The organism is Streptosporangium sp. H13245, from assembly GCF_055690525.1.
Window position 1 is genome coordinate 167,463 of the sequence record NZ_JBSZKT010000002.1, and the last position, 461,373, is coordinate 628,835.

Genomic DNA, 461,373 nt, shown 5'->3' on the forward strand with positions numbered 1-461,373 from the left:
CTTCCCGCGCCGCTAGGCGGAGAGCCGCAGGCAGCGGGAGGCCTCCAGGGCGCGGGCGATGGCGGACGTGCCCTCCGCCAGCTCCTCCGAGGTGATCGAGAGCGCCGGGCGCAACCGTACCGACCGCTCGCCGCAGGGCAGGAGCAGCACGCCCTCCTCCTCCCTGAGCCGGGCCACCAGGAGGTCGCGCTCCACGGCGTCCGGCAGGTCGAAGGCGCACATCAGGCCGCGCCCGCGCGCGTTCTCCGCCAGCTCGGGGAAGCGCTCCTGGATCTCCAGCAGTCCCGCGAGGAGCTCGGCGCCGAGCCTGCCCGCGCGCGGGATCAGGCCGTCGCGCTCCACGATCTCCAGCATCCGGCGGGAGCGGACCATGTCGACCAGCCCGCCGCCCCAGGTGGAGTTGATCCTGCCGCTGACCTGGAACACGTTGCCGGGCACCGTGTCGACCCTGCGGCCCGCCATGATCCCGCCCACCTGGACCTTCTTGGCGAAGGCCACGATGTCGGGACGCAGGCCCAGCTGCTGGTACGCCCAGGGGGTCCCGGTGGTCCCCGCCCCGGTCTGCACCTCGTCCAGGACGAGGAGGGCGTCGTGCTCGTGGCAGAGCCGTTCCATCGCGAGCAGGAACTCCGCCCGCATGTGGTTGTCGCCGCCCTCGCCCTGGATGGGCTCGGCGACGAAGCAGGCGATGTCGTGCGGGTGGCGTTCGAAGGCCGCCCGCGCCGCGGCCAGGGACCGCTCCTCGGCCGCCTCGACGTCGCCGAGGTGGACCGCGGGCACCTCGATCCTGGGCCAGTCGAACTTCGGGAAGCGGTCGGTCTTGATCGGGTCGGTGTTCGTCAGCGAGAGCGTGTAGCCGCTGCGCCCGTGGAAGGCGCGGGTGAGGTGGAGGACCTTGGTGCCGAGCTCCGGGGAGCGTCCCCGCGAGGTGTTGAGGCCGCTCTTCCAGTCGAAGGCGCACTTGAGCGCGTTCTCCACGGCGAGGGCGCCGCCCTCCACGAAGAACAGGTGCGGCAGCTCGGGGTCGCCGAGCACCCGGGCGAACGTCTCGGCGAAGTCGGCGAGGTGGCCGGTGTAGAGATCGGAGTTGGCGGGCTTGTTCGCGGCGACCCTGCCGAGCAGCGCCAGGAACTCCGGATCGTCGTCGAACGGGTTCACCCCGAGGGGGGCCGAGGCGAAGAAGCTGTAGAAGTCCAGGTAGCTCCGGCCGGTGCGGGCGTCGACGAGCCGGGAACCCCGGCTCCGTTCGAGGTCGAGTACGAGCCGGTAGCCGTCGACGAGCAGATGACGGGCGAGACGGCCATGAACGTCCATGTCCCCTCCAGGGTGATCCCGAGAAGATGATCCCCCGTCATTGACGCGTCTACACGGAGACATTACGCATCAGACCCGATTCTTATGAAGATTTTCGTGCGAGTATGCGACCCGGGCATGAACATCCGGACCGTGCGGCCCGGCCTCTCCCGTATGACCGCTCTCCTTCCCGGAGATCGCTCCCGTCGAGACCACAGGCCGGTCAAATCGGCCTATCGTGCGATAAGGCAGTATGACCGCCAGGAGGAAATGCCCGATGTCCCTTCGCGAATCCGCAGCCGACATGCGGGACGAGCTGGTCCGTCTCCGCCACGCCCTGCACCGGGAGCCCGAGCTGGGCCTCGACCTGCCACGTACGCAGGAGAAGGTGCTGACAGCGCTCTCCGGCCTGCCCCTGGAGGTACGGCTCGGCAAGGGGCTGAGCTCGATCACCGCCGTGCTGCGCGGTTCACTGCCGGGCCCGACCGTGCTGCTCCGGGGCGACATGGACGCCCTCCCGGTCTCCGAGCGCGGCGACGCGGCGCTCACCTCGCGGATGGCCGGGCGGATGCACGCCTGCGGGCACGACCTGCACACGACCATGCTGGCGGGCGCGGCGCACCTGCTGGCCGCCGGGCGCGACCGGCTCGCGGGGAACGTGGTCTTCATGTTCCAGCCCGGCGAGGAGGGACCGGGCGGCGCGCAGATCATGATCGACGAGGGCGTGCTGGACGTGACGGGCGAGCGCCCGGTGGCGGCCTACGCCCTGCACGTGATCAGCTCGATGCTCCCCCAGGGCGTCTTCGTGACCAGGGGCGGCCCGATCATGGCCGCCGCGGACAGGTTCACGGTGACCGTACGCGGCGCCGGGGGCCACGGCGCCTCGCCGCACCGCGCCAGGGACCCGATCCCGGCGGCGTGCGAGATGGTGACCGCGCTGCAGACCATGGTGACGCGCGGTTTCGACGTGTTCGACCCCGTGGTCGTCACCGTCGGCAGCTTCCACGCGGGCAGCGCCGACAACGTGATCCCCGAGGAGGCCCGTTTCGAGGCCACGGTCCGGTCGTTCTCGTCCGCCGCGCACGCGCGCGTCCAGGAACGGGCGGTGACCCTGGTGAAGGGCATCGCGGCGGCGCACGGGCTGGAGGTGGAGGCCGACTACGAGGTGAGCTACCCGGTCACGGTCAACGACGGCGCCGAGGCCGACTTCGCGGGCTCGGCCATCCGCGAGGTCTACGGCGAGGGGCGCTTCTTCGAGGCCCCCCAGCCGTTCACCGGCTCGGAGGACTTCTCGTTCGTCTGCGACCAGGTGCCGTCGGCCTTCGTGGCGCTCGGCGCCTGCCCGGCGGACATCGATCCGGGCAGGGCCGCCTACAACCACGCCCCCGAGGCCAGGTTCGACGACGCGGTGCTGCCCGACGGAGCCGCGCTCTACGCCGAGCTCGCCACCCGGCGCCTCGCCCTCGCCGCGAACTGAGCGGCCCGCGCGGTACGGAGACCGCCGGGGCGTCACGCCGCCGCGTGGACCACCAGCGAGACCGCCACGTACTGCGCCACGTAGGCGGCGACGGTGAAGGCGTGGAAGACCTCGTGGAAGCCGAACCACCGGGGAGAGGGGTCGGGCCGGCGCGTGCCGTACACGACCCCTCCCGCCGTGTAGAGCAGCCCGCCGAGGAAGAGCAGGGCGACCGCGGCCACCCCCGCGCCCGCCACGAGCTGGGGCAGCACGAAGACGGCCGTCCAGCCGAGGCCGATGTAGAGCGCGGTCGAGAGCCAGCGGGGAGCGCCGGGCCACAGCACCCGGAAGAGGACCCCGGCGACCGCGCCGGTCCAGATCACCCCGAGCACCACCGTACTGGCCACCCCGTCCAGCGCGAGCAGCGCGAACGGGGTGTAGGTGCCCGCGATGATCAGGTAGATGTTGGCGTGGTCGAGGCGCCGGAGCACCTCCTCCTGGCGCGGGGAGAGCGTCCCCCGGTGGTAGGTGGCCGAGATGCCGAAGAGCAGGCCGGAGGTGATCGCGTAGATCGCGGCGGCGAGCCTCGCCTCCAGGGTGGGCCCCAGCGCGACGAGAACGAACCCCGCGACCAGCGCCACGGGCAGCGCCCCCGCGTGCAACCAGCCGCGGAGGCGGGGCTTGACGGACTCTGCGAGTGTTTCTGCGAGGATCGGGGCCATGAACCTACGGTAGCGTAGGTTACGCGTTCGTAGGTTGTGATCTGCCCTACACGCACCAACCGGTCGCGACTGCGCATATGGTTTCTCCCTCGGGTTCGCGTCATCGGGCTCGCGTCATCGGGTTCACATCAGGGAAAGAGGGCCGATGGGCAGGCGGGAAGAGCGGGAGCCGATGCCGGGACGGTACCCGGTGACCTTCGGCGAGGTCGATCTCCTGCGGGACCTCGACCGGCCCTCGGGCTGGGTGATCTCCAAGGACGGCGTGCCACAGTCGTACGTCGACCTCGACGACGCCACCTACCTCGACTTCGAGTACGTCCGGCTGATGGCCGACGTCATCGACCTCCTCGGCGAGGGCCCGCTGGACGTCGTGCACGTGGGCGGCTGCGCCTGCACCCTGCCCCGCTACGTCGCGGCGACCCGGCCGGGGTCCCGGCAGATCGTCGCCGAGCCGGACGAGGGGCTCGTCCAGCTCGTCAGGGACCAGCTCCGGCTGAAGTCGGTGCCCCGGCTCAGGGTCAGGATCCTCGACGGCCGCACCGCCACCGCCGGGCTCGGCGACGCCTCGGCCGACCTGCTCGTGCTGGACGCCTTCAGCGGCGCCACGATGCCGATCGAGCTGGCCACCTCCGAGTACATGGGGGACGTCGCCCGCGTCCTGCGCGCGGACGGCACCGTGCTGATCAACGTCGCCGACGGCAAGGGGCTGGCCTTCACCCGCCGGGTGCTCGCCACCGTCCGCGGCACCTTCCCCCGGGTGGTGCTGCTCGCCGAGCCCGGCGTCATGCGCGGACGCCGCTTCGGCAACCTCATCGTCGCCGCCTCCCGCGTCCCCCTGCCCGTCTCCGACCTGACCAGGAGGGCCGCGGGCGGCCTCACGCAGGCCCGCTGCGTGCACGGCGAGGACATCGTCAACTTCATCGCCGGAGCCCGCCCCCTGAACGACGGCGACGCCGTGGTCATCCCCGTCCCCCCGCCCGCGGTCTTCGGCTGACCTGCCGCCGGTCCGGTCGGTTTATCCGGTCCGGCCTGTCGGTCGACACGCCGGTCCGGCACGCCGGTCCGGTCCTGCACGTCAGCCGGTCCGCCGGTCGGCACGCCGGTCCGGCGCGTCGTCCGGCATCGGGACCCAGGCGCCGACCACCGTACCCTCGCCGGGCGCCGAGGAGACGTCGAGGCCGCCGCCGAGCGCGACCATCCGGTCGGAGAGCGGGCCCAGGCCCCCGCGGCCGGGCCCGCCCCGTTCGAAACCCCTGCCGTCGTCGGAGACGGCGACCCGCAGTCGCCCGCCCGACCAGGCCAGCCGCACCTCGATCCTGGAGGCCTCGGCGTGCTTGAGGGCGTTGGCGACGGCCTCGCTGACCGTGAAGTACAGGGCCCCCTCGATCTCGTCGGGGAAGCGGCGCGAGCGGAGCGCCGGATCGGCCGTCACGACCGTGGTCACCGGCAGCCGCGAGCAGCGCTCCTCGACCGCCTCCGCCAGGCCGCCCTGGCTGAGCACGGACGGGTGGATGCCCGCCGCCAGCTCCCGCAGGTCGGTGAGGGTCTGGCGGGCCTGCTCGCGCAGGAGCGCCAGGCTGTCGGAGCCACCCCCGGTGGCGCGGGCCAGCTCCAGCCCCGCGATCAGCGCGACGAGCTGCTGCTGCGCACCGTCGTGGATGTTGCGCTCGATCCGCCGCCGCTCGGCCTCCTGCGCGTTGACCAGGCGTGCCGCCAGCCCCGCGCTCTGGATCGCCAGCCCGATCGGCACCGCGAGCGAGCCGAGCAGCCTGCGGTCCTCGGCGTTGAAGCGCCCGGCGACCTTGGGTCCGCAGGCGATGTGCCCCAGCCCCGCCGGTACGGTGAGCACCGTCCCGCCGTCCTCGCCGCCCGCCACCACCCGCGTGCCGTCCGCGAGCGTGACGGCGGCCCACCGCGTCTCCAGGCCCGCCCGTACGGCCTCCGCCAGCCTTCCCAGCTGTTCCACGGGCTCCGCCGCCTCCAGGCCGGGCCCGAGCTCCGTCAGGAGCTCGTCCACCGTCGGCCTGAGGTCGAAGACCAGGAAGAGCCTGGAGCCCCTGACCCCCACCCGGACGTCGAGCAGGTTGTGGCGGAACACGGCGGCGGCGATCACCGCGGGCAGCGCGGACACCGCGGTCACGACGCCGAGCCAGCTCACCGCGTGGCCCCCCTGCCCGAAGATCAGTGTCAGCCCGGAGCCGCTCAGGGCGGCCACCATCCCGAGGATCATCCAGCGGAGGCGGCGGCGCTCGACGAGGGGCCCGCGCCGCGCGCGCAGCGCGAGGGAGGCCAGCACCAGCAGCGCCACGAGGAAGACCGCCAGCTGCCCGAACCCGCCCACGAACGCGGCGAGCAACCCCGCCGGGCCTTCGAGCCCCAGCGGGTTGCCGTACGGGAAGGCGGAGGCGTAGATCTCGTCCGGGCTCAGCAGGACGCCCAGCCAGTGCAGGAGGATCGCCGTCCCGGCGATCCAGGCGACCGGGCGCCAGCGCGGCGAGGGCAGCCCGCCGTCGGGGAAGATCAGCGGGACGAACACCCAGCTCAGGCCGTAGAAGACGGAGAACAGCGAAACCAGCAGCGCGGCGGTCACGGAGAGAGGGCCGTGCGCCTCGCCGTACGCCGTCAGGAGGCCCACGCCGAGGCAGCCGAGGCCGAGGCAGCAGGCGGTGACCAGCAGCAGCCAGCCGTAGGGGTTGTCGGGGCGCCTGACCGCGATGAGCAGGCCCACCGACGGCAGGATCGCGCAGGCCACGACGAACAGCCACTGGCTGAACGGCACGGGCATGCCGATCTCCAGCAGGGCGCCCGCGACGATCCCGGTCACCGACACCGCGGCCATGGACGCGGCGAGGGCGCGGAGCGGGGTGGCGGACCTCGACGGGCCCGGCGGCTGCGCGGGTGCCCGAGCGGTCCGAGAGGCCGTGGACGTCATGGGACGTAGGGTGGCCCGTCACGGACTCCGCCGTCCAGGGGGTTGTCCGCACATCCGGTGCGGTTCGCCGCACCCGCGAGACGGAGGACCGCCGGGTGTCGCGGGACGGGAGCGCTCCCTAGTTTCGGATGAGGGCCATCGGGGAGGTGGCCGCAACGCCGGAGAACATCCGAAGGAGCATTTCATGCGGTTGCCGTTCCGATCGAAGCGCCTGCTGGCCCTCGCCGTCGCCGTCGCGGCCGTTCCAGCGATGACCCTGCCGACGGCCGTCCCCGCGTCGGCGGCCACGACGGAGACGGCCGCGGCCGGGAGGTTCCTCGCCGAGCCGGAGATCCCGGACAGTCCCGCCGGACGGCAGCTGCGCTGGTTCCTCGGCGCGCCGGACCGGGCGCCGCTGCCGGAGAGCGAACTCGGGGAGCGTTTCAGCTCCGGCTATCTCTCGTCGCTGACGGTCAACGGCGTCAACGCCTTCCTCACGGCGTCGAAGGGGTTCCGCCTGGAGAAGCTGACCAAGGAGACGCCGTCCGCGCTGGCCGGGACCGGGGCGATCGGCGAGCAGGCGTTCACCCTGCAGCTCGGCGTGGACGGCGACGGGAAGATCAACCTGCTCGGGCTGACGCCTCCCGAGCCCCCCGAGCCCGCCGCGCCCAAGAGCTGGAAGCAGCTCGACGCCCGGCTCCGCGAGGTCGCCCCGAGGGTGGGCTTCCTGGCCGCCGAGATCGACTCGCGGGGCAGGTGCGACGTCGCGCACGCCGTGGCGCCGGACACGGTCCGGCCACTGGGCTCGATCTTCAAGCTGTACGTGCTGGGCGCCGTGGCCGAGAGGATCCGCGACGGCGGGCTGAGCTGGAACACCAAGCTCACGATCAAGCCCGAGTGGAAGAGCCTGGGCGAGGGCGGGCTGACGGACCGTCCCGACGGCAGCACCACCACGGTCATGGAGGCCGCCAAGCTGATGATCTCGATCAGCGACAACACCGCCACCGACATCCTGATCCACACGGTCGGCCGCAAGGCCGTGGAGACCACGGTACGGCGGTGGTCGAGTCATCCCGAGCGGAACATCCCCCTCCTCACCACGCGCGAGATCTTCCTGCTCAAGGGCGTGAACCACCCCGCGCAGGCCCGCGCCTACCTGGCGCTCGACACCGCGGGCAAGCGCGCCTACCTGAAGGACACGGTCGCCGGGCAGTCGCTGTCGGACATCGTGCTCTGGCAGAAGCCCAGGGAGATCGACACGGTGGAGTGGTTCGGCTCGCCCCGCGACGTCTGCCGCGCCTACGCCGGGCTCCTCAAGCTGGGAGGCAAGCAGGTGAGCGCGGCGATGTCGGCCAACGACCTCGGGATCAAGCTCGACGGGAAGAAGTGGCCGACGGTCTGGGCCAAGGGCGGTTCCGAGATGGGCGTCTACGACCTGTCGCACCTGGCCCGCTCGTCCGGTGGGAGGACCTACGTCGTGACCACGCTGACCAGCGACCCGGCCAGCGCGCTGGACGAGCGGACCGCGTACCCCGAACTGATCTCACTGAGCCGGGGCGGCTTCGCGCTGGCCCGAGGGAAGTAGGTCCGTCCGGAGGGTGGTCCCGTTCGATGAACGACGGCCGGGAGGTGACCCCGTTTAGCTGAACGACGGCCGGGAGGTGATCCCGCCCGGGGAACGGCGGCCGGGAGGTGATCCCCGTCCGGCCGGACGGCGGGGAACGTCGTCGGGAGGTGATCCCCGCTCAGCCGAACATGTTCGTCGTCGAGGCCGTGGCAACTCCATTGCCACGGCCTCACTCGTCATGGAATAGTTGAAACATCAACTGAGTTATCACCGGCGAACATCGCAGGAAGGAATCCAAGATGCCCGCCGTGACCGTAGAGAACCCGCTGACCCTGCCCCGCCTGCCGCAGCCGCTGAACGCGACCCGCGAGCGCCAGGTGCTGGCCGTCACCACCGCGCCGAGCGGATTCGAGGGAGAGGGCTTCCCGGTCCGCAAGGCACTCGCGACGATCAAGTCCCAGTATCTCGACCCGTTCATCATGATGGACCAGATGGGCGAGGTCGACTACGCGCCGGGCGAGCCCAAGGGCACCCCCTGGCACCCGCACCGGGGCTTCGAGACCGTCACCTACATGATCGACGGCGTGATGGACCACGCCGACTCGCACGGCGGCGGCGGCACGATCTCCGACGGCGACACCCAGTGGATGACGGCCGGTGGCGGCATCCTGCACAAGGAGGCTCCCCCGGAGTGGCTGGTCCAGAAGGGCGGCCTGTTCCACGGGATCCAGCTCTGGGTCAACCTGCCGGGCAGCGAGAAGATGGTCGCGCCGAAGTACCAGGACATCGGCAGGACCAACGTCGTCCTTCTCAGCAGCCACGACGGCGGAGCGCTGGTCCGCCTCATCGCGGGCGAGGTCGGCGAGTTCACCGGCCCCGGCTCCACCCGGACCCCGATCACCCTGCTGCACGCCTCCCTCAGCCCCGGTTCCCAGCTGACGCTCCCCTGGCGCAGGGACTTCAACGCGCTCGCGTACGTCCTGTCGGGACGCGGCACCGTCGGCGGCGACCGGCAGCCGATCGAATCGGGCCAGCTGGCCGTCTTCGACGGCTTCGGCAGCCTTCCCGGGCTGGGCACCGACGGCGAGACCATCACGCTCTCGGCGGCCGGTACGCAGGAGAGCCGCAGCCCCAACCTGGAGGTCATCGTGCTCGGTGGCCGCCCGATCGGCGAGCCGGTCGCGCACTACGGGCCGTTCGTGATGAACACCCAGGCGGAGCTGGTCAAGGCGTTCGAGGACTACCAGGCGGGCCGTCTCGGCACCATCCCCGCCGGTCACGCCTGATCGCGAACCACACGCTCCGGCACCGGGATCCGGTGCCGGAGCGCGAACACCACGACCGGGACCGCCAGGGCCCCGGCCGCGCCTGATCGCGAACCATGCGGCCGGGCGCCGTTTGACCGGCCGATCCCGCCCCCTCGGTCAGGACGACCAAAGGGACACCATGGGAAACTCCGCCGGAGCCGCCCGGAGGACGAGAGGGATTTCGCGCGGACGCCTGACGGCTCGTCCCCGCTACTCCCCGGCCGTCACGGTGAAGGTGAACCCGGTGCTCGTCGTACGGCGCAACGAAATATCGCATTTGACCCGGCGCAGCACCTCGTTCCTGCTGAAACCGAGCCCCTGCGCCATGAGCCGATCCGGGCGCACCGGCACCGGATCCGCGAAGACGACCTCCACCTGGACCGGCCACGCCCCACCGGGCCATACCGACGGGGTGTCCAGCCGCCAGGCCCCCCTCCAGTCCAGGGTGAAGCGGTTACGTTGAGCGAGCAGCGGATCCAGGAGCGTGGCCGCCACCAGCTTCGGATCGTTGGCGTGGTAGCCGTCGAGCTCGGCCGGATCGAAGGATCTGACCGGCGCCCGCTCGTGCACGGTGAGCTTGCCCGTCCGATCGCAGGACACGCAGCGGACCAGCAGCCACACGTCCAGCAGCTTGCCGTTGGCGTTGACGCGGAACCTGCCCTCGCCGGTGGTGGCCGACTCCGACAGGCAGTCCACGCACCGCGACGACAGCAGGGGCAGCCTGGTCCGGCGAACGAACCAGGGCAGCACAGTATGAGGTTGTGAAGACATGATCTCTCTAGACCTGACACGAGGCCGATTGCGCGCGGCCTCAAACGCTGCATGACCGGGCGCACGCGGGCAGCCCGGCGGAACCGGCGGTAGGGCCGGCCTGAAGGGAAGCGGAAGAAGGTGTCAGGTCTGGAAAGCGGGCGGGGTCACGCGGTCTTGTCCTCTGTCCTCACGGCGACGGGGCCGCGGGCAACTTAACGGAACGCCACAGGAGGGCTCAAACGGTTTTCCGGCGAAGGCGGTCAGGCCGCGCGGCCGAGGCGGCGGTGGACGAACCGGCCGCCCCGGCGACGAGCCGACCGGTGGCCGGTGAGACGTACGACGGCCTCGGGAAGGGCATCAGGCCGTGCGGCCGATGGCCGGTGAGAACGTACAGCGGTCCCGGGAACCGGCGTCAGGTCCACAGAGGACCGGGGACGGCTGGGGACAAACCCCGCGCCGCCCGGTTCAGCGCTCGGTGAGGGTGACGCAGGCGACGCGGGGACCGGCGACGCCGGCCTCGGCACCGGCGGTGCGGGTGGGCTCGGCGTGGATCACGAGCGACCGGGGCAGCCGCCCGGAGACGAGCGCCCAGTCCTGGGTGGCGGTCGCGGTGCCGTCGCCCCGGATGTCGGTGGTGAAGTCGAGCCAGACCTCGTTCTCGGCGTTCGCGTGGGTGTGGGAGTGCTGGTAGTGCGGCCCGGCGTCCTCCGGTTTGAAACCGCACGGGTTGACGTGCAGGTGCGCCCCGTACGCACGGCCGGGGAGCATGCCCTTGACGCTTACCGTGGCGGTGGCGAGCACCGCCCCCGAGTCCACGGTGACCTGCGCGGAGGCTCCGGGCGGCACCAGCGCGGTGTCGTAGACGATGGCGGTGGCGCGCGGCGCGGGGTTGGTGAACCTGCCGCTCCCGGCGAGGCGGATCCCGTCGGCGCTCGGACCGTGCCCGGCCGGATGGTCGGTGACCTGCTCACCGCAGCCCGCGCAGAGCAGGGCGACGGCGGCGAGAACTCCCAGAATGCGCATCCACGATCTCCTTGACCGGGCCGGAGAAGAGCAGCGCCCACCATATCGAGTAATCGTACGACCACGCTCGGTATTGGCCGCTCCCGGCCACGCCACCCCCGGAGATCCACGACGGAAGCCGGAAGGCCCGCGCCGCGTACGGGAAAACCCCACCGTGTCAGGCCGTCGCCGTGTGCCCCCGAAGGACCTCGCCGCGTCAGGCCCCCCGTCCGTCGCGTACGCCCTCGGAAGCCCCCGCCCCGTCAGGCCCCGTCGCGTGCGGAGAGGTCAGAAGCGCGGCGGGGTCAGGAAGGTCCGTCGGGGGAGGCCGGAAGCGGGGGCTCCCCCATCGGGCCCGTCACGACGGCGACGATCGTGGTGTTCACGGGAAAGGCCCCGCGTTCCGCCAGGGTGAAGACGCCCCACAGCATCTTCGCCACGTAGACCCGGTCGAGCGACATCCCGTGCCGGTGGGCGAAGTCGTCGGCGAACGCGTCCAGTTCAACACAGCGCCTGGCGTATCCCCCGGCGTGGAAGTCGCAGTCGATCGTCCAGTTGGCCGACACCTCGCCGTAGGTGGCGATCTGGAGCCCGGCGACGACGTCGGCCAGGAACCCCCCTCCCCGCAGGACGGAGAAACCCAGGGCCCGCCGACCGGCGGTCAGCCCGGCGGCGATGCCCGCGAGCGTGCCTCCGGTGCCGACGGGACAGCAGACGACGTCGAACGGCACGCCGATCTCCCCGGGGAGTTCGGCGCAGCCCCGGACGGCCCGCTCGTTGCTGCCGCCCTCGGGCAGCAGGTAGAACCGGCCGAACTCCCGGTGGAGCGCCTCGACGACGGGCGCGGTGTCCTTGGCGCGGTAGGTGGCGCGGTCCATGTAGACCAGCCGCATCCCCGCGCCCGCCGCGAAGGCGAGGACGTCGTTGAGCGGCGAGTGCTCCTCGCCCCGGATGACGCCGACGGTCCGGAACCCGAAGCGGGCCCCGGCCGCGGCGACGGCCCGCACGTGGTTGGAGTACGCGCCGCCGAAGGTCAGCAGGGTCTCGTGGCCCAGCTCGGCGGCCCGCGCCAGGTTGTACTTGAGCTTGCGCCACTTGTTGCCCGGCAGGAGGGGGTGGACCAGGTCGTCGCGCTTGAGGATCACGCGTACGCCCGCGCGGGCGAGCCGGGGGTCGTCGAGCTCCACGAGGGGGGAGGGCGGTGTCCGGTCGAACTCCCGCCGTACGTGTCCGGGATCACCCATGGGGTTCAGGCGTGGGCCGAGGCTATCTCGTCGATGCGGGCGGCCAGGGTGAAGTCCATCTCCGTCAGGCCACCGGCGTCGTGCGTGCTGAGCGCCAGGTGGAGGGTACGCCAGCGGATGTCGATGTCGGGGTGGTGGTTGAGCTTCTCGGCCTCCACCGCGATCTCGTCCACGACGCGGATCGCGGTCGGGAAGTCGGTGGCGGTGATCGTGCGGCGGATCTCGTCGCCCTCGCGCCGCCACTCGGGCAGGCCGGTCAGCCGGTTGTCCACCGCGGAGTCGTCAAGCAGGTTCATCCTCCCAGGAGATCATGTCTCCGGCGAAGACGCCAAGCCTGGGCAGGCTTCCGGCGCGCCGGGCCATGGCCATGACGCCCTGGGCCATGGCGGTGGCGTGGCTGGCCTGGTCGAGGAGGGGCTCCAGCTCGGGCAGGAGGCCGGGCAGCCGGGCGAGGCTCCACTCGTGCCAGTCCGACAGGCGGGTGCCGCCGCTGTCGGGGTCTTCGGCGCGGTAGGCGGCCAGGATCGGGCACTCCCGGTTGATGCGGAGCAGCCATCCCTCGATGTCGGCGTTGAGCGCGGCGATCCGGGAGGGGGCGGCGTACAGCCAGCCGTCGTCGCCGATGCGGTCGGACTCGCCGTCGGCGGCCGGGTAGGAGCGGACGACCGTGCCGTGCAGGAACAGGCCGCTGGCCACCATCAGCTGGCGTCCCTCGCACCAGTCGAGCGCCCCGCGCAGGGGGACAGGGACGGTGTCGACGATGACCGCGCGCTGGGAGGTGCTGGGCTGCCGGGCGAAGCGGACGTGCACCTCGGCCCACATGTAGTAGCTCGCCTCCCCCGCGCCGAAGAAGGGGAAGGGGAAATCCTTGTCGAGGTGGGCCATGTGTCGGGTTCTCCGCGGGGAGGGGACAGGAGTCGTTCCGAATATGAACGACTCCTGACGACACTCCCGGGATTACTCGCCGGAACTCTTCGTTTGACCGGATCCGGTCATTTGACCGCGCCGGAGGTCAGGCCCGACTGGATCTGGCGCTGGAAGATGATGTAAATGATCATGACGGGAATGATGGCCATGCTCAGCGCGGCGAACAGGCCGGGCCAGTCGGCCTCGTACCCGGCGCTGGTGGAGATGTTGGCGACACCCTGGGTGATCACCCACTTGTCCTCGACGTTGCCGGAGAGCAGCACGATCGGCAGGAGATACTGGTTCCACTGGCCCAGGATGTTGAAGATCGTGATGCTGATCAGGCCCGGCTTGGCCATCGGCATCATGACCTGGAAGAACGTCCGGGTGTGCGAGCAGCCGTCCATCATCGCCGCCTCGGCCACCGAGGTGGGCAGCGTCTTGAAGAACGCCGACAGGAAGAAGACGGTGAACGGCAGCGAGTAGGCGATGTAGACCAGGATCAGGCCGAGGTGGGTGTCGATCAGGCCGAGGTTCTTCACCACGAAGAACAGCGGGACCAGCGCGAGGAAGACCGGGAAGGTCATGCCCGACACGAACAGGAAGTAGATCAGCCTGTTGCCGGGGAAGGTGTAGCGCGCCAGCACGTACGCGGCCATCGAGCCCAGGAGCATGGTGCCCGCTGTGCTACACGCCACCACGAAGACGGTGTTCAGCATGTACTGGCCGATGTGGGCCTTCTCCCAGGCCCGCCCCCAGGCGTCCCAGCCGAAGGAGGCCGGGAGGGTGATGGCGTCCCCGAAGATCTCGGTGTTGGTCTTGAAGGAGGACAGGAACGTCCACAGGATCGGGCCGACGATCAGGATCGCCCAGACCAGCAGCGCGACGTGGGACAGCGCGCCGAAGACCCCGAGCGGGTTCTTCGCGCGGCGCCTGACGTGCGCGGGGGCGGAGGGGCGGGAGGCGGGCTTGCGAGCCGTGTCCGTGGCCATCAGAACTCGATCCTCTCGCGCCGGGTCACGCGCAGGGTGAGGGCGGCGAACGTGATGGTCATGAAGAACAGCGCCACGCCCATCGCCGACGCGTAGCCGAACTTGGAGAAGTTGAAGGCCGTGCGCCAGATCTCCATCGGCAGCACCGTCGTGGAGTTGTCGGGCCCGCCCCGGTCGACCGAGAGGACCTGGACCAGGGCGAAGGCGTCGAACGCGGCGATGCCGAGATAGACCCAGGCGACCTGCATGGTGTCCCACAGCAGCGGGATCGTGATTTTGAAGAACAGCGTGAACCGGCCCGCGCCGTCCAGCGCGGCGGCCTCGAACACGTCCTTGGGGATGGAGGACATACCTGCGGAGAACAGGACCACGTAGAAGCCGACCGCCTGCCAGACCATCACCGCGATGATCGACAGCAGGGCGATGTCCGGGTCGATGAGCCAGCCTACCGGCTCGATGCCGACCTTGCCGAGCAGGCCGTTGATCACGCCGGTGCCGTCCGGGCGGTAGATCGCCTGGAAGAGCACGCCGACGATGGCCACGGCCAGGACCTGGGGCAGGAAGAAGATCACACGGTAGACCTTCGAGCCCCAGATCCCGGTCATCTGGCCGCCCCGCTGCCCGCCGCTCAGGTTGAGCAGGAAGGCGAAGAACAGGGCGATCACGATCGTGACCAGCGGCATGACAAGCAGCAGAACACCGTGGTGCCGCACCGCGGCCCAGAAGACCTCGTCGTCAAGGAGCCTGGTGAAGTTCTCCAGGCCGATGAACTGAGGGTTCGCCGAGATGCCCTTCCAGTTGGTCATCGAGATGTAGAAAGCCTGTATGTACGGGCTGATCACGAAGACCACGTAGAGGAGGACCGGCGCGGCGAGAAAGCCGACGATGAACGGATACTTGCCCTGCCGCATCGGGAACTACACCGTCCGGTTCTGCTTGGTGACGGACGAGTCGGCCTTGGTCTTGTCGGCGGCCTTCTGCATCTTCTCGCAGAACTCGTCGGCGGTGATGCGGCCGAACATGAGCGCGTTGGTCTGCTTGCGCAGCTCGGTCTCGAACTCCTTGTACCAGTTCTCGAAGCTGCTGAAGGTGACGATGTTCTGGCCCGCGGCGGTCTGCGCGGCGCTGAGGCTCGCGTTGCCGGGCGACAGCTCCAGGCCGTCGGCGGCACCGGTCACGACGGTGATGTTGCCCGACTTCTCGGTGAAGCCCCGCGCGCCCTCCTTGGAGAGCATGATGCGCAGGTACTCCAGGCCGCCCTTGGGGTTCTTGGCCTTGGAGGGGACGAGGTACGCCTCGCCCGCGGCGGCACGGATGGCCTCGAACGGCATCTTGTCCGCGGCGGTGACGCTGGGGGTGGGCGTCAGCGCGTACTTGAAGGTCTCCGGGGTCTGGTCCTTCTGCTCGTTCTCCAGCCAGGAGCCGGAGGGGTACAGCGCGATCTTGCCCTGGTTCTGGCGGAGCTGGACCTCGGTGTGGATCAGGCCCTCGAAGGACTTGTCCATGAACTTGGCGATCTCGGCCCAGGCGGCGGCGGACTGCTTCATGGCGTCGCGCTGCCAGACACCGTCGACGAGGTTGTCGACGTCGACGAGGATCTGGTTGCCCTCGATCTTCGCGGCGGAGATGAGGATCATCCAGTACGCGTAGTAGGAGGCGTTCTTGCCCGCGTACGCGAAGGGGGTGACACCGGCGGCCTTGGCCTTCTCGGCGAAGGTCTTGAACTCCTCGAAGGTCTTCGGCGGGGTCCAGCCGTTCTTCTCGAACAGCGCGGAGTCGTACCAGAGGCCGTACGCGGAGAAGACGTAGTTCATCAGATACGGCTTGCCGTTGATGAGGCCCGACTCGACGGTGCCCGGCGCGACCATGTCGCGCACCTTCTTGCTCGGGTCGTCGATCGAGGGGGCGTCCCACAGCTCGGTGAGCTCCAGGAGCTGGTCCTCCTGCTGCAGGGCCGCGTTGTCCATCAGGTCGGTGCCAGAGTTGGCGATCATGTCGGGGACGTCACCGCCGGCGAACCTCGGCTGCAGGGTCTGCGCGATCTGCTGGGTGGCGACGTGCTTGACCTGGGCCTGCGGGAACGCCTTCTTGTACAGCGGCTCGTGGACCTCGGTCGCGTAGCTGTCGCCCAGGCCGCCCTTGAAGATGACGACCTCAAGCGGCGCGTCGGCGGCGACGCCGAACGGGTTCGCCGCGGATACCGCACCGCCCGCGGAGGGTGCCGCGGAGGCCGGGGTGGCGGGGGCCGCGCCGCCGCCGGTGGCGCAGGCGGTGAGCAGCCCGGAGCCGGGACCGGCGATCAGAGCGGTCATGCCGATCCGGCGGAGCATCTGCCGCCGAGTGATATCTCCGGGCGTACCAGCCGATGTGGACATGTAACCCTCCTGGACGGGGGATCAATTAGGAAAGTTTCCTAAACGTTTGCCCGAAGGTACGTACCCCCGGAGTCCACCGTCAAGAGCTCGTATCCGGTCTAGACCGAGCCGTGATGTCCTCGCGACATATCCGGTAGAAACCAAACGCCAGGGAAGTGCAATCCAATGACAGAACGGCACATAGTAGCCGATATTTCCCTGCAAACCATTGACGGGCGGTCCACGGAGAGGTAAAGGAACCATGTTCGCCGGTCATCCAGTGAGCGACAACCGGTCTAGACCAGATAATGAGGGTTTGCCGCCCGGTACCGCAACCCCCTACTTTTGAGGACATGTTGCTGGCCGAGCAGCGCCGACTGCTGTGTGAGTACGGCCACCGGGCCGTCACGACCGGACTGGTCGTCGGAACGGCGGGGAATCTCAGCGTGCGCGCGGGCGATCTGGTCGCCGTGACGCCCAGCGGCGTGGCCCTCGACCGGCTGGAGCCCGGGTCCTGCCCGGTCGTCGACATCGAGGGGCGCCTCGTCGAGGGCGACCTGCGGCCGTCGTCGGAGACCCCCATGCACCTGGCGGTCTATACGACCACCGGCGCCGGTGCCGTCGTGCACACGCACTCGGTCTTCGGCACCGTGGTCGCGACGACCATGAGCGAGCTGCCGCCGATCCACTACAACGTCCTGCTCCTCGGCGGGACCGTCAGGGTCGCCGAATACGCCACCTACGGCACCCCCGAGCTCGCCGCCTCCGTCAAGGCCGCGCTCAAGGACAGGCGTGCCGCGCTGATGGCCAACCACGGCGGGGTCACGATCGGCGACGACCTGGACGGGGCCTTCGAGGCGACCCGGCTGCTGGAGTGGCTCTGCGAGGTCTACGTACGGGCCAGGAGCGTCGGCGAGCCCCGCGTGCTCACCGAGGAGGAGCTCGCCGCGGTGGTCCGCCGCGCCTTCGACCCGCCCACCTTCCCCCGCCGCGAGGACTGACCACGACGACCCCGCCGCGGCGCCCTCCCCCGCGAGAACCGGCCGCGGCGCCGACCGCCCTCCGCCCGTACGCCACCGTCTCCCCGCGAGGACCGGCCACCTCCCCCAACAGGACTCCCCCGCCGCCCCGCCGTGAGAACCGGCCGCGGCACGACCACCCGCCCGACCGGCACACCGCCGGACTCCCCGTCGCGAGGATCGACCATGCCCCTGCAGCTCACCGGCGCGCCGAGCGATCCGGACCTCATCCGCCTGCCCTGGGACGTCCCGCTGGAACAGTGGCCCGAGCACCGCCTGGTCTCCCTGCCCCGCGGCATCTCCCGGCACGTGGTGCGCTTCGCCCGCCTGTCGGGCAAGGTGTACGCGATCAAGGAGATCAGCGAGTACTACGCCAAGCGCGAGTACCGCCTGCTGTGGGACCTGAGCCGGTTGGACACCCCGTCCGTCGAGCCGGTGGCCGTGGTCACCGGGCGGACCGGCGCGGACGGCGAGCCGCTCGACTCGGCGCTCATCACCCAGCACCTGCAGTTCTCCCTGCCCTACCGCGCGGTCATGTCGGGGACGGTCCGGCCGGAGACGCTCAACCGGCTGCTCGACGCCCTGGCCGTGCTCCTCGTACGGCTGCACATCAGCGGCTTCTACTGGGGCGACTGCTCGCTGTCGAACGTCCTGTTCCGCAGGGACGCGGGCTCCTTCGCCGCGTACCTGGTCGACGCGGAGACCGGTGAGCTGCACCCCATGATCAGCGAGGGCCAGCGGCTGTACGACATCGAGGTGGCGCACACCAACATCTTCGGCGAGATGCTCGACCTGGAGGCGGGCGGGCTGCTGCACTCCTCCGTCGACCCCGAGCAGGTCGCCGACTCGGTGTGTCAGCGCTACCACCGTCTCTGGGGCGAGCTCACCTCGGACGACATCATCGACGAGGTCGACTGGCACATGATCGACCAGCGGATCCGACGGCTGAACTCCCTGGGGTTCGACGTCGCGGAGATGATGGTCCGCCGCAAGGCGGGCACCGGGCGGCTCATCGTCCGGCCCAAGGTCGTGGACGCCGGGCACCACCAGCGCAGGCTGCTGCGGCTGACCGGCCTGGACGTGGAGGAGAACCAGGCCAGGCGCCTCCTCAACGACCTCGACTCCTTCCGCGTGTCGCACGGCCTCCGCCACGAGGACGAGGCGATCGTGGCCCACCGCTGGCTGGCCGAGGTCTTCCAGCCCACGGTGCAGGCCGTGCCCCAGGAGATGCGGGGCAAGCTGGAGCCCGCCCAGTTCTTCCACGAGGTGCTCGACCACCGCTGGTACATGTCGGAGGAGGCCGGGAACGACGTCGGCCTGCCCGCCGCGGTGAATTCCTATGTGAAGAACATTCTTGTTTTCAAGCCGGACGAAAAGGCACTCATCGCCGACGAACTAACGGGTTGATTCCCACACGGGGTGGATGACTTCCTACCCGGGTGGGGAATTCTCCGCCTTCTCCTATCAAAGCCCTAGCCAGGGCCGCCAGTTCCCGAAGGTCTTCCCTACGCTGACCGGGCGACGACTGGAGTCGCTGGCGAGGGAGAGATGTGCTCGGAATCGAAGACTGTCTCACCGAGGTGATGGCCATCCCCGGTGCCCTGGACGCGATCCTCATCGATCAGACCAGCGGGACCGCGGTGGCCACCGGCGGCGCGATCCGCCACGCCGACGTGGAGAGGTCGGCCGCGGGGCTGAGCGAGACCCTGCGCGCGACGCTGGACGGGCTCGCCGCCACCACGCCCGGCGGTACGGTCCGGATCAACGACATGATCATAACCACGGACGGCGGACACCATTTACTGAGGCCACTGGAAACGCTTTTCGACGGCCCGCTGGTCATTTACGTCCGGCTCGATCTGGAACGCTCGAACCTGGCACTGGCCCGCCACCGTCTCCAGGCCCTTTCCGGCCGTCTGATATCGACGTGAAATCATGCCGAGCGTCGAGAACATCCTCAGCGGGCTCGCCGGCGACCACGCCACCGGCTCCCTGCGGCTCGGCAGGGCGGGGGTCATCTACCTCACCGACGGTCGCGTGACCTACGCCGAGAGCGCGTCCGCGCCCCGGCTGGAAGACCTGCTGGGCGCCTGCCGAGGGATATCCGCCCACGCCGTACGGCAGGCCAGGCAGGCCGCCACCCGTCAGCGCCCCGACCCGGAGACCCCCCGGCCGACGGGCGGTGAGCGGCTCGTCTCCCAGGGCCTGCTCACCAGGGGGGAGCTGGAATTCTGCGTGCTGAGCACGGTGCTCGACGCCGCGTACTTCCTGCTGCAGGCCACCGGGCACCGGCCCAGGTTCCGGCGGGGAGAGCGGCACTGGCTCGGACCGCAGTGGTACTTCGACGCGACCGGCCTGCTCCGGGAGTGCGAGCGAAGGAAGGCTCAGTTGGAACAGACCTGGCCGTCCGCGGAGCTGGACACGCTCCCGGTCGTTCCCCTGGCGCGCATCGGCGCCCAGCGGGTGGTACTGAGCGCGCTCCAGTGGGAGGTGCTGGTCGGCGCCGACTCCACGGCGACCCCGGCCGACCTGGCCCGCAAGCTGGGCCGTCCCGCGTACTCGGTGCTGCTCGCCGTACGGCAGCTCGCCTCGTCCGGGCTGCTCCGCGTCCCGGAGCCCGGCCCGGCCGGGACTTTCACGGCCCCCGCCACGCCGGACCCGCTGCCCAGGCGGACGAGGGGCGCCACGGAGATCCCGGCGGCCGGAACGGGCTCCGCGGAGACGTCGGACTGGCTCCCCAGGGCGAACGGGGACCCGGCCGACGTCAACCTGCTCATCCGGCTCAGGAACGCGTTGGAGGCGATGACTTGAGCCCGGTCACATGCCGATAAGGCTACGGACGCTGAAGCTGATCGGAAGGAGGATGCCGGTGGAACTGCGCGAGGAGATACGGCGCGAGATGGCGGCGCTGCGAGAACGCATACCCGACGTGAACGGGAGCATCGCGTGCAGCGTCGACGGCCTGACGATAGCGAGCGACCTGGAGAGGGACGCCGAGCAGACCGGCGCGCTCTCCTCCGCGGTGCTGGCCCTCAGCCGCCGGATGACGAGCATGGCCGGGAAGGGCACCTTCGAGGAGACGCTGATCTCCGGTACCAACGGCTACGCGGCGTTCTACGCCGCCGGACCCAAGATCGTCCTCACGGTCCTGGCACGCCCGGGGACCAACCTCGGGCTGCTCCGGCTGGAGGGCCGCAAGACGGCGGACAGGCTGGCCGCGGTCAGCTCGCGCACCTCGATATCCCAGTGAATTCCAGTGAATTCCAGTGAATCCCAGTGATCGGAGACAGCAATGGGCAACATGGACATCTCGCTCAAGGAGATGATGACGATCGACGGTGCCATCGGCGCGGTCGTCGTCGACTACAACAGCGGGATGGCGCTGGGCGCGCTCGGCGGGTCCAAGGACCTCGACCTCCAGGTGGCCGCGGCGGGGAACACCGAGGTCGTCAAGGCCAAGCTCCGGACCATGGAGTCGCTCGGCCTCAAGGACGGCATCGAGGACATCCTCATCACGCTCGGTACGCAGTACCACATAATCCGCCCGATCTCGGGCCGGAGCGGCAAGGGGCTCTTCCTCTACCTGACTCTCGACCGGAACCGGGCCAACCTCGCGCTCGCGCGGCACGTCCTGCGCGGCATCGAGGAGAAGCTCGAAGTCTGACCCTCCGGTGCGGCCCGCGCCCCGGGAGGCACGGACCGCACCGGAGCCCACCGCACCGGAGGTCACGTACCGGAGGTCACCGTACTGAGTCCGCGGAGGTGGTGAGTTCGTCGATCGCGTCGGCGAAGGAGGGCCAGAGCTCGGCGGGCAGGTCGTGGCCCATGCCGGGGAAGGTGATCAGCCGGGCGCCGGGGATCGCGTCGGCGGTGGCGACTCCGGCGGGCAGCGGGACGAGCGGGTCGTCCTCCCCGTGCAGGACGAGAGCCGGAGTCGCGAGCTCCTTGAGCCGGGGCGCGCGGTCACCGGAGGCCATGATCGCGGCCACCTGCCTGGCCGTGCCCGCCGGGTCGTACGACCGGTCGTAGCCCAGCCCGGCGATCTCGGCGTTCCACTCCCGGTCGAACGGGTAGCCGGGCGAGCCGACGGCGGCGCAGTTGTCGAGGGCCCGCCGGATCGCGCTCTCGCGGTCGGGGGTGAAGGCGGGCATGAGCACGTCCGGGTCGGTCAGCAGGGCGGCCTGCGGGCTCGGCGTGGACATGATCGAGGTGAGGCTGCGCACCCGGTGCGGGTGGCGGATCGCGAGCGACTGCGCGATCATCCCGCCCATCGAGAGGCCGACCACGTGGGCGGTGTCCCAGCCGAGGGCGTCGAGCAGCCCGGCCGAGTCGTCGGCCATGTCACCCAGCAGGTAGGGGACCTCGCCGCTCCCGTCCAGGGCGGGCGTCCCCGCCTCGGTGAGGTGGGTGCTCTCGCCGCTGTCGCGGTTGTCGAAACGCACCACGTGGTACCCCCGGTCCGCGAGCAGCGCGCAGAACCTCCCGTCCCACTGGATCATCTGGCAGCCGAGGCCCGTGATGAGCAGGAGGGGGCGAGCCTCCGGAGAGCCGAAGGTCTCGTAGGCGATCTCGATGCCGTTCGCCGGGGCCCGCAGAGTCATGGCACTCCTACCGTTCGTGCTGGTTCTGCGGGACAGAATGCCATTCGGGGGAAAACACGACACCGGCGGGGTGTTCCCGCCGGTGTCCCGGGACCGCCTCACACGGACGTGAACGGGTCAGTTCTTCAGGGTCCCGAGCTTGGCGGCGTGGGCACCGGCGGTGGCCGCGGCGGCCGGGGTGCGCACGGAGGCGGACTCGACCATGACCTTGGGCTTGCCGATCCACGGCCGCGCCTCGGCGCTCACCCGCTGGGTCAGCAGGCCTATCCCCAGCTGCCTCGCCATCGCGAAGACGGTCGCCGGAGGCTGGGCCGGGGTGGTGTCCCTGCGGCCCCAGGCGCCGGTGGAGAAGGCCACGGGGTGGTTCTTGATCCCCGTGCCGTCGCCCCACTTGGTGACCACGTACTGGATGTCGATGTGGCCCATGCCGCCGTTGCCGTCCACGCCGAGCGTCCCGGCGTTGAACGTGCCGCCGGTCAGGTCGGCGAAGGTCTTGGCGTCGATGTCGATCATGACACCCTGGTTCGAGGGGTTGCCCGGACCTCGGTCGCCGACGAAGAACTTGGCCTTCTGTCCCTTGTAGAGGATGTAGCCCTCGGTGAGCAGGGGCCAGCTCGGGCTGGCGATCATGCCCTTCTGCATCGGCCTGCCGCTGGCGGGCAGTCCGGTGTCACCGGCCCGGCCGGAGGAGTCGTCCCAGAAGTAGGAGGCCGTGGTCGCCCCCTGGAGGAGAACGGCCTCGGCACCGGCCGGGGCGCCGACCGCGGGGTCGTCGGCGAGGCGGGTGGAGGCGGGGGTCGCCGAGGCGTGGGAGGGAAGTGCCAGGGCGACGGCGGCGGAGGTGAGGACACTCGCGCCGACGAGGGCGGCGGCGACGAGGCCGCGCCGGAGGGAGGCGTTCTTGTACGGGAGCTGTTCGCCCGGACAGGACTCGTTCAGGCTGTTCTTGCGCAGACCAAAGAAGGGGTGCATGGAGAAGTGGCTCTTTCGCGAGGGAACGGGGCAGCCAGGTGCCAACACCGAAGGGGTGCACCGGCGGGGACGCGCTCGTCGGAAAAGGGGCGTAGCCGGATCAGCCGATCGCTACGCGGAGCACGGTCCTGAGGGTGCCGCGATCAGACGCGGCGGAAGGTCAAGGAGGTCGGGGGGACGGGGCTGGCGTGAAAGCTCAGGTGGCCGGTGCGGACAGGGGGTCCACCGGCGTGGTGACGCGGTGATCCATGAGGGGGATCTCCTCTCCATCTCGTCTACCGGGTTAGCTGACGGGTTCGGGCGGTGGAGTTGCCCTACCGCCGCGCGGTCGCGGCGGATTCACCCCGGAAAAGTGGTTCCCCGGCTCCGGAGCCTCGCGGGCTCTCGGGATTCGACGTCGGCCGGCCGCTCCCTCTTGTGAAGGGCAGGTCGCCAACCGATAACAGTGGACACTACCTCCCAAAACGGACAAAGCAAAGCAAACGCCATGAAAACCCCAGAAGATCTACCTGCAAGCTTCAAGAAAGCCTCATCGACCACCCCGCCAGGCCAACACCCGCCCTACCCGCGCGAATGTCCTCCCCGTCGCGGCGATCCGCACAGGGAGCGGCAAGGCGGCTCGCGGGTCACCCCCGGCCGGTCAGTCCCACCAGAAGGACCAGGCGTTCCTGCCCTTGATCTGCTCGGCGTAGTCGACGAGGTTCCCCGCCCCCTGGATGATGCTGTCGGGGCAGAACGTCCAGTGCTCGGCGGCGACGTGCAGGGCGTGCTCGGAGGTCGTCGGGGGCGCGGCGACGCTGAGGTCGAGGGTGTTGAACCCCATGCCGACCACCCGCACCCCGAACCTGTCCTCCCAGCTCCGTACGACGGCCGCGAGCGGGACCATCCACTCGTTGTGGTTCAGGGCGCCCTGCCAGCCCATGACGGCGAGGGCGTCGGCCCCGCGCTCGACCGCGACGAGCCCGAGCGGGGTCCTGCGCTCGGCCACCAGCCCGGCGTACCAGTCGGCGACCACGCCGGGATCGGCGGCGAGCCTTCCCGACGGGGCCGGTCCCGGGCACTCGGGCCCGAAGGGGTCGAGGAGTTCGAGCTGGTCGAGGTTGGCCTTCGCGATCCAGTCGGACCACACCTCGGCCATGAACGCGGCGGCGTGGTAGTTGTCGATCTGGCTCGCGGTGTCCGGGGCGATCTGGCCCGCCGACCAGGGCTGCACGGAGTCCTCCAGCAGGACCGGCCACAGCCCGGACTGCTCGTGCTGGCCCCTCAGCCTGGCCCAGTACTCCCCCGAGACGGCCACCTCGCTGAGCCAGAACGCCGGACGGCGACGGACCGCGAGCTGAGCGTAACCGGGGTCGGGCCACACCACGTCTCCCGGCGGCAGGTCCACCGAGAGCCTCCGGCCTCCACTTCCGTCGCTCCCGCCGGTCCCCTCACCTCCGTCGGCGAACAGCTGGCCCAGAACTGGCGGAAGTTGCCCACGCTCGCAATCGCTCATCTCTACCGATCCGATCCTGACCACGGACCAATTTTGGCCTGTCAACCATCCCGAGGGACAGTTCTGCCCTGGTCCAGGCAAAAATTATCGGTATAGGGGAGAACGGAGCCGGGCGGGTGTCAGTCCTTCACCGCCCCGCCCAGGCCCGCGACCAGCCTGCGCTGGACGGCCACGAAGAAGATCAGCACGGGGACGGTCATCAGCGTCGAGGCCGCCATGATGCCGCCCCAGTCGTTCTCGTCGGGCTTGAAGAAGACCAGCAGGGCCGCGGGAAGCGTCTGGTTGTCCCTGGCCGAGATGATGAAGGTCCTGGCGAAGATGAAGTCGTTCCAGGCGGTGATGAACGAGAAGACGCTCGTGGCGACCAGTCCCGGCGCGACGAGCGGAAAGATGATCCGCCACAGGATCGTCGGCCGGCTCGCGCCGTCGATCATCGCGGCCTCCTCCAGCGTCTCGGGCACCGCGGCCACGAACCCCCGCATCATCCAGATCGCGAACGGCAGCGAGAACGCCAGGTGGACCAGGACGAGCGAGCCCAGGGTGTTGAGCCCCACCCCGGGCACCACCGCGCCGAGGTCGCGGACGAGGAAGAACAGCGGGATGGTGAGCGCCTCCACCGGCACCATCTGCGCCACCAGGAACATGATCAGCACGGTCGTACGGAACCGGAAGCGGAACCGGGTCACCGCGACCGCGGCGAGGAAGGCCACCAGCGCGGACAGGACGACGACCGTCAGGGCGACGCCCAGGCTGTTGAGGAAGTAGCGGCCGAAGTTCTCGCCGCCGAGCACCCGCAGGAAGTGGTCGAGGGTCGGCGCCAGGGTCCACGGGCGCACCTCCAGCGACTGGATCTCCCCGGTGGGCTTGAGCGCCGAGAGCACCATCCAGTAGATCGGGAAGAAGGTGACGAACGCGGTGACCAGCGCCACGACGTTGGCGGCCAGGCGGGACCTGCTCACAGCCTCTCCCCCGTACGGTAAAGGGCGCGGATGTAGAAGAGGGTGACCGCGAGCAGGATGAGGGTCGTCACGACGCCGATCGCCGCGCCGAGCCCGTACTCCGAGGAGCCGAACGCCGTCTGGTACGCGTAGACGTTGAGCACCGTGTTCTGTCCCGCTATCCCGCCGCCGTTGGTCATCACGTAGATCTGCGTGAAGATCTTGAAGTCCCAGATGACCGACTGGATGACCACGATCGTGATCAGCGGCCGCAGCATCGGCACGATGATCCGCCAGAACGAGCTCCACGCGGAGGCGCCGTCCAGGGAGGCCGCCTCCAGGACGGAGACCGGGACGGCCTGGATCCCGGCGTAGAGGGTCACCATGACGAACGGGAAGGAGTGCCAGACCACCGTGGCGCCGACGATCCCGAAGGTCACCCATTTGTCGTAGAACCAGTTGTAGCCCTCGATGCCGAGGACCTGGTTGACCAGGCCCAGGTCGGCGTCGAAGAGGAACATCCAGACCGTCGAGCCGGTCATGGCGGGCGCGGCCCAGGCGGCCATCGCCGCCAGCGAGAGCAGCAGCCGGGGCACCCGGCCCGCCCGGGTGAGCACGACGGCCAGCGTCGCGCCGACGGCCAGGGTCGCGACGACCAGGGCCGCGGCGAACCCCACGGTCTGCGCCAGCACCGACCAGAAGCGCTGGTCGCCCAGGAGCGTCGCGTAGTTCTCGACGCCGATGAACCGCGTCGGCTCTCCCCCGCTGACCTGGGCCTGCCGGTAGTCGAACACCGACAGCAGGCCGAGCATGTAGATCGGGTAGCCGAAGAGCGGCAGCAGCACGGCCGCGGAGGGCAGCAGGTAGAGCCACGGCCTGAGCCCGCGGCCGGGACCCGCCGCCGTGGCGGTCATGACCGCGTCTCCGTGCCCGGCGGGGTCGCTGTCTCCGGTCTCGCCGGGATCAGGGCGACGGTCATGACCGCTGAACCCGGGAACGTGAAACCGGTCACGACCGCTGAACCCGCCGGGAAGGTGGAACCGGTCACGATCGCCGGGACCGTGGGGAGGCTGGTCATGACCGGCCGAACGCGGCCTTCACCGCCGTGGCGGCCTCCTCGGTCGCCTGCTCGACGGTGGACTGCCCGGTGGCGATCTTCTGCAGCATGGTCGGGATGACCTTCTGGTTGTCGATCTTCACCCAGGCCGGGTCGATCGGCACGAAGCGGGTACCGGCCGCGACGGTCTCCAGGAACGGCTTGAGGAAGGGGTCCCTGGCCGCGATCTCGTCCCGCGCGGAGGTCAGCGTGGGCAGGTTGCCCATGGCCTCGTACATCTTGGTCTGGTAGACCTTGCCGCCCAGCAGCTGCAGGAACTTGAACGCCAGCGAGCGGTGCCCGCTGTTCTTCATGACGCCGAGGTTGTTGCCGCCGGAGAAGGCCGGGGCGATCGAGCCCTCCTCGGTGCCCGGCAGCGGTACGACGGCGTACTTGCCCGCGGCGGCCCCCGCGTCCACCGCGGACCTGCTGAAGTTGCCCAGGATGCCCATCGCGGCCTTGCCGCTGGCGAACAGCTCGACGGTCTTGCCGCCGGTGAGGCTCGCGCACGCCTGCGGCGGGCAGTTGTCGTCGGCGAGCAGGTCGGTGTATGCCTTCACCCCCTTGCGGGAGGCCTCACCGCCGAGGTCCTCGATGTCGCCTCCGGCGTCCCAGACGAAGGGCAGCGCGCCGAAGGTGTACTCGCCGCCGACGGCGACGCCGTACAGGTCGGGCTTCTCCTTGCGGATCGCGCGGGCGGCCTCGGTCAGGGCCTTGATCGTCGTGGGCGGCTTGAGGCCGAGTTCCTCGAAGACGTCGGTGCGGTAGTAGAGGGCCCGGATGCCGATGTACCACGGCAGGCCGTAGACCTTGCCGTCGACGGTCGCGGACCCGAGCAGGTCGGTGCCGACGTCCTTGGCGTCCGGCCAGCTCGCGAAGTCGGCGCTCAGGTCGGCGAAACCACCCGCGGCGGCGTACTCGGCCAGGTCGGTGTTGCCGTACTCGGCGACGTCGGGAGCGCTGGCCGGGTCGTTGAAGGCGCCCTTGAACCTCTCGTGCCTCGCCGGTGTCGTCGGGATGTAGGTGACCTCGACCTTCACGCCCGCGTTGGCCGCGGTGAACTCCTTGATCGCCTCCCCCACGACCTTCTCCTTGGGAGCGCGGTTGGGCTCGTCGAAGAGCCAGACCCTCAGGGTCCCGGACTTCTCGTCGCCACCGCTCGCGGACGGGGCGGTGGACGGCGCGCACGCGGCGAGGGCCAGCAGGGTCACCCCCGCCACGACCGTCTTCAGGACCTTCACAAGCGTCTCCTCCCGTTGGCGGCAGACCCTAGGAAGCCTCACCCGCCACGGGAAGCGGGACGTCGATTTGTTGTGCAGTGCAGAACGTTGTGCTGCAAAGTGGCCGAGGGGCGGCGTACTCGCCTACCTTGACCAGGTATTCGATTGCCGGATCACAATGGGAAGCCGCGATGAGTGAGCCCGCTCCGGAACGCAACCAGTCGGCCTCGCTCCGGCGCGCCCTCGCCGTCCTCGCGCACGTACGCGACCACGCGGGCGCGGGCCACGGCCTGTCGCTCACCCGGCTCGCCGAGTCGCTCGACCTGTCCAAGAGCACGGTGCTCCGGCTGGCCGCCCCGCTCATCGAGGCCAGGCTCCTGGAGCGCGACCGCAGGAGCGGCGCCTACCGGCTGGGCAGCGGCGCCCTGCACCTCGGGCAGGCATACCTGGCCACGCTCGACCTGCGGACGGTGGCCGCCGAGGAGTCGCACCGGCTGATGACCGAGGCCAGGGAGACCGTCCACCTCGTGGTCTACGACCCGCCCGACGTGGTCTACATCGACAAGGTCGAGAACGAGACCAACGTGCGCATGGCCTCGCGCATCGGCAGCCGCACCCCCGTCTACCGCACCGCCGTGGGCAAGGCGATCCTCGCCTGGCAGCCGGAGGAGGCCGTCGAGGAGATCGTGGCCGCCGGGATGCCGCACGTCACCCGGTACACCATCACCGACGCCGCGCGCCTGCGCGCCGAGCTGGGCCGGATCCGGCAGCGGGGCTACTCGGTCGACGACCGGGAGAACGAGCCCGAGGTGCGCTGCGTCGCGGCGCCCATCTTCAACCACAACGACGTCGCCACCTCGGCGATCTCCATCTCGGGTCTCACCTCCCGGATCACCGCCGCGCGGGTACGGGACCTGGGCCCCCTGGTGGCCGAGACGGCCCTGCGCATCTCCAGGAAGCTCGGGTCGACCCGGTGACCGGAAGAACCGGGCACCCCCGCCACGACACCCGGCGCACCCCGCTCTCCCCGGCTCCCACCGGAAAAACCGGGCACTCCCGCCACGACACCCCGCCCTCTCCGCTCTCCCCGACTTTCACCGGAAAAACCGGGCGCCCCCGCGAGCCCGTCACGACGTCCGGCGAAGCCGGGCACGCCCCGCCCTCCCCGACTCCCAAAGGAACCGTTCTCCATGACTGATCTGGTAACGCTCGGTGAGAGCATGGCGCTGTTCACCGCGCGGCGCACCGGCCCGCTCAGGCACGCCCGCGACTTCGGGCTCGGCGTGGGCGGCGCGGAGTCGAACGTGGCCATCGGCGTCTCCCGCCTCGGCGGGCGCGCGGCCTGGATCGGCAGGGTGGGCGCCGACGAGTTCGGGGAGCTGCTGCGCTCGACACTGGCCGGGGAGGGCGTCGACGTACGGGGGATGCGGGTGGACCCCGAGGCGCCCACCGGCCTGATGATCAAGAGCAGGCGCACGGCCGAGATGGTCGACGTGCGCTACTACCGCTCGGCGAGCGCCGGGTCCCGGCTGCGCCCCTCCGACCTGGACGTCTCGCTGATCCGTTCGGCACGCGTGCTGCACGTCACGGGCATCACGCTCGCGCTGTCGGCGTCCGCCGCCGACGCGGTCCGGGCCGCGATCGCCGAGGCCCGCGCGGCGGGCGCGACCGTCTCGATGGACATCAACTACCGCCGCGCCCTGTGGACGCCCGCCGAGGCGTCCGCCGCGCTGCGGGAGACCGTCGCCTCGGTGGACGTCCTGTTCGCGACCGAGGCCGAGGCCCGCCTGATCGTCCAGGGCGACGACCCGCTCACCCTGGCCGGAGCCCTGTCGGCGCTCGGCCCGCGCCACGTCCTCATCAAGCGCGGCGCCCTCGGCGCGATCGAGCTCTCCGACGGCGCCGTACGGCACGCGGAGCCGTACCGGGTCGTCGAGCTCGACCCGGTGGGTGCCGGGGACGCCTTCGCCGCGGGCTGGATCGCCGAGACCCTCGCCGGGGCGAGCCCCGAGCGGCGCCTGGCGACGGCCTGCGCCGCCGGTGCCTTCGCCGTCACCGCCGACGGCGACTGGGAGAGCCTGCCCCGCCGCGCCGACCTCGCCCTCCTGCGCCCGGCCGACACGGTGGGCGCGGCCGACACGGTCGACGCGGTCAGCCGCTGAGCCACGTTCGGCGGAGCTTGGCGGCTCCGGGTCTCACGATCTCTCCGAGGTGCCGGTGACCACGGCGATCCGCTGCCGGGTGTCGAGGGTGTGGGGGTGGTCGGGCCCGAGCTCCCTGGTCTGTGTCCGCAGGACGCGCCGCAGTTCGCGCAGTGCCCGCCGGTCGGTGCGGGCACCGGGCCGCATCAGGGCGCGAGCCAGGGCCAGGTGTTTGCGGGTCTCCAGCGTGTTGGGATGGCCGGGGCTCAGCACCCGTCGCATGTCGGCCAGCAGGGGCCACAGGACCGCGTACGCCTCCGCCCCGCGCCCGTTCTCCACGAACATCTTCCCCTTGGAGTGCCGGGTGTCGAAGGTGTCCGCGTGGTCGGGGCCCAGCTCGCGGACCCGGTCGGCTATGACGGCGTCATAGCCGACCGCCGCTTCGAGGACGCGCCGCTGCCGGCCGACCGTCCACAGGCGCTTGCACCGGTTGTGCAGCCGGTCCGCCACGTGAGTACCCGGCGTCAGGGCCATGCGGGCCTCGATGGCACTCAGTCCCGCTTCGGCCTCCGAGAACCGTCCCGCGTTGTGCAGTGCCCAGCAGTGCAGTCGCGCCGTCTTGAACGTCCGCGGATCCGTGACCCCGAAGACCCTGGCCTCGTCGTCCATCAGTCCGCGCAACAGCGTTTCGGCCTGGAGGCGGCCGAGTTGAAGCAGCGCGTGGACGTGGGCCCGGCGCAGCCCGAGGGCGGGTTGCCGACAGGGTCCCAGACGCTCGACCAGCGGCAGGGCGGCCTCGGCGAGCTCCAGGGCGGCACGCTCGTTCCGGTCGTCGATGTAGGTCTCGCACGCCGACGTCGTGGTCGTGACCAGGACCGCCAGGCCCTGGTCGTCGAACGCCTCGGACGGGTGTCCGAGCAGCCGCCGCAGCCGGGTGACCAGCCTGCCGAACTCCTCGCGGCGGGCGGGGGACTGCGCGCGGATGTCACCGCCGAAGCCCCGCAGGGCGGTGTCGAGGGCCACGACGGCGCCGAAGAGATGGCCCGTCCCCGCGCCTTCCCATCCCGGTGCGCCCGATCGCCCGGACGCGCGCCACAGTCGTTCGTGGATCCCTCGCAGCGCGAGGCCGAGGGCGAACAGGAATTTGGCCACCTGGGCGGGACAGTTGTCCAGAGCCTGGAGCTGTTCGACGAGCCGGACATCACCCCGGGGCGTCCGGCCGTACGAAAGCCGGACCGCCCAGTGGATGAGCCCGCGCGCCGCCCATTCGAGAATGCCGCAGCACTGGGCGGCCACTATCGCGACGATGACACCGAGCAGTATTTTCTCAAGCGTCATCTCGCACCACCCGGTAACCATCGGCCAACGTGGCCGACAACGTCGAAGAATCCGGACAGCGGATTCGGCATCGGGGAACGCGCCGGGCGTGTCGTACGGAGCAGTGCCTCGGGCCAGCGCTCGGCCAGTATCTCGCGGGCGGCGGGTTCCCCGACACCGGTGAGGTGATACATGCGGCGCGGAGGCTTGCCGGGATCGGGATTACGCTCCTCCCAGCGACCGACGACCCAGTCGGCGTCCTCAAGACGGTCCAGCATCTTGTAGGTGGCGGCGCCGGAGAGGCCCGTCGACTTCTTGATCTCCCATCCGTGCAGTTCGGTGTTCTCCTCGAATGCCCGGACGAAGACGTCCAGCACCCGCAGGAGCGGCCTGGTGATACGGGTCGGGAACGACATGCGGCTTAGGTTACCTATGCAGTCTAACAAAGGAAAGGGGTTGGGATTATATTTCGCCCTTCCCTTCTTCAACCGCGTCCAGGATTGTTCGACGACTGCCCGAAATGGCGATAAAGGCGTTTTCATAAATGACCGGAACCGCGAAGCCCTCTCGCCCGCGAGCCGGGCCGGGCCGACGCCCTGGGGACGGAGCAGCGGTTCGCCACCCGCGTTCACGGAACGGACGGCGGCCCGCGTTTCGCAAGGGGAGCGAAGCCGGGGACCTACGGTTCGAAAAGCACGAGCCGGTGCCGTCGCGCCATCTCCAGCACCACGCGGCACACCTCACCTGCCCGGGGGAACACCGCGTTCATCAGCACGAAGTCCTCACTTACCGTGAGCGGCTCGGACCATGGGGAAACGCCGTAGTTGTCGGCGGTGAGGTCGGGGAAGACCGCCGTCAGCTCCTCGTAGAAGGCCGCCACCTCCGGGCGCGGCTCACCGGGCACGGCGTCGCTCTCGTCCCAGGCGAGATACCGGCGCAGGGCCTCCTGCGCGGTGATCGGTTCGGCTCCGAGCCAGGCTCCGAGTTCAAAGCTCACGTCACATCCTGGCACTAGCCCCGGTTATCCGCCGTTGGATACTACGTCCCCCGTGGACACACGGGGGCGGGGGCGGCCCCGTGATCCGGGGCTCCGGCAGACTGGGGGTGAGAGAAAGGGGTTCCCGCCATGACCGACAAGCCCATCCTGCAGCCCAGCCCCAGCCACCCGATCACGATCACGGCGAACCCGGCCCGGGTCGTCGTCTCGGTGGGCGGCCGGGTGATCGCCGACTCGCAGCACGCGCTGACGCTGCGGGAGGCGGCGTACCCGCCCGTGCAGTACGTCCCGATCGCCGACGTCGACCGCTCGCTGTTGGAGCGGACCGACACCGCCACCTACTGCCCTTTCAAGGGTGACGCGAGTTACTACACCGTCACGGTGGACGGGAAGCAGGCGGTGGACGCGGTGTGGTTCTACGAGTCGCCGTACCCGGCCGTCGCCGAGATCAAGGACCACGTCGCCTTCTACCCCGACCGGGTCGACTCCATCGTCGAGCAGCCGACCACCTGACCCCGGGGCGTTCGCCCGCCGGAGGCGGCCAGGGCCGCGAAACAGGCCACCGGCGGGCGGGGACTCGCACGTTGTCCGGCCGCCGCGTGACAGGCCGCTAGCGGGCGGGGACTCTCGCACGGGCGAGCACGGACAGTTCGAACGGGCGGAGCGAGTCGGTGCGTTCCCAGCTCTCGGGGGCGATCGTCTCGCGCTGCCGGACGTACTCGACCGGCTGGAGCCGGTGCTCGAACAGGAGATCGTCCATCTGCTCGCAGCTGAGGAAGGTCCGCCAGGGCTCGCCGTGCTCGGCCGCCGCGGCCATGACCATCTCCGCGTAGGACTGGCCCGCCTCGTCGCGCGACCCGGCCGGGAGAAGGTGCTCCACGACGATCTCGGTGCCGGGCGCGAAGCCGCTGACGGCCGCCAGGGTCTGGCCGATCGCCTCCCGGGTGAGGTACATCGTGACCCCGAGCCAGCTGACCAGCGCCGGTCGGCTCGGGTCGAAGCCCGCCAGGACGAGATGGTCCGTCAGGGACCGGGCGGACTCCCGCTCGAAGTCGACGGGTACGAAGACGGCGGACGACGGCACCTTCGTCCCCGTCGCGGCCAGCAGCGCCCGCTTCCAGTCCTGGGTCGAGGGCCGGTCGACCTCGAACACCCTGACCTGGCTCGCCGGTTCGGACCGGCAGGCGAAGGAGTCCAGCCCCGCGCCGAGGATCACGTACTGGTCGATGCCACGGGCGACCAGCGCGGACAGCCGGTCCTCGGTGTAGCGGCTGCGGGTGACGGCCGTCGTCCGCGCGCCGGACAGAACGAGGTGGCCCCCGTAGGACCGGTGGTAGCCGAGGAGTTCGTCCGCGCGCTCCCCCAGGAAGGTCAGCGCCATGGTGTCGGCGAAGATCAAGGGGGTGTCGTCGACAAGGAGATGTGCCGCACGTGCCGCGGCCGCCATGAGAGCCGTCCGGCTCGGTTGTCCATTGTTCGTCATGGCAGCGGACATTACTCGCAAGTTTTGACATTATACCGCAAAAACAAAAATTCCAAAAGAGTCCCCGGATTGCGATTCGGCGACGAATGTGAATCTCTCAATCTCGGGATGACGTGCGGCTTTGAGGCCGGGGGACGACATTCCCGCACCGTTTCGTCCCTCGCGGGAATGCCGACATCGATTACCGGGTGAACCTGTGGAGTGAAGCCACCGGACGTGTTCGCGCTGGACGAGAAGTACGTCTCCACCGGCGGACCGTCCGGCGCGAACCACCTCGCCTCCGGGTTTTCGGCCTGGTCCCCGGCGGCGGTCAGTTGTCCCAGGTGGCGTTTTTCAGGACCGTGGACAGGCCGGGGGTGGCCCACTGGTCGACGATGAGAATCTTCGACTGCGGCAGATACCACTCGCGCTGGGTGAACGTCGACTTCTGCCCGCCGTCGGCGTACGACACGCACCGGCCGGGCCAGACCCGGTAGTGCGCCCTGTGGGCGACACCGATGTTCCGGTAGCCGACCGCGATCGCCTTGCCGATGACCTGGCCGTACTTGGGGTTGGTCGCGCAGAGGGCCACGTCGGACGCCGGGTAGTACGGGCCCTGCGTGGGGTCGTAGCGCCGGAAGCCCTCTCCCCCGTGCCTGAGAGCCGTCGGTCCCATGATCCAGAAGCTGTCGCACCTGGGCTGGAAGTAGCCGCCGTTGGGCCGCGCGCAGGCTCCGGTCACCACCCGGACCCGGTCGGCGGTCCCGTACACGCGCCACGAGCTCGGGATCTCCAGGGTCAGCCCGCCGCGCAGGCGCAGCGGCGCGGTGGAGGACGCGGCGGAAATGGCGGACGCGGGGAGCTGGGCCGCCAGCACGACGGCTCCGGCGACGGCGGCCAGCGTGATCGTTCTCTTCGTCATGGCGGCGATGCTATTGATCCGGACTTGCGGTTGATTTGCAGGATCCTTGCGTACGGAAGGCCGACAGGCGGGTGAGTGGACGGGCGCTACATACCGGCCGGTATCCTCGCTGACGCGGATGGCCCCGTCCGATGGCACCGGCGAGAGTCGCGAGAGAGGAGCCGGGCGTGTTCAGTACTCCGAGCGACCCCGAGTCCGTTTTCACCTACGGCGCCCCCGCCCTGAAGTTCGGGCCGGGCGCCTCGGCCGAGATCGGCTTCGATCTCGGGCAGTACGGCGTGCGCCGCGTCCTCGTCGTCACCGACCCGGGGGTGGCCGCGACCGGCGCGCCGCGGCGGATCGCCGAGCAGCTCGCGGGCTTCGGCATGGAGGCGCGCGTGTACGACGGCGTACGCGTCGAGCCGACGGACGAGAGCCTGCTCGCGGCCGTCGGGCACGCCCGCGCCTCCGGCCCGTGGGACGCGTTCGTCGCCGTCGGGGGCGGGTCGAGCATCGACACCGCCAAGGCGGTCAACCTGCTCACCACCAACCCGGGCGAGCTGATGGACTACGTCAACGCGCCCGTGGGAGGCGGCCTGGCGCCGTCACGGCCGCTCAAGCCGCTGGTCGCGGTGCCCACGACCACGGGTACCGGGTCGGAGAGCACCACGATCTGCGTGCTCGACGTGCTCGACCTGAAGGTCAAGACGGGGATCAGCCACGCCCGGCTCCGCCCGGTCCTCGCGGTCGTCGACCCGGACCTGACGATCTCCCAGCCTCCGGAGGTGACCGCCGCCTCCGGGATGGACATCCTCTGCCACGCCCTGGAGAGCTACACCGCCCGCCCGTACACCTCCTACGAGCGCAGGCGGCCCGAGGAGCGCGTCCCGTACTGCGGGTCGAACCCGGTGGCCGACATGTGGTCCGAACGGGCGCTGCAGTTGCTCGCGCGGTCCTTCCGCGCCGCCGTACGCGACGGGGACGACAGGGAGGCGAGGGCGCGGATGGCGCTGGCGGCGACGTTCGCGGGGCTGGGGTTCGGCAACGCGGGCGTGCACATCCCGCACGCCAACGCCTACCCGATCGCCGGGCGCGTCAGGGACTTCCGTCCCGGGGGGTACCCGGGGGACGAGCCGATGGTGCCGCACGGGATGGCCGTCGCGCTGACCGCGCCCGAGGCGTTCAGGTTCACCTTCGAGGCGGGGCCGGAACGGCATCTGCGGGCGGCCGAGCTGCTCGACCCGTCCGCCGCCAGGCCCGACGACCTCGCGGAGTTCCTGCCCGGCGTGCTGACGGGGCTGATGCGCGACGTCGGGATGCCCAACGGCATCGGCGGCGTCGGATACACCGAGGCGGACGTGCCCGCGCTCGCGGAGGGGACGATGAGGCAGCAGCGGCTGCTCGCCACCGCCCCGCGCCCGGTCGACGAGGACGACGCGGCCGGGATCCTGACCCGCTCCCTCACCCTCTGGTGAGGGGATGACGTACGGGCGGCGTCACCTGTCCGCCCTCGTCCTCCCACGTCGCCTCTCCGTCGTTCGAGGTGGCCGGGGGGCTGCAGCGGTGAGGATTCCGGCCGGGCCGGTGGTGGCCTCGGGCGTGACGGCCAGCCCGAGCGCGTTCGCGGCGATCTGCGCCTGGCCCACCTGCAGACGCTCGACGGCATCCCAGCCACGAAGCGGGCACGGCACCGACGAAGGACAGAACAAGCCCGGCAGCGGCGACGCCGATGAACCGAACGCCCAGGAGGAACCCGGCGGCTCCGGCGGTATCGGGTCTATAGAGTCGCATCGATCTGGCGGGCCATACGCGCCCAGGTCTCGGCGGTACGGTCGATGAAATCGATCCACCTGCTGTCCATCTCGTGCACCAGGGTGAGCACGCACCCGTCGCCGGCCGGCTCGATGTCGATCGTGACCACCGAATGCTCGCCGTCCTCCGGCAACCAGGTGAACACCAGGCGGCGGGGACGGTCGATCTGCAGGTAGGTGCCGGTCGGGCCGTCCTGGTCCTCGTCGCGGCTGTCGATGAAGGTGAAGGTGCCGCCCACGCGCGCGTCGATCGTCACGCTCGTCAGCTCGGTGCCCGGCGACGACTCGGCGAGGGCGGCCGCCATCCACTGCCCGACGAGTTCGGGATCGAGCCAGGCGTCGAACACCGCTTCCGGCGACGCCGCGAAACGATGCGTGACCTTCGCCGTGATGAGGTCGTCAGTTCGTTCGGTCATGAGCTACCTGTTCCTTTTCGTCGGTGTTCCGGGCGCTGAGGAGGGCGTCCATCGCCGCCATGCCGCTGCTCCAGAAGCGCTGGGTGTGCGCGATCCACTCGGCGGCACGGTCGAGCGCTTCGGGGCTCAGCGACAGCAGATGCTCGCGACCCGAGCGACGCCGGATCACGAGACCGGCGCTCTCAAGCGCCTGCAGGTGTTTCGACACCGAGTTGAGCGAGATCGAGAACGGTTCGGCCAGCGTCGTCACCCGCGCCTCGCCCTCGCCCAGTCGCTGGAGAATCGCGCGTCTGGTCGGATCGGCCAGCGCGAGGAAGACACGGTTCAACGCGGCCACGTCGGCATCGGCAGCATCCGGAATAGTCATATTGAGAGATGAATATGTCGCACCCAACGTTCATAGTCAAGGGTGAATGACGATGCGGACCGGTCGGTGCCGGTTCACGCGCTCCGGGGAGTGAGACCTCTCCTCGGCGTCCTCGGCGGCGGAATCACCTGAGCCGCCACCCGGCGAGGACAGGAAGCCACCGAACGATGTCACTCACACCGCCGACGGATCCTCCGACCGCGGACCGGGATCCACGACTCGCACGGCATGGGCTCCATGCTCTTCGCCGCCCTCGCCGACAACGACGCCTGACCAGCAGCTTCGGGAGCTCATTGCCCCTTTCGCGCGTATCCCGGCGATCCTCCTACGAGGGGGCGGATGATGGGTTTCGCGTGGTTTCAGTGCAGCATGACGCGTGCCCACCGTCTCCGGGCCACGACGAGGCCCAGCGCTCCCATGGCCAGGAGGTAGACCACGCTCACGAGCATGCTGGAATCGATCTGGCCGAGGGCGCAGCCCCGAAGCAGCTGGATGGCGTGGTAGAGGGGGAGCAGCTCCACGATGATCTGGATCACCCGGGGGTAGACGGTGACCGGGTAGAACGTCGTCGCGAAGAGGAACATCGGCAGCAGCACCAGCTGCACGTACTGGAAGTCGGTCCACGCCCTGATGCGCGTCGTCACGGCCAGTCCCGCGCTCCCGAAGGCGAAGGCGACGAGCAGCGTACCGGCCGCCGCGACAAGGGCGTCCGGCCAGGAGACCAGCCCGAAGAGCACGATCACGAGGAGGAACCCGATCGCGGTGATGAAGCCGCGCAGCACCGCCCAGGCCACCTCGCCGACGACGATCCCGGTGAGGGACACGGGGGTGGACAGGATCGCCCGGTAGTACCGCTCGTGGGTGAACTTGACGAAGGCGCCCTCCATCGTCTCGTGCAGGGCGCTGTTCATCACCGCCGTGGCGAGCAGGCCGGGCGCGACGAACGCGGCGTAGGAGACGTTCACCCCGTCGACGTCCCCGACGAGCTGACCGAGGCCGACGCCGATGGCCAGCAGGTACAGGATGGGCTCGAAGATCGAGTACATCGCCATGGTCCACGGGTTGCCCCCCGTGTGCACCCGCAGGTTGCGGAACACCAGGAAGTGCGCGCCACCCCAGCGAGGGACGATCTCCAGGTTCTGCGGCATGTCGAAACCCCTCAGACGTGGATGTGACGCCGGTACGTGGTCAGGGCCACCGCGACGCCCCCGGCCGTGAGCGCGGCCAGGTAGCCGACGTGGATCGCGGAGGTGAGAAGGGTGGCGGTCCCCAGGCTCAGGGTGCGGCACAGGTCGACGCCGTGCCACAGCGGCGTGACGTACGCCAGCGGGCGCAGCCAGCCGGGGAGCGTCTCGATGGCGAAGAAGGTCCCGGAGAACAGGTACATCGGCATCAGGACGAACCGGAACACCGTGTTGAGGGTGTTGAACTTCTCGACGGTCACCGTCCACGCCGCCAGCGGGGCCGCGAAGGCCATGCCGGTCAGCAGGGCGGCGGGCACGGTGAGCACGGCCCACGGAGACCGCGCGGCGCCGAAGGCCGCCATCACCACGGCGAAGGCCAGCGCGCTCGTCCCGATCCTGAACGCCATGAACAGCATGTGCCCGGCCATGATGTCGCGGGGTTCCAGCGGGGTCGCGGCGACCACCAGGTAACCCCTGCCCTGGCGCAGGGAGCTGTGCACCACGAACGCCGCCTCGACGTAGGCGTTCTGCATCGCCGCGGCGGCGAGCATCCCGGGGGCGAAGAACTCCAGATAGGTCAGGCCGCCCAGTGACGCGGGGTCCACCAGCTGTCCGAGCCCGGCGCCGATGGCCACCAGGAAGAGCAGCGGGTTCGCCACGCTGATGACGATCGTGCCCTTCCAGGAGCGGCGGTAGCGGAGCATCCACGAGGAGAACTCGCGCAGGAACATGGGCATGCGTCGTCCGCCTCGGTCCGTCAGGGTCGGGAACGTGGACATGTCATCCGCCTCAGTCCGTCAGGGTCCGGCCGGACAGCCGCAGGAACACGTCCTCCAGCGTCGATCTCCGGACAAGCGCGGTGATCGGGGTCATCCGCGCGGCGGTGACCTCGGCCAGTGCCGCCTCGCCGTCGTGCGTGTAGACCAGCACCCGGTCGGGCAGGACCTCCACCCGCTCCCCCTCCCCCGGGCTGACCAGGTCGTGGAGCTTCTCCGCGGCCTGCTCGTGCTCGTCGATCCCGAACCTCAGCTCCAGGACCTCGCGCGTGGAGTGCCGCTGGATGAGCTCCCGGGGTGACCCCTCGTCCGCGATGAGTCCCTTGTCCATCACCACCAGGCGGTCGCACAGCTGCTCGGCCTCGTCCATGTAGTGGGTGGTGAGCAGCAGCGTCACCCCCTGCTGCTTCAGCCTGAACAATCGGTCCCACAGCACGTGCCGCGCCTGCGGGTCGAGCCCGGTGGTCGGCTCGTCGAGCAGGAGGATGTCCGGTTCGTTGATCAGGGAGCGGGCGATCGTCAGCCGTCGCCGCATGCCGCCGGACAGCGCCCCCAGGGTCTCGCCCGCCTTCTCCTCAAGTTGCGCGAACTCCAGCAGGCGCTCCGCCCGCTCCCTGATCACGCGGCGGGGCAGCCCGAAGTAGAGGCCGTACATCGTGAGGTTCTCGCGCACGGTGAGGTCGGGGTCCAGCACGTCGTCCTGCGGGACCACTCCCAGGCGCGCCCGGATCCTCCGGCCGTCGCGCGCGGGGTCCATGCCGAGGATCCGCAGGGTTCCGGCTGTGGCCGGGGAGACGCAGCCGAGCATGCGCATCGTCGAGGACTTTCCCGCCCCGTTGGGACCGAGGAACCCGAAGGCCTCCCCCGGGTTGACGTGGAAGTCGATCCCGGCCACGGCCTGGAACCCGGCGCCCCGCCTGTCTCTGGGCGGGTACGTCTTCCTGAGCCCCTCCGCCTCGATCAGCGGTGTCACACCGTCGTCGCCCGCCATGGACACCTCGACTCTCCGGCACGACCAGTCGTCTTACCTATAGATCACAGAATCTTCAAGACGTGATTTTGCAAGAGTTAGCGCAGACTGCGCAATATATTTACCCGACGGCGGAACGTCACACAGCGGGTCGGGCGCCCCGGGGACGACACCCCGTGAGCGCCACCCGTGGACGCGCCCAGGGCAGCACACCCTCCCGGGCTCAGGACCGTCTCACGGGTCAGGGCCGCGGAGACTCTTCCTTGGGAAAGGACGCGGCGGGCTCTCCGGACGCACCCTTCCGGTCCCCACCGGAGCCCGTCAAAGTGCGGGACAAAGTGGCGTTCTGGGCAGAATCGCGGCACACCTAAAGAGCTTGCGGGCTTTTCTCAAGTTGTTTCGAATTAAAGCGCATATTGTGCATCCAGAGCGCGCGTCCTACGATCGCAGCCAGCGCGAGGAAAGGGAGGCCGAAGACATCCGCGAGCGGGCTTTATGACATAAGGACCTGACCGTCTGACCGGCGCGGCCTGTCATGAATGACCGAAACCCGTCGCGTCCACTTTCCATTAGAGAGTTCTGTGCTTTCGCGGTTAATAACACGTTAATTACGTCTTATGTGCATGAAGGACGGACGATGCGCATGTCTCACCCTGTCAAGGCGTCCCACCCCGTCAAGGCGTCCCACCCCGTCAGGGCGTCCCACCCCGTCAGGGCGTTTCACCGTGTCACGGTGGCCTTCCGCGCGCCGTACGAGGATCGGGGGCCCCTGACGTGGGGACAGACGGCGATCTGGGAGGTCCTGCGCTGGCTTCCGCCGGGGGACGCCTCGCTGAACCTGCTCGCCGTGTGCGAGGTCGAGCCCGGCCGCGACGTCGACGACGTGCTCGCCGCCGTCCGCGCGCTCGTCGAACGCCACGACGCCCTGCACACGCTGTTCCCCCCGGGCGACCGGAACGGAGGGAGACCCGTCCAGGTGGTCCTGCGCTCGGGGGAGCTGGAGGTCGCCGTGCACGAGACGGGGACGCGGAACCCCGCCGTCGTGGCGGCGTACGCCGGGGCGAGGCTGCGTGACGTGCCGTTCGACGTCGGCGGGGAGTTCCCGCTGCGGGTCGCGGTGGTGATCACGGGGGGCGTCCCGGTCCGGGTGGTCCTGGTCATGAGCCACCTGGCGGTCGACGGGTGGAGCCTGAAGATCGTCTGCGACGACCTGAGGTCGCTCCTCTCGGTTCCGGCCGTCCTCGGGCCTCCGGGGGAGCAGCCCCTGGGACGCGCCGCCTACGAGACCTCGGAACGTGCCAGGCGCCGGGAGCGGCGGGCCTTCGACTACTGGACCGGGGCCGTGCGCGAGCTGCCGCGCGTCTGGCTGGAGGACCTCAGGCAGGGCGGCGAGGCCAGGCAGGAGTGGTCCGAGATCCGCTCCCGCGCCCTCTCGCGGGCGATCCGCGAGCTGGCCGCGCGCGCGGGCGTCACCCCCGGCATGGTGCTCCAGGCCACCGTCGCGCTGCTCCTCGGCCTGCGCAAGGGCGAGGACGACGTCGCGCTGCGGCTCATCGTGTCCACCCGCTTCAAACCGGAGACGCGGCGCTTCGTGGGAGCCTTCAACCAGAACGCGCTGCTGCGGCTCCGCCTGCGCCACGAGTCGTTCTCCGGGTTCCTGTCCCACGCCGGAAGGGCCGCGCTCGCGGCGTACGGCACCTGCGAGTACGACCCCGTCCGGCTGGAGGAACTCGTCGCCCGCGTCACCGCGGAACGCGGCATCGGCACGGACGGATACTGCTTCTACAACGACATCAGGTTCGACGCCCCGGCCGTGCCCGCCGGGCGCCCCCTGTCCCCGCCGGAGTACGACGCCCTGCTGGACGAGACGGAGCTGGTGGAGCCGCTTCACGACACCGACCAGAAGGGCGCGACGTTCTTCCTGTACGTCCACGAGCTGTCCGAGCGCGCGGTGCTCACCCTGTGCGCCGACCGGCGGTTCCTGGGGCCGGACGGGCCCGCCGCCTTCCTCCTGGACCTGGAGTGGCTGGCCGTCGAGGCGCTCCACACGGACGCCGGGCCGCCCCGGCTCGCCGAGGCCCTGGCGAGACGGCGCGGGAAGGGGTGACGGCGTCCGGAGTTCACGGCTCCCGGGGTGACCGCGAGCGCGCCGGGGATCCGCGCCCGGTGATCCCCAGCCACCTCGGCTCGGCTCGGCCGGAAGGCTACCGGCCGCCGGTCACGATGCCGGTACGGGCCTCGTGAGCACCTCCGTCAGGCGGGAGAAGCTGTCGCCGCCCTGACCTGCGTCGATCGCCCGCCGGGCGACGGCCTGGGCCGCGCTCAGCACACCCGTGTCGATCCCCCGGTCCCTGGCCGCGTGGATGATGTGCTCCATACCGGCGGAGGCCGACAGGATGGTGGACTGGTCGCCCGGGTGCTCGCCGTCGTCGACGTGCCGCGCGAACTCGTCGATGATGTCGGGCAGCAGGGCGCCGATCCCCTTGGCGAGCGGCGCGAGGTCCCCGGCCGTGATGTTCTCGGCGGACGCCAGGGCGAAGGCGTGGACGAGACCGCTCATGGACGTCCAGAAGAAGTCCAGCAGGGCCACGTCGTGCGCCGCCGCCCGCCCGGGGTCCGCGCCGAGGTACGCGGAGGTGCCGCCCAGGGCCGCCAGCGTCTCCCGGTGTGCCCGGTAGACCTCTTCCGGCCCGCTGTACAGGACGACGGCCGCCGGTCCTCCGATGGTCGGCGTCGGGGTCATGATGGCGCCGTCGAGATAGCCGATGCCGCGCTCGGCGGCCCACCCGGCCATGAGGCGTGCGCGTTCCGGCGTGTCGGCGGTGAGGTTGACCAGCGTGCGGCCCTTCAGCGCGTCGGCGGCCGGGTCGGCGATCGCCTGCGCGGCGTCGTAGTCGATCACGCAGGCGATCGTCAGCGGGCTCGCCGCGACCGCGTCGGCGACCGTGTCCGCCCGGGTCGCTCCCCGGGCGGCGAGGGCGTCGGCCCTGGCGGCCGTGCGGTTCCACACGGTCGTGGGGTGGCCCTTCGCGAGGAACGCCCCGGCCAGCGCCTGGCCCATCGGTCCCAGGCCGAGAACCGTCACCGGTGCGAGATGGTCGTGGGTCATCCCCTACTCCGATCCGGCGTCCTGAACCCTCACGGGGCCCGTACGGAGCAGCTCGATCAGGACGGAGAGGTCGCCGCCGCCCCGGTTCGCGGCGACACCTCGGCGGAGCAGCGTCCCCATGGGCTCCACGAGTTCGGTGCTGACGCCCTGGTCCCTGCTGGCGTCCAGCAGGTTGACGTACGCCTCCGCCTGCATCTCCAGGTTCGAGGCGGTGGCGGAGTGGTCGCCCGCGTCGTACGCCTTCGCCATCGCGGGGAGGCTGGTGGTCATGGCGTTGAGCCACGAGACCACCATCGGCGCGAACTCCGCCGCCGGGACCTTCTCCGAGCCGACCATGGCGACGGCGTGGAAGAAGCCGCCGAACATGCCGTACATCGCGCTGAGCAGCGCGATGTCGTACAGCGACGCCCGGCCCGCGTCCTCGCCCAGGTAGTTGGCGGCGCCCATGACCGACAGAGTCCGCTCGTGGGCGGTGAACGCCTCGGGCGATCCGCTGTACAGGACGAGCGATCCGGGGCCCCCGATCATCGGGGGGACCGCCATGATGCCGCCGTCCAGGTAGTCCGCCCCCTGAGCGGACACCCATCGGGCCAGCTCTCGCGCCTGGCGGGGGGTGCCGTTGGTGAGGTTCACCAGGGTCCGGCCCGCCAGGACGCCGGTCACGCCTGAGGTACCCGGAGCGTCGAGGATGTCCGTGACATCGGAGACGCCGGACGCGCCCGGTGCGCCGAGGACGTCGCGCACCGCGTCGTAGTCCAGCACGCAGACCACGACGATCGGGCTCGCGGTGATCGCCTCGGCGGCGGTGGCGGCCTCGGTCGCGCCGCGCGCCGTGAGCTCCCCGCCCTTCCCGGCGGTACGGTTCCATACGGTCGTGGGATGGCCGTTGTCCAGGAAGGCCCCGGCCAGCGCCCTTCCCATCGCCCCCAGACCGATGACTGTCACCGGCGGACGGTCTTCGGTAGCCATTTATCCCCCTATTTCATGCGATGTCGACATAAGAAGGTCCCAGTCCCGGATCCCTTCGAGACCCCGGCTGGGACGTTTCGATGCTGTCGTGTCGCTGAAACTTCCTCAAGTACCTACTATTTTGTTAGGTACTTACCTTTTTGTAAGGATGGAGCGTGGGATGAAGAAGCGGACCTACTCGTGCGGGCTCGACGCCGCCGTCGACGTCGTGGGCGGCAAGTGGAAGGCGCTGGTCCTGTGGGCCCTCCACTACGAGCCCCTCCGGTTCGGCGAGCTGAGCCGGAGGGTGTCGGGCATCAGCGAGAAGATGCTGATCCAGCAGCTCAGGGAGATGGAGTCGTACGGCCTGGTGCACCGCGAGGTCTATCACCAGGTTCCGCCGAAGGTGGAATACTCGCTGACCGAGTTCGGCCACTCGCTCAACACCGCGCTCCTCCCGCTCGGCGACTGGGGCGAGCATCACATGGAGACCATCAAGGCCCTCCCCCGCCCCTGAGCGCCCGCCGGGTGGCAGGCTCACCGCGAGGGCCCGGCTCCGGACTGGACGGGAGATTCGGCGCGTACCAGCAGGTCGCCGAGGACCTCGCCGAGGATCTCCACGCCGTTGCGGGTCAGCACCGACGCGGGGTGGAACTGCACCGAGACGAAGCCGGGGCCGCGCAGCGCGTGGACCTCGTCGCCCGACGCCTCCCTGAACACCTCGACCGTGCCCTCGCGGTCCGGGCAGGGGAACCGGTCGGCGGAGCTGCGGGCGGCGAAGGTGTTGTAGAAGCCCACCAGCTCCGTACGCCCCAAGAAGTCGATCTTCCGCTGCACCCCCTGGTTGGGGAACGGGTTGCGCCTGATCTCCAGCCCGAGCAACGTGCTGAGGACCTGGTGGCCGAGACAGACCGACAGGAAGGGGATGCCCAGCTCCAGCAGGCGCCGCGTCACGTCCCTGAGATGGGCGATCTTGGGATCGGCGTGGTCCCTCGGGTCACCGGGACCCGGGCCGACGATGACCAGATCGTGCTCCTCCAGCCGGTAGTCCTCGTCGAACCTGCGTACGCTCACCTCGCACCCCAGCGCGGCGAGCTGGTGCCTGGCCATCGCGGTGAAGGTGTCCTCCGCGTCGATCACCAGCACCCTGCGTCCGACCAGCCTCGGCACGAGGTGCCTCCGGTTGTCCGGGCCCTCGAACCAGAACCCGGCGAGCGGCGCGTTCCGCTCGATCAGCGCCCGCCGCACCCGTGGATGGGTCCCCATGTCCGCCACCGGCGCGGGGGCCCCGGCGCCGCCTCCCGGCGCGTGGCGCAGCGCCTCCAGCAGCCCGGCCGCCTTCGTCCGGGTCTCCTCCGCCTCGGAGGCCGGGTCGGAGTCGCGGACCAGCGTGGCGCCGACGGCGATCCGCATCCGGCCCGACGCGTCGATGTCGGCGGTACGGATGACGATCGCGGAGTCCAGCGCCCGCCCGCCCGTCTCGTCCCGGCCGATCAGCGCGACCATGCCCGCGTAGTAGTCCCGGCCCTCCGGCTCGTAGCGGCTGATCACCCGGCAGGCGCTCTCCAGCGGGCCGCCGGTGACCGTGGGCGCGAACATGGTCTCGCGCAGGATGTCCCGGACGTCCAGCGAGCTGCGCCCCTCGATCAGGTACTCGGTGTGCGCCAGCCGCGCCATCTGCTTGAGGTACGGGCCCACCGTGCGGCCACCGAGGTCGCACACCCGGCCCATCATCTTCAGCTCCTCGTCGAGCACCATGTAGAGCTCGTTCGCCTCCTTGCCGTCGGCCAGGAAGCCGAGCACCCCGCGCACCTCGGGGCCCTCCGCCGGATACCGGTAGGTGCCGCTGATCGGATTCATCACCACGGTGCCCGCGTCGAGGCTGATGTGCCGCTCGGGCGAGGCGCCGACGAAGGTACGCCCGCCGGTGTGGATCACGAAGGTCCAGTGGCAGCCGGGGTCCCTGCCGAGCAACCGCCGGAAGAAGGCCAGCGCCGTACGGGTCGACCAGTTGGTGATCTCGGCGGAGAACGACCGCTTGATGACGAAGTTCGCGCCCGTTCCCCGGCCGATCTCCTCGGAGAGCACCCGGCGCACGGTGGCCGCGTACTCCTCGTCGTCGGAGTCGAAGTCCCCCTCGCCCAGCTCGATCGGCCCGTCGGGGAGCCGGTCGAGGACCTCGCTCACCGGCAGCACGGCCTGGTCGACGACGGTCATCGCGAGCAGCGGGGCCTCGTCGTCGGGGAACGCGTACCCGCGCTCGCCGATCTGCCGGTACGGCAGCATCGCGAGCACCTCGTGCCGGGCACCGGCGCCTCGGGGGTCGTCGGGGTCGTCGTCGGGCGGCAGTGGGATGTCCGCGATGCGGCCCACCTCGGTGGTCTCCCCGACGAGCAGATCGAGCCGGTCCGCCCCGGTCGAGCCGGGACGGTGCAGCAGGGCGAAGGGGGGCGCGTCCGGACCGAGGATCCGGTCGAGCAGGGTCGTCCCGGTCGTCTCGGTAGTTCCAGTTGTTCCAGTCGTTCCGGTTGTCTTGGTAGTTCCAGTCGTTCCGGTCGGCCCGGTCGTTCCAGTTGTTCCGGTCACTGTCCCGCTCCTTCCAGGGTCGTCCGGTCCGTGACCGCCTCGTCCAGCGTCGCCAGCGTGGACCGGGTGGACAGCGTCACCGAGCATCTCGACGCCACGTACTCCAGCGCCCGCCGGTGGTACTCCCGCGAGAAGTCGGCCACCGCGTCCGCCACCACGAAGGTCTGGATGTCCTGGGAGAAGCCCTCGTGGGCGGTCATCAGGATTCCGACGTGGGCGTACACCCCGCAGATCACCAGCTGGTCGCGGCCCCGCCCGCGCAACAGGTCGAGCAGGCCGGTACGGCAGAACGCGCTGGGCCGCCACTTGGTGAACACGACGTCGGACCCGGCCGGGGCCACCCGGTCCAGGATCGTCCGGTGCTCCGGGTCGGCGCTCATCCCCGGGCCCCAGAAGTCCTTGAGCAGGCCGCGCTGCTCGTCGGTCATCCCGCCGGGCTGGGCGGTGTAGACGACCGGCGCGCCGAGCGCGGCGAAGCGCGTCCGCAGGGCCACGACGTTCTCCACCAGGTCCGTCGTGGGGGCCTGCCCGCGCGGGAACGGGCTCAGGAAGTAGTTCTGCATGTCGTGGACGAGCAGCACCGCGCGATCGGGATCGACGGTCCAGCCCGCGACGTTCTCTGGCAGCTCGTCCTCGGTCGGCATGGGATAGGAGTCGATCGCCGGGATCGCCATGGTGTGCCTCCGTTCTTCGTGAAGTGCCGGTCTCTCGGCCGGTCCTCGGTGTCGTTCTCGGCCGTTCTCTCGGTCGGTCTCCCGGCCGTTCTCCCGGGTAGGCCGGGCGCCGGTTCCGACGTGCCCGGGTCGTTCTCAGTTGCCGAGGGCGGCGCCGCCGTCGACCGTGAGGTCCTGAAGGGTGATGTGCGCGGCGCGGTCGGAGAGCAGGAACAGCACCGCGTCGGCGATGTCGGCGGGCCGCGCCAGCCGTCCCATCGGGATGCCGACCCGGAAGGTCTCCGGGGCGCCCTCGATGGAGACCCGCAGCGCGTCTCCCCCGGCCCACAGCGAGGTCAGCATCGGCGTGTCGGTGGAGCCGGGGGCGACCACGTTGCACCGGATCCCGTGCTTGGCGAGCTCCAGCCCCAGGCATTTGGTGAAGCTGCTCGCCGCGGCCTTGGACGCCGCGTAAGCCGCCATGTTCCAGCGCGGTGTCCCGGCCGCGTTGGAGGCCAGCGTGACGATCGCCCCGGACTCGCGGGGGATCATCCGGTTGGCCACCGCCCTGCTGACGTGGAACACCCCGGTCGCGTTGACCGCGAACGTGGTGTCCCAGTCGTCGTCGGTGAGCGAGGCCCCCGCGCCGACGCGCAGCACCCCGGCGGCGTTGACCAGGTAGCCGATCGGCCCCAGCTCGCGTTCCGCCCGCTCCACCACGTCGTCCACCTCGGCGCTGGAGGCGACGTCCGCGACGAAGCCCCGGACGCGGTGCCCGGCCTCGGAGAGTTCCCCGACGAGCGGGTCCAGCGCTTCGGCGTTCGCGTCCACCGCCGCGACGGCGACGCCCTCGGCGGCCAGCGCCCGCACCACCGCCTCGCCGATACCGCCCGCCGCCCCGGTGACCAGGGCTGTTCTGTCACGCATCGGTGGTACCTCCTCGTCGGCGGGCCGCGCGGGTCAGCGTGGCGACCAGGTCGGGATCGACACCGAGGCAGCGCACCGAGAAGGTCCCGAGTGCCTCGACGTAGTCGGCTTCGAGCTCGTCCTCGTCGAACCCGGTGGCCCTGCCGCCCTCCACCAGCGTCCGGCCCGCGACGATCACGGTGTCCACGTCCGCCGATCCGCCGAGCGCGAGGAAGCTCTCCAGCGGGCGCGGGTTGAGCAGGTAGCGCCAGTCGTCGGCGGGGACCAGCAGCAGGTCCGCCTGCTTGCCCGCCTCGATACTGCCTATCTCCCCGGCCCAGTCCAGCCCTCGGGCCGGGAGCCGGGTGGCCATCGCCAGCGCGTCGGTCGGCAGCACCTCGGTCGGGTCGGCGTACATCTCGTTGTAGATCTGCCAGGTGACCCGCATGGCCTCGGCCATGCCGCCGACCGGCAGCGCGGCGCCGTCGGTGGACAGCGAGACGTCCAGCCCGGCGCGCCGGAACTCCGGTATCGCCCGGGTCTCGGTCAGCGAGGACTCCCCCGCCGGGCCGTACTTCGCCGGGGAGTGGCTGATGTGCGCGTTCGCCGCGACGAGCATCTCGCGCTCCTCGTCGTCGGCGAACGCGCAGTGCACCGCCATGAACCGGCCGGAGAGCAGGCCGAGCTCGGCGAACCGGCGTACCGGGGTCGTGCCGTAGTAGCTCCGCATCACCTCGGCCTCGTTGCGCAGCGCGCCGACGTGTGTCGCGAACGGTACGTCGTACCTGGCGACGAGCTCGGCGAGTCCGGTGCCCAGCTCGTCGGTCATGGTGATCCCGTAGACCGAGGTCGGCCTCGCCCGTACCAGCCCGCCCGGGTCCTTCGCGTGGTCGCGCAGCAGGTCCTCGATCCGCCGCAGCACCGCGTCGGTGTCGCGGGTCCTGCGGAAGCGGGACTCGCCGGGGGGGCACACCGCGTCGCTCGCCCAGGTGCTGACCGCGCAGCGCATGCCGAGGTGGCGGGCGGCCGAGGCCAGCGCCTCAGGCCGGTTGAACGAGCCCACGTCCCCGAGGGTGGTCGCGCCGGAGCGCAGCTGGGTCCACATCGAGTAGCGGGCGATCGCCTCGGCCTCGTCCGGGGTGAGCAGGTCGATCCGGTCGTGGAAGGAGTCGAAGACGGCCGAGACCTGCTGGAGGTCGCCGCCCAGTGCCATGAACGCGGGCCTGTCGTCGCGGTCGGCCGCGGGCCGCAGCGCCCCGTTGAAGGGGAACCGCATGGCGAACAGGTCGTGCCAGTGCGCGTTGACGAAGCCGGGCAGGATCATCTTCCCCCGGGCGTCGATCGTGCGCAGGTCCTCCCGGTGCCGGGGCTCCAGGGCGGCATCGACCTCCTCGGCGGTCCCGGCGGCGACGATCCGCTCGCCCTCGACGAGTACGGACCCGCCGGGGACGACCCGCGCCTCCGCGTCGGCCGGGTAGAGGCAGCCGCCCCGGATCAGCAGCGCGCTCATCCGGCGGCCTCCCCCGATGTCACCCGCCGAGCCTGCCGGACCTGCCGGGCCTGCTGAACCTGCTGGCCCTGCTGAGCCTGCTGGGTCTGCTGGGTCTGCTGGGTCTCCCAGGACGCGTGCAGGTGTCTCTGCCACGCGTCGACGGTCGGCTCGGCGGCGAGCGCGCCGAACTCCACGGCGATGCCCTGACGGCGCCACCGGGTGACGAGCCGCATCATCTCCAGGGATCCGAGTCCGAGGAAGACGAGGTTGGCGTCGCCGGTGATCTCGCCGGGCTCGGTTCCGATGATCGTCGCGATGGTCCGCCGCAGGTCGTCGGCCTCGGGCGGTCGTGAGATGTCGCGTTCCATGTCTGGCTCACCTTTCCTGGCGTTCGGGGATGGGTTCTGCGGGCGCCCAGTGGCGGGACAGGGCCGGGTCCCTCGCGGCGGCGGCGAGCACCTTCTTGTCGATCTTGCCGAGCGGGGTGAGCGGGAAGTCGTCGACGAACTCCACGCGGTCAGGCAGCTTGAACTCGGCCAGCCCGCGCTCGTGCAGCGCCCGCTTCAGCTCGGCCAGTGCCGGTTTCTCGCCCCGCTCGCCCCGCTCGCCTCGGTGGACGAGGAACGCGTAGGTCCGTTCGCCGAGGAACTCGTCGGGGACCGGGACGACCGCCGCCCCGGCGACCGACGGGTGGGTGAGCAGGTGCCCCTCCACCTCCCCGGCCGCGATCTTGTCCCCGCCACGGATCACGACGTCCTTCAGCCGTCCCTCGATGACCAGGTTTCCCTCGGAGGTCAGCCGGGCCAGGTCACCGGTGCGGTAGAAGCCGTCCTCGGTGAAGGCCCGCCGGTTGTGCTCCTCGGCGCGGTAGTAACCGCGCAGGGTGTACGGGCCACGCGTGAGCAGCTCGCCGGTTACGCCCTCGGGCACCTCCGCGTCCCGCTCGTCGACGATCCGCACCTCGTCGGCCGGTGAGACCGGCCGTCCCTGGGTGTCCACGACGGACCCGGGATCGTCGCCCTTCCTGGACATGGAGAGCAGTCCCTCGGCCATGCCGAACACCTGCTGGAGGCGGCAGCCCAGCTCGGGCTCGATCCGCGCGGCCAGCTCCGGCTGGAGCCTGGCCCCGCCGATCTGCAGCACGCGCAGGCTGGACAGGTCCGCCTCGCCCCACGCCGCCTCCTCCAGCCAGAGCTGCGCCACGGTGGGGACGACCGAGGTGACGGTGACCCGCTCCCGCTCGATCGCGCGGAAGCACTCCTCCGCGACCGGGCTCTCGGCGAGCACGACCGTACCGCCGGAGCCGAGCGTGCCGACGACCCCCGGGCAGCCCCAGGTGAAGTTGAACTCCACCGGCAGCGCCGCCAGGTAGACGTCGTCCGCGCCGAGCTCACAGAGCTCGGCCACCGCCCTGGTCTGGTACGCGTAGTCGTCGTGCGTGCGCGGGATCAGCTTGGGCAGCGCGGTGGTCCCGCCGGAGAGCAGGAAGAACGCCACGTCCGACGGGTCGCCGCCTCCGGGCAGCGGGACCGGGTCGGCGTCCACCCGCGCGAGCGGGATCACCGTCTCGCCGTCTGTCCCCGACTCCTCGTCCCCCAGTACGAAGATCCGGCGCAGGCCCGGCACCTCGTCGCGCATCCGCAGGGCGAGCGCGGTGTGGTCGAACCCGCGATGGACACCGGGGACGACGTACCCGGACGCACCGGACAGCTCGCACAGGTGCCTGATCTCGTTGGCCCGGTGCGACGCCAGGGAGAACACCGGTGTGGCACCCACCCTGAAGAGCGCGAAGGCCACGATGACGAACTCGGGGACGTTGGGCAGCTGCAGGACGATCCGGTCACCGGGCTCGACCCCGAGCCGGTGGAAACCCGCCGCCATCCGGTCGACCCGGTTCTCCAGGTCCCGGTAGGACAGCCGCAGCTCCCCGCCGACCAGCGCCGTACCGTCTCCGAAGGCGCGGGCCCAGGTCCTCGGGAGGTCGCCGAGGCGATCCCCGCGCCAGAGGCCCTCACGCCGGTAGAGCTCGGCGAACTCCTCGGGCCACGGTGTGCATCCGTCAAGCATCTACCGGCCTCCGTTCTCCGGCTTCCCGGGCTCGTGGTTCTCGTTCTGAGGTTCGTGGCTCTGGAATTCGTGACCCTGAAGTTCGGGATCCTGAAGGTCGTGGCCTCGGAGGTCGTGGTTCTCCGGCTCGTACGGGGCGACGATCTCCACGACCGCGCATCCGGCCTCCATCCCGGGGGCGCTGCCGATGAGCAGTACGTGGTCGCCGGGGACGACCTGCCCGCTCGTCCACAGGTGTTCCAGGCCGATGAACGGGTCGGCGGCTCCGGCGTGCCCGATCCCCCGGGTGAAGTCCCACAGACCCCGGTCCGCGTCGATCCCCAGGGGGTCGAGGAACATGGCCTCCAGGGAGCCCCGCGCGAAGCCGGTGTGGCAGACGCGGGTGACCTTCTCCATGGAGATCCCGGCCTCCTCCAGCGTCCGGTCGGCCGCCTCGGCGACGCACTCGCCGAAGTGCCCCATGGGGGGCGCGACGCCCTCCGCCCACTGCCGACGCCAGTAGTCGCTGCGCTCCTCGAAGTTCAGCGAGCGGCCGATCGTGATGCCGGGCGGGAAGAGCACCTCCCCGCCTCGGTGCAGCTCCTCCATCCCGGGGTTGGAGACCGTCCCGAAGGCCAGCACCCGGGCGAAGCCGCCGCGCCGCGACACCACCGCGGCGGCACCGCCGTCCGCGAGCAGGAACATCCTGGAGGCCCGCCACCGGTCCACCAGCGGGGTGGAGAAGTTGTCCCCGGCGGTCAGCAGCACGGCGTCCTTCTCGCGGTCGGCGATCAGCCGGTGCGCGGCCATCTCAAGGCTCGCGATCATGCCGAGGCAGCCCTGCCGGACCTCCAGGGCGGTGATCGGCCGGTTCAGCGTCCCGCGCAGCACGTAGTGCGGCGCCGACCAGCCGTCCGGTCCCTGGTGGTAGCTGTCGCTGTGCAGCAGCGCGCCGAAGTCGTCCGGCCCGTGGTCCGACCGGCGCAGCGCGATCCTGGCCGCGCGGGCCGCCATCTCCGGTGCCGGTGTCTCTCCGGCCACCATCACGGCCTCCATCCCGGAGGCCTCGCGGTCGGCCCGGTCGTACCAGGACTCCCGGACCGCGTGCTCGGTGGTCACCACGGGGGGCAGGTACGTGCCCACCCCGGCGAGGTAGATGTCGTCGACCCTCATCACGCACCCCCCTCACCGACGGAAACACCGACGGAAACACCGACGGGAGCACCGACGGGAGCACCGACGGGAGCACCGACGGGGACGCTGGCCGGAACACTGACGGGAGCGCTGGCGGGGACGTTGGCGGGCGCGCTGGCGGGCGCGCTGGCCGGAACGCTGACAGGGGCGCTGGCGGGGACGCTGGCGGGGACGCTGGCCGGGACCAGATAGCGCGCCACGCTGTCGAGCTTCTCGCAGGTCTCCTCGAACTCCCGCTCGGGAGTGGACTGCCCGACGATTCCGGCCCCGGCGCGCAGCCAGGTGCGGCCGTCCTGGCGGTAGGCGCTGCGCAGTACGAGCGCCGCGTCCATCTCGCCGGTGTGGTCGACGGTCAGCACGGCCCCGCTGTACAGGCCGCGCGACTCGGGCTCGTGCCTGCGGATCGTGGTGTACGCGGCCTCCTTGGGCACGCCGGACGCGGTCACCGCGGGGAAGACCGCGCCGAAGGCGTCCCACGCCCTGAGGCCGGGGGCGAGCCTGCCGGACACCCGGGAGGCGAGGTGCTGGACGCTGCCGCGCTCGCGGATCGCCATGAACTCCGGCACCTCGACCGAGCCGGGCACGCAGACGTCGACGAGCTCGTCGGTACCGACCTTCACCGAGATCGCGTGCTCGTAGACCTCCTTGGCGGAGGCCAGGAGGTCGGCGCGCAGGCTCTCGTTCTCGACCAGGTCGGAGGTGAGCGCCCGGGTCCCGGCCAGCGGCTGGCTGACCACGCGGCCGTCCGCGGACACCTTGACCACGATCTCCGGGCTGAACCCGGCCGTCTCCACACCACCGAGGTTGAGCAGGAACGACCGCGCGGGGTTGTTGCCCCGGCGCCCGGCCAGGTAGGTGGCGATCAGGTCGATGTCCTCGTCGACGTCGACGACCCGCGACAGGATGACCTTGTGCAGGTCGCCCTGGTTGATCTCCTCGACCGCGAGCTTCACCGCCATCCGGTACGCGTCCTCGCCGAGTTCGCGTACGTCCAGCGGCTTCGGCCGTTCCTCGACGGTCTCCCCGGGGCTGGAGATCGTCTCCAGCAGCGCGGTCAGCGTCTCCTGGTCGGCGGCGCGAAGGTGGGCGTGGCCGTCCTCGATGCGGACCTCGGCCTTCGGGACCACGAGGTGCAGCAACCGGCCGTCACCGACGTGATCCCGTTCGCCCTCCTTGGCGTAGGAGAGCTCGAAGGCCGCCCAGCCGTAGGCGCGCCAGCCGGGAACCTTCACGGTGTCGAGCAGCCGGGCCACCTGGTGCAGGGGCCGGTCGCTCCAGGGCAGGACGACGTCGGGCTCGTTCTCCTGGGCCAGCCGGGCGCCGGTGCGGTCCAGCGTGACCTCGGCCCGCGCGCCCCCCGCGTAGGACCACTTCCCCCCGCTCTCGTACACGACGTACGCCGAGTGCGGGCCGGAACCGGCGAGCCGGGCCGCGACCCGCGCCGGTTCCTCGGAGAGCGGGACCTGCGTCTCGAAGTAGTGCAGCCACCTGTTGGAACTCATCTGCGGCATCCTTTCCTGGCGGTTACCAGCAATTACGCTATGCCGGTAACAAAATCAGGACAACGGGGCCGCGATAAGACGTTCTTCTCGGGATGCGAAGGCGCGGCAGCGCGAATGAAACAGGAGAGGCGGAACGACGAGGACACGAACCCGGCCGGACCGGAAGACGGCCCCGGAGTAAGTGACCGGGAAAACGCGAGGTCACGACCGGTCAGGGAGCGGCGGGCGGGCCGAACGGGAACCCGGACCCGGCCCGATGACGACCGCGAAGACCGGTCTGGGTTAGGAAGGCCGGGGACGGCACGGGGTCACGGCCGTCCAGGCCGAGAAAACCGGGAAAACCGCGAGGTCGCGGCCGGTCAGATCCAGCCTGCCTCGGTGGCGATGCGGATGGCGTCCACCCGGTTCCTCGCGTTCAGCTTGGTGACTATCTTCGTGAGGTAGTTGCGCACGGTCCCGACGGACACGTGCATGACCGCCGCGATCTCCGGCGGCTCGGCGCCGCCCGCGGTCAGCCTCAGGACCTGGACCTCGCGTCCGGACAGCGGGTTCTCCCCGATGTCCCACGCGGTCAGCGCGAGCTGCGGGTCGACGATGCGGCGCCCCGCGGCCACCTCGCGGACCGCCTGGGCGAGGCGTTCCGACGGCGTGTCCTTGAGCAGGAAGCCGGACACCGACACCGAGAGGGCGCGGCGGAGCGTACCGGGCCGTCCCAGGCCGGTCAGGATCAGCGTCCGGCAGGTGGGCAGCTTCGCGTGGAGCTCCTCCGCCGCGGAGAGACCGTCGAGCACGGGCAGGTCGACGTCGATGATCGCGACATCGGGGCGCGTCTCGAGCGCGGTGGGCACGATCTGGTCCCCGCTGCCGACCTGGGCCACCACCGTCAGGTCGGGCTCGATGTCGAGCAGGGCGGCCAGCGCCCCGCGCACCATCGGCACATCCTCGGCGAGGAGGATCTTCAGCACAGTGGTACTCCTGTCCGGACGTCGGCTCCAGTGCGAGAAACGACGACCGGGCGCGGCGGGGTCTCTCGGTCTCGCGGGCGACTCAACGACCGATCCCGCGAGTGATCCCGCGGTCGACCCTGTGAGTGACTCTGCGAGGCGATTCCCATCCGCATACGCCCCGCCACCGTTCGAGCAAGCCGACTATACCAACCGATCTTGACCCGAATAGTACTCAGTCAATTGCGTTTGGCAATGCCGAGGAATTTTGACATTCGCTTACCCGGATTTGTCAGATGGAAAAGATCCCGCCGAATCATCCGCCACGGCCGTCCGCCCTCTTCGTACCCCCGGTATATCTTCCTGGACGCTTCTCCTCATGTTCCCCGGCGCGTTCTCCGGCGTTTCCGAACGAGGGATGAGGGCCGCGCCCGGAGCGGTGACGACCAGCCGGAACGCCCCGTCGACGATCCCTGCCGTCAGCCGCCCGCCGATGGCGCGCAGCCGTTCCGCCAGATCCCCCAGCCCGGAACCGTCACGGACGGCGGGAAGCCCTCCCGGCCGCACCCCGTCGTTGGCCACGCACAGCCGCACCCCGCCCTCGTTCAGGGCCACCTCGATCAGGCACCACCGCGCGTCGCTGTGCCGCAGCACATTCGTGACCGCCTCCCGCAGCACGACCGCGAGCACCGCGTCCAGCTCCCCGGGAACCACGTCCGAGGGAACCGCCGCCCCGACGCCGATCCCCGCGGCGGCGAGCGTGGAGACCGCCGAGTCGACCTCCGCGCTGAACGACATGTGCCGGTACCCTCCGGCCACCGCCCGGACGTCCGCGACCGCCCGCCGCGCGACCTCCAGCACCTCCGCCACCTCGGTCCTCGCCCGCTCCGCGGACCTCGGCAGCAGCCGGTACGCCAGCTCACTCTTGACGATCATCACCGACAGGTCGTTCCCCAGCAGGTCGTGCAGGTCCCGTGCCACCCGCAGCCGCTCCTGGGTCACCGCCATCCGCGCCAGTTCCCCCCGCGCCCGGTCCACCCGTGCCACCAGGTCCGACAGCGAGCTGATGCCGAAGACCACCAGGCCGGTCAGCAGCGTGGAGATCACCAGGTACGCGGTCCACTCCGCCGTGTCGCCCTGGAGCACCGACAGCAGCGTCACCCCCGCGCCGACGGCCGCGTACAGCACCCACCTCCAGCGGCCCGCGACCAGCAGCACCGCCCCCGCGAGGAAGCCGCCCATCGAACCCCACGGCCCGTCGATCCACAGCAGCGGCAGGACCGTGGCGGCCGTCTGCACCGCCAGGGTCGCCCTCCTGAGCCATCCCGGCCACGACCTGGGTTCTCCCAGGGAGTGGACGATCTGCACGCCGACCAGCACGGCGACACACGCGGCGAATCCCACCAGTTCGAGCGGGCCCGTCCGTTCCGCCAGCACGTTGACCACGATGAGGACGCCGTATCCCAGCAGCACCACCACGGCGATGAACCGGGCCACCCGCAGATGCCACGCCCGCCCCTCGGCCCTGCCCGCCGCGCCGGGCGCGTCCCGCGGAGTGCCGGACATCCCGGAGGACTTGGGAACATCGGCCGCATCGAGCACCCCGAACATCTCGGTCCCGCCAGACATCCGGACCATCCGAGGCACCCCGGCCTCCCCCGGCTCCCCGGACGCCCTTGACTCCCCGAACTCTCCGGACGCTTTAAACTCCCCGGGACCCCCGGCACCCCCGGGACCCGGCGCCACCAGCGGGGCCTCCGCGGTCAGCCGGAACCACTCACCCTCGGCCGTGAACGACAACCGCCCGCCCGCGGCCTCCAACCGGCCCGCGAGATTCCCCAGTCCCGTCCCGGTCCCGAACGAACGCGTCCCCAGCTCCGGCTCGACCCCGTCGTTGCCGACCCGCAGCCGCGCCCAGCCCTCCTCCACCCCCGCCTCGATCTCGCAGCGCCGCGCCTTGCTGTGCCGCAGCACATTGGTGACCGCCTCCCGCAGCACGATCGCCAGCACCGTGTCCAGCGCCTCGGGCAGGTCCTCCCCGGAGACGTCCACGCGTGCCCGGATCTCGGCGACCGCCAGCATCGACTCCGCCGACGCCGCCTCCGCCGCCAGCGACATGGGGACGTACCCACCCGCCACCACCCGTACCTCCGCCAGCGCGCGGCGGGCGACCACCAGGACGTCCCGGAGTTCCCGCCGCGCCCGGTCGGCCGCGCCCGGCAGCAGCCGGTACGCCAGCTCGCTCTTCAGGGTCATCGCCGACACGTTGTAGCCCAGCAGGTCGTGCAGGTCCCGCGCCACCCGCAGCCGCTCCCGCGCCACCGCCATCCGCGCGAACTCGCCGCGTGCCGCGTGGATCACCTTCACCAGCGACGCCAGCGAGCTGACCCCGTACACCATCAGCCCGGTCAGCAGGGTGAAGTACACGCTGTAGACGACGTCCACCGCCGCCAGGTTCTCCTCCCTGAGCGCGAGGAGCGCGCCGACGCAGGCCGCGACGGCGAGAAAAGCCCCCCAGCGTCCCGGCCCCGACACCATCAGCAACATGGACCCGGCGAGAAAACCCGCGATGGCCCCCGCCTGCGGGCCGACCCACGCGAAAGGCAGGAAAGTAACAACGGCCTGTATCGAAAGTGTGAGAAGGCGGAGCGGTACGGGCCAGCTCAGCGCGTCCCGCGTCGAATGCGCGACTTGCAGGAAAAGCGCGGTGAACAGACAGACGGCGAAGCCCAGCAGTTCGGGACCGGGCAGGCCACTTCCCCATACGAACATCAGCGCGTTGAACACGTAGCCGTGCAGAACGGCGACAATGATCGCGCGTGCCATCCTGGGGGCCGCGAGCACTCCTTCTCCATGTCGCGTCTTCCCCGGCGACCTGGGAATCGACCTGGCGAATCCGCGCCAACGCTGTGGGGGGCCGGCGTCAACCGTCATCGACCGTCTCCTTCGAAGCCCGACCGGTTGCCCTTCCCCGTCAGCCCGAGATCCTAAAGCAATCTATATCAGGTAAATAAAGTTAGATAGATCTGTTTGTGTAGCTCTGGGTGAATCATGCGGTACTCTCAGCGGAAAACCGCGTGTCATAGCCGTACGCCGTGATTCACCATGCGTCCGGCGGGACGGAGTGTGTTCACCCGGCTCTCGCCGCGCACATCCTTAAATGCCAAAAAAGGGCACTCCCGGATTACGAGAGCGCCGCCCTCGCCCGGACGGCCCACTCGGCGTCATTCGCCGCGTATCTCCCGGAAAAGCGACTCGGCTCGGCGTCGGGGCGGTGGCCGACGACGAACCCGCCGACGGTCGACTCGACACGCCAGTCGAGACCGAAAACACGTCCCGTCACCTCGATGTCGCCGCTGTCCAGCCCGCACGCCGCCAGACCCATGGCCGTGCTCACCAGGGAGAGCGTCTGCGTCAGCGCCCCGACGTTCTTGAGCACCAGCGAGTAGCTCAGCCCGTTGTACTTCCTCGACAGCCTGCGGAACCGCGCGGTGATGGTCAGCAGGACGGGCGGCGGCGCGTCCAGGTTCGCCGCCACCATGCTCGTCTCCAGCAGCTCGTCCACGTCCGCCGGGCCGGACGCGACCGGCTCCAGCCGGTGCCGCAGCGGGTCGTAGTGGTAGACGCCCCGGGGGACACCGGCGCACCTGTCCACCGTGACGTAGAGCTCAAGCTCGTAGGAGCCGCCGCTGCTCGGATAGGGACGGTCGCTCGTCGAGGTCGTCGAGGTCTCGTCGGGGGAGCCGACCAGGGAGCGGATCCGGGCCGTCCTGTACAGGAGCTCCCCCAGCTCGTCGGCCGTCAGCGGCCTCTCACCGTAGTGCCGGGTGTGCCTGCTCGCCTCGACGGCCGCGGTCAGCGACGGGTCCGTCGCGAGCAGCTCACCCCACTTCGGCCGGGGCAGCGCGACGGGAGCCCGCGCGGGCTCCGGCCTCACGACGGGCTCCACGACGGGCTCCACGACGGGCTCGGCGACAGGCTTGGCGACAGGGTTCGCGGCGGGCTTCACGACGGGTTCGACGCCCCACCGGTCTCCCATCGGGTACGTCGCCCCGAAGTCGTGGTCGTGCCTGCCGAGGGTGGAGCGGGTGTGGAACATGAGATCGACCGGGGTCCAGGCGACGAGGGCGGGGTCGGTGTCCTCCTCGAACGCCATCGGCAGGAAGGGATCCTCCGCCACGGCCTGTACCACCATCCCCGCCGCCATCAGGTAGGCGATCACGGCCTGGGACTCCCGCCCGGTCGCCGAAGGGACGACCGGGCGGACCAGCGACCCGAGGGCGGACATGGCGTCGGCCCGGTGCAGGACGACCCGGTGCAGCGACAGCGGCGACTCGACGTGGTAGTTGTTGCCGTCCGTCCCGATCAGCGCGAACCTGGACAGGCGGACCGGGCGGACCGGGGAGTCCACCGGCAGCAGGAACCGCGCCCTCGGGGTGAGCGGGATCACCGACATCAGCGGCCGCTCGGGATCGAAACCGAAGGAGCGCACCACGAGGTGCTGGAGACCGTCGAGGATCGCGTCGAGCTCCCGCCGGTCGGCGTCCTCGCGGATGACGTTGCCGAGCGAGGTGGGCCCCAGGCTCATCCGGCGCATCGCCTCCAGCACGACGGGTCCCGGAGAGGGCAGGACCACGTCCTCCCAGCGGCTGTGCACCACCACGGTCGCGGCGTGCGGTTCCGGTTCGATGTACACGTCCTCCCGGAACGACCACTGGGGGAATATCTGGAGCGAACCGGCATCGCTGCCTTGGCCGCCGACCATCCTGTTACTCCTCATCCGTGTTGGGAGGGGAACGGCTACATGAACAGGGGAATCGGGTTGAGGTCCTCGTACGCCGTCGCCCGGTCAAGGCGGCCGAGGAGGACGGGAACGTCGTACAGCCGCCCGGGGGCGAACCTCGCCCAGAAGTGCCGCAGGCCGGGAACGACGACCTTGACGACCGGCATGCCGATGTCGGGACGCGTCTGGTCGAGGACGAGGACGTCCAGGTCCATCCGCCCGGCCAGCGCGACGATGTGCTCGACGTCCTCCCGCAGGTCACCGCGAGGGGTGTAGGCGTAGCCGCCCAGTGGGCGCGGGGCCCGGTGCGTGTCGGGACGGAGATAGGGCTGGTTCCCCGTCGTCGCCGTGAGCCACCAGTCGCGGATGTGGTGGTCGGTCTGGCCGTATCCCGTCCCGTCGGCGCGCGCCCCGGCGACGGCCGGGAGCAGCTGCCCGAGTTCGGTGAGCGCGCGCCGCGCGGCGATCCGGGGATCGAAGTGGGCCCCGAACCCGAGCATGATGTCCTCGGCCGGTTTGTCGACGCGCCGCGAGATCGCCACCATGACGGGGATGCCCAGGTCGGAGGTGACGTCGAGGACCCAGAACTCCCGGCCGATGCCCGCGTACCGCGAACGGAGGCCGGTGATCCACGGGTCGCCGAACGAGCCGAGGTCCACGGCGGGCTGGCGCGTGCGGTTGTACCACCAGATGGCGACGGCGTCGCGCTCCACCAGTTCGAGGAAGCCCTGGACGATCGCGTCCTCGACGCTGGAGCCCGCGGCGTTCCCGTTGGAGGTCGCGCGCACCGACGGGTGGCCGCCCTCGCTGAAGTAGAGCAGGTCGGTGGGGAGCAGGCGGTGCCGCTCCGCGGTGAGCGACCACAGCGGGGTCCAGTCGACGACCTCCTCGTCGTCGAACGGCTCGGGAACGTGCTGGAAGGCCGTGCTCACGGCGTTCCAGCGGTGGCGGTCCTCGAACTGGCGGCGGTGGAAGTGCTGGCACTCGTCGGGGCGTACGGCTCGCTCGCCCAGGCCGCGCAGGCTGTCGCGCACCGTCGGCTCGTCCCCGTGCCGCGACCCGCAGTGTCGCTCGACCGCCTCGCAGAGCGCGCCCACCCTGGCCTCGAGGTCGGTGCTCCCCTTGCCGCCGCTCTGCTGACGCAGACCGGCTCTCATCGCGGGGAGACTGCCGCCGGGGAGGGCGAGGTTCGGCCCGGAGAGGTAGCAGTGCAGGAAGGAGGGGCTGCGCGGGTCGCGCCGGATCGCGTCCGTGATCCCGGTGAGGGGATCGGCGAGGTGGCGGTAGCGTTCCCACACCAGCTCGGGGTCCAGCGCGCGGTGCCCGTTGCCGTCCGCGCCGCCCATGGCCGCCTTGCTCCTGGACGCGATGACGACGGGCCTCCCGACGCGTGCCGCGACCAGCCCGGAGTCTCCGCAGGAGGGGCACTGCGGGCGCCTGTCCACGCGGTGGCGCAGGCCCTCCAGGGAGAAGGTGTCCAGCGTCCACACGGCGTCCTGGACCTCGTCGCGCGATCCGGCCAGCCACTTGGCCGCCTCCAGCGCCGCGAACTGCGCCCCGAGGGCGCGGGTGAGGGGCAGCGACGCGTCGGGCGGGCTGACGACGCCCGCCTCCGGCGCGCTCCGCAGCCGCGCCTCCCCGCGACGGTGCGCGCGCAGCCGCGTGGTCAGGCAGGACCAGCAGGGCCCCTCTCCCGGCCGGAAGATCGGGCCGACCCACAGGTCGGCGCCGGTCGGCTTGGCCAGCAGCCAGGACCGCCCGTCCGCCAGCCGCCGCTCGTTGAACCGTTCAAGCTCCGGGTCGAGGTAGTCGTCGCAGAGCACGAGGGACAGGGCCGAGGGCCGGTCGCCGTCCTCCTCGACGGTGATGCCCATCGACCGCAGCGCCTCGGCCGCGGGCCCGGTGTCGACGCCCCCCGGGGTCACGAGCCCGACGGACGACCCCGCCAGCCCCGACGCGGCCCGGTCCACGTCCACCCGCCCGAGGTCCCAGTACGCCTCGGTGGCGGCGTCGGCCCCGGCCTCCGGGGAACGGCGGGGCCCGACGAGGTTCGCCTCAGCCAGCCTGCCGAGGAGCCGCCCGAGCTGCCCGGCCGGGATCCCGGGCGCCGCCCGCCTCCGCACCTCGGCCAGGCTGTGGCTGCCGTCCAGCAGCGGGGCGAGCGCCTGGATCTGCGCACCGGACAGGGCGACCGTCCCCCGGGCGGAGGTGAGGTAGACCGCCTCCCCCGGAACCGTCACCGCCCGCAGGTGGCGCTTGAACCCGATCAGCGGTGAGTCCGTCCCGCTCTCGAAGGGTTCGCTCATCCGCAGTAGGTCCAGGCCGCCACGACGGGAGCCGGATGGTCGAGGTCCTCGATGACGAGGTCTTCGAGAAGCTCGGGCGCCTCCTCCCGGCCCCGGAACCCGGCGAACGCGGCGAACCCGGCGGCGGGGGCGTCGGCGTCGCCGACGCGCCCGGATTCGGTCCAGGTCCCCGGGGGGAACCCGGTGAGGCGCGGGTCGTGTTCCCTCACCTGGTCAGCCCGGGAAACGTTCAAGGTCGCCATCACGGTCTCCTCGATCTGGATCGGTTCTGATAGGTAAATTGTGCGCCCGGATCGGCGCTGAGAACAGTTTTTACGTCACCAGCCGGGTGTGAAAGTTTCACATCGCACTCGTGGCCCCGTGTGTAGGATTTCCCGCTCCTCCGGGTCTACGCTGACCGCATCCGGACAAGGAGACTGGAGGAGATCATGGACCGGAAGCAGATCCGCCAGCCACAGAAAAAGCTCATCCGGGTCCCGCGGCAGAAAAAGAAGCGTATGACCGACTCGCGCTACGCCCTCGACACCCGCACTCCCAGCGGAGTCCACCTGCCCTACTAGGGCACGGTCGCGAATATCCGGAAAAACCAACAACCTCTTGACCAAAGAGCCACGCGACACAAATGGCTCGACACTTTCCTACTAGGTTAGCTTAAGAGGAAGAATGTACCACGACCTGCAAATAAATCGGCTGAGAGCGCTGGTCACCGTAGTCGACGTCGGCGGTTTCCGAAGGGCCGCGGAGGCTCTGCACATAACGCAACCCGCCATAAGCCAGCAAATTCGCCAGCTCAGCGGTCTCGTCAAGGGCCCCATATTCACCTCGACCGGCCGGAAACTGCTGCTCAGCCCGCAGGGCGAGGAACTCCTCGGGTACGCCCGCCGTCTCGTGGCACTCAACGACGAGGCGGTGGGCCGTTTCATCCCGTCCCCGGGGAACACCCGGCTGTCCATCGGGATCGTGAACCAGCTCGCGGAGGCGCTTCCCGAGATCCTGCGGCTGCTCGCCAAGAGCATGCCGCACACCCAGGTCAGCGTCCAGACGGGGCTGAGCGAGTCCCTGGAGGGCCGGGTGACCACCGGCCAGCTGGACCTGGCACTGCTCCTGCAGACGAAACCCCACCGGACCGGCGCCACGAGCCAGGAACTCGGCCACATACGCATGGACTGGTTCGGCCGTCCGGCCCACGGAGAGGGCGCCGCGCTCCCGCTGACGCTCTTCACCGAACCGTGCACGCTCCGCGGCCGCATCGTGGACGCGCTCGACGAGTCGGACGTCCCGTGGTGTGTCGGCTACGAGGGCGCCGAGCTCGTCGGGCTGCGCGCGGCGGCCAAGGCCGGTCTGGGGGTGGCCTGCCTCGTCGCCAACGGCGACGAGCTCTGGGGCCTGCCCAAGGCGGCCAGGCTCACCCTCCCCACCCCGCCGGGGCCCCTGCCGGTGACGATGGCCCTCTCCACCGGCGCCGCGACCTCGGGGTACGTCCCGCTCGCGCGCAAGGCCTTCCAGCAGTCACTACGCGACTACCCCTTCGTCGGCTGACCGGGCCGAACTGTCTGAGCTGTCTGAGCCGACTGGGCCGACAGAGCTGGCCGGGCCGATCGAGAGCCGATCTCACGTCGGTTTCGAGCCGATCCGCTGGGCACCGCCCCGAAGATTCTTCGTCCCCGAAGGTTCCCCACCGGGTGACTCACCCTGAAGACGCCGGGTGAATCACCCCGATGGCCCCGGGTGGCCTCACCCCGGAAGACTCTCCTCGATGATCCCCGCGGCCCGGGTGGTCCCGTCCGCCGGGTCGATCAGCAGGCAGGAACCGGTCATCCGGGACAGCGCGTAGGGGTCGGCCGCGAGGGGGTCGGTGGTACGCAGCACGACACCCGCGATCTCGTTGGCGGCGAGACTGTCCGCCCCCGGTGCGCAGGTGAGGTCCCCGAGAGCGGTGGAGGGCACGATGTCCTCGACGACCGCCTGGACCGTCCTGGTGGTGTGCTTGACCAGAACCTGTTCCCCGACGCGCAGGACGCGTTCGTGGAGGTGGCACGTGGTCGCGCGCAGCTCCCGGGTGAGGCCGGGCGCCGCGTTCTCCGGCACGATGAGCGAGCCCCTGGAGACGTCGACGTCGTCGGAGAGGCGTACGGCGACCGACTGCGGCGCCCACGCCGTGTCGACCGGCTCACCGAGCACGTCGATCGCCGCCACCGTGGACGTCCCCCCGTCCGGGAGCACCGTGACGCGCTCGCCGACGCGCAGGACGCCGTTGGAGATCTGGCCCGCGTAGGAACGGTGGCCGTCCGCCCGGATGACGTACTGGACGGGCAGCCGCGCGGGTCCCCGGGAGGGGTCGGCGCCCACCGGCACCGTCTCCAGGAGCTCCAGGACCGTGGGCCCGGTGTGCCAGTCCATGTTCGGCGAGGGGGTGACGATGTTGTCGCCGGTGAGAGCGGAGATCGGGATCGCGGTCACCGCGCCGATCCCGAGGCCGGACGCGTGCTCGGTGAACTCCTCGGCGATCGCCGCGAACACCTCCTCGTCCCAGCCGACGAGATCCATCTTGTTCACGGCCAGCACGACGTGCGGGACCCTGAGGAGCCCGGCGACGGCGGCGTGCCGCCTGGTCTGCGAGACGACGCCGTGGCGGGCGTCGACGACGATGAGCACGAGCTCGGCGGTCGAGGCGCCGGTGACCATGTTGCGGGTGTACTGCACGTGGCCGGGCGTGTCGGCGAGGATGAAGCGCCTGCGCGCGGTGGCGAAGTAGCGGTACGCGACGTCGATCGTGATTCCCTGCTCGCGTTCGGCGCGCAGGCCGTCCGTGAGCAGGGCGAGGTCGGCGGTCTCCCGTCCCTGCCTGCGCGAGGCGGACTCCACCGCCTCCAGCTGGTCGGCGAGGATCGACTTCGAGTCGTACAGCAGCCGTCCGACGAGGGTGGACTTCCCGTCGTCCACGGATCCGGCGGTGGCGAAGCGAAGCAGTGTGGTGGTCATCAGAAGTATCCCTCCCGCTTGCGGTCCTCCATGGCGGCCTCACTCAGCCTGTCGTCGGCGCGGGTGGCTCCCCGCTCGGTCAGCCTGGAGGAGCGGATCTCCTCGATGACCTCTTCCAGGGTGGCGGCGCCGGAGTCGACGGCGCCGGTGCACGACATGTCGCCGACCGTGCGGTAGCGCACGAGACGCCGTTCCAGGGACTCGTCCTTCGCAGGACCGCCCCACTCGCCGGGGGCGAGCCACATGCCCCGGCGCGAGAAGACCTCGCGCTCGTGCGCGAAGTAGATCGGCGGGAGCTCGATGCCCTCCCTGAGGATGTACTGCCACACGTCCAGCTCGGTCCAGTTCGACAGCGGGAAGACGCGGACGTGCTCGCCGGGCGAGTGGCGGCCGTTGTAGAGGTTCCACAGCTCCGGTCGCTGCCGTCGCGGGTCCCAGCCGCCGAAGTCGTCGCGCAGGGAGAACACCCGCTCCTTGGCGCGGGCCTTCTCCTCGTCCCGCCGCCCGCCGCCGAAGACCGCGTCGAAGCGGTTCGTCTCGATGGCGTCGAGCAGCGGCACCGTCTGCAGCGGGTTGCGCGAGCCGTCGGGCCGCTCGGCCAGCTCTCCCCGGTCGATGTAGTCCTGGACCGAGGCGACCTCCAGCCGCAGGCCGTGCTCGGCGACGACGCGGTCCCGGTAGCCGATGACCTCGGGAAAGTTGTGGCCGGTGTCGACGTGCAGCAGGGGGAACGGCACCGGCGCGGGGGCGAACGCCTTGCGCGCCAGGTGGAGCATGACGACGGAGTCCTTGCCCCCGGAGAAGAGGACGACCGGCCGGTCGAACTCCCCGGCCGTCTCCCTGAGGATGTGGGCGGCCTCCGCCTCCAGCGCGTCCAGGTGGGACAGCTGGTAGGCGTGGCCGACGGTCTCGTCGACGGCGATCGTTGTCATCACGGTGTCCTCTCTGCTGCGACAGCCCCAGCGGCTCCAACGGCCCCGGCGGACCCGGCACCGTTCACACTCCCGGCGCTCCCGGCGCTCCCAGCGCTCCCAGCGCTCCCAGCGCTCCCAGCGCTCCCGGCGCCCTCGACGGGTCCGGCACCGTTGATGCCCTTGGCGCCGTTCGCGCTCCCGGCGGTCCCGGCACCCTCAGCGACCCCGGTGCCCTCGGCGCCCCCGGTGCCGTCCGGCGGCGTGGTCTGCGTGGTCTGCGTGGTCGGCGTGGTCTGCGGGCGGCCCTCCGCCACCCAGTTCGCGACCGCCCTGGACAGCACGGTCCTGGCCCGCCGGAACTCCTCGGCGTCGAGGTGCTCGTCCGGCGTGTGGTCGAGCGCGGAGTCACCCGCGCCGTAGGCGACCATGGGCACTCCCCGCCAGGTGGTGGCGAGGGTGTTCATGTCGCTGCTCCCCTTCTTCGCGAGGAACCTCGGGGAGACGCCCTCCTCCCTGAAGGCGCGGGAGAACGCCTTCACCAGCGGGCTGGTCCGGGAAGTGATCACCCCTGGGGTGGCGCGGAGCACCTCCACGACGACCGGCCCGGCGACCCGGCGGACGAGCTCGACGAGGTGTTCCAGGTCCAGGGTCGGGGGGACCCGCACGTCGATGACGGCCTCGCCCACCTGGACGTCCCCGCCGTTCATCGCGTGGATGCCGAGCACGGCCACCAGCGCCTGGGAGTCGGCCCCGCCGATCTCGTCGCGGAGGCGGCTCAGCACGTCCACCATCTGGTCGGCGGCGGTGGTGACCCCCTGCCCCGCGGTGTGGCCGACGCTGTGGCTGACGCGCAGCCGTACCTTGAGCAGGCCGTAGTAGCCGACGGTGAGGGCCTTCTCGCCGCTGGGCTCGCCCACGATCACCGCGTCCGCCGGGTAGTGGTCCCTGGCGTGGAAGGCCCCCGCCGAGGTGATCTCCTCCTCGGCCGCGCCGACGACGCGTACCTGTGCCCAGCTCGGCACGTCCATGTCCGCGAGGGTCTCCAGGTAGGCGACGAGGCTGGCCTTGGCGTCGACGCAGCCCCTGCCGGTGATCGTCAGCCCGTCCCAGCGCACCGGCCACCGGTGCGGCACGGTGTCGAGGTGCCCGAGCATGAGCAGCCGCCGGTCGCCGGAGCCCCGGGTGGCCACGAGGTTGCCCGCCGCGTCGATCTCCGCGTGGACGCCGCGCTCCGCGCACCAGCCCGCCAGGTACTCGGCGAGCTCCCGCTCGTCGGCCGACACCGAGGAGATCTCCACGGCGCGGGACAGGAGCGACAGGTCCGGCGCGGGTGCCGGGGCGTGCCAGAAGCGTGTTCCCGACGCGGGTGACAGGACGTGCGGCCCGGTTATCGCGACGTCGGCGCTCCCGTCGAGCGCGATCTCCGCCGCGCGTACCTTCTGCCGCATCCGGCCCCGCGCGAACCGCTCGCCCTCGCCGCGTACGACGTCGGTCAGGCGGCTCGCGGGGTCCTCGGGGTCGGTGAGCAGGCCCGGTGTGCCGGTGACGAGGCGCAGGTGGTCGGCGGCGAGGGCGTTGGCCAGTTCGGCGGCGAGGACGTCGGCGTCGACGTTGAGCGCGGAACCTCCGGCCCCGTCGGCGACGGGCGGCGAGAGGCACACCACGTCGAACGCGTCGAGCAGCACCCGGAGGCGGTCCGCGGCCACTCCGGTCACGGTGCCCGCCCGGTGGTCGCGGATCACCGTCGTCCTGCCGTCCTTCACGGCCCGCAGCGGCCGGTTGGCCTGGGCGCTCACCAGCGCCCCGTCCCGGGCGACCGAGGCGAAGACGCTCAGGCCGCGCGAGGTGAGCGCGTCGCGCACGCGCGGCAGCGTCACCCGCTCGTACGCGTCCACGATGTGCGGCATCTCCTCGGGAGGGCAGTAGCGCACCTCGCTGTCGCCCCGCAGGCTCAGCGTCCTGACGGGGCGGCCGATGTCGGCGTAGTGCCGCGCGATGCCGGCCGCGCCGCCCGCGACGAGGAGCACGCGGGCGCCGCGTCGGCGCAGCTGGGCCAGTTCGTCGAAGAGCGCGTCGTGGCCGAGGCTCGCGCTCCCTATCTTGACTACGTAGAGTGCCGCCTTGCGCGTGCTGGCGACGTGTCCGAGTACGGACATCTTTCGCTCCTCCTCAGCGTTCCGGCCCTTCAGCCGATACCGCGGGTGTTGCCTCCGTCGGCCACGAAAACCGTGCCCGTGACGTACGAGGCCTGGTCGCTGGCGAGCATGGCGGCCAGCGCGCCGAAGTCGGCGACGTCCCCGATCCTGCCGAGCGGGATCCGCTCGGCGACGCGGGCGATCTCCGTCTCCACGTCCGCGCCGAACTGCTCGTCGAGGATGGGGGTGCGGTGGAAGCCCGGGGCGAGGATGTTGACCGTGACCCCGTTCGCGCCGAGCGCGTGCACCAGTCCCTTCATGTAGCCGAGCAGGCCCAGCCGGGCCACCGACGACAGGCCGCTCTCGGGGTGGGGCTGGCGCACCGACTCCGAGGCGATCATCAGCACGCGGCCCCAGCCGCCCTCCTTGAGGAAGGGCAGTGCCGCGAGGGTGACGCTCACGTGCGGCAGCAGGTTCCCGTCGATGGCCGCGCGGTAGTCGGCGACCTGGAAGGCGTCGACGGGCCCGAACGGGACCCCGCCGGAGTTGGTCACCACGATGTCCAGCCCGCCGAAGGTCTCCGCGGTCCGCCGTACCCATTCGGCGGCGGCCCGCTCGTCGCGCAGGTCCACGGGGGTGCTGAGCACCTCGCCCGTTCCCATCGCGTTGACCTCGACGTGGGCGAGGGCCAGTTTGGCCGGGTCACGGCCGCAGATCGAGACGTTCGCCCCCTCCGCCGCGAGGGTCTTGGCCACGGCCAGCCCGAGCCCGCTGCTCGAAGCCGCCACCAGGGCCACGCGCCCTTTGAGCCGAAGGTCCATGAGTTGGCTCTCCCTAACTCTCGTGCCTACCTGGTCGGCAGGGCCGGATATCCGTAGCGGCCGAGCAGCGGCAGGGCCGGAGCGGTCGCGGCGGCGATCTCCCGCGCGGACAGCCCGGTGCGCCAGCGCTCGTCGGAGCGGATCCTGGTGTCGCCCTTGGTCAGCCGGTCGGGGTTGCCGGTCACCGTGTGGTTCTCCCCGAGCGAGACCACGCCGGTCTCGTCGACCGGCGGCTCCCCGGCCAGCCCGGCGAACCGCATGACCCGGCCGAGCACCTCGCGCGGCCGGTCGCAGAGGTCCTCGTGCCTGACCCGCAGGTACCGGTCCTCGGCGACCCCTCCGACGAGCTCCGACGCGAGGTTGAACGCGCTCCAGTACCCGCTGCTGCGGGAGGGGCTCATCGGGTCGATGTAGTCCTTGGCGTTCTTGTAGGAGTACGCCGTCGCGCGGGGGTCGCGCACCATGTGCAGCACCCGGACGTCCAGGTCCGTACGTCCCAGCAGCGCGGCGGCCTCGGCGGGGTACTTCGAGCCGTCCACGATCAGGTGCTCGCCGCCGCTCGCGGCCAGCGTCCGGTAGATGGCGGCGGTGCGTCCGACCGCCTCCTCGACCCCGGGCGCCGTCCTTCTCCTGCCCCGGGCCTCCGCGAGGCGGTCCCTGGTGTGGCGGGTCCGCAGCAGGGAGCGCTGCAGGATCGCCATCCGGCCCGCGACCGCGGCCCGCGCGGTGCCGCCGGTCGCGAGGACCGAGGACCAGACGTCGCACGCGGTCAGGTCCCTGCCGCAGCCGCAGGTGGAGTTCGTACCGGCGTTCAGCACGCCGTTCCGCCACAGGTAGTGCAGCTCACCGGCGTGCAGGACGCCGGGCAGCTCGCCGAGGACGTTCCCGAGCAGGGTGCTGCCGCTGCGCATCCACCCGGTGATGTACAGGATCCGCGGGTCACCCATGGCGACCACCCCACGACAGCGTCATCAGGTGCTGCGGCAGGTGCACGGCGAGGCCGACGCGGGTGCTCGCCTCGACGAGGTCGGCGCCGCCGGTCCCGGCGCCCCGGCGTAGCGTGAGGGAGGAGACGCCGGGCAGCAGCAGGGTGAACGCGGCGCGGAAGTCCCCCATGAGCAGGGTGTCCTTAGGGATCATGCGCGTCCTCGACACCGTGATCCCGGCGACGGCCAGCCTGCCGAGCATGCCCGTCCTGACCATCTCCCAGTAGACGGCGGGGTGGGCGACGACGCCGTCGCACGAGCCGCCGGTCTCCTCCACCTCGGCGGCGGCCTCGGTGGCCGCCTCCTCAAGGCCGAGGGCGGTCTTCCTGTGCCGGGTGCCGGGCAGCCTGAGCAGCCCGGTGATCGCGCCGTCGCCGCTGCCGTGCAGCAGCGCCTCGTTCTCCGCGACCGACAGCCGGACGAGCACGCGGTAGTCGACGTACGGGGCCAGCAGCGCCGGCTCTCCGAGGATCCCCTCGGGGAGCGGCACGGAGACGGTGAGGTCGGTGAGCCGCGCCCGCTCGATCCTGGGCGCGAAGGCCGCCTCGGGGGTGGCGGCGTAGGAGGTGCCCGCCTCGCTCAGCTCTCCCCGGGGAGGCTCGTGGACGTAGGACGCCGGGCCGTCGGCCACGGGCGCCGTCTTCAGCAGGTGGCGTACCGGATAGCGGGGACGGGACGCGAAGAGCGGGAAGGCGGCGGGCAGGTGCATGCCGAAGGGCACCACCAGGTCGTCCCCCTCACCGGCTCGGTCAGCGGCTCCGCTCATGGCCGCCGCGAACGTCTCGCCCGGTGTGCGTTCGACGTCGACGGTCCCGAGATCGGACTCAAGATCAGATAGAGCCGGGTGCGCGCCGTTGCCGGTGACGGCCGGACTCTCTGCGATCCCTCGCATTACCCCTCCTTCTGGAGCTGCCCCGGAGACGCGCCGGTTCGACGCCCCGGACGTTCGGGAGATGTTCTGGAGATGACGATAAATCGAGAAAAATCATTACTAGAGAGCTTAATCATCCAGTGCGGTCATTTTCGGCCCCTGCCCAAGAAGCGCTGCTTATGAGGCAATAGCCCGGCAGTTATACACGGCCCCATAAGCAGCCTCATTCATTCCGAGTAAAACCACTTATTAGATGTTTTACGAGGAATCGGGTTACGGTTTACAGGAGACAAATCACGCACATCAACGAACAGGGACGAGCTCATGCAGAAGGTTATGAACGGCCCGGAGTGCCCTGAGTGCGCGGCCGAGGTGACGATCGACGGAGACGCCCGGGTGAGCGAGATCGTCGAGTGCCTGGACTGCCGGAGCGAGTTGGAGATCGCCTCCGTCCAGCCCACGACACTCACGCTGGCTCCGGACGTCGAAGAGGACTGGGGCGAGTAGCCGAGGGAGCTGTGCCGTGGATTCCGTAGCACCTCACCTCGCCGTCCTCGCGTCACGAGTGCGGTTCGAGGAGAAGAACATCATGGCCGCGCTCGAAAGGCGCGGCGCCGGGTTCGAACACCTGGACCCCAGGTCGCTGTTCGTCGCGGACGGCTCGGCCTGGAATGGACCGGACCTCGTCCTCAACCGCGAAGTCGGGCACTTTCGCGCCCTGTACGCGGCGAGCGCCCTGGAGTCGGCGGGGGTGACGGTGCTGAACAGCGCCGCCGCCACCCATCTCAGCGGCGACAAGTGGCACACGTCGGCGGCCCTGCTGGCGCGCGGGCTGCCGACGCCCAGGACCGCGCTGGCGATGACGTCCGACGCGGCACTGGAGGCGCTGGACGAGATCGGCTACCCGGCCGTGATCAAACCGCTGGTCGGCTCCTGGGGACGGCTGGTGACCAGGGTCACCGACCGCGCCGTGGCGACGGCCGTGCTCGAACACGTCGCCGCCCTCCCCTCCCCCCAGTCGCACGTGATCTACCTGCAGGAGCAGGTGGCCAAGGCCGACCGGGACCTCCGCGTGCTCGTCGTGGGCGGCGAGGCGCTCGGCGCGACCTACCGCAGGGGCGAGGAGTGGCGCACCAACGTGGCGCGGGGCGCCGTGAGCGAGTACTGCCCGCTCGGCCCCGACCACGTCAAGCTCGCGGTCGCCGCCGCCGAGGCGGTCGGCACCGACATCGCGGGCGTCGACCTCATCGAGGACGCGGACGGGCGCCTGACCGTGCTCGAAGTCAACGACCGGGTGGAGTTCAGGGGCTTCCAGGAGGCCCACGGCTCCCGGGTCGACGTGGCGGACGCCATCGCGGCCCATCTCATCGCGAGAGGAGAGACATGACACGCGTCGCGGTCGTCGGGGCCGCCGGCTACATCGGCGGCGAGCTCCTGCGCATCCTGACCACTCACCCGGAGGTCGAGCTGGCCGCCGCCACCTCGCGGCGCCTGCGGGGCCGCCAGGTCGACGGGGCCCACCCGAACCTGCGGGGAAGGACCCGGCTGGCCTTCTGCGCGGAGGACCAGCTCGACCACTACGACGTACTGTTCCTGGCGACACCGCACCGGGAGACGATGCGCCGGATGCCGGAGTTCCTCGGCAGGGCCCGCACGGTCGTCGACCTGTCCGGTGACTTCCGGCTGCGGTCGGCCGACACCTACGCGGACTACTACGGGGTCCCGCACGAGGCCGCCGCCCTTCTCGACACCTTCGTGCCCGGCGTGCCGGAGTTCCACCGGGACCGCCTGCGTACGGCCGACCGGATCAGCGTGCCCGGCTGCATGGCGAACGCCGGGATCCTGGCGCTCACCCCGCTGGCCGAGGCCGGGCTGATCAGGGACGAGATAACGGTCGACGCCAGGACCGGTTCCAGTGGCGCCGGAGCGACCGCGGGCTCGGAGAACCTGCACGCGGAACGCAGTGGCGCGCTCAGGGTCTTCGCCCCGACGCGGCACCGGCACGAGGCGGAGATCTCCCAGACGACCGGGCTCCCCGTCCGCATGACGGCGACGGGAGTGGAGGCCGTACGAGGGGTGCAGCTGCTGTGCCGGGCGCGCCTCGCGGACGGCGCCGGGGAGCGGGACATCCGCGCCGTCTACCGGGAGCGCTACGAGAACGAGCCGTTCGTCCGAGTGGTCGCCCAGCGGCGCGGCCTGCACCGGTTCCCGGACGCGAAGATCCTGTCCGGTTCCAACTTCTGCGACGTCGGCTTCGCCTTGGACCCGGAGACGACCGACGTGACGGTGATCGCGGCCCTGGACAACCTGGTCAAGGGCGGTTCGGGGAACGCGGTGCAGTGCATGAACGTCCGGCTCGGCCTGCCCGAGTCCCTCGGGCTCGACTTCACCGGCCTGCACCCGAACTGACCCGTGACCGACCAAGATCCGCACCCGAACCGACCGAGGCGAAAGGAGCAGACATGAGCGGCGCCTCCACCCTGCCGAGTGCGAACCCGGCGGTCGAGACGGCCGATCCGGCCGAGGTGACCGGCCGGATCAGGGAACACATCGTGAACATGTGCGCGAGTCCCGAGGGCGGGCACCTGGGGGGTTCCATGTCCCTCGTCGAGGTCCTCGCCACCCTGTACTTCCGCGTCATGCGCGTCGACCCCCGGAATCCGGGCTCGCCCGACCGCGACGTACTGCTGCTGAGCAAGGGACACGCGGGCATCGCCCTCTACGCGACCCTCTGCGAGGCCGGTTACTTCCCCGAGGAGCGGCTCGCCGACTACGCGCGGCCGGGGAGCGCCTTCATGGCCCACCCGCACGCCGAGATCCCCGGCGTGGAGATGCCGTCCGGCTCGCTCGGCCACGGCCTGGCGCTCGGCGTCGGGGTCGCGCTCGCGGCCAGGCTCGGCGGCTCCGGCCGCCGGTGCTTCGTGGTCATGGGCGACGGCGAGCTCCAGGAGGGCTCGGTCTGGGAGGCCGCGAGCGTGGCCGCGAACCACGGGCTGGACACCATGACCGCCGTGGTCGACCGCAACCGCCTCCAGATCACCGGCGAGACGGAGTCCGTCGGCGACCTGGAGCCCCTGGCCGACCGGTGGCGGGCCTTCGGCTGGCGGGTCCTGGAGGTGGACGGCCACGACGTCGCCGCGCTGACCACGGCGCTCACCACGCCGCCCGAGCCGGGGCGTCCCACTTTGATCATCGCGCACACCGTCAAGGGCAAGGGACTGCCCTTCATCGAGGGGCAGGCGCGCAGCCACTACGCCAAGCTGGGCGACCGGCAGCACCGCCGCGCGCTCTCCGCCCTGCGCGCCACGGGAGAGGACCGGCGATGACCGCCACCACCACAGTCAAGACGCGCTCGTCCCGCGAGGTCTACCGGGACGCGCTCGTGGAGCTCATGCCGGGAGACGAGCGGCTGGTCTGCCTGGACAGCGACACCGGCCTGTTCAGCGGGGTCGACTTCGGCGAGGCGGGTGACAGGTACGTCAACCTGGGCATCGCCGAGCACACCCTCATGGGTGCCGCCGCCGGGCTCGCCAAGGAGGGGCGCGTACCCGTCGTGAACACGATGGCGGCGTTCGCCTCGACCCGCGCCCTGGAGGCCGTCAAGGTCGACATCGCGCTCAACAACCTGCCCGTCCGCATCGCCGCGACCCACTCAGGAGTGTCGGGCGGCCATCTCGGCCCCACCCACCACTCGCTGGAGGACCTGGCCGTGATGCGGAACCTGCCGAACATGACCGTCGTCGTCCCCGCCGACGCGGCCACCACGGACGAGCTGTTCCGTCAGGCCCTCACCCTGCCCGGCCCCGTCTACTTCCGGCTGGGCCGCAACGCCACCCCCGACCTCCCCGAGGGCCCGCCCGTACGGCTCGGGCAGGCGCGGACCCTGCGGGACGGCACCGACGTCACGCTCGCCGCCTGCGGCCCGTACCCGGTGCTGGCCGCCCTCGACGCCGCGGACCTGCTGGAACGGGACGGCATCGCGGCGTCCGTGATCCACGTGCACACGGTCAAGCCGCTGGACACCGACACGCTCGCCGCCGCGGCGAGCGCGACCGGCGTCGTGGTCACGGTGGAGGAGCACTGGCGCGCCGGGGGCTTCGGAGCCGCCGTCGCCGAGAGCCTCTCCGAGATCCTGCCGGTCAGGGTGCACCGGGTGGCGATGCCGGACGCGTTCGTCCCGGTCTCCGGCGGCCAGAAATATCTCCTGGAGCGGGGCGGCATCACACCCCAGGCCGTCGCCGCGCGGGCCAGGACGGCCCTCGGCAGGCCGAGGAGGGACACCCGATGAACGACGACTTCCGGCTCGACGGCCGGTGGCGCGACGAGACCGTCCTCGACGACCTCCGGCGTTCCGCCGCCAGCCACCCGGACAAGGTGGCGCTCGTCTGCCACCGGGACGGCGTCGCGGAGACGGTGACGTACGCCGAGCTCGCCCGGCGCGTCGACCGTCTCGCGGCGAGCCTGGTACGGCTGGGCGTGGGGCGCGGCGACGTGGTGACCCTGCAGCTGCCCAACTCGTGGCAGCTCGTCGCGTCGATCCTCGCGTGCGCGCGGATCGGCGCCGTGGCGGGCCCGGTCGTGCCCATCATGCGCAGGCGCGAGGTCGAGTTCACGACCCGGCTCACCGAGAGCCCCGTGTACATCGCGGCGGCGGAGTTCCGCGGCTTCTCGTACGCGGACATGAGCGCGGAGGTCGCCCGTTCCGTGCCCAGCCTGCGTCACCGGGTGCTGCTCAGCGGCGCCCCGGGCGGGGGCGGCGGTATGAAAGGCGCGCCCGGCGTCGACCGCGACCTGCCCGGTGACGGCGCGCTCGACTTCGACCGTGACCTGCTCGGCCCCGAGCCCACCCCCGAGGAGGTCGAGGCCCTCGACGCCCTCGAAGCGGGCCCGGACGACCCCGCCCAGGTCGTGTTCACCTCCGGCACGACCGGTGAGCCGAAGGGCGTCGTGCACAGCCACAACACCCTGTACGCGATGAACAGGGCGCAGGCCGACGTGCTTCACCTGACCATCAGAGAAGTGACGGCGATGGGGTCCCCCACCACCCACCAGGCCGGTTACACCTGGAACTTCCTCATGCCGCTCATCCTCGGCGCGACGGCCGTGCAGGTGGACACCTGGGACCCGGACGTGATGCTGCGGATCCTGGAGGAGTGGAAGGTCACGTTCTTCATGGGCGCGCCCACGTTCCTCTCCGACCTCATCGAGGCGCAGCGCGCGGCCCCCCGGGACCTGTCCGCGCTGCTGACGTTCGCCACGGGCAGCGCGCCGATCGCGCCGCTCCTCGTGGAGGACGCGCGGGAGGTCCTCGGCTGCCGGGTGTACGCCCTGTGGGGCATGAGCGAGAACGGCTGCGTGACGATCACCCGTCCCGAGGACCCGCCGATGCGCGCGGCCGAGAGCGACGGCACCCCCGTACCGGGGATGGAGGTCAGGATCGTCGGCCGGGGGGGCGAGCCGGTGGCCGCCGGACAGCCCGGCCTGCTCCAGGTCCGCGGCGCCTCCCAGTGCCTCGGCTACTTCCGCCGCCCCGAGGTGTACGCGGAGTCGACGACCGAGGACGGCTGGTTCGACACCGGGGACCTGGCCCGCGAGGACGGCTACGGCGGCATCCGCATCACCGGCCGGGTCAAGGACGTCATCATGCGCGGCGCGGAGAACATCCCCGTCGTGGAGGTGGAGGCGGCCCTGCTGCGGCACCACGCCGTCAAGGACGTGGCGGTCGTCGGCTACCCGGACCGGCGGCTGGGCGAGCGCGCCTGCGCGATCCTCGTCACGGCGGACGCGGCGGAGGGCTCCCCGCTCACCCTCGACGACATGCGCGGCCACCTCGCGAGCCTCGGCATGGCCAAGCAGTACTGGCCCGAGCGGCTGGAGATCGTGCCGTCGCTGCCGAGAACCCCCTCCGGGAAGATCCAGAAATTCGCCTTGCGCGACCGGCTCCGGGCTTAGGACAGGTTATGAACTTCGACTTCACCGGTGAACAGCAGGCACTCGCCAAGCGGGTGCGGGAGTTCGCGGCCGACAGGGTCGCCCCGTACCGCCGGGAGAGCGACGTGCGGCGCGGTTACCGTCCCGGGCTCCTCGCCGAGATGGGCGAGGAGGGACTGTTCGCGCTGCGGGTCCCCGAGGAGTACGGGGGGCGCGGGCTCGACGCGGTGAGCGCGGGCATCGCCCTGGAGGAGCTGGCGGCGGCGGACCTGTCGGTCTGCTACCCCGTGCTCAACGCCGCCCTCATCGGCGGCGTCCTGGCGGCGAACGGTACGCCGGAGCAGCTGGCGGGCTGGCTGCCGCCGATCGCCACCGGCGAGGCGATCGTCGCGCTCTGCCTCACCGAGCCGGGACACGGCACCGACGCCGCGAACATCGGGATGCGCGCCGAGCCCGACGGCGACGGATGGGTGCTGAGCGGCGAGAAGACCTCCATCATGATCGCCGCCTACGCCACGCACGGCCTCGTCTTCGCCCGTACCGGGGGGCCGGGGGCGCACGGCATCACCGCCTTCTACCTCCGCCTGGACGAGGCCAGGGTGAGCCGCGAGGTCCTCCCCGACCTCGGCTGCCGGTCCGGCGGGCGCGGCAGGCTCGTCTTCGACGGCGTCCGCGCCGGTCCCGGGGACGTGGTCGGGCATCCGGGGCTCGGCTTCGCCGCGGTCATGCGCGGGTTCGGCGTCTCGCGGGCGCTCATCTCGCTGATGGCACTCGGGGTCGGCAGGGCGGCGCTCGACGAGGCCGTCGCCCACGCGGGCGCCAGGGAGGCGTTCGGCGGGCCCATCGGCAGGTTCCAGGGGGTCGCCTTCCCCCTGGTCGAGCACGCGACCATGCTCCACGCGGCGCGGCTGGTGTCGTACGAGGCGCTGTGGCGCGCCGACGGCGGCATGGACCCGCGGATCCCCTCCAACATGGCCAAGTGGTGGGCGCCGAAGGCGGCGATGGAGGCCGTTCACCAGTCCCTGCTGACCATGGGCCACCTGGGCTGGTCGGAGGACGGGCCGATCGCGCAGCGGCTCAGGGACGTCATCGGGCTCCAGCTCGCGGACGGCACCGCGGCGGCCACCAAGCTCGTCGTCGCGAGAAAACTCCTCGGCCGGGAGAACGCGCCGTAACACTTCCGGCTCCACCCGGCCCGCCAGGCTCGGCCTGCCGGGCTCGGCCCGTCAAGCTCAGCCCGTCAGGCTCGATCCGTCAGGATCGGCCCGTCGGGCTCAGTTCGTCGGGATCGGTCCGTCAGACTCAACCCGTCCGGGGCGGGGCGGTCAGCTGGTCTCGCCGTGGGCCCGTTTCGCCTCGCGGTAGGTGCGCATCTTGGCCCGTGTGCCGCACACCGCCATCGAGCACCAGCGGCTGCCCCGGTTTCGCGACCGGTCGTAGAAGATCCACTCGCACCGGTGCTCGCCGCACGCCTTGAGGCGCTGCCAGGAACCGTCGGCGACGGCACCGGCGACGGCCGCCAGCACCCTGGCCAGGGCCCCGCGTACGTCGGTGAGCGCGGGCCGAAGACTCAGCCCCCCGTCCTCCCCGTCGAATCCCACGACGAGCGGGCAGTCGCGCGCGATGTGCTCGACCGTGCGGCGGGCCTGGAGGTCGGGGGGCCCGCCGTTGTTCTCCCGCAGGAGCGCGCGCAGCGCCTCCCGCAGGCTCACGGCGTCACGGCGGTCCAGCTCGCCGGGCTCCACCCGCGGGTCATCGAGGCCGTTGCGTTCCAGCCAGACGGTGAGACCCTCCACGGTGGCGAAGTGGTCACGCCCGAACTCCACGTTGACGCTGTTGACGAACGCCTGCACCAGCGCGAGCGGACCCGGTGCCACGGCTCTGTCTCCCGGTTGTCGCTTCACCCGAGCAACTTTACTACCGAACAGCATTCGACGGTAGTACGGCACCAGCGCCCACCGGATCTATCCGTGACACTTCCCCTACGTTTCGCGTTCGCATCCCGAGAAGCAGGTCTTATCGCACCCCCGTTGTCCCGTCCTGGTTACCGCCTTAGCGTAATTGATGGTAACGGGAAAATCACCAACCGCGACATACGGAGTGCGAAGGGAAACGACGTGACGACCAGGGTCTATCCCGCCTACATCGGCGGCAAGGACATCACCGGCGACAGCGGGAAGTACGTCCACACGGTCACCACGCGGGCCGTGCTGGAGGACACCTTCCCCAGCCTGAGGCTCAAGCGCGACCTTGACCTGGGCGTCGTCGACATCGAATCGGCCGGGGACGTCGTCGCGGGAGCGTGCGCCGTCGCCGACGAGGAAATGATAGATCTGGCCCTCGAATCGGCGGCCCGTGCCGCTCCCGAATGGGCCCGCTTCCCGCTCGCCACCCGGATGGAGATCGGGTACCGCATCGCGGAGCGCCTCACCGAGCACCGTGACGAGCTGGTCGAGATCCTCGTCGCCGAGGGGCAGCCCCGCTCCCTCGCCGAAGGCATGGTCGACGGGATCCCCCTCACCGGCTGGAGCCGGGAGACGCTCGAATGGTGCGCCGCGCAGATGCGCTTCGACCGGCACGACGGCGACCGCGAGATGACCCTGCGGCGCGTCCCCGACGGGGTGGTCTGCATCAACCCGCCGCAGAACGCCGCGGTCGCGAACGCCCTGTTCGGCGTCACCGCCCTCCTGGCCGGCAACGCCGTGGTGGTGCGGGCGCCGCGCGGGATCCCGCTCGCGGTCATGTACACGATGCGGGAGATCGTGGCGCCGGTCCTCGAAGAGGCGGGAGCGCCCCCCGGCACGCTCAACGCGCTCTGCGGGCCCCCGATGCTCGACGCCTGGCTGGCCAGCGAGCACGTCGACGACATCGTCTACATCGGGGGCAGCAAGAAGGGGCTCGCGCTGGAGCGCGACTGCGTCGCGGCGGGCAAGAAGCCCATCCTGGAGCTCGCGGGCAACGACTGCTTCGTGGTCTGGCGCGACGCGGACCTGGACGTCGTGGTGGAGAGCCTCACGCAGTTCTTCACCCAGTCGGGCCAGATCTGCAACGTGCCCAACCAGGTGGTCGCCCACCCCGCGATCGCCGACGAGCTCGTCGAGCGGCTGACCGTGGCCGTGCAGAAGATCCAGCCCGGATACCCCGAGGAGCGCGGCGTCGTGCTCACCCCGGTCCTCATGGTCGACGCGTTCCACGCCTGCGTCGCCCAGGCGCTCGGGAAGGGCGCGAAACTCGTCCACGGCGGCCGTCGCCTGGAGGTGGACGGTTCCCCGTCGGAGACCGGGTTCTTCCTCGAACCGACGATCCTGCGGGTCGACGGGCTCCGCGGCTCCAGGGCGCTGTGGGTGGTCCGCGACGAGACCTTCTTCCCCCTGCTGCCGGTCATCGTCCCCGAGGTCACCGGGACGGACGAGGACCTGCTGGAGGAGGTCATCGGGTTCGTGAACGGCAACGCGTACGGCCTGCGCAACTCCTTCTGGGCGACCGGCTCCGAGGTGATCGACCGGTTCGCCGAGGGGGTCGTCAGCGGCGGCCAGCTCAAGATCAACGATTCGCACGCCGGCTTCCTGCCGTTCCTCCCCACCCACGGCGGGACCGGCCTGACCGGTGGCGCCTTCGGGGAGGCGAACTACCTCATGCTGCGCGCCTCGCACCTCCAGGGCGTCAGCATCGTCCGCCCGGCGACCGACACGGAGTAAATACCATGACATCTCGTACTTTCAAGGCAACGGTGTGGTGCTCGGCCGAGGACCTGATCGAGCAGCTCGGCGACGACCGGGCGTTCCCGGTGTGCGCCCCGGACATCCTCTCCGTCGAGGACATCGGCGGCGGGCTCCGCCAGTGGGTCCTCGCCTTCCGAGGCGGCACGGCCGAGTGGGTCCAGCACAGCCGCGACCTGGTCGGCGCGCAGCCGTACCGGATCGAGTTCGAGCAGGTCACCGGCGACTTCCAGACGTTCAGGGGCTCCTGGACGACCGAGAGCCTCGCCGAGGGCTGCGAGGTCACCTTCGAGGTCGACTACTCCACGAGCGTCCCGCACCTGGCGGGCGCGATCGACACGGCCGTCGGGCGGGTGCTGCTCCGCAGCGTCCAGCGGATCCTCGACGGGATCTGCGGGCCGATCCACATCACCGAGGGCGGCGAGTACCTGTGGGACGTCCCCGAGCCCTCCGGCACGGAAAGGACTCTCAGCGATGCGGTTCGATGACATCTGGATCTCCGGCACGGGCGGCACGCTCGGCGACCTGGTGCCGATAGAGCGGGCGATCGAGGACGGCTCGTACGCGGCCGACGTCGCGGAGAGCACCGGGATGGTCTCCGTCGCCCAGTCCGCCGACGCTCCCCCCAAGATGGCCGTGACCGCGGGAAGGCAGGCGCTCAAGGAGGCCGCCGCCCACGGGACGGAGATCGGCCCCGGCACGCTCTACCTGCACAGCCACAGCCACTTCCAGGGCATCGACATGTGGCCCGCGGCCTGCTGGATCGGCGGGGAACTGCTGGGTACCCGGATGGCCGGGATGCCGATGACCGTCTCGGCGGCGTCGAACGGCTCCCTGGCCTGCCTGGAGATCGCGGCGAGCATGCTGTCGGGACGCCCCGACCTCCCCTCGGCCCTCATCACGGTCGCGGACCGGTTCGCCCCTCCCGCCAACCGCTGGTACCTCTCCCCCGGCATGGTCTTCGGTGACGGTGCCGCGTCGGCGGTGGTCACCCGCGGCGGCGGACGGCTGAGGCTCCTGTCCTGCGTCTCGGAGACCGACGCGGCCCTCGAAGGACTCTCGCGCGGCGACGAGCCGTTCCGTACGGCCCCCGAGCCGGAGCCCGACATGAGGCGCAGGACCAGGGAGTTCCTGGCCCGCGGCGAGCTGTCGCTGCGCGACGTCCGCGCCAGGTCGGCGGCCGGGACCGCGGGCGTCGTCTCCCGGGCGCTGTCCGACGCCGGCCTGTCCATGGACGAGATCGACTGGCTCGTCACACCGTTCGTCGGACGGGCCCTGTTCAAGGAGAGCTTCGTCCGGCCGCTGGACGGCGTTCCCCCCAACACCCTGGCCGAGCTCGGGCTCACGATCGGGCACCTCGGCCCCGCCGACCAGCTCTACGGCCTTGACCACCTGCTGAGAGAGGACCTGCTGGAGCCGGGGGCCCGGGTGCTCCTCATCGGCACCGGGATGGGATTCACGTTCTCCGCGGCGGTTCTCGCGGCGGACGGCGCCTGACCACTCCACCGGGCGGACGACGCCTGACCACCCCACCGGAAGGACCCCCGCAATGACCGCCACCCAGACCCCCGGCGCGCTGCCCGCCCCCTCCCTCGACTCCCGCGTCACCCCGGTCGACCGGCTCCTCCCTCCCGCGGCACTGCGGGAGGAGATCCCGGTGTCGCCCGTCGCGGGAAGGACCGTCCTCGGCGGCCGGTACGAGGTCGCCCAGGTGCTGAGCGGCGAGGACGACCGGCTCGTCGTGGTCGCCGGCCCCTGCTCCATCCACGACCCCTGCGCCGCCCTCACCTACGCCGAGCGGCTGTCCGACCTCGCGCGGCGGGTGTCCGGCTCGCTCGTGGTCGTCATGCGGGTCTACATGGAGAAACCGAGGACCCGCCTCGGCTGGAAGGGGCTCATCAGCGACCCCCACCTCGACGGCTCGCACGACCTCAACAGCGGGCTGCGCCTGGCGAGAAGCCTCATGGTCGACATCCTGGAGACCGGCCTGCCGATCGGCTGCGAGTTCCTCGACCCGCTGACCCCCCGCTACTTCGCCGACGCCGTGTCCTGGGGATCGATCGGTGCCCGCACCGTGCAGAGCCAGGTGCACCGGCAGCTCACCAGCGGGCTCAGCATGCCCGTCGGCATCAAGAACGCGACGAGCGGCCACGTGGAGGACGCGGTCGACGCCATCGTCGCGGCCTCGAAGGGGCACGTGTTCCCGGGCATCGACGACGAGGGCGTCGCCTCGGTCGTCGCCACCAGCGGCAACCCCGAGTGCCACGTCGTCCTGCGCGGCGGCAGCACGGCCCCGAACTACGGCCCCTCCGACGTGGCGAGCGCCCTCGACCTGCTGGAGAACGCGGGACTGCCCCGGCGCCTGTTCATCGACGCCAGCCACGGCAACAGCGGCAAGGACCACGAGCGGCAGCCCCACGTCGCCGCGGACATCGCGCGGAGGATCGCCGGTGGGGAGACCGGCATCGCCGGGGTCATGCTGGAGAGCTTCCTCGCCGCGGGCAGGCAGGACCTGGTCCTGGGGCGGACGGACCGTCTCGCGTACGGGCAGAGCGTGACCGACGCCTGCGTGGACTGGGAGCAGACCACCCGGACGATCCAGGAGCTCGCCGAGGCCGTCGAGGCCGGGCGTTCCCTCCGGCGGGCCGGTGCCGAGGACACCCCCCTGCCCGCCGAGCCCGCCCTCCCCTCCCCGCTGCCGGTCCTCACCTGAGAGCAGCCGAATCCGCCCGAGACCCCCGAACCACGCTATTTCGAGAGGAACGATCCTCATGGACACGACCACCTCATCGCTTCCCCTCGCCCGTCCCGCCGGTGACGGCCGGTCCGGAGAGCCGCACCGGCACCGCGTCCCCGTCCCCGGGAAGGCCCGGCCGCACCGGGAGACGTACGCGGTGGCGGCCCTCGCGGGCCTGCTCCACCGCTACACGGGGGAGACCGACCTGCTGATCGGGCTGACCGGACACCGGGCCCGGCCCGGCCCCGCCGAGACCGTCCGGGTGCGGGTGTCGGGTGACACGACCGCCGCGGACCTGCTGGCCGCGGTCGCCGCCACCCGGGCGGAGCCGTCCACCGGCGAGACCTGCCACGCCGCCGTCTCCACGGGCGACGTCCCCACGAACGACGTCCCCGCAGATGACGTCTTCACGAGCACCGGGGAGCCGGGGCACCGCGCCGCGCTCACCGTTCTCACCCGGGACGGGGACGGCCTCGACCTCGTGATGTCCCCGGCGGAGTTCGACGCGGACGCCGCCGCCCAGTACGCGCTGCACCTGGGGCGGGTCCTCGACGCCCTCGCGGCCGACCCGTCCGTCGCGCTGCGGGACGTCCCCCTGCTCACCGAGGAGGAGTCGCGGCGCGTCCTGGTCGACTGGAACCGGACCGACGAGCCCGTACCCGGCCTCTTCTTCCACGAGGTCGTCGCGGACATCGCGCGCCGGACGCCCGACGTGGTCGCGGTGGCCTGGCCCGGTGGACGGCTGACCTTCCGCGAGCTCGACGACCAGGCCAACCAGCTCGCCCACCGGCTCGCCTCGGCGGGGGTCCGCCCCCGCGACCGGGTCGGCGTCTGCTTCCCGCGCGGCGCCGAGAGCCTGGTCGCGCAGCTGGCCTGCTTCAAGACGGCGGCGGCGGCGATCCTGCTGGACCCCGAGTTCCCCGACGACCGCGTCCGCTTCATGATCGAGGACGCCTCGGCCGCGGTGGTGCTGACCATGACGGCCCACGAGTCCAAGGTGGCCGGGATCCGCCCGGTGCTCTCGCTCGACGACGCGGACTGGCACGACGAGCCGACCACCCCGGTCAGCGAGCCGGTGAGGGCCGAGGACCTCATCCACATCTGCTACACCTCCGGCTCCACGGGGGTGCCCAAGGCCGTCATGGTGCCGCACGGCGCGGCCCGCAACCTCATCTACAGCATGCGCGTGATCTGCGGCATCACCGAGAGGTCCCGTGGGACGTGGCTGGCGGCGCCCGGCTACGGCATGGTGGAGGTCGAGTGCTTCTCGGTGCTGGCCGCGGGCACCACGGTCCACATCCCCGAGCCGTCGGTCGTGACGTCGCCCGAGCGGCTGCGCGACTGGCTCGTCTCGGAGCGGATCACCCACACCCTGCTCATGAAGGCCATGGCCGAACGGCTGTGGACGCTCCACTGGCCCGCCGAGACCGAGCTGGTCAACATCAGGATCTGCGGCGAGCGCGTGCAGTCGTGGCCCTCCGCCGACCTCCCCTTCCACGTGTTCAACCTGTACGGCTCCGCGGAGGCGACGGTGGTCGCCACCTGCGACATCACCCAGCTCGGCGTGGACCTCGGCGAGGAGGGGCGCGCCCACCGCCTGCCCCCGATCGGGCGGCCGACGCCCAACGTCAAGGCGTACGTGCTCGGCGAGAACCTTGAGGCCCTCCCGCCGGGGGTCGTCGGGGAGATCTTCGTGGCCGGTGAGAGCCTGTCGGAGGGCTACCTGGGCCGGCCCGAGGCCACCGCGGAGAAGTGGCTCGCCAATCCGATGGACCCGGTCCGCCACCCGGTGCTGTACCGGACGGGTGACGTGGCGCGCTACTGGACCGACGGGAGCATCGAGATCGTCGGCCGTACCGACAACCAGGTCAAGGTGCGCGGCAACCGGGTGCACCTCGGCGAGATCGAGGCCGTCCTGGCCGCCCTGCCGGGCGTCGGCCAGGCGGCGGTCCTCGCCAAGAAGGACGGCCAGGGAGACGTCCAGCTGGTGGCCTACATCGAGCCGGGCCCCGGGCCCGTCCCCGAGGTGCGGGACATCCGGGAGGCGCTGCGGCGGACGCTTCCCTCGTTCATGGTTCCGGCGGCGTACGTCGTGGGCGGTCTCCCGACGACGACGAACGGCAAGATCGACCGGACCGCGCTCCCCGAGCCGCCCCGGTCCCGCCCGGACGTCGGCAGCCCCTACCAGGAGCCGCGCGACGACATCGAGCGGTCCCTCCAGGAGATCTGGGCGAGGACGCTGGAACTCGACGGCATCGGCATCCTCGACAACTTCTTCGAGCTGGGCGGCGACTCCCTGCGCGCGGCCCGCCTGACCGACCGGATCCGCGAGACCTTCGACGTCGACACCGACATCGACGACCTGTTCGACGACGCCAGCATCGAGCGGATGGCCCACACCATCGCGGCGGCGAAAAAGAGCTGACCGCTGATTCCCGCGAAAAGAACCGGCGAAAAGGACCGGCCCCGGAGAATATCCGAGCCGGTTCTTTTCCTTTCCTCCATCACTTTTCACGACACCTGAAAACTCGCCTTTCCTTCTTGTTCACACCCCGAGAAGAATGTCTTATCACCGACCCGTTGTACCGCCCTGACCAGCGACATACCGTTATAAACAACAGACAGAAGAATGGCCGTTAAACGAAGACGGAAACCATCCCGTACGCGGGACCGAGGGCGTCTTCGACATCGCCGAACTGGCGGGCCGTGGCCTGGCCCTGAAGGGATGACGGGACATGGCGGAGATTCTCATCGCCGGTGGTGGCATCGGCGGTCTCGCGGCGGCGCTGGGCGTCGCAGGCCGGGGACACCGGGTGACCGTGCTGGAACGCCGGACCACGTTCGCCGAGCTGGGCGCCGGAATCCAGCTGGGGCCGAACGCCTTCCACGCGCTCCGCTGCCTCGGTGTCGGCGAGACGGTACGCGACCGGGCGGTCCTCATCGACGAGCTGCGCTTCATGGACGGCACGACGGGCGAGCGGGTGGCCAGCATGCCGCTGACCGGCGACTACCGAGGCCGGTTCGGCAACCCGTACGCGGTGGTCCACCGGGGTGACCTGTACCAGCCGCTGCTCGACGCCTGCCGCGCGTCCGGCGACATCGAGCTGCTCGGCGGCCGTCAGGTCACCCGGTACGAGCAGGGCCCGGCCGGTGTCACCGCCGTCACGGACGCGGGAGAGCGGTTCACCGGGGCCGCCCTCGTCGGAGCCGACGGCATCCGCTCGGCCGTCCGCCGTCAGCTCGTCGGAGACGGCCGGCCCCGGATCTCCGGGCACACCATCTACCGCTCGGTCATCCCCATGGAGAAGGTCCCCGAGGAGCTGCGCTGGAACACCGTCACCCTCTGGGCGGGCCCGAAATGGCACTTCGTCCACTACCCGATCGGCGGCGGGAGGTTCCTGAACCTGGCCGCCACCCGGGACGACGACGCCCGGGAGGAGGTGGCGGGCGAGCCCGCCGACAGGTCCCGCGTGCTGGACGAGTTCCCCGGCCTGAGCGACACCGCCCGCGACCTCCTGGAGCTGGGCGAGGAGTGGCGGACCTGGGTCCTGTGCGACCGCGACCCGGTCGACCGCTGGACGGACGGGCGGGTCGCCCTGCTCGGCGACGCCGCGCACCCGATGCTGCAGTACGCCGCCCAGGGCGCGTGCATGGCGCTTGAGGACGCGGTGGTGATCGGCAGGCTGCTCGACTGCGACGAGGACGCCATCACCCAGCGCCTGGAGAAGTACAACGCCGAACGACGCGAGCGCACGGCCAGGGCCCAGCTGGTGGCCCGCGAGATGGGGACGCGGCTCTACCACCCGGCGGGCGCCGAGGCACGGGCGCGGAACGAGATGCTGTCCTCCTTCACCGTGGACGACCTGCACGACAGGGTGGCCTGGCTACACGGCGCCCGCGACTTCGGCGCTGGCTCCGGCCCCAGCTCCGGCTCTGGTTCTGGCCTCAGCTCCGACCTCGGCTCCGACTCCGGCTCCGGCTCCGGTTTCAGTGAAGAAGCCGCCCGGGAGGCGAGTCTCGCTCGCTGACCGCCCCGGCGGCACACGGGGACGGTCCCGTCGCGCCGTTGCCGACCGAGACGAGGCCCCCGCACGTATCCCCACGCCGTTGTGCGGATGCCCGTGTTCACGCCACAGGGCACGTGCCCGAGAATGTCCGCCATGGATTCACCCGTGGTCTTGGCCAGCCTGCCCTACGCTCTCGGCATCGTCATGCTCGGCCTGGGCCTCAGCCTGACCTTGGACGACTTCCGGCGGGTGGGCCAGTACCCGAGGGCGGTGGTGGTCGCGCTGCTGTGCCAGCTCGTGCTGCTACCGGCGATCTGCTTCGGCCTGATGCTCGCCTTCCGGCTCCCTCCGGAACTCGCGGTCGGCATGCTGGTGGTCGCGGCGTCACCCGGCGGCCCCACGGCCAACCTGTTCAGCCACCTGTTCGGCGGGAACGTCGCGCTCAACGTCACGCTCACCGCGATCAACTCGGTGCTGTCCGCGGCCACCCTGCCGATCGTGGTGAACCTCTCGGCCGGGTACTTCCTCCCCGGCGCGGCCGGTATCGGGCTGCAGTTCGACAAGATCCTGCAGGTGTTCGTGATGGTGCTGCTGCCGGTCGCGGTCGGGATGCTCGTGCGCGCGCTGACGCCCAAGGTGGCGCGGCGGCTCAACCTCCCCGTCCGGATACTGTCGGTCGTGGTCCTGCTCGCGGTCATCTTCGCCGTGCTGTACGGGGAGCGGGAGAACCTGGTCGGCTATTTCGTCTCGATCGGGCTGGCCGCGCTGGCCTTCAACATCGTGAGCCTGCTGGTCGGCTACGGCGTACCGCGCCTGGCAGGCGTCGACCACCGCGCGGCCGTAGCGGCCGGGTTCGAGATCGGCATCCACAACACCGCGCTCGCCATCACGATCGCGCTGAGCCCGACGCTTCTGAACAGCGCCGAGATCGCCATCCCGGGCGCGGTCTACGGCATCGTCATGTTCTTCACGGCGACCGGATTCGGCCTGTTGATCACCCGTCGAGCTCGGACGAGCCCGTCCCGGTAACCGTTCACAGGGCGGGGCGGTCAGAGCTCGGCGAGGAACCTCTCCGCGCGGCGGGCGAAGAGGTGGGACTCGCGTTCGCCTGACCGGTCGCGGGCCTCCTCGGCGGCGGCTCGTACGACGTCGGCGGGTTCGCCGAGGGCGTGCAGCAGGCGCGCCCGCAGCAGCAGGACGAGTCCTTCGGCGTAGCGCTGGCCGTAAGCCTCAAGGGCCTGGGCGGCCCGGTCGAGGGAGACGCCCGCCCGGTCCGGCATCCCGGCGGCCAGCCACATCTCGGCGATCAGGCCGTGGTGGTAGGCGACGCCCCACCTCGGCGGGTCGACCAGCGTCCCGGTCAGGAGCTGTTCGGCCTCCGCCGCGATACCGGCCGGGTCCTCGCCGGTGAGGGCACGGGCCCAGTACCAGTTCAGCCGTACGTAGTGCTCCTGCTGGACGGCGGCGCGACCGGTGCCCACGGTCATCCACCGCTCGATCGTGCGCATCACCCAGTCCGCGTCACCGGCCATCGAGGCGATGATGGTGGTGTAGTAGGCCCAGGTCGCGACCCCGTACGGGTCCTCGGGGCCGTTCCACTTCTCGATCATGGTCCCCGCCGTCCCCGCGTCACCGTGCAGTGCCGTCACGACGGCCTGCCAGCCGGGCCACTCCCCCGAGACGTCACGCCGGATCGGGGTCTCGCTGTGCGAGGAGACGACCCCGTCGAGAAGGGCGGGGTCGTTCCCCATGAGGCACCGGTACGCCTCGCCGATGTCGCCGATGTCCCACTGGTGCAGGCCCCAGGCCTGCCGCCCGTACGCCCGGACGACCGGATCGGAGGACGCCTCCCCCTGCTCGTACAACCGGCGGACCAGGCGGACGCGGTCCCACTCCAGGAAGGTGTAGGCCCCGAACAGGCGGGCGAAGAGGAGACCGGCGGCGTCGACCTCCCGGCCGAGCTGGCGGGCCAGGTGTTCCGCGCGCTCCAGCAGGTCGAACGTCGTGCCGCCGAACCCGGCCTGCCGGCGCGGGGCGATGGCGAGGAGGGAGAGGGCGGACAGTTCGAGTTCCGGGAGCCCGGCGGTCCGCGCGATCTGGGCGGCCGACTCCAGGTGCCGATCGGCGGCGGCGAACGCGAGCTTGGCCGTCGCGCGACGCCCGGCCCGCTTCAGCGCCTCCACGGTACGAACCGGGTCGGCGAGGGGACCGGCGGCACACAGGTGGAAGGCGAGGCGTTCGGTGATCGACTCGTCGTCCGCCCGGCTCTCCTCAAGCGCGTCCGCGACCCGCAGGTGCAGCCGGACGGCCCGCAGCCGCGCCGTCGTCTCCGTGACCGACTCGCGGACCAGGTCGTGCGCGAAGCGCCACGAGAACGGGTCCTCCGGCCCCGTTTCGAGCAGGCCGAGCGCGCGCAGCGGTTCGAGGCGTTCGAGGCAGTCCGCGACGTCGGCACCGGCGGCGCGGGCGAGCAGGCCGAGGTCGACGTCGCGGCCGATCAGCGCGGCGACCCGCAGCAGGTCGCGGGTGCCGTCGTCGAGGTCCGCCATCCGGTCGCGGACGACGTCCCGTACGGTGGAGGGCACCCCGGTCCGGGCCGACGCGTCGCCGTCGCCGAGCGCGCCGCGGTCGCTGAGGAGCCGCGACAGCTCGCGGACGAAGAACGGGTTACCTGCGGTGCGGTCGTGGATGTTGCGGGCGATGTCCGCGCCGGGTTCGCGGCCGGTCTCGCGGCGGATGAGTTCGGCCACGTCGGCGAGGCCGAGCGGGCCGAGCCGGATCCTGCGGTGGCTGGGCAACCGGCTGGCGGCGGCCAGTACCCGCGAAAGGTCGGAGCCGGGCGTGGGCGCGCGGTCGCGAAGGGCGCCGATGATCGCGGTGCCGGTGGGGAGCCGTCCCGTCAGGTGGCCGAACAGCTGGAGCGAGGCGGCGTCGATCCATTGGAGATCGTCCATGACGAGCAGCGTCGGCCGTTCCGCCGAGGCCTGGCCGACGAAGCCGACGACCTGCTCGAACAGGCGGAACTGGGCGCGTCCGCCGGAGAGCGGCGGCGCGGCGTCGTCGTCGTGGGCTTCGAGGAGGCGGCCGACCTCGCTGGCCAGCCACTTCTCGCGCGCCGGTGCGGGCAGGCTGTCGAGGACGACGGTGAGCGCCTGCTCCCACGGCCACATCGACGGTGTTCCGTCGCCCTCCGAACAGGAGGCCCAGGCGACCAGCGCGCCCCGGCGGCCCGCGACGGCGGCGACCTCCTCCAGCAGGCGCGTCTTGCCCGCGCCCGGCTCGCCTTCGACGATGCCGAGCCCGGTGCGGCCGGTGAGCGCCGCCTCGACGGCGTGCCGCAGCACGCCGAGTTCCTCGTCCCTGCCGACCAGACCGGCCGCCCGCCTCCCCGGCGCGCGGTCCCCCTCACTCTCCGTGCTCGTCACCACCGGCGACGCCGGGGTCCGCGTCAGCACCCGCAGGTGCGCGGCCTGCAGCTCCGGGCCGGGGTCGATGCCGAGTTCGTCGACGAGACGGTCACGGACCGTGTGGAACGCCGCCAGCGCCTCCGCCTGCCGTCCGGCGGCGCCGAGGGCGGTGACGAGAGCGGTGTGCACGGGTTCGTGGAACGGCGCCATCGACGCGGCCAGCCGCAACGGCGGGATCACCCGCTCCGGCCGACGCAGCGACACGGCCAGCTCGGCCGCCGCCACGCAGGCGGCGTGGAACTCGTCGTCGAGCGCGGCCAGGATCGCCGTCGCGGTCGTCCCGTGGGGGAATCCGTCCCCCGCCGGGCCCTGCCAGAGGCGGAGCGCCTCGACGTAGTGGCCGAGCGCCACCTCGCGAGCCTGGCGGGCGAGGGCGGTCCGGGCGGCTTCGAGGAGTTCCCGGAACGTGACGAGGTCCAGCGTGCCGGGACCGGCGCTGAACACGTACGCGTTGCCGCGGAGACGCAGGTACGTCCCGGCCGACCGGGCGGGGATCGCGGGTTCGAGCAGCCGCCGCAGTGCCCCGACGTACTTCTGGATGACGTTGAGCGCGCTGGCGGGGGCGTCGTCGGCCCAGATCAGGTCGATCAGCTCTCTCGTGCTGACCGGACGGCCCGCGCGCGCCAGGAGCAGGACCAGCAGCTGTGCCTGCTGCCGGGGTCCGGCGTCCAGCTCGACGCCGTCGCGCCACAGCCGCAACGGGCCGAGGACCTGCAGGCGCAGCGAACCGGCACCGGCCGACGGGCCTTCGCCGTCGAGCCGGGTGGGAGGGGCGAGCCCGGTCACGTCTGTCGGCTCCCGGCTGGGTGTTACGGATTCGTCCACGTGCGGCCCGTGTCGGACCGCAAGGTGCACTAATCCTAACTAACCCGGGATTGGTGACAAAAGAGCCGGTCGACCGGGACCGGGCCCGCGGGGGTGGACGACGTCACGTGAGCGTGTCACGGCACCGGCACCCGGTTCGTCGTACGGTGTTCGATTCGGGCGGCGGGAGTGGCCCGGCCGGAAAACCGGCATCCGGGAGAAGGGTGTTTCCCGCCTACGGTGTCCGGCCCGGGTGGCGGGAGACGCCCCAGGCGTGGAAGGCCAGGCCGGCGCCCCAGAAGACCATCGACCACAGGGGCCAGAAGAAGTGCTCCGGGTCGTAGACCGACCACACCACGACCTGAGCCAGATTCGCCAGGACGTAAAAGAGCAGGTGAATCCGCAGGCCCCATTTTCTGCCGCTTTCACTTTTCGCCGATCTCATGCCCGGAAAACTAATTCGGCGTACTTGACGAACACTGAATCGCTCGTTCAGTGTTCGTCAACCACCGGGGCCCTACATTGATCCGCGTTCGAGGTGCGAACACCACACATTGAAAGGCCCACATCATGACGACGACTCGTAGGGCGATGCTGACCGGATCCGCCGCGGTCGCGACCGGTGCCCTGCTGGGAACATCCGAGGCGCAGGCACACCCCCGGCCGGAACCCAGGACCAAACCCACGGTGGTCCTCGTGCACGGCGCGTTCGCCGACGCCTCCGGCTGGAACGACGTCGCCGCCCGGCTCATCCGCGACGGCTATCCGGTCATCGCCCCGGCGAACCCGCTGCGCGGCGTGGCCTCCGACTCCGCCTACCTGGCGAGCGTCCTCGCCACGCTCGACGGCCCGATCGTCCTGGCCGCGCACTCCTACGGCGGAATCGTCATCACGAACGCCGCGGTCGGCAACCCGAACGTGAAGGCGCTCGTCTACGTGGCCGCGTTCGCCCCCGACGAGGGTGAGTCGCTGCTCGAACTGCAGACCCGGTTCCCGGGGAGCAGGCTCAACGAGACGGCGCTGGACTTCCGCCCCTACGGCGGGGGCCTCGTCGACGGGTACATCAAGAAGGAGTTCTTCCACGACGTCTTCGCCGGTGACGTGCCCGAGCAGGCCACCGACCTGATGCGGGCGAGCCAGCGGCCCGCCGACTCGCGCACGCTGGGGGAGCCGTCCGGCGCCCCGGCCTGGAAGACCATTCCCTCCCACTACCTCGTGGCCAGGAACGACAGGGTGCTTCCGGCCGAGGCGCAGCGTTTCATGGCGCGGCGGGCCGGGTCACAGGTCCGCGAGGTCGGCGCCTCCCACGTCGCGATGATCTCCCAGCCCACCGCGACGGCCGACCTCGTCAAACGCGCCGCGCGCTGACGCCCCGCCTCCCCCATCAGCCAACGCCTGATCCGAACCCGAAGGAGCCCCAGATGCCGACCCGAGTCAACCGGCAGACCGTCGACCTCTCCGCCTATCCAGACCTGCTCGTCCTGTACCTCGGCATGCGGGTGAACCGGCTGTACGGCGTCCGTACCTTCTTCGGCTTCGGGCGGAAGATCAGTGAGTCGGTCGCCGGCGAGCCGGACGGGCTGCTGCTGCACGAGCCCGTCTACTACTCGTTCTTCCCGATGAACATGGGCATGCGGCAGTACTGGCGCGACCTGCCCTCGCTGCTCGCGTTCGCCCGGTCGGAGCCGCACCGGCAGTGGTGGCTCGACTTCCTGCGCGACTCCGGCGGCACCGGTTTCTGGCACGAGACGTACTCGATGAAGGGGGGCATGGAGGCGGTCTACGACGACGTGCCCAAGGCGCTCGGCTTCGGCCGGTTCGCCGGGCTCCAGCGGGCCCGTGGACCGATGTTCGGCTCCGCGGCCCGGCTGGGACGCTCCGAGGACGGCAACCCGGTCCTCAGCGAGACGGACCTTTACGAGTCCTAGCCACGCGACGGCCCGCCCGCGAACCAGGTCGTGCACGAGAGGGCGTTCTTCGATTTTATTGTGAAATTCACCCGAAATGATCACAAAGCGGGTTTTGTAGGAGTGTGAGTACGAGATCCCCGTATGACTCGCCGGATCGCCCGCCGGTGAAGGCGGCACGGAGCGCCGCCGGGAGGCGAGTCGTATCGCCGACCCTGGTCGGACGCGTCGAGGAACTGGCGACGCTGGTGGCGGCGGTGGCCGGTCCGCCGGCGGTGGTGTCGGTCGAGGGCGAGGCCGGGGTCGGCAAGACCAGGCTGGTGTCGGAACTCCTTGGCCATCCCGAGGCCGCCGGCCGCCGGGCGCTGCTGGGCCGATGCCACCGGTTCCGTGAGTCGTTCCCGCTGGGCCCGGTGATCGAGGCGGTACGCGGCATCGGGGACGAGCTGCGGGGGGTGCGTCTCAGCGGAGTGGCCGGAGCGTTGCGGCCGTTGTTGCCGGAGCTGGCGGAGATGCTGCCGGCCGCCCCCGATCCGCTGGACGACCGGATGGCCGAGCGTCACCGGATCTTCCGAGGCCTGACGGATGTCCTGGTGGCGGCCTCGCCGGCGGTGCTGGTGCTGGAGGACCTGCACTGGGCGGAGGAGCAGACCACCGATTTCATCGCCTATCTGCTGGGCAGTCCGCCACCCGGGCTGACGGTGGTGCTCACGTACCGGGGTGAGGAGGTCAGCGCGGCGGTGCGGGCGTCGACGGTCAGGCTGCCGCCCGGTACGAGTCAGGCCCATCTCGTGCTGGCACCGTTGGACCAGGGCGAGACCGGCGCCCTGGCGACCGCGATCCTGGACACCGAGCAGGTGTCGGAGGAGTTCGCCTCCTACCTGTGGGAGCGCACCGCCGGGCTGCCGTTCGCGGTGGAGGAAGTGCTGGCCCTGGTGCGTGAGCGCGGTTCGCTGGTACGCCGCGGTGACCGCTGGACCCGCAGGGTGCTGGAGGAGCTTGAGGTTCCCCGAGGGGTCCGGGACTCGACGCTGGAACGGATCGCCCGGCTGCCGGCCGACGCTCACCGGCTGGCCGAGGCCGCGGCCGTGCTGCAGACCCCCGTCGCGCTACCGGTCCTGCGGTCCGTCGCCGAGGACGCGGGCCGCATCGAGGGACTGGAGGAAGCCGTCGGCTCCGGCCTGCTGATCGAGGACGGCGACACGTTCGGGTTCCGCCACACCCTGGCGGCCCAGGCGGTCTACGAGACCCTGAGCGGTCCTCGCCGACGTGAGCTGCACGGCCGGGCGGCCGACGCGCTACGGGCCCTCGACCCCGTCCTTCTCGGTCAGGTGGCCCATCATCTCAAGCACGCGGACCGGCTCGCCGAGTGGGCCGTGACCGCGGAACAGGCGGCGGTGCAGGCCGTCGCGCGGGGACACGAGGACGAGGCCGTCCGCCTGCTCGCCGAGGTCGTACGGCAGGCGCCGATGACGGGCGAGCGGCGCGGTCAGGTCGCGGTGCGGCTCGGGTGGGCCGCGCTGGACACGCTGCGTGCGCGGGAGGTCATCCCGCTGCTGGACCACGCTCTGGACGACGACCTGGCCGGGCCGGTGCGCGGAGAGCTGCGGTTCCTGGTGGCCGTCGCCCTGGGCCAGGCGGGCCAGGACCCGGCCCGGCAGCGGGAGCTGTTCATGGCCGCGATCGACGATCTCCAGGACCGCCCGGACCTCCGGGCATGGGCGCTGATGGGCCTGGGCGTCACGCCTCGTCCGAACGAACCGGTCCGCGAGAATGTGCGGTGGCTGAGCCGCGCGCTCGAACTGGTCGACGAGGTCGACGACCGGCTGCTTGAGGTGTTCGTGCTGGGCAAGGCCGGTTCCGTCTTCCTCGACATCGGGGACCCGGCGTGGCGTGACGTGGCCGATCGCATGCTGAAGATCACCGGCGGCTCCCCCCAGCAGCGTCGCGAGGCGAACGCCCATTACTCGGTCGGTATCTCCGCCTGTTACGCGGGCCATTTCGACATGGCCGAATCAATGCTCAGCAGTGGGCTGCGCGCTCCGGCCGTACAGCAGAACCGGCGGCTCGCGGTCATGCTCCGCAGCGGACTCACGCTGGTGCGGTACTGCCGCGGTAGCTGGGACGGACTGCGCGGCGACGTCGACGACCTCCTCGCCGACGTCGCCCACTACGCGCCGAGCCTCATGGACGTCGAACTCGCCGGTGGCAACCTCAACCTGGCGTACGGCGCGGTGGACCAGGCGGATGAGCAGCTGCGGCGGGTCACCGAGCTGGCGGTGGAGATCGGGGCGTACGAGGTCGTACCGGCGGCGGCCGGCGGATGGGCACGGGCCAGGCTGGCACTTGGTGACGTGCGAGGCGCGCTCCGCTGTGTCCGGCTGCTGCTGCACGAGCTCGACAGGTGGGGGTGCTGGCCCTCGGCCGGCTGGGCGCTGCCGTCGGCCGTCGAGGTGTGGGCGGCGGCCGGTGAGCACGGTGAGGCGCGGCGCTTCACCGAGCGGGTGGAGCGGGAGCTCCGCCACCTGGACGCGCCGCTCGCCTCGGCCGCCCTGTGTTACGCCCGGGGTGTGCTGGACGGCCGTGCCGACGACTTCCTGACGGCGGCTGTGAGGTACCGGAACGCGTCCGCCCCGTACGAGGCGGCGAGGGCGGGCGAACGCGCGGCCGGCCTGCTGCTCGACGGCGGTGACCCGCGGGGCGGCCCGGTGCTGCGAGACGCCGTGGCCGTCTACGAGCGGCTCGGCGCGTCATGGGACCACGGCCGGGCGGCCGGCGTCGCCCGGCTGCACGGGGTCGCGCTCCCGGCCCGCCATCGTGGCGGGCGTCAGGGCTACGGCGCGGGACTGTCCCCCCGCGAACGTCAGGTGGCGGAGCTGGCCGCCCACGGGAGGACCAACAAGGAGATCGCACAGGCGCTGTTCGTCTCGGCCAAGACGGTGGAGAAGCACCTCGCCTCGGTGATGCGCAAGCTCTCGGCCCGCTCACGCACGGAGCTGGAGCGCCTGCTGGGGGACGCGGCGAGCAAAGATGGGGGATTCCCCAATAGCTAGCGGTCCGCCCGCTCTCGCATCGTGTCCGTGTGGAAGAAAGCAGATCATCAGCGCCGGACGACGAGATCGGGCCGACCGATCGCGACCGGGACGAGCGGCTGCCGTCAACGGAGCCGGAGGCCGCGAAGCCGGTCGCCCCCATCACCGCCGAACCCGTCGAACCGGACGAGGACGGATGGGTGCCGCTGTGAGCTGCCGCAGGAACCGGTTCTGAGGACCGCTCTCACCCCGTAGATCACGTAAAGCACCGAAAGGGTTTCCATGCGCTTTCTCCGTTCCAGGGCGCCCGCAGTGTTGGCGGGCGTGTTGATGGTCGCGGTCACCGGGCCCGCCGTGACCGCCGTGGCCGCCGTACCCCCCGCCTCCGCGCCACCGCCGCCCCCCGCGAGCCGGGCCGCCGCCAAACCGCCGGAGGAGAAGACCTTCACCCTGCTGACCGGTGACGTGGTCCGGTCGCGGACCGCGGCCGACGGCGACGCGATCGGTGAGGTCGTCAAGGATGTCGCGCCCCTGGGCGACATCACCTTCCAGCGGATGACCGGGGGTCTCTACGCGCTGACCGGCGAGACGGTCCGCCAGATCGCCGCGGGCACGCTGGATCGCGAGCTGTTCAACCTGACCAGGCTCGCCGAGTACGGCTACGACGACGCGCACACCAAGCAGTTGCCGGTCATCGTCACCTACGGGGACACGCGGGCGCGGGCCGAGGTGCCCGCCGCGCCGAAGGGCACGTCACGCAAGCGGACGCTGACCAGCGTCAGCGGCCAGGCGCTGACGGTCGACAAGAGCAGGACGGCCGACGCGTGGGCGGCGCTCAACGGCGGAGACACGCGGAAGATCTGGCTGGACGGCCGGGTGAAGGCGTCGCTGGACGTGAGCGTGCCCGCGGTCGGCGCGCCCGCCGCCTGGTCGGCCGGGCTGACCGGCAGGGGCGTGAAGATCGGTGTGGTGGACACCGGCATCGACCCGAACCACCGGGACTTCGCCGACCGGATCGCCGCGTCGCGAAGCTTCGTGCCCGGCTCCTCCTCCGCGATGGACGACAACGGGCACGGCACGCACGTCGCGTCGATCGCGGCGGGGTCCGGCGCGGCGTCCGACGGCAAGTACCGGGGCGTCGCGCCGGATGCCGAGCTGGTGGTCGCGAAGGCGCTCGACGCCGGAGGCTCCGGCGCCAACTCCGACATCATCGCCGGGATGGAATGGGCGGCGAACCAGGGCGCCAAGGTGATCAACATCAGCCTGGGCGGCCTCGCGACCGACGGGACCGATCCGCTGTCGCAGGCGGTCAACCGGATCTCGGAGGCCACCGGCGCCCTGTTCGTCGTCTCGGCGGGCAACGACGGCACCGCCGAATCGCCGTACTGGATCAGCAGCCCGGGGGCCGCGGACCAGGCGCTGACCGTGGGAAGCGTGGACAAGACCGCCCCGTACGAGCGCAGTTACTTCTCCAGCTGGGGCCCGAGGGTGGGCGATAACGCGGTGAAGCCGGAGATCACCGCGCCGGGGGCGGAGATCGCCGCCGCCAGGGCGGCCGGCTCAAAGCTCGGAGGTGACGTCGGCAATGACAAATACCAGTCGATGTCGGGCACCTCGATGGCCGCGCCGCACGTGGCCGGCGGCGCCGCGCTGCTGGCGCAGCAGCACCCGGACTGGAACCGCGGTCAGATCCGCGACACGCTGGTCAGCACGGCCAACCCGGGCAAGGAAGGCGAGGTGACCCGGGAGGGCGGCGGCATGATGGACCTGGCCCAGGCCACGACCGGCGGCCTGAGCTCGACCGGCACCCTGAACCTGGGCATGATGCGGCCTCCGTACAAGACGGCCACCGGGACGGTGACCCTGCGGAACACCGGCACCGAGGCGGTGCGTGCCACCCTGGGGCTCAGGCTGTCCACGATGGACACGAAGATGGTCGAGGCGACCCCGTTCGAGCCCGGCGAAGCCGTCACGGTGACCCCGTCGGCGGTGGACGTACCGGCGGGCGGCACCGCCACGGTGACGGTCACGGTCGACCCGGAGGCCCTGGAACTCGGGGCGTCCTACGGCTTCCTTGAGGCGCGGCACGGTGACACGGTGGTGCGGACCACGCTGAGCTGGACCAAGGACGCCGAGCGTGTCCGGTTGAAGGTCCGCGGCATCGACCGCACCGGCACCCCGGCGCACACCACGTGCTGCTCGTTGCTGAGCCTGATGGACCTGGAGACCGGCCAGGACTGGCTCGGCCTGTACGACCACGGCTCGGCGTACTTCGTCGGGCTCGGCCACGACCCGATGCTGCTGCTCGGCCGCCGGTACGCCCTGATGACCAACATCTCGGACTGGACCACCGAGGAGCCGTACTTCAAGGTGGCGGAGACCATCGCCGGTGAGCCGGAGCTGGTCATGGACCGGCCCCGGGAGCTGGTCTTCGACACGCGGAAGGCCCGGCGCGTGGAATACCCCACCCGGCAGCCGACGGAGGCGGTCGACCGGATGAGCGTGGGCTGGAGCCGGCGCGTCGGAACTCCCGGCAACGACCTCGGCGCGATCGGGCAGACCTTCCACGGCGGCACCGGCCCGGCCGAGGTCTACGTGCTGCCCGGCACGACCAAGGCCACCACCGGCACCTTCACGATGGGATTCGGTACGCAGCTCGTCGCTCCCGCCCTGACCATGAAGGTCACCGGCCCGCGGGCGCCCAAGCTGCGCCCCGCCTACCCGCTGGAGCCCTCCGGCGACTGCTCCGTCGTCCTGCGGTGCACGGCCACGTTCCGGTCATCCGGGGCGTACCAGGTGGTGGACGCGGGCAAGGGCAGCCCGGCGGAGCTGGCCGCGGCCGGCGTCCGGGGCAAGCTGGCGCTGGTCGACGAAACCCTCGCCGTCGACGAATGGGGCACGGTGACGCCGCTCGACCAGGTGGTGACCGACGCCGTGGCGGCGGGCGCGGCCGGTGTGCTGGTCGCCGTGGCCGACGCCGGGCCCGCCCGGCGCGCCGTGGAGAAGCCGACCACGGTGCCGGTGGCGGTGCTCACCCACGACGACGGCGAGCGGCTGGGCGCGGCCGCCGCCAAGGGCCGGACCACCGTGGAGACCGGCGGCGAACCGGTCTCTCCCTTCCTGTACGCCCTGTCCCACACCGTCAAGGACAAGATGCCGACGGACACCGTCTTCGAGACGGAGCCAAGGAATCTGGCCACCATCACGGCCCGCTACCGCGCGGACACCCCCGGCACGCTGTACCGCGTCGACGGCATCACTCCCAACAACCTGGTAACGGGAGTCACCAAGGTCGTCGCTCCGTTCACCCGCACCGAGTACGTCTCGCCGGGCGTGCGCCATCAGCTCGTCATCCAGACGAACGCGCTCTACGAGGAGAGCTCGCGCGAGTACGCGGCCGGTACCCGCGTCACCGAGGACTACTTCTCCGCGCCGATCGCACCCGGGCCCACGGGCCCGGAAACCCTGACCGCGTCGTCGTACGCGCAATGGGGGTACGGCTACATCACGCTCAACCTGTTCCCGCTCCGGATCGGCAACGGGTACCACTACCTGCCTCAGCAGGCGCAGTCGGCCATCCGGTACCTGAAGGACGGCGACGTGCTGTGCGAGGCGGCGTACCTCAGCGGTTGCACCGTGCAGTCGCCGACACCCGGCCGGCACCGGATAGAGCTCGACACCCAGCAGTCGATCAGGCCGCTGTCCACGTCAAGCCGTACGGCCTGGGAGTTCGACGTCCGGTTCGACAGGCACGGCCTGGCCGAGAACGAGGGCGACGAGATCCTGCCCATGGTCGACGTGCGCTATGACGTGGCGCTGAACCAGAACAACGCGGTCCGGGCCGGGTCGAAGTACTCGATCAAGCTGCTCCCCGGTTACCAGCCCGGATACAGCGGATCGGACAGGTTCGGCGTACGCGCCTGGGTCAGCGGTGACGACGGGGCCACCTGGACCGACCTGGGCAGCCGCACGGTCAGAGGCGGCAGGACGGCCGACTACGAGGTCGGCGCGCCACGCGACGGCGAGTTCGTGACCCTGCGGGTACAGGCCACCGACTCCGCCGGTAACTCGATCGACCAGACCATCACCAAGGCGTGGAAGGTCGAACGGAGGTAGGAGAACCGCGGGGGTGGCGCCGTTCGTCCGGACGGCGCCACACGCTGATCGCCCCCTGCCCGGGAGTGGAATCAGCGAGATCGCCGCGAACGAGCACCCGCGAGCACCCCCGGGCCCGGAAACGACCGTGGGCATCCCCGCTGTCAGCGGGGATGCCCACGGCATCGATCCGAACCGAAGTGCGCCGCCAGGGACTCGAACCCCGGACCCGCTGATTAAGAGTCAGCTGCTCTAACCAACTGAGCTAGCGGCGCTTGAAGCCCTTGAAGAATAGCGCACATCGGGCGGCGCCCCGAAATCAGCGGCGGCCGGGGGGCGGAGACGATCACCGGCTAAGCTAGAACAACATTCGGTCCGGTACTGGGAGCACACATGTGGTTCGCCTCACCGAGCGACGCCGGCGAGCGGCTCGACGCCGTCGGCTACCTCCCCGACGACTCCATCTCGACCTCGGCCTTCCTGGCGGGCGCGCTCGGCAAACCCCTCCTCACCGAGGGCCCCGCCGGGGTGGGCAAGACCCAGCTCGCCAAGGCCGTGGCGGCGGCGACCGGGGCGCGGCTGGTCAGGCTGCAGTGCTACGAGGGGCTGGACGAGGCCAGGGCGCTGTACGAGTGGAACTACAAGAAGCAGCTCCTGCGCATCCAGGCCGGGCAGGGCGAGGACTGGGACGCCACCCACGACGACATCTTCACCGAGGAGTTCCTGCTGGAGCGGCCGCTGCTCGCGGCGATCCGGTCGGAGACGCCGGTGGTCCTGCTCATCGACGAGATCGACAAGGCCGACGTCGAGGTGGAGGGGCTGCTGCTGGAGATCCTGTCCGACTACCAGGTCACGATCCCCGAACTCGGCACGATCGCCGCCGTACGGAAGCCGTACGTGGTGCTCACCTCCAACGCGACCCGCGAGCTCTCCGAGGCGCTGAAGCGGCGCTGCCTCTACCTGCACCTGGAGTACCCGACGGCGGAGCGCGAGCGCGACATCGTGCTGGCCCAGGTGCCCACGATCGAGGCGAGCCTGGCCGAGCAGCTCGCCCGCACGGTCGCCACCCTGCGCACCCTGGAGCTGAAGAAGTCGCCCTCGATCGCCGAGACGATCGACTGGGCGAACACCCTGCTGGCGCTGGGCAGGACCGAGCTGGACGAGGCGGCGATCGGAGCCACCCTCGGCGTCGTCCTCAAGCACGCCTCCGACCAGGCGCGCGCCCGCAAGGAACTCGCACTGTGACCGGCGCTGTGACCGGCGCTGTGACCGGCGCTGTGACCGGCGCCCCGGCCGACACGGCGAAGAGCGCCGCTCGCACGGCCCCGGGAGCCGGGAGAACCGCGACCGGCGTCCCGGACGGCCCCGACGCCCCGGGGCGCGGGACGGGAGATCGCGGATGAGCCTGCTCGACCGGCATGTGGGGTTCGTGCACGCGCTGCGCGAGGCCGGGCTGCCGGTGTCGCCCGCCGAGGGCCTGGACGCGGCCAGGGCGCTGGAGGTGATCGACCTGACCGAGCGGGAGTCGCTCCGGGCCGCGTACGCCGCGACGCTGGTCAAGCGGCCCTCGCACCGGCCGGGCTTCGACACGCTGTTCGACCTGTGGTTCCCCGCCTCGACGACCGGCCTGCGGGCGTCGCGTACGGCCGAACCCGACCTGCCGGACCTGGAGACCGCCGAGGTTCCCGCGTTGCGCGACCGGCTGGCCGGGCTGCTGCTGGGCGCCGAGGGGATGAACGAGTTCGCGCGGGCGATGGTGGAGCGTTTCGGCCGCCAGCCCGCGGGCCCCGGCAGGCAGAACTGGTTCTCCTACCCGGTGATGCGGGCGCTCTCCCCCGAGACGCTCATGGCGCGGCTGCTCGCCGAGGTCCTCGCGGGCCGGGAGCGCGGCGGGCTGGCGGAGAAGGTGGCCCGGCAGCGGATCGACGAGAACACCAGGCGCTTCGGGGACGCCGTCTCCGGCGACGTCCGCCGCCGGATCGCCGAGGACTCCGGGATCGAGCGGATCGCCCGCTCCTCCGTACGCCCGCCGCTTGAGCGGCTCGACTTCCTGCGGATCACCAAGGCCGACCTGGCGAGGCTCCGCCGGGAGGTCCACCCGCTCGCCCGCCGCCTCGCCGCCCGGCTGACCGTCAAGCACCGGCTCGGCCGCCGGGGCCGCCTCGACTTCCGCAGGACCGTACGGGCCTCGCTGTCCAGCGGCGGGGTGCCGCTCACCACCTTCAACAGGCCGCGCCGCCCGCACAAGCCCGAGCTGGTCATCCTGTGCGACACCAGCGACTCGGTCGCCTCCTTCGCCCACTTCACCCTGCTGCTGACCTACGCGCTGCGCGAGCAGTTCACCAAGGTCCGCGCGTTCGGGTTCGTGGACACCGTGGACGAGATCACCCGGTTCTTCGTGCCGGGCGCCGACGTGGTGGAGGCGATGACCCGGCTGACGCGGGAGGCCGACATGGTGCGGTTCGGCCGGACCAACTACGGCCACGCGCTGGAGAGGTTCGCCGAGCGGTACGGCGACGCCATCGGGCCGAAGACGTCCCTGCTGATCCTGGGCGACGCCCGGTCCAACTACCAGCCGCCCGCGCTGGAGACGCTGAGGCGCCTGGCCGGGGACGCCCGGCACGCCTACTGGCTCAACCCGGAGCCGGCCGCCCAGTGGGACAGCGGCGACTCGCTGGCGACGGCGTACGGCGGGATCGTGCCGATGCGCGAGTGCCGGAACGTCGCGCAGCTGGCGGCCTTCATCGAGGAACTCGTCTGACGAGCCGCGGATCTCGTACGACGCGTCACGGGCCGGGGCCGGGCGCGGTCAGCTCATGCGGCGCAGCACCCGGGCGGCGGTCCTGACCAGGACCTCGACCTGGGCCTCGTCGAAATCGGCCCGGGGACCCTTCTGGATCCAGCGCGCGACCAGGCGGGGCTTGAGAAGGGTGAGCCCCTCCGCGGTGACCGACCGCCTGATCTCCCCGCCGTGCACGGCGATCAGCGGTTCGATGGTGACGGGGATGCCGGACTCGCGGGAGAGCACCTCGGCCAGCGACTCGGAGACCTCGACGAGCGCCTTGGCCACCTTGGTGCCGTACTTCTCGCCCAGGAACAACCGGTCGCCGTACCGGGCGATCTCGGTGTCGGGGTCCCACGCCTCGTTGTCCACCACCCAGAGGCCACCGGGGCCGATGACGAGGTGGTCGACCGAGGCCTTGCCCGGCATGGCCCGGCCTTCGAGGATGTGGTACCCGGCCTTGCGCAGCCTGCGGCGGAGCAGCTTGCCGGTGATGGTCTCGCCCCGGCGCCTGCCGCGCCAGACGGCGGTGGAGTCGTACTCCCGCCAGCTCAGGAACGCGTCCCCGGCGGCGACGAGCAGGGCGCACAGCAGCCCGAGGATCGGCGGGGACAGGTTGAACCGGTAGGCGAGCGCGACACCCACGGCCAGGCCGACCGCCGCCTTGACCCCGCGCATCTTCCTGCGCTGGACGGCTTCCTTGATCCAGAACTGCTCGTACATGACCTGCGGCGACAGGCCGTGGACCTGGTCGACTGGCGTCACGTAGATAGATCCGCCCGGCATAGCGAACCCCCATGGCTAGAACGGTCGACAAGGACAGTGGTGGGGGACCTGCCACGCTGAAGATCCTTAGACTATGAAATACCCAATCGGGGGCTCCAGCTATCCACAGACCGCGAAGGTGACGCAAGTAACACGTATTCGCCAGCCATCGGCGGCACAACCGACCAGTCGGTATGCTTTCCCTCACCACACCATGGGGGACGCATGACTCAGGACCAGGAGCCGGTACGACAACGCCTGCTCAGCGAGGCCACCCGCCTGTTCGCCGAGCGAGGCTTCGAGAGCACGTCGGTGCAGGAGGTCGTCTTGGCGGCCGGGGTCACCAAGGGCGCGATGTACCACTACTTCGACTCCAAGGACGACCTGCTCCACGAGATCTACGGACGCGTGCTGCGCCTGCAGATGGAGCGGCTGACCCACTTCGCCGACGGCCCGGGGTCGGTGTCCGAGCGCCTGCACGCCGCCGCCGCCGACGTCGTGACGACCACGGTGGACAACCTGGACGACTCCAAGATCTTCTTCCGCTCGATGCACCTGCTCGCGCCCGACACCCGGAAGGTCGTCCGCGCCGAGCGGCGCAACTACCACGAGCGCTTCCGCGACCTGGTCACCGAGGGACAGCGCGAGGGCACCTTCAGGGGCGACGTCCCCGCGGACATCGTCGTCGACTTCTTCTTCGGCTCCGTCCACCACCTGGGCACCTGGTACAGCGCGGAGGGCGCGCTCTCCGGCCCCGAGCTGGGGGCGCACTTCGCCGACCTGCTGCTCACCTCGCTGCGCCCGGCACTCCCCGCCTGACCCTCCGCCCGAGCCGCGGTTTCGACGTGAACCGGGCCGAGACAATGATCACCGTCGAGCACGGATGGCCCAGCCCTTGAAGAACCCAGCCCTTGAAGAGCCCGGCCCGCTCGCCGTTCCGGGTCGCCGACACCCCGCCGTACGGCGTGACCGCGCGATGACCCCCGGCACGGAGCCGGAGGGCATCGCGGCGGCCCGAGGTCAGGCCGGACCTGGCAGGTCCGCGAGGGCCGCCAGGGCGTCCCGGTGGGCACCGGGAGTACCGAGCGCGATCTCGGTGGACTTGGCGCGCTTGAGATAGAGGTGGAGCGGGTGCTCCCAGGTCATCCCGATCCCGCCGTGGAGCTGGACACTCTCCTCGGCGACGCGCACCGCCACCTCCGAGCACCACGACGCGGCCACCGCCGCCGCCAGCTCGCGGTCTCCGGCCGCCTCCCCCTCACCGGACGCACCCGCGTCCGCGCCCGCGCCCGTGTCCGCGCCCGTGGCCAGCAGGTCGGCCGCGTTCCTCGCGGCGGCGCGGGCCCGCACCACGTCCAGCCAGAGATCGGCCATCCGGTGCTTAATCGCCTGGAACGACCCCACCGGCCGGGCGAACTGGTGGCGCTCCTTGATGTAGGCGAGCGTCGTCGCCAGGCACCACTCGGCGACCCCGAGCTGCTCGGAGGCGAGCAGTCCGGCGCCGAAGCCAAGCACCCTCCGCGCGTCGAACCCGCCGATCGCCTCACCGGCGGGGGTACCGGAGAACGTGACGGTGGCGACCGGCCGCGTCAGGTCGAGCGAGGGCAGCACGTCGATCCGGACCTCCGCCGCCGCCACCCGGTAGAGCGCCGTCCCGACGGGCACCAGCAGCACGTCCGCCGCGTCCGCGCCCGCCACCGCCCTGATCTCCCCGTTCAGGACCCCGTCCGTGACGGTGACGGTCTCCGGCGACGGCCGGTACGGCGAAGCCGCCAGCGACACCGCGAGCGCCGCCGTCGTCTCCCCCGAGGCGAGCTCCCGGATCAGCTCCTCCTCGCCCACCCGCAGCAGGGCCTTCGTGGCGAGCACCGAGCTGGTGAGGAACGGCACCGGCGCCACCGCCCGCCCCAACTCCTCCAGCACCACCGCGACCTCACGCGCCGACGCCCCCGCCCCGCCGTACTCCTCCGGCACGAGCAGCCCCGCCACCCCGATGTCCCGGGACAGCGTCTTCCACAGGTCCATGTCGTACGGCGCCTCGGACTCGGCACGCCTCAACACGGCGTCGGCCCCGCAGCGGTCCGCGAGAAGATCGCGCACGGAGGCGCGCAGCTCCTCCTCGACCTCGGTGTACAGCAGCGTCATCGGTCGCTCACCGCTCCTCGTTCACTACACGGCCCGTGCCACTCACCACGTCGGACTCGCTCCCCGTCATCGGCCACTCACCGCTCCTCGTTCACTACGCGGCCCGTGCCGCTCACCGTGCCGAGCTGGCTCCGTGTCATCGCGGGAGATCCTTCCAGGGCACGTCCTTGTCGACGCGGGGTTCCGAGGGGAGGCCGAGCACGCGCTCGGCGATGATGTTGCGCAGGATCTCCGAGGTACCGCCCTCGATGGAGTTGCCCTTGGCGCGGAGATAGCGGTATCCGGGACCCCGGCCGAAGAAGTCGACGGTGTCGGAGCGGCGGAAGGTCCAGTCGTCGTAGACCAGGCCCTCCGCACCGCGCAGCTCCACGTCCAGCCCCGACAGGGCCTGGTTGAGGTCGGCGAAGGCGAGCTTCATGCCGGATCCCTCGGGTCCCGGCTGCCCGGCGGAGAGCTGCTCGCGCAGGCGCGTACCGGCCAGGCGGGTCACCTCCGCCTCCACCCACAGCCGCAGCAGCCGCCCGTGCAGGTCGTGGGTGCGCAGCTCGGGCCGGGAGCGCCAGGTCTCGGCGACCAGGCCGACCACGCCGCCGCCCCGCCGGACCGGCGCGCCGCCGATGGCGACCCGCTCGTTCATGAGCGTGGTCTGCGCGACCCGCCAGCCTTCGCCGACCTCTCCCAGCCGCAGGTCGTCACCGAGCCGTACGCCGGTGAGGAAGACCTCGTTGAACTCGGCCTCGCCGGTGATCTGCCGCAGCGGCCTGACCTCGACCCCGGGGGCGTGCATGTCGCACACGAAGTACGTGAGCCCCCGGTGCTTGGGCACGTCCGCGTCGGTCCTGGCGACCAGGATCGCCCACCGGGAGTGGTGGGCGCCGGAGGTCCACACCTTCTGCCCGTCCACCACCCACTCGTCGCCGTCCCGTACCGCGCGGGTGCCGAGCGTGGCCAGGTCGGACCCGGCACCGGGCTCGCTGAAGAGCTGACACCAGATCTCCTCGCCCGTCCACAGCGGGCGCAGGAACCGCTTCCGCTGCTCGTCGGTGCCGAACGTCAGGATCGTGGGCGCCGCCATCCCCAGCCCGATCGTCTGCACCCCGAGGTTGAGCTGCGGCGTACCCTCCAGCTCACGCTCCACGACGTTCTGCAGCTCGCGCGCGGCCCCGAGCCCGCCGAGCCCCTCGGGAAAGTGCACCCAGGCCAGCCCGGCGTCGAACCTGGCCCGCAGAAACTCCAGCCGGTCCCCGGCAGGGTCGTACCCGGCCAGAAACGCGGCAGCGCGCTCCCTGACCGCCTTCTCATCCAGCGCCACGAACGCTCCCTTTCGTCGATCTCCATCGACCCTCGGCCGTCTCTCGTCGGTCCCCGCGCCTCCGGGACGCCCCGGGACGGCGAGTCACATATATTTCTTGATCTCCCGGTAGGCAAGGGAGCGCTTGTGGACCTCGTCGGGCCCGTCGGCGAGCCTCAGTGAGCGCGCGCCCGCCCAGAGACCGGCCAGCGGGAAGTCCTGGCTGACGCCTCCGGCGCCGTGGGCCTGGATGGCCTTGTCCAGGATCCACTCCACGTCGCGCGGTGTGGCGATCTTGATGGCCTGGATCTCGGCGTGGGCGCCCCGGTTGCCGACGGTGTCCATCAGCCAGGCGGTCTTCAGCACGAGCAGGCGGAGCTGCTCGATCTTCACCCGCGACTCGGCGATCCAGTCCTGGACGACGCCCTGCTGGGCGATCGGCTTGCCGAACGCGTTGCGCGACAGGGTGCGGACGCACATCATCTCGACGGCCCGCTCGGCCATCCCGATCAGCCGCATGCAGTGGTGGATGCGGCCGGGCCCGAGGCGGGCCTGGGCGATCGCGAAGCCGCCGCCCTCCTCGCCGATCAGGTTGTCGACCGGCACCCTGGCGTCCTCGAACACGATCTCGGCGTGCCCGCCGTGGTCGGAGTCGGAGTAGCCGAAGACGTGCATCCCCCGCTTGACGTGCATGCCGGGTGTGTCACGCGGCATCAGGATCATCGACTGCTGCCGGTGCGAGGACGCCTCGGGGTCGGTCTTGCCCATCACGATGAAGATCCTGCAGTTGGGGTTCATCGCGCCGGAGGCGAACCACTTGCGGCCGTTGACGACGTACTCGGAGCCGTCCCTGACGATCGACAGGGCGATGTTCGTGGCGTCGGAGGAGGCGGTGTCGGGCTCGGTCATCGCGAACGCCGACCGGATCTCGCCGCGCAACAGCGGCTCCAGCCACTCCTTGCGCTGCCACTCGCTGCCGAACATGGAGAGGACCTCCATGTTGCCGGTGTCGGGGGCGGCGCAGTTGGTCGCGGTCGGGGCGATCCTCGGCGAGCGGCCCATGATCTCGGCCAGCGGCGCGTACCGCAGGTTGGTCAGGCCCGCGCCGTGCTCACCCGGCAGGAACAGGTTCCACAGACCTCGCCTGCGCGCCTCATCCTTGAGATCCTCCATCAGCGGTGGAGTGGCCCACCCGCTCTCGGCGGCCTGGGCCTCGAAGGCCTCCTCCGCCGGGTACACACACTCGTCCATGAAGCCGAGCAGCCGTCCCCGCAGCTCCTCGGTCTCGGCGTCGAACGCGAAATCCATGGGCCCTCCTCACGGTCTCCCGTGAGGGTACCGACCGGACGGTATGACTGTCGACACGCCCCCTATGCTGAACCCCATGGAGCCCGTCTTCTTCGCCACCCCCGAGGAGTTCCGCACCTGGCTGGAGGCGCATCACGAGACCGGGACGGAGCTGCTGGTGGGGTTCCACAAGAAGGGCACCGGCCGCCCCAGCATCACCTGGCCCCAGTCCGTCGAGCAGGCCCTGTGCTTCGGCTGGATCGACGGCGTCCGCAGGACCGTCGACGCGGGGAGCTACAGTGTCCGTTTCACCCCGCGCAAGGCGCGCAGCACGTGGAGCGCGGTCAACATCGCCAAGGTCGCCGAACTGACCGAACGCGGCCTCATGCGTCCCGCGGGCCTGCTCGCCTTCGAGCAGCGGACCGAGGACAACTCGATGATCTACTCCCACGAGCGGGCCGAGGACGCCGCGCTGGACGAGGAGCAGGAGCGCCGCTTCCGGGCGGAGACGGCGGCGTGGGAGTGGTTCCAGGGCCAGCCGCCCGGTTACCGCAGGACCGCGCTGCACTGGGTGACCACCGCGAAGCGGCCGGAGACGAGGGAGAAGCGTCTCGCGCGGCTGATCGAGGATTCCGCGGCGGGACGCAGGCTCGGGCAGTTCGAGCGCCGAGTGGTCCCCGGGAACACCCCCTGAGTGGACCTTCGGACAGGTCCACCTCGGGTCCTAGGGTTGCCCCCATGACCACGAAGATGCCCGCTCCCGTCACCCTCGAAGGCGAGACCGTACGACTGGAGCCACTGACCGGCGGCCACATCACCGACCTGTTCCTGGCCGGTGGCGGCGACGACGAGGTGTGGCGCTGGATGCCCGCCCCGACCCCGCGCACCGAGGCCGAGCTGGCGAAGATCGCGGCACGGCTGGTCGAGGCGCCGGACCACGTGCCGTTCGCGGTGATCCTGAGGGAGACCGGCCGCGCGGTCGGCTGGACCACCTACATCGACACCCCGGGGTACGCCGACAGCGTCGAGATCGGCTGGACCTGGTACGGCAGGTCCGTGTGGCGTTCCGCGGTGAACACCGAGTGCAAGATCCTGCTGATCGACCACGCCTTCGACAAGCTGGGCGTGAACCGGGTCCAGCTCAAGACCGACAACCTGAACGTCCGCTCGCAGAACGCGATCATGCGCGTCGGCGGCGTTCCCGAGGGCACCCTGCGCCGCCAGCGCCGCCGCGCCGACGGCACCTGGCGCGACACCGCCTATTTCAGCATCCTCGACGACGAGTGGCCCGCCCACCGCGCCCGCCTCACCGGCCTGTCTCACTGAACCGTCTTACCGGCCTGTCCCGTTCTTACCTGTCGCGGCCGAGCATGCCGCGCAGGAGTTCCCTGACCCCCAGGCGGAGGTCGTCCAGGGTCGGTTCCGCTCCGGCGCCGACGATGGCGTCGAAGATCACTCCCTCGCTGAAGGTGACGAGCTGGCGCCCGTGCCGTACCGGGTCGGACGACCCCGCGGCGGCGAGGATCGCGATCGCGGGATCGCGGAAGAGCTCACCGACCCTGTCGTAGATCCTGCGCAGCTCGGGGCGGCGGGTGGCCTCAAGGGCCAGCTCGTAGCGGGCGACCGCCTGGCGACGGCCGCCGGTCAGCTGCGTCCAGAGTGCCTGGGCCGTCATCTCGGCGAGGACTTCGGCCAGGTCCGGCACCGGACCCTCGAAAATCGGCGCGAACGCGGCGGACTCCAGCTCGGTCAGCCGGGCGAGGGTCAGCTCCAGGAGCGCGGACCGGGTACGGGCCAGGTTGGAGGTCGACCCCGGCGGCAACCCCGCGGCCTCGTCCACGGCTCGATGGGTCAGGCCGCGCATTCCCCGATCCGCCAGCAGGGCGATGGCGGTATCGGCGACGAGCTCCGCGCGTTGGGACTTCACCCTCCGATACTACATTTGTAGTTAAACTACAGGCGTAGTAGCATCCACTACACCCGTAGTAGAGGAGAAGGTCATGGCGCGTGCGGTGGTCATCGGAGCGGGCATCGGCGGGCTGACGGCGGCGGTGGCGTTACAGCGGCGGGGCTGGGACGTGACGGTGTTCGAGCGGGCGCCGTCCCTGGAGCCGGTCGGCTCGGGGCTGGCCGTCGCCGCCAACGCGCTCAGGGCGCTCGACACGCTCGGAGCCGGTGACGAGATCCGCAAGCTGTCGGCGGTCCAGGGTTCGGGCGGCATCCGGCGCTCCGACGGCAGGTGGCTGGTGAGGACCAGCGTGGAGGCCGCCTCGGCGCGCAACGGCGGCGACTCCGTAGTGCTGCTGCGCCGCGCCGACCTGGTCGACGTCCTCTCCTCCCGCCTCGCACCCGGTACGGTCCGGCTGAACACCGAGGTCTCGGAGGTCGACGCGGAGAAGGGCCTGGTGACCCTCCCCGGCGGGCGGGTGGAGGCGGACCTCGTGGTGGCGGCCGACGGCATCCACTCCCCCGTCAGGTCGGCACTGTTCCCCGGCCACCCCGGCCCCCGCTACGCGGGCGTCACCAGCTGGCGGGTGCTCATCCCCGCCGAGGGCGTCCCGGGCCAGGCGTACGAGAGCTGGGGGCGCGGCAAGGTCTTCGGCGTCATGCCACTGGCCGGGGGCATGTCCTACTGCTACGCCACCGACACCGTCCCGGCGGGCGGCGGTGGCGGGGACCAGCTGGCCGAGCTGCGACGGCTGTTCGGGGACTGGCACTCCCCGATCCCGGAGCTGCTCGCCGCGGCCTCACCGGAGCGGGTTCTGCGGAACGACGTCCACCACCTCGCCACCCCGCTGCCCGCCATGCACCGGGGCCGGGTGGCCATGCTGGGCGACGCCGCGCACGCCATGACCCCCAACATGGGTCAGGGCGCCTGCCAGGCGATCGAGGACGCGGTGGTGCTGGCCCACGTGGTCGGCGACGGCGACAGGTTCACCGGCGGCACCGGAGAGGCGACCGGCCGGAGCGACGGGCTGGCCGGTTACACCGCCGCGCGGCTGGAGCGTACGTCCAGGATCGTGGCCAGGTCCGCCACGATCTGCCGCGTCACCAGGCTGCGCGACCCGCTGTCCGTACGGCTGCGCGACGCGATGGTGACACTCAGCTGGCGGCTCGCGCCCTCGCGCGTGAACGGCCCGATGGACGAGGTGTTCGGCTGGACGCCTCCCTCCGCGTGACCGTTCCCACGGGGAGTCGGGGGCGAGGTGGTCCACGCCAGACGATCCCGAGATGCGGGGGCCCGGGACAACTGACTTCCGGTGGCTTCCGGGATACCGAGGTCCCGATATACGGAGTCCTGAGATGCGGGGTTCCGGGATAGCCGGGTCCCGAGATACGGGGGCCTGCGATGCGGGGGTCCGGGACAGCCGGGTCCTGAGATACCGGGTCCCGGAGATCGGCGGGACCCGTACGGATACGAATACGTCTAGCGCGCGACGCTGGCCTTCTCGCGCATCGGGGCGGAAACCCCCTGGTCAGGGGAGAGCCGTCCCAGGGTGATCGTCCCCCAGACGAGCAGCGCGGCGGCGAAGAGGGCGGGGATCACGTTCGACCAGCCGCTGGGGACCGCCTCGTCGAGCAGAAGGGCCCCCGCGAGGATGGAGGTGATGGGGTCGACGATCTGGACGGCGGCGTAGGAGATGCCGAAGTAACCCACCTCGTAGGTTTTCTGCAGCAGCACGACCGCGCAGATGAGCAGCACGGGAACGGCGACCGTGAACCAGTTGAGCAGCGTGCTCAGGTCACCGTCGAAGTTGCCGCCCACCACCCGGACGAAGGTGGAGACGCTGGCCGTCACCGCCCCGGCGGCGACCGACAGCACCAGCGCGTGGGCCGAGCCGGTCATCTTCCGTGCCAGCAGATGGGTCACCAGCACGACCAGCCCGACGCAGCCGAGGAAACCCAGTGCCTCCTGGTTCGTCATGTGGGGTTTCACGGGGTGCGCGGGGACCAGCAGCAGCAGTCCGAGCAGTCCGACGGCCACCGCGATCGAACCGATGATCTCCGCCTTGTGCGGGCGCCTGCCGTGCAGCATCGCCGCCAGCGGTACCGCGAACACCAGCGTCGCCACGCTGATCGGCTGCACCGCGATCAGCGGCGCGAAGCTGAGAGCGACGGCGTGCAGGGACGCCCCGGTGAAACCGATGACGCCGCCGATCCACCAGCGGGGCCGCCTCATCAGCTTCAGCGAGGCGCCCTCGGTGACCGCCTCGAACTGCTGGAGCGCGGCTCCCAGCGCGTAGCCCAGCGCGCCGACCAGGGCGATGGATATCCCGACCCAGGTCATCGCCACCCCACATAACGGACGGGACATCCGGAAAGAAGCGATTCACGGGTCATCCCGCAAGCTTAGGGCGCGCGGCGAACGGGTAGGGACCTTCCCCGGTCATACGGCATACGGCGAAACACCATCCGGCCGGTGCCGACGAGAGCGCGGCGCCCTGCCGGGCGGGAAACACTTTCACGAACCGGCACTCCGGACATGTCCGGCATCCTGGTCGTCGGCCTGGACCCGGCAGTCACCCTGCCCGGGCCCGATCGGCACCCGGGCCCCCGTCGCCGGTCCGGGCGCCGACGGGTTCACCGGGCCCTTCGACGGACCGTTCATCGAGCCGTTCACCGGGCTGCTTGCCGGGTCGTTCTATGAGCCGTCCAGCGGACCGTTCACTGGAGCGCCGCCGTGTCCCCCCGGGCCGCGCGGTCAGCGATTCCCCCGCCCGGGGTTCCCGGATGGTTGCCCGGTCCGGGGGTGTTCATACGGTCACTGGCCGCTGGGCGGACAGACGCAGAACAGGTGCCCCTCGGGGTCGGCGAGCACGACCCACTTCCCCTCGCCGGGCTGGAAGTCGGGCCGGGTGGCTCCGAGCTCCAGGTAGTCCCGGATGGCCGCTTCCAGGTCGGGGACGCGAACGTCCAGGTGGAACTGCTTGTCGGGGCCCGGCCACGTGGACGGCTTGCGGTCGAGGTTCTGCTGGAAGTAGATGCTTGTCGTGCCGTCGCCGATACCGGCGTAGGCGTCCTCCGCGTACTGGACCTCATAGCCGAGGACGGTCGCGTAGAACTCGGCCAGCCGCTTGGGCTCGGCGCAGTCAATGGTCAAGGCGAGAAGCTGTGCTTTCGTGGTCATGACACGATCGTCTCGCCGATACCTGTCAGCTGCTGTCACGTTTGCCGAGGCCATTCCCCGAGCGGTGCCACGACATCCCCGCGACATCCCTGAACAGGCACCGGAGCAGGCACAGGAGCGGGTGCCGGTACGGGCTGGAGTACGAGGGCCGGAGCGACCGGAATAAGTGGTGGCCGCCGTGAGGAGCGCCTGACTAGGGTGAGTCCGTGCTTCTGATCGTTTCCCCGCCCCCCGCCCGCTAGCGGGCGGCCCTCTCTCCTGACGACCGGACCCGAGCGGTCCGGTGGGTGCTTGCCGTCCGCATACGCGCGACCTGACGACAACCACCTCATCTGGAGAGATCTCCATGACGCATGTCTCCGTGCGGCGGGGCCTGCTGTACGTGTCCATCGCGGCGACCGCCTGGGGCACCGGCGGCGCGGCCGCCGCGCTGCTCTACCAGGCGGGCGGGCTCGGCCCCGTCGCCGTCTCCTTCTGGCGGTTCGCCGCCGGAGCGGCCGTGCTCCTGCTGGCCGGCCTCCTGTTCGGCCTCGGAAGGCCCCGGCCCGCCGAACCACTCACCGCCGACAAACGACCCCGTCCCACCGCGCCACCCGCCACCGACCGGCGGAACCGTCCCGCCGGGGGGAACCCGGCCCTTGGAAAAACCCGTCCCACCGCGCCGCTCGCCACCGACCGGCGGCGAGCGGTGCTCGGGCGGATCCTGGTCACCGGCGTGGCGATGGCCGTCTACCAGACGGCCTACTTCGCGGCGATCGCCGAGTCGGGCCTGGCCGTGGCGACCGTGGTCACGATAGGCGCCACCCCCGTCCTCGTGGCCGCGGGCGGGTGGCTGCTGCTGGGCGAGCGCCTGAGTGCGACGGTGCTGGGCGCGGTCGCGATCGCCCTGACCGGCCTGGCCATGTTGACGCTCGGCGACGGGTCGGCGACCTTCTCGGCGGCCGGTGTCGGGTGGGCGCTGCTGTCGGCGGCCGGGTACGCGGGCGTGACCCTGCTCAACCGGGCCTCCGCCGACGAGCCGTACGCCACCGCGATGGGCGGTTTCGTCGTCGGCGGGCTCTGCCTGCTGCCCGTCGCGCTGGTTCAGGGGCTGTTGCCCTCCGGTGACCCGCTCGCCTCCTGGGCGATCGTCGTCTACCTGGGTACGGTCCCGACGGCCCTGGCCTACGGGCTCTTCTTCACCGGTCTCGCCGCGGTACGCGCCACGACGGCCGCCGTGATCACTCTCGTGGAGCCGGTGGGCGCGGCGATCCTGGGGATCCTGCTGCTCGGCGAGCGGCTCACCCCGGCGGCGGCGTGCGGGAGCGTCCTGCTGCTCGGCGCGGTCGCCCTGCTCGCCCTGAAGGAGAGAGGAGGGGCGACCATCCCGGCGTGAGCCGCGCGTGGGTCCCGTACGGACTCCCGTGCGGGACCCACGCCGGACGCGCGGGGTCGGTCGAAACGGGAACGTCAGTCGAACATGTCGGGTTCGGTGGCGACGATCTGGTCGTGCAGGGGCTGGAAGTTGATCCAGCCGACCGTGTCGTTGCCGATCTGGCCGTGGGTGAGCTTGGCGTTCTCGTGGGTGATCTGGACGGTGGGCCCGGCCGCCTTGGCCAGGAGCTGGGCCTGGCACGAACGCTCCATCGTGATGAACCACCAGGCGGCGGCGTCCACGCTGTCGCCCACCGTCAGCAGCCCGTGGTTGCGCAGGATGACGGCCTTGTGGGAGCCGAGGGCCTGGGCGATGCGGCGGCCCTCCTCGGTCTCCACGACGACACCGGTGTAGTCGTCGAACAGGGCGTGGTCCTCGTAGAAGGCGCAGGCGTCCTGGGTGAGCGGTTCCAGGAGCGTGCCGAGCGACGACAGCGCCTTGCCGTACACCGAGTGGCTGTGCGCGGCGGCGACCACGTCCGGCCTGGCCTGGTGGACCATCGAGTGGATCGCGAACGCGGCCTGGTTGACGTGGTAGCGGCCGTCGACCACCTGGCCCTCGTGGTTGACGAGGATCAGGTCGGCGACCTTGACGTGCCTGAACGACATGCCGAACGGGTTCACCCAGAAGTGGTCGGTGTGCTCGGGGTCGCGGACGGTGATGTGCCCGGCCACTCCCTCCTCGAAGCCGAACCTGCCGAACAGCCGCAGCGCCGCGACCAGGCGCTCCCTGCGGTGGCGGCGCTCCTCCTCCACGGTCTCGAACTTCTGCGGCAGCCGGAAGACGAGCTGGTCGCCGGGAACGGGCTGCAGGTCGGACAGGCTCACAGTGCCTCCAGGGCGGAAGGGTCGAGGTCGGCGGGACGACTGTAGCCCGCCAGGCCGAGGGTGAGGTCGAGCTCGGCGAGCAGGGAGCGCACCACGTGGCGCACGCCGTCCTCGCCGCCCGCCGCCAGGCCCCAGACGTACGGCCTGCCGAGGAGCACGGCCCGCGCGCCGAGGGCGAGGGCCTTGAAAATGTCGGAGCCGGTGCGGACACCCGAGTCGAACAGCACGGTCAGCCGGTCGCCCACGGCCGCCGCGACCGGGGGGAGCGCGTCGAGCGAGGCCGTGGCGCCGTCGACCTGGCGGCCCCCGTGATTGGAGACGACCACGCCGTCCATGCCCGCGTCCGCGGCGCGCAGGGCGTCGTCCGCGTGCTGGATCCCCTTGAGGACGATCGGCCCGTCCCAGTTGTCGCGGAGCAGGGACAGCTGCTCCCAGGTGTGGGGGCGGCCGTTGAACATCGGCACCCACTGCATGATCGCCGCGCCGAGGTCCTCCTCGACCGGGCGGGCCAGCTTGGAGCGGAACACCGGGTCCGACAGCGGGATCGCCAGGCCGGTCCCGCGCAGGAACGGCAGGTAGGCCTGGTCGAGGTCGTGCGGGCGCCAGGCCAGGGTCCAGGTGTCGAGGGTGACGACCAGGGTGTCGTAGCCGTTCTTGGCGGCCCGGCCGAGCAGGCTGAGCGTGACGTCGTCGTCGTGCGGCCAGTAGAGCTGGTACCACCGGGGGCCGTCGGCCTCGGCCACCTCCTCCAGCGTGTGCGACGCGGCGGTGCTCAGCACCGTCGGAATGCCGAGCGAGGCGGCGGCCCTGGCGGTGGCCAGCTCGCCGTCAGGGTGCACGATCGACTGCACCCCGACCGGGGCGAGGGCCAGCGGCGCGGGGTAGCTCCTGCCGAACAGCTCGACGCCGAGGTCCCTTACCGGGACGTCGCGGAGCATCCTGGGCACGATCCGGCGGCGGTCGAACGCCTCGCGGTTGGCGCGCTCGGTCGCGCCCGTTCCCGCGGAACCGGCCACGTACCAGTACGGTCCCGGGTCGAGCAGCTCGCGCGCCACCCGTTCCAGCTCGGCGACGGACGTCGAGTACGGAGGCGTGTTCCCGGCCAGGCCGTTGAGATAGATCTCGTACTGGTAATCGGAGAAGGCCATGCCCCATCCTTTGTTCCGATCACCGTGGATGTCCACGACCTGTTGGCTAAAATTACACCCGACTTATCCCGCTATGTCGTGACAAGTCGCCGGTGCCCCGAAAATCTGGTGGGAGCACCTCGATCCTGGACAGCCGATCTTTGCATCACAATGTGCGGAGAGACGGAACGCGAGCCCGGAAACGGGCGTTGGAGGGAACGTGGCCTCGATTACCCAGCTCTTCAGGCGGTTCCTCGAACGCCCCGGCACCATCGACCTCTCGAAGTTCGAGCGGGTCGTCGTGGAGGCCGGGACCCGCGAGGAGCGGATCCGCGCGCTCGACGAGCTGCCCGCGCCGTCGCCCGACGACCTCCCGGAGTTCTGCGCGATCATGCGGGAGGCCGCGCACCGCACGCTCGAACTGCGGCCGTACGACGTGCAGCTGGTCGGCATGCTGGCGATGCTGTCGGGAAACGTCGCGGAGATGGCCACCGGCGAGGGCAAGACCCTCTCCGGGGCGATGGCCGCCGCCGGATACGCCCTGCAGGGCAAGCGCGTCCACGTCATCTCGGTCAACGACTACCTGGCCCAGCGTGACGCCGAGTGGATGGGCCCGCTGTACGAGGCGCTCGGCGTCTCCTGCGGCTGGATCGGGCAGAACTCCACGCCCGAGGAGCGCCGGGCGGCCTACGCGGCGGACGTGACGTACGGCTCGGTCAGCGAGATCGGCTTCGACGTGCTGCGCGACCGGCTGAGCACCCGCGTGGAGGACCTGATCGTGCCCGCGCCGGCCGTGGCGCTGGTCGACGAGGCCGACTCCGTGCTGGTCGACGAGGCCCGGGTGCCGCTGGTGCTGGCCGGTGCCGCCGACCCCGGCGACTCGGTGCCGGAGATGGCGGCGCTGGTCAGGCAGCTGGTCAAGGGCTACCACTACGAGCTCGACGACCAGGCGCGCAACGTCCACCTGACGAGCAAGGGCATCGACACCGTCGAGCAGGCGCTCGGCCTCGACCTCTACGACACCCCGGCCACCCTGACGGACGTCAACCTCGCGCTGCACGCGCACGCCCTGCTGACCAAGGACGTCGACTACATCGTCCGCGACGGCAAGGTGCACCTGATCAACCCGTCGCGGGGCCGGGTGGCGCTGCTGCAGCGCTGGCCCGACGGGCTGCAGTCCGCGGTGGAGGCCAAGGAGGCGCTCTCGCCGTCGGAGACCGGCGAGATCCTCGACTCGATCACCGTCCAGGCGCTGATCACCCGCTACCCGGAGAAGTGCGGCATGACCGGCACCGCGGTGGCGGTCGGCGACCAGCTGCGGGAGTTCTACGACCTCAAGGTCGCCGTGGTCCAGCCCAACCGGCCGAACGTGCGGACCGACGAGCCCGACCGCCTCTTCGAGTACCGCATGGAGAAGGACCTCGCGCTGGTCGAGGAGATCGTCGAGGTGCACGCCACCGGCCGGCCGATCCTGATCGGCACCCTGGACGTGGCCGAGTCCGAGCGGCTGGCGCTCACCCTGGCCGGGCGCGGGCTGGAGTGCGTGGTCCTCAACGCCAAGAACGACGCCGAGGAGGCCGCCATCATCTCCCGGGCCGGGGAGCGCGGCGCGCTCACGGTCTCCACCCAGATGGCCGGGCGCGGCACCGACATCCGCCTCGGCGAGGGCGTCGACGAGCTCGGCGGCCTGTACGTCATCGGCTCGGGCCGGCACACCAGCAGCCGCCTGGACGACCAGCTGCGCGGGCGCGCGGGCCGCCAGGGCGACCCCGGCGGCTCGATCTTCCTCGTCAGCGGCGAGGACGAGCTGATCACCCACTACGTCGCCGACGAGTACGCCAAGGGCGTGCCGGAGCACTCGCTCGTGGGCCACGCCCAGCGGGTCGCCGAGGGCGTCAACATGGAGATCCACCGCAACACCTGGCGCTACACCCGCCTGCTGGAGCGCCAGCGCGGCCAGCTGCTGGAGCGCCGCGACCGGGTCCTGCGCGACCGGGTGGCGGGCGAGGCCCTGGCCAAGGCGGCCCCCGAGCGGTGGGCCGAGCTGGAGGAGAGCGTCGGCGAGGACGTCCTGCACGAGGCCGCCCGTCAGATCGTCCTGTTCCACCTCGACCGAGGCTGGGCCGACCACCTGGCGTACCTGGCGGAGCTGCGGGAGGGCATCCACCTGCGGGTCCTCGGCAGGCTCAACCCGATCGACGAGTTCCACAAGGACGCCGTCCCGGCCTACCAGCGCCTGCTGGCCGAGATCGAGTCACGCTCGGTCGAGGCCTTCGAGACCGCCTCCGTCACCGACGAGGGCCTCGACCTTGAGGGCGCGGGCCTCAAGCGCCCCACCGCCACCTGGACCTACCTCGTCCAGGACAATCCCTTCGGCACCGAGTGGGACCGCATCCTCAACCGCCTCGCCACCAAGGTCCGCCACCGCTGACGCCCTCCGGACGGCCCTCGTCCCGGAGGGCCGTCCTTCAGGCACCGAGCTGGTCGACCCGCGACTTCGACAGCTCAAGCAGGGCCGCGCTGTCGCGAACGGAGACGCCCGCCGCCCGGAGGGCCGCCACGGCCTCTCTCGCGGTCTCGCCGAGCTGCGCGGCCACCTGGTCGCGCCGGGCCCGAAGCTCCCTGTAGGTGTCGAGCACCGTGGACGGAACACCGGCCACCTCGTACAGGTACGTCACGACGATCTCGGCCTCCGCGGGGGCGTCGAGGATGAAGTGCTTGGCCGCCTCCACCTCCTCGTACAGCTCCGCGAGGGTGTCACCGGAGACGCCTCCTTGGATGGGGGCGTCCGTCGGGAGCGCGATCCAGTAGTCGGTCTTGCGCACGGCCCTCATCGTGAGCCGCAGGGGTGCATCGGTCATTCCAACCATCCCTTTCCGAACACGTCTTCCAAGTCATGCGCGAGAGCCGCGAGCAGGTCGGGGTCCATATGCCGCAGGGGGGCCCGGGACCGGGCGACCACCACCTGGTCGGAGTCGTAGAGCGACAGGGACCGGGTGGTCCTGCCCGCGTCGACCCAGTCGGGACGCAGGGCATGCCGACGTGCGAGCTCGTAGATCCGATCGCGGATCTCGGGGTATGTCTGGAGCACGCACGGAAGCTAGCGTACTGGACGAAGGGCGTCCAGCGAACTGGACAACAGGTCGGCGGTTTGCCGTGATGCGTGGGGATAAATTCCAGCACCCGGTTCACGTCGCCCGGATGTGAGGGCGGTGCGCGTCGCCGACATCATGACACGCGTTACGTGTGTGGTAATGGTTTCGCCGAGCGTCCCCGGCTATCGTGGCGTATGTGACCACCACCAGCGCGTCCCGGCCGGTAGGCGAGCTTCTGCGCCAGTGGCGGGAACGGCGGCGGATGAGCCAGATGGACCTCGCGATCCAGGCCGACATCTCCACCCGGCACCTGAGCTTCGTGGAGACGGGCCGGTCCAAACCGAGCAGGGACATGATCCTCCACCTCGCGGAGGAGCTGGATCTCCCGCTGCGCGAGCGCAACCACCTGCTGCTGTCGGGCGGGTTCGCGCCGCTCTACGCGGAGACGCCGCTCAGCTCACCGCACATGGCGTCCGTACGGGAGGCGCTGGGGCAGGTGCTGAGCGGGCACGAACCGTACCCGGCCGTCGTCGTCGACCAGCGCTGGAATCTCGTCGACCGCAACGCCGCGACCGGGGTGCTGCTGCGCGGGGTCGCGCCGGAGCTGCTGGTCCCCCCGGTCAACGTGATGCGGCTGAGCCTGCACCCCAAGGGCATGGCGCAGCGCATCATCAACCTGGGTGAGTGGCGGGCCCACCTGCTGCACCGGCTCCGCCGCCAGATGAGCCTCACCGCCGACCCCGACCTGGCGGCGCTCTGGCAGGAGCTCGACGACTATCCCTGTGACCAGCCGGAGCCGGAGATAGAGCGTCCGGGCCCCGGGGACATCGTGGTCCCCCTCCGGCTCCGCCGTGGCTACCGGGAGCTGGCCTTCTTCAGCACCATGGCCACCTTCGGCACCCCGCTGGACATCACCGTCGCCGAGCTGGCCATCGAGGCGTACTTCCCGGCGAACCCCGAGACCGCCGCCTACCTGCAGCACCAGCACCACCCCGACTGACCGGGGGCGGGGGTGTGGCGTGCGCCCCACGCCACACCCCCGCCGCTCTGGCCGGTCCCGGCCGATGTCACCCGGTCTCGGCCGGTCCGGGTCCTGGAAGGTCCTCGGTGAGTCTCAGCCGGAGACCCCGGCCTCGGACTCGCTGGGCTCGACGGTTTCCCGCTTCTTCTCGCGCGACGCCGCGACCCTGGCCAGGACGACGTCGACCACGAGGAAGGCGAGCAGCGAGATGCCCAGCAGCGGAAGGAACACGCCCACCGCGATCACCACGGCCGCCAGGGGCAGGGCCACGGCCAGGGGCAGCCGCCGCAGGCCGCCGCGCTCGTAGGGGGTGCCGAAACCACGGGTCGGGCGGCGCAGCCACCACATGCGGTAGCCCCACACGATGACCGAGATCAGCGCCAGGGCCAGCGCGGCGAGCAGGATCTGGTTGGCCAGGCCGAACAGCACTCCCATGTGCCCGTCGATGCCCCACCTGGTCAGCTTCGCCCCGATGGGGAAGTCGTCGAAGCGCAGCTCGGCGACCGCCTGGCCGCTGGCGGCGTCGACCGCGACCTGGTCGTTGCGCTGCGGCCAGAGACGGTCCGTCTCCTTGACGACGTACGGGTCGCCGGACTCGGCAGGCCAGACGATCTCCATGGGCCCGGACAGGCCCTTGCCCGCCGCCGCCCGGACGACCTGGTCGGGGTCGGCGGCCGGGGCCGCGCCCGCGTCCCCGGCGGCGTGGTCTCCGTGGTCACCGTGACCGCCGGAGACGGGCATCGACGGGGTGCCCCAGCCGATCGCCCTCTGGATCACGTCGACGTTGACTCCCGCGTACTTCGACCAGGTCAGGCCGGTGGCCGAGAGGGCGAGCAGGCCGACCAGCGCCCACAGGCCGACCGAGCCGTGCCAGGAGAGGGTCTTGCGGTGACCTTGGGCGCCGCGCTCGGGGGCGACGACGCGGCGCAGCCGCTGACCGGCACGGCGGCGGCGGGTCAGCCACAGCACCAGGCCGCCGAGCGCGACCAGCCACAGCCAGCTGGCGGCCATCTCGCTGTAGATGCGTCCCGGCTCGCCCAGGTGCAGGTGGCGGTGGAGCTGGGAGATCCAGGTCCGCACGGGCAGCGCGCCCGAACTGCCGTAGCTCTCCAGCGTCCCTCGGACCTGCGCGGTGTACGGGTCGACGAAGACCGCCGTGCGGACGCTCTCCGGGAGGGCGGGATCGTTGAACAGCACCCGGGTCGTCGCGCCGGGCTCGTCGTAGGTCCAGACGGCCCCGACCTTCCCCGCGGGGTTCGCGGCGGTGGCGGCGGCGACCTGCCGCGTCAGGGGCAGCTTCTGCTGCCCGGCCGGTACGGGGACCGTCAGCTCGTGGGAGTGGACCACCTTCTCGAGCTGGAAGGAGGCGGCGTACAGCAGGCCGGTCGTCGCGGCCACCAGCAGGAAGGGCGCGACGAGGATCCCGGCGTAGAAGTGCAGGCGGAGCAGGAGCGAGCGCAGCGTCGCCCAGGTGGAGGGCACCTTGGGCACGAGAATCGGGGAGGGGCCGGACGGCCCGGCCTCGGGCTGGATCTCGACGTCAGACGTCATGGGAGGTTCTCCGTTCGCAGGGAACGCGCGCACCGTCAGGTACGCGCCACCGCGGTGTGAGGTTCAGTTCGGCGTCGCGGAAGGGCAGGCGGGATCCGGCTCCCACCAGCGGAAAGGCATGGTGGGAGCGGGGCTCGCGGCCCGTTGGCGGGGTGGGGACAGGCACTGGCGGGCGCCGTCGGACACTGGCGGACACCGTTGGACACCGTCGGGCGCCGCGACGGCGGCGCTCGGGGTCACCGGCCGGGGAGGGCGCGACGGCGCGACGGCCCGCGGCCGGGGAGGGTACGGCGCCCGGAGGCGCGGGCGCGCGAGGGCGCGACGGCGTCCGGGCGCGACGGCCCGATGTCAGACGGCGTGCGAGAGCGCGGGTGGCCCGCGGCGCGAGACGGCGGCGGCGAGCAGCCGGGCGACGGGTGACACCCGGTCGCCGGGCGCGGCGGGGAGGGTGACGCGCTGGACGACGGGCGCGTGCCACCGCAGCAGGGTGAGGACCGAGGCGAAGAGCAGGAACAGGAGCGTGGCCAGGCCGCACTCCCCCCGCTCCAGCCAGTGGGCCGACAGCAGCGCCGTCACGGCGTGCACCAGCAGCATGAACAGGCCGGTGGACAGGTCACCGGCGCCGTGCTCGTGCCCGGCCGACGGGGGTACCGCGCCGGAGGTGAACCACAGGTGCATGCCGTACTGCGCGGCGAAGCTCGCGCCCAGCAGCATGCCGAAGCCACGTCGCCGACGGGCGAGCACGAACGCGCCCGCCGCCGTCGGCAGCACCGCCCAGAGCAGCACACCCGGTCCCACCGGACTGCCTCCGGCCAGCACGTGCATGGCCAGCGACGCCGTCACGCACACGACCGCGAACACCGCGGCGCGAACAAGACGGAAGGCGTGCATGGGGCAATGGTGACAGAGAACGGTGGATTCGCCACCCCTTGATCTGTGAAGAAGAGTGTGGATTAATACCACTCGACCTGTTCGTCGCTATTGGGCGGTCTGTGCTATTCGTATGTCACCCGCGCGCCATGCACGCGAGACGTGCGAGGCGGCGGTGCGGGTGTGGGTGCCGATCCCTCCGCGGCACCCGGGCGCCCCGGGTCGTACCGCTCACCCGGGGTCCCGCACCGCCACCGGGGTCTACCCGTGCCGCGTCCCGGACGCGCGGCCGGAGTCTCCGGGGCCTTCGGGGCGTTCCTGGCTTTCGGGGGTGGGGTCGGTCACCTCGGGTGCCCGGTCGGTGACCTCGACCTTCAGCTGTGCCGTCGAGGTGATCAGGGTGCCCTCGGGCGCTCCCGCCCTGGCCGCGTCCACCACGACGACGCGCTCGCCCAGGTACAGGTAGGTGGCGGGGTCGAAGATGTACTCGTGCCGCACCCCGCCGAACCTGTTCACCATGGCCCCCCCCGCGCGCCCGGCGGCGTCCTCGGCCCCGTCGACGGTCTCGACGCCGGGGATCGTACCGGCCGCCCGGAACAGCGCGGCTCGCTGGGCGGACGGCAGGTACGCCCGCGTGATCATCGACCCGACGTTCCCCCACGCCTTGTAGTCGGCCAGGGGGTCCCGCGCCAGGACACCCCGACTCGTCGTCGGGGAAGGGGCCGCCCGTCCCCGCCCGGGTCCGGCTCGTTTCGCTCATATCCGGCCTCTCGGCTCTCGGTCAGGACACCCGTTGTCGCCTTCCCGCGTGTCCGCGGTTCCCGAAAGCGACAACGGAGATCCCGCCGGAGGCGAGATGGGCCAGCCCCGATCCCGGACGCGCCCCTCGGGCCGCCCGCGCGCTCCGAAGAGCGCGCTCCTCGGAACGCGCGGGCCCTCAGGGGAACACGCGGGCCCTCACCGGGAAGGGCCCGCGTTCCCGTCACGCCGGGGTGAGCTCCAGGTAGGAGACGGCGGGCATGGGCAGGGTGAACTCCAGCCGTACGGTCCCGTCCTCCGCGTGGACGGTACGGGCGGGTTCCAGCTCGTCCAGGCCGTTCGCGGCGTGGAGCCGTTCCCACTGCCCGCCCTCCGGCCAGTCCGCGCCCCCGCCGATCTCCGCCCAGACCGCCCGGATGTTGGAGTGCCGCTCGTCGATCCGGTGGTGGACGAGCGCGTACTCCCCCTCGGCCAGGCCCTCGACGGTGAGGGTGACCTCGCGCGACAGGATCGCCGCGCCGTCGGCCCGCTCCTGGTCGAGGGTGCCGTTCCACACCAGCACCCCGACGGCGCCGGTGGCCGAGCGCGCCGCCCACGCCTCGACCCCGGCGACGTCGCCGGTGGCCGAGCAGGCGAGCTCGTCCTCGCCCAGCCGGTCGGCCAGGGTGAGCGCGAGGTAGCGGGGTTTGCGCAGGTTGCCGACCGTGAGCAGGCCGAACCCGCCGTGGAAGAGCGCCGGTGGGCGGCCCAGTTCCTCGAAGTGGTCAGAGGCCACCCAGTGGGCCAGCGCGTCCACCCGCCCGGCCGCCGATCTCATCCCGTGCAGCAGGAACGTCGCGCCGAACGGGCCGTCGCCGATGCCGTGGAAGTGCGTGGGGGTGGGTCCCCACTCCGTCCACCAGATCGGCGTGCCCTCGCGGCCGTGCCGTTCCAGGACGGGCCGCCAGTCGAGCGGGGCGTTGCCGTAGGTGTGGGTGGAGACGAAGTCGAGCGCCGCGCCCGAGGCGTCCACGTGGTCGATCAGCTCCTGGACCCAGCCGTTGGCCGCCGACGACGGGCCGCCGACGCGGATGTCCGGGTGGACGTCCTTGACCGCCGCCGCCGACACGTCGTACAGCCGGAGGAACTCCTGTGGCGTGCCGCTCCAGAAGACCTCCAGGTTGGCCTCGTTCCACACCTCGAAGGCCCAGTTGTCGACCACCTCGCGCAGGCCGTACCGCTCGACGAGGTGCCGGGTGAGGTCACGGACCAGGTCGCCCCACCGGTCGTAGTCCCTGGGCGGTGAGATGATCGCCTCGTAGCCGAAGACCGTCTTCGACGGGTCGGCGGCCAGGTCGCGCGGCATGAACGACAGCTCCACGATCGGCCGCATGCCGAACGCGGTGATCGTGTCGTAGACCTCGTCCACCCGGCTGAAGTCGTGTACGGGTTCGCCGTCCTCCTCCCGGTAGACGCCGAGGTCGTCGCAGAGGATGGCGTGGGCGCGCACGGTCTCCACGCCCAGTTCCTCCCGCGTCGTCCGCAGCGCCTCGGTCAGCTCGGGACCGATCGGACGCCCGCCCACGGTGTCGGGCGACAGCATGTACGACAGGTGCTCGGAGCCGATCATGTACTTCCACGGCCTGGGCAGCGGCCGCGTGCGCGCGGAGGCGTCGACCCGCAGGGCCGTCGCGCCCGGCTCGGCGAGCGGCGCGGCGAACACCGGCCCGGTGAAGGGGCCGGTCCGCTCCATGGTGGTGACGGCGGCGACCCGGTACCAGGCGGGTTCCCCGCGCGTGTCCACGTAGCGCGGATCCGGCACGGCCGGTACGTCGACGTCGCGCTGCTTGGTCGAGGTGTACGGCCCCTCCTCGGCGGGCGCGCGGTGGACGGTGTAGCCGATGGCCCCGGCCACCGGTTCCCAGGTCAGCGTGACGTGCCCGCCCCCGCTGTCGGCGCGCAGGCCGCCGGGGGCGGCGACCTCGGCCCGTCCGGCCGGGGTCACCTCCCCCGACGCCCGGTAGATGCGGGCCTGCCAGTCTCGGCGTGCGGCGTCGGCCGTGCTCATCAGATACGTCTCCCCGATGGTCGGTGGGTGGATGTGTACGTCGGAGTACGGCTCACTTGGGAGGCACGACGGCCCACTCCTCCTGGCGCAGGACGGGGGCGAGCCTGGCCGTGACGTCGCGGGTCGCGAAGTGGCGGCGCAGGCTGTCGTCCGCGAGCGCGTTGCCGAGCGCGATCATGATCATTCCCTGGTCGAGGGCGAGGTACTGCTTGGCGACCTTGCCGCTGCGCACGGCGACCGCGTCGTAGAAGCCGCCCGGCCCGTAGGAGTCGAAGTTCGCCTTGATCCTGGCGAGGTTGGTCAGGGCCGCGCCGGGCGCGTGGCGCAGCGCGAGGAACGACGCGTGCGGGGTGACCACGCCGTCCCCGTACGACGCCGGTTCCGGCTGGCCCTCGCGGCACCCCTCGAAGCCGTAGTCGACGGAGGTGCGCTCCTGGTCGGAGGTGTAGCCGGGGGTGTCCATGCCGATCGCGTCCACGCCGTACTCGCGGTAGCCCCCGGCGGGGTCGTTGGACGGGGAGAAGCCCCAGTAGCCGTACTTCGCCTCGTTCATGCCGTGCTCGATCTGGGCGGCGATGTAGACCGGCTGGTTGCGGCCCCAGCTCCTGGCGCCCCAGACGTCCTCCGGCACGAGCTGGGTCACCATCAGCTCCTCGAACATGCTGCCGCCCCAGGTGGGCACCAGGCGCATGCCCCGGTAGCCGTACGTGCCCTCGAAGACGTTGACGCCCATGTACGTGCGCCAGGTGCCGACCGGTTTCTGCTCGGCCCACGACCAGTCGCAGGTGTCGGGGAAGGTACGCCACATGCCGTAGTAGTGCTCGGGCGGGAGCTGGCCGAGGACGATGCCGACGTAGCTGGCGATCCTGGCCTCGGTGAGCGCGCCGTAGTGGTGGCAGGTGGAGTGGACCGTGGTCCCCGAGCCGTTGTAGTCGCTCTCGACCGAGCAGCCGGTGGGCTTCTCCGGCCAGAACCCGCCGCGCAGCAGTCCGGTGCCCGCGTCGGGCCGCGCCTGCGGGTCGTAGTAGGACTCGAAGTCCATGCTCCTCGCCAGCGCCCCGGCCTGCCCGGAGACCTCGGGCACGGCGCTTCTGAGCATCATGAGCGCGGCGGCGAGCCAGCCGTTGTCGACGCTGGACAGGAACGGCTGGACGGCGGAGCCGTTCTCCGGCCAGGTGCGCACGATCTGGAGGGTGCGCGGGTCGTACCAGTTGTAGAACTGGCCGGTCGGGGCGTGACGCTCCAGCTTCGCCGTGGAGGCGAGCGTCCTGGTCACGCGGCGCAGGGCCTCACTCTTGGAGATGAGGCGGGTGTCGCGGGCGGCCACCGTACTCCACAGGTAGGTGGCGATGTTGGTCGGCGAGGTCACCTTGGCGCGGGTGGCGGGGTCGAGCGAGCCGTCGATCTTGTCGGAGGGCAGCCCGGTCGCCGGGTCGGCCATCGCGTCCATGGACTTCCAGGTGTCCGCGGCGTAGCGGCGCAGCACCTCCCGCTGCCGCGCGGTCGCCTCGGCCACCTCGGTCGCCGAGGTTGTCAAGGGGACATCAGGGGAGACAAGGGGAGACGCGGAGGCGGGGGCGGGGACGGCGGTGATCAGGGCGAGACAGGCCGTCAGGGCGGCCGCGTGACGACGACGCACGGGGGCTCCTTACGTGGGGGGTTACTTGACCTGGTTACTTGAGTCCGGTGGAGGCGATTCCCTGGGTGAAGAAGCGCTGCAGGAAGACGAAGAGGACGAGGACCGGCAGCACGACGACCACCGACCCGGCGATGAGCAGGCCGTACTGGGTGCTCTGGTAGCCGTTGAAGATGGCCAGCGCGACGGGCAGCGTGTACTTGTCCTCGCTCTGGGCCACCACCGCAGGCCAGAGGAAGTTGTTCCACGAGCCGAGGAACGTGATCAGGCCGAGGGTGGCCAGGGCGGGCCTGCAGAGCGGCATGACGATCCTGAAGAAGATCCGGAACTCCCTGGCGCCGTCGACCCGCGCGGCGTGGATCAGCTCGTCGGGGATGTCCGCGATGAACTGGCGCATCAGGAAGATGCCCAGCGGGGTGACCAGGCCGGGCAGGATGATCCCGAGGAAGGTGTTGACCAGGCCGAGCTTCGCGATGAGCACGAACTGCGGGATCATCACCACGATCGCGGGCAGCGCCATCTGCGTCAGGACCAGCGCGAAGAGCACGTTCTTGCCGCGGAAGGCCATCTTGGCGAAGGCGTAGCCGACCATCGAGCAGAACAGCAGGTTGCCCGCGACGGTGGCGACGGCCACCACCGCGCTGTTGGCGAACACCTGCGTGATGTTCATCTTCTCCAGCAGCTCGCCGTAGTTACCGAGCGTCCACCGCGTCGGCAGGAACTCCGGCGGGTCCCGCCTGATCTCGGTCTCCGGCTTGAACGAGGTGAGCAGCGTCCAGACGAACGGGAGCACGACGAGCACGAGCCCCACACCGAGCAGCGCGTACGTGGAGAAGCGGCGTTTCACCAGGGCCTTCGGGCCCGTTGCCCGTCTCACCCGGGCCTCCCGGCCTCGAACGGGTTTCATCTGGACCTCCCGACCCGGAACTGCAGGACCGCGAGGGCCACGATCACGGTGAACAGGACGCTCGCCGCGGCTGCGGCGTAGCCGTAGTTGCCGGAGCCGAACTGGTTGTAGATGGCGAGCGAGGCGGAGGTGGTCGCCCCCGCCGGGCCTCCCTGGGTCATCACCAGCGGCTCCTCCATGAACTGGGCGAACCCGATCGAGCTGTAGACGGTGCAGAACAGCAGCGCCGGGCGGAGCATCGGCAGCGTGACGGAGCGGAACCGCTCCCAGCGCCCGGCGCCGTCGACCTCGGCCGCCTCGTACAGCTCCCGGGGGATGCCCTGCAGGGCGGCCAGCAGGACGACCATGTCGAAGCCGAAGCTCCGCCAGGCGGTCATGACGATGATCACGGGGAGTGCCAGGTCCTCGTCGGCGAGCCAGCGGGGACCGTCCACGCCCACCGCCCCGAGCACCTGGTTGACCAGTCCCGCGTCGGGTTCGAGCAGGAACCGCCAGGCCACCGCGACACCGATGATGCTGGTGACGTACGGCAGGTAGTAGCCGAGCCGGAAGAACGCGGCGGGCAGCCGGGCGATCCCCGAGTTCAGCGCCACGGCCGCGCCCAGGCCGAGGGCGATGGTGAGCGGCAGCGCGGTCACCACGAAGATCAGCGTGTTCACCGCCGCCTTGCGCATGAGCTCGTCGTCGAACAGCCGCAGGTAGTTGTCGAGCCCGACGAGGTTCACCCCCAGGGGGTCGCGCACGTCGGTGCTGCGCATGTCGGTGAAGCTCATGCCGAGCTCGACGAGGAGCGGCCCCGCCCAGAACACCGCGAACATCACCACGAAGGGCGTCACGAACACCCAGGCCAGGCCGGTACGGCGGAATCCGCCCCGGGGCCGCCGCTCCCTGACGGGGGCCGGTGCGGTGGACTCGCGCGAGTCCACCCGTTCACTGACCACCATGGTCAGACCCCGGTCCCGATGGTCTCGGCCTGTCCCTGGATCCGCTTGGCCGTCTCCTCGGCCGTCTGCTTGCCCAGGGCCATCTTCTCGACCTCGGTCTCCATCACCTTGGCCACCTGCTCCCAGGTCGGGACGGCGGGGACGGCCTTGGCGTCCTTGAGCTGCTCGCCGAAGACGGTGACGCGCTCGTCGGCGGTGAGCGCCGGGTCCTGCCAGGCGGCTTCGACACTGGGCAGCGCGTTGATCTTGGTGTACCAGGTGGCCTGGACCTTGGGGTCGACGAGCCAGCGCAGGAACTTCCACGCGGCGTCGCGGTTCTTCGAGTCCTTGAAGACCACCATGTCGCTGCCGCCGACGAGGCTGGGACCTCCCGCGCTCCCCTTCGGGTAGGGCGCGACGGCGAACTTGTCCCCGAAGCCGTCGCCGCCCTCCTTCTCCAGGCCCGCGATCATCCACGGCCCCGAGTAGAAGGCGCCGACCTTCCCGTTCACGAACGTCTGCGGGAAGGCGCCGGTCGGCTGGTCGGTGCTGGCGAGCCCGCTCTCGAAGAACGAGCCGTACTGCTTGAGCGCCCTGACCATCTGGGGCGTGTCCAGCGTCCACTTCCCGTCCGAGACGATCTCACCCCCCGCCTGCCACACCAGCGGCAGCACCTCCTGCCAGGAGCCCTGCCGGAAGTTCTGCTCGACGCCGAGCGAGGCGCCCCCCTCGTCCTTGAGCGCCTTCACGAAGGCGGTGGTCTCCTCCCAGGTGACGGGCGGCTTCACCGACGCCTTCTCCGCGATGTCCTTGCGGTAGTACAGGGCGCGGGTCTCGACGTACCAGGGCACGCCGTACGCGGTCCCCTCCACCTCGACCGTGCCCCACGCGCCGGGGAAGAACGCCGACTTGTCGATCAGGCTGGCCGGGGTGGGGTCGAGGGCGCCGGTCTTGGCCATCTCGCCCATCCAGGTGCTGCCCAGCATGGTGACGTCGGGGGTGGCGTTCCCCGCGATGGCCGCGGTGATCTTGTCGTGGGCCACGTCCCAGCCGAGCGCCGTCACCTTGATCGTGATGCCGGGGTTGGCCGTCTCGAAGTCCTTGGCGAAGGCGCCCAGCGCCTCCCCCTCGGCCCCGATCGCCCAGACCGTGACCTCGCCGGTGGCCTTGCCGGTGTCGACGTCCCTGGCCTGCTCCGCGGCCCCTCCTTCGCTCCGGCCGCACCCGGCGAGCACCAGTCCCAACGCGAGGATCCCGGCGGCGTACTTCTTCACTTTTCCTCCTGGGGGTGAGGACCGCAGCTGGATCGGACGATCAGCCGGGTGGGGAGAATCTCGGAGTTCGGGACGGTACGAGTGCCCTTGATGAGCTCGTCCAACACACGGGCGGCGCGGGCGCCGAGCAGGCGCATGGGCTGGCGCACCGTGGTGAGGGCGGGCCTGGCGTGGCGGGCGGCCATGATGTCGTCCCAGCCGGTGACCGCCACGTCGCCCGGCACGTCGAGGCCGAGTTCCTCGGCCGCCAGGATGACGCCGAGGGCCACCTGGTCGTCGGCGCAGATCACCGCCCGGGGACGCGCGTCACCGGCGAGCAGCGCCCGTCCCGCCGCGTACCCGCCCTCCACGGTGAGCTCGCAGGGCAACGGCTCGGGGGGCCGGATCCCGTGGCCGGACAGGACCCGCCTCACCCCCGTCCAGCGCTGGGTGACGTCGCCCCGGTCGTCGTCCCCGGCCAGGGCGAAGGTGGAGTAACCGTGGCCGAGCAGGTGGGTGGCGAGCGCCTCGGCCGACGCGGTGTTCTCACTGGAGACCGTGTCGGCCCGCTCGACGGGGTCGCGGGCGAGCAGGACCAGCGGCGTCCTGCTCCTGACGATCTCGTCCACCACCGCGTCCTCGACGGTCCTGCCGAAGATCACCATGCCGTCCACCCGTCCGGCGAGGTCCCTGACCAGGTCCTGCACGGCGGCCCGGCCGCGCGTGGACAGGATGAGCACGGAACGGCCGAGCTCGGAGGCCACCTCCTCGTACCCGAGGAGCACCTCGGCGAAGTAGGGGCCCGACAGGTCGGGGAAGACGATCCCGTTGGCCGCGTGGCGGCCCTGGGCGAGGGAGACGCCGAGGCGGCTCGGGGTGAAGCTGAGCTCCTCGACCGCCCGCAGCACCTTCTCGCGCGTCCCGGCCGCGACGGGGCCGGTGTTGCGCAGCGCCCGGGAGACGGTGGCGATGGAGACGCCCGCCCGCTGCGCGACCTCGTAGATGGTCGCACCCTGACCTTCGTCGCTGTTTGACACCTGTCGTCCCGTCTCCCCGCGAGTGGAAGCGCTTACACTCACGGCCGACAGAAAGTGGAAGCGCTTACAGTGGATGAACCGAGTCAACCACCGAACGGAATCACCGGTAAAGAGTTGTTACACCACCGTTACCAAACGAGCACGGTGTCCCGCCGGGCCCCGTGAGCCCCGGCCGGGACACCTGCCCCCTATCGGGAACGAACGCAAATCAACTACCGTTGAAAGATCATCCGAGCTATCCTCGCCAGAATCGGACAGTCCATAACTTTCTGGGCGCGGCACCGTTCACCTCGCCCCCTGAGATCCAGTGAGCCGTTCGGGGAGCTTGATGAGATTCCAGGTACTCGGCGATGTGAAGATCATCGATGACGGACGTCCCGTGCCACTGTCCTCACGTAGGCAGGAGCAGTTGCTGGCCCTCCTCGTCTGCGCGCGGGGGCGCGTCGTGGCGGCGGAGACCCTGATCGACGCGCTGTGGGGGGAACGGCTCGGACCGCGCGCCGGAAAGAACCTCCAGGTGCTCGTGCACCGGCTGCGTAAGACACTCGACGCCCCCGAGCGGATCCGGCACGACCGCTCGGGCTACACGCTGTCCGCGAGGCCGGAGGAGGTGGACGCCTGGCACTTCGCCGACCTGGCCGAGCACGCCAGGCGAACCCTGGACCGGGGAGAACCCGAGGCGGCGTCCGTCCTGCAGAGAGAGGCGCTCGCGCTGTGGAACGGCCGGGCCTTCTCCGGACTGGACGGCGTGGCCCAGCTCGCGGAGGCGGCCGAACGCCTGGAGCAGGACCGCAGGCGGGTGCTGACCGAGCGCATCGACACCGACCTGGCACTGGGCAGGCACGCCGAGGTCATCCCCGAGCTGATCTCGATGGTCACGGCGGACCCGCTGATGGAGCCCATGACCGCGCGGCTGATGGTGGCGATGCACCGGGCCGGGCTGCGCAGGGAGGCGCTGGAGGCCTACCGGCGCACCCGCGCCGTCCTCGCCGAGGAGCTGGGGCTGGAGCCGGGACCGCAGCTGCGCTCGCTGGAACAGGCCATCCTGCGCGGGGACACCCGGGTCGGCCTGACCCCCAGGCCGGGGGCGGCACCGGCGAACACCCAGGACCCCGCCGCCCCTCCCGGCCCGGCTCCGTCCCTGCTCCCTGCAGGGGTGAGCGACCTCACCGGGCGCGACACCGAGCTGCGCTGGCTCGTCTCGGTCCTGCGCGACCCTCCCGCCGCCGGGCCGGTGGTCTGCGCCATCTCCGGCATGCCGGGGGTGGGCAAGAGCGCGCTCGCCCTGCGGGCCGCCCACGACCTGCGCGACGCCTTCCCCGACGGGCAGCTGTACGTGAACCTGCGGGGCGCCGGGGCCGAGCCGGTCGACCCCTCGCACGCGCTCAGCCGGTTCCTGCGCGCCCTCGGGACGCCGGGGACCGCCGTTCCCGACAACCTCGACGAGCGCGCCGAGGTGTTCCGCGCCCGCCTGTCCGACCGGCGCGTGCTGGTACTGCTGGACGACGCCGCGGACGAGGCGCAGATCGAGCCGCTCATCCCCGCGGGGAACGGCTGCGCGGTGGTGGTCACGAGCCGCGGCGCGCTGACCGCCCTGCCCGGCGCGCAGCGGCTCGCCCTGGGAGTCCTCGGGAACGCCGCCGCCGTCCGGCTGCTGGGTACGATCACCGGCCGGGTCGAGCTCGCCGCCGACACCGCCACCGCCGGGCGGCTGGCCGAGCTGTGCGGGCACCTCCCCCTGGCGCTCAGGATCGCCGGGGCGCGGCTGGCCGCCCGGCCGCACTGGAGCGTCGAACGGCTGGTCTCCCGGCTCGCCGCCGAACACGACCGGCTCGACGAGCTCACCCACGGCACCCTTTCCGTACGGGCCAGCCTCGCCCTCGGTTACTCCGGTCTCGACGAGCCCGGCCGTGTCCTGCTCCGCCGCCTCGGCCTGGTGGAGACACCCGACTTCGCGGGCTGGGTCGCCGCGGCGTTGCTCGACACCGGACCGCGTGACGTTGAAGCGCATGGCGTCGAAGCGCGTGGTTTTGAAGCGCGTGGTTTTGAAACGCGGGAAGCCGGAGCGTACGACGCCGAGGAGATCCTGGAAGGGCTGATGGAGGCGCAGTTCGTCGAGTACGCGGGCCGGGACGGCGTCGGCGAGCCCCGCTACCGCGTCCACGACCTGGTGCGGCTGCACGCCAGGGAGCGCGGCGCGGCCGACGATCCCCCCGCCGCCACCGACGCCGCGCTGACCCGGCTGGCGGGAGGGTACCTCGCGCTCGCCGAACGGGCGCACCGTCGGCAGTACGGCGGCGACTACACCGTCCTGCACGGCGAAGGCCCGCGCTGGGACGGCGGGGAGGCCACCTCGGAGCGCCTGCTCGCCGACCCGTCCGGCTGGCTGCGCGGCGAGCGGCTCGGCCTGGTCGCGGCGGTGGAGCAGGCCGCCCGGCTCGGCCTGAGCGAGATGTGCTGGGACCTGGCGATGACGGCGATCACCCTGTTCGAGGCGCAGGGCCACTTCGACGACTGGCGGCACACCTCGGAGACCGCGCTGGCCGCCGCCCTGCGCGCGGGCGACCGGCGCGGCGAGGCGGCGATGCGCTACTCGCTGGGCACTCTCGCCCTGTTCCGGCAGCGCTACACCGACGCGCGGCCGTACCTGGAGGCCGCGCTCCCGCTCTTCGAGGCGGTGGAGGACCGGCACGGCCACGCCCTCACCCTGCGCAACGCGGCGCTGATCGAACGGGTGGAGGGACGGGTGGAGACCGCGCTCGACAGCTACCGGCGGGCACTGCGGATGCTCCGCGAGGTCGGCGACCGGCACGCCGAGGCCCACGTGCTCGGCAGCATGGCCCAGATCCACATCGAGCACGACCGCCCCCAGGCGGCGGCCCCGCTCCTGAAGACCGCGCTGACCGTCTACCGCGACCTGGGCAACGAGCGAGGGGTCGCGCAGATCCTCAACAGGCTGGGACTGCTGCACCTGCGCCAGGGCGACCCGGAACGGGCGAAGGACGCGTTCGGGCAGGTACTGGCGGCCACCAGGTCGACCGGAGACCGCATCGGCGAGGCGTACGGCCTGCTCGGGATGGGCGAGGCCGAGCTGCTGGCGGGCGAGCTCGACGGCGCGGCCAACCGGCTCGACGAGGCACTGCTGCTGGCCGAGGGGCTCGGGGAGCCCTTCGTCGCGGCCCGTGCCCGCCTGGCCTGCGGGCGGCTCGCCGCCGAACGCGGCGAACACGGGCTGGCCGTGACCATGCTGGATCGCGCGGTACGGGAGTTCGCCGACATCGGCCTGCCGGTCTGGCACGAGCGGGCACTCGACGCCCGGCGCGCGCTCGACGACATGCTCTCCTCGCCTCCCACCCCGTGCTGACCGGCGTTATGCGGTCGGTAGGTCGGTGAGGTCCAGACGACCTGCTCTCCTCGCCTCCCACCCCGTGCTGCCCCCTGCCCGCACGCTCTCCACACCGCTCCGTACCGACCGCGGCACCCCTTACGCGCGCACCTTCCGCGGTATCCCTTACGCGCGCACCTTTCCACACCGCTCCGTCCCGCGTCGCGACGCCCCTTCGCCCGTACGCTCTCCACGGGTGATGGCGGCCCCTCGCCCACATGCCCATGTCGGCCGGGTGCGGTGCGCGGCCGGACGGGGGTGTGCGCCCCTCGCCCGGCCGCTTCACGCCGGTGGGCTACTCGCCCGGGTCCATCCAGTGGCTGTCGTAGTTGGGCTTGGTGATCTGGTCACCCAGGTCGACCGCCGAGGCCGGTGCGGCGGCCGCGCCCAGCAGGCCGGCCACCATCAGCGCCAGCAACCCCGTCTTGATCTTCTTCATCTCTCTCCTTGATCGCCAACAGATCGGTGCCATACCCCCGTGGGCATTGGTGATCGATAGCAAACCACGACCGCCAGGCGCCGCATATGGGATCTCGCTGTTGACTTCCTCCCCTTCGAGCCGTTGTCGGCCTTCTCCCGCCGGACGCCAGTGGCCGTGTAACGGGCCGGTTCGGCCCGTCCGGCCACCGGAACCCGCGCTGACCTGCCGCTCGACGCTGAGCGGCCGGTCTCCGCCTGGCCCTTGGCCGTCGGTGCCGGACGTCCGGCGAGAGCGGCCCGCGGAGAAGTGGCCAGCACTCCCCGTACTCCCCCTGCTTCCCGTACTCCCCGGCGAGGTCGCGGTGACCTCGTACCCCCGGCTCCCGGCGTCATCGCCGTGGCAGCCCCCGTGGCAACCGCGGCGATGACTCCGGCGGCCGATCCGGCCCGCCTGACATCGTTGTCGATCGGTGTACCGCCCGGCGGCCCGGACGGTTCCGGATGGACGAGAAGCGAGGCGACGGGCATGGGTACGGACGGCTTGACCGCCCGTACCCATGTCGCCCCGGTGTCGTGTCGTTGGGCCCCAAATATGGACGACAACCTTCACCTCAAGCACAGCGCGGATGCCGCCTGCGGACGGCATCGATGCTGGTCAACGCCAAAATAGACGGCGCCGGTTTCACGCCGGTTTCACCTCGTCCCCCCTGGCCTGGCACGGACACCGCGACCCCGGTTTCACGGGACGGTGATCACGATCTTGCCGAGGAGGTGCCCCTCCTCGCTGAGACGGTGGGCGTCGGCCGTCCTCTCCAGCGGGAAGGTCCGCTCGATCGGCATGCGCAGTTCGCCGCGCTCCAGCAGGGGGAGGACCTCCGCGAAGACCTCCGCGGAGGAGGTCCCACCGGTGCCGGTGAAGAAGCGCACACCGTACTCGGCGGCCCGCCCGTCGGCGATGGTGACCACCCTGTCCGGCCCACCGGCCAGTTCGACCGACATGGCGAGCACGTCGCGGCCGGAGGCGTCCAGGACCGCGTCGACACCTTCCGGCGCCTCGGCGCGCACCCGCTCGGCCAGACCTTCGCCGCCGTCGCCGTACTCGACCGGCCGCACGCCCAGCTCGCGCAGGAAGTCATGGCGGGCCGGGCTCGCCGTGCCGACCACCCGCACACCCCCGATCCGGGCGAGCTGCGCGGCGACCAGGCCGACACCACCGGCGACCGCGTGGACCAGCAACGTGTTCCCCTCCTTCACACCGAGCTCCCGCAGGGTGCGCCAGGCGGTCTCGACGGCCACCGGCAGGGCGGCGGCCCGCTCGAAGGACAACCACGCGGGCATGGCCAGCAGGTCTTCGGCGTCGACCACCACGTGGGTGGCCGCGGCACCGGAGGGAACCTTGCCGAAGACGGCCCGCCCCACGCTCCAGCCCTCCCCTCCGGCACCGATTCCGGTTCCGGTTCCGGCAGCGCTCCCGGCACCGGTGCCCGCCCCCGAGGCGGCACCGGCGCCCACACCCGAACCCGCGCCCACACCGGCACCGATGGCGTCGATCGTTCCGGCGAACTCGATGCCGACGCCCGCGGGCCCAGCCGACAGCTGGCCACGGTCCATGAACCCGTAGCGGAGTTTCCAGTCGATGCCGTTGACCCCGGCGGCCCGTACCGCGACCCGAACCTGCCCCAGTCCGGGATCGGGAAGGGGGACATCGTCGAGGGTGAGCACCTCGGGACCGCCGTAGCGGACATAGCGGACTGCCTGGGACATGGTTTTCTCCCTCTGACGGCTCTGACAACTCTGACGACGCTGATGACTCTGGTGACTCTGGTGACTTCGACGGCCCTGACGGCTCTGGTGGCCCTGACGGCTCTGGTGGCTCTGACCTGGTGAACTCTGACGAGCGCGTGCGTACCTGGTTGACGCCGCCCGATCCCCCTGCCACGGGTACCGGGGGCCACAGGCATCGGGGACCACGGGTGAACTCTGACGAGCGTGTGCGTACCTGGTTGTCGGGATGGAGCCCGGGCTCCAGCGGTGAGGCGGGGCCCTCAGGTCAGCAGCAGGGTCTTGCCCACGGTGTCGCGGGCCTCGATCGCGGTGTGCGCGTCGGCGGCCCGCTCAAGCGGGAAGGTCTGCCCGACGACCGGCCTGATCCGGCCCGCCGCCGCCTCGGACAGCGCCAGCCCGGCCAGCCGCCTGCCCTCCTCCGGGGCGAACTGCACCTGCTCCATCCCGCGCACGCGCACCCCCCGCCGTTCCGCCTCCCCGGGGTCGATCTGCGCGAAGCTCCCGCCGGGCACGCCGTACGTGAAGAACCTGCCGCCGCGCGCCGTGATCCCGAACGCGTCCTGGCCGATCCGCCCGCCTGCGCCGTCGAAGACCACGTCCACCCCGTCACCCCCGGCCGTCCCGAGCGGTCCCCCGTCGCGAACCGCCTCCCGTACCCGCTCGGGCCAGTCCGGCTCTGAGTAGTCGACCACGGTGTCGGCTCCCAGCTCCCGGGCCAGGTCGAGCTTGCGCCCGCCCCGGGCGGCCGCGATCACGTGGGCGCCGACCGCGTGGGCGAGCTGCACCAGCAGGCTGCCGAGCCCTCCGGCCGCCGCGGTGACCAGCACCCGCTCCCCCGGCCTGATCTCAGCCGCGCCCGCCAGGCTCAGCGCGGCCGGGCCGATCTGGAGAAGCGCCGTCGCCTCCCGTACGCCCAGCCCGTCCGGTACGGGAACCAGGGCGTCCGCCGGGACCACGGCCCGCTCGGCGTAACCTCCGTCGCCGGTCATGGCGATGACGTCGCGGCCGACCCAGCCGGGGTCGACCCCCTCCCCCGTGGAGACCACCCGCCCGCCCACCCCTCCCCCGGGCACGTACGGCGGGCTCTGGCCGAAGAACTCGGCGCCCCAGCCGGTGCGGAGCTGCGTCTCAAGTGACAGGACGTCCACGGCGGACACCCCGATCACAACCTGCCCGGCTCCGGCGACCGGCTCCGGCACCCGGTCCACCACCAGTACCTCTGGCCCCCCGAACGCGGTTACCTGGACAATGCGCATATCGATCACTCTCCCTCGGTGTCTCCGCGCACAGTCTCAGACCTCAAGTTATGTTGATGTCAAGCGACAACAGAAGGATCATGCACATGCGCCCTCCCGTCCATGACCTGCCGGACCATCGCGGCCGCGTGAGAGGCTGCCTGCTGGGCGGCGCCCTCGGCGACGCGCTGGGGGCTCCCGTGGAGTTCGAGTCGATCGGCAGGATCCGCAGGCAGCACGGCTCCGAGGGCCTGACCGGGCTGGTTCCCGACTGGCGCGGCAAGGTCGGCCTGATCACCGACGACACGCAGATGACGCTGTTCACCGTGGAGGGGCTGATCCGCGGCGGCGACGTCGCCGCGGTCCGGCGCGCCTACCTGCGCTGGCTGGACACCCAGCAACACCGCTCCCCGCCCCCCGCGAGCGACCGCCCCACCGCTTTCCCGGCCTACCCCGGCTCGAACGACCGTCCGGCGTACGATCCCGCTCCGGCCTCGTCCGGGAACGACCTGGTCCGTACCGGCCTGCTCCGCGAGCAGGAGTGGCTCTACTCCCGGCGCGCCCCGGGGAACGCCTGCCTGTCGGGCCTGCGCGGCTCCCGGGCCGTCGCCGTCGCCCCGCTCGGCGAGCCGGGGCCGGTCAACCCCGACTCCAAGGGCTGCGGTACGGTCATGCGCTCGGCTCCCTTCGGCCTGGGCGCGCGGACCCCCCGCCACGCCTTCGACCTGGCCGCCGAGTGCGCCCAGATCACCCACGGCCACCCCACCGGCTACCTGGCCGCCGGGGCCTTCGCCGCCATCGTCCGCCTCCTGACGGAGAGCGAGTTCCCGGCGGAGAGCGGGCCCGTCGAGACAGGCTGCCCCGTGAGGCCGGGCGAGACGCTCGCGCGGGCCGTACGGAAGGCGACGGGCCTGCTGGCGACGTACCCCTCGCACGAGGAGACCAGCCTGGCACTGCGCGGCGCCGTGTCCCTCGCGGCGGCGGGCGCTCCGAGCCCGGAGAGGGTCGAGTCACTGGGCGGCGCGTGGGTCGCCGAGGAGGCGCTCGCCATCGCGGTCTACTGCGCCCTGACGTACCCCGCGCCCGGCGACGTCGGGCGGGCGCTGCTGCTCGCGGTCAACCACTCCGGTGACAGCGACTCCACCGGCGCCGTCTGCGGCAACCTGCTGGGAGCCCTCCACGGTGAGGCCGCGCTCCCCGCGGAGTGGCTCGCCCGCCTTGAGGGGCGCGACGTCATCACCGAGCTGGCCGACGACTTCGCCGCCAGGTCCGCCGGGAACCACGAGATCACCGACGCCTGGCTCAGGAAGTATCCGGGCGCCTGACGCCGGGGTCCACCGGCTGTTCCACGGACGTCTCGGGAACGGCCGGCCGGGACTCCGGGTCCTTGCGAAGGGTGCCGGTGATGGCCAGACCCGTCTGGCGGGTGAGGGGGCCGTCATGGGAGATCCCGAGCTGGGTGGCCAGATCCCGGCCGTACAGGTCGACGGTGGCCTCGACGAGGTCGGCGAGGACCGCGGTGGTCTGGCGTGCCCTGACCCAGGCGGTGACGGCGACGGCCGCGGTGACCGGGATCGCGGGCCACCACCACCAGCCGAGGGGCAGGTAGAGGAAGGCCCAGCCCACGAGACGCGCGGCGGCGATGTGGTTGTCGCGGGCGGCGGTGAGCTCGGCCCGAGCCTGTTCGGGCATGGTGAGCCAGAGACGGGGCCAGGCGGAGTCCAGGTCGAGGTCGTAGGCCGCGTGGACGCGCTGGTCCGCCGCGTACAGGCGGTCGCCGATCCAGGTGGGCCGCCGTGGTCGCGTCAGGCCGATGGCGTTCCGCGCGCCGATCGCGTCACCGACCTCGTGGGCCGGTTCGCCGGACAGCCGGAAGGCGGGGCCCGTCCGGGCCCGGACGGCGGCGGTGATCTCCCTTCGGACCCGCGCGTCGGCCTCGTCCCAGCGCCTCCTGCGGCGTTCGGTGAGCCACCGGGCCAGCGGACCGCGCCCGGGGGCGGTCCAGGCACGCTCGACCGCCTGTCCGAGCGCCGAGGCGGTGAGCGCGGCGGCGGCAGCGGCGGCCAGGATCCCGGCCGCTGCCAGCAGGACGACGCCGGGGCTGGCGGAGGCCGGTTGCGCGGCGATCCGGTTGGCGGTGTCGCGGAGAGTCGCCACGTCCAGGGCGTGGTCGTGCCGCAACGTGGTGGCCACCACGACGCAGGTCAGGTAGACCAGGCCGGGCAGGACGAGGAGGGTCAGCCATCTCTCGGCGATCTTCTTACCGAGTTCGGCCAGGAAGACCGTCATCCCGGCATCCGTACCGACCCGGGCGCCCCGTCTCCCGGACACCTGAGATCACCGGTCGGAGACGCGCCATCCCACCGGCACGCCGAGAGCCACCCGAACACCCCATCCCGCGGGCACCTGAGATCACCGGCCGAAGACGTACCGGACCACCGGTACGCCGAAGGCCATTTGAACACCCCATCCCGCGGGCACCTGAGATCACCGATAGGAGACTTGCCAGACCATCGGCAGGCCGAGCGCGATCCGAACACCCCGTCCCACCGACGCCCGAGGTCGCCGGGGTGGCGCTTCCGGTGTCCCGGACCGGCGTGGGTCAGTGCCTCCGGTGGGGGACGTCGCATCCGCGTGGCGGGGAGGACGGTCACGTCGGCACCCGTACCAGCGCCATCGCGGTGCCGACGGCCGCGCATCCGGGCGGTGAGGACTCCCGCGTCACGGCCTCGACGCGGCTGCACCGCCTCGCCAGGGGGCAGGCCCACGCCTGCACGACGGGATGCCCGCCGCCGGTGCCGGGCGCCGGGCGATAGACGCGCTCGGGCGCCGTCACGGCTCCGAGCCCGAACCTGGCCATCGCCTCGTCCAGCGCGTCCAGCTCCCTCAGCAGCGCCACGCCATAATCACCACCGCCGAGAGCGGCCACGACGGCCGCCAGCGTCTCACCGGCGCCCGCCTCCTCGACGTACACGGACAGGTCGTCGTCCCCACCCAGCAGGGTGCACAGGTTCCCGATTCGCTCCGCCAGCTCGTCCATGAACCCCGCCTCCGGTATGCGCCATGGCGAGTGTAGACGGGGACCTGGGCACGCGGTCCAGATGTGACTAGCATCGGGTCGCGGCGGGACAAATACGGTCATCACCCGGCACCCGTGGCTGGAGGACGCTGATGCGAGAGCTTCTCCTGGCCTCGATCCGCACGAGGATGCTGGCGCCCGAGACCGCCCGCGACCCCGGCGGGCAGCTGGGTGCCGACCTCCTGGCCGACGCGAGACGGCTGCTGGAGCTCGTCGGCGACCCAGCCGGTGACGTAGAGGTCGCGCACACCGTCGGCATGCTGTACTTGTTCCGCTGGCAGTCGCTGTCCAAAGGCGAGGACAACGACGACATGCGGACCGCGGTGAGCCTGCTGGCGCTGGTCCACCCGGTCGCCCCCGACCTGGTCCCCGAGCCGTTGCGGACCTACTTCCGGCAGAACCCGAGCGTGGTGGCCGGGTTTCCGCCGTTCGGCCAGGACGGGCCCGCGCAGTGGACCGAGCAGGCTCGGCGGCTGTCCGGCCGCGTCCTGCGGAGCTGGGATCCGGCCCTCGCGGCCGAGGCCGTGAGCCTGCTGCGGCGCGCCCTCGCCGCCGCCCCGCCCGGCCACCCGAACCACGTCACCAGCTGCGCCAACCTCGGTTTCGCCCTGCGGACACTGTCCGGGGGGACCGGGGATCCCGAACCCACCCGCGAGGCGATCCTGCTGTTCCGCCGGGCCCTGGCCGCCACCCCGCCCGGCCATCCGGACCACGGCCACGTCCTGGCGGGTCTCGCGCTCTGCCTGCGGAGCCTGTTCTGGCTGGTCGGCGACGTGGGCGCGCTGACCGAGGCGGTGGAGACGAGCCGGGCCGCGGTCGCCGCCACCCCGTCCGGGCATCCCGACCACGCCAGGCGCCTGAAAGATCTCGGGGCCGCCCTGTACGCGCTGTTCGAGCGGACCGGGGACGCGGACACCCTGGCCGGGGCGGTGGAGGCGGGCCGGGCCTCGGTCGCCGCGACCCCGTCCGGGCATCCCGACCGCGCCGGGCACCTGAACGAGCTCGGGGCCGCCCTGCGGTCGTTGTCCCAGGTGACGGGGGACCAGGACGCGGTGACCGAGGCGGTGGAGGCGAACCGGGACGCGGTCGCCGCGACCCCGCGGGACACCCCTCACCGGGCCAGGAGCCTGCGCGAACTCGGGGTCACCCTCATGCTCGTGTTCACCCGGACCGGAGACGCCGACGCCCTGGCCGAGGCGGTGGAGGTGAACCGGGACGCGCTCACCGCCACCCCGCCCAGCAGCCCCGAGTACGCCAACTCCCTGCGTGCCCTCGCGGGCGCCCTGATGGTCCTGCTCGGCCAGACCGGGGACACCGACACGCTGGTCGAGGCGGTGGAGGTGTGCCGGGCCGCGACCGCCGCCGTCCCCCGCGACAGCCTCCGTTACGCCCCGTGCTCCATGATGCTCGGGAACGCGCTGCGGCTGATGTCCGAGCGGACCGGCGACCTGGAACACCTGCGTGGGGCGGTACGGGCGTGCCGGGACGCGGTCGCCGTCACCCCTCCGGAGCACATCCACCACGCCGCGTACCTGAACGTCCTCGGCATGACGCTGTTCGACCTGGCCAAGCGGGCCGACGAGCCGGAGGCGGAGGCCGAGGCGGTGGAGCTGTTCCGCCGGGCCCTGGCCGCGACCCCGGTCGAACACTCCACCTACGCGGCGTACTCGGTCAGCCTCGGCGCGGCCCTCAGCGGCAGGTTCGAGCGGACCGGGGACATGGACACCCTCGGTGAGGCGGTGCGGGCGTGCCGGGACGCGCTCGCCGCCACCCCGGCCGAGCACGCCGGTCACGGCGAGTGCTCCCTCGCCCTGGGACGGGCCCTGTGGATGTCCTTCGAGCGGACCGGGGATCCGGACGCCGGGCGGGAGGCCGCCGCCCTGTTCACCCGGGCCGCCGCCTCGACGGCCTCGTCGGTGAGCACGAGGTTCAACGCGATGAGAGGCGCGGGGGCGCTGGCGATGGCGGCGGGGGACGTCACGACGGCGCTGGCCACACTGGAGGACGCCGTCGCGTTGCTGCCCCGGTTCTCGCCGCGCCGGCTGTCGCGGGCGGACCGCGAGCACGGCCTGGGAAAAGCGGCCTGGATCGCCGCTGAGGCGGCGTCCGCGGCGATCGGGACGGGACGCCCCGACCGGGCGGTGGAACTGCTTGAGCAGGCTCGCGGGGTGTTGCTGGCCGAGACCATGGGGGCGCGGGGAGATCTCTCCGAACTCCGCGCTCACGCGCCTGAGCTGGCCGCGGAGTTCGTACGGCTCCGCGACGAGCTGGATGCCACGGACCGTTCCGGCTTCGACCCCGCCACCGGCGGCCCGCTCCCCCCTCCCGTGACCTCACCCGGCGGCGAGACGGCCGGTGAAGCGCGCGGGGAGACGGCCGGTGAGGCGGTCAGTGAGACAGTCGGTGAGGCGCGTGGAGAGCAGCTGCCGTGGGCGGTCCAGCACCTCGCCGACCGGCGCCGACAGCTGGCGCGCGAGTGGGAGGAGCTGCTCGCCCGGATTCGCGAGGTTCCCGGCCTGGCCGCGTTCCTGCTCCCGCCAAGGGCCGGTGACCTGCGCGGGCAGGCGGCCGACGGGCCGGTGGTGATCGTGAACGCGAGCACCTTCCGGTGTGACGTGCTGATCCTCACCGCGGACACTCCCGTCAAGCTGCTGGAACTGCCCCACCTCACCTTCGACGACCTGCTCGGGCAGATCAACCGCTTCCAGGCCGCGCTCGCCCTCGCGACCGGCTCACCGGGCGAACGGCTGCGCGGCCAGCGGCAGGTACGAGCCGTGCTCGCCTGGCTGTGGGACGAGATCACCGGCCCGGTGCTCTCCGAGCTCGGCCTGACCGGCCCGGCCGGGGCGGACGGCGAGTGGCCGCGCCTGTGGTGGTGCCCCGTCGGAGAGATGGCGTTCCTGCCGCTGCACGCCGCGGGACATCACGGTACGGCCCCGGAGGGCGTCGGCGAGGACGACCTCCGCGACGCGCCGCCGACGGTGATGGACCGGGTCGTCTCCTCCTACACGACCACCCTCCGCGCGCTGCGCTACGCCCGGCAGGCCCACCGTGAGTCCCCGGAGCCGGGCGCCGGACCGCGGAGCGGCGCGCTGGTCGTCGCGATGCCGGAAACACCCGGCGCCCTCGTCCCCGCCCTGCCGGGTGCCCGCGCCGAGGCACGGCGGCTCACCGAACTGCTTCCCGGGTCCCGGGTCCTCACCGGGCCGGACGCCAACCACGACAGCGTGCTGGCCGCGTTGCCCCGCCACCGCGTCGCCCATCTGGCCTGCCACGGGCTCAGCGACACGAACAACCCCGCCGCCGGAAGGCTGCTGCTGCACGACCACGAGACCAGGCCGCTCACCGTCACGGCCCTGGCCCGGCTCCACCTCGCCCACGCCGACCTGGCGTACCTGTCGGCGTGCGGAACCACGGAGACCAGCAGGCGCCTGGCCGACCAGGCGGTCCACATCACCGCGGCCTTCCAACTGGTCGGCTACAGGCACGTCATCGGCACCCTGTGGGGTGTCAACGACAGGATCGCCGTCACCGTCGCCGACGAGGTCTACACGCACCTCACCGACGGCGGCACGACCGAACCGCGCAGCGAGCGGGCGGCCCACGCCCTGCACCGCGCCATCCGGCGGCTCCGCGACGACTACCCGGCCAGCCCGACCCTGTGGGCCTCCCACATCCACGCCGGAATCTAGCGTCGTACACCGACCTCCTCGCCGACGACGACGGCCCGCGACCGTCCGGCCAGTGAGCGCGGCGGAACTCGTGTGGCCACTTGTGGCCAACGGGGTGTCGCTGCTCGGCGGTTCCCCCTGCCGAGAAAGCACCGGCATTAACCTATTTGAGATGCCTTGCGGAGCTGTGCGCTGTACGCGCGGGGGGAAGGAAAACGCGAATGTCCTCTGCGCGCCCAGGATCGTCCCCGGTGGACAACTTACTCCAAGCGGTGCGTACGGAAATAAAAGCTGTTCTCAACAGCGGCGCGGAGGGGGCCGAAAAGGTCTCGCTGCACAGTGGCCGCAGGGTCGGCGGCGCCGGTGAGGCCGTCGAATATCTCTTCTCGTGCAAGTCGTGGAAGGACTCCTTCGCGGGAAAGAAGCTGCTCGTCCGGTTGTCGCACACCCGTAGGGCGTGGGTGCCCGCGGAGGTCCACCGGATCCCCGACGGGAGGGTACGGGTGGTCACCGAGGCGGACCTCGGGCCGAATCCGCAGAACGCGCAGTTGCGTGAGGACGACTCCGCCAACTGGGTGGCGCTGGCGGAGCGGCTGGAGTCCGCCAACGCCGAGGGCGGTTCGCTGAACCGTACCGCCGCCGGGTGGGTCCTCGGCCACGGACGGCCGGTCGCCGGGCGCTGCGCCGACCCCGACCGCTACGTTCGCGGCTACCGCGGCCTCAAACTCAACGACCGCCAGCGCCTGGCCATCGAGCGGGCGCTGGCCAGCGAGATCACCTTCATCTGGGGGCCGCCGGGCACGGGCAAGACCGAGGTCGTCGGACGGGTGGTGGAGGGCTGTTACCGGCAGGGGCTGAGGGTGCTCTTCCTCGCTCCCACCCACGTCGCCGTCGACCAGGCGCTTGAGCGCATGTGCGAGCTGCTGGCGGGAGAGCCCGGCTTCCCCTCCGGCCTCGTGCAACGGGCCGGGGACATCGCGGTCGCCTCCCTGGCGGACAGGTACGGGGACCAGCTCGACCCGGAGCGCCTCGCCGCCCGCCTGACCGTCGAGCTGGACGCCGAGATCACGGAGACGGCGAACCGGCTGCGTGCCGTACGGGACGGGATCGCCCTGCACCAGAAGATCCAGCATCTCGCCGGAGAGCTGGACACCCTGCGCGACCGCCGGGAGCAGGCCGACCGCGCGGTGGCGTCCGCGGAACGGGCGGCGCGTACCGCGGAGGAGCAGGTCGCCCGGAGCGTGGCGCGCATCAGCGCCATCGGAAACCCCTCGGGCATGTTCGCGAGCCGGAAGGCCGCCAAACTCGACGAGGCCAAGCGCGAACTGTGGGAGCAGAAGGGCAACGCCTCGGCCGCGAGGGACTACCAGGCTCGCGCCGACGCGGATCGGCAGGGGCTCGACCAGCGGGTCCACGCGGCCGAACTCCAGCTGACGGCCCTTCGGCCCCGGCTGGCCGGTGTCGCCTCCCTCGACCGTCTCCAGCCCGAGGCGGACGCGCTCCAGAAGTCCCTCGGCGAGCTGGAGGAGAAGCGGCGGCGGGTCGCCGACAGCGTGCGAAGCCGCTGCCGCCTCATGGGAGCCACCGTCTCCAAGGCCCTGCAGTCCCGCAGGCTCATGGACTCCGTGGACGTCGTGGTGATCGACGAGGCCGGGATGGTCGACCTGCCCTCGGCCTGGTGCGCGGCCGGACTGGCCGGGAAACGCGTCATCGCGGCCGGAGACTTCCGCCAGCTGCCCGCGGTGACCAACGCCTCCGGAGACCGGAACGCCACCCCGGAGGCGCGGGAGCACTCCCAGATGTGGATGGACCGGGACGTGTTCCACGCGGCCGGGCTGGTGGAGGCGGGGGGCAGGGCGCGCCAGGACACGCGGCTGGTCTCCCTCAACACGCAGTACCGCATGCGCCCGGGGATCTGTTCCGCGGTCAACGAGGTCGCCTACCCCGACGCGCCGCTGCTCACCGGCCGCGACGACGTGAGCGGGCTGTCCGGGTCGCCGTTGATCGAGAGCTCCCTGGTCCTCGTCGACACCTCCTCCCGCCGCCTCCCCGATCCCAACCGCCGGGCATCCAGCCACAAGTCCAACCCCGTGCACGAGGCGGTGATCCACGAACTCATCCGCGGGCTGCAGTACGACACCGTGCTCCCGGCCCGCAAGCACGCGAGCCTCCCCGGCGGAAGACGCCTCACCGACCTGCTTGCCGTCATCGCCCCCTACCGCGACCAGGTCAAAGCCCTCAAGGCGAGCCTGAAGTACCGGTTCGGCGCGGAGTACGACGGGGTGGTGGACACCGTCCACCGCTTCCAGGGAAGCCAGCGTCCCCTGGTCGTCATCGACACCGTCGCGGGCACCGGCGACAAACTCGGATTCTTCTACGAGGGCCTCGGGCTGTCGTCCACCACCTGCCGTCTGCTGAACGTGGCGCTCAGCCGGGCCCAGGACCATCTGGTGGTCGTCGCGGACGTGAAGTTCCTGCACGAGAAACTCCGGCCGGACAGCGAGGCCGCCCGGCTCCTCAACCATCTGGAACGCCACGCGCAGCGGCTCTCCGTGGACGATCTGGTCCCCTTCCGCAGCGCGGCCGATCTCGCCGGGCTCGACGCCGAGGAACTCGCCCGTCCCGCCTTCTTCCCCGCCGACGAGGTTCCCCGGGCGATCGAGTGGGACATCTCCCAGGCGGTCAAGAGCGTCGACGTCTACTGCCCCTTCCTCGACCCGGATCCGGTCCGCCGCTGGCTGCGCCGGTTCGCCCGGCGGATCGCGGACGGGATCCAGGTGACCGTCCACACCCGCGACCACGAACCGGGGTCGTCCGCCGCCGGGCTGGTCGACGAACTCCAGGCCGCCGGATGCGGGGTGTCGACACGTGAGCGCATGCACGAGAAGGTGCTCGTCATCGACGAGACCGTGCTCTGGCACGGTTCGCTGAACCTGCTCGCGCGCCGAGGCCCCACCGACCTGATGATGCGCATCACCGACCCCGAGGCCTGCACCCGGGTACGGCACATCATGGACCGCGCCCGGATGGAACGTCCCGCGCGCAAACCTCAGCAGTGGCGCCCCGCCGCCGGTGACAACGGCAACGGCGGCGGCGTCTCACCGGGCGACGTCGTCGACGGCCGCCTCTACCTCAGGGTCCCGATCGGGGAGAAGGACGAGGCCAAGCGGCTGGTACGAGCCCGCTGGGACCCGAGCACGAAACTGTGGCACGTGGACGCGACGGCCGTATCCCGGGAGTCCGTCCAGCGCTGGCTGCCCCGGGGGTAGGCCCCTGTTTTACCTGTTCGGGGAATCTCGGCCGTTGACCCCGTTCGTACGCGCGGTAAGGATCGAAGGACACGGACCACGGAGGTGTTGCGCGATGGCGAAGGTGCTGATCGTCACAGGTGACGCGGCGGAGGACCTGGAGGTGATGTATCCGTACCAGCGGCTGCTGGAGGAGGGGTACGAGGTGGACCTCGCCGCTCCGAGCGTGAAGAAGCTCCAGTTCGTGGTCCACGACTTCGTCGAGGGGTTCGACACCTACACCGAGAAGCCGGGGCACACCTGGGCATCGGACATCGCGTTCTCCGACGTCGATCCGGAGCGGTACGCGGCGCTGGTGCTGCCGGGAGGCCGGGCACCGGAGTACATCCGCAACGACCGCAGGTGCCTGGAGATCGTCAGGCACTTCGCCGAGAGCGGCAAGCCGATCGCGGCGCTGTGCCACGGGCCGATCGTGCTGGCCGCGGCGGGGGTGCTGAAGGGGCGGGAAAGCAGCGCCTACCCGGCCTGCGCCCCGGACGTCGAGCAGGCGGGCGGGACCTGGGTCGACAGCGAGGCGCACGTCGACCAGAACCTCGTGACGGGGCGGGCCTGGCCGGACCACCCGGCGTGGATGCGCGAGTTCATGAAGGTCCTCCGCGCCTCGGCTGGCTGAGCCTCTCCCTCGTACCGGGGGCGGCTGGGTGGGTCCCGCGCAGGGAACGACCGAGCGGCGCCCCGCCGGGAACGGCTGAGCAGTCCCGCACCAAAAACGACTGGGCGGGTCCCGCGCCGAAAACGACCGAGCGGCGCCCCGCCGGGAACGGCTGAGCAGTCCCGCGCCAAAAACGGCTGGGCGGGTCCCGCGCCGGGAATGGCCGAGCGGCGCCTCTCGCCCTCCCCCATCCCCGGCGCGGCCGAGCGGCCTGTTCCAGAGACACGGGCCTCCGAAAGTCCTTCGTGCCGGAACCGGCTGGGCCTCTCCCCTCAGCCGGTTCCGGACCCGGCCGACGCGTGAGACCCGCGTACCCTCATCGCGAGCACCGAGGCCCACCCCCAGCCCAGGAGTGCCATGGCCCGGAGGAGCAGGCTCAGGGGCCGGGAGTCCTCGCCGCCGTCCGACAGCAGCCCCGCCAGCAGGTAGAGGACGGGAAGCGCCACACCCGTGGCCGCGCAGTAGATCGCCCATCCGCGCTCTCCCCGTACCGCGAAATGGCGGGTGAGGACGAAGCACGCCGCGACCAGCGAGACGAACACCAGGCCGAAGGCGGCGCCGTGCAGGACGTAGCTCAGGCCGGGGTCGCCGGGAAGTCCCGGCGGCGCGCCGGGCGGGTAGCCCCACGCCGGTTCGAAGCGGAAGACTCCGGTGCCGACCAGGCCGGTCCCGTACGCGCCGATCAGTAACGGCCCCCAGGTCCCGCCGAGGCCCGGACGCAGCGCCCGCCACAGCCCGGCCGCGAACGCGATGTTCAGCAGGCCGGTGACCACGAAGTTGACGACCTGGATCCACCCCAGGTCGCCCAGGCTCAGCAGGCTGAGCGGCTGCCGCCGGGGATCGAAGTCCGTACGCGTGTAGTCCTGGATCACGACCACGAGGACGAACAGCGGTCCGGCTACGGCACCGCAGGTCAACAGTGCCCTGGTCAGCCGTTGCTCCCGCAGGGTGGACATGGCTCTCCCCTCTGTGACCGGCATCCCGGATGTCCGGCGCACGAATGTTCCTTAGCAGCGCTAAGTGCGCGTCGCCGTCATGCTTCCTTAGCACTGCTAAGGTGTCAACCGATGGGTGAGAACAGACGGGGAGCCGGCCTGACCCGGCAGACGGTGATCGATACGGCGCTGCGGCTGCTCGACGAGGTCGGCCTGGACGGGCTGACGGTGCGACGGCTCGCCTCGGAGCTGGGCGTCCAGTCGCCCGCCCTGTACTGGCACCTGCGCAACAAGCAGGAGCTGCTCGACGCGATGGCCGACGCGATCGTCCTGGCCGCCGGGATGGGACCGCCCCGCGACGGCGAGCCTTGGCAGGACTGGCTCGCCCGCCGGGCCCGCTCGTACCGCGGCTCCCTGCTCGCCCACCGCGACGGCGCCCGCCTCGTCGCCAACGCGGCGAGCCTCGGCCCGGCGACGGTCAGGATGTTCGACGAGGAGCTGACCGCCATGGTCGGCCACGGCTTCACCCCGGTCCTGGCGCTGCGCACGATCACCGCCCTCACCCGCTACGTCAACGGGTGCGTCCTCCAGGAACAGACCGAACGCCGGGAACACACGGGCACGCCACCGGACCGGCTCGCCACACTGGCCGGACTACTCGACGGAGGCATGGAAGCCACCCTGATCACGGCCCTCCGGAAAAGCGGCGCCTCCTTCGGCGAGGACACCTTCGAACACGGCCTCCAAGCCCTGATCAACGGCACGGCCACCGCCCTGACCCACCCGGGCTGAATTCACCCACCGCGCGGACGACGGACTCCAGGCCACGACAGGCCCCGGAAACGACATCAACGGCCAGGACAAAGGAAGCGCGCGCTTTTCCAGGGAACCGGGAAAGCGCATCCAGGCCGCAGGTCACACCGCCCAAGCCGTCGAATCCATCAACGCTAGAACCACGTCCCTCAAAACACATCGCCGTCTCACCCGAGCCTGACGGAACTCAAGCGGTTCGTCCGATGTGGTCACCGACGTCCGCGGCGAGCCTGAGCGCGGTAGTGGTCAAGGACGTCCTGGCGAAGGAGATGACCGAAGCCCGCGGCTTCGATGCGCAGACCGAGCTCGGGCTCGGTCACGCCGAGCGTGACGGCGGTGTCGGCCACGTTCCAGCCGGTGGCGGCGAGACTGGTCAGCAGATGACCGCGCCGGACCTGGTTCTCCGACAGACGGAACGTCTTGAGGTACGCGAGCCGACCGGTACCGTCGGTGATGAGCTCGCCGATGTGGTTCTCACGCTGCCGTTCGAAGGGCGGCAGGAAGCGGGACAGGCGATACCCGCCCATCTCGTAGACCCGCTGACAGGTGTGGTCCGCGCCCAGCAGCCCGCCCGCCATGACCTGGTCGTGGAAGGCCGCCCACTCGTCCCGCTGCCGACGGGCCTGCGCGCGCAGGTCGGCGAGCGACCGCACCGTCGCGTCCGCGATGCGGGCGCGGAAATCGGGCACCGGCCCGCTGAGCATCGCGTAGTGATAGATCAGCTCGCCGTACAGATCGTGTACGAGGGTGCTGTGCAGGGCACGGTAGTCGTCGGGGTGCGGCACCACGAACACGGCCGCGAGCGCGTCCGCGACGTAGACGAGAACACCGCACTGGCCGTGGTGGATCTCGAAGACGCGAAGGGCGTCCCCCAGACCTCTGACCTCGGCACCCACGTACGCCTCCTCGACGCGAGGCGAAAGCCCGCGGCTGATCGCACGGTGTGACCATTCCTCCCACGCGATCTCCGGCCCGCCGAAGTGCAGCGCCAGATAACCTTCGAGCGCCAGGTGCAGAGGCAGGAAGCGCAGCCGGTTCCTGTCGGTTCGTCGAGCCATCCGACGGTGGAACCTCAGCGGCATCCGGCTGGGCGGGCGATCACGCTCCTCCGGCCCCCGGAGCTGGGTTCCGTACGCCGCGGCGGGGGTGCCGTCGCGCGTCCAGCTCGCCACGAACCCGTGCGGGATGTAGGAGAGGTACGCGGTCCGCGAGTCGACCTCCACGACGCCGAAGTCCGCGTCGTAGAGCCGGGCGTCGAGCCGCAGGTCCTCGATCGGCTCCTCGCGGACCAGCGGGACGAGCCGTACACCACCCCATGCCTGCGCGGGGCGGGTGGAGAGCCCGGTGAGGGCGAGATCCGTCATGCGTCCTCCCGCAGGAACACCTCGACGCGACGCGCCAGGTGGGCACGCAGCTCGAAGATCCCGGTGCGCCCCTCCGCGAACTGGGCCAGCTCCACCAGGGCGACCAGGTTCTCGGCGTCGCGAATCCCGGCGGTCGGGACGGTGGGCGCCAGCCGCCGTACGTCGAAGTCGGCGGCGTCGTACACCGGATTGAGGTGCACGACGCCACAGGTGTGGTCCGGGTCGAGCCGGGTGCGCCAGATCCGCAGCACCTCTCCGGCGAGCCCCGGCGGTGAGTTGTCCCATCCGTCGGAGACGATGACGAGGCGCCCGGGTCCGCGTTCGAGGCCGTCGAGGATGCGCTCACCGAGCGGTGTCGCCCCGTACGGATGGACGAGCAGCGCGTCCGTACGGCCCGACAGCCACAGCGGCGTGTACTCGGAGGCCAGCGCCTCCAGGAGGAAATGACAGGCGAGCGCGACGGCGAGCGGACGGCGGCGCTTGTGCCCCGAACCGTACGCGGAGAAGCTGTCGTCGAGGACTGCGGCCACCGCGCCCCAGCGCCCGGCCTGATCGCCCGCGGTCCGGCGGGCGGCCGCGCGCAGCGCCTTCGTCAGCTCGGCACGGCGGCGTACGCGATCGTCCAGTGAGAGGGCGAGCACGTATGACGCCAGCCGGGTCAGCGGCATCGTGGTGAGGTCGGCCCGCACCGCGTCGGCCCCCAGGCCGCGCGCCGACTCCTGCAGGCGCAGCCGCTCCAGCCGGGTGAGCCGGGGCGCGATGCGCTCCAGAAAGGCGGCACGTGCGATGCGGTGTTTCGCCGCGAACCCCTCCGCGACCGTGTAGGGCAACTTGTAGAGCGCGGCCTGCTCGTAGTGGGCCCGCCGCCAGGTCTCCAGGATCGGCGTGGTGTAGGCGACCGGCCGGTGCGGGGTGAACAGGAACGGCCCCAGCTCCCCGCCCGGCCTCAGGTGGGCATGGCGGACGGCGTCCTTGACGGCGCCACGATACTTCACGGCGTCGAACGCGAGGTCGGGACGGGCGGCCAGCCAGTCTCGCATGATCGCCCTGGTACGCCGGTTGTTGACCTTGGCCCGCCGCAGCTCGCGGAACAACCCGTACACCCGGGGCGGCGGCAGCAGGGCCAGCCTCCGGGCGATCAGGCGTCCCTCGGCCCGGCGCTGCCCCGGGTCCGCCTCCCCCGTGGTGGCCAGCAGGTTTCTGGCGATCAGTACAGCGTTGTGGTCGTTGACGTCCAGGGCGAGGGTGGCCGCGTACAGGTCGCGATAGTTGCCCAGCAGGTAGCGATGCAGGAAGTCCAGCGAGAGGCTCTGCTCGTCCGCGCCGGAATGGAACTCGCGCTGGCCGGTGGAGGTGATCGCCGCGTTCACGAACAGCAGGACGTCGTCGGCGGCGATCAGATCCGCACCGCTCTCGATGTGAGCTTCGATCGCCGCCTCCGGGGTGGTGTACGAGGCCGGCCGGGGAATGGGGGCACGAGCTGCGAATCATCGCTTCAAAGGCGGGTCCCGGAAGTCGCACCGGAGTCCCGCGACCGGCCCCGGAAGGCTAGCACCGACATATCGCCTTCTTCTGCTTTATTTTCTGCGGTCTCAAGGGGAAGGGACTCTCCATCACCCACTGGATGTGCACGCAGGCGCAGCAGAAGTTTCGCCTTTCTCCGCGTCTCCGCGCGGTGTCGACATGCCGATTGACGGCTGAGCGACAGCAGGCAGGTACTGGCGATACCGCCACCTCTGTGGTTTCCGCGGCTTGTAGCGTGCTTCCATGACGGAGCTTCAGGAACTGGCCGGCAGGTTGCGGCGGTTCGCGCACGACAGGGAGTGGGAGCAGTTCCACACCCCGAAGAACCTGGCGATGGCCCTGGCGGGGGAGGTCGGGGAGCTCCTCGCGGAGCTGCAGTGGCTCACTCCCGAGGAGTCCGCGCGGGCCATGGAGGACCCCGACGCCGCCGGGCGCCTGCGCTCCGAACTCGCCGACGTCATGATCTATCTGACCCGGCTCGCCGACATTCTCGATGTCGACCTCGTCGAAGCCGCCCACGCCAAGCTCGACCAGAGCGACAGACGCTACGACGTGGAGACCTACCGGGGGTCGGCCAGGAAGGCCCCACCGCTCGCCTGATTTTGTCGGATGATCGCGGTAATGTGCCGGGCGTAGTGATGCGGCCCGACGGGCTTCCGCTCATCATCTGAGCACGGATACGCCCCCATACCGCACGAGTCTCTCGTGCTGCCTGGGGGTAGGTCCGTGACGGCATTTCGGCATTCCGCCGAAAGTCTGGCCAAGCTGGCGACCGATGGTTCGGTTCCCGAACGACGGCTCAGCGAGGTCATCGCCGAGCACCTCCGAAGGACCGCGCGCATCAACCCCTCCGACGCCGAGCGCAGGTCCTGGGATCGGAGCCTTCCCGTCCTGGCTCGCGATCTGGTCGACGCCGGGCTGGGGGCGGTCGAGATGCTGGTCGAGTACCAGCTCCCGCTGACCAGCAAGCGTGCCGACGTGGTCCTCTCCGGGGTCGACCGCCGCACGGGCGGTGACGCGTACGTGGTGGTGGAACTGAAGCAGTGGAGCCGGGCCGAGCTGTTCGAGGACGACCCCAACCTGGTGCTCGTCGGAGGCGTGGCCGGTCCCCGTTTGCACCCGATCCTCCAGGTCCAGAACTACTGCGACTACATCACCGACTTCGTCGGTGCCGTGGAGGGCCGGAGCGAGGCGGTCAGGGGCGTGGCCTACCTGCACAACGCGGCCGACCTCGACGTCGAGGACCTTTACGGGGAGGTGCTGAGCGAGCAGAGCCGCATGTTCACCAAGAGCCGTCGCGGAGCCTTCCTTGACTATCTCCGCGAGCGGTTCGCCTCCGAGTCAGGCGCGGGCGCGGCCGACCGGTTGCTCACCAGCGCCGTCCGTCCTTCCAAGCAGCTCCTCAAACTCGCCGCCGCGGAGATCAGGGACCGCGAGCAGTTCGTGCTGCTCGACGAGCAGCGACTGGCGTACGAGATCGTGCTGAACTCCGTCGACAGGGCGCGCAGGGCGGACTCGAAAGAGGTCGTCATCGTCAGCGGCGGCCCGGGAAGCGGCAAGAGCGTCATCGCGCTGTCCCTGCTGGGCGAGCTGTCCCGCCAGAACCGTGACGTTATGCACGCCACGGGGTCCCGCTCGTTCACCGAGACGCTGCGCCGGGTGCCGGGCAAGGGCTCCTCGAAGGTGAAGAACCTCTTCAAGTACTTCAACAGCTTCACGAAGGCCGAGCGCAACGGTCTCGACGTCCTCATCTGCGACGAGGCGCACCGGATCCGGGAGACCTCACAGAACCGCTACACCCCGGCCCGCCTGCGCAGCGACCGCCGTCAGGTCGACGAACTGATCGACGCCGCCCGCGTGCCCGTCTTCCTGCTGGACGAGCACCAGGTCGTACGGCCCGGCGAGATGGGCACCGTGGCCGAGATCAGGAGCCACGCGGAGGCTCGCGGGTTCCGGGTTCATGAGGTCTCCCTCGACGAGCAGTTCCGCTGTGGCGGCAGCCGCGCGTACGAGGAGTGGGTGCTGCGCCTCCTCGGCCTGCGAGCTGGCGGCCCCGTGCCATGGCTCGGAGACGACCACTTCTCGGTCTCGGCGGCCGGGTCGCCACAGGAGCTCGAAACCCTGCTGCGCTCGAAGCTGGACAAGGACTACTCGGCCCGGATGACCGCCGGCTTCTGCTGGCCGTGGAGCAACCCGCACAGCGACGACACGCTCGTCCATGATGTACGGATCGGCGGCTGGTCCCGCCCGTGGAACGTCAAGGGCGACCGGGCCGTGGGCGACGCGCCCGCGAGCGCGCTGTGGGCGACCCAGGACGGCGGCTTCGAGCAGGTCGGCTGCGTCTACACCGCCCAGGGCTTCGAGTACGACTGGAACGGCGTGATCATCGGTCCCGATCTCGTCTTCCGGGACGGGAGGTTCCACACCAGGAGAGCGTTCAGCAAGGACCCCTCTCTCACTCGGGGAACCACCGACGAGCAGGCAGATCAGTTGATCCGCAACACCTACAAGGTGCTCCTGACCCGAGGCATGATCGGCACGTTCGTCTACTCCACGGATCCGGAAACCCAGGAGTTCCTCTCCAGCCTCGTGCCCCAGAACAACTGACGGGGCCGTTTCCCCATTCGCTCGTGTTTCTCGTACCGCCTGTGTGATCCCCCTCGACACTTGATCAACTCGAACCAGACGACGGCGAACACGAGCGGCCTCGTTCCTGTCGAGAGGTCGGAGGCGTCCGCCACCGACCGCACTTTGAGATCGGCGATATCACCTGCGTTGAGCCGGTCCCCACCTCCCCGTACCGTGTCGGCACCACCGGTAAGATCCGGATCGGCTGTCTCCCCATCGACCCCCGTCTGGTCCTCCCCAGCAGGCGGCCGATGCCCGGCCTCTGACAGCCGGGCGTCCACCGCGTTCGGCGGCATGTCCTTCGCGCCGGCCCATGCCGTGCGGAACGTCGCTCTGGGCGCGCCGTCGCGGTTTTCTAGGGGATCTGTCCGGGGTTGTCGACGACTCCCATCGCTACCTCGGCGGTTGCGAAGACGCTTCCCTTTGGGAAGGCCACCTCGTTGTTGATGAGGTAGTCCTGCAGGTATTCCGTCCGTGAGCCGAGGTAGCGGTAGGTCGTGCTGTCGAGGATGACGTAGGAGCACTGGGTGACCTGGCCGTTCTTGTCGCGTTGCGTGCCGAAGCCCGGGGCACCGGCCTCGTAGGCGATGCCCATGCCTGGCCTGCCCGCCGCGTCGCGTACGCCGAGGTCCACCCGGACGCCGGGAATCCTGGCGAGAGCGCGGAAGATCGCGGCTTCCAGTTTGGGCGGCGTGTAGACCTCTTGGCCGAGGTAGAGCGACAGCACTCGGAACGCCCGCGCGTCCGGGGGCTCGTTGAGACCGCGCTCCTCGTCCGGCTTGTCCCTCCAGTGCGAGTCGCCCTTGACGTGGGCGAGCAGCCTGTCCGGGTCGGTGGGCAGCTTGGCCAGCCTGGCCGCGTACTGCCGGGGGGACAGGTCGTCGTCACCCGGGTCCGGCTTGATGGTGCGCGTCTCCATCGGGCCCGAGTTCCACCGGGTCGCCTGCCTGGTGCCGTCGTAGCGCGTCCAGTGCTCCTGGACGTCGACCGAGCCGTCGGCGGGCTGTATGCCGACGCTCTTGCGGTACAGCCACTGGTCGGGACGGGGCGGGGTGCCCTCGGGCCTGCGCCTCTCGGCCGTCAGCGCCGCCTGCCTCAGCATGACCTCCGCGCTCACCGGCGTCGCCTCCACGGTGACGGGCGGCCGTACGACCGGCCGCTCGTCGTCGTTCACCACCACGAGCACCGCCGCGATCACCGCGACGGCCGCCGCCATGGCCATCGGCAGCGCGGACACGGGCCGGAACCGGTGGCGGCGGCGCAGGGAACGCGCCCGCAGCGCGCGCAGGCGGTCGGCGTCGGGCTCGGGCGCGTCCGCCCGCAGCTCTCTCAGCGACTTCAGGTCATCCACGGCCGGCCTCCTCCGAGATAGCGGACGGATCGACCCCGCCCAGGGCCTCACGGGTCTTCCTCCTGGCACGGTGCAGGCGCGAGCGCACCGTGCCGATGGGGACGCCGAGTGCTCTCGCCGTCTCCTCGTAGCTGAGATCCGCCCATGCGATCATCAACAGCACCTCGCGATCCTTCGCCGACAGCACGGCGAGCGCCCTCACCAGATCGCGCTGCGCCGCCGAGGCCGTCACCCGGGCCTCCACCCGGTCGGCGTAGCTCTCGGCCACCTCGTCCACCCCGGTCCTGGCCAGCGAGAGGTACGCCCTGACCTCGGCACGACGGTGCTTGCCGATGAGGTTGGCGGCGATGCCGTACAGCCAGGGGCGAGCACTGCGGTAGTCGGTGTCGTAGCGCCCGAGCCGCCGGAAGGCGGTGAGGAACGTCTCGGCCACGATGTCGTCGGCCATCGAGTCCCCCAGACGCCGCGTCACGTAACGGTGCAGGGCGGGGGCATGTCGGTCGAACAGCACCGAGAAAGCGGCGGAATCACGCCGGGCACGCTTGATCACCTCCGCGTCGTCCAGATCTGTCTCCGCACTCAAGCGCGAACTCCGTTTCCTCGGTCCGGTCCCCCCTTTTCACCCGATGCCGCGAATCGAGTTCTCCACACTTCCGTTTCGACGCATCCGACTGTGCCGTTCGTCGCGGGGTGCCTCGGCGTCCGCTCCGGCCGCCGTCGGTCCGGCGCGCTCTTCGCCGCCTCGGGCCGTTCCCTCCGCCGGTGTGTGCGCCATATGCCAAAATGATCACTCCACCCAGCGGCATGAATCGGTCTGTCCGGCTTGCCGAAAAGGCGCTCGGCGCCATCAGGAGAGGATGTCGGTTGTCCGTGACGGACTCGGAGCTCGCGGGCGAGCTTCGCGAACTCGCCGATCATCCCCACCTCGCGGCCCGCCAGGACCAGCTGCGTGATCTCGCGAACGCGGTCACCGATCCCGAGGCGGCCGGGCACTGGTGTGAGATCGATCTGTTCGCGGCCTTCTCCCCCGACGACACCATCCTCGTGGACGAGGAACCGGCGGGAAGCACGTCCTCACCGGGAAGACCGGGAAGATCTGGGAGACCTGGGAGACCGGGATGGCGGCGAGGGCTCGGCGGCGCCATCGGTCCCGCGCTCGTCTTCGTGCCGATCCTCATCACCTGGCTCGGGCTGATGATGGCCACGGGCGCCTACGGTGACGTTCTCGACGACGGCGGGCCGGACGCGGCTCAGCGGCCCTTCCTGGAGATGTGGCAGCAGGGCTTCGACGGCAGGTTGCCCGGGTTCTTCGAGTTCGACAACATCGCGCTCTGCACCCTCGCGGCCATCTTCTGCCTCATCTGCTGGACCGTGTACGAGAACATCACGCGGAACACCAGGGAGGACGCCTCTGAGCGGGCACTCCGCGCCCTCCGCGTCCGGCTTCGCGGGGCGCTGACCGAGGCGAGCCTCGTACTCGGCCAGGTCCGGCTCTCCTCGCCGGAGCGGTTCGGGGCCGAGCTCAGCAAGGCGGCGGCCGACATCGGCTTCGTCGGAACCACGGCGCGCAAGGTGCACACCGAGCTGGTCGAGGCGCTCACCCTGACTCTGGAGGCCACCCGGAAGACCACGGACGCGCTGACCGGCAGCGCGATCGACGTACGCGACGCCGTCGAACACCTGGGCGGGCACCTGGCGGCCATCAACAGCACCTGTGACGACCTCGCCGCGGCCGTGGCGCGGACCTCGACCGTGTTCAAGGTCCCGGACGCCTCCCAGCGAATCCGGACCTCGCGGTGACGGCCCGGCGACGGACCTCCACCTCGACCCTGCTGGCCGGTTGGCTCTTCGCCGACCTGCTGCTCGGGCTCACGATCGTCATGCTGGGAACGCAGGCGCCTTCGCTCCCACGTGCTACAGCCCCCGAAGCCCTCGAAACCACCGAAACCGCTGGAGCCGCCGAAGCCTTGGCGGACACCGCCCCGGTCCGGCCGGACAGCGTCCGGTCCCTACCGGAGACCAGTCGGCCGTCGGAGGAAGAACCCGAGGCGGAAGAACTCCGGGCGGAGAAGCTCCCGGAGGAGAAGCCTCCGACGGAGGAGACTCCATCGAAGGAGTGGGAGAAGAGCGAGGAGTCCCTGAAGGAGACATCCCCGTCGAAGAGGCGGGAGCGGGACTCGGGGGAGGAAGGTCCCGCGCGCTCCCGGCCCCGTTCCTCCCCCTGCGCCGATCTCGTCGGAGGCGTACGGGCGGAACCGACCACGATCTCGTTCCGGATCGCCCCCGGCACCGGTGACGGCGTACTGGCCGCGCACGTACGTCAGGAACTGCGTAAGTACGGGGACCGCCTGGCCGGGCGGCGTGCCGGGATGGTTCTGACCTTCGGCACCGGTGACGGCGCCGGGGAGGGCGTCCGCCTGGCCACGCGGGTGAACGCCGCCATCCGTGAGGCGTACCCGCGTGTCTTCGGAACGGCCGTGACCCGGAACTTCCACGACCTCGCCGCCCCGAACGGGTCGGTCTCCATGGAGATCTACTTCGTGACCCACGGGTGCTCTCCCGCTTCCACGGGGTCCACGAACCCGGGAGGCACCCGGCGAACCCGGTGAAGGTGAAGAGGAAGGTCGTGCCGGGAGACGGAAGCCGTGGCCCGGAGAACCCGGAGAAAGGGGCACCCGCCTCGCGGCGAGTGCCCCTTCCCCATCCGTGGTGAAAGGCCTGAAACTCCCTGGCGGAAGCCCGGCATTCCCTGGCGAAGGCCCGGGACCCTGTGGCAGAGAGCCCGGGGGGTCTGTGGAGGAGGAACGGAACCGGCCGGGTTTCTTTCCTGCCGGTTCCTAGTAGCGGGGTTTGCGGCTCAGGGCCACACCGGCTACCAGGAAGATGCCGCCGATCACCCCGGAGCCGATGGCGCCCGGGGTGTTGGCGGGGGTGCCGCTGGCCTGGAGGACGGCGGTGACGAGGCCCATCACGCCGCTGATGTAACAGAAGATCGTGATGAAGATCTTGACGTTGGTGCTCACTGGGTTCCTTCGGTGGTGCGACGGCCGTCGGGAGGCGCGTCAGGGGCGGTACCGGCTGCGGTGAACCCGAGGAGCATCACCCAGGCGTTGGGGTCTGCGCGGAACCGGTTCCAGCGGTCGGCGGCGAGGGCGAACTCGCGAAGCGACAGCACTCCGGCGGTCAGGAGCGGCTGCAGCCGTCCCGGGCCGAGGTGGGGGGCAAAATCATCTGTTGGTCGGGTGTCGTTGGTCGTGGCGAACGGGCGAAGGGCGACCTCCGTGAAGCCGGTGTCACGCAACAGGCGGGTGAGGCGGCGGCCGATCGCGCGGTCACCTCCGGCGGCTTGCTGGGTCGCCGCCATCTTGGCGTGGATCCCGGCCAGTTCCGGGTAGGCCGGGTCGGCCAGACCCCAGCAGGAGGCGTCCACCTCGGTGACCAGGATCCGGCCACCGGGGCGGAGGATCCTGCGGGCCTCGGCGAGGGCCGGTGCGGGGTCGGGAAGATGCTGAAGGACGTATCTGAGGAGTACGTATCCCGCGCTCGCCGTTTCCAGCGGCAGGTCGGCGGCGTCGGCGACGACCAGTTCGGCACCCGCGCCCTCGGCGTGGGCGAGCAGGTCCGGGTCGATGTCCACGGCGACGAGCGACAGGTCGGGCAGGGCCCGGCGCAGTCGCCTGGTGATCGCGCCCGACCCCGCACCGACCTCGACCAGCGGGCCGTCCGACGCGGTCAGGCCCAGCTCGCGCAGCAGGCCCAGTTCCTCGTCGAACGAGAGCGCCGCCTGGGCCTCCAGCCGGGCCAGCTCGCCCGCCATCCCACCCGCCGTGGTGGCGGCGGGGTTGTACGAACCGGCGTTCGGCGCCGGGGTACCGGGACCTCGCGGGGCGGGAACCGGCCGTGCGGTGTCACGGCCCGTGACGTCGTGGCCTGTGTCGTCGCGGTCGGTGATGTCGCGGTCTGTGTCGTCGCGGTCGATAATGTCGCGGCCTGTGACGTCATAGCCTGTGTCGTCGTGATCGGTGATGTCGTGGTTGATGTCGTCGTGGTCGGTGACGGTCGCCGTGGGGTGCGGGGGGATGGGGATGGTCGTCATCGGAGGCTCACGATCGCGTACGTGACAGGCTGGGAACGGTGGTCATCGGGGGCTCACGACCATGCGCATGCCGTGTTTCGGGCGGAGGGTCACCAGGGCCTCCGGTTCCACCGGGAAGCCGGGTTCCAGCGTCAGCCGTACCGACTGGGACAGCATCGCCAGGACGAGCGTCGCCTCGATCAGTGCCAGGTGCTGGCCGACGCAGATGCGTTCGCCGCCGCCGAACGGCAGGTACAGATGACTCGGGAGGTCGGCACCGTCGAAGCGGTCCGGTACGTACGCATCGGGGCGGTCCCAGTAGCGGGGGTCGCGGTGCAGGACCCACTGGCTGACGCAGACGAGCGTGCCGGGCCGTACCGGGTGGCCGTCGAGCTCGTCGGGGCCGGTCGCGCGGCGGGAGATCAGCCAGACCGGGGGATACAGGCGCATCGCCTCCTGTACGGCCCGGCGGCACAGGGGCAGGTCGGGCAGGTCCCCGGCCGTGGGCAGGCGGGTGCCCAGGACCCGGTCCACCTCGGCGCGGACCCGTTCCGCTTCCTCCGGGTGACGGTCCAGGAGGTAGAAGGTCCAGGTCAGGGCTTTGGCGGTGGTTTCGTGACCGGCCATGATCAGGGTCAGGACCTGGTCGCGGAGGTCGGTGTCCGTGAGGGAGCCGAGCATGGTGTCGAGCAGGGTCCCGGTGGTGTGGGGAGAGGCGCGGCGGGAGGCGATGACCGTACGCGTGATCATGTCGAGGAGGGCGCGGGCGCGTACGTAGCCCTGTCTCCGGCGGCTCGTGTCGGCCGGGCCGGGGTCGGGGTCGGGTACGTAGTGGCCGATGAAGCGGTTGACGTCGTCCACCGCGCGGCCGAACCCGTCACCCGCCCCGCCGAGGTCCACGTCGAGCACCGCGCGGGTCAGGATCGACAGGGTCAGCGAGGTGAAGTGGTGGTCGATCGGCTGGGGGACGCCGGTCTCCGCGGCGCCGCGCCAGCGTGCCAGCAGGGCCGAGGTCTCGTCGGTGATGGTCTCGTCGAAGGAGGCGACCGCGCCACGGCGGAAGGCCGGGGCGCACAGCCGCCGCTGCCGCGTCCACTCCGCGCCGGTGCTGGTGAGCAGGCCGTTTCCGAGTAGCGGGCGCAGCATGTGGTCGTCCGGCGTGTTCTTCTTCGTGTAGTTGCCGACGTTGTCCTTGAGGATGTGCCGGGCGAGATCCGGGCGGTGCGCCATGAAGACGGTCTCGCCGTTCGCGTGATGGCCGGTGACGTCTCCGTAGCGACGTGCCAGGCCGGTCACGAACCCCAGCGGATCGCTGCGCATACGCCCCATGTCCACCGGGCCCGAGGGACCCGGTGGAAACCGCGTGCCGGTAGTCGTCACCGACACCTCCGTTCACCGTGCCTAAGTATTTCCATTACGTATTCACGAGTATCGGATATACGTATTGAGTATTGTTGATGATTCGATCCGTACTGTGGGATGCTACGAATGTAACACCGCGCGGAAGAAGGTATCAATACTTACGCGAATGGCGAATAACTTAAGTCTTGGTATGAGCCGCGCGGCATGCGAGAGTCCTTTTCAGTTGCCGACGCAGAAAGCAGCGGTAAACAACCGACAGGGAGAATCGCATGGCACTTGAGCCGCAGGAGCGCGCGGAATTCATCAACGCCTACACCCGTACGCTCATCACCGCCTGGTCGGACGAGGAGTACGCGGCCCGGCTGACCGCGAACCCGCGGGCCGCGCTGGCCGAGTCCGGCCTGGTGGTCCCGGAGGACGCCGAGATCGTCATCGTGCGGCACATCCCCGAGGGTCACGAGGAGGGCAACCTGGACGTCCAGGTCGGTCTCTGGGAGGTCGGCCAGGCGACGGGTCAGTACGAGTTCCACATCCCCGAGACCCCGGTGGTCGACGCCACCGAGCTCAGCGAGGGCGACCTGTCCGACATCGCGGCCGGCGCCGACATGGCCGCCTGCTACTACTGCTGCTGCCCCTGCTGCTGCTGCACCTGATCTCCATTTCCGGCGCCATTTCCATAATCAATTACGACATCGCCGTCCCGTTCCCGTCTTCATCGGAGGAGTAAGTCGATGGTTTCCGCCGCCGCGGAAAACGATCCGGTCGCCGTCACCGGCCTGAACAAGCGTTACGGGGAGCACACGGTGCTCACCGATCTGAGCCTGCGGGTACACCGCGGCGAGGTGTTCGCCTTGCTCGGGCCGAACGGCGCGGGAAAGACAACGACCGTCGAAATACTGACGGGAGTACGGCGGCGGAGCGGTGGAGACGTGCAGGTCCTCGGCCAGGATCCGGCCAGGGACCCGCGGGAATGGCGGGCGCGTATCGGGGTGGTCGGCCAGTCCACCGGCGCCTACCCCGATCTCACCGTGGGTGAGGTGGTGAGACAGTTCGCCGCCATGTACCCCAGGCCGCTGCCGCCCACGCAGGTGCTCGACATGGTCGGCCTGGGAACGTACGAGAAGAAGAAGACCACGGAACTCTCCGGCGGCCAGCAGCGCCGCCTGGACGTGGCGGTCGGCGTGGTCGGCGACCCCGAACTGATCTTCCTTGACGAGCCGACCACCGGGCTCGACCCGGTCGCCCGTCGCGAGGCGTGGGAGCTGGTGCGGTTCTTCTCCGAACGTGGCCGCACCACGGTGCTGACGACCCACTACCTGGACGAGGCCGAGACGCTGGCCACGCGCGTGGGGGTGATCGCGGGCGGGCGGCTGGTGGCCTGCGGGCCGCCGCGCGAGCTGGGCGGGCGGGAGACGACCCCGGCCACCGTGTCGTTCCGGCGCTCCGAGTCGCTGGCCGGCCGGGCGCTTCCCGACCTGCCCCGCGGGGCGGTCCTCGAACCGGGGCCGACGGGCGCGGGCGACCTGGTCACCGTACTGACCTCGGAGCCCACCGGGCTGGTGAGCCTGCTGGGGTCCTGGGCCGGGACCGAGCTGCCCGAGCTGACCGTGCACCGGCTCACCCTGGAAGAGATCTACCTCAACCTCATCGACCGGCACCGAGAACAGCCGGAGGAGAACACGTGAGCGTCATCGATTCCGTCCGCGCACCCGGCCGCGGACTGCTGCCCGACCTGTGGCGGTCCAGTACCGCCCGGTCGTCGGTCGAGCTGAAGTCGTTCTTCCGCAACAGGCAGTCGCTGGTCTTCACCCTGTTCTTCCCGGTGATCCTGCTGGTGGTGTTCGGCGCGATCTTCACCGGCAAGGTGCAGGGCACCCAGACCGATTTCAAACAGGTCTTCATGGCGGGCATCGTGGCCGCCGGTGTGATGAGCACCGCCTTCTCCGGGCTGGCCATCAACATCGCGATCGAGCGGGACACCGGCCTCATCAGCAGGCTGGCGATGACGCCGATGCCCAAGTCCGCCTACTTCATCGGCAAGCTGGTCAAGGTCGTGGTGACCACCGTGGTGGAGACGGTGCTGCTGGTGAGCATCGCGGTGACCGCGTTCGGGTTGCCCCTGCCCGGCACAGCGCAGCGCTGGTTCACCCTCGCGTGGGTGCTGACGCTGGGCACCGTCACGTGCGCGCTGGCCGGTATCGCCTACAGCGCGGCGATCCCGAACAGCCGTTCCGCCGCGGCGATCGTGACGCCGGTGTTCATGGTGCTGCAGTTCATCTCCGGTGTCTTCTACCCCTTCCACCAGCTTCCCGCGTGGATGCAGAACACGGCCGCGCTGTTCCCGGTGAAGTGGATGGCGCAGGGGTTCCGCGCGGTGTTCCTGCCGGACGCCTTCACCGTCGTGGAACCGGCGGGCGGCTGGGAGCTCGGCCGCGTCGCGCTGGTCCTCGGGCTGTGGGCCGTCGGCGGGCTGCTGCTGACCGCGCTGACGTTCGGCTGGCGCAACGCGCGCGTGCGGTGACCGGACAGGTCATACGGGCGTACGGGCGTCCGGCCGGGCAGGCGGTTGGTCGTACGGGCTCTTGAACAGGACAGGCATCTGACCGTACGGGCTCCTGAGCAGGGCAGGCGGTTGACCGGGAAATTCGCTTATCAGGCAAGTGACAGCAGATCGGGAAAGTCGCTCAGGCAAGTGACAGCAAGGGAAACTGACGCGTGACGGCAGGCACTCAGATCCGGCTCCCCGCCCACCTGTCCCACCCCTTCTCCCCCTCGGGACGGACCGACCCCTATCCGGCCTACGACTGGCTGCGTTCCCACGCTCCCGTCCACTACGACCAGATGTCGCGGCTGTGGCTGGTGACCGGGCACGCCGACTGCGCCGCCGTACTGCGTGACCGGGGTTTCTCGGCGGCGGCCGGGCAGCAGGAGCGGGCGCGCGGCGAGGAGCTGCCGCCGTCGATGCTCACCACGGACCCGCCCGACCACGCGCGGCTGCGCGCGCCGGGACTGCTGCTGCTGGGCCCCGCGGCGATCGCGTCGGTGGCCGGGGGGATCGCCGCCGACGTGGACGACCTTCTCGAACGGCTGGCGGGCGAGACCGTGGTCGACGCGGTCAGGGAGATCGGGAGCCCGCTGGCCACCTCGGTCTTCCTGCGGCTGTTCGGGCTGGCGGAGAGCGACAGGAAGGTCTTCGCGCAGCTCGCCCAGGCGGCCTCGATCAACCTGGATCCGTTGGCCGGGCCGCAGGTCGCGGCACTGGGCAGGTCGGCCATGGGAGAGCTGAACCGGTTCCTGGACGGGCACAGCGTGGTCGCCGCGCCCAGCCCGCTGGCCCGGCTCGCCGCCGACGACCGGCTGACCCGGCCGGAGATGCTCGGGGTGCTCGGGCTCGCCGTGGTGGGCGGGTGGCAGCCGCTGGCCGAGGCGATCGGCAACGCCCTGTACTGGCTGCTGCCTCGCCCGGAGGCGCTGGCCGCGCTGCGCGAGGGCGGGGAGGAGCTGGCGCGTACGGCGATGGACGAGCTGCTGCGGCTGGAGGCGCCGATCCCGTTCACGGCGAGGGTCGCGGTCGGGAACGTGACACTGCCCGGCGGGGAGGTGCCCCGGGGAGCCCGGGTGCTGGCGGTCGTGGCCGCCGCCAACCGGGATCCGGCCGTTTTCGACCGGCCAGGGGAGATGCTGCTCGACCGGACGCCCAACCCGCACCTCGCCTTCGGCGGGGGACCGCACTTCTGCCTGGCCGCGCAGCTCGTACGGCAGACCGGGGCGGTGCTGCTGTCCCGGCTGGCCGGGCGGTTCCCGGCCGCGTCGCTGGCCGACGCGCGACCGGCGTGGGCCTCCTCCCTGATCCCCCGGCGGCTGCGCTCCCTGCCGGTGAACCTGGGCGGCCTTTCGATGAACCCGGACGACCTGCCGGTGGCCCCGAGCGACCTCCCGGCGGACTCAGGCGGCCTCCCGGCGGACCCGGACGGCTTCCCGGCGGACCCGGACGGCTTCCCGCTGGAACGGGGAGGCGGGGATGCGTACTGAGGTCCTGGTGATCGGCGCGGGTGTCAGCGGGCTGACCTGCGCCGCCCGCCTGGCCGAGGCCGGGGTGTCCACCGTGGTGGTCGAGGCCAGGTCGCGGGTGGGCGGGCGGATACGGACCTTCCGTCCCGCGGACGGCGGGCCCTCGCTGGAGCTGGGCGCGCAGGTCGTCCACGGCGACCGGAACCCCGTCCACGAACTCGTGGAGACCGAGACGGCGCCCCGGCCGACCTCGGCCCGGGTGATCAGCGGGCGGGTGGGCCGCCCCATGGGGGCGCTGGCCCGCACACCGAATCCGCCGTGGGCGCTGGAGGCCAGGCTGAACGCCGAGGGCGCCGGGGCCGGTGAGTCGGTGAACGACTGGCTCGGGGACCGGGGCGGGCCGTACCCGGTGGCGAGCGAGTGGTTCCGCCAGATCTGGGCCGCGGATCCGGACCGGCTCAGCGCCGGGGGCGTGGCCTCGGCCCAGCGGGGGGACACCGCCGGGCGGGGGGAGTTCGTGGTGTCCGGCGGGTTCGACCTGCTGCCCCGGCGGCTGGCCGAGGGACTCGACGTACGCACCGGCTGCCCCGTCCAGGTGCTCGGCTGGTCTCCGGGACGGGTCGGCGCGCAGACTCCGGGCGGGACCGTGGAGGCGGGGCGGGTGGTGGTGACCGTGCCGCCCTCCGTCGTGACCCACGGCACGCTCACCATCAAGGACCTGCCCGACCACAAGGCCGAGGCCGCGCGGGCCCTGGCGCCGGGAGACGGCTGCTGCGTCGTCGCGACCCTGTCCGTCCCCGCGCCGGAGACGGCGTCGGTGTTCGACGCGGACGGGGCAGGTGGCTTCGTGAGCTGCCGCGAGGGGCGTCCCGAGGTGCTGGTCGTGGCCAGGGACGCGGCGGCGGCCTGCGTGCGCGCCGCCACCGGTCCCGCCCTGTCGGCCCTGCTCGCGGTGGCCCTGCCCTGGTCCGCGCGGGCCCGGGTGGTGGACACGGAGATCGCCGACTGGGGGGCCGACCCGTGGAGCCGGGGCGCGTTCACCGCACCGCTGCTCGGCGCGGAGCGGGCTCCCGAGGTCTGGGCCGAGCCGGTCGCGGACACGCTTTTCTTCGCGGGCGAGGCCACGGTCTCGGGGACGCGACCGCCGTGGGTTCAGGGGGCGATCGCCAGCGGGGCGATCGCCGCCGACCGGCTCCTGGAGGCGATGGGCTGATGACGTCAGACGTGAAACACTCGACAACACCTCATTCCGGCTGGTACCTACCGGCCTTCACTTCCGAGCTGGCGGCCGAGGTGACCCCCCTGGAGATCGGGACCCGGCGGCTGGTGGCCGTACGGGACGAGACGGGGATCCGGGTCTTCGACGCCGACTGCCCGCACCGGGGCGCGCACCTCGGCTACGGGGGACGGCTCTCCGGCGGCTGCCTGGTCTGCCCGTTCCACGGCCGCAGGATCGCGCTGGGCGAGGCCACCGGGCGGCTGTCGGTACGCGAGCACCATGTGATCGTCTCCGGTGAGGCGGTGTTCGTCCGGTTCTCGGACGGCGTCGGGGGCGCGGACGACGACCGGGGGCTCACCAGGGCGCTCAAGGAACTGGAGGCGACCCACCCGCTCACGGCGGCCGTGGTCAGGCCGGTGGCCGCCGACCCGGCGCTGATCGTGGAGAACGCCTTCGACATCGACCACTTCACCGAGGTGCACAAGGTGCCCCGGCTGCGCGGGATGGCGCATCGGGACGGGGACGAGGGCGAGCTGGTCATCGAAGGCGAGTTCGTCATGGGCGCCAAGCCGGGGAGCACCTCCGGGCAGCAGGTCGTCCGGGCACGGTTCCTGGCCCGCGCGTACAGTCCCGGCGTGGTCGTCACCCGGTTCGGGCCGCCGGGGTGGGAGCAGGTCATCGTCACCGCCGCCGTGCCGTACGAGCGGGGCGGCTGTGTGGCGCGGGTGGCGATCGGGGTCCGCCCGGAGCAGCGGGGAGAGCTGCCGCTGCTCGTCCACGGCAGCGAGCGCGCGCTGGACGAGGACGCGGTGATCTGGGAGCGGCTGAACCCTCGGGCGGTCCCCCGCTTCGACAGCAGGGACGCGGCGGTGGTGGCCTACCGGAAGTTCTGCACGACCTTCGGGACACCGGCCTCCGGGGAACCGGCTCTCGGGGAACCCGCCTCCGGAAAACCAGCCGTCAGGGAACCCGCCCCCGGGGAACCGGCTCTCGGAAAACCGGCCGTCGGGGAGCCCGTACCCGGGACACCCGGTGAACTCAGGGAGCCCGCGTGAACGGGCTTCGGGTCGTCGCGTCGGGGACGGGTCCGGCGGTGCTGTGGGTGCACGGCTACACCATGGACCTCACGCTGTGGAGGCCGCTGTGGGAGCTGCTGCCGGGCTGGCGGCACATCGGCGTGGATCTTCCCGGTCACGGTGGCTCCGAACCGCTGCGCCCCGGCACGACTCTGCCGACGCTTGCGTTACGGCTGGCCGAAATCGCCGTGGCCGAGCGGGCAGACCGGGTCGTGGGACTCTCCTTCGGCTCCAGTGTCGCGCTGCAGATGGCCCTGGAGGCGCCCGAGGCCGTACGGCACCTGGTGCTCGCGGCGCCGACACTCGGCGGAGCGCCGCACGACCTCGCGGCCCGGCGGCGCTACATGGAGCTCATGATGGTCCGCAGGGCGGGCGGCGGGCGGGAGCAGATGGCCGAGCTGTGGATGAGCTCCCCGCCGGACATCTTCCGCGGCACCGAGGCACATCCCGAGCTGCGGGCCCGGCTGCGCGCGGTGATCGGCGGGCACTCCTGGGCCGAGCTGGACACGGGGGCGATGGCCGCCCTCAGCGCGCACCGGCACCCGCCGGAGGCCCTGGCCGGGATCGGGGCCGCGACCATGGTGATCGTCGGCGACTCGGACATGCCCACCTTCGTGGCCAATGCCGAGACGCTACGACAGACGGTCCCGCACTGCCATATTCGGACAATCCCAAACTCGGGGCACCTTCCCCTGTTGGAACAACCGGAAATGTCAGCAAAGGCGGTATTTGCGGGACTGACGTTATCTGAGAGAGTAGATCGCGTTTGAGGCTATTGTACGAGAGCTTGCAGTTGGACACCCGTAAGGGGGGTTAGTGCCCCTGTTGTTGAATTTCTTCGGCATGACCTTCATGGTTCTCACCGAACTCAACCCCGCCGACCTGGCATTCATGTTCGGTCCCCACCTGGTGGAGACCGGCGAGGCACAGCTGGTCGTGAAGCTTCTCACCGGCAGGCCGTCGGGCGGGGAACTGCTGGTCCACCGTCCCGACGGGATGCTGTTGCAGCGTCGCGTGTTCCGAGGATGGAGCACCATGCCACCTCCGCTTCCCCCGTTCGCCGTACTCGACCATCTCTTCGTGGTGATGCGCGCCATCGTCATGGCCAAGGGTGACGCGACGGTCGCCCTGATCGGCAGTTCCTGCTCACCCGGCGCCGGCGTGGCGGCCGCGCTGGCCGGACGCTCCTGGCGGCCGGTGTCGGGGCAGCTCCTCGTGGTCGACCGGAGCACCGGCCACACGCTTCCCTTCCAGGTGCCGCTGGACCTGCGCGGCAGCGCCCTGGAGTCGGCCAGGACCGGCGGCCTGATCGGCCAGGAGGCGGACTCCGGCGCCTGGCGGCAGGCGCGGCCGACGCTGGCCGGGGAGTCCGTCCTGGTCCGCCCGGAAGTGCTGGGCCCGCCCGTCCCCATCACCGCCAGGCTCGCCCCGCCCACACTGGTCAGGCTCTGCCAGGGAGAGGACGACCGCTGCGGGCTGGAGCCCTGGGCCTTCCAGCCGCACGTCTGGCCCCCGGCCACCTCGGACCTGGCCGACGCTCCCCGTTACCGGCTGCTCATGCCGGAGTTCGGCGGTGCGGAGGAGGCCGCGGCACTCATCGACGACATGATCCAGGAGACACCATGCCCCGGCGGACCGCGTACGGACCGGGAACACCTTGCTGGGTTGATCACATCACCGTCGATCTGACCGGTGCGAAACAGTTCTACGGCGACCTGTTCGGATGGGAGTTCACCAGGGACAACGATCGCGGCTACCACCTGATCACGTTGCGTGGGGAGATCATCGGCGGCCTCGGGCCCAGCCCGATGGGCCGGGCGCCCGGTTCGTCGTGGAACGTCTACCTGGCGTCCAAGGACCTCGACCACACCCGGGCGGAGGTCGGGCGCCTGGGCGGCCACATCGTGATGGGCCCGGTGCCCGCGGGCGAGGACGGCCGTCTCTGCCTGGCCGTCGACCCGGCGGGCGCGGCGGTCGGCTTCTGGGAGGGAGGCAGGGACGAGGGCGTGGTCCTGGTGGACGAGCCCGGCGCCCTGTGCGCCTGCGAGCTGCACAGCGCCCGCCCGCACCTGGCGGCGGAGTTCTACCGGAGCCTGTACGGCGACACTCCCCTGGTGATCCACCCCTCGTCCGGGACCGGCTGGGTGCCGTTCTTCGGCGTCGAAGGCACCGAAGTCGAGAGCGTGGAGAACGCGGGAAAGGCGGCCCTCGCCGCCGGGGCCCGTCCGCTGGAATCCGGCCTGTTCGCCGACCCCCTGGGCGCGATCTTCGGCCTCACCGTCCTGAATTAATCCGAAAATGCGTACCAAGATGAGCATAAATACGTATTAACAATATCCTCTCACCCTTGCGATGATTCTCGGGCTGGCCATTCTCGTGTGGGAGAGGGGTATTTCATGGCGCCTGATGTGGTGGTGATAGGCGGAGGCCCGGCGGGAGCGATCTCCTCGGCGCTGCTCGCGCGGGCCGGTGCCCGGGTCCGCCTGCTGGAACGGGATTTCTTCCCTCGGTACCACATCGGCGAGTCGATCTCCTCTTCCTGCCGGGCCATCATCGACCTCGTCGGCGCGCGGGAGAAGATCGAGGCCCGCGGCTACCAGGTCAAGGAGGGCCTGCTGCTCCGCTGGGGCGCCGAGCGCGACTGGACGATCAACTGGCCGGACCTCTTCGGCGACCAGGTGCGGTCCTGGCAGGTGGACCGCGCCGACTTCGACGACGTCCTGCTCCGGCACGCCGCCGACCAGGGCGTCGAGGTGGTCCAGGGCGCCCAGGTGAAGAAGGTCCGTTTCGACGGCGACCGTGCCGTGGGCGTGGAGTGGACGCACGACGGACGCCTCCACGAGGCTCCGGCCGACTTCGTGGTGGACGCCTCAGGCCGCGCCGGTGTGCTCTCCTCCCAGCACTTCCGCAACCGGCAGCCGCACGACGTCTTCCGCAACGTCGCCATCTGGGGCTACTACCGGGGTGGCGCCCTGCTTCCCCGTACTCCCCGGGGCGGCATCAACGTGATCTCCTCCCCCAACGGCTGGTACTGGGTCATCCCGCTCAGCGGCGACGTCTACAGCGTGGGCTTCGTCACCCACCGGGACCACTTCCTGGCCCGCAGGCCCGAGTTCCCCTCGGTGAACGCGATGTTCCTCGCCCTGGTCGCGGAGTCGGAGACGGTGACGGAGCTGGTGGCGAGCGGCCGCTTCGAGGGCGAGGCCCGCGTCGAACGGGACTTCTCCTACTCGGCGGACAGCTTCTGCGGCCCCGGCTACTTCCTGGCGGGCGACTCCGCCTGCTTCCTCGACCCGCTGCTCTCCACCGGCGTGCACCTGGCGATGTACAGCGGCATGCTGGCGGCCGCGAGCATCCTGTCCACGCACGCCGGGGAGGTCACCGAGCGCGAGGCGCTGGGATTCCACGAGTCCCACTACCGCAACGCCTACGGCCGGATGTTCTCCATGGTCGCCGGGTTCTACGAGCAGTACCGGGGGAAGAACAGCTACTTCTGGCTGGCGCAGCGCCTGGCCAGGGGCCAGTACCCGGAGCTGATGAGGAAGCGCGGCGGTGATGCCCCGGCCCCCTCCGACGGCGCCTTCGCCTCGATCACCTCGGGCCTGACCGACCTGGACGACGCGACCCGCGTCGGCGGCGCGGCCCCGCTGGACGCGATGGTGCTCGCCGGAGAAATGGTCACCGGGAGAGCCGGTCAGGCCGCGGGCACCGACCTCGGCGGCCCCGGCGACGCGACCGGCCTGTACCTGGTCACCGAACCGAGGCTGGGCATCGGAAAAGCCGTCGAACCGGTGTCACCCCGCTGATCGAAGGACGACCGGACAAGCAGGTGTCACCACACTGATCACAGAACCGCCGGACAAGCCGACGTCACCGCGCTGATCACAGAACGAACCGGCGTCACCACACCGGTCGGAGGGCCGGGCATCGGACAGACCAGACCGGCCCGGCCTCGCGTTGGTCAGAGTCCGAGGGCGGTGGACAGCTGGTGCCGCCCTCGGATGCCCAGCTTGCGGTAGATGCGGCCCAGGTGAGTGTCGATGGTGCGCTTGCTCAGGCAGAGCCGCTCGGCAACCTCCATGCTGCTCATGCCCTGCCGTACGAGCTCGACGACCCGCTGCTCGGCGGGGGTGAGCACGATCCGGGCGTGCGGCGGCTGCGCGTTCGGCGCGTGGTCCCGGCTCACCGGCGGCTCGGCGGCGATCGTACGGGCCGCGGAGTGCTCGCCCAGCGCGGTGTACGCCTTGGCGGCGTGGGCGCGCCAGGGCAGGCAGGCGGGGTTGGTGATGCCCCGGGCGGAGAGGCGGTGCCCGCAGTCGAGGAACAGGCCCAGGGCGGTGGCGTGGTCGTCCGCCTCCGCCGCGATCAGCCCCTGGACCTCCAGGACCATGCTCTTGACCAGGGGGTGGGCGTCCGCGGGGACCTCCATCTCGCGGAGCAGCGCCTTGGCGTCCTCCGTACGGCCCATCCTGATCAGGGCGCGTGCGCCGCAGGCGCGGGCCGCCGTGGCCAGCACCCGCGCGCCGATCAGCTCGGCCCCGTCCCGCGCGTCGAGCGCGTCCCGCAGGCTGTCGGCCGAGTCGCCCCGCCGGTGGCCGACGTCGGAGCGCAGGAGCAGCCCGAGCGCGTGCAGGTCCGGCTGGTCCCAGGTGCGGGCATCTTGCAGGATCCTGGCGCACACGGCCAGCGCCTCCTCCGGCTGTCCCGTCCAGCCGAACGCCAGCGCGGCACCCACCAGACCGGTCCCGACCGGGCGGTCCCTGCGGGAACGTTCCCGGGTGGCCCGCGTCGCCAGCCGCCTGGCGGTGTCGGGATATCGTCCGCCCGCCGCGACCATCGCCGCCAGCGCGCCGGAGAACTCCTTCGCCGCCGCGTCCGGTACGCCGGACACGGCCATCCGCAGCGACCTGCGCAAACCGGTGCGGTATCCCGACAGCACCCCCTGCGCGGTCAGCCGAAGCAGCGGCCCCCTCGGCGGGTCCGCCACGGCCGCCAGCTCGTGGGCCGCGGTGACGAACGGCCGCACCCCCACCGTGCTGGCGGCGAGCGCGGGACTCGCCAGGTTCAGCAGCGACCTGGCGCGCCTGGCGGGGTCCGGGGTGGTGGTGGCCAGCGCCTCGGCGTGCCGGACGCAGGCGTCCAGGTCGTGGCGGAGCTCGACCATGCCGAGCTGCAACGTCAGCTCGTGAATGGTGGCGGCGTCGTCGGAGCACGCCAGCGCGCGGCGCAGGTAGCGGGTCGCGTCGTCGTACTCGCGGGCCGCGACCGCCTCGGTGGCCGCCCTGCGCAGCACCGGGACCCCCCAGTCGGAGTCGGTGAGCATCAGGTGCTCGGCGGTCTGCGCGGCCGGAGCGCCCAGCCGCGCCAGCAGCGCGGCCCCGCGTTCGTGCAGGCCGAGCCGGGTCTGGTTGTCGACGCGCGACAGCACGGCCGTACGGATCAGGGGGTCGCGGAACCGTACGGGCGGCCCCTCCGTGATGAGGCCCGCCTGGACGAGGGCCCGGCGGGCCTGCCTGACCTGCGGCTCGCCCTGGCTCAGCAGGATCGCCGCCACGGTGATGTCGGTGTCGGGTCCCATGACGGCGAGCTGGGTGAGCAGCTCGGAGGCCACCGGGTCGTGGTTGTGCAGCCATTCGAGCACGGTGTCGGACAGCGCCGCCGTGCCGATCTCCAGCACCTGGTCGGCGTCTGGCTCCCCCGGGCTCACCCTGGCCTGCCGCATCCGGCTGGTCAGCTCGCGCAGCACCAGCGGGTTTCCCTGCGACAGCGTGTGGCAGAGCGCGGCCAGCTCCACGTCGGGCGGCGCGCCCAGCGCCTCCGCGACGAAGTCGGCCGTGCAGGTGGCGCAGAACGGCCTGAGCTGGACCAGCCGCGCGTACGGCAGCTTGCCCAGGTCCGCGCCGAGCCCGGCCGGGGCGCTGCCGGGCAGCGTGGCGATCATCATCACCGGCAGGTCGTCCAGGCGGCGCGCGATGTAGGAGAACCAGCGCAGCGACGGCGTGTCGGCGAAGGACAGGTCGTCGATCGCGATGACCACCGGGTGCTCCGCGACGAGGTCGCGGGTGATGTGGAACAGGCTGAGCAGCAGGTCGTGGGTGGCCGGGCCGTCGCCACCGGCGGCGCGGTCGAACTGCCTGCGGGTCCGCTCACCGGAGGAGAGGACCGGGTCGAAGAGCTGGCGGACCATGCCGTAGGCGAAATGGCTCTCACTCGGGTGGCAGCGTGCCCGCAACACCCGGCTGCGCGGGGGCAGCATCTCGGTAATGGCGCCGAGCAAGGAGCTCTTGCCCATCCCGTTTTCCCCAAGAATTGACGCGACGGTCGGTCTTCCTGACCTGAGATCGTCAAGTGCCTCCCGGAATACAGTCAGTTCTCTGTCCCGGTGAAGAAGTGGAGCCATGCCCCATCGTCCCATTCTTCCGATACGGATCTCAACGGGTTCCGTGCCCGTCTTTCGCGGCGATCCGGTTGTGAGCCCGATTGCCGCCGGACGCGACGATACTGAGGCGGCGGCGCCCGCGCCCTAAGTATCGGCCGGGCGATGCGTACAATTTTTTGCGCATTCACCATCCGGCCTCCCCCGTGTTTAAATCCGCAATGAAGAAGGTGTCGAGAGCTTGATATAAAAAGGCGGATGGCGATGGAGAGTCCACGGCTAAAAGCTCATTTCCATGTCGAGGTTGTGGACGGATCCAGGGTCTTCCTGTTCGCGGAGGGAAAGGACTTCCTCGTGCCGGGGAAGGCCGCCGTGGCCGTGCTGCCCCACCTTGACGGCCGCACGACCGTGAGCGAGATCGTCCAGCGGTTGTCCGGAAGCGTCCCGTTCACCACGGTGCTGACCACGTTGCGCCGCTACGAGGCGGCGGGGCACCTCGCCGAGGGCCGTCCCGACCTGCCGGAGAAGGTGCTGGCGTACTGGGACGCGCTGGGCGTCGACCCGGCGGCCGTCACGAAGGGCACGCCGGTCACCGTCTCGGCCACCGAGGGGGTGGACGCCACCCCGGTCGTGGACGCCCTGGCCGGGCTGGGGTTGAGGGTGCGCGCCGCCGCGATCGGCGAGGTGCCCGCGGAGGGGGTGTCGGTCGTGCTCGTCGACGACTACCTCGACCCGGCCCTGGAACGCCGCAACGCGCTGCAGCTGGCGTCCGGGCTGCCCTGGCTGCTGGCCAAGCCGGGTGGCGTCAGCCCGTGGCTCGGCCCCTACCTCGACCCCGACCACACGGGCTGCTGGTCGTGCCTGGCGCAGCGGCTCAGCGGCAACCGCCAGCTGGAGCGCTACCTCGCCGGGAAGCGGGGCGAGCGGACCCCGTTCCACCCGGTGCGCGCGCAGATCGCGGCGGGGCCGCTGGCGCTGGCCGGGATGCTGGCCGCCGAGGTCGCCAGGATCGTGGCGACCGGTGAGCCGGGCGCGCTCTGCGGCCAGATGGTCGCCCTCGACCTGGGGACCCTGGAGACCAGCAGGCACGTCCTGGTCCGCCAGCCGCAGTGCCCCTCGTGCGGCACGCCGCCCGACGACGACCCCAAGATCGTGCTCACCCCGCGGCAGGCCAGCCACGTCACCGACGGCGGCTACCGGGTCAACCAGCCGCAGGAGACGTTCGACCGGCTGGAGCGGCACATCAGCCCGCACCTCGGCGCGATCAGCAAGCTGAACTCCATCGGCGCCGACCCCACCGGCCTGACCTTCAGCTACGCCGCCGGGCACAACTTCGCCATGGTCAACGACAGCATGGACCTGCTGCGCCGCAACCTGCGCGGCCAGAGCGGAGGCAAGGGCCGCTCGGAGATCCAGGCGAAGGTCAGCGCGGTCTGCGAGGCGATCGAACGGTACTCGGGGGTCTGGCGGGGGGACGAGCCGGTCATCCGGGCCGCGTACGCCGACCTGGACCCGGCGGCGGCCGTGCACCCCGACCGGATGCTGCTCTTCTCCGACGAGCAGCGGGCCGGGCGCGCGGAGTGGAACGCCGACCCGGCGCACCGGCTGCAGCAGGTGCCCGACCCGTTCCCGGAGACCGTGCCGTTCGACTGGTCGCGGGCCTGGTCGCTCACCCGCGACGAGGAGCGGCTCGTCCCGGCCGCCTACGCCTGGTACGGCCACCCCGACCTCTACGGCCACTTCTTCTGCATCGCAGACTCCAACGGCAGCGCCGCGGGCAACACCCTGGAGGAGGCCATCCTCCAGGGCATCTGCGAGCTGGTCGAACGCGACTCCGTGGCGCTGTGGTGGTACAACCGGCTGCGCCGCCCCGCCTTCGACCTCGACTCGCTGAACGACCCCTACGTCGGCGAGCTGCGGAACTTCTACGACGGCATGGACCGCGACCTGTGGATGCTCGACCTCACCACCGACGTGGGCATCCCGGTGTACGCCGCGGTCTCCCGGCGCCGCCACGAGGTCGAGGACATCATGGTCGGCTTCGGCAGCCACCCCGACCCGCGCGTCGCGGCGTTCCGCGCGCTCACCGAGCTCAACCAGTTCCTGCCCACCGTGGAACGGCGCGACGAGGAGGGCAACACGCTCTACCGCGTGGACGACCCGGAGATGCTGGCCTGGTGCAAGGAGGCCAGGCTCGACCGGGAGCCCTGGCTGCTGCCCGACCCGGACCGGCCGCCCGTCACCGTCGGCCCGCCCGCCCCCACCGACCTGGCCGAGTGCGTACGCCGGTGCGTGGACGCGATCGAGGCGGCCGGCTCCGAGGTGATCGTCCTCGACCAGACCCGCCCCGACCTGGAGCTGAACGTCGTCAAGGTGATGGCGCCCGGCCTGCGGCACTTCTGGCGCCGCCTCGCCCCCGGCCGCCTCTACGACGCGCCGGTACGGCTCGGCTGGCTCGACCGCCCCACCCCCCAGGACGAGATCAACTCCTGGAACGTGTTCTTCTGAGACGGACGGTCCCCCATGAACCCCATCATCGTCTCCCGGCTCCGCAGGGACGCGACGTTCTCCGGTGAGCGCATCCAGCTCGCCACCACGTTCCTCGACCTGAGGAACCTGTCCCACGGGCAGGGCACGGCACTGAAGATGCTCGCCGAGGGCGACCACGACGACACCGCCCTGGCCGCCGCGGTGACCACGGCGGACGGCGAGGCGGGACTGCTCCGCTGGCACATGCTGTTCCGCGGGCTGAACACCTCCGGGCTGGTCGAGCACGCCGTGCGGGTGGACGGCGCCGTCACGGCCAGGCTCTATCCGGTCGGCCGGGGCTCGACGCTGCTCGCGGCGGCCCCGGCGGGCCCCGTACGGCTGTCGCGCTTCGCCGAGACACGGGTGGTGGACGGCGCGCCGACCCTCCGCGCCCCCGGCCGTCACCTGGCCGTCGAACTGGCGCCGCCGGCCGCCGGGCTGCTCGGCGAGCTGGCGACCTGGAACACCGGGACACCCGTCCCGCTGCTGCGGCTGCTGGCCACGGCCGGGCTGCTCGCCCCCGGCGGCCCGGACGACGACACCGAGGTGGTCGAGCGCCCCTACGCGCAGTGGCACCCCGCCGACCTGGCCTTCCACTCCCGTACCCGCTTCCCCGCCTCGGCCGGTGGGTACGGCGGCACCTATCCCCTCGGCGACCGCTTCCCCCCGGAACCGGTCTCCCCGCCGCCCTCGGGCATCCGTACGGTCGCGCTGCCGGTGCCCGACCTGGACGAGATCGCGGCCAGGGAGCCGTCGTTCACCGAGGTCCTCGAACGGCGCACCTCGATCCGCGCCCACGACCAGGAGACGCCGATCACCCTCGGCCAGCTCGGCGAGCTGCTCTACCGGAGCCTGCGCAGGCGGGGCACCATGACGGGCAGCGACGGCCAGCGGCTGGCCAGCCGCCCGTACCCGAGCGGCGGGGCCGTGCACGAGCTGGAGGTCTACCCGCTGGTCTCCGCGTGCGAGGGACTGCCGTCCGGGCTGTGGCACTACGCGACCGACCGGCACGAGCTGGAGCTCGTCGCCGAGCCGGGCAAGGCCACCGAGGCGCTGGTCAGGGAGGCGCGGAACGCCGCCATGATGGAGACGGACCCGCAGGTGGTGCTCCTGGTGGCGGCCAGGTTCGGCCGGGTGATGTGGAAGTACGAGACCGTCGCCTACCCGCTGGTCCTCAAGCACGTGGGGGTCCTCTACCAGACCCTCTACCTGGTGGCCACCGCGATGGACCTGGCCGTGTGCGGCCTGGGCGGCGGGGACGCCGCGGCCTTCGCCACCGCCTCGGGACACGACCCGCTCCTTGAGGGCACCGTCGGGGAACTCGTCCTCGGCTCCCGGCCCCGGACGGAGGGGTAGAGCGCGATGACTCCACCGCCGGACGCCCCGCCGACCGCGATGGCTCCACCATCGGACGCCCTGTCGACCGCGACGCGACTCCACCACCAGATGACCGCCGGAGAACTCGTTCCCGGCTCCCGGCCCCGGACGGAGGGGTAGACCGCGATGAGATTCCGCTACCAGGCGCTGCAACGGATGCGCGAGCCCGACGAGCTGGACTCCCCCACCCTGCTGGCCACCCCCCGGGGGTGGATCGCGGTCTTCGTCGTGATGATCGTGATGGCGGGCGGGCTGGTCTGGGCGTTCGCCGCCGAGCTGCGCATCTCGGTCGCCGCCCCGGGTGTCCTCACCCACCCGGGCGGCACGGCCCGCATCCAGAGCCACTACTCCGGCCTGGCCCGCCGCGTGCTGGTCCGGCCGGGCGACCGGGTGATCGTCGGCCAGTCCGTCGCGGAGCTGCAGGACACCGACGGCAAGACCCAGGAGGTGGCCAGCCCGTTCACCGGCCAGGTCGTCGGCACCACGATCAACGACGGCCAGGTCGTGGCCGTCGGCACCACGGTCGCCACGGTCGAGCGGACCGACCTGCCCGACGACCGCCTGGTCGCCATGGTGTTCGTACCGGCCGACCGGGCGGCGTGGATCACCCCCGGACGGCCGGTCGACCTGGAGGTGTCCACCGCGCCCGCCGCGGCCTTCGGGCTGCTGCGCGGCCAGGTCACCTCGGTCAGCCGCTACCCCCTGACCGGCGAGGCACTGGCCGGGCTGGTCGGCGGCGAGCTGGCCGCCAGGAGGTACGCCACCGTCCAGGCCCCCCTGATGATCATCGTGGACCTGATCCCCGACCCGGGCGCGCACTCGGGATACACCTGGTCGACCGCGCAGGGCCCGCCCGTACGGCTCGACTCGCAGGTGACCGTGTCGGCCTCCATCCACCTGGGCGAGCAGACGCCGTTCGACCTGGTGCTCGGGCGCTGAGCGGAGGAGAACACCATGACGAACACCACCCTGAAACCCGCCAAGCCCGCCAAGCCCGCGCCCAAGAAACAGCCCCAGGCCCCGCGCCCCCGCAGGAAGAACCGTCACCGGGTCCCGACCGTGATCCAGATGGAGGCGGTCGAGTGCGGCGCCGCCGCGCTGGCGATGGTCCTGGGCCACTACGGCAAGCACGTCCCGCTCGAGGACCTGCGCGGCCGGTGCGGGGTGTCCAGGGACGGGTCCAAGGCGTCCTCGATGCTCGCCGCGGCCCGCTCCTACGGAATGATCGCCAAGGGCTTCCAGGTCGAGGCCGAGCTGCTCCGCGACCAGACCGGGCCGGTGATCATCTTCTGGGCGTTCCAGCACTTCATCGTGGTCGAGGGGCTGGTGACCCGGTTCGGCCGCACCATGGTCGCGGTCAACGACCCGTCGTCGGGTCCGCGGCTGATGGAGTGGTCGGAGTTCGACTCCGGCTTCACCGGGATCATGCTGACCTTCGAGCCGGGGCCCGACTTCACGCCGGGTGGCGAACGCGCCAGGCTCAGCAGGGCGCTGCTCCAGTGGCGGCTGCCCTCCGGACGCGCCCTGCCGCTGGTGCTGCTGGCCAGCGCGCTGCTGCTCCTGCCCGGCATCGCGGGGCCCGCCTACTACCGGGTGTTCATCGACCGGGTGCTGAACGGCAGCTCCCCCGGCGTGCTGCCGCCGCTGCTGGTCGTGATGGCGTTCACCGCGGCGGCCATCTTCGTGCTGACCTCGGTGCAGCAGTACTACCTGCTGCGGCTGGAGATCAGGGTCGGCCTGGTCGGCTCCGCCCGCTTCTTCCGGCACCTGCTCCGGCTGCCCATCGAGTTCTTCCTGCAACGCCGCCCGGCCGAGGTCGCCAAGCGGATCTCCACCAACGACACCGTGGCCGAGATCCTCTCCCGCGACCTCGCGCTGACAGTGATCAACATGGTGCTGGTGGCGTTCTACGCCGCCCTGCTGGTCCGCTACGACGTACTGCTCGGCGTCATCGGCGTCGGCATGGCCGCGCTGAACATCCTGGTGCTGCGCTGGGTCGCGCGGGCGCGCAAGGACGCGGTCACCGCGCTCCGTACCGACCGGGGCAACCTCACCGGCACCACCTTCGCCACGCTCAGCATGATCGAGACGGTCAAGGCCACCGGCGCGGAGCCCGACGCCTTCACCCGCTGGGCGGGCTTCCTGGCCAAGGTCGTCTCCGCGCAGCAGCGGCTCGGCGTGCCCACCGCGGTGCTGGTCGTGGTCCCGCCGCTGCTGGCCACGGTGAACACCGGCCTGATGCTGCTGATCGGCGGGCTGCGGGTGGTGGAGGGCGTGCTCAGCGTCGGCATCCTGATCTCCTTCCAGACCCTGCTGGCCGCGCTGAGCAGGCCGGTCACCCAGCTCACCAACCTCGGTGGCCGCCTGCAGGACCTCAGCGCCGACGCCAAGCGCATCCACGACGTGGAGCGGCACCCGATCGCCCGCTGCTTCGAGCGCACCGGCGGCGAGACGGAGATCGCGACCCGGCTGGAGGGCCGCCTCGAACTGCGGGAGGTCACCTTCGGGTACGGCCCGCTGAGCGACCCCATCATCAAGGACCTCTCGCTGAGCATGACACCGGGCAGCCGGGTCGCGATCGTGGGCGGCTCCGGCAGCGGGAAGTCCACCCTGGGCCGCCTGCTGACCGGCCTGTACGAACCGCGCTCCGGGCAGATCCTGCTCGACGGCCACCCGGTGGACGAGATCCCGCGCACCGTGCTCGCCAGCTCGATGGCCTACGTCGACCAGGACATCGTGCTGTTCGCCGGGACCGTCCGCGACAACCTGACCCTGTGGGACGAGGCCGTCCCCGACGAGGTGGTACTCGCCGCGCTGCGTGACGCCGCCGTCTACGACGCCGTGCTGGCCCGCCCCGGCGGGATCAACTCGTTCGTCCGCGAGGACGGCCGCAACTTCAGCGGCGGCCAGCGGCAGCGGCTCGAACTGGCCCGCGCCCTGGCCGCGGAACCGACCCTGCTCATCCTCGACGAGGCCACCAGCGCCCTGGATCCGGAAACGGAGCGCGTCATCATGGACAACCTGCGCCGCAGAGGGTGCGCCTGCCTGCTGATGGCCCACCGGCTGTCCACCATCCGCGACGCCGACGAGATCATCGTCCTGGACCGAGGCCGGGTCGCCGAGCGCGGCAGCCACGAGGACCTGCTCGCCGCCGACGGCATCTACACCCGGCTGTTCAACACCGGAGGAGGACTGTGAGCCCCACAGCGCCCACAGCGCTCGCCGGGGTCGCCATCCCGCTGGACCTCGGCACCGACCGGTTCACGGCCCTCGACAACCCCGGGCGGATGCTGCTGGTCGAGTCGGGCCTGGTGGACCTGTTCGCGGTACGGACCGCCGACGGCGAGCTGGACGGGCGCTGGAACTTCCTGGGCCGGGCCGAGGCGGGCACGGTGCTGGCCTGCGGAGTGCCGCCGGGGCCGCGCCACGTGATCGTGGCCCGCCCGGTGCCCGGCGCCGTACTGGCCGACGTCCCGGTCGCGGTGCTGCACGACCTGCCCCCCGAGGCCGCCGCCTGGCTGGTCAAGGGGCTCGGCCGGGGCATCGAGCTGCTCGCCGAGGCGCTGCCCGCCACCCTGCCGCCCCGCCAGTTCGTCCCGCTGCCCGCCAACGGGACCGCCGAACTGGACGCGGGCCGTACCCTGCGGTCGGTCGACGGCGTGCGCTGCGTGCGCGTCGAGGAGGGCGAGGTGGGGGTCGGCAACAGCGACCTGGTGCTCGGCGCGGGCGGCGACATCTGCCTGACCGAGCGGGACTGGCTCATCGCCCGCACCAGGATCCGGCTGCGGACCCGCTCGCTGCACTCGGTCTTCGACGAGGGCCTGCTCTGCGAGTTCCTCGCCACCCACGCCGTCCGGCTGCTCGCCACCGTCGACGAACGCCTCGACCGGCAGCGCGAGGAGGAGCGCGCCGCGCTGACCGGCCTGCGCGACCGCGAGAGCACCGTGCTGACACAGGCCGTACGGAGCTTCGACGCCGTACTGCGCGACACCGAGGTCCAGGTCAAGCTCGCCGACGTGGCCAACGACCCGCCCGCCCTGGCCGCGGCCCGGCTGGTGGCGGCGCACCTGGGCTTCGAGGTCCGGCCACCGGTACGGCACGGCGGCCAGGACCGTCCGATGGGCGACCTGCAGGCGATAGCGCTCGCCTCCGGCGTACGGACCCGGATGGTGCGGCTGGACGGCCCGTGGTGGAAGCAGGACCTGGGGCCCATGGTGGGCAGCACCTCCGCGGGCCGTCCCGTGGCGCTGCTGACCATGGGCCACGGCTACGTCATGGTGGACGACGGCGTGCTCACCCCGGTCACCGCGGCCGTCGCCCGCGGCCTGGAGAAGCGCGCGCACGTGCTGTACCGGCCGCTGCCCGCCGCGGTCAAGACCGTCGGCGCGCTGCTGCGCCTGGGGCTCTTCGACAGCGGCAACTACCGTGACCTGCTGCGGTTCGCCGCCATGGGGGTGCTCGTCGCCCTGCTCGGGCTACTCGTCCCGATCATGACGGGCAAGGTGCTCGGCGTGTTCACCGTCCGGGCCGAACTCGACCTCATCGTGCAGGGCTCCCTGCTGGTGATCGGCTCCGGGTTCGTGGTCGCGGTCCTGTCGGTGGTGCAGAACATCGCGGTGCTGCGGGTCGAGAGCCGCACCACCTCGGCCCTGCAGTCGGGCCTGTGGACCCGGCTGCTCTCCCTGCCCGCCGGGTTCTTCGCCCGCTACTCGACCGGCGAGCTGGGCACCACCGTATTGGGCATCAGCTCGGCGCAGGAGATGCTCTCCGGGATGCTGACCACGGCCACGCTGGGACTGCTCACCGGATCGGCCAACCTCGTCCTGGTCTACTTCTACGACGTGCGCCTGGCCCTGGTCGCCACGGCGCTCATGCTGTTCGGGCTCGGCTTCGCCACCGTCGCGGGGCGGATGCAGCTTCGCTGGCAACGGCAGTCCTACGAGCACGAGCGGACCATGTCGGCCCGGGTCTTCCAGATGCTCACCGCGATGCCGAAGCTGCGGGCCGCCGCCGCCGAGGAACGCGCGTTCGCCGAGTGGACCCGTGAGGTCACCAGGGGCCGCTCGCTGACCGCCTCGGCCCGCCGCATCCAGAACGCGGTGACCACGTTCAACGCCGGATTCCCGCTGGTCTGCACCGGGGTCGTGTTCGCGGTGGTGGCCGGGCCGATGGCGGGCCAGATCCCGGTCGCCACGTTCCTGCCGTTCTTCACCGCGCTCAGCCTGCTGCTCGCCTCCAGCCTCCAGTTCACCGCCGCCGCCGTCACCGCGATGGGCGTCGTGCCGATGCTGGAGAACATCAGGCCGATCCTGGAGGCCAGGCCGGAGACCGACGGCACCAAGGCCGACCCCGGCGACCTGTCGGGACGGCTCGGGCTCAGCACGGTGTCGTTCCGCTACGGCCAGGACGGCCCGCTCACCCTCGACGGGGTCGCCCTGTCGATCGAGCCCGGCGAGTTCGTGGCCCTGGTCGGCCCCTCGGGCAGCGGCAAGTCCACGGTGCTGCGGCTGCTGCTCGGCTTCGAGACCCCGCTGTCGGGCACCGTCCTCTACGACGGCCAGGACCTCGCCGAACTCGACGTCTCCGCCGTACGCCGCCAGTGCGGGGTGGTGCTCCAGAACGGCGCGCTGCAGGCGGGAAGCATCCAGGCCAACATCGTCGGCAGCGGCATCCACACCGTGGACGACGCCTGGACGGCGGCCGAGATGGCCGGGCTCGCCGACGACATCAGGGCGATGCCGATGGGCATGCACACGGTGCTCTCCGAGGGCACCAGCACGCTCTCCGGCGGCCAGCGGCAACGCCTCATGATCGCCCGCGCGCTGGTCGCCCGGCCCCGCATCGTGTTCTTCGACGAGGCGACCAGCGCGCTGGACAACCCCTCCCAGAGCCGGGTCGCCGAGAGCACCCGCCGTCTGAACGCCACCCGGGTGGTGATCGCCCACCGGCTCTCCACGGTGGTCGCCGCCGACCGCATCGTGGTCATGGACGAGGGGCGGATCGTCCAGCAGGGCACCTACGACGACCTCCTGGCCGACCGGGACGGCCTCTTCGCCCGCCTGGCCACCCGCCAGCTCTCCTGACCCGGGACCCTCGTGCCCCTCCTTGGAGGGTCAGGCCAGGGCCTGACGGTAGGGGACGAGGGTCGCGAGCCATTTGTCCAGGGAGCCGGAGTCCTTCCACAGTTCGTACAGCTCGTTGTCGTCGGGGCTGGTCGCCCGGTCGATGGTGGCCCGGGCGAGGTCGCGAAGCCCGGCGGACACCTCGAAGGGATTGTCCCTCAGCCACCGGGCGGCGACGGCGTCCCGCTCGGTGCCGAGCACGCGGGCACCGACCAGGCAGGCCAGCGCCACGGCCCCGCTCATCTCCGGCCCCTCCACGTACTCGTCCTCGTCGAGGATCTCCCGCATCACCAGGGCGAACATCTTCGTCGCGTCCTTGGCGCCGTCGAGGGCACCCAGATAGTCGAGAGCCCCGTCGTTGTCGAACGGTCCCATGTCCCACGCGCCCATATCGGTCTCCCGCCCGCCCTTCTGATCGGTCGATCAGATGGTAGGGACCGCCTGCGACATTTCACCGCCCCGTCCCCCGGCTACTCCTGGTCCAGCCGCACGGCCTGCCGCGCGTAGTCGCGCAGGGCCTCCCGGTTCACGTTCTCCGGCTTCTTGAGCTTGACGTGCCTCGTCGTCTTGCCGACGCCCTCCAGCAGGCCGAAGGAGTCCTCGAACTCCGCGCCCCGTGCGAAGGCGAAGGTGAGGTGCGTCTTACTGACGCTGATGATCGCCAGGAGCTTACGGCCCTGCCAGGCGGGCGACCCACGGCTGATCACCTCGGCCGCGTCGGGAGCGCACTCCCTCATGAGCTCGCGCAGTGTCTCCACGATTTCCCGGTGTTCCGGCTGAACCTTGGTTTCGACGAATTCATCCACAGCTTCGCTGCTCATGAACAGGCCTTTCTGACATCGCTCGTTGACCTGGGGCACGCGTGTCCCCGATTCCCGGCCGGTCGATCATCGGCGGGATGAGGCAGCATAGCCCGGCCGGAGAACGACGGCAGCCCGATATATCGGTGTTCCCGGCCTTCGCACACCGAGCGATGGCCCCGCCCGCGGGCGGGGCCATCGCCGGGTTCCTGCTCTGTGCGGCGTCCCATCGGGCACCGCACAGAGCAGGACCATCACCGGTGTGGTGTCCCGTCAGGCACCGCACAAGGCAGGACCGTCACCCGCTTCTACCGGGACGGTGTCCCGTCACGCACCGCGCCCGGCACCGGGGCGTAGCCGGTGGCCCGGGTGGTGAAGGTTCCCCGGCCCTGGGTCCGGCTGCGCAACCGGGTCGCGTACCCGAACAGCTCGGCCAGCGGCACGGTCGCGGTGATCACCACCGTCCCCGCCCGCGCGGTCGAGCCCGTGACCCGGCCGCGCCGGGCCGCCAGATCGCCCAGCACCCCGCCCGCGGCGTCGTCGGGCACGGTGGCCGTGACCTCGACCACCGGTTCCAGCAACGCCATCGCACCGGCCCGCAGCGCCTCCCGCAGCGCGAACCGTCCGGCCGTGCGGAACGCCATCTCCGAGGAGTCCTTGGGATGGGTGGCCCCGTCGGTCAGCGTGACCCGCAGGCCGGTCACCGGGTGACCGCCGAGGGGACCCTCGGCCAGCGCGTCCCGGCACCCCGCCTCCACCGCCCGTACGTACTCCTTCGGCACCCGCCCGCCGACGACGGCCGAGCCGAACACGAAGCCCGGCCCGCCGGTGCCGTCCGGAGCGCTCTCCAGCGGCTCCACGTCGAGGACGACGTGGGCGAACTGGCCGGCGCCGCCATCCTGCTTGACGTGCCGGTACAGCAGCCCGGACACCCCGCGCACGACCGTCTCCCGGTAGGCCACCTGCGGGCGGCCGACCCCGACCTCCAGCCCGTGGGTACGGCGGATCTTCTCCACCGCGACCTCCAGGTGCAGCTCGCCCAGCCCCGACAGCACCGTCTGACCGGTCTCGGGGTCGGTCCGGACCACCAGCGAGGGATCCTCCTCGGCCAGCCGCGCCAGCGCCGATGCCAGCCTGCCCGCGTCGACGCTCCTGCGGGCCTCGACCGCGACGGAGACCACCGGATCGGCCACGACCGGCGGTTCGAGGACCAGCGGCTCCGCGGGCGCGCACAGGGTGGCCCCGGTGCGGGCCGCCCTCAGCCCGACCACCGCGACGATGTCCCCGGCCACCGCCAGGTCCACCTCGGTGTTCCGGTCGGCCTGGACCCGCAGGATCCGGCCGATCCGCTCGGTACGCCGCGCGCCCGCGTCCAGCACGGTGTCTCCCTTCCTGATCGTCCCCGAGTACACGCGCAGGTAGGCCAGCCGCCCGGTCGCGGTCGAGCTCACCTTGAACACCAGCCCGGCGAACGGCGCCGCCGGGTCGGCGGCCCGCTCCCGCACCGCGCCGTCCGGGGACCCGTCGCGGGTCCCGCGTACCGGCGGCACGTCCAGCGGTGAGGGCAGGTAGGCGACGACGGCGTCCAGCAGCGGCTCGATCCCCCGGTCGCGGTAGGCCGATCCGCACAGCACCACCACGCCCTCACCCGTACGGGTCAGGTCGCGCAGCGCGGCGGCGAGGGTCGGCGCGGAGATCTCCGGCTCCGCGCAGAACTCCTCCAGCGCGGCCGGGTGCAGTCCGGCCACCGTCTCCTCCAGCAGCCTCCGGCGCCGGTGCGCCTCCTCCAGCAGGGCGTCAGGCACCGGCCCCTCCTCGAGCGTGTCGCGCCCTCCGGCCCAGACCAGCGACCGCATGCGCAGCAGGTCCACCACGCCGGTGAACCCGTCCTCCCGTCCGATCGGCAGCTGGACGACCAGCGGGACCACGCGCAACCGCTCGCGGATCGACGCGACGGCCGCGTCGAGGTCGGCCCCGGCGCGGTCGAGCTTGTTGACGAAGGCGATTCGCGGCACCCCGTGCCGGTCGGCCTGCCGCCACACCGACTCGCTCTGCGGTTCGACGCCCGCGACGGCGTCGAACACCGCGATCGCGCCGTCGAGCACCCGCAGCGAGCGCTCCACCTCGTCGGAGAAGTCGACGTGGCCCGGGGTGTCGATCAGATGGACGCGGTGGCCGTCCCAGGCGCAGCTCACCGCCGCGGCGAAGATGGTTATTCCACGGTCGCGCTCCTGGGAGTCGAAGTCGGTGACGGTCGTCCCTTCGTGCACCTCGCCACGTTTGTAGGTGGCGCCGGTGACGTACAGGATCCGTTCGGTGACGGTGGTCTTGCCCGCGTCGACGTGGGCGAGGATGCCCAGGTTGCGGACGCCGGTCAGCGAGTCGGTGATGTGATGGTGTGAGTTGGTACGCACGGCCCGTGGCCCTTCGGAATGATCCGGACAGGACGGCGCGATTCCCGGACGAGACGAGACGACCCGGGGTCAGGTCGTGGAGAGCCCCCGGCGGGCAGGGGTCAGACGTTCGTCACGGGCGGGCGACGCGGGCCGCGCGGCCGACGTCGGACACCAACGAAGACACCAGGATCACGTCGTAGCGTGACGGGGGAATGACCACGGCGGTGCGACAGCGCACGGCATGCTCCCCTCACTGGTCAAGCACTGGTCAAGGCACGCGCCGCGATGTCGCGGCGGCGTGTGATCAGTGGCGAGTGTACTGAGACCGGCACGGGCGGAAAACCGGTTTTCCCCCACCCCGGCGCCCGGAGACCACCGAGGCACGGCCGGATCACGCGTCCGGCTCGCGAGCGACGCGCGTGATCTGGCCGGAACCACCGAGGCACGGTCAGGTCACGCGTCCGCTTCGTCGGCGACGCGCTTGACGAAGAGGAGCCCGTCGGTATCGCGCAGGTGGCCGGGGTCCAGCGGGAAATAACCGTAATTAGCCGACATGTCGGTACGCGGGGCCGGTTCGCTCCCCATGGCGCCGAGAGCCTCGGCCAGGCTCGCCGAGTCGACGACGTAGCGGTTCCCCGGGAGGGTGGACAGGATCCCCTCAAGGGTGTCCGGGCCCGGAGCGTCGAGCCCCTGGTGCGGCACGGCTCCCAGGGCCGACGCCACGAAGGCGTACTCGTCGCCCAGCCGCGCGCCGACGACCGCGCCCGCGCTCCACCACCTCAGCGTCCGGCCTTCCAGCGCCCCCCAGCCCGGCGGGAGGAGCCAGTGGCTCTCGTCCCTCTGGAGATGGCGGTTGTGGGCGTAGACCAGGGTCGGCCCGCGTCGCGCCCGGCGTTCCCGCTCCTCGATGGCCCACAGGTTGTCGGCCATCATCGCGTCGCGCAGGCCCATCAGCCGTACCATGCGCGCCTCGGACGTGTCGGCCATCACGGCGTGGTAGCGGAGCAGCCCGGCCGCGGTACGCCCGCGCAGGCACGCCCGCCACCACTCGTCACGCGACGTCGCGCGGATCAGGCGCGGCGACTCCGCGGTGAGCAACGCCAGCAGGTCGTCCGCGATGAGGCGCAGTTCCCCGGCGTCGGCGGACAGTCCCACGGACAGGGAGGGGTTCATGGTCACCGCGGGGTCGGTCCACCGGTCGTCGGAGCCGACCAGGTGGTCGATGGTGCCTGCGGTGTACGGGAGGAGGTCGATCTCCAGGTGGGCCGCGAGGTAGCCGTGCAGCGCGGTGAGGGCACGCCCGGGGCTGTCCGCGCCGGTCATCTCGAACGGGCCGTCGAACCCGAAGAACCGGACCCTGTCCCACGCGGGACGCTCCCGGTTGTGCTCCCTCATCCACCGCACGAGCTCGCGGGTCGTCTCCAGCTCGCCCAGTCCGTGGCTGAAGCCCCGGCGCATGACGTCGTCGAACGTCCCCGCGCCCTCCGTGACGTACTCGTCGACGACCAGGCCCGCGAGGCAGTCGCTCTCCAGCGCGACCGACCGGTAGCCCTCGTGCTCGACGAGGTGCCGCAGGACCTCGTTCCGCAGCCTCGGGAGCGCCTCCTCACCGTGCATGGCCTCCCCCAGACCGAGCAGGCGGGGCCTGGCGGGGAGCGACCGGAGGAGTCTCGTCATCGCGGCGCCGAGATCGGCGGCGCTCTCGCCGGCGAACGCCCACGTGCCGTCTCGGACCGGTGAATCGGCGGCCATGGCCACTCCTGTCTCTTCGGGGGTACCGGAAACTCCTTCAACCGTATCGTTGAACCTCCTGTGTAAACTTTTGCTCGTTCGTGCTTGTTTTGTAGGCCGAAACCTTCAACAGTGTGGTGCACCCAGGACCGGCCGGGCTTCCCCGCCCGGACCGCTCGGACCGGATCTCCGCCGGAAGGCACGCCGGGATGCCGGCCGGTCCCTCGGCCGTCACAGGTCGGGCAGCCAGCTCCCGTGGAAACCGAGCGGCACCCGCACCGGAAGGTGGATCCGCGCGACGGGCTCGCCGGTGAAGTCCCGCGCGGACAGGATCACCAGGTCCGCCGCGCCACGGTCCCGGTCGTGGACGTACGCCAGGACGTAACCGTCGTCTTCGCCGGCCCCCGCGGCGGCGAAGACGCCCTCACCCACGGTGGCATCGCGCCCGAAGCGGTGCACCTCCGTGACGTCCCGGTCGTAGTCGTGCTTGACCAGCGCGTTGTCGAACGCCTCGTCGGGCAGCGGCCCGTCCACCGGAGGCATCGCGACCTCGTTCATCTCCCCGGTGACGGCGGTGTAGCCGTACCGGTGGCGGCGCGACAGGACGCTCTCGTTGACGCGGGGGAACTCCTGCGGCCGGTCGTCGATCGTCCGCCGGCGCATCGTCCCCGCCCCCGGGTCGATCGTCCAGCGTTCCAGCGCGGCCGGTTCGGCGGTGTTGGTGCGGACGTCCATCCGCGGATACCTGACGAGGTCGAGGACCACGGAGGAGCCCTCGTCGTAGGCGTTGAGGGTGTGGGCGACGTAGCACGGCTCGATGTCGATCCACCGGACCCCGCCCCCGCCCTCGCGCGGCATGAGCCCGACCCGCGTCTGGTGCGCCTCGTTCCAGAGGTAGGGCACCTTCTCCCCGGCCTGCGCCAGCTCCATGCTGAACGTCACCGGCTGGTCGATCAGCACGACGTACCGTTCGGTGAGCGCGAAGTCGTGCATGATCGGCGCGTCGGGGACCGGGATCCGGGTGGTGCGGATCGCCGTGCCGGTCCGGTCGACGACCAGGTGCCGGACGTGGTCCCACAGCGGGAAGTACGTGACGGCGTGCAGCTCGCCGCTGACCGGGTCGAGCTTGGTGTGCGCGGTGAACGCGCCGTCGAGGGCCCCGCCGAAGTCGTACGGCCCGACGGTGCCGAGCTCGTCGTCCAGCTCGTACGGCGACGGCCCCGCCTCGATCAGCGCGAGCGTACGACCGGCGTGCCGGATCACGTGCGTGTTCGGGGCGAAGTCCGCGGCCGGGTCGAAGCCGTCCGGGTACGTCCGGCGCGGCTCCCCGAGCCGGGCGGTCACGTCGGCCGAGCGCACCCACCGGTTGCGGTACCACTCGGCGCGGCCGTCGCGGAGCCGGAGACCGTGGACCATGCCCTCGCCGAGCATCCAGTGGTGGGCCACCGGGTCCTCGATGTTCAACGGGTTGGGCCCGTTCCGCAGCAGCCTCCCGTTGAGCTCCGCCGGGATGCGCCCGGACACGGGCAGGTCGTACACGGTGACCTCTTCCTTCACCGGCGCGAAGGGACCTTCCAGGTACGGATTCATGATGAACGTCCTTTGGTGAGGTTGACGTCACCGACCTTCGCCGGGGGGGCTGACGGCCCGCGTACCGGCCGCTGACGGGGCGGTCACCTCCCCGTCAGCCGTCTTTCTCCGGGTGCGGGGCCCCTGTCCGCGCTGTAAAAGATTCTTGACATCATGTCCGCCCTGCCATACATTCGAGCATGTTAAAGATTTTTAACATCGGAGCGGGGATGTCATTCAAAGAGAAGAGCGCGTGGGTTCAGGCCATCGGCGCGATCTGCATGTACGCGGTTTACCTCACGGTCGTCCTGGGGCGGGCGCGAGGCTCGTCCGTCGCCGAGATCGCCTACCAGCGACCGCTGCTCACGATCACCGTCGTGTCGATCGTCGTGTCGATCGTCGTCCAGATCGTGATCGCGGTCACCTCACCCAAGGAGGCGGGCGTGACGGACGAGCGTGACACCGGCATCCACCGGTACGGCGAGTACTTCGGGTACTACATCCTCGCCGTCGGCGCGGTGGTCGCGCTCGGCCTGGCGATGGCGAGGTTCGACTACTTCTGGATCGCCAACGTGATCTTCCTCGCGTTCGTCCTGGCGGCCCTCATCACGTCGGTCGTGAAGATCGTCGCCTACCGGCGGGGTTTCTAGCCGTGGGGAAGCCGACCAAAGTCACCAACGCCATCCGATCGCTCAGGTTCGCGCACGGGGAGATGACCCAGGCGGACCTGGCGGACCGCATCGGCGTCACCCGCCAGACCGTCATCGCCATCGAGCAGGGCCGCTACTCGCCCTCCCTGGAGATGGCGTTCCAGATCGCACGAGTGTTCGGCGTGCCGCTCGAAAACGTCTTCCAGTACCCGGAGGACACCCCCGCATGACCACCGGATCCCCCAAGGAGACACCATGAAGGCGATCGTCCAGAACACGTACGGCTCACCCGACGTCCTCCGCCTCGAAGACATCGACAGACCGGTGATCGGCGACGGCGACGTGCTCGTGAACGTCCACGCCGCCGCCGTCCACATGGGTGACTGGCATTTCATGACGGGCAGGCCGTACATGATGCGCGCCATGGGTTTCGGGCTCCGCGCGCCCCGGACCCGCGTACGGGGTATGGACGTCGCGGGCCGCGTCGAGGCGGTCGGCAGGGACGTGACGCGGTTCCGGCCGGGCGACGAGGTCTTCGGCACCTGCGACGGCTCCCTCGCCGAGTACGCGCGCACCGGACAGGACAGGCTCGCTCCCAAACCGGCGAACCTCACCTTCGAGCAGGCCGCGGCCGTCCCCATCTCGGCCTTCGCCGCCCTGCGGGGCCTGCGTGACGCGGGAGAGGTCCAGGCGGGGCAGAAGGTCCTGGTCATCGGCGCGTCGGGAGGCGTCGGGACGTTCGCGGTGCAGCTGGCCAAGGCGTTCGGGGCGGTCGTCACCGGCGTGTGCAGCACCACCAAGGTGGACCTGGTCCGGTCGATCGGCGCGGACCACGTCGTCGACTACACCCGCGAGGACTTCGCGAAGGCGGGACCGCGCTACGACCTCATCCTCGACACCGCGGGAGGCCGCTCGCTGACACACCTCCGGCGCGCCCTCGTCCCCCGAGGCACCCTCGTGATCGTCGGAGCGGAGGGGGGCGGACCGTTGCTCGGCGGTACCGACCGCCAGCTCCGGGCGCTCATGCTGTCGCCCTTCGTGAGCCAGAGGCTGCGCGGCCTGATGTCGGAGGGCTGCCAGGAGGACCTGCGACTGCTGAAAGAACTCATCGAGACGGGCAAGGTAACCCCGGTCATCGACCGGACATACCCCCTGGCCGACACCCCCGAAGCCATCCGCTACCTCGAAAAGGGACACACCCGAGGAAAAGTCGTCATCACCATCTGAGCCGCGACGGGGGCGCCATCGACTTTCAGCCGCCGACGACCAGAACCGGTGGAGCTCGGCGTGGACCCCGCTTCCTGCGCGTACTGCCATGCGGCCGACGTCAACGTTCCAGAACGACGACCCCACCCCCGCCTCCTGAAACAGCTTCGACGGCTCCCGCGCCGGGTGGGATGGCGAGAGTCCGGCCGTCGCCCTTGGTCGGGCTTCTGCGGCCGGGTCGACCCAGAGTGAACTGAGTCAACGGATAAGCTGCCGGGGACCCTTCCCAGGAAGCCGCGACACCTGCCCACCTGGGCATATGCCGTCATCGTGCCTTCCGGCGGTGGGGTCGCCACCGTCCGTCCGCTGCCCGGAGACACGATGCCTCCTTCTGCCGATCCGTCCGTCTCCGTCACCCTGGCGGAGATAGCCAGGATCGCCGGTGTCGGGCGCGCGGCCGTCAGCAACTGGCGCCGCCGCCACGACAGCTTCCCCACGCCGGTCGGCGGTACGGACACCAGCCCGCAGTTCGCGCTGTCGCAGGTGGAGGAGTGGCTGAGGCGGCAGGGGAAACTGGACGAGGTCGGCAGCCGGGAACGGCTGTGGCCGGAGTTCGAGGCGCTCGGGGACCGCGACGCGATGGGGACGGCGATCGCCTCGGCCGGTGCCCGGCTCGCCCGGGAAAACGCGGGACACACGACGAACGCGACGAACACGGCGGGCACCGTAGGTAAGGCGAGTACGGCGGCCACGGCGAATACGACAGGCATCACGGGCACCGCGACGGCGGGCGCGACAGGCACGGCGGACGCGGAACACGTGGTGGGGCCGCCGGGGACCGGCGCGGCCGGGGGGCTTCCGGACGATACCGTTCTCTCCGACGCCCAGCGGTCGCTGGTGGAACGCGCGGTCGGCCTGGCCGGGAAACACGGGCCCCGGGACACCTTCGACTTCCTGCTCGGCCGCTGGCTCGACACCCACGTCCGGCAGATCAGCGTCACGCCGCCCCCGCTCGCGGCCCTGATGGCCGAGGTCGCCGAACTGTCCCGCGACGGCGAGGCCGGTGGCGTCGGCACCGTGTTCGACCCGGCGTGCGGCACGGGCGGTCTCCTGCTCGCCGCCGCCCGGCAGTGGGCCGACAAGGTGGACGAGCACCGCTCGGGTGTCCCGCTGAAACTGCTCGGCCAGGACGTCGACCCGACCCAGGCGGCGCTGGCCGCCGTACGGCTCCTGCTCGCCGGACACTCTCCGGGGCACAGGGCCACGTGGGACGTACGAACCGGGAACACGCCGCGTCTCGCCGGTGACTCGGCGGGGCGTGAGACCGCGTGGGAGGTGGACGTACGGGCCGGGAACACGCTGCGTGCCGATCCCCATCCCGATGTCCGCGCCGACGTGGTGCTGTGCAACCCACCGTTCAACGAGCGCGACTGGGGATACGAGGAGCTCGCCACCGACGCCCGCTGGACGTACGGCCTGCCTCCCCGCACCGAACCGGAGCTCGCCTGGACGCAGCACGCGCTGAGCCGCCTGGCACCCGGCGGGACGGCCGTGCTGCTGATGCCGCCCGGTGTCGCCTCCCGTAGAGCGGGTCGCCGGATCCGCGCCGGGCTGCTCCGTAGCGGCGTGCTGCGCGCGGTGGTCGCCCTGCCGCCGGGGTCCGCGCCCCCGCACAGCGTCGCGCTGCACCTGTGGGTCCTGCGGGCACCGGCCGGAGGCGGAACGGACGCGGGGGCCGGGGTGCTCCTGGTCGACGCGGCCGAGATCCAGCCCGAGCCGTCAGGGGGAACGCAGAGGACGGGCAGGGCGGCGATCGACTGGCCCCTCCTGCACCGGCGCGTGGTGTCGGCCGTCCGGGCGGGAAGCGCGCTGTCGGCCAGCCGGGCGGGAAACGAGGTACCGGCCGTCCGGGCGGGAGACGAGCTGTCGACCAACTGGGCAAGAGGCGAGGTACCGGCCAGTCAGGCAGGAAACGAGGCGCTGACCGTCCTGGCACGAGACGAGGTGCCAGCCGTCCGGACGGGGAACGAGGTGTCGGCCAGCCGGGCGGGAGGCGGGAGCAGGGGGCGGCCCGCCGATCATGCCGTGGTTCCGGTGATCGACCTCCTGGACGATGAGGTGGACCTCACCCCCGCACGGCACGTCCCGAGGAGGGCGGCCTCCGCGAACCTTGGCCTGCGGCGCTCGTGGAACCAGTTCGGCACCCTGCTCCACGAGCTGCGGGACCTGACCGCGACCCTGTCCGCGCTCGAACTGAGCGGCGAGGAGCCGACAGGCCAGGGCACGGTGACCGTGGGCGACCTGCTCCGGGCGGGCGCGTTGACGATGCGGGCCGGGCAGCAACCGGCGGACGGCGCGGTGCGCACCGGTGACGCCCCCGAGGACGCCGTACCCCTGCTGACCGTCGCCGACGTACTGGCCGGAGGCAGGCCGTCCGGCTGGCTGCCCGCGCGTGCGGCCTCGGCGGGGGAGGCGGCGGGCACCCTCACCGTGACCGTCCCGGAGGAGGTGGTGGTCGTCGGGGCCTACCGGGCGTTCGGCGCCTGGGTCGACACCGGCGCCCCCACGGTGCTGGGCTCGCAGCTGTCCGCCCTCCGGGTGGATCCGGCACTGCTCGACCCGTGGTTCCTGGCCGGTTGCCTGCGGGCCCCGGCCAACGCGAGGCAGGCCGGAACCCACGCCTCGACCTCCTCCCGTATCGACGTCCGCAGGCTGCAGGTGCCGAGGCTTCCCCTCGGAGAGCAACGCCGCCACGGCGAGGCCTTCCAGCGGCTCACCGCCTTCGAACGGTCACTGCGGGAGGCGGGGACGATCGGCGGGGAGCTGGTCGACGGGCTGACCGACGGCCTCGCCACCGGGAGGCTTCCGGGCAACCGGGCGTGATCTTCGTGGAAGGGCCCGCCGAGGGGTGAGCGACCATCTGTCCGTCGCGACACCGCGCGACCGGACATGGGCGGCATACGACCCCGCGCGGCTTCCGGGTGACCGTGCATGGCCCGGCCCGCCTTCCCCGGGTCGTCCTGCGGCGGGCGGGAAAGGTCGTCGACCGTGGTGGTCGGTGGCCCCGGCCGGGTGTCCCGTACGCATCGGCGGGGAAACCCGAAACTCGCCGTACGGGAAAAGGGCAGGGGCTCCTCGTGCGTGTCGCGGGATGAACAACGGCACACCTGCCCACCAGGATCTCATCTGACGAAATAGCGGAAAATATCGAACATAGCTCGCGAAACACCGTCGATAATCCTCACTGGAGGCCGCTCATCGGGATTCGGAGTCCCTCGGCCGGACGGCTCCGCCCGGCCGGGCCGTGCATCGGTACACCCTCGGCGGCGAGGTCCGTGGCGGATTCTCCCCGGCGGGGAAAAGCCCCGCGCGGGTGGCCGTCCCGGATGGCCGCTGAGCTGCGACCTCTGGGAAAACCGCGACACCATGTCAGCGTGTCGTCACACTGAGGTGTGACAAAGTCGGCTGATTGCGGCAGCCCTCGGAGCCGTTGAACCCGATTTACGTCATATACGGCCCAATTCCGCAATAAAACAGCATTTATGGTGCAATTTGCGCCCGCTGGAACCTGCGGAGCCCGGCTGACATCCAACCCCGTACGACTGGCGTCCATTTATCGGAAGTGAGCCGTACATCCCCCAGGTTGATGACATATGAGGTGTCGTGACTATGGCGTCGAACGTGACGCGGTTATATCAGGCGGTGCTGCGCGACCCGGCCGCACCGATCTCGATCCGGCTACGCCGTACCTTCTCGGAGTGGGTCGTGGGAAAGGGGTTCCCGCCCCCGGGCGCCGCGCGGGCGATGGTCGAGGCCGAGGCGGGCCGGGCCCGGCTCACGATGGAACGGCGCGGCGACTGCGGCCGCTACACGCTGGACGAGCCGTACGGGGAAGGGCACCTGCGGACCCGGGTGACCTACGCCGAGTCGGTGCCGGGCATGACCGGGTGGGTCATCGTCACCGTGGACCGGCACGGGGGGCGGGAGGCGGAACGACAACGGCGGGAACCGTACCGGAACGGAAGGCGTGACCGGGAACGCGGGGAGAGGGTGGTGAGCGTGCCCGGTTTCCTTCCCGCGTACCTGCGCACCGCGCGGATCAGCGACGGCGGCGTCCAGGTGGAGGGCGGCCCGACGGTCCTCCAGGAGGATGACATGGACAGGTTCGTCCCCGTGATGACCGAGCCCCTCCGGAGGGTGCCGATCCTCGTCCTCTCCGTGGATCCCCACAACCCGGAGGCGGCGCGGGCCCACGCCGACTATCTGGCCGGCGCGGTCACCGGCGCGGGCCTGGTGGTACGGCTCGCCGACCTGCGCGCCCAGAACCGGTTCAACAAGGTGATGGGCAAGGAGTTGAGTGTGTTCGGCGGCGGGATCCGCACCTACCTCGCCCCCCTCGACCCCGCCGGGGAACGCGACCCCCGCAGGCACCCGCCCATGGGCGCCGCCATGATCCGGGACCAGGGGGACGCCGCCCTCGACCGGATCGCCGGAGGAGCGGTCGGCGAGGTCGTCCATCGCGAGTTTCCCGAGGACGTCCAGCGGACGCTCCACGTCGTCTACCGCGTGCTCGCCGGGCGGGCCGACCTGAGTGAGATCGCCGAGGCCGCCGCGCTCCGGCCCGCGAAGACCGACTCCGCCCGCGAGGAGCTACGGCGGCGGATGATGGCCATGACCCGGCGCCCGGCGCCCGCCACGCCCGCCAACACGGCCACCGAGGTCCCCGCCCCGGAGGAGCCCACCTCGGAGGCCAAGGAGACGGAGCCCCAGGAGACAGAAACCCAGGAGACCGAGGAGACAGGGAAAACCGTCTCCGAAGCGTCCGGTGCGGAGGAGATCGCCCAGGTGGTGGCGGACCTGGTGGTCAAGGAGCTGCGCGGGGAGCTGGAGACGGCGCTGGGACTCGCCACGTCGTCGCAGACCGTCGGCGGCGACTCCTCCGCCAGGATGCTCCGCGAGATCCGCACGCTCGGCACGCACCTCTCCGGCCTGCGCGACGTCGTCGCGGAACAACGCGACATCGTCGCGGAGCAGCATGGAGACGCCACAGAATCGCGAAACGACGCCACGGAACCGCGAAACGTCGTCCCGGAACGACGAGCCAACACCGCGGAACGGCGAGGCGACCTCATGGAAAGAAGAGGCGACCTCCCGGAGGAGGAGACGGACCGGCCCGCCGGGATGAGGAGCCTCCGCGAGGAGCACCGGCTGCTCACCGAGGAGTACGCCGAGGCCGTCACGAACGCCAGGAAGCTCACCGAACGGGTCCGCTGGCTGGAGGGCAGGCTGGCGGAGGCGGGCCAGCCGGTGTACGGCGTGAACGGGGAGGCGCCCGTCTTCGAACCCGCCAGCCTGGTCGAGGTCCTGATCGAGGCCCGCGAGAGCCTGCGCCACATCGTCGTCGGCGACACCGACGGCGCCGCCGCCCGGCTGGACCTGGACCACCCCGCCCAGTCGCGTACGTGGGCGGCGAAGGCGTGGGACGCCCTGCGCGCCCTGGAGGACTTCGCGAGGGCGCGGTCCGGCGGGGAGTTCGCGGGCGGCTTCTACGAGTGGTGTTCCCACGGCTCTCCCGGGCGCCTCACCATCCCCACCGGGATGCTGTCCATGCGCGAGTCGAAGAGCGTGGTCACCCGCGCCAAGTTCAGCGATCGGCGGACCTTCGCCGTACCCCCCGAGGTGAACCCGGGCGGGCAGGTCCTGATGGAGTCCCACGTCAAGCTCCGGCCCGTGGGCTACCCCGCGCCCCGGATGTACTTCCACGACGACTCCGGCGGTGCCACCGGCAAGATCTGGGTCGGCTATCTGGGCGAGCACCTCCCCAACACCCGTACGAACTAGCCGTTCAGTGATCGGCGAGGCCCTGGAGGATCGCGCGGACCTTCCCGGCGTTGTGGTGGTACGGGCCGTACCTGCGTTCGAGGTCCGGCAGCAGCTCGCCCAGCACCCGCTTGGCCCGTCCCCTGTTGCCCGCGTCGAGTTCCACCATCCCGATCTGGCTCCGGAGTTCGAGGATCCGCTCCTCGTCCGCGCCGAACCGTCTCTCGTCGGCCAGGAGCCGCCGGAGCTGGGCCAGGGCGAGGTTCGTCTCCCCGATCGCCGCGTGACACCCCGCCTCCATCAACCGGCACCGCAGGGCGAGGTTGTTGTCCGGCCCCTCCACCCTGGCGACGTCGGCCGCCAGCCGATGGAACTCGGGCGCGGCCCGGCGGTAGTCGCCGCCGAGGAAGAGGGCCTCGGCGAGCTCGATCCGCAGGTCGACCACGGCGGAGCTCGTCGAGCCGAAGGAGCCCGCGGCGGGCCCGACCACCTCCGCCAGGAGGTCCGCCGCCTGGCCGAAACGGGCTTCCGCCTTGAGGAGGTCGGCGTCCCTGCGGGCACGCTCGATGTCGGCGCGCTCGATCTGCGCCAGTCCCGCCGCGCGCCTGATCCGCGCCGGCCGTACCGGGTGGGCGGGCTGCCGGTTGTCGGCCAGCGAGGAGGGGATGCGCCCGACGACGGTGGCGTACATGCGTACCGGGTGGGGTGTGTCCAGGTTGACGTAGCCGGGAAAGGGCGGCAGCTCGCGGCAGAAGTCGAGCAGCCGCTCGTAGACGGCGTCCGCGCTCTCGGGCCGCTTCTCCGGCGTCTTGGCGAGCAGCGACAGGACGAGCCGTTCCAGCCCCTCGGGCACGTCCCGTCTTCTCGCGCGCAGCGGCCGGGGCGCGACGTCGGTGTGGTTGCGCATCGTGGCCAGCGGCGTGGGCGCGGCGAACTGGTTGTTCCCGGCGAGCATCTCGTCCAGGATCACGCCGAGGGAGTACAGGTCGCTGCGCGGCCCCGCGCTCCCGGTCATCGCCTGCTCAGGCGCCATGTACGCCGGTGTGCCGAGCACCTCGCCCGTCCTCGTGAGGTTCGTCGTGTCCGTGGGGACGAGCGCGCCGGCGATGCCGAAGTCGAGGACCTTGACCGTGCCGTCGGGGCAGAGCATCAGGTTGCCCGGCTTGAGATCGCGGTGGACCAGCGAGTTGGCGTGGGCCACGGCCAGCACCGAACACACCTGGGCGGCGATCGCCACGGCCCAGGCCACCGGCACCTCCGTCTCGTCGAGGAGCGCCGAGACGGAACACCCCCTGACGAGTTGCATGACCATGTAGAGGTCGTCACCGTGCGGTCCGCAGTCGTAGATGGTCGGCACCCCCGGGTGTTCCAGCCGGGCGGTGATCCGCGATTCGCGGACGAAACGCCTGGCCAGTTCCTCGTCCCGGCGGCCGTCGGGAAACCTGTCGGCTTTGATGAATTTGATGGCGATCTGCCGATCCAGGCGTTTGTCGTAGCCGAACCAGACCTCTCCCATTCCGCCGGAACGGCGTGACGTGGGATCCAACTCGTAACGGCCACCGATGATCGTTCCTCTGTCCAAAACGATCCGCCTTCCAGAAATGCCCCGTCTTCCCCAGGAAAATGTAGCGCTCCCGGAGTCCTGTCGCTTTGTTGGGAAGTTTCGCCAGTTCACCGCCTCGCGGATGGATCGGATCGCGACGGACGAGGGCGTCGAATGCGCCACGCGTTCGCAACTCGGCTTTTCACATGCCCCGGTGATACCGGTCAATTCCTGTGTTAGTCACGGGCCTCCGGGAAGTGAACGGCGGGGTGGCATCGCCCCCGGGCCGGTGATACGCCACGGGTGGGCTACGACAGAATGTCGTTCATGGAAGCCCGCATCGCGATAGCCCCGTCCAGGGAGGCGAGGACGCCCCACGGCCGTCCCGGCTCCTCCGATGCCGACCTCGACCGCCTGCGGCGCCGGATCGAGAAGGCCGTGTCCCGAGGCGGCGGTTCCACCGTCCCGCTCGCCGAGGCCAACGGCCTGGTGTGGCTGATCCCGGGTGAGCCGGAGACGCTCGGGTCGGCGCTGGAGGCGCACCCCGGGATCGGGTGGGTGCAGTTCCCCTGGGCCGGGGTGGAGAGGTTCACGACGTCCGGCGTGTTCGAGCGTCCCGTGGTCTTCAGCTGCGCCAAGGGGTCGTTCGCCGGGCAGGTCGCCGAGCACGCGCTGATGCTGATGCTGGCCTGCCTGCGCAGCCTCTCCCGCCAGGCCAGGACGCCCGCCTGGTGTCCGGTGGATCCCCAGTCGCTGCACGGCCGGAGGGTCACGATCCTCGGCGGCGGCGGCATAGCCACCGAGCTCGTCCGCCTCCTGCGGCCGTTCGAGTGCCGGATCCGGGTGATCCGCCGCCGCCCCGAGAAGGTCGAGGGCAGCGACGAGACGCTGCCGCCCTCCGCCCTGCCCTCGGTGCTTCCCGAGACCGACCTCCTGGTGCTCGCCCTCGCCCTGACGCCGGAGACGAGGCACGTCGTCGGCGCCGCCGAACTGGCGCTGCTGCCGCCGCACGCCGTCGTCGTCAACGTCGCCCGAGGCGCGCACATCGACACCGGCGCGCTCGTCGAGGCCCTCGACGCGGGAACGATCTCCGCCGCCGGTCTGGACGTGACGGATCCCGAACCGCTCCCCGACGGGCACCCCCTGTGGGCCGATCCCCGGGTGCTCATCACCTCGCACTGCGCCGACTCCGCCGAGTACGTGGCGCGGATGTTCTGCGAGCGGGTCGAGCGCAACGTGGGCAACCTGCGCGCGGGCCGCCCGCTGGAGGGAGTGATCGACCCCTCCGCGGGATACTGACCGCCCCTCCCGGGAGTACGGGTTCCGCGGGTCCGCGTGGTGACCGTCAACCACCGGCCGGTGTTCGCCGGTGGGCGTCCGCCGTGCCCCTCAGTTCCCGGAGCCGGCGCCGGTAGGCCGCGGGCGAGGTGCCGTAGGCCGCGCGGAAGGCGCGGTTGAAGTGGGAGTCGCTGGTGAACCCCCAGCGGGAGGCGACGGTGCGGACGGGCAGGTCGTCCATCAGGGGGTCGGCCAGGTCGCGGCGGCAGCGTTCGAGCCGTCGCAGGCGGATCCAGCCTCCGATGGTGACGTCCTCGGGTTCGAAGAGCTTGTGCAGGTGACGCAGGGAGATGTGGTGGGCCGCGGCGATGGTCGCGGGCGACAGGTCCGCCTCTCCCAGCTCCCGCTCGATGAACGCCTGGATACGCATGAGGAGGACCCCCTGGGGGTTGGACAGGGAGTCGGACGCGTCCGTGTCGAGTTCGTGGGCCAGCGTCGCGGCGACCAGGTCGAGGGCGATCGCCGACAGCCGCAGGACCTCCGAGGGCGAGCCCCGGCCAGGCTGCGCGATCAGCTGGTGGAGGAACCCGCTGAGCAGCGCGCCGATGCCCTTCCCGCCCGGCAGGCGTACGGCCAGCAGCCGTTCGACCGACGAGGCGGGGAGGGGCAGGAGGTCGCGGGGGAACTGCAGGATCAGCCCGTCGGCCACGTTCGGGCGGGATCCGCGCGCCGCGCCGGGTCCCGGGCCGTCCGCCACGGTCCAGGCGTGGAACGGGCGGGAGGTGTCGTACAGCGTGATGTCGGTCGGCGCCAGACCGGCCTCCCGGCCCTCCTGCTGGATGCCCGACCGGCCGCGAAGGGTCAGGGAGAGCTGGTAGTGGCCGGGGTCGGAGTGGCGGATCCGGCTCGGGCTGCGGCGCGCGTCGAACGAGACGCACCGCACCCGGGACAGCTGTGCCACCCCGAGGTCGAACATGCGCATCTCAGCCCAGAAGTCCTCGGCCTGGTCGCTGGAGACGTCCACCGAGACCACCGACCGCGCGACGGCCTCCCACCAGAAGTCGAACCGCTCCTCGGCGGGAATGCCGTCGAGCCGTAACACGGAAGGAAGCAGCAACTTTTCTCCCGACAGACACCATGAGAAGACTGACCGACGACCAGGAGAGGGGGCGGGGGCCGTGATCGTCCGTATCCCCCATCCCCTCACGCGAGTCCCGGCCTTGTCCACGCCAACGACCGTCACGCGCCCGGCGTTCCACACCTTTCTTCGCAACCTTTGTAAGTCACCCTAAATAGGTCAGACGCCCGCGCCGATCACCCGCGCGGCGGCGAGGTAGGCGGCGAGCAGGCTCTCGGCGACCGCCGTCACGGTCTCGTCTCCGGGCAGGAAGTACGGGCTGTGCAGTCCCGACGCCGTGTCGGTGCCCACGAACAGCATCAGCGACGGCACGACCGACGCGAAGTGGGCGAAGTCGTCGGCGCCGCAGGAGCGCAACGTGGCGGGCATGTGGTGGGCGACGTCGACGAGGATGCAGCCCGTCTCCTCGGCGAGGCGGGCGTCGTTGACGAGCACCGGCTCCCCGTGGGTGATCCGCACCTCCGCCTCACAGCCGTGGACGCGGGCGACGCCCTCGGCGACCTCGCGGAAGCGGTGGTGCAACTGGTGGCGCCAGGGCTCCGACATCGTACGGAGGGTGCCACGGGCGGTGGCCTGCCCGGGGATCGCGTTGGGGGCGGTGCCCGCCGACACGGCCCCAAAGGTGACGACCGTCGGCGTCATCGGGTCGGCGTCACGGCTGACGAGCTGCTGCGCGGCCACGATGATCTGGGCGAGCGCCAGGACCGAGTCGCGCGACAGGTGGGGATAGGCCGCGTGCCCGCCCTGCCCCCGGACGACGACGGTGAACTCGTCGGAGGAGGCGTTGACCGCGCCGGGCGTGCAGGCCGTCTCACCGGCGCCGAGCACCGGCTGGACGTGTGCCGCGATCATCGCGCCGACCTGGTTCCTGCGCAGCGCGCCCGAGTCGACGATGTCGCGGGCGCCGGAGGGGTGGGTCTCCTCGCGCGGCTGCAGCACCGCGACCATCGGCGCCGGTGCCCGTACGCGGTCGACCGCCCGGGTCAGCGCGACCAGGGCCGCGAGGTGCACGTCGTGGCCGCAGGCGTGCATGGCGCCGTTGCGCGAGGCCCAGGGCACGTTCGTCTCCTCCGGGATCGGCAGGGCGTCCAGCTCCCCGCGTACCCCGACGGCCAGGCCCTCGCCGCCGACGCGGAGGAGCGCGCCGGTCCCGGCCACCCGCTCCATCGCGCTGCCCTCGGGCAGCGCGTCCAGCACGCGCTTGAGCGTCGGCTCCTCCTTTCCCGACACGCACGGCTCGGCGTGCAGTTCCCGCCGCAGCTGGAAGGCGGCGGGCAGCTCGGCGTGGAGGGCGGCGCGGAGCCGCTCGTGGATCTCGTTCATCGACTCTCTCCGGGCCGGTGGGCGTCGTGGCTGACCCTCACGCGTCCTCCTCGGCGAGTGCGCGGACGTGAGTGCCGATCATGGGTCTCCCTCTGCTGTGCGTGGTGCCGTTCTCTCGGTACATAGGTGTGTGATGGTCGTTCTCGTCGACGGCCCCGGGGCCGGTCACCGGGTTACCCGGTCTCTCCGAGGCCGTAGACGCGGCGGGCGTTCCGCGCGCCGATCATGGTGGCGACCCGGACCGCCTGCGGCTCGCTCCACTCGCCGTCCGCGACGAACCCCCCGAGGACGCGGGTCATCGCGCGGCGCCAGAGCAGGGCGCCCAGGTGGTGCAGCTCCGCGGGCCCCCAGGCGTCCGAGGAGAAAAGGATCTTGGCGAACGGCGCGAGCTCCAGGCTCTCGGCCACGACGGCCACGCCGCGCGCCCCGGTGTGGTTCACGCCCAGCCCGACGTCGAAGTAGACGTGCGGGTAGACCTGGGCGAGGTAACCGGCGTTGCGGTGGTACGGATAGCAGTGCAGCAGGAGCAGGGGGACGCCCCTGGGCTCGGCCAGCTCGATGAGGCCGCGCAGCAGCAGGGGGTCGGAGCGGCGCAGGTCGAGGTCGGGGTCGCCGTACCCGGTGTGGAACTGGAGCGGCAGCCCGCGCCCGAGGCCCGTCCAGACGAGGTGACGCAGCAGCACCGGGTCGTCGACGCGGATCGTCCCGGTCCGCCCTGACTCCCGCAGCCAGCGTCCGGCCGCCGCCGTCACCTCGGCCGGGGTGGGCGGGGCGGGGTCGACGTCGAGCCCGTACCGGTAGGCGACGACGCTCTTCAGGCCGCGCGCCGTACGGGTGCGCTCCCACAGGGCCGCCTCGAAGCGGGCGGCGAACCCGGCGGCGTCCGTTCCCGCGGCGACGACCCCCTCGGCGACCGACTCCAGCCGGACGACCTCCTCGACGGGCCGCCCCGTGAGGTCCGCCATCGGCGCCGGGCCGAGGATCTCCTCGCCCCCGTAGCCGGTCTCCAGGAGGAAGTGGCCGACTCCGGCGGCGGCCAGCAGGCGCCGGTTCACCTCCCGGGACCCGAGCTCGGCGCGGCGGGCGAGGTAGGTCTCCGGGTCAGGACGCGGGTCGAGACCGAGGACGGGCGCGCAGTGCCGCAGGACGGCGAAGCCGAGCTGCGAGTCGAACTGGGTCATCCAGCCGGGCACCGGCCGGTCGGACTCGGTGATCAGCTCCTCGAACCGCCTCCGCGACGGGTCGCCGTCCAGGGCGCCGTGGACATGGTGGTCGACCAGCGGTATCGCCGCGATCGCCCGCTCCAGGGACCCGGCCTCCCCCGGCTCGGTGACACGCTCCGAAGCCCCGGACTCTTTTAACCCAGCACGTTCCGAAGCCCCGGCCCCTCTCAGCCCAGCACGCCCCGAAGCCCCGGACTCTCTTAACCCGGCACGTTCCGAAGCCCCGGCTTCCCCCGCCCCGGTCGCGCGCTCCAGGGACCCGGCCCTCGCCGGGGAGTCCATGGGTGCCGGGATCATGGTGGAACACTCCTCGAATCTGCGCCGCTGGGATACGAGGTGCCCATGAAAGGGGGATGTCATGCCCCGATGTCCCATCCGGCTCAGCCGCCGATCGGGCGCTCCACCTCGCCGGACGTCCCGCCCGTCGTCGTACCGGCGCCCGTCGTTCCCGCGCCCTTCGCCCGGACGGCGTACGCGAGGGTGAGGGCGACGACGGTGACCGGGAAGGCGGTGGCGACGAGGAGGCCGGTGCGCAGACCGGAGCCGCCGTCGTCGGGGAGCGCGTCCGACAGGGTGGTCAGGAACCCCCCGGCGGCGGCGGAGGCGTCCGCGGCGGCCCCGGCGATCCAGGGGCCGACCGCGCCACCGGCGTCGCCGAAGACGGCCAGTACCCCGAACATGGCCGCGCCGCCGAGGGGGAAGCGGGCCGAGGCGAGGCTGAAGGTCCCCGGCCACAGGAGGCTGACGGCCAGGCCGCACACCGCGCAGCCGACGAGACTGACCACCGGGTTGGAGGACAGGCAGACGACGAGGTAGCAGACGGTCGCCAGCGCGCCGCACGAGGCCATCGCGGGCACCAGCGGGATCCGCTCGCCCCACAGGCCGTAGACGATGCGGCCGATCCCCATCAGGACCGCGAACAGGCACGGGCCCGCCAGGTCACCCCACACCTTGGAGACGCCCAGTCCCTCCTCCGCGAAGAGGGAGGACCACTGCGACATGGTCAGCTCGGCCGCGCCCGCGCAGAGCATCAGCACGACGGCCGCGACGAAGGCGGGGGCCCCGAAGAGCGCCCGCAGGGAGGTACGGTGCTCGTCGGGCACGGTCGCGGGCAGCGGCACCCTCAGGAACGCCACCATGTTGGCCAGCGGGACGATCGCCCAGGCGACGGGCAGGACCTGCCACGCGTCCTGGCCGATCCAGGCCAGCAGCAGCGTGCTGCCCGCCACCACCGCGACCTGTCCCCAGCAGTAGAAGGAGTGCAGCAGGCTCATCGCCGCGGCCTTGCCCTCCTGCGGGCTGGGCAGCGCGTCCACGACGGGGCTGACGAGCACCTCCAGCAGGCCGCCGCCGACGGCGTAGACGATGATCGCGACGCACAGTCCCAGGTACGGGGAGGGCGACACGGCCGGGGCCACCGCCAGCAGCACCAGTCCCAGCGCCGCCAGGATGTGGGCCAGCACCAGCGGTACGCGGTAACCGGTCCGGTCCACGAACTTCACGGCCACGATGTCGGTGACCAGCTGGGTGGCGAAGTTGAGCAGCACCAGGCGCCCGAGCATCTCCAGCGGCAGCTGGTAGCGGGTCTGGAACACGATGAACAGCAAAGGGGCCAGGTTGTTGACGATGGCCTGGGTGACATATCCGGTGTAACAGGCACGGCGGGTGTGATCGTACGTCGTCATGGGTGATGCGGTTCTCTCACTGAGGGGCTGGCCGTCCCGCACACTACGGGGCGGGACGACACGGAGGCACACCCGCCCCCGCCTCCGGAGTGAAGGACCACCAGGTCACCGGGGCACCGGGAGCTCCCGGTGCCTACCTGAGCCGCAGGACCGGGGCGTCGGCGGAGCGGAGCCGGGCGGGAGCGAAAAGGTCAGCGGGAGGGCCGAGGACGAACCAGACGATCTTTCCGCCGGAGGAGGGGTGGGTGACACCCCATTCGTCGGCGAGGGAGTCGACGATCTGGAGGCCCCGGCCGCCGGTGGCGTCCATGTCGTGGGCGCACACCCGGGGAGACCCCGTTCCGGGGTCGAAGAGCTCGCCGCGGACGAGGTTCCCGCCGCCGCGGATCCGCAGCGCGCACGCGGCGCCGCCGTACCTGACGGCGTTGGTGACCAGTTCGCTGACGATCAGCACGCAGTCGTCTATGAGATCGTCCGCGCCCCACAGGGAGAGCTCCCGGCGGACCAGCGAGCGGGCCTCGCGCACGCTCGCGGGGGCGGCGGACAGCAGGCACTCGCCTACGTACTCGTGGGCGACGTCGAGGGACGCCGCGGATGAGTTCTGCTGGAGAGACACTGCGCCTCCTTCTGATGGGAGCGCTCCCATGACAAATGTAGAACATTCACCTACATCTGTGAATTGATTTCCCCCTCCTTGTTTCCATCACATGTCGAAAAAATGAGGGGGAGTCACTTCGTCTCACGACAGCCGGGGCGGGTCCCCCTCCGTCCGCGAACCCGCCCGCGTCGCGCGAGGACGTCAGCTCAGCTGGGGAAGGACCTTCGCGCCGAAGGCGTCGATGTAGGCGGACTGCTCCTGGCCCACGTGGTGCAGGTAGATCTCCTCGAACCCCAGCTCCGCGTACTCGTTGATCCTGGCGGCGTGCCAGCCCAGGTCGGAGGAGACGTTGACGGCCTCGGCGACCTTCTCGGGCGAGACGTCCGCGGAGACCACGTCGAAGAGCTCGGCGGTCTCAAGATCCCAGCTGACCGGCGGGGAGAAGACGTTGCTCCGCCACTGGTCGTGGGCGATGGCCATGGCCTCGTCGTCGCTCTCGGCCCAGCTGAGGTGAACCTGGAGCGCCACCTTGCCCTCGCCCCCGGCGTCCCGGTAGGCCCCGATGACCTCGCGCAGCCGGTCGACCGGCCCTCCCACGGTGATCAGGCCGTCGGCCCACTCCGCGCACCAGCGGGCCGTGTCGGCGCTCACCGCCGCGCCGACCAGCTTCGGGGGGACGTCCGGGCGGGTCCACAGCCGGGCGCGGTCGACGGTCACCAGGCCGTCGTGGCTGACCTCCTCCCCCGCCAGCATCGCCCGGATGACGTCGACGCACTCCCGCAGCCGCTGCTTGCGAAGCTCCTTGCGCGGCCAGTGGTCGCCGGTGATGTGCTCGTTGCTCGCCTCGCCCGTACCGAGGGCGGCCCAGAAGCGCCCGGGGAACATCGCCCCGAGGGTGCCGATCGCCTGGGCGATGATCGCGGGATGGTAGCGCTGGCCGGGGGCGTTGACCACGCCGAACGGCAGGTTCGTGGCCTGGAGCGCCGCGCCCAGCCAGGACCAGGCGAACCCCGACTGTCCCTGCCGCTCGCTCCACGGGGAGAAGTGGTCCGACGACATCGCCGCCCCGAACCCCGCCTGCTCGGCCCGCGTGACCGCTTTCAGTAGCTCTGCCGGATGGATCTGCTCGTGTGAGGAATGGAAGCCATAAGTCGCCATCGTCTCCGGCTACCCGGGAGAAGGGCGTCCATTCGGGCCGTACGGGCGAGGACGCGGTACCGCCCGCGTCACGGGCGGTACCGCGCCCGAACCTCAGAAGGCCGAGGTGTAGGTGACCAGCGAGGGCTGGGCGACGCGGGTGGTGGCGCTGTAGCAGACGACGTTGCGGACGATCGCGACGCTGCCGCTGGTGTTCCAGATGGTCTGCAGGTTGCAGAACTCGGGACCGGGACCGTACGCGGTGGCCTGGACCTGGTCCTGCAGGACCCCGACCCTCGGGAAGGTCACCAGGCGCTGGCCGAGCCCCGAGCTCTGGACCGTGTTCACGCCCGCCTGGGAGTTGTAGTTCACGGCCGGGGGCACCGGCGCGTACGGGCCGGGGTTGGCCGGGGTGTTGTCGAAGGTGTAGGCGAAGTTCTTCGGCGGGATCGCCGCGCCGGTGATGGCGCGCTCACGCTGGTAGGTGAGGGTCCATCCGGTGGTGAGCGGCACGTTCGTCGCGTTGTGGCAGCGCACCTGGACCGCCTGCGCGCCCACGCCGGGAGCCCAGGCGCCAACCTTGCAGCGGGCGGGCTGGCTCGGGTTGACCGCGGTGACCTGGAGGTTTCCGGCGAAGCCCGACGAGCCCAGGCCGGGCAGGGTGACCGTCCAGACGCCCGCGCCCCCGGCGACGGTGTTCACGCCCCCGGCCGAGTTGAACTGGGTGGCGATGGCGGCGCCGTTGTAGTGCACGTAGCCGAACGCCTGCGGTGCGGGCAGCACGCCGGTGCTCTGCTCGAAGACGATGCTGTACGGGGTGAAGACCGGAGCCCCTCCGTACCGGTAGCACTGCACCGCCACGACCAGGTCGGTGCCCGAGGGCCCCCAGTTCTGCGCCTGGCACCAGTAGGCGGTTTCGGAGATCGCCGTGACGTGGACCACGCCGCCGGTGATCGCGATCTGCGGGAACCGCACGAAGGTCTGCCCGGCCCCGCCGGGAGTGACGCTGACGTTGAACCCGGGCGCCCAGCTGCCCGCCTGGTGGTTGAGGTCGGGAATGCCGGAGGTCACGTTGACCACCGCGAAGCCCCACCGGTTGGGAACGGCCGCCTGCGCGCCCGTGGCCACCGCGACGACGCTCGCGGTGAGCATCGCGATGACACACAGGACCCTGAACATCACTCTTCGTAACTGCCGCATGCCGTACTCCATTGGTTCGGGGGGTGGGGCTGATCGGACGCGACCGCGGCACCAGGGAGTGGGAATGTCTGGAATCACAGTTCGTCCTGAGCCCTTGATAACCCGCCCGTTCCCCCTTGAGAAGACCCAACCTGACAGGTGAGATGACCTCGTCTTCCCAGATCAGGTCAGGGGTCGGACCAGATGACAGCTCTCTCATCGAGAGATCTTCCGGTCGTTCCGCCGAGTACCGTATGAACATGCGCAGCCGATCCGCCAGGATCCACGAGACGGGGTGTGAGACCGTGCCGGAGCCCGAAGAACCGAACGTTCCGCGTGTCATGTGGCAGTTGCTGGAACCTCTGCACGCCGTCACCTACTTCGCCCCCGAGGCCCGGGCGGCGGCCGACGCGGTCGGCATGCGCGGTTTCTGGATGGGCTACTTCGCCTCCAGGGCGGCACCGCTCGGTCCGGTCGGCCCCGGCGTCGTCACGGCGGCCTTCCACGGTTTCCCCCCGGCCAGGGTCTCCAGGGCGCTCCCCGACGCGTGGACGTTCGCGACCCCCGGCGACGTGCTGCGCGCCCGGCTCGACGGCGCGGGAGCGGCGCTGCGCGACCTGCTCACCGAGAAGGTGACCTGCTCCGACGACCTGCGCGCGGCGGCGGAGCTCGCCTGGGAGGCCGCCGGGCTCGCCGACACCGCGGGACGGGTGCTCGGCGCGGCCAACCAGGCGCTGCCCGCGCCCGACGAGCCGCACCTGCTGCTCTGGCAGGCCGCGACCACGCTGCGCGAGCACCGGGGCGACGGGCACGTGGCCGCCCTCGTCGCCCACGGCGTCTCCCCCGTCCAGTCCCACCTGCTCAAGGTCGCGGCGGGCGAGACGGACCTGGACCAGCTGCGCCTGGCACGGCGCTGGGACGACGAGGAGTGGGAGGCCGGTGCCGCCGCCCTGCGCGAGCGCGGGTGGGTCGACGGTTCCGGCGCCCTGACGGCCGAGGGGACGCGGGAGCGCGGGCGGATCGAGCGGCTGACCGACGAGGCCGCGGCCGCTCCCTGGCGGGCCCTGGGAGACGAGCGCACCTCCGCGCTCGCCCTGCTGCTGCACCCGCTGACCATGGCCGTCCTGGAGTCGGGCGTCATGCCGCCCTCGAACCCGATCGGCCTGTCGTGGCCGCCCATGGAAAGCGAGGGCGGCCGGGGGCTCACGCTCCCGGCCGCCCCGTCACCGGTCGACTGAGGGGGATCAGCCGAACGGCAGCCGTACGAGGGACTGGTTACCGATGCCGAGGTTGACGGCGCCGTTGCCGATGGCGTTCCAGACCTCGACCCTCACCTGGCCGTTCGACAGGTTGCCGAGCGCTCCCGAGGAGGACTGCGGGCCGGTTCCCTGCGTGTAGTGCTCCCAGCCCGTCACCGGGTCGGTGGCGAAGTACCCGTAGGTCTCCACCCTGTCCCAGCTCCCGTTGCCGGTCAGGTCGTAGGAGACCCTGACCTGGGTGCCGTTGGCGACCCCGGTGCCCGCGTCCACGAACAGGTCGAACGCGGTGGTGCCGCCGTTGTGGGCGGCGGTGAGACCGGTCGCCGTGAAGACCCGGGCGTTGGTCGGCACGCCGTCGTGGTTGCCGTTCGCGGCGGCCACCGCGACGCTGCCCGCCGCGCCCGCCGTGCCCGGCAGGCCGCCGCCGCTCTGCAGGTAGCGCGTCGCGGCGAAGCCACCCGGATCCGGGGTGGGCGTCGGGGTCGGGGTGGGCGTCGGGTCGGGGTTCGTGGTGCCGCCGCCCGCGTTGCCGCCGCTCCAGGTGAAGGCGCCGGAGGTGACCGTCTTGCCCGCGGGGAGGTTGAGCACGGTCCCGTTGGAGAAGGTCACCGTGAGCGGGCTGCCGGTGATGTTGGACGCGACGTAGGTGCGCGCGCCGTTCTTGACGAACACCTTGGCCAGCGGGTGGTTGGCGGTGACGGTGGTGTCCACCGTGCCGAGGGCGGCCAGGTTGCGGATCCAGTGGAAGGTGTGCGCCCTGCTCTCCCCCTCCTCGGGGGTGTACGCACCGGCGCCGCGCAGGTTCGCCAGGGCCGCGTCGCCGTTGCCCAGCGCCTGGAACTGCCAGAGGATGTCCCGCCACACCGTGGGTGGCCCGCCGTTGTTGCGTACCAGCTCGGCGTAGTTGGCGTTCACGTAGGCGGGGTTGTCGCCCAGGTAGAAGTGCCCGCCGGTGATCGGGAGCATGTTGATGCCCTGGATCATCTCCGGCTCGCCGCTGAACCAGGTGGCGTACGCGCCGCCGCTGCCCCAGACCATGCCGACCGTGCTGTGGCCGAAGGCGGCGGGGAAGTTCTGGTTGCGCACGTCGAACCAGTACTCCTGGATCGCCGCGTTCTGGGTGGTGTAGATGAAGATGCCCGCGTCACGGACGGTGGTGTTGCCGGTCGCCTGTCCCCACTGGATGAGGGCGTTGGCGAAGTTCATGCCCTCCGACGACGACTCCTGGTTGTTGCCGGAGCCGAACGAGCCGTGCCCGGCCGCCCAGTCGTGGCCCGCGTAGATGTCGAAGTCACGCAGGTACGGGAAGCGGGTGTCGTTGCGGTCGTAGTTGTTGGCGTCGCGGATCAGCAGGTCCACCATGCCGCCGTACTGGCTCGTCCTCGCCCAGTTGGGGTCGAACTTGGCCAGGGTCGCGGCCGCGGCGATGTAGTAGCCGTAGTGGAAGTGGTGGTCGTTCAGCTCCAGGTCGGAGCCGTAGGAGGCCGGGTAGCCGAGCAGGGTTCCCCAGCTCGGGTTGTAGTAGAAGACCCGGCTGGTCTTGCCCGGTGAGGCGGTGAACCAGTCGTTGAGGCGGGTCCGGATGGCGTTCAGCGCGGCGGTGCGCACCGACGTCAGGTTGAGCTGGTCGGCGATCTCCGCGATGCGGGCGGCCCGGCCCAGGCCCTTGCCGGTCCAGTAGGTGTCGTCGCCGCGGATGTCCATCGGGTTGCCGAGCTCGGCGTTGAGCTGGTTGGTGACCGTGGTGAGGTCAGCGCCGGAGCTGTCGCCCACCGCGGGGATCTCGGGCAGCACGCCGGTGTACTTCATCGACGTCTGGAACTGCGTACCGGTGACGATCTTCATCTGGCCGCGCGCCGAGACGTACGTCTGCGCCAGCGGCGTCGAGCCGGTCAGGTAGTTCCACTGGTGCGGGTAGAGCGCGATGACCGTGCCGGTCTGGCTGCCCTGCCTGGCCGTGGTGGTGAAGGCGTACGTCGTGGTGAGCGAGCTCGCGCCCTGGTTGTAGGCGTACGAGACGCGGGTGCCGGTGACGTGCGCGTGGGCGTACTGGCCGTAGGTGGCGGCCAGGGCCGCGCGGTCGCCGCCCGCGGGGAGCGCCGCCACGGAGAAGAAGCCCCTGCCCGCCAGGGCGGAGCTGATCGTCGAGCCGCTCACCGACCAGGTCGCGCCGGTCGGCGCGTAGGCGACGTAGTCACGGCCTCCGGCGGTGAAGCCGATGGTGCCGCCGCTGTTGGACCACACCGTGGGGGTGCCCGCGGCGGTGATCTGCGCGTCGCCGCCGGTGACCTGGAAGTACGCGAACGGCAGGCCGTGGCCGATGGTGGCCTTCATGGTCCTGCCCGCGCCACTCCAGTACGGGGTGACGGTCCAGTCGCTCCAGCCGTCGACCTTGACGTCCGGCGAGCTCAGGCCCGCGACGCCGACGCGGATGTTCTCGACGTACGGGTAGTGGTACTCGCCGACTCCGGTCGCCGTCCCGCTGATGGCAGGGGTGGTGTTGTAGGAGAAGCCGAGACCGTTGCCGAAGGTGTCGTACGAGATCGGGTGCGCGTGGAGCGGCTCGCTGTAGGCGCAGTCGGTCTTCTTGTAGAGGAGCGACGACCACCAGTCGTTGGTGGGCACGGCCCCGGCCGGGGCGTTGGCCGTCACCCACTGGCGGGGGTTGGTGGAGACGGAGCCGCAGCCGGCCGGCAGCGAGCGTCCGGCCGGGAGGGTGTCGGCGTAGCTGCCGGCGCCGACCGTGGCGGCCTCGGCGGAGCGGGCCGCGCCGAGACCGAGCAGCCCGGCCACCATCGCGACGACCACACCGGCGGCGACGCTCCTGCGGCGGTTCCTGATGTGGCGGGCGAGTCGTCCTTCACGGGGGTGCGCGCTGTCCGGACCCGTGGTCCGGATCGAGGGATCCATTGGGGGGTGCCTCCGGGGAGAGGAATCGGGCTCTGAAGCTGACCGATATGAGAGAGCGCTCTCTCACCGAAAAGTAACGGGCTGCGTCACGGCAGTCAATGTTTCGCGTTGGTAACGAATAGGTAAAGTACAGAGGTGCAGGCGAGAGGGCGTAAGCACAGAAAATAGGGCGTTCCACCGTTCGGCGATGCCCCCCAGTGCGCACGTGTCCCGCATCGACTCCCTGGCCGACGATCAAGAAATGGATCTATCCTGATCTGAGAGCGCTCTCTTAGCTGATCGACGTTCACCGCCGGTCGGCCCCTTGGCAGTGCCCGCCCCCACCTTCGGCACGCCATCGTGAGGGACCGCGAACCGGAGCCGCCGCGCGAGGAGCGGGACCCGGGCCGCTGCCGGGGCACGCGATCCCCCGGGGGCGCACCACCGCGCGAACTCCGGAACGCGCCAGCACACCGAACCGTCACGCCGGGGCAGCACATCGAACCATCGCGCCGGGCCATCGCGCCGACAAGCGGGACCCGGGCGGGAAGCCCCTGTGCATCCGGGATCGCCCCGCGAACAACCCGCGCCGGGCCGTCGGCCGCGCAGTGGCCACGGGTGATCGAGGTGCGGAATCCGGGGATCTAGGTGTTCAGGAGGACCTCGCGGGCCGCCGTGAGGCGTTCCGCCTCGTCGCGGTCCGAGGCGTCGCCCGAGACCTCGTCGGCCCATTCGAGCAGGCGGCGCAGGTGGGAGTCGGTCGTGGCCGTGGCGGTGCGGTGGCCGCCGACGAGGACCTCCCCGCCGGTCCCGTCGATGGTGATGATCGCGCCTTCCGGGAGGGTGCGCCCACCGGCCCGTACGCAGGCGGCGGCGACGTCGACCGTGAGGTCCGCGGCTCCCACGACGGCGGGTTTGCCCATCGCCCGCGCGACGACGGCGGCGTGGCTGGCCGGTCCGCCCCGGGCGGTGACGACTCCCGCGGCGGCGGCCAGACCGTGCATGTCGAGCGGGGAGGTGTGCGGGCGCATCAGGATGACCGGGCCGTCGGCGGCCATCCGCGCCGCCCTGTCGGCGGTGGTCGCCACCCTGCCGACCGCGACCCCCGGGCAGGCACCCAGCCCCCGGGTGAGGAGGTCACCCGGGTCGGCCGTCTCTATCCGGGGCGTACGCGCGTGGCGGAGATGGTGCGGGGAGACTCGGAGCAGTGCCTCGCGGCGGCCGACAACGCCCTCGTCGGCCAGGTCGACCGCGACCCGGACGGCGGCGCGCCCGACGAGGTTGCCCGGCCGCACCTGCAGGATCCACAGCTCGCCCGCCTCGAAGGTGAACTCCACGTAGCACGTGTCGCGGTAGTGCTCCTCGATCCGGTTCAGGGCCTCCAGGAGGCCGGTCCACACCTCCGGCTCGCGTCCGGCCAGCTCGGCCAGCGGCCGGGTCGCCGACCTCCCGGAGACGACGTCCTCGCCCTGGCGGCCGAAAAGCACCTCACCGAACGGGACCCTCTCACCGGTGTTGGGATCGCGGCTGAACGCGACACCGGTGCCACTGCGCTCGTCTCGGTTCCCGAACACCATGGCCTGCACGACGACGGCCGTGCCGAGGTCGTGCGGGATGTCGTGCAGTTCGCGGTAGGTCCTGGCGCGCGGCGTATCCCAGGACGAGAACACGGCCCTGACGGCGGGCTCCAGCTGCCCCTTCGCGTCGTCCGGCACCGATCCGCCGGGCCGCCCGCCGATGAGGGCCTCCACACCCCGGATCGCCTCCGCGAGGCGCGTCTCCCTGTCACCGCTCTCCTCGCCGCCGTCGCCGCGTTCGGTCACCTCACGCGCGACGGCCTCCAGGCCGTCCGGCTCCACGCCGAAGACCGCCGAGGCGTAGCCGGACAGGAACCGCAGCCGTGAGTCGAGCGCGAATCTCGGGTCGCCCGTCTCGGCCGCCAGCCCCGCCGTGGTCTCGGCGGTGAGGCCGAGGTTGAGGATCGTGTTCATCATGCCGGGCATCGACACGGTGCCGCCCGAGCGCACCGACACCGTCAGGGGCCGCCCGGGGTCGCCGAGGCGCCGTCGCGTGGCGGCTTCGAGGCCGGAGACGGCGGCCGCCAGCTCGGCGTCGAGCCCCTCGGGAAACCGCCCGTCACGGAGAAAGGCGCGGCACGCCCCGGTGCCGATGACGAACCCGGGGGGCACGGGCACCCCGAGCCGCCGCAGCACGACAAGGCCGTACCCCTTACCGCCCAGGACGCTCGCGGTCTCCTCGACATCCCCGGAAAGCGGGTGAATCCAGGCCATCGATGTAGCATATCGGCGTGCCGAACCCACCCCACGAGACCAGCCCCGACCTGCTGACGCTCCACACGCTTCGCTGCGTCGGGTTCGCCGGTCTCGCCCGTGTGGCCGAGGCGACGGGGCTCCCCGAGTCCGACGTCGAGTCCGAGCTGATCGATCTCGCGGTGGCCGGGCTCGCCACGTACGCTCCGGGTGACTTCGGCGGGTGGAGCCTCACCGAGGCCGGTCGCGCCGAGGACGCCAAGCGGGTCTCCGCCGAGCTGGACGCGGCGGGCACCCGGGCCACGGTGCTTGGGACCTACGACGACTTCCTCGTGCTCAACCCGGAGCTGCTCGATCTCTGCACGGCGTGGCAGATGCGCTTCGCCGACGGTGTCGCGATACCGAACGACCACACCGACCCCGCCTACGACTCCCGGGTCCTGGACCGGTTCGCGGACCTCAACCGGCGTGCCGACGCCTCCTGCGCGGATCTGTACGCGGCGATGCTCCGGTTCCGGCGGTATCAGGTCCGGCTCACCGAAGCGCTCACCCGCGCCGAGGCGGGCGAGCTGGACTACGTGTCGGACAGCCTTGAGTCGTACCACACCGTGTGGTTCCAGTTTCACGAAGACCTGCTGGTCACCCTGGGCATCCCGCGACACTGACCGGTTCCGGCGCGGGCACGGCCGCCTCCCGGACCGGGTCGTCGGGAGACAGCCGTATCCGGCCCTCAAGGGCTCTTGGAGGCCCTCAGGGGCTCGAAAGCACCTCGTCGAGCTTGGCGGCGAACGCCTCATGCCGGGTGCCGAAGGCCCCGTGGTCACCGGGGAACATCACGTGCCGTCCCTCGATCCGCTCGGCGACGACGAAGGAGGCCCGGTAGGGCGGCTGCCCCTCCGAGGCTTCGCCCGCCACCATCACGACGCGCGCCGAGGAGGCCCGCAGCGCGTCGGCGTCGGGGACGTAGCCGACGAACGGCGGGACCTCGTAGCCGATGAAGAACTCCGTGTTCTTCCGCATGCGCGCCATCGTCTCCGCCGTCTCGGGGGAGGGCTCTCCCCGCTCCCCGCCGGTGGCCGCCTCCTCGTGCTCGCTGCCGGTCCGGTCGAACCCGGTGGCGAAGGCCCGCATGGCGGCTTCGGTGCCCTCCTTGGCGAACGCCTCCTCCACGTCCCGGATGACGGCCCGCCAGCGGTCGCGGTCGGGCAGCAGCTCGAACAGGGGCGGCTCGTGGGAGACCAGGACGCGCACCTGCTCGGGATGGCGGGCGGCCAGCTCCAGGCCGATGATCGCGCCGGAGCTGTTGCCGAAGACGTACGCGGGGTCGTCGGCGGTGACGCCCACCTCCACCAGCAGGCGGTGCGCGTCGTCGGCGTGCGTCTGGACGCTCTGGGTCTCCGGCGGCCCGTCCAGCGGGCTGCGCGAGTTGCCGCGCCGGTCGTAGGTCACCACCGTGTATCGGTCGGCGAGCCGCTCGGCCAGGCCCGCGTATCCCGCGGCGTCGTAGATCCCGCCGCAGATCAGCAACAGGATCGGCCCCGAGCCGCGAATCTCGTGGTGCAGGGTCGCGCCGGGCACCTTCAGGGTGTTCGTCTTCATGGGCCGCATGGTCGTTCCTCCTCGAAAATCGTCGTCCGTCTCGCTTCACCGATCACAGAGAATCGGAGCCACGGATGCGTTCTCGACATCCCCACCCACAGGACTTCAGGGAAAGAGTGCCTCCTCCGCCGGTAGGCCACCCCGGGTTGGCGGCGCGTGCCGGACCGCGCCACCGCCACCGTCCCCCTCGCTTCCCCTCGGGGAGGACACCACGCGTCGCCCGCCGGTCGTCATGACGGCCGGCCCGGTGACGCGCGCGTAGCGGTGCGGATCCACACCCCCGATAATGCCAGCCACCACCGACAGTTCCGGGCCCGAGCACGGTGTCCCCCGCCCGACGGAACACGCCGGGCGCACGCGGGGAGGCATGCCCGGGTTCACCACGCGAGCCGGGCCGGACGCGGAACACGTCCGCTCAGCCGGGCGGATGCGGAAGGCGTCCGCTCAGCGGGTCAGCGCGGTCTCCTTCGGCCCGGTGTCCCACCGCGAGGTCTCGTCCCGCTCCAGCAGGGCCCGTACCTCTCCGGCCTCGGGCATGTCCCGGCGGACGAAGATCTCAAGCGCCTCGGTCAGGCAGGCCTCGGCCCGGCCCGGCTGGCCGAGCCGGGAGAAGGCCTGGCCGAGCGCGACGAGCGCCTTGCCCTGGATCCACTCGTCGCCCGCCTCCGCCATGAGGCCCAGCGAGTCCTCGGCGCAGTCGACGGCGCGGTCCGGCTGTCCCAGGGCGAGGTGGGTCTCGGCCATCCGCAGCAGGGTCGCCCCCTCCCGGACGCGCTGCTTGAGCCTCCGGTACGCCTTCCGCGTCTCCAGGAGCCGGGAGAGCGCCTCCTCGGGGCGCCCGGCGTCGCGCAGCACGACGGCCGACCGGTACATGATGTCGGGATCCGCCCCGCCGCCCAGCTCACGGATGGTGCGGTCGGCCAGCTCCACGGCCTCCACCGCCTCGGCGGTCCTGTCGGCCGACGCGAGCGCGAGTGCCATGTTGCCCAGGCCGACGGTCTCGCTGCTCCGGTCGCCGAGCCCGCGCCAGACCTCGACCGCCTCGGCGTACAGCGCGATCGCCTCGGTCTGCGACCCGCGGCTGGCGACGACCATGGCCAGCAGGTTGAGGCTCTCCGCGTACCGTGCCAGGTCACCCTCCGCGAGGCTGAGGTCCCGCGCGGCGACGCCGTCCTCGATCGCCGCGTCGAGGAACCAGCGGCTCGCCCAGAACCCGCCGCGCACGCACCGGGCGTGCGCCTCGGCGCGACGTTCCCCCCGGGCCGCCGCCGCCTCGACCAGGGCTCCGGCCGCCCGCTCGTAGCGCTCGGGGGTCACGTCGGTCTCCAGTACGTCGGAGGCCATGTCCAGCAGCCGGATCGCGTCGGAGAGGACGCTTCCCGGTGTCCGGGCGATCTGGTGCACGCAGCTGACCACCCCCTGCTCCTCGTCCTCCGCCCAGACCACCCCGGCCTCCTCGTCCGCGAAGAACGCGGCCGGCCGGTCCGAGCCGGACACCGGGACGCCCGGATAGGTCAGGTGGTAGGCCGCCGCCATACCGGCGAGGTAGTAGCCGAGCAGCCTGGCCAGCGCGGCTCGCCGTACGTCCTCGTCGTCCGGCCGCGACCGGGCGAAGATCTTGAGGAGGTCGTGGTAGCGGTAGTGGCCGGGAGAGGGCGACTCCAGCATGCTCACGTCCACCAGCGCCTCGCACACCTCCTCCGCGTCCGGCTCGTCCAGCCCGAGTACGGCCGCCGCCGAGCCCAGCGAGAAGTCGGACGCGTCGGGAACGGCCAGCAGCCGGAACGCCGAGGCGTGCGCGGCGTCGAGCTGGTCGTAGCCGAGGGCGAACGTCGCCTCGACGGCCAGGTCGTCCACCCGCAGTTCCGCCAGGCGCCTGCGCTCGTCGGCCATCCGGTCGCGCATCCTGGCCACGCTCCAGGCGGGCCGCGCCGCGAGCCGCGAGGCCACGATCCTGATCGCCAGGGGCAGGTACCCGCACGCCCCGATCAGGTCCGCCGCCGCCTCGCGCTCGGCGGCCACCCGCGCCTCCCCCACCACCTTGGCCAGCAGCTCCATCGCCTCGTCGTGGGGCAGCACGCCCAAATCGACCTGGCGTACGCCGGACAGGCCGATCATCTTCGCGCGGCTCGTCACCAGCACCGCGCATCCGGCGGCGCCCGGCAGCAGTGGCCGTACCTGGGCGGCGTTCGCGGCGTTGTCCAGCACGACGAGCATCCGCCGGTCGGCCAGCGTGGAGCGGTACGTCGCGGCCCGCTCGCCCGGCTCCTCGGCGTCGGCGGGGACCTCCGCCCCGAGGGAGCGCAGGAACCGGGCGAGCACGGTCTCCGGTGCGAGCGGCTGCGCCCCCGAACCCCTGAGGTTCACGAAGAGCTGGCCGTCGGGGTAGTCCGGCGCGAGCCGGTGCGCCACGTGGACGGCGAGGGTGGTCTTGCCCATGCCTCCCGCGCCCGACACGGCCGAGATCACCATCGCCGGGGGGTTCCCCGACCTCAGGGCGTCCACCATCTCGTCGACCTCGGGCTCCCTGCCGGTGAAGTCGGCGGTGTCGGCGGGGAGCTGCCGGGGCACCCGCCTGACGGCCGGGCTCGCCGCCTCCTTCCTGCCGAGGGCGGGGTCGGCCGTGATGATCCGCTGGTAGAGCTCCGCCAGCTCGGGCGAGGGGTCGATGCCGAGCCCCTCGGCGAGCAGTTTCCTGGTGTCGGTGAACACGCCGATCGCCTCGGCCTGCCTGCCCGACCGGTACAGCGCCAGCATCAGCAGGCCGGAGAGCCGTTCCCTGGCCGGGTGCTCCCCGCAGAGCGCGGTCAGCTCGGCGACGACCTCGGCGTGCCTGCCCTCCTCGACCTCCCGGGCGAGCCTGCGCTCCAGCACGGCGAGCCGCCGTTCCCCGAGCCGCGTCCGCTGGCCCTCGGCGTAGCCTCCCTCCAGCCCGGAGAGCGGCTCTCCCCGCCAGAGGGCCAGGGCCTCGTCGTATCTCCCCTCGCGGGACAGTCCCTCCATCGTGACCAGGTCGCGGATCCCGCCGACGAGGGCGTACCCGCTGCCGATCGAGGTGATCACCTCGGCGCCGAGGGCGGAGCGCAGGCGCGAGATGTACGTGCGCAGCGTGCCCATGGCGGTGCGGGGGCGCTCCTCGCCCCAGATGGCGTCGAGCAGATGGTCGTTGCCGACGGTCCTGCCCTCGGCCAGGAGGAGGACGGCCAGGACCAGCCGCTGCTGGGGGGAGCCGATCTCCACCTCGTCGCCGTCCCGCCAGACGCGCACCGGCCCCAGTATCGAGAACCGCAGACCGGGATCACTCATCCGACAGCGCCGTCTTTCCCTCGTTCTCGGACAGTCCCGTGGAACCGCCGCCGCTCTCTCACGCGTGCCGTACCGTGCCTGCTCACCACGATGAAGCATCGTATGGCAGCGCCTCGGCCCCTGATGAAAAACCGGCAAACCTCCTCGTTTTCCGCATTTCGGATGCCCTCTTGATGATCATGGGCGACCGCACCGCCGCGCAAGCGGCTTCCAGGGTCGCGCAAGCACTTACGTGAAACTTTCCGTACAGTAACCAGCGCAACACAGTCGTTACGTTGCATGTATTCGCTGAAATCTTGCAGCAATCTGTTCGTCATTTTAAGGTGTGGATACCCCCCGGGCACCACCGGCCGGTGTCCCCGGCGACTCCGGCCGCGAAGCGTCCGGCTCTTCGTACAGTGAAGGGTCAGCCGATGAAGAAGTCCGGCAGGCTAAAGGCCTGGACCATCGCCACGATCGCGGCGCTGACGGCGGGAGGGCTGGCCTCCTTACCGGCCTCCCCCGCCACGGCGGCCGTACGAGCCGACTCCCCGTTCGACTTCCCGGGGCGCGGCGCCACCGTGCCCTTCTTCGAGATAGAGGCCGAGGACACCGCCCACTCGGGCCAGGTGATCGGCCCCGACCGGATCTACGGCCGCCTCCCCTCGGAGGCCTCCGGCCGCAGGGCGGTGACGCTCGACTCCTCGGGTGAGTACGTGGAGTTCACGCTCACCCGCCCGGCCAACGCGATGTCACTGCGCTACAGCGTGCCGGACAACGCCTCGGGAACCGGGCAGAACACCACCGCCAGCCTGCGGATCAACGGCACACACCTGAAGGACCTGACCCTCACCTCCAAGTACGGCTGGTACTACGGCGGCTACCCGTTCAACAACAACCCGGGCGACACCAACCCCCACCACTTCTACGACGAGACGCGGACCATGTTCGGGTCCACCCTCGCCGTGGGGGCCAAGGTCCGTATCCAGTCCACCGGCGGCATCCCGGTCACCGTGGACCTGGCCGACTTCGAGGTCGTCGGCGCCCCGATCGCGCGCCCGGCCGGATCACTGTCGGTCGACGACTTCGGTGCCGTCAAGAACAACACCGGCGTCGACAACACGGCCGCCTTCCAGGCCGCGGTCAACGCCGGAAAGGCCCAGGCCAAGGAGGTCTACATCCCCGAGGGGACCTACAACCTCTACGACCACGTGGTCGTCGACGGGGTGACCCTGCGCGGAGCGGGCCCCTGGTACAGCGTGCTCGGCGGGCGTCACCCCACGCAGCGCAACCGGGCCGTCGGCGTCTACGGCAAGTACGTCCAGGGCGGCGGCTACGGCGGTGAGATCCGGGCCCACGAGGCGGGCGGCCCGAGCCGCAACGTCACGCTCAAGGACTTCGCCATCATCGGCGAGGTCATGGAGCGCGAGGACAACGACCAGGTCAACGCCATGGGTGGCGCGATGACCGACTCGGTCGTGGACAACGTGTGGATGCAGCACACCAAGGTCGGTGCCTGGATGGACGGCCCGATGAACAACTTCACCATCAAGAACAGCCGCATCCTCGACCAGACCGCCGACGGCGTGAACTTCCACACCGGCGTCACCAACTCGACGGTGACGAACACGTTCCTGCGCAACACCGGTGACGACGCCCTCGCCATGTGGCCGGAACGGCTGCCGAACGTCGGCAACAAGTTCACGTTCAACACCGTGGGCGTCACCCTGCTGGCCAACAACATCGTCACGTACGGCGGCAGGGACATCCAGATCACCGACAACGTGGTGGCCGACACGGTCAGCAACGGCGGCGGCATCCACATCGCCAACCGCTACCCGGGCGTCAACTCCGGCCAGGGCACCGCCGTCGCCGGAACCCACACCGTCGCCCGCAACACCCTCCTGCGGGCGGGCAACAACGACTTCAACTGGCACTTCGGCGTCGGGGCCATCTGGTTCAGCGGGCTCAACGAGCCGGTCAACGCCACCATCAACGTCACCGACACCGACATCCTGGACAGCTCGTACGCCGCGATCCACATGATCGAGGGCACCACGAGCACGGTGAACTTCAACAACGTCAACATCGACGGCACCGGCACGTACATGATCCAGGCGCAGTCGGGCGCGAACATGACGTTCAACAACGTCAGGGCCGCGCACATCGGCGCGGGCGTCGCCATCCACAACTGCGTCGGCGCGGCCTTCACACCCGTCATGGGCACCGGCAACACCGGCTGGAGCCCCAGCAGCACGACCTGCACCGGCACCTGGCCCACGCCGAACTACATCTACCCCGGTGGCGGCGGCAACACCGGCGGCCTGTCCGGCTCCCCGGGCAGCCTGTCCTTCGCCGCGCGCCAGGTCAACAGCACCAGCCCGGCGCAGGCCGTCACCATCACGAACGGAGCCGCCACCGCGGCCCCGATCGGCTCGGTGAGCGTTACCGGCGACTACGCCCAGACCAACAACTGCGGCAGCTCCCTCGCCGCGGGCGCGACCTGCACGGTCAACGTCACCTTCACACCGACCGCGACGGGCACCCGCACCGGTACGCTCACCGTCGCCAGCAGCGCCCAGGGCGGCCCGGTGACCGTGGGCCTCTCCGGCAGCGGCACCAACGGCGTCGCCCTGACCGCCTCCCCGGGCAGCCTGTCCTTCGGGGCGCGCCAGGTCGGCGCCACCGGCCCGGCGCAGGCCGTGACGGTCACCAACACCGGCACCGCCACCGCCACGCTCGGCACGGTCGCCACCACCGGCGACTACGCGCAGACCAGGACCTGCGGCACCACCCTCGCCGCCGGTGCCTCCTGCACCGTCAACGTCACCTTCACCCCCACCGCCTCGGGCACCCGTACGGGCACCCTGACCGTCGCCAGCAACGACCCGAACAGCCCGCTGACGGTCGGCCTGAGCGGCAGCGGCATCGGCTCGACCACCAACCTCGCGCTCGGCGCGACGATGACGGCGAGCAGCTCCAACGGCGGCTTCCCGCCGGGCAACACCAACGACGACAACACGGCCACCTACTGGGAGTCGATCGCCAACGCCTTCCCGCAGTGGCTGCAGGCCGACCTCGGCACCCCGCAGAGCGTCGGCTCCGTCACCCTGAAGCTGCCGCCGCCGGCCGCGTGGGCGACCAGGACGCAGACCCTGTCCGTCCAGGGCAGCACCAACGGCACCACCTGGACCACCCTCAAGCCCTCGGCCGGATACACCTTCAACCCGGGCACGGGCAACAGCGTCGCGATCCCGCTGACCAGCTCGAACGTGCGCTACGTCCGGGTCAACTTCACCGCCAACACCGGCTGGCCCGCGGCCCAGGTCGCGGAGTTCCAGATCTTCCCGGGTGGCGGCAACCCCCCGCCGACCGTGTCGCTGGCGGCCTCCCCGGTCAGCCTGACGTTCGCCGCCAGGACGGTCGGCAGCACCAGCCCGGCGCAGGCCGTGACGGTGACCAACACCGGTACCGGGTCGGCGACGCTCGGCACGGTCGCCACCACCGGCGACTACGCGCAGACCAAGACCTGCGGCACCACCCTCGCCGCAGGCGCGTCCTGCACCGTCAACGTCACCTTCACCCCGACCGCGACGGGCACCCGTACGGGCACCCTGAGCATCGCCAGCAACGACCCGAACGGGCCGCTGACCGTGGGGCTGACCGGCACCGGCGGCTCGGCGCCCGTCACCAACCTGGCGCAGGGCAGGCCGACCACGGAGACCAGCCACGCCCAGGTGTACGGCTCGGGCAACACCGTGGACGGCAACGCCGGCACCTACTGGGAGTCGAACAACAACGCCTTCCCGCAGTCGGTCACGGTCGACCTCGGCTCCTCCCAGAGCGTCGGCCGGGTCGTCCTCAAGCTGCCCCCGGCCGCCGACTGGGCCACCCGCACCCAGGCGATCGCCGTCCTGGGCAGCACCGACGGGACGACCTTCACCAACGTCGTCGGCTCGGCGACGTACACCTTCAACCCCGCCACCGGTAACACGGCCACCATCACCTTCCCGGCCACCAGCAGGCGCCACCTGCGCCTGACCTTCACCGCCAACAGCGGCTGGCCCGCCGGACAGCTCTCCGAGTTCGAGGTCTACGCCTCGTAGCCTCTTAACGAATCCGGGCACCGGATGGGACAAACGCGTCCCATCCGGTGTTCTCTTCATAGTCCGTAACTGTCTCACCCTGAATCTTGGTAAATCCTCGCTTTGATCATTCAGATGGATGATCACGATTATCTCATACAGTTCAGGCTGCCGTAGAAGGCGAGTGGGTGGAGATCTTTTGTGTAGACCGGAAGGCGGTCATTTGCTGGCCGATACCAGACGGGCCAGACATCGGCGATCTGCTGAAGTATCGAACGCTGCCGGATGGCTTGTCGATCTTGCTGGATAAGCGGATGCAGCCGATGGATCCGGCGTGCGGGTGGCTTGGCGCGCTAGCGTATGACAAAAGCAATCAGAGACGATGGGGGCTTCACCCCGAAGTGTGGACACCGGTGGTCATGCAGCGAGCAGAACCTTATCGAGGGAACGCTGCTCGTACTCAATGGGGCTGAGGTAGTCCAGGGGGAGTGTCTCCTTCGGGTGTTGTAGCAGGTAACGGCGCCGAGCCCTGGCCGGGCCACTACGAAGACCTGCAGCTGCAGTTCGACCTGGTCGACTCCACCGAACTCGGGGTACACCAATGTCTCCACAAAACTCGGCGCGGTTCACCCTGCTGATCCTTACCGACGCCCCTCTTCGTCTCTTGGTGCCTAGCGACTTCTGGACAGTCCGGAAACCGCTAGGCACCCCACCCGCACCTGATCTCAGCCGGTTCTGGGCGGCCAATTCCAACGCATGGCCAAGCATCACCTGAACTTTCGCCGCTTCGCGATGATCATTTATCGTCAACAGTTTTGTTTCTGCTTACACGCGCGGTGGATCTTCATGGTCAGACCTTCCCTAGAGCGGGGAAACACGAAGGGATTGAGTGGACATGTCCAGGTCGATCGTGCCGCCGCCGTACTGTCGAAGCTCCCTCCAGGCTGCATAGCCTGTGAGGATGGCCTTCTCCCAGTCAGCAGCACGGTGGGCTGCTACCTCGAGGTGGCCGACCATAGAGGAGATGACGTCGAGGAGGTCGTTGTCAATATGAGTCTTACCGTCTAGGAAGTTGTGTCGGCCGGCATAGGAGAACACCAGTGCGGAGATTCCTTCTTCGATGGCAATGGCTCGACCGCCGTCCTCGGCCTCATCAATAAGAGGATTGGAGCGGCGCTTACAGCGCAGCAGGGAGCGCATCACCGGCGACCAGCCGAGTACGGTCAAGTACGACAGGTGGAAGACGTCATGCATGCGGTAGTCGTCGTCGATGTGCGAGGCATTGGTGAGTGGGTCTCCGACGGCCTGCTCACCCCAGGTGAGGACCGACTTGGTGGCACCGTTGACCTCGACAAGGCGAAGGATGAACTGGGCTGTGCGAGGCAACCGCTCGTGTAGCGGGTACGCGTCGTCGAAGGGAATCTGGTCAGCGGTGGTGGGGCGCCAGCGGTCCGCGACCTTGTGCAGATTAGCGATCGCAACATCAGCCAAGTCCAGCTCAGCCCGATCAGCCAGCATCGCCAGGTACCACAGGGCATCACCGAGCTCCTCGCGAAGTTGCGCCTTGAAGGTTGGGTTGGCGCGGCCATCGCGCAGTTGCTTCATGTAGGCGGTGGCAATGGCTCCGGCTTCCCCGATCAGTCCTAGCAAGGGGATGGCTACGGCGTCGGCACTCTCCTCTCCGTGCTGAAGGGTCTTACGGGCCGCAGCTTGGTACTGGTTCAGGTCCATGGAACTCCTCATGTCGGGTTTGCCGGCAGCCGTTGTAGGATAACCAGGAGTGTGGCATTCTCAGACAAGAGATTCAGGAAAACACGACAAGAAGGGGTGGGATGACGGTCGCGAACGTGACTCGCACGAAGGTCGCGAAGATCACCATCGATCTGCTGGCCGCCCAACAGAACCGTGACCCCGCGGAGCTGTTGGCGGAGCTGGAAGGTAAGGGAGCCGATCTTCCGATTGACTCTCAGTTGATCGCCGAAATTCTGGCCAGGGTAGAAGATCACTACGGAGTACGGATTCCGGCAGATAGTGAGGCCGCCCGATCCCTGCGCTCGGTGATGACCTTTGCAGACACCATCGTCGCTGCGGCCATAGCCGCCATCAGTGAGGAGAGGTCATGACACTACAAGATAAGCCTTCGGCCCACGATCCTGAATGGAACCCGGGATGGGACCTGGTCGGAGAGCGACTGCGCACGGCTAGGGAATATTTAAACTTTTCCCAGCAGCTTGTCGCTGACCGCACGGGTATCCCTCGGACGGCCATCAGTGATGTGGAGCGCGGCGCACGGAAGGTAGACATTCTGGAGCTGAGGAAGCTGGCCCGCCTCTACCGCCGCCCGATCGGTTACTTCCTGGATAAGGACCCTGATGCCGCTGTCTCCGACCATGTGGCTGCCATGCTGGCACGGGCACTGACTCCACTCAATGAAGGGGACCGAGAGCAGGTGGTTAAGTACGCACAGTTCCTTCAGTCCGCCTACGCCGCAGAGCAGGAGCAGCAAAACCAGCCTGGGGAGGGCAAACGGTGACGTGGGGGTTGGCGCACGGCCGAGCGATGATCAGAGCTGCTCAAACTCATCGGGATCTAGGGTTGGACCAGGGCGCTTACATAGACGTGTACAAGGCGCTCGGGAGGGCGGGCCTATTGGTGTTCGGCACGCCGATGGCCGACCTGTTTGGTGCTTATCTCCCCGCCATCTCCGGGCCGGGTGGAAGAAAAGCGGGCGTGCTCTTGAACACCCATCGCAGTCTCATCGACCAGCGGCACAGCGCGGCCCACGAGCTTGGCCATCACGTCTTTGGTCATAGGGAGTGCGCATCTGACGGTACCCAGGTGTTCAAAGATCCGGATCTAGGCACTTGGTCGGTGCGGGAAAAGGAGGCCGAGGCGTTTGCCGCGTGGTTTTTGATGCCCTTGACCGCAACTCGAAATGCGATTACCTTGCTTGGGATTCAGGACATCACACGTCCAGACGAGGTCTACCAAGTAGCGCTGCATCTCGGCAGCTCCTATCGAGGAATGCTGCGTCATCTCGTCAATCTTAAGCTGATTTCACCGGACAAAACCAACATGTGGTCTCGCATATCTCTAGCAACACTACGGAATCGAGCAGGGGGCGGCCTAGCGGCCCCGCTAGCCAACTCAGTTTGGGCTTTAAGCTCTGCCGCTCACGGCGCTACCCTGCACGTCCTTCCAGGCGATCGGCTAGTGGCTAAATCGCCTTCAGCCGTTGACTCCACGGTCCTCCCTGCCGCCTGGCCTCGGGGAGTTCGCCGTGCAGCTCCGGCGTCCGCAGCCGAAGGTGCGCTGGCGTTGGAATTTGATCGTTATGGTCCCGTTGAACTCGATATCACCAGCGATTTCACCGCTGGTGGTCCATTGCGTTTGAAAGCGTCCGACGGGTTGGAGTGGGAGATCACACTGAGGCCAATTCCCACCCTTCAAGTCGGCCTCAATGAGTCAGAATGAGTCGAGCCGAGTAATCGAACGAGCAGGAAGGCCATGCTCGACGGCCAGGCGATGATCACTCGGCGTTCCTGAACTCGAGCTCCGCTCCCGGCGCTCACCCGATCTGGACCAAAGACGTCCGCAAGAGCTGGAACTCGGCAGACGCTCTGACGAGGCGTCGGTCCAGCCCGCCCCGAACACGATGATCCGTTAACCGCGAGAAACGGACCCTTCAATGTCAGCTCTATGCATCCAAGCACCGAACGTGTCGCAGGCGTGGTTACAGGCAGTACGCGCGTTGGATCTACGGGGCCGAGACCCTCGTGCGCTGCACATGGTGGTATCCATTGACGATCCAACGGCCGAGGACCAGCCGATCCGGACAGCGGTCGATCGATTGCTGAATGATCTCGATCAGCAATCAATCAGCACCATTGCCAACACGATCTTCCCTTCCGCGATCGCGGCAACCAGCGCTAGCCATAGGGAACTTGTACAGCGCTACCTAGCCTATTTCCCGCGACTACGCCGGTTTAAGGGCAACCAACTCGGCACCTACTTTGCCCGACTGATCGACTACCCGAGCGCCAACGGGCAAGTCGACCAACTGGGTGCCATCATCGCCCGGCTGCAGAAGGGAGGCCGTGCGCGTTTCACTCGGTACGAGGCGCTTGTCGACCAGCCCGTGGCATACGACGCTTTTACAGAAACAAAAACAACGGAGACAACGGCGGTTCAGATTATCGACTCAAACTCCACGATCGCGGAATCCTTCTCACCGATCTACGTACCCGGCAGGGACAATACGCCAGGCAGCTTCCCCTGCATGAGTTACTGCTCCTTTCAGTTGGACGCCGATGGCCGACTGCACGCATTGACGTACTACCGAAGCCAATCGATGGTGAAGAAGGCGTACGGGAACTACCTGGGACTTGGGCGGCTTCTGCAGTACGTGGCCAGTCAGGCCGGGTTTGAAACCGGCCAGCTCACAGTCGTTGCCGGGCAGGCGCAGATAGAAATGGCACGCCGCCAAGTCGGCCTGGTGCTGTCTCAGCCTGAGACCCTTCCCGGCATGCTGGCCTAGAGCAGGCCCGAGGGAGGGGGAGTCGCTGAAAGAACGGTACGGACCCGTTCGTCCGACAAGGTAGTCATGCAGTCATCGGCGAAGGCACTGAAGTCACTTAGTGTCGCCGCCCACACGGGGTCTGATGGCGGGGCGGTGTCGTTAGCCTCAACATGCAGATCACGATGAATACGGGCTTCGAGCCGCTCCATAGTACGCACCACCAGCCAGAGCGCCTCAGCTGCCTGACCACTGGTTACTGCCGTGCCTGATTGATCGATCATCTCGTTATCCTCCATCCACGCCCCATCCCACTCGATGGCTTCACACCCGGGATGCATCATCTCGGTAGTGAGTCGGCTGGCGGGAGCTTTGTTGTATTGATCTTCCATTTCGGGGGAAACCATGCAGTCATCGGCGAGGGATCGTAGCGGTAGGTCTGTTTGATCCTGCTACGGCCACTGATCCCGACGATGTCGGGATGGGCGACCCGAGAGTACTTATCGACCTCGCAAAACAGGTTCTGGCAGTCGATGAGCTGGAGAGGCCTGCCCGATAGGCCGGAAAAGTCCAGACCCAACCGCCGAAAGTGGTAGTCCTGGCTATCAGCCATGTAACCGATAACCTGGGGTTCAATGCCGCTGGCGGCGGGCCCGAAACACTTGCGAATGCCGTCTCGTGCACCAGGCCCGGCCACGACGAACTCCATTTCGTTGAAGTTCAGATGGCCGCTGTAGTTCAGGTCGATCAAGAACTGGTAAGCCAGAAAGTCCCCTATGCCCGGATAAGCCTTGAGAATCTCGAATGCCTCAGCCATTGATGCCGCATTCGCCAAACGTCCCGGAGCGTTGCTGGTCATCATCATCTCTAGCAACCTGAGGTGGTTGCTGTGCTTGCGACTCTCCCCGAACTGGGGTTGTGGAATCACATAAGCGGGCGAATATAACCGATCCCCCCGCGCGAAGGTCTCACTCAGGACGGCGTTGAAGATTTCAAAAGAGTATGCCCGCCAACTGACCTGGCCGATTGCGCCGGTCAGGAGCCGCCAGGTCGAGATCCGGTTGAATACCTTGAACAGCAGAGTCCGAAAAAACACCTCAGACCACTCTTGTGGCCCGCGGTAGGAGACCTGGGCAATCACGTACTGGCTGACCCGGTCAGCAGCCCGGTAGCAGTTGGTGAAGCGATGCTGGTTCAAGATGGGATCACTGGTCCAGGGCCCGACCGCACCAGCCAGCCGTAAGTCATAGACGCGCTGACGTTCAGCGGCGAAATACCAGTAGGTATCAAACACCGCCGTCGGACGTAGCCGGCGACCCGCGATGGTCACCGGCAACGCAGGAGGACGATCAGCCCGTTGCCTGTGCTTGATCGAGGTCACCGTCATCCTGTGATCATATAACTAATATATATTGAATACTCAAATCTAGGGAGAGGAGGGGGATGGATCTCCTCAAAGATTCAACGAAGCGCACCACGTCGGTGCAGTGGCCGGATGCCGTAGACACCCGACTGGAAGTCCTCATAGCACTGGCTACAGCCGATGGCGAGCAGGTCTCGCGAGCTCAGCTACTGGCAGCACTGGTGGCAAGTGCCCCCATGGATGGCAAGCAACTCAGAGAGGTTGTGCGCGCCTACCGGCGTCAACGGCCAGAGGAATTCACCGAGGCCACAGGTGCGGCGGGTGAACTTCCGACTGTACGACACCCCGGGGCTAAACGACGGGGAGGGACACGTCGTACCCGCGAGGAGAACAGTCGGTAGCCCTCTAGAGCGTGACCGCCCTCTGCGACAGTGCTGGCATCGGCGGCACCGTTACCGCTCAGCTGGTAACGATGCTCATCACTGATCCCGAGCATGCCGAGAACACGGCTGCGCGCCCGGCGGTCAGTCCTGGCTGAGTGGGTGTAGAAGGTCAGCCGTAAAGATGACATACGTACTGCTGGTGATGACCGTCTACATTTCGGCTATCGTCCTGAACTGAGACCGTGCTCTCGCTGTTCATCACACGCGCCGTCCTGCCCGCGCAACAGCATCGCTGGCGCCAGATTCCGTCGAGGTTGGCGTGGGGATTGTGAGTAGCTGGTGCATGTATCGCACACAGGAGGCTTCCGATCTTGCAGGGGGCATCTGGCCGCTAAGCTCTGGGGAAGCGCGAGGATCTCTTGTGTCTCATGAGACATACGAACTCTGGAGAACGCCCCCTTTTTCATCTCGGCGAACGAGCACGTGTGAAAGTGAATCGCCGTACAGATCGGGCCTGTGGCGTCAGTGGTGTCAACCAAACCCCCTCTTCCCCCGTCTCCCCTTATGCCCCATCTGTCGTACGCAGGAGGCGACGTGCGCGTCCGCTCGGTTCTCTCAGTCGCCACCCTGACCGGCGGCATGCTCCTCCTCTGGCAGCCCCTTCCCTCTTTCGCGGGGCAGGGTGCGACTATCGCGGCCGACGTCGCCTCCGTGAAGCAGAGCTCGACCGGCACGGCCGACGTCGCTTCAGCGAGGCAGGGCTCGGCCGACGCGGCAGAGGTCGTGGAGTACGAGTGCACCACCGACGGCGTGACCGAGAAGCAGACCATTCAGATCAACGTCGAGATGACGGTTCCGGCCACTGCCGTCGCGGGACAGCAGTTCACGATCGGCTGGCGCGGCACCTACACCGGCACCGGGCTGACGGCACCCGCCGAAGGACTGCCCGAAGGCACCAAGCTGTACGCGTACGCCTCCATCAGCAGCCTTCCCGGGCTGACCTCCGCCACCGGGGTGGGCACCCTCGACGCGATCAGCGCGGGTGAGCCCATCACGCTGCCGACGGCCCAGATCGCGCTCGCGACCACCTCACCCAACCCTGGCAGCGCGGTGGTAAAGCCCGCCGCCATCAATTTCGGCACCTCGCCCACCCAGCCGTTGATCGAGTGCGAGTCCCAGAACAAGGACGCCCTGACGACCTACCCCCTCACCGTCACCTCGGGCGGGACGACCGACACCCCAACCGACACCCCGACGGACACCGCCACGCAGCCCGTCGGCGAGACCACGCCGGACGAGGAGACCGAGACGGGCGAGACGCCGCAGGACACGAACGGCGAGATCGACGAGACACCGGCCGGAGGAGCCGACACCGGAGGCGGCGGCGAGAGCGGCCCCGACGGCCGCGCCCTCGTACTCACCGGCTCCTTGGTCACCTTCGGCGCCGTCACCGGCCTCCTGATCCGCCGCCGCGGCACCCGAGCGTTCCTGAGCCCCCGAGCCTGACCCCGAGCCTCACGGCCCGGTATCAGCGCGCCCGTGCCCGTCACGGCCTCCTTCGAATTCGAGGCGGGACGGGCGCGAGAGGCCCGGTGTGCGATCACCGGAGAAACGCCGAAAGGCTGTCGCCCTGTGTAATTACACAGGGCGACAGCCTTTTCGAAGTGCGCCGCCAGGGACTCGAACCCCGGACCCGCTGATTAAGAGTCAGCTGCTCTAACCAACTGAGCTAGCGGCGCTTGATCTCGACAAGCTTACCGGACCTGGCGCTGTGGTCCGTACATGAGCTGACATATGCCGATCTAGTGGGTCAGGTATGAGCGATACGTGCCGCCACAAGGCGCCGGAGGGGCGGGGGAAGCGGGGCGGAATCCCGTGACGACCTGGGGAAACGAAGGTGGACGAACAGTGTTCCGTACCGGCTGACTTGGGAAAATGCCGTTTAGGGCTCCTCGCTCGGGTAGATGACCGGAGCCCGGAGTATCAAGTCAAGGGAGATGTTCAACCATGCAGCCTGAGCTCTGGAACTATCGGGCCGACGTGTACGGCCAGGACAGGACGCTCGACATCGCCGGGTACCACGTCGAGGCCACCGACGGGAAGATCGGCTCCGTCGACGAGGCGACGTACGAGGTCGGCGAGAGCTACCTCGTCGTCGACACGGGCCCGTGGATCTTCGGTAAGAAGGTCCTCCTCCCTGCGAGTACGGTGACGCAGATCGACCCGCAGGAGAAGAAGGTCTACATCGCGCGTACCAAGCAGGAGATCAAGAGCGCTCCCGAGTTCGACGAGTCGAACTTCAGGGAGCCCGCGTACCGCGACCGGGTCGGCGAGTACTACGGCCGCTTCCCCTTCGGTGGCGGGCCCGGCAACTTCTGAGCACCTTCCATCCCCCCGGCGCACCGGCCGAGACGACGAAAAGGGGCCCCGCCATCCGGCGGGGCCCTTCGCGTGCCGGGAACGGTCGCGTCTCAGGGCCAGGTCGGGTCGCCCGAGGAGTCGACGGGGCCGGAGATGACGTCGAGGCGCTGGAGGAGGATGAGAAAGGTGGAGGCGTACGGGGAGTCCCGCACGACGGCGGCGACGCGGTCCCAGTCGACCTGCTCGCGCAGGGCCCTGACCTGGGGCAGCAGGGATCCGTAGTCGCAGCTGTGCTCGGAGAGCGGCAGCAGCCACGAGATGACCAGGTCGGTGGCCTCCAGGACGGGCAGGATCACCGCCGAGGCCTTCATCGGCTCCGCGCGCTTCAGCAGCTCGGGGGTGACCGGGTGGTCGCAGATCGAGAAGATCAGGTCCACCAGCCTGCCCTCGTCGAAGGCCTTGACCAGCCAGTCCTCCGGCGGCTGCCTGGATGTCTCGAACCCCAGCTTGCCCAGTGCCTCAAGCGCGAGCGGCACGTCCTCCTGGGGGAGGACGAAGTCGACGTCGTGGAGCGAGGGGGCGGCTCCGCGCGCGTAGGCCGCACAGCCCCCGGCGAGTGCGAACCTGACATCCGCGTCCTTCAGTCCGCTGCTCGCCCGCTTCAGCGTTTCCAGGATCGCGTCGGTGACCTCGTGACTGTGGCTTCCCATAGCCCACGCGTACCCCATAGCTTCCCAGGTAGGCATGTCACAGGTATGTCAAACCTTTACTTGGGTAAACGGAGCGCATGATTCAGCCCGAACATGTACAAAAAGACCACCCTGAGCCTGGAGAGACGCACAAAGAGCGGGTGGATCGCGAACTCGGCGAGCTGTTACAGGGTCTGCGCGTCGCCGTCACCGGTGTGCAGGTGTTGTTCGCCTTCCTGTTCAGCCTGCCGTTCGCGGCGGGCTTCAACAAAGTGGACACCCTGGGGCGCTGGCTGTTCTTCATCGCCCTGCTGAGCGCGGCCGTCGCGTCCGTCTGCTTCATCACCCCCGCCGCCCAGCACCGCCTGCTGTTCAGGACCGGGTTGAAGGAGAGGATGCTGCACCGCTCCAACGCGCTCGGCATCGCGGGGCTCGCCGGGCTCGCGGTCGCGATGACGAGTTCGGTCGCGCTGGTCGCGGAGACGGTCCTCAACGCCTGGCCCGCGGCGGTGTTCGCCGGGGTCGTGGCACTGCTGAGCGCCTGGTTGTGGTTCATCCAGCCCATCGTTGATCTGTACAGAACCAAGGATGAGGAAGATGTTAAGTCGTGAATTGTGAGGGCAGAGGCCGGTTATGGCTACCTTGCTTTGGATCATCGCAGTCGTCCTCGTCATCTCCGGGATCTACGTCATCCTGGCCCGTCGCGACCTGCTCTGGGGGATCGTCCTGATCGTCCTCGGCTTCCTCGTCGGCCCCGGGGGCGTGAGCATCTTCAATGTGTGACGCGAGCCTCGCGCTCGCGGTAGCACAGACCGGTGCGAGCCCAGTGCTCGCACACCGCCCAGGTGCGGGCCACACGACCCGCGCACCGTTCCGTACGGCCCGATGTCCGTACGCCGTCCAAGGGGGTGCGGGCTTAAGGCCGGCACACTTCCCGACGTGGGTGTCACGCCCGCGAGAACGTACCTAAAAACGTAAGCGCCCCGAACTCCCACAGAAGCCTCGCGGGCCGGGTAACCCCGGCCCGCTTCTTCTTGCCCGGGACCCGTCAGCGGTCTCTCCTACGACGTTGACCTCTGACGTCGCCCCCGACGTCAAAGAGCCCGACGTCGAAGAGCCCGGCGGCGGGACCCCGTCACCAGGGTCTCCGCCACCGGGCTCCTCGCCCTCTGGACAACGCCGCGCTCAGAGGAGATACACGCCGTACGCCCGGCCCAGCACCGGAAGCGCCGCGTTACGCACCCTGATGCCTCCCGGCGTCACGCCCTTCTCCGTACCGGAGTGGGCGTGTCCGTGGATGATCAGGTCGGCGCCCTCGGCGTCGACCGCCTCGGCCAGCAGGTAGCTGCCCAGGAAGGGATAGATCTCCAGCGGCTCCCCGGCGAGGGTGTCCTTGACCGGCGAGTAGTGGGACAGCACGACCCTGCGGTCGGCCTGCAGCTCCTTCAGCGCCACCCGCCAGCGGTCGGCGATCCGCTTGGTGTGCCCGACGAACGCCTTGATCTCCGGCTCGCCGAAGTCGCTGGCGCACTTGCCCGCGTACCCCCCGCCGAAGCCCTTGCCGCCGACGACGCCGAGCCGTACCCCGTGGATGTCGAGCACCGTGGCGTCGTCGTGCAGGACCTCGATCCCGGTGTCGCGCAGCAGGGCGGCGATCTCGGCGGGCTTGTCGGAGTGGTGGTCGTGGTTGCCGAGCACGGCCACCACCGGGATCGGCAGGTCGCGGAACTCGTCCGCCACCACCCGCGCCTCCTCCATGGTGCCGTGCCGTGTCAGGTCCCCGGCGAGGAGCAGGACGTCGGCCTTCTCCCCGATGTCGTGGAGCCGCTCGCGGTAGCTCCCCCTGCGGCTCTCGTCCAGGTGTACGTCCCCGACCGCCGCGATCCGCACGTCTCTCACAGTCTCTCCTCCCCCACCGGGTCCCGCACGTCCACGATGTCGATCTCGTTGTGGACGTCCAGCCCGGGAGCCGCCTCACCGGCCACCTCCGCGATCAGCTCGCGGCGCTCGGGGCCGATGACCTGGCCGCGCAGGTAGAGCTGGTCGCCCCGGATGTCCACCCGGATGCCGAGTTCCGTGGTTCTCTCGTCCTCGGCGAGCGCGCGCTGCACGCGCGCCGCGACGTACTGAGGAGCCTCCATCGTCGAACTCCTTTCCGTCCAAAACTGCTCGCCTTCCCGTGAAGGCCAAGGTCAAACACGTTTAAAGTTCCAGCTCGGGGCAGGGGAGATGGTTATGCCCAGGACGCAGGCACGCCTGCCCCGTACACCCGGTGGAGTCGTGTCCATGAAGATCGCGATGGTGTCAGAGCATGCGAGCCCCCTCGCGACCGTCGGCGGAGCCGACGCGGGGGGCCAGAACGTCCACGTCGCCGCCCTGTCCCTCGCGCTCGCCGCGCGCGGGCACGAGGTGACCGTCTACACCCGCAGGGAGTGTCCCTCTCAGCCCGAGGAGACCTCCCTCGCCCCCGGGGTCACCGTGGTCCACGTACCGGCAGGACCCGCCATGACCCTGTGCAAGGACGACCTGCTCCCCTGGATCCCGGACTTCGGCCGGTGGCTCGCCAGGCGGTGGAGCGCCGCGCCGCCGGACATGGTCCACAGCCACTTCTGGATGAGCGGCCTGGCCGCCCTGGCCGCCGCGAGGGACGCCGCCGTCCCCATCGTGCATACCTTCCACGCCCTCGGTACGGTCAAGCGCCGCCACCAGGGCCCGGCCGACTCCAGCCCGCGCGAGCGCCTCAAGATCGAGGCGATGGTCGCCTCCCAGGTGGACGCGGTCGTCGCGACCTGCGCCGACGAGGTGGCGGAGCTGCGCCGGATGCGGATTCCCCGGAGCCGGACGAGGGTCGTGCCCTGCGGCGTCGACGTGCGCTCCTTCACCCCTTCCGGGCCGAGGAGGGACTTCGGGCCCGGCCCCGTCCTGCTCGCCCTCGGCCGTCCCGTCCGCCGCAAGGGCGTGGACACCACGATCCAGGCCCTCGCCCGCATCCCCGGCGCCACCCTGGTCGTCGCCGGTGGCGACCCGGGCGACCCGGAGGCGGAGCGGCTCTCGCGGGTGGCCGCCCGGTGCGGCGTCGCGGACCGCGTCAGGTTCCTCGGCAGGGTGGAGAGGGACGACGTCCCCACCCTGATGCGCTCGGCGGACGTCGTGGTCACCATGCCCTGGTACGAGCCGTTCGGCATCGTGCCGCTGGAGGCCATGGCCTGCGGCGTGCCGGTGGTCGCGTCCGCGGTGGGCGGGCACCTGGACACCGTCGTCCCCGGGGTGACCGGCCTGCTGGTCCCGCCGCGCGAGCCGCACACGCTGGGCGGCGCGCTGCGCCGGTTGCTCGCCGCGCCGTCCGTGCTGGCGGCCTACGGCGCCGCGGCCGTCGCGCGGGCACGCTCCCGCTACGACTGGCACCGGATCGCCGCCCAGACCACCGCCGTGTACGCGGAGGTGCTCTCCTCCCGCGCCCCGGCACGTCTCCTGGAACGTGTCCCGGCTGTTCCGGCAGGTGTTCCCGCGCGGGCGGACGGCGCCCGATCGTGCCCCGGAGCCGCCTGACGGCCGGGGACGGGCTCCGGACGTGAGACGCGCGAAGGCCCCCGGTCCCTTGGAGGGGATCGGGGGCCTTCGGTACGAGATCGGCCGCCGGTGGCGGCCCTACCGGGTCACTTGCCGGTGGCTCTGTGGATGCTCCGGGACGCGGAACGATCGATCGCGGCCTTGACCACGCCGAAGATCGCCCCCTGGATGGCCGCCGCGACAAGGACCTCGCGCCAGCCGTAGTCATCCGATGTCGCCTGGGGAGCCTCGTCCTCACCGGACGCGAACTTCCAGACCTGCTTGAACACGGCTCCGGCGATCGCGCCGCCGATCATTCCGGTCACGGCACTCGCACCGCGGGATACGACTCTGCTCACGTCCTGCCCTCCGTTCGCGTTCGCTGAAAGGGTTCACCGAAACAGGCTCACCGCGAAGGGTTCGCCGAAAAGACACGTCTACCCGTGGGAACCGGTCCCTAACGGGCCCGGAGCGGCGAGCGACACCCGCTTGGGGTCCTCCGCTCCTCGATCGCGGCTCTCCAGGGGAGAGATCCGCGGGTCACACCGCCGGAGGGTCGTTGTAGTGACGCTCCTCGTAGGTGCGGCGGTGGGTGACCGGGTCCTCGATCACCGTGGTGGCCGTGGCGTCGGGCACCGCCCTGCGGGCGAGGCTGAGCCGGTACACGGCGAACAGGAGCCACGCGAGACCGCCGATCATCAGGATGACACCGACGACGTTGATGTCGAATCCGGCGATGTCGAATTCGACCGCCCACGTGAGAATGGCGCCGAGCATAATGAGAACGATGCCGCCTGCGATGGTCATGGGATCTCCTCCTTCGAGCCAACGCACCACCATCTATCCCCCGTGCGGATCTCAAACGTCACCCGGCGGAGACAGACCCGGGCGGCGGCCTCCCGTTCGTCGTCACAGCCTTGACGGCCCCGGAAAAACAACCGGCCGCGCCCCCGTGAGACGGGCGGGCGCGGCCGGCGGAGCGGGACGGGGATCTACTCGGCGGGCAGGACCGCGCCCTTGTAGGTGTCCTCGATGAACTTCTTGACCTCGGGGCCACGGAGCAGCTCGGCGAGCTTCTTCACCCGGGGGTCCTCCACCTTGGCCGGGACGGTGACCAGGCCGTTGGCGTACGGGTTGCCCTCGCCCTTCTCCAGGATCAGGGAGTCGGTCGCGGGCTGCAGCCCGGCCTCCAGGGCGTAGTTGCCGTTGACGATCGCGGCGTCCACGTCCTCCAGGGAGCGGGGCAGCTGGGCCGCCTCAAGGGGCTTGAACTCCAGCTTCTTGGGGTTGTCCGCGACGTCGCGCTCGGTGGCCTTGACGCCGACGCCCTCCTTGAGGGTGATCACGCCGTTGTCGGCGAGGAGCTTGAGCGAGCGGCCGAGGTTGCTCGCGTCGTTGGGCAGTGCCACCTGGGCGCCCTGGGCCAGCTCGGAGACGTTCTTGATCTTCTTGGAGTACAGGCCGAGCGGCTCGATGTGCACCGGGGCGACCCAGCTGAGCTTGATGTCCTTGCCCTTGGAGAACTCCTCCAGGTACGGGATGTGCTGGAAGTAGTTCGCGTCCAGGTTGCCCTCGTCGAGCTGGGTGTTGGGCTGGACGTAGTCGGTGAACTCGACGATCTCCAGGTTCAGCCCGGCCTTGGCGGCGAGGTTGTCCTTGACGTACTTGAGCACCTCGCCGTGGGGCACGGGGTTCACCCCGACCCTGAGCGGGGCGTCGGCCTTCGGCGTGCCGCCCGCGGGCTGGGCCGTGTCGGTGGACGTCCCCCCGCACGCGGTCAGGGTCCCGGCCAGGATCAGTCCGGCCACAACCCCAAAGATCTTGCGCATGACTCTCCCCTTAATTCCCCTTATATCAAGTAGGAAATATATCTCATAGAAGGGGAGGTGAGGACAAATCCTTACTGACCCCTCAGGGCCAGCATCTGGGCGATCTGTGCCGTACGCGAGACGTCGACGCGCTTCGCCAGCTTCGTGACCTCGGAGTGCAGGCCGGTCGCGACCTCCACCTTGGCCATCTGGGTGGCGTCGTCCTGATGGGCGATCAGCATGTCGAGGAACCTCCGCTCGAACTCGGCCGCGGGCGCGGCGACCAGCGCCGCCATCTCCTCGTCACTCACCCCGGGCATCCCGCCGTGGGCGGTGTGCTCGTCGTCCTTCGCGGTCGCGGGCTGGCCCCAGGTCTTCAGCAGGCCGGACATCGAGGCGGATTCGAGCTCCTGGGTCGCGCCGATCGCCTCGGCGAGCTCCTTGACCTCGGGACGGACCTGCCGCTCGCGCACCAGCCGCACCAGCCGTACCCCCTGGGTGTTGTGGGGCACCATCATCTGCAGGAACATCACGTCGGGGGGGTTGAAGGCGACTCCGGCGGCCGTTCCCATCGGCGGGGCGGGCGAGGGGGTGGGCAGGCCCGCTCCGGCACCGTGCGCCGAGTGGTCCTCGGCGGCATGGTCACCGCCGTGGCCGGACCCCTGACTGGAGGCGGATGGCGACGTCACCTGGACGGGGGCGCCGTGCGCCCCGTGACCGGCCGGGCCTCCGCGGAGTTCCTGGATGCTGTCGGCACCGCAGCCGGAAAGGCCGGAGAGCAGGAGAACCCCCACGACGACCGCCGGGACCACCGGAACCGCACGCTTCATGACGAACTCCTCGACTCTCGGGAGATTCTCGGGAGACCACGGGCCCGGCCGGGGTGGCGGCGGCCACCCCGGCCGGATCTCACCGGATCAGACGCGCTGCCACAGGGCCGCGACGTTCGGCGGCTCCCAACCGGCCAGCGCGGTGTGCGCCTGCAGGCACCGGTAGGTCACGCCGTTGTAGGTCACCGTGGCGCCCGTCGCGTAGGCGGTGCCCGCCCGCCAGGTGCCGCCCGGCTGACTCGTCGGAGTCGGGGTCGGGGTCGGCGTGGGGGTCGGGGTCACCGTGGGGGTCACCGTCGGGGTCGGCTGGGGGTTGGGGTTGCCGCCGCCGAAGTTCACGTCGGAACAGGTGTAGAAGGCCTCGGTGCTGCCCACGATGCGCTGCCAGATCGAGAAGATGAGCTGGCGGCCACTCCGCTGCGGGAGGTTGATCGTCCAGTTGGTGAACTGGGTGGGGTTCTGGTTGTTGAAGGTCCTGATGTGCTCCAGGTCCGACCAGCGCAGCGGCTGGGTGGGGTTCCAGCTCTGCTTGGTGATGTAGAACTCGAAGTTGCTGTTCGCGTGCGGAGCGGTCGCGTGGTACGTGACCGTGAGCGGTCCCGGGGAGACCGAGGTGGCGGGCCAGTCGTTCCTGGTGAGGTTGAGGCCGCGGTACTTGTCACGCCCGGCGCCGCACAGCTGGCCGTCGGGAATGATCTGGCGGTGGTTGCCTCCGGCCTCAAGCCGGGACACCTCGTGCCAGTCGTAGAACGCCTGGGTGCCCCCCGCGGCGACGGCCGCCTTGCAGGCCTCCGACTTGGGGGTCTCCGGGCCTTCGTTCTTGCAGACGTACGCACGGCTGGGCGGGTTCGACATGGACCCGTGGGCCACCGCCGCGGTGGACGGCAGCAGGGCGAACAAAGACCCTACGCTGATCGCGGCGGCGGTACCGGTGGCCAGCTTGTGTCGCAGATGCACGTGGACTCCTCCTGGAGCGATAAATGGGAGGCAGGACTGTCCAACGAGCCGACGGATAGCACGTTATTAACAAGAAACCTTACTAAGAATTCCGGTCATATGACCAGTCGTACGGCCATATCAGTCCATGACCAGCACAACCTTGCCCCGCCCGTGCCCGGTGGCGACCTCGCGGTGGGCGTCCCCGGCCCGCTCCAGGGGGTAGGTCCGGCGTACGGGGAAGAGGAGTTTGCCCTCGGCGTACAGGGCGGCCAGCTCGGCCAGGCGGGAGGCCAGCCGCACTCCCCTGGTGAGCTGCACCCCGAGCTCGGCGGCCCTGCCGTGCTCGACGAGCGTGACGACGCGCTCGCCCTCGACCAGTTTCAGGGAGACCTCCAGCGCCTCGCCGCCCGCGCCGTCCAGGACCATGTCCACCCCGCCGGGGGCGAGGGCGCGCACCCGCTCCAGCAGGCCGTCGCCGTACGTGACGGGGATCGCGCCGAGCTCGCGCAGGTAGTCGTGGTTCTCCTCGCGGGCGGTGCCGATCACCGTGGCCGCCCCCCAGAGCCGGGCGAGCTGGACCGCCGCCGTGCCGACCGCGCCCGCGGCGGCGTGGACCAGGACCGTGTCGCCCTCCCCCACCCCGAGCTGCCGCAGCGCGATGTGGGCGGTCTGGGGCCCGGCGGTGAAACCGCCCGCCACGTCCCAGGGCATGTTCGCGGGCTTGGGCGTGACGTTCTCCGCGGGCACGACGATGTGTTCGGCGTAGGAGTTCAGCAGGTTGAAGCCCAGCACCTCGGCGCCGACGAGGATCCCGTCCACCCCCGCGCCCACCTGGTCGACCACCCCGGCGAACTCGTTGCCCGGCACCCGGGGCAGCCCACCGCTCACCCCCGGCGGGCTCCACCCCTGCCGGACGGCCAGGTCGAACGGCTGCACGCCCGCCGCCCTGATCCGCACCCGCACCTGCCCCTCCCCCGCCTCCGGCGTCGGAAGCTCCGTCACCCGCAACACCTCGGGCCCGCCGAACTCGAAAAACGCAGCAGCCTTCACAGGATTCCCCCTCGTTCGTGTACGCCTTCGCTCGCGTACGCCGCCACCCAGCCTGCGGCCTCAACCACGATTGAGGTCAAGCTTCACGCGTTCAGGGTCTGGTCGGGGCGGCGACCGCGTGAAGCCGGAAACCGGCACCGGGGCGGCTCTCCACGTCCTGGCGGTCGCCGGGGCCGCCATGATGCCGCTCTCCGTACGTCGGCGTCATGGCGGTCCACGTGATGGCCGGGCGGATTCCGGGCTCGCCGGAAAGCGAGCCCGGCCACCGAGCCTGCCGGCGGGTCACTCCGTGGTGAGGGCCGCCAGGTTGTCGTAGCTGAGCTGGGCGAACTGCAGTGACTGGCCCGGGTTCGCCGTACCACCCGGAGCGGTGTCCTGCTCGTACATCGGGTAGTGGTGCTGGCTGACCAGCCCCCGGAAGAACGTCGTGTAGTCGATGTCGCCCGTACCGAAGGGCACCATGTCGTAGCCGTTGGTGGTCGCGGTGTTGATCTTTCCGTCCTTGGCATGGAACAGCGGGTACCGGCCCTCCTGCGCCTGGACGAGAGCGAGAGGGTCGAAGACGCTGGTCTGGACGGAGCCGTCGGGGGCGGTGTAGGTCCGGTGCCTGTACTGCGCGACGTGCGCCCAGTAGATGTCCATCTCCAGGTTCACGAACTTGGGATCGGTGATGCCCAGGAAGTACTCCAGCTTCCGGATCCCCGAGGAACGCGTCGGACGGCCCTGGACGTCCAGCGGTCCGCTGTCGAGAAGGAAGTTGTACGCGGCGTCGTGGTTGTGGGTGTACAGCTTGACGTAGCCGGAGTTCCGGGCGATCTCCCCGAGAACGTTCCACTTCTCGGCGGCGATGTCCCAGTCGGCCTTGTAGTTGCTGCCGGTGGGGTCGTTACCGGTGCCCATGTGGTCCATGCCGAGGATGTTGGCGATCTCCAGGCTGGCCCTGAACCGGTCGAGATCGGCCTGGGTCAGCGGCCAGGATCCCGGGATGAACCCGTGGTTACCTTCGGCCCGCAGCCCGTTCTCGTCCAGCCACGAGCGCAGCAGCGTCGCCCCGGCGACGCTCTCCAGGTTCGCCCCGCCCTCGGCGTTGGCGTGCTGCGTGAAACCGGCGAACTCGATGCGCTCGTAGCCGATGTCACTGAGCGCCTTGAACACCTCCTTGAACCCCGACGGCAGGGTCGTGGTGTTGGGGTCGCGGGAGATGGCGTCGCGGACGGTGTAGAGGATGATGCCGCGCTTGCTGTCACGGATCAGGGGGGCGCCCAGAACGGCGGCCGAAGCCCTGCCGGGTAGCGCGGTGATGGCCGCCGCCGCGGCCATACCCGTGGTCGCCGCGAACAACTGCCGACGGGTCAGTCCGAGCTTGCGCCCGAGGGCACCGCCTTCGACCTGGTCGTCATCGTGGGCATGGAAAGTATTCACACTTATCCGTTCGGGGGGAAGGACGCGTGCGCTGAGCGACGTCACAAACGAAAAATGAACTACCCGGGAGGCTTCAGCGTGCCACCGGTGCCGACAGCCGACGATGGGGGCTTTTGACGGGCCACCGCCGTATATCCTGCACTGCCAGCAATTGTTAACTCCAGAGCGTCACTTCGTCAACGAAAGTACGGATCCTTCCGACATAACCCTTCTGAGAAGTTCAAACCTTTTCGGGCGAATCAAGAACAGGGCCGCTGAGCAGCGGAAACAGGACACCGACCCGGCTCGCCCGGCTCCGTCAACCAGCACCGGCAGCGGTGGCGGTGGCCCGGTCTCGTCACGGCCGACGCGGGCGCACCTCGAACCGGGCTCGGCCGTCACCGGAGGACGGCACACACGCGATGGCACCTCACGGGTGGAGGGCGGCACTGACCATCCGCGGCGAGAGAAGAGCCGGTGAGCTTGATCCGGCTTGACGGACACATCCGCCCAGCCGAGTGCGAATACCAGTTGCTTGCTTGCGACCCCTCGCAGGGGCGATGAGGACCAAGTACATCCATCTCGTACGGCTGGCTTGGGATCTGCGGTTGCGACCCCTCGCAGGGGGCCTGCTCCTCGGGGCCGCGGACGAGGTCGGCCAGGCACCGGGGTCTCACCGAACTGGATTGCTGAGCTGAAGCGGTTCGCCCGTCTTCTCCGGTGACCGTGGCTCTCAGTCCTGGGCCGCGGGCTGGAGGTCGGTGACCTGGACGATGAGCTGGGTGGCCAGTGCCCGGTTCAGCAGGTGGGGTTCGTCCAGGCCGACGGGGGTCTGGTGGCCGGTCTCCACCACCCGGCCGTTGTCGTCCTCGCCGTACAGGTTGGCCAGCACCCCGACCGGGGAGTAGTCGCCGACCGTGCAGACGACCGGTGCCTCTCTTCGCAGGTACGGGCAGGCGGTCAGTGCCTCGACGACGTGCGCCTTGCAGGTGGGCGGGTGAGCGGTGGGCCAGGGCGAACGGAAGTCGCCGACCAGTGCGGAGGGCAGGATCCAGCTGACGCGCCCGGTGCCGGGGTCGGTGGCCGGTAGGCCGCACACCCGGCACAGACCTTTCAGCATGCACCGGCGTTGCCGCAGCGTATGAACCATGGGCCACAGGATCTTCCCCTCCCGCGCGGTGCCGCAGCGAGCCCACAGCGCCCCGAACATCCACTCCTGCGGAAGCGCGTCACGGTAGGTCAGCCGGGGTGATCCATCCGCCCACTCGAAGGCCAGCGGCAGATCCAGGCTCTCCTCTTCGTACGGCGTGACGTAGGGCTTGCGAAGCTGTGTCGACACAGTGCCCGTCATCACCTACCGCCTCGCCGAGCGGTGAGGATCAGATTCGCGACCTGCTGTGGCTCCCGTACCGTCCGCGGTTCGGGGTCCCCTCGCAGGGACACCAGGTAGCAGCCGGAGCGCGTCCCCACGGTCACCGTGGCCACCCGTCCGGCGTTGCCGTGAACGACCAGCTCGGGGGCGTACCGCTTGGACTCCGCCAGCGGGATCGGTCGGCCGTCGTCACCGGACAACTTCAGGCCGACGATGTGAACGGCGTACGAGCGAACCCCATGGACCTTCAGCAACCGCTGCACGACGGCCAGCGCCCTGTCGTGCCTCTCCGCCGTTGTGTCACCGCACTCCTCGGCCACTGTTCTCGACGCATGTGCGCCGGACAGACGGGCGCCCGCGATTTCACCAGCCATTGTGGGCCTCCAGCAGTTCGTCGTCGCTGTCTTTAGTACAGAAAAGACAAAAAGGTAAACGCGGCACCGCTCAGGTGCAAGAGATGCGTTCGGCATTGCCTTACGTGTCATAGTGAGGGGAAGCTCAACGCTCATCCAGAGATCTGTTTTGGCTAACAGGAGCAGCCAAATTAGCCAATACAGCGGGAGGTCGTCATGCCCCGTCGGCCGGACACAGTTGATCCCTCGAAGTCACCGACTGCCCTTTTCGGTGCGTACCTAAGGCATTGGAGAGAGTTCCGCGAAGGCTCCCTGAAAGGCGTCGCGGCGCAGATCAACACCGATTGGTCGGTTCTTGGCCGCTGGGAGCGCGGCGAGCGCCTCGCGCCGATCGAGGTCGTCGAAAGCCTCGACAGGCTTTACCGCGCCGACGGCGCCCTGACCTCACTGCACGCGCTCGTCCAGGCGACCAAAGCCGCAGTGGCGCCGCTGGCGGGATCGCCGACTCTGTCGGATCCTGTCGTTATGGACGAAGTACGGAGGCGACTCCTACTCGGTGTCGCGACAGCAGGCGTATCCGCCCTGCTGCCAGGGCTGGAGCAGCTGCGCACCATCGTGGACCAGCGAGTCGGTAAGCCTGACCTCGACGCGTGGGAAGAAATCGCATGGGAGCACGCCCATGGAATCGTCTCGCGCCCCTTGGTCGAAGTGATCCGTGACCTGTCCGTGGATCTCCTGACCCTCCAGCAGACTCTGCCGCCCCTCCCCGATCGCGAAGCGGTGGGCTGGGCCCGCGTGAACGCCCGACTGACGTTCCTCCTCGCGCAGGCGCTGGGGTCGGCCGGAGACCATCGCGGGTCGCGACACTGGTGGGGATCCGCGCGCCGGGCAGCGGCTCAGACCGGTGATCCTGAGTTCATCGCCACCGCGTACGCGATCGAGGCGGTTCAGGCTCTGTACGAGCGCCGCCCCCTGACCGCGGTGCTGTCACGTGTGAAAACGGCTCTGGACCTTACCGCTGACCAGCCAGGTCGTGCGGCGGTGAGTGCCCTGGGCGCCCGTGCCCACGCGTTGGCCCTCATGGGGAATCACGTCGGCGCGCACGCCAGCCTGGCCGAACAGGCCAAGGCTTTCGCGATGCTCCCCGGCAGCGTTACCGGTAACACCATGTCCGCCGAAGGCTGGTCGGAATCTCGGCTGCTGCACACTCGATCCCTCGTCCTGACCCTGGGCGGCGCCCCGTCCGCGTCTGCCGCGCAACGGGAGGCGCTCGCCTCCTACCCCGCGGGACGCGAGCGGCAAGCAGCCCAGGTCCGCCTGCATCAGGCAGCGTCGGCGGTACGGGAGGGAGATGTCACCGATGGGCTACAACATGCCGTCACGATCGTGGAAAGTATCGAGCCTTCCCGTATGACGCAGTTCGTGATGCATATCGCTCATGTTGTGGCTGACGCCGCGCCAACAGGGCAGAAGGCGCAGCGAGCTGTCAGCGACTACCGTGCACATCTCGCACTCATGGCGCCGAAAGAGGATAAATGAGCATTAGTCTTCAACGCCTGACCGGCCCGGCGGCGCGCGCGATACTCGATGAAGAGCACGTCGATTTATACCTGCGGATCCACGCCGAGCCGCCCTACCTTTCAGGGCCGCTTTACAGCCGAGAACGATTCACCGAGCGCACGGGCCGACAACTGGAGCGCGACAGCTTCACCTTGGTCTCGGCGAGGTCCGGATCGGAACTCGCGGGATTCGCCTTCGGCCTCGCATTCGAAGCGGGCCGATGGTGGGGTGGAGAAGCCACCCCTCCTCCCGCCGAAGCAGCCGACCTGCCTAAATTCGCGGTCATCGAGCTGAATGTCCGTCAGGACTTCCGGGGCCATGGCATCGGCAAGCGTCTTCTTGACGAACTGCTGGCCGGTCAGGACGCGCCGTACGCGACGCTGCTGGCCAATCCGGAGGCTCCGGCGCACGCCATGTACCAGCGCTGGGGATGGCAGATAGTGGGTACCGTGCGCTCGGCGCCCGACGCGAAGACCGCCGACGCCCTGCTTCTGGACCTGTCCAGGAAGTAGGTGAACACCCCTCCCTGCTGTGGCGAATCGGTCTTTGGCCATTCCCGGTTTCCGGTATCGGTTTGTGTTGACCCGTAGAGGGAGTGACTGAAGGATGGAACAGGGCCCTTAGGCGTGCCAGGTCGACTTGCGTCGCCAACGGCGCTGATCCGCTCACCGAGGTCCAGGCGACGCGGGCGGTTCGTGACCTCGCCGAGGACCTCGTTGAGTTCGCCGCCGGATCGACCGTTCGGGCGCTTCCTCCCGGTTCGCCTTAGCCTGCGGCCTCGTCGCGGGCGTCCCACGCGGCGAGGATCTCCGCCTCGCGCTCGCGGCTGATGCCCAGTTCGGCGGACCGTTCGGAGGAGACCACCGCGCCGTCGCTTAGCCACGCGTAGGTGTCGGCGACGGTCTCCTCCAGCGGACGACACCTCAGGCCCTCGGCGCGAGCACGGGCGGCGTCCACGTGCCATGTTCCCTGGTAGTCGCGCCACAGGGGCAGCCCGACCCACTCGGGAACACCGTGATCGCGCAGGAACGCGTCGTCGGCCCAGACGAGTTCGGCATCGGCGCCGGTCACCTCACGGCACGCGCCCAGGAACGCGCCGAACGTGGAGTGCCCGATCGGCGCGGCCAGGTTGTAGGACCCCGTGAGGTTCCGTTCGGCGACGTCCAGCGCGAAGGCCGCGACGTCGCGGACGTCGATCGGCTGGATGGGCCGCTCCGGGTGGCCGGGCGCCAGGACCCGGCCACCGGCCTGGATCCGCGACAGCCACCAGGGGATGCGGCCGACGTACTCGTGCGGGCCGAGGATGACGCTGGGCCGCAGCAGCGTGGCCCGCTCCCCGAAGGTGGTCGTGACGGCCCGTTCGCATCCGGCCTTGAGGCGGCCGTACTCGTCGGCGTCGCTCTCACCGGCCGGACCGGCCGGGGTGTAGTCACGGACGGGCGAGTCGTCGTCGAGCGGGTCGACGGGCCAGCCCTTGTAGACGTTCACCGTGGAGACGAAGACGTAGCGGTCGACGGCGTTGACCAGCGCGCGGGTGGAGCCTTCCACCATGGAGGTCGTCATGCCACTGGTGTCGATCACGGTGTCCCAGTCGCCTCGCGCGACGAGCGCCGCCAGGTCCCGGCTAATGGTGCGATCTCCGCGAATCGGCGCGACTCCACGCACGTCACCACCGGACGTGCCACGGTTGAACGTCACCACGTTGTGGTCGCGGCGCAGCGCCTCTTCCGCCACGATGCGCCCGAGAAACTTCGTGCCGCCGAGGATGAGGATTCGCATGCCCTCGATCCTGGCTCACGGGCGGGTTGGAGACGAGCCCCCGCCGAGGGTCTCTTACGCGGGCGGCGTCAGCGACAGGTCTTCTTCGGGGACCTGGATAAGTGCGGGCCCGGCGAGATGTTCAAGGACTACTGGGACGCCGTGTGAACGATGTCAGCGGGGCGGGGCGTCCTTCAGCAGTTGTAAATGTCAGGCTCGGCGGGTTCCTGTCCAATATCTGTGACCACCATGTCCGATGACACAAACGCGAAGGCCGGGCGCCACGGGGGTGGCGCCCGGCCTTACGAACCGGTTAGCCGATCAGGTATTGCATGATCTTCTTGATGGTGGCGGCGCGTTCGGCGGGGGCGGCCACCTGCTCCAGGCCGAAGCCGAGGAACACGGTGTCCTTCGTCGAGACGGCCGCCGTCTTGTCGGCCTGGGCCCTGGCGAAGTCTCCGGCGCCCGTCGGGCTGCCCGGGGGCGGTCCGGGGATCGCCCAGGCGCCGAGGCCGGACTCGAAGCCCTCGGCGGCGAGCTGGCCGCCGGTGGTGGTGATCCTGGTGTCGTCCACGAACGCGCCGACGCCGCCGGTGCCGGGGTCGGTCACGTAGCTGATCGACACCTCGACCTGCTGGCCCGCGTACGCGGACAGGTCGAAGGCCACCTGCTGCCAGCCGTCGGAGTCACCGGTGAAGGCGTTCCAGGAACCGCTGGTCCCGGTCGGCGCGCAGGGGTTGCCCGGCGTCAGGTAGCGCAGCAGCCACGGGTGCTCGTCCAGCAGGAAGCCCGCCTCGCACTCGGCCGGGACGTCGGTGGAGGTGCCGCCGTTGAGGTCGGGCAGGGTCGTCCAGTTGTCCTGGCCGACCGTGTGCGCCTCGACGATGACGTTGTCGTAGCCCTCCTCGGTGTTGTACGAGAGCTGGAACTGCAGCTTGGGCTGCTGCGCGGCGGGGACGGCCGCCAGGTCGACGGTGCGCGTCAGCCTCTTGTACGCGTCGTCGGTGTGCGGGCCCGCCACGTACCAGTCGCCCTCGGCCGGGTCGAACGGACCGGTCGCCCCGATGTAGGCGGCCGAGGCCTCGCTCCTGAACTGCGGGAACTTCGCGGGCGGCAGCGTGTCGCTGGTCACCTGCAGGGTGCCCGCCTCGTCCAGCGGGTTGTCGGCGAGCGCCTGGCCGCCGAAGGTGCCGCTCGTGCCGTTCATCGCGGCATCGCTGCCGGTGAACCCGGTCGGCCCGACGCGCGGGTTGCGGCCGTAGACGCCGAGGTAGTACTGGGCGAAGTCGTCGGCGAGGATGAGGCACTCCTCGAAGAAGCCGTCCTGGCTGGTGATGACGCAGTCGGAGTCCGGGGCGCCGTCCAGGCCGTAGTAGATGCCACCGAGGCTGGTGCCGAAGAAGCCGAAGTATCCGGCGGTCTCCCCGGTGTAGAGCAGTTTGCCTCCCTCGTTGAGGTAGTCGCGGACGGAGATGGTCAGGTCCTGCTGCTGCCGCTTGACGTCCATGTCGGGGAGCGGGCCGAACGGGGTGTCGGTCTCCACGTCCTGGGCGTCCATCGCGAGCCGGTCGTCACCGAGGTACCAGGCCACCGCCTTGAAGTGGCTGAGCACGCCGAGGTGGTGCGGCACGCCCTGGGCGTCGACGTCCCACGTCTCCGAGGAGTATCCGGCGCTCTGCAGCGCCTGCCTGTACTGCGCCGCGTACTTCGGCGCGGTCACCGACGCCGGGTAGTCCGGATTGAAGCCGGTGTAGTCCTCGTTCGCCACGACGAGCACCTTGGCGTTGGACTTCTTCTCCAGCTTGTACGTGAAGCGCTGGCTCTCCACGGTCCCGGTGCCGGATTTGTGGCCGGTGAACCAGACCTCGACGCTGTCTCCCGGTTTGGCGCCCTCCACCTTGGCGCGGTACTCGGCGAAGTACAGGTCGTTCTCGTCGCCGTACCGCTCGCCGCCGTCCCACTCCTTGAGGTCGCGCACGCGCACGGGGCCGCCGTTGATCCGGAAGCGCAGCTGCTTGGCCGACAGGGAACGCCGCATGGTCACGGCCACCGGCTGCGGGTCGCCGTACGAGACGGTGAAGCTGTCGGGCCGGAAGTCGGGGACCGCGCGGTTCACCGGGGAGACCGGGTTGTCGGGGTTCTTCACGGACTTGGCGAGGTCGACCGCGAGCGGGACGTTCTTGGCGAACTCCGCCTGGATCAGGGCCTCGCTGTCGGGGAAGGTGAAGCCGGAGCCGCCCACGCAGTCGGCGAGCGTCCACTCGTCGTCCGGCACGCTCTCGACCGCGACCTCGCAGGTGGTCATCTCCGGCGTGATCGTGAGTGCGTCGCGCTTGTTGGTCATGTGACCGTCGGTCTCGCCGTTGGTCGTGTAGAGCTCGGCGCCGATGTCGGGGTCGTAGCCGGGTACGGCGGGCGTCGCGTCGTCGCCGAGCAGCGCCTCGAAGATGAGGTCGTCGGGAGAAGGGGTGGCCTGCTGCCAGCCGACGCCGTACAGCAGCAGCTGGGCGGCCGAGTGGTAGTTGAGGATGTAGGTGAAGTCGACCTTCTTGGCGAGGGTGTCGACGGCCATGGTCTCCGGCTCGGACTGCGCCTTCGGGCCCCGGTAGGTCTGGCTGGCCGGGTTGTCGGAGGAGCCCTCGTTGTCGTAGCCCCACTTGTAGTCGAAGTTACGGTTCAGGTCGACGCCGTCGGCGCTGGTGATCTGGCCGTCGCCGTTGTTGTCGCGGAGGTTCTTGCGCCAGAGACGGTTGTCGCCGGTGAAGGTGTAGTCGTACCCGTCGGGGTTGGAGACGGGGATGAACCACAGCTCGACGTTGTCGATTAGCTGGGTGATCTCGGGGTTGGTGCCGTAGCCGTTCAGGTAGTGGAGCAGGAGCCTCCGGTTCATCTCCGGGGTGATCCACTCACGGGCGTGCTGGGCGGACATGTAGAGCACGGCCTTGCGCGACCCGTCCCTGAGCTGCCGCGCGTTCTTCGTCACCTTGATCGCGGTGAGCGGCTGCCCCTTGCCCGTGGTGCCGAGGTCGACGACCTTGGCGATGTTCGGCTTGGCGTTCGCCGCGGCGACGATCTGCTCGCGGATGCCCCCCGCGCCGCTGTACGGCTTGAAGACGCCGTCCCCCTTGGCCGCCTGCCTGCTGGCCGCCGCGGACCGCTGGACCTGCAGGCCGAGGCCCACCTTGCGGAGCTGCTCCGCCTGGGTCGCGCCGAGGATCGCCTCGACGCTGACCTTCTTGCCGTCCGCGGACTTGGTGATCCGCAGCTCCTCGCGGTCGACGCCCGACTTCAGCAGCGTGTCCAGCTGCTGCGGGGTGAGATCACCGACGTAGACGCGTACCCCGTCTTCGCCGGTGGCGGGTGGATCGGGGACCGCTGCCGCGGGTGTGCTCACGATCAAGCCCAGGAGCAGGACCGCGATTGCGAGAATAGCTAATCTCGCACGTTTCATTGCTACCTCCGTACATCCCCCGAAAAACAGGAATGCCCGAAATCTGGGGTATATCCGGAGCTGAGTCAACGTCAATCCTCGCCAGCTTTTCGCACTGACCTCATGTGGTCGGGGAGGGCGCCGGGTCTTCCGGAATCACGGGGAACGTGCAGGGCACGGGAGCGGGCCACCCGGGGAACGTGCGGGGCGCGAGGACGGGCCACCCGCGAGCCACCCACGGGCCTCCACGGGCCATCCGCGGATCATCCTCGGACGACCCGCGGGCCGCCTTTGGACGACCCGCCGGTCGTCGCGCCCGCCGGAACTCCCGTCCGCGTGGCGTGCGGCTTTTGCGACCTTGGCCAGCAGCGGCTGCATTAAAGTAACGGTGTCCGCGTCGCACGCCCGACGCGCGGTGCCAGGCACTTCCCCCAACTGCGAAAAGTCAGGGGAGGCCCATGTTTCACCGACGTGTCGTCACCACGGGATGCGTCCTGGTGGTCACCGTACTCGGCCTGACCGCCCACCAGGCTGTCGCCGGTCGGCGGCCGGCGGAAGCTCCGGCGGCTCCGCCGGGCCTGCTCCAGGCACTCCAGCGCGACCTCGGGATCAGCAGGGAACAGGCTGAGACCCGCCTGCGCAACGAGGCCCGGCTGGCACCGATCGAGGCCAGGCTGCGCGTCAAGATCGGTGATCGCTTCGGCGGCTCCTGGTTGTCGGGAACCACCGCGCAGACCCTCGTGGTGGCCACCACCAGCGACAAGGACATCCCCCAGATCCTCGCCGCGGGCGCCCGCCCCGAGGTCGTCGCCCGGTCGCTGGCGGAGCTGATCCCGATCAAGCAGAAGCTCGACGAGAATCTGCCCGCTCACCGGCGGGTGGGAGGCGTGCGCTACATCGACGTACGGAACAACAGGGTCGTGATCCTGTCGGCGATCCCCGACAGGGCCGAGGAGATCGTCGAGACCGTCGGGGTGGACAAGAACGTGGTGAGCGTGGTGCCCTCCTTCGAGACACCCCGGCTCCTCGACAGCGTGCGGGGCGGCGACCCCTACTACATCGGCCCCGCGAGCCGCTGCTCGATCGGGTTCTCGGTGACCCGCGGAACCCAGCGGGGTTTCGTCACCGCCGGTCACTGCGGCAAGGCGGGTGCCGCCACCACCGGCGTCAACCGGACCGCCCAGGGCGTCTTCCAGGGATCGACCTTCCCTGGGCACGACTACGCCTGGATCGCGGTGAACCCCAACTGGACGCTCACCGCGACGGTGACCAACGGCGGCACCGGGATCGAGGGCATCGTGCCCGTCGCCGGTGCCCGGGTCGCCATCGAGGGCACCTCGGTCTGCCGGTCCGGGTCCACCTCCGACTGGCACTGCGGTCTCATCCAGCAGCGCGACGCCAGCGTCACCTATCCGCAGGGCACCGTCTCGCAGCTGGTCCGCACCAGCGTCTGCGCGGAGCCCGGAGACTCGGGCGGCTCCTTCATCTCCGTCGACCAGGCCCAGGGCGTCACCTCCGGTGGCTTCGGCGACTGCAGCCTGGGGGGTACCAGCTACTTCCAGCCGATCGGGCCGATCCTCAGCGCCTACGGCCTGGCCCTGCTGACCACCACCCGCACGGCGCAGCCGCCGGTCACGGACACGGCCGTACCGTCTCGAACGCCGCACCCGCATCCGCCGGTCACGGGCACGGGCACACCGTCTCGAACGCCGCCCCCGGGGACACCCGCGTCCTGACCGTCCCCTCGGCGCACCGGAATCCCCGGGTCCGCGCCCCGGAAACACGGAGAGTCCCGGGCCGATGAACCGGCCCGGGACTCTCGTCACGGGGAACCGCGAAACACTCGGGATCCCGAAGGTCTACCTGCCGTAGACCTCCAGCTCCCACAGGGAGTAGCCGTACGGGGTCGCCCGCTGGGTGCCGTACACCCGCACGTAGCGGGCGCTCGTCTCGGTGAAGGTCACGTCGTCCACGCCGCCGTCACCGGTGGTCGTGGCGTGAGCCTGCGTCCAGGTCGTGCCGTTCGTCGAGGTCTCGATCCGGTACGCCCGGCCGTAGGCCGCCTCCCAGTTCAGCTTCACCCGGCTGACCAGCTTGGCCGAACCCAGGTCCACCGAGATCCACTGCGGGTCGGAGAACGCCGACGACCAGCGCGTGCCGCCGTTGCCGTCCACCGCGTTGCTCCCGGCGAAGCCGCCGTTCTCCGTGGAGGAGGTCGTCACCGGACGTCCGGACGACAGCAGCACGACACCCGGGCCCGGCGTGGGGGTCGGGGTGGGCGTCGGGTTCGTGCCGGTCCCGCAGTTGCCCGAGACGACCCCGGCCGCGTAGCGGAGCCCGCCGTACAGGTGCGCGCGGAAGTTCGGCTCGGTGTAGGACGCGATGGTGTGACCGAGGCCGGTGTACCAGGAGCGGCCGCCCGAGTACGCCTTGCACCAGGAGATCGGGTGGTCGGCTCCCATCGACCCGCCGGAGTAGGTCGACTCGTCCAGCGTGGCGAGCACGCGGGCGGTGGAGCGGGGGTTGGTGCGGTAGTTGTACAGCTCGTCGGTGCGCACCCAGGCCGCCGGGAGGTGGGCCGTCGAGGGGTGCGTGCGGTCCTCCACCCGTACGGTCACCTGCTGGATGGCCGGGTGGGAGGCGAAGTAGGCGCCGACGAGGTTGCCGTAGAAGGGCCAGTCGTACTCGGTGTCGGCCGCGGCGTGGACGCCGACGTATCCGCCGCCGCCCCCGATGTACGACTCGAACGCCGTCTGCTGCGTGGCGTTGAGCACGTCGCCGGTGGTCAGCAGGAAGACGACCGCGCGGTACTGGGCGAGGTTGGCGGTGGTGAAGGCGCCGGCGTCCTCGGTGGCGTCGACGGTGAAGCCGTTCTCGGTCGCCAGCCCGCGCAGCGCGGTGATGCCCGCGGGGATGGCGTCGTGCCGGAACCCGGCCGTCTTGGAGAAGACCAGAACCTTGTATGCCGGATCAGCGGCCATAGCCGGAGCACCCAGACCAATCATTACGACGAATAACGCGGTGACCACCGCGATGATATTACGCACCGTAAACCTCCATTTCCCACAGGGAGTAGCCGTACGCGGTCGCGCGCTGAGTTCCGTACACCCGCACGTAGCGGGCACTGGTCGCGGTGAAGCTCACGTCGTCCACGCCGCCGTCACCGGCGGCCGTGGCGTGAACCTGCGTCCAGGTCGTGCCGTTCGTCGAGGTCTCGATCCGGTACGCCGTGCCGTAGGCCGCCTCCCACTGCAGTTTCACCCGGTTGACCTGCCTGGCAGAACCCAGGTCCACCGAGATCCACTGCGGGTCGGCGAACGCCGACGACCAGCGCGTACCGAGGTTGCCGTCCACCGCGTTGGATCCCGCGGAGGCGGCGTTCTCCGTCGAGGAGGCGGTGACCGGCCGCCCCGCCGACAGCAGCGTGCCGGTGGGCGGCGGGCCCGTCCCGGTGGTGAGGGTGAAGTCGTCCACGTCGAACAGCGGGCCCGTCCCCCCGGCGAAGACCAGGAAGAGCTTGGTGGTCCCGGCCGGGGCGTTCGTCAGGGGGGTGGAGACGTCGACGAACGTCTCCCACCCGCCGGTCGGTGCCACGGTGGCGGTGCCCAGCAGGGTGCCGGTCGCCGACCCCGCCCTGACCTGGATCGTCCCGCCGATCCCGCCGGAGGAGACCCGGGCGGTGAGCCTGGTGGCGCCGCTCAGGACGTAGGGGTCGAAGGAGATCCAGTCGCCGTTCTCGATGCTGCCGACGGTCTTGGCCCCGTGCGCGGCCGGTTTGTCGTACTGCACGACCCCCTGGGAGGTGGTGTAGTGCTCGGCCTGCCGGTTCCTCGGCTGGGTGACGTGCTGGGTGTGGGTGGTGAGGCCGCCCGCGTCGGTGTACTCGGCGTCCCAGACCCCGAACAGGTTGGCGGCCCCGTCGTGCTCACCGTTGCCGGGCGTCTGGATGGTGCCCGAGCAGCCGTTGGCGGTGGCCATCGGGTGGCCGTGGGTGTCGTGACCGAGGATGTAGGTCATCTTCACCTTCGTGCAGTCGATCGTCGTGTCCTCCGCGTCGGTGACGGTGACGCGGTACGGCACGGCGTCGCTGAAGCCGAACACCTGCCCGTTGAGCGGCAGGTCGATTCTCACGACCGGCGCGGTGTTGCCGACGTTGATCTCGATGTTGGCCGTCGCGGTGTTGCCCGTGCTGTCCCTGACGGTCAGCGTGACGATCCGCCTGCCGTCGGTGGTGTAGGTGTGGGTGGGGTTGGCCGCCGTGGAGGTGGCGCCGTCGCCGAACGCCCAGGAGTAGGTGAGCGCGTCGCCGTCCGGGTCGGAGCTGCCCGCCGAGGAGAACGCCACGGTCAGCGGCGCCTTCCCGGAGACCTTGTCGGAGGTGGCCTTGGCGATGGGTGCCCGCCCGCCGACCCCGATGTGCTCGATGCGGTACAGCGCCGAGTCCTGGTTGCCGTTGAACCAGCCGGTGCCGTAGTCGAGCACGTAGAGGGCGCCGTCGGGGCCGAACGCCATGTCCATCACCAGCTTGCCCGCCCAGGGGAAGGGCTGGATGGTGCCCCGGGTGCCGTTGGCGTTGACCTCGATGTCCTTGATCCACTGACGCTGGAGCTCACCGGCGAGGAAGTGCCCGTCGAGTGACTGCGGGAACTTGACCGGCGAGTTCAGCGCGGCGGAGTAGCGGTAGACGACGCCGCCCATCGGCGACTCGGCGCCGCAACCGAACTCCGGCAGGAGGGTGCAGCCGTCGTAGGTGATCCAGGCGGCCTTGGCCGCGGGCAGCTTGACCAGGCCGGTGTTCTTGCGCGAGGTGTTCTCCGGGCCGCCCGCGCAGTCGTACTTCGCGCCGATCGTCGAGGTGTCGTAGTTGTAGCGGGCGTAGGTCTCGGCCGGGGTGTTGTTGCCGGTGCAGTACGGCCAGCCGAAGAAGCCGGGGCCGGTGATCCGGTTGAACTCGACCTGCCCGCCGGGCCCGCGCGGACCGGTGGTGCCCGCGTCGGGGCCGTAGTCGCCGAGGTAGACGACGCCGGTGGCCTTGTCGACGCTCATACGGAACGGGTTGCGGAAACCCATCGCGTAGATCTCCGGGCGGGTGTTCGCGGTGCCGGGGGCGAACATGTTCCCGGCCGGGATCGAGTACGACCCGTCGGCGTTGACCTTGATGCGGAGCACCTTGCCGCGCAGGTCGTTGGTGTTGGCGGCGCCGCGCTGCGCGTCGAGCGCGGGGTTGCGGTTCGGCCTGTCGTCCAGCGGGGCGTAGCCGTCGTTGAAGCCGGGCTCGGTGTCGTCGCCGGTGGTCAGGTAGAGGTTGCCCGCGGCGTCGAAGTCGATGTCACCGCCGACGTGACAGCAGGCGCCACGGCTGGCCCTGACCTCCAGCACGGTCTTCTCGCTCGCGAGGTCGAGGGTGCCGTCGGTGTTCAGCCTGAGGCGCGTGAGCCGGTTGACGCCGTCGAAACGCGCGAACTCCGCCGGGGTCCCGTCGGGCGGGGAACCGTTCGGCGGTGTGGACAGCGGCGGCGCGTAGTAGAGGTAGATGAACCGGTTGGTGGTGAAGCCGGGGTCGACACCGATGCCCTGCATGCCCTCCTCGTCGTTGAAGTAGACGGAGAGCTTGCCCGACACCTTGGTGTTTCCGGCGGCGTCGGTGATCCGGACCGTGCCGTCGCGGGCGGTGTGCAGGACGGAGCGGTCGGGCAGCACCGCCAGCGTCATGGGCTCTCCCACCTCGGCGACTCCCTTGGCCAGCGTGACCTGCTGGAACTTGGTGGGGTCGACGGGCGGGGCGGCGGCGGTCGTGGTCGTGGTCGCGGTCGCGGTGGTGGTCGCTGTGGCCGGGAGCGGGGACAGGAGGGCGGTCACGGTGAGGAGAGCGGTCAGGGGTGGTAACCATCGGCGGAGCGAGGCCATGGGTGGAACTCCAGGTCTCTGTGGGGGGTGGACCGGTGGTCAAGGTCTCGGGACGGGGGGTTCGGCGGCTCTTCGGTGTCTCCAGAGGGGGACCCGAGGAAAAAGCCGAGGGAGCGCTCTCCCAACCCGAGATTGCTCTTGCTCGACAATCCTTGTCAAGAGGCTGTTTAACCTGACGGAAACAGCCCGCACACTCTGGGCGAACACCGGTGCGCTTGGGGGAACGCTCCCCTGCGGCCATATTGCACCGTGACAATCACCTCTGAGCTGCCCGAACCCGGAGCCCTCCGAGGAGGCGCCCTTCCCCTCCTCCCCGGCTGTCCAACGGCCCCGCGACGCCCCTTCATTGACAGGAAAAGCGAACGCAATCATCCTTTGGCAGGGAGCGCTCTCTTCATGATCGAAAACTTGACAACGGTCGGGACGCCGACCCGGGCCCCGACAAGGAGGAGATCCGGCCGGGCGGGAGCACTCAGAGTGGATGCGCCCCGGGAGGGGCACTCCTGGTTGGGGCATTCCTGGTCGAGGGACTCCGGGCCGAGGGACTCCGGGCTGGGGGACTCCGAGCAGGGACTCCGGGCTGGGGGACTCCGAGCTGGGGGACTCCGAGCTAGGGGACTCCGAGTTGGGGGCGACGCGCCGACCGATCGATCCGGTACGGGGTGACCGGGCGAGAACGACGCGCCGACCGATCAGCCTGGTACGGGGTTGACCGGGGCGAGAATCACGCGCCGACCGGTCAACCCGATACGGAAGCGACCGAGGCGGGGACGACACGCCGACCGGTCAGTCCGGCACGGGGGTGGCCGGGGTGGGGACGTCGTTCCGGAGATTGACCGGCCGGTGGGCCCGGAACTGGTCGCCCGGTGACAGGCCGTGCTTGACGACGCGGTGGTCGGTGCCGTAGCCGGAGCGCTGCTGGTAGGCCCAGTACGAGGTGCGCTTGGCGTCGGCCCACCGGTCGAAGATGACCACCGCGCGGGCGGTGTTGCCGCCGACCGGGTCGATGACGAGGTCACCCTGGAGCAACTCGGTCATCTTGATGCGGCGGCTGAAGTTCGACGAGGCCAGGCTGATCGTGTTGGGGCCCGGTTTCGGGAGCCCGAGCGTCATGGAGACGTAGCCGGAGCCATCGGTCCGGTAGCCGCCGTACGCCTTGAACTGGCTGTAGGGCACGCGCCGCGCGGTGGCCGGATTCCAGCTCCTGGCGCGGCCGATCATCCCGGCCCGGTCGACGACCGGTTTCGCCGACGCGGTGGCACCGGCCGCCGGACTGGCGAGGGTCGACTTCGCCGCCCCGGTGTCATCGCCCGCCCGGCTTTTGAGGGCCGATCCGCCGAGTACGGCACCGGTGGCCACACCGATGGACAGGCCCAGCGCGGTCCCGATCAGGAACCGCCGTCGCGAGCGGCTCATCAACCGGCGCGGCGCGGACGCGCCGGGCTCCTCCCCGTTCCCGGGCTCCTTCCCCTCGATGGTTTTCGCAACCGGCCCTTCTTCGGAGACCGCCGCTCCTCCGGGGGCCTCCGTGGTCACCTCCGGGACGCCCGCCATCCGCCGAGCCTGTTCGGCCGCCTCCCACAGCTCACGGAACCGCTTCTCGTCCTCCCGGCACAACCGGGCGAGTCCTTCCACGGCGTCAAGGGGGATCCAGGTGTCCCCGGCGAGCCAGCGCCCCCAGGACGATCGGCTCGCGTGGGTCGCCTGCTCCAGCGCTCGCAGATCGAGCCCGGCCCGCTCCCTGAGAGCCCTCAACTCCCGAAGGAGAACGCGGGTCGGCTCGGGCAGGTCGTCGGGCAGCGGGCGCTGTCGTCGGTTCCTGCTCGTGTTCTCGATTCCATTCACCACGGTGATTCGTCCCAACCTTGTCCCAGCGGCCTGAGTCATCGCAGGTCATCTCGTCACACTGGGAACTATTGTCCCAACTTCACCAATTTCACGACGTGTTTCGAAAATTTCCTGTCAGCGTGTGTCCCGCCAACCGAACGATCAACGGCAGGGACAAGGAGAGCACATGCCCTCGAACCGAAGCTCCTGGATCACGGCGGGAAACCTGGCGCTCATCACGGTGATCGCCTGTGGTGGTGGCCTGGCACCGGCGGCGTCCGCACAGGCGGTGAGCACCCTCGCCGATCCGCTGGCGGGGGCGACCGCGACGCCGGCGCCCACCCCGACCCCCACTCCCACTCCCACCCCCGTTCCCACGGCGACACCGGCGCCGGAGGACGAGACCGAGACGTCCCCGGAACCGGATGAGGAAGCGGCGCAGACGCTGGCCGCCGCGGCCCCGATCACCCGCTCGCAGATGATCGCGCGGGCCAAGACCTGGAAGCCCGGCACCGCGCAGCGCATCCCCTACAGCCAGACCAAGACGCACGGCGGCTACCGGACCGACTGCTCCGGCTACGCCTCGATGGCACTCGGCCTCGGCAAGCCCGGACAGATCACCGTCGGGCTGGCCAAGAGCGCCTTCAGCCGTCCCATCAAGATGTCCCAGCTGCTCAAGGGCGATCTGGTGATCGACGCCATCGGCAGCAACACCACCCGGCACGTCGTCATCTTCGACCGGTGGGCCAACTCGGGGCGCACCTCGTACTGGGCCTACGAGCAGCGCGGCAGCTACGGAACGGACTACCGTACGCGCAACTACGGACTGGCGGCGAAGAGCGAGTACAAGGCGTACCGGGCGCTGAACATCCGCGAGGACGCGCCGCCGCCGCCCACCACGGTCACCCGCGCCCAGGTGATCGCCCGCGCCAAGACCTGGAAACCCGCGACCGCGCAGCGCATCCCCTACAGCCAGACCAAGACGCAGGGCGGCTACCGGGCCGACGGCTCCGGCTACGTCGCCATGACCCTCGGCCTCGCCAAGCCCGGACCCATCACCACCGCCCTGGCCACCAACACCCACACCCGCCTCATCAAGATGACCGACCTGCTCCAGGGCGACCTCGTCATCGACCCGGTCGGCGGCAACACCGCACGACAGGTCGTCATCTTCGACCGCTGGGCCGACGCCAAGCGCACCTCGTACTGGGCCTACCAGCAGCGCTCCGGCTACGGCACCGACCACCGCGTCGTCAAGCACGGCCTGACCTCCGGCACCCAGTTCCGGGCCTACCGTCCGGTGAGGATCCGCTAGTGCACCGCTCACGGCCCGGCTTCGGACCGTCGAGCCCGGACAGCCTGAACGGCCCGGACAGCTTGGACGGACTGAGCGGACTGAGCAGCCCGGGTGGACCGAGCGGCCCGGACACTCTGACCGGTCCGGGCGGGCTGAGCGGACTGGGCGGGATCGCGGGAGCGCTCCTCCTCGCGGTGTCCATGGGAGTGAGTGTCCTGGGCACACCCCCGGCCGAGGCCGCGACCGCTCCCCTGCCGACCGCTCCCTGCGGCGGCGGAGGGGTGACGGCGGGCGACACGGAGCTGGCCACCGCTCTCAACGGCCGGTTGACGATGAAGATGCGCGGTTACATGGACGGCTACCGCGTCTCCTGCGCCCGGACGGTGGTCGGGGCGGTCCGTGCCCGGGGGCTCCCCCGGGAGGCCGCGGTGGTCGCGATCACCACCGCCATCGTCGAAACGGGCGTGCGGAACATCAACCGGGAGGTGGACCACGACAGCCTGGGCGTGTTCCAGCAGCGGGCCACCTGGGGCAGCGCCGCCCAGCGGCTGGACGTGAACTGGGCGACCGGCGCGTTCCTCGACAAGATGCTCCGCAAGTACCCCGACGGGTCCTGGCGGACGGCGGTGGTGGGCGATGTCTGCCAGCGCGTGCAGGTGTCGAAGTATCCGGAGCGGTACCAGCCGCAGGCGGCGGACGGACAGACGATCGTCTCGGCGCTGTGGCCCGTCCCCGGTGTGACCCGGGAACAGGTCGTCGCCCGTGCCAGGACCTGGAAGCCCGCGACCGCGCAGCGGGTGCCCTACAGCCAGACCAAGCAGCAGGGCGGCTACCGGGCCGACGGCTCCGGCTACGTCGCCATGACACTCGGCCTCGCCAAGCCCGGACCCATCACCACAATCCTGGCCACCGGCACCCACACCCGCCCCATCAAGATGACCGACCTGCTCCAGGGTGATCTCGTCATCGACCCGGTCGGTGGCAACACCGCCCGCGCGGTGGTCATCTTCGACCGGTGGGCCGACGCCAGGCGCACCTCGTACTGGGCCTACCAGCAGCGCTCCGGCTACGGCACCGACCACCGCGTCGTCAAGCACGGCCTGTCACCGGGGACCGGTTTCAGCGCGTACCGGCCCCTCGTCCTCCGCTGACGCGGAGGCCCGGGGATTCGAACCCCGGATGGCGGTAAATCCAAACCGCATTGGCAGTGCGGTGGCATCGAAGTCCCGTTGAACGGCCCGCTCACGACTGGTTCTGAGCGGGCCGTGGGCGCCGGGATCCTCATGGACACGGGGAATTCGCGCGGCCTTCCGTGGAGCTCGCCCGTTCCACGGGTCAGGAAACCGATGACAGATCCTGACACGGAGGAGCGGAATTCCAAAGAAAGGCCGCCACGGCAGGGACGGGCTTTCGGACCGCACACCGGCGGAGCCGTAGCGGCTTTCCGTTCGGGTGCCGGTGGAGGCCCGGGGCGATCGATGGATGGCGGGGAAGCGGCCGTTCCACATCACCCTCGAACGCCCAACCAAAATTGAGATGATATTTCATACTATTTCCTGCTAAAGATACATATAGATCTTGGTGACCTCACGCCGACGCCGAGCCCGCTCGTACCGGCGGCCCCGCACGGACCTGGCCACCGGCGCCCGTCCCGGCGGAAAAGATCGCGAAAGGCTCCCGAACGGACGGAGACCTCGCGTGAACTGCGAGAACACCGGAGACCCGCGCAGGACCCGATGAATGCGAGTCGTTTCATCCGAAGACCCGGCGGCGGGATAATCAACCGAGCCGCGTTCCAAAGAAAGCACATCACCGGATATGGTGACGCGCACCGGTATCTACGGCAGAATCGGGGGCCTGCCATGCGGTACGGGAAACAACGTCAATCTCCGGTGAGGTTTCATGGTTGTGGTGGCGGTTCCCAGTGCGTCCGGTCACGGGGACATCCAAATCGAGATCGACGAATTACCGACGAATGACCTCTCCTCGATCTACGGCGGCGAAACCCGGGGACCACTGGAAAAGCCACTGGTGATCAGCCGTCACCTGTTCAGCGAGGCGATCCAGATGGTGGCGAGCTGCGCCTACGAGGCACGGGACCAGATCGCGGCCATGGCGGAGAAGGCGCGTCCCGACGAGTTCGAGATGCAACTCGCCGTGAAGGTCGACGGCAAGGTCGGCGCGAAGATCGTGGAGTTGAGCTCGGGGGCGCAGCTCCTGGTGACGCTGCGCTGGAGGAAGCCGACTCCATGACCGAGGTACGCATTCTGCCCTACAGCCACGTCGTCGGACAGACGGATCTGCGCCGATGCCTGGAGCTGGCCTTCGTCGCGCCGGGCATCGACGGCGTGCTGGTCAGCGGCGAGCGCGGCACGGCCAAGTCGACCACGGTGCGGTCCTTCAGCCTCATGGCCTACGGCGAGCTTCCGGTCACGCTGCCCATCAACGCCACCGAGGACCGCGTGCTGGGCGGCTGGAGCATCGACGCGCTGATGACGGGCAAGACCGAGTGGCAGCCGGGCCTGCTCGAAGCCGCCGGCAGGCAGGGCCTCCTCTACATCGACGAGGTCAACCTCCTCGACGACCACCTGGTCAACATCATCCTGGACGTCACCTCGACCAATGTGCTGGTGGTCCACCGGGAAGGGCTCGACAGGCCGACGGTCACCGTCAAGTTCACGCTGGTCGGCACCATGAACCCCGAGGAGGGGTGGCTGCGCCCGCAGCTTCTCGACCGGTTCGGCCTGCTGGTGCCGGTCAGCGCCGAGACCGCGGTCGAGCAGCGGCACGAGATCCTCCGCACGGTCCTGCGCTTCGAGGAGGAGGTCGCCAAGCCGGGCTCCCCGTGGCTGGAGCAGGGAGCCGCGCGGGACCGGGAGATCCGGACGCGTCTCGACCGTGCCAGGGCGAGAATGGGCCAGGTGAGGATGCCGGACGAGATCCTCGGCCTCTGCTCCCGGATCTCGGCGAGGTTCGAGGTGGCCGGGCACCGCGGCGAGAAGATGATGGCACTGGCCGCCAGAGCGCGGGCGGCACTGGACGGGCACAAGGTCGTCACCCCCGACGACGTCCGCGCGGTGGCCGAGTTCGCGCTGGCGCACCGCCTGCCCGAGGCGGTGTACGGCGAGTCCATCACGTGGACCACCAAGGAACGAGACCAGCTGGACAGAATCATCCTGGGGTGACCATGGCCATGCCGACCGCATCGCGGGTGAGGTACGCCCTGGCGTGCGCCGCGCTCGACCCTCGGCTCCGCGGGGTGCTCCTGTTCGACCTGGAGCCCGCCCTGCTCCTCGACATCGGGTACTGGCTCGGCTCGCTTCTCGGAAACCCCCACCCGTACGTGCTGGGAGTGTCGGCCGTCGCGGACACCGCGTGGATCGGCCTGACCGCCAAGCCCACGTTCGGCGTCTCCCCGGGAGCTCTGGTCGACAGGAGCGGCGCCCCTCCCCTCACCGTCCTCGTCTCCGATCTCGCGAAGCTCTCGCTCACCGGGCAGCGGGCCGCGATCACCCTTCTGGACGCCGACGTGGCCCACCTGGAGCGCGAGGGGCTCAGCGTGGCCTGGGTGCCGCGAACCCGGTGGGTGGCCACCTGCGCCCGCGCCGACGTCGGCCGTATCCCACCCCATCTGCTCGACCGCTTCCCCCTGCGCGTCAACGCCTCCGGGCTGCACTCGGAGCTGGAACCCCCGTCCGAGAAGTGGCGCCGCGCGCTGGCCGGGGGCCGGCTCGCGACCGTACCCGACGAGGTGGTCGGAGAGGTCCTCGGCCGTGTCCCCGCGGGCACGGCCGGTGCGCGCCGCGATCTCGCCCTCGCCAGGATCAGCCGGGCGCTGGCGACCCTCGACGAGCGTACGCGGGTCACGAACGCCGACGTCGAGCGGGCGGCGTCGCTCCTGCGCCTCCCCGCCCCGCGCGACCGGGGTCAGGACTCCGGCTCCGACGGCGACGACGCCCGCGGACGGCACACCCCCCGAGGGGACCGGGGAGCCGGGAGGCGCGGCGGAGAGGAATCACCCCTCCCGCCCCGGCCGGACGGGTTCACCATCGCGGCCCCGGCTCCCGCCCAGCCGCTCGCTCCGGGCCCCGTCTCCCCCGCCGACCCCGGCGGCCCCTACCCCGAGGACGACGTCGAGCCCGAACGAGATCCGGGGTCGCTTCGCTCACCGACCACGCGGCACTCCTCGTCGCGGCCGAGCCACGGCAGGTCCATCGGGTCGCGGCCGGGCACCTTCGGCGACCTCGCCATCGTCGCCACCATCCTCGGCGCCGCTCCCCTGCAGGCACGGCGGTGCGAGGACCACCACTCCCTCCCGCCGCACTCCCTGCACCTGATCCCGCCGGACCTGAGGGTTCACCGCCGCAGCGCCGCCCCGGCCAAACTCCTGGTCCTCGTCCTGGACCACACGTGCAGGATCGGCTGGGACTGGCTCGACGCCCTCGCCCCCTACCTGCAGTGGGCCTACACCAGCAGGGCCGCCGTCTCCGTGATCGAGGTCGGCGCGGCGGACGTCGCCAACGAGCTCCGCGCCCAGCGGTTCAGCGCGTCCAACCTGCTCGATCCCCGGGTCGTACGAGCCCTCGAACGGCCGGTGGGCCGCTGCACCCCGCTCGCGCACGGACTCGACCTCGCCGTCGAGACGCTGCGCCACCGGCTCCACCTGGGGAGGGTGCCGGCCGACGACGTGCTGCTCGTCATCGTCACCGACGGGCGCGGAAACATACCGTTGCGCGCGAGCGCGACGGGCAAGCTGCCCGACCACGTCGGCAGCGAGGGAGTGGAGGACGCGCTGGCGATGGCACGAGAGCTGAGCAGGATGAAGCGGATCCACGCCGTCGTCCTCGACCCGGGCCCCCGGCCGGGCGCGGCCCTGACCCGCGCGCTGGCCGAGGCCTGCGGCGCCCGGCTCCAGCAGGGCGGTGAGTCCCGATGACCGGCATGCCGAACGGGTTGCGCAGGGCGCTGCTCCGCGACGGGCGTTCCGTCAACCCGCGCGCCGCCGGGCACGCGCGAGCGAGGAGTGCCTCCCCCGGGGTGGCGGAGGCACGGGTCTCGCCGGTCGGCGCCCCCGGCGCGGTGGCCTCGGAACCGAGGCCCCTCTCCCCGGCCCCCGTCGAACTCAACGCCGGTCTGCCCCCCAGAACCGCCATCCTGAAAGTGTGGAGGGACGGTGGCGCCGAGAGCTACGGGATCGAGGGGGTCTGCTGCTGCGGCATCGCGCTCGCCTACCAGCGGCAGCCGGGACAGGTGAGGCCCGCCAGGCTGACCCTGGGGGACCTCATCCATCGCGACGGGGAGTCTCCCAACAGCACGTTCATACGCCTCATCACCTGGTCCAAGGACGCCAGTGAGGATCTCAGGGGCTTTCTCTCCAAGATCCGCCGGGCGCACGGCGACGACGTCTATATGATCATCGAGGACCTGACGGGCTACGGCCTTCCCTGGGAGCTCCTGCGGCACCGCGACAAGGACCTGACCGTCGGATGGCTGGGCGCGCTGTTCCCGATCGCCCGCTCGGTGGGAAGGCCGACCGCGGCGGTGACCAGATGCACCGGCGAGATCCTCACCTATGTCGCTCCCGACATGGCGGGCGACCGGGCCCTGCTGGACCGGTTCCAGGTGACCACCCGGGAGCTCTCCCTCAGAACCCTGCTGAACTCCCTGGACAAGAAGGGTGACCCCGTCTCCCTTGTCTACGTGGCCTGTCATGGACAGTACGGAAGGGCCGACACCCCGTACTCCAGGGCCGACATAAAGCTCATCGAGGGTCCTCGCGACTCGGAGCGCGGGATCAGCCTCCGCGAGATCCACGCGCACGACCTGCTCCGCCTGGAACAGACCGGCGGGCTCGTCTTCCTCAACACCTGCCACTCCGGCAGGGAAGGGGTCGACCCCTACCTCAACACCACGCTGCGCAGCTTCGCCAAGGTCTTCCTCGACGCGGGGGCCTCCGGGTTCATCGGGACGATGGGAGAGGTCGGCCGGGAGTACGGATACGACCTGGCGAAGGCCCTGCTCCACACCCTCACCGAGAACCCCGACACGCCCGTGGCCGTCGCCCTGCGCGACTGCCGGAGAAGGGCCGCGGCATCGATCGGGGACGTTCCCTACGAGGACGACACCGAGGCCGCCGTGCGGCTGCTCCCGTTCTTCTACGCCTTCATGTACGCGTACTTCGGAAACCCGGAGACCACCCTGAGGCCGCGCGAGGAGACCCGGTGAGTCCGCCCACCGTCCAGCTGGAACCTCTGGTCAGCTGGCCCCAGACCATGATGGTGGGCCAGGAGTACCTGGTCACGGTGGATCTCAGGCTCGCGCGGCCCGGCGACGAGTGGCCCTACCCGGAGGAGGAGTTCGCCTTCAGCTGCATGCTCGACGGCGGGGAACGGATCACCGTCGAGTCGGTGGACGACATCTCGGTGATCCTCCACCGGTTCGGCGGCACGTACGGACCGGCCCGGTTCGTCGTGACCGCGCGGGGGGACGCCGGGGACGACGAGCTCCGGCTCAGCCTCAGCACCCAGCGGGGCGCCACCGTCAGGATCGACATCCTGCCCGTACGCGTCACCACGCTCGTCCCCGAAGGGAAGGGCCGCCAGCCCGATCTCCAGGCCGTGCCGGGGAGACCCCGGCAGGAGAAGCGGCCGGGGGAGGACGGGACCTGGATCGCCGCGATCCATCTGGGGGACGATCCGGTGCCGGTGGGCGCCGGGGTGCTCATCGACGACGATCGGGTGCTGACCTGCGGCCATGTCGTCCCGCTCGACCACCGATCCGCGGACCGGCTGTGGGTGACCTTCCCCAGGGCGAACCGGCCCGCGCACCGCTACCGGGCCTCGGTGGCCGCGAGGGTCTCGGGGGCGGGGCCGGAGACATCCCCGGGGGGCCTGACGGTCCTGGTGCTCGCGGAGCCCCCCTCCCCCGAGGTGGTCACGGCGCCCGTACGGCTGGACAAGGTGGACGACCTGGTGGGACGGCGCTGGTCGGCGGCGAGGCTGCCCGACGGCGAGGGCCGGAGTGTGATCGTCAAGGGGGTCATGGACACCGCCCTCGCCCACGGGAGCGTCACGCTGACCACCGACCCCGGCCACCAGCTGGATCCCGGCCTCAGCGGCGCCGCAGTGTGGTCGCCCGGCTACGGAGCCGTCGTCGGAATGGTGACGGCGGTCGGCGGGACGGGCAGCTGTGTGGCGATCACGATGCGCGAGGTGAACGCGCTGCTTCCCGGACAGCTGTCCGCGGGCGGTGGGAGGAGACCGGCTGTCCGTGATCGCAGGAGTCACCCGGTCCCGGTGCGCTCCGGAGTCCCGCGGGACCCCGACGACGTCCCGGCGAATCCCGAGGCCGGGCTGCTGGACAAACTGCTGGGCGAGCGGGCCGCCCCCGCCCCCTCGGAGCGGGCAGACGTGATCTTCGCTATCGAGATGTCCGGGAGTGAGGGGGCCGTCCTGCGACGCCGGGAGCTGGCGGCGGCCACGATCGAACAGCTGGCGGCCAGATACCCCGGCCAGGTGAACGTGGCGCTCGTCGGCTACACCTACCACGACTTCAGCCGCCGCGGCGACGGGCACCGGTCCGTGGTCACCTGCTCCTGGCTGGCACCCGCGGAGAACGCCCTGGCGTCACTGGCGGATCTGGAGTCGACGTCGAGGAGCTTTCCGGGGGCCGCCCCCCTGGAGGACGCCCTGCACCGCATCGACAGCCTCCTCCCCGCCGGCGAGACGGACCATCCCGTCGTCCTGCTGGTGCTGGCGAGGCAGCCGCCCCATCCGGCCAGGGCCAGCCGCGAGGGGGGACTCCCGTGCCCGCACCGTTACGACCACCAGCAGCTGACCCGCCGGCTCGCCGAACGCGGGGTGCGCCTCATGACCGTCGCCGACGACGCGCCGGGCCGGACGTCCCCGCACCTGAGACAGCTCGGCGCCGACCACTTCGTGGAACTCCGCCAGGCCGACCCCGCCGCCCTCGTGGACGCGATGGCCATACAGCACGCCCTGCCCGCGAGGAGGCAGCCTTCCCGGCGCAGGACCACGGCCGAGCACGGCCCGGCGCCCGAACCCGGCCAGCGCGTGCGCCGCGTCGGGCTGCTCGGCCCCGAGGGCAGCGGTAAGGCGACCTTTCTCGCCGCGCTCAACCTGGCGATCCTGGGCCACCACTCCGGCCTGTCGCTGCTGGGTGCCAACCGGGCGGGGGCCGGTCAGCTCGTCACCCTGACCAACGCCCTCGTACAGGAACGCGCGTTCCCCTCGTCGGACGTCGTCCTGGACGACGCGGAGCTGACGATCCTGGGGAACCGGTCGTCCCGGGGCTTCTGGGGGCTGGGGCGCCGCGAGACCAGCGTCCGTCTCCATCTCGGCGTCATGGACACCTCCGGCGGGTCGCGCGAGGACATGACGCGATGGCTCGCCGCCTGCGACGACCTGGTCTATCTCTTCGATCCCCTCCGCGAGCAGGAAGGGGACGACGCCTACGGCTTCTTCCTGAGCACGCTGCCCCGGCTCGGCCGGGACCTCGACGCGACCGGCCGCCTGCCGCAACGTCTCGCGGTCTGCGTCACCAAGTTCGACGACTACAAGGTTCTGGAGACGGCGAAGCGGCTGAGGCTGCTCATGACCGACCTCGAGGACCCCTTCGGGTTTCCCCGGGTGACCGGCGAGGACGCGAAGGAGCTGTTCCAGCAGCTGTGCCGGATATCCCCCGGCGGCAACACGGACATGGTGCCGAACGCCATCACCCGTTTCTTCCACCCAGACCGGACCAGATATTTCGTGACCTCGTCGATCGGCTTCTACGTCAGCCCCGACAGCGGACATTTCAACATCGACGACTATCAGAACCTCCTTCCGGCGAGGTCCGGGCCCGATCCCGGTGACGAGGTCCGGATACGCGGCAAAGTGCGTCCGATCAACGTGCTGGAGCCGTTCCTCTGGCTGGCGTGGACGTGAGCCGGACCGGCCCCTCCTAGCCGCGTTTGCGATACGTGAACCCGAGGCGTCGCAGGAGTGAGGGGTCGGCACCGGGCTCCTCCGGCCGGGTGGTGCGCGCCCCCGGCGGGGGTGGCTCCGGGACGTCGCGCTCGATCCGGAACTTGTCGAAGGTCTTCGAGGTCATGCCGCCCTGGCCGAGAAGCCTTTGGAAGAGGAGTTGCGGGAGCAACTGACGGGCGGGGCCGTCGCACAGCAGCGCCAGCGCGGCGAGCAGCGGCACCGACAACGCCTTGGCACGCGAGGTGAAGACCTCCCGCACCTTGTCGGAGTCGAGGGACGAGCCGTAACCGGCCACCAGCAGGACGAGGCAGCTCTCGAACTGGACGTCCGCGTCGGACTCGTCGAGCCGCTCGATCGCGGCCACGAGCCGCCCCCGGCCTCGCAGGGCCGCGTCGATACCGGCCCGCTGGAAGGGCTCGGCCGCCCAGCGGGCCGCGAGCTCCGAGCACACGAGCCGTACGACGGGCGCGTCGGCCGACTCCCGCTCCCCCGCGGCGACGAGTTCCTCGACGGACAGCGGCGCGAGGACCGGCGAGGACCGGCGCGGGTCGAGACGGGCGGCGAGTCTCAGCTTGACGATCGGGTCGGCCGACGGCATCCGGATCAGCGCGGTCAGCAGCCGGGCGGGGATCGGGTCCACCTCCCCGAGGATCTGGTCGAGCCCCTCGACGGTGAGTTCGGGCCCGTAGGCCACGTTCAGCACCAGATCGTAGAGACGCTCCTGAACCTCCGGGACCAGGGCGGAACTCGGGGCCAGGAGACGGCGGTCGCTCACGATGTTGCGCCGGCGGCGCACGCTGCCGTTCACGGCGGCCGAACCCCGCAGCGCTTCGAGCCGGGCCAGATGACCGGGGAGCAGGTCGGCCTGCCCGTACTCGATGCTGTCGGCGCAGGCGCTCAGCACGTCGTCGATCGGCGTGTGGGAGGGCGCCTCTCCGGACTCGGCGATCGAAAGGACGGCCGCCAGGGTCTCCGTGGAGAACTTCCGCTGCTCCGTCTCGCGGGAGAACCGCGTGATCAGCTCCGCGAGCCCTTTCTCCTTCCTGCTCGTCAGCAGCTCGTGATAGCGGTGGGCGACGTCGTGACCCTCGGGAATGCTCACCTCCTGTCTCCAGGTGATGTTGAGCGCGCTCCCCGACGGGTGCTCGGCGAAGAACAGCCTGTTCCGGTGCTCGGCCCTGAAGGGAGCCCACGTCGAGGCGATCAGCTTGGTCCTGAAGCCGTACGGGAGCAGCGCGGCCACCGTGTCCAGGAACCGGAGCCGGTCGAGCAGCGACGCTCCGTCGCCTTCGACGACGCAGACCCGCTGGCCGGTGAGCAGGAGGGCCGCCGCGCCGATGGCGGTCCGGTCCACGGCCTCGGCGACGGCCTCGGCGTCCAGTGGCGGTGGGTCGATGAGGAGCGGGTCACCGCCGGACGGCAGCGCCTGACCGTTCAGCGCCCGGTGGAGCCCCTCGTAGGAGACGGGACCGGAGGCGGCCTGCGCGTAGGGCACGCAGAAGCAGCGGGTGACCGCTATCCGCCGGAACAGCCCGTCGAACGTGTCGGACCACTCCTGGACGGCCAGGAAGAGGTGCGCGCCCTCGTTGGCGCTCGCCCTGGCGATCGTCACCTGGGGGAGTTTCCTCGGGGTCGCCTTCGCGTACCGGTCGACAAGCGTGAGGAAGCCCGAGCGGTCGATCCGTCCCCGGCTGCAGGACAGGACGTCGGGGGAGTCCTTGCTTCCCGGAGGCATGCCCCACAGTGCCCACTCGGCTTTTATCAGCATGACCGCCCCCCGCTCAGGAACCCGGGGCCGGGATGAGCATGAAGAGCTCCACCAGCGCGATGATGGCGAGCACGATCACCAGGAGGTACAGGGTCGGTGTGGGGATGAGAGGTCTGCCCCTGGCGTTCTTGCTGTCGGGGACGTCCCTGACCTCCTTGAGACGCCCGAGGCTCCCGACGCCCCTGCGGCCCCTGCCGCTCTGGCGTTCGCGCCTGAACCACCTCTTCTTCACGGGCTCGGATTCGAGCAGCCGCTCCTCCACCTGCTCGACGATCTCGCGATCGAGCCCCGAGTCGTGCGCGAGCTTGATGACGGAATTCTTCAGGGCCTCCCCCACGTCCGCGCCGGACAGGACCACCGCGGCGGCGATCAGCATCCCCGACCGCCTGTCCAGCGGGGGGAAGATCTTCTCGAACGCCTGGGGGGTGATCTCCTGCCCGTAGGCCGCCCTCAGCAGATCGGAGAGCAGGTCGAACCCGGCCCGGCTACCGGGCGGATAGAGCGCGTCGATCGCGTCGGCGAAGTAGCCGTACTCGCGAAGGGCCTTGGCGACATCCGGGTCCTTGGCGTCGCCGTCGCCCCGCTTGACGAGCTCGTCGCAGGCGATCCTCACCGCCCGTATGTCGTGGGACAGCCGCGCGGCCTCCGCGACGAGCTCCGTGGTCCGCAGCGGCCTGAGCCTCGCGTCCAGCTCCTCCCGTCCCCGCTGGTACGTCGCTCTCATGGAGGCGACCGGATCGGGAGGGGATTTGTGAACGATCTCCGTCGTCGGCTCCCCGGCCGGCTGGGCCCCGTTCCTGACGGGCCTGCCCGTCTGCGCGGCCGCGGCCGCCACCCCCTGTCCGGCCATCCGGACCATCGTGTGCAGGTGAGCCTCCAGATCCTCGGGCAGGTTGTTCTTCGGCTCCAGCAGCCGCCGATCCTCGATGATCTTCTGGTAGCGGGCGCGCTCGTCATCCGAGATCATCTGCCCGCGGTCCGCGACGGCGCCGTCCAGCTTTTCGAGAACGGCCCTGATCTGGGCCATCCCCCCTCTTTCGAGGACGTCGGCGCACTCGGTCAGCAGTCCTTCCAGCGGCTCCTGGGCGGGTGGCCGCGCGGGCACGGACACGGGCGGGGCCGGGGTCGGGGTCGGGGTCGGGGGGGCCGGGGGCATGAGTGCCGGTGCGGACGAAGGGGCGAACCCCCGGAGCAGGTCCAGCGCACGGGCTCTCCCGTTCCTGCCGAACGTGAGCGGTTCGGTCCGCGCGGCGAACCAGTCGACCAGCTTGGCGTCCGGATCGTGACGCCCCAGCAGGGCGAGATAGTGGTACGCGTCTTCCTCGCCCGCGGGGATCTGCGCCTTCTGCCCCCAGACGACGGGGTACGCCTTGGCCGGGGCGTGCTGGGTGAACGCCAGCCTGATCTTGTGGTCGGCGGTGCTGCTGGCCCAGGTGGACGCCGTCAGCCTCGCGCGCATGCCGTACGGGAGCAGCGCGGCCACCGTGTCGAGGAACCGCAGGCGCTCGTCCATCAGAACGGCCTCGCCCCCCACGACGCAGACCTGCTGACCGGTCATGAGCAGCGCGGCCGTGGTCATGGCCCTCCCGTCGAGCCTCGCCGCCACCGCGTCGGAGTCGAGCGTGGGAACCGTGACGACGAGTTGCCCGTCCACGGGCAGCGGGCACTCCTCAAGGGCGCGGTAGAGGTCCTCGTAGGACACGGGGCGGGGAGACTGGGTGATACGGGCGTACGGCACGCAGAAGTAGCGGGTGCGGGCGATCCTCCGGTGCTGCCTGTCCTCCCCGTCCGACCACGTCTGGATGGCCAGGACCAGGTGCGCGTCGTCGCCACTGCCCACCCACGCGATCATGACCTGGGGCAGCGTCTCCGGCGTGCCGATCGTGTAGACCGCTCTGATCTCCTCGAAGTCGTCGTAGCTGAGCAGCCCCTGACTGCAGGCGAGGATCTTGTAGTCGTCACCGCTGCCCGGGAGCTTTCCCCCCACCGCCCATTCGAACGGCAACCGCACCGTGCTCATCGGCCAGTCCTCCTGATCGGCTACGGCGTGAAAATCCGCTGCCCGAGCCAGAGCATCGGCTCCATCACATTGATGGGACGCACTTCACCGCGTATCCGGATCTCGGTGGTGTACCTGGTGTCGGAGACCGATTGGCCGTCCACGGGCTCGGGCAACGTCGGAACAAGGTTCTGATAGTCGTCCATGTCGAAAACCCTGCTCTTGGGACCGACATAGAAACCGATTGAGGAAGTGACAAAGTACCTAATTCGGTCTTCACGGAAAAATCGCCCAATAGCATTTAGCACCATATCGGCGTTCCCGCTGGCCGACACCCTGCACAGGTGCTGGAACAGCTCTTTCGCGTCCTCGTTCGCCACCCGGGGAAACCCGAAGGTGTCCTCGGGGTCGGTCGTGAGCAGCCTCAGCCGCTTCGCCGTCTCCAGGACCTTGAAGTCGTCGAACTTGGTGATGCAGACCGCGAGATAGTGCGGCAGCCTGCCGTCCGTCACCTCGGACCCGGCGATCACCTGCTCGGCGAGCTGGGCCAGTGCCCCGTAGAGGTACTCGAACGCGTCACCGTCCTCGTTCTCCCTGATGGGGTCGAAGAGGAAGACGACGCCCCTGCTGTGCACCAGGTTGCGGAGCAGGTCCTGCTGGCTGGCACCCCCCCGGTTGTTGCCGAAGGCCCCGCCGGGCGGGTCGAGCAGGTTGATGCCGATCTTGAGGGCACGGGCCTCCTTCGACCTGCGCAACCAGCGCGCACGCCGCTGCCGCTCGCGCCCGATCAGGAACCAGTTGTAGTTGTCCAGACTCTGTGTCGCCTCGGGGAACACCCTGTCCCGCACCAGCGCCGTGGTCTTCTCCGTCAGGAAGCTGGTGGACGGGGCGTCCGCGCCCACGAGCCTCCAGTTGTTCTCCTGGCGGAGCAGGGCGGTGTTGAGCGCGGCGAGGAGCGTGGTCTTACCACTGCCCGGAGCGCCCCACATCGTGATGTTGGGCTGTGAACGCCCGGCTCCCACCTCGGGGGGCGTACGCTGCCCGCTCCACATGTTCGTCATGGCACCTCGATCAGAGGGAAGGGGATCGATCGGTCTTGGGGCGCCGCCAGGCCGAGCTCGGCGCGGAACTCACGGATGTCCAGGGCGTCCAGCCAGGTCAGCGCCGTCGCGCCCAGGCGGGACCAGACGGGGTCGGCCTCCCCGACGTCCCGGTCGCAGATCGCCCCGAACGCCATGCCCGGATACTGTTCGAGCAGGTTCAGCAGCGCGTGCCAGTCATGGCGGTGCGGGCAGGGCAGGATTGTCCCGTTCACCCTGGCCGGATGCGGCGCCCGGTCGCCGACCGTGAGCAGCACCGTCCGCTCGGCCCCTCCCGTGGCGATCCGGCCGGCCACCACGGCCAGCATGTCCTCCAGCTGCGCGCCGTACGGGTGGCCCTTCGAGACCGGGAGGTTCTCCTCCAGGCCGATCAGCGAGGTCAGGGCCTGTCCGGGAGAGACCAGCCAGTCCACGACCTCGACCTCCCTCTCGGGAACCCTCCGATCGTAGGAGTGCGCGCCGTAGGTGACCAGTGACACCGCGAGAAGGCCGGAGGCACTCGCGGACATCGTCGCGATCATCTGGTGGAGGCGCTCAAGCCGCTTCCCGACGTCACCCGGGGCGCCGCTGATCTCGACCGCGCAGATCAGGTGCTGCGAACCGGCCCGGGAGTCGAGGTGGCGCGGCACCGCGGCGACCAGGTCGGCCCAGCTGCGATCGTCCTTCACCAGGCCGGGCAGGCCGGTGAGACGGACCCGGCCCGGCCGCTGCAGCTCGACCGTGAAGTCGTAACGGCCGGGGGCGAGCCTCGCCGACTGGAGTGACAGCAGCAGCGGCCTCCGGCCCCAGGCCACCACGGCGAAGGCGGTGCCCCGCTCGTCACCCTCCTCGCAGCGCGCGGTGACCCTGGCGACCGCGCCGGGCCGCGCCCCGATGGTGAACAGCTGATGGGCGCCGAGTTCGAGCTGGCCCGTCACCACGCTCCGCCTCAGCACGACCAGCTCGTACGGGCGGTCCAGCGGGTCGTTCACGATGACCTCGCGGAGCAGCGCGTCGACCCGCACGTCCGCCTGGACGAAAGCCGTCGCCTCCGGGAACGCGGCGTGCAGCCAGGCCAGCGCCTGGCCGGCCAGGGGACTGTCGGGGAAGGAACACACCAGGATCAGCGCGGCGTGGGGAGGGACGCCCGCGGCGCGGATGACGGCCTCCTCGGTAGGATCCTGCCGCCTGAGGTCTGACCGCGTGGAGGCGTACGTGGAGGTGTATCCAGTGTTGTCCCATCCGCGCTCACCCGCCAGGGAGGTCCACGGCATCACCGGATCGACCTGGCAGCGCGGTCTGCCCAGATCGTCGCGACGCAGGTCGAAGGTGGTGATGCCGTCGGCGGCCACCTCCACCACGGCCAGCCGCCTGGACTCGTCGAGACCCGCGACCGCCCCGGCGAGAGCCTTACGGAGCAGATCCTCACCCGGCTCGGTCACCTGAAAGCCTCCGTAGCGCGTCTAAAGAAAGGCACGAACTGCTGCCGGTGCGGCGGCTCCGCCCGCCCCGGAATCCTCCCGGCGAATTTCCGAACACCTGCGGTGCGATTGTCTTTCTGTCTTTTGTCAGCGTCGTGCCGTCCGCCAAAGATCATTTCCGGGGCGTCCCACCGACTTGATTTCCCTGCGGTATAAGGAATCACACCTTACGGAATTATAATAGTGTCGACGGCATGGCGATGCTCCCAGCTCATGATCTAAAGTTCATAACCGCGAGCTTGGGCGCCATTCGGAAGGGGAATAGATGAGGACACTCCTGATTGCCCTGTCCGGCGCACGTCCCAAGATCTTGCAACTCTGTCCGACCGAGCAGGGCAAATTCGAGGGCATCGGCGGAGCCGTGCTCACCACCAGCGTGCTCGCCGTCGTGTCGATGACGTTCGCCCTGAACTCCGCGCTCGGCGTCTCCCTCTTCTTCGCCATCCCTGCGGCCCTCGTCTGGGGCCTGGCCATCATGAGCCTCGACCGGTGGCTGGTCAGCACCATGCACGCCGACGGGCCGCGCCGCTGGCGGGTGGCCCTGCCCCGGATCCTCATGGCCGTGCTGCTCGGCCTCGTCATCTCGACCCCGCTGGTGCTGCAGATCTTCAAGTCCGAGATCGACGCGCAGATCGTCCAGATCAAGCAGCAACGCGCCAACGACTTCACCGCGCAGCAGAACGCGGGCAGCGTCGCCCAGGAGCTCAACCGCCTCCGCAGGGAGACCACCACTCTCCAGAACGTGATCACTTCCGAGGGCGACGTCCCGCTGGACCCCGCCAAGGACCCGAAGGTCACGTCGCTGACCGCGGAGCGCGACGCCCAGCAGAAGCAGGCGGAGAAGCTCTACGACGAGTGGCAGTGTCAGCTCTACGGCGGGAAGACCTGCCCGCGCAAGGGCAACGGCCCCCTGGCCCAGGCCAGCAAGAACACCTACGAGAAGGCCAAGGCCCGGGTCGAGCTGCTCAACGGGCAGATCGACGCCCGGAAGCGGGAGCTCACCGCCACGGACGAGAACAGCAAGAAGGAGCGTCTCGCCCAGGCGACGGAGGCGCTGCCCAAGACCAAGGAGTTGCTCGACGCCGCGGTGCGGCGCCAGAGCGACCTGCAGAACGCGTTCGACGCGGAGAACAAGGCCACCGACGGGCTGCTGATCCGGCTGCAGGCCCTCAACGAGGTGTCCGGCCAGGACATCACCCTCCGGTCCACCCACCTGCTGCTGTTCCTGGTGTTCCTGCTGATCGAGTGCCTGCCGGTGGCGGTCAAGCTGATGCAGAAGCCCGGCAACTACGAGAAGATTCTCAACCTCGCGGCGAAGCAGGAGTTCCGCGACGCGCGAGACAGTTACAGTTCCCAGTTCGGTCACCGCACCCCGGCGGCGGTTTCCGCGCCGAGGCAGGACGACGACCCCTCGTCTATTTGGGATATATGGGAAAAACCAGACCCCTTACGCGCCGCTCGCGAGGCGCAGGCCTCGGCCGGGCCGCCGAAGACCGCGCATCTGACCAACCCGCAGGACCCGGACGACGACCACTACAACGACCACTACTCCGCCGAGGACGACATGCTGCGCGAGATGCAGAACACCCGGGTGTTCCACAGATCCGACTCCACCGCCCCGGCGGGCGAACGCCACGGCAAGATCGAGCTGTTCCCCGATGACGACGACTGACCCTGGGTGATTCCCGAGTCGGCAACCTCCCCCCGGCCGAAGCCGGGGGTCTCCACGCTGGAGGTATGTGATGGACGGCCGCCTGGTCAACGGCCGCTACCGGCTCCTGTCCATGATCGGCAGTGGTGGGATGGGCCATGTCTGGCTGGCCGAGGACGAGGTGCTCGGGCGCCGCGTCGCGCTCAAGGAGCTCGTCCTGTCCCCGAACGGGGAGCAGCTGTCCGTGCGTCACCAGCGCGTGCGGCGCGAGGCGCGGGCGGCGGCGCGGATCAGGCACTCCGGCATCGTCGAGATCTACGACATGTTCGTGGAGGACGATCTCTCCTGGATCGTGATGGCCTACATCAAGGGCCGATCACTTCAGGACCTGATCGAGCACGGCCCCCTCGGCGAGCGCCGGATCGCCGAGATCGGCAGGCGGGTGCTGGCCGCGCTGACCGCCGCGCACCAGGCCGACGTGCTGCACCGTGACGTGAAGCCCGCCAACATCCTGGTCGCCGAAGGAGGCGAGGTGTTCCTCGTCGACTTCGGTATCGCCCACATCGTCGGCGAGAGCCGCCTCACCTCGCAGAACGCCTTCGCGGGCACGCTGGAGTACATGGCGCCGGAACGGATCAACGGCCATCCCCCGGGGCCGCCCGCCGACCTGTGGTCCCTGGGGGCGACCTTCTTCCACGCCCTGGAGGGACACTCCCCGTTCTTCCGCGGCAACGTTCCGGCCACCATGAAGGCCATCACCTTCGACGATCCTCCCCGCTTCACCCGTAAGGGGGCGCTGTCCGACGCGATCGTCAGGCTGCTCCGCAAGGACCCCGGCCGACGGCTGGACGCGCGGGGGCTGGAGGGGATCCTGAGGTCGATCGTCACCGATTCCCCGCCCTCCGCCTCGTCCCCGTCTCCCGGCCGCTCCGCCTCACCTCGCTCCGCTTCGCCTCCGCCTCCCGATCGCTCCCCCTCGCCGCCTTCCGCCTCACCTCCGCCTCCTGGCCGCTCCCTCTCACCGCGCTCCGCCTCACCCCCGCCTCCCGACCGCTCCCCCTCGCCGCACCGGCCCAGGCCCGCGCCCTCGGCCATGCCCGCAGCCGCACCGCTTCCGTCCAGGGCGGCCGGGCGTGCGCGGGAAAGAGTCGTGGATCTCGGCGGGCTGGACCCGGCGGAGGCCGGCCGGGTCGTCGGCACCATGGCGGCCTCGCCCGCCGCGCGACTGCTCGCCCGTCTCCCCGTGGAGGTCGTCCAGCGGGTGCTGGTCCGGACGGACCCCGGGGCCGTGGGGGCGATCCTGCTGGAGATGTCCGCGGAGAGGGCCGCCTCGTTCCTCGACGCGATCCCGGCGAGAACGTCCGGCGCCGCGCTGAACGTGATGGCGGCCAAGCCCCGGGAGACCGCCGCGGTGCTGCGGGCGATGGGGACGACCCGTGCGGGCCAGGCGCTGAGCCACATCGATCCGGGACAGGGCGGCGCGCTGCTGGACGCCATACCTCCCGGTGAGGTCGCGAAGATCCTCGCGTGCACCGCCCCCCGGACCGCGGCCGGTATCGTCCGCGTCCTCGCCGCGGTCCCGCTCGCCGTCCGCCTGATCGAGACCATGCCGACAAAAAGGGCATGCAGCGTGCTCGACCACGTGCCCCCGGTCATCATCGCCCAGCTGCTTGAGGCGTCCTCCGACGGCCGCGCCGACCGGCTGCTCAACGGTCTCGACGGCGCCGTACGCGCTCAGGTCCTTCGCCATCTGAACCCGCCGCGTCCGCAGAAAGACCAGCGGCCGAGCCGGAACGGGGGCCGGAAATGACTGAGGGCACCTCCGCGGTGCGGAAGGTGCCCAGGTCATCGGCTTTCGCCGGTGGTGCGCCGCCAGGGACTCGAACCCCGGACCCGCTGATTAAGAGTCAGCTGCTCTAACCAACTGAGCTAGCGGCGCTTGCAACGGAGGTAACTCTAGCAGCAGCTTCGGAGCGCTCGCACCCCGGTTGATCCCGTTCGGCCACTGTCCGTTTCCTTGAGGAACCCGGACAATCCGGAGGCCATCCGGCCCCACACAGACTCGGGGCCGGACAGTCCCCCAACTGTCCGGCCCCGGCCTCTTCGCGGGCGTTGCCATCGTCTCCCCCAAGACTCCGGCGGCTCCGCTCAGGAACGCGATCCCCCTCGCGTTCTTATCCGGTGAAAAGTCTCTGCAACGCTCCCCCCGGGCTTCGCAGACCCCTCGACCTGCACCAACACTACCTAGTCAAATGTAACGGGCGCGTCATCCAAAGGTTGATTTTGCGCCTACACCCAACCTTGACCCGGTATCACCGAAGCGCCGCTAGCCCCTGCGGACGTGCGGAAACGCGCCGTCGAGGGATCGGTCCCATTGGTTCGGTCTCGCGGGCGCATTGGTTCGCGGAGCCCTCGGCGGCTCCCCGCGGGACCCTCAGGGGAGTTCGAGGTTGATCTCCATGGTTTTTCTCAGGGCCTGGCTCACCGTGCAGTACTTCTCCTCGACACGGTGGGCCACGGAGCGGAGCACCTCGGCGGCCTTCTCGTCACCCTCGGGCAGCTCCACGTCGTAGGTGACGGTGATCGGCCCCAGCTTCGACGTCTCGACCTTCTCGGCCCGGACGGTCATGGCCAGGCGGACCATGCGGTGGCCGCGCTGGGCCGTCAGCGGCTCCACGGTGACGATGTTGCAGCCGCCGAGCGCCGCGAGCAGCAGCTCGACGGGGGTGAACACCCCCTGCTCGTCACCACCGCCCATCGCGACCTCGGCCCCGCGGTCGTTGCGCGCCACGAACCCGTCCTCGGTCCGCTCCACCCTCACCTGCGCCATGGCGTTCCTCCCCCTGAAAACCTCCCGATTACCCTACAGAGGCCCGCAGATGGAGGAACGCCCGGGTCGCGGCGGGCACGGGGCCCGCCTCAGGCCTCGGGATGTTTGGACAGGTATTCGATGTAGAACGGCCGCAGCGCCTCGCCCAGTTCCCCGTGGCCCGAGGCCATCGCGTCACTGAGCAGGGCCGAGACCCGGCTGAGGTCGTTGGTCGTCTGGTCCTCGTTACCCGCGGTCGCCTCCGCCGCGGGGATCAACGTGAGTAGCTCCCACAGGAAGCCGAGATCTCCGTGGTGCACGGCGTAGTGGACCGCGCGATCATGCAGTTCCTGGGCCGACAGCGACTCAAGCTCGTCCGTTTCCAACAGACCCACCCCCTCACGCCCCTTCTGCCCCGAGAATATGGCCATCATGCGCAATTAACGGTATGCACCGTCAGCGCGCCAGCCGGACCAGCATCTTTCCCGTGTTGGCGCCGCGAAGCATGTCGATGAACGCCCGGGGGGCGTTCTCCAGGCCGTCGACGACGGTTTCGGTGAAGGTGAGCCTGCCCTCACGGAGCCAGGTGCCCACCTCCGCGACCAGGTCGGGCATGCGGTCCTCGTGGTCGAAGACGATGAATCCGCGCAGGGTGAGCCGTTTTCCCACGGTCAGGCCGATGTTGCCCGGCCCCGGGACCGGCCCGGTGGCGTTGTAGGTGGAGACCGACCCGCACATCGCGATCCTGCCGTACGTTCTCAGCTCCTCGATGGCCGCCTCCAGGTGCTCGCCGCCGACGTTGTCGAAGTAGACGTCGATCCCGCCGGGGGCCGCCTTGGCGAGCTGCTCGTGGATGTCGCCGTCGCGGTAGTCGAAGGCGGCGTCGAAGCCGAGGTCGCGGATCAGGTGGGTGACCTTCTCCCGTGACCCGGCACTGCCCACCACGCGCGAGGCGCCCCTCAGCCGGGCGATCTGCCCGGCCATGCTGCCCACCGCCCCCGCCGCGCCGGACACGAACACCGCCTCGCCGTCCTTGAAGCGGGCGATGTCGAGCAGGCCCACGTACGCGGTGAGGCCGGTCATGCCCAGCGCGCCGAGGTGGGCGGTGAGCGGGACGCCGGGGATCTCCTCGACTTTGCGGGCCTCCCCGGCGTCGAGAACGGCGTGGTCCCGCCAGCCGTACCTGTGGGTGACGGTGTCCCCGGACGCCAGGCCGGGCGCGCGCGACACGACGACCTCACCGAGAGCGTCGCCGTCGAGGGGCCTGCCGATCTGGAAGGGAGAGATATAGGTGGACTTATGCTCATCCATCCGCTCGCGCATGTACGGGTCGACGCTCATGAAGAGGTTGCGGACGAGGATCTGCCCCTCGGCGGGGGCGGGCAGCTCGACCTCCGCCGGTTCGAAGTTCTCCGGGGTCGGCCAGCCCGTGGGCCGCGACGCGAGCCGGATCTCTCGCGACACCACCCGCCCGCCGTCCGCCGCCGTACGACCGGCGGACCGCTCATCCGATGCCGTACGACCGGCGGATCGCCTCTCCGTACCGGTCGCGGCGGCCCCCGCCCACGGCCTGGCCTCCGCCCCCGGATCGCTCCCGTTGCTCCTCGCTCCCGGCCTGGTCGCGGGGCCGGATCTGGGGGGCGGGCCGGGCTTGGGCGGGGGACCCGGCTTGGGAGGAGGGCTGGGCTTGGGCGGGGGGCCGGGTTTGGGGACGGGACGGGTCTCGGTCCCGGGTTCCGTCCCGGTTCCCGCTGACGGCTTTCCCGGCCGGCCATTGGACAATCGGTCATCGGACATGATGAGGCCCCCTCGGCGATTCGTGCTCCTCACCTGGGACTTTCCCATCCGGTGGCGGTTCTCCCCGCCGGGGAGCGGCACGCCTGACAGGATCTCGCCACTTTCATGACCGCATACGGTCACGGATGCGAAACTTTCCCCGGGAACCGGAGCCGGCTCGCCGTCCCGGTGATCGTGGCGCCCGCCGCGTTCGCGTCGCCCGTGGTGATTCGGAGCCACGGGCGACGAGCCCAACCGACAAACTCCCTCTTATCCGTATATATCCACTCTCGGATTACGGGCCTATCGCTCGTTCAACCATCCATGCGAGGATGCCGAAACGTGAAAATAATCATCAAAATACTGGTCGTGGCAGCCGCGCTGTGGGCGGCGACCCGGTTCGTGGACGGCATCACGGTGTCCGCGCAGACCCCCGTCAAGGAGATCGGCACGCTCGTCGCCGTCGCCCTCGTCTTCGGAATCGTCAACGCGGTCCTGAAGCCGATCATCGCGACGCTCGGCTGCGCCTTCTACATCCTCACGCTCGGCCTGTTCGCCCTCGTGGTCAACGCCGGGCTGCTGCTGCTGACCAGCTGGATCGCCGAGCAGCTCCGGCTGCCCTTCCATATCGAGGGCTTCTGGGCCGCGTTCTGGGGCGCGATCGTCATCGGCCTGGTCAGCTGGCTGCTCGACCTGATCCTCGACGCGATCGTCGGCGACTGAGCCGATGACCGTCGTCCTTGACGGCGCCCACCTGACCTGCGAGCAGGTCGACCGGGCGGCCCGCGGCTCCGGGATCGCGCTGGGCTCCACCGGCCGTGCGGAGGCGGCATGGCGGATGGCCGGCCTGCTCAACGGGCCCGTGTACGGCCGGACCACCGGCGTGGGCGCCAACAAGGACGTGGAGGCCGAGGACACCGGCCTGGACCTGCTCCGCAGCCACGCGGGCGGCGCCGGACCCGTGGTCGAGGAGTCCCGCGCCCGCGCCGCCCTCGTGGTCCGCCTCAACCAGTTGCTCGCCGGCGGCTCGGGGGTCGACCCGGCCCTCCTGCCCGTCCTCGCCGACGCCGTCAACCGGGGCCTCACCCCGCCGATCCGCACCTACGGCGCCATCGGCACCGGCGACCTCACCGCGCTGGCCACCACCGCGCTCTGCCTCCTGGGCGAGCTTCCCTGGACCCCGCCCTCCGAGGACGTACGGAACGCCGACGCCGCGTCCCGGAAGCGGGCCGGGGATCCCGTACCCCGGTTCGCGCTCGCCCCGGGGGACGCGCTGCCGTTCATCAGCTCGGGCGCGGCGACCCTGGCGGACGCCGCGCTGGCCTGTCACCGCCTGGGGGTCCTGCTGTCCGCCGCCACGGCGGTCGCGGCCCGCTCCTTCCAGGCGGTCGAGGCCTCGCTCGAACCGCTCTCCCCCGTCGTGCAGCGCGGCCCCGAGCAGACCGGGGTCGCGGCCGGGCTGCGCGCCCTGGTCGGCTCCACCAGACCGCGCCGCGTCCAGGACCCGTACGGCTACCGGGCCTTCCCGCAGGTGCACGGGGCCGTCCTCGACGCTCTCGGCCGGGCGGAGCGGACGGTCGCCGAGGAGATGAACGCGGCCCCGGAGAACCCGCTGATCGCCGACGGCCGGGCCTGGCACAACGGCAACTTCCACTCGGCGCGGGTCGCGCTCGCCCTCGACGCCCTGCGGGCCGCGCTCGTGCAGACCGCGACGCTGAGCGCCGCCAGGCTCGCCACCCTGAACGACCCGGCCCACACGGGCCTGCTCCCCTTCCTCGCCGACCGGCCAGGACTGTCCGGGGTCATGATCCTCGAATACGTCGCGCACTCCGCCCTGGCCGAGCTGCGTCACCTGGCCGCCCCGGTCACCCTGGGCGGGGCCGTGCTCTCCCTGGGCACCGAGGACCACGCGAGCTTCACCCCGCAGGCGGCCCGCTCCGCGCTCGCCGCCGCCGAACCGCTGGAGATCGTCCTGGCGTGCGAGCTGGTGGCCTCCGTACGGGCCCTGCGGCGGCGCGGCCTGCCCTGCGACCTGCCGCTCGATCCCGCGACGCGGGACCGTCCCCTGGACGCCGACCTCGACGTGGCGCGCGGGCTCCTGCCCGGCCTCGCCCCCTGAGAGCCCTTCCGGATCGAGGTCAGCCCACCGAGCCGCGTTCGCGGAGCTGGGGGGACTGGACGATGCGGCGGCGGCGCGTGTTGCCGTCGGCGGCGGCCACGACGATGCGGACGGCGGCGCGGACGATGCCGTCGATGTCCCAGTCGACCGTGGTCAGGCCGGGGGTGAGCAGGCCCGACATGGGATGGTCGTCGTAGCCCATCACGGTCACCTCGAACGGGATGCCCAGCTTCCGCTCGGCCGAGGCCGCGTAGACGCCGTAGGCGATCGAGTCGGCGAAGCAGAAGAACGCCCGGTGGCCGGAGTCGAGCATCTCACCCGCGACCCGGGTGGCCGGTCCCAGCGACTGCGAGGCGGTGACCAGGTCGATGTCCAGGCCCAGCCGCCCGGCCTCGGCCATGACGTGCACGTCGGCGGGCCGGTCGGGGGTGCTGGCCCGGGTCGAGGTGAGGACGGCCAGGCGCCGGTGGCCCCGCTGGCGCAGGTGCTCCAGGGCGAGGGTCACCCCGGCCCGGTTGTCGAAGACGACCTCGCCCGCGGCGCGTGTCCCGGCCAGGGCGTCGCCGATCGACACCACCGGAAGCCCCTCGCACAGCTCGGCCCAGAGCGGCGCCGCCGGGTCGACCGGCTGCACGATCAGCGCGTCCACCCGCTGGTCGCGGAGCTGCCTGGCGAGCGTGTGCTCCCTGGCGGGGTCTCCCGCGGCGTCCAGGATGAGGGCGTAGCGGTCGTTGTCCTTGAGCGCGCGGCCGATGCCGACGGCCAGCGCCTGCTGCCAGAGGTCCTCCAGGGAGCCGCAGAGCAGGCCGATCATGCCGGTCCGGCCGCTGGCCAGGGCTCGGGCGATGGGGTCGGCCTCGTAGCCGAGCTCGGCCGCGACCCGGCGCACCCGCTCGATGGTCTCCTCCGACACCTGCATGCCGCGCAGGGCGTAGGAGACGGCCGCGGGCGACAGGCCGGTGGCCTTCGCCACCTCACGGATGGTCGCTCGTTTCCGGGGCTGCGGCATCGGACCAGCCTATTCCTCGGGGCCTCCGGGGGCGCGCTTCCCGGCACGATCGGAACATCGGCGGGTATTGACACAATGCGGGGTGAAGCGGTTCACTGAAACGGTTCACTGAACCGTGTCACTGTTGGATGTGGCAAGGTGAGGGCGTTTACCCCTATTCTAGGTAGGGAATACCTCGAAGACGTGAAAGGAGGAGATCCGTCGTGCCCGTCGACGTTCACCAGCATCTGTGGACGCCCGCGTTCGTGGAGGCGCTCAGGCGCCGCGCGACCGCGCCCCGGCTCGACGGCTGGACCCTCCACCTGGACGGCGAACCCGCCTACGAGGTCGACCCCGCCGACCACGACCTCGCCGGGCGCCTCGCGCTGAACGCGGACCTCGACCTGGCCCTCGTGTCGCTGTCCAGCCCGCTCGGCATCGAGTCACTGCCTCCCGGGGACGCCTGGCCGATCATCGACGCCTACCACGAGGACGCCCTCGCCCTGCCCGCGCCCTTCGGCGCCTGGGCGGCGACCTGCCTCAGCGAGATCGATCCCGCCAGGCTCGCCAAGACCTTCGACACGCGGGACGGCGGCGCACGGGACGCGCGGCCGGGGTTCGCCGGGCTCCAGCTGCCCGCGACCGCCGTGCGCGACGCCGCGGGCCTGGCCGGGGTCGCCCCTCTGCTCGACGTGCTCACCGAGCGCGACCTGCCGCTCTTCGTGCACCCCGGTCCCGCCACCGAGCCCGAGGGGCCCGGCTGGTGGCCCGCCGTCGTGCCGTACGTGCAGCAGATGCACGCCGCGTGGTACGCCTTCGCCGCCTTCGGGCGGTCCCGTCACCCCCGGCTGCGGGTCTGCTTCTCGCTGCTCGCCGGGCTGGCCCCGCTCCACTCCGAGCGCCTGGCCAACCGGGGCGGCGAGGGCCGGGGACAGGTCGACGCCGACATGTTCCTGGAGACCTCCTCCTACGGCCCCCGCGCCATCGACGCGATCGTCCGCGAACTCGGCGTCGACATCGTGGTGAGCGGCTCCGACCAGCCCTACGCCATCGCACCGGACCCCGCGCTCGGCGACGCCGCCTGGCACGCCATCGCGGTCACCAACCCACACCGCCTGCTGAACGGAAAGGAGTCGCGCAAGTGAACCAGTACCAGGGCCGCGAGAGCTGTGCTCTCCCGGCGAACGAAGCCGCGGGCACGCGGCGCGCACGAGTCGCCGGGCCCGCCGGTCACACCCGTCACGCCGAGCGAGTGGACAGCGCGGGCTCCGGGCCGTCCGGCGGTGAGACCTCATGAGCTACGAGGCCCTGCCCGCGCGCGCCCTCGACCGGCGCGAGCTCCTCGACCTGGTCAACGAGCTGGCCGCCGACCCGTCCCGGTGGGAGGGGCAGGTGGAGTTCCCCGAGGAGGGCGGGCGCCACTTCGCCTCCCTCTACCGCGACTCCCACGTGGACGTCTGGCTGCTGTGCTGGCGGCCCGAGGACGACACCGGCTGGCACGACCACGACACCTCCTCCGGGGCGGTCCGCGTGGTGGCTGGGACGCTCCTGGAGTGCAATCCCCGCATCGGCGGCGAGCACCTGGAGACCGTCATCTCGGAGGGCGAGTCCTTCTCCTTCGGCCCCGACCACATCCACCGGCTGACCGGCGCGGTGCACGGCAGCGTCTCGATCCACGCGTACTCGCCGCCGCTGTGGCGCCTGGGCCAGTACTCCATCAGCGACAGCGGCGTGATGCGCCGCGTCTCGGTCAGCTACGCCGACGAGCTGCGTCCCATGGACGACGCCGAGCAGATGGTCGAGGTCGCCTGAGCCTCCGGCCGCCGCACCTGTGAGCGGGTGCGGCGGCCCACACCCTGGTTGGCCCAGGGTGTCACCGGGGTTCTAGAAGAGGCGCGCCCTGACGGCGTTGGCCATGCCCGGGTCGTCGGCGAAGACGCCGTCGACGCCGAGGGAGTAGAGCTTCTCCAGCCAGCCCATCACGTTGCCGGTGGCGCGCGGGTAGACCGGGCTCGCCGGGTTCCCGAACCGGAAGTCCAGCGGGAGCTGCGAGTTCTCGTTCCTGATGGTCCAGGTGTGGACCTTCAGACCGGCCCGGTGGGCGTCCCGGATGAGCGGGGTGGGCTGCAGGAGGCGGCCGTCGGGGCCGACGGGCACGATCCTCTTGGTGTCGACGCCGACGCCGTCCGCGTAGCTCGCCACGTCACGGAGCCCCGCGGGGGTGACCATGCTGTCGTAGGTGCGCGGGTCTCCGGCGGCGACCCAGTCGTACGGGGCACCGGCGGCGTTGATCAGCTGGGCCAGCGGGAGCCTGGTCTTCTTGCTCAGCTCGCGCAGGTTGGCGGTCTCGAAGGACTGGATGAAGACCGGGTCCCGGCTCCCGCGCCAGCCGTGGCGGCCGAGCACGTCGAGCAGCGGCTCCTCCAGGGAGAGCCCGATGGAGTCGAAGTAGCTCGGGTGCTTGGTCTCGGGGTAGACGCCGACGCCGCTCCGCTTGGCGAGCGCGACGACCTCGTCGAAGGTCGGGATCTCCGCGAGGCCGTTGAAGGCGGTGTTGTCGGGACGCAGGTCGGGGATGCGCTCCTCGGCCCTGAGCGTCTTCAGCTCGGCGAGCGTGAAGTCCTCGGTGAACCAGCCGGTGATCGAGGTGCCGTCGATGGTCTTGGTCGTCCGGCGCCCCGCGAACTCGGGGTGGCTCTCGACGTCCGTGGTGCCGCCGATCTCGTTCTCGTGCCTGGCCACCAGCACGTGGTCCTTCGTCGAGACCAGGTCGGGCTCGATGTAGTCGGCGCCGAGCGCGATCGCGGTCTCGTACGAGAGCAGGGTGTGCTCGGGCCGGTGCGCGCTGGCGCCCCGGTGGCCGACGATGATGGGTTCGCGGCCGCGGGGCTCGGCGGTCGCGGGTTCGGGTTGTTGCAGCACAACGGCGACGGTACCGGTCGCGAGGACCGCCAGCGCCGCGGCCAGAAGCCTACGGATCATGTTCAGGACCGTAGGAGGCGCAGATGACCACTGGAACAACGACTCGCAAAGGAAACGGGTCGTGGAGACAGCGACTCATAAAGCGTCCGGGTCTCGACGGAGAACGGCGGATCTTGGAAGGCGCGCGTCAGGTCAGGGAGGGCGACTCCTCGACCGGGCGCGTCTCGACCGGGACGACGGCCTCGACCGGGCGTCCCGCCAGGAACCCGGCGCCCAGCTGCACGGCGCACACGCCGAGCCCGGCCAGCAGCGGCAGCGTCCAGCCGCCCGAGAACTGGTAGAGCACGCCGATCAGGAGCGGCCCGAGCGCGGCCAGCGTGTAACCGGCGGACTGGGCGACGGCCGACAACGCGGTCACCGAGACCGAGTCGGGCGCGCGGAGGGTGATGATGAGCAGGGCCAGCGCGATCGAGGCCCCCTGTCCCACCCCGAGGACGATCATCCAGAGCCACGGGAAGGCGGCGGGGGCGATCAGCACGCCGAGGTATCCGGTGATCGTGAGAACGGTCGCGGCGGTGACGTACGGCACCTGTGACCGGGCGCGTCCCGCGAGCACCGGGACGGTCAGCGTGGCCGCCACCTGGGCCAGGCTGGTCAGGCTGAGCATGTATCCGGCCTGGTCGGCGGGGAGTCCCGCGTCCTTGAAGATCGTCGGTATCCAGGCCAGCATGATGTAGAAGGTCAGCGACTGCACACCCATGTAGACGGTGACGTGCCAGGTCACCCGGCTGCGGAGCAGCAGCGCGAACGGCCTGGGCGCGACCTCGGGGCGGGCGGGGCGGCGCAGCGCCTGGGGCAACCAGAGCGCCGCCGCCGCGAGGGCCGGGATCGCGGTCATCGCGGTCACCTCGCGCCAGCCGAGCCCGGTGGCCCGCTCAAGCGGGACCACGGAACCGGACGCCACGGCGGCGCCCATCACCAGGCCGGAGACGTACATCGCGGTGAACGGCCCGACCCGGGTGGGGAAGTGCTGCTTGACAACGCCGGGCATCGCCACGTTCATCACGGCGATGGCCGTACCGGCGACGGCCGCGCCCGCGTAGAGCGCGGGGATGCTCCCCGTGCTGCGCAGCGCCACGCCCGCGGCCAGGATCAGCAGCCCGGCCATGAGCGTGCGGTCCAGGCCGAAGCGGCGGGCGAGCAGGGGGGTGAGCGGGCCCAGGACACCCAGGCAGACCACCATGACCGTGGTGATCGCCCCTCCCCCGGCGGCGCTCAGCCCGAGATCGTCCATGATCTCGTCCAGCACCGGGGAGATGCCCGCCAGCGCGGGCCGCAGGTTGAGGGCGGCTAGCACGAACCCGGCAATGAGCAACAACCGCGAAAAGCGCGACATCCTGACTCCCCGCTCGGACACTGCTCAACTGTCCCATAACCGGCCTTGTTAACCATCGGAGCAGTAGGCCACACTTCCGTACGCCCGCACCGCCCGGCACTCACCGGCCACGGGCCTCACCTCGCCCGGCACACACCGGTCACAGGTCTCGCCCCGCCCGGCACACGCCGGTCATCGGGTACCGGTACGGCCGGTGTCCGCCGAGGGCGGGTCTCGGCCCGTGGGTGTCCGGGGCGTGACCTGGACCTTTAACAGGGGGACGTGTCGGCTTTCGGAAGGGATACGACTTTCAGAAGGGATACGTCGCGATATTTCCTTGCATCGTCACCCAGCGTGTCTCGGTGAAAGCCTCGATGTTGGCCCGTCCCCCGCCGAAGCGCGAGCCGGTGCCCGACGCCCCGACCCCGCCGAACGGGGCCACCGCCTCGTCGTCCACCGTCTGGTCGTTGACATGCACGATCCCGGTGGGAACGAGGTCGGCCAGCGCCAGGCCCCGCATCACGTCGCGCGTCAGGATGCCCAGCGACAGGCCGTACTCGCTGTCGGACGCCAGCGCGGCGGCCTCCTCGACCGTGGAGAACGGCACGACGGGCGCCACCGGGCCGAACACCTCCTGGGTGTACGCCGGAGCGCGCGCGGGCAGGTCGGCCAGGACCGTGGGCCGGTAGAAGAGCCCCTCGTACGTGCCGCCCGCCGCCAGCCGCGCCCCGGCGTCGACGCTCGCGGTGACCAGGTCGTGGACCTTGTCCCGCTGACCGGCGTCGATCAGCGGGCCGAGCGCGACCTGCCCGCCCGCCGGGTCGCCGACCGGCAGGTGACCGGCCTTCTCCGCGAGCCGGGCCACGTACTCCTCCGCGATCGAGGAGTGCACCAGGTGGCGTCCGGTGGTCATGCAGATCTGCCCCTGGTGCAGGAACGAGCCCCACGCGCCCGCCGAGACCGCGAGGTCCAGGTCGGCGTCGTCCAGGACGATCAGCGCGCTGTTGCCGCCGAGTTCCAGGTGCGCCCGCTTGAGCAGCCGCCCGCACGCCTCGCCGACCGCGCGTCCCGCCGAGGTCGAGCCGGTGAAGGAGATCACCCGTACCAGCGGGTCGCCGACCAGCGCCTGCCCTGCCGCCACCCCTCCCGGCAGCACCTGGAGCAGGCCGGACGGCAGTCCCGCCTCCTCGAAGACGCGGGCGACGGCGACGCCCCCGGAGACGGCGGTGCGCTGGTCGGGCTTGAGGATCACCGCGTTCCCCAGGGCGAGCGCCGGGGCGACCGAGCGGATGGCGAGGACCAGCGGGAAGTTGAACGGCGAGATCACGCCGACCACCCCGGCGGGTACGCGCCGGGCCAGGCTGAGCCGCCGCTTGGCGGTCGGCAGGATCTCCCCCGGCGGCTGGGACGCCAGCGCGGCGGCCTCGTAACACTCCTGGGCGGCGACGTGCGTCTCCACGCCCGCCTTGGGACGAATCGACCCGGCCTCGCGGACCAGCCAGTCCTGGATCTCCTCCGCGTGCTCCTCGAACAGCCGCCCGGCCCGCCGCAGCACGGCCGCCCGCTCCTCGAACGAGGCCGCCGCCCACTCCCGCTGTGCCCGTACGGCGAGCACGGCCGCCGCCGCCACGTCCTCGACCCCGGCCACGCCGACCCGGCCGAGCTCCGCGCCGGTGGCGGGCTCGACCACGGGCGCGTCGCCCGCGCGCGAGGTGACCCAGCCGTTCCCGAAGACCTGCCCGGTCCACGTCTTGGCATCCATAAGCGGCATAGTGTCTCCTTTGTCATGGTCAGGATCACGGCTGGTCACGGCTCGTCGCCGCTGCTACGGCTGGTCACGGGTGTCGCGGCTGTTCAAGGCTGTCACGGCTGGTCGCCGCCGTTACGGATGGTCACGGCGGTCATGGCTGTCACGGCTGTCACGGCTGGAAGTCCGGGTCGGGGACGACCGCCACGTCGAGCAGCAGCGGTTCGCACCGCCCCGCGAGTCCCGGGACCACCTCGTCCAGCACGTCGGCCAGCTCGTAGTAGGCGTCCACCTGCCGCGCCGGGCACCCCAGCGACCTCGCCAGGGCCGCCATGCGGACCTCGGTGAACGGCGGCCAGGGCGCCTTGCCCGCGTCGGCCCGCTCCGCCAGCCGGTCCATGACCGCGTACCGGCCGTTGGCGAGCACCACGAACAGCGTTCCCACCCCGTAGTGCGCCGCGCTCCACAGCGCCTGGATCCCGTACAGGGCTGAGCCGTCGCCCACGACCGCCACCACCGGGCGGTCCGGCGCGGCCATCCGCAGGCCGACCGCGGCGGGCAGCGCGAAGCCGAGCCCGCCCATCGCGGCCGACAGGAAGCCCAGCGGGCGGCGGACGGGGAGCAGACGGTGCAGGTCAGGACGGGAGGACGGCGTCTCCTCGACGACCACGGTCTCGGGCGCGAGGCGCAGGGCCAGTTCGTGCAGGACGTGCGCGGCACGCAGCGGCTCGTCGCGTACGGGCGGGCTGGGCGGCTGGGCGCGCGGCGGCAGCGGCGGCACGGCGGTGGAGCGGGCGGGCAGCAGCGTGGCGAGGCGGGCGCAGACGACCGCGGGCGAGGCGAGCAGGGCCAGGTCGGCGGGGCTGCGGTGCGCCTCGGACGGGTCGTCGGTGACGACGGCCACGGCGGTACCCGGCGCGACCAGCGGGCCGGGCTCGTAGGAATACTGGCGGAACACCGGCGCCCCGGCGGTGAGGACCGCGTCGTGACCGGCCAGGACCTCCCGCAGCCGCGACCGGCCCGAGGGCAGGATCCCGGCGAACTGCGGGTGGTCCTGCGGGAACCCGGCGCGGGCGCCGAACGACTCCTGCCAGACCGGGCAGCGCAACCGCTCGGCGAGCGCGGTCAGCGCCCGCCACGCCTCGGCCGAGTCGGCCCCGGCGCCGACGACCAGTACGGGCGAGCGGGCCTCGGCCAGCAGGGCGACGAGGGGTTCCAGGTCGGCGTCGTCGACGGCGGTGGGCCGGATGACCCGCAGCGGCGCCGCGAGCATCCCCCCTCCCGCGTGACCGCCGACCCGCGGCGCCGCCACGGGCGTCCCACCTCCCGCGTGACCGGCAGCCTCCGCCGACGCCACGGGCGTCCCGCCTTCCCCATGACCGGTACCCCCCGACGACGTCGCGAGCGTCCCGTCTTCCCCATGACCGGTACCCCCCGACGACGTCGCGAGCGTCCCGTCTTCCCCATGACCGGTACCCCCCGACGGCGCCACGGGCGTCCCGTCTTCCCCATGACCTCTGGCCCGCGACGGCTCCGCAGGAGTTCCCTCTCCCGTGTGACCGGCGTCCGCGTCGTCCCCTGGCGGGAGGGTCCACTCCTCGAAGGGTTCGGACCAGTCGTCCATCGGGACCACGACCAGCGCGGGACCGCGCGAGGTGACCGCCTCGTGGCAGGCCCTGGCCACCGCCCCCGGTACGTCCTGGGCGCGGACCGGCTCGTCGACCCGGACCGGGTAGTCACCGGCGAGACCGCCGAGGCGCCCGGCCAGGAAGGGCTCCAGCGCGAGGTGCCTGCGGTCCTGCTGCCCGACCAGCACCACCAGGGGCGCCCGGTTCACCCTGGCGGTCGCGATCGCGCCGACCGCGTTGCCCAGTCCCGCCGTGGTGTGCAGCAGCGCCAGCGCGGGCCGTTCGCGCGCGATGGCCCAGCCGGTGGCCATGCCGACGACCGAACTCTCGTGCAGGGCGAGGACGAACTCCAGGTCGTCGGGGAACCCGGCCAGCAGCGAGACCCCGGTCGATCCGGGGTTGGCGAAGATCGTGGTCATGCCGGTGCGGCGGAGCACGTCGAAGGTCGCGTCCCTGACCGTCCGCGCCGACCGACCCCCCGCCGGGCTCACCGCTCACCCCGCGCCCGCCGGACCAGGTCCTCCGGCCTCTCCCCGAGCGACGGCTCGACGTTCTTGGGACGGCGCACGAGTCCTCCCGAGGGGAAGAAGTGAGGGGACGATGTTCGTTATGCGAACAATGATTCCCTGAACGAACGAGGCGTATCGCGGAAGTTACGCCGCCGATATCGGATGTGTCAAGGAACGCGGTCACCGCCACATTGACCATCCGGACGGCAAGTCAGTAGGTTCATTAAAAGAACTTTTGTTCGCACAACGAACACTTGTTGACACGGGCTCAGAAACCACGCATAGAGGGGCACGATGCTTCCTCGTACCACCCGGCAGAGGTCCCCGGCGACCGCGACACCCGACGACCATCCCGCGGACAGGAGTACCCGCTCGTGAACGACGTCTACATCCTCGACGCGGTCCGCACGCCCATCGGCCGGTACGGCGGGGCGCTGTCGGGCGTCCGCCCCGACGACCTGGCCGCGCACGTCGTCCGCGCGCTGGCCGACCGTGCCCCCGCCCTCGACCCCGCCGCGATCGAGGACGTGTTCTTCGGCGCGGCCAACGGCGCGGGCGAGGACAACCGGGACGTCGCGCGGATGGCCGTACTCCTGGCCGGGCTGCCGGTGACGGTGCCCGGCACGACCCTCAACCGGCTGTGCGGCTCCGGCCTGGAGGCGGCGATCGCCGCCTCCCGCGCGGTGGCCGTGGGCGACGCGTCCCTGGTGGTCGCCGGAGGTTCCGAGTCGATGAGCCGGGCGCCGTGGGTGATGCCCAAGCCCGCGCGGGGCTTCGACCGGGGAGAGCGGACCCTGCACGACACGGCCCTCGGCTGGCGCATGGTCAATCCCCGGATGCCCGCCGAGTGGACGGTCGCCCTGGGTGAGGGCGCCGAGATCCTCGCCGACCGCTACGACATCGGCCGCGAGGCCCAGGACCGGTTCGCGCTGCGCAGCCACCGGCGCGCGGCGGCGGCCTGGGAGCGCGGCGTCTTCGGCCGCGAGGTGGTCCCGCTCGACGCCCTCGGCCACGACGAGTCCGTCAGGGCCGACTCGACCGAGGAGTCCCTGTCCGCCCTGAAGCCGGTCTTCCGCCCCGGCGGCACCGTCACCGCGGGAAACGCCTCCCCCCTCAACGACGGCGCCGCCGCGCTGCTCGTCGGCGACGAGGCGGGGGCCGCCCGGTCCGGGCGAACCCCGCTCGCCAGGATCGTCTCCCGCGCGGTGATCGGCGTCGAGCCGCACCTGTTCGGCATCGGACCGGTCGACGCGGCCCGTACGGCCCTCAGCCGGGCGGGCATCGGCTGGTCCGACCTGAGCGTGGTCGAGCTCAACGAGGCGTTCGCCGCCCAGTCGCTGGCGTGCCTCGCCGAGTGGCCCGACCTCGACCCCGAGATCGTCAACGTCAACGGCGGCGCCATCGCCCTCGGCCACCCCCTGGGTTCCTCGGGGGCGCGTATCCTCGGCACCCTCGCCCACGAGCTGCACAGCCGGGGCGGCGGGTACGGCCTGGCCGCCATCTGCGTCGGCGTGGGCCAGGGACTCGCCGTCGTCCTTGAGGGAACCGGCTCCTGAGCGGCGTCCGAACCACCCGGAGGTGGACATGACCTCTCCCGCGACCGGCGGCCCGCCCTCCGACCCGCCCTCAAGGCCGTCCTCCAACCTGTCCTCAAACCCGCCCTCCGACCTGTCCTCAAGCCCGCCCTCCGGCCCGTCCCCACGCCCGTCCTCCGGCCTTTTCTCCGGGATGTTCGCCAGGGGCGGGGCCCCGGCGGAGGTGTCGGACGTCGCGTGGCTGGCCGCCATGCTCGACGTCGAGGCCGCGCTGGCCCGCGCGCAGGCCGGGATCGGCCTGGTCCCCGCCGAGGTGCCCGCCGCGCTGGCCGAAGCCTGCCGCCCCGGGCTCTACGACATCGCCGAGCTGGGCGAGAGGGCCGCGCGGACCGGCAACCCCGTCATCCCCCTCGTCGCCGCCCTGCGAGAACGGGTCGAACCCGGCCTGCGGAGGTTCGTCCACTACGGCGCCACCAGCCAGGACGTCAACGACACCGCCGCCATGCTGGTCGCCCGCCGCGCCCTGGCACCGATCCTGGCCGACCTGTCCGCCTGCTCAGACGCCTGCGCGCGGCTGGCGTCCGAGCACCGCGGCACCGTCATGGCCGGGCGCACCGTCCTGCAGCACGCCGTACCCATCACGTTCGGGCTGAAGGCGGCGGGCTGGCTGAGCGCGCTGGACCGCTCGCGGGCCGGGCTGGCGGAGGTGCCGCTGCCGGTCCAGTACGGCGGGGCGGCGGGCACCCTGTCGGTCCTCGGCGAGCGGGGCCACGAGGTGCCTCCGCTCCTCGCGGCCGGGCTGGGACTGGCCGAGCCGGTCGTCCCCTGGCACACCGACCGGACCCCGGTGGCCCGGCTCGCCTGCGCGCTCGGCACCGCCGCCGGGACGCTCGGCAAGCTGGCGAACGACGTGAAGCTGCTCGCCCAGACCGAGGTGGCGGAGGTCGCCGAGCCGGTGGGGCCCGGCCGGGGCACCTCCAGCGCGATGCCGCACAAGCGCAACCCGGTGGGCTCGATGTCCGTGCTCGCCTGCGTCCAGCGCGTCCCCGGGCTGGTCGCCTCGATCCTGGACGGCATGGTCCAGGAGCACGAGCGCGCGGCGGGCCCCTGGCAGGCCGAGTGGGAGACGCTGGGCGAGCTGCTCAGGCTCACCGGCAGCGCCGCGTCCTGGCTCCGCGAGGTGCTGGAGGGCCTGACCGTGGACACCGCCAGGATGCGCGCCAACCTCGGGGCGACCCGCGGGCTGCTCATGGCCGAGCAGGTCGTCGTACGGCTCGGAGGCACCCCGGAGGCCCGGCGGCTGGTGGACGCCGCCTGCGCCCGCGCCGTCGAGGAGGGCTCGGAGCTGCGGGAGGTCCTGCTCACCGATCCCGGCGTCTCCCTCACCGCCGAGGAGATCGACGCGGCCCTCGACCCGGCGGGCGCCCTCGGCTCCGCCGCCACCTTCGTCGACCGGGCGCTCGCCGCCCACGAGAACCTCACCGGAGCCGGAACATGAGCGAACAGAACACCGAGGACACGAGCGGGGAGCCCGAGGACGTGAACGAGAAGGCCGAAAAAACGAGCGGGAACACCGGAGGAGCGGGCCGTACGAGCACCTGGGAGGCCGGAGACGCGACGCGCCGGGCCGTGCTCGGCGACGAGCACGTGGACCGCGCCGTCGCGGGCACCACCCCGTTCACCGCGGACTTCCAGGAGTTCATCACCACGTACGCGTGGGGCGAGATCTGGACCCGTCCCGGCCTGGACCGGCGCACCCGCAGCTGTATCACGCTGGCCATGCTCGCCACCCTCGGGCACGAGAACGAGCTGGCCCTGCACGTGCGGGCGGCGCTCCGCGTCGGCCTGACCGAGGAGGAGATCAAGGAGGTGCTCCTGCAGACCGCGATCTACGCGGGCGTACCCGCCGCCAACCGGGCGTTCGCGGTGGCACGGGCGGCGCTAGAGTTCGACCGGAACGAGGAGGGCGGGGATGATCGAACCCGTTGACCGTGGCTCGGACCATGTGCAGTCGCTGGCACGCGGGCTCTCGGTGATCAAGGCGTTCAGCGCGACGAGCCCCGAGCTGACGCTCAGCGAGGTGGCCCGCGCGACCGGCCTGACCAGGGCCGCGGCCCGGCGGTTCCTGCTGACGCTCGTCGACCTCGGCTACGTCAGGACCGACGGGCGGTTGTTCGCGCTCTCCCCCCGCGTCCTGGACCTCGGGTACGCCTACCTGTCCAGTCTCTCGCTGCCGGAGGTGGCCGAGCCGCACCTGGAGCGCCTCGTCGCCGAGGTGCACGAGTCGGCGTCGGTGGCGGTGCTCGACGGTGAGGACGTCGTCTACGTGGCCCGGGTGGCGACCAGCAGGATCATGCGGGTGACCATCAGCATCGGCACCCGGTTCCCGGCCCACTGCACCTCGATGGGCAGGGCGCTGCTGGCCTGGCTGCCGCCCGGCGACCTCGACGCCTACCTCGCGAACGTCGAGCTCCACCGGTTCACGCCCAAGACGATCACCTCCCCCGCCGCCCTCGGGACCGAGCTCGACAGGGTCCGCGCCCAGGGCTGGGCGATGGTCGACCAGGAGCTGGAGGAGGGCCTTCGCTCGATCGCCGTCCCCGTCAGGGAACGCTCGGGGCGGGTGACCGCCGCGATCAACATCTCCTCCCACGCGAGCCGTACGACGCCGGAGTCCGCCCGCCGCAACCTGCTCCCGCCGCTGCTCGCCACCGCCGCGCGGGTGGAGGCCGACCTGCACGCGTCGGGGGTCAAGGGCAGCGCCCTGTCCCCCCGCTGACCGGGCCGCCGCCCGGACGGTCAGGCGGTGTGGACGGGCAGGGCGACGCCGGTGAGGCGCTCGGCCTCGGCCCACAGCCGGGCGTTGACCACGGGGTCCAGCGCCCGGCGGGGGATCCGGGCGGTGACGGTGGGGCCGACCAGCCCGAACCGCCCGCCGGGCCCGTAGTAGCCGCCCGCGACCGCGTCGGGGCTGGTCGCGGCGTACAGCAGCGGCTCGGTGCCCGGCTCGACGCCCTGCGAGGGCAGGAAGTCGACGGCGTGGAGCAGCCGGTGCAGACGCGACGGCCTGCCGCTTCCGAGGCTCGCGCCCGCCGTCTGCAGGTTCGTACGGGTGTAGCCGGGGTGGGCGGCGGTGCTCAGCAGGTTCCAGCCGCGCTGGACGGCGAGGGCGGCGAGGTGCCGGGTCAGCATGAGGTCGGCGAGCTTGGACTGGGCGTAGGCGAGGCTCGGGCTGTAGCGGCGCTCGCACTGCAGGTCCTCGAAGTGGATGCGGCCGTAGTGTGCCGTACCGCTGCTCATGGTGGCCACGCGCGGCGCCGGGGCGGCGAGCACCGTCGGCAGGAGCCGGACCGTCAGGGCGAAGGGGCCCAGGTAGTTGCTGCCGAACTGCAGCTCGAAGCCGTCGGCCGTGGTCATCCGGGTGGGCGGGGACATCACCCCGGCGTTGTTGACCAGCAGGTCAACCGGAGTGCCCTTGGCGACGATCCCGTCGGCGAACTCCTTGACCGACGCCAGGTCGGCCAGGTCGACCCGGCGCACCTCAAGCCGGGCGTGCGGGTGCCTGGCCAGGATCTCGGCGCGGGCCCGCTCGCCCTTGGCGACCGTACGGACGGCCATCACGACGCGCGCCCCGGCCTCGGCGAGGCGCCGGGCGGCCTCCTTGCCCGTGCCGCTGTTGGCGCCGGTGACGACGGCGAACGTGCCGCTCTGGTCGGGGACGGCGTACATGGCGACTCCTTCACATCTCACTTAAAGACTGCCGGTCTGTTGCCGTGAACGCTAGCAGACTACCGGTCTGTTAACAAGGGACCGCCGGTCTGTAGACTGCGGGGATGACGACCTTCCAACGCGCGCGCAGCGAGGAGCAGCGCGCGGTGCGCAGGCGGGCGATCCTGGACACCGCGGCCGCGATGCTGGCCGAGATGCCGGTGGCACAGGTGAGCCTCAACGAGCTGAGCCGCCGTGTCGGCCTGGCCAAGTCGAACGTGCTGCGCTACTTCGAGTCCCGCGAGGCCGTCCTGCTCGAACTGCTCGACGTCGCCTCACGGGAGTGGCTGGGTCGGCTCGGCGACGCGCTCGCCGCCACGGTCGACGCCGACTCGCCGTACGAGCGCGGCGACCAGGTGGCCGCCACCCTCGCGGCCTCGCTGGCGGACCACCCGATCCTGTGCGACCTGCTCGCCTCCCAGGCCGCGGTGCTGGAGCACAACGTCTCCCCGGAGGTCGCCGCGCGCTACAAGCGCACCTCCATCGCCAACGCCGTCACCCTGAGTCGGCTGGTCGGCGAGCACGTCCGCGAGCTGGGCGAGCACGACGCGATGAGGTTCACCGCCGTCACCGTCATGGTGACCGGGGCCGTGTGGACCCACTCGCGCCCGGCCGCCGCGATGCTGGCCGCCTACGAGGCCGACCCGTCACTCGCCGCCATGCGCCTGGACTTCACCACGGCCCTCCGCGAGACACTCGAAGTCCTGATCACCGGCCTGCTCGCCCGCCCGTCGTCCCGAGGCGGGAAATAGCCCGTTCCACCGACAGGGCGAGGTATCCGACGATGGCGCCGATCACGCGCCCAAACCGGCATCGACCAGCAAGGGACGCGAGGTGGTTCGGGGAGGACAGCCGTCCGGCACCCCGGTGACATTTCGCGATCATGGATCGCGACGGGGATCCGCGCCGGTGGTGGCGGCGCCGTTGTGACCGGTACGGCACCTGCCGGGTAGTGGCCGCCTTCGTGCGAGCCGCCCCTACCCGGCCTCCGCCGTCAGGATCGCGAAGGGTCGCTCACGTCGTCCGGGAGCCGCACGATGTGCGGGATCCCGGCCGGGTTGCCGATCCAGTGAGCGGCCAGGCCCGAGGGCAGTGGCTCAAGCTCGTCCTGCGGATGCACGCCGTGCTCGGCGAGGTGGCGGGTGGCCAGCTCCACGTCGTCGGTGAAAAGCTCCAGCCACACCTGCGCCTGGGCGTAGTTGTCCACCTGGTCGAACCACAGTTTCACCGGCCCGAACTGGACGGACGCGCACTGCGCCACCACGCCGTCCACCCCCTCGCCACCCTCCTCGGCCACCTCCATGCCGAGCACATCCCGATAGAAGGCGACGGTACGGTCGAACTGGGCCTTGGGCAGTTTCATGGCGATGTTGCGGCCGCCCTGGAACGTGGGTCTCATGGCTGGGTCTCCTGATCGCGGTCGATGTGGGCGCTGAGGGCGCGCGGGGCGCGGTCCCCGTCGCGGGCAGGCGTTCGCTCGACGCGATCGGGGATCGACATCCGGCACCCTTATAGCAATCATTTGGTTGCCATATCAGTATAGCAACCTGATGATTGCGACAATCTGGTGCAGCCGGGATGGACGAGGGCTGCGAGTGGTTCGCTCGTTCGCCCCTGGCGGATCCGATCAAGGAGGCGCGGCGAGGCGAGCAGCATGAGACGCATGACGATAAAACTCACTAAGTACGGACACGCGTGTGTACGGCTGGAGAAGAACGGGCGGAGCCTCGTCATCGATCCCGGTGCGATGACACCCGAGGCCGAGGCCGTCACCGGCGCCGAAGCCGTGCTCGTCACGCACGAGCACTTCGACCACTTCGAACCCGAGCGTCTGCGCGCGGCCGTCGCCGAGGACCCGCGTCTCGTCGTCCACACCTGCCCCGGCGTGGCCCGGCACCTGACCGAGCTGGGTGAGCGCGTACGGGTCGTGCGTGAGGGGGACGTGCTGCCGATCGCCGGATTCGAGGTGACCGTCGTGGGCGAGAAACACCACTTCAGCCATCCTGACGTGCCCCCGGTGGACAACGTCGGCTTCGTCGTCGACGGGGAGGTCCTCCACCCGGGCGACGCGCTGACCGTCGTCGACGTGCCGACCCTGCTGGTGCCCGGCCAGGCCCCCTGGATGACGGTTCCCGACCTGATCGCCTACCTGCGGACGATGGCCCCCCGGCGCGCGTACGCGATCCACGACGGGCTGATCAACGACTGGGGCGTCAAGGTGCTGGAGAGCGTACTCGCCAGCGAGGCCGAGAAGCTCGGCGCCGACATCCGGCGCCTCAAGCCCGGCGAGAGCGTCGAACTCTGATCGGCGCCCCTCCGAGGGGTCCCAACGGCAGCTCCAGCAGGCCAACGGTGACCGGCGCGCCAGTCCTCATCACCCTTCCGAGGGGTCGCGACTCCTTCTTGAAGTTGACCGCCACTCGCGCCCCAGCGGTCCTCATCACCCCTGCGAGGGGCCACACCTCCCGCCCGGTACGACACCCGATCCACCTGGACCGACCTTCCAGCGACCAACTCGTGAAAAGTCACGACATAACGCGAAATTTCCCAAGACTCTTGCCGTGCGCCTCACTCTATACGTAGCCTTATACGTATACGGGATAAGGATGGAACGATGCCCAATAAAACGATCTACGTCTCGGACGAGGATCTGCTGCTGTTCCAGCGGGCGCAGGAGCTCGCCGGAGGCAAGTTGTCGACGGCGATCAGCATGGCGCTGCGGCGCTACGTCGAGATGGAGGAGGGCCGCCAGGAGGGCTACGAGGAGATCATCGTGCAGGTCGGCCAGGGGGGCACGGGCCGCAAGCAGCGCTTCTCCGGGGTGCTGCTCGGCGAGTGGGGACGCACGACGGGCAGCCGGGTGGAGATGTTCCGGGTGTACCGCTCGCGTAAGAACAAATACGTCCTGCACGTGGACCGCTCGCCCGACTGGACGGACAGCCTGACCTCGGGGTCCGACAACTGGCTTGACGGTCTTCTCTCTCGCGGCGCGTGGCGGACCTATCTCGGCCTGGCCGACTCAAGCTGGGGCTTCGTCCAGGGCGAGGCCACGCTTGAGGTCGTGAACACCTTCCAGGAACTGCGCGGGAAGGTCCCCGACGAGTTCTACGACCTGATCGCCGACATGGCCGAGCGTCCCGTCGTGGAGGACCTCGACATCTAACCCCAACCCGAGAACGTAACCGGACGGTCGACAGGCGACCGCCCGCTACCCCGTCACGCCCTCATCCCCCGAACAAGCGAAAACGAACGAAGGAGAAACCCGGATGCCCCCCGCGATCACCGCCGAAGGACTGGTCAAGAAGTACGGCGACGTCGTCGCCCTCGACGGGCTGGACCTGTCCGTCCCCCAGGGCACGGTCTTCGGCCTGCTCGGCCCCAACGGCGCGGGAAAGACCACGACCGTGCGGATCCTGACGACCCTGCTGAGGCCGGACTCCGGCCGCGCCACGGTCGCCGGGTTCGACGTCGTCGGCGACGCGCAGCGGCTGCGCGCCCACATCGGCGCCTCAGGCCAGTACGCCGCCGTTGACGACCACCTCACCGGCGCCGAGAACCTGGAGATGGTCGGCCGCCTCTACCACCTCGGCGTCAAGCGCAGCAGGCAGCGGGCCCGCGAGCTGCTGGAACGCTTCGACCTGTCCGAGGCGGCCGACCGTCCCGTACAGGGCTACTCCGGCGGCATGCGGCGGCGCCTCGACCTGGCCGGGGCGCTGGTCGCCGATCCGCCGGTGCTGTTCCTCGACGAGCCCACCACCGGCCTCGACCCCCGGGCCCGCGCGGGCCTGTGGGACGTCATCTCCGAGCTGGTCGCCGACGGCACCACCGTGCTGCTCACCACGCAGTATCTGGAGGAGGCCGACCGGCTGGCGAAGACGATCGCGGTGGTCGACCACGGCCGCGTGATCGCGCTCGGCACCGCCGACGAGCTCAAGGACCAGGTCGGCGGCGACCGCGTCGAGCTGACCGTGACCAGCGCCGCCGACCTGGACGTCGTACGGCGCACGCTGGCTCCCCTGGCCGCGGGGGAGATGCGGGTCGACGACGCCACGCTCCAGCTGACGATCCCGGTCAGCGGCGGTACGGACTCGCTCACCAAGGCCCTGGGTCACCTGTCCGCCGAGCACATCGCCGTACGCGACGCCGGACTGCGGCGGCCGACGCTGGACGAGGTGTTCCTCACCCTCACCGGACACCGGACCGGCGAGCTCACCACGACGAGGGAACACGGCCGATGAACGCCCTCCAGATGGCCGTCGCCGACGGCATGACGATCACCAGGCGTAACGTCCTCAAGATCAGGCGAGCGCCCGACCTGCTGGGCGGCGTGATCATCCTCCCGATCGTGTTCGTGCTGCTGTTCGCGTACGTCTTCGGCAGCATGATGAGCCTGCCGGGCATGTCGTACCAGGAGTACATGATCCCCGGGATCTTCGTCCAGACGATCGTGACGAGCGCGCAGATCACCGGCTACACGCTCACCCTGGACCTGCAGAAGGGCATCTTCGACCGGTTCCGCACGCTGCCCATGTCCCCGTCGGCGGTGCTGACCGGCCAGACCTCCAGCGACGTCCTCATGAACGTGAGCAGCGTCGTCGCGATGACCCTCGTCGGGCTGGCCGTCGGCTGGCGCGTCCACTCGGAACCGTACCGGGCCGTGCTGGGCTTCCTGCTGCTCCTGCTGTTCGCGTACGCGTTCTCGTGGGTGACCGCGGCGGTCGCGCTGGCCCTGCGCAAGCCCGAGGTCTTCAACAACATCGCCACCATCGTGTCGATGCCGCTGGTCTTCCTGTCCAACGCCTTCGTCGACAGCACCCGTCTGCCAGGCCCGTTGCGGGTCGTCGCGGAGTGGAACCCCGTCTCCACGGTCGTCCAGGCCGCTCGTGAGCTCTTCGGCAACACCAACGCGGCCATGCCGGTGCCCGCCGCCTGGCCGCTCCAGCACGCGGTACCGGCGACGCTGCTCTGGTCGGCGCTGCTCCTGGCCGTGTTCGTCCCCCTGTCCATCCGGCTGTACAAGAGAGCGGTCAGCCAGTGACCCGGCTCGGCGAAGCCAAAAAGGAGAAAACGCAGATGGAACCACGGATACGCGTCTCCGACGGAGAACGCGACAGGGTCGTGCAGCAGCTCCAGCAGGCGTTCGCCGACGGTCGCCTCGGCCCCGGCGAGATGGAGGAACGACTCGAACGCGCGCTCACCGCGAAGTCCCACGGCGAACTCCTGCCGCTGATCGCCGACCTGCCGGACGGCACGGACGGCCAGGACGCCCAGGACGCCCCGGACGACGTGCTCCGGCTGACGTCCACGGGCGGACGCATCAAGCGGTCGGGCGACTGGCAGGTGCCACGCCTGCTGCGCGTCGAGTCCGAGTACGGCGGGGTGCGGCTCGACCTGTCCGAAGCCCTCGTACGGCATCCGCAGATCGACATCGAGCTCCGGCTCCCCTACGGCTCCGCCACGATCATCCTGCCGCCCGGCGCGACCGCGAACGTCGACGGGGTGACCACCAAATGGGGCAGCGTGACCAGCGCGGCCCCCGGCCGCCCACGTCCGGGCGTGCTGCACGTCCGGATCACCGGGGAGCTCGAATACGGCCGCCTGCGCGTCCGCACCTCACGCGGGTGGTCCGGCCCCGGCCGGTAGGCCCGCCGGGAAGGGCGTCAAAAGCGCGAGCCGGGTTCGTCGATCCGGCTCGCGGGCGGAACCTCCCCTGGGACGGACATCGTCACGCGGGCCGTTGTGCGCCGGTTCTCAGGGACCGGCGCAGGGCGAGGGAGCAGACGACGGTCGCGGTTCCCGTGAGGACGATGGCCGTGTGCGGGGAGGTCACCTCGGCGGCGACACCGACCAGGACGCCGCCCAGGGCCTGGCCGGTCATCATCCCCGCCGAGGCCAGGCCGAAAGCCTGACCCCTCACCGGTTCGGGCACCGCGTCCACGAACCACCGCTGCAACCCCAGCTGGCAGGCGGTCGACGCCGCCGCGGAGAGCATCACGACCAACGCGGCCCCGGCGAGCCCCGGCCGGACGGCGAAGGCGAGCAGGGGAAGGCCCGACACGACCGCGAAGGGGAACGCCAGCCGTTCCCTGCCGGTGGGCGAGACGAACCGGCCGACGACGAAGCTCCCGGCCGCCAGGCCGACGGAGGCGGCGGCGAGCGCGAACCCGGCGGTGTTCCCCAGGTACGGGACCATCATCGCCTCGGCACCCACCACGAGCGAGACCGGCAGCCACTGCGCGAGCAGCAGGCCGCGTACCCGGGGGTCCGCCAGCAGGGCCCGGTTGACCCGCAGTGTCTCCCGCACGGCGCCGTCACCCTCACCCACCGGGTTCCCGGCGTTCCTGGCGGGGAAGTCGGGCAGGCCGTGGCGCAGCACCACGGCCGCCAGGGCGGACAGTACGGCGGTGACGGCGAGCGCCCCCGAGGGTCCCGCGAGGGCGAGGATGGCGCCGCCCGCCGCCAGGCCGCCGATCTGGGCCCCGGCGGACGTCACGTTCAGCACCGACCTGGCCAGCACGAACGCGTCGCCCGGCAGCAAATCGGGCAGGAGGGCGCTGCGCGCCGCCCCGAAGACCGGCGAGAACAGCCCGGTGACCAGGACCAGCGCGAGCATCGCCCAGACGGGCATCCCGGCGAAGGCCAGCAGCAGGCAGGTCACCACCCGCAGCAGCTCACCGGCGACCATCAGCGCACGCGGCCGGATCCGGTCGGCCAGCGAGAGCAGGAACGTCCCGCCGACGATGTAGGGAAGGAACCCCACCATGTACGTCGCCGCCGACAGCCCCGGCGAGCCGGTCCGCGCGTAGACCAGCGCCGACAGGGCCAGCATCTTGACCTGGTCCCCCGCCACCAGGAGGGTGAAGCTCCCGAACAGGACACGAAACTCCCGGCTCGCGAAGACCTCCGTGTAGGTCGCGCCGCGCTCTTGTGTGGTCATGGACACGATGCTGGGAGACACCGGGACGACTGGCTAAACTTTCGGATATATCCGAAAGGTCGCCCAATGGTCTTCCGCATCGAGGTCACCCCGCACGACATCATGGCCAGCAGGTTCGCCATCTCCCCGCTCATCGTGACCCACCACGCGCTCTGGATCCTCTCCGGCAGGAGGGAGTCCGGGGAGTGGCGGGCGTGGGCCGGCAGGATGCGGGAGCCGTACGGGAAACTACTGCTCGCGCACCCCGGGCTGGGGGCCATGGTGGCGCTGTTCCGCGAGCGGCACTACAACGCCGACTTCCCCGCTCCGCCACCGGCCGGGGTGAACACCCCGTTCGAGGCGGAGATCGCGGTGGTGCGCGCCACCCCGGCGGCGCGGGCGCACGACGAGATCACCAGGAACCTGGAGGGCATGCCGCGCCCCTCGCGGCCCGTCGAGGACGTGCTGTTCTCACCGGACGTCGTACGGCTGTTCGCCGAGGCGCTGACCGCGATCTGGCAGGAGATCGTCTCCCCCGCGTGGCCGCGCTTCCACGCGATCCTGGAACGGGACGTGGTCCAGCGGGCGGGCCGCCTGGCGACCTACGGCTGGGCGGCGGCGCTCGACGACCTCAACCCCCGGATCCGGTGGCGTCCCGACGGTGTCATCGAGGTGATCTCCAGGGGCGCGGACGAGACCCACCGGCTCGACGGGCGCGGGCTGCTCTTCGTCCCGACCGTGTTCCCCACCGGGGTCGGCTCCTACCTGGAGGACCACTGGCCGTACGCGATCAGCTATCCGGCCCGGGGCACCGGCATCCCGCCCGAGACGCCGGACGGCCTGGCCGGGCTGATCGGCAGGACCAGGACCCGCCTCCTGCTGGAGCTGGCGACCCCGGCGACCACCACCCAGCTCGTGACCCTGCTGGAGCTGAGCCTGGGAACCGTGGGCGGCCACATCTCCGCCCTGCGCAGGGCGGGCCTGGTGACCGGGAGCCGCACCGGCCGCGGTGTCCTGTACCACCGCACCGCGCTGGGCGACTCCCTGGTCAGCCCCTCGGGCCTCCGGCCCTGAGGAGCAGGGACGTCAGGACCGGCTCACCCGGCGGCGCGGAGCCGCGTGACGATGCCGTCCAGGCCGCAGGGATCGGCCCAGCGGGAGGCCGGATAGACCTCCTCCATGCCCCCGACCACCTTCAGGCCACTGCCGAGGAGCACCCCCTGCGGGTGGGCCGCGTAGATCGGCGTCCGGGCCGGAAGGACGGTCCGGTTCTTGGTCGTGGCTCCCTCCTCGCGAACATCCGGATAGGCGAACAGCAGGATCCGGGTCCCCGCGGGCACCGCCCGCCGGAAGTCGGCCACCGAGTAGAAGGGCTTCCCGTTCACCAGCCCGCCCTGGAAGAACCTCACGTGGACCAGCCCGGCCCGCCGCCCCTTGAACCGCTCGGTCACCCGCACCCGCATCAGCACGTGGTACGTACGGATGACGGGTTCGCTCCTCACGACAACCGGCCCCGCCACGAAGTCCTTGACGGTTCCCGCGACGACCAACGGGGCCTTCTCCGCGAGTTTCTCCGGGGAGCTGAAGGGGGCGTAGTCGAAGACCGCCTGCCGGAGCGGTTTGACGTTCAGCTTCCTGGAAGGAGCCGGAACGCACCCGGATCCTGCTTTCGTCCTCATCGGAGCTGAGGTCAGGGCGGCGGCGAAGGCGGGAGCGGCCGACGCGCCCGTACTTCGAGCCGCGGGCTCGGGCGGGTCCGTACTTCGAGCCGCGGTCGCGGGCGCGCCGCAGGCGGTCAGCGCGATGAGGAGCGTGAGGACAACCGGTCGCATGCTGATGAGACGTCGGCGGGCCCCGTCCGGTTCAGCCCGCCGGGGAACGCCAGGTCACGGGGCCGCGCGAGGAACCGGCCGGGGAGGCCGTGTCGTGGACAACCGCCGCGGGGCCGGGGGCGAGCCGCAGGCCCGTGGCCGCGACAGGCCGCTCACACCGCGTACGACGGGAGCGGGACACCGCTCACGCCACGTACGACGGAAGCGGGACGCCGGTCACACCGCGTGCGACGGGAGCGGGACGCCGGTCAGTTTGGCGCACGCGTCGAGGAGGCCGTCCTGCACCTCGGGCGACCGCGCGGCGGGATGGGCGAAACACGGTTCCTGGTGGTGGAAGTAGCCACCGGTCACGGTGGCCTCGGGGTCCTGGCTCGTGGCCAGCCACACCTGCGTCACGGGGGCCAGCGAGAGGTCGTCGGGCGCGCCGGGACCCCCCATCCTCGTCGGGACCCAGCCGGGTTCGAGCGCGTTGGACAGCACGTCCGGCCACCGGCGGGCGACCGCGAACGCCAGGACGACGTCCAGCAGCTTGCTGTCGGCGTACGCCCGCGAACCGTCCCAGCTCCGGGTGGTCCACTGGAGGTCGTCCAGCCCGGGGTCCCCGCCGCGGTGCATGCCGGAACTCAGGTAGACCAGCCGGGCGGGCGGGGTGATGAGCGCCGTGAGCAGGTACGGGGCGAGCACGTTGACCGCGAACACGTGGGCCAGGCCGTCTGCGGTCTCGATCCTGTCCGGTTCCCGGTATCCGACGGCGGCGTTGTGGATGATCGCGTCGTAGCGATCCAGCTTGTTGGCCTGGACGGCCACGGACCGCATCCCCTCGACGGTGGTCAGGTCGCCGATGAGGACGGCCTCCGCCTCCGGCAGCGCGTCACGCGCGTCACCGGCGCGGGTGTCGTTGCGCGCGTGCAGGGTGACGTCGTGGCCGTCGTGAGCCAGCAGCCGGGCGGCCATGAGCCCGAGGCCGTCGGTGGAGCCGGTGATCAGAATGCGCGCCATGGAAACGGTCCCCTTTTTCAGAACATGCTGATCGTTAAGTACCCAGGGGAAGGGCACACACGCCGCCGGACGGCCATCGGGCCGGGAAGAAAGCCCTGGTCAGCCGTCTCCCGAGGCTCCGGCAGTCGGGAGACCCGCACGGACACTTCAGTACATGTCAGGACATCTCAGACGCGCTGGACGGCCCCGTCGGGCAGGGCCACGACCGTGATGCCGAAGTCGTGGATGGTCGCCGACAGCTCGTCGGGCGAGAGGCCGGGGGCCACGACGACCAGGGAACCGCGCATCAGCGCCAGCCCGATCAGCGTCGTCATGGCCAGGCTGCACCTCAGGGGCCAGGTCACCAGCAGGACGTCGGACTTCCCCAGCTCGGCACCCTCGTCGAGCACGTTCATCCGCGTGATCAGGTCGTGGTGGGTGAGCACGCCCCCGTCGTCGACCAGGAGCGCGGGCTGCACCGCCGGATCGAGGAAGGGCAGCGGGACGGGCTCCAGGAGCAGCAGGTCGGCGAAGTCGACGGTGTCGCGGGCCTGGCCGAACGCGATCACCTGCCGGACCCGCGAGTCCTCCACGGCCCGCAGCGACGCGTCCGCCAGGCGCGGGGTGGTGATGAGCAGCCGCGCGTCCCACTCGGCCAGCAGGTCGGCCATCTCCTCGCACCCGGAGGTGATCGGCGCCGCCACCCCTCCCGCCGCGATGACCGTGTGCACCGCCAGCGTCTGGGCCACCGCGCTGTCCACGTGGATCCCGGCCACCTGGCGCCGCCTGGCCCCTCGCCTCACCAGGCCCGACGCTCCCCGCGTCACCTCCGCGGCCAGCCGACGGTAGCCGTACACCACCCCGGCACCGAGGTCGATCAGCGCTGGTCGATCACCTCGACCGTGTGCGTAGCCGAACACCGCTTCGGTGAGGGTGCAGCTGGTTGACGGAGAGGTGGGTCTCATTCCGCAGACGGTAGGGCCGTTCCGTCCGCGCGGGCATCCGTAGATGTATGTAGATGACTGTGTATTCGCTCCCCGCCCCCGGCGGGGAACCTGGCCAAAGGGCTGCGAAACCCCGACGAACGGGGCTCCGAAGCCCTGACGAACGTGGCTTCGGAGCCCCCGCGACGAGGAAGACCCCGGAAAGGCGATGGGCGGGCCCGAGCCCTGCGCGACTCGAGCCCGCTGTCGCATGACCCATGCCCCAGGCCCCCACCCCTCCGAGGGGACCTCGGTCATCAAACAGGGACACGCGACGTCCGCGGCGTGCTCGACCGAGACGCCCGGGATGGTGTGGACCTGCCGTCCCGGACCGGAACTGTGACCGGCACGGTGCGGAAGGCTGGACGTCATCGGTCGAACACCAGGAAAACGTACGGCGCGCGGCGGGCGTGACACATGCTCCGGACTGCGTATCCCGAGATGTATCTTCACGCCCCCGAAACACCCTCGAATGTGTAGTCGGGAGTATGTAGAACTCACACGCCCGGGAAAACGCACGTGAGCACGCTCGGTAAAACGCCCGTGAGCGCGCTCCGGAGAACGCACGTGCGCGCGCGGGCTAGGAGCGGTTCTGCTCGATGACCCAGGTGGCCACCTGCGTACGGGAGGAGAAGCCGAGCTTGGCCAGGATGTTGGCGACGTGCCGGGCCGCGGTGGCGGGGCTGATCACCAGGTCGTCGGCGATGGCCTTGTTGCTCATCCCCCTGGCGATCAGCTCGGCGATCTCCCATTCGCGGCAGGTCAGCGTGGTCAGCGGGGCCACGACCGGGTGCTTGCCGAGCAGGATGGGCGTCTCGTACGGCTCGTCGAACTGCAGGGCGTAGCGGACCGCCTGCTCCTGGGACATCTCCTTGCCGTGCGCCCACAGCTGGGCGACCAGCGCGTCGCCGAGGCGTACCCGGGCGGGCTGGAGCAGCTCCTCCATCCGCGCCCCGAACCCCGGGGGCAGCACGGCGCCGCTCATCGCGCTCCTGATCGCGGCGGAGGCCCCGGCCAGGCGCACCGCCCGGCGGTCGTCCTCCTCGGCGAGCGCGAGCTGCGCGAGCGTCTCGATGCGGCGGGCCACCCCGAGCCGCTGGCCGGTCCCGATGCACAGCCGCAGGCTCTCGGTGAGCCTGTCCCGCGCGGCGACGAGGTCTCCCTGGGCCAGCGCGATCCGGCCCAGCCCCGACAGGCAGGTGATGGCCTGCCAGTGGGCGGTGATGTCCTGGAGCATGTCGAGGGCACGCTCGTAGTGGGCACGGGCCTCGGCCAGGTCGCCGCGGAGCCAGGCGACCTGGGCGAGGCCGATGAGGGCGACCGGCGCGGCCCAGTGGTTGTCGAGCTCGTGGGCGATGGCCAGCGCGGCCTCGAAGGACCGCTGCGACTCCTTCGCCCTGCCCTCGGACAGCGCGAACGTGCCCTCCATGGAGCGGATGACCGTCTCGTGCCAGGGGTCGTCGACCGTGCTCACGGCCTCCAGCGCCTCGTCCAGCAGGGACCTGGCCGTCTCGGGGCGCCGCTGGTAGATGGCCACCCAGGCGAGGATGGCCAGCGCGCCGCTGAGCGGCCCGTACAGGCCCGCCTCGCGGCACAGGTCGATCGCGGCGGTGCAGGCGACCTGCGCGGCGTCGGGGTCGCCCTGCCCGAAGGCCACCTGCCCGCGCAGCGCGAGGGCGTCGCCGCGTACGCACGGCGTCAGCTCCTCGGGGGCGGCGCCGAGCAGGCGGTCGAGCCACTTGTCGGCCGGGGTGAACCTCCCCCCGGCGATGATCGGCCAGCGCAGCAGGACGAGGAGGCGCAGCGCGCTCTCCGTGTCGCCCGCGGACTCGACCGACCAGCGCACCGCCGCCCACACGTTGGTCTGGAGCTCGTCCAGCATGACCAGCATCGGGCAGATCTCGGGCCAGGTCGGGCGGGGGCGCCGGACGATCGTCTGGTGGATCCTGGCGGCGACCTCGATCATGTGGTCGCGGTGCAGCCGCCGGAACTCGGGCTCCTCGCCCGAGGCGTCGAGCTGCTCGGTGGCGTACTCGCGGATCGTCTCCAGCATGCGGTAACGCGTCTCGCCCGCCACCTCGGCGTCGGCCAGGACCAGCGACTTGTCGACCAGGTCGCAGAGCACCCCCAGGACGTCCTCGGCCCACAGCGCGTTGCCCGCGCAGACCTGCTCGGCCATGTCGAGCGTCCAGCCGCCGGTGAAGACCGCCAACCGGCGCAGGAGGATCCGCTCGGGCTCGTTGAGCTGCTGGTAGCTCCAGTCGACGGTGGCCCTGAGCGTCTGCTGCCTGGCCGGGGCCGTCCTGTCGCCCGCGGACAGCAACCGGAACCTGTCCCTGATCCTGGCGTTGATCTGCTCCACGGTCAGCACCCTGCACAGGGCGGCGGCGAGCTCGATGGCGAGCGGCATCCCGTCGAGCGCCTCGCACAGCCCGGCGATGTCGGCCGCGTTCTGCTCGGTGACGGAGAAGGCCCGTGAGGCGGCGGCGGCGCGGTCGGCGAAGAGCCGCACCGCCTCGCTGGTGCCGAGGAAGAGCCGCACCGCCTCGCCGGTGCCGAGGTCGTGGCCGCCGCTCCTGGGCAGGGTGAGCGGCGGCACCCGCCACACGGTCTCCCCCGCCACCCGGAGCGGCTCGCGGCTGGTCGTGAGCACGCGTACGCCGGGACAGACGGTGAGCACGGCGCGGCAGAACCGCGCGGACTCCTCGATGAGCGACTCGCAGTTGTCCATGACCAGCAGCAGCCGCCGGTCGCCGAGCGCGTCGATCAGGGTGTCGGCCAGCGCGCGGGACGGCTCGGCCTTGACCCCGAGCACGGCGGCGACCCGGGGCTCGATCTGGTCGCCGCGCACCGCGTCGGCCAGCTCGACCAGCCAGACACCGCCGGGGAACTCCCCCGCCACCTGGCTCGCGACCCGGACCGCCAGCCTGCTCTTGCCGATGCCTCCCGCCCCGCAGAGCGTCACCACCCGGGCGACGCCCAGCAGGTCGATGAGCTCTTCGACGTCGGCTTCACGTCCCACGAAGCCGTTGGGTTCGAGGGGAAGGTTGCCTCCGGTGAAGGAGGCGTGTGCGGTGTCCTGGGTCATCGGCTCTTAAAGAAGTCGCGGATAGAACCGTCACAGAAAGTGTGACATCAATTACCGAACCATGCCCACTCTTAGCCTCTTTTCCGGCCTATGGATTATCCTGCCCCGCCCTGACCGCCCACGGCCATCCGATGGCCATCACCGGTACGGCGACTCACACTGCTCCCATGACAGACTCCCCCGCCAACCCGGCCCCCGAGCTTGGCGAGCTCAGCCTCTCCGAGTGGTACGCGCACACCGACAAGATGACGAAGGTCGGCTTCCTGACCATCGCCCGCAGGCTTCCGGCACTGGTGTCGCAGGCCGTCAGGCTGGCGTGGCTGGCCAGCCCCCGTGACACCGCCGTCGCGATCACCCTGAGCCTGCTGAGCGGGATCTTCACCGCGTTCGGGCTGCTCGCCACGACCGGGGTGCTGTCGGCGCTGTTCGAGGCGGGACCGACCCCCGAGCGGGTGCGGGCCGCGCTGCCCAGCCTGGTCATGGTGGGGGTGGCCGCGACCCTGAGCACCCTCACGCAGGCGGGCGCGGGCTGGGCGCAGTCGCGGCTCGACCCCCAGGTCGGCCGGATCGCCGAAGAACGTCTGTACGGGCTGACCAGCCAGGTCGGCCTCGTGGCCTTCGACGACCCCGACTTCCACGACGCGCTCCAGCGGGCCAGGGCGCGCGGGGTCTCCATGGCGGACGTGGTGGTGAGCACGACCATCAACGTACTGACCGCGATCATCGGCATCGTCGCCGCGGCGGGCGTGCTGGGGGTGCTCCACCCGGTCCTGCTGCCGCTGCTGGTGCTGGCGGTGCTCCCCGACGCGTGGGCGGCGGTCCGCTCGGCCCGCATGCGCTACACGACCATGTACGCCCTGATCCCGGCCACCCGCCGCAAGTGGATCATCTCGGAGCTGCTGGCGGAGCGCGACCCGGCCGCGGAGGTGCGCTCGTTCACCATGCGCGGCTTCCTGATGCGGATGTACGACGCGGTGGCCACGGCCGAGCAGGACGTCATGCTCAGCCTGGCGCGGCGGCAGATGCTCGCGCGGATCGTGGGCGAGGCGCTGGGCGGCGTCGGCACGGCCCTGGTCTACGTCGCCCTGGGCGTGCTGCTCGCGGTGGGCGCGGTCCCCCTGGCGGTCGCGGGCACCGCCGTGCTGGCGATCCGTTCCGGCCAGAGCTATCTGGCCAACCTGATGTACGCCACGAACCGCCTCTACGAGGAGGGCCTGTACTTCACCGACTTCCTCGACTTCTGCGCCGAGGCCGAGAGCAAGCTGCCCTCGGGGCGCCCGGCGAGGGCACCGGAGAGCTTCGAGCGGATCACCGCCGAGGACGTCGTCTTCACCTATCCGGGCTCCACCGACCCGGCGCTCCAAGGGCTGACGGTGACCATCGACAAGGGCGAGGTGGTCGCCCTCGTCGGGGAGAACGGCTCGGGCAAGACCACACTGGCCAAGATCCTGTCAGGACTGTACGAACCGGACAGCGGCCGGGTCAGCTGGGACGGCACGAACCTGGCGGACGTCGACCCCGACGAGCTGCGGAACCGCATCGCGGTCATCGCCCAGGACCACACGCGCTGGCCGCTGACCGCCCGGCACAACATCAGCATGGGCACCGACAAGGGAGAGCCCGCGCTCGTCGCGGCGGCCGAGGTCGCGGGCGCCGACCAGGTGGTGGCCGAGCTTCCGCACGGCTACAGCACCCTGCTAGACCGGCGCTTCAAGGACGGCCAAGAGTTATCCGGCGGCCAGTGGCAGCGGATCGCGGTGGCCCGGGGTTTCCACCGGGACGCCCCGCTGCTGATCTGCGACGAGCCCACCGCGGCCCTGGACGCCCGCGCCGAGCACGCCCTGTTCGAACGCATCCGGCGGCACGCCGACGGGCGCACCGTACTGCTGATCACCCACCGGCTGGCGAGCGTCCGGTACGCCGACCGGATCTACGTCCTCGACCACGGCAGGGTCATCGAGCAGGGCACCCACGACGACCTCATGGTCCTCGACGGCCTCTACGCCGACCTCTACGGCCTCCAGGCCAGGGCCTACTCCGCCTGACTCCCGGGGGGCTCGGTACTTCCGGGGGCTTTGGCACTTCCGGGGGCTTTGGCACTTTCGGGGATCTTCGGCACTTTCAGGAACGGCCTCGGCACTTTCAGGGCTTTTGGCACTTCAGGAACTCCGGGAACGACCTCGACGACGGCCTCCGCCGCCTCCGGGAGAGAGTTCCCGGGCCCGATGTCACCCTCGGGCCGGAACCTCCTCGGCCCGGCGTCGTCCGGGGCCGGGGCCGGGAGGCCGGGGAGCTACTCCGCCTGGCCGCCCAGGAAGGCCTCGATGACGGCTTTGGCGATGGGGGCCGCCACCCGCCCGCCCGGCCCGCCGCCCTCGACCAGGACCCCGACGGCGATCCGGGGGGAGGCGGCCGGTGCGAAGCCGCTGAAGACGGCGTGGTCCTCGTCCGGGACGGCGTTCTCCGCGGTACCGGTCTTGCCCGCGACCTTCACCCCCTCGACGGCCGCGGCGGCACCGGTACCTCCCTTCCCGGTGGCGGCGATCATCATCGCCGTGAGCCGTTCGGCCTCCTCGGCGCCGAGCGCGCGGCGGTACGGCGAGGGCTCGGTCACGTCGATCACCGTCCCGTCGACGAGGCGGACCTCGTCCACGAGATGGGGGCGCATCAGCGAGCCGTCGTTGGCCACCGCCGCCGCGATCATCGCGATCATGAGCGGGGTGGCCCGGACGTCGAACTGTCCCAGCGCCGACATCGCGGTCTGCGCATCGTCCATCTCGGGGGGATAGACGCTTCTGGCCACCGGCATGGGCACCTCCAGGTCGTCGGTGTCGAACCCGAAGGCCTCGGCCCGCTCGCGCAGCGCGTCCTGGCCGAGGTCGACCCCGATCTTCGCGAAGGGGGTGTTGCACGAGAGCTTGAACGCCCGGAGCAGCCGGGGGGCGCCGTCACCGCAGGTGGCGCCACCGGCGTTGCGCAGGTAGGTGCCGGTGCCGGGAAGGCGGAAGGACTTCGGGGCGCTGACGCGGGTGTCGAGGTCGTACCGCCCCGAGCCGAGCGCCGCCGCAGTGGTAATGATCTTGAAGGTGGACCCCGGCGGGTAGTTCCGCTGGATCGCCCGGTTCAGCAGCGGGTCCGCGGGGTCGCCCCGCAGCCGCTTGTCCACCCTGTCGAGCCTGGCCGCGTCGAAGCTGGTGTAGAGGTTCGGGTCGTACGAGGGCAGGGAGACCATGGCCAGGATCGCGCCGGTGCGGGGATCGATCGCGACGACGGCGCCGGGCTTTCCCGTGGCGCGCAGCCCGTCGTAGGCGGCCCGCTGGGCACCCCGGTCGATGGTGAGCCTGAGTGTGGCGCCGCCACGGGTGCCGTCGACCAGCCCGCGCACCCGCACCCGGGGGTCGTTCCCGGACAGCAGGGCGTCCTCGGCCTGCTCGACGCCGCCGGTGCCGTAGAGCGAGAAGTGCCCGGTGACCGAGGCGTAGAGCGGGCCGCCGGGATAGACCCTCCGGTATCGGTAGGTGGCGTTCCTGGCCTCGCGGCTGGTCGCGATGACCGTACCGTCGCGGAGCAGGATCCTGCCCCGGGGGCTCTCGAAGCGCGCGATCATCGTGCGCCGGTTGCGCGGGTCCTCGTTGAGCCGTTCGGAGTCCAGCGCCTGGAGGTAGGTCACGTTGGCGAGAAGGGCGAACAGCATCCCCCCGCACATCAGGGCGACGTGGCGCAGCGGAATGTTGATCCGGCGCGCGCGTGGTGCGACCATGACCCCTCCCCGGACACCCGGCCCCGAATACCGGTTTAACAGCCGGACCGAAAAGGGCACCTCGACCAGGGGCAAAGCCGTCGTACGACTTCCGAACGGCCATAAGCCTCAGGGCTCACGGCCGGTACGAACCACGCGGACTCCCGGCTTCCGCCGACGCGGGCCGCACGGCGCTCAACCTCCTATCGCCACGAACGGCCCCGTACTCAACCTCCCACCGGCACAAGCGGTCCCGCGCCCGACTCCCCGCCGATGCGAGCGGTCCCGCGTTCGACCTCCCGCCGACGTGAACCGGGCGGTTTCTAGTCGGCCACCGAGTGGTAGTACGCGATCTTGTTGCGGATCGCGACCTGCTTCTCGCGCAGGTTCTCGACCTGCTCCTGCACCCGCCGGTCGTGGGCTTCGAGCAGCGCGATGCGGTCGCGGACCGTGTGGTCACCCGCCCTGGTCATCTCGGCGAAGCGGAGCATCTCCGCGATCGGCATGCCGGTGTCACGCAGGCAGCGGACCATGCCGAGCCAGCCGACGTCCTCCTGGGTGAACCGGCGCTGTCCGGCCGCGTTGCGGCCGATCGACTCCAGCAACCCGATCCGCTCGTAGTAGCGAAGCGTGTCGAGGCTGAAGCCGGTCTCCTCCACCACCTGTCCCGGCGTGTACACGCTCACACCCGTGGGCACCATCAATAACCACCTAACCGAAAGTCGCCCCTGCCGAGCACAACCAGAAAACCACAACCAAAAACGGCCCCGATCCGGTGCGCCACACACCGGCTCAGAGCCTCGACACATCCCCCCGAGAGGACCCGGGACGACAAATCTATCCACAACCCTACCGATGCCCTCGCGGCCATCACAACGACGTCCCGGCCGGGCGGCCGGTGCCGTGACCACACCCGGCCGCCACGGGGACGGCGCCGACCGGCCGCGCGTGCCGCGTACCGGACGGCCCACTTGCCCTGGAGTCCACTCCAGCGTCCAAGGTGATGTCCATGACACACATCCCCCTCGCCCTGGGCACCATCCCCTTCGGTACGACCCTCGACGACAGGGCCGTCTTCGCGATCCTCGACCGGTTCGCCGACGCCGGAGGCGCCCTGCTGGACACCGCGAACAACTACCCGTTCTGGAACGAGGGCGCCACCGGCGACGAGAGCGAGCTGGCCGTCGGCCGCTGGCTGGCCGCCCGGGGCATCCGCGACCGGATGGTACTGAGCACCAAGTGCGGCGGGCGGCCGACCGTCCCCGGCGACAGGACCCTGGACTCCGCCGAGGGCCTGTCCGCCACGGCGATCGCCGCCGCGGCGGAGGGCAGCCTGCGGCGGCTGGGCACCGACCACGTCGACGTGTACTGGGCGCACATCGAGGACCGCTCCGTTCCCCTGGAGGAGACCCTGGGCGCCTTCGCCGAACTGGCCGAGGCGGGCAAGGTCCGCGAGATCGGCGCGAGCAACGTACCGGCCTGGCGCCTGGAGCGCGCCCGCGCCACCTCGCGGGCGAACGGCTGGCCGCTCTACACCAACGTGCAGCTCCGCCACACCTACCTGCGGCCCCGGCCCGGGGTACGGCTGCCGGAGTCGGGTCACGTGCTGGTCCAGGACGACATGCTCGACTATCTGCGCTCGGAGCCCGGTCTGACCCTGTGGGCGTACAACACGCTCATGTTCGGCGCGTACACCCGCGAGGACCGGCCGATCCGGGACATCTACGATCACCCGGGCACCGCGCGCGGGCTCGCCGTGCTGCGGGAGATCGCGGGCGAGCTGGGCGCGACCGTCAACCAGGTGGTGCTGGCCTGGCTGATCGGCGGTGACGTGACGACGGTCCCGATCGTCGGCGTGAGCTCTCCGGCCCAGCTGGAGGAGGCCCTGGGCGCCCTGGACCTCAAACTCGACGGCGAGCACCGCGCCCGCCTGGACGCCGCCCGCTGACGACACCCCACCGGCGGCACTCGCCAAAAGCACTCACTGACGACGTTCGTTGGCGGTGTCCGTCTGCGGCGGACACCGGCGACGTCCGGCGGGAGGCGTCACTCCTGGGGCAGGTGCGCCGACAGGTAGCGGCGGACCAGGTGCTTGCACTCGGCGATCAGCTCGGGATCCCCGTCCGGCATGGAACGGAAGGCGAGCTTGAGCACCGCGTCGGCGGCCTCGACCGCGACGAAGAGCACCCGGTCCATCCCGGGGCCGATCGGGGCGCCGAGCACCTCCACGGTGATCGTGCGGAGCCGGTCGGCCACGATGGCGTTGTTCTCCAGCGCGGCGTCCAGCATGCGATCGGTCCCCTTGAGGATGGGACCGCCGGGGGTGGCGAGCACTCCCCCGAAGTCGACGACCGCGAACCCCGGCGTGGACCGCTTCATCGCGACGAACTCGTCGATCGCGAGGTCGACCATCTCCGTCCACTCGGACAGCCGCACCTCGGAGAGCCTGGCCGTGATCCGGCCGAGGAACGCCTCCAGATTACGTATCGCCAGCGCGCGTACAAGCCCCTGCTTGTCGGGGAAAAACTGGTAGAAAGTGCCGATCGGCACTTCCGCGCGGCGCGCGACCTCCTTGGTGGTCAGTGCCTCGTAGCCGACCTCGTCCAACAACCGCGCGCACTCGTCCAGCATGCGCTCCACCCGTTCCAGGCTGCGGCGCTGGGCGGGTCGGCGGCGAAGCGTTCCCCCGGAGACGTTCGTCATCTCCCCATCATCCCCCACGACAGAACGGGGGATTAACCTGAGCCAGACTCACACTATTTGGAGGTCGGGATGTTTCTGTGGGGCACGGCGACCGCGTCCTACCAGATCGAGGGCGCCGTCGCCGAAGACGGGCGAGGCATCTCGGTCTGGGACACCTTCACCCGCGAGCCCGGCCGCGTCCGCGACGGCGACACCGGCGAGGTGGCCTGCGACCACTACCACCGCTGGCCGGAGGACATCGCGCTGATGTCCGATCTCGGGACGAACTCCTACCGCTTCTCCATCGCCTGGCCGCGCGTCCAGCCCGATGGGAAGGGCGCGATCAACCAGGCGGGCCTCGACTTCTACGACCGGCTGACCGACGCGCTCCGCGAGAAGGACATCGTCCCCGCCGCCACGCTCTTCCACTGGGACCTGCCCCAGCCCCTGGAGGACGAGGGCGGCTGGCTGAACCGCGACACCGCCTACCGTTTCGCCGAGTACGCGGCGGCCGTGGCCGACAGGCTCGCCGACCGGATCCCCCTGTGGATCACCCTGAACGAGCCCTTCATCCACATGGTCTTCGGCTACGGCCTGGGCACCCACGCCCCCGGCAGGACCCTGGTCCTGGACGCGCTCCCCACCGCCCACCACCAGCTGCTCGGGCACGGCCTGGCCGTACGGGAGCTGAGGGCGCGCGGCGCGGAGAAGGTCCTGATCACCAACAACTGCACCCCGGTCTGGCCCGCCTCCTCCGACCCCGCCGACCTGGCCGCCGCCGACGCCTACGACATCCTGCACAACCGCCTGTTCAACGACCCCGTGCTCCTCGGCGCCTACCCCGACCTGTCCGCGTACGGGGTGAGTCTCGACTGTGTCCGCGACGGCGACCTGGACCTGATCGGCGCGCCCCTCGACGGCCTCGGGATCAACTACTACAACCCCACCCGGATCGCCGCGCCCATCGGCGAGGGCCTGCCGTTCGAGGACGCGGGCGTCACCGGCTACCCCACCACCGCCTTCGGCTGGCCCGTCGTCCCCGACGGCCTGCGCGAGCTCCTCTCCGGCCTCAAGGCCCGCTACGGCGACGCCCTCCCGCCGGTCTACGTCACCGAGAACGGCTGCTCCCAGCCCGACGAGCCCGGCCCCGGCGGGACCGTGGACGACCAGGACAGGATCGCCTTCCTCGACGGCCACATCGGGGCCGTCGAGCGGGCGCGGGCCGAGGGGGTGGACGTGCGCGGCTACTACGTCTGGTCCCTGCTGGACAACTTCGAGTGGGCCGAGGGCTTCAGCCAGCGCTTCGGGCTCGTGCACGTCGACTTCCCCACCGGCACGCGCACTCCGAAAGCCTCCTACCACTGGCTGCGCGACCGCATCGCACGCGGCTGACGCGGCACGCCCTCCCCGCCGTGGCGGCGTGGGCAGAGTCTCCGCGTCCGGGGCGCGGTAGTCCGAAAGATGTACGACGGCTTCGACGTCACGTAGGAGGTCACCAAGGGTCCGGCCCCGCATGCTCGGACATGAGGAAAACCGGAACCCAACCGACCGCCCCCGTACCCGCCTCCCACCGCCGTGGCCGGAAGCCGCGCCGGAGACGCGGGCCGCGTGGGGTACGCGGGGCCGCCGCGCCCCGGGCATCACCAACGGAGAGCGACGTTGACCACCGAACTGGTACTGACCCTGGGAGCCCTGGCGCTTGTCGACAGCACGAGCTTCGGGACCCTGGGCATCCCCGCCTACCTGCTGCTCGCCTCGGACCGGTCCCCGGCCGGGCGCCTGCTGGTCTACCTCGCCACGGTCGCCACCTTCTACTTCGCCGTCGGCGTCGCGCTGATGCTCGGGCTGGCCGCGATCCTCGACACCTTCGAGGAGGCCCTGTACAGCCGCACCGCCTCCTGGATCCAGCTGGTGATCGGCGTGGGACTGTTCCTGCTCAGCTTCCGTTTCGACTCCAAGCGGCGGAAGGAGAAGGCGGGGCCGAGCCGCTGGGAGCCTCGCCTCGGCGGGCCGGGGACGATGATCCTCCTGGGGCTGACCGCCACCCTGCTGGAGATCGCGACGATGGTTCCCTATCTCGGCGCGATCGGTTTCATGACCGGCGCGGACCTGCCCGCCGCCCAGTGGGTACCGCTGCTCGCGGCGTACGTGGTCGTCATGATCCTGCCGTCGCTCGTGCTGCTCGGCGTCAAAATCGTCGCCGGAGGCTGGCTGGACCCGAAGCTGGAGCGGCTGCGCACCTGGATGCGCAAGCACTCGGCCTCCGCGATCGGCTGGACCCTGGGCATCGTCGGTTTCCTCGTCGTCCGCGACGCGGCGGCCCGCCTGTTCATGAGCTGACCCCGGCGTTTTCCTGGCTGCCACTCGTGGGCTGACCCCGGCGTCCCCCGGGCCCGCTTCGATCTCTCCGCCCCGGTGGGAGCCGGGGGAAAACCCTTTGCTAGTCAACGATACGGGCCGTATCGTCTAGGATCATGTGCATGTACTTCGCCAGCCAGATGGTCGGCTACGTGATCCGTCCCCACGACAGCCGGCCTTCGGCTCGCTAGGGACGCCTCACCTCTTCTTCGTTCTTCACGCGTCCCCAACGCGCGCCCAGGGCCTCCGAGACCTTCTTTCACCTCGGACCCGAAAGGGCGAAAAGCTGTGGCGCACTCCTTCGCGCACGGAAACCATTCACACACCCAGGGAAAGGTCAGGAACGGCGGTGGCCGCACCGACCGCGACCGGGTCAGACGCACCCTCTCGCAGAACTTCCTCGTCGATCCGCACGCCGTCCGGCAGATGGCCGAGGCGGCCGGATCGCACGAGCTGCTTCTGGAGCCGGGAGCGGGAGAGGGGGCTCTCACCCTCGCCCTCGCGAGAAACTGCGCCAGGGTCGTGGCGTACGAGATCGACCCGCTGCACGCGGGCAAGCTCGCCGCCCGCACCCGCGACGACGAGCGGATCGAGGTGGTCAGGGGTGACTTCCTGACCGCGCGGGCCCCGCGCGAGCCGTTCGCGGTCGCCGGGAACATCCCGTACTCGATCACCTCCAGGATCGTCGACTGGTGCCTGCGCGCGCCCGCGCTCACCTCGGCGACCCTGCTCACCCAGCTGGAGTACGCGCGCAAGCGTTCCGGCGACTTCGGCCGCTGGAGCAAGCTGACCGTGCTGACGTGGCCCGGCCACTCCTGGGAGCTGGGCGGTCGTGTCGGCCGCGCGAGCTTCCGGCCGGTGCCCGCCGTCGACTCCGCGATCCTGCGGATCGGCTCGCGCCCCGTCCCGCTGCTGCCCGCCGACCGGGACGCGGCCTGGCGGGAGTTCGTCGAGTACGGCTTCACCGGGCTGGGCGGTTCGCTGCACGCCTCGCTGCGGATGCGGTACGCGCCGCACCGGGTCGACGCCGCGTTCGCGGAGGCACGGGTCGACCGTGACACCGTGGTGGCGTTCGTCCATCCCGACCGGTGGCTGACGCTCTTCGAACGCCTCCACTGAAATACCGGGGAATCGCCCGGGTCCGGCCCGCCCCATCGGCCGGACCCGGGCTCCCACCTACCCCCACCTATACGACGAACGGGAAGCCCCGAATGCGACATCTCCCGTGTCACGTTTTTTGTCAGCCGAGCGATTTGTCGGCCGGAGAGCGTTGACGTGAAACGGGAGGTGGAGTCATGAGATCTCGTAACATCGGCGGCATGACGACTTCCACGGGTTGCTACCCGTGCGATCAGGAGGCACGGTTCGACGTGTCGCCTCCGCGGGAGCGGATCGCGTTCGACGACCACTGGCGGGTGGCACACGCGATCAACACGGCGCTGCCCGGGTGGCTGGTGCTCGTCCCCCGCCGCCATGTCACGACCATCGCGGCCCTGACCGACGCCGAGGCGTCCTCTCTCGGCCAGTGGCAGACCCGGCTGTCGCGGGCCCTCCACGAGGTGACCGGCTGCGTGAAGACGTACGTGGTGCAGTTCGCCGAGCTGGAGGGCTTCGGCCACGTGCACTTCCACATCGTGCCGCGCATGAGCGACCTGCCGGGCGAGCTGCGGGGGCCCAGGGTGTTCGGGTTCATGAACCGCACACCCGGCGAGCACGTCACCACCGAGCAGATGGACGAGACGGCCGCCGAACTCGGCCGGGCTCTCCGGGGAGCCGTCGCCGAGACCGTGCCCCGCGACGGAGACTAGCCCTCAGCCCGTCCCCGCGAGCTCCATCGTGTCCTCGTCCACCCACCCGGGACCCGCCGTGTCCTCGTCCGCGTCCGTCCACACCGGGCTCGCGGCGCCTTCGGCCCTCATGGCCGCCTTCCGGATCCTGGCCGCCCCGTACTCGCCGGGCGCGAGGCAGTCGGGGCACGGACGAAGGCCGTGGGCGTTGGGCATGTGTCTCCAGCCGGTCACCTGGTTCACGGCGCGGACGCGATGGATCTCCTTCGCGGTGATCGCCCGGGGAACGAAGACCTCGTACCCCCGGGCGTCGTCGCATCCGGCGATCAGAGCGGCGGCCTCGGCGCTGGGGAGCCTCTCGTGCTCCCACCCGTAGTGGCCCACGAGGACCGGCTCGTCGTCGGGCACCCGGAAGTCGACGGCCGCTACCGTACGGCGCCCGCCACGTCTCAGCTCTCGAACCCACTGATGGGTGAGCTGGTAGGAGGGCAGGACCGGCAGGCAGAACAGCCCCCGCAGGCCGTCGCGGTCACGGCTTCGCGCGCGGATCCCGGCCCGCCGGACCGATCGGATGTTCTTCTCCGCCGTGAGATGGACGAACAGTGTCAAGAAGTCTTCCCTCCGGGATGTGACGTCCGGTCCTCCTTGGAGATCCACTTGGAGATCCACGAGGCTCGCGAAGATCAGCGAGAGCGTGGCGGCAGCCTAACCCGGCGTACGACGACGGCAAACAGCTTTTCCGAGCGGGTCCTACGCCTCGGTGGTGTACGGGCGGTCGCGCCGGGCGTCGTGGAGGATCGAGCCCCACCAGTGGAGCTGGTCGAGCATCGTCTTCGCGGCTCCGTTGGGGCCCTCGGGATCCTTGAGGGTGCCGTCGGGGCCGAACAGCTCGTAGTACCGGGGGAAGCTGACGTAGTCGCGGACCGTGTGGGCGTGCAGCTCGCCGAAGACCTGGCGCAGCTGTTCCACCGCCAGCAGGCCGCCACTCCCCCCGCTGTAGCCGACGAAGCCGATCGCCTTGGCCTCCCACTCGGTGTAGTGCCAGTCGATGGCGGCCTTCAGCGAGGCCGGGAAGCTACGGTTGTAGTCCGGCGTCACCACGACGATCGCGTCGGCCGCGTCGATCCGCCGGGTGAGATCCGCCATCTCCGCGGGACGGGCCATGTTGGGTTCGAGCGCCGGTGGCATGGCCGGAAGTTCGAGCGGCAGGCGCGTGTCCGCCAGGTCGACGAGATCCACCGTGAACCGGCCGTGCCGCTCGGCCTGCTCGGTGAACCAGTTCGCGACCACCGGGCCGAACCGTCCGTCCCTGACGCTACCAATGATCACTGCGAGGTTGAGGGTCTCACTGGGCATGGCTGTACTCCCTGTCCAAGATGTCCAAGATTCGGAGTGACCGTGAAGGTCACGTCCCCAACCTGCCGGGCGGGCCGGAGACCAGGAAGGCCGGGCCAAGACTGGTAGTGACAGGGCCACGACCCCGGCGGCCACGACTGTTACGTTCGAAACGTGAGCGACAACGAGCTGGGCATGTTCCTGCGCATCCGCCGTGAAGCCGTCACGCCCGCCGAGGCGGGGCTGCCCACCGGCCCCCGCCGCCGCACACCGGGCCTGCGCAGGGCCGAGCTGGCCACACTCGCCGGAGTCAGCGTCGAGTACCTCACCCGGCTCGAACAGGGGCGCGACCGGCGCCCGTCCGCGCCCGTACTCTCCGCGCTGGCCGACGCGCTACGGCTGACCGCGAGCGAACGCATCCACCTGCACCGGCTCAGCAAGGGGGCCGGTGGCGGCTTCAACTGCATGGGCGACGCGACGCCGACCCGCGCGGTGCGCCCCACCGTACGGGCGCTGCTCGACAAGCTGGAGCCCGCCCCCGCCGTGCTGCTCAACCGGCTGAGCGAGATCCTCGCCTGGACCGAGGGGTACGAGCGGCTGGCGAGACCGATCGGCCTGCTGGACGGCAACCCGCCGAACCTGGCCCGCTTCGTGTTCGCCGACAACCGGGCGCGGGCCGCCTACCCCGACTGGGACCGGGTCGCCGACGAGCAGGTCGCCGTTCTCAAGCAGGGGCCGTTCCGGGGGGACCGGCACATCGCGGCACTCGCCGACGAGCTGACCGTCACCTCCGGGGCGGCTTTCGCCGGGCGCGCGGACACCCTGCCCGGCCTCCCGAAGTTCAGCGGCGTCACGCGGCTGATCCATCCCGAGGCGGGTGAGCTGCGCCTGGCGTACGAGACCCTCGAACTGCCCGCCGACGACGACCAGCGCCTCGTCGTCCATCTCCCCGCCGACGACGCCACCTCCGCCGCGCTCGACCGCCTCGCCGGACGCCGTCCGGGCGCACTGCGCGCGGTGTCCGGCTGACACGGGACGCGCAGCCCGCCGGGCGCGGGCCGTACGAGCGCGTGGTCAGGCCGGACGAGCACATGAACGCCGCGTGAGCATGCGGACAAGCCGGGCGAGCGCGTGGACAGGTCGCGTGAGCATGTGAACAGGCCGGGCGAGTACGTGGACAGGCCAGACGCGGGCGACGCCCCGGGGCCTTCCGGACACGGCGCCGGGAACGCGGACCGTACCCGCATACGGCCACGACCGGGTCCGTACCAGCGTGGCTCCCCCCACGGTGCGCCACAACCGACATAATCGAGACGATCAGCCTGGTCAGGACACACGCGCGATGCCCTCATCCGAGTCGTCCCGGGCGGATCCCCTCCACCGACACCCATGTCACGCCACGTGACGACCGTACAGCGACCCGGGCGTCCGGCAGGAGGAGCGTATGCGTCTCGCCATCCGAATCGGAGTGGCCGCCACTTTCCTGGCGGCCCCGAGCGCCCTGACCGTTCCCCCCGCTCCCGCCCCCGCCACCACGTCCAGCGCCAAAACCGCTCCGACACCCACCGCCAACGTCAAAGCCACCCCAACGCCCACCGCCACGGCCAACGCCGAAGCCACTCCCACCCCCGTCGCCAGCGCCACCGCGACCGTGAACGCGACAGCCATGGCGACGGCGACCGCGACCGCGACCCTCACCACCAAGACCGACCACACGGTTTCGCTGCCTTCCCTGGGCGGCAGGAACACCATCCCCACGGCGCTGAAGAAGGTCCCGTCGCTCCGCGTCCTCCCCCCGTGGCCCCGCCAGGCCAGCAACGTCCGGATATTCGTGCACTGCCCGCCGAAGTCGAACCACGCGCTCATCGGCTCCACCGCGTTCAACCTGAAGGGGTCGAGACGCATCTACCGGGAGGTGGGGCTGGGGCTCTCCGACCGGGGGCTGGGGCACCGCGCCGCGTCCATCTCCTACTACGCCCTGCCGGGACCCCACGGGGCGTGCCTGACGTGCGTGAAGGTCACGATGGACAAGGAGACCCGCGTCAGGCGGATCCGGGTGCTCGGCCGGGACTCCGCCCCCCTCTACGTGCGAAGGTTCAGCATCTGGCAGTTCTTCGACTAGCGCGCGTCTCTCTCGGCGCGAAGTGCTCCGTCACGGGCGATGATTCCTCGGGCTTCCGCGGGTTGTACGCGGCGACGGACCTCATCGACGCGCAGGAGGCAGACATGTCGGGTACGGAGCACCTCGGGGCGGATCCCGGGCACGGAACCGCGCTCTGGTCGTCGGCGGCCTGGCGGCGGAACGCGGTGTCGTGGCTGGACGAGCGGCTCGCCGAGGCCGGGACGGAACGGACCGGCGAGGTCACCCAGCCGCACCTGCGGCCATGGGGGACGGTGCTCAGGGCGCCCACCACCGGCGGCCCGGTGTGGCTGAAGGCCCCCGGACCGGACACCGCGTTCGAGGTGGGGCTCTACCGGCTCCTGCTGCGGGTCGCGCCGGACCGGATCCCGCCCCCGATCGCCGTTGACGTCGCGCGGGGGTGGGTCGTGCTGCCCGACGGCGGGACGCCCCTGGGAGAGCGTGTGGACGGCGCCGCCCTGGCCGACGCCCTGGTGACGGTCCTGCCGGAGTACGGCCTGCTCCAGCGTGACCTCATGCCGTACGTCGAGGACCTGCCGCCGCTCGGGGTCGCCGACATGCGCGCCGCCGTCATGCCCCGGCGGTTCGACGAGGCGGCGCACGCGGTCGGCGAGTACGTGGAGCGGTACGGCGACACGTCCGACAGGGAGATCCACCGGCGGGTGACCGCCATGCGCGACATCTTCGTCTCGTGGAGCGAACGGCTGGCCGCCGCGTCCGTACCGCCGAGCCTGGACCACAACGACCTGCACCCCTGGAACATCCTGGTGACCGGGCCCGCGCGGGCCCGAAGAGTACGGTTCTACGACTGGGGCGACGGTGTCGTGGCCCACCCGTTCGCCAGCATGCTGGTCGCCCTCGGATTCCTGCGCCTCCGTCTGGGGGTCGCCCCCGACGATCCGGCGATCCTGCGCCCAAGGGACGCCTACCTGGAGGTGTTCGGTGACCTCGCCCCGCACGCGGAACTCGTCGAGGAGCTGGAGCTGGCCTGCCAGGTCGGCAAGATCACTCGTACCCTGGTCTGGGAGCGGTCGATCCGGGCCCGGGGGTACGCGCACGCGGGCGAGTTCGCGAAGGCGCCGTTGCGGTCCTTCGGATCCCTGGCGGCGGACTCGTGGATCGCGCTGGGGGCCTGATCCTCCCCGGCCGCCCCGCCCGACGGTCCGCCCGCGGTGACATCGTCCCGGCCTCCCCGGCGGTCACGGTCGCGCACGTGTCATCGGCACCGCCTCGGCCCGCCACCACGAGTGACGTCGTCCCGGCGGTCACGGTCGCGGAGGGCCCGGCGAGCCGCCGGGGCTCGCCGGTAGGGTTCCGCGAGATGAGCGAGCCTGGGCGGGGATCCGAGACCGACGCGCCGGGAGCACGGCTGCTGGACGCCGCGCGAAAGGGTGACTCCGACGCCTTCGGGCGTCTGGTCGATCCGTTCCTCGGCGAGCTGCACGCGCACTGTTACCGGATGCTCGGATCGGTCCACGACGCCGAGGACGTCGTACAGGAGACGCTGGTGCGCGCCTGGCGGGGCCTGGAGCGGTTCGAGGACCGCGGCTCGATCCGGGCCTGGCTGTACAAGATCGCGACCAACAGGTGCCTGACGCTGATCGAACGCCGGGGTCGCCGGGAGCTTCCCGCCGATCTCAGCCCGGGGGCCGCACCGCTCGCCGAGATCTCGTGGATCGAGCCGTACCCCGACGAGAGACCGGGTCCCGAGGCCCGCTACATGGCGCGTGAAGGCGTGGAGCTGGCCTTCGTCGCCGCGCTCCAGCACCTGTCGGCTCGCCAGCGGGCCGTCCTGGTCCTGCGCGAGGTCCTCGGATTCTCGGCACGCGAGGTCGCGGACCTGCTGGAGACCACGGTCGCGTCGGTCAACAGCGCGCTGCAGCGCGCCCGCAGGGCCCTCGGCCCCCGGCCTCCCGACACGGGCACCACGGACGAGGCGGAGCTCCGGGAGATCGCGGACCGGTACGCCACCGCGTGGGAGGCGGGAGACGTCGAGGCCATCGTGGCGATGCTGACCGACGACGCCAGATACGCGATGCCGCCATTGCCGGAATGGTACGAGGGCCGCGAGGGGATCAGGGCCTTCCTGGTCGAGGGGCCGCTGAGCCACCGGTGGCGCTTCCTTCCGGCGTACGCGAACGGACAGCTCGCGTACGGCACCTACATGTGGGACGAGGACAGGAAGGTCTACGTCGCGGCGGGGCTCGACCTGCTCGCGCTGCGGGGCACGAAGATCGCCGAGGTCGTCTCGTTCCTGACGCCGGAGATCTTCGCCATGTTCGGCCTCCCGGACGAGATCGCGAACTGATGACCGCGACACCGGACAACCTCGACACCAGGCGATTTCAGCGTCAGGCGGCCTCGGCGTCGCGCGTTTTCGGCGCCGGGCGATGAGTTCGGCGCCCTCCCCGGGTTGTAGGCGGTGACACGACCCGACCAACGCGCAGGAGGCAGACCATGTTGCTCAAGGGCAGGAACGCGACGCGGTCGAGGCCATGCGGTGCCAGCTGGCCGCCGAGCTCGCGCCGTACGGGATACGCGTCGTCACCCTGCGGACCGGTGGCCTGCCCGAGACGATCCCCGTGGACTTCGACCGGCGTGAGGCCATCGAGCGGGACATCGTCGGGCAGACCCTGACCGGGCGGGCGGCGTCCCTGGAGGACGTCGGCAACGTGGCCGTCTTCGCCGCCTCCGACTGGGCCCGCACCATGACAGGCGCGGCGATCAACATGACCTGCGGCGCGGTCATGGACTGACGATCATGGCCCAGGAGGTACGACAGTTTCCCGCTATCAGGCGGACGGCCTTCACGGACGACCCGTGTCACCCCGTACGGGCATGGTCTCCGGTGCGGAGGTCCCCCGGCGGTGACCGGGGGACCGGACGCTCACGCCGGTTCCGACCCGACAGTGCTCACTCGGCGACACGCCCCGGACCCGGCGGTGCTCACGTGGCGACACACCCCGGACTCAGCAGTGCTTGCCCAGCGACATCCGCCGGATGAGGTTGAACTTGCGGGCGTCGAACCGGCCGGAGGCGAACCACCGGTACCGCTGGGTCTCGCTGGGCAGGTTCTTGACGAACTTGGCATGGTCGGTGGGGTCCTGGATGCGGTTGTTGATCACCGTTCCGAGGACGGCGTTGCCTGAGTCCTTCAGGTACGCCCACATCAGCCAGGCGTCGCTGTCGTCACCGCTGGTGACCGTGGCGTCGAACGTCGCCGTACCATCCGAGTACAGCGTCCATCGCGCGCCCTCGAACATCGTGCAGTCGCCCACCGTCATCGCCTTGTTCCAGGTGAAGGTCTTGGAGGCGAGCGTGTGGGCCGCGCCCGTGGCCGGGAGCGCCGGCCCGGCGGTCAGTGCCAGGGTGGCCACGACCGCGCCCACCGTCCTGCGGATATCGCGCATGAGACTTTCCCTTTCGTTTTCACCGGACGTTCTTCCACGGAATTGTTGGCACGCGCCGTCCGTCGCGATATACGCGGAAGTACGTAGAGCCGCAGGGGGATCCGATGCTGTCCAAGAACAGATACGACCAGGTGATCGACCTGGCGGTGGAACTCGTGGCCATGAATCCCGCCGAGATCGACTACGGCCGGATCGCCGAACTGCTCCAGCAGGTGCTCGAGTGCCCCACGGCCACCTTCTCCGAGGTCGGCGTGGACGGGGTCACGGGGCTGGGGTGGCCCAGGACCCGCCTGCCGACCGCGACGATGACCGACGTCACCCGCCGCAACATGGAACGCCACCCGCTGATCCAGCACTACGTGCGAACCACGGACCGCAGGCCCCTGGCCGTCACCGATCTGATGAGCCTCAAACGCTGGCGCTCCTCGGCGACCGGTTCCGACATCCACGTCGTCACCGGCTTCTACGACCACCTGGCGCTTCCCCTGCTGTCCCCTCTGGGCACCATGCGGGCGTTCGCGCTGGGCCGGGAGGAGGGGACGTTCACGAAGCAGGAACGCGAGTTCGTCGAAAGGCTTCACCCCCTGCTGATCGCCATGGATCGCAAGGCACGCCTGTCACGATCCCCGGCCGCGCGAAGCCGTCTGACGCCGCGCGAGGAACAGGTCCTCGAACTCGTCGCCGCGGGGCTCACCCGCCAGGTCGCGGCGCGACGGCTGGAGATCTCCATCAGGACCCTGGACAAGCATCTCGAAGTGATCTATCGCAAGCTGGGAGTGAACAGCCACATCCAGGCGGCCCTCTGGCTGAACGCCTCCCGGGCCGGAAAGGACCCGGAGCCCCGCGGCCCGGCCGGGCCCTTGACTCCGCCACCGGACGAACCTTCACCCCGTAGCGACACAGCGGAGACCAATCCCCTTCAGGACTTTTTGTGACGCTGAACGAAGGATTTCACCTCACCGAAACCTACGACGGTATCTCGTCTGGGTAGAGTCCCGCCATCCTCGACAACGTTGACCCCTTCATCGGCGTAGCGGCCACCGACCTGCCTCGGGCACGCGGTCTGGCCGCCACCTGGTGGTGCCCGAAACCCCAGGTGGGCAACACCCACCCGGGCGCCACGTCGCCACTCGGCATGGTCTCGGCCTGCGCGTACTCCGGCGCGTACCCGACGGGGTACGGGCGGTACACGAAGAACACCGAGGGCGTGCCCGAGGAGATGTTCGGGCGGCTGCAGGCGTCCGGGTTCACCCACTTCCAGCAGTCCGGCACCGGCGCGATCCGCAAGTACTACAACTACGTCCGGGTCACCCCGATGGTGCAGCCGCTGGACGCGCTGGGAGAGTCCTGGCCGCTGCACGACGAGGTGGCGGAGGCGGGCTACTACGCGGCCACCCTGGACACCGGGGTCCGCTGCGAGCTCACCGTGGGCACCAAGGTCGCCGTGCATCGCTACACCTTCCCCGGGCACAGCAGCGCCCGCGTGGTGGTCGACCTTTCCTGTGGCGGCCTGGCCATCGAGCACGGCCGTACCGTACCGCTGCGGGCGCAGGTGGAGAGCATGGGCCACGGCCGGGCCCAGGGCACGGTGGTGATGGAGGGCGTCCCGCTGTCGGTGTACCTGGAGGTCGACAGCCCCGGCTGGCGGCAGATGCTCTGGTACGACCGGCGGCTCATCGACGGCGGTACCCGCCTGGACTTCGACAGCATCCGGCACACCACGCTGCGGCCCTTCGGCATGCTCTTCATGGGCCCCACCGAGCCGGGGCAGACGATCGAGGTGCGGCTGGGGTTCTCGCTGCGCGGGTGCGACCAGGCGCGCGAGAACCTGGAGCGCGAGGGCGGGAGCGCGCGGTCGGTGTTCGACGTCGTCCGCTCCCGGACCCGGTCCCGCTGGGGCGAGCACCTCGACCGCGTCCAGGTCGAGGGCGGCACTCCGGCCCGTCGCACCGTGTTCGCGACGGCGCTCTACCATTCGCTGATCAAGCCGTGCTTCGGCGACGACGAGAGCCCGTTCTGGCCGAACTCCGGGCCGTTCGCGTTCGACGTGTGCACCATGTGGGACATCTACAAGACACAGCTGCCGCTGCTCGCGGCCATCGTCCCCGACCGGGCCGCGGACCTGCTGGAGTCGCTGATCCGGGTCTGCGAGGAGGAGGGCAACTTCCCCATCGGGTACCGCATGGCCCGCGGCGCCGACCGGTTCTACCGTCAGGGGAGCGCGCTCGTGCACACCGCGCTGGCCGACGCCCACGCGCTCGGCCGGGCGGGCCTGGACTGGAACTGGGCGCTCGTGCACATGGTCGACGACCTGCGCCGCATGTACGGCGAGGAGTTCTTCGAGCACGGGGTGGTGCACCCGATCACCCACACCCTCGACCTCGCCTACGGCCACCACTGCGCGGCGAAGGTCGCCCGCGCGCTGAACGACCGGCGCCTGGCCGACGATCTTGAGGACCGCGGGCGCCGGTGGTCCAACGCCTTCGACCCGGGTACGGGGCTGCTGCGCGACTCGGAGTTCTACGAGGGCGGCAAGTGGAACTACTCGTTCCGGCTGCTGCACGACATGGCCGCGAGGATCGCCCTGGCCGGTGGCGACGGGGCCTTCGTCGGCATGCTGGACAGGTTCTTCGGTTTCGGTGCCGCACCGGTGACGCAGCCCGGACGGCGCCCCCAGGCGGCGGAGATGGCGGCCGGATACGCCCTGAACCGGTTCGAGGGGCTGAACAACGAGCCCGACATGGAAGCGCCGTGGGCGTACCACTACGCGGGACGGCCCGACCGTACGGCCGAGGTGGTGCAGGCGGCGCTGACCTGGCAGTTCGGCACCGGACCCGGCGGGCTGCCCGGCAACGACGACTCCGGCGGCCTGAGCTCCTGGTACGTCTGGGCGTCGCTGGGGCTGTTCCCGATCGCCGGGCAGAACCTGTTCCTGGTCAACGCGCCCGCGTTCGCCAGGGCCGCGCTCCGGGCGGGCGACAACGAGTTCGTCATCGAGACCAGCGGGCACCGTGAGACGCCGATCGGTGTCGACGGCGCCGATCGCGACCCACCGGCGCAGTACGTCCAGTCCGCGACCCTCAACGGCAGGCCTCTGCACGCAACGCACCTGAGCGCCGCCACCGTGCACCGGGGCGGCGTGCTGCACCTGCGGCTGGGTCCGGAGCCGTCGGGGTGGGGGCGGGAGGTCCGCCCGCCGTCCCTTTCCGATCCGCCCGCCAACCCGGAGGAAACACGATGACCAACCCCCGTCGCCGTCTCGTCATCGTCGTCAGGGCCGACCCGGTCATCTGCGGCCACTCCGGCGAGGCCCGCAACCTCGCCGAGGTGGCGCTGACCCGCGGGTTCGACGACGTACGGCTGCTGACCTGGCCGATTCCGGCCCTTCAGGCGGCCGGGCTGCCACTCAAGCCGCTCGACCGACTGCTGCCGTACAGTCCCGGGATCACCGTGGAGCGTCCGGAGGCGGTCGGGGACTACCGGGTGCCGGACGGGCGCCACCAGGCCGGTCTCACCGGCCGCCTCGTCGAGCTGCTCGCCGAACCGGTCCCCACGACCTGCCTGTCCATGTACATCGTCCCGCACGCCTCGGTGGTCATGGACGCGGTCACGTCCGCGCGGGCGGCCGGGTTCGCGCCGAACGTGCACACCGTCGTGAAGGCGGTCGGCTCCGACGTGACCAACGTGATCCGGTCGTGCCTGCGGGAGGGCCGGTTCGGCGCGGCGACCGTGCTGTTCACCACGTTCCTGGCCAACGACGAGGTCGTCGCGGTCTCCGAGTACACCCGGGAGGAGATCATCGCCTCGGCCGAGCAGGTGGACGCCCACTGCGGCACCGGGTTCGCCGAACAGTGCCGGAGCCGCGTGACCGTCAGCTACCCGCCGATCGACTCCTCCGCCTTCCTCGACCTCGATCCGGCCCGGGTGGACGTCGCACTCGCGAAACGCGGCCTGGAGCGCGACGGATACATCCTGTTCCTGTCCCGGGTGACCCGGGCCAAGGGCGTCCACGACCTGCTGGCCGCCTACGGCCGGATGCGCTGCCGGTCGCGCGTGAAGCTGGTCGTCGTCGGCACCGGGCCCGCGCTGGAGGAGATACAGGCGATGGCCAAGGAGGACGGCCGGGTGGTGGTCCTCACCGACGTCGACGACCACGAGAAGCCGCTGCTCATGCGCGGCTGCGCGGCCTACGCCCTGCCGACCAAGCCCGAGCCCGACTTCGTCGAGACGTTCGGCATCGCCCTGGCGGAGAAGATGCTGGCCGGAGGCGGCCCGATCGTCACCACCATGACGGGCGGGACCCTGGAGGCGGTCGGCGACACCGCCGTCATCGTCGAGCCCAGGGACATCGACGGCCTGGCCGCGGCCGTGGACCGGGTGGTCCTGGACATGTCCGCCGCCGAACGGCAGGACCTGGAACACCGCGCCCGCACCCGGGCGATGGCATTCGACCGGGCCGCGGTCTTCGACGGCCTGTTCCCGCAACGCGCACTCGCCACCGAGGCCCACTGACCTCGCACGCCCCCCGCACCCTGCCCCCTCGGCCCCTCGGCCCCTCGGCTCCACGGCCCCTCGGCCCCTCGGCTCCACGGCCCCTCGGCCCCTCGGCTCCACGGCTCCACGGCTCCACGGCTCCACGGCTCCACGGCTCCACGGCTCCACGGCGACGGAACACACGGCGTACGCCGGGCACGGCCCCGGCACGCCGTACTCCCGTCGATGCCGCACTTCCCGCGATGCCATATCTCTGACGGCACCGCGCTCCCGGCGGCGCCACGTGTTTTTTCCGACAGCGCCACCGACGGTGTCACGCGTTCGGGCCACAGAGCGAGACCCGCGGCGAGACGGGCCACCGAAGGTACTCGGACAACAAGGCGAGGCGCCCCGGAATTTGTGAGGACCGCCGCGAGACGAGTCACCGGAGGTACGTGAACAACAGGCGAGCACGCCTCCGGAAATCGTGAGGACCGCAGCGGGACAGGTCACCGAAGGTAGGCGGACGACGAGACGAGGCCCCTTCGGTGATTGTCAGAATTTATGACGCAATCAAGTGTAATTTCTACACTAAGTGTCCTAATCCGGACACATATCGGTAATTGCCGGGACGAAGTACCCGGCTTACGCTTCACAAGCCATCCTTTCCGCCGAACGCCATCCCTCGTTCAGCGTGGATCCGGCCACCGGCTCACCACCGCACCTTCGTCTCGATGTCCCGATGCCCGAAAAGAGGTCCCCCCATGTTTCCCGCCCAGCCATCTCCCGATAGCGGCATGCGGATGGATCGTTCCAAAACGCAGTGCGACCCCGGCGCGGTCGCGCCAACCCCCTTCCCGTTGCTTCTGACGCGTCTGGAGGACCACGTCAAGGAAGCCGGGATCACCCAGAACGCGATATGCGACGGCGCGGTCATGGACTTCATCGCGGCGATCCCCGACCCCCAGCTCGGCAATCTCGGCGCGCCCGCGCTGGCCCTCCTGAACAACCACATCGACGCGGCGGTGCACGCGTGCTCGCTCATGGCCGGTGGGTCCTCGGTCGCCTCCTTCGTGTCCATGGTCGCCACCAAGGCGACCAACACCTACACGGCGGCCAACAACATCGCCGCCACCGAGAACGAGGTCGCGCGAGTGGGCACGGAGGTGCGCACGCGCCTCGACCCGTACGTCGTCGCGTGCGAGCGGCGGCTCTATCTGAACCACGCGGACGTCCCCGCCGACCTGAAGCTCCTCATCCAGAACCACGCCCCCGGCTCCGTCAAGGACCCCCTGGTGGAGGCCGCCGACCAGATCCTCCAGGCCACGCACGCGCCCAACGATCCCACCACAGGTGAGAAGAACGCGCTGGTCCAGGCCCTGGAAGCCCTCCCGGTGGTCCAGGCCATGTACAACAACAAGCTCGCCATCGGCTCCGGCTCCGAGGGCGGCACCCTGCCCAGCATCGTGGTCACCACCGCGTGCAAGGCCCAGAAGCACTTCGGCACGTACGCCGAGCGCTTCTACAAGAGCGCGCCGACAGGCATGATCATCTATGCCTCCCTCGTACAGCCGTCGCGCAGGCCCCCCGCGAAGCACGTGTCGAACATCGAGGTCACCGAGGACACCGTCGTGCCCGGCCTGTTCTGGATCGGCACCCGGGTGACGCAGTATCGGGCGAACGCCGCGCGAGTGGGCAACAAGGTGCGCCTCTCGGTGATGGACGAGACCCCGACAGTGGTGCACGAGATCGGGCACCAGGTCGAGTTCTACCTTCCCGCGGTCGAATGGATGCGCCTGCACCAGATCATCAGAATGCGAATGGTCGGTGCCCTGCTCGTCAACATCTATCCCCAATCAGAAAAGCCCGAACCGGCCTTCGACATCAGCGCCATGCCCGCGTTCGAGGCGTACTACGCGAAGCCAACAGAGCAGAGAAGCGGAAAGTACTATCCCGCCAAGCTCTATTCCTCGGGTGACACCGAACTGCTGTCCATGACCGTGCAGTTCTTCAGCCAGCCCGACACCGCCCGCCTCATGATCCAGCTCGACCCCGTACTCGCGGCAACCGTCCTACGCGCCATCCGCCCCGACGACTTCACCCACTTCCCCCCCAACCTCCTGGCCCTGCTCCCCACGTGAGCCCCTCCGCACACCACCCGCGGACCGCCCTGAAGAGGGGGGCCGGCCACAGGATGCTCTCCGGGTAGAGAAACTTCCCGCTGAGAGGCGAATCGAGAAGCGGGCGTCGTGATATCGACCTGGCGGCCGGAGTCGTTCACATCCGGCGCCGGGTCGAAACACCGAACGGTCGTCAGACGCCCTTCACTCTCCGAAAGGAGACGTTCCCCTGCCGGACAGTCTTGCCCCGTGTCTCCCCGATCACCGGACGACCTTCCATCCAGCCGAGATTACGTGCCGAGAAAGGAGCATGCCGCGTAGACACCCCTTCAATGTTCCGGCCACACAGCGCGCCGCCTTCATGAATTCTTCACGTCATTTCAGGCCCGAACATCGCACTGTTTTATCACGTTTCGATGTCAACAAAGATCACCCCACCTGCGGAAACTACTGACGGTGATATTTGCCGAGTCCCTCGACGGCTCATCATGTGTGGATCATTCGCCCATGTGAGCGACACGTCGAGGCATGTGAACACATGTTCGGCAAATTCCAGCGATTACTGATCGTAGATCTTGACCGACCTTGCATCCCTCTGGCTTGATCAGGGCGTTCTCGTGTCGTCCACGCCCCTGTCAGAGCGGAGCCATGTGCACCCTTCGCCCTCGGAACGTTCTCATCGCGGAAAATCATTCGTCACCCGGACAACGCGTCGGCTGGCGGCCCTCAGTGGTTCTCTAATCCTCACAGCCGGCCTTTTCACCGCCTCAGCGCCCGCGGCCTCGGCCGCCGACCCCCTGACCGACCTCGGCGTGTCCTTGGGCTTCTACTCGCTGGGAGGTGATGTGGTCGCCGGCGGCGGCAAGGTCTTTGTGTCCGCAGCGGACCGAATCGTCGTCACGGACAGTAGCGGCACGCTCGCGGGTGCCATCACCGGCCTATCCGGAGCGGCGGGCCTCGCCATGTCTCCGGACGGTACCCGCCTTTACGCTGCGTTGCGTGGTTCGAATGAGATCGCCGAATTCGACACCGCCGCCCTCACCATCACCCGGCGGATTGACCTGACCACGTACCCGTGCCCGTCATACCTCTCGCTGTCCGGCAACCGGCTGTGGGTCGGGCACGGTTGCGCCACCTCGTGGAACAGTGGCGTCCTCAGCCTCGACTTGTCGGAGACGCAACCGGACCCGGTCGAACTCGCGACCGGCATGTTCTCCGCCCCACTGGTCGCCGCTGGTGGGAACACGCTGGTGATCGGCGACCCGGGAATCGGCCCGGGTGACCTGCTGGTGTACGACGTGAGCGCCACCCCTGCCGTCCTGCGCGGCGAGATCGACGGCCACACGCAAGAGCTGGGCTCCCTGAGAGACCTCGCCATCACGTCTGACGGCGCGATGGTCATCTCAGCGTTCGGTTCCCCGTATCACTATGACAGCTGGGACACCACGAGCCTGACCAAGATCCGCACCTATGGCGCATACCCGCAGACGTTCCCGGGTTATCCGGTATCTGTTGCGATCAGCTCGGATGGCGCCTATGTCGCCGGTGGGCGGTACATGGAATCCTCCAGAGGCATCGAGTTGCACGACACGGCGACAGGGACCGAGGTCTACGCGAAAGGCGTACCGACCGGTGAGATGGTCACGGGAGGTCTCACCTTCTCAGGCACCGACGTTTTCGGTGTGATACGGGCTGGATCCAATAACAGGCTTCACCTGTGGCGGTCGGAAAGGCCCGCTCTTTCGCCCTCCACCGTGACTTTGACAGGTCCATCCGCCGCGACCGCGCTGGAGCCGCTCATCCTGACCGGCCGACTCACGCTGGCCGACGGATCGGCTCCGGGTCCGCAACCGCTCGCGGTGACCCGCCGACTGCCCGATGGGACCAGCGCGACACTCACCGATGTGACGACAGCCGCAGACGGTACGTTCACCGTCACCGACACTCCGCGGATCGCTGGAGAGATCGGCTACGACGTGCGCTGGGAGGGTAACGCGGGCCACCAGGGGAGCACAGCCTCCGTCACCGTCACAGTCACCAAGCAGGGGTCGTCGCTCACCCTGACCGGGCCGACGAAGGGAGTCGCCGGCAAACGACTCAGGTTCAGCGGCGAACTGAGCTTCGGCGGCCAGGCTTCCGATTCGCCTTCCTCGTTGAAGGTGGTGCGCACGCTGTCCAACGGCAACCGCCCTGTCACGACCGTCCTGCCCCCGGTGACCTCCTCCGCTGACGGGTCGTTCGACTTTTCCGACAGGCCGCCTGCCCGCGGCCGGTACACGTATACCGTCCAGTGGGCCGGTGACAACGCCACCCTGCCCGCGGAGAACACTCACGACGTCACTGTCCGAGGCAGGCGCGAGTAACCGGCATCGCGACCGGCCAAGGATCGAAGGCGGTGTCCGCCTGAGCACGTCCCCCTGTGGTCACCGACATCGACCTGGGCCCGATCTGGCCTGACGAACTCCTGGTCTCGGACATCCGTCGAGCCGGGTCGATCTGCCGGTGACAGGACTCACGATGAGAGGGTTCCGGATACTCCGGGACCCTCTCCCCCTCGCGCGACGCCCCGGGGATCCAAACCGATTCGTACATGCCGACTGGTCTTCGCCGTCGCTTCCCAGGCCAGGACCGCCCGCTCAGCGGCCCAACCCCCTCCGCGCAGAAGGAGCCGTAGTAGCGCTCCTGTTCCTTGAACCGGATATGCCCCGAGGGGGGCTCAGAACAAAATCACCACAGGTCAGAAGCCTGGCAGCTCAGAACATCGAGATCTGATCCGGGTTGGTGACTGACCTGCGGTGATCGCCTGGAAGGCGTCCTGAGCTGGGCTTTTGGCGTTTACTGCTTCTCATCGTTTCGTAGTGCTTCTCGCGCCCATGCGCCCTGCGTGTGCCCTGCGCCCTCCGGTCTGGAGGGCCGCCACCGTCGGGTCCGGCCGTGCGAAAACCGCTCGATCATGAGACTGAGCGATGGCTACGCTGGCGAGTATCTCGCATCACCTGTCGCTGTCTTCGGTGCTCTTACGGAGCGGGGACGAAACAAGGCAGGAGGCCGGTTCCGTGGCGATCCCCAAGAAGGGCTCAAGGCTGATCAGCGTCGACGGCACCGCCTATCGCTGGCGGATCCGCCACAAGCCCACATACTCCCAGGGAAACAGCTGGGGGCCGCTGACCTACGCGGTGGAGACGGCCGAGGGGCAAGGGCGGGTTCTCCTGGTGGAGCTCCCCTGCTCTCGACCGGACGCCTGGCTCGGGGAGCGAGCGATGACCGTACGACCGACTCTCGTGACGGCGACCATACGGAGAGCCCTTGACCGCGGCTGGGATCCATCGCAGGCGGGCGGCGCCTTCACCCTCAACCTCACCGAGGATGAGCTGAGCGAAGTGATGAACGGCCATCCACCCTCTCACAGAATCACCTTTAGACCCGTTTGGCCGATTTAAAAACACTCGCTTCAGGAGAGCGGTGGCAGCGTGGCTGGCTTACGCGGTGTGAGCTGTGCGAATATTTCGCACAGCTTGAAGATCATCCCACGTATATCCCACATTCGCTGAGTGAGTGTTCGGCTCATAAGTGATGTGTTTTGTGCTTGTTTCTGCAAGCGGTAGAGAGTCGAAGAGTGAAGCGTCTGGGGAAGCCGGTATCTGTGATGACGCTTGGGGTGGATGTGCCAGTGACCTGCGGCCTTTCTCCTGTCTGGTTCCATGATGATCCGTTGCGGGCTCTTTATGGCTGGCGGTGACGCTGTCGTGACCTGCAGGCCTCTGGGCTCAACGGTCTGACAGGCGGTAGGCCACTTCCGTGGCTGGATCTCCCCCTATCCCAGCGATCTGTCCGATGCCCGCTGGGAGCTGATCGAACCCGTCCTGATCGCCCGCCGCCAAGCCGGCGCCCCGGGTTTCGGACGGCCTGCCGAGCACGATCTGCGCACCATCATGAACGCGATCGTGTACGTGGACCGCACCGGCATCGCTTGGCGCTACCTGCCGCACGACTACCCGCCCTGGGCCACCGTGTACTGGCACTTCGCCGCCTGGCGCGACGAAAAAGTGTTCACCGAGCTGAACGGGCTGCTGCGCCGTCTGGTGCGCCAGGCCGAAGGCCGCAATCCCGAGGCGTCGGCGTGCGTGATCGACGCACAAAGCGTCAAGACCTCCGCCAACGTCCCCGCCTCCAACCAGGGCACGGACGCGGCCAAGAAGATCGTCGGCCACAAACGCAGCATCGCGGTCGACACGCTCGGTCTACTGCTCGCTGTCTTGGTCACCGCCCCGGCGTGCAGGACTCAGCCGCCGGCATCCCTCGACCCGCCGCCTCACCAGAGAAAACACCCCAAACTGGCGCGGAACCCGAGCACACGAACCAGACAGAACTCACAAGATCAAAAATTAGCTCAGAGAAGGGTCTTGACCTGCGATTTCAAGATGAAATTAGTCCATTGAGCGTCATCTTCCTCGAAGGAGAGACGACGCGGTACCTCACCTACGACGTCGGTGCAGGAGGCGTCTGTAGACAATGCACTGCGTCACGATACCGACCGTGGTCGCGCGAATGTATCCGGCCGTTGACTTCAGAGAGTCAGACTGCTGATTCATGGTCACGACAAGGCTCCGCAAGGCCATGAGCTGGGCGGATGTGATTCGGCAAGCGCGGGTCCGCGCAACACGCGATCACGGAGCATCTCGTTCCCGATACTGAAAACGATCTTTACTTTATCGCCACCTTATGTGACGATCAAGTCCGCTATGGCACACCTGTTCGAAAGGTTGCGAGTGGACTCACGACGATTAGCGTCCGGCTTATCCGGCCGAACGCGCCGCCGTACTGCCTTGATTGCGGCTCTGACACTGCCGCTCTCGCTCATGAGCACACCCACCATCGCCCAGAGCCCTACACCATCCCCTACCTCGATATCCAAATCGACAGCCGCCATCACGGAGCCGACGCTCAAGGCTGCTTGGGAGGAGGCGGCAAAGTCCGGTAAACCCGTCGAGGTTCCCTCTCGCTCCACTGAGACCATGAAGGTCTGGGCAAACCCTGATGGCAAGAACATGCGAGCCGAGCTGCACACCCGACCCGTCCAGCTCAAAAACCCGGCCAGCGGCGCCTGGGAGCCCATCGACACCCGCATCGTGACCCGCGACGGCAAGCTGCAGGCCGCCCGGGTCAAGTCCCCGCTGACCTTCGGCGGACGCGGCACCAGCCACCTGGTGTCAACGACCGGGGATCACGGCAAGATCGGCCTGGGCGTGACCCGCACACTCCCAGAACCCAAGATCTCCGGCAATGCGGTCACCTACCCCAATGCCGTCGCACCGGGAGCGGATCTGGTGGTGCTGGCCCAGGCCGACGGCTTCATCTCCCAAGTGGTCTTCCGGCAGCGGCCGACCGGCCCGGTCACCGTACGGCTGCCGCTCACCTTGCCCGAGGGCGCCAACTTCGGAAAGACACCGCAGGGGCTGCCGCAACTCAAGGACGCCAAAGGCGAGGCCAAAGCCGCGCCGATCGTGCTGACCGCGACGGACGCCAAGGTGGAGGCCGCCCCTGAACAGGGCAGGACCTTCCCCGTTAGCGCGCGCGTGAAGACCACCGGTAAGACATCGGAGCTGGTGTTCTCCCCGGATGAGAAGTTCCTGGCCGACCCCGCGGTGACCTACCCGGTGACCATCGCCGCGTCCTCCATATGGTTCGGCGGCGGCGCCCCCGACGACGCCTGGATCAGCAGGAACGACCCCTACAACAACAACGCCGCGGCCGGGTACCTTCGCGCGGGCACCACCTCGACCAGCGCGGACATCGCCCGCGTGTTCATGAAGTTCAACACCACCGACCCGATACTGCAGGGTGCCACCGTCAACGACGCGGACCTGCGGATGTGGAACTACAAGTCCGGCGGACCCAATGGACAGCTGTGCGGGGAAACCATGGGCGCGGGCATCCGGGCCGCGCGCGTCACCTCCGAATGGACCCTCGACGGGACGATCGACAGCCTGGACTGGTACAACCAGCCCTCAAGCATGGCCGCCGAGGAGGTGAACCGGGCCGGTTACAACTACGACGCCGACCCCGCCAGTTGGTGTGCCAAGGACGAGGAACTCTTCTACGAGGTCACCGGCATGACCCGCGCCTGGATTGACCAAACCGAACCCAACCATGGGATGGTGCTGAAGGCTGCCAGCGAAAGCGCCGCGATCAACTGGCGTCAGTACTACTCCAGCCAGTTCGGCGGCGGCGATCCGTATCCGGGCTACCGCCACCCACCCGCTCTCATCATCGACTACACCCCCGCGCGAGAAGAGATCGTCGCGATTTGGGGAATGTCTCCAGACAGCTCGACTGCAGACGTCCTGGCAGCGGCGACGTCAGCTGTCCCGGTGCAAGCTCCCCCAGCGGTTCCGCGTGAGCAGATGAACGCAGCTGCCCTTACTGGAGATGGCTATACCGAAACTGCTCCAGAGGACCTGGTTCTTCCTGAGGGGCTGACGCCTGAACAGATCGAAGAATTTCTGAATGGCCCAAGGCCTACGGAGCCACCCGCGCCTCCATCTGTGGTGTCTACGTCGCCAGTTAACTCGCAGACGAACGTTGCAACCAATACTCCGATCAAGGTGACGTTCAGCCAACCTATGGCCAGCGGGAACATCGTCGTCACGAATCCACAAGGCGCTCCTGTGGTGGGCAACGCAGCCCTGGAGTCAGGTGATCAAGATCTGGTCTTCACCCCGGATCAGCCTCTTGCCGCAAACATCACCTACACGGCCACAGTGAGCGAGGCGAGGAATTACGAGGATGTGGCCATGTCGCAGTACACATGGTCGTTCACCACGGGTGGCTCCGGCACCGACGCACCAACCGTGACCGGGACTGAGCCCAGCCGGGACGCTTCCAACGTGCCAGCCAGCACCGCAGTCAAGGTAACGTTCAACAAGGCGGTGTCTGAGGTTCAGCTGACGATCAAGGATCAGTCAGGCGCGATCGTGCAGGGCACGCTGGTGGGCAGCAACGGCAACGCCGAGTGGACCTTCACACCGGTTTCCCCGCTCGCCGCCCAGAAGACGTACCGGGTCGATGTCAGCGGCGCCAAGGATTCTTCAGGCAATGTCATGACGCCCTATACCTGGTCGTTTACCACAGCCGCAGGCACACCGCAGCCAATCCCCGGGCTGGTGGCAGCCTACGGCATGAATGAAGGATCGGGCACCAGCGTGGCCGACTCCTCCGGCCGCAACAACGCCGGGGTGGCCGCCGCCACCTCATGGCAGAACGGCAAGTACGGCAAGGCGCTGTCGTTCAACGGCTCCTCCAGCATGGTCACGGTCGCGCATGCCGCGTCGTTGCGCTTGACGACCGGGATGACGCTGTCGGCCTGGGTTAATCCGGCCACGGTGACCGGCACCGCCTGGCGCAGTGTGGTGACCAAGGAGCTGAACGCCGATGGAGCTTCCTATGCCCTGTACGCCGGCAACGGCAGTGGCGTTCCGTCCGGCTGGGTGCAAACCGCCCCTGAGGGCTCGTCGACGGCCAACGGAACCTCCCCCTTGCCGGTGAACAGCTGGAGCCACCTGGCGCTCACTTACGACGGCACCACTCTGCGGTTGTTCGTCAATGGCCAGCAGGTCGTCCAGACCGCGCTGAGCGGCAGCCTCTATGACGACGGCAGCCCGCTGCGGATCGGCGGCAACGTCGTCTGGCGTGAGTACTTCAGTGGCCTGATTGACGAGGTGCGCATCTACAACCGCGCCCAGGCCGCCGCCGAAATCCAGACCGACATGACCACCCCGATCGGTGAGGTGGCGCCGCCGGACACCCAGGCGCCGACCGCACCCGGCTCGCTCGCCGCGACGGGCGGCCCCGGCAACGCACAGCTCACCTGGACAGCCTCGACGGACAACGTGGGCGTGGGCGGCTACCGGATCCACCGCTCCACTACGCCGGGATTCACACCGTCGGCCGCGAACCAGGTCGGCTCGTTGCCGGCCACCATGTTCACCGACGCGGGCCTGACGGTGGGGACGTACTACTACCGGGTCCGCGCCTTCGACGTGGCCGGCAACCTCGGCCCGTCCTCGAACGAGGTCTCGGCCACCGTCACGGCCCCGCCGACGAATCCGGCCCTGGTGGCTGCGTACGGCATGGAGGAGGGCTCGGGCACAATCGTGGGCGACTCCTCCGGGAAGAACAACACCGGAGCGGCCACCGACACCACCTGGGCAAACGGTAAGCACGGCAAGGCCCTGTCCTTCAACGGCACCTCCAGTTGGGTCACTGCCCCGCACGCCACGTCGCTCCGCTTGACGAACGCCCTGACGTTCTCGGCGTGGGTCCAGCCGACGACAGTGGATGGCTGGCGCACCGTGCTGATGAAAGAGAAAGCCAACGGCGCCGCCTACGGACTGTACGCGTCCGTGGGTGACGTTCCAATGGGTTACCTGGAAAACACCACCACTTCCAAGTCTGTGGTGGGTGACGATCCGCTGCCGCTGAACCAATGGAGTCACCTGGCCGTCACCTATAACGGCACGATCATCACCCTGTACCTGAACGGCACCCAGATCGACCAGACGCCGATGACCGGCAACCTCATCGACGGCGGCGGTGTGCTACGCCTCGGTGGCAACAGCGTCTGGGAGGAAGAGTTCTTCAGCGGCCTGATCGACGAGATACGCATCTACAACCGCGTTCAGACAGCGGCCGAGATCCAGACCGACATGAACACCCCCGTCGGTATCGCCGCAACCAACGTGACAGCACAGCAACAGCGCAGCAACGCCACCACGAATCCTGCTCCCGTGATCGACAAACTAACGGTTAACGACGCCCACATCGTGGATGGCGACGCCGTCACCTCCACCCTCACCCCTCGCTTGACCACCTGGCTGGCTGCCGGACGCGACAGCGAGGCGAAGGTAGAAGTGGAAATCGCCCGCACGCCCACCAAGTCCATCAAGGCAGACGAGGTGATCTCGGACAAACGGCTGATCTGGTCCGGCCAGGCCACCGCCGAGCCCGGCGATTCCCGGGTAACGCTACAGGTCCCCGTGGACCGACTGCGAGACGGCGAGAAGGTGCGATGGCGAGCCCGAGCCACGGCCGACGGCGTAAGCGATCCCTGGACCGGCTGGAAAACCGTTAACGTTCGCGCCTCGACAAGCGAGAATCAGCCAACCACTAAGTCCTCGGCCACGTCTCCTGGTCGCGCATCAACGTACTCGGCGAGCAACTTCAAATACGACAGAATCAGGGACAACAACGACTGCCAGTCAAACGCAAGGAGCGCCTACGGATACGCTCCCGGCAGCAGGGTACTTCAGAATCCGAAGGGCTACGCAAGGAACCGTTTCTCGTGGTGCGCCACATACATGTCCGGACTGGTCCGCGTTAAGCGCGACAGATTCGGCAACATTGTAAAGAACGCGCAGGGTCAGCCGGCCACCACCGATGAGGTCTGGTTTCCACAAATACTGATCGGGCGCACCTATCAGGGAAGTCGAACCATGGAATTCGATCTATGGGTAGACGAAGCAATCAACTCCAAGGGCGACTTCTTTGAAGGGAAGACCTTCTCCATCGGCATGATGGGATCCGGCTACCCCAACGCAAATGCTTGCCTCCCTGTTACCAGGGACGGCCTGAAGACGTCGTACCTCGGAAACGAAGCCTACTGGGACAACAGAACGGTAAACTTCAAGTTCGAATCCTACGTCGACCCGGGATCAGCAGGAGCCGACAATCGCGAGTTGATAGGGACCTGCACTACGAGGACCACTCTTAACCTCGCCGGAATTAATGGCTACCAAGAAGCACTACTTCCGCCAAAGCAAAGCATCCGATGCGATTCCGCCAGATACGCCGGATATGCGCAAGGGTGCATCTTCGAACACGAGACACCATCTATCGCCTTGAAGGAGAACCACCACCCGAACGCATACTCACACATCTCCTTGGCATACTCTAACCCCGATGCCACCCACCCTAAACCCACCGACCACGCTAACGCCTGGCCAGTGAATGTCGATGGAATTCGAAAAGATACGAAGAAGGTAATTCCCGGCCTGAGCAAGAACAGGCTTATTCACCGGCTCTACCAATACGATGACGAGATCCTTCAGACCTTCGACCGCTCCAAGCGCAACACGGGCAGAGCGCAGTCGGCATGCCGATGGTCATACCATCCCACATGGAATGGCACAGGGTCATTTCCGTGGGTCGCTGCCGGCAATCAATGCGATGAGTTCCCATTCGCCTCCACGTATGAGGGCGCCTGGGTGTGGTGGCAGAATAATATGCCGAACGACTCAGGCAAGTACCAGCCAAAGGGTGTGAACTATTCAGTGAAGCCCATACCCGCCGCAGAAAACAACGCATGGGGCGGATCTGGGCCAGGGGGCATCCGGTCTTATTATGTGTACGATCGCATGCTGGACGGGGACGCTTTCTTCATCCGCCTCTACAACAGGGAAGGCGTCCGACAGAATCATTGATCCGGGGCAACGCAACAAGCTAGGGTTCGTCTAAGATGCAGGGTGCGGTCTCGTTCCGAAGACCGCACCCTGCGTCATCAATGGGATATACGGAGCGTGAATGTCGCAACTAGTCGATCGTCTCCACGAGACCATTACGGTGGAGCGAAGTCAGTTCATGCTGAGAGATCAGGACGGCACCTTGGACGAGCCGGCGGGCTGGCCTAGCGTGGAGGAGGTCTCAGCACGTTTCAGCCAAGGCTCCTGGTTCGAGGCCACCTTGAATTGGGCGGTATTTCTGAGCAGTGACGGATGGCATGAGACCCAGGTCGTCCTAGAACTGTGGGATGACTCCCCTCCCGATGCCACCGGTTCCTGGGAAAGGAGTAAGGTAGCCCATTTTTATTCCAGTTCCGGCCTCGTCTACTTGAGTAGGTTATACGGTAGCGGACCCCCGCCTGTGCCCCTGGATCTGCGCAGAGATGCCGACGAATGGAATATCAGGGCAAGCCGTCGTCCGGGAGGGGGCTGGAGTTGGCCAGAAGAAGATTCTCCTCCACAAGGCGTTGAGGAGTGGTGTATTCAGTTCTGGCCGCTACGGGGCCTGGTCACTGACCTTACTGATACTTCCCGTAGAACAGCGGACTCCCCTAGCGTCCAAAGGTACCTCGAGGCTCTGTCCAGGCCTGGAGCCTGACGCTGCAGATTTCGCAGCTCCCGTATTAACTTATACGACTCTTTGGGCGGGCCAGAAGATGTCCGAAAAGGCCGTCTGGCTGACCATTACGGTAAGTCGTATTGCCTGGCGAGGGTCAGGGCTTGCTTCTCGTCCACCTGACGTTCCCCTGCCGGAGAGCCTTGCCCTGCGTCTCTCCGATCACCAACTGGCCTTCCCGCCGGTCGAGATCACCTTGCCCTGGCGGGCACCGGAAGGGCCGCCGCACTCGGCAGAGCTGATCTTCATGACCAGGCTGCACAGCCTGATCAATCGCTTCGTCTGGAAACCGACCCTGATCAAGGCTGGCATCTCGACGACCCGTGAGAACGGTTTCCACATGCTCCGCCATCACTTCGCCTCGGTGCTTCTGGAGCGGGGTGTGTCCATCAAGGCGTGGTCGACCTCCTCGGGCACGCCGACTCCGGGTTCACCCTGCGGACCTACACGCACCTGATGCCGTCCAGTGAGGACCGCATGAGGCAGGTCATCGAAGATGCGTGGGCGACGGGCCAATGCGCCCCGAGAGGGAACTGCGACAAGATCACCGCAGGTTAGAGACCCGCCCGCTCAGAACATCGAGATGTGGACGTGGTCGATGTGGTTGGCGGTGTTGCCGCCTCGGTTGGACATCATTTTCCAGCCGGCGCCGGTGCGGACGTCGTAGTACCGCTGCTGCCAGATGATGTACATGACCCCGAGGCGGTTGCCGTTGTCGATGGCCCACTGGGCGAGGCGGTTGCCGCGGTCCATGGCCTCCTCGGTGGGGACGCTGCCGCCGCCGCTCATCATGAAGTCGCAGGCCCGGCCGCTGCCGTGGTCGCCGGGGTCGCCGGGGCGCAGGCAGCCGTAGCTGAACGGCATGGGGAAGGTCTGCAGCACGAGGTTGCGCATGGTGATCGTCCGGGGGGTCAGGCCGCCGCTGCCCGAGGGGGTCTGGAAGCCGTACTTGGCCAGGAGCTTCTCGATCCTGACCCGCTGCCGCTTGAGGTCGGCGATGTCCTTCTTGAGCTTGACGATCTTCGTGTCGGCGGACTTCTCCGCGGCCTTGGCCCTCTTGATGAGGTCCTTGACCCGGTTGAGCTGGGTGGCCCGGCGGCTGGCCAGGTAGGACATGGTGGCGGCCTGGCCGAGGGCCAGGTTGGCGTCGCCCTGGAAGCTCAGCAGGTTGCCGTCGTCGAGGGCGCCGCCCATGTAGGCGGTCTGGGCGAAGCGCACGACGTCGGTCTCGGCGTTGGCCAGGGCGCGCCTGAGGCTCTTGGCGTTGGTCGTGGCCTTGCTCGCCTGAACCCGGGTCTCCTCCAGGCTCTGCACCTGGCCGCGGTAGCTCTTGTTGATCGCGGCGGCCTCCTGGGTGAGCTTCTTGAGCTCGGCCTCGGGGTTGGGCTTGGCGGCCCGGAGGGGCGCGGCCCCGGCGACGGCCGGCGACAGGAGCATCACGGTGAGTGCGACAGCCAATGTGGCTGCGCGAGTCGGCCTCACGCTTCGCTCACCTCCGGAGCCACCTCATAGACGGAGCGAAACTATAGAAGACGATCTTGGCGCTCGCCACCGGAACGAAGGAACTCGCGCACCATTGGTGAACTATCTACTCCTTTAAGGGGATTTAAGCGAGTACTGCAAGACATGTCACTCCTGTCACTGGGGCAAATCCTCGCACAGGACACACCACCCCCTCGCGGTACGAGGACGCCGGTCACCCTTGTCATCAGCGACAGAACATGATTCGGTCTCAAGCAGGTCCCAAGCAACGGCAGGGCGCGTGGCGCCCCGCCCAGCGGATGAGACCATCCGAGAATCGCGACTCCGGCCCGCCCACCAGGAGGCAACACATCATGCGCCAGCACGACACGCTCTTCATCGGAGGCGACTGGGTGGCCCCCGCCGGGACCGGCATCATCGACGTCGTCTCCCCGCACACCGAGGAGGTCGTCGGCCGGGTCCCCGACGGTACCCCCGCCGACATGGACCGGGCGGTGGCCGCCGCCCGCCAGGCGTTCGACCACGGCCCGTGGCCCCGGATGACGATGGCCGAGCGCGCGGCCGTCGTCGGCAGGCTCGCCGAGATCTACGCGACCCGCCAGGGCGAGATGGCCGAGCTCATCACCCTGGAGATGGGCTCCCCGATCACCTTCTCCCAGCTGGCGCAGGCCCCGCAGCCGCTCGGCATGCTCCAGTACTACGCGGAGCTGGGCAGGACCTTCCCCGTCGAGGAGGAGCGCCCCGGTACGTTCGGCGCCGTGACCGTCCGCCGCGAGCCGGTGGGCGTGGTCGCCGCCGTGGTCCCGTGGAACGTCCCGCAGTTCGTCATCATGATCAAGCTGGCCCCCGCCCTCGTCGCGGGATGCACGGTCGTGGTCAAGCCCGCGCCCGAGACCCCGCTCGACCCCTACCTGCTGGCCGAGATGGTCAAGGAGGCGGGTATCCCCGACGGCGTCGTCAACATCGTCGCCGCCGGGCGCGAGGCGAGCGAGTACCTGATCTCCCACCCGGACGTGGACAAGGTCGCCTTCACCGGCTCCACCGCCGCCGGGCGGCGCATCGCGGCGATCTGCGGCGAGCAGCTCAAGCGCTGCACCCTGGAACTGGGCGGCAAGTCCGCGGCGATCATCCTGGACGACTGCGACCTGCCCTCCGCGATGGGCTTCCTGTCGATCGCCTCGCTGATGAACAACGGCCAGGCCTGCATCGCCCAGACCCGCATCCTGGCCTCGCGCAACCGCTACGACGAGGTCGTGGACGCGGTCTCGGGGATGGTACGGGGCATGCCGGTCGGCGACCCGTCCGACCCGGCGACCGGCATCGGCCCGATGGTCGCCAAGCGGCAGCAGGAGCGGGTCGAGAGCTACATCAGGATCGGCATCGACGAGGGCGCCAAGCCGGTCGTCGGCGGCCTGGAGCGCCCCCACGACCGCGGCTGGTACGTGGCCCCGACCGTCTTCGCGGGAGCCACCAACGAGATGCGCATCGCCCGCGAGGAGATCTTCGGGCCGGTCCTGACGGTGATCCCGTACGAGGACGAGAAGGACGCGATCCGCATCGCCAACGACAGCGACTACGGCCTGGCCGGAACGGTGTGGACCGCCGACACCGAGCACGGCATGGACGTCGCCCGCCAGGTGCGCGCCGGCGCCTACGGCGTCAACCTCTTCATGATCGAGAACACCTCGCCCTTCGGCGGCTTCAAGAGCAGCGGCCTCGGCCGCGAGCTGGGCCCGGAGGGACTGTCGGCCTACCTGGAGTACAAGTCGATCGCCCGCCTGGGCTGAAACCGGCCCCGGACGCGCATCCCACCCCCGACCGGCCCCGGACGTACATTCCTGCCGACGGCCCGCCCCGACCGATCCCGGACACGCATCCTGGCCGACGGCCGACCCCACACCCCGACCGGCCCCGGACGCGCATCCCGCCCGTCGGCCCACCCCGCGCCCCGGCCGGTCCCGGACGTCGGCCTGCCCCGGCCGGTCCCGGGCGCGCGTCACGGCCGACGGCAACCGGAATCCCCGCCTGTCCGGTATAGGCGGGTGTGCCCGTACGGCTCGCGAGGAGCCCGTACGGGCACACTGGGCCGGACGGCCGCCCAGCGCACCCCCGCGACGCTGGGCGACCATCCGACCACAAGAAGTATGTCCTACGGCGATCCCCGAGCGATGATTCGGGTCCCGTGGACATCTCCCGGCGGATTTCATCCATCCGCTGCTGTGGTAGACGTGTTTTATCCGCGATCGGTTCTGGAAACGACCGTGAGAGTTTGCCGGGCGATCTCGAACTCCTCGTCCGTGGGGATCACCGCGATCCGCACGGCCCCGTCGTCGGCGGAGATGAGCGTGTCGCCGCGCGCGTTGCGTACCGGGTCGACGGCGATGCCGAGCGCCCCGAGACCGGCCAGCGCCCGCTCCCTGACCAGGGCGGAGTTCTCCCCGACGCCGCCGGTGAAGGCGATGACGTCGACCGTGCCGAGGACGGCGTAGTAGGCGCCGACGTACTTGCGGAGCCGGTGGCAATAGACCGACATGGCGAGTTCGGCGTCCGGGTCGTCCTCGGCGACCCGTTCCGCCACCGCGCGCATGTCGTTGTCGCCGCAGAGACCGAGCATGCCGCTGCGGCGGTTGAGCAGCGTGTCGACCTCGTCGAGGGACATGCCTCCCGTGCGCACCAGGTAGAGGACCACCGCCGGGTCCAGGTCGCCGCTGCGGGTCCCCATGACGAGACCCTCAAGCGGGGTCATGCCCATGGACGTGTCCACGCACCGCCCGGCGGACACCGCCGAGGCGCTGGCCCCGTTGCCGAGGTGCAGGACGATCACGTTGGCCCGGGGCCCGTCCGCGAGGAGAGCGGCCTGGCGGGAGACGTACGCGTGTGAGGTCCCGTGGAAGCCGTAGCGCCGCACGCCCAGCCGCGCGGCCACCTCGCGGTCGATCGCGTACGTCGAGGCGGCCGGGGGGATCGTGGCGTGGAAGGCGGTGTCGAAGACGGCGACCTGCGGCAGGTCGGGGCGGAGCCGCCGGGCGACCTCGATGCCCGCCAGGTTGGCGGGGTTGTGCAGGGGCGCGAGCGGGATGAGCTCCTCGATCCCCCTGACCACCTCGTCGGTGATCAGCGTGGGCCGGGTGAAGGCGGTGCCCCCGTGCACCACCCGGTGCCCGATCGCGGCGAGTTCGGGGGAGTCGAGTCCCAGGCCGTCGGCGGCCAGCCGGTCGGCGACGACCTCCAGTGCCGCCCGGTGGTCGGGGACCGGGGAGCCGGGCTCGCCGACGCGCTCCACCATTCCCGAGGCCAGCCGCTCGGTGCCGGACAGCAGCCGGTACTTCACCGACGAGGACCCGGAGTTGAGGACCAGCACCCGGCCGGGAAGGTCCCCCGGACCCAGGCCGCCGCCCCCGCCCGGGTCGCCGTCCCGGGCCGGACCGCCGCCCCGGCCCAAGCCACCGTCACCACCCGGACCACCGCCCCGGCCCAGGCCACCGTCACCGCCCAGGTCACCGCCTCGGTTAAAGCCACCAATACCGCCCGGACCACCGCCCCCGCCGGAGGTGCCGGTCGGTCGTGCGGCTCGATCGCTCATGGGGTGACCTCCTGCGCCTGTACGGCGGTGATGGCGACGGTGCTCACGATGTCGGTGACCAAAGCCCCGCGCGACAGGTCGTTGACCGGCCTGCGCAGCCCCTGCAGGACGGGCCCGATCGCGACGGCACCGGCCGAGCGCTGCACGGCCTTGTAGGTGTTGTTGCCGGTGTTCAGGTCCGGGAAGATCAGCACGGTCGCCCGCCCGGCGACCCGGGACCCGGGCAGTTTGGCGGCGGCGACCCTGGCGTCCACCGCCGCGTCGTACTGGATGGGCCCCTCGACCAGCAGGTCGGGCGCCCGCTCGGTGACCAGCGCGGTCGCGGCGCGGACCTTGTCGACGTCGGCGCCGCTGCCCGACTCGCCGGTGGAGTAGGACAGCATCGCGATCCTCGGCTCGACGCCGAAGCGCCTCGCCGTACGGGCCGAGGAGATCGCGATGTCGGCGAGCATCTCGGCGTCGGGGTCGGGGTTGATCGCGCAGTCGCCGTAGACGAGCACCCGGTCGGCCAGGCACATGAAGAACACCGAGGAGACGACCGAGGTGCCGGGAACCGTCTTGACGATCTGGAAGGCGGGCAGGATCGTCGCGGCCGTGGTGTGCGCGGCCCCGGAGACCATGCCGTGCACGAGGCCCCGACGCAGCATCATCGTGCCGAAGAAGTTGACGTCGGTGACCACGTCCGCGGCCAGCTCGGAGGTCATGCCCTTGTGCGCCCTCAGCGCGGCGTACTCCTCGGCGAACGACTCCCGCAGCGGCGAGGTCAGCGGGTCGGCGACGGTCACGCCCGACAGGTCGAGGCCGAGGTCGGCGATCCGCCGCCGCACCACGTCCTCCCTGCCGAGGAGGGTGATGTCGACGATGCCGCGCCGCAGGAGGATGTCGGCCGCCCGCAGGATGCGGTCCTCCTCACCCTCCGGCAGCACGATGTGCCGCCGGTCGGCCCGCGCCCGCTCCAGCAGGGTGTGCTCGAACATCATCGGGGTGACCCGCTCGGAGCGGGTCAGCTCGATCCGGTCGGCGAGACCGGCCGCGTCCACGTGGGCCTCGAAGTGGCCGAGGGCCGTCTCGATCTTGCGGGGGTTGTCGGCGGTGAGCCGTCCCTCCAGCCCGGCCAGGGTGGTCGCCACGGTGAAGCTGTCCTCCTTGGCCGCGAGCACCGGCACACCGGGCGCCAGACGGGCTGTGAGCTCCCGTACGGCCTCGCTGGGCCTCTCCCCCACCGTGAGGACGACTCCGGCGGGTCTCGCCGTACCGGCCGCCTCGACGGCCAGCGAGACCAGCAGCAGGTCCGCGCGGTCGCCCGGCGTGATCACGAGCGCGCCGTCGGCGAGGTGCTCCAGGAACACCGGGAGCGTGGCCCCGCCGAACACGAACCCGAGCACGTCGCGGCGCAGGCCGTCCTCGCCGCCCTGGACCAGTTCGGCGTCCACGGCTCGCATGACCTGCCCGACGGTCGGCGCGGACAGGGACGGATGCTCGGGTACGGCGTAGCAGGGCACCGGCAGGTCGCACTCGATGACCGTGCCCTCGGGCACCCGGTTGGCGATCACCGCGAGCACCGTGCAGCCCAGGTCGGAGAAGACCTGGTGGCCGGTACGCATCTCCGTCGCGATCTCCTCGGCGTCGTCGCCGTGCGCGCCCACCACCACGATCACCGGGGCGCCGAACTCGGCGGCCAGGCGGGCGTTGAAGGCCAGCTCGCGCGGCAGGTCGTCGGTGTCGAAGGAACTGCCGAGCACCAGCAGCGCGTCACACTCGCGCTCCAGGGTGTGGAAGCGGGCCACCAGGCTGCCGATGAGCTCCTCCGCGCCCCGCTCCGCGTAGATCTCCGCGGCCTCCTCGGCGCTCACCCCCGTCGCCGAGGCGGCGGGACGGTATCTGGCCCTGAGCAGCTCCAGGGTCCGGTCCTCACCTCCGCCGGTGATCGGCCGGAACACCCCCACGCGGTCGGCCCGCCCGGTCAGCAGCTCCATCAGGCCGAGCTCGACGATCTGCCTGCCGTCTCCCCGCCCCAGACCCGCAACGTAGATGCTCCGCATGCGTCCCGCTCCTCGCCGTCACATCGACATCGCCACATGGTCAACATGGTCAACACGGTCAATCTTCACGAGGATAGACACCTTCCCGCGGCCCATCCCCCGATGCGGCGGACCAGATCCGGGGTGGCCGCCGACTCCGCGTGGCCGAAGCCGGGCTCGATCCACAGCTCCTTCGGCTCGTTCGCGGCCCCGTAGATCTGGTACGCGTGGTCGAGGGGGAAGAACCGGTCCGCGTCGCCGTGCACGACCAGGAGCGGCACCGGTGAGATCTTCGCGGCCGCCTCGTACGGCGCCAGCGGCAGCGGGTCCCACACGCCCTTCATGATCCGGGTGCGCTTGCCCAGCCGCGCGGCCAGCCGCCCGACGGGCCTCTCGATCGCCCAGTGCACCTGGCGCATCGGCCGGGTCCCCCGGTAGTACCACCGCGCGGGCGCGCTCACCGACACCACCGCGTCCACGCCGCCCAGCACCCCCGCGTGCCGTACGGCGACCGCCCCGCCCATGGAGAACCCGACGGTCACGACCCTCCGGTAGCCGATCCCCCGCGCGTGCCGTACCGCCGCCTCCACGTCGAAGATCTCCATGTCCCCCACGGTCGACCGGCCCCCGGAACGGCCGTGTCCCCTGAAGTCGAACGCCAGCACCCCGCCGAACCCGCTGAGCACGTGGGCGATGCGGCGCGTGGCGCGTTCCCTGAGCGATCCGGTGAAGCCGTGGGCCAGCACGATCCCGAGGTCGCCCGCACCGCGCGAGGGGGTGTGGGCGGCGTCTATCCGCAGGTTGTCCCGGGTTCTGAGCATTACGGAGAACGATGGCGCGAGAGGCATGGATCCGAGCTTAGGGAGTTCCGGACGCCCGGTCCCGCCCCGCCCGCGGCCCCGGCGCGGCCCCGGTCCGCCGTACCGGCGACGGGCTCCGGCAGGGGGGCCGGAGGGTGTCCGGAGGGTGAATTGGCGCACTTCATCTGCCGGAGGCGTGAGAGCGATTGTCCGGATCAACTAAAATGGGAGGGCCGCACAGTCCGCGGCCAGCCTCCACGATCACAGAGTGAGACTCCATCATGCCTTTGAACAGCCGCGACGACCTGCGGAACATCGCGATCATCGCGCACGTCGACCACGGCAAGACCACTCTCGTGGATGCCATGCTCTGGCAGTCGGGCGCCTTCCGCGTCAACCAGGACGTGGACGACCGCGTCATGGACTCCAACGACCTCGAACGCGAGAAGGGGATCACCATTCTCGCGAAGAACACCGCCGTCAAGCACGGCGGCATGACGCTCAACATCATCGACACCCCCGGTCACGCCGACTTCGGCGGTGAGGTCGAGCGGGGCCTGTCCATGGTCGACGGCGTCGTGCTGCTGGTCGACGCCTCCGAGGGGCCGCTGCCGCAGACCCGGTTCGTGCTGCGCAAGGCGTTCGCCGCGAAGATGCCGGTCATCCTGTGCATCAACAAGGTCGACCGCCCCGACGCCCGGATCAAGGAGGTCGTGGACGAGGTCTACGAGCTCTTCATCGACCTGGACGCCACCGAGGACCAGATCGACTTCCCGATCGTCTACGCCTCGGCCAAGGCCGGACGCGCCTCGCTCAACCGTCCTGAAGACGCCGGAATGCCGGACTCCGAGGACCTGGAGCCGCTGTTCGACGTCATCAAGAGCACGATCCCGGCCCCGGTGTACGACCCGGAGGCCCCGCTGCAGGCGCACGTCACCAACCTCGACGCCTCGTCCTACCTGGGCCGGATCGCGCTCTGCCGCGTCCACCAGGGCACCATCAAGAAGGGCCAGCAGGTCGCCTGGTGCCGCACCGACGGCAGCATCCAGCGCGTGAAGATCACCGAGCTGCTGATGACCGACGCGCTGGAGCGCAAGCCCGCCGAGGAGGCGGGGCCCGGTGACATCATCGCGATCGCCGGAATCCCGGACATCATGATCGGCGAGACCCTCGCCGACCCCGAGGACCCGCGCCCGCTGCCCCTCATCACGGTCGACGAGCCCGCGATCTCCATGACCGTCGGCACCAACACCTCGCCGCTGGTCGGCAGGGTCAAGGGCTCCAAGGTCACCGCCCGCATGGTCAAGGACCGGCTCGACAAGGAGCTCGTCGGCAACGTGTCGCTGCGCGTCCTGCCGACCGACCGTCCCGACGCGTGGGAGGTGCAGGGCCGTGGCGAGCTGGCGCTGGCCATCCTGGTCGAGCAGATGCGCCGCGAGGGCTACGAGCTGACCGTCGGCAAGCCGCAGGTCGTCACGAAGCTCATCGACGGCAAGGTCCACGAGCCGGTCGAGCGGGTGACCATCGACTGCCCGGAGGAGTACCTCGGGGCGATCACCCAGCTGCTCGCCGTCCGCAAGGGCCGCATGGAGCACATGACCAACCACGGCACCGGCTGGATCCGCATGGAGTTCGTGGTCCCGGCCCGCGGCCTGATCGGCTTCCGCACCGAGTTCCTGACCGAGACCCGCGGCACCGGCATCGTGAACCACGTGTTCGAGGACTACGAGCCGTGGTTCGGCGAGCTGCGCACCCGCAACAACGGCTCGCTGGTCGCCGACCGGCCCGGCCCGGTGACCCCGTTCGCCATGCTGAACCTCCAGGAGCGCGGTGTCCTGTTCGTCCAGCCGACCACCGAGGTCTACGAGGGCATGATCGTCGGTGAGAACTCGCGCTCCGACGACATGGACGTGAACATCACCAAGGAGAAGAAGCTCACCAACATGCGCTCCTCGACGAGCGACACGACGGAGACGCTGATCCCGCCGCGCCAGCTCTCGCTGGAGCAGGCGCTGGAGTTCATCCGCGAGGACGAGTGCGTGGAGATCACCCCGGAGAACGTGCGCATCCGCAAGGTCGTCCTCGACGCCTCGACCCGCGCCCGGACCACCGCCCGCGCCAAGCGCACCAACTGATCCTCACCGCTCCACCCACGTCCCGCCGGGCTCACCCGGCGGGACGTTTTTTCTGTCCCGTCTCGCGCGACCCGGCTCGGCGTGAGCCGGTCTTCGTACGGGGTCTTACGGGTTTCGCGGGTCCGGTTTCGTCCGGTGTGGCTGTGCGCCGGATGGCTTCGTCCGGCTTGACCTCATGTGGTCTGGCTTCGCACGGGACATCTTCGGTACGGCACGACTTTGACCGGCGACGACGGCGTGGTGCCCCCGGCGCCCACCCCCTCCTGAGGTAGGAACCCTGTGCCGGCTGCTCCCCGTCACGGCAGGGGAGCCCAGGACTCGTACGGGGGATATCTCATGTTTCACAGGACCTGTCTCGCCCTGACCGTCGCGCTCGGGACGGTGACGGCCGGAGCCGGTACCGTCCCGGCCGCCCACGCGGCGACTCAGACATACAAGGCGTCGCGGATGTCGGAGCCCACGCCGTGGCCCTGGCCGTCGGCCGAGGCCGTCATCAAGGACACGGCGGGGAAGAGCGTCGGCTTCCTGCGCATCGACCACAAGCTGTACAACAAGTCCAGGCTCGCGATCACCGTCGGCGGCCTGCCCGCCGGGTATCACGGCTTCCACATCCACACGAAGGGCGTCTGCGACCCCAAGGCGATCGACCCGGTCACCCGCAGCCCCTTCGCCAGCGCGGGCGCGCACTTCACCGTCTTCCCCGTCACGCACAGCGGGCACTCCGGCGACCTGCCCAACCTCCTCGTCGCCGAGGACGGCACCGGCGACGCGACCGTCGTGACGGACCGCTTCCGGGTGGGACAGCTCTTCGACAGTGACGGCAGCTCCGTCGTCGTCCACGCCCTGCCGGACAACCACTCCAACGTTCCCGGCCGCTACGGCCACCAGGGCGACCCGACCGGCGACACAGGGCCGGACGCGGAAACCCTCAAGGCGGGAGACTCCGGCGGGCGCATCGCCTGCGGCGTGATCACCAGAAACTAGCGGTCTCCGGAAACTGAGGGTCCCCGGAAACCGATGGCCCCCGGGAACCGGCGCGCTCCGGGAACCAGCGGTCCCCAGAAACTAGCGATCTCCGGGAACCAGCGGTCTCCAAGCCCTCTCCAAGTGCGGCCGGGCAGGATTCCGTACCGAAAGGGGGATTTATCACCATGCAAGTCATGACCGGCCGGATGCACCTGGCCCTGCTGCTCGCCTGGGTGGCCTTCGCCGCGCTCGTCACGCTGCTCGGCTGACGCTCCTCCCGATACGGCGTCGTACCGGATCGGGCCGCCCCGGGCGTCAGGAACTCTCGCGCGGCAGCTCGATGGTGATCGTCAGACCGCCCTCCTCGCGGGAGCCCGCGGTCACGCTGCCGCCGTGGGCCTCGGCGACGACCCGGACGATCGACAGCCCCAGGCCGCTGCCGCGATCGGAGCGCAGCCGGTCGCCGTGGAGCCGCCGGAACGGCTCGAAGATCGTCTCGATCTCGTAGTGCGGTACGGGCAGCCCGGTGTTCGCCACCACCAGCTCCACCCGGTCGGCGCGCTGCCGGGTGGTCACCCACACCTGGCCGCCGCCGTGGTTGTGCCGGATAGCGTTCTCCACGAGGTTCTGCACGAGCCTCTCGACCAGCACCGGTTCGCCGGAGGTCGGCGCGGGGTCCAGCAGCCGGTGGATGGTCACCTCGCGCTCTCCCGCCTCCTTGCCCGCCAGGTCGAGCACGTGCTCGACCACGTCGGTCAGGTCGAAGGGACGGCGGTCGAGGACCGCCTGCTCGCCTTCCGTCAGGGCGAGCAGGCCGTCGATGAGCCTCTCGTGCCGGGCGTTGACCAGCAGCAGGGACTCGCCGAGCCGCTTGACGTCCTCGGTCGCGTCGGGCCGCCTCACCGCCACGTCCACCAGGGTGCGGTTGATGGTGAGCGGGGTGCGCAGCTCGTGGGAGGCGTTGGCGACGAAGCGCCGCTGGCCGTCGAAGGAGCGGGCCAGGCGGCCGACGATGGTGTCGACGGTGTCGGCGAGCTCCTTGACCTCGTCGTCCGGCCCGGCGTAGGTGATGCGGCCGGTGAGATCGTTGCTCTGGGCGACGTGTCGCGCGCTCTCCGTGACCGACCTGACGGGGCGGAGCACCCAGCTCGCGGTCCGCCAGCCGACCGCCGCCGCGATCCCGGCGGCCACGAGCACCGTGAAACCGCCCACGGTGAGGACGGCTTTGATCGTGTCGGCCTGGTAGACGCGCCTGACCTGCGCGACCCGCTGCTCCGCCACCCGGTACTCGGGTTGTTGCGACGTGTAGTAGGACTCCCCGACCCGGATGTACTGGGGATGCCGCAACCCGTCGCGGGGCTCCAGGCTCTGCCGTACGAGGAAGGCGAGCCCCGCGACCAGGACGACGCCGAGATAGAGGAAGACCGTGCCACAGGCCACGGCGAACCGGAAACGAACACTCTTCCTCATGGAATGCGGTATCCCACTCCTGTGACGGTCTCGATGACCGGTGGATCGCCGATCTTCCGGCGCAATTTCATCATCGTCGTCCGTACGGTGTTGGTGAACGGGTCGGTGTGCTCGTCCCACACCTTCTCCAGCAGCGTCTCGCTGGAGACCACCGCCCCACCGGCGCGCAGCAGCTCGGCCAGCACGCCGAACTCCTTACGGGCGAGCGGCACGTAGCGCCCGTCGCGGAACACCTGCCGGTGCGCCCGGTCCAGGCTGATGCCCGCCCGCTCCAGCAGCGGCGGGTCGGCGGGCCGTACGCGGCGGCCCAGCGCGTGCACGCGGGCCGTCAGCTCCTCGAACGCGAACGGCTTGGGCAGGTAGTCGTCGGCGCCGAGCGACAGGCCCGCCACCCGTGAGCGCACGTCGCCCGCCGCCGTGAGCATGATGATCCGTACGTGGGCCCCTCCGGCGACCACGGTCCTGCACACGTCGTCGCCGTGCACGCCCGGCAGGTCCCGGTCCAGGACGAGCACGTCGTAGTCGTGGAGCCACAGCCGTTCCAGCGCCGCCTCCCCGTCGTAGGCGACGTCGACGGCGAGCGCCTCACCGCGCAAACCCTCCGCGATCGAGTCGGCGAGCATCAGCTCGTCCTCGACGACCAACACCCGCAAGACGCCTCCCCCGGCTCCGAATCGCGCCAGCGTGCCACAGACGGCATAACGCGGACATAACCGATTTCGGTGACGGCAAGGTTATCGGCTGATCGCTGGACTGCTCCCACCGTGCCGGGAATTCCCCGGCCTCGGAACGGGGGACCATCCATGCTCACCTCACCCGGCGGGACCCGGGCCCTGCCCGCCCCGCCAGAAAGAACCGGCCCACGCGACCGGCTCCGCGCCCTCTGTGGTACTCCCGGCGCGCTCGGCGGCCACCGGCTGTTCACCGTCGTGATCGTACTGGCGGCGGGGCTCCGCGGCCTCGTCATGCTCGGTTACGACACCGCCCAGCTCTACTGGTACGACTCCTTCACCTACCTGAACACGGCCGTCCACCTGGAACCCTCGGGGGCGTTCCACCCGGCCGGGTACCCCTTCCTGCTGCGGCTGCTGCTGCCCTTCCACAGCGTGGAGCTCATCGCGGGCGTCCAGCACGCCATGGGCCTCGGCACGGGTCTGATGATCTATCTGGTGCTGCGCCGCCACTCGCTTCCCGGGTGGGGGGCCACCCTGGCGACCCTGCCCGTGCTGTTCAACCCCGCCTTCCTCAGGCTCGAACACGCCGTGCTCTCCGACACCCAGCTCATCTTCCTCATCACCGCCGCCCTGACGGTCCTGATGTGGCGGGCCAGGCCGTCGGCGCGGGCGGTCGCCGTGGCGGGCCTGCTGCTGGCACTGGCCGGGCTCACCCGGACGGTCGCGGTGCCGCTGCTGGGGCTGGTCCTGCTCCACCTGCTCCTGCGGCGGGCCGGACGGCGCCAGGTGGTGGCGCTCGCCGTCGCCGGGCTGCTGCCGCTCGCGGCCTACGCGGGCTGGTACCAGCAGCACCACGGGCGGTTCGCGCTCAGCGGCTCCGACGGCGTGGCGCTGTGGGCGCGCACGATGACGTTCGCCGACTGCTCGGTGATCAGGCCACCGGCGAGGGAGGCGGTGCTGTGCCCGAACGGCACCGTCGTCGACGCCGCGTCCGAGTACGTCTGGGCCCCCGGCGCCTCGCTCAACAGGCTGCCGGGCGGCCGGTTCGCCCACAACGACCTGGCCAGGTCCTTCGCGCTGCGCGCGATCGCCGCCCAGCCGCTGGACTACCTCCGCGAGGTCGCCCGCGACACCTCCCTCACCTTCGCGGCGACCCCGGTCCGCCATCCCCTGCGGATCTCCCCCGCCCTGACGTTCCCCGTCGGCTCCTGGCCGCTGCCCGCCTTCCCGCTGATCGACCAGGTGCGCCACGAGTACGACGGCGACATCCGGGGGATGTCGTCGGTCGAGCCGTACGGGAGCCTCCTGGGCACGTACACCTACCCCGGTGTCCTGCACGGCCCGCTGATCGGCGCGCTACTGCTGCTCGGCGGCCTCGGGGCCGCGGGGCGGCGGCGTCCGGCACTGCTGCCGTGGACGGTGGCCGTCTTCCTGCTGCTCGCCCCGATCGCCGCACTGGACTTCGACCACCGCTACGTGCTGCCCTCGGTCCCGATGGCCTGCCTCGCGGCGGCCCTGGCCGTGGCGGGCCTCAGCCGCCGAGCTCGCGCTTACGCCGCAGCAGCGCGGCGCGGTCGGCGCGGGCCCTGAGCAGGACGGCCACCGCGAGCACGGCGAGCGTCGCGGCGACGGCGACGCCCGCCGTCCCCGCCCAGGTGCCCCTCGCGGCCGCGACCGCGGCCGTCCCCGCCGTCAGCAGGACCGTCGCGGCCACCGCCAGCCAGGCGGCGACCACCCGGTCGAGGGCGAACAGCGGCGTCCTGCGGGTCAGCGCCCAGGCCCCGTAACCGGCCCAGGTCAGGCCGAGCGCGACCAGCGCGCCGAAGGCCAGGTGCGTACGGCCGGGCAGGGCGGGTTCCGTGGCCCACAGCAGGCCGACGAACAGCGCCCCGCCCAGGCCGCCGAGCAGCGCGACGACGTTGCCGATCCGGCGGCGCAGCGACAGCGGCCCGGACAGCCTGCCGATCATGTCATCGGGGTTCATCCTCGGTCATCCCTTCTCCGTGAGCTGGTCGCGCAGCATGCGCCGCGCGCGGGACAGGCGTGACTTGACCGTGCCGACGGGGACGGCGCAGACCTGCGCGCACTCCTCCAGGGAGAGGTCCCGCAGGTAGAACAGCACGAGGACCTCCCGTTCCCTGACCGGCAGCTCCGCCAGGCCCGCGAGCAGGTCGGCGCGGTCCACGAGGGCGTCGGCGGGATCGCCGGGGTCGCCGGACGCCCGTTCCCCCTCCAGCGGGACCTCGGGCCTGGCGTACTCCTCGCGCAGCCGGTCGGCCACCGCGCGCCTCGCGATCGTGAACAGCCAGGGCGCGAACCTGCCCGGCTCCTTCAGGCGCGGCAGCCCGCGCACCACGGCCACCCAGACCTCCTGGGCCACGTCGTCGGCCCGCGAGGGCCCCAGCATGCGCCGTACGTAGTCCCACACCGGATCGTGCCAGGCCCTCACCAGCTCCGCGAACGCCTCACGCTCGCCGAGCCGGCATCGGACCACCAGCAGTTCGTCAGTCACTCCGCCTCCTCGCCCGGGACAGTCGGGAAACGGGCGCGGAAGGTTCACGCGCACTCCGTCAGCGGCGTGACTGCCACGGGCTGCTGTAGTACTTCCTGCCCGGCGCGGGGCGCCCGCCGTACAGCTCGGACAGCGTCACGAACCGGTAGCCCTTGGCGGCGAACTCGTTCAGCATCCGGGGGACGGCCTGGACCGTGGAGGCGTGGATGTCGTGCATCAGCACGATGGAACCCGGCATCGCCCCGGCCGCGCGCCGGGCGACGAGCGAGGCGTCCTGGTCACGCCAGTCGAGCGTGTCGACGTCCCACATGATCTGCGCGAGCCCCAGCTGACGGCTCTCGGCCGCGACCCTGGAGTCGGTCAGCCCGTACGGCGGGCGCATGAGGATCATCGTGATCCCGGTCACCTGCTTGACGAGCCACTGGGTACGGCCCAGCTCCTCCCTGATCCCGGCCTGTGACAGCGTGGGCAACTGCGGGTGGTCCCAGGTGTGGTTGCCCAGCTCGTGCCCCTCGGCCACCATCCTGCGAAGGGTGCTCTCCCCGGCCCCGGAGATCATGCGCCCGACGACGAAGAACGTCGCCCTGGCCCGGTGCCCGGCGAGGATGTCGAGCAGCGGCCCGGTGTAGGCCCCCGGCCCGTCGTCGAAGGTCAGCGCCACGCACTTGATCCGATCGCAGTTGATCTTGCGTGCCCGCGGGGAGACGGGAAGGTCGTCCCACGCCCAGTGCGACTGCCCCGCGCCGGGTCCGGGCCCGGGGACGACGGCGGAGGTGGGGACGGGAGCGGGGACGGGCCCCGCGGAGGCGTCGGGCGCGGGCGAGGGCCCGCCGGGCACCTCGGGGGTGGCGGGTCTCTCGAACCCGGCGGGTCCCACGAAGAGGGGGAAGTCCACGGCCGCCGGTTCCACCGAACCCACCAGGCTGACCGAGGAGGTGCATCCCCAGAGCGCGAACAGCGACACCGCCGGAACAACCCACACCCGCCATATCCGCCATATCCGCATGCTTCCCCCCGAAAGCGCCGCGGGGACGGCGAGCGGCCCGGCCGGGTCCCCCCGCAAGATCATGACCGGGTATTCCACCAGGATGGGACATCGACGGCCGGTTGCCGGTACCGACGCGCCACTTCACGCCACATCCGGCGAGATGCGCACCGTGGTGGCCATGTCTCATCCGATGCGGCCAGTTAGCGCGTTAAAGGTCTCAAAGCAGGCGCTCACCAGGGATCTCAGGAGCGGTCGGGCGTCTCCCGGGGTTCGGTCACGACCATCATGAACCGCAGCGGCGTGTCCCCCTCGTTGGCGTATTTGTGCGGCCGGTCGGCGCTGAACACGACCGCGTCACCCGCCTCCACGAGGTGGCTCTTGCCGTACACCGAGAGGGTGAGCCGCCCCTCGAGGACGGTCAGCATCTCGCGCGTGCCCGGGGGGTGGGCGTCGCCGTCGTGATGGTCGCCGGGGGCCAGCCGCCAGTCCCACAGCTCCAGGATGGCGGGCGCGTCGGTGCCGACCAGCAGGCGCGCGGTGCTGGACTCGCCGTGCGGGAAGGTGACGACGTCGGCGGCGCTGACCACCCGGACCACGGGGGTGTCGGAGACCTCCACCATCCGCGCGACCGTCACCCCGAGGGCGTCGGCGATGCGGGTGAGCGTGCTGATGCTCGGGTTCGTCCTGCCCTGCTCGACCTGGACGAGCATGCCCCGGCTCACCCCTGAGCGCGCGGCGAGCTCGTCGAGGGTCATCTGCCGGTGCGCCCGCTGGGCCCGCACGTTGTTGGCGACCGCGGCGGTGATCGTCTCTGGGTCCATGAGTTCAGTGTAGTGAACTCGATTTGCACTCTGTTGCACTGCATATATTGTTCTGTCAGTACAGTCTATTGAACCGAGGTGTCACGTGACGGCTGTGGTGCTGGCGACGGCCTGCGCGCTGGTGTACGGCACCGCCGACTTCCTCGGCGGCCTGGCCACCCGCCGGTCGCGGGTGCTCGCGGTGGTGGTCCTCTCCCAGGCCGCCGGGCTCGCCCTGGTCGTCGCGCTGCTGCCGTTCCTGCCCGAGGCCCCCACGCTCGCGGCCCTGGCCTGGGGCGCGGTCTCCGGCCTCTGCGGCACGGCGGGGATCGTGCTGTTCTACCGGGCGCTGGCCACCGGGGTGATGTCGGTGGTGGCGCCGATCACCGCGACCGTCTCCGCGGCGCTGCCCGTGCTGTTCGGGCTGGCCGTCGGGGAGCGCCCCGAGCCGGTCGCGCTGGCCGGGGTGGTCCTCGCGCTGCTGGCGGTCCTGCTGGTGAGCCGCGGCACCCCGGACCGGAAGGCCACCCGGGGGTACGGCCCGATCCTGGCCGCGCTCGCCGCGGGCGCGGGTTTCGGCGGGTTCTTCGTCATCATCGCCCAGGCCCCGGCGGACGGCGGCATGTGGCCACTGCTCGGGGCCCGCCTGACCTCGGTCACCTTCATCGCCCTGCTGGCCCTGGGCACCGGCCGCGCCCTGCGCCCCGGACCCGGCACGCTGCGCGTCATCTTCGCGGCCGGAATGCTCGACATGGCGGCCAACGTGCTCTTCGTGCTCGCCCAGCAGCGCGGGATGCTCAGCCTCGTCGCCGTCCTGGTCTCGCTCTACCCTGCGAGCACCCTGCTGCTCGCCCGGCACTTCCTGGGAGAACGGCTCAACACGGTGCAGGTGGTGGGAATCGGCTTCACCCTCGCCGCGGTCGCGCTGATCGCGTCCGCCTGAGCACAACGTCGCGAACTGACTCTGTTGTGTTGGAGCCGGACGCTTGTTACGGTCATCCCCGTGCAGCCCGAGCGGGCGTTCCTCGACTCCGGCGGGCCGTTCGCGCACACGGCTGTCGCGTACGGCTCCGATTCCGGTTTCCTGGAACTCGTCCAGCCCCTGATCGCCGGTGCCCTCCGCGAGGACCGGCGGGTCCTGGTCGTCACGGGCGAACGCGGGCTCGACCTGATCGGTGACGCCTTCGGCGCCGACGCCCGCCTCATCGACCGCCACCTCGCCGAGAAGTGGTACGCCCACCCGGCGCGGACCCTCGCCGCCTTCCACGACTACGTCCGGCAGCGGGAGCGGCCACTGGTCATCGGGGAGCCGGTGTGGTCGGGCTGGACCGAACGGCAGGCCCGCGAGTGGATCCGCTACGAGTCGGTGCTCAACGCCGCCTTCGCCGGAGTCCCGGTCAGCCTGTGGTGCCTGTACGCCGAGACGCTCGACCACGTCCTCCCCACCCACCCCGCGCAGCTGACCGGCACCGGTCTGCGGCGGAGTGACCGCTACGTCTCCCCGGAGCGGTTCGCCCTGCCCGGAGACGACCTCCCCCTCCCCGGCCCGCCGCCGTCCGCGGTGGTCGCCGACTTCACCCTGGAGGAGCTGGGACGGCTGCGCGCGCTCGTCACCGACCAGGCGCGCCGGGCGGGCATGCGGCGTGACCTGATCGCCTCGCTCGTGCTGAGCGCCTCGGAGATGGCGGCCAACAGCGTGGAACACGGGGCGGGGCACGGCCGGGCGACCATCTGGGCGGCCGGCGGCGAGATCGTCTGCGAGATCGCCGACTCCGGCGGTGGCGACCTGGACGTCCCGCTGCCCGGCTACCTCCCGCCCGAGCCCGGGTCGCCGCGCGGCTACGGGCTATGGATCAGCCGCCAGCTCTGCGACCTGGTGCAGGTGCGCGGCGTGGACGGGGAGCTGAGGGTCAGGCTCCACATGACACTGGAGTGAACACGTACGGCCCGCCCCCGGAGCAGGTGCGGGCCGTACGGCGAAACCAGGGGAGACGGGAGGGCGTCAGGCGGCCTGAACCTCCACGGGCACCCAGGGTCAGAGCCCGCCCCCAAAGCGGATGCGGGCCCTACGGTGAAACCAGGGAGACGGGGAGGCGTCAGGCGGCCTGGACCTCCGCGGGCACCCGGAGGCCGCCCTCCTCACGGGCGTAGTCCTCAAGCATGGTGCGGAGCTGGCGCCGGCCCCGGTGGAGGCGGGACATGACCGTGCCGATGGGGGTGCCCATCCGCTCGGCGATCTCCTTGTAGGCGAAGCCCTCGACGTCGGCCAGGTAGACGGCCACCCGGAAGTCCTCGGGCAGGGAGCGCAGGGCGTTCATGACCGCGCTGTCGGGCAGCTGCTCCAGCGCCTCGGTCTCGGCCGACTTGAGACCGCTGGACATGTGGGACTCGGCGGCGGCGAGCTGCCAGTCCTCGATCTCCTCGGTGGCCGAGAGCTTGGGCGAGCGCTGCTTCTTGCGGTAGTCGTTGATGAAGTTGTTGGTCAGGATGCGGTGCAGCCACGCCTTGAGGTTGGTGCCCTCACGAAACTGGTGGTACGAGGTGAAGGCCTTGGTGACGGTCTCCTGGACCAGGTCCTCGGCGTCGGCGGTGTTACGGGTCAGACGCATCGCGGACGCGTAGAGCTGACTGGTGACCGGGACGACGTCCCGCTCGAACCAGTCCTGGCGCTGCTCTTCCGTCATCGTGATCATTGGACCCCCCTCGTGCTCTTCCCCCCATTACCGTCCGGCCGAGGTACGACGCACCCCTTCTGACGGCGTACTCGATGCTCGCAGGCACCTCGTAAGGAGGCCGTTAAAAGCTCTACGTGGTCAGGGGATTGATCTTTGGCTGTGCCAACGGCGGATGCGACACGCTCTACAGCCGGACAAGTCTCAGTATCGTAACATCGTTCCCCTGGTTCGGCAGAAGGTGTGTCCATCATCACATAACCCCAGGTAGCGGCCCATTTTGGGTAGTGAGAAACGTCGATCGTCACGGTCCAGAAACCCGCCGCCGGGTTGAGGACCGCGCCCTGAGAAACTCCGACACCCATCTCCACGTCTCCCCGCTTCCCACGCGTTGGGGACTTAATCTCTCCCTAAGAGACGGACCGGCACACCCCGGCGGTTCACCCCGGTCGCCCTCGCCCGCCCGCTTTCCCTGGCGGATCCCGTACGACTCCCGTACGACCAGGCAGACGGCCGGATCGGCGGCCCGGTCGCGACAGGCGACGCCCAGACCTGCCGATCACGACGCCGGGCGGCCCGTGAACCCGCCGTCGATCACGACACCGGCGGCTCACGGGCCCGCGGCCTCCTCCCAGGGGGTCAGGCGGCCTTCGCCGGGTCGACCTCGAAGAACTTCGCCAGGTCGTCCAGGATGGAGTGCGCCCCCTGGATGCCCACGGCGCTCATCCAGGTGGCGTCGCTGACGTCGTGCTTGACGCCCTTGAGCCTGCCCCAGAGCGGGTTGGCCTCGAACTTCTCCTTGACCGGCCCGACCGCCGGGTCCTCGAAGGCCGCGACGAAGATGTGCTCGGCGTCGAGCTGGGAGATGTTCTCCTGGCTGATCGGGACCATGATGGTGTCGGTCACGGTCGGCTGGTCCTCGGGACGCGGGAAGCCGACGTCCTTCAGCACCAGCCCCGAGTAGGACTTCTCCACGTACAGGCGGACGGTCGGCTCGCCCGCGAAGCGGACGACGGAGACGGTGGGCAGCTCGCCGTCCTTGGCCTTGATGGACTCGCCGATCTTCGCGGCGCGGTCCTGGTACTCCTTGACCTTCTGCTCGGCGAGGTCCTCCTTGCCCAGGGCCTCGCCCACGAGCTTGAGGTTCTCCTTCCAGATGGCCCCGGTGGTCTCGCTGAAGACCGTGGGCGCGATCTGCGACAGCTTGTCGTACAGCGCCTCGTGGCGGACCTTGGCGGAGATGATCAGATCGGGCTTGAGCGCGACGATCCGCTCCAGGCTCGGCTGCTCCAGGGTCCCGACCGACGTGGCCTCCTTGGCGTGGCCGAGGACCGGGGCCAGGTAGTCGGGAAGCTTCTCGTCGATCGCCCGGTAGCTGGTGAATCCCACGACGTCGGTCTCCAGGGTCAGCACCGCGTCGACGAAACTCTGATCGAGGGCCACGACCCGCTTGGGCTGGGCCGGGATCTCGGTCTCCCCCATGACGTGCTTCACCGTCCGGGGGTAGGCCGCCGCGTCGCTCACCGCCGGAGCCGCGGACGCGCCCGCGGTGCCGGAGGTCTCCCCGGAGGTACCGGAGGTGGTCGAACCGCAGGCGGCGAGACCGCCGGACAGCACCACTCCCGCCACCCCGAGGGCCAGGGCGCGCAACGCTCTCATCTTCATGAATCCCTTCACCATGTTAAAGCCAACCTTATTTAGCTTAGCCATACCTAACCTGACATACTCGTACCGGTCCGAGCAAGAAAGAGGAGGTCAGGTGATCAACGCGGTGGCCGTCTCGCGGCCCGCACCCGGCGCGGGTCTGCGAAAAACCCGTCGGCGCCGCCTTTTCGTCCTGACCGGATTGCTCGCCGTCCTCGCGGCGGCGATCCTGCTGAGCCTCGCGGTCGGCGCCAAACCGGTCCCTCCAGCCGACGTCTGGCACGCGCTCACCGGCCCCACCGGCACCGAGAACGACATCGTCGTCCGGTCGCTGCGGATCCCCAGGACCGTCATCGGCGTCATGGCCGGGATCGCCCTCGGCGTCGCGGGCGCCCTCATGCAGGGCCACACCCGCAACCCGCTGGCCGACCCGGGACTGCTCGGCGTCACCCAGGGGGCGGCGTTCGCGATGGTCCTCAGCATCATCGCGCTCGGCGTCACCAGCCCGTACGGCTACATCTGGTTCGGTCTCGCCGGGGCCCTCGTCGCCAGCGCGGGGGTCTTCGCCCTCGGCATGGTCGGCGGCCGGGGCGGCCCCACGCCGGTGACCCTCGCCCTCGCGGGCACCGCGGTCAGCGCGTTCCTGTACGGGCTCACCTCGGCGCTGGTCCTGCTGGACGAGCAGGCCATGGACGTCTTCCGCTTCTGGCAGTCGGGCTCCATCGCGGCCAGGGGCGCGGACGTGGCCTGGCAGGTGCTCCCCTTCATCGCCGTCGGCCTGGTCCTGGCCCTGGTCAACGCCCCCGGCCTCAACGCGCTCTCCCTGGGCGAGGACGTCGCCCGCGCGCTCGGCCAGAACATCACCCTGACCCGGGTCGTCGGCATCGCCGCCATCACCCTGCTCAGCGGCGCCTCCGTGGCGGCCTGCGGCTCGCTCGCCTTCATCGGCCTGATCGTGCCGCACCTGACCCGGCCGCTCTCCGGTCCCGACCACCGCTGGCTGCTGCCGTACTCGGGCCTGGCGGGCGCCGCCGCCCTGCTCCTCGCCGACGCGGTCGGCCGCGTGGTGGCCTTCCCCGGTGAGCTGGAGGTGGGCGTGGTCCTCGCCCTCGCCGGGGCGCCGTTCTTCATCGCCCTGGTACGACGCAGGAAGCCGGTGCGACTGTGACCACCTCCACCACGCCCTCTCCCGAACCTCCCACCGGCCCCTACACCGGCTCCTCCGACACCGACTCCTCCGCTAACAGGCACACCAAGCCCTCCATAGGCTCCTCCGCCGGGAGGCGGGCGCTGCGCGTCGGTCCCGCCTCCTGGCCGCTCCGGCCGCGCTCCGCCGTCGCGGCGCTGGTCCTGCTGGCCGCGACGGCGCTGTTCATGGCGCTCAGCATGCGGCTCGGCGACATCCCGATGAGCGTCCTCGACGTCCTCCGCGCGATCACCGGCGACGGGCCGGACCACTTCGTGATCATGGAGCTCCGGCTCCCCCGCGCGCTGACCGGCGCCCTCGTCGGCGCGGCGCTCGCCCTGGCCGGGGCGATCACCCAGGCCATCGCCCGCAACCCGCTGGCCAGCCCCGACATCCTGGGCGTCACCACCGGTGCCAGCGTGACCGTGGTCGCGGTCATCGTCGCGGCCGGAAACACCTGGGGCGGCACCAGCGGCGCCCTCGCCGAGGTGGGCGTCCCCCTCGTGGCCCTGCTGGGCGGCCTGGCCGGCGCGCTCGCCGTCTACCTGCTGGCCTGGCGCAACGGCCTGGACGGCTACCGGCTCGTCCTGGTCGGCATCGGGGTCTCCGCAGTCTGCACCAACCTCAAGTACTGGCTGCTGACCGTCGGCGACGTCAACGACAGCAGCCGGGCCATGGTCTGGATCAGCGGCTCGCTGCACGGCCGGGGCTGGGAGCACGTGGTACCGGTCGCGATCGCGCTCGCCGTCCTCGTCCCGGCGACGCTGCTCGGCACCCGCTCGCTCGGCGCGCTGCGCTTCGGCGACGACACCGTGACCGGCCTGGGCGTACGGATGAACCTCGCCAGGGGCGTGATGATCCTCGCGGCCGTGCTGCTCGCGGCGACGGCGACCGCCTCGGCCGGGCCGGTCGCGTTCGTCGCCCTGGCCGCCCCGCAGATCGCGTTGCGCCTGGCGGGGGTGGCACAGCCCCCGCTGGTCGTCTCGGCCCTCGTGGGCGCGGTCCTCACCACCGGCGCCGACCTGGTCGCCCGCACCGCGTTCACCCCGGTCGAGCTGCCGGTGGGCGTGGTCACCGCGGTCCTCGGCGCCCCCTACCTGATCTATCTCCTCATCCGTGTACGCAGAGAGGCCCGCCAGTGAGACTGCAAGCCGTCGACGTAAGGCTGGGATACGGCGACCGCGTCGTCGTCGACGGTCTCGACCTCGGGATCGAGGCCGGGACGGTGACCACGATCATCGGACCGAACGGGTGCGGCAAGTCCACCCTGCTGCGCGCCCTGGGGCGGCTGCTCAAGCCCTCCGGCGGAGAGGTGCTGCTCGACGGCAAACGCATCGACAGGATGCCCTCCAAGGAGGTCGCCAGGATCCTGGGCGTACTGCCGCAGGCCCCCTCGGCGCCCGAGGGGCTGACCGTCGCGGACCTGGTCGCCAGGGGACGGCACCCACACCAGACCTGGTACCGCCAGTGGTCCTCCGACGACGAGTCCGCGGTCGGCGAGGCCCTGGCCATGACCGGCCTGCTCGACCTGGGCGACCGCCCGCTGGACGAGCTGTCCGGCGGGCAGCGGCAGCGGGCGTGGATCTCCATGGCCCTCGCCCAGGGCACCGACCTGCTGCTGCTCGACGAGCCGACGACCTTCCTCGACCTCGCGCACCAGATCGAGGTGCTGGAGCTGGTACGCAGGCTCCACGGGGAGCTGGGCCGCACCGTGGTGATGGTTCTGCACGACCTGAACCTCGCCGCCCGCTACGCCGACCGCCTGGTGGCCATGCGGGACGGCAGGGTCGTCGCCGCGGGGCCCCCGGCCGAGGTACTCACCGAGGCCCTGCTCGCGGAGGTCTTCGAGCTGGACGCCAAGGTCATCGAGGACCCGGTGGCCGGGACCCCGCTGGTCGTCCCCATCGGCACCCGGTCCCACCGGCACCCGCGGTAGCGTCCTGAGCACCCGTTCGAGAACGGGACTCAGTACCCGGTCCCACCGGCACCCGCGATAGCGGCCTGGGCACCCGTTCGAAAAAAGCCAGGACGTCCGTCCGGGACACCCCGGACGGACGAAGGCGGGACTCAGTCTCCGAGGAGCGCGTCCACGAAGACCTCGGGGTCGAACGGGGCCAGGTCGTCGGGCCCCTCGCCGAGGCCGACCAGCTTGACCGGGACGCCCAGCTCGCGCTGGACGGAGATGATGATGCCGCCCTTGGCGGTGCCGTCGAGCTTGGTCAGGGCGATGCCGGTGATGTTGACGACCTCGGCGAACACCTGGGCCTGGCGCATACCGTTCTGACCCGTGGTGGCGTCGAGGACGAGCAGGACCTCGTCGACCGTGGCCTTCTTCTCGATGACGCGCTTGACCTTGCCGAGCTCGTCCATCAGACCGGTCTTGGTGTGCAGCCGCCCGGCGGTGTCGACGATCACCACGTCGGCCTTCTCCTTGATGCCCTCGGCGACGGCGTCGAAGGCCACCGAGGCGGGGTCGCCGCCCTCGGGCCCGCGTACGACCTCGGCTCCGACGCGGTCTCCCCAGGTCTGCAGCTGGTCGGCGGCGGCGGCGCGGAAGGTGTCGGCGGCGCCCAGCACGACCTTGCCGCCGTCACCGATGAGGACACGCGCCAGCTTGCCGGTCGTGGTGGTCTTGCCGGTGCCGTTGACGCCGACCACGAGGACCACCGCGGGACGCTCGCCGTGCGGCGTGACGTGCAGCGTACGGTCCATGTCGACGCCGATCTGGACGAGCAGCTGCTCCCTCAGCAGGGCGCGCGCCTCCTCCGGCGTCCGGCTGCCCAGCACCTTCACCCGGGTGCGCAGCTCGTCGACCATCGCCCGGGTCGGCGTCACACCGACGTCGGCGGTGATCAGGGTCTCCTCGATCTCGTCCCAGGCGTCGTCGTCGAGACGGTCGCGGGAGAGCAGCTCCAGGAGCCCCTTGCCCAGCGTGCTCTGTGACCGGGCCAGCCGGGCGCGGAGCCGCACCATCCGTCCGGCGGACGGCGGCGGAACCTCGATCACCGGGGCGACGACGGTGACCTCGGGCTCGACCGGCCTGGCCGGAGGCGGCACGGTGGTCGTCGTCGCGTCGTCGTCCACGACCGAGCCCCGGCCGGGGGCCCTCGTCTCCTCGGGGAGCGGCGGCGCCTCGGGCGGCTCGACCCGCGGCGGCGCGGTCCTGCCCCCCGACCTGAACAGCAGGAGCATGCCGCCCCCCGCCAACAGGGCGATGACGACGATGATCGCGATTATGCCGAGATAGGCTTCCACAAGAGCACAGTTTTCCAGACGCCCCGGGATGCTCCGACACCCCGGTGCTCCTGACGGGCTCGCGGTCTTTCACCGACGGTCACCGTCCGGCTCCCCGGCCCCGCTCTCCCGAGGACCCCGGCGCGCTCAGGCCGCTGTTCTACGGCAGGCCCACCTCCCAGAGCGACGGGAACCGCTGGGAGTGCACCCCGGCCAGGGCGTCCGACCGCCTCCCGGGAGGACCGGAGCGGCCCTGAACCCGAGTCCCGCCGCCTTTCCGGAAGACCTCCCCCGGGAACCACCTCCCCGGCCCCCCGGCAGCTCAGGCGGGCTCGTGTTCCCTCAGGCGCTGGCTGATGACCTGGGTGACGCCGTCCCCGCGCATCGACACCCCGTACAGCGCGTCGGCGATCTCCATGGTGCGCTTCTGGTGGGTGATGATGATGATCTGCGAGGTCTGCCGGAGCTCCTCGAAGAGGGTCAGCAGGCGCTGGGTGTTGGTGTCGTCCAGCGCGGCCTCGACCTCGTCCATCACGTAGAACGGCGAAGGACGCGCCTTGAAGATCGACACCAGGAACGCCACCGCGGTCAGCGACCGCTCACCGCCCGACAGCAGCGACAGCCGCTTGACCTTCTTGCCCGGCGGCCGGGCCTCGACCTCGACGCCGGTGGTCAGCATGTTCTCGGGATCGGTGAGCAGCAGCCTGCCCTCGCCACCGGGGAACACCCGCGTGAAGATCGTCTCGAACTCGCGGGCCACGTCCGCGAAGGCGGCGCCGAAGACCTGCTCGACCCGGTCGTCGACCTCCTTGACCACGAGCAGCAGGTCGCGACGGGTCTTCTTGAGGTCCTCCAGCTGCGAGGTGAGGAACGAGTGCCGCTCCTCAAGCGCCGCGAACTCCTCAAGCGCGAGCGGGTTGACCTTGCCGAGCTGGGCCATCTGGCGGTCGGCCGCCCTGGCCCGCTTGAGCTGCTCGTCGCGGTCATAGGGGACGGGCTCCCCGTCGACCGTCGGGATCGGCTCACCGGGGCCGTACTCGGCGATGAGGGTGTCGGCCTCGACGCCGTACTCCTCCACCGCCCGCCCCTCCAGCTGCTCCAGGCGGAGCCGCTGCTCGGTGCGGGCCACCTCGCTGCCGTGCGCCCGGTTGACCAGCTTGTCCAGCTCGCCGGAGAGCTCCCGGACGCGGATCCTGACGGCCTTGAGCGAGGCGTCGATCTGCCCGCGCGCCAGCTCGGCCCCGTCGCGCTCGCCCGCGGCGGCCTCCAGGGAGGTCTCCAGCGCGCGCAGCGCCAGCTCGGCGCCCCGGACGACCGCCTGGGCCGTCCGGGCCTGCCTGCGCCGCCACTCGCGGCGCTCGGCCGCCCTGGAACGCTCCTCCCGCTCACGCTCGGCGGCGCGCGTCAGCTCGTCGGCCCTGCCCTCGATGCCCCTGACCCGCTCCTCCGCGGTCCGTACGGCGAGACGGACCTCCATCTCGTCCTGCCTGGCCGTCGCGCAGATCTCGGCGAGCTCGTCGCGGAGGTCGGTGGTGGGCTCGGTCTCCAGCTCCTCGGCGCCGACGGCCGCGGCGAGCCGCTCCTCCAGCTCGGCGAGACCGGCCGCGTCGCGGTCGCGCGCCTCCTCCGCGGCCCGTACGCCCCCGGCCAGGCGCTCGCACTCGTCGCGGGCCGCCTTGGCGGCGGCGCCCAGCTGGGCGAGCCGCCTCGCCACCGCGGCGACCTTCTGGTCGGCCTCGCGCTGCCTGGCCCTGATCCGGTCCAGGGCGGCCTGCGCCGCGTTGACCCCGGCCTGCGCATTCTGCACGCCCGTCTGTGCCTCGGCGACCCGCGCCTGGGCGTTCTCGACCGCGAGCTGCGCCTCCGCCTCGGCCTCGGCGGTCTCCTCCAGCTCCGTACCCGCCACCTCGGCGGCGATCCTGGCCCCGGCCAGGTCGGCGGCGGCCTCGTCGAGGGCGGCCCGCATCTGGAGCGCGGAGGTGCCGCCCGCGGAGCCTCCCTCGGCGGCGTGGGCGCCCAGGAGGTCACCGGCCCGGGTGACGGCCCGCAGCTCGGGACGCTGCTCGACCGCCTTCCTCGCGGCCGCGAGGTCGTCCACGACCAGCACGTCCGCGAGCAGGTGGGTCGCGGCGGCCCGCAGCTCGGCGGAGACCGTGACCAGGTCGATCGCCCACTGGGCCCCGGCCAGCGGCACCTGCCCCGGCGAACCCGCCGAGCCCGCTCCCGCCCCGCCGGAGGCGATGACGAGGGTGGCGTGGCCGCCCTCGTGGCCCCTGAGGAACTCGATGGCGTCGGCGGCGCTCTGCAGCGACTCGACGGCGACGGCCTCGGCGGCGGCCCCGAGCACGGCGGCGACGGCCACCTCCGCGCCGGGCCGCACGGACAGCATGGTCGCCACCGGGCCGAGCACCCCGGCCAGGTCGGCGGCGAGCAGCGCGGCGCCGCCGTCGGCACCACCGGCCAGGCCCATCTCCAGCGCCTCGAACCTGGCCTCGAGCGCGGCCACCTGGCGCTGCGCCCGCTGGTCGGCCTTGCGCGCGGCGACGAGGGCGGCCCTGGCGGCGCCGAGCGCGGAGTTCGGGGCCGCGACGGCCGCCTTGGCCTCCTCGACCCCGGCCCTGGCCAGCTCGACGGACTCCCCGGCCTGCTCGACCGTCTCCAGGGCGATCTCCAGCTCCTCGGCGAGGGCGGGGTCGGCGGACGGCTCGGCGCGCTCCTGGCCGTCGTGCTCGGCCCGGGCCTCCTCGGCGCGCTGCTCGGCCTCCTCCAGCGAGCGCCGCAGCCTGCCGATCTCCTCCTCGGCGGCCCCCGCCCGGCTGCGCGCGGCCCCGGCCTGCCCCCTGAGCCTGGCCAGGCTCTCGCGCCGGTCCGCGGCGGCCCTGGCCTCCGCGGCCAGCCGCCGCTCCTCGGCGGCGAGCGCGCCCTCGGTCTCGGCGCGCCGGGCCACCGCTCCGGCGAGCGACTCCCGCTCCCCTTCGAGCAGCTCGGCCAGGACCCTCTCCTGCTCGCGGACCTCCTCGGCCTCGCGCTCGAAGTCCTCGGGGTCGCGCCCGCGCCGCTCCACGGCGGTGTCGGTGGCGTGCCGGTGCCGCTCGGCGGCGAGCCCGGACAGGCCCCTGAGACGCTCGCGGAGGGAGGAGAGACGGAAGAACGTCTCCTGGGCCGAGGCCAGGCGCGGCTGGGCCTCGGCCTCGGCCGCCTCCAGCTCGGACTCGGCGACCTGGCCCTGCTCCAGCTCGGTCTCCACCGCGGCGCGGCGGGTGAGGACGGCCTCCTCGTCGGCCATCTCCCGTTCCAGGGTGGTCCGCAGGGTGAGCACGTCGTCGGCGAGCAGCCGGAGCCTGGCGTCACGCAGGTCGGCCTGGATGACGGCCGCCCTGCGGGCGATCTCGGCCTGGCGGCCCAGTGGCTTGAGCTGGCGGCGCAGCTCGGTGGTGAGGTCCTGGACCCGGGTCATGTTGGCCTGCATGGCGTCGAGCTTCCGCAGCGCCTTCTCCTTGCGCTTGCGGTGCTTCAGGACGCCCGCGGCCTCCTCGATGAACGCCCTGCGCTCCTCTGGCCCCGCGTGCAGCACCTGGTCGAGCTGGCCCTGCCCGACGATGACGTGCATCTCACGGCCGATGCCGGAGTCGGACAGAAGCTCCTGGATGTCGAGCAGGCGGCAGGTGTCGCCGTTGATGGCGTACTCGCTCTGGCCCGCACGGAACATCAGGCGGCTGATCGTCACCTCGGTGTAGTCGATCGGGAGCATGCCGTCGGTGTTGTCGATGGTCAGCGTGACCTCGGCGCGTCCCAGCGGGGCCCGCGAGGAGGTGCCGGCGAAGATGACGTCCTCCATCTTGCCGCCGCGCAGCGACTTGGCGCTGTGCTCGCCCATCACCCAGGCCAGGGCGTCGACCACGTTGGACTTGCCGGATCCGTTGGGACCCACGACGGCGGTGATGCCCGGCTCGAACCGGAGCGTGGTGGCCGAGGCGAAGGACTTGAACCCGCGCAGGGTAAGGGTCTTGAGATACAACGAAACCCCCCATCCCCGGCGCGGGCGCGCCGACCGGCGTGTCACGCGCCGCGTCCCGGGCGCCGGTGAACGCGTCTTCCCTTGTCAGCCCACGGCCTCGGTCACGCGGGAAGACTACCGTTCTTCACCCCCGCCCGCCCGCGCACCGCCTATGGTGCCCTGCATGGACGCGGAACGCGGTGGGGGCGAAGCTCCGTCACACCCATCGGGCGGCAGGGGTCATCTCAGGCGGCGCGCCTTCCTGGTGGGCGGCGGGCTGGCCGCGCTCGGCCTCGGCGGCGCCGCCCTGGCGGCCGGACCCGACGGCATCCGGGGCGCGTACGCCCAGATCGTCTGCGGCGCGGTCCCCGAGCCCCCGGTGACCTCGACGGGAACGCTCCAGCGGAGCCGGGTCGACCGGCGGCGCGTGATCATCGGAATGCCGCCGGGGGCGGAGGACGGGCTGCCCGTGGTGATCATGCTTCACGGGGCCGCGGGAGACGCGCGCACGCCGTTCGACGTCTACGCGGTCGACCGCTACCTGGCCGCGGGGGGCGGGCGCTTCGCGATGGCCTCCATCGACGACTGGGCCTCCGCCGACATTCCGGGCACGCTGCTGCCGTACCTGAACACGAACGGGATGGACACCGCGAAAATCGGCCTGATGGGCTGGTCCTCGGGCGGCGCCGGAGCGCTGAGACTGGCCGCGGAGCTGGGCCCCGAGCAGGTGGGAGCGGTGGTCGCGGCCTCGCCGACGGTGAGCGCCGCGCAGGCCCCGCTCCGCGAACTCGTGGACATCCCGGTCTGGCTGGGATGCGGTGAGCGCGACGCGTGGGCCCGGCAGACCCAGACCATGCTAAAAGGGCTGAAGGCACTGGGTGCCACAGCCGAAGGAGGGATCAGCAAAGGTTGCCAGGACACGGCCTACCGCCGCAGGGTCTTACCCGAGCAGCTGGCCTTCCTGGCACGACATATATGACGCACGTGACGGGTGTGACGTACGTATCGATATGACAAGGGACGCCCCGACGAGGCGTCCCTGGACAGTGTGTTCCGCCCCGGCCCCGTTAGGTGAGGGCCGGCTCACGATCCTGCAGACGGTTGAACTCCTCATCGCGGGTGTTGGCCGCGAGTTCGTCGTTCTGGGCCTGGAGCCGGGTGAGCTCTCCCTCAAGATCACGGATGCGCTGCTGGAGGCGACGCATTTCCGAGACCATACGAGGGTCGGGACCGCCGACGTGGCCGAGTAGAGCCTTCGCCATAGTAAAGGGTCCTCCACGCTGAGTGACCAGACTGGTTCGCGCACTTCTTTGCCGCGGGAGGGGTGCGCGTGGTTCTTTATCAAGAGTCGCACCGGTGAGGGAGACGGTCAAGTTGAACGCTCCGGGTGGATGCACCAGTAGGCACTCTCGACGGTCAACTATACCTTATTTTGGGCGGTTTGGGGAAGTGCTCAGCGCTCGACAAAACCCTCGACACCGCCTTTGGTCTCGCTCCAGCGCTCGACGACCCCGTCGACCCTGCCTGGGGTGTTCCCGCTCCTGAGCACCTCAAGCAACGTGGCGCACGACGCCTCCGGGCCCTGCGCGACCACCTCGACCCGGCCGTCCACGGTGTTGCGCGCCCAGCCGGTCAGGCCGAGCTCAAGGGCCCTGGCACGCGTCCACCAGCGGAAACCCACCCCCTGCACCCGGCCCCTGACCCAGGCCGTCAGCCGTACGTCCGTCACGCCACGGCCCCTCTCGGCCGGGGCTGGCAGCGGGGGCAACTGTAGGAAGAACGGTTCATGAACGATTCGCGGACGATCGGGGCACCGCACCGGGAGCAGGGTTCGTCGCGCCGACCGTAAACCGCGAGGGAACGGTCGAAGTAACCGCTCTCCCCATTGACATTCACGTAAAGACTGTCGAAGGATGTGCCGCCCTCGGACAGGGCCGCGGACATCACCTCCCGGGCCGCGGCCAGCAGCTCGGCCACCTTCGGCCCGGTCAGCGTCGCGGTGGGACGGGCACCGTGCAGCCTGGACCGCCAGAGGGCCTCGTCGGCGTAGATGTTGCCGACCCCGCTGATCAGCGACTGGTCCAGGAGCGCCCGCTTGACCTCGGTCTGCCGGGCGCGCAGCCGGTGGGCGAACCCGTCGTCGTCGAAGTGGCTCTCGAACGGGTCGGCCGCGATGTGCGCGATCGGCTCGGGCACCGCCCGGCCGCCCGCGTGCGTCATGCCGGTCACCAGCACGTGGCCGAAGGTCCGCTGGTCGACGAAGCGCAGCTCCGGACCGCCGTCGGTGAAGCCGATCCGGACGCGAAGGTGTTTCTCCGGCGCCGAGTCCGGCTCCACGACCAGCAGCTGGCCGCTCATCCCGAGGTGGGCCAGGATCGCGTCGGAGCCGTCCAGGGGCAGCCAGAGATACTTGCCCCTGCGCTCGGCGGGACCGACCGTGCGGCCCTCCATCCGGGCGGAGAACTCCGCGGCGCCGGGGACGTGCCGCCTGATCGCCCTCGGGTGGAGCACCTCGGCGCGGGCGACGACCCGGCCGGAGACCCATCGCTCCAGGCCGCGGCGTACCACCTCGACCTCGGGCAGCTCGGGCATGCGTCTCTCCTCAGGCGACTCGGGCAACTCGTGCGAATTCAGCCGGGTTTCGGCGAACCCGGGCGACCCGGGCTACGGGCGGCTGGATTCGCACCTGTCGCGGTCCCGCTCGGGCGACGAGTGGCCGGTCAGCAGATTAGCTGGCCCGGCGCCCTTCGCGGCCCCGTTCGGTCCCGCTCGAACCTGTTTTTCGGGGCCGGGCGCGCCGTCAGCTGGCCTCGCGCCGCTCGCGGTCCTCGCGGATGCGGTTCCAGGCGGCCTCGGCGGCCTGCTGCTCGGCTTCCTTCTTCGAGCGCCCGGACCCCGAGCCGTACGCCTCGCCACCCACGCGGACGACCGCGGTGAAGGACTTGGCGTGGTCGGGACCGCTCTCCTCGACATGGTATTCGGGCACGCCGAGCGACTCGGACGCGGTGAGCTCCTGCAGCGAGGTCTTCCAGTCGAGCCCGGCGCCGAGCGAGGCGGAGCGGGTGATGAGCGGGTCGAAGAGCAGGTGGACGACGCGGAACGCCTCGTCCAGGCCCCTGTTCACGTAGACCGCGCCGATGAGCGCCTCAAGGGTGTCGGCGAGGATCGAGGACTTGTCACGACCCCCCGTACCCTCCTCGCCCCGGCCGAGCCGCAGGAACCGGCCCAGGCCCAGCGAGCGGGCCACGTCGGCGAGGGCGCGCATGTTGACCACCGCGGCCCTGAGCTTGGCCAGCTGCCCCTCGGGCAGGTCCGGGTGGTTGCGGTAGAGGGTGTCGGTGACGACCAGGCCCAGCACCGAGTCGCCGAGGAACTCCAGGCGCTCGTTGGTCGGCAGGCCGCCGTTCTCGTACGCGTAGGAGCGGTGCGTCAGCGCCCGCTCCAGGATGGCGACGTCAAGGCGCACCAGCAGGAGGCGCTCCAGCTCTTCCTTGACGAACTCGACGGCGACAGGCTTGACGCTTGTACCCACGGCTTCTCCTCGCACGTTCTCTCAGCGAATGCGCGATGGCGAGGGAAGGAAAGAGAGATGCCCGAAGACGTGGTGGGCGCCGGGAGGGCACGCGTTTCACCGCGAACCCCGGCGTCCACCACAGCCGCGGGCGGACCGCCATCGCAGGGGGTGCAGACGGTGACGCCGACCGGGGCCCGTGGAGGACCCGGCCGGCATCCGTCGGTCAGAATGCGATCAGGCGGAGGGCTCGATCACCTGACGGCGGTTGTAAGTGCCGCAGGTCGGACACGCCACGTGCGGACGCTTCGGCGAGCGGCACTGGGGGCAGCTCACGAGCGAAACCGCGGCGGCCTTCCACTGCGACCTGCGGGAGCGAGTATTGCTCCGCGACATCTTGCGCTTGGGGACAGCCACGTCAGCTCTCCTGATCGTTGTTATGTTCCGGAACCAGACCCTGCAGTTTTGCCCAGCGGGCGTCGATCACCTCGTGGCCGTGGTCAGGCTCGGCATCGGCCAGCCTGACCCCGCACTCCACGCAGAGCCCGGTGCAGTCTTCACCGCAGACCGGGCTCAACGGCAGTGTGAGCACAACCGCGTCGCGAAACACGGGTTCGAGGTCGAGAAGCTCACCGTCGAGAAGCGAGTCACTCTCGGCAGCATCCTCTGCCGAGTAGAAGAACAGCTCCTGGAAGTCCACCTCGGTGAGCGAGATGACCGGCTCCAGGCAGCGTGCGCACTCCCCCCGCAGCGGGGATCGCGCAGTGCCCGTGACGAGCACACCCTCCATGACCGCCTCAAGCCGGATGTCCAGCTCGACGTCGGCGTCCTTGGGGACGCCGATCATGTCGACGCCGATGTCCGCCGGTGCCGGGAGAGCGAGATTCATCCGGCGCATCGACCCCGGTCGCCGCCCCAGGTCATGGGTTGAGATCACCCATGGGGCGCGGGGGTCAAGGTGCTGAGTCATTTCGCTCTCGTTAGGCATGGCGCATCATCGCCGTCGTGCAAGGCCGAAATAAGAGAATAGCAGGGCCTAGCCCCTGAGCCGTTCGACCAGGAGTTCCTGCACAAGATCAGGTACCAGCCCGGCCACGCTCCCACCGTACTTGACGATCTCCTTGATGCGGCTGGACGACAGGAAGGAGACCTCGGGCCCCGTGGCCATGAACAGGGTCTCCACCCCGGACATCCGGTAGTTGAGCTGCGCCATCTGGAGCTCGTAGTCGAAGTCGCTGACCGCGCGCAGGCCCTTCACGATGGCGGGGATCTCCTGCTGTTTGCAGTAGTCGACCAGGAGGCCGTGGAACTTGTCCACGCGGACGTTCCCGTACTCCTTGGTGACCGTCTGGAGGGTCTGGATGCGTTCCTCCACCGTGAAGAGGCTCTTCTTCTCGATGTTGATCAGTACGGCCACGACGACCTCGTCGTACTGCCGGGAAGCCCGGCCGATGATGTCCAGATGACCGTTCGTGACGGGATCGAACGATCCCGGACAGACAACGCGACGCAAGGTGGACCCCCTGCTCTAAGGATTCTCGGCGGCGCGACCGTACCAAACGGACGCTTCGCCGTAACGACGGACCCTCTCCTCTTCGTACCCCGGAGGCCAGACCAGATCCTTCCCCCGGCTCTCCCGCTCCACCGCGACCACCGCGTCCTCGGCCAGCCAGCCCCGGTCGCGCAGCAGCCCGAGCACCGTCTCCACCTCCTCGGCCCCCAGCGCGTACGGGGGATCGGCGAGGACGAGGTCGTACGGCCTCCCGGTGTCCCCGGAGTCCCCGGTGTCTTTGGCGCTTCCGGCACCCCCGGGGCCCCTGGCCAGCAGCCGCTCCACCCTGTCGGCGGCGACCTCGGCGCCCGGCAGTCCCAGCGAGGCGATGTTCTGCCGGATCGTCCGGACCGCCCTGGCGTCGGACTCCACGAGGAGCGCGTGACCGGCCCCCCGGGAGAGCGCCTCAAGCCCGAGCGCGCCCGAACCCGCGTAGAGGTCGAGCACCCGGCATCCCTCCAGCGGGCCGATCAGCGACCCCACCGTGGAGAAGATCGCCTCCCTGGCCCGGTCACTGGTGGGGCGGGTCCCCCGCCCCGGCGGCACGGCCAGCCGCCGCCCTCCTGCGCTTCCCGCGATGACTCGGCTCACCCGGCCATCCTCTCAGTGCCGCTCCCGCCGCCGCCCACGCTCCCGCCCCCGGGCGTCGTACGCAGCACGGCGTGTCGCGACGCATCACATAACCGCAGGCCAAAAGGGTCCTGGTAGGTGATCTAGGTCAAGAGTGGGCAAGGAGTGGCGACGAAAGCGTAAGGGTCGTTCCGTCCGGTGCCGGTCCCTTGCATGATGATTCCTGCGGCCTCCAAGTGACCCAGGGGGAGGCCGACCGGCGTGATCGTGAGCCCTTCCGCACGCCGGTGCTCTCGGCACCTGACCCGGGAGTGGGCCCAAGCGGGGACGGCATTCGGGGGGAGGCCGTCCCCGCAGTTGGGCACCGTGGCCGAACATCCCGGCCAGGCACCCCGGACGGGCGTTTCGGCCAGGCATCGCACCAGGCGTCCCCGCCGAGCATGATCCAGACATCGCGGACGGGCGTCGTGACCGTCCCCGCCGCCGGGCCCTCGCGGACCGTGAACACCCCGGCACCCGCCCCCGTCAGGTCTTCTCAAGGTATTCGGCCCGCTCGTCCGCGAGGAGCCTGTCGATCTCCGCGCGGAGCACGGGATGGCCCGCCAGCTCGGGGTCGGCCTCCAGCATGGCCTCGGCGTCCAGGCGCGCGGCGTGGATGACGTCCTCGTCGCGCAGGAGCCTGAGCATCTTCAGCGACGATCTGCGCCCCGACTGGGCCACACCGAGCACATCACCCTCCCTGCGCTGTTCCAGGTCGACACGGGACAGCTCGAAGCCGTCCAGGGTGGCCGCCACGGCGTCGAGCCGCGCCCTGGCGGGCGTGCCGCCCGGGGAGTCGGACACCAGCAGGCACAGGCCGGGCAGCCCGCCGCGCCCGACCCGGCCGCGGAGCTGGTGGAGCTGGGAGACGCCGAACCGGTCGGCGTCCATGATGACCATGACCGAGGAGTTGGGGACGTCGACGCCGACCTCGATGACCGTGGTCGCCACCAGCACGTCGATCTCCCCCCTGGTGAAGGCCTTCATCACCGCCTCCTTCTCCTCCGGCGGGAGCTTGCCGTGGAGCACCTCCGTACGAAGCCCGTGCAGCGCTCCCTGCGAGAGGGTCTCGGCCACGTCGAGCACCGCCAGCGGCGGCCTGCGCTCGTCGTCGGCCTTCGACATGTCGCCCTCGTCACCCTCCAGGTCACCGATGCGCGGGCACACGACGTAGGCCTGACGGCCCAGCTCGATCTCCTCGCGCAGCCGGGTCCAGGCCCGGTCGAGGAAGTGCGGCTTCTCCGCGGCGGGGACCACGTGCGTGGTGATCGGGGCACGGCCCGAGGGCAGCTGGGAGAGCGTGGAGACCGTGAGGTCGCCGAAGACCGTCATGGCGACGGTGCGGGGGATGGGCGTGGCGGTCATGACGAGCACGTGCGGGCGTCCGCCCCCGGCCTTCTCGCGGAGCGCGTCGCGCTGCTCGACGCCGAACCGGTGCTGCTCGTCGACCACGACCAGGCCGAGGTCGGCGAACTGGACGCGCTCCTGGAGGACCGCGTGGGTGCCGACGACGATGCCCGCCGCGCCCGAGGCCGCGTCGAGCATGGCCGAGCGGCGGGCCGCGGCGCCCAGCGAGCCGGTCAGCAGGGCGACCGCGGTGCCGCCGAACATGCCGCCGGTGGCCAGGTCTCCGAGCATGGCCGAGATCGACCGGTGGTGCTGCTGGGCGAGCACCTCGGTGGGGGCGAGCAGCACGGCCTGCCCTCCGGCGTCGACCACCTGGAGCATCGCCCGCAGCGCGACGATGGTCTTGCCCGCGCCGACCTCGCCCTGGAGCAGCCGGTGCATGGGGTGGGGCAGCGCCAGGTCCGCCGCGATCTCCTCGCCCACGTCGCGCTGCCCCTCGGTGAGCTCGAACGGCAGCCGCCCGTCGAAGTCGGCGAGCAGCCCGCCGGAGATCGCGGGCCGGGGCGTGGCGGGCCAGGAGGCCGCGGCCATCCGGCGCTGCAGCAGCACCGCCTGGAGCAGGAACGCCTCGTCGAACCTGAGCCGCTTGCGCGCCCTGGCCACGTCGGCCTGGTCGCGCGGCCGGTGGACCGCGAGCAGCGCCTCCGACAGGCCGGGGAGCCTGTGCCGGGCGCGCAGCTCCGCGGGGAGCGGGTCGTCGAGCTCGCCCATCGTGTCGAGGACCACGCCCAGCGCCCTGCGGATGGCCCAGGGCGTCACGTCCTTGCCCGCCGGGTAGATCGGCACGAGCGCGGCGGCGAACTCCTCCGCGCCCGTCTCGCTCTCCTCGATCATCTCGAACTCGGGGTGGGAGAGCTGCCACTTGCGTTTCTCGCCCTGGCCGAAGGCACCGACCTTCCCGGCGAACATGCCGCGCCTGCCCGGCTTCAGCCGCGTCTCCGCGATGTGGGACGTCTTGCCGAAGAACGACAGGTAGATCTTGCTGCCCCGGGCGTCGACGACCTCGACCTCCAGCCAGGTGCCGCCCTTGTTGCGCATCGGCCTGCGCATCGCCCGGGTGACCTCGCCCACCACGGTGACGTGGTCGTCGACCCGCAGGTCGTCGAGGTCGGTCAGCTCGCCCCGCTCGGCGTAGCGCCGCGGGTAGTGCCGCAGCAGGTCGCCGACGGTGCGCAGGTCGAGAACGCTCTCCAGCAGCTTGGCCGTCTTGGGGTCAAGCGCCTTCGCCAGCGGCTCGTCGAAGCTCGTCACCCCCGTTTTCTACCGTGCCGAGGCGACAGAATTCACCCGCCACGACCTACCCGGCCGCTCGGCACCGGCTCATTCCACCCCGACCAGCAGCGGGTAGCCGCCCTGCCCGCCCTCGTACCTGACCACCTCGATGTCCGGCCTGGTCTCGGCCAGATGGTCCTGTACGGCGCGGGCGAGGCCCTCGGGGGCGTTGGCGCCCTCCAGGACGGTCACCAGCTCGCTGCTCGAGGAGACCATGCGGCGTACGACCTCCAGCGCGGTCGCCGTCAGGTCCGTGCCGATCAGCGCGGCGTCGCCGTCGACCACCCCCAGGACGTCGCCGGGCGCGGTCAGGCCCGCGCTCGTCATGACCTCGCGGTCGGCCACCCAGACGTGCCCGTGGCGGGTGTGCGCGGCGGCCTCGGTCATGGCCACCACATCGTCGTCGAAGCGGCGCAGCGGGTCGTGGACGGCCAGCGCCGACAGGCCCTGCACCGAGGCCCTGGTCGGGAGGACGCCGACCACCAGGCCCTCCTCCCTGGCGATCTCCGCGGCGGCGGCCGCGACCTCGCGCGTCCCGCTGTCGTTGGGCAGGACCACGACCTCGGACCCGGCCTCGCGGATGGCGGCGAGCACCGCCGCCAGCGGGGGGCTCGCGCCGGGCTCGCGCCGGACGACCACGGCCCCCGCCTCCTCGAACACCGCCGCCAGCGCGGGCCCCGCGGCCACCGCCACCACGCCCCTCCCCCGCGCGGCCGGGTGGGTCCTGCCCGAGCCGACCAGGTACGTCACCTTGATCCGGTGGGGGCGGCCCACTCTCATGGCCGCCTCGATCGCCGCGCCCGCGTCGTCCACGTGGACGTGGACGTTCCACAGGCCGTCCCCGCCCACGATCACCAGCGAGTCGCCGAGCGCGTCGAGCTCCTCGCGCAGCGCGGCGACCTCCCCGGCTCCGGCGTCCAGCAGGTACATGACCTCGTAGCCGGGCCCGTCGCCGTCCCTCCCGGCCTCCGCGGCGGTCTCCGGGACGACCCGGTGGGCCGGGGCGGGGATGTCCACCCGCCCGGTGTAGGAGTCGGTGACGACGGCGGCGAGGCTCTCCAGGATGATCGTCAGGCCCGCGCCGCCCGCGTCGACCACCCCGCCCCTGGCCAGTACGTCGAGCTGCCCGGTGGTGCGGCGGAGCGCGGAGCGCGCCTCCCCCGCCGCTCTCCTCGCGACCGAGGCGAGATCCTCCCGCCCGTCGCGCACCGCCGCCGCCACGGCCGTCAGGACGCTCAGGATCGTGCCCTCGACCGGCCTGGACACCGCGGCGCGGGCCAGCTCGGCGGCCCTGACCAGGCCCCGCCCGAGGTCGGTGCCGCGTCCCTCGGCCTCCCTGAGCACCTCGGCGAGGCCGCGCAGCGCCTGGCTGACGATCACTCCGGAGTTGCCTCGGGCGCCGAGCAGCGCCCCCTGCGCGAACGCCCGCCAGGTGGCCTCGGCCCCGGCGTCGTCGGGCAGCCCGTCGAGCGCCTCGGCGGCGGAGAGCATGGTCAGGTGCAGGTTCGTACCGGTGTCGCCGTCGGGCACGGGAAAGACGTTGAGCGCGTCGATCTCCTCGCGGGCCCTGCCCAGGGTCTCGGCGGCCAGCCGCGACCACCTGCGCACCGCGAGCGGGTCGAGAACCTGCAGCATTCCTGCCCTCCTGCTCTCCGGCTCCTGCCCGCGCCCGTCACCGCCCCGCCGATCCCGGCCGTGCCGTCTCCGTCATTACCCTCCGGAGGAGACCAGCCGTGGCGTGTCCCGGAATGCGCTACGGTTGCCTCCGGAGATTATCCCCGTTCGACCGTTCACGGCGGCTCGCGTTCGCGTGCAGGGCCGGACATCGGATATCCTCGTGTGGCCAGCCGGTCGTCCCGGCGTGCCCGATGACCGCCGCCAGTGCGGCGGATCGAGCCTCTCGACTGATTAAAGGAGCGAACCGTGGCTTCCGTCTGCGACGTTTGCGCTAAGAAGCCGACCTTCGGCAACAACGTCTCCCACTCGCACCGCCGCACCCGCCGCCGCTGGAACCCGAACATCCAGCCCGTGCGCGCAGTGGTGAACGGCACGCCGAAGCGGCTGAACGTGTGCACCTCCTGCATCAAGGCCGGCAAGGTCACCCGCTAGCCAGACCTTCGCGAAGCCCGCCGTCCCCCTCGACGGGGCGGCGGGCTTCGCCGTTCCCTATGGGCTTTCACATCCCGGCCCCTCAGGAGACGCGCGTGCGCCAGGCGTGGTCCACGGGGCCGATGCCCGCCCCCAGGGGGAAACCGTGCGCGATCGCGCCGGTGACGTACGCCTTCGCCTTCTCCACGGCGGACGGGACGTCCTCGCCGAGGGCGAGGTGGGAGGCGATCGCGGAGGCCAGGGTGCAGCCCGTGCCGTGGGTGTGCCGGTTGTCGTGGCGCTCCGCGGTGAAGCGGAACTCCCGGGTGCCGTCGGTCAGCAGGTCGACCGGGGCGCCCGGCAGGTGACCGCCCTTGATGAGCGCCCACCCCGGCCCGAGTTCCAGGACCGCGTCCGCGGCCCGGCGCAGGTCGGCCTCGTCCTCGACCTTCACCCCGGTGAGCTGCAGGACCTCCCACAGGTTGGGGGTGACCACCGTGGCCGTGGGCAGCAGGCGCGACTTCACCGTCTCCACGGCCTCGGGGGCCAGGAGCGCGTCGCCGTGCTTGGAGACCCCGACGGGATCGACCACGACGGGCACGTCCAGCCCCGCCAGGACCTCGGCCACCGTCTCCACCAGTACGGGTGAGGCGAGCATGCCGGTCTTGACCGCCTGGGCCCCGATGTCACCGAGCACCGAGTCGAGCTGGGCCCGTACCGCCTCCGGGGGGAGTTCCCAGTAGCCCTGCACGCCCACCGAGTTCTGCGCGGTCACCGCGGCGATCACGCTCATGCCGTGTACGCCGAGGGCAAGCATGGTCTTCAGGTCGGCCTGGACGCCCGCGCCGCCTCCGGAGTCGGAACCGGCGACGGTCAGCACGCGAGGGGGGGTCGAAACGGTCATGTTCCTCATCCAACCAGCCCCGCTCGGGACCGCGAAGCGCTCCCCCGGCTTTCCCCGACACTCCCGGACGCCGGTATCCGGCCCCAGAGCGGCCCTTCGACCGTCTCCGGCCGCTCTGGGGGTATAGGACCGTTCTGTGACCGGAACGGGCTTGTCGGCCGCCTCCGGCCGCTCTGGGAGAAGAAGACCAGAACCCGGCTTCAGCCGCCCGGGACAGCCTGGACGGCGGGAAAGCACCGGTCAGGCGACGGAGCACTCTCCCTGGTCGCTCTGGCAGCTCGCCGGGACCTCCGCGTCGCCGCTCGCGGTGAAGGTGACGACGAGCTCCTCTCCGGCCCCCAGGCCCTCCGGCGCCTCGATCACCAGGTTGTCGCCGACCTGCTCCCAGTCGGCACCGCTCACCGAGGAGATCCTCCCGCTGACCGGCACGCTCACCTTCAGGTTTTCGACGTTCTCGTTCGCGGCGACCACGAGCTCGACGGTGTAGGTCCGCGACCTGTTCCGTACGACGTCGGCGCCGACCGTGATCGCGGCGCCCCCGGCGGGCGGGGGTGCGCTGGAGGTGGTCTCGCTGGGCACGGGATCGGGCCCGGCGCTGCTCAGGGGCTGCTCGGCGGGGGCCTGCGGCTGGTCGCTGACGACGAGAGGCTCGGGGGTGGGGTTGGGCGCGGGCTCGTCGCCGGACTCGTCGGCCTCGTCGGCGAGCGACGGCTCGTCGGTGTCCAGGGGCGCGCGGGTGGCCTTCCGCGTCGGCGTGGGCCGGGGGGTGGAGGTGACCCCGCCTCCCCTGCGGGTGGAGGGGCGGTCGGGGGCGGGGGTGGACTGCGCCCTCTCGCCCCCCGGCTCCGGCGTCTCGTCACCCGCCTCCGAGGGCTCGTCGTCCGGTACCGGTTCCTCCGCGGGCTCCTCGGCGGGCGGGGTGGCGTCGGCCTCCGGTACCGGCTGGTTCGACGCCGCCGCGACGCAACCGGCGGGCGGGCAGTCGGCGGGACCCTCGGAGCCGGCCAGGGTACGGACGCCGACCACGGTCCCGCCGAGCACCACGGCCACCGCGGCGACGACCAGCAACGTCTTCCTGACGCGCCCGCCGGACCTCTCCTCGTCGGGCCACGGGTCGAACTTGGTAGACGCGCCGGAGGTGTCGGACGGCTCGGACTCCGACGTCCATCCCGACCCCAGGAAACCCGTCCGGGTCTCGGTGACCACCGACTCCTCGGGACGGAGCCGGCGCCCGATCAGCTCGTCCTCCCAGCCCGGTTCCGGAGCGGACTCCGGCCCGCGTTTACCCCGGTTCGAGGAAGCCTCGTCCCCGTTTGCCCCGTGGCGGCCCATACGGCCCCTTTCTCGAAGGGAATCTCGACCGCCCATCTTCATACCAGTTAGATAACCGTTTGTCGCAATTTTCACAGATGTCGCAGGAAGTGGTAAGCGTCACTCCCGGAAGTGATCCCAGCCTCCACGGTCGAGCAAAACCCCCTTGACCTGCACGTTTTCCCCCGGACCCCCCTCGACGACGTGGCCCACCACGTTCCAGCCCTCCGGGAGCCGTACGTGGGCCGGGAAGGTCGCGACGAGCGCGTGGTCATCGCCGCCGGAGAGGATCCACTCCAGCGGATCGGCGCCGAGCAGCCGGGCGGCCTCCCGCATCGCCGGTGGGACGGTGAACGCCTCCGGGTCGAGGACGAGCGCGGTCCCGGCCGCCTCGGCCACGTGGCCGAGATCCTGGAGCAGGCCGTCACTCACGTCGAGCATCGCGGTCGCGCCGAGCGCGGCGGCCTCCGGGCCGCGCGCGTAGGGGGGCGCCGGACGGCGGTGGGCGTCGATCAGCTCCACCGGCCCGGCCAGGCCAGCGCGGAGCAGCGCGAGCCCGGCGGCGGCGTGCCCGAGGCGGCCCGCGAAGGCCACCACGTCACCGGGACGGGCCCCCGACCGCGTGACCGGTGCCCGGCCGCCCAGGTCGCCGAGAGCGGTGACGGCGACCACGACGAGATCGCAGCGGGTGATGTCGCCGCCCACCACGCTGGCGCCGACGAGGTCACACTCGTCGCGGAAGCCGTCGGTGAGGTCGTCCAGCCAGCCGGTGGCGGCGTCGGCGGGCAGCCCGAGGCCGACCACGAGGCCGGTGGGATCGGCCCCCATCGCCACGACGTCCGAGAGATTCTGCGCCGCCGCCTTGCGGCCGATGTCGTAGCCACTGGACCAATCGCGGCGGAAGTGCCTACCCTCAATCAACAGGTCAGTCGTCACGACGACCCGCCCGTCGGGAGCGCTCACCACCGCGGCGTCGTCCCCGGGGCCGAGCAACACGGTCCTACCCTGTGGCAAACGTCCGGCAATACGTGCAACAACCCCGAATTCGCCGAGATCTCCGACTGTGATGACACACCTCCCGTTCATCACAGGGTACGGTGGCCCTTCGGCACTGATCCAATCGCCCGGGAGGTCGTTATGGTGCAGGCCTACATCCTTATCCAGACCGAGGTCGGCAAGGCCGCGAACGTGGCGTCGGAGATCTCAAGCATCTCAGGTGTCACGCAGGCCGAGGACGTCACCGGGCCGTACGACGTGATCGTGCGCGCCGAGGCCCGCAACGTCGACGAGCTGGGGAAGCTCGTGGTGGCGCAGATCCAGGGTGTGGAGGGGATCACGCGGACACTGACGTGTCCCATCGTCCATATCTGACGTATCCGCCGTATCCGAGTTCACGCGTCGGCGCCCGGACCCGCCTCCGGGCCCCGAGCCCGCAACCGACCGTCTGGAACGTGACATGCCACTGCGGTTCGCCCGCCGGGCGGGGTGCGTCGGCGCTCTGCTGATCCTGGTGGGCTGCGGCGGTGCCGTCCGGGTCGAGCCACCGGCTCCCGAGGGGGCCGCCGCCTCCGCGTGCCGGGTGCTCGCCGAGCGGCTCCCGGGGAAGCTCGACGGCGCGGACCGGACGGAGTCCACCCCGGCCTCCCCCTACGTCGCCGTGTGGGGGGAGGCGCGCATCGCCCTGCGCTGCGGGGTGCCGCGACCGGTGAGGATGTCACCGACCGACCAGGTGCCCGAGATCGACGGGGTGGCGTGGTACGCCGACCCGGCCAGGCCGACGCTGTTCACGGCGATCGGCAGGGAGGCCTACGTCGAGGTGACGATCGCGCGGGAGCACGTCCCGCAGAACGTGCTGGTCGACCTCGCGGCCCCCATCAAGAGCGCCCTGCCCCAGACCGGCTGAGCCTCCGCGTCAGGAGCGCCCTGTCGCAGGCCAGGTGAGCCTCCGCAGCAAGAGCGCCCTGCCTCGGACCGGCTGAGGGCCCTCCGCGGGCCGGGAAAGCCTCCGCGGCAGGAGCCGCCCTACCGCAGGCCGGGGGAGCGTCCGAGCGCGAGCTGGATCAGCCGGTCGACCAGCTCGGCGTAGGGCACCCCGGTGGCGGCCCACAGCTGCGGCGCGACCGACATCGCGGTGAAGCCCGGCATGGTGTTGATCTCGTTGACGATCAGCCGTCCGTCGGGGGTGTAGAAGAAGTCGACCCGCGACAGGCCCTCGCAGCCCAGCGCCTCGAAGGCGCGGACGGCCATCGCCCGCAGCTCCTCGACCGTCTCCTGGGGGATGTCCGCGGGCACGGACAGGGACATGTCATCCCCGATGTACTTGGCCTCGAAGTCGAAGAACTCGTGGTCGCCGTGGACCAGCACCTCGCCGGGCAGGCTGGCCCTGGGCGCCTCGTCGCCCGGCGACTCCAGCACCGCGCACTCGATCTCGCGGCCCGTGACGGCGGCCTCGACCAGCACCTTGGGGTCGTGCTCGCGGGCGAACTCGATGGCCCGCTCCAGCTCCTCCAGGTTGGCGGCCTTGGAGATGCCCTGGCTGGACCCGGCGCGCGCGGGCTTGACGAATACCGGCCAGCCGAGCTCCTGGACCTCCTTGAGGACCCGGCCGCGGTCGGTCCGCCAGTCGCGGTCGCGGATCGCGACGTACGGGCCGACGGGCAGGCCGGCGGCGGCGAGGACCAGCTTCATGTACGCCTTGTCCATGCCGACCGAGCTGGCCAGCACCCCGGAGCCGACGTAGCGGACCCCGGCCATCTCCAGGAGCCCCTGGATCGTGCCGTCCTCGGCGAAGGGGCCGTGCATCACCGGGAAGACGACGTCGACCTGACCGAGCTCGACGGGGATGCTGCCGGGGTCGTACGCCACCAGCGAGCCGCCGCCCGAGGCCAGCGCCAGCGTCGCGCCCGCGGCGTCGACGGCGGGCAGCTCGCCGCTCTCGATCCCGTAGCGCTGCTCCCCCGAGGCGAGCACCCACCGGCCGTCCTGGGCGATCCCGATGGGAACCACCTCGTACTTGGACCTGTCGATGGCCCCCAGCACGCTTCCCGCCCCGAGAATGGAGACGGCGTGCTCGGAATTGCGACCGCCGAAGACGACGGCGACCCTCGGTAGAGGTTCGTGCTGCTCACTCATGATGACCGAATGTACCCCCTGTTAGGGGGCAATCCGGCTGTTAGACGCGCCTACCTACCCGATGCGGGTAGTGAGTCGAGTGCCTTGGTCACGTCCATGATGAGATCCTCGGCGTCCTCCAGCCCGATGGAGAACCTGACCGCCGCCGCGTCGACCCCCGATCCCTCACCGAGCCGCCGGTGGGTGGCCGAGGCCACGTGCGCGGCCTTGGTACGGGTCCCTCCGGCGGAGGTGGCGATCGAGACGAGCTTGAGGGCGTCGGCCAGGGCCACTCCCGCGTCGTAGCCGCCGCGCGGGGTGATCGTCACGCAGGCGCCGTATCTCGTGCCCTCGGGGCCGGAGTCGAACAGGTGCCTGGCGAGCTGGTGGCCCGGGTGGCCGGGCAGCCCCGGGTAGTCGACCCGGCGTACGGCGGGGTGCTTGGCCACGGCGGCGGCGAAGACCATCGCGGTGGAGCACATCCGGCGGACCCGCAGCGGCAGGGTCTCCAGCCCCCTGCGGAGCAGGAACGCGTCGTCGGGAGAGAGGGTGCCCCCGGTGTCGATCCGGACCTCGCGCAGCTGGGCGATGAGGTCGGGGCGGCCCACCGCCACGCCCCCGGCGCAGTCGTCGTGGCCGCCGAGATACTTGGTCGCGGAGTGGATCACCAGGTCGGCGCCGTGTTCGAGGGGGCGGCACACGATCGGGGTGGCGAAGGTGGAGTCGACCACCAGCAGCGCCCCCGCGGCGCGGGCGATCCGGTAGAGGCCCCGGATGTCGGAGACCGCCATGGTGGGGTTGGACAGCGTCTCCGCGTAGATGATCTTCGTGTTGGGTTTGATCGCCGCCTGCACCCTGGCCAGCTCGCCGTAGCCCACGAAGTCGGCGCCGACCCCGAACCTGGCCAGCACGTTCGTGATCAGCGAGTGGGTCCCGCCGTACAGCGGGGTGGGGGCCACGATGTGCGCGCCCGCGCGCAGGAACGTCATCAGGACCGCGTTGACGGCGGCCATCCCCGAGGCGAACGCCTGCCCCGCCACGTCCTCGGGCGCCGCGGCGCCCTCCAGGGAGGCCACCGCCGAGGCGAAGGCGGCGGTGGTGGGGTTGTCGATCCGGCCGTACGCGTAGCCGTGGCTCTTCTCGTCGAACACCTCGGCGTACCCGGCGGAGTCGCCGAAGCCCCACGCGGAACTGCGCCACACGGGAAGGCCGAGCGGGGTCTGCCGGGGTGTCTCGGGAGCGGGCAGGTGCACCGACCGGGTGTTCTCGCCCTTGCGCCTGCGCATCCGTCTGTTCATCGACCACGCTGTCCGTTCACAGGCCGTACCGTTCCGGCTTGGGAGTCCGCGACATCAGCAGCACCGCGGCCTCGCTGGGGGGCATTGCGTCGTGGACGACGGCCACCACCACCTCGGTGATCGGCATCTCCACGTCGTGTTTTCTGGCCAGTTCGAGCACCGACTCGCAGGATTTGACCCCCTCGGCGGTCTGTTTCGTGGCGGCGATGACCTCGGCCAGCGTCATGCCCCGCCCAAGATTCTCACCGAAAGTACGGTTCCGGGACAATGGGGATGTACAGGTCGCCACCAGATCGCCCATGCCCGCGAGGCCCGCGAAGGTGTGCGGGTCCGCGCCGAGCACCGTGCCCAGCCGGGTGATCTCCGCCAGCCCGCGCGTCATCAGCATCGCCCCGACGTTGTCGCCGAGTCCCATCCCCGCCGAGATGCCGACCGCCAGGGCGATCACGTTCTTGACGGCCCCGCCGAGCTCGACCCCGATGACGTCGGGGTTGGTGTACGGGCGGAACCAGGGCGGCAGGTAGCAGGCCTCCTGGAGGCGCTCCATCGCCCGCTCGTCGGTGCAGGCGACCACGGTGGCGGCCGGCTGGCCCCGGACGATCTCACCGGCCAGGTTGGGGCCCGACACCACCGCGACCCGCTCCTGCGGCACCTCGGCGACCTCGCAGATCACCTCGCTCATCCGCTTGGTGGTGCCCAGCTCGATGCCCTTCATCAGGCTGACCAGCACCGCGCCGGGCGGCAGGTGCGGTTTCCAGCCGGTCAGGTTCTTCCTCAGGGTCTGGGAGGGCACCGCGAGCACCACGAAGTCGGCGCCTTCGAGGGCCTCCGCGGGGTCGGTGGTGGCGCGCAGCGTCTCGGGCAGCACCGCGCCCGGCAGGTAGTCGGGGTTCTCGTGCCGCCGGTCGATCGCCTCGACGACGTCCGGCCTGCGGCCCCACAGCGTCGTCCGGGTGCCCGCCCCGGCGAGGATCATGCCGAAGGTCGTCCCCCACGAGCCCGTGCCGAACACGGCGGCCTTGGTCATCGGTTCTCCTCGGGCGTGGGAACCTCCGCCTCGGGGCGGGGGAGGCTGCGCGGCGCGATGCCGTACGGCTCGGTATCGCGTCCGGCGGCGCCCTCACCGCCGGAATGGCGGAGAGGTGAGACGCCTGTGGAGCTGGTGTAGGACCTCAAGGGATTTCTCCTGGCGGGCGACCGGCGGTGATTCAGGAACTCTCACGGGCGACCGTGGGAATCCCCTCCCTTCGGGGAGGGGAGGATGTCAACACCGTACGCCGAAGTCAGTTGTCGGACGGTCGCTTGAACGGCGTCCCGGGTGGCTTCTCCCCGCGGATCTCGGCCAGCTGGGCCGTGATCGCCGCCATGATGTCGGCGGTCGCCTCGCGCAGGACGTCGGCGGAGAGCTGCTCCCCCTCGCGCCCCGCGTACCTCGACAGGTCGACCGGCGGTCCCGTCTGCACGCGGAAGGTCTTGCGCGGCAGCAGGCGGGGCCTTCTGGCGCCGTACGGCAGGATCTCCTGGGCCCCCCAGTGGGCGACGGGGATCACCGTCGCGCCGGTGGCCAGCGCGAGCCTGGCCGCGCCGGTCTTGCCCTCCATCGGCCAGAAGTCCGGGTCGCGGGTGCAGGTGCCCTCCGGGTAGAACATCACGCACGCCCCGGCGGCGAGCCGCCGCCGCGACTCCTCCAGCGAGCGGGCCGCGTCGGCGCTCCCCCGGTAGACCGGGATGGCCTGCAGCGCCCGTACCAGGGGACCGACCAGCGGCACCGAGAACAGACCGGACTTGGCGAGGATCACCGGCCAGCGTCCGTGGTTGTAGAGGAAGTGCGCGACGAGGATGGGGTCCAGCCACGACAGGTGGTTGGTCACCATGATGATCCCGCCCGTCCTGGGCAGACGGTCGCTGCGACGCCAGTCCTTCTTGACCAGGAGCCACGAGATCGGCTTGACGATCGCGACGGCGAAGGCCACCCAGAATCGCGAAGGCCAGCCGGGGCGTCTCATGGGCTCCTCCATCTGAGCGGGATGCGCCCCAAGTCTCCCGGTTGGCTCCGGGGAATGTCGAGGCGGGATGCTTAAGGCTATGTCTGCTTCGGAGAACTCCGGCTGGACCCTCGTCGTCCCGGTCAAGACACTGGTCGCCGCCAAAACCCGCCTGTCGGCCGCGGCGGGCCCGCACCGGGCCGCGCTGGCCGTGGCGATCGCCTGCGACACCGTCGAGGCGGCGCTGAGCTGCGCGCTCGTCGCGCGGGTGGTCGTGGTGACGGGCGACCCGGTGGCCGCGGAGGCGCTCGGCGAGGTCGGGGCGCACGTGGTCGGCGACCCGGAGGCGGGGCTGAACGCCGCCCTGCGGCACGGCGCCCTGGAGGCGGCGCGGCTGGCGCCCGGCGACGCCGTCGGCGCCCTCCAGGCCGACCTCCCGGCCCTGCGCCCGGCGGAGCTGGCCCGCGTGCTGACCGCCGCCGCGGAGTTCGGCCAGATGTTCCTGCCCGACGCCGCCGAGATCGGCACGACCTTCTACGGCGTACGGCCGGGGGTGCCGTTCACGCCGGGGTTCGGCGGCGAGTCGCGGGAACGGCACCTGCGGCGCGGCGCCAAGGAGCTCTCCGTGGAGGGAGTGGAGTCGGTCCGCCACGACGTGGACACCCCGGACGACCTGCGCCTGGCGCTGGCCCTCGGCGTCGGCCCGCGCACGCTGGCGATGGCGGAGAGGATCTCCGCGTCGAGCCGGGAAGGCGGGCGAGCGCCCGGCCTGACCGGCGGGTGAGACGGGGACGGCTCGGGCGGGACGGATCGGGTCGAGCGGGGACGGCTCGGGCGGGGATGCCTCGGGCGGGGGCGGCTCAGGTGGGGTGATTCGGGCGGGACGGGCCGAGTCGGGCGAGACGGTTCGGGCGGGGACGGGGCCACGGGCGGGAGTTAGGCTGGGCGGGTGCAGGCGACGGTGCGGGACTTCGACCCGGCGACCCGGTCGGGGTCGGTATTCCTGGACGACGGGACCCGGATCCCGTTCGACACGGCGGCGTTCGACGCGGGGCCGCTGCGGCTGCTCAGGTCCGGCCAGCGGGTCAACATCGTCATGGACGGCGACAACGTCGTCTACGTCACCCTCTCGACCTTCCCCCTGCCCGGATAGACAGCCCCGAGCAGACACCCCGGACGGACAACCCGAACGGACAACCCCGGACGGACGCCACCAGCTGAACACCCCGGTCGGACGTCACCGGCTGGACTCCCCGGACAGACTCCCCCGTACAGGCCCTCGGAAAAACCCCCGAACGGGCGTCCTCACCGGGCGGGCCCGGCGGAAAAGCCGGGCGCCCGGACTCCCGTCGCGGGAGTCCGGGCGCCTGTGCCCGAGGCCTACCTCTTCTTCGACGCCTTCTTGCCGCCGGTGTTGACGAGTTCCTTGAAGTCGGAGCCCGGCCGGAACTTCGGCCCCCAGCTCTCGGCGACGCGAATCTCGGCACCCGTCGAGGGGTTGCGGGCGGTGCGGGCCGGCTTGTGCACCATCTCGAAAGCGCCGAACCCCGTGATCGAGACCTTGTCGCCACTCGCGACGGCGGTCTGGATGGCGTCGAGCACCGCGTTCACGGCCTCGGTGGCCGTCTTCTTGTCGCCCACCCGATCCGCGATGGCGTCGACGAGTTCCTTTTTGTTCATAAGGTTGCTCCCCCTGCTTACCGATGTCCGGGAGTGGGTCACGAGGCAGAAAACCCGTCTCACCCGATTTGTCACGGCGAGGGGTCTCATCACAGATCTCTCATCAACGATCACGATGAGAAACCCCTTGCCCGCTTGAAATTAGGGGACGGAGCCGTATGACTCAATCACCTTCCGCAATGTTTCCAGTGCTTGGCGTATCTGAAACCACGACATCAATACTGAGAAGGAACAAATCAAGGCGCCCGGTGGCGTGTTCGAGGTCGCGTTTGGCCAAATCGCAGATGGCCAGAAGACGCCTGGCGAGACGTTTTCTGTCCTCGGCGGGGACGGGCAGGGACCGGACGCGGCGGTGCGCCTCGCGCAGCCGCCACGCCAGCTCGTGTTCTGAACTCGTCAGACGGTCGTCGGCAGCCATGGCTGCCGACCATTCTCGTATGCCCCTATGGCGTCGGCGTTGCGCAGGGTCAGCCCGATGTCGTCCAGGCCCTCCGTGAGCCGCCAGCGCGTGTAGTCGTCGATCTCGAACGCGGCGGCCTCGCCGTCCCAGCGGACCTGGCGTTCGCCCAGGTCGACGGTGATCTCCAGGGTGGGGTCCGCCTCCACCGCGGCCTGCAGGGCCTCGACGATCTCGCCGGGAAGGACGACCGGGAGCAGACCCATCTTGGTGGAGTTATTACGGAAGATATCCCCGAACCGGGCCGCGATCACGACGCGGAAACCGTACTGCTGCAGGGCCCAGACCGCGTGCTCGCGGGAGGAACCTGTGCCGAAGTCGGGTCCGGCGAGCAGGATCGTGGCGCCCTCGTGGGCGGGGTCGTTCAGGACGAAGGCGGGGTCCTCGCGCCAGGCGGAGAACAGGCCCTTCTCGAAACCGGTCCGGCTGACCTGCTTGAGCCAGACGGCGGGGATGATCTGGTCGGTGTCCACGTTGCTGCGGCGCAGCGGCACGGCCCGGCCGGTGTGGGTGACGAACGCTTCCATCGCGAGGACTCCTTACAGGTCGGCGGGCGCGGTGAGTTTGCCGGTGACGGCGGTCGCGGCGGCGACCTGCGGGGACACGAGGTGCGTACGGCCGCCCTTGCCCTGGCGTCCCTCGAAGTTGCGGTTGGAGGTCGAGGCGCTGCGCTCGCCGGGGGCGAGGGTGTCGGGGTTCATGCCCAGGCACATGGAACACCCGGCCTCGCGCCACTCGGCGCCCGCCTCCTTGAAGACCTCGTGCAGCCCCTCCTGCTCGGCCTGGAGCTTGACCAGCATCGAGCCGGGGACGATCAGCGTGCGCGTGACGACCCGGCGCCCGCGCAGCACGTCGGCCACCGCGCGCAGGTCCTCCAGCCGCCCGTTGGTGCAGGAGCCCACGAAGACCGTGTCGACCTGGACCTCACGGAGCGGGGTGCCCGCGGTCAGGCCCATGTACTCCAGGGCGCGGGTGGCGGCGGCCGGGTCGTCGGTGTCCTCGGGGCGCGGCACGGACGTCCCCAGCGGGGCGCCCTGGCCCGGGTTGGTGCCCCAGGTGACGAACGGGGTCAGCGTCGAGGCGTCGATCTCCACGACGGTGTCGAAGACGGCGTCCTCGTCGGTCACGAGCGACTTCCAGTACGCGACCGCGGCGTCCCAGTCCGCGTCGGCCGGGGCGTGGGGACGGCCCCTGAGGTACTCGAAGGTGGTCTCGTCGGGAGCGATCAGGCCCGCGCGGGCGCCCGCCTCGATGGACATGTTGCAGACGGTCATCCGGCCCTCCATGGAGAGCTTGCGGATGGCCTCGCCCCGGTACTCGACGATGTAGCCCTGGCCGCCACCGGTGCCGATCTTGGCGATGATCGCCAGGATCAGGTCCTTGGCCGTGACGCCGGGCGGCAGCTCGCCGGAGACCTCGATGGCCATCGTCTTCGGCCGGTAGGCGGGCAGCGTCTGGGTCGCCAGCACGTGCTCGACCTCGGAGGTGCCGATGCCGAACGCGATGCCGCCGAAGGCGCCGTGGGTGGAGGTGTGAGAATCACCACACACGATCGTCATGCCGGGCTGGGTCAGGCCGAACTGCGGGCCGATGATGTGGACCACGCCCTGTCCCGCGTCACCCATCGGATACAGCCGGACACCGAACTCCGCGCAGTTCTTGCGCAGCGTCTCGACCTGCACCCGCGACACCGGGTCGTCGATGGGGCCGCGTACGGTCGGGACGTTGTGGTCCTCGGTGGCGACGGTGAGGTCGGGCCGCCTGATCGGGCGACCGGCCAGGCGCAGGCCGTCGAACGCCTGCGGGCTCGTGACCTCGTGAATGAGGTGCAGGTCGATGTAGAGCAGGTCGGGTTCTCCTTCAGCACGTCGCACGACGTGCTGCTCCCATACCTTCTCCGCGAGCGTGCGGCCCATGTCGCCTCCTTGCGATCGGCTGTCCCACTCCCACTTGCTTTCTCATATGTCGAGACGGCAGTATCGGTGTATGGACAACTCTAGCGGAGTCGGCGTACTCGACAAGGCCGTCCTCGTGCTCAATGCCCTCGAAGCAGGTCCGGCGTCCCTCGCGCAGCTCGTTCAGGCCACCGGCCTGGCACGGCCCACCGCCCACCGGCTGGCCGTCGCGCTGGAGCACCACCGCATCGTCTCCCGCGACACACAGGGCCGGTTCGTGCTGGGCCCGCGCCTGTCCGAGTTGTCCACGGCCGCCGGGGAGGACCGGCTGCTGGCCGTCGCCTCTCCGGTCCTCACCCAGCTCAGGGACCTGACCGGCGAAAGCGCGCAACTTTACCGTCGCCAGGGCGACGAGCGGGTCTGCGTGGCCGCCGCCGAGCGCGCCAGCGGGCTGCGCGACACCGTGCCGGTCGGCTCGGCGCTGCCGATGCTCGCCGGTTCCGCGGCGCAGATCCTGCTCGCCTGGGAGGAGCCCGACCGCCTGCACCGGGGCCTGCGCGGGGCCAAGTTCACCGCGGCCACGCTGGCGAGCGTACGGCGCAGGGGCTGGGCACACAGCGTCGGCGAGCGCGAGCAGGGCGTGGCCAGCGTCTCGGCGCCGATCAGGGGCGCGGGCGGCAAGGTGGTCGCCGCGGTCTCGGTCTCCGGCCCGATCGAGCGCCTGACCCGCACCCCCGGCCGCCTCCACGCCGCCCCCGTCGTCACCGCCGCCGAACGGATCACCGAGTCGATGCGCCGCGCCAACTGAAGACCGGCCGAGGGCCCGCTGAGAGCCCGCCGGGGGCGAGCCGGAGCACCGTGGCGGGCGGATCACCGGGCCGGAGGGACGGCGCCGGCTGACACCCGCCGATCGGCGGGCGATATGAGGAGGCGAGCACCCCTCCGGCCCCCTAGGCTGGGAAGGTGACAGATCGCATCGAGGCAGCCGCGGCTGAACTGCGTCCCCTGCTCCAAAACTTCATCCTCTGGGCGCGTGAGAACGCACCCGGCAGCGATTCCAACCTGGTCGGCTCCGTCGCTCTGTGGCACCGCCTGATCGCCTCCGACGACGTCGGCCGGTGGAAGCAGTCCGACCTGCGTACGGTGCTCCTCGATCGGATGCCACAGGTCGTCGAGGACCCTGACGCCGCCGCCGACGGCATGGTGCCCGCGATCCGCGCCTACCTGACCTTCCTGTCGGAGTCCGACCGCCTGGCCAAGGGCTCCGCCTCGCTCGACGACCTGCTCTCCGAGCTCGACCGCCTCGAAGACGACTTCGTCGACGCGATGGAGGACCTCGTCGTCGAGGAGGACGAGGACGAGGACGGGGAGTACGACGAGGAGGAGTCCGAGGGGCTCGGCGACTTCGAGCCGTTCGCCGACGAGCTCTCCGAGCTGCCGACGATCAGGCTCCGCCCGGACAGCGAGCTGGCCTCGGCCACCCGCAGGACGACCCTGATCGCCAAGGCCCGCGACCTCGCGGTCTGGGTCGGCTCCGAGCGCCGGGTGGGCGAGACGAGCCTGCTCGACGACACCGAGATCGTCGAGGCCCTGGCGGTCCTGGGGCTCCCCGTCCCGGAGAAGGGCGGCGCGTCGCTGGCCGACTCCGTCCCCGCGCTCTGGAACATCTGGAACCTCGCGATCGACCTCGACTTCCTCCAGCCCGAGGGGGAGGACACCGTCAGTGTCGACGCCGACACCGCCGAGTGGCCCTTCGAGGAGGACGACGACGCCCTCGACGCGTGGATGGCGGGCCTGCACTCCATCGACTACGGCGACCCCGAGCTGGCGGACGAGGAGGCCACGATCGCCCTGTCCGGGCTGACCAGGGCGCTGCTGGTCCGGGTGCTGCTGGCGACGGGCTCGAAGCCGCTGGCCGAGCTGCGCACCGAGCTGGCCGAGGCCGCCGCCGAGTACGACGACCTGGGCGCCGAGGCCTGGACCGCCGCCACCGCGCAGTACGGCGACCCGCTCAACCCGGTGCTCGACTGGCTGACCGGGTACGGCATGGTCGAGGTCGAGCACGACCAGGTGCGGCTGACGCCGCTCGGCATGGAGGGCGTGGTCCATCTCGTGGACGACGCCGACATCGAGCTGGACGCCCGGCCCGCCATCGACGCGATGACGGCCCTCGACCTGCTCTCCTTCGGCGCCGAGCTTCCCGAGGAGGAGGCGGACGCCGAGTTCGCGGCCTGGATGGAGCTGCGCGCCCCCGAGCAGGCCGCCAGGGACCTGCTGGAGGCCGCCGCCGAGGACGACGCGGACGCGCTGATCAGGGTCCAGGCGGCCAGCATGGTCGGCTCGCTCGGCGACGTGGCCGTGCCCGCGTGGCGGGAGGCCCTCGACGAGCCGTCCCTGCGCCCGTACGCGGCCACCCACCTGGCCCAGCTGGGCGTCGAGGACGCTCCCACGCCCACCCAGGCCGACACCCACTGGCTGATCCTCGACATGCTGACCATCTCCGCCGGTCTCGGCCGCCCGGAGTTCGTCAGCAGCCTCGACGACATCGGCAACGTACCGAATCTGGTCAGCCTGCTCGAAGTGATCTGGAAGGTGCGGCACCCGCACCTTGAGGAGCTGCTGGAGGCGATCGGCAAGGCCCACCCGGACAAGCAGGTGGGCAAGGCCGCCAAGCGGGCCCTGTTCAAGGCCCGCTCGGGACAGAACTAGCCGCCCCCGTCCCCCCGGAGCCCGTCGGCTTCGGGGGGACGGGGGATCAGCGCATCGAGAAGACGGCGCAGGTCGTGGTGGCGTGGGCGTACAGCCTGCCGTCGCCCTCGCCGGTGATCCGCGCCTCCGAGGTCGCGACGGTCCGGCCGACGTGCAGGGTCCTCGCCTCGCAGCGCAGCGGCCCGGTGCCCGTGTAGACCGGGCGGACCATGTTCACCCCGAGCTGGACGGTCGTGTACGTCTTGCCGGGCGGCAGCTCGCTCATGACCGCGCACCCGAGGGCCGAGTCGAGCAGGGTGGCGAGATAGCCGCCGTGCACGCTTCCGAGCGGGTTGTAGAGGTGCTCGCCGGTCTCCCCCACGAAGACCGCCAGGCCGCGCTCGACGTGGGTTATCCGGAAGCCGAGCGTGCTCGCGATCGGCGGCGGGGGGATGCGGCCGTCGACCAGCCTCTCCAGGAATTCCAGCCCCGACAGCTCCGCCACGTCGGCGGGGAGTGTCGACGGCGCCCACGAGTGGGTCCGTGAGATCGTCGGTTCCTGCTGAGCCGGGGGCGTCGTCGGCATGGGCTCCACCATCGCGAGGGGGTCGTACCTGGGTACGGATTACGTACCCTGCACATTATGGGACAGGCGGCCCGCGGTGTGCCTCCTGAGGCCCCTCGGGCCCCAGGCAGGGGAAGCCTCGGGTCAGGATCCGGGGCAGGGGAATTTCGAGAAATCCGGAAATGCAGAAACCCCGGAAGCGGTTGCTTCCGGGGTTCGCGGTGTAGCCCCGACCGGATTCGAACCGGCGCTACCGCCTTGAGAGGGCGGCGTCCTAGGCCACTAGACGACGGAGCCTTGCGAAAGACAGTGGTAGTCCCGACCGGATTCGAACCGGCGCTACCGCCTTGAGAGGGCGGCGTCCTGGGCCACTAGACGACGGGACCCTACACACTGTCATCAGACTCGGAGGGGACCGAATCTGCGGCGTCTTCCAGAGAAGACGCAGCTGGGGTACCAGGACTCGAACCTAGAACAACTGAACCAGAATCAGCCGTGTTGCCAATTACACCATACCCCACCGCGCTGGACCCCCTTGCGGGACTCGCTGGCGACTCCGAAAGAATAGCCCAGGTTGGGGGTCAAGACCAAAACGATTGCCGTAGGCCGAATCGCGGTATCACCGGGCTGCCGCCACGAAGGTCCACCCTGTAACGCCGCCGGAGAGATCCGGCCGCATGTGAGGAGTTTCCGCCTTGACCGACAACCCGTTCTTCACCCCCAGCGAGCTGCCCTACGGGTTGCCGCCGTTCGCCCAGGTCAGGGAGGAGCACTACCTTCCCGCCTTCGAGCGCGGCATGGCCGACCAGCTGCGTGAGGTACGGGAGATCACCGAGAGCCCGGAGCCCCCGACGTTCGCCAACACGATCGAGGCCCTGGAGCGGTCGGGACGGATCCTCCACCGAACCGTGACCGTTTTCTTCAGCGTCTCCGCCTCCGACGCGACCGACGGCATCCGGGAGATCGAGACCGGCATCTCCCCCAGGCTGACCCAGCACGCCGACTCCATCCGCCTGGACCGCGCCCTGTACGCCCGGATCAAACAGGTGACCACCGACGACGCCGAGGAGGCGTGGCTGCTGGAGAAGTACCGCGTCGACTTCGTCAGGGCCGGAGCCGACCTGTCCGAGAGCGACCAGGAGCGTCTCAGGGAGCTCAACGAGGAGCTGACCAGGCTCTCCACGACCTTCTCCCAGAACCTGCTCACGGCCTCCACGGACTCCGCGCTGGTCGTCGAGGACGCCGGGCTGCTGGACGGGCTCTCCGAGAGCGCGATCAAGGCGATCGAGAAGGACGGCTCGTACGTCCTGGCGCTGTTCAACCACACCAACCACCCCGCCCTCGCGGAGCTGACCGACAGGGAGACCCGCAGGAGGCTCTACGAGCTGTCCACGGGCCGGGCTCCGGAGAACTTCGAGCTGGCGGCCAGGATGACGGCGCTCCGCGCCGAGCGGGCGGCGCTGCTCGGCTATCCCAGCCACGCCGCCTACTCCGTCGCCGACCAGACGGCCAAGACCACCGAGGCCGTCGAGGAGATGCTCGGCAAGCTGGTGGGCCCGGCGGTGGCCAACGCCCGCCGGGAGGCCGAGGCGCTGAGCGAGCAGGCCGGTTTCCCCATCGAGCCGTGGGACTGGTCCTTCTACGCGGAGCGGGTGCGCAAGGCCCGCTACGACTTCGACGGCGCCGACCTGCGCCCGTACTTCGAGCTGGACCGGGTGCTGCGCGACGGCGTCTTCCACGCGGCGGGCGAGCTGTACGGGATCGTCTTCTCCGAGCGGGACGACCTGGCCGGGTACCATCCGGACGTGCGGGCCTTCGAGGTGTTCGACGCCGACGGCTCGCCGCTCGGCCTGTTCCTGTTCGACCCGTACGCCCGGCCCACCAAGCGCGGCGGCGCCTGGATGAACAACCTGGTCGACCAGTCGCACCTGTTCGACGAGCGGCCCGTGGTGATGAACAACCTCAACATCACCAAGCCCGCCGAGGGGCCGACGCTGCTCACGTTCGACGAGGTCAACACCGCTTTCCACGAGTTCGGCCACGCGCTGCACGGCCTGTTCTCCGACGTGCGCTTCCCCCGGCTCTCCGGTACGGCGGTGCCGCGCGACTTCGTGGAGTACCCCTCGCAGGTCAACGAGATGTGGGCCACCTGGCCGTCGATCCTCGCCAACTTCGCCAGGCACCACGAGACCGGCGAGCCCGTGCCCGCGGAGCTCCTGGAGAAGATGAGGGCCGCCGAGAAGTTCAACCAGGGCTTCGCGACCGTCGAGTACCTCGCGGCGGCGCTGCTCGACTGGTCCTGGCACAAGCTGGCGGCGGGCGAGACCGTCGAGGACGCCGAGGCGTTCGAGAAGGCGGCCCTGGAGCGCGCCGGGATCGCCTTCGAGCTGGTCCGCCCCCGCTACCGGACCAACTATTTCGCCCACATCTTCTTCAGCGGGGTGGGCGGCTACAGCGCGGGCTACTACTCCTACATCTGGAGTGAGGTGCTCGACGCCGAGAGCGTCGACTGGTTCCGGGAGAACGGCGGCCTCGTACGCGGGAACGGCGACCACTTCCGCTCCACCCTGCTGTCGGTCGGTGGCTCGCGGGACGTGATGGACGCCTTCCGCGACTTCCGGGGGCGCGACCCGCGCATCGAGCCCCTGCTGAAGCGCCGGGGACTGCAGGCGTAGCCCCCGCCCGCGTGGCCCTTCGTCCATCGCCGGGGTGTGGTTTCCCGCACCCCGGCGATGGGCGCAGGGCCAATGCGCGTGGCGGGCGCGGCGGGCATCGTAAAGGTCATGAAACGACCACGGAACAGGATCGGCTCCGCGCTCGTCGCCGGTCTGGCGGGGGCCCTGTTGCTGGGGACCGCGGACCCGGCCGCGGCCGGGCGGGAAGATCACGGCACCCGGGGAGCCGCCACCTCGGCCACCACCGGGAGGGACACGACGGTCCGTACCGACGCCGGGTGGGTGCGGGGCACGCGGGCCGGAGACCACCGGCTCTTCCAGGGCATCCCGTACGCCGCGCCGCCGGTCGGGGAGCTGCGCTGGCGGTCGCCGCGGGCCGTCGCCCCGTGGCAGGGGGTGCGCGAGGCCACCGCGCCCGGCAACCGGTGCGCGCAGACCGCCGACGTCTGGGGGCTGCCGGGAAGCGAGGCGGAGGACTGCCTCTACCTCAACGTGACCACCCCCTCCCGGAGCGGCGGGAACCGCCCCAGGCCGGTCGTGGTGTGGCTGCACGGCGGGAGCTTCACGAAGGGGGCGGGCAGCGACTACGACGCCCGCAGGCTGGCCGTGCGGGGCGACGTCGTGGTCGTGACGGTCAACTACCGGCTGGGGATCTTCGGGTTCTTCGGGTATCCGGGGCTTGAGAACTCGGGGGCGCTGGGGATCGAGGACCAGCAGGCGGCCCTGCGCTGGGTGCGGCGCAACGCGGCGGCGTTCGGCGGCGACCCGCGCAACGTCACCCTGGCCGGTGAGTCCGCGGGGTCGCACGCGGTGTGCGCGCAGCTCACCTCCCCCTCTGCGGCGGGGCTGTTCCACCGGGTGATCGCCCAGAGCACCCCGTGCGGGGCAGGGAGCTTCGAGGGCACCTCGCTGAAGCCGGTCATGAACATCCCCCTCTGGCTGCCCAGCGCCTACCACGAGGGCCACGGGCAGGGCGTGGCCGCCAAGCTGGGGTGCACCGACCCGGCGACCGCGCTCGCCTGCCTGCGGGGCAGGCCGGTGGCCGACCTGCTCGCCCAGGAGCCCCTCCCGCTGCCGGGGTACGGCAACGCGGTGCTGCCCGAGGATCCGGCGAAGGTGCTCCAGGAGGGCCGCTTCCACCGGGTGCCGGTGCTGACGGGCATCACCCGGGACGAGGGCACGATGTTCACGTCGCTGATGTTCCCGGCGCCGATGTCGGCGGAGGAGTACGCGCCCGCCGTCACCTCCGTGTTCGGCGCCGCGGGGCCCGAGGTCCTGGCCAGATACCCGCTGGACGCCCACGAGGGCCCGCCCCTCCAGGCGGTGGCGGCCATCATGAGCGACCTGGACTGGGCCTGGCAGGCGCGTGACACCGACCTGCGGTTCGCCCGGCACGTGCCGACCTACTCCTACGAGTTCACCGACCGTACGGCCCCCGTGCTCTTCCCGCTGGGGCATGGGATCAGGCCGCTCGCCTCGCACGGCTCCGAGTTGTCGTTCCTCTTCGGGGTCGGCTGGGAGTCCGCCCCGCTCACCTCCGAGCAGCGGCGGCTCGGGGATGTGATGATCGACTACTGGTCCCGGTTCGCCGCCGTCGGCGACCCGAACCGGCCGGGCCTGCCCTCCTGGAAGCGCGTGCGCCCCGGCGACGGCACCCCGTACGTGCAGGGGCTGGCCCCGGGGCGGGGCGGCGTCGGGCCCTTCGACCGGGCCTCGGCGCACAACCTCGCCTTCTGGGACGGGCTCGCCGGGCGGGGGGCCGGAGGCTCCTGATCTTTCTCCCGTGGCTCCGGCCGCCCGGTGACCGTTGATCGAAAGCGAAGGCCCGCCCCCGGTGAGTTCCCGGGGGCGGGCCTTGACGCTTCGTGAGGTCCGGTCAGCCCTGGAGTCTCGCGAGGGCGGCGCGGAGGCGCTCGGCGGAGCGCTCGCGGCCGAGGACCTCGATCGACTCGAACAGCGGCAGGCCCACGGTCCGGCCGGTGACGGCCACGCGCACCGGGGCCTGGGCCTTGCCGAGCTTGAGGCCGTGCTCGGTACCGACCTCCTCCAGGGCGGCCTTCAGCGACTCGGGGTCCATGGCGACCGTCTCCAGGCGGGCGAGATAGCCGGTGAGGATCTCCACGGCGGAGTTCTTCATGGCCTTGTCCCACGACGCCTGGTCGAAGACGGGCTCGTCCAGGAAGAGGAAGTCGACGTTCGCCGTGATCTCGGACAGGACCGCGATGCGGGTCTGGGCGAGCTCGGCGACCTTGGCGAAGGTCGCGCGGTCCCAGCCGGGCTCCAGCCACGGCTCGCAGCGGGCGGCGAACTCCTCCAGGGGCAGCGCCCGGATGTACTCGCCGTTGAACGCGCGGAGCTTCTTCTCGTCGAAGAAGGCCGGAGAGGGGTTGACGTCCTCCAGCTTGAACAGCGGCACCATCTCCGCCCAGGGCATGATCTCCCGGTCGTCGCCGGGGCCCCAGCCGAGCAGCATCAGGTAGTTGACCATCGCCTCGGCCAGGTAGCCCTCGTCGCGGTAGGACTCCAGGGCGACCTTGTCGCGGCGCTTGGACAGCTTCTGGCGCTTCTCGTTCACGATGACCGGCACGTGCGCCCAGGTGGGCGGGGTGACGCCGAGCGCCTCCCAGAGCAGCTGCTGCTTGGGCGTGTTGGACAGGTGCTCCTCGGCCCTGACCACGTGGCTGATCCGCATCTCGACGTCGTCGACGACGTTGGCCAGCACGAACAGCGGGGAGCCGTCGCCGCGCGCGACGACGAAGTCCTCCATCGCGTTGTTGGGGAACTCGACGGTGCCCCGGACCAGGTCCTGGACCACGGTGACGCCCTCGTCGGGGGTACGGAAGCGGACCGCGCCCTCGGTCAGGCCCCGGTCGCGGCAGAAGCCGTCGTAGCCCTGGTGCTCGGAGCCGGTGCGCGCCTTCACCTCGTCGCGGGTGCACGAGCAGTAGTAGGCCCGGCCCTCGGCGACGAGCCCGGCCACGGCCTCGCGGTGCTGCTTCTCGTACGACGACTGGAAGTAGGGGCCCTCGAAGATCGGGTTGTCCTCGTCGATCCCGATCCAGGCGAGCGCCGAGATGATGCCCTCGGTCCATTCTGGCCGGTTGCGGGCGGCGTCGGTGTCCTCGATGCGCAGCACGAACTTTCCACCGGCCTGCTCGGCCAGGGCCCAGTTGAACAGCGCGGAGCGGGCGCCGCCGACATGGAACATGCCGGTCGGCGAGGGGGCGAAACGAACCCTAATCACGGGAGACCACCCGGTTGCTGAGAGTGCCGATTCCTTCGATGAAAACGCTGACCTCGTCGCCGACGGTGAGCGGGCCGACCCCTTCGGGGGTCCCAGTGAGGATGACGTCGCCGGGGATCAGGGTCATGACCGCGCTCACGTGGGCGATCAGCGCGGGGATGTCGTACATGAGCTTGGAGGTGCGCGAGTTCTGCTTGATCTCGCCGTTCACCGACGTGACGATGCCGACGTCGCCCGGGTCGAGCTCGGTCTGGATCCACGGGCCGAGCGGGCAGAAGGTGTCGAAGCCCTTGGCCCGGGTGAACTGGACGTCCTTCTTCTGCAGGTCCCTCGCCGTGACGTCGTTGGCGCAGGTGTAGCCGAAGATGACCTCGTGCGCCCGCTCGCGGGGCACCTCGCGGCAGAGCCTGCCGATCACCACCGCCAGCTCCCCCTCGTAGTCGACCCGCTGGGAGAGCGTCGTCGGGTAGGCGATGGCCTCGCCGGAACCGATCACCGAGGTCGACGGCTTGAGGAAGACCAGCGGCTCGTCGGGGACCTCGCCGCCCATCTCCCGGGCGTGGTCGGCGTAGTTCTTGCCGATCGCGACGACCTTGCTGGGCAGCATGGGCGCGACCAGCCTGACCTGGGAGAGCGAGTATCGCTCGCCGGTGAACTGGATCGGGCCGAACGGGTGGCCGGAGATCCCGGAGATGAACTCCTCCCCCGGGCCCCCCTCGACCACCCCGAACCCGACACCGTCTCCTGTGGAGAACCTCGCTATACGCACACGACAAGGCTAGTCGCGCTCCGGGTCCCGCCGGACCGTGCCCGTGGCTCCCCGTCCTACGGCTCTGGGAAGCTGGGCTGTATATGCCTAAAAATACCTATAAATCCAATTTTATCGATACCACCATGTTTGGTCCAAGAAAAGCTATGTCCTGATTTATGCGTATATGAGGGGTATGACCGCCTCAGAAGCATCGGGGGACCAGAAGGTCTTCCTTCGGGGGAAGGAACGGACGTGACTGAAGCCAGCACGGTGAACAGGCCCAAGGGCGACGAGGCCACGGTGCCCCGGGCACGCACCGACAGTCCCGGATCCCAGAGTGGCCTGGTCACCTCAAAGGGGACCACCACCATCGACAGCGGGGTCGTATCGAAGATCGCGGGCCTCGCCGCCAGGGAGATCCCTGGTGTGTACAACATGGGCGCGGGCACGGCGCGCGCCCTCGGCGCGGTACGCGGCATGGTCGGCGCCGACAAGAGCGCCAACCAGGGCGTATCGGTCGAGGTGGGCGAGCGGCAGGCCGCCGCCGACCTGGAAGTGGTCGTCGAGTACGGGATCGCCATCCCCGACCTCGCCGCCGCCGTACGCCGCAACGTGATCATGGCGGTCGAGCGCATGACCGGCCTTGAGGTCACCGAGGTCAACATCAAGGTCTCCGACGTCCACATGCCCGGCCAGGACAAGGACAGGCCGGAGGACTCGTCCGAGTCGGAGCCTCGCGTCCAGTGAGAGGCCCGGCAGGCGGCGCTACGGGACCGGGCCGCGAGCCGGAGGACCCGGGCCGCGAGATCATCACGCCTCCGGCACCGGCGGACCCCGGCCGCGAAACGCCCGCGCCCACGCGCCCCAGGGACCCCGGCGGCGAGACGACCGCGCCCGCCGAGCACAAGGAACCCGGCCGCGAGACGCCCGCCGAGCACAGGGAGCCCGGCCGCGAGGCGAACAGCCCCGCGCGGCACAGGGAGCCCGGCGGCGAGACGCCCGCGCGAGGACCGGAGGAGCCCGCCCGCAAACCGGCCGTCCCGACACCGGCGACGGCCATACCCGCGCACAGGCCTGAGGATCCGTCCCGCAGACCGGCCGCCGTACCCCGGCAGAAGGCCGCGCCCACGCGCAGGCCGGAGGATCCCGCCCGCAAACCGGCCGGTCAGAGCCGGGAGACGGGCCCGAGCCGGGAGAACCGGGAGACGGTGAGGCCCCCGCGCGAGCCGGAGGACCCGGCCCGCGGGGCCACCCCGGCGGCGCAGGGGCCCGCGCGCGGGACAGGGGGCACGACGGCCGCCCGCCGTGATCCGGAGACGTCGAGCCCGCCGCGCGGGACGGTCGTCGCCGACGAGCCGCGGAGCCCCGCCCGTGAGGCGGCCGGTCTCGTCCACCGGATCGCCGACGCCGTACTGCGCTGCCCCGACGTCGCGGACCTGTCGGGCGGGCCGTTCGGGACCGTGGCGACCTATCTGCCCGGCGAGCGGTTGCCGGGTGTCGCGCTGCGCGAGAGCGAGGTGGAGGTCTCGGTCGTCGTCAGGCTGGGGCGCCCGCTGCCGGAGATCGCCGACGAAGTGCGAGCGGCGGTCGCCCCGATGGTGGGCGACCGGCCGGTCAACGTCCATATCGGAGGGTTGAGATGAGTAATTTCCCAGTGTGGTCCGTGGTCGGCACGGTCGTCGGTGTCCTTCTGGGCTTCGCCGCGGCCTTCGGCGGCCTCGGCGCGTTCCTGCTGGTGCTCGTACTGGGCGCCATCGGATTCCTCGTCGGCCGCTTCGCGGAGACCGGGGAGGTCGACCTGTCCCGGCTGGCGGCGAGACGGCGATGAACACTCCCGTCGAACACCGTCCCCCGTCCTCGGGGACGGCCTCGGATCCGGACCCCCCGCCCACGCGGCGGGAGGGCTCCGTTCCCGTGGAGACCGGGCGGTCCGGGCCGCCCGCCGTACCCGCCCAGCCTTCATGGCGGGGCGTACCGGCCGAGCGACGCGGCCGGACCGACATATCCGACCGGGTGGTGTCGCGCATCGCGGCCCGCGCGGCCGGCGAGGTGGCACGGGTACGGGAGGTCGGCGAGCGGGGGCCGCTGTCCTTTCGCGGCGGCACCCGCGCCACCCTCGACGGTGAGCTCGCGACGCTCCGGCTGGACGTGACGGTGGAGTACCCGGCCCCGATCCGTGAGGTGGCCGAGCAGGTCAGACACCACGTCGCCCAGCGGGTCATGGCCCTGACCGGCAAGGACGTCGGCTACATCGACGTCGCCGTCACCAGCGTGGCCCCCGCCCGTGGCGACCGTGAGACCTCGCGGGCCCGGAACGCCGTACCGGCCGGAGAGAACCCGGCGGAGAGCCCGGTGAGGGATCCGGTGGAGGGCTCGCCGGAGAACCCGGCGCGGGGCACCGGGCAGGCCGGTGCCGGGACCCCGGAACGGTCCGCGGCGCCCGTCGACGATCCCGACAGCCCCACCGAGGACATCGTCCCGCTACGTGAGGAGCGATGATGGCCAGAAAGGTACCCGACCCGGCCGAGCCGGTCCCCGGAGCCGGAGCGGAACCGACCCGTGAGATGACACCCCCGCCCCGCGCGGAGACGGCGGAACCGCCCGCGTACGGCACGTACGGCACCTCGGAACCGGCCGTGCCGACGTACGGCACCGGGGAGACGTACGGCACGGGAGAACCGGCGGCGCCGCCGATGTACGGCACGGTGACGAAGGACGCCTCCGCGGATCGCGCGGCGATCAGGGCGTTCCGCCCGCGCCGGGTGGTCCCCTCGGTCGTCACGGCCATCGTGATGACCGTGATCGGCCTCCTCCTCGCGCTGGAGGTCATCTCCGCGCTGCTGGGCCGCCCGCTCCGCCTGGTGCCGTACGACCGGATCCTGTCCTGGGCGACGTCGACACCGTGGAGCGACCCTCGGGTGATGGCGGGCGCGGGCCTGGCCGGGTTGCTCGGCCTGCTGCTGGCGCTGCTGGCGCTCGTACCGGGGCGGCCCACGCTGATCCCGGTGCGGACCGGGGACAAGGACCTGGCCATCGGCATGCAGCGCCGGGGCTTCACCCGGTCGCTGGCCCACGCGGCCGAGCAGGTGCAGGGAGTCGAGCGCGCCCGGGTACGGCTGCGGGGGAAGGCCGTGCACGTCGCGGCCGACAGCGGCATGCGGGACACCCGTGGGCTGGCCAACGCCGTACAGGAGGCCGTGAACCTGCGGATCGTCGCGCTCTCCCCCGTCTGGAAGTATCCCGTCCGCGTGCACCTGCGAGAGAAGTGAGCGCCATGAACGACAAGACCGCCCGGGGCAACCGGCTGGGGTTGCTGATCGTGGGACTGGCCCTGATGGTCCTCAGCGCCCTGACGATCGCACGCGGCTCGGGGGCGTTCCCGCGGGTGCCCGCGCGCAGCCCGCTCGTGGACGGCTCGGTACGCCAGCCGTTCGCCACCTACAACCCGTGGCTGTGGCTGGTGATCGCGGCGGCGGGAATCGTGCTCGCGCTGTTCGGCCTGCGCTGGCTGCTGGCCCAGGGACGCCGCGAGAGGCTGGGCGGCATGCGCCTGGACAGCGGCCCCGCCGGGGTCACCGAGGTCGACACGGGCAGCGTGACCGACGCGGCGGCGGCCGAGGCGGGCACGCACCCCGCGATCATCAACGCCACCGCCGCGATGGTCGGCACGAGCGCGCACCCGTCCGTACGGATGCGGGTGGTGGTCGCCGAGGACGCGCCGATGAGCGCGGTCCGCGAGCAGCTGGGCGGGGTGGTCATCCCGCACATGCGCCAGGCCCTGGAGACCGAGCGCATGCCCGCCGTCGCCCGGGTGAGCCTGGAGGACGCGCCGCGCCGCCCGAGGACCGTCGCCTGACCCGCGTGACGAAGCGCCGATCATAGAGTGATCAGGGAAACCAACGCTTCGAGGAGACGATGTGCCTTCGGTCGTGAAGATAAACGTGCTGACGGTGTCCGAGGACATGCGCGAGGAGCTGGAACGCCGCTTCTCCGGGCGGGCGGGGATCGTCGAGTCCGCGGACGGGTTCGAGTGGTTCGAGCTGCTCCGCCCCGTGGACGGCGGCGACCGGTATCTGGTCTACACCCGCTGGCGCTCCGAGGAGGACTTCAAGCGCTGGACCGAGAGCCAGGCCTTCCAGCGGGGCCACGCCCAGGCTGCCGCCGAGGCCGGGCAGGGACACGGGCACGGCAACGCCCACAGCGCGGCCCAGGGCCACGGGCACGGCCAGGAGTCCCAGGGCGCGGGCCCGGCGGGTCCGTCCCAGGGACACGGCCACGGGCAGGGACCCGCCGCCGCCGGGGCCGAGCTGTGGTCCTTCGAGGTCGTCCAGAGCACCGGCCCCGCACCGGGAGCCTGACCCGCGAGGAGCCTGACCCGCGAGGAAAGGGCTCCGCGAGAGAAGGGCCGGTCCGGCGAGGGGTTCGACCCCGCGACGAGAGACCGGCCCGGCGTGAGGCCCTCAGCGGTCCAGGGGGTTGGCGGCGATGCGCTCGGCGACCCCCGCGCGGACGAACCGCCCGGCCAGGCTGTCCGGCTTGCGCGTGGCCTGGTCGACGAAGCACGCGGTGAACTCCGGGCCGATCCCCAGCCGGGGGTAGCGCTCCAGCACCTCGGCACGGAACTCAGCGGGGAAGTCCTCCGACCCCCGCCCGGAGATGTCGAGCCCGGTGGACAGTTCGAGGAGGTACCCCTCGGGGTCCTGGCCGGGGTCGACCTTGTCCCACATGTGGCGTACGACGATCTCCGACGCGCGCACGCGGCGCTCCACGGGCCATCCGGCCCCGGCGGCGAAGACCCACGCGACGTGACCGCCCGCCTCCTCGAACGGCACGGTGTGGCTGTCGAACTCCTTGACCAGACCGAGGTCGTGCATCATCGACGCGACGTACAGCAGCTCGTCGTCGAAGACGACGCCGTTCGTCGCACCGTGGGCCGCCGCCCACAGGTAGGCGCGGACGGAGTGGTTGAGCAGGGCGGGCGAGCAGTAGGCGGTCGCCACCTCCAGCGCGCCACGGGCGGCCGGTGTACCGGGAATGACGATGTCGGCGAGTCTCATGCACCCAGCCTGCCGAAGCGCGACGGCGCCCGCGAGTGGCCGGAGGGACATCGATCAATGAAATCGCGCCACGGGACGGACGGGGGCTCGTCGGCGTACCGCGAGGACGGAGAGCGGCTCGGACGCTGTGGCCCCCGTGAACCAGGTGAACACTGTGAACGCTGTGAGGAAACTGGGAGACCCGCATCTAGTTGCTAACGATGTTCCAGAAGGGACCCACCCAGCTTGACCGGTTTGGTGGGATTCGGACAGCATGATCCGCCCCCCTCGTTCGGCCCGGAAGGAACTGGCGTGCGCCGCCGCACACAAGCACTCGCTCTCTGTGTCACCCTCCTGATGACCTGCGGCTTCACAGCCGGTACAGCGGAGGCGAGGGAGGCGAAACGCACCGCCGAGTGCCAGGGCGACTGGCTGCCCGCCACCCCGACGGCGGCGAACATCATGAACGGCGAGGTCGACTTCCTCGATCTGGACCCGGTGAAGGTCGGCAAGGACGTCGACTGGCGTACCGACCCCTACCGGAACCGCTCGTGGAGCATGGTCTTCCACTCGCTGCGCTGGATGGGCCGTCTCGTCGCCGACTACGAGACGAACGGCAACGAGGCGTACCTGACGAGGGCCGTCGAGATCGCGAAGGACTGGGTGGCCGACAACCCCCGTGGCGGCGCGGGGACCAGCCAGTACGCCTGGCAGGAGCACCCGATCGCGCTGCGCGCCCCCGCGCTGGTCTGCCTCAGCAAGCACGTCAGCGGGTCGTGGCTCTCCGGCAGCCTGGCCGAGCACGCGAAGATGCTCTCCGACCCGAGGCTGTACGAGAAGGGCCACAACCACGGTATCGACCAGGACATCGCGCTGCTCGGCATCGGCTGCCGCTACGGCCGCGACCAGTGGTCCAGCCTCGCGATCAGGCGGCTCACCGAGACCGTGAAGCTCGACGTCGACTCCCAGGGAGTGCTGCGCGAGCAGGCCCCGCGTTACGCGATCTACGTCTACGACCGCCTGAAGGTCGCGATGGACAACATCAGGTCCTGCAAGCGGAAGGTGCCCGGCGACATCTCCCGGCGCTGGGAGTCGCTGGAGGACTTCATCTCCCACTCCACCCAGCCCGACGGGTTCATGGTCCCGATCGGCGACGGCGGCGCGGACGTGCGGCCGGTCGGCTACAGCCACCCGAAGCAGACCGTACGGGTCTTCGGCGGCGGCTACGTCTACGGGCGCACCGCCTGGAACAAGCCGGAGTCGGCGTTCTACTCCATCCGCTTCGGGCCCGGCGTGAAGTACCACGGCCACGAGGACCACCTGGGCGTGACCTACTACGCCCAGGGCCGTGACGTCCTGGTCGACGCCGGATTCGACTCGTACGAGAACAGCGGCTACCGCGACTGGACGATGTCCCCCGAGGCACACAACACGTCGATGGTCGCCTGGGCGAAGTTCCGCGGCAAAACCGCCACCGCGCTGAGCAAATCCTCGATCGGGGCGGACCGGCAGAGCTACCGGCTGACCGACAGGGCCTACGGCGTGCCCAGGACCCGCTCGGTGCTCGTCAACCACGGCCAGGACGTGATGGCCGTGCTGGACACGGTCCCCAAGGGCTCGAAGGTCCGCAACGTCTGGCACTTCTCCCGCGACCTGTCCACCGTCTCCAGCGGTGGCGGTGGACAGGTCGTGGTGAAGGACAAGGCGGGCTGGCAGGCGACGCTCGTCCAGGTCTCGATGCCGTCCTGCCGTCCGGTCGCCGGGCTGAAGGTGGTCCGCGGCCAGAAGAACCCGTACCAGGGCTGGGTCTCCTCCGCCTACCTGCAGAGACACCCCGCCCCCGCGGTCGTCTCACCGGCCTCCGGCGACGCCGTGCTGACCGTGGTGGTGCCCGGCACCGGCAGGCCGTCGCTCTCCTGCTCCGGCGGCAAGGTCAGCTTGGAGACCTCCGAGGGCCGGGTGAGCTTCCGCGTCAGCGGCGCCAACCTCTCCTGACCTCCCGCCGGTTTCCCGGCGGGGACTCACCGGGTCGCGAAAAGCCCCTCCGGCGGTTTCCCGCCGGGGCTCATGAAAGTACCCCCGGCGATTTCCGTCGGTGCTCGTGAAGGTTCTTCTCCGGGGCCTCTCCCCGGCGATGACGACGCGGGCGGGTGCCTCCCGGCACCCGCCCGCTCACGCCGGGGCTCAGCGTGAGCGGCGGGGACGGATGTCAGGCGGTGTGGCCCGCGCGCAGGAGTCCGTAGGTGACGGCCTGCTCCAGCGCCTGCCAGGAGGCCTCGATGATGTTCTCGTCGACGCCGACCGTGGACCACTCCCCGGCCGCGTCGCTGGAGGTGATCAGCACGCGGGTGACGGCGTCGGTGCCGTGCGTGCCCTCCAGGATCCGTACCTTGAAGTCGATCAGCTCGACCTCCGCCAGCTCGGGGTAGAGCCGCTCCAGCCCCAGCCGTACGGCCCGGTCGAGGGCGTTGACCGGGCCGTTGCCCTCGCCGGTGGCGACGATCCGCTCCCCCTTGGCGTGCAGCTTCACGGTGGCCTCGCTGACGACCTCGCCGCCTCGCGCCCGTTCGACGATCACCCGCCAGGACTCGACCTCGAAGTGGCGCCTGCTCTCGCCCGCGACGGTGTCGCGCAGCAGGAGCTCGAAGGAGGCGTCGGCGGCCTCGAAGGTGTACCCCCTCGACTCCATCTCCTTGACCCGGTTCACCAGCTCCCGCGAGGTGTCGGAGGGCAGCTCGTAGCCCAGCTCGCGGCCCTTGAGCTCGACCGAGGCGCGTCCGGCCATGTCGGAGACGAGCATGCGCATGTCGTTGCCGACCTCGGCGGGGTCGATGTGCTGGTAGAGGTTGGGGTCGACCTTGATCGCGCTGGCGTGCAGCCCGGCCTTGTGCGCGAAGGCGGAGACGCCCACGTAGGGGGCGTGGGAGTTGGGGATGACGTTGGTGACCTCGGTGATCGCGTGGGCGATCCTGGTCATGTCGGCCAGGGCCTCCCTCGGCACGAGGTCGAATCCCCGCTTGAGCTGCAGGTTGGCCACCACGGTGAACAGGTTGGCGTTGCCCGAGCGCTCACCGTAGCCGTTGGCGCAGCCCTGCACGTGGGTGGCTCCGGCCTTGACCGCGGCCAGGGAGTTGGCGACCGCGCACCCGGTGTCGTCGTGGCAGTGGATGCCGATCCTGGCCGACGTCCCGACGGCCGCGTGCACGACCTCGGCCAGCTCGTCGGGGAGCATGCCTCCGTTGGTGTCGCACAGCGCGATGACCGAGGCGCCCGCCTCGGCGGCGGTGCGCAGGACCTCCAGCGCGTAGTCCGGGTTGGATTTGTAGCCGTCGAAGAAGTGTTCGGCGTCGAGGAAGACCCTCTGGCCCTCCGCGCGAAGGTGGGAGACCGTGTCGCGGATCATCGCGAGGTTCTCCTGGAGGGTCGTGCGGAGTGCCAGTTCCACGTGCCGGTCGTGACTCTTGGCGACAAGGGTCACGACCGGCGCGCCGGATTCGCGCAGCGCGGCCACCAACGGGTCGTCGGCTGCCTTCACACCTGCCCGGCGGGTCGCGCCGAACGCGGCGAGCTGCGCGTGCTTCAGGTCGAGCTCTGTTTGAGCGCGCCTGAAGAATTCCGTGTCCTTGGGGTTGGCGCCGGGCCAACCTCCCTCGATGAAGCCGACGCCCAGACCGTCCAGGTGACGCGCGATGGCCAGCTTGTCGGCCACCGTGAGGTTGAGCCCCTCCTGCTGGGCGCCGTCACGGAGAGTCGTGTCGTACACGTGGAAACGATCGTCGGCCATGTCATTCTCCTTCGCGGGTTCGATGATTCGCCGCGCGCTCATCCGGCTTCTGGAAACAAAAATGACCCCTCACGGACGTGAGAGGTCTGCGCGCTGGCGGTGTCCCTTTTCAGCCAGCGCGCCTGCCGATAATGAGCAGACCGTAGAACATGATGCTTCGGAGTCTGCCACACGCCGACACCATCTGACACATCGATCTCAGGATCCGAGACCTGCGGCGCGTCGGCCCGGCCCGGACACGGGCCGGACAAGGCCGGACACGGACCGGCCAGGACCTGGGATCACCCCACGCCGCCGTCCGGCACGGGCGAGAATGGGCTCCATGAAGGCGACCTATCTCGACCCCACCGTGGGGCAGTATCTGCTCGCGCACACCACCCAGCCCGACGACGTCCTCGACGCGCTCGCCGTCGAGACCCGCGAGATGACCGGCGACAGCGCGTCGATGCAGATCTCCCCCGACCAGGGGCGCTTCCTCACCATGATCGCCCAGCTCGGCGGCGCCAGGAACGCGGTGGAGGTGGGCACCTTCACCGGTTACTCCTCCATCTGCCTCGCCCGCGGGCTCGCTCCCGGCGGCGGGCTCACCTGCTTCGACGTGAGCGAGGAGTGGACGGCGGTCGCCCGGAGTTACTGGGACAAGGCGCGGGTCGCCGACCGCATCGAGCTGAGGATCGGCCCCGCGGCCGAGCGGCTGCGCGAGCTTCCCGAACACCCGGCCGTCGACCTGGCGTTCATCGACGCCGACAAGGTCAACTATCCCGTCTACTACGAGATCCTCATGTCGCGCCTGGCCCCCGGCGGGGTGATCCTCGTCGACAACACCCTGTGGAGCGGCCACGTCGCCGACCCCACCAGGGACGACGAGACCGTCAGGCACATCCGCGAGTTCAACGACATGGTCAGCGCCGACGAGCGGGTCACCTCGATCATGCTTCCCATCGCCGACGGCCTCACCATGATTCGAAAGCACTGACGAGAACTTTCCCGAATCCCGGGCGGGCGGAAACCTTTCCGATTACTTTAAGCGACATGCCAAACACGTTGCGCCCACCCGCGCGGAGGGAAGGATGACCTCATGGGACTGCTCATGGAGAGATCGACCACCTACCAGATCACCGATCAGGCGGAGCTCGAACGTCTCTACCTGGAGCTCGTCGACCGGTTCGAGAAGCATCGGATCGAGCTCCTCAGCGGCCGGATCGTGGTGAGGGAGATGCCCACGATCGCCCACGCCGATGTCGTCTACCAGTTGATGGCGCAGCTCATACCGTTCGCGATGGAGAAAGGATGGCGTGTCTATCCGGAGGCCAGACTCCTCCTGCAGGTGCAGGCGGACCGCATCGAGCCCGACCTCATCGTCGTTCCCCCCAATCCTCCCCTCTGGGATCCCAGCCACGTGCACGCCAACGCCACGCTGCTGGTCGCCGAGGTCGTCTCCCCGAGCAGCGGTCACGATGACCACGTGGTCAAACCCCGGGCCTGCGCGCTCGCGGGAGTCCCGCTCTACCTGGTCGTCGACACCTTCGCGAACCGGTTCAGGCTGCTCAGCCGTCCAAGCCCGGAGGGATACGCCGACGAGATCACCGAGTCACTGGGCAAGCCCCTTGAGCTTCCCGCGCCCTGGAATCTCACGATCGACACCGGCAAGCTGATCGACGGATAGACCCGCCCGGGAGGAGGCCCGGCCCGGTGGGAAGCCGGGCCTCCTCCACGGAGCCGTCCGGACACGCGGAACCCCGGGACACTGCGGCCGGGCCTCCTCCGTACGAGGTCAGCAGATCTTGTGGACCCAGCCGTGCGGGTCAAGGCGGGTCCCGTACTGGATGCCCACGAGTTCCTCGCGGATCTTCGAGGTGACGGGTCCCTGGGTGCCGTCGCCGATCGTCCAGGCGCGGTCGGCGCCCTTGACCGAGCCGACCGGGGTGACGACCGCGGCGGTGCCGCAGGCGAAGACCTCGGTGAGCTCGCCCGTCTCGCAGCCTCGCTGCCACTCCTCGACCGACAGGCGCCCCTCCTCGGCGTGCAGGCCGAGGTCGGAGGCGAAGGAGAGGATCGAGTCGCGAGTGATGCCGGGCAGGAGCGTGCCGGTGAGCGCCGGGGTCAGCAGGCGGTCGCCGTAGACGAAGAACAGGTTCATCCCGCCCATCTCCTCGACATAGCGGTGCTCGCCCGCGTCGAGCCAGACCACCTGGTCACAGCCCTGCTCCACGGCCTGGCGCTGGGCCACGAAGGCCGCCGCGTAGTTGCCGCCGCACTTGGCGAAGCCGGTGCCGCCGGGGGCCGCGCGGGTGTACTCGGTGGAGAGCCAGACGGCCACGGCCTTCCCTCCCCCGAAGTAGGCCGCCGCCGGAGAGGCGATGACCATGTACCTGTAGGTCCTGGACGGGTAGTTGACGCCGAGCGCCGGCTGTGTGGCGATCATGAAGGGACGCAGGTAGAGGCTGTGCCCCGGGGTGGTCGGCACCCACTCGCGGTCGGTCTGGACGAGCAGCTCCAGCGACTCGACGAACGTCTCCTCGGGCAGCTCGGGCATGGCCATCCGCCGCGCGGAGGTGTTGAAGCGGGCGGCGTTGGCCTCCGGCCGGAAGGTCACGATCGTGCCGTTCTCCTGGCGGTAGGCCTTGAGTCCCTCGAAAAGCTCCTGCGCGTAGTGGAAGACCGACGTCGCGGGGTCGAGGCTGAGCGGGCCGTACGGCACGAGCCTGGCGTCGTGCCAGCCCTCCCCCTCGGTGTAGTCGATCGAGATCATGTGGTCGGTGAAGACCTGACCGAACCCCGGGCTCGCCAGTACCTGCTCGCGCTCTGCCGCGGTGCGAGCGTGGTCGGAGAGCTGCACGTCGAAGCTGAGCTTCTGAGCGGTGGTCATCGCAGGATCCTTCTCTTGGTGTCTGGCTTACCCTCTGGTCCATTCTGCGTCGGACCGGGTAACGGGAAACTACTCCATCCATGCCGAAAACCGGCAGTGCTGGAGAAACAAAAACGCGCCTGGCGGCTCGGGTGAGCCGCCAGGCGCGTCGGGGTCGAGGGAGGCGGCTTCCTCAGCCGGCTACTCGGGCGGTGATGTCGTCGCCGATCTCGTGGGTGGTCCGGCCGGCCCATCCGGCCAGCCGCTCGACCAGGTCGTCGGCGACGGCCTGCTCGACCCTGGCGGCCTCCTGGGCCATGCCGAGGTGGTCGAGGAGCATGGCGACCGACAGGATCGTCGCGGTCGGGTCGGCCTTGCCCTGGCCCGCGATGTCGGGGGCGCTGCCGTGGACCGGCTCGAACATGCTCGGCGCGGTGCGGTCGGGGTTGACGTTGCCGCTGGCCGCCAGGCCGATGCCACCGGCGATCGCCGCGCCGATGTCGGTGAGGATGTCGCCGAAGAGGTTGTCGGTGACGATCACGTCGAAGCGCTCCGGCTGGCTGACGAAGAACATCGAGGCCGCGTCGACGTGGCAGTAGTCGGTCTGGATGTCGGGATACTCCAGGCCGACCCGGTCGAAGGTGCGGGCCCAGAGGTCGCCGGCGTAGGTGAGCACGTTGGTCTTGTGGACCAGCGTCAGCTTCCTGCGGGGGCGGGCGAGCGCCTTGTCGAAGGCGTAGCGCACGACGCGCTCGACGCCGTAGGCGGTGTTCAGCGACTCCTGGGTGGCGATCTCCTGCGGTGTGCCCCGGCGCATGACGCCACCCGCTCCGGCGTACGGGCCCTCGGTGCCCTCGCGGACGACGATCATGTCGATGTCCTCGGGGCGGGCCTTGCCCAGCGGGGTCTGGACGCCGGGGAAGAGCTTGACCGGGCGCAGGTTCACGTAGTGGTCGAGCTGGAAACGGAGCTTGAGCAGCAGGTCGCGCTCCAGGATGCCCGGGGGCACGCTGGGGTCGCCGACCGCGCCGAGCAGGATCGCGTCGTATCCGCGTAGTTCGTCGAGGACCGGGTCCGGCAGGGTCTCACCGGTCTCGTGATAGCGCTTGGCGCCGAGGTCGTAGGTGGTGGTCTCCACCTTCGTGCCGACCGCTTCGAGGACCTTCAGCCCCTCGGTGACGACCTCGACTCCGATTCCGTCCCCGGGGATGACCGCCAGGCGAATGTTACGCGACTCCATGCAGGCACCCTACCGGTCCGTCTCGGTGATCGAACAACGGTCTCACTCCTCGGACGTGTCCGCGCGGCGGCACCCCTGATCGCTTTGTCCTTCTTTGCTCGGTATTGACCGTTTCGGGAGGTTTCGTTATGGTCCTCCCATTCATACCAATGCCTAATCCGTTCGGGCCATCCCCTTACCGGGCCCGTACGGAGCCGGGGAACCACTCTTTCCGGGATCCACCGGGCCCCCGGGAACCCCGCTCCTCCCCCGGAGCGCGTTCCCGCTCGCCATCACGTGGATTCCTTGGGGCGAATCAGCGCGTTCTCGCGCCGTAGGGCGGCCTCCACGCCCGAGCCCGACAGCTCACCCGGCCGGCCTTATGGAAGGAATCATCCTGTCCGGCACAGTTCTCCCCCGCGTCCTGTCCATCTCCGCCTCAATGATCGTCGCCGGTGCCGCGGTGTTCGCGACCTCGCCCGCCGCCCTGGCCGTCTCCCCTCCCCCCGCCCCCGGGCCCGCCGCGCTCAACACCCCCGCGTTGAAGCAGGCCCTGAAGGCCACGGCCGTCAAGCCCGCCTGGCAGAAGGCCGTGAACTGGGCCCTGTCCAAGCGCGGAACGCCCTACGTCTGGGGCGGCACCGGCCACGGCGACGGCGGCTTCGACTGCTCCGGCCTGATGCTCCGCGCCTACGGCGCCGCCGGGATCAAACTGCCCCGCGTCACCTACGACCAGTACGACGCGTTCTCCAAGAAGATCGCCTGGAAGGATCTCAAACCCGGCGACCTGGTCTTCTTCAGCGGCCTCGGCCACGTCGGCATGATCACGAAGCCCGGCTACATGGTCCACGCCCCGCAGACCGGCGACGTGGTCAAGGAGGAGAAACTCGACTCCTGGCGCCGCGACTCCTTCGCCGGCGCGGTGCGCCCCGACCCGCAGGGGGTTCAGCTGGCCAAGCGGGTCGAGCTCGCGACCGAGGTCGTGACCGGCGGATGAGACACGCCGGCGAACCACCCCCGGGAGGTCCTGAGGATCCCGGTGGCGGCGAGAACGGGTTCAGCGGGTGGGAGCACCGCCGTTGTCCCTGCGGTCCAGAGCGGTCTGGAGCGCGTCGATGGCCTCGTCCTCGGTCTCGTCGGGACGGTTCCAGGGATACATGTCGTACATGGCGAATCTCGTCTCGGTCGCATGCGAGCAAGGAAGGTGGTCGAGACTCCGGTCCGGACTCCAACCAGGCCTGATGTCGCGGGTCCGGATCACGGACCGGCGACGGGGGCTTGGGGCCGGCAAGCGCCACGGCACCGCGGCGAGTCGCCGGCCTGCCCCTGTCAGGCCCCGCCGCGGCAGGTAAGAACTACGAGAACCTGGCGCATTTCACTCCAGGTTACCTGGCCGCGGAAACGCCGTCTCGCCCGGCGTACGCACTTCTCACATGTTGAGACGAGCAGTGGCCGTCGCCCCGGCGCGGGGGCGGCGGCCACTGCGGTGGGACGGCTAGTCGGCGAGGTCGACCGAACGGCCGCTGTCGGCGCCGATCTCCGAGCCGATCTGGTCGATCACCTCGGCCGGGATGGCGGTGTCGACGGTGAGCGCGATGAGCGCCTTGCCGCCCTTGGCGTCCCGGGCCACCTGCATCGAGGCGATGTTGATCGAGTGGTCGCCGAGGATGCGGCCGACCACGCCGACGATGCCGGGGCGGTCGGTGTAGGTGAAGAACGACAGGTGGTCGGTCGGCTCGATCTCCATCTGGTAGCCGTTGACCTCGACGATCTTCGTGATCTGCCTCGGCCCGGACAGGGTGCCGGAGACCGAGATCGCGCGGCCGTCGGCGAGGACGCCGCGGACCGTCACGACGTTGCGCCAGTCGGGGCTCTCGGAGCTGGTGATCAGCTCGACCGACACGCCGCGGTCCTTGGCCAGCAGCGGGGCGTTGACGTAGGTGACCGAGTCTTCGACCACGTCGGTGAAGACGCCCTTGAGCGCGGCCAGCTCCAGCACGCGGACGTCGTGGGAGGCGATCTCGCCCCGCACCTCGACGTCGAGCTTGGTGGCGACCTCGCCCGCGAGGGCGGTGAACACCCGGCCGAGCTTCTCGGCCAGCGGCAGGCCCGGCTTGACGTCCTCGGCGACGGCGCCGCCCTGGACGTTGACCGCGTCCGGCACGAACTCACCGGCGAGGGCGAGCTTCACGCTGCGCGCGACCTGGGTGCCGGCCTTCTCCTGGGCCTCGTGGGTGGAGGCGCCCAGGTGCGGGGTGACGACGACCTGGTCGAGCTCGAAGAGCGGGCTGTCGGTGACCGGCTCCTTCGGGAACACGTCGATGCCGGCGCCGGCGACGCGGCCCTCCTTGATCGCGGAGTAGAGGGCGTTCTCGTCGATGATGCCGCCGCGGGCGACGTTGATGAGGCGCACGTTCGGCTTGACCGCGTGCAGCTCCCGCTCGCCGATGAGACCGATGGTCTCCTTGGACTTGGGCAGGTGCACGGTGATGAAGTCGGCCTCGCTCAGGGCCTCCTCCAGCGAGACCAGCCGGACGCCCATCTGCGCGGCGCGGGCCGGCTGCAGGTAGGGGTCGTAGGCGATCAGCTCGACACCGAATGGCTGGAGGCGCTGCGCGACCAGCTGGCCGATCTTGCCGAGGCCGAGGATCGCGACGACCTTCTCGTCGAGCTCCACGCCGGTGTACTTCGAGCGCTTCCACTCGCCGCCCTTGAGCGCGGAGTGCGCCTGGGCGACGTTGCGGGCGGAGGCGAGGATCAGGGCGACGGTGTGCTCGGCGGCGCTGGTGATGTTGGAGGTCGGCGCGTTGACGACCATGACACCGGCCTTGGTGGCGGCCTCCACGTCGACGTTGTCCAGGCCGACGCCCGCGCGGGCGACGACGCGGAGTTTGGGAGCGTTGGCGATCGCCTCCGCGTCGACCTGCGTGGCGCTGCGCACGATGAGCGCGTCCACGTCGGCGAGGGCGGGCAGGAACTGGGCACGGTCGGCGCCGTCGGTGTGGCGGACTTCGAAGTCCGCGCCCAGGACCGCGAGACCGGCCTCGGACAGTTCCTCAGCGACCAGTACGACGGGCTTGTTCACAGGCTGGATCCTTACTAGACGGTGAGGGTGCACGGACCTCACGTAGTCTATCGGCGCTTGTGAACGCGTTCACGAGTGTCCCGCGATCCGAGACGCCCGCAAGGCCCGGAGAGGCCACGGAAAGCCCGGAAAGACGCGGGGAAACCACGGAACGGTCCAGGGCCGCGAGGGGCTTCGCGACCCAGGACGCGGGCTTACCCGTCCTTGACAGATCTCATGCGCCCAAAATTCAAGTTGGTATTGATCCCAGGAAAACTTCGCGATTACCCTGATAAGCCGTGGTCCACTACCTATCGTTCCTCATATGAGCATCGGGAACCCCGCTCTCGGCAACGTGCTCGCGCAGCACGGCGACCCGCATCGGCTGCTTGCGGCGCTGGCCGAATGGGGACTCCTGGTTGCCGTGCGACCCGACCGCTCCGTCGTGCTCGGCACGACCCAGGCCGGTGATCGTGTCCTGCTCGGATACACCTCGGCGGACACCTACGCGCGGCACCGTGGCAGCCACTCGCTGTCGGCGTGCGACGCCGACACCATCCTCGACATCCAGCGCGTCACCGGCGTGCGGGAGATCGTGATCGACGCGGCGGGCCCGGCGGCCGCGGCCGTGCCGATCGAGGATCTCCAGCGCTACCTGCTCTCGACACGCAGCGGCCCCACGCCCGCGTTGTCGAGCGCGGCGCCGACGGCGTACGCGACCGGGGCGATGGCCACGGTCTCGCGGCCCGCGCCCGCGCGCCCGCAGAGAACGCCGGTGCCCGCCGCGCCCTCCCAGCCGTGGATCCCGGCGCCCCGGCCGCACCTGTCGGGCCCGATGCAGATGGTGGACCCCGGATACCGCCGGTGCGACCACCCGATCCTGCCCGCGCTGCGCGCCGCGATCTCGCACCTGCTCGTCGACTACCCGCTCGTCCACCACGTGTGGATCTCCGAGGCCAGCACCTCCTCGGGCGCCCCGGGGATCATGCTGCACGTGAAGGTGCACATGTCGGCGGCGGAGGACGTGGTCAGGGACATCCATCGCGGGGTACGCGCCCGGCTGCCGCAGCTCGCCGCGAGCGAGGCGCCGATCCTGATGGCCAGGGTCGCCGACGCGCGCAGCGAGCAGCGGATGGTCGAGCTGGGCGCCCACGTGGTCTGCGCGGACGTCACCGACTGACCCTGGCCGGTCCGCCGGGGGCACACGCCGGTACCCGGCCGTCTCCTCGCGGTGCGAGGAGACGGCCGGGCCCGGGACCGGCCGCGGGATGGTCTCAGGCCAGGCGGCGGGTGAGCACCACCCTCGTCCGGACGCACATTCCGGCCAGCAGCGCCGCCAGCAGCGGCAGGCCGACCATCACCCCTCCCAGTATCAGCCAGGGGACGTCGACCGCGAGGGGGACCAGGCCGGACGACATGTCGTTCACCGGCCCGGCAACGGAGCCCTGCTCGCCGTAGAACCTGCTGAAGACGCTCGCCGCTCCGGCGACCACCCCGACGAGCGTCCCTCCCGCCACCCCCAGGCCGGAGACGAACGCGGCCTGCCCCGCGACGAGGAGACGCTGGACGCGGCCGGTCGCCCCCACCGCCGCCAGGGTCGCCCGGTCGGGACGCCCCTCCGCCGCGGCCAGGCCGGTCGCGGTGAAGGTACCTCCGAGGACCAGGACGGCGGCACCGAGGCCGAAGGCGAGCAGTGTCGTGAAGAAGCTGCTCTGGAAACCCCGCTCGACCCTGACGTAGGCCGAGGGGCTGACGAATCGCAGGGCGTCCCGCAGCCGCTCCTCCTGCTCGGGCGTCGTGCGCGACACGGCCGGGTCGACGATGAGGGTGTCGTGGTTGACGATGAGACCGAGCTTCGCCGCCAGTGAGACGGGCAGCACCACGGGTATCAGCGGATCGCCGGGTGGGCGCCGCACGACCGCGGGCATCGAGTGCGAGGGGCGCCCCTCGAAGTCGGTCGTGAAGACCAGCTTTCCCCCTTGCAGCAGCCGCGGATCGAACACCACCGCCTTCCCCTCCGCGAAGGCGGCCTCCGCGGCGGGGTCGGAACCGCGCAGGAAGTAGCGGAGCAGGTCGACCCCGCCCACGAGGGGGTCCTGCGACCAGGCGACCGACGACAGGCACTCGCCGATGCAGCCGGGCTGGAACACGATGTTCACCGACGAGAGGTCCGGTTTGGCGAACCTCCCCGCCTCGATCGTCGGCACACCGGGCAGGATGGAGGCGACGGTCCGCTTGGTCTCCTGCCAGAGCGCGGGATTCGACCAGGGACCGATCACGAACGTGCTTCCCATCACGTACTGGGGCGTGTAGCGCTCCCGCGACAGGGCGTTATGGCTGGAGATGATCACCGCCAGGGCGGTGAACACGGTGGTCGCCGCCAGTACCGCGGCCACCGCGGGCGCCGTGCGGCCCCGGTTGCGCGCGGCGTCCCTGGCGGCCATCCGGAACGGCAGCGGGAGCCGTACGGCCAGGCGCGCGACGGCGCCGACGAGCCACGGTGTCAGCAGGACCAGCCCGAGTTGCCCGAGCAGCGCGCTCGCCAGAAGGCTGATCGTGTACATCTGCCCGAACCGCGCCGAGCTACGCATCAGGACCGCGCCGACGATGATCACCGCTGCCGCCGCCAGCAGCAGCAACAGGCCGAGCACCGGCAGGCCCCGGCGCTCCACGACCCGGTCCCGGCGACCTGCCAGCACCTCCGCCACGTTCGTCCGTGACGCCTGGACGGCGGGGACGACGGCGGCGAGCAGCGCGCTCACCACTCCCAGGAGCGCGGTGAGCGCGATCGGGCCGAGGGGCACCTCCAGGGGGCCCGGATGCGCGAACGGCGTGACGGCCGCGCCGATCCCGATCCCGCCCGCGGCTCCGAGCAGGGAGGCCGCCAGTCCCAGGACGAGCCCGTCGGCGAGGACGACACCGCGCAGATGACGAGGTGAGCCCCCCTGCGCGGCGATCAGCGCGAGTTCGCGGCGACGGCGCCGGATGCCGACGGCGAACGCCGGTCCGGCCAGGAGGACGACCTCCACGACGACGATGACCACGCCGAGGGCCGCCAACACCAGGTCGGAGGTCCTGGTGGCCGCCATTTCGCTCCTGGAGGGCAGGGGATCCTCCGGGCCGTTCCCCGCAGGGGGCGGATCGTTGACCACCGCTCGCGAGAGGACCGTGACTCCGTGCCGGTTGATCTCGCGAACCCGCTGCCAGGTGACCGGGGCCGGGGTGTCGACGAGCCAGTTCGTGTCGATCCGCTCGTCGTCGTCGAACACGGCTCCCGGGAGCCCGACGATCTCGAAGCGTTCGAAATCGCCCCGGAACTCGACCATGCCGACCACGGTGACGGCGGTGCTCCTACCGTCCGGGGTGAGGGTGCCGCCCTCCCGCAACCTCAGCCCGGGGGTCACCACGACCTCGTTCTCCGCTCGCGGCAGGCGTCCTGACAGGAGCGTGTACATGCCCGTGGTGATCGGGTCTCGCAGGTCGATCTCCCGCAGGTCGGTCTCCCGGTAGGAGCCGTCCGCCCGATAGCCGGCCCAGGAGGCGCGCGAGAGAACCACGCGGCTGCCCGGCCCGAAGAGGGCGAGGACCTCACGCTCCGTGAGCGCTCTGCGCTCGCCTTCTTTCTTCAGGTGGTAGTTCTGGGTGTCGGCGCTCTGCCGCTGCACCGGCTGGTCAAACGTCCCAAGCACCTGCGCGTCGGCCGCGCCGATGTTCCAGTCCAGTCCCTCCCTGGGGGTCACGTCGTCGGTGGCCTGCCAGGTCAGGGCCGCCGTCAGGAGCATGACCGGCAGGCCGATCATGACCATGATGAGCGCGCTGCGCCCCCTGGCCCGCCCGATTTGTCGGCGGGAGAGGCGCAGGGCGGCGAGCAGGGCGCTCACGCGACCACCCCGCCCCGGGGCCGGATATCCGCGGACGCGTCCCGCGTGTCCGTTCGCTCGCTCATCGGGCGCTCTCCAGGGGAGTGGCGGTGGAGTCGGCGATCTCGCCGTCGCGCAGGAAGATCACGCGGTCGGCCCAGGCGGCGTAGCGGGGTTCGTGGGTGACGAGCAGCACGGCGGCTCCCGCGTCGCAGCGGGTGCGCAGGAGCTGGAGGATCTCGTCGCCGGTCGGGGTGTCGAGCGCGCCGGTGGGCTCGTCGGCCAGGATCAGCCGCCGCTCCCCCACCAGCGCGCGGGCGATGGCGACCCGCTGGCGCTGGCCGCCGGAGATCTCGTCGGGGAAGCGGTCGGCGACCTCGCCGAGACCGACCTCGGCGAGCACCTCCATCGCCTCGGTGCGGGCCTTCTTGAAGGCGATCCCGTCCAGCTCGCGCGGGAGGGTCACGTTCTCCAGCGCGGTGAGCGAGGGAATCAGGTTGAGGTCCTGGAAGACGTAGCCCACGCGCCTGCGCCGGAGCCCGGCCAGCTCCCCGGCCCGCAGGCTCGCCAGCGGCGTGCCCTCCACGGCCACGGAGCCGGAGGTGGGCAGGTCGAGGCCCCCGGCGAGGTTGAGCAGGGTGGACTTGCCGGACCCCGACGGGCCCATCACCGCGACGAGCTCTCCGGCGCCGACGTCGAGGCTCACCCCGTGCAGCGCCACCACGCCCTGCGGTCCGTCGCCGTGTGCGCGGGTCACGTCCACGAGCCGTACGACCGGGTCGAGGGTCATCTGACCTCCTCCGGCGCGCGGACCCCTGATCTGAGTTTCGGGAAGGATGTCAACGGTCTGTCTCCTGCGTCTGAGGATCCTGCGCCCGGAAGTCCCGCGCCTGGGGATCCGATGTACGGGGGGAGGCCGCGAGCACGGCCTCGCAGTGATCGAGCCAGCGTTGCTCGGCCTCGGCCTGGAAGATCATCGAGTCGAGCACCAGCCGCTGGACGGGGCTCTCGACGCTCATACGCTTGGCGCGGACGAACTCCTGCAGCGTGCGCATGGTCGCGGTGCGCTGGGCCTGGATGACCGGCCGCACGTCCGTGGCGGCGGTGACCGCCAGGGCGAGCTTGATGACCAGCTCGTCCCGAGGCCGGTCCGACTGGGCGACGGGGGTGCTGAACCATCGCTCCATCTCGGCCAGACCGGCCTCGGTGATCGAGTAGACGACCCGGCCCTGCTCGTCCTGCTCGCCGGGACTCACCAGCCCGTCGCGTTCCAGACGGGAGAGCGTCGTGTAGACCTGGCCGATGTTGAGCGGCCAGGTCGCCCCCGTCGACGCCTCGAACTCGGCACGCAACTGGTAGCCGTAACGAGGCCCCTGACTCAGCAGGGCCAGAAGCCCTTGTCGGATCGCCATAGATACTGAGTATGCATACGCAGTATGCTCGATGCAAGAGATCTGCATATTCTGGACAGGTTCCGCCCCTGGGGCCGATACTCGGAGGATGAGCTCGACGCATCCCCCGGCCCGCGCCTCCGACGGGGACCGCGATCGCGCGATCAGCGAACTGCGTGACCGTGCCGTCGAGGGACGCCTGTCGCACGACACCTTCCTGGGCCGCGTCGACATGGCCCTGCGCGCACGCAACCAGGGCGAGCTCGACAATCTCGTCGCCGACCTGCCGCAACGCGGCCGGTTGCGCCGCATGGTCACCGAGGCCGTCGCCTCCGCGTCCGACTTCACCAAGCGCGTGGAGTCGGCCTGGCGGCGCCCGCGACTGCCCCGGCTCGCGCTGCCCGGCGACGGCAGGACCCGCTACGTGGTGGGCCGGGGATCGGCCTGCGACCTGGTCCTCGCCGACCTGACCGTCTCCCGGGTGCACGCCGAGCTGCGCCGCGACGAGGAGGGCTGGGTCCTGGTCGACCTCGGCTCGCTGAACGGCACCCGCCTGAACGACTGGCGCCTGGTCGGCCCGGCCAAGGTGCGACCGGGCGACGTCGTCTCCTTCGGCGACTGCGGCTTCCTGATGATCACGCCCCAGATGCTCTGAACGACCGCGCCACGGTCATCGCTCCCCCACCTCAGGCGCTCTGAACGACCGCGCCATCGTCATCGCCCCCCTACCTCAGGCGCCCTGAACGACCGCCCCACGGTCACCCCAACGACCACCCCACGGTCCCGGGGAATGACCTCAGCCCTCCTGGGCCTCGGCGGCGTCCTGGGCTTCCTTGATCTTCGCCGCCGTCAGGGTGTAGCGCATGGTCAGCAGGATGCTGATCCCCATCAGGACCGCGGGCAGCAGCGTCGAGCCGTACAGTGCCGCCGTGGTCGCCGACGCGGGCTGTGCGACCGGCGTGGAGGGGTCGGACTCGACGAAGCCGGTCGCGCCCAGCAGCCAGCCGAGCACGAGCGCGCCGAACGCGAAGACCACGGTCTCCGCGGCCGTCCAGAGCCCGGTGAACACCCCGGCCCGGCGCTTGCCGGTGACCAGGGCGTCGTGGACGATCACGTCGGAGAGCATCGAGAACTGCAGCAGCTGGAACCCCGCGTAGCCGATGCCCGCGAGGAGCACGCACGCGTGCGCGTACGCCGAGCCGAGCGGGCCGGAGAAGGCCATCCCGGCGGCGCCCGCCATGAACAGCACCGATGCCAGGATCATCGCGCCGCGCTTGTCGTAGCGCTTGGACAGCCGGACCCAGAGCGGCATGGTGATCAACAGCGGGCCGACGATGCCCAGGAAGAGCGTGGTGGTCGCCGCCGGGTCGCCCAGCGTGTAGGTGGCGAAGTACGGGGCGCCGGCCAGCATGACACCGGCCGCGAACATCTGGGCGCAGCTCAGGCCGAGCAGCACCATGAACGTCGGGTTCGAGCGGGCGGCGGCGAACTGGGCGACGATCGACGGCTCCGCCTCGGCCCGCGCGATCACCGGGGCGCGGGCCGTGCCGAAGAAGGTGGCGAGCATCGACAGCAGCAGCGCGGCGCCGATGACCAGCCCCATGGTCCGGTAGCCGGAGGCGTCGGTGCCCGCGATCGCCGGTGCGACGGCGCCGGAGAGCAGGATCCCCAGGCCGACGAAGACCATCTTCCACTGCAGGAGCGAGGAGCGCTCGTGGTAGTCGTCGGTCATCTCCGCGGGCATCGCCTTGTACGGGACCTCGTAGAAGGCGTACGCCGTCGCGGTGAGGAAGTAGAAGAAGGCGACGTACAGGGCGGCGGGGATGCCGGTGAGCGGGGGGCCCGCGAAGGTGAGGGCGAACGTCACCGGCAGGGTGACCGCGCCCAGGAGCATCCAGGGGCGGCGGGCGCCGAAACGGGAGACCGTCCGGTCGGAGCGCTGGCCCACCCAGGGGTTGATGAACATGTCCCAGAGCTTGGGCAGGAAGACCACCACACCGGCGATCCAGGCGGGAACCGCGAGCACGTTGGTCATGTAGAACAGCAGCAGCAGTCCGGGGACCGTGGAGAAGGTCGCGGTGCAGATCGAGCCGACACCGTAGCCGACGCGCACGCCGCGCGACACGGTGACGGCGGCGGGGGAGGACGCCGGGGAGACCATGCCACATTCAATCGCAGCGAGTGGGCACCCGGTAGGCCCTGGAACCCCAAGATCCCTGGGAGCCGAGAATATTTCGCCTCTTTCCGGCCGGGGAGGCCGGGCGGCGAGGACCGTCCTCCGGCCCGCGTGATCACATGGCTAATGCGGCATATGTCCAGCTCAGGGCACCCGTAGAGTGATATATCCGGATCAGGGTGCCAACGGGCACCACCGGCCACAGACGCATACCTGATCACTCTGGTTTACCTGCGACCCACAGTTAATGTCCGGAATTTGCTGACAAGACCGATCCGTCCCCGACAGAATGCGGAGTCCATCCAGCGTCTAACCAACTGGAGGAAACCGACATGCGCAGACCGCTAGGGGCGCTGCTCTGCCTCGGGAGCCTGGCGGCCCTCAGCACGCCGATCGCCACGGCTCACGCCGCGGCCGCTCCCCAGGCCGAGTGCCGTGTGTACGCCGCCAAGCCGCACGTCACCGCCGCGGGACGGATCCAAGCCTCCGCCGCACGGCTGGGCTGCGACGACACCGCCTTGGTCCGCATCCGCATCAAGCGCGCCGTGCCCGGGAACGACCCGGTCGTCAAGAGCGCGTCCCGGCAGGGGACCAACGGGCGGGTGACGGTGAAGCTGCGCTGCGCGCCCGGCGTCTACTACGCCGTCGTCACCGACTACCGGGGAAACAGCGGCCGTTCCAAGCCCGTCCGGCTCGGCTGCACCCCCACCGGCACCCCGGCCCCCACCCCCGCGCCGACGACCACCCCCAAGCCGACGCCTTCGGCCAGCACCGCACCCACCACCACCCCCAGCACCGCTCCCAGCTCCGCGCCGGGATCCTCCGTCTCCGAGGAAGTGGTGCGCCTGACCAACGCCGAGCGGCAGAAGGGCGGTTGCGGTCCCCTCACCTCCGACCCGCAGCTGCGCTCGGCCGCGCAGGGCCACTCGGACGACATGGCGGCCAAGAACTACTTCAGCCACACCTCGCAGGACGGCCGCGACATGACCGCCCGGATCAAGGCGAGCGGGTTCAGCCCGATGCGGGCCTGGGCCGAGAACATCGCGATGGGCCAGCGCACCCCGGCCGAGGTGGTCACCGCCTGGATGAACAGCTCCGGCCACCGGGCCAACATCATGAACTGCGCCTACACCCACCTCGGGGTGGGCGTGGCCAACAGTGCCCGCGGCATCTACTGGACCCAGAACTTCGCCAAGCACTAGCCACACCCGACCGCCGGGAACCCACCTGCCGCCCGGCGGAAAACGGCCCGTGCCCCCCGCGACGAGTTCACGTCGCGAGGGGCACGGGCCGTCACTCTTGTCCGGACGCTCCTACTTGAGCCAGCTCATCATCGGGCGCAGCTTGGCGCCGGTCTTCTCGATCGGGTGCTCGGCGAGCTCGTCACGGTAGGCGGTGAACTTCTTCTGGCCGCCGTCGAACTCCTCCACCAGCTCCTTGGCGAACTCGCCGGACTGGATCTCGGCGAGGATGCGCTGCATCTCCTTCTTCGTCTCCGGCGTCACGATGCGCGGGCCACGGGAGTAGCCGCCGTACTCGGCGGTGTCGGAGACCGACCAGTACATCTTGTGGATGCCGCCCTCGTACATCAGGTCGACGATCAGCTTCATCTCGTGCAGGCACTCGAAGTACGCGACCTCGGGCTGGTAGCCCGCCTCGATCAGGGTCTCGAAACCGGCCTTGATCAGCTCGGACACGCCGCCGCACAGCACGGCCTGCTCACCGAACAGGTCGGTCTCGGTCTCCTCCTTGAAGGTCGTCCTCAGCGCGCCGGCGCGGGTGCCGCCGATGCCCTTGGCGTACGACAGGGCGAGCTCCAGCGCGTTTCCGCTGGCGTCCTTCTCCACCGCGACGAGACACGGCACGCCGCGGCCCGCCGTGTACTGGCGGCGCACGAGGTGACCGGGACCCTTGGGAGCGACCATGGCCACGTCCACACCCTCGGGCGCCTCGATGAGGCCGTAGCGGATGTTGAGGCCGTGCCCGAAGAAGAGCGCGTCGCCCTCGACCAGGTTCGGGGCCACGTGGTCGGCGTACAGGTGGCGCTGGATGTGGTCCGGCGCGAGGATCATGGTCAGGTCGGCCTCTTCGACGGCCTCCGAGGGCGTGAGCACGCGCAGGCCGTCGGCCTCCGCCTTCTCCCGGCTCTTGGAGCCCTCGGGCAGGCCGACCCTGACGTCCACGCCGGAGTCGCGCAGCGAGAGCGCGTGGGCGTGGCCCTGGCTGCCGTACCCCAGAACGGCGACGTGCCGGCCCTGGATGATCGACAGGTCGGCCTGGTCGTCGTAGAAGATCTCAGTCACTTGCTTAACCTTTCGGGTTTCTCGTACGCGTTACGCGGTCCGGTCCAGGGCCCGGAGAGAACGGTCGGTGATGGAACGGGCGCCGCGGCCGATGGCCACCATGCCCGACTGGACAAGCTCCTTGATGCCGAACGGCTCCAGGACCTTGATGAAGGCCTGCAGCTTGTCCGGCGTGCCGGTGACCTCGATGGTCACCGCGTCCGAGGAGACGTCGACACAGCGCGCCCTGAACAGGTTGACCAGCTCCAGCACGCTGGAGCGGTTGTCGGCGTCGGCCCGCACCTTGATCAGCGTGAGCTCGCGCTGCACCGACTGCGCCGGGTCGAGCTCCACGATCTTCAGCACGTTGACGAGCTTGTTGAGCTGCTTGGTGACCTGCTCCAGCGGCAGGTCGGCGACGTTGACCACGATGGTCATCCTGGAGATGTCCGCGTGCTCGGTCGGGCCGACCGCCAGCGAGTCGATGTTGAACCCCCGGCGGCTGAACAACGACGCCACGCGCGCGAGCACGCCCGGCTTGTTCTCCACCAGCACGGAGAGCGTGTGCCTGCTCATGCCTAGTCCTCGCTGTCCCAGACGGGCGCCATGTCGCGCGCGAACTTGATCTCGTCGTTGCTGGTCCCGGCCGCGACCATCGGCCACACCATGGCGTCCTGGTGCACCACGAAGTCGACGACCACCGGCACGTCGTTGATCTCCATGGCCTTCTTGATCGTCGCGTCCACGTCCTCCGGACGCTCACACCGCAGCCCCACGCAACCGTACGCCTCGGCGAGCTTGACGAAGTCGGGGATGCGGCGGACCGTCTGCAGGTCGGTGTTGGAGTAACGCTGGTTGTAGAACAGCGTCTGCCACTGCCTGACCATGCCCAGGTTACCGTTGTTGATGATCGCGACCTTGATCGGCACACCCTCGATCGTGCAGGTGGCGAGCTCCTGGTTGGTCATCTGGAAGCAGCCGTCGCCGTCGATGGCCCACACCGTGGTGTCGGGACGGCCCATCTTGGCCCCCATCGCCGCCGGAAGGGAGAAGCCCATCGTGCCCGCGCCGCCGGAGTTGATGAACGTGCCGGGGTTCTCGTAGCCGATGAACTGCGCGGCCCACATCTGGTGCTGGCCGACGCCCGCGGTGTAGATCGCGTCCGGGCCGACCAGCGCGCCCAGCCGCTCCATGACGTACTGCGGGGCGAGGGAGCCGTCCTCGAACTCGGCGTAGCCCAGCGGGTAGGTCGCCTTGTAGGCGTTGAGCGCCGCCCACCACTCGGTGTAGTCGCCCCTGCGCTCCTCGTTGCGCACCGCGGTGATCAGATCGGAGATTACCTCCTTGCAGTCACCCACGATCGGGACGTCCGCGTGCCGGTTCTTGGAGATCTCCGCCGGGTCGATGTCCGCATGGACGATCTTCGCGTACGGCGCGAAGGTGGACAGCTGGCCGGTGACGCGGTCGTCGAAGCGGACACCGAGGCCGATGATCAGGTCGGACTTCTGCAGCGCGCCGACCGCCGACACCGAGCCGTGCATGCCGGGCATGCCCATGTGCTGCGGGTGGCTGTCGGGGAAGGTGCCCCGCGCCATCAGCGTGGTGACCACGGGGATGCCGGTCAGCTCGGCGAACTCCCGCAGCTGCGCCGACGCCCCCGCCCGGTGCACGCCGCCGCCCACGTAGAGCACGGGCCGCCTGGCCTCGGCGATCAGCTTCGCCGCCTCGCGGATCTGCTTGGAGTGCGGCCGGGTCACCGGCCGGTAGCCGGGCAGCTGCATGACGACCGGCCACTGGAAGGTCGTTTTGGCCTGGAGCGCGTCCTTGGCGATGTCGACCAGCACCGGCCCCGGACGCCCCGTCGAGGCGATGTGGAAGGCCTCCACGATCGTCCTGGGGATGTCGTCCGGGTCGGTGATCAGGAAGTTGTGCTTCGTGATCGGCATGGTGATGCCGGAGATGTCGGCTTCCTGGAAGGCGTCGGTGCCGATGGCGCCGCTCGGCACCTGGCCGGTGATCGCGACCATCGGGACCGAGTCCATGTAGGCGTCGGCGATCGGGGTGACCAGGTTGGTGGCACCGGGACCGCTGGTGGCCATGCAGACCCCGACCTTGCCGGTGGCCTGCGCGTATCCCTGAGCCGCATGACCAGCGCCCTGCTCGTGCCGTACAAGCACGTGCCGGACCTTGGTCGAGTCGTAGAGAGGATCGTAGGCGGGGAGAATCGCGCCGCCCGGGATCCCGAACACAGTGTCGACCCCGACGTGCTCCAGCGCCCTCACGAGGGCCTGGGCTCCTGTCATCTGTTCGGTCATCGGCTCGTTCCTTGTGGCTGAGCATGCTTGATGGCATAAAAAATGCCCCATTCCGCCTGGTCGGCGGAGCTGGGGCGGCGCGCGGGTCGGAGTACTCGGCTCAGCGACCAGCGCGCCAGCGAAGTACTACCAGGATCCCACGGTGAAGCTGCATGGCTCCACCATGGCCGACGCGGCACCCCCGCGTCAAATTCATGGGACACATATCTCAGAGTCCGAGATGCGCGGTCAGGCTGGAGTGCCGAGGCTGGAGAGGCTGGTACGCATCAGCGAGTCGACGCCGCGTGCCGCCATCGGCCGCGCCACCAGGAACCCCTGGCCCCGGGTGCAGCCCATCTCGCGCAGCAGCTCCAGCTGCTCGGGCCGCTCGATGCCCTCGGCGACCACGATCAGCCCCAGGTCGTGACCGAGCCGCACGATCGTACGGGTGAGCAGGGTCAGCGTCTCGTCGCGGCCGAGCCCGGACACGAAGGACGGGTCGATCTTGATCATGTCGACCGGGAGCTGCCGCAGGAACGCCAGCGAGGCGTAACCGGTGCCGAAGTCGTCGATGGCGAGCCGGACCCCGAGGTTGCGCAGCTCGGAGAGCCGGGTGATGGTCTCCTCCGCGTCCTCGACCAGCATCTCCTCGATGACCTCCAGGGTGAGCGCGCTGGGCGGCAGCCCGCTCTCGACCAGGGCCGCCTCGACGGTCTCCACGAAGCGCGGCGCCATGATCTGCCGCGCCGACAGGTTGAGCGAGAGCCCGATCTCCCAGGCGGAGGCACGCCAGGCGGCCACCTCCCGGCAGGACTCGCGCAGGATCCACTCGCTCAGCGGCACGATCAGGCCGGTGTCCTCGGCCGGGCCGAGGAACTGCTCCGGCGGGACGAACTCGCCGCCCCGGCACCAGCGCACCAGCGCCTCGACGGCGGTGACGCGCGAGGTGGCCAGGTCGACCACCGGCTGGTACTCGATCGCGAACTGGTCCTCCAGCAGCGCCCGCTGCAGGTCCGCGGCGAGCTCCAGGCGCCGTACCACGTCGGCGTGCATGTGCGCGGCGAACACCTCGACCCTGCGCCCGCCCAGCTCCTTCGCCCTGGCCATCGCCACGTCGGCGTTGCGGATCAGGTCGGCGGAGGAGACGTCGTCGGCGGCGAAGGCCACCCCGACGCTCGCGGTCAGCGCGATGTCGCGGTCGGCGACCCGGAACGGCTCGGAGGAGACCGTACGGACCAGCCGCTCGGCCAGGTCGACCGCCGTCTGGGCGTCGACCGGCGCCTCCAGCAGCACCGCGAACTCGTCGCCGCCCCAGCGCGCCAGGGTGTCGTCGGCCCGCACGGCGGCGCGGAGCCTGCGGGCCGCCTGGCCGAGCAGGTAGTCGCCGCTGGCGTGGCCGACCGAGTCGTTCACCGCAGTGAAGCCGTCCAGGTCCAGGAAGACCACGGCGACGTTGCTCGCCCCCGGACGGCCCAGCACCTCCCGGGTCCGCTCCTCGAAGTAGGCCCGGTTGGGCAGGCCCGTGATGCCGTCGTGGAAGGTCAGGTGGGCGACCTGGCTGCGCAGGGCCTCCTGGTCGCTGATGTCGCGGGTGGTGACGAGCAGCAGGTCGTCGCCGCGCACGTGCCGGGTGGCCACCGACTCGGCGGGCCGCCAGGTGCCGTCGGAGGCGCGGACCCGGCAGGCGACCATGCACGCGCCCGGCCCCTCCTCGGCCTCCTCCTCCAGGCTCATCGCGCGCAGCGCCTCCTGGATCCCCGGCACGTCCTCGGGGTGGATGTAGTCGAAGATCTTCCCGCCGACCAGGTCGGCGGGACGGTATCCGTACGTGATCTCGACGCCCTCGCCGATCTGCCGCACCACGCCGTCGTAGTCGCACAGCAGGACCACGTCCCCGGAGCTCTCGGCGAGGTCGTGCAGCTGCCGCTCGCCGAGATGGAGCAGGCTCCGCAGCCGCCCGGTCTCCACCAGCATCACGAACAGGCGTACCAGCAGGACGGCGACGATCGACGCGCACACCGAGCCCAGGACCGCCGGAGGGCCCTGCACCCCGCCGCTGATCACGCGGAGGAGCACGACGACGGTGGCCACCGCTACCAGGAACAGCGGCACCGCCGCGATCAGCGAGGACGTGCTCTCGCGGACGAACGGCTCGTCGTCCGCGGGCGCGGGAGGCCGCGTCGCGAGCCCGCTCCACGGGACCGCGGCGAGGACGAGGAACGCGGCGGGGGCGAGCCACACCCAGGTCAGGGACGGTGTGTCGCCGCTCACCCGGGCCAGCGCGGTGATCGTCTCGGAGGTCGCGACGGCTGCGAGCACGGCCAGCGCCGCCAGCCCGACCGGCCAGGCCGACCGCCGGATCGGCACCACCGCGGGGCCCACGACGCAGGCGAGGATCAGGCAGAACAGCGGCGAGGCGAAGGTGACCGCCGCGTCGCCCGCGTCACCGCCGTCGCCGTAGACCGGGCCCACCAGCGACACCCAGATGATCACCATGATGGCGGCGGCGCACACGTAGGAGTCGGCGAGGTCGCGCACCAGGGCGTGCCCGCGCGCGGGCCTGGCCGCCGACAGCGTGGTGCCGACCGCGAGCATGGCCGTACCGGCCAGGAGCACCAGGTCGGCGAAGGTCACCACGAAGGGGGCGCCGTCCGCGATCGGCCGCACCGCCACCCCGGCCAGCCAGGTGACCGCGCCTCCCGCCAGCCAGCGCCAGGCCAGTGCCCTGCGCCGGTCGGCCACCTTGGCGGCGGCGGCGAACAGCGAGCCCGCGGCGGCCGCGGCGGTGACGACGCCCGCCACCGCCTCGACGACCACGGCGGGAGCGCCGCTGACCAGAGCGGCAACGAGCCCCACCACGCCGACGGCGGCGGCGGTCAGCGGTACCCGGGGGTCACGCCAGCGGATCAATGTCGTCTGCCCATCGGTGTCGTCGGGTGTTTTTCGGTGATGTGTTTCGCTTTCGCAGCATCCCTTGCTCGCTGCACTCGCGCTGCCGCCGCGAGCACGTCGTTCTTCGTCCTCGGCGCTCGCACCGGCACAGGGCCAGTGTGTGCCGTCCGGCACCCGCGGGTGACGACAACGCCGTAGTCGTCACCGATCTGATAACCGCGCGGGCGGCGGAGATCTCTTTTACCGACGGTACGCACCGCAGGTCACGAGGTAGCCACGGTCCGGATTCCTTTGCCGGTCAGTAGGAACCCGTGATCACGTTTTTGAGCGGCTCGCCCGCGAGGTAGCGCAGCAGCTGGGAGCGGAGCAGCTTCAGCGTGCGCCGTACGGAGGCCGGAGTGCTGCCCGCGACGTGCGGGGTGATGAGGGCTCCCGGCGCCGTCCACAGCGGGTGGTCCCCGGGCAGGGGCTCGGGGCTGGTGACGTCGAGCGCGGCGAGGATCCGGCCTCCCCGCAGCTCGGCGACGAGCGCGTCCGTGTCGACCACGGTGCCCCTGGCCGCGTTCACCAGGAGGGCGCCGTCCTTCATCGCGGCCAGGAACCCGGCGTCCACCATGCCGGTGGTCTCGGGCGTCGAGGGGACGAGCAGCACCACCACGTCCGCCCCGGGCAGCAGGCCGGGCAGCTCGTCCAGGCCGTGCACGCCGGGCCTGGCGGTCCTGGCCACCCGGACGACGTCGACCTCGAAACCGTCGAGCCGCCGCTCCAGCGCCTCACCGATCGAGCCGTAGCCGACGATCAGGACCGTGGAGTCGGCCAGCACCCCGGTGTGGTGGTACGTCCACTCGCCCTCGCGCTGCGCGCGGACGAACCCGGGGAACTCCCGGAGCACGGAGATCATGGCTCCGACCACCCACTCGGCGGTGCCCGCGTCGTGCACGCCCCGGGCGTTGCACAGCGTCACCCCCTCCCGCAGGTGCGGCCGGTAGGCGTCGACCCCGGCCGTGACGGTCTGCAGCAGCCGCAGGCCGGTCATCCGGGCGAGCAGATCGGGAAGATCCGCCACCGGCATCAGCGGCGGGATCCAGACCTCGGCCTCCTCCGCGCCCTCGGGCACCGGCTCCGTGCCGTCGTAGACGACGCACTCCACTTCCGGAAGGTCGCACAGGACATCGGCCGCGGCTTTGGAGGGGACCCAGATCTTCATGGACGCATTATCCAGCCGCCCGGACCCGGATTACTCGGGCACGCACTTCAGGTCGAGCTCGGGGCGGTAGACCGTGGTCTTCTTGACCCGCTTGACCTCCTTGCCGTCCTGCTTGAAGACGCGCCAGACGTCGATCGTGAAACCGTTCTGGCCGACCATCGGGATGCAGTCGGGGCCGCTGTCGGTCTCGCTCTTGAACGGGGTGACGTTGTATCTCTCCGAGGAGATCGACTCGACCTCGTAGCGCTTGGTGCTCCAGAAGCCGACGGTGACCCCGCTGTCGTTGAAGGAGGTCTTCACCAGCACCCCGTACGGCGAGTCGTTCTTCCAGCGGAAGTCGGGCTCGGGCCAGGAGACCGTGGACTCGCGCCCGGCCGGGTAGCGGGAGATGTAGAACTCGTGCGCCACGTGCTGGACGTCCTCGAGGCCGCCGAAGAACACCGCGTTGTACATGGTGGTGACGAACTGGGAGATGCCGCCGCCGACCGAGTCGACCAGCCTGCCGCCCTGGATCATGGGGGCGGGGACGAAGCCCCGGGCCGTGTCGCGCTGGCCGATGACGCCGTTGAGCGAGAAGGTCTCGCCCGGCTTCACCAGGTAGCCGTCCAGGAGCTTGGCGATCGCCCTGATGTTGGTCACCCGGGGCGGGCAGCAGTCGTAGGGGGTGGTGAACTGGCTGATCCGCTCCTTGATGCCGAGCCTGCGCGCCTGGGCGTCGGACATCCTCGGCTGGACGGTGGCCAGGAGCACCGGGATCGTCCGGTCGCCGTCGCGGGCGACCATCTCGGCCACGTCCGCGGCGAGCCGCTCGTCGTTGATGCCCTTCCCCTTGCGGCCGGGCACCAGCTTCGGCTTTCCGCCGACGATCTGGAACGTGGGGTCGCGCGGGGCCAGCACCGGGTCGATCAGGTTCCCCTCCAGGGAGGCGATGGCGCTCTTGGCGTCGAACTTCGGGCTCATGCCTCCGGCGCTGTCCGGCTCGAAGGACAGGTGGGCGGCGAGGGTCTCCACCGGCAGCTGGGCCTGCTCTCCGGCGAAGGTGAGCGTGACCGGCCCGGACAGGGCCTTGCCCGCGCTGGCCGCGGCCTTCCTGACCGTCTCCGCCCCGGCTATCGGCTTGATCACCGAGACCGGGAGGCGAACCTCTTTCCTCGGGCCGAGGAAGGCCTTCGTGATCGCGGCGATCGCGGCCTCCCGCTCCAGCTCCCGGCCGTCGCGGGGGGTCACCACGACGGGCTTGACGCCCTCGAACGTGACCGAGCCCTCGCGGACCTTGAGGTCGATCCTCCTGGCCAGGCTCGCGATCGCGGTCTTCATGCTCTCGGGGTCGGCGGAGACCTTGGGCTCCAGGTCGGTGGTGCCGGTGAGGGCCCGCCAGACCTCGGCGGGGCTGGGGAAGCCGCTGGGCGCCTGGTTGATGGTGGCGACCACGTCGAACTCCAGCCCCGACTTGCCGGGGTCGAAGTCGAAGCGCTTGCCCGCGGCCAGGAGGGTCATCTCCCCGGCGGCCTCGCCCGCCAGGCGGTCCCTCAGCTTGTCGGCCGCCTCGGTCGCGGTCAGGCCGCCGATGTCGATGCCCCGCACGGTGGTGCCCGGCAGCATCTTGCCGGACATGACGACCGCGGGCACCGCGTAGGCGAGCGCGACGACGAACAGCACGGAGAGGACGATCAGGAGGAGCCTGCGGGCCCCCCGGCGGCGCGGGGGCGGCTCCTCGTAGCGGAGCCCGTCGGGTTGCGGGAACCCGCCGTCGCCGCCGGGGACGAGGGTGGGCTCGTCACGCTGGAAGGGGCGTTCCGGCGGGGTGGCCATCTGCCAGGGCTGCGGGGGCTGGGCGGCGGGCGGGAGCGTCGCCCCGCGGGCCGGTGCGGGGGGACCGCCGAGCCCGGGGGGGCCGCCAAGTCCAGGGGGGCCTCCAAGGCCGGTGGGGCCGAAGATGTCGGGCGAGACACCCGGGGGAAGGCGCGAGCCGCTCTGGGACTGGGCGACCTGCACACCGGGAGGGAGTCGCTGGTCGCGGGCGCCCGGCGGGACGGGGCGTGAGGGGAGGGGCATCGCCTCAAAGGGGTCCGTCGGCGGGTTCACAGACGCTCCGGCGTTCCGCACGGCCTCCGTATCCTCCTGCTTCGCAGCTTCCACCTCCGGCAACCTTAAACCACATTGGTCAACCTCCGTCCAAAATGGAGTAACAAATCAGCCCGTCCAGCGGTAGCGGTGCTCCGGCCTTCCCGCGGTTCCGTACTTCGGGCGGAGCTCCGCCTGGCCCGCGGCGCACAGGTGCTCCAGATACCGGCGGGCGCTGACCCTGGAGAGGCCGGTGATCGTCGCCGCCTCGGCGGCCGACAGGTCGCCGCCGCTCTCCCTGAGCGCCGAGGCGACCAGGGAGCACGTGGTGACGGACAACCCCTTGGGCAGCGGCGGCGGAACCCCCCTGACCGCGCCGAAGAGCCGGTCGATCTCGTCCTGGCGGGCCTCGTCCCCGAGGGTGGCGAGGCGTCGGCGGATCTCGGCGTACTGTTCGAGGCGCTCGGTCAGGGCGCGGGCGGTGAAGGGTTTGATCAGGTAGTTGACCGCGCCGCCGCGCATCGCCGCCCGGACCGTGGCCACGTCGCGCGCGGCGGTGATCACCAGGATGTCCACCGGGTGCGCGGCTCCCCTGAGCTTGGTGAGGACGTCGAGTCCTGACATGTCCGGCAGATAGATGTCGAGCAGCACCAGATCGGGCCTGCGCGTCGCGGCCGACGCGATCGCGGCGCCCCCGGTGTGGACGACGCCGGCGACCGTGAAACCGGGCATCCTGGTGACGTAGCCGCCGTGGATCCTGGCCACCATGAAGTCGTCGTCCACGACCAGGACGCGGATGTCGCCCGAGTGCCCGTCCCCGGTCATCACGGCACCTGCCGTTCGGCGGGCTCCGCGGGGCCCCCGGTGGGCAGGAGCGCGGTGAAGACGGCGCCGCCCGCGTTGTGCACCCGTACCCAGCCGCCCCGGCGCGAGCACGCCTGGCGGGTCAGGGCCAGGCCCAGGCCGCGCGGCCCGGCGTGGGCGGCCTTGGTGGTGAAGCCCTCCCTGAACACCTCGTGGACCAGGCCGGGGGTGATCCCGGGGCCGGAGTCGCCGACCCGGACGCGCAGCCCGTCCGCCTCCGTACGGACCGAGACCTCCACCGTCCCCCCGCTCTCCTGCAGCGCGTCGAGGGCGTTGGCGACCAGGTTGCCGACGACCAGGACCGCGTCGTGCGGGTCGCCGAGCATGCCCTCCTCCACCCGGGAGTCGTCGGACAGCACCAGGGTGGCTCCCCGCTCGGCCGCCTCGGCCGACTTGGCCAGCAGCAGCGCGGCCAGCGTCGGGTCGGCGACCTTCTCCCTGATGCCCGAGGCGTGCCTGCTGTAGGCCTCGGTGGTCTGGGTGATGTAGCTGACGGCCGTGTCGTGCTCGCCGAGTTCCAGCAGGCCGACCACGGTGTGCATCCGGTTGGCGAACTCGTGGGCCTGCGCGCGCAGCGCGCCGGTGGTGGTGCTGGCCTGGTCGAGCTCGCGGGCCAGGCGCACCAGCTCCGTGCGGTCCCGCAGGGTGACCACCCAGCCGCTCTGCCGCTCCCGTACGGCCACCGGGGTCCGGTTGAGCACCAGCACCCGGTCGCGGTGGAGCACCACCCGGTCGTCGCCGGGGTCCACGCCGTCCAGCACGTCCCGCATCCGGTCGGACAGCGGCATCTCCCGCAGGCTCCGGCCGACGTCGTGCTGGGAGAGGCCGAGCAGGTCGCGCGCCGCGTCGTTGACGAGGGTCACCCGCCCCTGGAGGTCGAGGGCGAGCACCCCCTCCTTGACGCCGTGCAGCACGCCCTCGCGCTGTTCGAGCAGGGCCGCGATCTCCCCCGGTTCCAGGCCGAACGTCTGGCGGCGTACCCGCCGGGCGATCAGGGCGGCGGCGCCCGACCCGGCGACGAGGACCGCGAGGACCGTCCACAGCAGTGGCGGGAGCGCCTCGCCGAGCTGTCCGGCGACGGTCCCCTCCAGGATCCCGACCGAGGCCAGGCCGATGACCTGCCCCGAGGAGTCGAGGATCGGGACCTTGCCTCGGACCGAGCGGCCGAGGGTGCCCGTCTGGATGCCGGTCCAGTGCTCCCCCTTCTTCATGACCTCGGAGCCGTCGGTGGACAGCCTCTTGCCGATCAGGGCGGCGTTGGGGTGGGCGTAGCGGATCTGGTCGCGGTTCGCGATCACCACGTAGTCGGCGCCGGTGGCCGCCTGCACCCCGAGCGCGATCGGCTGCAGGCTCAGCTCGGGCCTGGGCTGGGAGAACGCCTCACGCACCTGGGGAAGCCCCGCCACGGACTCGGCGATCGCCAGGGCGCGCTGCTGGTACTGGCGGTCGAGTAGAACACGGGTGTGCTCCATCCAGACGCCCGCCGTACCGCCGACCGCGAGGACCACGATGACGGTCTGCAACACGAAAAGCTGGGTGCCGAGCGAGGCGTTGAGTAAGCGTCGCACGAGTTAACTCCCTGGTCAGGGACCTCGATGAAAGCAGTCCGAGGTAACGGCGAGGTCGCGAGGAGGTGTGACCAATATGACCGATACGACGGCAAACACGCAAAGGATCGACAGGGTGGCCTCCTGAAGTCACCATCCTCACCACGCTTTATTTACGTTTGTTTGGAGCTGACCATGCGTCTTCGGAGACTGGCCGCCCTCGCGGTGCTGTCCCTCGCCGCTCTCACCGCCTGCGGTTCCGGGGGCGCCTCGGGTACGAGCGCGCTGAGAATCATGGCTCCGGCCGCGCCGGGAGGCGGCTGGGACCAGACCTCCCGCGTCGCCGGTGAGGCGCTCAAGACCGCCGACCCGTCCCGCAAGATCGAGGTCTACAACGTGCCCGGCGCGGGCGGCACCATCGGCCTCGCCCAGCTCGCGGGCGAGAAGGGCAACGGCGACCTGTTGATGACCATGGGCCTGGTCATGGTCGGCGCGGTCGAGCAGAACAAGTCCAAGGTCACCCTGGCCGACACCACGCCGATCGCGAAGCTCACCGAGGAGTACGAGATCATCGTGGTTCCCGCGGGGTCGCCGTACCAGACACTCGCCGACCTGGTGACGGCGTGGAAGGCGGACCCGACGAAGATCGCCATCGCGGGCGGCTCGGCCGGGGGCACCGACCACATCGTGGCGGGCCTGATGGCCAAGGCCGCGGGCATCGACCCCAAGCAGGTCAACTACATCGCCCACTCCGGCGGCGGCGAGGCGCTCAACGCGCTGCTCGGCGAGAAGGTCGCGATGGGGATCTCCGGCATCGGCGAGTTCGCCGAGCACGTGAAGTCCGGCAAGCTGCGCGCCATCGGCGTCAGCTCCCCCGAGCGGCTCGCCAACGTGGACGCCCCCACCATCAAGGAGGCGGGCCTGGACGTGGAGCTGGCCAACTGGCGGGGCTTCGTCGCGCCCGGCGGGCTGGACGACGCGGCGAAGAAGAACCTCACCGACGTGGTCACCAAGATGCACGACTCCCCGGCGTGGAAGGACGCGGTGACCAAGAACGGCTGGGCCGACGTCTTCCAGACCGGTCAGCCGTTCGCCGACTTCCTCGCGGCGGAGCAGACCAAGGTCAAGGGCATCATCGCGGAGATGGGCCTCGTCTCCTGATGCTGCCCGCAGAAGACCCGTCCCGTCCCACCGGCACCGGATCCGCCGGTGCCGGTGCGGCCGGTGCCGGATCCGAGCCCACCGCCGTCGCCCGCGCGGGCGACGGCGGTACCGGCCGTGAGACCGGCACGCCATCCGGCTCCGTAAGCGTCCCGAATTCAGTGAACGACCCCGGCTCCACGAACTCCATGAACGCCCCGGGCGCGGTGCCCGAGGCAGAGGAGGGCGGGTGGTCGTGGCGGCGGCCCGAGCTGGGGCTGGCGGTGCTGGTCCTCGTGCTGGGGGCGTTCGTGATCGTCGGCACCGCCGACGTGACCGCCGCGGGCTCCGCCCTCGGTCTCGGCCCCCGGTTCTTCCCCGCCCTGGTCGGCGGCGCGATGCTGCTGATCGGGCTGTTCTACGTGGTCGACGTGCTCAGAGGAGGCCACGGCGACCCCGAGGACGCCGAGGACGTCGACACCGGCGCGCGGGCCGACTGGCGGACGGTCGCGCTGGTCAGCGTGATCTTCCTGGCCTTCGCCGGGCTGCTCGACCTGCTCGGCTGGATCATCGCGGGCGCGCTGCTCTTCTTCGGCCTGTCCGTGACGCTCGGGGCGGCCCACCGGCTGCGCGCGGGCGTCATCGCGATCCTGCTGTCCACCCTCACCTACCTGATGTTCGTCAAGGGCCTCGGCGTGACGCTGCCGGCCGGGCTGCTGTCCGGGGTGATCTGAGTGGACTCCTTCCAGCTGTTGATGGACGGCTTCGCGACCGCCCTCACCCCGGTCAACCTGCTCTACGCGCTGGCGGGCGTCACGCTGGGCACGCTGGTGGGCGTGCTGCCCGGCATCGGCCCCGCCATGACCGTGGCGCTGCTGCTGCCGATCACGTTCACCGTGCCTCCGGCGAGCGCGTTCATCATGTTCGCGGGCATCTACTACGGCGGCATGTACGGCGGGTCGACCACCTCGATCCTGCTCAACACGCCCGGTGAGAGCTCCTCGATGATCACCGCGCTCGAGGGCAACAAGATGGCCAAACGCGGCCGGGCGGCCCAGGCGCTGGCGACGGCCGCGATCGGCTCGTTCGTCGCGGGCACCATCGCCACCGCGCTGCTGGTCGTCGCGGCGCCCCTGGTGGTGGACTTCGCGATCTCCTTCGGTCCCGAGGACTACTTCGCGCTGGCCATCCTGGCCTTCACCGCGGTGTCGTCGGTGCTGTCCCGCTCCGTCGTACGGGGGCTGGCCTCGCTCGGCCTCGGCCTGGTCATCGGGCTCGTCGGCATCGACCAGCAGACCGGGCAGGCCAGGTTGACCCTGGGCATCCCGCAGCTGCTCGACGGCATCGACGTGGTGATCGTCGCGGTCGGGCTCTTCGCCCTGGGCGAGGTGCTCTACGTCGCCTCGCGGCTGCGGCACGGCCAGCCCGAGGTGATCCCGGTCGGCCGGGCGTTCCTCGGCCGCTCCGACTGGGCGCGTTCCTGGCGGCCGTGGCTGCGCGGCACCGCGCTCGGCTTCCCGTTCGGCGCGCTGCCCGGCGGCGGCGCGGAGATCCCCACGTTCCTGTCGTACTCGATCGAGAAGCGCCTGGCGCGCGGGGTCGCCCGCGAGGAGTACGGCAAGGGCGCCATCGAGGGGGTCGCCGGTCCCGAGGCCGCGAACAACGCCTCGGCGGCGGGCACGCTCGTCCCGCTGCTCACGCTGGGCCTGCCCACCTCGGCGACGGCCGCGATCCTGCTGGCGGCCTTCCAGCAGTACGGGCTGCAGCCGGGCCCGCAGCTGTTCGACCACAACCCGGCGCTGGTCTGGGGCATGATCGCCTCGCTGTTCGTGGGCAACACCATGCTGCTGGTGCTCAACCTGCCGCTCGCCCCCATCTGGGCCCGGGTGCTGCAGATCCCCCGGCCCTACCTCTACTCGGGGATCGTGCTGTTCGCGGCGCTCGGCGTCTACGCGCTGAACTCCTCCTGGGTGGAGCTGGTCATCCTCTACATCCTGGGCCTGCTCGGTTTCGCGATGCGCCGCTTCGGCCTGCCGGTGGCCCCGGCGGTGATCGGCCTGATCCTGGGCCCGATGGCCGAGATCCAGCTCCGCCGGGCCCTGGCCATCGGCGCGGGCGACGTGACGGTCCTGGTCAAGAGCCCGATCGCGGCGACGCTGCTGGTCATCTCGCTCCTGGCGCTGTTCACGCCGCTCATCAGGAAGGTGGCCGCCCGCCGCGGCGCCTGACCCCGGACGCGGCACACGCGGGCACGGACGAACGTCCGTGCCCGTTTTTCTTTTTGGAGCTCAGGGAGGGCGACCAGCAGGTCTTCCTTGTGGAGCTCAGGGGGTGAGGGCGGCCAGCAGGTCGTCCAGCCCGGCCTTGACGCGCTCGACCGTCACCCCGTGGTCACGCAGGCGGTGGGCGAGCAGCGGCGCGGCCAGCGGGGCGAGCAGGGCGTCGGCGAGGACGTAGGCGTCGGCGCCGGGTCTGGCCTGGCCGACGAGCATCGACAGGTGGGCGTGGTAGGCGTCGTAGGCGCCGCCGAAGCGGGCGAACGGCGTCGCCGTCTCGGCCATCACCAGCAGGTCCAGCTGCTCCACGGTCCTGTCGGCGAGGGCGTGCAGGAAGCCGCGGATGCGGGCGGGCGCCCCGGCCCCGGGCCCCAGCGGCGGCGGCCCCTCGATGAAGGCCGCCTGGAACTCGCGTTCCCGCTCGTCGATGAGCGCGTACGCCAGCCCCGAGCGATCGCCGAACCGGCGGTACAGCGTGCCGACTCCGACTCCCGCGGCGGCGGCGACCTCCGCCATCGCGAGCCCCTCGACGCCGTGAGCGGCGACGATGCCGGCGGCGGCGGCGAGGATCTTCGCTCGGTTGCGCGCCGCGTCGACCCGCTCGCGGCGCGGGTTCATGACGACGTCCACGATCACAGGCTACTGGAGACTTGTAAGCGGAATCCGTTCCGCTTTATGGTTAAGCGGAACTGATTCCGCTTAAGGAGCACACATGACACGCAAGGTCGCGCTCGTCACCGGGGGAAGCCGTGGGATCGGCGCCGCCATCGCCGTACGCCTGGCCGCCGAGGGTGCCGACGTGGTGATCACGTACGCGCGCTCGGCGGAGCGGGCGGCGGCGGTCGTCAAGGAGATCGAGGCCGTCGGCACCCGCGGGCTGGCCGTGGCGGCGGAGGCCACCGACGCCGGGATGCTGGTCGCCGCGGTCGAGCGGACGGTCGCCGAGTTCGGGCGGATCGACATCCTGGTCAGCAACGCCGGTGTCGCCCCGTTCGGCCCGCTGGAGGAGGTGACGCTCGCCGAGGTCGACAGCACCCTCGCGATCCACTCCCGCGCCTCGTTCGTACTGGCCCAGGCCGCCGCCCGGCACATGGGCGAGGGCGGCCGGATCATCTGCATCGGCAGCAGCCTCGCCGAGCGCGTGCCGTACCCGGGGTGGACGCTCTACGCGATGAGCAAGTCCGCGCTGGTCGGCCTGACCAAGGGGCTCGCCAGGGACCTGGGGCCGAGGGGCATCACGGCCAACCTGATCCATCCCGGTTCGACCGACACCGAGATGAACCCGGCCGACAGCCCCGAGGCGGCGGAGGAGCGGCGCTTCACCGCCCTGGACCGCTACTGCGCCCCCGGCGACATCGCCGCCACCGTCGCGCACCTGGCGGGAGAGGGCGGCAGGAACATCACCGGCGCCACCATCACCGTCGACGCGGGCACCACGGCCTGACCGCCGTGGCCTGGGTCCTGCTTCTCGCCGCCGCCGCACTGGAGATCGTCTGGGCCACCGCGCTCGAACGCTCGGACGGGTTCACCCGGCCCTGGCCCGCGGCCATCGGAGTGACGGCGGCGGTCCTGAGCTTCGTCATGCTCGCCTTCGCGCTCAGGACGCTGACCATGGGCACCGCGTACGCGGTCTGGGTCGGGCTCGGCACGCTCGGGGTCGCCGCCGTGGGCATCGTCGCCCTGGGCGAGAGCGCGGCCCCCGGCCGGCTCGCCTGCCTGGCGCTCATCCTGGTCGGGGTCATCGGTCTCAAACTCCTGGACGGATGACGCGCGGGCGACACGACGGCGCGTCATCGGGGTTTCGTGACGCCGGAGCCCCGTGACGGGAAACGGCCGCCCGGCCGTGGGGAGCCGGGCGGCCGGGCCTGTCCCGGGAAGGGGGCTATTCCCGCAGGGTGTCGACGGCCGGGCCGTCGAATTTCCGGCCGTCCTCCCTGGCCAGATAGGTGCACGAAACCCATCCCGTGGTGCCGGAGGGCAATCCCGAGGCCGACCTCGCGCCCAGCCGGAAGTTGCACCAGCCGTTCGTCGAGCTCGGATTGAGAATCCGCCCGTAATCGCCGTGGTAGAGATAGCCGATAACCGTTGACCCTCCGGGACTCGACCGCAGGCGCACCCCGTTGGCGATGACCACCGCGTCCACGGCCGGGGTCGCCGACAGGACGGAAGCGCTGCTCACAGGGGCTGCCTGGGCGGGAACGGCCACAACACCCATTCCCGTGACGGTCGCCAGCGCCACTGCGGCGAATGCCAGAAGCTTTTTCATTGGACGTTCTTCCGATCGCGGGGTCAGGTCATGTCGGAGTGAAAGGTGGGACTGCAGTGATTACTGTGCAAGCCATCAAGAATTTCGTCAATACCTATTCAGTCTCAGAAATGTGAATTACCACATAGAAAAGGCCCCTCCGATTACAGGAATGCAAGCGACCGAAAGGATATTTCACCGCCCGCCATCCGGCCGGACGGACGGAAAGGCGCGGGCGATCACATCGCGGACCGCCCGTCTCACGGGCCGGACGGCCCGAGCCTCCGCCGTCCGACATCGCGGCGGCGGACCCGGCCCGTCCTCAGGGGACCGTCACCCCCGGCCCCGGGCGCCACAAGCGGGGCACAAGTGGTCCACAAGTGATCATTCCTAGATTCCTCCGTAGAACCGGGGCCCGGAGACGGGGACCCGGTGACCGGCTCTCGACACCGAGGCCGGAGGAGCAGCTGGGGTCGCGGCGACGCGACCGAGAGGAGTGATCATGTCGAAGATCACGATCGACGACCTGCCCTTCGAGGGCGCCGAGCTGGCCGAGGCCGAACTGGGCCAGGTCTCCGGCGGCAAGTGGTCGGTCAGCGCCTGGAAGAAGGACCTGCCCTGCGAGTGGTGGCAGTACTAGCCCGCCCGCCTCACACGGTCATGTCGAAGATCACGATTGACGACCTGCCCTTCGGGGGCGCCGCGCTGACCGACGCCGAACTGGGCCAGGTCTCCGGCGGCCTGCCCGGCGGGTGGGTGCTGACCTACCGCCCGGAGGGCTGCGTCCGCGAGTCCACCGGCTGATCGGCCCGGCCACCCGCCCGCGATGGGACGGGCCGGGTCTTCGGCGGGCAGCGCGTCGGGCGCATCGGATGAACACGGCGCGGCGGGACGGGACACGCGTTCCGCCGCGCCTTCGAGACGGGACCGGACAGTGATTCTGATCATCAGCAGGCGAGGGGACGGAGCGGTCGAGAGGGTCATGACCGCGCTCCGGCGGCGCGGCGCCCGCCTGGTGGGACCGGACGGTGACGCGGACACCGTCGCGAACGGCCCCGGAACGCCGGTGCTGTGGTGGGACACCGGCGACTTCCCGAGCCGCAGCCGGATCACCGCGTCGTTCACCGGCGGGAGGCGGCGGCTGCTACTGGACACCGGGACGGAGACGGTCGACCTGTCCCGCGTCACCGCGGTCTGGCGCAGCCGTCCGAACGCGCCCTCCGCGGCCGGTACCGTGACCGAGCCGAGTCACCGCGCGCACGTCGACCAGCAGGCGGAGTTCATGCTGGACGGGGTGTGGAGCCTCCTGCCCGCGCGCTGGCTGCCCGGACGCCGGGCGGACGAGCGCCGCGCGCACAACAAGATCTTCCACATGGCGCGGGCGATCGAGCTGGGCTTCTCCGTACCCGACACGGTGTACACCAACGACCCCACGGAGCTGACGAGCGCGTACGAGTCGGCGGAGCGGCTGGTCGCCAAGCAGATCACCGCCGAGCGGTTCCAGATCGACGGCGCCGAGCACCGCGCGTTCACCACCGTGGTCACCCGCCGCCACCTGACCTCCCGGCACCGCGTCCAGCACGAACCGGTGATCCTGCAGCCCTACGTCCCCAAGGCGGTCGAGCTGCGGGTGATCGTCGTGGGAGAGCGGGTGTTCGCCGCGGAGATCGACGCGTCGGCCTCCCGGGCGGCCAGGGACGACTGGCGGCACTACGACAACGACCGGGTCAGGTACGGCGTACACGAACTGCCCGCCGAGGTGGCGTCGCGCTGCGCCCTGCTGGTCGCCGACGTCGGCCTGACCTACGCGGCGCTGGACCTCATCGTCACCCCCGGCGGCGAGTACGTCTTCCTGGAGCTGAACTCCAACGGCGCGTGGGGGTTCGTCGAACTGTGGACCGGGCTGCCCGTCAGCGACGCGATCGCGTGCTGGCTCCTGGACGGAACGGACGGAACTGACGAAATGGACGGAGGAACACCGTGACCGATTTCGCGAAGGCCCTGCGATCCGGGGCCTCCCTGCTCCGTACGCTGCCCCGCCGCGACTCGGGCGTCGCCGACGCCCACCGCGCGGTCGGCGAGTGGGCGGCGCGGCATCCGGGGATCCGGGCGCAGCTCGTCGTCGACCGGCGCCCCGGGACCCCGGTAGTCGACTACGACCTGCTCCTCGACCACCCCGAGGGCGGTACGGTCGCGCTCACCGCCCCTCCCGAGGACGGGGTGCCCTGGCTGATCGACCACTCGACGCACTGGGCGGCCGGGTACCTGGTCAGCGTCAACGACGTGGACGTGACGGTCCCCCAGGCCCTGACCATGCTGCGCTCGCTCTCCCGGCGGGACGCGTCGCCGTACCGGGAGATCGTCGACCAGTGCCTGCTCGTCGAGGCCGCCCAGGAAACCGCCGACACCGAGCCCCTCACCGCCGCCGACCTCCAGGCGACGGCCGACGAGTTCCGCAGGGGCCGGGGGCTGCACGACCGCGCGTCGACCCTGGCCTGGATGACCGAGGCCGGTATGTCGGGCGAGCGGTTCGAGGCGTACATCACCGAGATCGCCCGGCGCCGCCGGTTCCGCCAGGGCAGGGAGGCGGAACTGGCCCCGGGCCACCTGGCCGCGAACCCCGGCGACTTCGCCCGTGTCAGGGCCGTGTGGGTCACCGGCGGGGAGAAGGTGACCGCCACCACCCCGGCCGGTCTCCTCGCCGTACTGACCTCACTCGGCGAGAGCGCGCCGACCTCCGGGGAGGCGACGTCGGCCTCGCCCGGGAAAACCACGATGACCTCCCCCGACGAGACGACACCGGCCCCGCCCGGCGAAACCGCGGTGCCCCTGCCCGGTGAAACCGCTGCGACCCCGCCCGGAGAAACCGAGGTGCCCCCGCTCGGGGAGACGGCGGTGACCTTCGCGACCCGCTGGGAGGCGGAGCTGCCGGAGGCACTGCGCGGTACGGAACCCGGCACGGTCGTCGGCCCGGTGGAGCTGCCCGAGGGCGGCTACCTGACCGGCGCCGTCCTGTCCAGGAGCCCGGCCACCGGCGACGCGGAGACGCTGGCCGCCGCCGGACGCGCCGCGTTCACCGGCTGGCTGGCGGAGCGCCGCGCCGAGGCCACGGTCGAGTGGCACTGGTCGTGACCGATCCGGACAGCACCCGGGCCGTCCCCGCGCCCGGCCGGCACAGGATCATGCACTGGGAGGACGCCGAGGGATACCGTACGCGGCCCCCCTACGCGCCTCCCGCCTCCCTGCCGCACCCCCCGACGACGACCACCGGACCCGGGGTGCGGCCCGCAACGACCGGCACCGGTCCTCAGCCGCAAGTCCCGGCGACCGCCACCGGCGCTCAGGCACAACGCCCGGCGGCCACCACCGTCTCCCGGGCGCAGACCCCGGCGGACGCTTCCGCCGCCCCGCCGCGATCCTCACCGAACGGCCCTCCCCCGGGGAGCGGCCCCGGGCGGCTCGTCTACCGGGAGGAGGCGTTGCGCAGGCATGTCGAGTCCCGCGCCGCCACCCGGATGCCGCTGGTGATCAGCGGCCCGTCGTTCCTGCTGCTGTGGATCGTGGTGGCCGTCGTCCTGGCGGCCGGTGCCGCGCTGATCACACTCGCACTGGGAGCGGACGGCCTGGGAACGGGCGGACTCGGAGCAGACGTACTGGGAGCAAAAGTACTCGGAGCAAACGGACCGGGAGCGGGCGGATGAGAAGCCGCGTACCCGTCCTGTTGCAGAACACCGTCACCGAGTGCGGCGCCGCGTGCCTGGCCATGGTGCTCTGCCACCACGGCCACCGCACCACGCTGCACCAGGTGTCCGAACGGCTCCAGGTCGGCAGGGACGGGCTGAGCGCCAAGGCGATCGTGGAGGGGGCCCGCGAGCACGGCCTGAAGGCGCGCGCCTTCTCCCTCGCCCCCGAGGACCTGGCGCGCGTGCCGCTCCCCGCGGTCGCGCACTGGGAGTTCAACCACTTCGTGGTGGTCGAGCGCTGGTCGCCCGACCGGGTGGACCTCGTCGATCCCGGGCGGGGCCGCCGCCGCCTGACCTCGGAGGAGTTCGGCGCCGGGTTCACCGGCGTGCTGCTGGTCTTCGAACCCGGCGAGGGCTTCCATCGCGGCGCGTCCTCGATGGCGAGCGCCTGGCGGCGTGAGTTCGTCAGCACCCTGTTCCGGCGCCGCCGCGGCCTGCTCGCGCAGGTCATCGCGGCCTCGCTGCTGCTGCAACTCCTGGGGCTGGCCCTGCCGTTCCTCTCCCAGCTGCTGATCGACAGGGTCATCCCGTCGCGGGGAGCGGACCTGCTTCCCCTGCTGGGCGGGGCCGTACTGCTGGCCGGGGTGGCCCAGTTCGTGATCGGCTACCTGCGGGCCGCGCTGCTGGTGGCCGTACGGGCCCGTGCCGACCAGGAGCTCACCGAGGGGGTGATCGGCCACCTGGTGGCGCTGCCGTACCGGTACTTCGCGCAGCGCGGCAAGGGCGACCTGCTCACCCGGGCCGCCAGCGTCTCCACGCTGCGCGACATCCTCACCGGCCAGATCGTGGCGGCGCTGCTGGACGGCCCGCTCGCCGTCGGCTACCTCGTACT

Annotated in this window: 381 protein-coding genes, 7 tRNA genes, 2 pseudogenes and 2 riboswitches (1 of these 392 cut by a window edge); of the genes and pseudogenes, 179 read left to right on the plus strand and 211 right to left on the minus strand. The window is 70.7% G+C overall.

The window, feature by feature from the left end; genetic code table 11:
• Positions 1-12 precede the first annotated feature (12 nt).
• Positions 13-1,314: an L-lysine 6-transaminase gene (lat, locus tag ACW9TB_RS04800; protein WP_472746690.1), complete on the minus strand. Its 1,302-nt coding sequence runs from the start codon at positions 1,312-1,314 to the stop codon at positions 13-15.
• Between the two features lie 256 nt (positions 1,315-1,570).
• Between lat and ACW9TB_RS04805 the strand changes: the two genes are divergently transcribed.
• Entirely contained in the window at positions 1,571-2,770 is a 1,200-nt protein-coding gene (locus ACW9TB_RS04805; RefSeq protein WP_472746691.1) for a M20 metallopeptidase family protein, read from the plus strand.
• Positions 2,771-2,802: 32 nt separating this feature from the next.
• Here the strand turns inward: ACW9TB_RS04805 and trhA are convergent, their stop codons facing one another.
• A complete protein-coding gene (gene trhA / locus ACW9TB_RS04810; protein ID WP_472746692.1) occupies positions 2,803-3,471 on the minus strand; it encodes a PAQR family membrane homeostasis protein TrhA in 669 nt (222 codons plus the stop codon).
• A 145-nt stretch (positions 3,472-3,616) separates the two neighbouring features.
• Between trhA and ACW9TB_RS04815 the strand changes: the two genes are divergently transcribed.
• Positions 3,617-4,465, plus strand: coding sequence for a spermidine synthase (locus tag ACW9TB_RS04815; RefSeq protein ID WP_472746693.1), 849 nt, complete (start codon positions 3,617-3,619; stop codon positions 4,463-4,465).
• Positions 4,466-4,546: 81 nt separating this feature from the next.
• Here ACW9TB_RS04815 and ACW9TB_RS04820 read toward each other — a convergent pair whose 3' ends face one another.
• Entirely contained in the window at positions 4,547-6,403 is a 1,857-nt protein-coding gene (locus tag ACW9TB_RS04820; RefSeq protein WP_472746694.1) for a sensor histidine kinase, read from the minus strand.
• 184 nt (positions 6,404-6,587) lie between these two features.
• On the opposite strand from ACW9TB_RS04820, the gene ACW9TB_RS04825 reads away from it, so the two are divergent.
• Complete coding sequence (locus tag ACW9TB_RS04825; RefSeq protein WP_472746695.1) at positions 6,588-7,967, plus strand: serine hydrolase; 1,380 nt, start codon at positions 6,588-6,590, stop codon at positions 7,965-7,967.
• Positions 7,968-8,248: 281 nt separating this feature from the next.
• Positions 8,249-9,235 (plus strand): pirin family protein, encoded by a 987-nt coding sequence (locus ACW9TB_RS04830; protein ID WP_472746696.1) that lies wholly within the window; start codon positions 8,249-8,251, stop codon positions 9,233-9,235.
• 231 nt (positions 9,236-9,466) lie between these two features.
• Here the strand turns inward: ACW9TB_RS04830 and ACW9TB_RS04835 are convergent, their stop codons facing one another.
• From ACW9TB_RS04835 to ngcE, 8 genes are all read right to left on the minus strand, one after another.
• Positions 9,467-10,006 (minus strand): DUF1062 domain-containing protein, encoded by a 540-nt coding sequence (locus tag ACW9TB_RS04835; RefSeq protein ID WP_472746697.1) that lies wholly within the window; start codon positions 10,004-10,006, stop codon positions 9,467-9,469.
• Positions 10,007-10,474: 468 nt separating this feature from the next.
• On the minus strand, positions 10,475-11,032 hold the full coding sequence (locus ACW9TB_RS04840; RefSeq protein ID WP_472746698.1) for a superoxide dismutase family protein: 558 nt from the start codon (positions 11,030-11,032) through the stop codon (positions 10,475-10,477).
• Between the two features lie 284 nt (positions 11,033-11,316).
• Positions 11,317-12,255, minus strand: coding sequence for a 1-aminocyclopropane-1-carboxylate deaminase/D-cysteine desulfhydrase (locus ACW9TB_RS04845; protein WP_472746699.1), 939 nt, complete (start codon positions 12,253-12,255; stop codon positions 11,317-11,319).
• Positions 12,256-12,260: 5 nt separating this feature from the next.
• Positions 12,261-12,551 carry a 4a-hydroxytetrahydrobiopterin dehydratase gene (locus ACW9TB_RS04850; RefSeq protein WP_472746700.1) on the minus strand — a complete coding sequence of 97 codons (291 nt, stop codon included), beginning with the start codon at positions 12,549-12,551 and terminating at the stop codon, positions 12,261-12,263.
• Entirely contained in the window at positions 12,538-13,140 is a 603-nt protein-coding gene (locus ACW9TB_RS04855; RefSeq protein ID WP_472746701.1) for a hypothetical protein, read from the minus strand. Before ACW9TB_RS04855 ends, ACW9TB_RS04850 begins: the two co-directional genes overlap by 14 nt.
• A gap of 107 nt (positions 13,141-13,247) precedes the next feature.
• Positions 13,248-14,153, minus strand: coding sequence for a carbohydrate ABC transporter permease (locus ACW9TB_RS04860; RefSeq protein ID WP_472746702.1), 906 nt, complete (start codon positions 14,151-14,153; stop codon positions 13,248-13,250).
• Positions 14,153-15,064 carry a carbohydrate ABC transporter permease gene (locus ACW9TB_RS04865; RefSeq protein WP_472746703.1) on the minus strand — a complete coding sequence of 304 codons (912 nt, stop codon included), beginning with the start codon at positions 15,062-15,064 and terminating at the stop codon, positions 14,153-14,155. The genes ACW9TB_RS04860 and ACW9TB_RS04865 overlap by 1 nt, the downstream gene beginning before the upstream one ends.
• Before the next feature lie 6 nt (positions 15,065-15,070).
• Positions 15,071-16,465 (minus strand): N-acetylglucosamine/diacetylchitobiose ABC transporter substrate-binding protein, encoded by a 1,395-nt coding sequence (gene ngcE / locus ACW9TB_RS04870; protein ID WP_472746704.1) that lies wholly within the window; start codon positions 16,463-16,465, stop codon positions 15,071-15,073.
• Positions 16,466-16,860: 395 nt separating this feature from the next.
• Between ngcE and ACW9TB_RS04875 the strand changes: the two genes are divergently transcribed.
• The 6 genes from ACW9TB_RS04875 (at position 16,861) to ACW9TB_RS04900 (ending at position 21,190) form a co-directional block, all read left to right on the plus strand.
• The gene (locus ACW9TB_RS04875) at positions 16,861-17,508 is read left to right on the plus strand and encodes a class II aldolase/adducin family protein (protein WP_472746705.1); all 648 of its coding nucleotides are present in this window, start codon (positions 16,861-16,863) and stop codon (positions 17,506-17,508) included.
• 204 nt (positions 17,509-17,712) lie between these two features.
• Entirely contained in the window at positions 17,713-18,933 is a 1,221-nt protein-coding gene (locus ACW9TB_RS04880; protein WP_472746706.1) for a DUF4032 domain-containing protein, read from the plus strand.
• A 143-nt stretch (positions 18,934-19,076) separates the two neighbouring features.
• On the plus strand, positions 19,077-19,457 hold the full coding sequence (locus ACW9TB_RS04885; protein ID WP_472746707.1) for a roadblock/LC7 domain-containing protein: 381 nt from the start codon (positions 19,077-19,079) through the stop codon (positions 19,455-19,457).
• Positions 19,458-19,461: 4 nt separating this feature from the next.
• Entirely contained in the window at positions 19,462-20,337 is an 876-nt protein-coding gene (locus ACW9TB_RS04890; RefSeq protein ID WP_472746708.1) for a hypothetical protein, read from the plus strand.
• A gap of 52 nt (positions 20,338-20,389) precedes the next feature.
• Positions 20,390-20,776, plus strand: a complete 387-nt coding sequence (locus tag ACW9TB_RS04895; RefSeq protein ID WP_472746709.1) for a roadblock/LC7 domain-containing protein — start codon at positions 20,390-20,392, stop codon at positions 20,774-20,776.
• A gap of 42 nt (positions 20,777-20,818) precedes the next feature.
• A complete protein-coding gene (locus tag ACW9TB_RS04900) occupies positions 20,819-21,190 on the plus strand; it encodes a hypothetical protein (protein ID WP_472746710.1) in 372 nt (123 codons plus the stop codon).
• 76 nt (positions 21,191-21,266) lie between these two features.
• Here ACW9TB_RS04900 and ACW9TB_RS04905 read toward each other — a convergent pair whose 3' ends face one another.
• The 6 genes from ACW9TB_RS04905 to ACW9TB_RS04930 all read right to left on the minus strand — a co-directional run bounded on the left by ACW9TB_RS04905 (position 21,267) and on the right by ACW9TB_RS04930 (position 27,869).
• Positions 21,267-22,127, minus strand: a complete 861-nt coding sequence (locus tag ACW9TB_RS04905; protein WP_472746711.1) for an alpha/beta fold hydrolase — start codon at positions 22,125-22,127, stop codon at positions 21,267-21,269.
• Positions 22,128-22,244: 117 nt separating this feature from the next.
• On the minus strand, positions 22,245-23,099 hold the full coding sequence (locus ACW9TB_RS04910) for a hypothetical protein (protein WP_472746712.1): 855 nt from the start codon (positions 23,097-23,099) through the stop codon (positions 22,245-22,247).
• A 257-nt stretch (positions 23,100-23,356) separates the two neighbouring features.
• A riboswitch (cyclic di-AMP (ydaO/yuaA leader) is annotated at positions 23,357-23,506 on the minus strand.
• A gap of 233 nt (positions 23,507-23,739) precedes the next feature.
• Positions 23,740-24,486 (minus strand): DUF4253 domain-containing protein, encoded by a 747-nt coding sequence (locus ACW9TB_RS04915; RefSeq protein ID WP_472746713.1) that lies wholly within the window; start codon positions 24,484-24,486, stop codon positions 23,740-23,742.
• 227 nt (positions 24,487-24,713) lie between these two features.
• Entirely contained in the window at positions 24,714-25,553 is an 840-nt protein-coding gene (locus ACW9TB_RS04920) for a carbohydrate ABC transporter permease (protein ID WP_472746714.1), read from the minus strand.
• On the minus strand, positions 25,550-26,446 hold the full coding sequence (locus ACW9TB_RS04925; RefSeq protein WP_472746715.1) for a carbohydrate ABC transporter permease: 897 nt from the start codon (positions 26,444-26,446) through the stop codon (positions 25,550-25,552). The genes ACW9TB_RS04920 and ACW9TB_RS04925 overlap by 4 nt, the downstream gene beginning before the upstream one ends.
• Positions 26,447-26,606: 160 nt before the next feature.
• A complete protein-coding gene (locus ACW9TB_RS04930; protein ID WP_472746716.1) occupies positions 26,607-27,869 on the minus strand; it encodes an extracellular solute-binding protein in 1,263 nt (420 codons plus the stop codon).
• Positions 27,870-28,039: 170 nt separating this feature from the next.
• On the opposite strand from ACW9TB_RS04930, the gene ACW9TB_RS04935 reads away from it, so the two are divergent.
• The gene (locus ACW9TB_RS04935; protein ID WP_472746717.1) at positions 28,040-28,825 is read left to right on the plus strand and encodes an IclR family transcriptional regulator; all 786 of its coding nucleotides are present in this window, start codon (positions 28,040-28,042) and stop codon (positions 28,823-28,825) included.
• A 213-nt stretch (positions 28,826-29,038) separates the two neighbouring features.
• The gene (locus tag ACW9TB_RS04940; protein WP_472746718.1) at positions 29,039-30,010 is read left to right on the plus strand and encodes a sugar kinase; all 972 of its coding nucleotides are present in this window, start codon (positions 29,039-29,041) and stop codon (positions 30,008-30,010) included.
• Between the two features lie 33 nt (positions 30,011-30,043).
• Here ACW9TB_RS04940 and ACW9TB_RS04945 read toward each other — a convergent pair whose 3' ends face one another.
• The 3 genes from ACW9TB_RS04945 to ACW9TB_RS04955 form a co-directional block, all read right to left on the minus strand.
• Entirely contained in the window at positions 30,044-31,327 is a 1,284-nt protein-coding gene (locus ACW9TB_RS04945) for a hypothetical protein (RefSeq protein WP_472746719.1), read from the minus strand.
• A complete protein-coding gene (locus tag ACW9TB_RS04950; protein ID WP_472746720.1) occupies positions 31,324-31,722 on the minus strand; it encodes a PadR family transcriptional regulator in 399 nt (132 codons plus the stop codon). Before ACW9TB_RS04950 ends, ACW9TB_RS04945 begins: the two co-directional genes overlap by 4 nt.
• 263 nt (positions 31,723-31,985) lie before the next feature.
• Positions 31,986-32,303, minus strand: a complete 318-nt coding sequence (locus ACW9TB_RS04955) for a hypothetical protein (RefSeq protein ID WP_472746721.1) — start codon at positions 32,301-32,303, stop codon at positions 31,986-31,988.
• A 129-nt stretch (positions 32,304-32,432) separates the two neighbouring features.
• Between ACW9TB_RS04955 and ACW9TB_RS04960 the strand changes: the two genes are divergently transcribed.
• Positions 32,433-32,816 carry a DUF427 domain-containing protein gene (locus tag ACW9TB_RS04960; protein WP_472746722.1) on the plus strand — a complete coding sequence of 128 codons (384 nt, stop codon included), beginning with the start codon at positions 32,433-32,435 and terminating at the stop codon, positions 32,814-32,816.
• Positions 32,817-32,913: 97 nt separating this feature from the next.
• Here ACW9TB_RS04960 and ACW9TB_RS04965 read toward each other — a convergent pair whose 3' ends face one another.
• Positions 32,914-33,786: a class I SAM-dependent methyltransferase gene (locus ACW9TB_RS04965; protein ID WP_472746723.1), complete on the minus strand. Its 873-nt coding sequence runs from the start codon at positions 33,784-33,786 to the stop codon at positions 32,914-32,916.
• Between the two features lie 310 nt (positions 33,787-34,096).
• Positions 34,097-34,687 carry a hypothetical protein gene (locus ACW9TB_RS04970; protein WP_472746724.1) on the minus strand — a complete coding sequence of 197 codons (591 nt, stop codon included), beginning with the start codon at positions 34,685-34,687 and terminating at the stop codon, positions 34,097-34,099.
• 167 nt (positions 34,688-34,854) lie between these two features.
• Here ACW9TB_RS04970 and ACW9TB_RS04975 point away from each other — a divergent pair, with 167 nt between their 5' ends.
• Positions 34,855-36,141, plus strand: a complete 1,287-nt coding sequence (locus tag ACW9TB_RS04975; RefSeq protein WP_472746725.1) for a hydroxyacid-oxoacid transhydrogenase — start codon at positions 34,855-34,857, stop codon at positions 36,139-36,141.
• A gap of 302 nt (positions 36,142-36,443) precedes the next feature.
• Here the strand turns inward: ACW9TB_RS04975 and ACW9TB_RS04980 are convergent, their stop codons facing one another.
• The 5 genes from ACW9TB_RS04980 to ACW9TB_RS05000 form a co-directional block, all read right to left on the minus strand.
• Complete coding sequence (locus tag ACW9TB_RS04980; RefSeq protein ID WP_472746726.1) at positions 36,444-36,893, minus strand: SRPBCC family protein; 450 nt, start codon at positions 36,891-36,893, stop codon at positions 36,444-36,446.
• Positions 36,877-37,260: an ArsR/SmtB family transcription factor gene (locus ACW9TB_RS04985; protein ID WP_472746727.1), complete on the minus strand. Its 384-nt coding sequence runs from the start codon at positions 37,258-37,260 to the stop codon at positions 36,877-36,879. The genes ACW9TB_RS04980 and ACW9TB_RS04985 overlap by 17 nt, the downstream gene beginning before the upstream one ends.
• Before the next feature lie 359 nt (positions 37,261-37,619).
• Positions 37,620-38,408 carry an ABC transporter permease gene (locus ACW9TB_RS04990; RefSeq protein ID WP_472746728.1) on the minus strand — a complete coding sequence of 263 codons (789 nt, stop codon included), beginning with the start codon at positions 38,406-38,408 and terminating at the stop codon, positions 37,620-37,622.
• 11 nt (positions 38,409-38,419) lie between these two features.
• Positions 38,420-39,223: an ABC transporter permease gene (locus ACW9TB_RS04995; protein ID WP_472746729.1), complete on the minus strand. Its 804-nt coding sequence runs from the start codon at positions 39,221-39,223 to the stop codon at positions 38,420-38,422.
• Positions 39,224-39,233: 10 nt separating this feature from the next.
• Entirely contained in the window at positions 39,234-40,211 is a 978-nt protein-coding gene (locus ACW9TB_RS05000) for an ABC transporter ATP-binding protein (protein ID WP_472746730.1), read from the minus strand.
• Positions 40,212-40,833: 622 nt separating this feature from the next.
• Here ACW9TB_RS05000 and ACW9TB_RS05005 point away from each other — a divergent pair.
• Positions 40,834-42,297, plus strand: a complete 1,464-nt coding sequence (locus tag ACW9TB_RS05005; RefSeq protein WP_472746731.1) for a condensation domain-containing protein — start codon at positions 40,834-40,836, stop codon at positions 42,295-42,297.
• A 111-nt stretch (positions 42,298-42,408) separates the two neighbouring features.
• Here the strand turns inward: ACW9TB_RS05005 and ACW9TB_RS05010 are convergent, their stop codons facing one another.
• A complete protein-coding gene (locus tag ACW9TB_RS05010; RefSeq protein WP_472746732.1) occupies positions 42,409-43,299 on the minus strand; it encodes an NAD(P)-dependent oxidoreductase in 891 nt (296 codons plus the stop codon).
• 3 nt (positions 43,300-43,302) lie between these two features.
• Positions 43,303-44,244, minus strand: coding sequence for an NAD(P)-dependent oxidoreductase (locus tag ACW9TB_RS05015; protein WP_472746733.1), 942 nt, complete (start codon positions 44,242-44,244; stop codon positions 43,303-43,305).
• A 184-nt stretch (positions 44,245-44,428) separates the two neighbouring features.
• Here ACW9TB_RS05015 and ACW9TB_RS05020 point away from each other — a divergent pair, with 184 nt between their 5' ends.
• On the plus strand, positions 44,429-44,764 hold the full coding sequence (locus ACW9TB_RS05020; RefSeq protein WP_472746734.1) for a winged helix-turn-helix transcriptional regulator: 336 nt from the start codon (positions 44,429-44,431) through the stop codon (positions 44,762-44,764).
• A 20-nt stretch (positions 44,765-44,784) separates the two neighbouring features.
• Here the strand turns inward: ACW9TB_RS05020 and ACW9TB_RS05025 are convergent, their stop codons facing one another.
• From ACW9TB_RS05025 to ACW9TB_RS05085, 13 genes are all read right to left on the minus strand, one after another.
• Complete coding sequence (locus tag ACW9TB_RS05025; protein ID WP_472746735.1) at positions 44,785-46,833, minus strand: anthranilate synthase family protein; 2,049 nt, start codon at positions 46,831-46,833, stop codon at positions 44,785-44,787.
• Entirely contained in the window at positions 46,830-47,507 is a 678-nt protein-coding gene (locus ACW9TB_RS05030) for an isochorismatase family protein (protein WP_472746736.1), read from the minus strand. The genes ACW9TB_RS05025 and ACW9TB_RS05030 overlap by 4 nt, the downstream gene beginning before the upstream one ends.
• Before the next feature lie 135 nt (positions 47,508-47,642).
• Positions 47,643-48,413: a 2,3-dihydro-2,3-dihydroxybenzoate dehydrogenase gene (locus ACW9TB_RS05035; protein WP_472746737.1), complete on the minus strand. Its 771-nt coding sequence runs from the start codon at positions 48,411-48,413 to the stop codon at positions 47,643-47,645.
• Entirely contained in the window at positions 48,406-49,902 is a 1,497-nt protein-coding gene (locus tag ACW9TB_RS05040) for an amidohydrolase family protein (protein WP_472746738.1), read from the minus strand. The genes ACW9TB_RS05035 and ACW9TB_RS05040 overlap by 8 nt, the downstream gene beginning before the upstream one ends.
• Positions 49,899-50,252, minus strand: coding sequence for a phosphopantetheine-binding protein (locus tag ACW9TB_RS05045; RefSeq protein ID WP_472746739.1), 354 nt, complete (start codon positions 50,250-50,252; stop codon positions 49,899-49,901). The genes ACW9TB_RS05040 and ACW9TB_RS05045 overlap by 4 nt, the downstream gene beginning before the upstream one ends.
• A 7-nt stretch (positions 50,253-50,259) precedes the next feature.
• Entirely contained in the window at positions 50,260-51,951 is a 1,692-nt protein-coding gene (locus ACW9TB_RS05050; protein ID WP_472746740.1) for a (2,3-dihydroxybenzoyl)adenylate synthase, read from the minus strand.
• Positions 51,952-53,103, minus strand: a complete 1,152-nt coding sequence (locus ACW9TB_RS05055; RefSeq protein ID WP_472746741.1) for a ketoacyl-ACP synthase III family protein — start codon at positions 53,101-53,103, stop codon at positions 51,952-51,954.
• A complete protein-coding gene (locus ACW9TB_RS05060) occupies positions 53,103-54,626 on the minus strand; it encodes a salicylate synthase (protein WP_472746742.1) in 1,524 nt (507 codons plus the stop codon). The genes ACW9TB_RS05055 and ACW9TB_RS05060 overlap by 1 nt, the downstream gene beginning before the upstream one ends.
• A gap of 359 nt (positions 54,627-54,985) precedes the next feature.
• Positions 54,986-55,591: a response regulator transcription factor gene (locus tag ACW9TB_RS05065; RefSeq protein ID WP_472746743.1), complete on the minus strand. Its 606-nt coding sequence runs from the start codon at positions 55,589-55,591 to the stop codon at positions 54,986-54,988.
• 258 nt (positions 55,592-55,849) lie between these two features.
• On the minus strand, positions 55,850-58,414 hold the full coding sequence (locus tag ACW9TB_RS05070) for a sensor histidine kinase (protein WP_472746744.1): 2,565 nt from the start codon (positions 58,412-58,414) through the stop codon (positions 55,850-55,852).
• Positions 58,415-58,754: 340 nt separating this feature from the next.
• Positions 58,755-60,335: a SagB/ThcOx family dehydrogenase gene (locus tag ACW9TB_RS05075; protein ID WP_472746745.1), complete on the minus strand. Its 1,581-nt coding sequence runs from the start codon at positions 60,333-60,335 to the stop codon at positions 58,755-58,757.
• A 35-nt stretch (positions 60,336-60,370) separates the two neighbouring features.
• Positions 60,371-62,659: a TOMM precursor leader peptide-binding protein gene (locus tag ACW9TB_RS05080; RefSeq protein WP_472746746.1), complete on the minus strand. Its 2,289-nt coding sequence runs from the start codon at positions 62,657-62,659 to the stop codon at positions 60,371-60,373.
• Positions 62,656-62,901, minus strand: coding sequence for a hypothetical protein (locus ACW9TB_RS05085; RefSeq protein ID WP_472746747.1), 246 nt, complete (start codon positions 62,899-62,901; stop codon positions 62,656-62,658). The genes ACW9TB_RS05080 and ACW9TB_RS05085 overlap by 4 nt, the downstream gene beginning before the upstream one ends.
• A 421-nt stretch (positions 62,902-63,322) precedes the next feature.
• Here ACW9TB_RS05085 and ACW9TB_RS05090 point away from each other — a divergent pair, with 421 nt between their 5' ends.
• Complete coding sequence (locus ACW9TB_RS05090) at positions 63,323-64,198, plus strand: LysR substrate-binding domain-containing protein (protein ID WP_472746748.1); 876 nt, start codon at positions 63,323-63,325, stop codon at positions 64,196-64,198.
• A 195-nt stretch (positions 64,199-64,393) separates the two neighbouring features.
• On the opposite strand, the gene ACW9TB_RS05095 is transcribed toward ACW9TB_RS05090, so the two are convergent.
• Genes ACW9TB_RS05095 through ACW9TB_RS05120 form a run of 6 tightly spaced genes read right to left on the minus strand, consistent with a single transcriptional unit; the run spans position 64,394 to position 71,389 of the window.
• A complete protein-coding gene (locus ACW9TB_RS05095) occupies positions 64,394-65,641 on the minus strand; it encodes a sulfate adenylyltransferase subunit 1 (protein WP_472746749.1) in 1,248 nt (415 codons plus the stop codon).
• Positions 65,641-66,573, minus strand: coding sequence for a sulfate adenylyltransferase subunit CysD (cysD, locus tag ACW9TB_RS05100; RefSeq protein WP_472746750.1), 933 nt, complete (start codon positions 66,571-66,573; stop codon positions 65,641-65,643). Before cysD ends, ACW9TB_RS05095 begins: the two co-directional genes overlap by 1 nt.
• Positions 66,573-68,711: a M20/M25/M40 family metallo-hydrolase gene (locus tag ACW9TB_RS05105; RefSeq protein ID WP_472746751.1), complete on the minus strand. Its 2,139-nt coding sequence runs from the start codon at positions 68,709-68,711 to the stop codon at positions 66,573-66,575. Before ACW9TB_RS05105 ends, cysD begins: the two co-directional genes overlap by 1 nt.
• A gap of 29 nt (positions 68,712-68,740) precedes the next feature.
• The gene (locus tag ACW9TB_RS05110) at positions 68,741-69,511 is read right to left on the minus strand and encodes an SDR family NAD(P)-dependent oxidoreductase (protein WP_472746752.1); all 771 of its coding nucleotides are present in this window, start codon (positions 69,509-69,511) and stop codon (positions 68,741-68,743) included.
• Between the two features lie 26 nt (positions 69,512-69,537).
• Positions 69,538-70,458 carry a sulfotransferase gene (locus ACW9TB_RS05115; protein WP_472746753.1) on the minus strand — a complete coding sequence of 307 codons (921 nt, stop codon included), beginning with the start codon at positions 70,456-70,458 and terminating at the stop codon, positions 69,538-69,540.
• A complete protein-coding gene (locus tag ACW9TB_RS05120) occupies positions 70,451-71,389 on the minus strand; it encodes a family 3 encapsulin nanocompartment shell protein (protein ID WP_472746754.1) in 939 nt (312 codons plus the stop codon). Before ACW9TB_RS05120 ends, ACW9TB_RS05115 begins: the two co-directional genes overlap by 8 nt.
• A 303-nt stretch (positions 71,390-71,692) precedes the next feature.
• Between ACW9TB_RS05120 and ACW9TB_RS05125 the strand changes: the two genes are divergently transcribed.
• Genes ACW9TB_RS05125 through ACW9TB_RS05155 form a run of 7 tightly spaced genes read left to right on the plus strand, consistent with a single transcriptional unit; the run spans position 71,693 to position 78,474 of the window.
• Positions 71,693-71,875 carry a lysine biosynthesis protein LysW gene (locus tag ACW9TB_RS05125; RefSeq protein ID WP_472746755.1) on the plus strand — a complete coding sequence of 61 codons (183 nt, stop codon included), beginning with the start codon at positions 71,693-71,695 and terminating at the stop codon, positions 71,873-71,875.
• A 16-nt stretch (positions 71,876-71,891) separates the two neighbouring features.
• Complete coding sequence (locus tag ACW9TB_RS05130) at positions 71,892-72,755, plus strand: RimK family alpha-L-glutamate ligase (protein ID WP_472746756.1); 864 nt, start codon at positions 71,892-71,894, stop codon at positions 72,753-72,755.
• Positions 72,752-73,777, plus strand: coding sequence for an N-acetyl-gamma-glutamyl-phosphate reductase (gene argC / locus ACW9TB_RS05135; protein ID WP_472746757.1), 1,026 nt, complete (start codon positions 72,752-72,754; stop codon positions 73,775-73,777). Before ACW9TB_RS05130 ends, argC begins: the two co-directional genes overlap by 4 nt.
• Before the next feature lie 53 nt (positions 73,778-73,830).
• Positions 73,831-74,694: a transketolase gene (locus tag ACW9TB_RS05140; protein ID WP_472746758.1), complete on the plus strand. Its 864-nt coding sequence runs from the start codon at positions 73,831-73,833 to the stop codon at positions 74,692-74,694.
• Positions 74,691-75,656, plus strand: coding sequence for a transketolase family protein (locus ACW9TB_RS05145; protein ID WP_472746759.1), 966 nt, complete (start codon positions 74,691-74,693; stop codon positions 75,654-75,656). Before ACW9TB_RS05140 ends, ACW9TB_RS05145 begins: the two co-directional genes overlap by 4 nt.
• On the plus strand, positions 75,653-77,320 hold the full coding sequence (locus tag ACW9TB_RS05150; RefSeq protein ID WP_472746760.1) for an AMP-binding protein: 1,668 nt from the start codon (positions 75,653-75,655) through the stop codon (positions 77,318-77,320). The genes ACW9TB_RS05145 and ACW9TB_RS05150 overlap by 4 nt, the downstream gene beginning before the upstream one ends.
• An 8-nt stretch (positions 77,321-77,328) precedes the next feature.
• Positions 77,329-78,474 carry an acyl-CoA dehydrogenase family protein gene (locus ACW9TB_RS05155; RefSeq protein WP_472746761.1) on the plus strand — a complete coding sequence of 382 codons (1,146 nt, stop codon included), beginning with the start codon at positions 77,329-77,331 and terminating at the stop codon, positions 78,472-78,474.
• A 150-nt stretch (positions 78,475-78,624) separates the two neighbouring features.
• Here ACW9TB_RS05155 and ACW9TB_RS05160 read toward each other — a convergent pair whose 3' ends face one another.
• Entirely contained in the window at positions 78,625-79,203 is a 579-nt protein-coding gene (locus ACW9TB_RS05160; protein ID WP_472746762.1) for a CGNR zinc finger domain-containing protein, read from the minus strand.
• 213 nt (positions 79,204-79,416) lie between these two features.
• On the opposite strand from ACW9TB_RS05160, the gene ACW9TB_RS05165 reads away from it, so the two are divergent.
• The 7 genes from ACW9TB_RS05165 to ACW9TB_RS05195 all read left to right on the plus strand — a co-directional run bounded on the left by ACW9TB_RS05165 (position 79,417) and on the right by ACW9TB_RS05195 (position 88,791).
• Entirely contained in the window at positions 79,417-80,997 is a 1,581-nt protein-coding gene (locus tag ACW9TB_RS05165; protein ID WP_472746763.1) for an aldehyde dehydrogenase family protein, read from the plus strand.
• A 5-nt stretch (positions 80,998-81,002) separates the two neighbouring features.
• On the plus strand, positions 81,003-81,506 hold the full coding sequence (locus ACW9TB_RS05170; protein WP_472746764.1) for a type II toxin-antitoxin system RatA family toxin: 504 nt from the start codon (positions 81,003-81,005) through the stop codon (positions 81,504-81,506).
• Complete coding sequence (locus tag ACW9TB_RS05175; RefSeq protein ID WP_472746765.1) at positions 81,493-82,515, plus strand: ketoacyl-ACP synthase III family protein; 1,023 nt, start codon at positions 81,493-81,495, stop codon at positions 82,513-82,515. The genes ACW9TB_RS05170 and ACW9TB_RS05175 overlap by 14 nt, the downstream gene beginning before the upstream one ends.
• Positions 82,516-82,567: 52 nt before the next feature.
• Complete coding sequence (locus tag ACW9TB_RS05180) at positions 82,568-83,731, plus strand: 3-deoxy-7-phosphoheptulonate synthase (RefSeq protein WP_472746766.1); 1,164 nt, start codon at positions 82,568-82,570, stop codon at positions 83,729-83,731.
• A gap of 58 nt (positions 83,732-83,789) precedes the next feature.
• Entirely contained in the window at positions 83,790-86,180 is a 2,391-nt protein-coding gene (locus ACW9TB_RS05185; RefSeq protein WP_472746767.1) for a non-ribosomal peptide synthetase, read from the plus strand.
• A gap of 310 nt (positions 86,181-86,490) precedes the next feature.
• The gene (locus tag ACW9TB_RS05190; protein WP_472746768.1) at positions 86,491-87,783 is read left to right on the plus strand and encodes a 3-hydroxybenzoate 6-monooxygenase; all 1,293 of its coding nucleotides are present in this window, start codon (positions 86,491-86,493) and stop codon (positions 87,781-87,783) included.
• 132 nt (positions 87,784-87,915) lie between these two features.
• Positions 87,916-88,791, plus strand: a complete 876-nt coding sequence (locus ACW9TB_RS05195) for a bile acid:sodium symporter family protein (protein ID WP_472746769.1) — start codon at positions 87,916-87,918, stop codon at positions 88,789-88,791.
• Positions 88,792-88,811: 20 nt separating this feature from the next.
• Here the strand turns inward: ACW9TB_RS05195 and ACW9TB_RS05200 are convergent, their stop codons facing one another.
• Positions 88,812-92,015 (minus strand): BTAD domain-containing putative transcriptional regulator, encoded by a 3,204-nt coding sequence (locus ACW9TB_RS05200; RefSeq protein WP_472746770.1) that lies wholly within the window; start codon positions 92,013-92,015, stop codon positions 88,812-88,814.
• 253 nt (positions 92,016-92,268) lie between these two features.
• Positions 92,269-92,478 carry a 2TM domain-containing protein gene (locus tag ACW9TB_RS05205; protein ID WP_472746771.1) on the minus strand — a complete coding sequence of 70 codons (210 nt, stop codon included), beginning with the start codon at positions 92,476-92,478 and terminating at the stop codon, positions 92,269-92,271.
• A gap of 125 nt (positions 92,479-92,603) precedes the next feature.
• Between ACW9TB_RS05205 and ACW9TB_RS05210 the strand changes: the two genes are divergently transcribed.
• The 5 genes from ACW9TB_RS05210 to ACW9TB_RS05230 all read left to right on the plus strand — a co-directional run bounded on the left by ACW9TB_RS05210 (position 92,604) and on the right by ACW9TB_RS05230 (position 101,088).
• Positions 92,604-93,401, plus strand: a complete 798-nt coding sequence (locus tag ACW9TB_RS05210) for an alpha/beta fold hydrolase (protein ID WP_472746772.1) — start codon at positions 92,604-92,606, stop codon at positions 93,399-93,401.
• Between the two features lie 53 nt (positions 93,402-93,454).
• Positions 93,455-93,961 carry a monooxygenase family protein gene (locus ACW9TB_RS05215; RefSeq protein WP_472746773.1) on the plus strand — a complete coding sequence of 169 codons (507 nt, stop codon included), beginning with the start codon at positions 93,455-93,457 and terminating at the stop codon, positions 93,959-93,961.
• Between the two features lie 146 nt (positions 93,962-94,107).
• Positions 94,108-96,993: a helix-turn-helix transcriptional regulator gene (locus ACW9TB_RS05220; protein ID WP_472746774.1), complete on the plus strand. Its 2,886-nt coding sequence runs from the start codon at positions 94,108-94,110 to the stop codon at positions 96,991-96,993.
• A 29-nt stretch (positions 96,994-97,022) separates the two neighbouring features.
• On the plus strand, positions 97,023-97,184 hold the full coding sequence (locus ACW9TB_RS05225; RefSeq protein WP_472746775.1) for a hypothetical protein: 162 nt from the start codon (positions 97,023-97,025) through the stop codon (positions 97,182-97,184).
• A 118-nt stretch (positions 97,185-97,302) separates the two neighbouring features.
• Positions 97,303-101,088: a S8 family peptidase gene (locus tag ACW9TB_RS05230; protein WP_472747106.1), complete on the plus strand. Its 3,786-nt coding sequence runs from the start codon at positions 97,303-97,305 to the stop codon at positions 101,086-101,088.
• A 180-nt stretch (positions 101,089-101,268) separates the two neighbouring features.
• Here ACW9TB_RS05230 and ACW9TB_RS05235 read toward each other — a convergent pair.
• Positions 101,269-101,342, minus strand: a tRNA-Lys gene (locus ACW9TB_RS05235).
• A 118-nt stretch (positions 101,343-101,460) separates the two neighbouring features.
• On the opposite strand from ACW9TB_RS05235, the gene ACW9TB_RS05240 reads away from it, so the two are divergent.
• Both ACW9TB_RS05240 and ACW9TB_RS05245 read left to right on the plus strand, forming a co-directional pair.
• On the plus strand, positions 101,461-102,312 hold the full coding sequence (locus ACW9TB_RS05240) for an AAA family ATPase (protein WP_472746776.1): 852 nt from the start codon (positions 101,461-101,463) through the stop codon (positions 102,310-102,312).
• 154 nt (positions 102,313-102,466) lie between these two features.
• Positions 102,467-103,828, plus strand: coding sequence for a vWA domain-containing protein (locus ACW9TB_RS05245; protein ID WP_472746777.1), 1,362 nt, complete (start codon positions 102,467-102,469; stop codon positions 103,826-103,828).
• A 48-nt stretch (positions 103,829-103,876) separates the two neighbouring features.
• Here the strand turns inward: ACW9TB_RS05245 and ACW9TB_RS05250 are convergent, their stop codons facing one another.
• A complete protein-coding gene (locus ACW9TB_RS05250) occupies positions 103,877-104,614 on the minus strand; it encodes a nuclease-related domain-containing protein (RefSeq protein WP_472746778.1) in 738 nt (245 codons plus the stop codon).
• Positions 104,615-104,839: 225 nt separating this feature from the next.
• On the opposite strand from ACW9TB_RS05250, the gene ACW9TB_RS05255 reads away from it, so the two are divergent.
• Positions 104,840-105,433 carry a TetR/AcrR family transcriptional regulator gene (locus tag ACW9TB_RS05255; protein ID WP_472746779.1) on the plus strand — a complete coding sequence of 198 codons (594 nt, stop codon included), beginning with the start codon at positions 104,840-104,842 and terminating at the stop codon, positions 105,431-105,433.
• A 201-nt stretch (positions 105,434-105,634) separates the two neighbouring features.
• On the opposite strand, the gene ACW9TB_RS05260 is transcribed toward ACW9TB_RS05255, so the two are convergent.
• The 3 genes from ACW9TB_RS05260 to ACW9TB_RS05270 all read right to left on the minus strand — a co-directional run bounded on the left by ACW9TB_RS05260 (position 105,635) and on the right by ACW9TB_RS05270 (position 109,358).
• The gene (locus tag ACW9TB_RS05260) at positions 105,635-106,759 is read right to left on the minus strand and encodes an acyl-CoA dehydrogenase family protein (protein WP_472746780.1); all 1,125 of its coding nucleotides are present in this window, start codon (positions 106,757-106,759) and stop codon (positions 105,635-105,637) included.
• 136 nt (positions 106,760-106,895) lie between these two features.
• Positions 106,896-108,071, minus strand: coding sequence for an acyl-CoA dehydrogenase family protein (locus ACW9TB_RS05265; protein WP_472746781.1), 1,176 nt, complete (start codon positions 108,069-108,071; stop codon positions 106,896-106,898).
• Positions 108,072-108,155: 84 nt separating this feature from the next.
• On the minus strand, positions 108,156-109,358 hold the full coding sequence (locus ACW9TB_RS05270; RefSeq protein WP_472746782.1) for an acyl-CoA dehydrogenase family protein: 1,203 nt from the start codon (positions 109,356-109,358) through the stop codon (positions 108,156-108,158).
• Positions 109,359-109,434: 76 nt separating this feature from the next.
• Between ACW9TB_RS05270 and ACW9TB_RS05275 the strand changes: the two genes are divergently transcribed.
• Both ACW9TB_RS05275 and ACW9TB_RS05280 read left to right on the plus strand, forming a co-directional pair.
• Positions 109,435-110,031 carry a YdeI/OmpD-associated family protein gene (locus tag ACW9TB_RS05275; RefSeq protein ID WP_472746783.1) on the plus strand — a complete coding sequence of 199 codons (597 nt, stop codon included), beginning with the start codon at positions 109,435-109,437 and terminating at the stop codon, positions 110,029-110,031.
• 44 nt (positions 110,032-110,075) lie between these two features.
• Entirely contained in the window at positions 110,076-110,663 is a 588-nt protein-coding gene (locus ACW9TB_RS05280; RefSeq protein WP_472746784.1) for a GNAT family N-acetyltransferase, read from the plus strand.
• Positions 110,664-110,688: 25 nt separating this feature from the next.
• Here the strand turns inward: ACW9TB_RS05280 and ACW9TB_RS05285 are convergent, their stop codons facing one another.
• Complete coding sequence (locus tag ACW9TB_RS05285) at positions 110,689-111,264, minus strand: TetR/AcrR family transcriptional regulator (RefSeq protein WP_472746785.1); 576 nt, start codon at positions 111,262-111,264, stop codon at positions 110,689-110,691.
• A 73-nt stretch (positions 111,265-111,337) separates the two neighbouring features.
• On the opposite strand from ACW9TB_RS05285, the gene ACW9TB_RS05290 reads away from it, so the two are divergent.
• A complete protein-coding gene (locus ACW9TB_RS05290) occupies positions 111,338-112,516 on the plus strand; it encodes an FAD-dependent oxidoreductase (protein ID WP_472746786.1) in 1,179 nt (392 codons plus the stop codon).
• Between the two features lie 248 nt (positions 112,517-112,764).
• Here ACW9TB_RS05290 and ACW9TB_RS05295 read toward each other — a convergent pair whose 3' ends face one another.
• Together ACW9TB_RS05295 and ACW9TB_RS05300 are read right to left on the minus strand one after the other, a co-directional pair.
• A complete protein-coding gene (locus ACW9TB_RS05295; protein ID WP_472746787.1) occupies positions 112,765-113,625 on the minus strand; it encodes a DMT family transporter in 861 nt (286 codons plus the stop codon).
• A gap of 474 nt (positions 113,626-114,099) precedes the next feature.
• Positions 114,100-114,465, minus strand: coding sequence for a VOC family protein (locus ACW9TB_RS05300; protein WP_472746788.1), 366 nt, complete (start codon positions 114,463-114,465; stop codon positions 114,100-114,102).
• Positions 114,466-114,811: 346 nt separating this feature from the next.
• Here ACW9TB_RS05300 and ACW9TB_RS05305 point away from each other — a divergent pair, with 346 nt between their 5' ends.
• Positions 114,812-115,840: a DMT family transporter gene (locus ACW9TB_RS05305; protein WP_472746789.1), complete on the plus strand. Its 1,029-nt coding sequence runs from the start codon at positions 114,812-114,814 to the stop codon at positions 115,838-115,840.
• Between the two features lie 74 nt (positions 115,841-115,914).
• Here the strand turns inward: ACW9TB_RS05305 and ACW9TB_RS05310 are convergent, their stop codons facing one another.
• Both ACW9TB_RS05310 and ACW9TB_RS05315 read right to left on the minus strand, forming a co-directional pair.
• Positions 115,915-116,706: a class II aldolase/adducin family protein gene (locus ACW9TB_RS05310; protein WP_472746790.1), complete on the minus strand. Its 792-nt coding sequence runs from the start codon at positions 116,704-116,706 to the stop codon at positions 115,915-115,917.
• Complete coding sequence (locus tag ACW9TB_RS05315) at positions 116,703-117,854, minus strand: lactate 2-monooxygenase (RefSeq protein WP_472746791.1); 1,152 nt, start codon at positions 117,852-117,854, stop codon at positions 116,703-116,705. Before ACW9TB_RS05315 ends, ACW9TB_RS05310 begins: the two co-directional genes overlap by 4 nt.
• A 208-nt stretch (positions 117,855-118,062) precedes the next feature.
• On the opposite strand from ACW9TB_RS05315, the gene secA2 reads away from it, so the two are divergent.
• Positions 118,063-120,264, plus strand: coding sequence for an accessory Sec system translocase SecA2 (gene secA2 / locus ACW9TB_RS05320; protein ID WP_472747107.1), 2,202 nt, complete (start codon positions 118,063-118,065; stop codon positions 120,262-120,264).
• Positions 120,265-120,301: 37 nt separating this feature from the next.
• Here the strand turns inward: secA2 and ACW9TB_RS05325 are convergent, their stop codons facing one another.
• Together ACW9TB_RS05325 and ACW9TB_RS05330 are read right to left on the minus strand one after the other, a co-directional pair.
• Positions 120,302-120,694, minus strand: a complete 393-nt coding sequence (locus ACW9TB_RS05325; RefSeq protein WP_472746792.1) for a hypothetical protein — start codon at positions 120,692-120,694, stop codon at positions 120,302-120,304.
• Positions 120,691-120,924, minus strand: coding sequence for a hypothetical protein (locus ACW9TB_RS05330; RefSeq protein ID WP_472746793.1), 234 nt, complete (start codon positions 120,922-120,924; stop codon positions 120,691-120,693). Before ACW9TB_RS05330 ends, ACW9TB_RS05325 begins: the two co-directional genes overlap by 4 nt.
• 200 nt (positions 120,925-121,124) lie before the next feature.
• On the opposite strand from ACW9TB_RS05330, the gene ACW9TB_RS05335 reads away from it, so the two are divergent.
• Positions 121,125-121,928, plus strand: coding sequence for a helix-turn-helix domain-containing protein (locus ACW9TB_RS05335; RefSeq protein ID WP_472746794.1), 804 nt, complete (start codon positions 121,125-121,127; stop codon positions 121,926-121,928).
• A gap of 114 nt (positions 121,929-122,042) precedes the next feature.
• On the opposite strand, the gene ACW9TB_RS05340 is transcribed toward ACW9TB_RS05335, so the two are convergent.
• From ACW9TB_RS05340 to ACW9TB_RS05380, 9 genes are all read right to left on the minus strand, one after another.
• Positions 122,043-123,500 (minus strand): PepSY-associated TM helix domain-containing protein, encoded by a 1,458-nt coding sequence (locus ACW9TB_RS05340; protein WP_472746795.1) that lies wholly within the window; start codon positions 123,498-123,500, stop codon positions 122,043-122,045.
• 348 nt (positions 123,501-123,848) lie between these two features.
• Positions 123,849-124,391, minus strand: coding sequence for a hypothetical protein (locus tag ACW9TB_RS05345; protein WP_472746796.1), 543 nt, complete (start codon positions 124,389-124,391; stop codon positions 123,849-123,851).
• A 240-nt stretch (positions 124,392-124,631) separates the two neighbouring features.
• Positions 124,632-125,012, minus strand: a complete 381-nt coding sequence (locus tag ACW9TB_RS05350; protein ID WP_472746797.1) for a hypothetical protein — start codon at positions 125,010-125,012, stop codon at positions 124,632-124,634.
• 340 nt (positions 125,013-125,352) lie between these two features.
• Positions 125,353-127,176, minus strand: coding sequence for a GH39 family glycosyl hydrolase (locus tag ACW9TB_RS05355; protein ID WP_472746798.1), 1,824 nt, complete (start codon positions 127,174-127,176; stop codon positions 125,353-125,355).
• Between the two features lie 52 nt (positions 127,177-127,228).
• Entirely contained in the window at positions 127,229-128,815 is a 1,587-nt protein-coding gene (locus ACW9TB_RS05360; protein WP_472746799.1) for a glucoamylase family protein, read from the minus strand.
• A 34-nt stretch (positions 128,816-128,849) separates the two neighbouring features.
• Positions 128,850-129,689, minus strand: a complete 840-nt coding sequence (locus ACW9TB_RS05365; RefSeq protein ID WP_472746800.1) for a carbohydrate ABC transporter permease — start codon at positions 129,687-129,689, stop codon at positions 128,850-128,852.
• Between the two features lie 26 nt (positions 129,690-129,715).
• Entirely contained in the window at positions 129,716-130,663 is a 948-nt protein-coding gene (locus ACW9TB_RS05370; RefSeq protein ID WP_472746801.1) for a carbohydrate ABC transporter permease, read from the minus strand.
• Between the two features lie 2 nt (positions 130,664-130,665).
• Positions 130,666-131,916 (minus strand): sugar ABC transporter substrate-binding protein, encoded by a 1,251-nt coding sequence (locus tag ACW9TB_RS05375; RefSeq protein WP_472746802.1) that lies wholly within the window; start codon positions 131,914-131,916, stop codon positions 130,666-130,668.
• Positions 131,913-132,932 carry a LacI family DNA-binding transcriptional regulator gene (locus ACW9TB_RS05380; protein ID WP_472746803.1) on the minus strand — a complete coding sequence of 340 codons (1,020 nt, stop codon included), beginning with the start codon at positions 132,930-132,932 and terminating at the stop codon, positions 131,913-131,915. Before ACW9TB_RS05380 ends, ACW9TB_RS05375 begins: the two co-directional genes overlap by 4 nt.
• A gap of 328 nt (positions 132,933-133,260) precedes the next feature.
• On the opposite strand from ACW9TB_RS05380, the gene ACW9TB_RS05385 reads away from it, so the two are divergent.
• A complete protein-coding gene (locus tag ACW9TB_RS05385) occupies positions 133,261-136,296 on the plus strand; it encodes an AfsR/SARP family transcriptional regulator (RefSeq protein WP_472746804.1) in 3,036 nt (1,011 codons plus the stop codon).
• Between the two features lie 316 nt (positions 136,297-136,612).
• On the opposite strand, the gene ACW9TB_RS05390 is transcribed toward ACW9TB_RS05385, so the two are convergent.
• The 3 genes from ACW9TB_RS05390 to ACW9TB_RS05400 form a co-directional block, all read right to left on the minus strand.
• Positions 136,613-136,756: a hypothetical protein gene (locus ACW9TB_RS05390; protein ID WP_472746805.1), complete on the minus strand. Its 144-nt coding sequence runs from the start codon at positions 136,754-136,756 to the stop codon at positions 136,613-136,615.
• A 719-nt stretch (positions 136,757-137,475) separates the two neighbouring features.
• Positions 137,476-138,501 carry an NADP-dependent oxidoreductase gene (locus tag ACW9TB_RS05395; protein WP_472746806.1) on the minus strand — a complete coding sequence of 342 codons (1,026 nt, stop codon included), beginning with the start codon at positions 138,499-138,501 and terminating at the stop codon, positions 137,476-137,478.
• Positions 138,502-138,782: 281 nt separating this feature from the next.
• On the minus strand, positions 138,783-139,778 hold the full coding sequence (locus ACW9TB_RS05400) for a zinc-binding dehydrogenase (protein WP_472746807.1): 996 nt from the start codon (positions 139,776-139,778) through the stop codon (positions 138,783-138,785).
• A gap of 86 nt (positions 139,779-139,864) precedes the next feature.
• Here ACW9TB_RS05400 and ACW9TB_RS05405 point away from each other — a divergent pair, with 86 nt between their 5' ends.
• On the plus strand, positions 139,865-141,082 hold the full coding sequence (locus tag ACW9TB_RS05405) for an ADP-ribosylglycohydrolase family protein (protein WP_472746808.1): 1,218 nt from the start codon (positions 139,865-139,867) through the stop codon (positions 141,080-141,082).
• Here the strand turns inward: ACW9TB_RS05405 and ACW9TB_RS05410 are convergent.
• Together ACW9TB_RS05410 and ACW9TB_RS05415 are read right to left on the minus strand one after the other, a co-directional pair.
• Positions 141,060-142,046 carry a hypothetical protein gene (locus tag ACW9TB_RS05410; protein WP_472746809.1) on the minus strand — a complete coding sequence of 329 codons (987 nt, stop codon included), beginning with the start codon at positions 142,044-142,046 and terminating at the stop codon, positions 141,060-141,062. The two genes, ACW9TB_RS05405 and ACW9TB_RS05410, sit on opposite strands and share 23 nt — an antisense overlap.
• A gap of 361 nt (positions 142,047-142,407) precedes the next feature.
• Entirely contained in the window at positions 142,408-142,797 is a 390-nt protein-coding gene (locus ACW9TB_RS05415) for a hypothetical protein (protein ID WP_472746810.1), read from the minus strand.
• 131 nt (positions 142,798-142,928) lie between these two features.
• Here ACW9TB_RS05415 and ACW9TB_RS05420 point away from each other — a divergent pair, with 131 nt between their 5' ends.
• The 3 genes from ACW9TB_RS05420 (at position 142,929) to ACW9TB_RS05430 (ending at position 150,428) form a co-directional block, all read left to right on the plus strand.
• Positions 142,929-146,528 carry a CHAT domain-containing protein gene (locus ACW9TB_RS05420; protein WP_472746811.1) on the plus strand — a complete coding sequence of 1,200 codons (3,600 nt, stop codon included), beginning with the start codon at positions 142,929-142,931 and terminating at the stop codon, positions 146,526-146,528.
• A gap of 230 nt (positions 146,529-146,758) precedes the next feature.
• On the plus strand, positions 146,759-149,776 hold the full coding sequence (locus tag ACW9TB_RS05425) for an AAA domain-containing protein (protein WP_472746812.1): 3,018 nt from the start codon (positions 146,759-146,761) through the stop codon (positions 149,774-149,776).
• A gap of 94 nt (positions 149,777-149,870) precedes the next feature.
• The gene (locus ACW9TB_RS05430; protein ID WP_472746813.1) at positions 149,871-150,428 is read left to right on the plus strand and encodes a DJ-1/PfpI family protein; all 558 of its coding nucleotides are present in this window, start codon (positions 149,871-149,873) and stop codon (positions 150,426-150,428) included.
• Positions 150,429-150,739: 311 nt separating this feature from the next.
• Here ACW9TB_RS05430 and ACW9TB_RS05435 read toward each other — a convergent pair whose 3' ends face one another.
• Complete coding sequence (locus ACW9TB_RS05435; RefSeq protein WP_472746814.1) at positions 150,740-151,423, minus strand: DUF998 domain-containing protein; 684 nt, start codon at positions 151,421-151,423, stop codon at positions 150,740-150,742.
• Between the two features lie 111 nt (positions 151,424-151,534).
• Between ACW9TB_RS05435 and ACW9TB_RS05440 the strand changes: the two genes are divergently transcribed.
• Entirely contained in the window at positions 151,535-152,194 is a 660-nt protein-coding gene (locus ACW9TB_RS05440) for a TetR/AcrR family transcriptional regulator C-terminal domain-containing protein (RefSeq protein ID WP_472746815.1), read from the plus strand.
• Between the two features lie 230 nt (positions 152,195-152,424).
• Here the strand turns inward: ACW9TB_RS05440 and ACW9TB_RS05445 are convergent, their stop codons facing one another.
• Both ACW9TB_RS05445 and ACW9TB_RS05450 read right to left on the minus strand, forming a co-directional pair.
• Positions 152,425-153,579 carry an ARPP-2 domain-containing protein gene (locus ACW9TB_RS05445; RefSeq protein ID WP_472746816.1) on the minus strand — a complete coding sequence of 385 codons (1,155 nt, stop codon included), beginning with the start codon at positions 153,577-153,579 and terminating at the stop codon, positions 152,425-152,427.
• Positions 153,576-154,949 (minus strand): hypothetical protein, encoded by a 1,374-nt coding sequence (locus tag ACW9TB_RS05450; RefSeq protein ID WP_472746817.1) that lies wholly within the window; start codon positions 154,947-154,949, stop codon positions 153,576-153,578. The genes ACW9TB_RS05445 and ACW9TB_RS05450 overlap by 4 nt, the downstream gene beginning before the upstream one ends.
• Before the next feature lie 397 nt (positions 154,950-155,346).
• Here ACW9TB_RS05450 and ACW9TB_RS05455 point away from each other — a divergent pair, with 397 nt between their 5' ends.
• Together ACW9TB_RS05455 and ACW9TB_RS05460 are read left to right on the plus strand one after the other, a co-directional pair.
• Positions 155,347-155,703: a nucleotide pyrophosphohydrolase gene (locus tag ACW9TB_RS05455; protein ID WP_472746818.1), complete on the plus strand. Its 357-nt coding sequence runs from the start codon at positions 155,347-155,349 to the stop codon at positions 155,701-155,703.
• A 126-nt stretch (positions 155,704-155,829) separates the two neighbouring features.
• Positions 155,830-157,710, plus strand: a complete 1,881-nt coding sequence (locus ACW9TB_RS05460) for a DNA/RNA helicase domain-containing protein (RefSeq protein ID WP_472746819.1) — start codon at positions 155,830-155,832, stop codon at positions 157,708-157,710.
• Between the two features lie 376 nt (positions 157,711-158,086).
• On the opposite strand, the gene ACW9TB_RS05465 is transcribed toward ACW9TB_RS05460, so the two are convergent.
• Both ACW9TB_RS05465 and ACW9TB_RS05470 read right to left on the minus strand, forming a co-directional pair.
• Positions 158,087-159,082 carry a CU044_5270 family protein gene (locus ACW9TB_RS05465; RefSeq protein WP_472746820.1) on the minus strand — a complete coding sequence of 332 codons (996 nt, stop codon included), beginning with the start codon at positions 159,080-159,082 and terminating at the stop codon, positions 158,087-158,089.
• On the minus strand, positions 159,075-159,665 hold the full coding sequence (locus ACW9TB_RS05470; RefSeq protein ID WP_472746821.1) for an RNA polymerase sigma factor: 591 nt from the start codon (positions 159,663-159,665) through the stop codon (positions 159,075-159,077). The genes ACW9TB_RS05465 and ACW9TB_RS05470 overlap by 8 nt, the downstream gene beginning before the upstream one ends.
• A 287-nt stretch (positions 159,666-159,952) precedes the next feature.
• On the opposite strand from ACW9TB_RS05470, the gene ACW9TB_RS05475 reads away from it, so the two are divergent.
• Together ACW9TB_RS05475 and ACW9TB_RS05480 are read left to right on the plus strand one after the other, a co-directional pair.
• Positions 159,953-160,882 (plus strand): hypothetical protein, encoded by a 930-nt coding sequence (locus ACW9TB_RS05475; protein ID WP_472746822.1) that lies wholly within the window; start codon positions 159,953-159,955, stop codon positions 160,880-160,882.
• Positions 160,879-161,691 (plus strand): hypothetical protein, encoded by an 813-nt coding sequence (locus tag ACW9TB_RS05480; protein WP_472746823.1) that lies wholly within the window; start codon positions 160,879-160,881, stop codon positions 161,689-161,691. The genes ACW9TB_RS05475 and ACW9TB_RS05480 overlap by 4 nt, the downstream gene beginning before the upstream one ends.
• Positions 161,692-161,919: 228 nt before the next feature.
• On the opposite strand, the gene ACW9TB_RS05485 is transcribed toward ACW9TB_RS05480, so the two are convergent.
• From ACW9TB_RS05485 to ACW9TB_RS05495, 3 genes are read right to left on the minus strand one after another with little or no spacing between them, the layout of a single operon-like run.
• On the minus strand, positions 161,920-162,105 hold the full coding sequence (locus tag ACW9TB_RS05485; protein ID WP_472746824.1) for a hypothetical protein: 186 nt from the start codon (positions 162,103-162,105) through the stop codon (positions 161,920-161,922).
• Entirely contained in the window at positions 162,102-163,178 is a 1,077-nt protein-coding gene (locus tag ACW9TB_RS05490; protein ID WP_472746825.1) for a class I SAM-dependent methyltransferase, read from the minus strand. Before ACW9TB_RS05490 ends, ACW9TB_RS05485 begins: the two co-directional genes overlap by 4 nt.
• 42 nt (positions 163,179-163,220) lie before the next feature.
• A complete protein-coding gene (locus tag ACW9TB_RS05495; protein WP_472746826.1) occupies positions 163,221-164,477 on the minus strand; it encodes a cytochrome P450 in 1,257 nt (418 codons plus the stop codon).
• A gap of 311 nt (positions 164,478-164,788) precedes the next feature.
• Here ACW9TB_RS05495 and ACW9TB_RS05500 point away from each other — a divergent pair, with 311 nt between their 5' ends.
• The 10 genes from ACW9TB_RS05500 to ACW9TB_RS05545 all read left to right on the plus strand — a co-directional run bounded on the left by ACW9TB_RS05500 (position 164,789) and on the right by ACW9TB_RS05545 (position 174,631).
• Positions 164,789-165,172, plus strand: coding sequence for a hypothetical protein (locus ACW9TB_RS05500; RefSeq protein ID WP_472746827.1), 384 nt, complete (start codon positions 164,789-164,791; stop codon positions 165,170-165,172).
• A gap of 78 nt (positions 165,173-165,250) precedes the next feature.
• Positions 165,251-166,204: an ABC transporter ATP-binding protein gene (locus tag ACW9TB_RS05505; RefSeq protein ID WP_472746828.1), complete on the plus strand. Its 954-nt coding sequence runs from the start codon at positions 165,251-165,253 to the stop codon at positions 166,202-166,204.
• Positions 166,201-167,040, plus strand: coding sequence for an ABC transporter permease (locus tag ACW9TB_RS05510; protein ID WP_472746829.1), 840 nt, complete (start codon positions 166,201-166,203; stop codon positions 167,038-167,040). The genes ACW9TB_RS05505 and ACW9TB_RS05510 overlap by 4 nt, the downstream gene beginning before the upstream one ends.
• 194 nt (positions 167,041-167,234) lie before the next feature.
• Positions 167,235-168,551: a cytochrome P450 gene (locus ACW9TB_RS05515; protein WP_472746830.1), complete on the plus strand. Its 1,317-nt coding sequence runs from the start codon at positions 167,235-167,237 to the stop codon at positions 168,549-168,551.
• Positions 168,541-169,743, plus strand: a complete 1,203-nt coding sequence (locus tag ACW9TB_RS05520; RefSeq protein WP_472746831.1) for a flavin monoamine oxidase family protein — start codon at positions 168,541-168,543, stop codon at positions 169,741-169,743. Before ACW9TB_RS05515 ends, ACW9TB_RS05520 begins: the two co-directional genes overlap by 11 nt.
• 11 nt (positions 169,744-169,754) lie before the next feature.
• Positions 169,755-170,804 carry a Rieske 2Fe-2S domain-containing protein gene (locus ACW9TB_RS05525; RefSeq protein ID WP_472746832.1) on the plus strand — a complete coding sequence of 350 codons (1,050 nt, stop codon included), beginning with the start codon at positions 169,755-169,757 and terminating at the stop codon, positions 170,802-170,804.
• Positions 170,801-171,595: an alpha/beta fold hydrolase gene (locus tag ACW9TB_RS05530; protein WP_472746833.1), complete on the plus strand. Its 795-nt coding sequence runs from the start codon at positions 170,801-170,803 to the stop codon at positions 171,593-171,595. Before ACW9TB_RS05525 ends, ACW9TB_RS05530 begins: the two co-directional genes overlap by 4 nt.
• A 73-nt stretch (positions 171,596-171,668) precedes the next feature.
• Entirely contained in the window at positions 171,669-172,514 is an 846-nt protein-coding gene (locus tag ACW9TB_RS05535) for a hypothetical protein (RefSeq protein WP_472746834.1), read from the plus strand.
• The gene (locus ACW9TB_RS05540) at positions 172,448-173,116 is read left to right on the plus strand and encodes a VOC family protein (protein ID WP_472746835.1); all 669 of its coding nucleotides are present in this window, start codon (positions 172,448-172,450) and stop codon (positions 173,114-173,116) included. The genes ACW9TB_RS05535 and ACW9TB_RS05540 overlap by 67 nt, the downstream gene beginning before the upstream one ends.
• Before the next feature lie 105 nt (positions 173,117-173,221).
• Entirely contained in the window at positions 173,222-174,631 is a 1,410-nt protein-coding gene (locus ACW9TB_RS05545) for an NAD(P)/FAD-dependent oxidoreductase (RefSeq protein WP_472746836.1), read from the plus strand.
• 155 nt (positions 174,632-174,786) lie between these two features.
• Here ACW9TB_RS05545 and ACW9TB_RS05550 read toward each other — a convergent pair whose 3' ends face one another.
• Positions 174,787-177,240, minus strand: a complete 2,454-nt coding sequence (locus tag ACW9TB_RS05550; RefSeq protein WP_472746837.1) for an ATP-binding protein — start codon at positions 177,238-177,240, stop codon at positions 174,787-174,789.
• 225 nt (positions 177,241-177,465) lie between these two features.
• Between ACW9TB_RS05550 and ACW9TB_RS05555 the strand changes: the two genes are divergently transcribed.
• The 5 genes from ACW9TB_RS05555 (at position 177,466) to ACW9TB_RS05575 (ending at position 187,190) form a co-directional block, all read left to right on the plus strand.
• Positions 177,466-179,709 (plus strand): TOMM precursor leader peptide-binding protein, encoded by a 2,244-nt coding sequence (locus ACW9TB_RS05555; protein ID WP_472747108.1) that lies wholly within the window; start codon positions 177,466-177,468, stop codon positions 179,707-179,709.
• A 15-nt stretch (positions 179,710-179,724) separates the two neighbouring features.
• Positions 179,725-181,086: a SagB family peptide dehydrogenase gene (locus ACW9TB_RS05560; protein ID WP_472746838.1), complete on the plus strand. Its 1,362-nt coding sequence runs from the start codon at positions 179,725-179,727 to the stop codon at positions 181,084-181,086.
• 147 nt (positions 181,087-181,233) lie between these two features.
• A complete protein-coding gene (locus ACW9TB_RS05565; protein ID WP_472746839.1) occupies positions 181,234-182,046 on the plus strand; it encodes a biotin/lipoyl-containing protein in 813 nt (270 codons plus the stop codon).
• 15 nt (positions 182,047-182,061) lie between these two features.
• Entirely contained in the window at positions 182,062-184,305 is a 2,244-nt protein-coding gene (locus ACW9TB_RS05570; RefSeq protein WP_472746840.1) for an NHLP family bacteriocin export ABC transporter peptidase/permease/ATPase subunit, read from the plus strand.
• The gene (locus ACW9TB_RS05575; RefSeq protein ID WP_472746841.1) at positions 184,302-187,190 is read left to right on the plus strand and encodes an NHLP bacteriocin export ABC transporter permease/ATPase subunit; all 2,889 of its coding nucleotides are present in this window, start codon (positions 184,302-184,304) and stop codon (positions 187,188-187,190) included. Before ACW9TB_RS05570 ends, ACW9TB_RS05575 begins: the two co-directional genes overlap by 4 nt.
• A gap of 30 nt (positions 187,191-187,220) precedes the next feature.
• Here the strand turns inward: ACW9TB_RS05575 and ACW9TB_RS05580 are convergent, their stop codons facing one another.
• The 5 genes from ACW9TB_RS05580 to ACW9TB_RS05600 all read right to left on the minus strand — a co-directional run bounded on the left by ACW9TB_RS05580 (position 187,221) and on the right by ACW9TB_RS05600 (position 193,746).
• Positions 187,221-187,619 carry a DUF4259 domain-containing protein gene (locus tag ACW9TB_RS05580; RefSeq protein WP_472746842.1) on the minus strand — a complete coding sequence of 133 codons (399 nt, stop codon included), beginning with the start codon at positions 187,617-187,619 and terminating at the stop codon, positions 187,221-187,223.
• A gap of 80 nt (positions 187,620-187,699) precedes the next feature.
• A complete protein-coding gene (locus tag ACW9TB_RS05585) occupies positions 187,700-188,050 on the minus strand; it encodes a DUF1801 domain-containing protein (protein ID WP_472746843.1) in 351 nt (116 codons plus the stop codon).
• A gap of 287 nt (positions 188,051-188,337) precedes the next feature.
• Entirely contained in the window at positions 188,338-190,443 is a 2,106-nt protein-coding gene (fusA, locus tag ACW9TB_RS05590) for an elongation factor G (RefSeq protein WP_472746844.1), read from the minus strand.
• A 435-nt stretch (positions 190,444-190,878) separates the two neighbouring features.
• Positions 190,879-192,177 (minus strand): erythromycin esterase family protein, encoded by a 1,299-nt coding sequence (locus ACW9TB_RS05595; RefSeq protein WP_472746845.1) that lies wholly within the window; start codon positions 192,175-192,177, stop codon positions 190,879-190,881.
• A gap of 210 nt (positions 192,178-192,387) precedes the next feature.
• The gene (locus tag ACW9TB_RS05600; protein WP_472746846.1) at positions 192,388-193,746 is read right to left on the minus strand and encodes a carotenoid oxygenase family protein; all 1,359 of its coding nucleotides are present in this window, start codon (positions 193,744-193,746) and stop codon (positions 192,388-192,390) included.
• Between the two features lie 209 nt (positions 193,747-193,955).
• On the opposite strand from ACW9TB_RS05600, the gene ACW9TB_RS05605 reads away from it, so the two are divergent.
• The 5 genes from ACW9TB_RS05605 to ACW9TB_RS05625 all read left to right on the plus strand — a co-directional run bounded on the left by ACW9TB_RS05605 (position 193,956) and on the right by ACW9TB_RS05625 (position 201,422).
• Positions 193,956-194,375, plus strand: coding sequence for a hypothetical protein (locus ACW9TB_RS05605; RefSeq protein WP_472746847.1), 420 nt, complete (start codon positions 193,956-193,958; stop codon positions 194,373-194,375).
• A gap of 2 nt (positions 194,376-194,377) precedes the next feature.
• Positions 194,378-194,605 (plus strand): helix-turn-helix transcriptional regulator, encoded by a 228-nt coding sequence (locus tag ACW9TB_RS05610; protein WP_472746848.1) that lies wholly within the window; start codon positions 194,378-194,380, stop codon positions 194,603-194,605.
• 25 nt (positions 194,606-194,630) lie between these two features.
• On the plus strand, positions 194,631-195,602 hold the full coding sequence (locus tag ACW9TB_RS05615) for an NAD(P)-dependent alcohol dehydrogenase (RefSeq protein WP_472746849.1): 972 nt from the start codon (positions 194,631-194,633) through the stop codon (positions 195,600-195,602).
• A 360-nt stretch (positions 195,603-195,962) separates the two neighbouring features.
• Complete coding sequence (locus ACW9TB_RS05620; RefSeq protein ID WP_472746850.1) at positions 195,963-198,464, plus strand: N-6 DNA methylase; 2,502 nt, start codon at positions 195,963-195,965, stop codon at positions 198,462-198,464.
• Positions 198,465-199,262: 798 nt separating this feature from the next.
• Positions 199,263-201,422, plus strand: a complete 2,160-nt coding sequence (locus ACW9TB_RS05625; RefSeq protein ID WP_472746851.1) for a hypothetical protein — start codon at positions 199,263-199,265, stop codon at positions 201,420-201,422.
• A 4-nt stretch (positions 201,423-201,426) separates the two neighbouring features.
• On the opposite strand, the gene ACW9TB_RS05630 is transcribed toward ACW9TB_RS05625, so the two are convergent.
• The gene (locus tag ACW9TB_RS05630) at positions 201,427-202,983 is read right to left on the minus strand and encodes a serine/threonine-protein kinase (protein ID WP_472746852.1); all 1,557 of its coding nucleotides are present in this window, start codon (positions 202,981-202,983) and stop codon (positions 201,427-201,429) included.
• Between the two features lie 288 nt (positions 202,984-203,271).
• On the opposite strand from ACW9TB_RS05630, the gene ACW9TB_RS05635 reads away from it, so the two are divergent.
• Entirely contained in the window at positions 203,272-204,243 is a 972-nt protein-coding gene (locus ACW9TB_RS05635; protein WP_472746853.1) for a D-isomer specific 2-hydroxyacid dehydrogenase family protein, read from the plus strand.
• A gap of 46 nt (positions 204,244-204,289) precedes the next feature.
• On the opposite strand, the gene ACW9TB_RS05640 is transcribed toward ACW9TB_RS05635, so the two are convergent.
• The 7 genes from ACW9TB_RS05640 to ACW9TB_RS05670 all read right to left on the minus strand — a co-directional run bounded on the left by ACW9TB_RS05640 (position 204,290) and on the right by ACW9TB_RS05670 (position 212,526).
• Complete coding sequence (locus ACW9TB_RS05640; protein ID WP_472746854.1) at positions 204,290-205,339, minus strand: AraC-like ligand-binding domain-containing protein; 1,050 nt, start codon at positions 205,337-205,339, stop codon at positions 204,290-204,292.
• Between the two features lie 180 nt (positions 205,340-205,519).
• Positions 205,520-206,683 (minus strand): M20 metallopeptidase family protein, encoded by a 1,164-nt coding sequence (locus ACW9TB_RS05645; protein WP_472746855.1) that lies wholly within the window; start codon positions 206,681-206,683, stop codon positions 205,520-205,522.
• 173 nt (positions 206,684-206,856) lie between these two features.
• Complete coding sequence (locus ACW9TB_RS05650; protein WP_472746856.1) at positions 206,857-208,203, minus strand: amidohydrolase family protein; 1,347 nt, start codon at positions 208,201-208,203, stop codon at positions 206,857-206,859.
• Between the two features lie 83 nt (positions 208,204-208,286).
• Complete coding sequence (locus tag ACW9TB_RS05655) at positions 208,287-209,591, minus strand: MFS transporter (protein ID WP_472746857.1); 1,305 nt, start codon at positions 209,589-209,591, stop codon at positions 208,287-208,289.
• A 133-nt stretch (positions 209,592-209,724) separates the two neighbouring features.
• A complete protein-coding gene (locus tag ACW9TB_RS05660; RefSeq protein WP_472746858.1) occupies positions 209,725-210,207 on the minus strand; it encodes an ATP-binding protein in 483 nt (160 codons plus the stop codon).
• Positions 210,208-210,390: 183 nt separating this feature from the next.
• Positions 210,391-211,347, minus strand: a complete 957-nt coding sequence (locus tag ACW9TB_RS05665; RefSeq protein ID WP_472746859.1) for a TIGR03885 family FMN-dependent LLM class oxidoreductase — start codon at positions 211,345-211,347, stop codon at positions 210,391-210,393.
• A 93-nt stretch (positions 211,348-211,440) separates the two neighbouring features.
• On the minus strand, positions 211,441-212,526 hold the full coding sequence (locus ACW9TB_RS05670; protein WP_472746860.1) for a hypothetical protein: 1,086 nt from the start codon (positions 212,524-212,526) through the stop codon (positions 211,441-211,443).
• A 239-nt stretch (positions 212,527-212,765) separates the two neighbouring features.
• Between ACW9TB_RS05670 and ACW9TB_RS05675 the strand changes: the two genes are divergently transcribed.
• Positions 212,766-213,743, plus strand: coding sequence for an SCO6745 family protein (locus tag ACW9TB_RS05675; protein ID WP_472746861.1), 978 nt, complete (start codon positions 212,766-212,768; stop codon positions 213,741-213,743).
• 6 nt (positions 213,744-213,749) lie between these two features.
• Here the strand turns inward: ACW9TB_RS05675 and ACW9TB_RS05680 are convergent, their stop codons facing one another.
• Complete coding sequence (locus tag ACW9TB_RS05680; RefSeq protein WP_472746862.1) at positions 213,750-216,674, minus strand: glycosyl hydrolase; 2,925 nt, start codon at positions 216,672-216,674, stop codon at positions 213,750-213,752.
• 623 nt (positions 216,675-217,297) lie between these two features.
• The gene (locus tag ACW9TB_RS05685) at positions 217,298-218,944 is read right to left on the minus strand and encodes a pyruvate, phosphate dikinase (RefSeq protein WP_472746863.1); all 1,647 of its coding nucleotides are present in this window, start codon (positions 218,942-218,944) and stop codon (positions 217,298-217,300) included.
• A gap of 17 nt (positions 218,945-218,961) precedes the next feature.
• Here ACW9TB_RS05685 and ACW9TB_RS05690 point away from each other — a divergent pair, with 17 nt between their 5' ends.
• Positions 218,962-219,588 (plus strand): transcriptional regulator, encoded by a 627-nt coding sequence (locus ACW9TB_RS05690; RefSeq protein ID WP_472746864.1) that lies wholly within the window; start codon positions 218,962-218,964, stop codon positions 219,586-219,588.
• 85 nt (positions 219,589-219,673) lie between these two features.
• Here the strand turns inward: ACW9TB_RS05690 and ACW9TB_RS05695 are convergent, their stop codons facing one another.
• Both ACW9TB_RS05695 and ACW9TB_RS05700 read right to left on the minus strand, forming a co-directional pair.
• Positions 219,674-220,522 (minus strand): alpha/beta fold hydrolase, encoded by an 849-nt coding sequence (locus ACW9TB_RS05695; RefSeq protein WP_472746865.1) that lies wholly within the window; start codon positions 220,520-220,522, stop codon positions 219,674-219,676.
• 444 nt (positions 220,523-220,966) lie between these two features.
• Positions 220,967-223,828 carry an AfsR/SARP family transcriptional regulator gene (locus ACW9TB_RS05700; protein ID WP_472746866.1) on the minus strand — a complete coding sequence of 954 codons (2,862 nt, stop codon included), beginning with the start codon at positions 223,826-223,828 and terminating at the stop codon, positions 220,967-220,969.
• A gap of 413 nt (positions 223,829-224,241) precedes the next feature.
• Between ACW9TB_RS05700 and ACW9TB_RS05705 the strand changes: the two genes are divergently transcribed.
• Positions 224,242-227,913: a choice-of-anchor D domain-containing protein gene (locus ACW9TB_RS05705; protein ID WP_472746867.1), complete on the plus strand. Its 3,672-nt coding sequence runs from the start codon at positions 224,242-224,244 to the stop codon at positions 227,911-227,913.
• Positions 227,914-228,753: 840 nt separating this feature from the next.
• On the opposite strand, the gene ACW9TB_RS05710 is transcribed toward ACW9TB_RS05705, so the two are convergent.
• Complete coding sequence (locus ACW9TB_RS05710; RefSeq protein WP_472746868.1) at positions 228,754-229,623, minus strand: MazG nucleotide pyrophosphohydrolase domain-containing protein; 870 nt, start codon at positions 229,621-229,623, stop codon at positions 228,754-228,756.
• A 101-nt stretch (positions 229,624-229,724) separates the two neighbouring features.
• Here ACW9TB_RS05710 and ACW9TB_RS05715 point away from each other — a divergent pair, with 101 nt between their 5' ends.
• The 4 genes from ACW9TB_RS05715 to ACW9TB_RS05730 all read left to right on the plus strand — a co-directional run bounded on the left by ACW9TB_RS05715 (position 229,725) and on the right by ACW9TB_RS05730 (position 232,429).
• Positions 229,725-230,015 (plus strand): hypothetical protein, encoded by a 291-nt coding sequence (locus ACW9TB_RS05715; RefSeq protein WP_472746869.1) that lies wholly within the window; start codon positions 229,725-229,727, stop codon positions 230,013-230,015.
• Positions 230,012-230,425 carry a helix-turn-helix domain-containing protein gene (locus ACW9TB_RS05720; protein WP_472746870.1) on the plus strand — a complete coding sequence of 138 codons (414 nt, stop codon included), beginning with the start codon at positions 230,012-230,014 and terminating at the stop codon, positions 230,423-230,425. Before ACW9TB_RS05715 ends, ACW9TB_RS05720 begins: the two co-directional genes overlap by 4 nt.
• A gap of 119 nt (positions 230,426-230,544) precedes the next feature.
• Positions 230,545-231,366, plus strand: coding sequence for an ImmA/IrrE family metallo-endopeptidase (locus ACW9TB_RS05725; RefSeq protein ID WP_472747109.1), 822 nt, complete (start codon positions 230,545-230,547; stop codon positions 231,364-231,366).
• A gap of 313 nt (positions 231,367-231,679) precedes the next feature.
• Complete coding sequence (locus ACW9TB_RS05730; RefSeq protein WP_472746871.1) at positions 231,680-232,429, plus strand: thymidylate synthase family protein; 750 nt, start codon at positions 231,680-231,682, stop codon at positions 232,427-232,429.
• Here the strand turns inward: ACW9TB_RS05730 and ACW9TB_RS05735 are convergent.
• Positions 232,426-232,707, minus strand: a complete 282-nt coding sequence (locus tag ACW9TB_RS05735) for a hypothetical protein (protein WP_472746872.1) — start codon at positions 232,705-232,707, stop codon at positions 232,426-232,428. The genes ACW9TB_RS05730 and ACW9TB_RS05735 overlap by 4 nt on opposite strands.
• Before the next feature lie 41 nt (positions 232,708-232,748).
• Positions 232,749-233,795: a nucleotide kinase domain-containing protein gene (locus ACW9TB_RS05740; protein WP_472746873.1), complete on the minus strand. Its 1,047-nt coding sequence runs from the start codon at positions 233,793-233,795 to the stop codon at positions 232,749-232,751.
• Positions 233,796-234,748: 953 nt separating this feature from the next.
• On the opposite strand from ACW9TB_RS05740, the gene ACW9TB_RS05745 reads away from it, so the two are divergent.
• The gene (locus ACW9TB_RS05745; protein ID WP_472746874.1) at positions 234,749-235,660 is read left to right on the plus strand and encodes a hypothetical protein; all 912 of its coding nucleotides are present in this window, start codon (positions 234,749-234,751) and stop codon (positions 235,658-235,660) included.
• 159 nt (positions 235,661-235,819) lie between these two features.
• Here the strand turns inward: ACW9TB_RS05745 and ACW9TB_RS05750 are convergent.
• Positions 235,820-235,893 (minus strand) — tRNA-Lys (locus tag ACW9TB_RS05750).
• Between the two features lie 268 nt (positions 235,894-236,161).
• Between ACW9TB_RS05750 and ACW9TB_RS05755 the strand changes: the two genes are divergently transcribed.
• Complete coding sequence (locus tag ACW9TB_RS05755) at positions 236,162-236,533, plus strand: PRC-barrel domain containing protein (RefSeq protein ID WP_472746875.1); 372 nt, start codon at positions 236,162-236,164, stop codon at positions 236,531-236,533.
• A 92-nt stretch (positions 236,534-236,625) separates the two neighbouring features.
• Here ACW9TB_RS05755 and ACW9TB_RS05760 read toward each other — a convergent pair whose 3' ends face one another.
• Complete coding sequence (locus ACW9TB_RS05760; protein WP_472746876.1) at positions 236,626-237,225, minus strand: nucleotidyltransferase family protein; 600 nt, start codon at positions 237,223-237,225, stop codon at positions 236,626-236,628.
• A 77-nt stretch (positions 237,226-237,302) separates the two neighbouring features.
• Here ACW9TB_RS05760 and ACW9TB_RS05765 point away from each other — a divergent pair, with 77 nt between their 5' ends.
• Both ACW9TB_RS05765 and ACW9TB_RS05770 read left to right on the plus strand, forming a co-directional pair.
• The gene (locus ACW9TB_RS05765) at positions 237,303-237,815 is read left to right on the plus strand and encodes a DUF6328 family protein (protein WP_472746877.1); all 513 of its coding nucleotides are present in this window, start codon (positions 237,303-237,305) and stop codon (positions 237,813-237,815) included.
• Between the two features lie 22 nt (positions 237,816-237,837).
• Positions 237,838-237,987: a GPGG-motif small membrane protein gene (locus tag ACW9TB_RS05770; protein ID WP_184719841.1), complete on the plus strand. Its 150-nt coding sequence runs from the start codon at positions 237,838-237,840 to the stop codon at positions 237,985-237,987.
• Positions 237,988-238,389: 402 nt separating this feature from the next.
• Here ACW9TB_RS05770 and ACW9TB_RS05775 read toward each other — a convergent pair whose 3' ends face one another.
• On the minus strand, positions 238,390-239,103 hold the full coding sequence (locus ACW9TB_RS05775) for a metallophosphoesterase family protein (protein WP_472746878.1): 714 nt from the start codon (positions 239,101-239,103) through the stop codon (positions 238,390-238,392).
• Complete coding sequence (locus ACW9TB_RS05780; RefSeq protein ID WP_472746879.1) at positions 239,100-239,345, minus strand: BON domain-containing protein; 246 nt, start codon at positions 239,343-239,345, stop codon at positions 239,100-239,102. The genes ACW9TB_RS05775 and ACW9TB_RS05780 overlap by 4 nt, the downstream gene beginning before the upstream one ends.
• A 145-nt stretch (positions 239,346-239,490) precedes the next feature.
• Between ACW9TB_RS05780 and ACW9TB_RS05785 the strand changes: the two genes are divergently transcribed.
• Positions 239,491-240,753 carry a glycosyltransferase gene (locus tag ACW9TB_RS05785; protein WP_472746880.1) on the plus strand — a complete coding sequence of 421 codons (1,263 nt, stop codon included), beginning with the start codon at positions 239,491-239,493 and terminating at the stop codon, positions 240,751-240,753.
• Between the two features lie 107 nt (positions 240,754-240,860).
• Here the strand turns inward: ACW9TB_RS05785 and ACW9TB_RS05790 are convergent, their stop codons facing one another.
• The 9 genes from ACW9TB_RS05790 to ACW9TB_RS05830 form a co-directional block, all read right to left on the minus strand.
• Positions 240,861-241,112 (minus strand): DUF4235 domain-containing protein, encoded by a 252-nt coding sequence (locus tag ACW9TB_RS05790; RefSeq protein ID WP_472746881.1) that lies wholly within the window; start codon positions 241,110-241,112, stop codon positions 240,861-240,863.
• Positions 241,113-241,293: 181 nt separating this feature from the next.
• Positions 241,294-241,560, minus strand: coding sequence for a DUF6458 family protein (locus tag ACW9TB_RS05795; RefSeq protein ID WP_472746882.1), 267 nt, complete (start codon positions 241,558-241,560; stop codon positions 241,294-241,296).
• A gap of 185 nt (positions 241,561-241,745) precedes the next feature.
• Complete coding sequence (locus tag ACW9TB_RS05800) at positions 241,746-242,582, minus strand: MetQ/NlpA family ABC transporter substrate-binding protein (protein ID WP_472746883.1); 837 nt, start codon at positions 242,580-242,582, stop codon at positions 241,746-241,748.
• 71 nt (positions 242,583-242,653) lie between these two features.
• On the minus strand, positions 242,654-243,391 hold the full coding sequence (locus tag ACW9TB_RS05805; RefSeq protein WP_472746884.1) for a DUF305 domain-containing protein: 738 nt from the start codon (positions 243,389-243,391) through the stop codon (positions 242,654-242,656).
• 87 nt (positions 243,392-243,478) lie between these two features.
• The gene (locus ACW9TB_RS05810) at positions 243,479-244,348 is read right to left on the minus strand and encodes a lytic polysaccharide monooxygenase auxiliary activity family 9 protein (protein WP_472746885.1); all 870 of its coding nucleotides are present in this window, start codon (positions 244,346-244,348) and stop codon (positions 243,479-243,481) included.
• A 120-nt stretch (positions 244,349-244,468) separates the two neighbouring features.
• Complete coding sequence (locus ACW9TB_RS05815) at positions 244,469-245,332, minus strand: NADP-dependent oxidoreductase (protein ID WP_472746886.1); 864 nt, start codon at positions 245,330-245,332, stop codon at positions 244,469-244,471.
• Positions 245,333-245,662: 330 nt separating this feature from the next.
• A complete protein-coding gene (locus tag ACW9TB_RS05820; RefSeq protein ID WP_472746887.1) occupies positions 245,663-246,802 on the minus strand; it encodes a sugar phosphate isomerase/epimerase family protein in 1,140 nt (379 codons plus the stop codon).
• A 712-nt stretch (positions 246,803-247,514) separates the two neighbouring features.
• A complete protein-coding gene (locus tag ACW9TB_RS05825; RefSeq protein ID WP_472746888.1) occupies positions 247,515-248,120 on the minus strand; it encodes a hypothetical protein in 606 nt (201 codons plus the stop codon).
• A gap of 11 nt (positions 248,121-248,131) precedes the next feature.
• On the minus strand, positions 248,132-248,527 hold the full coding sequence (locus ACW9TB_RS05830; RefSeq protein WP_472746889.1) for a hypothetical protein: 396 nt from the start codon (positions 248,525-248,527) through the stop codon (positions 248,132-248,134).
• A gap of 195 nt (positions 248,528-248,722) precedes the next feature.
• Between ACW9TB_RS05830 and ACW9TB_RS05835 the strand changes: the two genes are divergently transcribed.
• Positions 248,723-250,045 carry a helix-turn-helix domain-containing protein gene (locus tag ACW9TB_RS05835; RefSeq protein ID WP_472746890.1) on the plus strand — a complete coding sequence of 441 codons (1,323 nt, stop codon included), beginning with the start codon at positions 248,723-248,725 and terminating at the stop codon, positions 250,043-250,045.
• Positions 250,042-250,578, plus strand: coding sequence for a GNAT family N-acetyltransferase (locus tag ACW9TB_RS05840; RefSeq protein ID WP_472746891.1), 537 nt, complete (start codon positions 250,042-250,044; stop codon positions 250,576-250,578). The genes ACW9TB_RS05835 and ACW9TB_RS05840 overlap by 4 nt, the downstream gene beginning before the upstream one ends.
• A 253-nt stretch (positions 250,579-250,831) precedes the next feature.
• On the opposite strand, the gene ACW9TB_RS05845 is transcribed toward ACW9TB_RS05840, so the two are convergent.
• Both ACW9TB_RS05845 and ACW9TB_RS05850 read right to left on the minus strand, forming a co-directional pair.
• A complete protein-coding gene (locus tag ACW9TB_RS05845; RefSeq protein WP_472746892.1) occupies positions 250,832-251,845 on the minus strand; it encodes an NAD-dependent epimerase/dehydratase family protein in 1,014 nt (337 codons plus the stop codon).
• 292 nt (positions 251,846-252,137) lie between these two features.
• Positions 252,138-255,275, minus strand: a complete 3,138-nt coding sequence (locus tag ACW9TB_RS05850; RefSeq protein ID WP_472746893.1) for a M14 family metallopeptidase — start codon at positions 255,273-255,275, stop codon at positions 252,138-252,140.
• Between the two features lie 437 nt (positions 255,276-255,712).
• On the opposite strand from ACW9TB_RS05850, the gene ACW9TB_RS05855 reads away from it, so the two are divergent.
• Positions 255,713-256,990 (plus strand): S1 family peptidase, encoded by a 1,278-nt coding sequence (locus tag ACW9TB_RS05855; protein ID WP_472746894.1) that lies wholly within the window; start codon positions 255,713-255,715, stop codon positions 256,988-256,990.
• Positions 256,991-257,113: 123 nt separating this feature from the next.
• On the opposite strand, the gene ACW9TB_RS05860 is transcribed toward ACW9TB_RS05855, so the two are convergent.
• The 3 genes from ACW9TB_RS05860 to ACW9TB_RS05870 all read right to left on the minus strand — a co-directional run bounded on the left by ACW9TB_RS05860 (position 257,114) and on the right by ACW9TB_RS05870 (position 263,006).
• On the minus strand, positions 257,114-258,235 hold the full coding sequence (locus ACW9TB_RS05860; protein ID WP_472746895.1) for a ThuA domain-containing protein: 1,122 nt from the start codon (positions 258,233-258,235) through the stop codon (positions 257,114-257,116).
• Positions 258,236-258,293: 58 nt separating this feature from the next.
• Entirely contained in the window at positions 258,294-261,113 is a 2,820-nt protein-coding gene (locus tag ACW9TB_RS05865) for a PQQ-dependent sugar dehydrogenase (RefSeq protein WP_472746896.1), read from the minus strand.
• A gap of 834 nt (positions 261,114-261,947) precedes the next feature.
• Complete coding sequence (locus tag ACW9TB_RS05870; RefSeq protein ID WP_472746897.1) at positions 261,948-263,006, minus strand: helix-turn-helix domain-containing protein; 1,059 nt, start codon at positions 263,004-263,006, stop codon at positions 261,948-261,950.
• 169 nt (positions 263,007-263,175) lie between these two features.
• Here ACW9TB_RS05870 and ACW9TB_RS05875 point away from each other — a divergent pair, with 169 nt between their 5' ends.
• Both ACW9TB_RS05875 and ACW9TB_RS05880 read left to right on the plus strand, forming a co-directional pair.
• Positions 263,176-264,303, plus strand: coding sequence for an NlpC/P60 family protein (locus tag ACW9TB_RS05875; RefSeq protein WP_472746898.1), 1,128 nt, complete (start codon positions 263,176-263,178; stop codon positions 264,301-264,303).
• 182 nt (positions 264,304-264,485) lie between these two features.
• Entirely contained in the window at positions 264,486-265,436 is a 951-nt protein-coding gene (locus ACW9TB_RS05880; protein WP_472746899.1) for a hypothetical protein, read from the plus strand.
• Here ACW9TB_RS05880 and ACW9TB_RS05885 read toward each other — a convergent pair.
• Positions 265,437-265,527, minus strand: a tRNA-Gly gene (locus ACW9TB_RS05885).
• 660 nt (positions 265,528-266,187) lie between these two features.
• On the opposite strand from ACW9TB_RS05885, the gene ACW9TB_RS05890 reads away from it, so the two are divergent.
• From ACW9TB_RS05890 to ACW9TB_RS05910, 5 genes are read left to right on the plus strand one after another with little or no spacing between them, the layout of a single operon-like run.
• Entirely contained in the window at positions 266,188-266,538 is a 351-nt protein-coding gene (locus ACW9TB_RS05890; protein ID WP_472746900.1) for a CU044_2847 family protein, read from the plus strand.
• Complete coding sequence (locus ACW9TB_RS05895) at positions 266,535-267,470, plus strand: AAA family ATPase (protein ID WP_472746901.1); 936 nt, start codon at positions 266,535-266,537, stop codon at positions 267,468-267,470. Before ACW9TB_RS05890 ends, ACW9TB_RS05895 begins: the two co-directional genes overlap by 4 nt.
• 8 nt (positions 267,471-267,478) lie before the next feature.
• Entirely contained in the window at positions 267,479-269,221 is a 1,743-nt protein-coding gene (locus ACW9TB_RS05900; protein ID WP_472746902.1) for a hypothetical protein, read from the plus strand.
• Positions 269,218-270,510, plus strand: a complete 1,293-nt coding sequence (locus ACW9TB_RS05905) for a CHAT domain-containing protein (RefSeq protein ID WP_472746903.1) — start codon at positions 269,218-269,220, stop codon at positions 270,508-270,510. The genes ACW9TB_RS05900 and ACW9TB_RS05905 overlap by 4 nt, the downstream gene beginning before the upstream one ends.
• On the plus strand, positions 270,507-273,233 hold the full coding sequence (locus ACW9TB_RS05910; protein ID WP_472746904.1) for a trypsin-like peptidase domain-containing protein: 2,727 nt from the start codon (positions 270,507-270,509) through the stop codon (positions 273,231-273,233). The genes ACW9TB_RS05905 and ACW9TB_RS05910 overlap by 4 nt, the downstream gene beginning before the upstream one ends.
• 16 nt (positions 273,234-273,249) lie before the next feature.
• Here ACW9TB_RS05910 and ACW9TB_RS05915 read toward each other — a convergent pair whose 3' ends face one another.
• The 4 genes from ACW9TB_RS05915 to ACW9TB_RS05930 are packed head-to-tail and all read right to left on the minus strand — an operon-like array spanning position 273,250 to position 279,563.
• The gene (locus ACW9TB_RS05915; RefSeq protein WP_472746905.1) at positions 273,250-275,043 is read right to left on the minus strand and encodes a hypothetical protein; all 1,794 of its coding nucleotides are present in this window, start codon (positions 275,041-275,043) and stop codon (positions 273,250-273,252) included.
• A 13-nt stretch (positions 275,044-275,056) separates the two neighbouring features.
• Positions 275,057-277,063, minus strand: a complete 2,007-nt coding sequence (locus ACW9TB_RS05920) for a hypothetical protein (RefSeq protein WP_472746906.1) — start codon at positions 277,061-277,063, stop codon at positions 275,057-275,059.
• 20 nt (positions 277,064-277,083) lie between these two features.
• The gene (locus tag ACW9TB_RS05925; protein ID WP_472746907.1) at positions 277,084-278,103 is read right to left on the minus strand and encodes a hypothetical protein; all 1,020 of its coding nucleotides are present in this window, start codon (positions 278,101-278,103) and stop codon (positions 277,084-277,086) included.
• Entirely contained in the window at positions 278,100-279,563 is a 1,464-nt protein-coding gene (locus ACW9TB_RS05930) for a hypothetical protein (protein ID WP_472746908.1), read from the minus strand. Before ACW9TB_RS05930 ends, ACW9TB_RS05925 begins: the two co-directional genes overlap by 4 nt.
• A 304-nt stretch (positions 279,564-279,867) precedes the next feature.
• Here ACW9TB_RS05930 and ACW9TB_RS05935 point away from each other — a divergent pair, with 304 nt between their 5' ends.
• Positions 279,868-281,274 carry a DUF4407 domain-containing protein gene (locus ACW9TB_RS05935; protein WP_472746909.1) on the plus strand — a complete coding sequence of 469 codons (1,407 nt, stop codon included), beginning with the start codon at positions 279,868-279,870 and terminating at the stop codon, positions 281,272-281,274.
• Between the two features lie 70 nt (positions 281,275-281,344).
• Positions 281,345-283,063, plus strand: coding sequence for a protein kinase domain-containing protein (locus ACW9TB_RS05940; protein ID WP_472746910.1), 1,719 nt, complete (start codon positions 281,345-281,347; stop codon positions 283,061-283,063).
• Positions 283,064-283,115: 52 nt separating this feature from the next.
• Here ACW9TB_RS05940 and ACW9TB_RS05945 read toward each other — a convergent pair.
• From ACW9TB_RS05945 to ACW9TB_RS05960, 4 genes are all read right to left on the minus strand, one after another.
• Positions 283,116-283,192, minus strand: a tRNA-Lys gene (locus tag ACW9TB_RS05945).
• A gap of 495 nt (positions 283,193-283,687) precedes the next feature.
• Entirely contained in the window at positions 283,688-284,083 is a 396-nt protein-coding gene (locus ACW9TB_RS05950; protein ID WP_472746911.1) for an OsmC family protein, read from the minus strand.
• An 89-nt stretch (positions 284,084-284,172) separates the two neighbouring features.
• Positions 284,173-284,457 (minus strand): hypothetical protein, encoded by a 285-nt coding sequence (locus ACW9TB_RS05955; protein ID WP_472746912.1) that lies wholly within the window; start codon positions 284,455-284,457, stop codon positions 284,173-284,175.
• Positions 284,458-284,518: 61 nt separating this feature from the next.
• Entirely contained in the window at positions 284,519-285,529 is a 1,011-nt protein-coding gene (locus ACW9TB_RS05960; RefSeq protein WP_472746913.1) for an NADP-dependent oxidoreductase, read from the minus strand.
• A 651-nt stretch (positions 285,530-286,180) separates the two neighbouring features.
• On the opposite strand from ACW9TB_RS05960, the gene ACW9TB_RS05965 reads away from it, so the two are divergent.
• Positions 286,181-286,561, plus strand: coding sequence for a phage holin family protein (locus ACW9TB_RS05965; protein ID WP_472746914.1), 381 nt, complete (start codon positions 286,181-286,183; stop codon positions 286,559-286,561).
• A gap of 4 nt (positions 286,562-286,565) precedes the next feature.
• Positions 286,566-287,957 (plus strand): aromatic amino acid lyase, encoded by a 1,392-nt coding sequence (locus tag ACW9TB_RS05970; protein ID WP_472746915.1) that lies wholly within the window; start codon positions 286,566-286,568, stop codon positions 287,955-287,957.
• A 19-nt stretch (positions 287,958-287,976) separates the two neighbouring features.
• Here the strand turns inward: ACW9TB_RS05970 and ACW9TB_RS05975 are convergent, their stop codons facing one another.
• Positions 287,977-288,930 (minus strand): LacI family DNA-binding transcriptional regulator, encoded by a 954-nt coding sequence (locus tag ACW9TB_RS05975; protein ID WP_472746916.1) that lies wholly within the window; start codon positions 288,928-288,930, stop codon positions 287,977-287,979.
• 239 nt (positions 288,931-289,169) lie between these two features.
• On the opposite strand from ACW9TB_RS05975, the gene ACW9TB_RS05980 reads away from it, so the two are divergent.
• Together ACW9TB_RS05980 and ACW9TB_RS05985 are read left to right on the plus strand one after the other, a co-directional pair.
• Positions 289,170-290,090, plus strand: a complete 921-nt coding sequence (locus ACW9TB_RS05980; protein ID WP_472746917.1) for an amidohydrolase family protein — start codon at positions 289,170-289,172, stop codon at positions 290,088-290,090.
• Between the two features lie 148 nt (positions 290,091-290,238).
• Positions 290,239-290,757: a cysteine dioxygenase gene (locus tag ACW9TB_RS05985; RefSeq protein ID WP_472746918.1), complete on the plus strand. Its 519-nt coding sequence runs from the start codon at positions 290,239-290,241 to the stop codon at positions 290,755-290,757.
• A gap of 72 nt (positions 290,758-290,829) precedes the next feature.
• Here ACW9TB_RS05985 and ACW9TB_RS05990 read toward each other — a convergent pair whose 3' ends face one another.
• The 4 genes from ACW9TB_RS05990 to ACW9TB_RS06005 all read right to left on the minus strand — a co-directional run bounded on the left by ACW9TB_RS05990 (position 290,830) and on the right by ACW9TB_RS06005 (position 297,036).
• Positions 290,830-291,927 carry a glycerophosphodiester phosphodiesterase gene (locus ACW9TB_RS05990; RefSeq protein ID WP_472746919.1) on the minus strand — a complete coding sequence of 366 codons (1,098 nt, stop codon included), beginning with the start codon at positions 291,925-291,927 and terminating at the stop codon, positions 290,830-290,832.
• 127 nt (positions 291,928-292,054) lie between these two features.
• Positions 292,055-293,263 carry a CynX/NimT family MFS transporter gene (locus ACW9TB_RS05995; RefSeq protein WP_472746920.1) on the minus strand — a complete coding sequence of 403 codons (1,209 nt, stop codon included), beginning with the start codon at positions 293,261-293,263 and terminating at the stop codon, positions 292,055-292,057.
• A gap of 289 nt (positions 293,264-293,552) precedes the next feature.
• Entirely contained in the window at positions 293,553-295,013 is a 1,461-nt protein-coding gene (locus tag ACW9TB_RS06000; protein WP_472746921.1) for a benzaldehyde dehydrogenase, read from the minus strand.
• Positions 295,014-295,161: 148 nt separating this feature from the next.
• Positions 295,162-297,036, minus strand: a complete 1,875-nt coding sequence (locus ACW9TB_RS06005; RefSeq protein ID WP_472747110.1) for a thiamine pyrophosphate-dependent enzyme — start codon at positions 297,034-297,036, stop codon at positions 295,162-295,164.
• A gap of 464 nt (positions 297,037-297,500) precedes the next feature.
• Between ACW9TB_RS06005 and ACW9TB_RS06010 the strand changes: the two genes are divergently transcribed.
• The 4 genes from ACW9TB_RS06010 to ACW9TB_RS06025 are packed head-to-tail and all read left to right on the plus strand — an operon-like array spanning position 297,501 to position 301,440.
• Positions 297,501-298,682: a thiolase family protein gene (locus tag ACW9TB_RS06010; RefSeq protein ID WP_472746922.1), complete on the plus strand. Its 1,182-nt coding sequence runs from the start codon at positions 297,501-297,503 to the stop codon at positions 298,680-298,682.
• Between the two features lie 28 nt (positions 298,683-298,710).
• Complete coding sequence (pcaB, locus tag ACW9TB_RS06015) at positions 298,711-300,159, plus strand: 3-carboxy-cis,cis-muconate cycloisomerase (RefSeq protein ID WP_472746923.1); 1,449 nt, start codon at positions 298,711-298,713, stop codon at positions 300,157-300,159.
• On the plus strand, positions 300,156-300,650 hold the full coding sequence (pcaC, locus tag ACW9TB_RS06020; RefSeq protein WP_472746924.1) for a 4-carboxymuconolactone decarboxylase: 495 nt from the start codon (positions 300,156-300,158) through the stop codon (positions 300,648-300,650). Before pcaB ends, pcaC begins: the two co-directional genes overlap by 4 nt.
• Positions 300,634-301,440 (plus strand): IclR family transcriptional regulator, encoded by an 807-nt coding sequence (locus ACW9TB_RS06025; RefSeq protein WP_472746925.1) that lies wholly within the window; start codon positions 300,634-300,636, stop codon positions 301,438-301,440. The genes pcaC and ACW9TB_RS06025 overlap by 17 nt, the downstream gene beginning before the upstream one ends.
• Before the next feature lie 20 nt (positions 301,441-301,460).
• Here ACW9TB_RS06025 and ACW9TB_RS06030 read toward each other — a convergent pair whose 3' ends face one another.
• A complete protein-coding gene (locus ACW9TB_RS06030) occupies positions 301,461-302,390 on the minus strand; it encodes an SDR family oxidoreductase (RefSeq protein WP_472746926.1) in 930 nt (309 codons plus the stop codon).
• Positions 302,391-302,494: 104 nt separating this feature from the next.
• Here ACW9TB_RS06030 and ACW9TB_RS06035 point away from each other — a divergent pair, with 104 nt between their 5' ends.
• Entirely contained in the window at positions 302,495-303,181 is a 687-nt protein-coding gene (locus ACW9TB_RS06035) for a TetR/AcrR family transcriptional regulator (protein ID WP_472746927.1), read from the plus strand.
• A 242-nt stretch (positions 303,182-303,423) separates the two neighbouring features.
• Here ACW9TB_RS06035 and ACW9TB_RS06040 read toward each other — a convergent pair whose 3' ends face one another.
• The gene (locus ACW9TB_RS06040; RefSeq protein WP_472746928.1) at positions 303,424-303,828 is read right to left on the minus strand and encodes a VOC family protein; all 405 of its coding nucleotides are present in this window, start codon (positions 303,826-303,828) and stop codon (positions 303,424-303,426) included.
• Between the two features lie 264 nt (positions 303,829-304,092).
• Between ACW9TB_RS06040 and ACW9TB_RS06045 the strand changes: the two genes are divergently transcribed.
• From ACW9TB_RS06045 to ACW9TB_RS06065, 5 genes are all read left to right on the plus strand, one after another.
• The gene (locus ACW9TB_RS06045; protein ID WP_472746929.1) at positions 304,093-304,734 is read left to right on the plus strand and encodes an MBL fold metallo-hydrolase; all 642 of its coding nucleotides are present in this window, start codon (positions 304,093-304,095) and stop codon (positions 304,732-304,734) included.
• Positions 304,735-305,043: 309 nt separating this feature from the next.
• On the plus strand, positions 305,044-305,592 hold the full coding sequence (locus tag ACW9TB_RS06050; RefSeq protein ID WP_472746930.1) for an EXLDI protein: 549 nt from the start codon (positions 305,044-305,046) through the stop codon (positions 305,590-305,592).
• A gap of 103 nt (positions 305,593-305,695) precedes the next feature.
• Complete coding sequence (locus ACW9TB_RS06055; protein ID WP_472746931.1) at positions 305,696-306,667, plus strand: ATP-binding cassette domain-containing protein; 972 nt, start codon at positions 305,696-305,698, stop codon at positions 306,665-306,667.
• Entirely contained in the window at positions 306,664-307,467 is an 804-nt protein-coding gene (locus tag ACW9TB_RS06060) for an ABC transporter permease (protein WP_472746932.1), read from the plus strand. Before ACW9TB_RS06055 ends, ACW9TB_RS06060 begins: the two co-directional genes overlap by 4 nt.
• A gap of 35 nt (positions 307,468-307,502) precedes the next feature.
• Entirely contained in the window at positions 307,503-308,072 is a 570-nt protein-coding gene (locus ACW9TB_RS06065) for a DUF1707 SHOCT-like domain-containing protein (protein ID WP_472746933.1), read from the plus strand.
• A gap of 82 nt (positions 308,073-308,154) precedes the next feature.
• Here ACW9TB_RS06065 and ACW9TB_RS06070 read toward each other — a convergent pair whose 3' ends face one another.
• Entirely contained in the window at positions 308,155-309,366 is a 1,212-nt protein-coding gene (locus ACW9TB_RS06070) for an MFS transporter (RefSeq protein WP_472746934.1), read from the minus strand.
• A 66-nt stretch (positions 309,367-309,432) separates the two neighbouring features.
• Between ACW9TB_RS06070 and ACW9TB_RS06075 the strand changes: the two genes are divergently transcribed.
• Complete coding sequence (locus tag ACW9TB_RS06075) at positions 309,433-310,419, plus strand: ArsR/SmtB family transcription factor (protein ID WP_472746935.1); 987 nt, start codon at positions 309,433-309,435, stop codon at positions 310,417-310,419.
• Positions 310,420-310,442: 23 nt separating this feature from the next.
• Here ACW9TB_RS06075 and ACW9TB_RS06080 read toward each other — a convergent pair whose 3' ends face one another.
• From ACW9TB_RS06080 to ACW9TB_RS06095, 4 genes are all read right to left on the minus strand, one after another.
• Positions 310,443-311,177, minus strand: coding sequence for a hypothetical protein (locus ACW9TB_RS06080; RefSeq protein ID WP_472746936.1), 735 nt, complete (start codon positions 311,175-311,177; stop codon positions 310,443-310,445).
• A gap of 216 nt (positions 311,178-311,393) precedes the next feature.
• Positions 311,394-312,176 (minus strand): SDR family NAD(P)-dependent oxidoreductase, encoded by a 783-nt coding sequence (locus tag ACW9TB_RS06085; protein WP_472746937.1) that lies wholly within the window; start codon positions 312,174-312,176, stop codon positions 311,394-311,396.
• Positions 312,177-312,343: 167 nt separating this feature from the next.
• The gene (locus tag ACW9TB_RS06090; protein WP_472746938.1) at positions 312,344-313,120 is read right to left on the minus strand and encodes an AMP-binding protein; all 777 of its coding nucleotides are present in this window, start codon (positions 313,118-313,120) and stop codon (positions 312,344-312,346) included.
• 598 nt (positions 313,121-313,718) lie between these two features.
• A complete protein-coding gene (locus ACW9TB_RS06095) occupies positions 313,719-316,226 on the minus strand; it encodes a tetratricopeptide repeat protein (RefSeq protein ID WP_472746939.1) in 2,508 nt (835 codons plus the stop codon).
• A 167-nt stretch (positions 316,227-316,393) separates the two neighbouring features.
• Here ACW9TB_RS06095 and ACW9TB_RS06100 point away from each other — a divergent pair, with 167 nt between their 5' ends.
• The gene (locus tag ACW9TB_RS06100; RefSeq protein WP_472746940.1) at positions 316,394-318,271 is read left to right on the plus strand and encodes an ABC transporter ATP-binding protein; all 1,878 of its coding nucleotides are present in this window, start codon (positions 316,394-316,396) and stop codon (positions 318,269-318,271) included.
• A 248-nt stretch (positions 318,272-318,519) separates the two neighbouring features.
• On the opposite strand, the gene ACW9TB_RS06105 is transcribed toward ACW9TB_RS06100, so the two are convergent.
• On the minus strand, positions 318,520-319,986 hold the full coding sequence (locus ACW9TB_RS06105; RefSeq protein WP_472746941.1) for a peptidoglycan D,D-transpeptidase FtsI family protein: 1,467 nt from the start codon (positions 319,984-319,986) through the stop codon (positions 318,520-318,522).
• A gap of 302 nt (positions 319,987-320,288) precedes the next feature.
• The gene (locus ACW9TB_RS06110) at positions 320,289-320,651 is read right to left on the minus strand and encodes a MerR family transcriptional regulator (RefSeq protein ID WP_472746942.1); all 363 of its coding nucleotides are present in this window, start codon (positions 320,649-320,651) and stop codon (positions 320,289-320,291) included.
• A 323-nt stretch (positions 320,652-320,974) separates the two neighbouring features.
• Between ACW9TB_RS06110 and ACW9TB_RS06115 the strand changes: the two genes are divergently transcribed.
• The gene (locus tag ACW9TB_RS06115) at positions 320,975-321,913 is read left to right on the plus strand and encodes an aldo/keto reductase (RefSeq protein ID WP_472746943.1); all 939 of its coding nucleotides are present in this window, start codon (positions 320,975-320,977) and stop codon (positions 321,911-321,913) included.
• A 98-nt stretch (positions 321,914-322,011) separates the two neighbouring features.
• On the opposite strand, the gene ACW9TB_RS06120 is transcribed toward ACW9TB_RS06115, so the two are convergent.
• Complete coding sequence (locus ACW9TB_RS06120) at positions 322,012-322,668, minus strand: TetR/AcrR family transcriptional regulator (protein ID WP_472746944.1); 657 nt, start codon at positions 322,666-322,668, stop codon at positions 322,012-322,014.
• Positions 322,669-322,737: 69 nt separating this feature from the next.
• Here ACW9TB_RS06120 and ACW9TB_RS06125 point away from each other — a divergent pair, with 69 nt between their 5' ends.
• From ACW9TB_RS06125 to ACW9TB_RS06140, 4 genes are all read left to right on the plus strand, one after another.
• Positions 322,738-324,039, plus strand: a complete 1,302-nt coding sequence (locus ACW9TB_RS06125; RefSeq protein ID WP_472746945.1) for a GH1 family beta-glucosidase — start codon at positions 322,738-322,740, stop codon at positions 324,037-324,039.
• A 267-nt stretch (positions 324,040-324,306) separates the two neighbouring features.
• A complete protein-coding gene (locus tag ACW9TB_RS06130) occupies positions 324,307-324,987 on the plus strand; it encodes a GAP family protein (protein WP_472746946.1) in 681 nt (226 codons plus the stop codon).
• A gap of 444 nt (positions 324,988-325,431) precedes the next feature.
• Complete coding sequence (gene erm, locus ACW9TB_RS06135; protein ID WP_472747111.1) at positions 325,432-326,124, plus strand: ErmE/ErmH/ErmO/ErmR family 23S rRNA (adenine(2058)-N(6))-methyltransferase; 693 nt, start codon at positions 325,432-325,434, stop codon at positions 326,122-326,124.
• A 200-nt stretch (positions 326,125-326,324) separates the two neighbouring features.
• The gene (locus ACW9TB_RS06140) at positions 326,325-326,813 is read left to right on the plus strand and encodes an HIT family protein (protein ID WP_472746947.1); all 489 of its coding nucleotides are present in this window, start codon (positions 326,325-326,327) and stop codon (positions 326,811-326,813) included.
• 3 nt (positions 326,814-326,816) lie between these two features.
• On the opposite strand, the gene ACW9TB_RS06145 is transcribed toward ACW9TB_RS06140, so the two are convergent.
• Positions 326,817-327,401, minus strand: a complete 585-nt coding sequence (locus ACW9TB_RS06145; protein WP_472746948.1) for a hypothetical protein — start codon at positions 327,399-327,401, stop codon at positions 326,817-326,819.
• Positions 327,402-327,542: 141 nt separating this feature from the next.
• The gene (locus ACW9TB_RS06150) at positions 327,543-328,148 is read right to left on the minus strand and encodes an NADPH-dependent FMN reductase (protein ID WP_472746949.1); all 606 of its coding nucleotides are present in this window, start codon (positions 328,146-328,148) and stop codon (positions 327,543-327,545) included.
• Between the two features lie 153 nt (positions 328,149-328,301).
• Between ACW9TB_RS06150 and ACW9TB_RS06155 the strand changes: the two genes are divergently transcribed.
• The 5 genes and pseudogenes from ACW9TB_RS06155 to ACW9TB_RS06175 form a co-directional block, all read left to right on the plus strand.
• The gene (locus ACW9TB_RS06155; protein ID WP_472746950.1) at positions 328,302-329,156 is read left to right on the plus strand and encodes a helix-turn-helix domain-containing protein; all 855 of its coding nucleotides are present in this window, start codon (positions 328,302-328,304) and stop codon (positions 329,154-329,156) included.
• 415 nt (positions 329,157-329,571) lie between these two features.
• A complete protein-coding gene (locus ACW9TB_RS06160) occupies positions 329,572-330,249 on the plus strand; it encodes a hypothetical protein (RefSeq protein WP_472746951.1) in 678 nt (225 codons plus the stop codon).
• A gap of 104 nt (positions 330,250-330,353) precedes the next feature.
• Positions 330,354-331,403 (plus strand): phosphotransferase, encoded by a 1,050-nt coding sequence (locus ACW9TB_RS06165; RefSeq protein WP_472746952.1) that lies wholly within the window; start codon positions 330,354-330,356, stop codon positions 331,401-331,403.
• 185 nt (positions 331,404-331,588) lie between these two features.
• Positions 331,589-332,575, plus strand: coding sequence for a sigma-70 family RNA polymerase sigma factor (locus ACW9TB_RS06170; RefSeq protein WP_472746953.1), 987 nt, complete (start codon positions 331,589-331,591; stop codon positions 332,573-332,575).
• Between the two features lie 172 nt (positions 332,576-332,747).
• Positions 332,748-333,023: pseudogene (locus tag ACW9TB_RS06175) on the plus strand (SDR family oxidoreductase); the annotation flags it as partial.
• Positions 333,024-333,236: 213 nt separating this feature from the next.
• On the opposite strand, the gene ACW9TB_RS06180 reads toward ACW9TB_RS06175, so the two are convergent.
• Positions 333,237-333,677: a DUF6294 family protein gene (locus ACW9TB_RS06180; RefSeq protein ID WP_472746954.1), complete on the minus strand. Its 441-nt coding sequence runs from the start codon at positions 333,675-333,677 to the stop codon at positions 333,237-333,239.
• 104 nt (positions 333,678-333,781) lie between these two features.
• Here ACW9TB_RS06180 and ACW9TB_RS06185 point away from each other — a divergent pair, with 104 nt between their 5' ends.
• From ACW9TB_RS06185 to ACW9TB_RS06225, 9 genes and pseudogenes are all read left to right on the plus strand, one after another.
• Entirely contained in the window at positions 333,782-334,612 is an 831-nt protein-coding gene (locus tag ACW9TB_RS06185; protein WP_472746955.1) for a response regulator transcription factor, read from the plus strand.
• 89 nt (positions 334,613-334,701) lie between these two features.
• On the plus strand, positions 334,702-336,918 hold the full coding sequence (locus tag ACW9TB_RS06190) for a glycoside hydrolase domain-containing protein (protein WP_472747112.1): 2,217 nt from the start codon (positions 334,702-334,704) through the stop codon (positions 336,916-336,918).
• Entirely contained in the window at positions 336,915-338,189 is a 1,275-nt protein-coding gene (locus ACW9TB_RS06195; protein ID WP_472746956.1) for a glycosyltransferase, read from the plus strand. The genes ACW9TB_RS06190 and ACW9TB_RS06195 overlap by 4 nt, the downstream gene beginning before the upstream one ends.
• A 764-nt stretch (positions 338,190-338,953) precedes the next feature.
• Positions 338,954-340,291 (plus strand): hypothetical protein, encoded by a 1,338-nt coding sequence (locus ACW9TB_RS06200; protein ID WP_472746957.1) that lies wholly within the window; start codon positions 338,954-338,956, stop codon positions 340,289-340,291.
• A gap of 791 nt (positions 340,292-341,082) precedes the next feature.
• Positions 341,083-342,633 (plus strand): hypothetical protein, encoded by a 1,551-nt coding sequence (locus ACW9TB_RS06205; protein WP_472746958.1) that lies wholly within the window; start codon positions 341,083-341,085, stop codon positions 342,631-342,633.
• Between the two features lie 693 nt (positions 342,634-343,326).
• Positions 343,327-343,710 (plus strand): hypothetical protein, encoded by a 384-nt coding sequence (locus ACW9TB_RS06210; RefSeq protein WP_472746959.1) that lies wholly within the window; start codon positions 343,327-343,329, stop codon positions 343,708-343,710.
• Positions 343,711-344,076: 366 nt separating this feature from the next.
• Positions 344,077-344,567 (plus strand): annotated as a pseudogene (locus ACW9TB_RS06215) (IS5 family transposase); the annotation flags it as partial.
• Between the two features lie 718 nt (positions 344,568-345,285).
• Positions 345,286-350,748: a LamG-like jellyroll fold domain-containing protein gene (locus tag ACW9TB_RS06220; protein WP_472746960.1), complete on the plus strand. Its 5,463-nt coding sequence runs from the start codon at positions 345,286-345,288 to the stop codon at positions 350,746-350,748.
• 734 nt (positions 350,749-351,482) lie between these two features.
• Positions 351,483-351,899 carry a site-specific integrase gene (locus ACW9TB_RS06225; RefSeq protein WP_472746961.1) on the plus strand — a complete coding sequence of 139 codons (417 nt, stop codon included), beginning with the start codon at positions 351,483-351,485 and terminating at the stop codon, positions 351,897-351,899.
• 113 nt (positions 351,900-352,012) lie between these two features.
• Here ACW9TB_RS06225 and ACW9TB_RS06230 read toward each other — a convergent pair whose 3' ends face one another.
• A complete protein-coding gene (locus ACW9TB_RS06230) occupies positions 352,013-352,879 on the minus strand; it encodes a VldE C-terminal domain-containing protein (protein ID WP_472746962.1) in 867 nt (288 codons plus the stop codon).
• Between the two features lie 398 nt (positions 352,880-353,277).
• Here ACW9TB_RS06230 and ACW9TB_RS06235 point away from each other — a divergent pair, with 398 nt between their 5' ends.
• Entirely contained in the window at positions 353,278-354,711 is a 1,434-nt protein-coding gene (locus tag ACW9TB_RS06235; protein ID WP_472746963.1) for an aldehyde dehydrogenase, read from the plus strand.
• A 446-nt stretch (positions 354,712-355,157) separates the two neighbouring features.
• On the opposite strand, the gene ACW9TB_RS06240 is transcribed toward ACW9TB_RS06235, so the two are convergent.
• The 3 genes from ACW9TB_RS06240 to ACW9TB_RS06250 form a co-directional block, all read right to left on the minus strand.
• Complete coding sequence (locus ACW9TB_RS06240; protein ID WP_472746964.1) at positions 355,158-356,507, minus strand: acetate/propionate family kinase; 1,350 nt, start codon at positions 356,505-356,507, stop codon at positions 355,158-355,160.
• On the minus strand, positions 356,504-358,549 hold the full coding sequence (gene pta / locus ACW9TB_RS06245; RefSeq protein WP_472746965.1) for a phosphate acetyltransferase: 2,046 nt from the start codon (positions 358,547-358,549) through the stop codon (positions 356,504-356,506). Before pta ends, ACW9TB_RS06240 begins: the two co-directional genes overlap by 4 nt.
• 65 nt (positions 358,550-358,614) lie before the next feature.
• Positions 358,615-359,349, minus strand: coding sequence for an alpha/beta hydrolase (locus tag ACW9TB_RS06250; protein ID WP_472746966.1), 735 nt, complete (start codon positions 359,347-359,349; stop codon positions 358,615-358,617).
• 260 nt (positions 359,350-359,609) lie between these two features.
• Between ACW9TB_RS06250 and typA the strand changes: the two genes are divergently transcribed.
• Together typA and ACW9TB_RS06260 are read left to right on the plus strand one after the other, a co-directional pair.
• The gene (typA, locus tag ACW9TB_RS06255) at positions 359,610-361,463 is read left to right on the plus strand and encodes a translational GTPase TypA (RefSeq protein WP_472746967.1); all 1,854 of its coding nucleotides are present in this window, start codon (positions 359,610-359,612) and stop codon (positions 361,461-361,463) included.
• A 336-nt stretch (positions 361,464-361,799) separates the two neighbouring features.
• The gene (locus ACW9TB_RS06260; RefSeq protein WP_472746968.1) at positions 361,800-362,447 is read left to right on the plus strand and encodes a superoxide dismutase family protein; all 648 of its coding nucleotides are present in this window, start codon (positions 361,800-361,802) and stop codon (positions 362,445-362,447) included.
• Positions 362,448-362,744: 297 nt separating this feature from the next.
• Here the strand turns inward: ACW9TB_RS06260 and ACW9TB_RS06265 are convergent, their stop codons facing one another.
• Together ACW9TB_RS06265 and ACW9TB_RS06270 are read right to left on the minus strand one after the other, a co-directional pair.
• Positions 362,745-363,899: a sensor histidine kinase gene (locus tag ACW9TB_RS06265; protein WP_472746969.1), complete on the minus strand. Its 1,155-nt coding sequence runs from the start codon at positions 363,897-363,899 to the stop codon at positions 362,745-362,747.
• Complete coding sequence (locus ACW9TB_RS06270) at positions 363,896-364,552, minus strand: response regulator transcription factor (RefSeq protein WP_472746970.1); 657 nt, start codon at positions 364,550-364,552, stop codon at positions 363,896-363,898. Before ACW9TB_RS06270 ends, ACW9TB_RS06265 begins: the two co-directional genes overlap by 4 nt.
• Positions 364,553-364,702: 150 nt before the next feature.
• On the opposite strand from ACW9TB_RS06270, the gene ACW9TB_RS06275 reads away from it, so the two are divergent.
• Positions 364,703-366,163 carry a hypothetical protein gene (locus ACW9TB_RS06275; RefSeq protein WP_472746971.1) on the plus strand — a complete coding sequence of 487 codons (1,461 nt, stop codon included), beginning with the start codon at positions 364,703-364,705 and terminating at the stop codon, positions 366,161-366,163.
• Here ACW9TB_RS06275 and ACW9TB_RS06280 read toward each other — a convergent pair.
• From ACW9TB_RS06280 to ACW9TB_RS06295, 4 genes are all read right to left on the minus strand, one after another.
• Positions 366,105-366,557, minus strand: coding sequence for a hypothetical protein (locus tag ACW9TB_RS06280; protein ID WP_472746972.1), 453 nt, complete (start codon positions 366,555-366,557; stop codon positions 366,105-366,107). The two genes, ACW9TB_RS06275 and ACW9TB_RS06280, sit on opposite strands and share 59 nt — an antisense overlap.
• Positions 366,558-366,563: 6 nt before the next feature.
• Positions 366,564-367,085, minus strand: coding sequence for an RNA polymerase sigma factor (locus ACW9TB_RS06285; protein ID WP_472746973.1), 522 nt, complete (start codon positions 367,083-367,085; stop codon positions 366,564-366,566).
• Between the two features lie 58 nt (positions 367,086-367,143).
• Positions 367,144-368,154, minus strand: a complete 1,011-nt coding sequence (locus tag ACW9TB_RS06290; RefSeq protein WP_472746974.1) for a polysaccharide deacetylase family protein — start codon at positions 368,152-368,154, stop codon at positions 367,144-367,146.
• A gap of 161 nt (positions 368,155-368,315) precedes the next feature.
• Positions 368,316-368,894, minus strand: coding sequence for a helix-turn-helix domain-containing protein (locus ACW9TB_RS06295; protein ID WP_472746975.1), 579 nt, complete (start codon positions 368,892-368,894; stop codon positions 368,316-368,318).
• 85 nt (positions 368,895-368,979) lie between these two features.
• On the opposite strand from ACW9TB_RS06295, the gene ACW9TB_RS06300 reads away from it, so the two are divergent.
• Both ACW9TB_RS06300 and ACW9TB_RS06305 read left to right on the plus strand, forming a co-directional pair.
• Complete coding sequence (locus ACW9TB_RS06300; RefSeq protein WP_472746976.1) at positions 368,980-369,816, plus strand: EamA family transporter; 837 nt, start codon at positions 368,980-368,982, stop codon at positions 369,814-369,816.
• 60 nt (positions 369,817-369,876) lie between these two features.
• Positions 369,877-370,809 carry an anti-sigma factor RsbA family regulatory protein gene (locus ACW9TB_RS06305; RefSeq protein WP_472746977.1) on the plus strand — a complete coding sequence of 311 codons (933 nt, stop codon included), beginning with the start codon at positions 369,877-369,879 and terminating at the stop codon, positions 370,807-370,809.
• Positions 370,810-370,969: 160 nt separating this feature from the next.
• On the opposite strand, the gene ACW9TB_RS06310 is transcribed toward ACW9TB_RS06305, so the two are convergent.
• Positions 370,970-371,566, minus strand: coding sequence for a sigma-70 family RNA polymerase sigma factor (locus ACW9TB_RS06310; RefSeq protein WP_472746978.1), 597 nt, complete (start codon positions 371,564-371,566; stop codon positions 370,970-370,972).
• 618 nt (positions 371,567-372,184) lie between these two features.
• Positions 372,185-373,204, minus strand: coding sequence for an ABC transporter substrate-binding protein (locus ACW9TB_RS06315; RefSeq protein WP_472746979.1), 1,020 nt, complete (start codon positions 373,202-373,204; stop codon positions 372,185-372,187).
• 100 nt (positions 373,205-373,304) lie between these two features.
• On the opposite strand from ACW9TB_RS06315, the gene ACW9TB_RS06320 reads away from it, so the two are divergent.
• Genes ACW9TB_RS06320 through ACW9TB_RS06330 form a run of 3 tightly spaced genes read left to right on the plus strand, consistent with a single transcriptional unit; the run spans position 373,305 to position 376,311 of the window.
• Positions 373,305-374,357 (plus strand): FecCD family ABC transporter permease, encoded by a 1,053-nt coding sequence (locus tag ACW9TB_RS06320; RefSeq protein WP_472746980.1) that lies wholly within the window; start codon positions 373,305-373,307, stop codon positions 374,355-374,357.
• Complete coding sequence (locus ACW9TB_RS06325; protein WP_472746981.1) at positions 374,354-375,517, plus strand: FecCD family ABC transporter permease; 1,164 nt, start codon at positions 374,354-374,356, stop codon at positions 375,515-375,517. The genes ACW9TB_RS06320 and ACW9TB_RS06325 overlap by 4 nt, the downstream gene beginning before the upstream one ends.
• Positions 375,514-376,311: an ABC transporter ATP-binding protein gene (locus tag ACW9TB_RS06330; RefSeq protein ID WP_472746982.1), complete on the plus strand. Its 798-nt coding sequence runs from the start codon at positions 375,514-375,516 to the stop codon at positions 376,309-376,311. Before ACW9TB_RS06325 ends, ACW9TB_RS06330 begins: the two co-directional genes overlap by 4 nt.
• 131 nt (positions 376,312-376,442) lie before the next feature.
• Here ACW9TB_RS06330 and ftsY read toward each other — a convergent pair whose 3' ends face one another.
• Positions 376,443-377,630, minus strand: coding sequence for a signal recognition particle-docking protein FtsY (ftsY, locus tag ACW9TB_RS06335; RefSeq protein WP_472746983.1), 1,188 nt, complete (start codon positions 377,628-377,630; stop codon positions 376,443-376,445).
• A 301-nt stretch (positions 377,631-377,931) separates the two neighbouring features.
• Complete coding sequence (smc, locus tag ACW9TB_RS06340; RefSeq protein WP_472746984.1) at positions 377,932-381,627, minus strand: chromosome segregation protein SMC; 3,696 nt, start codon at positions 381,625-381,627, stop codon at positions 377,932-377,934.
• A 163-nt stretch (positions 381,628-381,790) separates the two neighbouring features.
• Here smc and ACW9TB_RS06345 point away from each other — a divergent pair, with 163 nt between their 5' ends.
• Complete coding sequence (locus ACW9TB_RS06345; protein ID WP_472746985.1) at positions 381,791-382,585, plus strand: alpha/beta hydrolase-fold protein; 795 nt, start codon at positions 381,791-381,793, stop codon at positions 382,583-382,585.
• Between the two features lie 88 nt (positions 382,586-382,673).
• On the opposite strand, the gene ACW9TB_RS06350 is transcribed toward ACW9TB_RS06345, so the two are convergent.
• From ACW9TB_RS06350 to ACW9TB_RS06395, 10 genes are all read right to left on the minus strand, one after another.
• Entirely contained in the window at positions 382,674-382,868 is a 195-nt protein-coding gene (locus ACW9TB_RS06350) for a hypothetical protein (RefSeq protein WP_089213397.1), read from the minus strand.
• Positions 382,869-383,059: 191 nt separating this feature from the next.
• Positions 383,060-383,335, minus strand: coding sequence for an acylphosphatase (locus ACW9TB_RS06355; protein WP_472746986.1), 276 nt, complete (start codon positions 383,333-383,335; stop codon positions 383,060-383,062).
• Positions 383,332-384,198 carry a bifunctional DNA-formamidopyrimidine glycosylase/DNA-(apurinic or apyrimidinic site) lyase gene (gene mutM / locus ACW9TB_RS06360; RefSeq protein WP_472746987.1) on the minus strand — a complete coding sequence of 289 codons (867 nt, stop codon included), beginning with the start codon at positions 384,196-384,198 and terminating at the stop codon, positions 383,332-383,334. Before mutM ends, ACW9TB_RS06355 begins: the two co-directional genes overlap by 4 nt.
• Positions 384,199-384,406: 208 nt before the next feature.
• Positions 384,407-385,090, minus strand: coding sequence for a ribonuclease III (gene rnc, locus ACW9TB_RS06365; protein ID WP_329094214.1), 684 nt, complete (start codon positions 385,088-385,090; stop codon positions 384,407-384,409).
• Positions 385,091-385,354: 264 nt separating this feature from the next.
• Positions 385,355-385,534, minus strand: coding sequence for a 50S ribosomal protein L32 (gene rpmF / locus ACW9TB_RS06370; protein ID WP_012894381.1), 180 nt, complete (start codon positions 385,532-385,534; stop codon positions 385,355-385,357).
• 1 nt (position 385,535) lies between these two features.
• Positions 385,536-386,087, minus strand: a complete 552-nt coding sequence (locus ACW9TB_RS06375) for a YceD family protein (protein WP_472746988.1) — start codon at positions 386,085-386,087, stop codon at positions 385,536-385,538.
• A gap of 66 nt (positions 386,088-386,153) precedes the next feature.
• Positions 386,154-386,630 (minus strand): pantetheine-phosphate adenylyltransferase, encoded by a 477-nt coding sequence (coaD, locus tag ACW9TB_RS06380; protein ID WP_344748159.1) that lies wholly within the window; start codon positions 386,628-386,630, stop codon positions 386,154-386,156.
• A 15-nt stretch (positions 386,631-386,645) separates the two neighbouring features.
• The gene (gene rsmD / locus ACW9TB_RS06385) at positions 386,646-387,260 is read right to left on the minus strand and encodes a 16S rRNA (guanine(966)-N(2))-methyltransferase RsmD (RefSeq protein ID WP_472746989.1); all 615 of its coding nucleotides are present in this window, start codon (positions 387,258-387,260) and stop codon (positions 386,646-386,648) included.
• A gap of 504 nt (positions 387,261-387,764) precedes the next feature.
• Positions 387,765-389,936: an ATP-dependent DNA helicase RecG gene (gene recG / locus ACW9TB_RS06390; protein WP_472746990.1), complete on the minus strand. Its 2,172-nt coding sequence runs from the start codon at positions 389,934-389,936 to the stop codon at positions 387,765-387,767.
• Positions 389,937-390,005: 69 nt separating this feature from the next.
• Positions 390,006-391,592 (minus strand): DAK2 domain-containing protein, encoded by a 1,587-nt coding sequence (locus ACW9TB_RS06395; RefSeq protein ID WP_472746991.1) that lies wholly within the window; start codon positions 391,590-391,592, stop codon positions 390,006-390,008.
• A gap of 288 nt (positions 391,593-391,880) precedes the next feature.
• On the opposite strand from ACW9TB_RS06395, the gene rpmB reads away from it, so the two are divergent.
• Positions 391,881-392,066 (plus strand): 50S ribosomal protein L28, encoded by a 186-nt coding sequence (rpmB, locus tag ACW9TB_RS06400; protein ID WP_012894387.1) that lies wholly within the window; start codon positions 391,881-391,883, stop codon positions 392,064-392,066.
• Between the two features lie 82 nt (positions 392,067-392,148).
• Here the strand turns inward: rpmB and thiD are convergent, their stop codons facing one another.
• The 3 genes from thiD to ACW9TB_RS06415 all read right to left on the minus strand — a co-directional run bounded on the left by thiD (position 392,149) and on the right by ACW9TB_RS06415 (position 395,346).
• Positions 392,149-392,958 (minus strand): bifunctional hydroxymethylpyrimidine kinase/phosphomethylpyrimidine kinase, encoded by an 810-nt coding sequence (thiD, locus tag ACW9TB_RS06405; RefSeq protein WP_472746992.1) that lies wholly within the window; start codon positions 392,956-392,958, stop codon positions 392,149-392,151.
• A 231-nt stretch (positions 392,959-393,189) separates the two neighbouring features.
• Positions 393,190-394,155 carry a hypothetical protein gene (locus ACW9TB_RS06410; protein ID WP_472746993.1) on the minus strand — a complete coding sequence of 322 codons (966 nt, stop codon included), beginning with the start codon at positions 394,153-394,155 and terminating at the stop codon, positions 393,190-393,192.
• Between the two features lie 225 nt (positions 394,156-394,380).
• Positions 394,381-395,346 carry a thiamine-phosphate kinase gene (locus tag ACW9TB_RS06415; RefSeq protein WP_472746994.1) on the minus strand — a complete coding sequence of 322 codons (966 nt, stop codon included), beginning with the start codon at positions 395,344-395,346 and terminating at the stop codon, positions 394,381-394,383.
• A 51-nt stretch (positions 395,347-395,397) separates the two neighbouring features.
• Here ACW9TB_RS06415 and ACW9TB_RS06420 point away from each other — a divergent pair, with 51 nt between their 5' ends.
• On the plus strand, positions 395,398-395,631 hold the full coding sequence (locus ACW9TB_RS06420) for an Lrp/AsnC family transcriptional regulator (RefSeq protein WP_472746995.1): 234 nt from the start codon (positions 395,398-395,400) through the stop codon (positions 395,629-395,631).
• A gap of 85 nt (positions 395,632-395,716) precedes the next feature.
• On the plus strand, positions 395,717-396,163 hold the full coding sequence (locus ACW9TB_RS06425; protein WP_472746996.1) for a DUF3515 domain-containing protein: 447 nt from the start codon (positions 395,717-395,719) through the stop codon (positions 396,161-396,163).
• Positions 396,164-396,282: 119 nt separating this feature from the next.
• Here ACW9TB_RS06425 and ACW9TB_RS06430 read toward each other — a convergent pair whose 3' ends face one another.
• From ACW9TB_RS06430 to ACW9TB_RS06445, 4 genes are all read right to left on the minus strand, one after another.
• Positions 396,283-397,392 (minus strand): D-alanine--D-alanine ligase family protein, encoded by a 1,110-nt coding sequence (locus ACW9TB_RS06430; RefSeq protein WP_472746997.1) that lies wholly within the window; start codon positions 397,390-397,392, stop codon positions 396,283-396,285.
• Between the two features lie 50 nt (positions 397,393-397,442).
• On the minus strand, positions 397,443-398,669 hold the full coding sequence (locus tag ACW9TB_RS06435) for a trans-sulfuration enzyme family protein (RefSeq protein WP_472746998.1): 1,227 nt from the start codon (positions 398,667-398,669) through the stop codon (positions 397,443-397,445).
• Positions 398,670-398,685: 16 nt separating this feature from the next.
• The gene (locus ACW9TB_RS06440) at positions 398,686-399,696 is read right to left on the minus strand and encodes an NAD(P)H-dependent glycerol-3-phosphate dehydrogenase (RefSeq protein ID WP_472746999.1); all 1,011 of its coding nucleotides are present in this window, start codon (positions 399,694-399,696) and stop codon (positions 398,686-398,688) included.
• 256 nt (positions 399,697-399,952) lie between these two features.
• Complete coding sequence (locus ACW9TB_RS06445) at positions 399,953-400,675, minus strand: lysophospholipid acyltransferase family protein (protein ID WP_472747000.1); 723 nt, start codon at positions 400,673-400,675, stop codon at positions 399,953-399,955.
• A 67-nt stretch (positions 400,676-400,742) separates the two neighbouring features.
• Between ACW9TB_RS06445 and cofC the strand changes: the two genes are divergently transcribed.
• Positions 400,743-401,438 carry a 2-phospho-L-lactate guanylyltransferase gene (gene cofC, locus ACW9TB_RS06450; RefSeq protein ID WP_472747001.1) on the plus strand — a complete coding sequence of 232 codons (696 nt, stop codon included), beginning with the start codon at positions 400,743-400,745 and terminating at the stop codon, positions 401,436-401,438.
• Positions 401,439-401,603: 165 nt separating this feature from the next.
• The gene (locus ACW9TB_RS06455) at positions 401,604-401,807 is read left to right on the plus strand and encodes a hypothetical protein (RefSeq protein ID WP_472747002.1); all 204 of its coding nucleotides are present in this window, start codon (positions 401,604-401,606) and stop codon (positions 401,805-401,807) included.
• Between the two features lie 227 nt (positions 401,808-402,034).
• Here ACW9TB_RS06455 and ACW9TB_RS06460 read toward each other — a convergent pair whose 3' ends face one another.
• The 4 genes from ACW9TB_RS06460 to leuC all read right to left on the minus strand — a co-directional run bounded on the left by ACW9TB_RS06460 (position 402,035) and on the right by leuC (position 404,707).
• Positions 402,035-402,334: an HU family DNA-binding protein gene (locus tag ACW9TB_RS06460; protein ID WP_350969487.1), complete on the minus strand. Its 300-nt coding sequence runs from the start codon at positions 402,332-402,334 to the stop codon at positions 402,035-402,037.
• Between the two features lie 163 nt (positions 402,335-402,497).
• A complete protein-coding gene (locus ACW9TB_RS06465; protein WP_472747003.1) occupies positions 402,498-402,752 on the minus strand; it encodes an SCO5555 family protein in 255 nt (84 codons plus the stop codon).
• On the minus strand, positions 402,731-403,318 hold the full coding sequence (gene leuD / locus ACW9TB_RS06470) for a 3-isopropylmalate dehydratase small subunit (protein ID WP_472747004.1): 588 nt from the start codon (positions 403,316-403,318) through the stop codon (positions 402,731-402,733). Before leuD ends, ACW9TB_RS06465 begins: the two co-directional genes overlap by 22 nt.
• Positions 403,319-403,330: 12 nt before the next feature.
• Complete coding sequence (gene leuC / locus ACW9TB_RS06475) at positions 403,331-404,707, minus strand: 3-isopropylmalate dehydratase large subunit (protein ID WP_472747005.1); 1,377 nt, start codon at positions 404,705-404,707, stop codon at positions 403,331-403,333.
• A gap of 70 nt (positions 404,708-404,777) precedes the next feature.
• Here leuC and ACW9TB_RS06480 point away from each other — a divergent pair, with 70 nt between their 5' ends.
• Both ACW9TB_RS06480 and ACW9TB_RS06485 read left to right on the plus strand, forming a co-directional pair.
• Positions 404,778-405,494 carry an IclR family transcriptional regulator gene (locus tag ACW9TB_RS06480; RefSeq protein ID WP_329085241.1) on the plus strand — a complete coding sequence of 239 codons (717 nt, stop codon included), beginning with the start codon at positions 404,778-404,780 and terminating at the stop codon, positions 405,492-405,494.
• A gap of 155 nt (positions 405,495-405,649) precedes the next feature.
• Positions 405,650-407,395, plus strand: a complete 1,746-nt coding sequence (locus ACW9TB_RS06485; protein WP_472747006.1) for a hypothetical protein — start codon at positions 405,650-405,652, stop codon at positions 407,393-407,395.
• A 46-nt stretch (positions 407,396-407,441) separates the two neighbouring features.
• Here ACW9TB_RS06485 and ACW9TB_RS06490 read toward each other — a convergent pair whose 3' ends face one another.
• The 4 genes from ACW9TB_RS06490 to ACW9TB_RS06505 form a co-directional block, all read right to left on the minus strand.
• Positions 407,442-407,960 (minus strand): PaaI family thioesterase, encoded by a 519-nt coding sequence (locus ACW9TB_RS06490; RefSeq protein WP_472747007.1) that lies wholly within the window; start codon positions 407,958-407,960, stop codon positions 407,442-407,444.
• Between the two features lie 203 nt (positions 407,961-408,163).
• Positions 408,164-408,236, minus strand: a tRNA-Glu gene (locus ACW9TB_RS06495).
• A gap of 13 nt (positions 408,237-408,249) precedes the next feature.
• A tRNA-Glu gene (locus tag ACW9TB_RS06500) sits at positions 408,250-408,325 on the minus strand.
• Positions 408,326-408,387: 62 nt separating this feature from the next.
• Positions 408,388-408,459, minus strand: a tRNA-Gln gene (locus ACW9TB_RS06505).
• Positions 408,460-408,634: 175 nt separating this feature from the next.
• Here ACW9TB_RS06505 and ACW9TB_RS06510 point away from each other — a divergent pair.
• On the plus strand, positions 408,635-410,614 hold the full coding sequence (locus ACW9TB_RS06510) for a M3 family metallopeptidase (protein ID WP_472747008.1): 1,980 nt from the start codon (positions 408,635-408,637) through the stop codon (positions 410,612-410,614).
• A gap of 108 nt (positions 410,615-410,722) precedes the next feature.
• Complete coding sequence (locus tag ACW9TB_RS06515) at positions 410,723-412,387, plus strand: carboxylesterase/lipase family protein (RefSeq protein ID WP_472747009.1); 1,665 nt, start codon at positions 410,723-410,725, stop codon at positions 412,385-412,387.
• Positions 412,388-412,490: 103 nt separating this feature from the next.
• On the opposite strand, the gene gltX is transcribed toward ACW9TB_RS06515, so the two are convergent.
• Together gltX and ACW9TB_RS06525 are read right to left on the minus strand one after the other, a co-directional pair.
• On the minus strand, positions 412,491-413,822 hold the full coding sequence (gene gltX, locus ACW9TB_RS06520; RefSeq protein WP_472747113.1) for a glutamate--tRNA ligase: 1,332 nt from the start codon (positions 413,820-413,822) through the stop codon (positions 412,491-412,493).
• Positions 413,823-413,850: 28 nt separating this feature from the next.
• Positions 413,851-414,627: a fumarylacetoacetate hydrolase family protein gene (locus tag ACW9TB_RS06525; RefSeq protein ID WP_472747010.1), complete on the minus strand. Its 777-nt coding sequence runs from the start codon at positions 414,625-414,627 to the stop codon at positions 413,851-413,853.
• Positions 414,628-414,861: 234 nt separating this feature from the next.
• On the opposite strand from ACW9TB_RS06525, the gene ACW9TB_RS06530 reads away from it, so the two are divergent.
• The 7 genes from ACW9TB_RS06530 to ACW9TB_RS06560 all read left to right on the plus strand — a co-directional run bounded on the left by ACW9TB_RS06530 (position 414,862) and on the right by ACW9TB_RS06560 (position 418,967).
• Complete coding sequence (locus ACW9TB_RS06530) at positions 414,862-415,356, plus strand: Asp23/Gls24 family envelope stress response protein (RefSeq protein ID WP_472747011.1); 495 nt, start codon at positions 414,862-414,864, stop codon at positions 415,354-415,356.
• A complete protein-coding gene (locus tag ACW9TB_RS06535; RefSeq protein WP_472747012.1) occupies positions 415,353-416,252 on the plus strand; it encodes a hypothetical protein in 900 nt (299 codons plus the stop codon). The genes ACW9TB_RS06530 and ACW9TB_RS06535 overlap by 4 nt, the downstream gene beginning before the upstream one ends.
• Entirely contained in the window at positions 416,249-416,437 is a 189-nt protein-coding gene (locus ACW9TB_RS06540) for a hypothetical protein (RefSeq protein ID WP_472747116.1), read from the plus strand. Before ACW9TB_RS06535 ends, ACW9TB_RS06540 begins: the two co-directional genes overlap by 4 nt.
• On the plus strand, positions 416,434-417,108 hold the full coding sequence (locus ACW9TB_RS06545) for an Asp23/Gls24 family envelope stress response protein (protein ID WP_472747013.1): 675 nt from the start codon (positions 416,434-416,436) through the stop codon (positions 417,106-417,108). The genes ACW9TB_RS06540 and ACW9TB_RS06545 overlap by 4 nt, the downstream gene beginning before the upstream one ends.
• Positions 417,108-417,878 (plus strand): DUF6286 domain-containing protein, encoded by a 771-nt coding sequence (locus ACW9TB_RS06550; RefSeq protein ID WP_472747014.1) that lies wholly within the window; start codon positions 417,108-417,110, stop codon positions 417,876-417,878. The genes ACW9TB_RS06545 and ACW9TB_RS06550 overlap by 1 nt, the downstream gene beginning before the upstream one ends.
• A 5-nt stretch (positions 417,879-417,883) precedes the next feature.
• Complete coding sequence (locus ACW9TB_RS06555) at positions 417,884-418,465, plus strand: Asp23/Gls24 family envelope stress response protein (protein ID WP_472747015.1); 582 nt, start codon at positions 417,884-417,886, stop codon at positions 418,463-418,465.
• Between the two features lie 61 nt (positions 418,466-418,526).
• Positions 418,527-418,967 (plus strand): antibiotic biosynthesis monooxygenase family protein, encoded by a 441-nt coding sequence (locus ACW9TB_RS06560; protein ID WP_472747016.1) that lies wholly within the window; start codon positions 418,527-418,529, stop codon positions 418,965-418,967.
• A gap of 102 nt (positions 418,968-419,069) precedes the next feature.
• Here ACW9TB_RS06560 and ACW9TB_RS06565 read toward each other — a convergent pair whose 3' ends face one another.
• On the minus strand, positions 419,070-419,666 hold the full coding sequence (locus ACW9TB_RS06565) for an HD domain-containing protein (protein WP_472747017.1): 597 nt from the start codon (positions 419,664-419,666) through the stop codon (positions 419,070-419,072).
• 291 nt (positions 419,667-419,957) lie between these two features.
• Here ACW9TB_RS06565 and ACW9TB_RS06570 point away from each other — a divergent pair, with 291 nt between their 5' ends.
• A complete protein-coding gene (locus ACW9TB_RS06570; protein ID WP_472747018.1) occupies positions 419,958-421,640 on the plus strand; it encodes a heparinase II/III family protein in 1,683 nt (560 codons plus the stop codon).
• 214 nt (positions 421,641-421,854) lie between these two features.
• Here the strand turns inward: ACW9TB_RS06570 and cimA are convergent, their stop codons facing one another.
• The gene (gene cimA / locus ACW9TB_RS06575) at positions 421,855-423,429 is read right to left on the minus strand and encodes a citramalate synthase (protein WP_472747019.1); all 1,575 of its coding nucleotides are present in this window, start codon (positions 423,427-423,429) and stop codon (positions 421,855-421,857) included.
• 322 nt (positions 423,430-423,751) lie between these two features.
• Here cimA and ACW9TB_RS06580 point away from each other — a divergent pair, with 322 nt between their 5' ends.
• Complete coding sequence (locus ACW9TB_RS06580; RefSeq protein ID WP_472747020.1) at positions 423,752-424,405, plus strand: O-methyltransferase; 654 nt, start codon at positions 423,752-423,754, stop codon at positions 424,403-424,405.
• Positions 424,406-424,507: 102 nt separating this feature from the next.
• Positions 424,508-425,095 carry a Uma2 family endonuclease gene (locus ACW9TB_RS06585; protein ID WP_472747021.1) on the plus strand — a complete coding sequence of 196 codons (588 nt, stop codon included), beginning with the start codon at positions 424,508-424,510 and terminating at the stop codon, positions 425,093-425,095.
• A 108-nt stretch (positions 425,096-425,203) separates the two neighbouring features.
• Here the strand turns inward: ACW9TB_RS06585 and ACW9TB_RS06590 are convergent, their stop codons facing one another.
• Entirely contained in the window at positions 425,204-426,298 is a 1,095-nt protein-coding gene (locus ACW9TB_RS06590) for a branched-chain amino acid aminotransferase (RefSeq protein WP_472747022.1), read from the minus strand.
• A gap of 172 nt (positions 426,299-426,470) precedes the next feature.
• Complete coding sequence (locus ACW9TB_RS06595) at positions 426,471-427,517, minus strand: 3-isopropylmalate dehydrogenase (protein WP_472747023.1); 1,047 nt, start codon at positions 427,515-427,517, stop codon at positions 426,471-426,473.
• A 140-nt stretch (positions 427,518-427,657) separates the two neighbouring features.
• Positions 427,658-427,891, plus strand: a riboswitch (cyclic di-AMP (ydaO/yuaA leader).
• On the opposite strand from ACW9TB_RS06595, the gene ACW9TB_RS06600 reads away from it, so the two are divergent.
• A complete protein-coding gene (locus ACW9TB_RS06600; RefSeq protein WP_472747024.1) occupies positions 427,879-428,493 on the plus strand; it encodes a C40 family peptidase in 615 nt (204 codons plus the stop codon). (Overlaps the previous riboswitch by 13 nt.)
• 498 nt (positions 428,494-428,991) lie before the next feature.
• Here ACW9TB_RS06600 and serA read toward each other — a convergent pair whose 3' ends face one another.
• Positions 428,992-430,581: a phosphoglycerate dehydrogenase gene (gene serA, locus ACW9TB_RS06605; RefSeq protein ID WP_472747025.1), complete on the minus strand. Its 1,590-nt coding sequence runs from the start codon at positions 430,579-430,581 to the stop codon at positions 428,992-428,994.
• Between the two features lie 304 nt (positions 430,582-430,885).
• On the opposite strand from serA, the gene ACW9TB_RS06610 reads away from it, so the two are divergent.
• On the plus strand, positions 430,886-431,740 hold the full coding sequence (locus tag ACW9TB_RS06610; RefSeq protein WP_350947629.1) for a hypothetical protein: 855 nt from the start codon (positions 430,886-430,888) through the stop codon (positions 431,738-431,740).
• A 94-nt stretch (positions 431,741-431,834) separates the two neighbouring features.
• Here ACW9TB_RS06610 and ACW9TB_RS06615 read toward each other — a convergent pair whose 3' ends face one another.
• The 3 genes from ACW9TB_RS06615 to ACW9TB_RS06625 form a co-directional block, all read right to left on the minus strand.
• The gene (locus tag ACW9TB_RS06615; protein ID WP_472747026.1) at positions 431,835-434,441 is read right to left on the minus strand and encodes an ABC transporter permease; all 2,607 of its coding nucleotides are present in this window, start codon (positions 434,439-434,441) and stop codon (positions 431,835-431,837) included.
• A gap of 61 nt (positions 434,442-434,502) precedes the next feature.
• Complete coding sequence (locus ACW9TB_RS06620; protein ID WP_472747027.1) at positions 434,503-435,210, minus strand: ABC transporter ATP-binding protein; 708 nt, start codon at positions 435,208-435,210, stop codon at positions 434,503-434,505.
• 49 nt (positions 435,211-435,259) lie between these two features.
• Positions 435,260-435,832, minus strand: coding sequence for a PadR family transcriptional regulator (locus tag ACW9TB_RS06625; RefSeq protein ID WP_472747028.1), 573 nt, complete (start codon positions 435,830-435,832; stop codon positions 435,260-435,262).
• An 88-nt stretch (positions 435,833-435,920) separates the two neighbouring features.
• On the opposite strand from ACW9TB_RS06625, the gene ACW9TB_RS06630 reads away from it, so the two are divergent.
• On the plus strand, positions 435,921-436,466 hold the full coding sequence (locus tag ACW9TB_RS06630; RefSeq protein ID WP_435288465.1) for a DUF1707 and FHA domain-containing protein: 546 nt from the start codon (positions 435,921-435,923) through the stop codon (positions 436,464-436,466).
• A 141-nt stretch (positions 436,467-436,607) separates the two neighbouring features.
• Here the strand turns inward: ACW9TB_RS06630 and ACW9TB_RS06635 are convergent, their stop codons facing one another.
• Positions 436,608-437,972 (minus strand): MFS transporter, encoded by a 1,365-nt coding sequence (locus tag ACW9TB_RS06635; RefSeq protein WP_472747029.1) that lies wholly within the window; start codon positions 437,970-437,972, stop codon positions 436,608-436,610.
• 347 nt (positions 437,973-438,319) lie between these two features.
• Between ACW9TB_RS06635 and ACW9TB_RS06640 the strand changes: the two genes are divergently transcribed.
• The gene (locus ACW9TB_RS06640; RefSeq protein ID WP_472747030.1) at positions 438,320-439,189 is read left to right on the plus strand and encodes a CAP domain-containing protein; all 870 of its coding nucleotides are present in this window, start codon (positions 438,320-438,322) and stop codon (positions 439,187-439,189) included.
• 111 nt (positions 439,190-439,300) lie between these two features.
• Here ACW9TB_RS06640 and ilvC read toward each other — a convergent pair whose 3' ends face one another.
• From ilvC to ACW9TB_RS06680, 8 genes are all read right to left on the minus strand, one after another.
• Entirely contained in the window at positions 439,301-440,281 is a 981-nt protein-coding gene (gene ilvC, locus ACW9TB_RS06645) for a ketol-acid reductoisomerase (protein ID WP_472747114.1), read from the minus strand.
• 39 nt (positions 440,282-440,320) lie between these two features.
• Positions 440,321-440,845 carry an acetolactate synthase small subunit gene (gene ilvN, locus ACW9TB_RS06650; protein WP_344917957.1) on the minus strand — a complete coding sequence of 175 codons (525 nt, stop codon included), beginning with the start codon at positions 440,843-440,845 and terminating at the stop codon, positions 440,321-440,323.
• 2 nt (positions 440,846-440,847) lie between these two features.
• A complete protein-coding gene (locus ACW9TB_RS06655) occupies positions 440,848-442,635 on the minus strand; it encodes an acetolactate synthase large subunit (RefSeq protein WP_472747031.1) in 1,788 nt (595 codons plus the stop codon).
• Between the two features lie 177 nt (positions 442,636-442,812).
• A complete protein-coding gene (locus ACW9TB_RS06660) occupies positions 442,813-445,473 on the minus strand; it encodes a putative bifunctional diguanylate cyclase/phosphodiesterase (RefSeq protein ID WP_472747032.1) in 2,661 nt (886 codons plus the stop codon).
• A 280-nt stretch (positions 445,474-445,753) separates the two neighbouring features.
• Positions 445,754-446,662: a 2-hydroxyacid dehydrogenase gene (locus ACW9TB_RS06665; RefSeq protein ID WP_472747033.1), complete on the minus strand. Its 909-nt coding sequence runs from the start codon at positions 446,660-446,662 to the stop codon at positions 445,754-445,756.
• A gap of 30 nt (positions 446,663-446,692) precedes the next feature.
• Positions 446,693-448,717, minus strand: a complete 2,025-nt coding sequence (locus tag ACW9TB_RS06670) for a VanW family protein (RefSeq protein ID WP_472747034.1) — start codon at positions 448,715-448,717, stop codon at positions 446,693-446,695.
• Positions 448,718-448,855: 138 nt separating this feature from the next.
• Positions 448,856-449,551, minus strand: coding sequence for a response regulator (locus tag ACW9TB_RS06675; protein WP_472747035.1), 696 nt, complete (start codon positions 449,549-449,551; stop codon positions 448,856-448,858).
• A complete protein-coding gene (locus ACW9TB_RS06680) occupies positions 449,551-451,158 on the minus strand; it encodes an ATP-binding protein (RefSeq protein ID WP_472747036.1) in 1,608 nt (535 codons plus the stop codon). The genes ACW9TB_RS06675 and ACW9TB_RS06680 overlap by 1 nt, the downstream gene beginning before the upstream one ends.
• A gap of 174 nt (positions 451,159-451,332) precedes the next feature.
• Between ACW9TB_RS06680 and ACW9TB_RS06685 the strand changes: the two genes are divergently transcribed.
• The 3 genes from ACW9TB_RS06685 to ACW9TB_RS06695 are packed head-to-tail and all read left to right on the plus strand — an operon-like array spanning position 451,333 to position 454,505.
• Positions 451,333-452,298 (plus strand): Bug family tripartite tricarboxylate transporter substrate binding protein, encoded by a 966-nt coding sequence (locus tag ACW9TB_RS06685; RefSeq protein WP_472747037.1) that lies wholly within the window; start codon positions 451,333-451,335, stop codon positions 452,296-452,298.
• Positions 452,298-453,011: a tripartite tricarboxylate transporter TctB family protein gene (locus ACW9TB_RS06690; protein ID WP_472747038.1), complete on the plus strand. Its 714-nt coding sequence runs from the start codon at positions 452,298-452,300 to the stop codon at positions 453,009-453,011. The genes ACW9TB_RS06685 and ACW9TB_RS06690 overlap by 1 nt, the downstream gene beginning before the upstream one ends.
• Positions 453,012-454,505 carry a tripartite tricarboxylate transporter permease gene (locus tag ACW9TB_RS06695; RefSeq protein WP_472747039.1) on the plus strand — a complete coding sequence of 498 codons (1,494 nt, stop codon included), beginning with the start codon at positions 453,012-453,014 and terminating at the stop codon, positions 454,503-454,505.
• A 96-nt stretch (positions 454,506-454,601) separates the two neighbouring features.
• Here the strand turns inward: ACW9TB_RS06695 and ACW9TB_RS06700 are convergent, their stop codons facing one another.
• The gene (locus tag ACW9TB_RS06700; RefSeq protein WP_472747040.1) at positions 454,602-455,183 is read right to left on the minus strand and encodes a TetR family transcriptional regulator; all 582 of its coding nucleotides are present in this window, start codon (positions 455,181-455,183) and stop codon (positions 454,602-454,604) included.
• Between the two features lie 82 nt (positions 455,184-455,265).
• Between ACW9TB_RS06700 and ACW9TB_RS06705 the strand changes: the two genes are divergently transcribed.
• Together ACW9TB_RS06705 and ACW9TB_RS06710 are read left to right on the plus strand one after the other, a co-directional pair.
• The gene (locus ACW9TB_RS06705) at positions 455,266-455,997 is read left to right on the plus strand and encodes an SDR family NAD(P)-dependent oxidoreductase (RefSeq protein ID WP_472747041.1); all 732 of its coding nucleotides are present in this window, start codon (positions 455,266-455,268) and stop codon (positions 455,995-455,997) included.
• Between the two features lie 5 nt (positions 455,998-456,002).
• Positions 456,003-456,320: a DMT family transporter gene (locus ACW9TB_RS06710; RefSeq protein WP_472747042.1), complete on the plus strand. Its 318-nt coding sequence runs from the start codon at positions 456,003-456,005 to the stop codon at positions 456,318-456,320.
• Between the two features lie 115 nt (positions 456,321-456,435).
• Here the strand turns inward: ACW9TB_RS06710 and ACW9TB_RS06715 are convergent, their stop codons facing one another.
• A complete protein-coding gene (locus ACW9TB_RS06715; protein WP_472747043.1) occupies positions 456,436-456,819 on the minus strand; it encodes an SH3 domain-containing protein in 384 nt (127 codons plus the stop codon).
• Between the two features lie 481 nt (positions 456,820-457,300).
• Here ACW9TB_RS06715 and ACW9TB_RS06720 point away from each other — a divergent pair, with 481 nt between their 5' ends.
• The 6 genes from ACW9TB_RS06720 to ACW9TB_RS06745 form a co-directional block, all read left to right on the plus strand.
• A complete protein-coding gene (locus ACW9TB_RS06720) occupies positions 457,301-457,438 on the plus strand; it encodes a putative ATP-grasp target RiPP (RefSeq protein ID WP_350969444.1) in 138 nt (45 codons plus the stop codon).
• A 20-nt stretch (positions 457,439-457,458) separates the two neighbouring features.
• A complete protein-coding gene (locus tag ACW9TB_RS06725; protein ID WP_472747044.1) occupies positions 457,459-457,602 on the plus strand; it encodes a putative ATP-grasp target RiPP in 144 nt (47 codons plus the stop codon).
• A 130-nt stretch (positions 457,603-457,732) separates the two neighbouring features.
• Complete coding sequence (locus ACW9TB_RS06730; RefSeq protein ID WP_472747045.1) at positions 457,733-458,782, plus strand: MvdC/MvdD family ATP grasp protein; 1,050 nt, start codon at positions 457,733-457,735, stop codon at positions 458,780-458,782.
• The gene (locus ACW9TB_RS06735) at positions 458,779-459,930 is read left to right on the plus strand and encodes a TIGR04500 family putative peptide maturation system protein (protein WP_472747046.1); all 1,152 of its coding nucleotides are present in this window, start codon (positions 458,779-458,781) and stop codon (positions 459,928-459,930) included. Before ACW9TB_RS06730 ends, ACW9TB_RS06735 begins: the two co-directional genes overlap by 4 nt.
• Positions 459,915-460,499: a hypothetical protein gene (locus ACW9TB_RS06740; RefSeq protein WP_472747047.1), complete on the plus strand. Its 585-nt coding sequence runs from the start codon at positions 459,915-459,917 to the stop codon at positions 460,497-460,499. The genes ACW9TB_RS06735 and ACW9TB_RS06740 overlap by 16 nt, the downstream gene beginning before the upstream one ends.
• Positions 460,496-461,373, plus strand: the 5' portion of a protein-coding gene (locus ACW9TB_RS06745; RefSeq protein ID WP_472747048.1) for a peptidase domain-containing ABC transporter. Its footprint extends 1,261 nt past the window's final position; only the first 878 of its 2,139 coding nucleotides appear in the window; its start codon is at positions 460,496-460,498; the stop codon falls past the right edge of the window. Before ACW9TB_RS06740 ends, ACW9TB_RS06745 begins: the two co-directional genes overlap by 4 nt.

What these genes read in the sequence shown, in the direction of transcription:
- lat (WP_472746690.1), bottom strand. Translation starts at nt 1,314, where the DNA reads ATGGACGTTCATGGCCGTCTCGCCCGTCATCTGCTCGTCGACGGCTAC.
- ACW9TB_RS04805 (WP_472746691.1), top strand. Translation starts at nt 1,571, where the DNA reads ATGTCCCTTCGCGAATCCGCAGCCGACATGCGGGACGAGCTGGTCCGT.
- trhA (WP_472746692.1), bottom strand. Translation starts at nt 3,471, where the DNA reads ATGGCCCCGATCCTCGCAGAAACACTCGCAGAGTCCGTCAAGCCCCGC.
- ACW9TB_RS04815 (WP_472746693.1), top strand. Translation starts at nt 3,617, where the DNA reads ATGGGCAGGCGGGAAGAGCGGGAGCCGATGCCGGGACGGTACCCGGTG.
- ACW9TB_RS04820 (WP_472746694.1), bottom strand. Translation starts at nt 6,403, where the DNA reads ATGACGTCCACGGCCTCTCGGACCGCTCGGGCACCCGCGCAGCCGCCG.
- ACW9TB_RS04825 (WP_472746695.1), top strand. Translation starts at nt 6,588, where the DNA reads ATGCGGTTGCCGTTCCGATCGAAGCGCCTGCTGGCCCTCGCCGTCGCC.
- ACW9TB_RS04830 (WP_472746696.1), top strand. Translation starts at nt 8,249, where the DNA reads ATGCCCGCCGTGACCGTAGAGAACCCGCTGACCCTGCCCCGCCTGCCG.
- ACW9TB_RS04840 (WP_472746698.1), bottom strand. Translation starts at nt 11,032, where the DNA reads ATGCGCATTCTGGGAGTTCTCGCCGCCGTCGCCCTGCTCTGCGCGGGC.
- ACW9TB_RS04845 (WP_472746699.1), bottom strand. Translation starts at nt 12,255, where the DNA reads ATGGGTGATCCCGGACACGTACGGCGGGAGTTCGACCGGACACCGCCC.
- ACW9TB_RS04850 (WP_472746700.1), bottom strand. Translation starts at nt 12,551, where the DNA reads ATGAACCTGCTTGACGACTCCGCGGTGGACAACCGGCTGACCGGCCTG.
- ACW9TB_RS04855 (WP_472746701.1), bottom strand. Translation starts at nt 13,140, where the DNA reads ATGGCCCACCTCGACAAGGATTTCCCCTTCCCCTTCTTCGGCGCGGGG.
- ACW9TB_RS04860 (WP_472746702.1), bottom strand. Translation starts at nt 14,153, where the DNA reads ATGGCCACGGACACGGCTCGCAAGCCCGCCTCCCGCCCCTCCGCCCCC.
- ACW9TB_RS04865 (WP_472746703.1), bottom strand. Translation starts at nt 15,064, where the DNA reads ATGCGGCAGGGCAAGTATCCGTTCATCGTCGGCTTTCTCGCCGCGCCG.
- ngcE (WP_472746704.1), bottom strand. Translation starts at nt 16,465, where the DNA reads ATGACCGCTCTGATCGCCGGTCCCGGCTCCGGGCTGCTCACCGCCTGC.
- ACW9TB_RS04875 (WP_472746705.1), top strand. Translation starts at nt 16,861, where the DNA reads ATGTTGCTGGCCGAGCAGCGCCGACTGCTGTGTGAGTACGGCCACCGG.
- ACW9TB_RS04880 (WP_472746706.1), top strand. Translation starts at nt 17,713, where the DNA reads ATGCCCCTGCAGCTCACCGGCGCGCCGAGCGATCCGGACCTCATCCGC.
- ACW9TB_RS04890 (WP_472746708.1), top strand. Translation starts at nt 19,462, where the DNA reads ATGCCGAGCGTCGAGAACATCCTCAGCGGGCTCGCCGGCGACCACGCC.
- ACW9TB_RS04895 (WP_472746709.1), top strand. Translation starts at nt 20,390, where the DNA reads ATGCCGGTGGAACTGCGCGAGGAGATACGGCGCGAGATGGCGGCGCTG.
- ACW9TB_RS04900 (WP_472746710.1), top strand. Translation starts at nt 20,819, where the DNA reads ATGGGCAACATGGACATCTCGCTCAAGGAGATGATGACGATCGACGGT.
- ACW9TB_RS04905 (WP_472746711.1), bottom strand. Translation starts at nt 22,127, where the DNA reads ATGACTCTGCGGGCCCCGGCGAACGGCATCGAGATCGCCTACGAGACC.
- ACW9TB_RS04910 (WP_472746712.1), bottom strand. Translation starts at nt 23,099, where the DNA reads ATGCACCCCTTCTTTGGTCTGCGCAAGAACAGCCTGAACGAGTCCTGT.
- ACW9TB_RS04925 (WP_472746715.1), bottom strand. Translation starts at nt 26,446, where the DNA reads ATGACCGCCACGGCGGCGGGTCCCGGCCGCGGGCTCAGGCCGTGGCTC.
- ACW9TB_RS04935 (WP_472746717.1), top strand. Translation starts at nt 28,040, where the DNA reads ATGAGTGAGCCCGCTCCGGAACGCAACCAGTCGGCCTCGCTCCGGCGC.
- ACW9TB_RS04940 (WP_472746718.1), top strand. Translation starts at nt 29,039, where the DNA reads ATGACTGATCTGGTAACGCTCGGTGAGAGCATGGCGCTGTTCACCGCG.
- ACW9TB_RS04945 (WP_472746719.1), bottom strand. Translation starts at nt 31,327, where the DNA reads ATGACGCTTGAGAAAATACTGCTCGGTGTCATCGTCGCGATAGTGGCC.
- ACW9TB_RS04950 (WP_472746720.1), bottom strand. Translation starts at nt 31,722, where the DNA reads ATGTCGTTCCCGACCCGTATCACCAGGCCGCTCCTGCGGGTGCTGGAC.
- ACW9TB_RS04960 (WP_472746722.1), top strand. Translation starts at nt 32,433, where the DNA reads ATGACCGACAAGCCCATCCTGCAGCCCAGCCCCAGCCACCCGATCACG.
- ACW9TB_RS04965 (WP_472746723.1), bottom strand. Translation starts at nt 33,786, where the DNA reads ATGACGAACAATGGACAACCGAGCCGGACGGCTCTCATGGCGGCCGCG.
- ACW9TB_RS04970 (WP_472746724.1), bottom strand. Translation starts at nt 34,687, where the DNA reads ATGACGAAGAGAACGATCACGCTGGCCGCCGTCGCCGGAGCCGTCGTG.
- ACW9TB_RS04980 (WP_472746726.1), bottom strand. Translation starts at nt 36,893, where the DNA reads ATGACCGAACGAACTGACGACCTCATCACGGCGAAGGTCACGCATCGT.
- ACW9TB_RS04985 (WP_472746727.1), bottom strand. Translation starts at nt 37,260, where the DNA reads ATGACTATTCCGGATGCTGCCGATGCCGACGTGGCCGCGTTGAACCGT.
- ACW9TB_RS04990 (WP_472746728.1), bottom strand. Translation starts at nt 38,408, where the DNA reads ATGCCGCAGAACCTGGAGATCGTCCCTCGCTGGGGTGGCGCGCACTTC.
- ACW9TB_RS04995 (WP_472746729.1), bottom strand. Translation starts at nt 39,223, where the DNA reads ATGTCCACGTTCCCGACCCTGACGGACCGAGGCGGACGACGCATGCCC.
- ACW9TB_RS05000 (WP_472746730.1), bottom strand. Translation starts at nt 40,211, where the DNA reads ATGGCGGGCGACGACGGTGTGACACCGCTGATCGAGGCGGAGGGGCTC.
- ACW9TB_RS05005 (WP_472746731.1), top strand. Translation starts at nt 40,834, where the DNA reads ATGTCTCACCCTGTCAAGGCGTCCCACCCCGTCAAGGCGTCCCACCCC.
- ACW9TB_RS05010 (WP_472746732.1), bottom strand. Translation starts at nt 43,299, where the DNA reads ATGACCCACGACCATCTCGCACCGGTGACGGTTCTCGGCCTGGGACCG.
- ACW9TB_RS05020 (WP_472746734.1), top strand. Translation starts at nt 44,429, where the DNA reads ATGAAGAAGCGGACCTACTCGTGCGGGCTCGACGCCGCCGTCGACGTC.
- ACW9TB_RS05030 (WP_472746736.1), bottom strand. Translation starts at nt 47,507, where the DNA reads ATGGCGATCCCGGCGATCGACTCCTATCCCATGCCGACCGAGGACGAG.
- ACW9TB_RS05035 (WP_472746737.1), bottom strand. Translation starts at nt 48,413, where the DNA reads ATGCGTGACAGAACAGCCCTGGTCACCGGGGCGGCGGGCGGTATCGGC.
- ACW9TB_RS05040 (WP_472746738.1), bottom strand. Translation starts at nt 49,902, where the DNA reads ATGAGCGCGCTGCTGATCCGGGGCGGCTGCCTCTACCCGGCCGACGCG.
- ACW9TB_RS05045 (WP_472746739.1), bottom strand. Translation starts at nt 50,252, where the DNA reads ATGGAACGCGACATCTCACGACCGCCCGAGGCCGACGACCTGCGGCGG.
- ACW9TB_RS05050 (WP_472746740.1), bottom strand. Translation starts at nt 51,951, where the DNA reads ATGCTTGACGGATGCACACCGTGGCCCGAGGAGTTCGCCGAGCTCTAC.
- ACW9TB_RS05055 (WP_472746741.1), bottom strand. Translation starts at nt 53,103, where the DNA reads ATGAGGGTCGACGACATCTACCTCGCCGGGGTGGGCACGTACCTGCCC.
- ACW9TB_RS05060 (WP_472746742.1), bottom strand. Translation starts at nt 54,626, where the DNA reads ATGAGTTCCAACAGGTGGCTGCACTACTTCGAGACGCAGGTCCCGCTC.
- ACW9TB_RS05075 (WP_472746745.1), bottom strand. Translation starts at nt 60,335, where the DNA reads ATGGTCGGCGGCCAAGGCAGCGATGCCGGTTCGCTCCAGATATTCCCC.
- ACW9TB_RS05080 (WP_472746746.1), bottom strand. Translation starts at nt 62,659, where the DNA reads ATGAGCGAACCCTTCGAGAGCGGGACGGACTCACCGCTGATCGGGTTC.
- ACW9TB_RS05085 (WP_472746747.1), bottom strand. Translation starts at nt 62,901, where the DNA reads ATGGCGACCTTGAACGTTTCCCGGGCTGACCAGGTGAGGGAACACGAC.
- ACW9TB_RS05090 (WP_472746748.1), top strand. Translation starts at nt 63,323, where the DNA reads ATGTACCACGACCTGCAAATAAATCGGCTGAGAGCGCTGGTCACCGTA.
- ACW9TB_RS05095 (WP_472746749.1), bottom strand. Translation starts at nt 65,641, where the DNA reads ATGACCACCACACTGCTTCGCTTCGCCACCGCCGGATCCGTGGACGAC.
- cysD (WP_472746750.1), bottom strand. Translation starts at nt 66,573, where the DNA reads ATGACAACGATCGCCGTCGACGAGACCGTCGGCCACGCCTACCAGCTG.
- ACW9TB_RS05105 (WP_472746751.1), bottom strand. Translation starts at nt 68,711, where the DNA reads ATGTCCGTACTCGGACACGTCGCCAGCACGCGCAAGGCGGCACTCTAC.
- ACW9TB_RS05110 (WP_472746752.1), bottom strand. Translation starts at nt 69,511, where the DNA reads ATGGACCTTCGGCTCAAAGGGCGCGTGGCCCTGGTGGCGGCTTCGAGC.
- ACW9TB_RS05115 (WP_472746753.1), bottom strand. Translation starts at nt 70,458, where the DNA reads ATGGGTGACCCGCGGATCCTGTACATCACCGGGTGGATGCGCAGCGGC.
- ACW9TB_RS05120 (WP_472746754.1), bottom strand. Translation starts at nt 71,389, where the DNA reads ATGCGAGGGATCGCAGAGAGTCCGGCCGTCACCGGCAACGGCGCGCAC.
- ACW9TB_RS05125 (WP_472746755.1), top strand. Translation starts at nt 71,693, where the DNA reads ATGCAGAAGGTTATGAACGGCCCGGAGTGCCCTGAGTGCGCGGCCGAG.
- argC (WP_472746757.1), top strand. Translation starts at nt 72,752, where the DNA reads ATGACACGCGTCGCGGTCGTCGGGGCCGCCGGCTACATCGGCGGCGAG.
- ACW9TB_RS05140 (WP_472746758.1), top strand. Translation starts at nt 73,831, where the DNA reads ATGAGCGGCGCCTCCACCCTGCCGAGTGCGAACCCGGCGGTCGAGACG.
- ACW9TB_RS05145 (WP_472746759.1), top strand. Translation starts at nt 74,691, where the DNA reads ATGACCGCCACCACCACAGTCAAGACGCGCTCGTCCCGCGAGGTCTAC.
- ACW9TB_RS05150 (WP_472746760.1), top strand. Translation starts at nt 75,653, where the DNA reads ATGAACGACGACTTCCGGCTCGACGGCCGGTGGCGCGACGAGACCGTC.
- ACW9TB_RS05155 (WP_472746761.1), top strand. Translation starts at nt 77,329, where the DNA reads ATGAACTTCGACTTCACCGGTGAACAGCAGGCACTCGCCAAGCGGGTG.
- ACW9TB_RS05170 (WP_472746764.1), top strand. Translation starts at nt 81,003, where the DNA reads ATGACATCTCGTACTTTCAAGGCAACGGTGTGGTGCTCGGCCGAGGAC.
- ACW9TB_RS05175 (WP_472746765.1), top strand. Translation starts at nt 81,493, where the DNA reads ATGCGGTTCGATGACATCTGGATCTCCGGCACGGGCGGCACGCTCGGC.
- ACW9TB_RS05180 (WP_472746766.1), top strand. Translation starts at nt 82,568, where the DNA reads ATGACCGCCACCCAGACCCCCGGCGCGCTGCCCGCCCCCTCCCTCGAC.
- ACW9TB_RS05185 (WP_472746767.1), top strand. Translation starts at nt 83,790, where the DNA reads ATGGACACGACCACCTCATCGCTTCCCCTCGCCCGTCCCGCCGGTGAC.
- ACW9TB_RS05190 (WP_472746768.1), top strand. Translation starts at nt 86,491, where the DNA reads ATGGCGGAGATTCTCATCGCCGGTGGTGGCATCGGCGGTCTCGCGGCG.
- ACW9TB_RS05195 (WP_472746769.1), top strand. Translation starts at nt 87,916, where the DNA reads ATGGATTCACCCGTGGTCTTGGCCAGCCTGCCCTACGCTCTCGGCATC.
- ACW9TB_RS05205 (WP_472746771.1), bottom strand. Translation starts at nt 92,478, where the DNA reads ATGAGATCGGCGAAAAGTGAAAGCGGCAGAAAATGGGGCCTGCGGATT.
- ACW9TB_RS05210 (WP_472746772.1), top strand. Translation starts at nt 92,604, where the DNA reads ATGACGACGACTCGTAGGGCGATGCTGACCGGATCCGCCGCGGTCGCG.
- ACW9TB_RS05215 (WP_472746773.1), top strand. Translation starts at nt 93,455, where the DNA reads ATGCCGACCCGAGTCAACCGGCAGACCGTCGACCTCTCCGCCTATCCA.
- ACW9TB_RS05230 (WP_472747106.1), top strand. Translation starts at nt 97,303, where the DNA reads ATGGTCGCGGTCACCGGGCCCGCCGTGACCGCCGTGGCCGCCGTACCC.
- ACW9TB_RS05240 (WP_472746776.1), top strand. Translation starts at nt 101,461, where the DNA reads ATGTGGTTCGCCTCACCGAGCGACGCCGGCGAGCGGCTCGACGCCGTC.
- ACW9TB_RS05245 (WP_472746777.1), top strand. Translation starts at nt 102,467, where the DNA reads ATGAGCCTGCTCGACCGGCATGTGGGGTTCGTGCACGCGCTGCGCGAG.
- ACW9TB_RS05255 (WP_472746779.1), top strand. Translation starts at nt 104,840, where the DNA reads ATGACTCAGGACCAGGAGCCGGTACGACAACGCCTGCTCAGCGAGGCC.
- ACW9TB_RS05260 (WP_472746780.1), bottom strand. Translation starts at nt 106,759, where the DNA reads ATGACGCTGCTGTACACCGAGGTCGAGGAGGAGCTGCGCGCCTCCGTG.
- ACW9TB_RS05270 (WP_472746782.1), bottom strand. Translation starts at nt 109,358, where the DNA reads ATGGATTTCGCGTTCGACGCCGAGACCGAGGAGCTGCGGGGACGGCTG.
- ACW9TB_RS05275 (WP_472746783.1), top strand. Translation starts at nt 109,435, where the DNA reads ATGGAGCCCGTCTTCTTCGCCACCCCCGAGGAGTTCCGCACCTGGCTG.
- ACW9TB_RS05280 (WP_472746784.1), top strand. Translation starts at nt 110,076, where the DNA reads ATGACCACGAAGATGCCCGCTCCCGTCACCCTCGAAGGCGAGACCGTA.
- ACW9TB_RS05290 (WP_472746786.1), top strand. Translation starts at nt 111,338, where the DNA reads ATGGCGCGTGCGGTGGTCATCGGAGCGGGCATCGGCGGGCTGACGGCG.
- ACW9TB_RS05295 (WP_472746787.1), bottom strand. Translation starts at nt 113,625, where the DNA reads ATGACCTGGGTCGGGATATCCATCGCCCTGGTCGGCGCGCTGGGCTAC.
- ACW9TB_RS05300 (WP_472746788.1), bottom strand. Translation starts at nt 114,465, where the DNA reads ATGACCACGAAAGCACAGCTTCTCGCCTTGACCATTGACTGCGCCGAG.
- ACW9TB_RS05305 (WP_472746789.1), top strand. Translation starts at nt 114,812, where the DNA reads ATGACGCATGTCTCCGTGCGGCGGGGCCTGCTGTACGTGTCCATCGCG.
- ACW9TB_RS05315 (WP_472746791.1), bottom strand. Translation starts at nt 117,854, where the DNA reads ATGGCCTTCTCCGATTACCAGTACGAGATCTATCTCAACGGCCTGGCC.
- ACW9TB_RS05325 (WP_472746792.1), bottom strand. Translation starts at nt 120,694, where the DNA reads ATGACCGATGCACCCCTGCGGCTCACGATGAGGGCCGTGCGCAAGACC.
- ACW9TB_RS05340 (WP_472746795.1), bottom strand. Translation starts at nt 123,500, where the DNA reads ATGACGTCTGACGTCGAGATCCAGCCCGAGGCCGGGCCGTCCGGCCCC.
- ACW9TB_RS05345 (WP_472746796.1), bottom strand. Translation starts at nt 124,391, where the DNA reads ATGCACGCCTTCCGTCTTGTTCGCGCCGCGGTGTTCGCGGTCGTGTGC.
- ACW9TB_RS05350 (WP_472746797.1), bottom strand. Translation starts at nt 125,012, where the DNA reads ATGATCACGCGGGCGTACCTGCCGTCCGCCCAGCGAGCCGCGCTGTTC.
- ACW9TB_RS05355 (WP_472746798.1), bottom strand. Translation starts at nt 127,176, where the DNA reads ATGAGCACGGCCGACGCCGCACGCCGAGACTGGCAGGCCCGCATCTAC.
- ACW9TB_RS05370 (WP_472746801.1), bottom strand. Translation starts at nt 130,663, where the DNA reads ATGGTGGTCAGTGAACGGGTGGACTCGCGCGAGTCCACCGCACCGGCC.
- ACW9TB_RS05385 (WP_472746804.1), top strand. Translation starts at nt 133,261, where the DNA reads ATGAGATTCCAGGTACTCGGCGATGTGAAGATCATCGATGACGGACGT.
- ACW9TB_RS05390 (WP_472746805.1), bottom strand. Translation starts at nt 136,756, where the DNA reads ATGAAGAAGATCAAGACGGGGTTGCTGGCGCTGATGGTGGCCGGCCTG.
- ACW9TB_RS05395 (WP_472746806.1), bottom strand. Translation starts at nt 138,501, where the DNA reads ATGTCCCAGGCAGTCCGCTATGTCCGCTACGGCGGTCCCGAGGTGCTC.
- ACW9TB_RS05400 (WP_472746807.1), bottom strand. Translation starts at nt 139,778, where the DNA reads ATGCGCATTGTCCAGGTAACCGCGTTCGGGGGGCCAGAGGTACTGGTG.
- ACW9TB_RS05405 (WP_472746808.1), top strand. Translation starts at nt 139,865, where the DNA reads ATGCGCCCTCCCGTCCATGACCTGCCGGACCATCGCGGCCGCGTGAGA.
- ACW9TB_RS05410 (WP_472746809.1), bottom strand. Translation starts at nt 142,046, where the DNA reads ATGACGGTCTTCCTGGCCGAACTCGGTAAGAAGATCGCCGAGAGATGG.
- ACW9TB_RS05415 (WP_472746810.1), bottom strand. Translation starts at nt 142,797, where the DNA reads ATGGACGAGCTGGCGGAGCGAATCGGGAACCTGTGCACCCTGCTGGGT.
- ACW9TB_RS05420 (WP_472746811.1), top strand. Translation starts at nt 142,929, where the DNA reads ATGCGAGAGCTTCTCCTGGCCTCGATCCGCACGAGGATGCTGGCGCCC.
- ACW9TB_RS05430 (WP_472746813.1), top strand. Translation starts at nt 149,871, where the DNA reads ATGGCGAAGGTGCTGATCGTCACAGGTGACGCGGCGGAGGACCTGGAG.
- ACW9TB_RS05435 (WP_472746814.1), bottom strand. Translation starts at nt 151,423, where the DNA reads ATGTCCACCCTGCGGGAGCAACGGCTGACCAGGGCACTGTTGACCTGC.
- ACW9TB_RS05440 (WP_472746815.1), top strand. Translation starts at nt 151,535, where the DNA reads ATGGGTGAGAACAGACGGGGAGCCGGCCTGACCCGGCAGACGGTGATC.
- ACW9TB_RS05445 (WP_472746816.1), bottom strand. Translation starts at nt 153,579, where the DNA reads ATGACGGATCTCGCCCTCACCGGGCTCTCCACCCGCCCCGCGCAGGCA.
- ACW9TB_RS05455 (WP_472746818.1), top strand. Translation starts at nt 155,347, where the DNA reads ATGACGGAGCTTCAGGAACTGGCCGGCAGGTTGCGGCGGTTCGCGCAC.
- ACW9TB_RS05490 (WP_472746825.1), bottom strand. Translation starts at nt 163,178, where the DNA reads ATGACGACCATCCCCATCCCCCCGCACCCCACGGCGACCGTCACCGAC.
- ACW9TB_RS05495 (WP_472746826.1), bottom strand. Translation starts at nt 164,477, where the DNA reads ATGCGCAGCGATCCGCTGGGGTTCGTGACCGGCCTGGCACGTCGCTAC.
- ACW9TB_RS05500 (WP_472746827.1), top strand. Translation starts at nt 164,789, where the DNA reads ATGGCACTTGAGCCGCAGGAGCGCGCGGAATTCATCAACGCCTACACC.
- ACW9TB_RS05505 (WP_472746828.1), top strand. Translation starts at nt 165,251, where the DNA reads ATGGTTTCCGCCGCCGCGGAAAACGATCCGGTCGCCGTCACCGGCCTG.
- ACW9TB_RS05520 (WP_472746831.1), top strand. Translation starts at nt 168,541, where the DNA reads ATGCGTACTGAGGTCCTGGTGATCGGCGCGGGTGTCAGCGGGCTGACC.
- ACW9TB_RS05535 (WP_472746834.1), top strand. Translation starts at nt 171,669, where the DNA reads ATGACCTTCATGGTTCTCACCGAACTCAACCCCGCCGACCTGGCATTC.
- ACW9TB_RS05540 (WP_472746835.1), top strand. Translation starts at nt 172,448, where the DNA reads ATGCCCCGGCGGACCGCGTACGGACCGGGAACACCTTGCTGGGTTGAT.
- ACW9TB_RS05545 (WP_472746836.1), top strand. Translation starts at nt 173,222, where the DNA reads ATGGCGCCTGATGTGGTGGTGATAGGCGGAGGCCCGGCGGGAGCGATC.
- ACW9TB_RS05550 (WP_472746837.1), bottom strand. Translation starts at nt 177,240, where the DNA reads ATGGGACGATGGGGCATGGCTCCACTTCTTCACCGGGACAGAGAACTG.
- ACW9TB_RS05555 (WP_472747108.1), top strand. Translation starts at nt 177,466, where the DNA reads ATGGAGAGTCCACGGCTAAAAGCTCATTTCCATGTCGAGGTTGTGGAC.
- ACW9TB_RS05560 (WP_472746838.1), top strand. Translation starts at nt 179,725, where the DNA reads ATGAACCCCATCATCGTCTCCCGGCTCCGCAGGGACGCGACGTTCTCC.
- ACW9TB_RS05565 (WP_472746839.1), top strand. Translation starts at nt 181,234, where the DNA reads ATGAGATTCCGCTACCAGGCGCTGCAACGGATGCGCGAGCCCGACGAG.
- ACW9TB_RS05570 (WP_472746840.1), top strand. Translation starts at nt 182,062, where the DNA reads ATGACGAACACCACCCTGAAACCCGCCAAGCCCGCCAAGCCCGCGCCC.
- ACW9TB_RS05580 (WP_472746842.1), bottom strand. Translation starts at nt 187,619, where the DNA reads ATGGGCGCGTGGGACATGGGACCGTTCGACAACGACGGGGCTCTCGAC.
- ACW9TB_RS05585 (WP_472746843.1), bottom strand. Translation starts at nt 188,050, where the DNA reads ATGAGCAGCGAAGCTGTGGATGAATTCGTCGAAACCAAGGTTCAGCCG.
- ACW9TB_RS05595 (WP_472746845.1), bottom strand. Translation starts at nt 192,177, where the DNA reads ATGGCCGCCGATTCACCGGTCCGAGACGGCACGTGGGCGTTCGCCGGC.
- ACW9TB_RS05600 (WP_472746846.1), bottom strand. Translation starts at nt 193,746, where the DNA reads ATGAATCCGTACCTGGAAGGTCCCTTCGCGCCGGTGAAGGAAGAGGTC.
- ACW9TB_RS05605 (WP_472746847.1), top strand. Translation starts at nt 193,956, where the DNA reads ATGTCATTCAAAGAGAAGAGCGCGTGGGTTCAGGCCATCGGCGCGATC.
- ACW9TB_RS05615 (WP_472746849.1), top strand. Translation starts at nt 194,631, where the DNA reads ATGAAGGCGATCGTCCAGAACACGTACGGCTCACCCGACGTCCTCCGC.
- ACW9TB_RS05620 (WP_472746850.1), top strand. Translation starts at nt 195,963, where the DNA reads ATGCCTCCTTCTGCCGATCCGTCCGTCTCCGTCACCCTGGCGGAGATA.
- ACW9TB_RS05635 (WP_472746853.1), top strand. Translation starts at nt 203,272, where the DNA reads ATGGAAGCCCGCATCGCGATAGCCCCGTCCAGGGAGGCGAGGACGCCC.
- ACW9TB_RS05645 (WP_472746855.1), bottom strand. Translation starts at nt 206,683, where the DNA reads ATGAACGAGATCCACGAGCGGCTCCGCGCCGCCCTCCACGCCGAGCTG.
- ACW9TB_RS05650 (WP_472746856.1), bottom strand. Translation starts at nt 208,203, where the DNA reads ATGATCCCGGCACCCATGGACTCCCCGGCGAGGGCCGGGTCCCTGGAG.
- ACW9TB_RS05655 (WP_472746857.1), bottom strand. Translation starts at nt 209,591, where the DNA reads ATGACGACGTACGATCACACCCGCCGTGCCTGTTACACCGGATATGTC.
- ACW9TB_RS05665 (WP_472746859.1), bottom strand. Translation starts at nt 211,347, where the DNA reads ATGGCGACTTATGGCTTCCATTCCTCACACGAGCAGATCCATCCGGCA.
- ACW9TB_RS05670 (WP_472746860.1), bottom strand. Translation starts at nt 212,526, where the DNA reads ATGCGGCAGTTACGAAGAGTGATGTTCAGGGTCCTGTGTGTCATCGCG.
- ACW9TB_RS05675 (WP_472746861.1), top strand. Translation starts at nt 212,766, where the DNA reads ATGCGCAGCCGATCCGCCAGGATCCACGAGACGGGGTGTGAGACCGTG.
- ACW9TB_RS05680 (WP_472746862.1), bottom strand. Translation starts at nt 216,674, where the DNA reads ATGGATCCCTCGATCCGGACCACGGGTCCGGACAGCGCGCACCCCCGT.
- ACW9TB_RS05685 (WP_472746863.1), bottom strand. Translation starts at nt 218,944, where the DNA reads ATGGCCTGGATTCACCCGCTTTCCGGGGATGTCGAGGAGACCGCGAGC.
- ACW9TB_RS05695 (WP_472746865.1), bottom strand. Translation starts at nt 220,522, where the DNA reads ATGAAGACGAACACCCTGAAGGTGCCCGGCGCGACCCTGCACCACGAG.
- ACW9TB_RS05700 (WP_472746866.1), bottom strand. Translation starts at nt 223,828, where the DNA reads ATGAGTGATCCCGGTCTGCGGTTCTCGATACTGGGGCCGGTGCGCGTC.
- ACW9TB_RS05705 (WP_472746867.1), top strand. Translation starts at nt 224,242, where the DNA reads ATGAAGAAGTCCGGCAGGCTAAAGGCCTGGACCATCGCCACGATCGCG.
- ACW9TB_RS05710 (WP_472746868.1), bottom strand. Translation starts at nt 229,623, where the DNA reads ATGGACCTGAACCAGTACCAAGCTGCGGCCCGTAAGACCCTTCAGCAC.
- ACW9TB_RS05715 (WP_472746869.1), top strand. Translation starts at nt 229,725, where the DNA reads ATGACGGTCGCGAACGTGACTCGCACGAAGGTCGCGAAGATCACCATC.
- ACW9TB_RS05720 (WP_472746870.1), top strand. Translation starts at nt 230,012, where the DNA reads ATGACACTACAAGATAAGCCTTCGGCCCACGATCCTGAATGGAACCCG.
- ACW9TB_RS05730 (WP_472746871.1), top strand. Translation starts at nt 231,680, where the DNA reads ATGGTGGTATCCATTGACGATCCAACGGCCGAGGACCAGCCGATCCGG.
- ACW9TB_RS05735 (WP_472746872.1), bottom strand. Translation starts at nt 232,707, where the DNA reads ATGGAGGATAACGAGATGATCGATCAATCAGGCACGGCAGTAACCAGT.
- ACW9TB_RS05740 (WP_472746873.1), bottom strand. Translation starts at nt 233,795, where the DNA reads ATGACGGTGACCTCGATCAAGCACAGGCAACGGGCTGATCGTCCTCCT.
- ACW9TB_RS05755 (WP_472746875.1), top strand. Translation starts at nt 236,162, where the DNA reads ATGCAGCCTGAGCTCTGGAACTATCGGGCCGACGTGTACGGCCAGGAC.
- ACW9TB_RS05760 (WP_472746876.1), bottom strand. Translation starts at nt 237,225, where the DNA reads ATGGGAAGCCACAGTCACGAGGTCACCGACGCGATCCTGGAAACGCTG.
- ACW9TB_RS05765 (WP_472746877.1), top strand. Translation starts at nt 237,303, where the DNA reads ATGATTCAGCCCGAACATGTACAAAAAGACCACCCTGAGCCTGGAGAG.
- ACW9TB_RS05770 (WP_184719841.1), top strand. Translation starts at nt 237,838, where the DNA reads ATGGCTACCTTGCTTTGGATCATCGCAGTCGTCCTCGTCATCTCCGGG.
- ACW9TB_RS05780 (WP_472746879.1), bottom strand. Translation starts at nt 239,345, where the DNA reads ATGGAGGCTCCTCAGTACGTCGCGGCGCGCGTGCAGCGCGCGCTCGCC.
- ACW9TB_RS05785 (WP_472746880.1), top strand. Translation starts at nt 239,491, where the DNA reads ATGAAGATCGCGATGGTGTCAGAGCATGCGAGCCCCCTCGCGACCGTC.
- ACW9TB_RS05795 (WP_472746882.1), bottom strand. Translation starts at nt 241,560, where the DNA reads ATGACCATCGCAGGCGGCATCGTTCTCATTATGCTCGGCGCCATTCTC.
- ACW9TB_RS05800 (WP_472746883.1), bottom strand. Translation starts at nt 242,582, where the DNA reads ATGCGCAAGATCTTTGGGGTTGTGGCCGGACTGATCCTGGCCGGGACC.
- ACW9TB_RS05805 (WP_472746884.1), bottom strand. Translation starts at nt 243,391, where the DNA reads ATGAAGCGTGCGGTTCCGGTGGTCCCGGCGGTCGTCGTGGGGGTTCTC.
- ACW9TB_RS05830 (WP_472746889.1), bottom strand. Translation starts at nt 248,527, where the DNA reads ATGGCTGGTGAAATCGCGGGCGCCCGTCTGTCCGGCGCACATGCGTCG.
- ACW9TB_RS05835 (WP_472746890.1), top strand. Translation starts at nt 248,723, where the DNA reads ATGCCCCGTCGGCCGGACACAGTTGATCCCTCGAAGTCACCGACTGCC.
- ACW9TB_RS05840 (WP_472746891.1), top strand. Translation starts at nt 250,042, where the DNA reads ATGAGCATTAGTCTTCAACGCCTGACCGGCCCGGCGGCGCGCGCGATA.
- ACW9TB_RS05845 (WP_472746892.1), bottom strand. Translation starts at nt 251,845, where the DNA reads ATGCGAATCCTCATCCTCGGCGGCACGAAGTTTCTCGGGCGCATCGTG.
- ACW9TB_RS05850 (WP_472746893.1), bottom strand. Translation starts at nt 255,275, where the DNA reads ATGAAACGTGCGAGATTAGCTATTCTCGCAATCGCGGTCCTGCTCCTG.
- ACW9TB_RS05855 (WP_472746894.1), top strand. Translation starts at nt 255,713, where the DNA reads ATGTTTCACCGACGTGTCGTCACCACGGGATGCGTCCTGGTGGTCACC.
- ACW9TB_RS05860 (WP_472746895.1), bottom strand. Translation starts at nt 258,235, where the DNA reads ATGGCCGCTGATCCGGCATACAAGGTTCTGGTCTTCTCCAAGACGGCC.
- ACW9TB_RS05875 (WP_472746898.1), top strand. Translation starts at nt 263,176, where the DNA reads ATGCCCTCGAACCGAAGCTCCTGGATCACGGCGGGAAACCTGGCGCTC.
- ACW9TB_RS05880 (WP_472746899.1), top strand. Translation starts at nt 264,486, where the DNA reads ATGGGAGTGAGTGTCCTGGGCACACCCCCGGCCGAGGCCGCGACCGCT.
- ACW9TB_RS05890 (WP_472746900.1), top strand. Translation starts at nt 266,188, where the DNA reads ATGGTTGTGGTGGCGGTTCCCAGTGCGTCCGGTCACGGGGACATCCAA.
- ACW9TB_RS05895 (WP_472746901.1), top strand. Translation starts at nt 266,535, where the DNA reads ATGACCGAGGTACGCATTCTGCCCTACAGCCACGTCGTCGGACAGACG.
- ACW9TB_RS05900 (WP_472746902.1), top strand. Translation starts at nt 267,479, where the DNA reads ATGCCGACCGCATCGCGGGTGAGGTACGCCCTGGCGTGCGCCGCGCTC.
- ACW9TB_RS05905 (WP_472746903.1), top strand. Translation starts at nt 269,218, where the DNA reads ATGACCGGCATGCCGAACGGGTTGCGCAGGGCGCTGCTCCGCGACGGG.
- ACW9TB_RS05915 (WP_472746905.1), bottom strand. Translation starts at nt 275,043, where the DNA reads ATGCTGATAAAAGCCGAGTGGGCACTGTGGGGCATGCCTCCGGGAAGC.
- ACW9TB_RS05920 (WP_472746906.1), bottom strand. Translation starts at nt 277,063, where the DNA reads ATGAGCACGGTGCGGTTGCCGTTCGAATGGGCGGTGGGGGGAAAGCTC.
- ACW9TB_RS05925 (WP_472746907.1), bottom strand. Translation starts at nt 278,103, where the DNA reads ATGACGAACATGTGGAGCGGGCAGCGTACGCCCCCCGAGGTGGGAGCC.
- ACW9TB_RS05935 (WP_472746909.1), top strand. Translation starts at nt 279,868, where the DNA reads ATGAGGACACTCCTGATTGCCCTGTCCGGCGCACGTCCCAAGATCTTG.
- ACW9TB_RS05940 (WP_472746910.1), top strand. Translation starts at nt 281,345, where the DNA reads ATGGACGGCCGCCTGGTCAACGGCCGCTACCGGCTCCTGTCCATGATC.
- ACW9TB_RS05950 (WP_472746911.1), bottom strand. Translation starts at nt 284,083, where the DNA reads ATGGCGCAGGTGAGGGTGGAGCGGACCGAGGACGGGTTCGTGGCGCGC.
- ACW9TB_RS05970 (WP_472746915.1), top strand. Translation starts at nt 286,566, where the DNA reads ATGACCGTCGTCCTTGACGGCGCCCACCTGACCTGCGAGCAGGTCGAC.
- ACW9TB_RS05985 (WP_472746918.1), top strand. Translation starts at nt 290,239, where the DNA reads ATGAGCTACGAGGCCCTGCCCGCGCGCGCCCTCGACCGGCGCGAGCTC.
- ACW9TB_RS05990 (WP_472746919.1), bottom strand. Translation starts at nt 291,927, where the DNA reads ATGATCCGTAGGCTTCTGGCCGCGGCGCTGGCGGTCCTCGCGACCGGT.
- ACW9TB_RS05995 (WP_472746920.1), bottom strand. Translation starts at nt 293,263, where the DNA reads ATGTCGCGCTTTTCGCGGTTGTTGCTCATTGCCGGGTTCGTGCTAGCC.
- ACW9TB_RS06000 (WP_472746921.1), bottom strand. Translation starts at nt 295,013, where the DNA reads ATGCCGCTTATGGATGCCAAGACGTGGACCGGGCAGGTCTTCGGGAAC.
- ACW9TB_RS06005 (WP_472747110.1), bottom strand. Translation starts at nt 297,036, where the DNA reads ATGACCACGATCTTCGCCAACCCCGGATCGACCGGGGTCTCGCTGCTG.
- pcaB (WP_472746923.1), top strand. Translation starts at nt 298,711, where the DNA reads ATGACCTCTCCCGCGACCGGCGGCCCGCCCTCCGACCCGCCCTCAAGG.
- pcaC (WP_472746924.1), top strand. Translation starts at nt 300,156, where the DNA reads ATGAGCGAACAGAACACCGAGGACACGAGCGGGGAGCCCGAGGACGTG.
- ACW9TB_RS06025 (WP_472746925.1), top strand. Translation starts at nt 300,634, where the DNA reads ATGATCGAACCCGTTGACCGTGGCTCGGACCATGTGCAGTCGCTGGCA.
- ACW9TB_RS06030 (WP_472746926.1), bottom strand. Translation starts at nt 302,390, where the DNA reads ATGTACGCCGTCCCCGACCAGAGCGGCACGTTCGCCGTCGTCACCGGC.
- ACW9TB_RS06035 (WP_472746927.1), top strand. Translation starts at nt 302,495, where the DNA reads ATGACGACCTTCCAACGCGCGCGCAGCGAGGAGCAGCGCGCGGTGCGC.
- ACW9TB_RS06040 (WP_472746928.1), bottom strand. Translation starts at nt 303,828, where the DNA reads ATGAGACCCACGTTCCAGGGCGGCCGCAACATCGCCATGAAACTGCCC.
- ACW9TB_RS06045 (WP_472746929.1), top strand. Translation starts at nt 304,093, where the DNA reads ATGACGATAAAACTCACTAAGTACGGACACGCGTGTGTACGGCTGGAG.
- ACW9TB_RS06050 (WP_472746930.1), top strand. Translation starts at nt 305,044, where the DNA reads ATGCCCAATAAAACGATCTACGTCTCGGACGAGGATCTGCTGCTGTTC.
- ACW9TB_RS06055 (WP_472746931.1), top strand. Translation starts at nt 305,696, where the DNA reads ATGCCCCCCGCGATCACCGCCGAAGGACTGGTCAAGAAGTACGGCGAC.
- ACW9TB_RS06060 (WP_472746932.1), top strand. Translation starts at nt 306,664, where the DNA reads ATGAACGCCCTCCAGATGGCCGTCGCCGACGGCATGACGATCACCAGG.
- ACW9TB_RS06065 (WP_472746933.1), top strand. Translation starts at nt 307,503, where the DNA reads ATGGAACCACGGATACGCGTCTCCGACGGAGAACGCGACAGGGTCGTG.
- ACW9TB_RS06070 (WP_472746934.1), bottom strand. Translation starts at nt 309,366, where the DNA reads ATGACCACACAAGAGCGCGGCGCGACCTACACGGAGGTCTTCGCGAGC.
- ACW9TB_RS06075 (WP_472746935.1), top strand. Translation starts at nt 309,433, where the DNA reads ATGGTCTTCCGCATCGAGGTCACCCCGCACGACATCATGGCCAGCAGG.
- ACW9TB_RS06080 (WP_472746936.1), bottom strand. Translation starts at nt 311,177, where the DNA reads ATGCGACCGGTTGTCCTCACGCTCCTCATCGCGCTGACCGCCTGCGGC.
- ACW9TB_RS06085 (WP_472746937.1), bottom strand. Translation starts at nt 312,176, where the DNA reads ATGGCGCGCATTCTGATCACCGGCTCCACCGACGGCCTCGGGCTCATG.
- ACW9TB_RS06090 (WP_472746938.1), bottom strand. Translation starts at nt 313,120, where the DNA reads ATGAGACCCACCTCTCCGTCAACCAGCTGCACCCTCACCGAAGCGGTG.
- ACW9TB_RS06095 (WP_472746939.1), bottom strand. Translation starts at nt 316,226, where the DNA reads ATGACCCAGGACACCGCACACGCCTCCTTCACCGGAGGCAACCTTCCC.
- ACW9TB_RS06100 (WP_472746940.1), top strand. Translation starts at nt 316,394, where the DNA reads ATGACAGACTCCCCCGCCAACCCGGCCCCCGAGCTTGGCGAGCTCAGC.
- ACW9TB_RS06105 (WP_472746941.1), bottom strand. Translation starts at nt 319,986, where the DNA reads ATGGTCGCACCACGCGCGCGCCGGATCAACATTCCGCTGCGCCACGTC.
- ACW9TB_RS06115 (WP_472746943.1), top strand. Translation starts at nt 320,975, where the DNA reads ATGACACACATCCCCCTCGCCCTGGGCACCATCCCCTTCGGTACGACC.
- ACW9TB_RS06120 (WP_472746944.1), bottom strand. Translation starts at nt 322,668, where the DNA reads ATGACGAACGTCTCCGGGGGAACGCTTCGCCGCCGACCCGCCCAGCGC.
- ACW9TB_RS06125 (WP_472746945.1), top strand. Translation starts at nt 322,738, where the DNA reads ATGTTTCTGTGGGGCACGGCGACCGCGTCCTACCAGATCGAGGGCGCC.
- erm (WP_472747111.1), top strand. Translation starts at nt 325,432, where the DNA reads ATGGCCGAGGCGGCCGGATCGCACGAGCTGCTTCTGGAGCCGGGAGCG.
- ACW9TB_RS06140 (WP_472746947.1), top strand. Translation starts at nt 326,325, where the DNA reads ATGACGACTTCCACGGGTTGCTACCCGTGCGATCAGGAGGCACGGTTC.
- ACW9TB_RS06150 (WP_472746949.1), bottom strand. Translation starts at nt 328,148, where the DNA reads ATGCCCAGTGAGACCCTCAACCTCGCAGTGATCATTGGTAGCGTCAGG.
- ACW9TB_RS06160 (WP_472746951.1), top strand. Translation starts at nt 329,572, where the DNA reads ATGCGTCTCGCCATCCGAATCGGAGTGGCCGCCACTTTCCTGGCGGCC.
- ACW9TB_RS06165 (WP_472746952.1), top strand. Translation starts at nt 330,354, where the DNA reads ATGTCGGGTACGGAGCACCTCGGGGCGGATCCCGGGCACGGAACCGCG.
- ACW9TB_RS06170 (WP_472746953.1), top strand. Translation starts at nt 331,589, where the DNA reads ATGAGCGAGCCTGGGCGGGGATCCGAGACCGACGCGCCGGGAGCACGG.
- ACW9TB_RS06180 (WP_472746954.1), bottom strand. Translation starts at nt 333,677, where the DNA reads ATGCGCGATATCCGCAGGACGGTGGGCGCGGTCGTGGCCACCCTGGCA.
- ACW9TB_RS06185 (WP_472746955.1), top strand. Translation starts at nt 333,782, where the DNA reads ATGCTGTCCAAGAACAGATACGACCAGGTGATCGACCTGGCGGTGGAA.
- ACW9TB_RS06195 (WP_472746956.1), top strand. Translation starts at nt 336,915, where the DNA reads ATGACCAACCCCCGTCGCCGTCTCGTCATCGTCGTCAGGGCCGACCCG.
- ACW9TB_RS06200 (WP_472746957.1), top strand. Translation starts at nt 338,954, where the DNA reads ATGGATCGTTCCAAAACGCAGTGCGACCCCGGCGCGGTCGCGCCAACC.
- ACW9TB_RS06220 (WP_472746960.1), top strand. Translation starts at nt 345,286, where the DNA reads ATGAAGGTCTGGGCAAACCCTGATGGCAAGAACATGCGAGCCGAGCTG.
- ACW9TB_RS06225 (WP_472746961.1), top strand. Translation starts at nt 351,483, where the DNA reads ATGTCCGAAAAGGCCGTCTGGCTGACCATTACGGTAAGTCGTATTGCC.
- ACW9TB_RS06230 (WP_472746962.1), bottom strand. Translation starts at nt 352,879, where the DNA reads ATGCTCCTGTCGCCGGCCGTCGCCGGGGCCGCGCCCCTCCGGGCCGCC.
- ACW9TB_RS06235 (WP_472746963.1), top strand. Translation starts at nt 353,278, where the DNA reads ATGCGCCAGCACGACACGCTCTTCATCGGAGGCGACTGGGTGGCCCCC.
- ACW9TB_RS06240 (WP_472746964.1), bottom strand. Translation starts at nt 356,507, where the DNA reads ATGAGCGATCGAGCCGCACGACCGACCGGCACCTCCGGCGGGGGCGGT.
- pta (WP_472746965.1), bottom strand. Translation starts at nt 358,549, where the DNA reads ATGCGGAGCATCTACGTTGCGGGTCTGGGGCGGGGAGACGGCAGGCAG.
- ACW9TB_RS06250 (WP_472746966.1), bottom strand. Translation starts at nt 359,349, where the DNA reads ATGCTCAGAACCCGGGACAACCTGCGGATAGACGCCGCCCACACCCCC.
- typA (WP_472746967.1), top strand. Translation starts at nt 359,610, where the DNA reads ATGCCTTTGAACAGCCGCGACGACCTGCGGAACATCGCGATCATCGCG.
- ACW9TB_RS06260 (WP_472746968.1), top strand. Translation starts at nt 361,800, where the DNA reads ATGTTTCACAGGACCTGTCTCGCCCTGACCGTCGCGCTCGGGACGGTG.
- ACW9TB_RS06265 (WP_472746969.1), bottom strand. Translation starts at nt 363,899, where the DNA reads ATGAGGAAGAGTGTTCGTTTCCGGTTCGCCGTGGCCTGTGGCACGGTC.
- ACW9TB_RS06275 (WP_472746971.1), top strand. Translation starts at nt 364,703, where the DNA reads ATGCTCACCTCACCCGGCGGGACCCGGGCCCTGCCCGCCCCGCCAGAA.
- ACW9TB_RS06280 (WP_472746972.1), bottom strand. Translation starts at nt 366,557, where the DNA reads ATGAACCCCGATGACATGATCGGCAGGCTGTCCGGGCCGCTGTCGCTG.
- ACW9TB_RS06290 (WP_472746974.1), bottom strand. Translation starts at nt 368,154, where the DNA reads ATGATCTTGCGGGGGGACCCGGCCGGGCCGCTCGCCGTCCCCGCGGCG.
- ACW9TB_RS06295 (WP_472746975.1), bottom strand. Translation starts at nt 368,894, where the DNA reads ATGGACCCAGAGACGATCACCGCCGCGGTCGCCAACAACGTGCGGGCC.
- ACW9TB_RS06310 (WP_472746978.1), bottom strand. Translation starts at nt 371,566, where the DNA reads ATGATCACGATGACGGAAGAGCAGCGCCAGGACTGGTTCGAGCGGGAC.
- ACW9TB_RS06315 (WP_472746979.1), bottom strand. Translation starts at nt 373,204, where the DNA reads ATGAGAGCGTTGCGCGCCCTGGCCCTCGGGGTGGCGGGAGTGGTGCTG.
- ACW9TB_RS06345 (WP_472746985.1), top strand. Translation starts at nt 381,791, where the DNA reads ATGGACGCGGAACGCGGTGGGGGCGAAGCTCCGTCACACCCATCGGGC.
- ACW9TB_RS06350 (WP_089213397.1), bottom strand. Translation starts at nt 382,868, where the DNA reads ATGGCGAAGGCTCTACTCGGCCACGTCGGCGGTCCCGACCCTCGTATG.
- mutM (WP_472746987.1), bottom strand. Translation starts at nt 384,198, where the DNA reads ATGCCCGAGCTGCCCGAGGTCGAGGTGGTACGCCGCGGCCTGGAGCGA.
- ACW9TB_RS06375 (WP_472746988.1), bottom strand. Translation starts at nt 386,087, where the DNA reads ATGACTCAGCACCTTGACCCCCGCGCCCCATGGGTGATCTCAACCCAT.
- ACW9TB_RS06395 (WP_472746991.1), bottom strand. Translation starts at nt 391,592, where the DNA reads ATGCTGCAGGTTCTCGACCCGCTCGCGGTGCGCAGGTGGTCGCGGCTG.
- thiD (WP_472746992.1), bottom strand. Translation starts at nt 392,958, where the DNA reads ATGAGGAACATGACCGTTTCGACCCCCCCTCGCGTGCTGACCGTCGCC.
- ACW9TB_RS06415 (WP_472746994.1), bottom strand. Translation starts at nt 395,346, where the DNA reads ATGAACGGGAGGTGTGTCATCACAGTCGGAGATCTCGGCGAATTCGGG.
- ACW9TB_RS06420 (WP_472746995.1), top strand. Translation starts at nt 395,398, where the DNA reads ATGGTGCAGGCCTACATCCTTATCCAGACCGAGGTCGGCAAGGCCGCG.
- ACW9TB_RS06425 (WP_472746996.1), top strand. Translation starts at nt 395,717, where the DNA reads ATGCCACTGCGGTTCGCCCGCCGGGCGGGGTGCGTCGGCGCTCTGCTG.
- ACW9TB_RS06430 (WP_472746997.1), bottom strand. Translation starts at nt 397,392, where the DNA reads ATGAGTGAGCAGCACGAACCTCTACCGAGGGTCGCCGTCGTCTTCGGC.
- ACW9TB_RS06435 (WP_472746998.1), bottom strand. Translation starts at nt 398,669, where the DNA reads ATGAACAGACGGATGCGCAGGCGCAAGGGCGAGAACACCCGGTCGGTG.
- ACW9TB_RS06440 (WP_472746999.1), bottom strand. Translation starts at nt 399,696, where the DNA reads ATGACCAAGGCCGCCGTGTTCGGCACGGGCTCGTGGGGGACGACCTTC.
- ACW9TB_RS06445 (WP_472747000.1), bottom strand. Translation starts at nt 400,675, where the DNA reads ATGAGACGCCCCGGCTGGCCTTCGCGATTCTGGGTGGCCTTCGCCGTC.
- cofC (WP_472747001.1), top strand. Translation starts at nt 400,743, where the DNA reads ATGCTTAAGGCTATGTCTGCTTCGGAGAACTCCGGCTGGACCCTCGTC.
- ACW9TB_RS06460 (WP_350969487.1), bottom strand. Translation starts at nt 402,334, where the DNA reads ATGAACAAAAAGGAACTCGTCGACGCCATCGCGGATCGGGTGGGCGAC.
- ACW9TB_RS06465 (WP_472747003.1), bottom strand. Translation starts at nt 402,752, where the DNA reads ATGGCTGCCGACGACCGTCTGACGAGTTCAGAACACGAGCTGGCGTGG.
- leuD (WP_472747004.1), bottom strand. Translation starts at nt 403,318, where the DNA reads ATGGAAGCGTTCGTCACCCACACCGGCCGGGCCGTGCCGCTGCGCCGC.
- leuC (WP_472747005.1), bottom strand. Translation starts at nt 404,707, where the DNA reads ATGGGCCGCACGCTCGCGGAGAAGGTATGGGAGCAGCACGTCGTGCGA.
- ACW9TB_RS06480 (WP_329085241.1), top strand. Translation starts at nt 404,778, where the DNA reads ATGGACAACTCTAGCGGAGTCGGCGTACTCGACAAGGCCGTCCTCGTG.
- ACW9TB_RS06490 (WP_472747007.1), bottom strand. Translation starts at nt 407,960, where the DNA reads ATGCCGACGACGCCCCCGGCTCAGCAGGAACCGACGATCTCACGGACC.
- ACW9TB_RS06515 (WP_472747009.1), top strand. Translation starts at nt 410,723, where the DNA reads ATGAAACGACCACGGAACAGGATCGGCTCCGCGCTCGTCGCCGGTCTG.
- gltX (WP_472747113.1), bottom strand. Translation starts at nt 413,822, where the DNA reads ATGTTCCATGTCGGCGGCGCCCGCTCCGCGCTGTTCAACTGGGCCCTG.
- ACW9TB_RS06540 (WP_472747116.1), top strand. Translation starts at nt 416,249, where the DNA reads ATGAGTAATTTCCCAGTGTGGTCCGTGGTCGGCACGGTCGTCGGTGTC.
- ACW9TB_RS06545 (WP_472747013.1), top strand. Translation starts at nt 416,434, where the DNA reads ATGAACACTCCCGTCGAACACCGTCCCCCGTCCTCGGGGACGGCCTCG.
- ACW9TB_RS06550 (WP_472747014.1), top strand. Translation starts at nt 417,108, where the DNA reads ATGGCCAGAAAGGTACCCGACCCGGCCGAGCCGGTCCCCGGAGCCGGA.
- ACW9TB_RS06555 (WP_472747015.1), top strand. Translation starts at nt 417,884, where the DNA reads ATGAACGACAAGACCGCCCGGGGCAACCGGCTGGGGTTGCTGATCGTG.
- ACW9TB_RS06565 (WP_472747017.1), bottom strand. Translation starts at nt 419,666, where the DNA reads ATGAGACTCGCCGACATCGTCATTCCCGGTACACCGGCCGCCCGTGGC.
- cimA (WP_472747019.1), bottom strand. Translation starts at nt 423,429, where the DNA reads ATGGCCGACGATCGTTTCCACGTGTACGACACGACTCTCCGTGACGGC.
- ACW9TB_RS06580 (WP_472747020.1), top strand. Translation starts at nt 423,752, where the DNA reads ATGAAGGCGACCTATCTCGACCCCACCGTGGGGCAGTATCTGCTCGCG.
- ACW9TB_RS06585 (WP_472747021.1), top strand. Translation starts at nt 424,508, where the DNA reads ATGGGACTGCTCATGGAGAGATCGACCACCTACCAGATCACCGATCAG.
- ACW9TB_RS06590 (WP_472747022.1), bottom strand. Translation starts at nt 426,298, where the DNA reads ATGACCACCGCTCAGAAGCTCAGCTTCGACGTGCAGCTCTCCGACCAC.
- ACW9TB_RS06595 (WP_472747023.1), bottom strand. Translation starts at nt 427,517, where the DNA reads ATGGAGTCGCGTAACATTCGCCTGGCGGTCATCCCCGGGGACGGAATC.
- ACW9TB_RS06600 (WP_472747024.1), top strand. Translation starts at nt 427,879, where the DNA reads ATGGAAGGAATCATCCTGTCCGGCACAGTTCTCCCCCGCGTCCTGTCC.
- ACW9TB_RS06610 (WP_350947629.1), top strand. Translation starts at nt 430,886, where the DNA reads ATGAGCATCGGGAACCCCGCTCTCGGCAACGTGCTCGCGCAGCACGGC.
- ACW9TB_RS06620 (WP_472747027.1), bottom strand. Translation starts at nt 435,210, where the DNA reads ATGACCCTCGACCCGGTCGTACGGCTCGTGGACGTGACCCGCGCACAC.
- ACW9TB_RS06625 (WP_472747028.1), bottom strand. Translation starts at nt 435,832, where the DNA reads ATGGCGATCCGACAAGGGCTTCTGGCCCTGCTGAGTCAGGGGCCTCGT.
- ACW9TB_RS06630 (WP_435288465.1), top strand. Translation starts at nt 435,921, where the DNA reads ATGAGCTCGACGCATCCCCCGGCCCGCGCCTCCGACGGGGACCGCGAT.
- ACW9TB_RS06635 (WP_472747029.1), bottom strand. Translation starts at nt 437,972, where the DNA reads ATGGTCTCCCCGGCGTCCTCCCCCGCCGCCGTCACCGTGTCGCGCGGC.
- ACW9TB_RS06640 (WP_472747030.1), top strand. Translation starts at nt 438,320, where the DNA reads ATGCGCAGACCGCTAGGGGCGCTGCTCTGCCTCGGGAGCCTGGCGGCC.
- ilvN (WP_344917957.1), bottom strand. Translation starts at nt 440,845, where the DNA reads ATGAGCAGGCACACGCTCTCCGTGCTGGTGGAGAACAAGCCGGGCGTG.
- ACW9TB_RS06655 (WP_472747031.1), bottom strand. Translation starts at nt 442,635, where the DNA reads ATGGGGCATTTTTTATGCCATCAAGCATGCTCAGCCACAAGGAACGAG.
- ACW9TB_RS06665 (WP_472747033.1), bottom strand. Translation starts at nt 446,662, where the DNA reads ATGAAGATCTGGGTCCCCTCCAAAGCCGCGGCCGATGTCCTGTGCGAC.
- ACW9TB_RS06670 (WP_472747034.1), bottom strand. Translation starts at nt 448,717, where the DNA reads ATGCCCCTCCCCTCACGCCCCGTCCCGCCGGGCGCCCGCGACCAGCGA.
- ACW9TB_RS06675 (WP_472747035.1), bottom strand. Translation starts at nt 449,551, where the DNA reads ATGACCGGGGACGGGCACTCGGGCGACATCCGCGTCCTGGTCGTGGAC.
- ACW9TB_RS06685 (WP_472747037.1), top strand. Translation starts at nt 451,333, where the DNA reads ATGCGTCTTCGGAGACTGGCCGCCCTCGCGGTGCTGTCCCTCGCCGCT.
- ACW9TB_RS06690 (WP_472747038.1), top strand. Translation starts at nt 452,298, where the DNA reads ATGCTGCCCGCAGAAGACCCGTCCCGTCCCACCGGCACCGGATCCGCC.
- ACW9TB_RS06705 (WP_472747041.1), top strand. Translation starts at nt 455,266, where the DNA reads ATGACACGCAAGGTCGCGCTCGTCACCGGGGGAAGCCGTGGGATCGGC.
- ACW9TB_RS06715 (WP_472747043.1), bottom strand. Translation starts at nt 456,819, where the DNA reads ATGAAAAAGCTTCTGGCATTCGCCGCAGTGGCGCTGGCGACCGTCACG.
- ACW9TB_RS06720 (WP_350969444.1), top strand. Translation starts at nt 457,301, where the DNA reads ATGTCGAAGATCACGATCGACGACCTGCCCTTCGAGGGCGCCGAGCTG.
- ACW9TB_RS06725 (WP_472747044.1), top strand. Translation starts at nt 457,459, where the DNA reads ATGTCGAAGATCACGATTGACGACCTGCCCTTCGGGGGCGCCGCGCTG.